This window comes from Oerskovia paurometabola (genome assembly GCF_016907365.1).
GTDB classification, from domain to species: Bacteria; Actinomycetota; Actinomycetes; order Actinomycetales; family Cellulomonadaceae; genus Oerskovia; species Oerskovia paurometabola.
The window spans coordinates 1200589-1659693 of the sequence record NZ_JAFBBV010000001.1 but is presented as its reverse complement, the minus strand read 5'-3'; the positions used below and the strand labels follow the sequence as shown (position 1 = coordinate 1659693).

The 459105-nt window shown below is 72.1% G+C and carries 408 protein-coding genes, 9 tRNA genes, 2 pseudogenes and 2 riboswitches (2 of these 421 cut by a window edge); of the genes and pseudogenes, 164 read left to right on the top strand and 255 right to left on the bottom strand.

The genetic code is table 11. From position 1 onward, the window contains the following. The 4 genes from JOD48_RS07455 to JOD48_RS07440 form a co-directional block, all read right to left on the bottom strand. Positions 1–721, bottom strand: the 5' portion of a protein-coding gene (locus JOD48_RS07455) for a TrpB-like pyridoxal phosphate-dependent enzyme (RefSeq protein WP_191789241.1). Its footprint begins 617 nt before the window's first position; only the first 721 of its 1338 coding nucleotides appear in the window; it begins with the start codon at positions 719–721; its stop codon lies beyond the left edge, outside the window. Positions 722–994: 273 nt separating this feature from the next. After that, positions 995–1070, bottom strand: a tRNA-Lys gene (locus tag JOD48_RS07450). A 78-nt stretch (positions 1071–1148) separates the two neighbouring features. After that, a tRNA-Lys gene (locus JOD48_RS07445) sits at positions 1149–1224 on the bottom strand. A gap of 93 nt (positions 1225–1317) precedes the next feature. Beyond that, a complete protein-coding gene (locus JOD48_RS07440) occupies positions 1318–1764 on the bottom strand; it encodes a GroES family chaperonin (protein ID WP_307824033.1) in 447 nt (148 codons plus the stop codon). Between the two features lie 64 nt (positions 1765–1828). Between JOD48_RS07440 and bcp the strand changes: the two genes are divergently transcribed. Beyond that, complete coding sequence (bcp, locus tag JOD48_RS07435; protein WP_191789242.1) at positions 1829–2308, top strand: thioredoxin-dependent thiol peroxidase; 480 nt, start codon at positions 1829–1831, stop codon at positions 2306–2308. Positions 2309–2369: 61 nt separating this feature from the next. Continuing rightward, positions 2370–2451, top strand: a tRNA-Leu gene (locus JOD48_RS07430). 15 nt (positions 2452–2466) lie between these two features. On the opposite strand, the gene JOD48_RS07425 is transcribed toward JOD48_RS07430, so the two are convergent. Next, positions 2467–2937 carry a hypothetical protein gene (locus JOD48_RS07425; protein ID WP_204808336.1) on the bottom strand — a complete coding sequence of 157 codons (471 nt, stop codon included), beginning with the start codon at positions 2935–2937 and terminating at the stop codon, positions 2467–2469. A gap of 107 nt (positions 2938–3044) precedes the next feature. On the opposite strand from JOD48_RS07425, the gene JOD48_RS07420 reads away from it, so the two are divergent. Further along, positions 3045–3641 carry a protein-L-isoaspartate O-methyltransferase family protein gene (locus JOD48_RS07420; RefSeq protein ID WP_307824032.1) on the top strand — a complete coding sequence of 199 codons (597 nt, stop codon included), beginning with the start codon at positions 3045–3047 and terminating at the stop codon, positions 3639–3641. On the opposite strand, the gene JOD48_RS07415 is transcribed toward JOD48_RS07420, so the two are convergent. From JOD48_RS07415 to JOD48_RS07405, 3 genes are read right to left on the bottom strand one after another with little or no spacing between them, the layout of a single operon-like run. Further along, positions 3628–4245: a thymidine kinase gene (locus JOD48_RS07415; RefSeq protein WP_307824031.1), complete on the bottom strand. Its 618-nt coding sequence runs from the start codon at positions 4243–4245 to the stop codon at positions 3628–3630. The two genes, JOD48_RS07420 and JOD48_RS07415, sit on opposite strands and share 14 nt — an antisense overlap. 57 nt (positions 4246–4302) lie before the next feature. Continuing rightward, positions 4303–4866: a GNAT family N-acetyltransferase gene (locus JOD48_RS07410; RefSeq protein WP_307824030.1), complete on the bottom strand. Its 564-nt coding sequence runs from the start codon at positions 4864–4866 to the stop codon at positions 4303–4305. 38 nt (positions 4867–4904) lie between these two features. Continuing rightward, positions 4905–8825, bottom strand: coding sequence for an Rne/Rng family ribonuclease (locus tag JOD48_RS07405; protein ID WP_307824029.1), 3921 nt, complete (start codon positions 8823–8825; stop codon positions 4905–4907). A gap of 513 nt (positions 8826–9338) precedes the next feature. On the opposite strand from JOD48_RS07405, the gene JOD48_RS07400 reads away from it, so the two are divergent. Genes JOD48_RS07400 through cydC form a run of 4 tightly spaced genes read left to right on the top strand, consistent with a single transcriptional unit; the run spans position 9339 to position 15723 of the window. Further along, positions 9339–10859 carry a cytochrome ubiquinol oxidase subunit I gene (locus tag JOD48_RS07400; RefSeq protein WP_191789246.1) on the top strand — a complete coding sequence of 507 codons (1521 nt, stop codon included), beginning with the start codon at positions 9339–9341 and terminating at the stop codon, positions 10857–10859. A gap of 33 nt (positions 10860–10892) precedes the next feature. After that, the gene (cydB, locus tag JOD48_RS07395) at positions 10893–12068 is read left to right on the top strand and encodes a cytochrome d ubiquinol oxidase subunit II (RefSeq protein ID WP_204808332.1); all 1176 of its coding nucleotides are present in this window, start codon (positions 10893–10895) and stop codon (positions 12066–12068) included. Next, positions 12065–13870: a thiol reductant ABC exporter subunit CydD gene (cydD, locus tag JOD48_RS07390; protein WP_204808330.1), complete on the top strand. Its 1806-nt coding sequence runs from the start codon at positions 12065–12067 to the stop codon at positions 13868–13870. Before cydB ends, cydD begins: the two co-directional genes overlap by 4 nt. Continuing rightward, complete coding sequence (cydC, locus tag JOD48_RS07385; protein WP_204808328.1) at positions 13867–15723, top strand: thiol reductant ABC exporter subunit CydC; 1857 nt, start codon at positions 13867–13869, stop codon at positions 15721–15723. Before cydD ends, cydC begins: the two co-directional genes overlap by 4 nt. A 39-nt stretch (positions 15724–15762) precedes the next feature. Here the strand turns inward: cydC and JOD48_RS07380 are convergent, their stop codons facing one another. The 4 genes from JOD48_RS07380 to gadC all read right to left on the bottom strand — a co-directional run bounded on the left by JOD48_RS07380 (position 15763) and on the right by gadC (position 19686). Further along, positions 15763–16167, bottom strand: a complete 405-nt coding sequence (locus JOD48_RS07380; protein WP_191789250.1) for a DUF4259 domain-containing protein — start codon at positions 16165–16167, stop codon at positions 15763–15765. Between the two features lie 84 nt (positions 16168–16251). Further along, positions 16252–17640, bottom strand: a complete 1389-nt coding sequence (locus tag JOD48_RS07375; RefSeq protein ID WP_204808326.1) for a dipeptidase — start codon at positions 17638–17640, stop codon at positions 16252–16254. Then, on the bottom strand, positions 17637–18137 hold the full coding sequence (locus JOD48_RS07370; protein ID WP_204808324.1) for a hypothetical protein: 501 nt from the start codon (positions 18135–18137) through the stop codon (positions 17637–17639). Before JOD48_RS07370 ends, JOD48_RS07375 begins: the two co-directional genes overlap by 4 nt. 1 nt (position 18138) lies before the next feature. Beyond that, complete coding sequence (gene gadC, locus JOD48_RS07365; RefSeq protein ID WP_225226642.1) at positions 18139–19686, bottom strand: glutamate/gamma-aminobutyrate antiporter GadC; 1548 nt, start codon at positions 19684–19686, stop codon at positions 18139–18141. 266 nt (positions 19687–19952) lie between these two features. Between gadC and JOD48_RS07360 the strand changes: the two genes are divergently transcribed. Further along, positions 19953–20927, top strand: coding sequence for a phosphoglycerate dehydrogenase (locus tag JOD48_RS07360; protein WP_204808323.1), 975 nt, complete (start codon positions 19953–19955; stop codon positions 20925–20927). Between the two features lie 4 nt (positions 20928–20931). Here JOD48_RS07360 and mutM read toward each other — a convergent pair whose 3' ends face one another. The 6 genes from mutM to coaD all read right to left on the bottom strand — a co-directional run bounded on the left by mutM (position 20932) and on the right by coaD (position 24804). Beyond that, positions 20932–21915: a bifunctional DNA-formamidopyrimidine glycosylase/DNA-(apurinic or apyrimidinic site) lyase gene (gene mutM, locus JOD48_RS07355; protein ID WP_204808321.1), complete on the bottom strand. Its 984-nt coding sequence runs from the start codon at positions 21913–21915 to the stop codon at positions 20932–20934. Continuing rightward, on the bottom strand, positions 21908–22681 hold the full coding sequence (rnc, locus tag JOD48_RS07350) for a ribonuclease III (RefSeq protein WP_307824028.1): 774 nt from the start codon (positions 22679–22681) through the stop codon (positions 21908–21910). Before rnc ends, mutM begins: the two co-directional genes overlap by 8 nt. A 5-nt stretch (positions 22682–22686) precedes the next feature. After that, positions 22687–22881, bottom strand: a complete 195-nt coding sequence (rpmF, locus tag JOD48_RS07345; RefSeq protein WP_030150858.1) for a 50S ribosomal protein L32 — start codon at positions 22879–22881, stop codon at positions 22687–22689. A gap of 2 nt (positions 22882–22883) precedes the next feature. After that, entirely contained in the window at positions 22884–23471 is a 588-nt protein-coding gene (locus JOD48_RS07340; RefSeq protein ID WP_056648462.1) for a YceD family protein, read from the bottom strand. A gap of 263 nt (positions 23472–23734) precedes the next feature. Beyond that, a complete protein-coding gene (locus JOD48_RS07335) occupies positions 23735–24259 on the bottom strand; it encodes a hypothetical protein (RefSeq protein WP_191789255.1) in 525 nt (174 codons plus the stop codon). Further along, on the bottom strand, positions 24256–24804 hold the full coding sequence (coaD, locus tag JOD48_RS07330) for a pantetheine-phosphate adenylyltransferase (RefSeq protein ID WP_204808319.1): 549 nt from the start codon (positions 24802–24804) through the stop codon (positions 24256–24258). The genes JOD48_RS07335 and coaD overlap by 4 nt, the downstream gene beginning before the upstream one ends. 103 nt (positions 24805–24907) lie before the next feature. Here coaD and JOD48_RS07325 point away from each other — a divergent pair, with 103 nt between their 5' ends. Next, the gene (locus tag JOD48_RS07325) at positions 24908–25726 is read left to right on the top strand and encodes a hypothetical protein (protein ID WP_204808317.1); all 819 of its coding nucleotides are present in this window, start codon (positions 24908–24910) and stop codon (positions 25724–25726) included. A 118-nt stretch (positions 25727–25844) separates the two neighbouring features. Here the strand turns inward: JOD48_RS07325 and rsmD are convergent, their stop codons facing one another. From rsmD to JOD48_RS07310, 3 genes are all read right to left on the bottom strand, one after another. Next, positions 25845–26438 (bottom strand): 16S rRNA (guanine(966)-N(2))-methyltransferase RsmD, encoded by a 594-nt coding sequence (gene rsmD, locus JOD48_RS07320; RefSeq protein WP_191789258.1) that lies wholly within the window; start codon positions 26436–26438, stop codon positions 25845–25847. 70 nt (positions 26439–26508) lie between these two features. Next, positions 26509–28884, bottom strand: coding sequence for an ATP-dependent DNA helicase RecG (locus JOD48_RS07315; protein WP_204808315.1), 2376 nt, complete (start codon positions 28882–28884; stop codon positions 26509–26511). After that, a complete protein-coding gene (locus JOD48_RS07310; protein WP_204808313.1) occupies positions 28881–30647 on the bottom strand; it encodes a DAK2 domain-containing protein in 1767 nt (588 codons plus the stop codon). The genes JOD48_RS07315 and JOD48_RS07310 overlap by 4 nt, the downstream gene beginning before the upstream one ends. A 292-nt stretch (positions 30648–30939) precedes the next feature. Here JOD48_RS07310 and rpmB point away from each other — a divergent pair, with 292 nt between their 5' ends. After that, the gene (gene rpmB, locus JOD48_RS07305) at positions 30940–31131 is read left to right on the top strand and encodes a 50S ribosomal protein L28 (RefSeq protein WP_030150850.1); all 192 of its coding nucleotides are present in this window, start codon (positions 30940–30942) and stop codon (positions 31129–31131) included. A gap of 74 nt (positions 31132–31205) precedes the next feature. Here the strand turns inward: rpmB and JOD48_RS07300 are convergent, their stop codons facing one another. After that, entirely contained in the window at positions 31206–31820 is a 615-nt protein-coding gene (locus JOD48_RS07300; protein ID WP_204808311.1) for a helix-turn-helix domain-containing protein, read from the bottom strand. Between the two features lie 80 nt (positions 31821–31900). On the opposite strand from JOD48_RS07300, the gene JOD48_RS07295 reads away from it, so the two are divergent. Both JOD48_RS07295 and JOD48_RS07290 read left to right on the top strand, forming a co-directional pair. Further along, a complete protein-coding gene (locus JOD48_RS07295) occupies positions 31901–32938 on the top strand; it encodes an NAD(P)/FAD-dependent oxidoreductase (RefSeq protein ID WP_204808309.1) in 1038 nt (345 codons plus the stop codon). Positions 32939–33087: 149 nt separating this feature from the next. Beyond that, on the top strand, positions 33088–33606 hold the full coding sequence (locus JOD48_RS07290; RefSeq protein ID WP_191789263.1) for a GNAT family N-acetyltransferase: 519 nt from the start codon (positions 33088–33090) through the stop codon (positions 33604–33606). A 90-nt stretch (positions 33607–33696) separates the two neighbouring features. Here JOD48_RS07290 and JOD48_RS07285 read toward each other — a convergent pair whose 3' ends face one another. Then, the gene (locus JOD48_RS07285; RefSeq protein ID WP_204808307.1) at positions 33697–34764 is read right to left on the bottom strand and encodes a thiamine-phosphate kinase; all 1068 of its coding nucleotides are present in this window, start codon (positions 34762–34764) and stop codon (positions 33697–33699) included. A 53-nt stretch (positions 34765–34817) separates the two neighbouring features. Here JOD48_RS07285 and JOD48_RS07280 point away from each other — a divergent pair, with 53 nt between their 5' ends. Then, positions 34818–35309, top strand: a complete 492-nt coding sequence (locus JOD48_RS07280) for a DUF3515 domain-containing protein (RefSeq protein ID WP_307824027.1) — start codon at positions 34818–34820, stop codon at positions 35307–35309. A 54-nt stretch (positions 35310–35363) separates the two neighbouring features. Here the strand turns inward: JOD48_RS07280 and JOD48_RS07275 are convergent, their stop codons facing one another. Then, a complete protein-coding gene (locus JOD48_RS07275) occupies positions 35364–36503 on the bottom strand; it encodes a D-alanine--D-alanine ligase family protein (protein ID WP_191789265.1) in 1140 nt (379 codons plus the stop codon). A 97-nt stretch (positions 36504–36600) separates the two neighbouring features. Between JOD48_RS07275 and JOD48_RS07270 the strand changes: the two genes are divergently transcribed. Both JOD48_RS07270 and JOD48_RS07265 read left to right on the top strand, forming a co-directional pair. Then, positions 36601–37773: an acyl-CoA dehydrogenase family protein gene (locus JOD48_RS07270; protein ID WP_191789266.1), complete on the top strand. Its 1173-nt coding sequence runs from the start codon at positions 36601–36603 to the stop codon at positions 37771–37773. Between the two features lie 69 nt (positions 37774–37842). Beyond that, on the top strand, positions 37843–39003 hold the full coding sequence (locus JOD48_RS07265; protein WP_204808304.1) for a trans-sulfuration enzyme family protein: 1161 nt from the start codon (positions 37843–37845) through the stop codon (positions 39001–39003). Here JOD48_RS07265 and JOD48_RS07260 read toward each other — a convergent pair. Continuing rightward, positions 39000–39395 (bottom strand): DUF6191 domain-containing protein, encoded by a 396-nt coding sequence (locus tag JOD48_RS07260; RefSeq protein ID WP_204808302.1) that lies wholly within the window; start codon positions 39393–39395, stop codon positions 39000–39002. The two genes, JOD48_RS07265 and JOD48_RS07260, sit on opposite strands and share 4 nt — an antisense overlap. A 236-nt stretch (positions 39396–39631) precedes the next feature. Here JOD48_RS07260 and JOD48_RS07255 point away from each other — a divergent pair, with 236 nt between their 5' ends. Continuing rightward, positions 39632–40324, top strand: coding sequence for an AMIN-like domain-containing (lipo)protein (locus tag JOD48_RS07255; RefSeq protein ID WP_204808300.1), 693 nt, complete (start codon positions 39632–39634; stop codon positions 40322–40324). A gap of 56 nt (positions 40325–40380) precedes the next feature. On the opposite strand, the gene JOD48_RS07250 is transcribed toward JOD48_RS07255, so the two are convergent. The 9 genes from JOD48_RS07250 to JOD48_RS07210 form a co-directional block, all read right to left on the bottom strand. Further along, positions 40381–41406, bottom strand: a complete 1026-nt coding sequence (locus JOD48_RS07250) for an NAD(P)H-dependent glycerol-3-phosphate dehydrogenase (RefSeq protein WP_307824026.1) — start codon at positions 41404–41406, stop codon at positions 40381–40383. Continuing rightward, positions 41403–42131 carry a lysophospholipid acyltransferase family protein gene (locus JOD48_RS07245; protein WP_307824025.1) on the bottom strand — a complete coding sequence of 243 codons (729 nt, stop codon included), beginning with the start codon at positions 42129–42131 and terminating at the stop codon, positions 41403–41405. The genes JOD48_RS07250 and JOD48_RS07245 overlap by 4 nt, the downstream gene beginning before the upstream one ends. 92 nt (positions 42132–42223) lie before the next feature. After that, positions 42224–42829: a response regulator transcription factor gene (locus JOD48_RS07240; RefSeq protein WP_191789270.1), complete on the bottom strand. Its 606-nt coding sequence runs from the start codon at positions 42827–42829 to the stop codon at positions 42224–42226. After that, complete coding sequence (locus JOD48_RS20125; RefSeq protein WP_191789271.1) at positions 42826–44172, bottom strand: sensor histidine kinase; 1347 nt, start codon at positions 44170–44172, stop codon at positions 42826–42828. The genes JOD48_RS07240 and JOD48_RS20125 overlap by 4 nt, the downstream gene beginning before the upstream one ends. A gap of 68 nt (positions 44173–44240) precedes the next feature. Then, positions 44241–45113 (bottom strand): ABC transporter permease, encoded by an 873-nt coding sequence (locus tag JOD48_RS07230; RefSeq protein ID WP_204808298.1) that lies wholly within the window; start codon positions 45111–45113, stop codon positions 44241–44243. Continuing rightward, complete coding sequence (locus tag JOD48_RS07225; RefSeq protein ID WP_191789273.1) at positions 45110–46138, bottom strand: ABC transporter ATP-binding protein; 1029 nt, start codon at positions 46136–46138, stop codon at positions 45110–45112. Before JOD48_RS07225 ends, JOD48_RS07230 begins: the two co-directional genes overlap by 4 nt. A gap of 66 nt (positions 46139–46204) precedes the next feature. After that, positions 46205–46513 (bottom strand): hypothetical protein, encoded by a 309-nt coding sequence (locus JOD48_RS07220; RefSeq protein ID WP_191789274.1) that lies wholly within the window; start codon positions 46511–46513, stop codon positions 46205–46207. Between the two features lie 192 nt (positions 46514–46705). Next, the gene (gene murA / locus JOD48_RS07215; RefSeq protein ID WP_191789275.1) at positions 46706–48022 is read right to left on the bottom strand and encodes a UDP-N-acetylglucosamine 1-carboxyvinyltransferase; all 1317 of its coding nucleotides are present in this window, start codon (positions 48020–48022) and stop codon (positions 46706–46708) included. Positions 48023–48350: 328 nt separating this feature from the next. After that, a complete protein-coding gene (locus JOD48_RS07210) occupies positions 48351–49388 on the bottom strand; it encodes an adenosine deaminase (RefSeq protein WP_191789276.1) in 1038 nt (345 codons plus the stop codon). Positions 49389–49723: 335 nt separating this feature from the next. Between JOD48_RS07210 and JOD48_RS07205 the strand changes: the two genes are divergently transcribed. Beyond that, complete coding sequence (locus JOD48_RS07205) at positions 49724–51028, top strand: MFS transporter (protein WP_204810442.1); 1305 nt, start codon at positions 49724–49726, stop codon at positions 51026–51028. A gap of 73 nt (positions 51029–51101) precedes the next feature. Continuing rightward, positions 51102–52397, top strand: a complete 1296-nt coding sequence (locus JOD48_RS07200; protein ID WP_204808296.1) for a PP2C family protein-serine/threonine phosphatase — start codon at positions 51102–51104, stop codon at positions 52395–52397. 28 nt (positions 52398–52425) lie between these two features. Here JOD48_RS07200 and JOD48_RS07195 read toward each other — a convergent pair whose 3' ends face one another. The 3 genes from JOD48_RS07195 to JOD48_RS07185 form a co-directional block, all read right to left on the bottom strand. Further along, complete coding sequence (locus JOD48_RS07195; protein WP_239527346.1) at positions 52426–52893, bottom strand: luciferase domain-containing protein; 468 nt, start codon at positions 52891–52893, stop codon at positions 52426–52428. A gap of 144 nt (positions 52894–53037) precedes the next feature. Further along, a complete protein-coding gene (locus tag JOD48_RS07190; protein ID WP_204808293.1) occupies positions 53038–55779 on the bottom strand; it encodes a beta-glucosidase in 2742 nt (913 codons plus the stop codon). Positions 55780–55785: 6 nt separating this feature from the next. Beyond that, positions 55786–58278, bottom strand: coding sequence for a glycoside hydrolase family 3 C-terminal domain-containing protein (locus JOD48_RS07185; protein WP_307824023.1), 2493 nt, complete (start codon positions 58276–58278; stop codon positions 55786–55788). A gap of 78 nt (positions 58279–58356) precedes the next feature. Between JOD48_RS07185 and JOD48_RS07180 the strand changes: the two genes are divergently transcribed. The 6 genes from JOD48_RS07180 to JOD48_RS07155 all read left to right on the top strand — a co-directional run bounded on the left by JOD48_RS07180 (position 58357) and on the right by JOD48_RS07155 (position 62541). Further along, positions 58357–58974 (top strand): TetR/AcrR family transcriptional regulator, encoded by a 618-nt coding sequence (locus JOD48_RS07180; protein WP_204808291.1) that lies wholly within the window; start codon positions 58357–58359, stop codon positions 58972–58974. Between the two features lie 94 nt (positions 58975–59068). Then, the gene (locus JOD48_RS07175; RefSeq protein WP_204808289.1) at positions 59069–59266 is read left to right on the top strand and encodes a hypothetical protein; all 198 of its coding nucleotides are present in this window, start codon (positions 59069–59071) and stop codon (positions 59264–59266) included. Continuing rightward, positions 59263–59637 carry a type II toxin-antitoxin system death-on-curing family toxin gene (locus JOD48_RS07170; protein ID WP_204808287.1) on the top strand — a complete coding sequence of 125 codons (375 nt, stop codon included), beginning with the start codon at positions 59263–59265 and terminating at the stop codon, positions 59635–59637. The genes JOD48_RS07175 and JOD48_RS07170 overlap by 4 nt, the downstream gene beginning before the upstream one ends. A 695-nt stretch (positions 59638–60332) precedes the next feature. Further along, a complete protein-coding gene (locus JOD48_RS07165; RefSeq protein WP_204808285.1) occupies positions 60333–60857 on the top strand; it encodes a GNAT family N-acetyltransferase in 525 nt (174 codons plus the stop codon). Between the two features lie 139 nt (positions 60858–60996). Next, positions 60997–61521 carry a hypothetical protein gene (locus JOD48_RS07160; RefSeq protein ID WP_204808283.1) on the top strand — a complete coding sequence of 175 codons (525 nt, stop codon included), beginning with the start codon at positions 60997–60999 and terminating at the stop codon, positions 61519–61521. A gap of 798 nt (positions 61522–62319) precedes the next feature. Continuing rightward, on the top strand, positions 62320–62541 hold the full coding sequence (locus JOD48_RS07155; protein WP_204808281.1) for a hypothetical protein: 222 nt from the start codon (positions 62320–62322) through the stop codon (positions 62539–62541). A gap of 219 nt (positions 62542–62760) precedes the next feature. Here JOD48_RS07155 and lpdA read toward each other — a convergent pair whose 3' ends face one another. After that, positions 62761–64170, bottom strand: a complete 1410-nt coding sequence (lpdA, locus tag JOD48_RS07150; RefSeq protein WP_204808279.1) for a dihydrolipoyl dehydrogenase — start codon at positions 64168–64170, stop codon at positions 62761–62763. Between the two features lie 242 nt (positions 64171–64412). Here lpdA and JOD48_RS07145 point away from each other — a divergent pair, with 242 nt between their 5' ends. Both JOD48_RS07145 and JOD48_RS07140 read left to right on the top strand, forming a co-directional pair. Continuing rightward, positions 64413–65348 carry a DUF808 domain-containing protein gene (locus JOD48_RS07145; protein WP_191789284.1) on the top strand — a complete coding sequence of 312 codons (936 nt, stop codon included), beginning with the start codon at positions 64413–64415 and terminating at the stop codon, positions 65346–65348. Positions 65349–65478: 130 nt separating this feature from the next. Continuing rightward, a complete protein-coding gene (locus JOD48_RS07140) occupies positions 65479–66318 on the top strand; it encodes an LLM class flavin-dependent oxidoreductase (protein WP_307824022.1) in 840 nt (279 codons plus the stop codon). A 103-nt stretch (positions 66319–66421) separates the two neighbouring features. Here the strand turns inward: JOD48_RS07140 and leuD are convergent, their stop codons facing one another. Beyond that, positions 66422–67060 (bottom strand): 3-isopropylmalate dehydratase small subunit, encoded by a 639-nt coding sequence (leuD, locus tag JOD48_RS07135; protein WP_191789286.1) that lies wholly within the window; start codon positions 67058–67060, stop codon positions 66422–66424. A gap of 42 nt (positions 67061–67102) precedes the next feature. After that, positions 67103–68584: a 3-isopropylmalate dehydratase large subunit gene (gene leuC, locus JOD48_RS07130; RefSeq protein ID WP_191789287.1), complete on the bottom strand. Its 1482-nt coding sequence runs from the start codon at positions 68582–68584 to the stop codon at positions 67103–67105. Positions 68585–68749: 165 nt separating this feature from the next. Between leuC and JOD48_RS07125 the strand changes: the two genes are divergently transcribed. The 4 genes from JOD48_RS07125 to JOD48_RS07110 all read left to right on the top strand — a co-directional run bounded on the left by JOD48_RS07125 (position 68750) and on the right by JOD48_RS07110 (position 72698). Continuing rightward, positions 68750–69469 (top strand): IclR family transcriptional regulator, encoded by a 720-nt coding sequence (locus JOD48_RS07125; RefSeq protein ID WP_030150819.1) that lies wholly within the window; start codon positions 68750–68752, stop codon positions 69467–69469. 257 nt (positions 69470–69726) lie between these two features. Next, positions 69727–69894, top strand: a complete 168-nt coding sequence (locus tag JOD48_RS07120; protein WP_191789288.1) for a hypothetical protein — start codon at positions 69727–69729, stop codon at positions 69892–69894. A 7-nt stretch (positions 69895–69901) separates the two neighbouring features. Next, positions 69902–71014: a PH domain-containing protein gene (locus JOD48_RS07115; RefSeq protein WP_204808277.1), complete on the top strand. Its 1113-nt coding sequence runs from the start codon at positions 69902–69904 to the stop codon at positions 71012–71014. A gap of 211 nt (positions 71015–71225) precedes the next feature. Further along, positions 71226–72698, top strand: coding sequence for a beta/alpha barrel domain-containing protein (locus tag JOD48_RS07110; protein ID WP_307824020.1), 1473 nt, complete (start codon positions 71226–71228; stop codon positions 72696–72698). A 5-nt stretch (positions 72699–72703) separates the two neighbouring features. Here JOD48_RS07110 and JOD48_RS07105 read toward each other — a convergent pair whose 3' ends face one another. The 4 genes from JOD48_RS07105 to JOD48_RS07090 form a co-directional block, all read right to left on the bottom strand. After that, positions 72704–72979 (bottom strand): hypothetical protein, encoded by a 276-nt coding sequence (locus JOD48_RS07105; RefSeq protein ID WP_204808275.1) that lies wholly within the window; start codon positions 72977–72979, stop codon positions 72704–72706. A gap of 108 nt (positions 72980–73087) precedes the next feature. After that, positions 73088–73163: transfer RNA gene (locus JOD48_RS07100), tRNA-Glu, on the bottom strand. Between the two features lie 78 nt (positions 73164–73241). Then, positions 73242–73314, bottom strand: a tRNA-Glu gene (locus JOD48_RS07095). A 94-nt stretch (positions 73315–73408) separates the two neighbouring features. Then, positions 73409–73480 (bottom strand) — tRNA-Gln (locus JOD48_RS07090). 286 nt (positions 73481–73766) lie between these two features. Here JOD48_RS07090 and JOD48_RS07085 point away from each other — a divergent pair. Together JOD48_RS07085 and JOD48_RS07080 are read left to right on the top strand one after the other, a co-directional pair. Then, positions 73767–74576: a class I SAM-dependent methyltransferase gene (locus tag JOD48_RS07085; RefSeq protein WP_204808273.1), complete on the top strand. Its 810-nt coding sequence runs from the start codon at positions 73767–73769 to the stop codon at positions 74574–74576. Next, complete coding sequence (locus JOD48_RS07080) at positions 74573–75229, top strand: hypothetical protein (protein WP_204808271.1); 657 nt, start codon at positions 74573–74575, stop codon at positions 75227–75229. Before JOD48_RS07085 ends, JOD48_RS07080 begins: the two co-directional genes overlap by 4 nt. A 45-nt stretch (positions 75230–75274) precedes the next feature. Here JOD48_RS07080 and JOD48_RS07075 read toward each other — a convergent pair whose 3' ends face one another. Next, complete coding sequence (locus JOD48_RS07075) at positions 75275–76477, bottom strand: YeiH family protein (RefSeq protein WP_191789292.1); 1203 nt, start codon at positions 76475–76477, stop codon at positions 75275–75277. Between the two features lie 69 nt (positions 76478–76546). On the opposite strand from JOD48_RS07075, the gene JOD48_RS07070 reads away from it, so the two are divergent. After that, positions 76547–77554, top strand: a complete 1008-nt coding sequence (locus JOD48_RS07070; protein WP_204808269.1) for a LysR family transcriptional regulator — start codon at positions 76547–76549, stop codon at positions 77552–77554. A gap of 75 nt (positions 77555–77629) precedes the next feature. Here the strand turns inward: JOD48_RS07070 and JOD48_RS07065 are convergent, their stop codons facing one another. Genes JOD48_RS07065 through pdxR (JOD48_RS07055) form a run of 3 tightly spaced genes read right to left on the bottom strand, consistent with a single transcriptional unit; the run spans position 77630 to position 81376 of the window. Further along, the gene (locus tag JOD48_RS07065; protein WP_307824019.1) at positions 77630–78436 is read right to left on the bottom strand and encodes an HAD family hydrolase; all 807 of its coding nucleotides are present in this window, start codon (positions 78434–78436) and stop codon (positions 77630–77632) included. Then, on the bottom strand, positions 78433–79932 hold the full coding sequence (gene gltX / locus JOD48_RS07060; RefSeq protein ID WP_191789294.1) for a glutamate--tRNA ligase: 1500 nt from the start codon (positions 79930–79932) through the stop codon (positions 78433–78435). The genes JOD48_RS07065 and gltX overlap by 4 nt, the downstream gene beginning before the upstream one ends. Positions 79933–79942: 10 nt before the next feature. After that, positions 79943–81376, bottom strand: coding sequence for a MocR-like pyridoxine biosynthesis transcription factor PdxR (gene pdxR / locus JOD48_RS07055; RefSeq protein WP_204808267.1), 1434 nt, complete (start codon positions 81374–81376; stop codon positions 79943–79945). Positions 81377–81450: 74 nt separating this feature from the next. Here pdxR (JOD48_RS07055) and JOD48_RS07050 point away from each other — a divergent pair, with 74 nt between their 5' ends. After that, positions 81451–81954, top strand: a complete 504-nt coding sequence (locus JOD48_RS07050; protein ID WP_204808265.1) for a carboxymuconolactone decarboxylase family protein — start codon at positions 81451–81453, stop codon at positions 81952–81954. 66 nt (positions 81955–82020) lie between these two features. Next, complete coding sequence (glsA, locus tag JOD48_RS07045; RefSeq protein ID WP_204808263.1) at positions 82021–83469, top strand: glutaminase A; 1449 nt, start codon at positions 82021–82023, stop codon at positions 83467–83469. An 11-nt stretch (positions 83470–83480) separates the two neighbouring features. On the opposite strand, the gene JOD48_RS07040 is transcribed toward glsA, so the two are convergent. Together JOD48_RS07040 and JOD48_RS07035 are read right to left on the bottom strand one after the other, a co-directional pair. After that, the gene (locus tag JOD48_RS07040; RefSeq protein ID WP_030150808.1) at positions 83481–84263 is read right to left on the bottom strand and encodes a fumarylacetoacetate hydrolase family protein; all 783 of its coding nucleotides are present in this window, start codon (positions 84261–84263) and stop codon (positions 83481–83483) included. 99 nt (positions 84264–84362) lie between these two features. After that, positions 84363–85172, bottom strand: a complete 810-nt coding sequence (locus JOD48_RS07035) for a methyltransferase domain-containing protein (RefSeq protein WP_225226688.1) — start codon at positions 85170–85172, stop codon at positions 84363–84365. Between the two features lie 237 nt (positions 85173–85409). Here JOD48_RS07035 and JOD48_RS07030 point away from each other — a divergent pair, with 237 nt between their 5' ends. The 5 genes from JOD48_RS07030 to crcB all read left to right on the top strand — a co-directional run bounded on the left by JOD48_RS07030 (position 85410) and on the right by crcB (position 89152). Next, positions 85410–86735: a heparan-alpha-glucosaminide N-acetyltransferase domain-containing protein gene (locus tag JOD48_RS07030; RefSeq protein ID WP_307824018.1), complete on the top strand. Its 1326-nt coding sequence runs from the start codon at positions 85410–85412 to the stop codon at positions 86733–86735. Further along, positions 86732–87739: an aldo/keto reductase gene (locus tag JOD48_RS07025; RefSeq protein ID WP_191789300.1), complete on the top strand. Its 1008-nt coding sequence runs from the start codon at positions 86732–86734 to the stop codon at positions 87737–87739. The genes JOD48_RS07030 and JOD48_RS07025 overlap by 4 nt, the downstream gene beginning before the upstream one ends. 71 nt (positions 87740–87810) lie before the next feature. Beyond that, entirely contained in the window at positions 87811–88329 is a 519-nt protein-coding gene (locus tag JOD48_RS07020; protein WP_191789301.1) for a universal stress protein, read from the top strand. Next, positions 88329–88853: a fluoride efflux transporter FluC gene (locus JOD48_RS07015; RefSeq protein ID WP_204808258.1), complete on the top strand. Its 525-nt coding sequence runs from the start codon at positions 88329–88331 to the stop codon at positions 88851–88853. Before JOD48_RS07020 ends, JOD48_RS07015 begins: the two co-directional genes overlap by 1 nt. After that, the gene (gene crcB, locus JOD48_RS07010) at positions 88775–89152 is read left to right on the top strand and encodes a fluoride efflux transporter CrcB (protein ID WP_204808256.1); all 378 of its coding nucleotides are present in this window, start codon (positions 88775–88777) and stop codon (positions 89150–89152) included. Before JOD48_RS07015 ends, crcB begins: the two co-directional genes overlap by 79 nt. 134 nt (positions 89153–89286) lie before the next feature. On the opposite strand, the gene JOD48_RS07005 is transcribed toward crcB, so the two are convergent. From JOD48_RS07005 to JOD48_RS06970, 8 genes are all read right to left on the bottom strand, one after another. Then, positions 89287–90222, bottom strand: coding sequence for an urea transporter (locus tag JOD48_RS07005; RefSeq protein WP_204808254.1), 936 nt, complete (start codon positions 90220–90222; stop codon positions 89287–89289). A 49-nt stretch (positions 90223–90271) separates the two neighbouring features. Then, positions 90272–91375: an urease accessory protein UreD gene (locus JOD48_RS07000; protein WP_204808252.1), complete on the bottom strand. Its 1104-nt coding sequence runs from the start codon at positions 91373–91375 to the stop codon at positions 90272–90274. Next, positions 91372–92007, bottom strand: coding sequence for an urease accessory protein UreG (ureG, locus tag JOD48_RS06995; RefSeq protein WP_191789307.1), 636 nt, complete (start codon positions 92005–92007; stop codon positions 91372–91374). Before ureG ends, JOD48_RS07000 begins: the two co-directional genes overlap by 4 nt. A gap of 66 nt (positions 92008–92073) precedes the next feature. Beyond that, positions 92074–92784 (bottom strand): urease accessory protein UreF, encoded by a 711-nt coding sequence (locus JOD48_RS06990; RefSeq protein ID WP_204808250.1) that lies wholly within the window; start codon positions 92782–92784, stop codon positions 92074–92076. Between the two features lie 8 nt (positions 92785–92792). After that, on the bottom strand, positions 92793–94517 hold the full coding sequence (gene ureC, locus JOD48_RS06985; RefSeq protein ID WP_191789309.1) for an urease subunit alpha: 1725 nt from the start codon (positions 94515–94517) through the stop codon (positions 92793–92795). Then, positions 94517–94933 carry an urease subunit beta gene (locus tag JOD48_RS06980; protein WP_191789310.1) on the bottom strand — a complete coding sequence of 139 codons (417 nt, stop codon included), beginning with the start codon at positions 94931–94933 and terminating at the stop codon, positions 94517–94519. The genes ureC and JOD48_RS06980 overlap by 1 nt, the downstream gene beginning before the upstream one ends. A gap of 69 nt (positions 94934–95002) precedes the next feature. Then, a complete protein-coding gene (locus JOD48_RS06975) occupies positions 95003–96013 on the bottom strand; it encodes a sirohydrochlorin chelatase (RefSeq protein ID WP_204808248.1) in 1011 nt (336 codons plus the stop codon). 3 nt (positions 96014–96016) lie between these two features. Continuing rightward, on the bottom strand, positions 96017–96322 hold the full coding sequence (locus JOD48_RS06970) for an urease subunit gamma (RefSeq protein ID WP_191789312.1): 306 nt from the start codon (positions 96320–96322) through the stop codon (positions 96017–96019). Between the two features lie 274 nt (positions 96323–96596). Here JOD48_RS06970 and JOD48_RS06965 point away from each other — a divergent pair, with 274 nt between their 5' ends. Together JOD48_RS06965 and JOD48_RS06960 are read left to right on the top strand one after the other, a co-directional pair. Continuing rightward, positions 96597–100064 carry an FUSC family protein gene (locus JOD48_RS06965; protein WP_204808246.1) on the top strand — a complete coding sequence of 1156 codons (3468 nt, stop codon included), beginning with the start codon at positions 96597–96599 and terminating at the stop codon, positions 100062–100064. A 38-nt stretch (positions 100065–100102) separates the two neighbouring features. Beyond that, on the top strand, positions 100103–100483 hold the full coding sequence (locus JOD48_RS06960; protein WP_191789314.1) for an MmcQ/YjbR family DNA-binding protein: 381 nt from the start codon (positions 100103–100105) through the stop codon (positions 100481–100483). 12 nt (positions 100484–100495) lie between these two features. Here the strand turns inward: JOD48_RS06960 and JOD48_RS06955 are convergent, their stop codons facing one another. Then, positions 100496–100798, bottom strand: a complete 303-nt coding sequence (locus tag JOD48_RS06955; RefSeq protein ID WP_191789315.1) for a helix-turn-helix transcriptional regulator — start codon at positions 100796–100798, stop codon at positions 100496–100498. Between the two features lie 66 nt (positions 100799–100864). On the opposite strand from JOD48_RS06955, the gene map (JOD48_RS06950) reads away from it, so the two are divergent. After that, on the top strand, positions 100865–101641 hold the full coding sequence (gene map, locus JOD48_RS06950; protein WP_204808244.1) for a type I methionyl aminopeptidase: 777 nt from the start codon (positions 100865–100867) through the stop codon (positions 101639–101641). An 89-nt stretch (positions 101642–101730) separates the two neighbouring features. After that, positions 101731–102114: a DUF1622 domain-containing protein gene (locus JOD48_RS06945; RefSeq protein ID WP_204808242.1), complete on the top strand. Its 384-nt coding sequence runs from the start codon at positions 101731–101733 to the stop codon at positions 102112–102114. A gap of 20 nt (positions 102115–102134) precedes the next feature. Here the strand turns inward: JOD48_RS06945 and JOD48_RS06940 are convergent, their stop codons facing one another. Beyond that, on the bottom strand, positions 102135–103079 hold the full coding sequence (locus JOD48_RS06940) for a DUF4190 domain-containing protein (RefSeq protein WP_204808239.1): 945 nt from the start codon (positions 103077–103079) through the stop codon (positions 102135–102137). 201 nt (positions 103080–103280) lie between these two features. Here JOD48_RS06940 and JOD48_RS06935 point away from each other — a divergent pair, with 201 nt between their 5' ends. From JOD48_RS06935 to JOD48_RS06925, 3 genes are all read left to right on the top strand, one after another. Next, the gene (locus JOD48_RS06935) at positions 103281–104237 is read left to right on the top strand and encodes a 3-methyladenine DNA glycosylase (protein WP_239527345.1); all 957 of its coding nucleotides are present in this window, start codon (positions 103281–103283) and stop codon (positions 104235–104237) included. Positions 104238–104257: 20 nt separating this feature from the next. Continuing rightward, on the top strand, positions 104258–104596 hold the full coding sequence (locus tag JOD48_RS06930) for a hypothetical protein (RefSeq protein ID WP_204808237.1): 339 nt from the start codon (positions 104258–104260) through the stop codon (positions 104594–104596). Positions 104597–104727: 131 nt separating this feature from the next. Beyond that, a complete protein-coding gene (locus JOD48_RS06925; protein ID WP_204808235.1) occupies positions 104728–105537 on the top strand; it encodes an aminoglycoside 3'-phosphotransferase in 810 nt (269 codons plus the stop codon). A gap of 40 nt (positions 105538–105577) precedes the next feature. Here the strand turns inward: JOD48_RS06925 and JOD48_RS06920 are convergent, their stop codons facing one another. Both JOD48_RS06920 and JOD48_RS06915 read right to left on the bottom strand, forming a co-directional pair. Continuing rightward, positions 105578–107029, bottom strand: a complete 1452-nt coding sequence (locus JOD48_RS06920) for an alanine/glycine:cation symporter family protein (protein ID WP_204808233.1) — start codon at positions 107027–107029, stop codon at positions 105578–105580. Positions 107030–107110: 81 nt separating this feature from the next. Next, positions 107111–107707 (bottom strand): YdeI/OmpD-associated family protein, encoded by a 597-nt coding sequence (locus JOD48_RS06915; protein ID WP_204808230.1) that lies wholly within the window; start codon positions 107705–107707, stop codon positions 107111–107113. 97 nt (positions 107708–107804) lie between these two features. Here JOD48_RS06915 and JOD48_RS06910 point away from each other — a divergent pair, with 97 nt between their 5' ends. Continuing rightward, positions 107805–110459, top strand: coding sequence for a DEAD/DEAH box helicase (locus JOD48_RS06910; RefSeq protein ID WP_204808228.1), 2655 nt, complete (start codon positions 107805–107807; stop codon positions 110457–110459). Between the two features lie 6 nt (positions 110460–110465). On the opposite strand, the gene JOD48_RS06905 is transcribed toward JOD48_RS06910, so the two are convergent. Further along, on the bottom strand, positions 110466–111416 hold the full coding sequence (locus tag JOD48_RS06905; RefSeq protein ID WP_204808226.1) for an Acg family FMN-binding oxidoreductase: 951 nt from the start codon (positions 111414–111416) through the stop codon (positions 110466–110468). A gap of 219 nt (positions 111417–111635) precedes the next feature. On the opposite strand from JOD48_RS06905, the gene JOD48_RS06900 reads away from it, so the two are divergent. The 3 genes from JOD48_RS06900 to JOD48_RS06890 all read left to right on the top strand — a co-directional run bounded on the left by JOD48_RS06900 (position 111636) and on the right by JOD48_RS06890 (position 114012). Further along, complete coding sequence (locus JOD48_RS06900) at positions 111636–112364, top strand: VIT1/CCC1 transporter family protein (RefSeq protein ID WP_191789324.1); 729 nt, start codon at positions 111636–111638, stop codon at positions 112362–112364. 15 nt (positions 112365–112379) lie between these two features. Next, entirely contained in the window at positions 112380–112883 is a 504-nt protein-coding gene (gene ybaK, locus JOD48_RS06895) for a Cys-tRNA(Pro) deacylase (protein WP_191789325.1), read from the top strand. A gap of 220 nt (positions 112884–113103) precedes the next feature. Then, positions 113104–114012 carry a sulfurtransferase gene (locus JOD48_RS06890; protein ID WP_204808224.1) on the top strand — a complete coding sequence of 303 codons (909 nt, stop codon included), beginning with the start codon at positions 113104–113106 and terminating at the stop codon, positions 114010–114012. A 110-nt stretch (positions 114013–114122) separates the two neighbouring features. Here JOD48_RS06890 and JOD48_RS06885 read toward each other — a convergent pair whose 3' ends face one another. Continuing rightward, complete coding sequence (locus JOD48_RS06885; RefSeq protein WP_204808222.1) at positions 114123–115451, bottom strand: DUF1254 domain-containing protein; 1329 nt, start codon at positions 115449–115451, stop codon at positions 114123–114125. Positions 115452–115660: 209 nt separating this feature from the next. On the opposite strand from JOD48_RS06885, the gene JOD48_RS06880 reads away from it, so the two are divergent. Further along, positions 115661–116110: a SufE family protein gene (locus JOD48_RS06880; protein ID WP_204808220.1), complete on the top strand. Its 450-nt coding sequence runs from the start codon at positions 115661–115663 to the stop codon at positions 116108–116110. 7 nt (positions 116111–116117) lie between these two features. Here the strand turns inward: JOD48_RS06880 and JOD48_RS06875 are convergent, their stop codons facing one another. Both JOD48_RS06875 and JOD48_RS06870 read right to left on the bottom strand, forming a co-directional pair. Further along, positions 116118–116402 carry a DUF3175 domain-containing protein gene (locus JOD48_RS06875; RefSeq protein WP_204808218.1) on the bottom strand — a complete coding sequence of 95 codons (285 nt, stop codon included), beginning with the start codon at positions 116400–116402 and terminating at the stop codon, positions 116118–116120. A 117-nt stretch (positions 116403–116519) separates the two neighbouring features. Then, positions 116520–116957 (bottom strand): winged helix-turn-helix transcriptional regulator, encoded by a 438-nt coding sequence (locus tag JOD48_RS06870; protein WP_204808216.1) that lies wholly within the window; start codon positions 116955–116957, stop codon positions 116520–116522. A 185-nt stretch (positions 116958–117142) separates the two neighbouring features. Here JOD48_RS06870 and JOD48_RS06865 point away from each other — a divergent pair, with 185 nt between their 5' ends. Further along, positions 117143–117514 (top strand): DoxX family protein, encoded by a 372-nt coding sequence (locus JOD48_RS06865; protein WP_204808214.1) that lies wholly within the window; start codon positions 117143–117145, stop codon positions 117512–117514. 52 nt (positions 117515–117566) lie between these two features. On the opposite strand, the gene JOD48_RS06860 is transcribed toward JOD48_RS06865, so the two are convergent. The 12 genes from JOD48_RS06860 to eda form a co-directional block, all read right to left on the bottom strand. After that, positions 117567–118535 (bottom strand): bile acid:sodium symporter family protein, encoded by a 969-nt coding sequence (locus JOD48_RS06860; RefSeq protein ID WP_204808212.1) that lies wholly within the window; start codon positions 118533–118535, stop codon positions 117567–117569. 129 nt (positions 118536–118664) lie between these two features. After that, a complete protein-coding gene (locus JOD48_RS06855) occupies positions 118665–119435 on the bottom strand; it encodes an SDR family NAD(P)-dependent oxidoreductase (RefSeq protein ID WP_191789330.1) in 771 nt (256 codons plus the stop codon). A 106-nt stretch (positions 119436–119541) separates the two neighbouring features. Then, positions 119542–119982 (bottom strand): TFIIB-type zinc ribbon-containing protein, encoded by a 441-nt coding sequence (locus JOD48_RS06850; protein WP_191789331.1) that lies wholly within the window; start codon positions 119980–119982, stop codon positions 119542–119544. A 111-nt stretch (positions 119983–120093) separates the two neighbouring features. Then, complete coding sequence (locus JOD48_RS06845) at positions 120094–120783, bottom strand: response regulator (RefSeq protein WP_191789332.1); 690 nt, start codon at positions 120781–120783, stop codon at positions 120094–120096. Further along, positions 120780–123434, bottom strand: coding sequence for a DUF4118 domain-containing protein (locus tag JOD48_RS06840; RefSeq protein WP_307824284.1), 2655 nt, complete (start codon positions 123432–123434; stop codon positions 120780–120782). The genes JOD48_RS06845 and JOD48_RS06840 overlap by 4 nt, the downstream gene beginning before the upstream one ends. 138 nt (positions 123435–123572) lie before the next feature. Next, positions 123573–124295: a potassium-transporting ATPase subunit KdpC gene (gene kdpC, locus JOD48_RS06835; protein WP_204808210.1), complete on the bottom strand. Its 723-nt coding sequence runs from the start codon at positions 124293–124295 to the stop codon at positions 123573–123575. 1 nt (position 124296) lies between these two features. Then, positions 124297–126531: a potassium-transporting ATPase subunit KdpB gene (kdpB, locus tag JOD48_RS06830; RefSeq protein WP_425564131.1), complete on the bottom strand. Its 2235-nt coding sequence runs from the start codon at positions 126529–126531 to the stop codon at positions 124297–124299. A 140-nt stretch (positions 126532–126671) separates the two neighbouring features. Further along, positions 126672–128327, bottom strand: a complete 1656-nt coding sequence (gene kdpA / locus JOD48_RS06825; RefSeq protein WP_307824283.1) for a potassium-transporting ATPase subunit KdpA — start codon at positions 128325–128327, stop codon at positions 126672–126674. An 89-nt stretch (positions 128328–128416) separates the two neighbouring features. Next, positions 128417–128509 carry a potassium-transporting ATPase subunit F gene (locus tag JOD48_RS06820; RefSeq protein WP_129429396.1) on the bottom strand — a complete coding sequence of 31 codons (93 nt, stop codon included), beginning with the start codon at positions 128507–128509 and terminating at the stop codon, positions 128417–128419. Between the two features lie 309 nt (positions 128510–128818). Further along, positions 128819–129187, bottom strand: coding sequence for a DUF8817 family protein (locus JOD48_RS06815; RefSeq protein ID WP_138825193.1), 369 nt, complete (start codon positions 129185–129187; stop codon positions 128819–128821). Between the two features lie 240 nt (positions 129188–129427). Continuing rightward, positions 129428–130543: a sugar kinase gene (locus JOD48_RS06810; RefSeq protein WP_204808208.1), complete on the bottom strand. Its 1116-nt coding sequence runs from the start codon at positions 130541–130543 to the stop codon at positions 129428–129430. 6 nt (positions 130544–130549) lie between these two features. Continuing rightward, positions 130550–131248, bottom strand: coding sequence for a bifunctional 4-hydroxy-2-oxoglutarate aldolase/2-dehydro-3-deoxy-phosphogluconate aldolase (gene eda, locus JOD48_RS06805; RefSeq protein ID WP_204808206.1), 699 nt, complete (start codon positions 131246–131248; stop codon positions 130550–130552). A gap of 73 nt (positions 131249–131321) precedes the next feature. On the opposite strand from eda, the gene JOD48_RS06800 reads away from it, so the two are divergent. The 3 genes from JOD48_RS06800 (at position 131322) to JOD48_RS06790 (ending at position 133333) form a co-directional block, all read left to right on the top strand. After that, on the top strand, positions 131322–132152 hold the full coding sequence (locus tag JOD48_RS06800) for an IclR family transcriptional regulator (RefSeq protein ID WP_204808204.1): 831 nt from the start codon (positions 131322–131324) through the stop codon (positions 132150–132152). A gap of 161 nt (positions 132153–132313) precedes the next feature. Beyond that, positions 132314–132709 carry a universal stress protein gene (locus tag JOD48_RS06795; RefSeq protein WP_191789338.1) on the top strand — a complete coding sequence of 132 codons (396 nt, stop codon included), beginning with the start codon at positions 132314–132316 and terminating at the stop codon, positions 132707–132709. Between the two features lie 24 nt (positions 132710–132733). Further along, positions 132734–133333 (top strand): DUF4203 domain-containing protein, encoded by a 600-nt coding sequence (locus JOD48_RS06790; protein WP_191789339.1) that lies wholly within the window; start codon positions 132734–132736, stop codon positions 133331–133333. Between the two features lie 73 nt (positions 133334–133406). On the opposite strand, the gene JOD48_RS06785 is transcribed toward JOD48_RS06790, so the two are convergent. Both JOD48_RS06785 and JOD48_RS06780 read right to left on the bottom strand, forming a co-directional pair. Continuing rightward, complete coding sequence (locus tag JOD48_RS06785) at positions 133407–134375, bottom strand: VOC family protein (protein ID WP_239527343.1); 969 nt, start codon at positions 134373–134375, stop codon at positions 133407–133409. Positions 134376–134561: 186 nt separating this feature from the next. After that, positions 134562–135443: an SDR family oxidoreductase gene (locus tag JOD48_RS06780; RefSeq protein WP_204808202.1), complete on the bottom strand. Its 882-nt coding sequence runs from the start codon at positions 135441–135443 to the stop codon at positions 134562–134564. Positions 135444–135570: 127 nt separating this feature from the next. On the opposite strand from JOD48_RS06780, the gene JOD48_RS06775 reads away from it, so the two are divergent. The 3 genes from JOD48_RS06775 (at position 135571) to JOD48_RS06765 (ending at position 137573) form a co-directional block, all read left to right on the top strand. Beyond that, on the top strand, positions 135571–135981 hold the full coding sequence (locus JOD48_RS06775; RefSeq protein WP_307824017.1) for a winged helix-turn-helix transcriptional regulator: 411 nt from the start codon (positions 135571–135573) through the stop codon (positions 135979–135981). 69 nt (positions 135982–136050) lie between these two features. Further along, positions 136051–137217 carry a GTP 3',8-cyclase MoaA gene (gene moaA / locus JOD48_RS06770; protein WP_204808200.1) on the top strand — a complete coding sequence of 389 codons (1167 nt, stop codon included), beginning with the start codon at positions 136051–136053 and terminating at the stop codon, positions 137215–137217. Between the two features lie 119 nt (positions 137218–137336). Next, entirely contained in the window at positions 137337–137573 is a 237-nt protein-coding gene (locus tag JOD48_RS06765; protein ID WP_191789343.1) for a hypothetical protein, read from the top strand. Positions 137574–137591: 18 nt separating this feature from the next. Here JOD48_RS06765 and JOD48_RS06760 read toward each other — a convergent pair whose 3' ends face one another. Further along, a complete protein-coding gene (locus tag JOD48_RS06760) occupies positions 137592–138044 on the bottom strand; it encodes a molybdenum cofactor biosynthesis protein MoaE (RefSeq protein ID WP_204808198.1) in 453 nt (150 codons plus the stop codon). A gap of 29 nt (positions 138045–138073) precedes the next feature. After that, complete coding sequence (locus JOD48_RS20120; protein WP_307824016.1) at positions 138074–139423, bottom strand: molybdopterin molybdotransferase MoeA; 1350 nt, start codon at positions 139421–139423, stop codon at positions 138074–138076. Positions 139424–139554: 131 nt separating this feature from the next. Between JOD48_RS20120 and nhaA the strand changes: the two genes are divergently transcribed. Together nhaA and JOD48_RS06745 are read left to right on the top strand one after the other, a co-directional pair. Next, positions 139555–141003, top strand: a complete 1449-nt coding sequence (nhaA, locus tag JOD48_RS06750; RefSeq protein WP_204808196.1) for a Na+/H+ antiporter NhaA — start codon at positions 139555–139557, stop codon at positions 141001–141003. Positions 141004–141132: 129 nt separating this feature from the next. Then, entirely contained in the window at positions 141133–142773 is a 1641-nt protein-coding gene (locus JOD48_RS06745; RefSeq protein WP_307824015.1) for an MFS transporter, read from the top strand. On the opposite strand, the gene JOD48_RS06740 is transcribed toward JOD48_RS06745, so the two are convergent. From JOD48_RS06740 to JOD48_RS06705, 8 genes are all read right to left on the bottom strand, one after another. Further along, the gene (locus JOD48_RS06740) at positions 142761–143357 is read right to left on the bottom strand and encodes a DsbA family protein (protein ID WP_191789347.1); all 597 of its coding nucleotides are present in this window, start codon (positions 143355–143357) and stop codon (positions 142761–142763) included. The genes JOD48_RS06745 and JOD48_RS06740 overlap by 13 nt on opposite strands. Positions 143358–143368: 11 nt before the next feature. Then, the gene (locus tag JOD48_RS06735) at positions 143369–143653 is read right to left on the bottom strand and encodes an acylphosphatase (RefSeq protein ID WP_204808194.1); all 285 of its coding nucleotides are present in this window, start codon (positions 143651–143653) and stop codon (positions 143369–143371) included. Then, complete coding sequence (locus tag JOD48_RS06730; protein WP_204808192.1) at positions 143650–144789, bottom strand: T6SS phospholipase effector Tle1-like catalytic domain-containing protein; 1140 nt, start codon at positions 144787–144789, stop codon at positions 143650–143652. Before JOD48_RS06730 ends, JOD48_RS06735 begins: the two co-directional genes overlap by 4 nt. A 114-nt stretch (positions 144790–144903) precedes the next feature. After that, positions 144904–145389, bottom strand: a complete 486-nt coding sequence (locus tag JOD48_RS06725) for a dsRBD fold-containing protein (protein WP_191789349.1) — start codon at positions 145387–145389, stop codon at positions 144904–144906. A 92-nt stretch (positions 145390–145481) separates the two neighbouring features. Next, positions 145482–146213 carry an amino acid ABC transporter ATP-binding protein gene (locus JOD48_RS06720; protein WP_204808190.1) on the bottom strand — a complete coding sequence of 244 codons (732 nt, stop codon included), beginning with the start codon at positions 146211–146213 and terminating at the stop codon, positions 145482–145484. Further along, the gene (locus JOD48_RS06715) at positions 146210–147148 is read right to left on the bottom strand and encodes an amino acid ABC transporter permease (protein ID WP_204808187.1); all 939 of its coding nucleotides are present in this window, start codon (positions 147146–147148) and stop codon (positions 146210–146212) included. The genes JOD48_RS06720 and JOD48_RS06715 overlap by 4 nt, the downstream gene beginning before the upstream one ends. Before the next feature lies 1 nt (position 147149). After that, the gene (locus JOD48_RS06710) at positions 147150–148004 is read right to left on the bottom strand and encodes an ABC transporter substrate-binding protein (protein WP_191789352.1); all 855 of its coding nucleotides are present in this window, start codon (positions 148002–148004) and stop codon (positions 147150–147152) included. Positions 148005–148179: 175 nt separating this feature from the next. Further along, a complete protein-coding gene (locus JOD48_RS06705; protein WP_191789353.1) occupies positions 148180–148674 on the bottom strand; it encodes a MarR family winged helix-turn-helix transcriptional regulator in 495 nt (164 codons plus the stop codon). A gap of 18 nt (positions 148675–148692) precedes the next feature. On the opposite strand from JOD48_RS06705, the gene JOD48_RS06700 reads away from it, so the two are divergent. Then, complete coding sequence (locus JOD48_RS06700; RefSeq protein ID WP_307824014.1) at positions 148693–149409, top strand: NADPH-dependent F420 reductase; 717 nt, start codon at positions 148693–148695, stop codon at positions 149407–149409. Between the two features lie 82 nt (positions 149410–149491). Here JOD48_RS06700 and JOD48_RS06695 read toward each other — a convergent pair. From JOD48_RS06695 to JOD48_RS06680, 4 genes are all read right to left on the bottom strand, one after another. Next, positions 149492–149565: transfer RNA gene (locus JOD48_RS06695), tRNA-Met, on the bottom strand. 166 nt (positions 149566–149731) lie between these two features. Then, positions 149732–149805, bottom strand: a tRNA-Met gene (locus JOD48_RS06690). A 61-nt stretch (positions 149806–149866) separates the two neighbouring features. Next, entirely contained in the window at positions 149867–150967 is a 1101-nt protein-coding gene (locus tag JOD48_RS06685) for an aldose 1-epimerase (RefSeq protein WP_204808185.1), read from the bottom strand. Between the two features lie 196 nt (positions 150968–151163). Further along, on the bottom strand, positions 151164–154172 hold the full coding sequence (locus JOD48_RS06680; RefSeq protein ID WP_204808183.1) for a UPF0182 family membrane protein: 3009 nt from the start codon (positions 154170–154172) through the stop codon (positions 151164–151166). A gap of 227 nt (positions 154173–154399) precedes the next feature. Here JOD48_RS06680 and JOD48_RS06675 point away from each other — a divergent pair, with 227 nt between their 5' ends. Beyond that, on the top strand, positions 154400–155029 hold the full coding sequence (locus tag JOD48_RS06675; RefSeq protein ID WP_239527342.1) for a PPA1309 family protein: 630 nt from the start codon (positions 154400–154402) through the stop codon (positions 155027–155029). A 190-nt stretch (positions 155030–155219) separates the two neighbouring features. Here JOD48_RS06675 and JOD48_RS06670 read toward each other — a convergent pair whose 3' ends face one another. Then, positions 155220–156353 (bottom strand): YlbL family protein, encoded by a 1134-nt coding sequence (locus tag JOD48_RS06670; RefSeq protein WP_307824013.1) that lies wholly within the window; start codon positions 156351–156353, stop codon positions 155220–155222. 82 nt (positions 156354–156435) lie between these two features. Continuing rightward, positions 156436–157557 carry a Rossmann-fold NAD(P)-binding domain-containing protein gene (locus JOD48_RS06665; protein WP_204808181.1) on the bottom strand — a complete coding sequence of 374 codons (1122 nt, stop codon included), beginning with the start codon at positions 157555–157557 and terminating at the stop codon, positions 156436–156438. A gap of 70 nt (positions 157558–157627) precedes the next feature. Here JOD48_RS06665 and JOD48_RS06660 point away from each other — a divergent pair, with 70 nt between their 5' ends. Next, positions 157628–159133: a zinc-dependent metalloprotease gene (locus JOD48_RS06660; protein WP_191789358.1), complete on the top strand. Its 1506-nt coding sequence runs from the start codon at positions 157628–157630 to the stop codon at positions 159131–159133. 177 nt (positions 159134–159310) lie between these two features. Here JOD48_RS06660 and JOD48_RS06655 read toward each other — a convergent pair. Next, a pseudogene (locus tag JOD48_RS06655) lies at positions 159311–159904 on the bottom strand (SprT-like domain-containing protein); the annotation flags it as partial. A 160-nt stretch (positions 159905–160064) separates the two neighbouring features. Here JOD48_RS06655 and JOD48_RS06650 point away from each other — a divergent pair. After that, entirely contained in the window at positions 160065–161156 is a 1092-nt protein-coding gene (locus JOD48_RS06650; protein ID WP_204808179.1) for a ThiF family adenylyltransferase, read from the top strand. Here JOD48_RS06650 and JOD48_RS06645 read toward each other — a convergent pair. The 3 genes from JOD48_RS06645 to JOD48_RS06640 all read right to left on the bottom strand — a co-directional run bounded on the left by JOD48_RS06645 (position 161142) and on the right by JOD48_RS06640 (position 164063). Next, on the bottom strand, positions 161142–161576 hold the full coding sequence (locus JOD48_RS06645; RefSeq protein WP_204808177.1) for a WhiB family transcriptional regulator: 435 nt from the start codon (positions 161574–161576) through the stop codon (positions 161142–161144). The genes JOD48_RS06650 and JOD48_RS06645 overlap by 15 nt on opposite strands. Before the next feature lie 174 nt (positions 161577–161750). Then, positions 161751–161876 (bottom strand): hypothetical protein, encoded by a 126-nt coding sequence (locus JOD48_RS19875; protein WP_263598717.1) that lies wholly within the window; start codon positions 161874–161876, stop codon positions 161751–161753. Between the two features lie 165 nt (positions 161877–162041). Continuing rightward, a complete protein-coding gene (locus JOD48_RS06640; protein WP_191789362.1) occupies positions 162042–164063 on the bottom strand; it encodes an ATP-dependent DNA helicase UvrD2 in 2022 nt (673 codons plus the stop codon). 199 nt (positions 164064–164262) lie between these two features. Between JOD48_RS06640 and JOD48_RS06635 the strand changes: the two genes are divergently transcribed. Then, entirely contained in the window at positions 164263–164529 is a 267-nt protein-coding gene (locus tag JOD48_RS06635) for a mycoredoxin (protein ID WP_191789363.1), read from the top strand. A gap of 144 nt (positions 164530–164673) precedes the next feature. Here JOD48_RS06635 and JOD48_RS06630 read toward each other — a convergent pair whose 3' ends face one another. Beyond that, positions 164674–165717 carry a DUF2776 family protein gene (locus JOD48_RS06630; protein WP_204808173.1) on the bottom strand — a complete coding sequence of 348 codons (1044 nt, stop codon included), beginning with the start codon at positions 165715–165717 and terminating at the stop codon, positions 164674–164676. A 93-nt stretch (positions 165718–165810) separates the two neighbouring features. After that, positions 165811–166845 (bottom strand): NAD(+) diphosphatase, encoded by a 1035-nt coding sequence (gene nudC, locus JOD48_RS06625; RefSeq protein WP_307824012.1) that lies wholly within the window; start codon positions 166843–166845, stop codon positions 165811–165813. A 109-nt stretch (positions 166846–166954) separates the two neighbouring features. On the opposite strand from nudC, the gene JOD48_RS06620 reads away from it, so the two are divergent. After that, the gene (locus JOD48_RS06620; RefSeq protein ID WP_191789365.1) at positions 166955–167878 is read left to right on the top strand and encodes a phosphotransferase; all 924 of its coding nucleotides are present in this window, start codon (positions 166955–166957) and stop codon (positions 167876–167878) included. A gap of 25 nt (positions 167879–167903) precedes the next feature. Here JOD48_RS06620 and JOD48_RS06615 read toward each other — a convergent pair whose 3' ends face one another. The 3 genes from JOD48_RS06615 to JOD48_RS06605 all read right to left on the bottom strand — a co-directional run bounded on the left by JOD48_RS06615 (position 167904) and on the right by JOD48_RS06605 (position 175936). Beyond that, positions 167904–171503, bottom strand: a complete 3600-nt coding sequence (locus JOD48_RS06615; RefSeq protein ID WP_204808171.1) for an ATP-dependent helicase — start codon at positions 171501–171503, stop codon at positions 167904–167906. Beyond that, positions 171500–174985 carry an ATP-dependent helicase gene (locus tag JOD48_RS06610; RefSeq protein ID WP_204808169.1) on the bottom strand — a complete coding sequence of 1162 codons (3486 nt, stop codon included), beginning with the start codon at positions 174983–174985 and terminating at the stop codon, positions 171500–171502. The genes JOD48_RS06615 and JOD48_RS06610 overlap by 4 nt, the downstream gene beginning before the upstream one ends. 66 nt (positions 174986–175051) lie before the next feature. After that, positions 175052–175936 carry a DUF3152 domain-containing protein gene (locus tag JOD48_RS06605; RefSeq protein ID WP_204808167.1) on the bottom strand — a complete coding sequence of 295 codons (885 nt, stop codon included), beginning with the start codon at positions 175934–175936 and terminating at the stop codon, positions 175052–175054. A gap of 249 nt (positions 175937–176185) precedes the next feature. On the opposite strand from JOD48_RS06605, the gene JOD48_RS06600 reads away from it, so the two are divergent. Both JOD48_RS06600 and JOD48_RS06595 read left to right on the top strand, forming a co-directional pair. Then, complete coding sequence (locus tag JOD48_RS06600) at positions 176186–176842, top strand: TetR/AcrR family transcriptional regulator (RefSeq protein ID WP_204808164.1); 657 nt, start codon at positions 176186–176188, stop codon at positions 176840–176842. A gap of 136 nt (positions 176843–176978) precedes the next feature. Then, positions 176979–177203 (top strand): DUF3107 domain-containing protein, encoded by a 225-nt coding sequence (locus JOD48_RS06595; protein ID WP_030150741.1) that lies wholly within the window; start codon positions 176979–176981, stop codon positions 177201–177203. Positions 177204–177334: 131 nt separating this feature from the next. Here JOD48_RS06595 and JOD48_RS06590 read toward each other — a convergent pair whose 3' ends face one another. Further along, entirely contained in the window at positions 177335–178072 is a 738-nt protein-coding gene (locus tag JOD48_RS06590) for a ferritin-like fold-containing protein (RefSeq protein ID WP_204808162.1), read from the bottom strand. 421 nt (positions 178073–178493) lie between these two features. Between JOD48_RS06590 and JOD48_RS06585 the strand changes: the two genes are divergently transcribed. Next, a complete protein-coding gene (locus JOD48_RS06585; RefSeq protein WP_191789370.1) occupies positions 178494–180212 on the top strand; it encodes a DEAD/DEAH box helicase in 1719 nt (572 codons plus the stop codon). 117 nt (positions 180213–180329) lie between these two features. Then, complete coding sequence (locus JOD48_RS06580; RefSeq protein ID WP_204808160.1) at positions 180330–180812, top strand: VOC family protein; 483 nt, start codon at positions 180330–180332, stop codon at positions 180810–180812. A gap of 12 nt (positions 180813–180824) precedes the next feature. Here JOD48_RS06580 and JOD48_RS06575 read toward each other — a convergent pair whose 3' ends face one another. From JOD48_RS06575 to JOD48_RS06560, 4 genes are all read right to left on the bottom strand, one after another. Then, positions 180825–182606: a beta-N-acetylhexosaminidase gene (locus tag JOD48_RS06575; RefSeq protein ID WP_204808158.1), complete on the bottom strand. Its 1782-nt coding sequence runs from the start codon at positions 182604–182606 to the stop codon at positions 180825–180827. A gap of 234 nt (positions 182607–182840) precedes the next feature. Further along, positions 182841–183467 (bottom strand): MarC family protein, encoded by a 627-nt coding sequence (locus tag JOD48_RS06570; protein ID WP_191789373.1) that lies wholly within the window; start codon positions 183465–183467, stop codon positions 182841–182843. A 19-nt stretch (positions 183468–183486) separates the two neighbouring features. After that, on the bottom strand, positions 183487–184326 hold the full coding sequence (locus JOD48_RS06565; RefSeq protein WP_191789374.1) for a PHP domain-containing protein: 840 nt from the start codon (positions 184324–184326) through the stop codon (positions 183487–183489). Between the two features lie 107 nt (positions 184327–184433). Further along, positions 184434–185420, bottom strand: coding sequence for an aldo/keto reductase (locus JOD48_RS06560; protein ID WP_204808156.1), 987 nt, complete (start codon positions 185418–185420; stop codon positions 184434–184436). A gap of 244 nt (positions 185421–185664) precedes the next feature. On the opposite strand from JOD48_RS06560, the gene JOD48_RS06555 reads away from it, so the two are divergent. From JOD48_RS06555 to JOD48_RS06535, 5 genes are all read left to right on the top strand, one after another. Continuing rightward, a complete protein-coding gene (locus JOD48_RS06555; RefSeq protein WP_204808154.1) occupies positions 185665–186564 on the top strand; it encodes an alpha/beta fold hydrolase in 900 nt (299 codons plus the stop codon). Positions 186565–187230: 666 nt separating this feature from the next. Continuing rightward, positions 187231–188334: a multicopper oxidase domain-containing protein gene (locus JOD48_RS06550; RefSeq protein WP_204808152.1), complete on the top strand. Its 1104-nt coding sequence runs from the start codon at positions 187231–187233 to the stop codon at positions 188332–188334. Positions 188335–188535: 201 nt separating this feature from the next. After that, on the top strand, positions 188536–192483 hold the full coding sequence (locus tag JOD48_RS06545; RefSeq protein ID WP_239527341.1) for a ThuA domain-containing protein: 3948 nt from the start codon (positions 188536–188538) through the stop codon (positions 192481–192483). A gap of 96 nt (positions 192484–192579) precedes the next feature. Beyond that, entirely contained in the window at positions 192580–195030 is a 2451-nt protein-coding gene (locus JOD48_RS06540; protein ID WP_204808150.1) for an OmpL47-type beta-barrel domain-containing protein, read from the top strand. A gap of 174 nt (positions 195031–195204) precedes the next feature. Next, positions 195205–196746: an aminopeptidase P family protein gene (locus JOD48_RS06535; RefSeq protein ID WP_191789380.1), complete on the top strand. Its 1542-nt coding sequence runs from the start codon at positions 195205–195207 to the stop codon at positions 196744–196746. A gap of 106 nt (positions 196747–196852) precedes the next feature. On the opposite strand, the gene JOD48_RS06530 is transcribed toward JOD48_RS06535, so the two are convergent. Further along, positions 196853–197602 (bottom strand): class I SAM-dependent methyltransferase, encoded by a 750-nt coding sequence (locus JOD48_RS06530; protein ID WP_204808148.1) that lies wholly within the window; start codon positions 197600–197602, stop codon positions 196853–196855. Positions 197603–197729: 127 nt separating this feature from the next. Between JOD48_RS06530 and JOD48_RS06525 the strand changes: the two genes are divergently transcribed. The 3 genes from JOD48_RS06525 to JOD48_RS06515 all read left to right on the top strand — a co-directional run bounded on the left by JOD48_RS06525 (position 197730) and on the right by JOD48_RS06515 (position 200653). After that, complete coding sequence (locus JOD48_RS06525; RefSeq protein WP_204808147.1) at positions 197730–198737, top strand: ATP-binding cassette domain-containing protein; 1008 nt, start codon at positions 197730–197732, stop codon at positions 198735–198737. Beyond that, a complete protein-coding gene (locus JOD48_RS06520; RefSeq protein WP_239527340.1) occupies positions 198734–199579 on the top strand; it encodes an ABC transporter permease in 846 nt (281 codons plus the stop codon). Before JOD48_RS06525 ends, JOD48_RS06520 begins: the two co-directional genes overlap by 4 nt. An 81-nt stretch (positions 199580–199660) precedes the next feature. Then, complete coding sequence (locus JOD48_RS06515; RefSeq protein ID WP_191789383.1) at positions 199661–200653, top strand: TetR/AcrR family transcriptional regulator; 993 nt, start codon at positions 199661–199663, stop codon at positions 200651–200653. Position 200654: 1 nt separating this feature from the next. Here JOD48_RS06515 and JOD48_RS06510 read toward each other — a convergent pair whose 3' ends face one another. From JOD48_RS06510 to JOD48_RS06485, 6 genes are all read right to left on the bottom strand, one after another. After that, on the bottom strand, positions 200655–201524 hold the full coding sequence (locus JOD48_RS06510; RefSeq protein WP_191789384.1) for a YflT domain-containing protein: 870 nt from the start codon (positions 201522–201524) through the stop codon (positions 200655–200657). 67 nt (positions 201525–201591) lie between these two features. Beyond that, entirely contained in the window at positions 201592–202428 is an 837-nt protein-coding gene (locus JOD48_RS06505) for a class II fructose-bisphosphate aldolase (RefSeq protein WP_191789385.1), read from the bottom strand. Further along, complete coding sequence (locus JOD48_RS06500) at positions 202429–203406, bottom strand: 1-phosphofructokinase family hexose kinase (protein WP_191789386.1); 978 nt, start codon at positions 203404–203406, stop codon at positions 202429–202431. After that, positions 203403–204422 (bottom strand): ROK family protein, encoded by a 1020-nt coding sequence (locus JOD48_RS06495; RefSeq protein ID WP_204808145.1) that lies wholly within the window; start codon positions 204420–204422, stop codon positions 203403–203405. The genes JOD48_RS06500 and JOD48_RS06495 overlap by 4 nt, the downstream gene beginning before the upstream one ends. Next, positions 204419–205315: an SIS domain-containing protein gene (locus JOD48_RS06490; RefSeq protein ID WP_204808143.1), complete on the bottom strand. Its 897-nt coding sequence runs from the start codon at positions 205313–205315 to the stop codon at positions 204419–204421. Before JOD48_RS06490 ends, JOD48_RS06495 begins: the two co-directional genes overlap by 4 nt. A 59-nt stretch (positions 205316–205374) precedes the next feature. Next, a complete protein-coding gene (locus tag JOD48_RS06485) occupies positions 205375–206274 on the bottom strand; it encodes a DeoR/GlpR family DNA-binding transcription regulator (RefSeq protein WP_191789389.1) in 900 nt (299 codons plus the stop codon). A 251-nt stretch (positions 206275–206525) separates the two neighbouring features. Here JOD48_RS06485 and JOD48_RS06480 point away from each other — a divergent pair, with 251 nt between their 5' ends. Then, the gene (locus JOD48_RS06480) at positions 206526–207848 is read left to right on the top strand and encodes a magnesium transporter MgtE N-terminal domain-containing protein (protein ID WP_138825306.1); all 1323 of its coding nucleotides are present in this window, start codon (positions 206526–206528) and stop codon (positions 207846–207848) included. Then, positions 207841–208503, top strand: a complete 663-nt coding sequence (locus JOD48_RS06475; RefSeq protein WP_204808141.1) for a DUF1003 domain-containing protein — start codon at positions 207841–207843, stop codon at positions 208501–208503. Before JOD48_RS06480 ends, JOD48_RS06475 begins: the two co-directional genes overlap by 8 nt. A gap of 64 nt (positions 208504–208567) precedes the next feature. Here JOD48_RS06475 and JOD48_RS06470 read toward each other — a convergent pair whose 3' ends face one another. Beyond that, positions 208568–209365, bottom strand: coding sequence for a maleylpyruvate isomerase N-terminal domain-containing protein (locus JOD48_RS06470; protein ID WP_204808139.1), 798 nt, complete (start codon positions 209363–209365; stop codon positions 208568–208570). A gap of 35 nt (positions 209366–209400) precedes the next feature. On the opposite strand from JOD48_RS06470, the gene JOD48_RS06465 reads away from it, so the two are divergent. The 12 genes and pseudogenes from JOD48_RS06465 to galK all read left to right on the top strand — a co-directional run bounded on the left by JOD48_RS06465 (position 209401) and on the right by galK (position 223549). Next, on the top strand, positions 209401–210594 hold the full coding sequence (locus JOD48_RS06465; RefSeq protein WP_204808137.1) for an Mrp/NBP35 family ATP-binding protein: 1194 nt from the start codon (positions 209401–209403) through the stop codon (positions 210592–210594). A 364-nt stretch (positions 210595–210958) separates the two neighbouring features. Next, entirely contained in the window at positions 210959–211984 is a 1026-nt protein-coding gene (locus JOD48_RS06460) for an efflux RND transporter periplasmic adaptor subunit (RefSeq protein WP_204808135.1), read from the top strand. Beyond that, a complete protein-coding gene (locus JOD48_RS06455; RefSeq protein ID WP_191789395.1) occupies positions 211981–212868 on the top strand; it encodes an ABC transporter ATP-binding protein in 888 nt (295 codons plus the stop codon). Before JOD48_RS06460 ends, JOD48_RS06455 begins: the two co-directional genes overlap by 4 nt. After that, positions 212865–214064: an ABC transporter permease gene (locus JOD48_RS06450; protein ID WP_191789396.1), complete on the top strand. Its 1200-nt coding sequence runs from the start codon at positions 212865–212867 to the stop codon at positions 214062–214064. The genes JOD48_RS06455 and JOD48_RS06450 overlap by 4 nt, the downstream gene beginning before the upstream one ends. A gap of 117 nt (positions 214065–214181) precedes the next feature. Beyond that, entirely contained in the window at positions 214182–215189 is a 1008-nt protein-coding gene (locus JOD48_RS06445) for a hypothetical protein (protein WP_204808134.1), read from the top strand. 68 nt (positions 215190–215257) lie between these two features. Further along, positions 215258–216235, top strand: coding sequence for a hypothetical protein (locus JOD48_RS06440; RefSeq protein WP_204808132.1), 978 nt, complete (start codon positions 215258–215260; stop codon positions 216233–216235). After that, on the top strand, positions 216232–217881 hold the full coding sequence (locus tag JOD48_RS06435) for an efflux RND transporter periplasmic adaptor subunit (RefSeq protein ID WP_307824010.1): 1650 nt from the start codon (positions 216232–216234) through the stop codon (positions 217879–217881). Before JOD48_RS06440 ends, JOD48_RS06435 begins: the two co-directional genes overlap by 4 nt. A 122-nt stretch (positions 217882–218003) precedes the next feature. Then, positions 218004–218696 (top strand): ABC transporter ATP-binding protein, encoded by a 693-nt coding sequence (locus JOD48_RS06430; protein WP_204810404.1) that lies wholly within the window; start codon positions 218004–218006, stop codon positions 218694–218696. Further along, a complete protein-coding gene (locus tag JOD48_RS06425; RefSeq protein ID WP_204808130.1) occupies positions 218693–220027 on the top strand; it encodes an ABC transporter permease in 1335 nt (444 codons plus the stop codon). The genes JOD48_RS06430 and JOD48_RS06425 overlap by 4 nt, the downstream gene beginning before the upstream one ends. Before the next feature lie 160 nt (positions 220028–220187). Beyond that, on the top strand, positions 220188–221042 hold the full coding sequence (locus JOD48_RS06420; RefSeq protein ID WP_204808128.1) for a DeoR/GlpR family DNA-binding transcription regulator: 855 nt from the start codon (positions 220188–220190) through the stop codon (positions 221040–221042). After that, a pseudogene (gene galT / locus JOD48_RS19490) lies at positions 221039–222220 on the top strand (galactose-1-phosphate uridylyltransferase); the annotation flags it as partial. The gene JOD48_RS06420 and the pseudogene galT, both read left to right, overlap by 4 nt. Then, positions 222194–223549 (top strand): galactokinase, encoded by a 1356-nt coding sequence (galK, locus tag JOD48_RS06415; protein WP_372440793.1) that lies wholly within the window; start codon positions 222194–222196, stop codon positions 223547–223549. The pseudogene galT and the gene galK, both read left to right, overlap by 27 nt. Here the strand turns inward: galK and JOD48_RS06410 are convergent. The 3 genes from JOD48_RS06410 to JOD48_RS06400 form a co-directional block, all read right to left on the bottom strand. Beyond that, complete coding sequence (locus JOD48_RS06410; protein ID WP_204808126.1) at positions 223526–225715, bottom strand: MMPL family transporter; 2190 nt, start codon at positions 225713–225715, stop codon at positions 223526–223528. The two genes, galK and JOD48_RS06410, sit on opposite strands and share 24 nt — an antisense overlap. Before the next feature lie 178 nt (positions 225716–225893). Continuing rightward, entirely contained in the window at positions 225894–229205 is a 3312-nt protein-coding gene (locus JOD48_RS06405; RefSeq protein ID WP_307824009.1) for a 3-keto-alpha-glucoside-1,2-lyase-like domain-containing protein, read from the bottom strand. Positions 229206–229379: 174 nt separating this feature from the next. After that, a complete protein-coding gene (locus tag JOD48_RS06400) occupies positions 229380–229988 on the bottom strand; it encodes an ArsR family transcriptional regulator (RefSeq protein ID WP_307824008.1) in 609 nt (202 codons plus the stop codon). 89 nt (positions 229989–230077) lie between these two features. Between JOD48_RS06400 and JOD48_RS06395 the strand changes: the two genes are divergently transcribed. Beyond that, on the top strand, positions 230078–231373 hold the full coding sequence (locus JOD48_RS06395; protein ID WP_204808124.1) for an MFS transporter: 1296 nt from the start codon (positions 230078–230080) through the stop codon (positions 231371–231373). Between the two features lie 21 nt (positions 231374–231394). On the opposite strand, the gene JOD48_RS06390 is transcribed toward JOD48_RS06395, so the two are convergent. The 7 genes from JOD48_RS06390 to chvE all read right to left on the bottom strand — a co-directional run bounded on the left by JOD48_RS06390 (position 231395) and on the right by chvE (position 240661). After that, complete coding sequence (locus JOD48_RS06390; protein ID WP_204808122.1) at positions 231395–232198, bottom strand: exodeoxyribonuclease III; 804 nt, start codon at positions 232196–232198, stop codon at positions 231395–231397. Between the two features lie 121 nt (positions 232199–232319). Continuing rightward, entirely contained in the window at positions 232320–233783 is a 1464-nt protein-coding gene (locus JOD48_RS06385) for an MFS transporter (protein ID WP_204808120.1), read from the bottom strand. 98 nt (positions 233784–233881) lie between these two features. Beyond that, positions 233882–234775, bottom strand: a complete 894-nt coding sequence (locus JOD48_RS06380) for a bifunctional methylenetetrahydrofolate dehydrogenase/methenyltetrahydrofolate cyclohydrolase (RefSeq protein WP_204808118.1) — start codon at positions 234773–234775, stop codon at positions 233882–233884. A gap of 110 nt (positions 234776–234885) precedes the next feature. After that, the gene (gene glyA / locus JOD48_RS06375; RefSeq protein WP_191789406.1) at positions 234886–236169 is read right to left on the bottom strand and encodes a serine hydroxymethyltransferase; all 1284 of its coding nucleotides are present in this window, start codon (positions 236167–236169) and stop codon (positions 234886–234888) included. A 79-nt stretch (positions 236170–236248) separates the two neighbouring features. Further along, positions 236249–236339, bottom strand: a riboswitch (ZMP/ZTP riboswitch). A gap of 331 nt (positions 236340–236670) precedes the next feature. Next, positions 236671–237843 (bottom strand): multiple monosaccharide ABC transporter permease, encoded by a 1173-nt coding sequence (gene mmsB, locus JOD48_RS06370; RefSeq protein ID WP_191789407.1) that lies wholly within the window; start codon positions 237841–237843, stop codon positions 236671–236673. Next, positions 237840–239390 (bottom strand): multiple monosaccharide ABC transporter ATP-binding protein, encoded by a 1551-nt coding sequence (gene mmsA / locus JOD48_RS06365; RefSeq protein ID WP_204808116.1) that lies wholly within the window; start codon positions 239388–239390, stop codon positions 237840–237842. The genes mmsB and mmsA overlap by 4 nt, the downstream gene beginning before the upstream one ends. Before the next feature lie 143 nt (positions 239391–239533). Next, positions 239534–240661: a multiple monosaccharide ABC transporter substrate-binding protein gene (chvE, locus tag JOD48_RS06360; protein WP_225226712.1), complete on the bottom strand. Its 1128-nt coding sequence runs from the start codon at positions 240659–240661 to the stop codon at positions 239534–239536. 273 nt (positions 240662–240934) lie between these two features. On the opposite strand from chvE, the gene JOD48_RS06355 reads away from it, so the two are divergent. The 6 genes from JOD48_RS06355 to JOD48_RS06330 all read left to right on the top strand — a co-directional run bounded on the left by JOD48_RS06355 (position 240935) and on the right by JOD48_RS06330 (position 248130). Then, entirely contained in the window at positions 240935–242188 is a 1254-nt protein-coding gene (locus JOD48_RS06355; RefSeq protein ID WP_191789410.1) for an ROK family transcriptional regulator, read from the top strand. A gap of 85 nt (positions 242189–242273) precedes the next feature. Further along, positions 242274–243041, top strand: a complete 768-nt coding sequence (locus tag JOD48_RS06350; protein ID WP_138825348.1) for an ATP-binding cassette domain-containing protein — start codon at positions 242274–242276, stop codon at positions 243039–243041. A gap of 503 nt (positions 243042–243544) precedes the next feature. Further along, positions 243545–245671: a glycosyltransferase family 2 protein gene (locus JOD48_RS06345; RefSeq protein WP_204808114.1), complete on the top strand. Its 2127-nt coding sequence runs from the start codon at positions 243545–243547 to the stop codon at positions 245669–245671. Further along, positions 245635–246003: an STAS domain-containing protein gene (locus JOD48_RS06340; RefSeq protein WP_191789412.1), complete on the top strand. Its 369-nt coding sequence runs from the start codon at positions 245635–245637 to the stop codon at positions 246001–246003. Before JOD48_RS06345 ends, JOD48_RS06340 begins: the two co-directional genes overlap by 37 nt. Further along, positions 246003–247217, top strand: coding sequence for a glycoside hydrolase family 26 protein (locus tag JOD48_RS06335; protein ID WP_204808112.1), 1215 nt, complete (start codon positions 246003–246005; stop codon positions 247215–247217). The genes JOD48_RS06340 and JOD48_RS06335 overlap by 1 nt, the downstream gene beginning before the upstream one ends. A 1-nt stretch (position 247218) precedes the next feature. Then, the gene (locus JOD48_RS06330; RefSeq protein WP_204808110.1) at positions 247219–248130 is read left to right on the top strand and encodes a glycoside hydrolase family 16 protein; all 912 of its coding nucleotides are present in this window, start codon (positions 247219–247221) and stop codon (positions 248128–248130) included. Between the two features lie 57 nt (positions 248131–248187). Here the strand turns inward: JOD48_RS06330 and JOD48_RS06325 are convergent, their stop codons facing one another. The 4 genes from JOD48_RS06325 to JOD48_RS06310 form a co-directional block, all read right to left on the bottom strand. Further along, entirely contained in the window at positions 248188–248700 is a 513-nt protein-coding gene (locus tag JOD48_RS06325) for a GNAT family N-acetyltransferase (protein ID WP_138825356.1), read from the bottom strand. A gap of 68 nt (positions 248701–248768) precedes the next feature. Next, positions 248769–249758 (bottom strand): carbohydrate ABC transporter permease, encoded by a 990-nt coding sequence (locus JOD48_RS06320; protein ID WP_307824007.1) that lies wholly within the window; start codon positions 249756–249758, stop codon positions 248769–248771. Further along, positions 249755–250726, bottom strand: a complete 972-nt coding sequence (locus JOD48_RS06315; RefSeq protein ID WP_204808108.1) for a carbohydrate ABC transporter permease — start codon at positions 250724–250726, stop codon at positions 249755–249757. Before JOD48_RS06315 ends, JOD48_RS06320 begins: the two co-directional genes overlap by 4 nt. Next, positions 250726–252024 (bottom strand): extracellular solute-binding protein, encoded by a 1299-nt coding sequence (locus JOD48_RS06310; protein WP_191789415.1) that lies wholly within the window; start codon positions 252022–252024, stop codon positions 250726–250728. The genes JOD48_RS06315 and JOD48_RS06310 overlap by 1 nt, the downstream gene beginning before the upstream one ends. 207 nt (positions 252025–252231) lie before the next feature. On the opposite strand from JOD48_RS06310, the gene purU reads away from it, so the two are divergent. Further along, positions 252232–253131, top strand: a complete 900-nt coding sequence (gene purU, locus JOD48_RS06305) for a formyltetrahydrofolate deformylase (protein WP_307824005.1) — start codon at positions 252232–252234, stop codon at positions 253129–253131. Positions 253132–253162: 31 nt separating this feature from the next. On the opposite strand, the gene JOD48_RS06300 is transcribed toward purU, so the two are convergent. Then, entirely contained in the window at positions 253163–253870 is a 708-nt protein-coding gene (locus tag JOD48_RS06300) for a hypothetical protein (protein ID WP_204808105.1), read from the bottom strand. 76 nt (positions 253871–253946) lie between these two features. After that, positions 253947–255476, bottom strand: coding sequence for a MocR-like pyridoxine biosynthesis transcription factor PdxR (gene pdxR, locus JOD48_RS06295; RefSeq protein WP_204808103.1), 1530 nt, complete (start codon positions 255474–255476; stop codon positions 253947–253949). Between the two features lie 80 nt (positions 255477–255556). Between pdxR (JOD48_RS06295) and JOD48_RS06290 the strand changes: the two genes are divergently transcribed. Then, entirely contained in the window at positions 255557–256540 is a 984-nt protein-coding gene (locus tag JOD48_RS06290; RefSeq protein ID WP_204808101.1) for an aldo/keto reductase, read from the top strand. Between the two features lie 88 nt (positions 256541–256628). Here JOD48_RS06290 and pulA read toward each other — a convergent pair whose 3' ends face one another. The 4 genes from pulA to JOD48_RS06270 form a co-directional block, all read right to left on the bottom strand. Continuing rightward, positions 256629–262796 carry a pullulanase-type alpha-1,6-glucosidase gene (gene pulA / locus JOD48_RS06285; protein WP_204808099.1) on the bottom strand — a complete coding sequence of 2056 codons (6168 nt, stop codon included), beginning with the start codon at positions 262794–262796 and terminating at the stop codon, positions 256629–256631. Between the two features lie 202 nt (positions 262797–262998). Further along, positions 262999–266613, bottom strand: coding sequence for an ATP-binding cassette domain-containing protein (locus JOD48_RS06280; protein ID WP_204808097.1), 3615 nt, complete (start codon positions 266611–266613; stop codon positions 262999–263001). A gap of 119 nt (positions 266614–266732) precedes the next feature. Beyond that, on the bottom strand, positions 266733–267719 hold the full coding sequence (locus JOD48_RS06275) for a malate dehydrogenase (RefSeq protein WP_204808095.1): 987 nt from the start codon (positions 267717–267719) through the stop codon (positions 266733–266735). 211 nt (positions 267720–267930) lie between these two features. Further along, positions 267931–269148, bottom strand: coding sequence for an NADP-dependent isocitrate dehydrogenase (locus tag JOD48_RS06270; RefSeq protein ID WP_191789421.1), 1218 nt, complete (start codon positions 269146–269148; stop codon positions 267931–267933). Between the two features lie 374 nt (positions 269149–269522). Here JOD48_RS06270 and JOD48_RS06265 point away from each other — a divergent pair, with 374 nt between their 5' ends. Next, positions 269523–270608: an aquaporin gene (locus JOD48_RS06265; protein ID WP_191789422.1), complete on the top strand. Its 1086-nt coding sequence runs from the start codon at positions 269523–269525 to the stop codon at positions 270606–270608. 89 nt (positions 270609–270697) lie between these two features. On the opposite strand, the gene JOD48_RS20115 is transcribed toward JOD48_RS06265, so the two are convergent. Further along, positions 270698–271198, bottom strand: a complete 501-nt coding sequence (locus tag JOD48_RS20115) for a DUF3017 domain-containing protein (protein WP_204808092.1) — start codon at positions 271196–271198, stop codon at positions 270698–270700. A gap of 51 nt (positions 271199–271249) precedes the next feature. Here JOD48_RS20115 and JOD48_RS06255 point away from each other — a divergent pair, with 51 nt between their 5' ends. Further along, complete coding sequence (locus JOD48_RS06255; RefSeq protein WP_307824004.1) at positions 271250–272659, top strand: NAD(P)/FAD-dependent oxidoreductase; 1410 nt, start codon at positions 271250–271252, stop codon at positions 272657–272659. A 177-nt stretch (positions 272660–272836) separates the two neighbouring features. On the opposite strand, the gene purH is transcribed toward JOD48_RS06255, so the two are convergent. The 4 genes from purH to purN form a co-directional block, all read right to left on the bottom strand. Then, the gene (gene purH / locus JOD48_RS06250) at positions 272837–274507 is read right to left on the bottom strand and encodes a bifunctional phosphoribosylaminoimidazolecarboxamide formyltransferase/IMP cyclohydrolase (RefSeq protein ID WP_204808088.1); all 1671 of its coding nucleotides are present in this window, start codon (positions 274505–274507) and stop codon (positions 272837–272839) included. 48 nt (positions 274508–274555) lie between these two features. Beyond that, a riboswitch (ZMP/ZTP riboswitch) is annotated at positions 274556–274643 on the bottom strand. Between the two features lie 279 nt (positions 274644–274922). Next, the gene (locus JOD48_RS06245; protein ID WP_204808086.1) at positions 274923–275411 is read right to left on the bottom strand and encodes an SRPBCC family protein; all 489 of its coding nucleotides are present in this window, start codon (positions 275409–275411) and stop codon (positions 274923–274925) included. Further along, positions 275408–275791 carry an ArsR/SmtB family transcription factor gene (locus JOD48_RS06240; RefSeq protein ID WP_191795795.1) on the bottom strand — a complete coding sequence of 128 codons (384 nt, stop codon included), beginning with the start codon at positions 275789–275791 and terminating at the stop codon, positions 275408–275410. Before JOD48_RS06240 ends, JOD48_RS06245 begins: the two co-directional genes overlap by 4 nt. A gap of 184 nt (positions 275792–275975) precedes the next feature. Then, entirely contained in the window at positions 275976–276617 is a 642-nt protein-coding gene (gene purN / locus JOD48_RS06235; protein WP_056762537.1) for a phosphoribosylglycinamide formyltransferase, read from the bottom strand. A 160-nt stretch (positions 276618–276777) separates the two neighbouring features. Here purN and JOD48_RS06230 point away from each other — a divergent pair, with 160 nt between their 5' ends. Next, positions 276778–277347 (top strand): hypothetical protein, encoded by a 570-nt coding sequence (locus JOD48_RS06230; RefSeq protein ID WP_204808084.1) that lies wholly within the window; start codon positions 276778–276780, stop codon positions 277345–277347. A gap of 21 nt (positions 277348–277368) precedes the next feature. Here the strand turns inward: JOD48_RS06230 and JOD48_RS06225 are convergent, their stop codons facing one another. The 4 genes from JOD48_RS06225 to pcrA all read right to left on the bottom strand — a co-directional run bounded on the left by JOD48_RS06225 (position 277369) and on the right by pcrA (position 283896). Then, positions 277369–278655 carry a cell division protein PerM gene (locus JOD48_RS06225; RefSeq protein WP_191789429.1) on the bottom strand — a complete coding sequence of 429 codons (1287 nt, stop codon included), beginning with the start codon at positions 278653–278655 and terminating at the stop codon, positions 277369–277371. Positions 278656–278846: 191 nt separating this feature from the next. After that, positions 278847–279734, bottom strand: coding sequence for a succinate--CoA ligase subunit alpha (sucD, locus tag JOD48_RS06220; protein ID WP_191789430.1), 888 nt, complete (start codon positions 279732–279734; stop codon positions 278847–278849). 30 nt (positions 279735–279764) lie between these two features. Next, positions 279765–280937, bottom strand: a complete 1173-nt coding sequence (gene sucC / locus JOD48_RS06215) for an ADP-forming succinate--CoA ligase subunit beta (RefSeq protein ID WP_191789431.1) — start codon at positions 280935–280937, stop codon at positions 279765–279767. Between the two features lie 304 nt (positions 280938–281241). After that, the gene (pcrA, locus tag JOD48_RS06210; protein WP_204808082.1) at positions 281242–283896 is read right to left on the bottom strand and encodes a DNA helicase PcrA; all 2655 of its coding nucleotides are present in this window, start codon (positions 283894–283896) and stop codon (positions 281242–281244) included. A gap of 166 nt (positions 283897–284062) precedes the next feature. On the opposite strand from pcrA, the gene JOD48_RS06205 reads away from it, so the two are divergent. Together JOD48_RS06205 and JOD48_RS06200 are read left to right on the top strand one after the other, a co-directional pair. After that, positions 284063–284446 (top strand): VOC family protein, encoded by a 384-nt coding sequence (locus JOD48_RS06205; protein ID WP_191789433.1) that lies wholly within the window; start codon positions 284063–284065, stop codon positions 284444–284446. 152 nt (positions 284447–284598) lie between these two features. Beyond that, entirely contained in the window at positions 284599–285201 is a 603-nt protein-coding gene (locus tag JOD48_RS06200) for a GNAT family N-acetyltransferase (RefSeq protein WP_191789434.1), read from the top strand. Positions 285202–285361: 160 nt separating this feature from the next. Here the strand turns inward: JOD48_RS06200 and JOD48_RS06195 are convergent, their stop codons facing one another. Next, positions 285362–285844 carry a DUF456 domain-containing protein gene (locus JOD48_RS06195; protein WP_191789435.1) on the bottom strand — a complete coding sequence of 161 codons (483 nt, stop codon included), beginning with the start codon at positions 285842–285844 and terminating at the stop codon, positions 285362–285364. 155 nt (positions 285845–285999) lie between these two features. Continuing rightward, positions 286000–286350: a hypothetical protein gene (locus JOD48_RS06190; RefSeq protein ID WP_138825406.1), complete on the bottom strand. Its 351-nt coding sequence runs from the start codon at positions 286348–286350 to the stop codon at positions 286000–286002. A gap of 393 nt (positions 286351–286743) precedes the next feature. Here JOD48_RS06190 and JOD48_RS06185 point away from each other — a divergent pair, with 393 nt between their 5' ends. From JOD48_RS06185 to cobA, 8 genes are all read left to right on the top strand, one after another. Then, complete coding sequence (locus JOD48_RS06185; RefSeq protein ID WP_204808079.1) at positions 286744–288561, top strand: nitrite/sulfite reductase; 1818 nt, start codon at positions 286744–286746, stop codon at positions 288559–288561. Further along, the gene (locus tag JOD48_RS06180) at positions 288558–289472 is read left to right on the top strand and encodes a phosphoadenylyl-sulfate reductase (RefSeq protein WP_191789437.1); all 915 of its coding nucleotides are present in this window, start codon (positions 288558–288560) and stop codon (positions 289470–289472) included. Before JOD48_RS06185 ends, JOD48_RS06180 begins: the two co-directional genes overlap by 4 nt. Continuing rightward, positions 289469–290518 carry a sulfate adenylyltransferase subunit CysD gene (gene cysD / locus JOD48_RS06175; RefSeq protein WP_204808077.1) on the top strand — a complete coding sequence of 350 codons (1050 nt, stop codon included), beginning with the start codon at positions 289469–289471 and terminating at the stop codon, positions 290516–290518. The genes JOD48_RS06180 and cysD overlap by 4 nt, the downstream gene beginning before the upstream one ends. Then, positions 290518–291867: a sulfate adenylyltransferase subunit 1 gene (locus JOD48_RS06170; protein WP_204808075.1), complete on the top strand. Its 1350-nt coding sequence runs from the start codon at positions 290518–290520 to the stop codon at positions 291865–291867. Before cysD ends, JOD48_RS06170 begins: the two co-directional genes overlap by 1 nt. 129 nt (positions 291868–291996) lie before the next feature. Beyond that, the gene (locus JOD48_RS06165; RefSeq protein ID WP_191789440.1) at positions 291997–293127 is read left to right on the top strand and encodes an ABC transporter substrate-binding protein; all 1131 of its coding nucleotides are present in this window, start codon (positions 291997–291999) and stop codon (positions 293125–293127) included. 4 nt (positions 293128–293131) lie between these two features. Beyond that, positions 293132–293956 (top strand): ABC transporter ATP-binding protein, encoded by an 825-nt coding sequence (locus JOD48_RS06160; RefSeq protein ID WP_191789441.1) that lies wholly within the window; start codon positions 293132–293134, stop codon positions 293954–293956. After that, positions 293946–295013, top strand: coding sequence for an ABC transporter permease (locus JOD48_RS06155; RefSeq protein WP_204808073.1), 1068 nt, complete (start codon positions 293946–293948; stop codon positions 295011–295013). Before JOD48_RS06160 ends, JOD48_RS06155 begins: the two co-directional genes overlap by 11 nt. A 7-nt stretch (positions 295014–295020) precedes the next feature. Next, complete coding sequence (cobA, locus tag JOD48_RS06150) at positions 295021–296316, top strand: uroporphyrinogen-III C-methyltransferase (protein ID WP_191789443.1); 1296 nt, start codon at positions 295021–295023, stop codon at positions 296314–296316. Positions 296317–296441: 125 nt separating this feature from the next. On the opposite strand, the gene fdxA is transcribed toward cobA, so the two are convergent. The 3 genes from fdxA to JOD48_RS06135 all read right to left on the bottom strand — a co-directional run bounded on the left by fdxA (position 296442) and on the right by JOD48_RS06135 (position 299134). Then, the gene (gene fdxA, locus JOD48_RS06145; protein WP_056764260.1) at positions 296442–296759 is read right to left on the bottom strand and encodes a ferredoxin; all 318 of its coding nucleotides are present in this window, start codon (positions 296757–296759) and stop codon (positions 296442–296444) included. A gap of 147 nt (positions 296760–296906) precedes the next feature. Continuing rightward, on the bottom strand, positions 296907–297590 hold the full coding sequence (locus tag JOD48_RS06140; RefSeq protein WP_372440792.1) for a LuxR C-terminal-related transcriptional regulator: 684 nt from the start codon (positions 297588–297590) through the stop codon (positions 296907–296909). 5 nt (positions 297591–297595) lie between these two features. After that, the gene (locus tag JOD48_RS06135; RefSeq protein ID WP_307823999.1) at positions 297596–299134 is read right to left on the bottom strand and encodes an ATP-binding protein; all 1539 of its coding nucleotides are present in this window, start codon (positions 299132–299134) and stop codon (positions 297596–297598) included. Between the two features lie 157 nt (positions 299135–299291). Here JOD48_RS06135 and JOD48_RS06130 point away from each other — a divergent pair, with 157 nt between their 5' ends. Further along, positions 299292–301022, top strand: coding sequence for a PspC domain-containing protein (locus JOD48_RS06130; RefSeq protein WP_204808071.1), 1731 nt, complete (start codon positions 299292–299294; stop codon positions 301020–301022). Further along, positions 301019–301735, top strand: coding sequence for a hypothetical protein (locus JOD48_RS06125; protein WP_204808069.1), 717 nt, complete (start codon positions 301019–301021; stop codon positions 301733–301735). Before JOD48_RS06130 ends, JOD48_RS06125 begins: the two co-directional genes overlap by 4 nt. Positions 301736–301883: 148 nt before the next feature. On the opposite strand, the gene JOD48_RS20110 is transcribed toward JOD48_RS06125, so the two are convergent. Beyond that, positions 301884–302639 (bottom strand): hypothetical protein, encoded by a 756-nt coding sequence (locus tag JOD48_RS20110; RefSeq protein WP_307823998.1) that lies wholly within the window; start codon positions 302637–302639, stop codon positions 301884–301886. Positions 302640–302778: 139 nt separating this feature from the next. Here JOD48_RS20110 and JOD48_RS06115 point away from each other — a divergent pair, with 139 nt between their 5' ends. After that, positions 302779–303942 (top strand): glycosyltransferase family 4 protein, encoded by a 1164-nt coding sequence (locus JOD48_RS06115; RefSeq protein ID WP_204808067.1) that lies wholly within the window; start codon positions 302779–302781, stop codon positions 303940–303942. Between the two features lie 4 nt (positions 303943–303946). Here JOD48_RS06115 and JOD48_RS06110 read toward each other — a convergent pair whose 3' ends face one another. The 3 genes from JOD48_RS06110 to thiE all read right to left on the bottom strand — a co-directional run bounded on the left by JOD48_RS06110 (position 303947) and on the right by thiE (position 307186). Beyond that, a complete protein-coding gene (locus tag JOD48_RS06110; RefSeq protein WP_204808065.1) occupies positions 303947–304639 on the bottom strand; it encodes a DUF2314 domain-containing protein in 693 nt (230 codons plus the stop codon). A gap of 203 nt (positions 304640–304842) precedes the next feature. Beyond that, on the bottom strand, positions 304843–306420 hold the full coding sequence (gene guaA / locus JOD48_RS06105; protein ID WP_191791438.1) for a glutamine-hydrolyzing GMP synthase: 1578 nt from the start codon (positions 306418–306420) through the stop codon (positions 304843–304845). Positions 306421–306493: 73 nt separating this feature from the next. Then, a complete protein-coding gene (thiE, locus tag JOD48_RS06100; protein WP_204808062.1) occupies positions 306494–307186 on the bottom strand; it encodes a thiamine phosphate synthase in 693 nt (230 codons plus the stop codon). Between the two features lie 183 nt (positions 307187–307369). Here thiE and thiO point away from each other — a divergent pair, with 183 nt between their 5' ends. The 3 genes from thiO to JOD48_RS06085 all read left to right on the top strand — a co-directional run bounded on the left by thiO (position 307370) and on the right by JOD48_RS06085 (position 309730). Then, positions 307370–308623: a glycine oxidase ThiO gene (gene thiO / locus JOD48_RS06095; RefSeq protein WP_204808060.1), complete on the top strand. Its 1254-nt coding sequence runs from the start codon at positions 307370–307372 to the stop codon at positions 308621–308623. Then, on the top strand, positions 308620–308850 hold the full coding sequence (gene thiS / locus JOD48_RS06090) for a sulfur carrier protein ThiS (protein WP_204808058.1): 231 nt from the start codon (positions 308620–308622) through the stop codon (positions 308848–308850). Before thiO ends, thiS begins: the two co-directional genes overlap by 4 nt. Positions 308851–308920: 70 nt before the next feature. Further along, positions 308921–309730, top strand: a complete 810-nt coding sequence (locus JOD48_RS06085; protein WP_204810390.1) for a thiazole synthase — start codon at positions 308921–308923, stop codon at positions 309728–309730. Positions 309731–309856: 126 nt separating this feature from the next. Here JOD48_RS06085 and moeB read toward each other — a convergent pair whose 3' ends face one another. Beyond that, complete coding sequence (moeB, locus tag JOD48_RS06080; RefSeq protein WP_204808056.1) at positions 309857–311161, bottom strand: molybdopterin-synthase adenylyltransferase MoeB; 1305 nt, start codon at positions 311159–311161, stop codon at positions 309857–309859. Next, positions 311158–311595, bottom strand: a complete 438-nt coding sequence (locus tag JOD48_RS06075; RefSeq protein ID WP_191791450.1) for a DUF3817 domain-containing protein — start codon at positions 311593–311595, stop codon at positions 311158–311160. The genes moeB and JOD48_RS06075 overlap by 4 nt, the downstream gene beginning before the upstream one ends. A gap of 64 nt (positions 311596–311659) precedes the next feature. On the opposite strand from JOD48_RS06075, the gene JOD48_RS06070 reads away from it, so the two are divergent. From JOD48_RS06070 to JOD48_RS06060, 3 genes are all read left to right on the top strand, one after another. Next, complete coding sequence (locus tag JOD48_RS06070; protein WP_204808054.1) at positions 311660–313489, top strand: ABC transporter ATP-binding protein; 1830 nt, start codon at positions 311660–311662, stop codon at positions 313487–313489. Continuing rightward, entirely contained in the window at positions 313486–315219 is a 1734-nt protein-coding gene (locus JOD48_RS06065; protein WP_191791454.1) for an ABC transporter ATP-binding protein, read from the top strand. Before JOD48_RS06070 ends, JOD48_RS06065 begins: the two co-directional genes overlap by 4 nt. A gap of 254 nt (positions 315220–315473) precedes the next feature. Further along, on the top strand, positions 315474–316184 hold the full coding sequence (locus tag JOD48_RS06060; RefSeq protein WP_239527338.1) for a YceI family protein: 711 nt from the start codon (positions 315474–315476) through the stop codon (positions 316182–316184). Here JOD48_RS06060 and JOD48_RS06055 read toward each other — a convergent pair. Continuing rightward, a complete protein-coding gene (locus JOD48_RS06055; protein ID WP_307823996.1) occupies positions 316165–317061 on the bottom strand; it encodes an SURF1 family protein in 897 nt (298 codons plus the stop codon). The two genes, JOD48_RS06060 and JOD48_RS06055, sit on opposite strands and share 20 nt — an antisense overlap. A gap of 242 nt (positions 317062–317303) precedes the next feature. Here JOD48_RS06055 and JOD48_RS06050 point away from each other — a divergent pair, with 242 nt between their 5' ends. The 5 genes from JOD48_RS06050 (at position 317304) to JOD48_RS19480 (ending at position 324742) form a co-directional block, all read left to right on the top strand. Continuing rightward, positions 317304–319799, top strand: coding sequence for a phosphoketolase family protein (locus tag JOD48_RS06050; protein WP_204808049.1), 2496 nt, complete (start codon positions 317304–317306; stop codon positions 319797–319799). Next, positions 319796–322003, top strand: a complete 2208-nt coding sequence (pta, locus tag JOD48_RS06045) for a phosphate acetyltransferase (protein WP_191791460.1) — start codon at positions 319796–319798, stop codon at positions 322001–322003. The genes JOD48_RS06050 and pta overlap by 4 nt, the downstream gene beginning before the upstream one ends. Next, entirely contained in the window at positions 322000–323352 is a 1353-nt protein-coding gene (locus JOD48_RS06040) for an acetate/propionate family kinase (protein WP_204808046.1), read from the top strand. Before pta ends, JOD48_RS06040 begins: the two co-directional genes overlap by 4 nt. Positions 323353–323462: 110 nt before the next feature. Continuing rightward, positions 323463–324479 (top strand): DUF4031 domain-containing protein, encoded by a 1017-nt coding sequence (locus JOD48_RS06035; RefSeq protein WP_191791463.1) that lies wholly within the window; start codon positions 323463–323465, stop codon positions 324477–324479. A 38-nt stretch (positions 324480–324517) separates the two neighbouring features. After that, positions 324518–324742, top strand: a complete 225-nt coding sequence (locus tag JOD48_RS19480) for an ElyC/SanA/YdcF family protein (RefSeq protein ID WP_307823995.1) — start codon at positions 324518–324520, stop codon at positions 324740–324742. Here the strand turns inward: JOD48_RS19480 and JOD48_RS06025 are convergent. After that, entirely contained in the window at positions 324717–326342 is a 1626-nt protein-coding gene (locus tag JOD48_RS06025) for a succinic semialdehyde dehydrogenase (RefSeq protein ID WP_191791465.1), read from the bottom strand. The two genes, JOD48_RS19480 and JOD48_RS06025, sit on opposite strands and share 26 nt — an antisense overlap. Before the next feature lie 132 nt (positions 326343–326474). Beyond that, a complete protein-coding gene (locus tag JOD48_RS06020) occupies positions 326475–327089 on the bottom strand; it encodes a TetR family transcriptional regulator (protein WP_204808044.1) in 615 nt (204 codons plus the stop codon). 95 nt (positions 327090–327184) lie between these two features. Between JOD48_RS06020 and JOD48_RS06015 the strand changes: the two genes are divergently transcribed. Then, positions 327185–327946 (top strand): SDR family NAD(P)-dependent oxidoreductase, encoded by a 762-nt coding sequence (locus JOD48_RS06015; protein ID WP_191791469.1) that lies wholly within the window; start codon positions 327185–327187, stop codon positions 327944–327946. An 86-nt stretch (positions 327947–328032) separates the two neighbouring features. On the opposite strand, the gene JOD48_RS06010 is transcribed toward JOD48_RS06015, so the two are convergent. Both JOD48_RS06010 and JOD48_RS06005 read right to left on the bottom strand, forming a co-directional pair. Further along, on the bottom strand, positions 328033–328590 hold the full coding sequence (locus JOD48_RS06010) for a GNAT family acetyltransferase (protein WP_191791470.1): 558 nt from the start codon (positions 328588–328590) through the stop codon (positions 328033–328035). After that, entirely contained in the window at positions 328590–329714 is a 1125-nt protein-coding gene (locus JOD48_RS06005) for a GuaB3 family IMP dehydrogenase-related protein (RefSeq protein ID WP_204808042.1), read from the bottom strand. Before JOD48_RS06005 ends, JOD48_RS06010 begins: the two co-directional genes overlap by 1 nt. Positions 329715–329904: 190 nt before the next feature. Between JOD48_RS06005 and JOD48_RS06000 the strand changes: the two genes are divergently transcribed. Together JOD48_RS06000 and JOD48_RS05995 are read left to right on the top strand one after the other, a co-directional pair. Then, positions 329905–330603: an exonuclease domain-containing protein gene (locus JOD48_RS06000; RefSeq protein WP_191791474.1), complete on the top strand. Its 699-nt coding sequence runs from the start codon at positions 329905–329907 to the stop codon at positions 330601–330603. Positions 330604–330732: 129 nt separating this feature from the next. Continuing rightward, on the top strand, positions 330733–332268 hold the full coding sequence (locus tag JOD48_RS05995) for a UDP-N-acetylglucosamine 1-carboxyvinyltransferase (protein ID WP_191791638.1): 1536 nt from the start codon (positions 330733–330735) through the stop codon (positions 332266–332268). A gap of 119 nt (positions 332269–332387) precedes the next feature. On the opposite strand, the gene guaB is transcribed toward JOD48_RS05995, so the two are convergent. Together guaB and JOD48_RS05985 are read right to left on the bottom strand one after the other, a co-directional pair. Beyond that, on the bottom strand, positions 332388–333911 hold the full coding sequence (guaB, locus tag JOD48_RS05990) for an IMP dehydrogenase (protein ID WP_138825480.1): 1524 nt from the start codon (positions 333909–333911) through the stop codon (positions 332388–332390). A 116-nt stretch (positions 333912–334027) separates the two neighbouring features. Next, positions 334028–335173 (bottom strand): MerR family transcriptional regulator, encoded by a 1146-nt coding sequence (locus tag JOD48_RS05985; RefSeq protein ID WP_204808037.1) that lies wholly within the window; start codon positions 335171–335173, stop codon positions 334028–334030. A gap of 211 nt (positions 335174–335384) precedes the next feature. On the opposite strand from JOD48_RS05985, the gene JOD48_RS05980 reads away from it, so the two are divergent. Next, on the top strand, positions 335385–335672 hold the full coding sequence (locus JOD48_RS05980; RefSeq protein WP_030151886.1) for a WhiB family transcriptional regulator: 288 nt from the start codon (positions 335385–335387) through the stop codon (positions 335670–335672). Positions 335673–335885: 213 nt separating this feature from the next. Here JOD48_RS05980 and groES read toward each other — a convergent pair whose 3' ends face one another. Then, entirely contained in the window at positions 335886–336182 is a 297-nt protein-coding gene (gene groES, locus JOD48_RS05975) for a co-chaperone GroES (protein WP_030151887.1), read from the bottom strand. Positions 336183–336385: 203 nt separating this feature from the next. On the opposite strand from groES, the gene JOD48_RS05970 reads away from it, so the two are divergent. From JOD48_RS05970 to JOD48_RS05960, 3 genes are all read left to right on the top strand, one after another. After that, complete coding sequence (locus JOD48_RS05970) at positions 336386–337684, top strand: class I SAM-dependent methyltransferase (RefSeq protein WP_204808034.1); 1299 nt, start codon at positions 336386–336388, stop codon at positions 337682–337684. 3 nt (positions 337685–337687) lie between these two features. Continuing rightward, positions 337688–338824, top strand: a complete 1137-nt coding sequence (locus tag JOD48_RS05965; RefSeq protein WP_138825488.1) for a glutamate--cysteine ligase — start codon at positions 337688–337690, stop codon at positions 338822–338824. Between the two features lie 67 nt (positions 338825–338891). Continuing rightward, entirely contained in the window at positions 338892–339641 is a 750-nt protein-coding gene (locus JOD48_RS05960) for a class I SAM-dependent methyltransferase (RefSeq protein WP_204808032.1), read from the top strand. A 42-nt stretch (positions 339642–339683) separates the two neighbouring features. On the opposite strand, the gene tsaD is transcribed toward JOD48_RS05960, so the two are convergent. Further along, on the bottom strand, positions 339684–340754 hold the full coding sequence (gene tsaD, locus JOD48_RS05955; RefSeq protein WP_204808030.1) for a tRNA (adenosine(37)-N6)-threonylcarbamoyltransferase complex transferase subunit TsaD: 1071 nt from the start codon (positions 340752–340754) through the stop codon (positions 339684–339686). Between the two features lie 165 nt (positions 340755–340919). Here tsaD and JOD48_RS05950 point away from each other — a divergent pair, with 165 nt between their 5' ends. After that, positions 340920–341561: a malonic semialdehyde reductase gene (locus tag JOD48_RS05950; protein ID WP_204808028.1), complete on the top strand. Its 642-nt coding sequence runs from the start codon at positions 340920–340922 to the stop codon at positions 341559–341561. Positions 341562–341606: 45 nt separating this feature from the next. Here JOD48_RS05950 and JOD48_RS05945 read toward each other — a convergent pair whose 3' ends face one another. The 8 genes from JOD48_RS05945 to JOD48_RS05910 form a co-directional block, all read right to left on the bottom strand. Next, entirely contained in the window at positions 341607–342464 is an 858-nt protein-coding gene (locus JOD48_RS05945; RefSeq protein ID WP_204808026.1) for a sulfurtransferase, read from the bottom strand. Further along, positions 342461–343009: a ribosomal protein S18-alanine N-acetyltransferase gene (gene rimI / locus JOD48_RS05940; protein WP_191791487.1), complete on the bottom strand. Its 549-nt coding sequence runs from the start codon at positions 343007–343009 to the stop codon at positions 342461–342463. The genes JOD48_RS05945 and rimI overlap by 4 nt, the downstream gene beginning before the upstream one ends. Beyond that, positions 343006–343737, bottom strand: coding sequence for a tRNA (adenosine(37)-N6)-threonylcarbamoyltransferase complex dimerization subunit type 1 TsaB (tsaB, locus tag JOD48_RS05935; RefSeq protein WP_204808023.1), 732 nt, complete (start codon positions 343735–343737; stop codon positions 343006–343008). The genes rimI and tsaB overlap by 4 nt, the downstream gene beginning before the upstream one ends. Before the next feature lie 9 nt (positions 343738–343746). After that, a complete protein-coding gene (gene tsaE, locus JOD48_RS05930) occupies positions 343747–344406 on the bottom strand; it encodes a tRNA (adenosine(37)-N6)-threonylcarbamoyltransferase complex ATPase subunit type 1 TsaE (RefSeq protein WP_204808021.1) in 660 nt (219 codons plus the stop codon). After that, positions 344403–345722, bottom strand: coding sequence for an alanine racemase (alr, locus tag JOD48_RS05925; RefSeq protein ID WP_307824281.1), 1320 nt, complete (start codon positions 345720–345722; stop codon positions 344403–344405). The genes tsaE and alr overlap by 4 nt, the downstream gene beginning before the upstream one ends. A 171-nt stretch (positions 345723–345893) precedes the next feature. Continuing rightward, the gene (locus tag JOD48_RS05920; protein ID WP_307823989.1) at positions 345894–346892 is read right to left on the bottom strand and encodes a pseudouridine synthase; all 999 of its coding nucleotides are present in this window, start codon (positions 346890–346892) and stop codon (positions 345894–345896) included. Positions 346893–346950: 58 nt separating this feature from the next. Further along, on the bottom strand, positions 346951–347664 hold the full coding sequence (locus JOD48_RS05915; RefSeq protein ID WP_204808017.1) for a nucleoside/nucleotide kinase family protein: 714 nt from the start codon (positions 347662–347664) through the stop codon (positions 346951–346953). A 63-nt stretch (positions 347665–347727) separates the two neighbouring features. Then, a complete protein-coding gene (locus tag JOD48_RS05910) occupies positions 347728–349401 on the bottom strand; it encodes a bifunctional ADP-dependent NAD(P)H-hydrate dehydratase/NAD(P)H-hydrate epimerase (protein ID WP_204808014.1) in 1674 nt (557 codons plus the stop codon). Positions 349402–349493: 92 nt separating this feature from the next. Here JOD48_RS05910 and JOD48_RS05905 point away from each other — a divergent pair, with 92 nt between their 5' ends. After that, a complete protein-coding gene (locus tag JOD48_RS05905; protein WP_191791499.1) occupies positions 349494–350546 on the top strand; it encodes an LLM class F420-dependent oxidoreductase in 1053 nt (350 codons plus the stop codon). 128 nt (positions 350547–350674) lie between these two features. On the opposite strand, the gene JOD48_RS05900 is transcribed toward JOD48_RS05905, so the two are convergent. Both JOD48_RS05900 and glmS read right to left on the bottom strand, forming a co-directional pair. Beyond that, entirely contained in the window at positions 350675–351025 is a 351-nt protein-coding gene (locus JOD48_RS05900; protein WP_191791501.1) for a holo-ACP synthase, read from the bottom strand. 117 nt (positions 351026–351142) lie between these two features. Next, a complete protein-coding gene (glmS, locus tag JOD48_RS05895; RefSeq protein ID WP_191791503.1) occupies positions 351143–353008 on the bottom strand; it encodes a glutamine--fructose-6-phosphate transaminase (isomerizing) in 1866 nt (621 codons plus the stop codon). A 205-nt stretch (positions 353009–353213) separates the two neighbouring features. Between glmS and coaA the strand changes: the two genes are divergently transcribed. Then, positions 353214–354161 (top strand): type I pantothenate kinase, encoded by a 948-nt coding sequence (coaA, locus tag JOD48_RS05890; RefSeq protein ID WP_191791640.1) that lies wholly within the window; start codon positions 353214–353216, stop codon positions 354159–354161. A 12-nt stretch (positions 354162–354173) separates the two neighbouring features. Here coaA and JOD48_RS05885 read toward each other — a convergent pair whose 3' ends face one another. From JOD48_RS05885 to JOD48_RS05855, 7 genes are all read right to left on the bottom strand, one after another. Continuing rightward, positions 354174–354929 carry a DedA family protein gene (locus tag JOD48_RS05885; RefSeq protein ID WP_204808012.1) on the bottom strand — a complete coding sequence of 252 codons (756 nt, stop codon included), beginning with the start codon at positions 354927–354929 and terminating at the stop codon, positions 354174–354176. Between the two features lie 316 nt (positions 354930–355245). Beyond that, positions 355246–355932, bottom strand: coding sequence for a peptide deformylase (locus JOD48_RS05880; protein WP_204808010.1), 687 nt, complete (start codon positions 355930–355932; stop codon positions 355246–355248). Continuing rightward, a complete protein-coding gene (gene glmM / locus JOD48_RS05875) occupies positions 355929–357293 on the bottom strand; it encodes a phosphoglucosamine mutase (protein WP_191791505.1) in 1365 nt (454 codons plus the stop codon). The genes JOD48_RS05880 and glmM overlap by 4 nt, the downstream gene beginning before the upstream one ends. Positions 357294–357446: 153 nt before the next feature. Continuing rightward, on the bottom strand, positions 357447–357935 hold the full coding sequence (gene rpsI / locus JOD48_RS05870; protein WP_138825522.1) for a 30S ribosomal protein S9: 489 nt from the start codon (positions 357933–357935) through the stop codon (positions 357447–357449). Positions 357936–357981: 46 nt separating this feature from the next. Further along, positions 357982–358425 carry a 50S ribosomal protein L13 gene (gene rplM / locus JOD48_RS05865; protein ID WP_030151909.1) on the bottom strand — a complete coding sequence of 148 codons (444 nt, stop codon included), beginning with the start codon at positions 358423–358425 and terminating at the stop codon, positions 357982–357984. Positions 358426–358691: 266 nt separating this feature from the next. After that, entirely contained in the window at positions 358692–359651 is a 960-nt protein-coding gene (gene trhO, locus JOD48_RS05860; protein WP_204808008.1) for an oxygen-dependent tRNA uridine(34) hydroxylase TrhO, read from the bottom strand. A 116-nt stretch (positions 359652–359767) separates the two neighbouring features. Next, entirely contained in the window at positions 359768–361483 is a 1716-nt protein-coding gene (locus JOD48_RS05855) for an ABC-F family ATP-binding cassette domain-containing protein (RefSeq protein ID WP_204808006.1), read from the bottom strand. Between the two features lie 223 nt (positions 361484–361706). Between JOD48_RS05855 and JOD48_RS05850 the strand changes: the two genes are divergently transcribed. Beyond that, positions 361707–362105: a DUF5709 domain-containing protein gene (locus JOD48_RS05850; RefSeq protein WP_191791511.1), complete on the top strand. Its 399-nt coding sequence runs from the start codon at positions 361707–361709 to the stop codon at positions 362103–362105. A gap of 3 nt (positions 362106–362108) precedes the next feature. Here the strand turns inward: JOD48_RS05850 and truA are convergent, their stop codons facing one another. After that, complete coding sequence (truA, locus tag JOD48_RS05845) at positions 362109–363023, bottom strand: tRNA pseudouridine(38-40) synthase TruA (protein WP_204808004.1); 915 nt, start codon at positions 363021–363023, stop codon at positions 362109–362111. Between the two features lie 34 nt (positions 363024–363057). Here truA and JOD48_RS05840 point away from each other — a divergent pair, with 34 nt between their 5' ends. Then, positions 363058–363843, top strand: a complete 786-nt coding sequence (locus JOD48_RS05840; protein WP_191791515.1) for an ROK family protein — start codon at positions 363058–363060, stop codon at positions 363841–363843. A 1-nt stretch (position 363844) separates the two neighbouring features. Here the strand turns inward: JOD48_RS05840 and JOD48_RS05835 are convergent, their stop codons facing one another. The 43 genes from JOD48_RS05835 to JOD48_RS05625 form a co-directional block, all read right to left on the bottom strand. Beyond that, positions 363845–364564: an alpha/beta fold hydrolase gene (locus JOD48_RS05835; protein ID WP_204808002.1), complete on the bottom strand. Its 720-nt coding sequence runs from the start codon at positions 364562–364564 to the stop codon at positions 363845–363847. A gap of 148 nt (positions 364565–364712) precedes the next feature. Further along, entirely contained in the window at positions 364713–365258 is a 546-nt protein-coding gene (gene rplQ, locus JOD48_RS05830; RefSeq protein WP_191791518.1) for a 50S ribosomal protein L17, read from the bottom strand. A gap of 56 nt (positions 365259–365314) precedes the next feature. Further along, positions 365315–366334 carry a DNA-directed RNA polymerase subunit alpha gene (locus tag JOD48_RS05825; protein ID WP_030151917.1) on the bottom strand — a complete coding sequence of 340 codons (1020 nt, stop codon included), beginning with the start codon at positions 366332–366334 and terminating at the stop codon, positions 365315–365317. A 154-nt stretch (positions 366335–366488) separates the two neighbouring features. Continuing rightward, positions 366489–366893 (bottom strand): 30S ribosomal protein S11, encoded by a 405-nt coding sequence (gene rpsK / locus JOD48_RS05820; RefSeq protein ID WP_030151918.1) that lies wholly within the window; start codon positions 366891–366893, stop codon positions 366489–366491. A 103-nt stretch (positions 366894–366996) separates the two neighbouring features. Further along, positions 366997–367371: a 30S ribosomal protein S13 gene (rpsM, locus tag JOD48_RS05815; protein ID WP_030151919.1), complete on the bottom strand. Its 375-nt coding sequence runs from the start codon at positions 367369–367371 to the stop codon at positions 366997–366999. Between the two features lie 213 nt (positions 367372–367584). Beyond that, positions 367585–367698: a 50S ribosomal protein L36 gene (gene rpmJ, locus JOD48_RS05810; RefSeq protein ID WP_009740505.1), complete on the bottom strand. Its 114-nt coding sequence runs from the start codon at positions 367696–367698 to the stop codon at positions 367585–367587. 85 nt (positions 367699–367783) lie between these two features. Then, the gene (gene infA / locus JOD48_RS05805) at positions 367784–368005 is read right to left on the bottom strand and encodes a translation initiation factor IF-1 (RefSeq protein WP_012867920.1); all 222 of its coding nucleotides are present in this window, start codon (positions 368003–368005) and stop codon (positions 367784–367786) included. A 397-nt stretch (positions 368006–368402) separates the two neighbouring features. Beyond that, a complete protein-coding gene (gene map / locus JOD48_RS05800; protein WP_191791520.1) occupies positions 368403–369239 on the bottom strand; it encodes a type I methionyl aminopeptidase in 837 nt (278 codons plus the stop codon). 23 nt (positions 369240–369262) lie between these two features. Then, positions 369263–369820: an adenylate kinase gene (locus JOD48_RS05795; protein ID WP_191791642.1), complete on the bottom strand. Its 558-nt coding sequence runs from the start codon at positions 369818–369820 to the stop codon at positions 369263–369265. A 59-nt stretch (positions 369821–369879) separates the two neighbouring features. After that, the gene (gene secY, locus JOD48_RS05790; RefSeq protein ID WP_191791521.1) at positions 369880–371175 is read right to left on the bottom strand and encodes a preprotein translocase subunit SecY; all 1296 of its coding nucleotides are present in this window, start codon (positions 371173–371175) and stop codon (positions 369880–369882) included. Between the two features lie 231 nt (positions 371176–371406). Beyond that, a complete protein-coding gene (rplO, locus tag JOD48_RS05785; protein ID WP_138825543.1) occupies positions 371407–371979 on the bottom strand; it encodes a 50S ribosomal protein L15 in 573 nt (190 codons plus the stop codon). Between the two features lie 2 nt (positions 371980–371981). Then, positions 371982–372164, bottom strand: coding sequence for a 50S ribosomal protein L30 (gene rpmD / locus JOD48_RS05780; protein ID WP_030151924.1), 183 nt, complete (start codon positions 372162–372164; stop codon positions 371982–371984). Then, a complete protein-coding gene (gene rpsE / locus JOD48_RS05775; RefSeq protein WP_191791525.1) occupies positions 372164–372820 on the bottom strand; it encodes a 30S ribosomal protein S5 in 657 nt (218 codons plus the stop codon). The genes rpmD and rpsE overlap by 1 nt, the downstream gene beginning before the upstream one ends. Positions 372821–372872: 52 nt before the next feature. Further along, positions 372873–373244: a 50S ribosomal protein L18 gene (gene rplR / locus JOD48_RS05770; RefSeq protein WP_030151926.1), complete on the bottom strand. Its 372-nt coding sequence runs from the start codon at positions 373242–373244 to the stop codon at positions 372873–372875. Positions 373245–373246: 2 nt separating this feature from the next. After that, positions 373247–373783 (bottom strand): 50S ribosomal protein L6, encoded by a 537-nt coding sequence (gene rplF, locus JOD48_RS05765; protein WP_030151927.1) that lies wholly within the window; start codon positions 373781–373783, stop codon positions 373247–373249. Positions 373784–373803: 20 nt separating this feature from the next. Beyond that, complete coding sequence (gene rpsH, locus JOD48_RS05760) at positions 373804–374202, bottom strand: 30S ribosomal protein S8 (protein WP_030151928.1); 399 nt, start codon at positions 374200–374202, stop codon at positions 373804–373806. 76 nt (positions 374203–374278) lie between these two features. After that, the gene (locus JOD48_RS05755; protein ID WP_012867931.1) at positions 374279–374464 is read right to left on the bottom strand and encodes a type Z 30S ribosomal protein S14; all 186 of its coding nucleotides are present in this window, start codon (positions 374462–374464) and stop codon (positions 374279–374281) included. Between the two features lies 1 nt (position 374465). Further along, positions 374466–375035: a 50S ribosomal protein L5 gene (gene rplE / locus JOD48_RS05750; RefSeq protein WP_030151929.1), complete on the bottom strand. Its 570-nt coding sequence runs from the start codon at positions 375033–375035 to the stop codon at positions 374466–374468. Next, positions 375035–375376, bottom strand: coding sequence for a 50S ribosomal protein L24 (gene rplX, locus JOD48_RS05745; protein ID WP_191791527.1), 342 nt, complete (start codon positions 375374–375376; stop codon positions 375035–375037). Before rplX ends, rplE begins: the two co-directional genes overlap by 1 nt. Before the next feature lie 2 nt (positions 375377–375378). Beyond that, positions 375379–375747 (bottom strand): 50S ribosomal protein L14, encoded by a 369-nt coding sequence (gene rplN / locus JOD48_RS05740; RefSeq protein WP_021480431.1) that lies wholly within the window; start codon positions 375745–375747, stop codon positions 375379–375381. Between the two features lie 203 nt (positions 375748–375950). Next, entirely contained in the window at positions 375951–376253 is a 303-nt protein-coding gene (rpsQ, locus tag JOD48_RS05735) for a 30S ribosomal protein S17 (RefSeq protein ID WP_030151931.1), read from the bottom strand. A gap of 7 nt (positions 376254–376260) precedes the next feature. Further along, on the bottom strand, positions 376261–376500 hold the full coding sequence (gene rpmC / locus JOD48_RS05730; RefSeq protein ID WP_030151932.1) for a 50S ribosomal protein L29: 240 nt from the start codon (positions 376498–376500) through the stop codon (positions 376261–376263). Further along, a complete protein-coding gene (gene rplP / locus JOD48_RS05725) occupies positions 376500–376919 on the bottom strand; it encodes a 50S ribosomal protein L16 (RefSeq protein ID WP_030151933.1) in 420 nt (139 codons plus the stop codon). The genes rpmC and rplP overlap by 1 nt, the downstream gene beginning before the upstream one ends. A gap of 2 nt (positions 376920–376921) precedes the next feature. Beyond that, on the bottom strand, positions 376922–377764 hold the full coding sequence (gene rpsC, locus JOD48_RS05720; protein WP_030151934.1) for a 30S ribosomal protein S3: 843 nt from the start codon (positions 377762–377764) through the stop codon (positions 376922–376924). Then, complete coding sequence (gene rplV / locus JOD48_RS05715; protein ID WP_030151935.1) at positions 377764–378135, bottom strand: 50S ribosomal protein L22; 372 nt, start codon at positions 378133–378135, stop codon at positions 377764–377766. The genes rpsC and rplV overlap by 1 nt, the downstream gene beginning before the upstream one ends. 70 nt (positions 378136–378205) lie before the next feature. Continuing rightward, positions 378206–378487 carry a 30S ribosomal protein S19 gene (gene rpsS, locus JOD48_RS05710; RefSeq protein WP_012867940.1) on the bottom strand — a complete coding sequence of 94 codons (282 nt, stop codon included), beginning with the start codon at positions 378485–378487 and terminating at the stop codon, positions 378206–378208. A 14-nt stretch (positions 378488–378501) separates the two neighbouring features. Continuing rightward, positions 378502–379338 carry a 50S ribosomal protein L2 gene (gene rplB, locus JOD48_RS05705; RefSeq protein ID WP_056653766.1) on the bottom strand — a complete coding sequence of 279 codons (837 nt, stop codon included), beginning with the start codon at positions 379336–379338 and terminating at the stop codon, positions 378502–378504. A gap of 33 nt (positions 379339–379371) precedes the next feature. Further along, on the bottom strand, positions 379372–379674 hold the full coding sequence (rplW, locus tag JOD48_RS05700; RefSeq protein ID WP_030151937.1) for a 50S ribosomal protein L23: 303 nt from the start codon (positions 379672–379674) through the stop codon (positions 379372–379374). Beyond that, positions 379671–380372 carry a 50S ribosomal protein L4 gene (gene rplD / locus JOD48_RS05695; RefSeq protein ID WP_191791528.1) on the bottom strand — a complete coding sequence of 234 codons (702 nt, stop codon included), beginning with the start codon at positions 380370–380372 and terminating at the stop codon, positions 379671–379673. Before rplD ends, rplW begins: the two co-directional genes overlap by 4 nt. A 5-nt stretch (positions 380373–380377) precedes the next feature. Continuing rightward, entirely contained in the window at positions 380378–381040 is a 663-nt protein-coding gene (gene rplC / locus JOD48_RS05690; protein WP_191791530.1) for a 50S ribosomal protein L3, read from the bottom strand. Positions 381041–381054: 14 nt separating this feature from the next. Further along, on the bottom strand, positions 381055–381363 hold the full coding sequence (gene rpsJ / locus JOD48_RS05685) for a 30S ribosomal protein S10 (RefSeq protein WP_012867945.1): 309 nt from the start codon (positions 381361–381363) through the stop codon (positions 381055–381057). A gap of 1067 nt (positions 381364–382430) precedes the next feature. Then, on the bottom strand, positions 382431–383621 hold the full coding sequence (gene tuf / locus JOD48_RS05680; RefSeq protein ID WP_138825549.1) for an elongation factor Tu: 1191 nt from the start codon (positions 383619–383621) through the stop codon (positions 382431–382433). Positions 383622–383739: 118 nt separating this feature from the next. Then, positions 383740–385845 (bottom strand): elongation factor G, encoded by a 2106-nt coding sequence (gene fusA / locus JOD48_RS05675; RefSeq protein WP_191791532.1) that lies wholly within the window; start codon positions 385843–385845, stop codon positions 383740–383742. Positions 385846–385951: 106 nt separating this feature from the next. Then, complete coding sequence (gene rpsG, locus JOD48_RS05670) at positions 385952–386422, bottom strand: 30S ribosomal protein S7 (RefSeq protein ID WP_030151942.1); 471 nt, start codon at positions 386420–386422, stop codon at positions 385952–385954. Next, entirely contained in the window at positions 386422–386796 is a 375-nt protein-coding gene (rpsL, locus tag JOD48_RS05665; protein WP_030151943.1) for a 30S ribosomal protein S12, read from the bottom strand. Before rpsL ends, rpsG begins: the two co-directional genes overlap by 1 nt. A 391-nt stretch (positions 386797–387187) precedes the next feature. Then, positions 387188–391057, bottom strand: a complete 3870-nt coding sequence (locus JOD48_RS05660) for a DNA-directed RNA polymerase subunit beta' (protein ID WP_191791534.1) — start codon at positions 391055–391057, stop codon at positions 387188–387190. 126 nt (positions 391058–391183) lie between these two features. Beyond that, positions 391184–394708 (bottom strand): DNA-directed RNA polymerase subunit beta, encoded by a 3525-nt coding sequence (gene rpoB, locus JOD48_RS05655; protein ID WP_191791536.1) that lies wholly within the window; start codon positions 394706–394708, stop codon positions 391184–391186. A gap of 474 nt (positions 394709–395182) precedes the next feature. Continuing rightward, positions 395183–395566: a 50S ribosomal protein L7/L12 gene (gene rplL / locus JOD48_RS05650; RefSeq protein WP_030151946.1), complete on the bottom strand. Its 384-nt coding sequence runs from the start codon at positions 395564–395566 to the stop codon at positions 395183–395185. 108 nt (positions 395567–395674) lie between these two features. Then, positions 395675–396202, bottom strand: a complete 528-nt coding sequence (rplJ, locus tag JOD48_RS05645; RefSeq protein WP_191791537.1) for a 50S ribosomal protein L10 — start codon at positions 396200–396202, stop codon at positions 395675–395677. Between the two features lie 341 nt (positions 396203–396543). After that, on the bottom strand, positions 396544–399114 hold the full coding sequence (locus tag JOD48_RS20105; protein WP_204808000.1) for a CHAT domain-containing protein: 2571 nt from the start codon (positions 399112–399114) through the stop codon (positions 396544–396546). Positions 399115–399123: 9 nt separating this feature from the next. Continuing rightward, on the bottom strand, positions 399124–400770 hold the full coding sequence (locus JOD48_RS05635; RefSeq protein ID WP_204807998.1) for a S8/S53 family peptidase: 1647 nt from the start codon (positions 400768–400770) through the stop codon (positions 399124–399126). Between the two features lie 238 nt (positions 400771–401008). Then, positions 401009–401506 carry a carboxypeptidase-like regulatory domain-containing protein gene (locus JOD48_RS05630; RefSeq protein ID WP_204807996.1) on the bottom strand — a complete coding sequence of 166 codons (498 nt, stop codon included), beginning with the start codon at positions 401504–401506 and terminating at the stop codon, positions 401009–401011. Beyond that, positions 401503–402147 (bottom strand): RNA polymerase sigma factor, encoded by a 645-nt coding sequence (locus JOD48_RS05625; RefSeq protein WP_204807994.1) that lies wholly within the window; start codon positions 402145–402147, stop codon positions 401503–401505. Before JOD48_RS05625 ends, JOD48_RS05630 begins: the two co-directional genes overlap by 4 nt. A gap of 477 nt (positions 402148–402624) precedes the next feature. Between JOD48_RS05625 and JOD48_RS05620 the strand changes: the two genes are divergently transcribed. Beyond that, a complete protein-coding gene (locus tag JOD48_RS05620; RefSeq protein ID WP_204807992.1) occupies positions 402625–404022 on the top strand; it encodes a glycosyl hydrolase family 18 protein in 1398 nt (465 codons plus the stop codon). A 141-nt stretch (positions 404023–404163) separates the two neighbouring features. Here JOD48_RS05620 and JOD48_RS05615 read toward each other — a convergent pair whose 3' ends face one another. From JOD48_RS05615 to JOD48_RS05590, 6 genes are all read right to left on the bottom strand, one after another. After that, a complete protein-coding gene (locus JOD48_RS05615) occupies positions 404164–406206 on the bottom strand; it encodes an alkaline phosphatase family protein (protein WP_204807990.1) in 2043 nt (680 codons plus the stop codon). Between the two features lie 315 nt (positions 406207–406521). Beyond that, on the bottom strand, positions 406522–407238 hold the full coding sequence (rplA, locus tag JOD48_RS05610) for a 50S ribosomal protein L1 (RefSeq protein ID WP_191791553.1): 717 nt from the start codon (positions 407236–407238) through the stop codon (positions 406522–406524). A 154-nt stretch (positions 407239–407392) separates the two neighbouring features. After that, positions 407393–407824, bottom strand: a complete 432-nt coding sequence (rplK, locus tag JOD48_RS05605) for a 50S ribosomal protein L11 (RefSeq protein WP_030151954.1) — start codon at positions 407822–407824, stop codon at positions 407393–407395. Between the two features lie 73 nt (positions 407825–407897). Beyond that, positions 407898–408713 (bottom strand): transcription termination/antitermination protein NusG, encoded by an 816-nt coding sequence (nusG, locus tag JOD48_RS05600; RefSeq protein WP_191791555.1) that lies wholly within the window; start codon positions 408711–408713, stop codon positions 407898–407900. Between the two features lie 126 nt (positions 408714–408839). Further along, complete coding sequence (gene secE / locus JOD48_RS05595; RefSeq protein WP_191791556.1) at positions 408840–409115, bottom strand: preprotein translocase subunit SecE; 276 nt, start codon at positions 409113–409115, stop codon at positions 408840–408842. 104 nt (positions 409116–409219) lie between these two features. After that, positions 409220–409292, bottom strand: a tRNA-Trp gene (locus JOD48_RS05590). A gap of 363 nt (positions 409293–409655) precedes the next feature. On the opposite strand from JOD48_RS05590, the gene JOD48_RS05585 reads away from it, so the two are divergent. Continuing rightward, positions 409656–411302 (top strand): AbgT family transporter, encoded by a 1647-nt coding sequence (locus tag JOD48_RS05585; protein ID WP_191791558.1) that lies wholly within the window; start codon positions 409656–409658, stop codon positions 411300–411302. A 121-nt stretch (positions 411303–411423) separates the two neighbouring features. Here JOD48_RS05585 and JOD48_RS05580 read toward each other — a convergent pair whose 3' ends face one another. Then, positions 411424–413265, bottom strand: a complete 1842-nt coding sequence (locus JOD48_RS05580) for an SLC13 family permease (protein WP_204807988.1) — start codon at positions 413263–413265, stop codon at positions 411424–411426. A gap of 154 nt (positions 413266–413419) precedes the next feature. On the opposite strand from JOD48_RS05580, the gene JOD48_RS05575 reads away from it, so the two are divergent. From JOD48_RS05575 to JOD48_RS05540, 8 genes are all read left to right on the top strand, one after another. After that, the gene (locus tag JOD48_RS05575) at positions 413420–414442 is read left to right on the top strand and encodes an ABC transporter ATP-binding protein (protein WP_204807986.1); all 1023 of its coding nucleotides are present in this window, start codon (positions 413420–413422) and stop codon (positions 414440–414442) included. Next, positions 414439–415293 (top strand): ABC transporter permease, encoded by an 855-nt coding sequence (locus JOD48_RS05570; RefSeq protein WP_204807983.1) that lies wholly within the window; start codon positions 414439–414441, stop codon positions 415291–415293. Before JOD48_RS05575 ends, JOD48_RS05570 begins: the two co-directional genes overlap by 4 nt. Continuing rightward, positions 415280–416650 carry a sensor histidine kinase gene (locus JOD48_RS05565; RefSeq protein ID WP_307823985.1) on the top strand — a complete coding sequence of 457 codons (1371 nt, stop codon included), beginning with the start codon at positions 415280–415282 and terminating at the stop codon, positions 416648–416650. The genes JOD48_RS05570 and JOD48_RS05565 overlap by 14 nt, the downstream gene beginning before the upstream one ends. A gap of 146 nt (positions 416651–416796) precedes the next feature. After that, positions 416797–417375, top strand: a complete 579-nt coding sequence (locus tag JOD48_RS05560) for a LuxR C-terminal-related transcriptional regulator (protein WP_239527641.1) — start codon at positions 416797–416799, stop codon at positions 417373–417375. 86 nt (positions 417376–417461) lie between these two features. After that, complete coding sequence (locus JOD48_RS05555; protein WP_204807979.1) at positions 417462–418550, top strand: adenosine deaminase; 1089 nt, start codon at positions 417462–417464, stop codon at positions 418548–418550. An 80-nt stretch (positions 418551–418630) separates the two neighbouring features. After that, entirely contained in the window at positions 418631–419056 is a 426-nt protein-coding gene (locus tag JOD48_RS05550; RefSeq protein WP_191791570.1) for a hypothetical protein, read from the top strand. Beyond that, positions 419056–420660, top strand: coding sequence for a sensor histidine kinase (locus tag JOD48_RS05545; protein WP_204807976.1), 1605 nt, complete (start codon positions 419056–419058; stop codon positions 420658–420660). Before JOD48_RS05550 ends, JOD48_RS05545 begins: the two co-directional genes overlap by 1 nt. Further along, positions 420657–421325, top strand: coding sequence for a response regulator transcription factor (locus tag JOD48_RS05540; protein WP_191791574.1), 669 nt, complete (start codon positions 420657–420659; stop codon positions 421323–421325). The genes JOD48_RS05545 and JOD48_RS05540 overlap by 4 nt, the downstream gene beginning before the upstream one ends. Positions 421326–421450: 125 nt before the next feature. Here JOD48_RS05540 and JOD48_RS05535 read toward each other — a convergent pair whose 3' ends face one another. Together JOD48_RS05535 and JOD48_RS05530 are read right to left on the bottom strand one after the other, a co-directional pair. Then, entirely contained in the window at positions 421451–421771 is a 321-nt protein-coding gene (locus tag JOD48_RS05535; RefSeq protein ID WP_204807974.1) for a hypothetical protein, read from the bottom strand. Positions 421772–421785: 14 nt separating this feature from the next. Beyond that, positions 421786–423147, bottom strand: a complete 1362-nt coding sequence (locus tag JOD48_RS05530; RefSeq protein WP_204807972.1) for a phosphotransferase family protein — start codon at positions 423145–423147, stop codon at positions 421786–421788. Positions 423148–423250: 103 nt separating this feature from the next. Here JOD48_RS05530 and JOD48_RS05525 point away from each other — a divergent pair, with 103 nt between their 5' ends. Continuing rightward, complete coding sequence (locus JOD48_RS05525; protein ID WP_204807970.1) at positions 423251–423646, top strand: GntR family transcriptional regulator; 396 nt, start codon at positions 423251–423253, stop codon at positions 423644–423646. 190 nt (positions 423647–423836) lie between these two features. Then, positions 423837–424739 carry a L,D-transpeptidase family protein gene (locus JOD48_RS05520; RefSeq protein WP_225227277.1) on the top strand — a complete coding sequence of 301 codons (903 nt, stop codon included), beginning with the start codon at positions 423837–423839 and terminating at the stop codon, positions 424737–424739. A gap of 101 nt (positions 424740–424840) precedes the next feature. Here JOD48_RS05520 and JOD48_RS05515 read toward each other — a convergent pair whose 3' ends face one another. From JOD48_RS05515 to JOD48_RS20100, 6 genes are all read right to left on the bottom strand, one after another. Beyond that, positions 424841–426058, bottom strand: a complete 1218-nt coding sequence (locus JOD48_RS05515) for a UDP-N-acetylmuramate dehydrogenase (RefSeq protein WP_204807968.1) — start codon at positions 426056–426058, stop codon at positions 424841–424843. A gap of 58 nt (positions 426059–426116) precedes the next feature. Then, on the bottom strand, positions 426117–428012 hold the full coding sequence (locus JOD48_RS05510; protein ID WP_204807966.1) for a DUF4214 domain-containing protein: 1896 nt from the start codon (positions 428010–428012) through the stop codon (positions 426117–426119). Between the two features lie 25 nt (positions 428013–428037). Beyond that, positions 428038–430077 carry a DUF4214 domain-containing protein gene (locus JOD48_RS05505; protein ID WP_204807964.1) on the bottom strand — a complete coding sequence of 680 codons (2040 nt, stop codon included), beginning with the start codon at positions 430075–430077 and terminating at the stop codon, positions 428038–428040. Between the two features lie 100 nt (positions 430078–430177). After that, the gene (lhgD, locus tag JOD48_RS05500; RefSeq protein WP_204807962.1) at positions 430178–431371 is read right to left on the bottom strand and encodes an L-2-hydroxyglutarate dehydrogenase; all 1194 of its coding nucleotides are present in this window, start codon (positions 431369–431371) and stop codon (positions 430178–430180) included. A gap of 29 nt (positions 431372–431400) precedes the next feature. Then, on the bottom strand, positions 431401–432423 hold the full coding sequence (locus JOD48_RS05495) for a lysylphosphatidylglycerol synthase domain-containing protein (protein WP_204807960.1): 1023 nt from the start codon (positions 432421–432423) through the stop codon (positions 431401–431403). Beyond that, positions 432420–433157: a DapH/DapD/GlmU-related protein gene (locus JOD48_RS20100; RefSeq protein ID WP_204807957.1), complete on the bottom strand. Its 738-nt coding sequence runs from the start codon at positions 433155–433157 to the stop codon at positions 432420–432422. The genes JOD48_RS05495 and JOD48_RS20100 overlap by 4 nt, the downstream gene beginning before the upstream one ends. Positions 433158–433366: 209 nt before the next feature. Here JOD48_RS20100 and JOD48_RS05485 point away from each other — a divergent pair, with 209 nt between their 5' ends. Beyond that, positions 433367–434464: a DegT/DnrJ/EryC1/StrS family aminotransferase gene (locus JOD48_RS05485; RefSeq protein ID WP_191791593.1), complete on the top strand. Its 1098-nt coding sequence runs from the start codon at positions 433367–433369 to the stop codon at positions 434462–434464. After that, positions 434461–435429: a Gfo/Idh/MocA family protein gene (locus tag JOD48_RS05480; RefSeq protein WP_191791595.1), complete on the top strand. Its 969-nt coding sequence runs from the start codon at positions 434461–434463 to the stop codon at positions 435427–435429. Before JOD48_RS05485 ends, JOD48_RS05480 begins: the two co-directional genes overlap by 4 nt. Before the next feature lie 31 nt (positions 435430–435460). Here JOD48_RS05480 and JOD48_RS19870 read toward each other — a convergent pair whose 3' ends face one another. The 3 genes from JOD48_RS19870 to JOD48_RS05465 are packed head-to-tail and all read right to left on the bottom strand — an operon-like array spanning position 435461 to position 438002. Continuing rightward, positions 435461–435910: an acyltransferase gene (locus JOD48_RS19870; RefSeq protein ID WP_191791597.1), complete on the bottom strand. Its 450-nt coding sequence runs from the start codon at positions 435908–435910 to the stop codon at positions 435461–435463. Then, positions 435910–436839, bottom strand: a complete 930-nt coding sequence (locus JOD48_RS05470) for an NAD-dependent epimerase/dehydratase family protein (RefSeq protein WP_191791599.1) — start codon at positions 436837–436839, stop codon at positions 435910–435912. The genes JOD48_RS19870 and JOD48_RS05470 overlap by 1 nt, the downstream gene beginning before the upstream one ends. Positions 436840–436874: 35 nt before the next feature. Then, positions 436875–438002, bottom strand: coding sequence for a DegT/DnrJ/EryC1/StrS family aminotransferase (locus JOD48_RS05465; protein WP_307823984.1), 1128 nt, complete (start codon positions 438000–438002; stop codon positions 436875–436877). Positions 438003–438188: 186 nt separating this feature from the next. Between JOD48_RS05465 and JOD48_RS05460 the strand changes: the two genes are divergently transcribed. Then, the gene (locus JOD48_RS05460) at positions 438189–440426 is read left to right on the top strand and encodes a DUF6311 domain-containing protein (protein WP_204807953.1); all 2238 of its coding nucleotides are present in this window, start codon (positions 438189–438191) and stop codon (positions 440424–440426) included. A 75-nt stretch (positions 440427–440501) separates the two neighbouring features. Here JOD48_RS05460 and JOD48_RS05455 read toward each other — a convergent pair whose 3' ends face one another. Beyond that, positions 440502–441455 carry a glycosyltransferase family 2 protein gene (locus tag JOD48_RS05455; RefSeq protein ID WP_191791604.1) on the bottom strand — a complete coding sequence of 318 codons (954 nt, stop codon included), beginning with the start codon at positions 441453–441455 and terminating at the stop codon, positions 440502–440504. Positions 441456–441660: 205 nt separating this feature from the next. Between JOD48_RS05455 and JOD48_RS05450 the strand changes: the two genes are divergently transcribed. The 7 genes from JOD48_RS05450 (at position 441661) to JOD48_RS05420 (ending at position 448917) form a co-directional block, all read left to right on the top strand. Next, entirely contained in the window at positions 441661–442296 is a 636-nt protein-coding gene (locus JOD48_RS05450; RefSeq protein ID WP_204807949.1) for an acetyltransferase, read from the top strand. Continuing rightward, positions 442293–443399 carry a DegT/DnrJ/EryC1/StrS family aminotransferase gene (locus JOD48_RS05445; RefSeq protein ID WP_204807947.1) on the top strand — a complete coding sequence of 369 codons (1107 nt, stop codon included), beginning with the start codon at positions 442293–442295 and terminating at the stop codon, positions 443397–443399. Before JOD48_RS05450 ends, JOD48_RS05445 begins: the two co-directional genes overlap by 4 nt. A 161-nt stretch (positions 443400–443560) precedes the next feature. Further along, a complete protein-coding gene (locus JOD48_RS05440; protein ID WP_204807945.1) occupies positions 443561–445288 on the top strand; it encodes a hypothetical protein in 1728 nt (575 codons plus the stop codon). A gap of 208 nt (positions 445289–445496) precedes the next feature. Continuing rightward, a complete protein-coding gene (locus JOD48_RS05435) occupies positions 445497–446588 on the top strand; it encodes a DegT/DnrJ/EryC1/StrS family aminotransferase (RefSeq protein WP_204807942.1) in 1092 nt (363 codons plus the stop codon). Then, entirely contained in the window at positions 446542–447537 is a 996-nt protein-coding gene (locus JOD48_RS05430) for a glycosyltransferase family 2 protein (protein WP_307823983.1), read from the top strand. Before JOD48_RS05435 ends, JOD48_RS05430 begins: the two co-directional genes overlap by 47 nt. 4 nt (positions 447538–447541) lie before the next feature. Next, a complete protein-coding gene (locus JOD48_RS05425; RefSeq protein ID WP_204807940.1) occupies positions 447542–447961 on the top strand; it encodes a GtrA family protein in 420 nt (139 codons plus the stop codon). After that, complete coding sequence (locus tag JOD48_RS05420) at positions 447958–448917, top strand: WxcM-like domain-containing protein (protein WP_204807938.1); 960 nt, start codon at positions 447958–447960, stop codon at positions 448915–448917. Before JOD48_RS05425 ends, JOD48_RS05420 begins: the two co-directional genes overlap by 4 nt. A gap of 114 nt (positions 448918–449031) precedes the next feature. Here JOD48_RS05420 and JOD48_RS05415 read toward each other — a convergent pair whose 3' ends face one another. The 6 genes from JOD48_RS05415 to JOD48_RS05390 form a co-directional block, all read right to left on the bottom strand. Then, the gene (locus JOD48_RS05415) at positions 449032–450366 is read right to left on the bottom strand and encodes a glycosyltransferase (RefSeq protein ID WP_204807935.1); all 1335 of its coding nucleotides are present in this window, start codon (positions 450364–450366) and stop codon (positions 449032–449034) included. After that, positions 450363–451289, bottom strand: a complete 927-nt coding sequence (locus tag JOD48_RS05410) for a glycosyltransferase family 4 protein (protein WP_191791613.1) — start codon at positions 451287–451289, stop codon at positions 450363–450365. The genes JOD48_RS05415 and JOD48_RS05410 overlap by 4 nt, the downstream gene beginning before the upstream one ends. Before the next feature lie 107 nt (positions 451290–451396). After that, the gene (locus JOD48_RS20095; RefSeq protein ID WP_204807934.1) at positions 451397–452434 is read right to left on the bottom strand and encodes a glycosyltransferase family 4 protein; all 1038 of its coding nucleotides are present in this window, start codon (positions 452432–452434) and stop codon (positions 451397–451399) included. Continuing rightward, positions 452431–453990, bottom strand: a complete 1560-nt coding sequence (locus tag JOD48_RS05400) for an FkbM family methyltransferase (protein ID WP_204807931.1) — start codon at positions 453988–453990, stop codon at positions 452431–452433. Before JOD48_RS05400 ends, JOD48_RS20095 begins: the two co-directional genes overlap by 4 nt. A gap of 250 nt (positions 453991–454240) precedes the next feature. After that, positions 454241–455536: an MFS transporter gene (locus JOD48_RS05395; RefSeq protein ID WP_204807929.1), complete on the bottom strand. Its 1296-nt coding sequence runs from the start codon at positions 455534–455536 to the stop codon at positions 454241–454243. Then, the gene (locus JOD48_RS05390; protein ID WP_204807927.1) at positions 455533–457089 is read right to left on the bottom strand and encodes an MFS transporter; all 1557 of its coding nucleotides are present in this window, start codon (positions 457087–457089) and stop codon (positions 455533–455535) included. Before JOD48_RS05390 ends, JOD48_RS05395 begins: the two co-directional genes overlap by 4 nt. Before the next feature lie 109 nt (positions 457090–457198). Between JOD48_RS05390 and JOD48_RS05385 the strand changes: the two genes are divergently transcribed. Next, positions 457199–458299, top strand: a complete 1101-nt coding sequence (locus JOD48_RS05385) for a LacI family DNA-binding transcriptional regulator (RefSeq protein ID WP_204807925.1) — start codon at positions 457199–457201, stop codon at positions 458297–458299. 85 nt (positions 458300–458384) lie between these two features. Here JOD48_RS05385 and JOD48_RS05380 read toward each other — a convergent pair whose 3' ends face one another. Beyond that, positions 458385–458837: a MaoC family dehydratase gene (locus tag JOD48_RS05380; protein WP_204807923.1), complete on the bottom strand. Its 453-nt coding sequence runs from the start codon at positions 458835–458837 to the stop codon at positions 458385–458387. Then, a protein-coding gene (locus JOD48_RS05375) for an FAS1-like dehydratase domain-containing protein (protein ID WP_191791631.1) crosses the window boundary here: on the bottom strand, positions 458834–459105 show its 3' portion. Its footprint extends 196 nt past the window's final position; the window shows 272 of its 468 coding nt (coding positions 197–468); the start codon falls outside the window, past its right edge — the gene reads right to left on this strand; the stop codon is at positions 458834–458836. Before JOD48_RS05375 ends, JOD48_RS05380 begins: the two co-directional genes overlap by 4 nt.

Sequence of the window (459105 nt, the reverse complement as noted above, 5' to 3'; positions counted from 1 at the left end):
GGTCCTGCGCCGCGACCTCGACGGCCTCGCTGATCGCCATGCCGAGCGAGCCCGTGGTGTCCGGGTCGCTCGCGAGGATCGCGCGCCCCGACGCCGTCAGCTCCGAGGGCGACGAGTGGCACACGCCCCCGTAGGCCTCCATCTGGAAGCGCCGGTACGGCTTGGACTCGTACGACGCACGCACCTGCCACACCTCGCACGTGAGCCCGAGCAGCGCCGCCGCCATCGAGAGCGACGCCCCCCACTGCCCGGCGCCCGTCTCGGTCGTGAGCCGCGTCGTGCCCTCCATCGCGTTGTAGTACGCCTGCGCGATCGCCGTGTTGGGCTTGTGCGACCCGACAGGGCTCACGCCCTCGTACTTGTAGTAGATGCGGGCGGGCGTGCCGAGAGCGCGCTCGAGGCGGTGCGCGCGGATGAGCGGCGCCGGCCTCCACATCGCGTAGATCTCACGGATCGTCTGCGGGATCTCGATGTAGCGCTCGGTGCTCACCTCCTGCTCGATCAGCGCCAGGGGGAACAGCGGCGCCAGGTCGGCGGGCACGAGCGGCTCGAGCGTTCCCGGGTGCAGGTGCGGCGGGACAGGCTCCGGCAGGTCTGCGTTCAGGTTGTACCAGTGCGTCGGGACGGTGGAGGGGACCTCGACGCCGAGCGGCTCGAGCGAGCGAGCGGTCGGGGCGGCGGGCGCCGGGGGCGCCGAGGCGGGGAGGGGGGACGTCGACAAGGAACTCTCTCCTTCGTGGATGGGCACGTGCAGGGGGCACGTTCCGGGCGATCCACTCCGGGAGACCTGCTGGACCGCCCGTCGTCGGGCTCGGTCAGCACGCCACAGCGTCCGACCGTCAGCGGTCGGGCCACCAGGTGTGTGCGGTGAGCAGGTTCACACGGGCGACCATAGCCCCTGGGGCGGTGGGTTGTGAAGCGCGTCTCGCGGGTCGTGCGCCGGGGACGGCGAAGGCCCCTCCCCCGCGTCTGCGCAGGTGAGGGGCCTTCGTGGTGGTGCGCCATCATGGACTCGAACCATGAACCCGCTGATTAAGAGTCAGCTGCTCTGCCAATTGAGCTAATGGCGCGTGGTGGAGCTGGTCGTGCGGTACCGCCCGCCCGCCGGTGCGGACGTCACGACGGCCCCGTCTCCGGGGCCGCGATCGTGGTGCGCCATCATGGACTCGAACCATGAACCCGCTGATTAAGAGTCAGCTGCTCTGCCAATTGAGCTAATGGCGCGCGAGAAGAAACACTACTGAACCGGCCCCCCGGAGACAAATCAGGGGGCCGGACGAGGCTGTGACCTGCACGACAAGCTGCCTGAGGTCGGGGCTACAGGTACAGCCCGGTCTTGCCGCTCGTCTCCTCGGGCTGCGAGACCGCGCTGACGTCCTTCTCGCGCAGCAGCACGAAGCTCTTGCCGTTCAGCTCGACCTCTGCGCGCTCCTCGGGGTCGAACAGCACGCGGTCGCCCCGGCCCACGTGCCGCACGTTCTCGCCCGTCGCGACCACCTGCGCCCACGCGAGCCGCTTGGGCCCGACGGCCGTCGCGGGGATCACGAGCCCTGCCGACGACTGCCGCTCGGACGAGTCGACCTCGGGCAGGACCAGGAGGCGGTCGTGCAGCATGCGCAGCGGCAGGCGCTCGGGCTCGCTGCCCGACGGCGTCGCGCGCGTCGCGGAGGACTTCTTCCGGGAGGCGATGGCCGGGTCTGCGGCCGGCTCGGGCCGTGCGGGCGGAGAAGGGGCGTCGTGCGGGGTGGGGGGTGTCGTGCTCACGGTCCCCACGCTACCGGTGTCCTCTAGGCTCGGTGTGAACCGCGAACGCACCACGAGGAGTTCCATGAGCACGCGACTTGCCGTCGGCGACGACGCCCCCGACTTCACCCTCCCGACCGCCGACGGCGGCTCGGTGACGCTGTCCGACCTGCGCGGCAGCTCGGTCATCGTCTACTTCTACCCCGCAGCCTCGACGCCCGGCTGCACCAAGGAGGCGTGCGACTTCCGCGACTCGCTCGCGTCGCTCCAGGGCGCGGGCTACAAGGTCGTCGGCATCTCGCCCGACGCGCTGCCCAAGCTCGTGAAGTTCGCCGAGGAGGAGTCGCTGACGTTCCCGCTCGCGTCCGACGAGTCCAGGCAGACGCTCGAGGCCTACGGGGCGTGGGGCGAGAAGAAGCTCTACGGCAAGACCGTGACGGGCGTGATCCGCTCGACCGTCGTCGTCGACCCCGACGGCAAGGTCGCGCTCGCGCAGTACAACGTCAAGGCGACGGGCCACGTGGCCAAGCTGCGCCGCGACCTGGGGATCGACCCCAAGAAGTAGGTCGCCCGGCCTGCGAGCCGCCGACCGGTGCACCCCTCGCGCGCCCGTAGACTGTGCGGGCGCGCGAGTGGCGTAATTGGCAGCCGCGCCAGGTTTAGGTCCTGGTGTCTTCGGACGTGCGGGTTCGAGTCCCGCCTCGCGCACCCCTCTCGTCCCGGTCAGCCGACCGGAACCTCGATCGCCCCGGGCACCAGTCCCGGCTTCGTCTCGGTGCAGTCGGCGTCGGCCGCCAGGTTCCACCCCTTGACCTGGACCGCGTCCCCGGCGCACCCGACGAGCTCCCGGTCTCCGAGCGGCTCGTCGAGCGCGACCGTCGTGGGCCGGACCCCGAAGTCCTCGCTGCACGCTCCCCTGGTCCGCTGGACGAAGGCTCGCACCTCGACGGTCTCCGCGCTCTCGTCCACCTCGACCTCGTCGACGTCGATGCACGTGCTGCCCCCGGCGAAGACCGCGACCTCCAGGTCGGTCCCGTCCTGCGCGAGGAGCACCCACTCGACCCGCACCCGCTGCGGTTCCCCCAGCCCGCAGCCCGCGAGGACGGCCACGGCCGCCGCCCCCACCGCGACCGCACGCGCGAGGGTCCGCACACCGTCCGCGGTCGCCGTGGACCGCTCCGTCCGTCTCGTCATGCGCCGGACCCTACGCCACGCGGGTGCCTCGCGCAGGTCCCCGATCACGCGGCGGCCCGCACGCGCCCGTCCTACTCTGGGAGGAGGTCCCGAGGAGGCGATCCCCAGTGCCGAACGGTCGGAGAACCCAGGCCATCTACGCGCACGAGGTCTCGGCGGCGATGTCGGCGATCGACCGGCGGCGCTTCCTGCCGCGCAACCAGCGCCCGTACGCCCGTGACGACCGGCCGCTGCCGATCGGTCACGGCCAGACGAACTCGCAGCCCCGGACGGTCGCCGACACGCTGCGCCTCCTCCAGGTGCCGCGGGGCGCGCGCGTCCTGGACGTAGGGTCCGGCTCGGGGTGGACGACGGCGCTGCTCGCCCACCTGGTCGGGTCGAGCGGGAGCGTCGTAGGGGTCGAGATCGACCCGGACCTCGCGGAGTGGGGGGCGGCGAACCTCGCGACCTACCCCATGTCGTGGGCCCGGATCGAGGTCGCCGAGCGGGGCGTGCTCGGCCGTCCGACCATGGGCGGCTACGACCGCATCCTGGTCTCCGCGGCGGCCCAGGTCCTGCCGCAGGAGCTCGTCGACCAGCTCTCGATCGGCGGGCGGCTGGTGATCCCGGTGCAGCACGTCCTGGTCCTCGTGGAGCAGCACCTGACGGGCACCGTGACGAGCAGGCACGGGACCTACAGCTTCGTGCCCCTCATCGGGTCGTGACCTCGGCGCCCGCCCGCCAGCGCGCCGCCGAGAAGTGGACCCGGCACCGCGCCTGGTAGGACTCGACGCCGCCGACGTGCTCGGCCCCCGCCGTGAGGGCGTCGCCACGTCCGTCGTCGCCACGGCCGACGACGACGCGCTCGTGGAAGGGGGCGTCCTCGCCGCAGACCGTGCAGACGGCCGTGAGCCGGTCGGCGCGCTCGGCCAGCGCACCGAGCGCCGGGATCGGGTCGAAGGGCCGCCCGTCGAACGTCACGTCGAGCCCCGCGACGATCATCACGAGACCCGCGTCGGCCGCGTGCTGCACGACGTCGAGCAGGTCGGGACCGAAGAACTGCGCCTCGTCGACCGCGACGAACTCCACGGCGGGGTCGATCAGGTCGAGGATCTCCGTGGCGGACGTCGCGGCGCGCGAGGGGAGGTCGAGGCCCGAGTGCGAGCTGACGACGCCCTCGCCGCGCCGGTCGTCGAGCGCATGGTGCACGACCTCGACACGGCGTCCCGCGATCTGCGCCCGGCGCACGCGCCGTAGCAGCTCCTCGGTCTTGCCTGCGAACATCGGCCCGCTGATGACCTCGACCCGGCCTCGCCTCACGTCGTCCACGCAGCCAGTAGACCATGCGCCGAGGACCGCGGAGGGTCCGCACGGAGCGTCCCGGGCTCAGTCGCGCGCGTCCCACTCGGCGCGCAGCACGCCCATGACGACCGCGTCGTACCGCAGCCCACGCACGACGCGCGCGTCGCGGAAGCGGCCCTCCTCGACGAAGCCGAGGCGTCGGCCGACGCCCAGCATCGGTGCGTTGCCGGACCAGGTCGCGAAGTCCAGCCGCGCCCAGTCGGTGACCGAGAACAGGTACGTGGTCCACAGCGCGAGCGCTTCGCGACCGATCCCCCGTCCGCGCACGGCCGGGTCGTAGACGCCGATGCCCATGCGGGCCCACGCGGTCTCCTGCGACTCCCAGTACCAGGAGACGGTCCCGACGAGCTGGTCGTCGACGTCCGCGATCACGGCCGAGCGGGGTGGCAGGCCGTCCACGACGCCGGGCGGCGTCCGTGCGAGGGCGGCGACGCGCGCGTCAGCCTGCGCGTCGTCGGGCACGGGATAGTACGGCCCGTCCCACTCGTGCCACTCGTGGTGGGGGCGCAGCCACTCACGGAAGACGGCGAGGTCCGCGGGACGCCAGCCCCGGAGCCGGGCAGCATGCCCGACGCCGTAGACCGGCACCTGCGGATCCCTCGCCGTCATCGGTGGTCCAGGGGGCGTCAGTCGACGTCCTGCTCGGAGCCCTCGGGGGCCGCCTCGTCGGTCACGTCAGCCGACGGCGCAGCCTCCCCAGCAGCCGCCTCGTGAGCGGCGGCCTGCTCGACCGGAAACGAGTCCTGGTCGTCGGCGACCTCCGGGGCGCCCTCCGTGGACTCGACGTCCGTCAGCGTGGTCTCGATGCCGACTGCCTCGGTGTCGGCCGCCTCGGCGGTCGCGTCCGCGGTGGTCGCAGTCTCGGTGGTCTCGGTGACCGACGCCTCGGCGACGACGGACTCCTCGACCGGCACGACGCCGTCGTGCTCGTGGTCGTGGGCGTGGGCCGCCGCGGCCGCGATCGTGGCGAGCGTGGCCTTGACGGCCTCGCGCGCCTCCGACGTGACCTCGGGCAGCACCGGGACCGCGGGAGCCGCAGCCGGAGCCGTCTCCTTGGTCGAGCGCTTGCGGCGCGACCGGGAGCGCGAGCCCTCCGACTCGGCGGGCTCCTCCGGCGCTGCGGCAGGAGCCGGGGCGTGCTGGTGACCACCGCCGTTGTTCGAGCCGCCCGACTTCTCGATCGGGTCGGTGTGCACGATGAAGCCACGACCGTTGCAGTGGTCGCACGTCTCGCTGAACGCCTCGACCAGGCCCTGGCCCACGCGCTTGCGGGTCATCTGGACCAGGCCGAGCGAGGTGACCTCGGCGACCTGGTGCTTGGTGCGGTCACGGCCCAGGCACTCGACCAGGCGACGCAGCACCAGGTCACGGTTGGACTCGAGCACCATGTCGATGAAGTCGATGACGATGATGCCGCCGATGTCGCGCAGGCGCAGCTGGCGGACGATCTCCTCGGCGGCCTCGAGGTTGTTGCGCGTCACGGTCTCCTCGAGCGTGCCACCGGAACCGGTGAACTTGCCCGTGTTGACGTCGACGACCGTCATGGCCTCGGTGCGGTCGATCACGAGCGAACCACCCGAGGGCAGCCAGACCTTGCGGTCCATGCCCTTGGCGAGCTGCTCGTCGACGCGGTGCGCCGAGAAGGCGTCCTTCTCCGACGTCCAGCGCGAGACGCGCTCCTTGAGGTCGGGCGCGAGCTCGGCGACGTAGCTCGAGATCTCGTTCCAGGCGTTGTCGCCCGAGACGACGAGCGAGCTGAAGTCGTCGTTGAAGATGTCGCGGACGACGCGGATCGCGAGGTCCGGCTCGCCCTGGAGCAGCGCCGGGGCGGAGACCGACTTCGCCTTCTTCTCGATCGCCTCCCACTGGCTCTGCAGACGCTCGACGTCGGCGCGCAGCTCGTCCTCGCTCGCACCCTCGGCGGCCGTGCGCACGATCACGCCCGAGCCCTCGGGGACGACCTCGCGCAGGATCTTCTTGAGCCGGGCACGCTCGGTGTCCGGGAGCTTGCGCGAGATGCCGGTCATGCCGCCGCCGGGGACGAACACGAGGTAGCGGCCCGCGAGCGTGATCTGCGACGTCAGGCGCGCACCCTTGTGGCCGATCGGGTCCTTGGTGACCTGGACCAGCACGGAGTCGCCCGACTTGAGCGCCTGCTCGATGCGACGCGGCTGCCCGTCGAGGCCCACGGCGTCCCAGTTGACCTCGCCGGCGTACAGGACGGCGTTGCGACCCTTGCCGACGTCGATGAACGCGGCCTCCATGGACGGCAGGACGTTCTGGACGCGGCCCAGGTAGACGTTCCCGGCCATCGAGACCTGCGACTGCTGCGAGACGTAGTGCTCGACGAGCACGCCGTCCTCGAGCACCGCGATCTGCGTGCGGCCGTTCTTCTCGCGCACGATCATGGAGCGCTCGACGGACTCGCGGCGTGCGAGGAACTCTGCCTCGGTGATGATCTGGCGGCGGCGACCGGCGTCACGGCCCTCACGGCGGCGCTGACGCTTGGCCTCGAGGCGCGTCGAGCCCTTGAGCGCGGTCACCTCGTCCGAGGACGTGCTGCCGCTGCGCTCGCGCGTACGGGTGCGGGTGGACGACATGGAGGTCGAGACCCCGGCGCTCTCGCCACCCTCGGCCCGTCCGCCACGGCGGCGACGGCGGCGGCGACGGCTCGATCCCGAGCCCTCCTCGCCGTCGTGCTCGTCCGTGTGGTCGTCCTGCTGGTCGGCGACGGTGTCACCGACGTGGGCGCCTGCCTCGCCCGGCTCGCCCTCGGACGAGACGGCCGAGGACTGCTCCGACCGGTCGTCCGACTCGTCGTCGCCGTACTCGTCGCCGTCGGCGCGCGAGTCTCCGCGCGAGCGGCGGCCACGCCCCCCACGGCGCCGACGACGGCGCGGCGCGCCCTGGTCGTCGTCCTCGGCGGAGGCCGGCTCGTCGTCGGTCTCGGTGACGATCTCGAGGTCGTCGAGCTCGAACGCGTCGGCGGGGATCTCGACACCCTCGGCGACGAGCTCGGCCTCGATCAGCTCGATCTCCTCGACCGCGGCGAGGTCCGCACCCGCGAGCACGACGTCGACCTCGACCGCCTGCTGCGGGGCCGGCTCTGCCGCGGGGGGTGCGGGGGCTGCGGGGACCTGGGCAGCGGTCGTCCCGGACGTCGACGGCGCGCCCGCGCCGCGGCGGGCCGACCGGCCACGACCGCCGCGCGTGCGGGCGGGGGCCTCACGCTGCTCGGTCTGCTCGGTTTGGGTCTGCTCGGCAGGTGCCTGCGCGGCAGGTGCCTGCGCGGCGGATGCCTCCGGTGCCCGCTGCGCCTGCGTGGCGGGCGCCTGGGGGGCGGAGGACTCGACGCGCGCGGGCGTCTCCTCGACGGCGCGCGTCCCGGGCGTGGCGAAGCTCGGCATGGCGTCGGTGGGCGACGTGGTGGGGCGCACGACGCGCCGCGAGCGGCGCGGTGCGGCAGCAGGGTCCGGCGCCTGGAACAGGAGCGCGGTCGTCGCCAGTCGCGGGGTCGCGGAACCGCCACCGGTCGATGCGGGCGATGCGCTCGGCGTCTGCTCGGCGGCGGGGGCCTGGGCCTCCACCGCAGCGGCTGCGTCCTTGCTGACCTTGTTCACGCGACGCGAGCGGACCTTGGGCGCGGCGGGCGCGACGGGCTCAGCGGGCGCCTCGACGACGGGAGCGGTCTCCTCGACCGGTGCCTTCGAGGTCGCGCGGCGGCGCTTGGCGGCGGGGGCCTTCTCGACGGGAGCCTCGGCAGGCGCCTCGGTGGTCTCGACCGTGGGCGCGGCGGTCTGCGCCGCGGCGGACCGCGTGGCCCGACGGCGCGTCGTCGCCGGGGCGACCGGCTCTCCTGCGGTGGGGGTCGCCTCGGCGACAGGGGCTGCCGTGGTCGCCTCGACGACCGGTGCGGCGGCGTCCGCTGCTGCGGCGGGCTCGGTGGTCTCCGTCGCTGCCTTGCGGGAACGACGGGCCCGGACGGGCTTCTCGACCGGGGCGTCCTGCTCGGCGGCGGGCTTGAGCCCGAGCTCGGAGAGCACGTCGAGGACGGGGGCGTCGGCGGCGGCACGTGCTGCTGCGCCGCGCTTCCCGCCGCGTCGGGGTGCCTCGGCCGGGGCGTCCTGGGCGGGCGCCTGGGCGACAGCACCGGTGGATGCCTTGCGCGCGGCGGTGGCGTTCGCGGAGGAGGTGTCGGGCTGGCTCGTCGAGGTGCTCGTGACGGGCGCGGCGTCGGCAGCCGTCGGCGCCGAGGCGGGAGTCGTCGTCGGGCGCACGACGCGGCGCGAGCGGCGCGGGGCGGCCTCGGCGGTCGGGAGCTCGATCCCGAGCGAGCCCGTGGGCGCCTCAGGGTTGACGGCTGCGGGCTGGGTGGGAGCCTTCACGGCGGGGAGGGAGATCTGGACCGCGGCCGCCTGGGCGGCGGCCTCGGCGGAACCGGGCGCTGCCGCGGTCCTGGTGACCCGTCGTCGGGCCGGCTTCTTGGCGGGTGCTGCGTCCTGGCCGGCCGTCGAGCTCGTCGAGTCAGGGGTGTTGTCGAGGGTCACGCGATGCGCTCCTGGTACCCCGAAGGTCCGTCCCACATCGTGCGGCCCGTTCGGGCGGTTGTCGTCGCTCGGGACGTGCGCATCGCAGCGCTGTCGTCCCCGCGACGGAAGTCGGCGGTGGCGGCTCGGGCAAGGGCGGGCGGCGGGGGGCGCTTCGCCGTCCGGGCCATTCATCCCGTTCGGCGGCGCTCCGCGAGCCGCGGACTGCGGTTGCGTCGAGCACGTACTGGGCGCAGGGGAGATGTGGTCCCCCGTGCTGGGTCAAGTATCGCACAGCCGACGTCGATCAGATGGGCATCTACAGGTCCGTCGCCCGTGTCGTCCAGAGGACCAAGGTCCCGACTCGGACCTTGTGAAGGTTCTCACAAACTGTCGTTTCCCGAGAGTTTTGGCGCTTCCTCCCCTCGCCGATGGTGCAGATTGGTCATAGCGTCGGCAGTAGGAACGCTGACCCTGCCCTGAGACACCCCTCAGGATCCCCCGGTAGCCCCCAGGAACCCCCCAGGAGCGTTTGTGGACGTCCTCGATCTCGCGAGGTGGCAGTTCGCCATCACGACCGTCTACCACTTCATCTTCGTGCCGTTGACGATCGGGCTCGCTCCTCTCGTCGCCATCATGCAGACCGCATGGGTGCGCACGGGGAACGAGCGGTGGCTCAAGCTCACCAAGTTCTTCGGCAAGCTCCTCCTGATCAACTTCGCGATCGGCGTGGTGACCGGGATCGTGCAGGAGTTCCAGTTCGGGATGAACTGGAGCGAGTACTCGCGCTTCGTCGGAGACGTCTTCGGTGCCCCGCTCGCCATGGAGGCGCTCGCCGCGTTCTTCATCGAGTCGACGTTCCTGGGTCTGTGGATCTTCGGCTGGGACCGCCTGTCCAAGAAGGTGCACCTCGCGTGCATCTGGGCCGTCGCGATCGCCGTGAACCTCTCCGCGTTCTTCATCCTCGCGGCCAACTCGTGGATGCAGCACCCCGTCGGGACCATCTACAACCCCGAGACGGGCCGCGCCGAGATGAACGACATCGGCGCCGTGCTCACCAACAACACGCTGTGGGCCGCGTTCCCGCACACCATCACCGCCGCCTTCCTCACCGCGGGCACCTTCGTCGCCGGCATCGCGGCCTGGTGGATGGTGCGCCTCGTGCGCACCAAGAAGGCCGAGAACGTCGAGCTCGCCCGCAACGTCTACCGCCCGGCCATCACGCTGGGCGTCATCGCGATGATCGTCGGCGGGCTCGGTGTCGCGGTGAGCGGTGACTTCCAGGCCAAGCTCATGTTCCAGCAGCAGCCCATGAAGATGGCCGCGGCCGAGGCCCTGTGCGAGAGCTCCCCCGACGGCGCGCCGTTCTCGATCCTCGCGATCGGCGACCTGTCCGACTCGTGCGAGGGCGTCAACCACATCCTCGAGATCCCGGGCCTGACCTCCTACCTGGCCGAGGGCAGCTTCAGCGCCCCCCTGCCCGGCGTCGACGAGGTCCAGCAGAACATGACCGAGCGCTACGGCGACGTCACCGCGGACGGCGAGCCCGTCAACTACTCCCCCAACCTGGCGCTGACCTACTGGAGCTTCCGCCTCATGATCGGCTTCGCGGTCGGGTCGATCGCCCTGTCCGTCATGGCGCTGTGGCTGACCCGCAAGGGCCGGGTCACGGACAACAAGTGGTTCGCCCGCGTCGGCATCTGGGCGATCCCCATGCCGTTCATCGCGTCCTCGTTCGGCTGGATCTTCACCGAGACCGGACGCCAGCCCTGGGTGGTCGCCCCGAACCCGTCCGGGATCGACTCGATCCGCCTGCTCACCGAGCGCGGCGTGTCGACCGTCGTGAGCCCCGGCGTCGTCCTGACCTCGATGATCGTCTTCACGCTCGTCTACGGAGCCCTCGCGGTCGTCTGGTTCAAGCTCATCCACCGCTACTCGGTCGAGGGCGTCCCCGAGATCGTGCACGACGACTCCCCCGAGGCGCGCGCCAAGGGCGACCCCGACGACCCGGACTCGGCCGACGAGTCCGACCGCCCCCTGTCCTTCGCGTACTGACGCGCTCTGACGGCTCAAGGAGACCCAGTACTCATGGAACTCACCATTCTCTGGTTCGTGCTCATCGCGATCCTGTGGATCGGCTACCTGGTCCTCGAAGGCTTCGACTTCGGCGTGGGCATGCTCCTGCCGATCCTGTCCCGCAGCAAGGACAAGGCGAAGAAGGACACCGAGCGTCGGCTCATCATCAACACGATCGGCCCGGTCTGGGACGGCAACGAGGTCTGGCTCATCACCGCCGGTGGTGCGACGTTCGCGGCCTTTCCCGAGTGGTACGCCACGCTCTTCTCCGGGTTCTACATCCCGCTCTTCCTGATCCTGCTCGCGCTCATCGTGCGCGGCGTCGCGTTCGAGTACCGCGGCAAGATCAACGACGACCGGTGGCGTGCACGCTGCGACCAGGCGATCGTCTTCGGCTCGTGGATCCCCGCGATCCTGTGGGGAGTCGCGTTCGCCAACCTCGTGCGCGGCGTCGAGCTCGACGCGGCACACCAGTACGTCGGCGGCTTCTGGGCCCTGCTCAGCCCGTTCGCCCTCCTCGGCGGCCTCACGACCGTGCTCCTCTTCCTCATGCACGGCGCCGTGTTCATCGCCCTCAAGACGGACGGCGAGGTCCGGGTCAAGGCCCGCCGCCTGGCCGGCTGGTTCTCGGTCGCCTCGGTGGTCGTGGCCGGCGGCTGGGCCGTGTGGGCCCAGGTCGCCTACTCGGTGCCGTGGACGTGGGCCGTGGTCGTGGTCGCGGCCCTCTCCCTGGTGGGGGTCGTGCTCGCCAACGCCAAGGCCCGCGAGGGCTGGGCGTTCCTGTTCTCCGCGCTCGCGATCCTCTCCGCGACCGTGCTGATCTTCGGGTCGATGTACCCCGACGTGATGCCGGCGCTCGACCCCGCGAACTCGCTGACCATCGAGAACGCGTCCTCGACGCAGTACACCCTGACCGTCATGACCTGGGTCGCCGTGTTCCTGGTCCCGCTCGTGCTGGTCTACCAGTCGTGGACGTACTGGGTGTTCCGCCGTCGCCTGTCGACCAAGGACATCCCGCCGCCCATCGGCCTCTCGCTCAAGAAGCTCAAGGACTCCGCGTTCGGCGGGCCGTCCTCGGGCGGCGCCAAGAACCTGGACCTGACCCCCGCCACGGGGGACAAGGCCTCGGGGACGGACGCGGCGTCGTCGGGCCGGACGAACGACGGCACCGGCAGCACCTCCGCGTGAAGCCCCTCGATCCACGGCTCCTGCGCCAGGCGCGGGCGGCCCGCGGGTACGTCGTGCTCACGGCGGTGCTCGGCCTCGTCACGGCCGGGCTCGTCGTGGCACAGGCGCTGCTCATCGCGAGCGTCCTCGCCCCCGCGATCCAGGGCAACCTCACGCTGCCCGACGTCGCCACCCCCCTCACGTGGCTCGCCGCGGTCGTCGTGGTGCGCGCCGGGGTCGCGTGGGCGCAGGAACGGTTCGCGCTCAAGGCCGCGACCAAGACCGTCGCGGAGCTCCGCGAGCAGGTCGTCAGCCATGCGGTGGCCCTCGGGCCCCGCTGGCTGGCGACCGGCCGCGGGCCCGCCGTCGCGACGCTCGCGACGCGCGGGCTCGACGACCTCGAGCCCTACATGGTCCGCTATCTCCCCCAGCTCCTGCTCGCGGCGACCGTCACGCCCGCGACGCTCGCCGTGGTGCTGGGTCTCGACTGGATCTCCGCGATCATCATCGCGGTCACGATCCCCCTCGTCCCGCTCTTCATGATCCTCGTCGGGCAGCTCACGGCCGGGACGTCCGAGCGTCGCCTCAAGGTCATGCAGCGGCTCGGGTCGCAGGTCCTCGACCTGCTGGCCGGGCTCCCGACCCTGCGCGCGTTCGGCCGTGAGCACGGGCCCGAGAAGCGCGTCCGGGCGCTCGGCGACGCCAACCGCCGCGCCACCATGGGGACGCTGCGCGTCGCGTTCCTGTCCGGCATGGTCCTCGAGCTGCTCACGACGCTGTCGGTCGCGCTCGTCGCGGTCGGCATCGGGCTGCGGCTCGTGTACGGCGAGGTCGGGCTCGAGCCCGCGATCGCCGTCCTGATCCTCGCCCCCGAGGTCTACCTGCCGCTGCGCCAGGTCGGCATGCACTTCCACGCCTCGACCGACGGCATCGCGGCGGCCAACCAGGCGTTCGAGGTGCTCGACGAGCCGCTGCCGCCCGTCGGGACCGCCCCCGCCCCGGCGCTCGCCGGTGCGCGCCTCACGTTCGACGGGGTGAGCGTGCGTGCGGGAGACCGCGACGTGCTGGCCCCCGCCGCACTCACGGCGACGTTCGGCGCCCGTCCCGAGCCCGCCCGCGCCCACGACGTCTCCGGGCCCCGCGCGACGCCGTCGGGCACCGTGGTCGCCCTGACCGGTCCCAGCGGGTCCGGCAAGACCACCACGGCCCTGGTGCTCCTGGGCCTCCTGGCCCCCGACGCCGGTCGCGTCCTGGTGACCCCGCGGGACGGCGAGCCCGTCGACCTCGCGGACGTCGACCCGACCACCTGGTGGCCGCAGGTCGCCTGGGTGCCGCAGCGCCCCACGCTCGCCCCGGGGACCGTGCGCGAGGTCGTGCTCGACGGCCGCGAGGTCCCCGACCCCGACCTCACGGACGCCGCGAGGCTGTCCGGGCTCGACGCGGTCCTCGACGTCCTGCCCGACGGCTGGCAGACGCCGATCGGGCAGGGCGGCGTGGGTCTCAGCGTGGGCCAGCGCCAGCGCGTGGCCCTCACGGCCGCGCTGCTCGGCGACCCGGACCGCGTCCCCCTCGTGGTGCTCGACGAGCCCACGGCCCACCTCGACGCGCGCGGCGAGCAGGCCGTGCTCGACGCCGTCCGCACGTGGCGCGACCAGGGGCGCACGGTCGTCGTGGTCGCGCACCGCACGAGCCTGGTCGAGCTCGCCGACCAGGTCGTGACGGTGTCCTCGGCGGCGCTCCCGCCCTCCGTCCCGGGCGGGGCACCCGGCAGCGCCCCCGTCGCGTCCACGCCCTCCGCCTCCTCGTCAGGAGCCGTCGCATGAGCGACCTCGACCAGTCCGCCGGCCCCTCCTCCCCCACCCACGAGGACCCGCGCCGCGGCGCGGCGGCCACGATCGGCACCGACCCGCTGTGGCGCGCGGTCCGGCTGCTCGACGTGAGCTGGGGCCGGGCCGCGAAGGCGATCGGCCTGGGATCGCTGGCCCTGGCGAGCTCGGTCGGCCTCGCGGCCGTCGCGGCGTGGCTCATCGCGCGCGCCTCGCAGATGCCGCCCGTGCTGCAGCTGTCCGTGGCGACCGTCGCGGTGCGCGCGTTCGGCATCTCGCGCGGGGTGTTCCGCTACCTCGAACGCCTGGCCTCGCACGACGTCGCGCTGCGTGGCATGGCCTCGCTCCGCGCCAACGTGTACACCTCGCTGGCTTCCGGACGTACAGCGGCGGTGGCCGGCGTCCGACGCGGCGACCTGCTCGCGCGCGTGGGTGCCGACGTCGACTCCGTGGGTGACGTCGTCGTCAAGGCCGTGATCCCCGCAGGGGTCGCGCTCGTGGTGTCCGCAGGCTCGGTGGTCCTCGTCGGCGCCTTCCTGCCCTCGGCCGGCCTCGCCCTGCTCGCGTGCCTGGTGCTCGCGGGCGTCCTGGGGCCGTGGCTCTCGGCACGCGCCGCCCGGCGCACCGAGGAACGCGGCGCCGCCGCCCGCGCCGAGATGACCTCGACCGTGCTCGAGACGCTCGAGGGCGCGGGACCCCTGGCCGTCTCGGGCCGCCTCGCCCAGCGGATGGACGCGCTGCGTCGCACCGACCGCGAGCTCGCGGCGGTCACCGACTCGGGAGCCAGGACGTCGGGCACGGCCGCGGCCGTCAACAACGCCGCGATCGGCCTCGCCGTGCTCGCCGCGCTGCTGCTCGGGATCCCCGCCGTCGCCGCGGGGACGCTGACCCCGGTCGAGCTCGCCGTCGTCGTGCTCACGCCGCTCGCGGTGTTCGAGGCCGCGGGCGTGCTGCCCGGTGCTGCCGTGCAGATGCACCGCTCGCGCCAGGCCGCCCGCCGCATCATGGAGCTGCTCGACGCCGCCGACGACACCGCCACGGACGAGCCGCCCGCACCGCGCCAGACCGTTCCCCGCGCCGACCCCGACGGTCCGGCAGTCGTCGTGACCGGCGCGACGTGCGGCTGGAACGGTCGCGCGGCCGTCACCGGGGTGGACCTGGCGGTACGGCCCGGGCGCTCGGTCGCGGTCGTCGGCCCCTCGGGCGTCGGCAAGACGACCCTGCTCATGACGGCCGCCGGGCTCATCCCGCAGGTCGCGGGGAGCGTGTCCCTCGACGACGCACCGATCGCGACCCTCCCGCCCGACGACGTCGCGCACCAGGTCGTCTTCGTCGCCGAAGACGGTCACGTCTTCGACACCACGGTGCTCGAGAACCTGCGCGTCGCCCGGGGCGACGTGACCCCTGACGAGGCGTCGGCCGCCCTGGTCGAGGTCGGGCTCGGCGAGTGGCTGTCCGGGCTGCCCGACGGGGTCGAGACGACCCTGGGCCCCGACGCGACCACGATCTCCGGCGGGGAGCGTCGTCGGCTGCTCGTCGCGCGCGCCCTGCTCGCCCCCGCTCCCCTGCTGCTCGTCGACGAGCCAGCCGAGCACCTCGACCCGGCGACCGCCGACGAGCTGCTGACCCACCTCGTGGAGACCAGCCGCCAGGGCGGACGCGGGATCGTGGTCGCGACGCACCGCCTGTCGGCGCTCGCCGCGGTCGACGAGGTGCTGCTCCTGGGACGGCCGGACGACGCGTCGACCGACACCCCGGCGACCGTGCTGGCCCGCGGTACCCACGCCGAGCTCGTCGCCCACGACGCGGGCTACCGCTGGGCGCTCGCGCAGGAGGCAGCGGGCGTCTGACCGACCGGCGCGGACGCCGGGCTCACGAACGGACCCGGCTCAGCCCGGCGTCCGCAGGCTCTCCCACCGGCTCACGACCGGGTCCCGCCACTCCGCGAGGTCCTCGGGACCGTTCTCGGCCCACAGCTCGTGGAGCTCCGAGGTGTCGCTCCCCTCGACCGCTCGTTCGAGCGTCGTGAGGACCCAGGCGCGCTGCTGGTCGGTCAACGACGCGGCGAACGCGACGGCGTCGACCCCCTCGAGGTGGTCGTCCGCCGGCCGCAGACCGCGGGCCACGGCGAGCACCTCCGCGATCGCGATCGCGGCCTGTGCGTCGTCGACCTCGAGGTAGTCCTCGTCGAGGTACCCGCTGAAGTCCTCGATCCGGAAGTCGCCCGCACGCAGCGCCGCGAGCAGGTCGCCTGCGCCGTCGTTCTCGAACGGACCTGAGCCCCACGTCCCCATGTCTTCTTCTCCGTCTCCGCGGGCTGCTCCGCCCGTCGGGACGACCCTACGGGGCCCCGCCGACACGGGCGCGCGGGGCCCGCCTCAGGCCCGGGACGCCCCCAGCCGTGACAGGAAGAGCGCCTCTCCCACCGCGAGCTGCTCGATCTCGCTGGGCGCGACCGACTCGTTGGGCGCGTGGATCAGGCACGCGGGCTCCTCGACGCCCAGCAGCACGATCTGCGCGTCGGGGTACCCGGACGCGAGCACGTTGCACAGCGGGATCGACCCGCCCTGGCCGGCGGTCACGGTCTCCATGCCGAACGCGTCCGCGAGGGCCCGCGAGAGCGTGTCGAAGACCGGGCCGTCGGTGCGCGCCTGGAACGGCTGCCCGACGGCGTCGCGCACCGTCGTGACCCTGACCCCCCAGGGTGCGTGGTTCTCCAGGTGGGCCACGAGCTTGTCCTGGAGGTCGCGCGCGTCCGCGCCGGGCGGGATGCGCAGGTTGAGACGGGCGGCCGCGCGCGGTTGGATCGCGGCGGCCGAGCCGACGACGTCCGGCGCGTCGATGCCCAGGATCGTCACCGCCGGACGCGCCCAGAGCTGGTCGGAGACGCGCCCCGACCCGAGGAGACGCGTGCCGTCGAGCATGCCGGCGTCGCTGCGGAACTGGTCGGGGTCGTAGTCGACGCCAGGCCAGGTCGCGTCGGCGATCTCGGGCGGGACGCCGTCGATCGTGGTGTTGCCCTGGTCGTCGCGCAACGAGGACAGGAGGTGGACGAGGGCCGCGAGCGCATCGGGGGCCGCTCCCCCGAACATGCCCGAGTGGATCTCGCCCTCGAGCGCCTCGACCGTCACGACCACGTTGGCCGCGCCGCGCAACGACACGGTGAGAGTCGGCAGGCCCAGGGTGGCGTTGCCCGTGTCCGCGATGAGGATCGCGTCGGCGGAGAGCTCGCCCGGGTGGGCCTCGACGTACTGGTCGAGCCCCGCGGTGCCCTGCTCCTCGGACCCCTCGATGACGATGCGGATCCCGACCGGGTAGTCGTCACCGCCGAGCGCGCGCAGGGCCCGCAGCGCCGTGAGGTGCGTGACGATGTTGCCCTTGCAGTCCGCGGAACCCCGCCCGTAGAGGCGCCCGTCCCGCTCGGTCAGCTCGAACGGGGGCGTGCGCCACGCCGCGTCGTCGAGCGGCGGCTGCACGTCGTAATGCGAGTAGAGGAGCACCGTGGGGGCTCCGGGTGGGCCGGGGCGGTAGCCCAGGACCACGTGCGACCCGTCGGGGGTCTCGACCAGGCGGGCGTCGTCGATCCCCTCGGCCCGGAACGCGTCCGCGACCCAGTGGGCCGCCCGCTCGCAGTTCTCCTTCGGGAACAGCCGCTCGTCGGCGACCGACGGGATCGCGACGAGCGTCCGCAGGTCGTCGAGCGCCCGCGGCAGCAGCGACGCCACCTGCTCCTTGACGGGGGTGAGGTCTACCGGTGTGCTGCTCACGAGTCCTCCTGGGTGGTCGTGTTCTCGTCGAGGTTGAGGGAGTCGACGTAGGCGTCGAAGTCGTCGAGCTGCTCGGGGCAGTACACCTCGATCACGAGGCGGTCCCCGGCGAGTCGTCGCTCGTCGACGAGCGAGGGCCTGCTGCCCGGCCCCGTGGCCCCGTTCGTGGACCCGAGGTTGGCCGTCGCCTTCACCAGGGCGGCCGGGTCGGTGCAGAACCCGCCACCGTCGGCGCCCAGGACGGCGACGATCTGGTCCTCGTCGAAGGCCGTGATGCCGATCGCCTCGAACTCGGCGTGGAGCTCGGCGGCCCGCTGCTCGGCCAGCTCACGGTCCTGCGCGGCGTGGTAGTTGTGGTAGAGCACGGCCATGAGCACTCCGACGGCGACCGCGAGCAGCGCCGCGGACGTGTAGAGGATCCAACGCCGGGAGTCGCCCGGCTCGTCCTCGTGCTGCGGCAGGCCGTCAGGGCCCTCGGTGGTGGACGTCGCGGTCATGTCACGCCTCCTTCGGTCCGTCGGCCGGGGCGTCGACGAGCGGTTCCTCCGGCCCCCCGACGTTGTCCGGGTTCTTCCATCCCGGCTTGCGCAGGAAGTAGAAGAGCGCGGGCACCAGGATCCCGACGACGCCCAGCCCGCCACCGACGATCAGCAGGTACACCCCGCCGCTCCCGCTCGAGAACTGCGCGGGCGGCACGAAGCCGATGATCATCGCGGCGACGGACGCCAGGAAGCCGACCGTGCACAGCAGCGTGAGCGCGGGTGCGCGATACCCGCGGGGGTGGTCGGGCTTGTTCCGTCGCAGCCGGACCGCCGCGACGAAGAGCAGCAGGTACATGATCAGGTACACCTGCGTCGTGATGACCGACAGGATCCAGTACGAGCTCGAGACGTCGGGGATGAACGCGTAGAGCAGCGCGATCACCGTGGTCACCAGGCCCTGCGAGACCAGGATGTTCTGCTGGACCCCGTGCTTGTTGAGCTTCTGCAGGAACGGCGGCAGGTACCCCTCCTCGCGGGCGACCGTCAGCAGGCCCTTCGAGGGGCCGGCGAGCCAGGTGAGCATGCCGCCGAGCGACGCCGCGATGAGCATGAGGCCCAGGATCGGCGTCAGCCAGCTCACGCCGAAGTTGGCGAAGAACGCGTCGAAGGCCTGCATGACGCCGGCCGTGAGGCTGAGCTGGTCGGCCGGGATGACCCAGCTGATCGCGAGCGCCGGGAGGATGAAGATCAGCAGGACCAGGCCGATCGCGAGGAACATCGAGCGCGGGAACTCCTTGGCGGGCTTGCGCAGGCTCGTGACGTGCACCGCGTTCATCTCCATGCCCGCGTAGGACAGGAAGTTGTTGACCACGAGCACGAGCGACGCGATCCCGGTCCACTGGGGCAGCAGGTGGGACGCGTCCATGGGGGCGGCCGAGGTGTTGCCCTGTCCGAGGAACACGAGCCCCAGGACCACGAGCAGCGCACCGGGCACCAGCGTCCCGATGATGAGCCCGAAGCTCGACAGGCCCGCGACGGTCTTGGTGCCCTGCGACGACACCCACACCCCGGTCCAGAAGAGGACCACGATGACGATCGCGACGTACAGGCCGTTGCTCGCCAGCGAGGGGTTGATGACGTACGCGAACGTGCTCGCCACGTACCCGAGAAGGCTCGGGTAGTAGAAGATCGTCATCGCGAACTGGCACCAGATCGCCAGGAACCCCGCGGGCTTCGAGATGCCGTCGGCGACCCAGCGGTACACGCCGCCGGACCACCCGGACGCGAGCTCCGCCGACACGAGCGACGTCGGCAGCAGGAAGACGATCGCGGGCACCACGTACAGGAACACCGCCGCGAGCCCGTACACGGCCATGGTCGGGGCGGCGCGCAGGCTCGCGACCGACGACGTGATCATGAACGCGAGCATGAGCCAGGTGATGTAGTTCTTGGGCGTCCTGGCGGTGATCGCCGCGCGCATCTCCTCGCGGGTCGGCGGTGCCCCTCGTGCTCCGGTGGTCACGGATGCGTCCGAGCTGCCCGACTCCGCTGTGGATGAGGCCATCATTCCTCCGTGCCGCCGAGACCCCCTGGACGGGCGGGTCGCCGTGAACCGCTGGGACGTGCCAGACGTTGCGAACATATCGCCAGCGACAGGTTTGCGCTCCCGGAACGAGAACGGCCCCGAGCGGTGGGCGTCCGGTCGCGCCGGACGGTGTGTCGGCGCTGGTAGCGTCGGTGTGTCCGCTGCACCGGGGGCCCGGGACGGACGGCGCTGCCCGTCCCCTCGACGGCTGCCCGCCGCACCACCGCCTCGCCCAGGAGCCCCGTGTGAAGATCCTCGTCCCCGACACGATCGCCCTCGACCTCGCCCCGGGGCACGGGACCCCGGCCGACCAGGACGGCTCAGGGTCCGCGGACGAGATCGTCGAGTACGACCCCGCCGCTCCCCTGCCCGCCGAGCACCGCGACGCGGAGGTCCTCGTCGCGTGGACCAACTCTCCCGAGAACCTCGCCGACGCCGCAGCGCACCTCCCCGGGCTCCGCTGGGTCCAGACGCTCGCTGCCGGACCCGACGCGATCCTCGCGGCGGGCTTCGCGCCCGAGGTCGTCGTGACCAACGGTCGCTCGCTGCACGACGGTCCTGTGGCCGAGCACGCCCTCGCGCTCACGCTCGCCGCGGTCCGGCGCCTCGACCGCCTGGGGGCCGCCCAGCGCGAGCACCGCTGGGACTCCGCGATGGTCGACGAGCAGGCCGACCCGGCGACGAGCGGGCGCTTCACGCTGCACGGCGCGCGCGTCACGATCTGGGGGTTCGGGTCGATCGCGTCCGCCCTCGCGCCCCTCTACGAGGCGCTGGGGGCGCACGTCACCGGGGTCGCGAGCACGACCGGAGAGCGGTTCGGCTTCCCCGTCGTGACGGACGAGGACCTGCCGCGGGTCCTCGCGACGACCGACGTCCTGGTGTCGCTGCTGCCTGCCGTGCCGGCCACCCGCCACGCGTTCGACGCCGCGCGCATCGACCAGCTCCCGGACCATGCGTGGTTCGTCAACGTGGGCCGGGGCGCCACGGTCGACGAGGGCGCCCTGGTCGACGCGCTGCGCGACGGGCGGCTGGGCGGCGCGGCCCTCGACGTGACGGAGACCGAGCCTCTCCCGTCCGACTCCCCTCTCTGGGACGCCCCGCGCACGATCATCACGCCGCACGTCGCAGGTGGGCGACCCCAGGGCGCGTCGGCCCTGGTCCGGGAGAACCTGGAGAACCTGCGGGCGGGTCGCCCGCTGCGCAACGTGGTCCCGCGCTGACGGTCTACCAGCGTGCGTTCCGCGGCACCTTCTGGCAGACGGGGCACGTGTACGACGACCGGTTCATGAACTCGTCGCGCCGCACGAGCGCCCCGCAGCGCGTGCACGCCTCGCCCTCGCGGCCGTACACCGCGAGCGAGCGCGAGAAGTACCCGGACTGGCCGTTGACGTTGACGTAGAGCTCGTCGAAGCTGGTCCCGCCCTGGGCGAGCGCTTCTCGCATGACCTCCTCGGCGGCGTCGAGCACGCGGTGCGCCTCGGCCAGGCGCAGGGTGTCGGTGGGGCGCGCGTAGTGGAGTCCGGCGCGCCACAGCGCCTCGTCGGCGTAGATGTTGCCCACGCCGGACACGAGGCGCTGGTCGAGCAGGGCCCGCTTGATGCCGGTCCGACGACGGCGGATCGCCTTCACGAGGTCGTCGCGCCTCAGGGCGGGGTCCAGCAGGTCGCGCGCGATGTGGGCGGCGGGCTCGGGGATCTCCGCGAGAGCCGAGCCCCAGCCACCAGGGCCGCCGTCGGGGGTCGGCGCGAGGTCCGTCACGGACAGGTGCCCGAACGTGCGCTGGTCCACGAAGTCGAGGGTCCGCGGCGTCCCGGGCTCGCCGGGGAGCGCGGACAGCTCGAGCCGGACACGCAGGTGCGGCACCTTGTCGACCGCGGCCGTGCCCGAGCGGACCAGGAGCTGGCCGCTCATGCCCAGGTGCGCCATGAGCGCGGTGACGTGCGCGCCCGTGGGCGCTGCGCCGTCGGGCAGGGGGCTGCGACCCGTCGCATCGGCGGGCGCCTGCGAGAGGAGGAGCCACAGGTACTTGCCCCGGCGGACCGCGGCGCCCACGTGCTGGCCCACGAGCTGGCCGCGGAAGCTCTCGGGGCCGCCCTCGTGGCGGCGGACCGAGTAGTCGCGCAGGACCTCGACGCCGGTGACGACCCTGCCCGTGACGTGACGGGCGAGGCCGTCGCGGACGGTCTCGACCTCGGGGAGCTCAGGCAAGGGTCCCGTGCGCCCCGTCGACCGGCTCGGCCGGGCCGGGCGCAGAGCCTGCAGGCGCGTCCGTCGTGGGGAGCGGCAGCTCGACGATCGCCCGGTAGGCCATCTCGGCGGCGTCCTGCTCGGCGTACTTCTTGGCAGAACCGTTGCCGGTCCCGTAGACGACGCCGTCGAGCGACACCTCGGACGTGAAGGTGCGGGCATGGTCCGGCCCGTCGCCCTGGCTCGCGTACGCGGGGGCGCCGAGGTTCCGCGCGGCAGCCGCCTCCTGGAGCGAGGTCTTCCAGTCGAGGCCGGCACCAAGGTCAGCGGCGACCGCGAGAGTCGGGTCCACGAGACGGTGCACCAGGTCGCGCGCGACCTCGAGGCCGTGGCTGAGGTAGGTCGCACCGATGAGGGCCTCGACGGTGTCCGACAGGATCGAGTCCTTGTCGTTCCCGCGGGTCCGCACCTCCCCCTTGCCGAGCAGGATGTACCCGCCGAGCCCCAGGGTGCGCGCGATCGCGGCGAGGGACTTCTGCGAGACCGTGGCGGCGCGCATCTTGGCGAGCTCGCCCTCGGGGAGGTCCGGGTGGCGGCGGTACAGCGCCTCGGTCACGACCAGGCCCAGGACTGCGTCGCCGAGGAACTCGAGGCGCTCGTTGGTCGGGATCCCGCCGTGCTCGTGGGCGAAGGAACGGTGCGTCAGTGCAAGCACGAGAAGCTCGGGATCCAGGTGGATCCCGAGCCTCTCGAGAAGACCGGCGGCCGCGGGGGCGTCCGGCGTCACGCTATTCAGCCTGCGTGCTCGGTGCGCAGCGCCTCGACGTACTGACGGCTCTTGTAGGTGCCGCAGGTCGGGCACGCAGCGTGCGACAGCTTGTCGCCCTTGCACTGCGGGCAGGTCGTGAGGTTCGCGGCGGTGGTCTTCCACTGCGAACGACGCGCACGGGTGTTGCTGCGCGACATCTTGCGCTTCGGAACAGCCACGGCTAGCTCTCTTTCGTCTCGTCGGACACGCTCGGATCCTCGAGCATGCTCTGTAGTGCCGACCACCGGGGATCGACAATGTCGTGCGAGTGATCAGGATCCTCCGCCAGACGTGCTCCGCACTCGGAGCACAGGCCCTGGCAATCGGGCTGACACAACGGTCTGAATGGTAGTGCAGTGACGACGGAATCCCGAAGCGCGGGCTCGAGATCGATCAGGTCGCCCTCGAGCTCGTACACCTCGTCCTCGTCGTCACCGGACTCTGCCGCGGCCTTCGCACGCTCGGGATACACGAACAGCTCCTGGATGTCCGCGACGACGTCAGCCGTCACCGGTTCCAGGCACCGCACGCACTCCCCGACCGCCTGGGCCTGAGCAGTCCCCGTCACCAGCACACCGTCCATCACCGATTCGAGCCGGACGTCCAGCTCGAGGTCGGTGCCTTCAGGGATGCCGATCACGACGGTACCGAGGTCGGCCGGGGCCTTGACCGAGCGAGTCACCTCACGCATCGATCCGGGACGCCGACCGAGCTCGTACGTGTCGAGCACAAGAGGCGAGCGCGAGTCGAGAGTGATGGGTTCCTCCACAGGGTTTCGGCGACCCGAGCGGGCCACCGGTGTTCAAGGTCACAGCACACACGTCCGTCCCGCGAGAACTCGGGGGAGCCCACGGGATGGACGAACGTCCTCGGTCCCAGCCGATGACAGGCAGGACCAACGGACTATCTTACGGCATCCCCGAACTGCCGTCGAACCTCGCGAACTGCCCGCCGTGCGGCAGGCGGGCGAGCCGGACGAACGGGCCTGCGCCGGGCCGCGCCGCGCCGCGTCGGGCCCGCGTCGAGCCCGCGTCAGGCCTGCTCGGCCGACTCCTGGTACTCGCCGATGCGCTGCGCCAGCTTGGCGCGCCCCGCGTGCACCTGCGCCATGACCTTGCCGAGGTCCACCTCGAACTCCGCCAGGCGGCGGTCGCAGTAGTCGTCGGCGTCGACGCGCAGCTCCGCCGCGGTCCGCTCGGCCTCCTCGACGATCGCCCGGGCACGCGACTCGGCCTGGACCGCGACCTGCTCCTTCTGGACCAGCTCGATCGCCCGGGCGCGTGCCGTGTTGAGGATGTCCTCGGCCTGCCGGTTCGCGTCCTCCAGGACGGCGTTGGCCTCGGCCAGGACCTCGTCCGCGTGCGCGAGCTGCTCGGGCAGCGCCTGGCGCATCTCGTCGACGAGAGCCAGGGCGTCGGCCTTGTGCACGAGGACAGAGGACGACATGGGCATCGCCCGGGCGTTCTCGACGAGGAGTGCCAGGTCGTCGAGGATCACGTGGAGACCGGCCTCGGTCTGCGCCTCGTCCTCGGTCTGCCCGAGCGGGTGGTCGTTCATCGGCCTGTTCCTTCCGTGATGGGGGTCGCCTGCGTCGCCGGGGCCTGCGCCGCGCCCGCCCGTTCCGCGATCGCCCGGCGGACGACGTCACCGACCCCGGCCGGGACCAGGTCGTCGATGGGGCCGCCGAAGCGGGCCACGTCCTTGACGAGCGAGGACGCGACGTGGGCGAGTGCGGGGTCGCCCGGGACGAACACCGTCTCGACGCCCTCGAGGTGGCGGTTCATGAGGGCCATGGGCAGCTCGGCGTCGAAGTCCGCGCCGCCGCGCAGGCCCTTGACGACCGCGGCGGCCCCGACCTCGCGGCAGAAGTCCATGAGCAGCCCCGGCACGATCTCGACCCGGACGTCCTCGAGGCCTGGCGTGGCGTCGAGGGCTGCGCGGGCAATCTCGACGCGTTGCTCGGCGCTCAGCAGCGCGGACTTGGAGGAGTTGCGGGCGACCCCCAGGACCACCTCGTCGAACAGCGACCGCGCTCGGCGGACGATGTCGAGGTGGCCGAGGGTGAGGGGGTCGAAGGACCCCGGGCAGACGGCGATGGTCACCTCGCCACGGTAGTACACGCCCGCCGGGAATCCGGGCAGGTCAGGGCGGCGGGGGCCGCACGACCGTCCTGCGCGGGAGCCGCGGGCGCGGCAGGATGGGGCCATGCCTCCCGAGTCCGGCCCCGTCGTCGTCCCCCTGCGTTCCGTCGAGCAGCTCACGCAGCTCTACCGGGACGTCCTGCTCCCGTCCTTCCCGCCCGCCGAGCTCGTCTCGCTCGACTCGTTCCTCGCGGACCACGCGGCGGGGCACCTGGAGTCGTTGGGCGTCGTCGAGGTGCCCGACGGCGCCGCTCCCCTGGGCGCGGCGGGCGCGGCGGGCGCGGCGGGCGCGGCGGGCGCGGCGAGCGAGGGGCCGACCGGTCGCGTGGTGGCGGGCGTCGTCGGGTCCTGGTCGGCCGAGGCGCGTGTCCTGCTGGTGCAGTACCTGGCGATCGCCCCGGGGCGCCGCGGTGGTGGCATCGGTGCCGCGCTGCTCGGGGCCGCGGTCTCCGCGTGGCTGAAGGACCTGCGCCCGGTCATGGTGCTCGGCGAGGTCGAGCACCCGCGGTTCCATGCCGCGAGCGAGGCGCACGGCGACCCCGAGGCGCGGCTGCGGTTCTACGCCCGCCACGGGGGGCGTGTGCTCGCGTTGCCGTACTTCCAGCCGGGCAACGAACCGGGGGCCGAGCGCGTCCCGGCGCTGCTGCTCATGACGCTCGCGACCGAGGACCCGGAGGCGACGAGCGTCCCCGCCGCGCCGCTGCGCACGTTCCTGCGGGAGTACTTCGAGGCCAGCGAGGGGTCCCTGGCCGACGACGCCCCCACGCGTGCGCTGCTCGACGCGGTGTCGGGCGACCGGGTCGCGCTGCTCGGCGCGGACGAGCTGGACCGGGTGCCCGTGGGCCTGCTCGACAGTTCGTCGCTGCGGGCGCCGGTGGTCTGACCAGTCCGCCCGCGAGACGGGTGGTTCGGTCCCCGACGGGTGCTTTCGCGCGTGTCGGGGAGACCCGTCTCGGACCGAACCACCCGTCTGGCGCCCCGTCACCCGTCTCGCGCGGACCTCAGGAGGCGTCTGCCTGCGGCTCCTGAGGCTCCTCGGCCGTCGCAGGGCCCGCGTAGTACACCGCGGTCTCGCCGTAGTCCTTGCGGGCGAGCAGCTCCCACCCGGCCGGCCAGGTCGGTTCGGGGCTGCGCGTCGAGCGCTCGACCACGACGACCGCGTCCTCGACGAGCGCCGAGGTCTGCGCGAGCTGGCGCAGGAGCTCTGCGACGACGGCCTCCGACACGTCGTAGGGCGGGTCGATGAAGACGACGTCCCACGTGGTCGACGGGGGCGCCTGGACGAACTTCTCGGCCTTGTCCTGGACGACCTGCACGTTCGTCAGGGCGAGGGTCTTCACGTTGGCCCGGCAGACCTCGGCCGCGACGCGCGCCGCGTCCACGAGCACGACCCGCTGCGCGCCCCGCGAGGCGGCCTCGAGGCCCAGGGCACCGGACCCCGCGTACAGGTCCAGGACGTAGGCACCGTCGAGGACCCCGTAGTGCTCGAGCCGCGAGAAGATCGCCTCACGTACCCGGTCGCTCGTGGGCCGCGTCCCCTTGGGGGGCACCTGCAGGCTGCGTCCACCGACCGTCCCGGCCACGATCCTCGTCATGCGGACAGCCTAGACGGGCGGCACGGTCACCCTCGGCAGCCCAGCGCGTCCCCCTCGGCGGGCAGGAGCGTCACCCCCGTTCCAGGAACTCCTCGCGCTCGGGGTCGAGCTGGCTCGCGATCGCGGCGCGCAACTCGGGGTGCCCCGCCAGGTCCGGGTCGGCCGCGATCACCTCGGCCGCGTCGGCGCGTGCCTGCTCGATCACCGCGACGTCCTTGACGACGCGCAGCAGCCGCAGCGAGCTCGCCCTGCCGGACTGGGCCGCGCCCAGCACGTCGCCCTCGCTGCGCAGCTCGAGGTCCACGGTCGCGAGGCGGAAGCCGTCGGTCGTCTCGGCCATGGTCTCGACGCGGACGGCCGCGGGGGTGCCGGGCTCGACGGTCGAGACCAGCAGGCACAGCCCCGGCGCCGCCCCTCGGCCCACGCGGCCACGGAGCTGGTGGAGCTGCGAGAGGCCGAAGCGGTCGGCGTCGAACACGACCATGACGGTGGCCTCGGGGACGTCCACGCCGACCTCGACGACTGTCGTGGAGACGAGCACCTGGACCGCCCCGGACGCGAAGTCGGCCATGACCTTCTCCTTGTCCGCGGGCGCCATCTGCCCGTGCAGGACCCCGACGGCGAGCCCACGCAGCGCGGGCACGCTCGCGAGCTCCTCGGCGACCTCGAGCACCGCGCGCAGCGGTGGGCGGTCGGAGCCGGTGGCGCTCTCGTCGAGGTCGAGGAAGTCGGGCACCTCGTCGAAGTCGTCGGTCCGCTTCTTCTTCTTCGCGGTGGCGCGCGCTCCGTCGTCAGCACCCGGGTCGGCCGCAGGCTCGTCGGGGTGGATCCGTGCGCACACCACGTAGGCGCGGTGGCCCGCGTCGACCTCCTCGCGCACGCGCTGCCACGTCCGGTTCATCCAGGCCTCGTTGTCCGCGGGGACGACGTGCGTCGTGATGCCCGCGCGTCCGGCCGGGATCTCGGTGAGCGAGGACGTCTCGAGGTCGCCGAACACGGTCATCGCGACCGTGCGCGGGATGGGCGTCGCGGTCATGACGAGCAGGTGCGGGCTCGTGCGGGCCTTGGCGCGCAGCGCGTCGCGCTGCTCGACGCCGAACCGGTGCTGCTCGTCGACCACGACGAGGCCGAGGTCCGCGAACTGCACGTTCTCGCTCAGCAGCGCGTGGGTCCCGACGACGATCCCCGCCCGGCCGCTCGCCGCGTCGAGCAGCGCGCCCTTCTTGGCCGCGGCGCCCATGGACCCCGTGAGGAGCGCGACGCGCGTGCCGTGGTCCGCCCCTCCCAGCATGCCCTCCTCCGCGAGCGGCCCCAGCAGGGTCCGCAGGGTGCGGGCGTGCTGCGAGGCGAGCACCTCGGTGGGCGCCAGGAGCGCGGCCTGCCCTCCGGCGTCGACCACCTGGAGCATCGCGCGCAGCGCGACGACCGTCTTGCCCGAGCCCACCTCGCCCTGGAGCAGGCGCTGCATGGGCCGCGAGCGCGCGAGCTCGCCGGAGATCTCCTCGCCGATCTCGCGCTGGCCGGCCGTGAGCGTGAACGGCAGGGACGCGTCGAAGTCCGCGAGCGCGCTGGGCTCGCCCGGTGCGCGCAGCGGCCGGGCCGTCGCCTCCTCGGCCTCGGCCCGCGCGCGCCGCTGGGCGAGCGCCGCCTGGAGGACGAACGCCTCCTCGTAGCGCAACCGGTCGCGGCCGTGCTGCCACTGGCGCGTGTCGAACGGCTCGTGGACGTCCTTGAGCGCCGCGTGCCGCGACCCGAACCCGCGGGCCTCACGGACGGCGGGCGGCAGCGGGTCCGGCACCTCGTCCTCGGTCAGCGGGTCGAGGACCTGACGGACGGCCTTCTGGATGCGCCAGCTCGGGATCGAGGCGCTCGCCGGGTAGAGCGGGATGGGGCGGCGCGCCTCGATGAGGGCCGACTCCTCGTCGTCGGCGTCGACCCCGATGACGAGGTAGTCCGGGTGCGTGAGCTGGCGGGCCCCCCGGTAGGCGCTCACGACTCCCGTGAACAGGCCCGTGCGGCCGGGCTGGAGACGGCTCTCGTGCGTCCGCAGAGCGCCCGTGCCCTTGGCGAAGAACGTCAGCGACAGGCGGTGGACGCCGTCGGTGACCTCGGCCTGGAGCATGGCTCCGCCGCGAGAACGCATGGCCCGCACGGTCGCCTGGACGACCCGAGCCATGATCGTGACGTGCTCGCCCAGCACCAGGCCGCCGAGGTCGGTGAGCTTGCCCGGGTCGCCGTACCGGCGCGGGTAGTGCCCGAGCAGGTCGCCCGTGGTCTCGAGGCCCAGCTTGGCGAGGGCGCCCGCCGAGCGTGGGCCGAGGACCTTGGTCAGGGGTTCGGCGAATCGGTCGACCGGCCCGGTCACCAGGTCGCCCGCGAGGCGTCGCGTGCCCGTCAGGTGGTCTGCGTCCGCCCCCGGGGCGGCGGCACGAGGGTCGCTGCTCATTCTGCTCCCAGCTCCAGGTCGGCGTGGTCGCGTCCGGAGTCGAGGACGACGACCTCGATGCCCGGGACGCACTGACGGGCGATGCCCGCGACGACGTCGACCACGACCGGGTCGACCCAGCGTCCCGGCAGGACGGTCAGCACCTCGTCGTCGGCGCGGAGGAGGCCTTCGAGCGCGGGTCGCACGAGCGTCCCGTCCGCGGGCACCTGGACCGCGCGGACCTCCTCGAGGGTCGCCTTCATGAGGGCGACGGCGTCGGCGGCGGCGGAGCCCAGGGTCGCCGCCGCGAGCGCGGCCACGACGTGCAGGTCGGTGGGGGCGTCGAGCACCTCGATGCCGCGCAGGTCGCCGGCGCCCTGGCCGACGAGCCCCTCGGCCTCGCGCGCGGCGTCGGCTGCGCCCGCGCTCCCGGGCAGGACCGCGACGGTGCGCGCACCGGTGTCGACGGCCACGCGCAGCACCTCGCCCGGGGTCGGCACGTGATCGGTGGCGAGGAGGACGACGGCACCGCTGCGGGCCAGGTCCGGCACGAGGCCGGGGGCCGACGTGATCGCGACGACGCCGTGCTCTGGCACCTCGCCCGATGTCGGGAGCGCGTGCCCGTGCAGGCTGCCCCGCGCTGCGACCTGCGTCGCGAGGTGACGCACGCACACCTGGCGCAGCCGGGCTCCCCGGGCACCGCCGGCCGCGGCCCGGGCGGCCTGGACGGCGCGCGCGGGGTCGTCGGTGTGCACGTGCGCCTGCCAGACGCCCTCCCCCACGACCACGACCGAGTCGCCGACCTGCGCGAGAGCCGCCCGTAGCGCGTCGGCGAGCGGCGGCGTCGCGGGGGCCGGAGCGTCGGTGCCGTCGGTGCCGTCGGTGCCGTCGGTGCCGTCGACCACGAGCATGACCTCGAACTCACCGTCGATCCCGACGGGCGCGTGCTCGCCGGGCGCTGCGCCCGCCACGGGCACGACGACGCCGCTCGCCTGCGCGGTCGTCCTGCCCACGAGGGCCGCGCCGGGTGCGGGCACCGACGTGACGTCGGTCACGTCGTCGACGCCGGTCGTCCCACTCGTCATGCGGGCCATCGTGCCGTCGGCCACCGACAGCGCGCCCCTCGTGCCGAGCCCGAGACCGGGGCCGTCGTCGACGGCTCCCAGCGCGTGGCACAGCGCGTCGAGGACGAGCACGAGCCCGAAGGCCCCGGCGTCGAGCACGCCCGCGCGGGACAGGACGTCGAGCTCTCGGGGGCTGCGCAGCATGGCCTCGTGCGCTCCCGCGCGCGCCGCGCGCACGACGCCGCTCAGGTCTGCCCCGGCCTCCGCCGCGGCACGGGCCGCGACGGCGGCCCCGTCGGCCGCGGTGAGGATCGTGCCGGGGACCGGGACCGCGACGGCCGCGTAGGACGAGCGGGCCGCGGCCTCGAGCCGGGTCGCGACCCGCAGGGAGCCCACGGGCTCGTCGGCCACGGTGGTCGCGCCCGCGAAGCCGCGCAGGTACTCGCTGAGGATCACGCCCGAGTTGCCGCGGGCCCCGATCAGGGCGCCCCGCGCGAAGGCGAGCAGCACGGTGTCGACGGGCGCGCCGTCGGGCACCTCGCCCACGGCCCGTGCGCCCTCGGTGACGGTCAGGAAGAGGTTGGTCCCCGTGTCCGCGTCGGCGACGGGGAAGACGTTCGCGCGGTCGATGCGCGCCCGGGCCTCGCCCAGCGCCCGGACCGTCTCCGCCACCCACGTCCGCACCACCGCGGGCTCGATGTGCTCCGTGCCGTCCGTCACGCTCGTGGGGCTCCTTCGTGGGGGTCGGGCACGCGAGGGTGCCGAACCCCCGCAGAGCCTGCGATACTTACCGGACCACCGTAGTCCGCCCCGCGCGCTGCACCACGCACGCTCTCGGGGTCGGTTTGGGGTGGAGGGTGGCTATCGGCTACCCTATGGAGGTTGCCCGGACAGATCCGGGCGACCACGGACGTTCCCCGGCACGCGCTGGTTCGGAGCGTTCACCCCACAGACCATTCACTACGTCGCCGCTGTCCTTTCGCGGAGGCGTGCACGACGATCAGGAGAAATCGTGGCTGCCAACTGCGAAGTCTGCGGCAAGGGCCCGAGCTTCGGGCACAGCATCTCGCACTCGCACATCCGTACGAAGCGTCGCTGGAACCCGAACATCCAGCGCGTCCGTGCGATCGTCTCGGGTACCCCGAAGCGTCTCAACGTGTGCACCTCGTGCCTGAAGGCCGGCAAGGTCGTCCGTCACGTCTGAGCCTTCCCGCTCGTTCGCCGAAAGCCCGTCAGGACTCGTCCTGGCGGGCTTTCGCGTTCCCGGGAACTCCCGGATCAATCGGCGCGACGCTGCATGGGCCGAGCCCGGAAGTGCGCCCTCTCCCCCTGGGGGCCGTGCAGGACGAGGAGCTCGACCGGGTGCTCGTCGGCGTTGAGGATCGCGTGCGGGGTGCGGGTGTCGAACTCCGCGGCCTCGCCCTCGCCGAGCACCAGGTCGTGCTCACCGAGCAGGAGCCGCAGCCGCCCGCCCAGGACGTACAGCCACTCGTAGCCCTCGTGCACCTTGGTCTCCGGCAGCACGTCCGAGGTTCGTCCGTGCAGGACCTGCTTGTAGGCCTGGACCCCTCCCGGCCGGCGGGACAGCGGCAGGATCGTCGAGTCGCCCCTCTTGACGGGCCGCGCGTGGATGCGTGGGTCCCCCGTGGGCGGGGCGCCGACCAGCTCGTCGAGCGGGACCTCGTGCTCGCGGGCGAGGGGCAGCAACAGCTCGAGCGTGGGGCGTCGCCCCCCGGACTCCAGCCGGGACAGGGTGCTCACGGAGATGCCCGTGCGGTCGGACAGGTCGACGAGGGTCAGCTGGCGCCGCTGGCGCAGCGCGCGCAGCCGGGGCCCGACGGCTTCTAGGGCTGCGGCGAAGGGGTCGTCCGATGCGTCCGCTGGTGCGTCCATGCACCTCAGTTTGCCACTCCGGCAACAGGAATTGCCACCGGGGACGCCGTGCATCGATGCTCGACGAGGAGGTGGTCCCCATGACCCGCACGAGTACGACACCCGCCACGGGTGAGATCCCGCACACCGACAGCACTCCCGGCGTCTACGACGTGATCGTCGTCGGAGGCGGCGCGGCCGGGCTCAGCGGAGCCCTGACGCTCGCCCGCGCCCGGCGCAGCGTCCTGGTCGTCGACGCGGGCCGCCCCCGCAACGCACCGGCCGCGCACATGCACGGCTACCTGTCGCGCGACGGCGAGAACCCCGCCGCGCTCCTGGCCGCAGGACGCGGGGAGGTCACGGCATACGGCGGTCGCATCACGCAGGGCACGGTCGAGGCGGCGACCCCGCTGCCGGACGGCGGGTTCGAGGTCCGGCTCGAGGACGGGAGGGACCTGCGCGCCCGTCAGCTGCTCGTCACGACCGGCCTCGTCGACGAGCTGCCCGCGGTGCCCGGGGTCGCCGAGCGCTGGGGCAAGGACGTCCTGCACTGCCCGTACTGCCACGGCTGGGAGGTGCGCGACCAGGCCGTGGGCATCCTCGCCACGAGCCCGATGGCGCTCCACCAGGCCCAGATGTGGCGCCAGTGGACCGACGACGTGACGCTCTTCCTCCACGGGTCCCCCGCGCCCGACGCGACGACCCGCGCCGCGCTCGACGCCCGCGGCGTCAGGGTCGTCGACGCCCTGGTCGAGGCCCTGGACGTCCAGGACGACGCGCTGCACGGCGTACGACTGGTGTCCGGCGAGGTCGTGCCGTGCGCCGCGCTCGTGGTCGCACCCCGCTTCACGGCCCGGTCCGCGGTCCTGGAGTCCCTGGGGATCGAGACCGCGGAGCAGGTCGTCGACGGCACCGTGGTCGGGACGTACGTGCCCTCCGACCCGATGGGAGCGACCACGCTGCCCGGGGTCCGCGTCGCCGGCAACGTCACGAACGTCATGGCGCAGGTCGTCGCCGCCGCCGCGGCCGGGGTCCAGGCCGCGGCGGCGACCAACGGCGACCTGATCGCCGACGACGTCCGACGGGCCGTCGTCCCAGGCACCCTCGACGGCCCGCAGGCGGCAACCGCCAAAGGCTGAGAGGATCGGTGGACGACGGACCGCGAGGGGCGACGCCGACGACCGCGTCACCCCTCGTCGAAGCCGACATCACATCCCCTTGGGGAGATTTGCTGAAGATCCGGACAAAGAGGGTTGGCGGATCTCCACGGAAGTGGCAGGATTTGGTCATGGTGACGGAACTCAACGAGGTAACGATCCGCACGGCGACACCGCAGGACGCGGCATCGATCGCCCAGGTGCACATCGCGTCCTGGCGCGGGGCCTACGCCGGGATCGTCCCCGACGAGTACCTGGCCTCTCTCGACCACGACCAGCGTGAGGCGGCCTGGACCTCGAACCTCACGAGCTCGGGCGCCGACATCCTGCTCGCCGAGGCCGACGGGCGGGCCCTGGGATTCGCCAGCATCGGTCCGGCCCGCGACGAGGACGCCGACGACGGCGACCTCGAGATCTACGCCATCTACCTCGACCCCGAGGCCTGGGGCCGCGGCGTGGCACGTGACCTGATGCGGACCATGCTCGGCAAGGTCCCCCCGCGCACCCCTGTGTCCCTGTGGGTGCTCAAGGACAACGACCGCGCCCAGCACTTCTACCGTCGTCACGGGTTCGCCCCGGACGGGGTCGAGCGACGCGACGACATCGGTGGTCGCGACCTCACCCAGGTGCGGTACCGCCGCAGGTCCTGACCGCGGCCGACCCGCCCGCACCCGCGCTCCCGTCGAGGGGGTCACCCCGCGTGGGGTGACCCCCTCGCCCTCGTCCAGCGGATCAGCGGCTCAGCCCCGGAAGTGGTCCCACCCGACGCCGCCCCGCGGCGCGGCCCCGTCGACCGTGACTGCCGGACGCGCGTCCGGCCCCGGTCGTCCCGCAGCCACCACGTGCCCGACCGCCCGGAAGGCCGCCGGGAGGACCGTCCCCGCAGGGAAGGTCGCGAGCAGCCCGTGGTCCTCTCCGCCCGTCAGGACCCAGTCGCGCGCCATCGCCGCCGGGTCGCCCGACCCCGCGTCCGCTGCGGCGGACGGCCACTCCCCGGGCGGGCGGCGACCCGTGGCCGAGCTCACGGCGGACGCCGCCCGGGCGAGCCGTGCGAGGTCCGCCGCGAACGCGTCGAGGGCCAGGTCGATCCCGACTCCGCTCGCGCGCGCGACGCGTCCCGCGTCCCGCAGCAGGCCGTCGGACAGGTCCAGCATCGCGGTCGCTCCGGCGTCGGCTGCCGCGGTCCCCGCGGCGAGCGGCGGCTCGGGTCGCAGGTACGCGTCGACCAGCTCCCGGTCCACGTCCCCCAGGTCGTGGTCGAGCAGGGCGAGCCCCGCGGCGGACCACCCCCTCCGCCCGGCGTGCGCGACGACGTCGGACACCTGGGCGCCCGAGCGCAGGACCGGCGCCCGCCCGCCCAGGTCCCCGTGGACCGTGACCGCGACGACCACGTCGTCGCCGCTCGACAGGTCTCCCCCGACGACGGCCGCACCGCTCGGTGCGCACGCCGCGGCGAGGCCGCGCGCGAGGCCCGTGACCCACTCGACGGGCAGGTGCCCCGGGATCACGAGCGAGACCACGAGCGACGTGGGTCGCGCACCCATGGCCGCGACGTCGGCGAGGTTCTGCATCGCGGCGCGCCACCCGACGTCGTACCCCGTGGACCACTCCGGGCGGAAGTGGCGACGCTCGACCAGGACGTCCGTCGAGACGACGAAGCGGCCGTCGGGCGCGCTCACGACGGCCGAGTCGTCGCCGGGACCCACGAGGGTCGCCTCGCCCGTCGGCAGGAGCGGGAAGATCGCCGCGAGCAGCTCCTCCTCCGAGGTCTCGCGCACCAGGGTCGGGTTCTCGTTCGGATCGGTCACGGCGCCACCTTACGCGGGACCGGCGCACCCGCTGGAGCGGCTACCGTTGGAGGGTGCTGAACGCCCCTCGTACCCCTGCCCGACGCCGGACGCTCACCGGGATCCTGCTGGTCGCCGTCGCCGCGGGCCTCGGTGCCTGTGCACCGACCATCGGTGTCCCGGTCGCGGACGACGCCGCGGACCCGAAGTGCGCCGAGGTCGTCCTCGCGGTCCCCGACGAGCTCGGTGGCCTGCCCAAGATCAAGACCGACAGCCAGGCCACCGCCGCCTGGGGCGAGCCCGGTGCGGCCGTGACGCTGCGCTGCGGCGTGACCCCGCCCGAGCCCACCACGGTCGGATGCATGGGCGTGCCGAGCACCGCGGGCAGCGTCGACTGGATCGTCACCGACGACGGCAAGAACACCTGGACGTTCGTGACCTACGGCCGCGACCCCGCGGTGGAGGTCCAGATCCCGCCGAAGGTGCAGCAGACCCAGTCCACGTCCTTCGTGTCCGACCTCAACCGCGCGGTGTCCAAGGTCGAGCAGACGCGCTACTGCATGTGAGTCGCGCGGCCCGGGCGGGCGCCGTGCTGGGTGCGGCGCCGGCCGGGGCCCGGCTCAGCGCAGCCCGGTCGGGCGCTGCAGCGCGAGCTGGATGAGCTCGTCGATCAGCTCCGGGTACGTGATGCCGGACTTCTCCCACATGCGCGGGTACATCGAGAACGGCGTGAAGCCCGGCATCGTGTTGATCTCGTTGACGATGACCTGGCCGTCGGTCGTCACGAACACGTCGACGCGCGAGAGCCCCTCGGCGCCCACGGCCTCGAACGTGCGGACCGCGATGTCGCGGACCTCGTCGACGAGGTGCGGCGGCAGGTCGGCCGGGCAGCTCAGCTCGACGCCCGCCTCGTCGAGGTACTTGGCCTCGAAGTCGTAGAAGTCGTGGTGCGCGTCGGTCACGACGATCTCGCCGGGCAGCGACGCCCGCGGGCGCTCGCCCTCGCGCCCACCGAGGACCGCGCACTCGATCTCGCGGCCCACGACGCCGGCCTCGACCAGGACCTTGGGGTCGTGGCGCCGCGCCTCGGCGATCGCCGCGGGCAGGTCCGCGAGGTCGTCGACCTTGGTGATCCCGAGGCTCGACCCGGCGCGGGCGGGCTTGACGAACACGGGCAGGCCCAGGCCCGCGACCGTCTCGGTCCAGGCGGCCGGGTTGCGGTCCCACTCCCCCGGGCGGATGACCGTGTACGGCGCGATGGGCAGGCCCTGGCCCGCGAGGACGAGCTTCATGAACTGCTTGTCCATGCCCACGGCCGACGCGAGCACGCCCGCGCCCACGTAGGGCACGTCGGCGAGCTCGAGCAGGCCCTGGAGCGTGCCGTCCTCGCCGAACGGACCGTGGAGCAGGGGGAAGACGACGTCGACCTCGCCCAGCTCGCGCGGGAACTCGCCCGGCTCCAGGACGCGCAGCGCACGCTGCCCCACCGCGAGCGGCAGCAGCACCTCGCCGCCCGTCGCCGTGACCTCCGGCAGGTTGCCGGGCGTGATCTCCCAGCGCTCGGGCTCGTCGGCCGCGAGGACCCACTGCCCCGCCTTGGTGATCCCGACGGGGATGACCTCGTAGCGCTCGCGGTCGATCGCGCGCATCACGCCACCCGCGGTGGCGCACGAGATCACGTGCTCGCCGGAGCGTCCGCCGAAGAGGATGAGGACGCGCGTCTTGCGCGCGGGAGCACTGGGTTCTGGCTGGCTGGACATCGCCGACGACCCTACCGGAACCGCGTGCGACAGCGTGAACAGGAACGGGGGCAGACGAGGCGCCCGGGAGGTGGACGGGCGGTGGTAGAACGGGGGCATGACCTCTCCGCTGCTGACCGACGACCTGCTCGACCGCATCCGCTCGCGCGCCGCGACCTACGACCGGGAGAACTCGTTCTTCACCGAGGACTTCGAGGAGCTGACCGCGGCCGGCTACCTGAAGGCGTTCGTGCCCGTCGCGATGGGTGGCCCGGGACTGGGCCTGCGCGACGTCGCGCACGAGCAGGTCCGCCTCGCGGGCGCTGCGCCCGCGACCGCGCTCGCCGTGAACATGCACCACGTCTGGACCGGCGTCGCGCGCTACCTGTACGAGCGCGGGGACCACTCGCTCGACTTCGTCCTGGAGGAGGCCGCGCGCGGCGAGGTCTTCGCGTTCGGCTACTCCGAGCCGGGCAACGACCTGGTGCTCTTCGGGTCCCGGACGCAGGCCCGCCCCGACGGCGAGGGCGGCTACTCGTTCCACGGCCGGAAGATCTTCACGTCCCTGTCCCCCGCGTGGACGCGGCTGGGCGTGCTCGGGATCGAGACGGCCACCGAGGACGGCCCCACGCTGGAGGGCGACCCGCGACTCGTGCACGCGTTCGTGACGCGCGAGGGCGGCGGCGTCGACGTGCTCGACGACTGGGACACGGTCGGCATGCGCGCGAGCCAGAGCCGCACGACCATGCTCGTGGGCGCGCACGCCCCGGCCGACCGGGTCGTGCGGCGGTTGGCCCCCGGACCCTCGACCGACCCGCTCGTGCTCGCGATCTTCACGACGTTCGAGATCCTCCTCGCGTCGGTGTACACGGGCATCGGCCGGCGCGCCCTCGAGCTCGCCGTCGAGAACGCCCACCGACGTACCTCGATGAAGAGCGGCGGCAGGCCGCTGTCGCAGGACCCCGACATCCGCTGGCGCGTCGCCGACGCGGGCATCGCGATGGACGGGATCTACCCGCAGATCGACCAGCTCGCAGGAGAGATCGACGCCCTCGTGGACCGTGGCGCGGGCTGGTTCACCGCGGTCGCGGGCCTCAAGGTGCGCGCCACCGAGACCGCGCGCGTCGTCGTCGACCAGGCGATCCGGGTGTCCGGCGGGTCGTCCTACTTCGCGTCCTCCGAGCTCGGGAGGCTCTACCGCGACGTTCTCGCGGGCATCTTCCACCCGTCCGACGACGAGTCCGCGCACTCGACGTTCGCGAGCGCGCTGCTGGGGCCGCTCGAGGACTGAGGCGACTCTCTCTCCCACCTGGCGGTTGCCCGCGGCACCCACCCGACCGCCAGGCGTAATCTCACCCCCATGACGACCGAGCCCACCGTCCACCGCGCCCCGCTGTCCCCCGCCACGATCGCGGTCGCTGCGGGACGCCCGCCGCGCGAGCAGGGCGGGCCGGTCAACCCGCCCGTGGTCCTGTCCTCGACGTACGTGTCACGCGGCGTGCAGCAACCCGGCGAGCTGCTCTACACGCGCATGGACACCGAGACGTGGCACCCGTTCGAGGAGGCCCTGGCCACCCTCGAGGGGGCCTCGGAGCCGGGCATCGTGTTCAGCAGCGGCATGGCGGCCGTCGCGGCGGTCTTCTCGTTCGTCCCGGCGGGCGGCAAGGTCGTCCTGCCCCGGCACGCCTACCAGGTCACGCTGGGGTTCGCCGACGACCTCGCGGCCCGGCACGGGGTCGAGGTCGTCCGGGTCGACGTCGCCGACACCGACCAGGTGCTCGCCGCGATCGGCGGGGCGGACCTGCTCCTGCTCGAGTCCCCGACCAACCCCATGCTCGAGGTCGCGGACCTGCCCGTGCTCCTGGCCGCGGCACGCGAGCAGGGCGTGCTCACGGCGGTCGACAACACCTTCGCGACCCCGCTCGGGCAGCAGCCGCTCACCCTGGGTGCGGACGTCGTCGTGCACTCGGTGACCAAGTACCTCGCGGGGCACTCCGACGTCGTGCTCGGGGCCGTCGTCACGAACGACCCGGACCTGGCCACGAAGGTCCGTGCCTACCGGACCCTGCACGGCGCGATCGCCGGGCCGTGGGAGGTGTGGCTCGCGCTGCGCGGGCTGCGCACGCTCGCGCTGCGCGTCGAGCGTGCGCAGGCCAACGCCGCCGAGATCGCCCGGCGCCTGGCCGAGCACCCGCTCGTCGAGGAGGTCCGCCACCCGAGCCTCCCGACGGACCCTGGCCACGAGCGTGCGGCCCGCACCATGAACGGCTTCGGGTCGATCCTCGGGCTGCGCCCCCGAGGCGGTCGCGAGGCCGCCGACGCGCTCGTCGAGGCCGTCGAGCTCTGGGTCCCGGCGACGAGCCTGGGCGGGGTCGAGTCGAGCCTCGAGCGCCGGAGGCGGTTCGCGACCGAGTCCCACACGGTCCCCGAGGACCTGCTGCGCCTGAGCGTCGGCATCGAGGACGTCGAGGACCTGTGGGCGGACCTCGACCAGGCCCTGCGCGCGGCGGTCCGCGGCTAGCGCGCGGCGGCCGTCCCCTCGACGACCTGCGGCTCGGCGGGCTGCGGCTCGGCGGGCTGCGGCTCGGCGGGCCGCGGCTCGTACACGTCCGCGCTGAAGACGACGACCCCCGACTCGAGGTCCACGTCGATCGGCGGCGCGGTGGACGGCGCCTGCGCGATGTCGAGCCGCTGACGCTCCTTCTCCTCGGTCAGGTGGACCCGGCTCGGCTGGAAGACGTCGACGAGCTCGCCGAACGCGCCGACCCCGGCGCTCTCGCCCGACCCTCGCCCGTCCCCGAGCTGCCGGTCCCTGGAGCGCCCGCTCACCATGCGCTCGATCGCGACGAACGCGACGACCACGAGCACGACGACGAAGAGGAGCGGCCCGCCCGCACTGCTGATCCACGGCATGCAGCCACCGTAGGGCGGACGGGAGACCCTGTCATCCCTCGTGCGAGGGAGCGGTCGCTCGTCACCACCGGCGAGCGGACGCCGCAGGTCGTCGTCGTCGCGCGGCGGGGGGGCGTTGCTCGCGAGGCGCTCGTTCCCCGATCGAGACCTGTCCTCCCTGCATCCGTGACCCGATCGGCCTAGGCTCGAAGGTCACCCGGGAGCGTCTCCCGGTGAGAACTTCCAGGAGGCAACTGATGAACGGCACGACCCGACGACTCCGGCCCGCAGCACTCTCCACCGGGGTCGTGGCTGCCCTCCTCGCGCTGACGGCCTGCTCGGGCGCGGGGACCGACGACGAGACCACGGGGGCCGCCCCGTCGCCGTCGGTCTCGTCCCCGGCCCCCGGCCCCACCGCGAGCCAGTCCCCCTCCGCTCCCGCGGGCCCCACGTCGACGCCCACGGGATCCACCGACGACGACAGCTCGACGGACGCGCCCGCGTTCCCCGCGAACACCGAGGTGGACCTCGCCGACGCGTCCCCCGGCGCCGCCCTGACGGTCACCGACATCAGGATCGGGCGCCACGACGGCTTCGACCGCGTGGTGTACGAGATGGGTGGGACGGGCACGCCCGGCTGGCGGGTCGAGTACGTCCCGCAGGCGAACGAGGACGGCAGCGGCAAGGTCGTGCCGGTCGACGGTGACGGGACGCTCTCTGTCTCGATCTCGGGCTCGGGCTACCCCGCGGACACGGGCGTCACCGAGTTCGACGCCCCGTCGACCCTGAGGGGCGCCGGGACGGACGAGGTCGAGGAGGTCGTCTTCCTCGGGGTCTTCGAGGGGTACGCGCAGTCGTTCGTCGGGACGGACGAGGTCAGCCCGTTCCGGGTCTACGCCCTGACCGACCCGACGCGGGTCGTGGTCGAGGTGCGCAACGACGACGTGTGACGGCTGCCGGCTCGGCGCCCCTCAGGGCGCCGAGCCGGCGGAGCGGCGCGGTCGCCTCAGCGCCCCGACGTCACGCCCTCGGACTTCTGCGGCCGCGCGAGCAGTCCGCGGGCCATGTCGTCGACCGGCATGCCCTGGTGCAGGACGGCGACCACACCGGCCGTGATGGGCATGTCGACGCCCACCTTCTGTGCGAGCTCGAGCACCGACCGGCAGGACTTGACTCCCTCTGCCGTGCCGCCAGTGGCCGCGACGGCCTCGTCGAGGCTCATGCCACGGCCGATGTGCTTGCCGAGCGTGTGGTTGCGGGACAGGGGGGACGTGCAGGTCGCGACGAGGTCGCCCATGCCTGCGAGACCCGAGAACGTCTCGGCGTCGGCTCCGAGCGCGAGCCCGAGGCGGGTGATCTCCACCAGGCCGCGCGTGATGACGGTCGCGGTCGTGTTGTAGCCGAACCCCCGGCCCTGGGCGATGCCCACGGCGAGCGCGATGACGTTCTTCACGGCCCCGCAGAGCTCGACGCCCACGACGTCCGAGTTGGTGTACGGGCGGAAGTAGGACGACGAGCAGGCGGCCGCGACGAAGCGCGCGGTCTCCTCGTTCGTGGCCGAGACGACGGTCGCGGTCGGTTGGTGCTCGGCGATCTCGCGTGCGAGGTTGGGCCCGGACACGACCGCGACCCGGTCGAGCGGCAGGTCCCACACCTCGGCCACGACCTCGCTCATGCGGCGGTCGGTGCTGAGCTCGACGCCCTTCATGAGCGAGACCGCCACGACCCCCTCGGCGAGGTGCTCGCGCAACGGCGCGAGCGTCGCGCGGGCGCTCTGCGACGGGATCGCGACCACGACGAGCTGGGCCCCGGCGAGGGCCTCGGCCGCGTCGGTCGTGGCCGTGAGCCCTGCGGGCAGGTCGATGTCGGGCAGGTACGCGGAGTTGCGACGGGTCGCGTTGATGTCGGCCGCGACCTCGGGGTTGCGGCCCCACAGGCGGACCTCGCACCCGGCGTCGGCCAGGACCGCGGCGAACGTCGTGCCCCACGCTCCCGAGCCCAGGACGGTCGCGATGATCTGCTGGTCGCTCACTTGCGCTCCTCCGAGCCGGGGTTCTTGCGGACGTCGAAGCGCTCCGCGGGGGCCTTCTCCCCGCGGATGTCCTCGAGGAGCCCCGTGATGGCGTCCATGATGCGGTCGGTGGCCTCGCGCAGGGTCACGGTGTCGATCGGACGCTCGTAGAGGTCCGACAGGTCGACGGGCGGCCCGGCGTGGACGGCGACCTTCTTGGGCGGGAACGGCCGGAACCGCTTGCTGTAGCGCGGCAGGATGTCCTGCATGCCCCATTGTGCGATGGGCACCACGGGCATGCGGCTCGCGAGCGCCAGGCGCGCGGCACCGGTCTTGCCGACCATGGGCCACAGGTCCGGGTCACGCGTCAGCGTGCCCTCGGGGAAGACCGCGACGCACTCGCCGAGCGTGAGCTGGTCGACGGCCGCGCTCACCGAGGACGCGGCCCCCGCGGTGTTGCGCTGCACGGGGATCATGCCTGTGCGGTTCAGGAGGCCGCCGAAGAACGGAACCTTCCACAGCGACGCCTTGGCGAGGATCTTGGGCGCCCGCCCGTGGTCGTACAGGAAGTGGGCGAACGTCAGCGGGTCGATGTTCGACATGTGGTTGCCCGCAGCGATGAACCCGCCCGTGGCGGGGATGTTCTCCTCGCCCTGCCAGTCACGGCGGGTGATGGTGAACATGATGGGTCGCACGACGAGCGCGACGAGGCGGTACGCGCGGCTGTCAGGATGAGCTTTCGGCACGGTCACCGAGCCTACCGGGCCGCGTGCCGTCGTCGGGCCCGACGGCGCCGCGCGCCCTGGGTGCGCGGGCCCGACGCCGCGGCCACGACGGCTCAGATCCAGCCGTGCCGCCGCGCCAGGTGCACGGCCTCGTGCCGGTTTGTCGCGCCGAGCTTCGCGGCGGCCGAGGAGAGGTAGTTGCGGACCGTGCCCGGGGCGAGCGACGCGCGGGTCGCGATCTCCTCGACGGGCGCTCCCCCGGCCGCGAGCTCCAGGACGTCGGCCTCGCGAGGCGTCAGCGGGCTCGAGCCGGCCGCGATGGCCTCGGCCGCGAGCTCGGGGTCGACGTAGCGCCCGCCGGCCTGGACCTGGCGCACGACGTCCGCGAGGACGCGGGAGGAGACGGTCTTGGGCAGGAAGGCGCGCACGCCGGCCTCGAGCGCGCGCTTGAGGTACCCCGGTCGGCCGTGGCTCGTGACCATGACGACCCCGCACCCGGGCACCTCGGTGGCCAGGGCCTGGGCGACCTCGATCCCGTCGAGCCCGGGCATCTGGAGGTCGAGCACCGCGACGTCCGGGGAGTGCTTGCGCGCGGCCGCGAGCGCCTCCGGCCCCGACGCGGCCTGGACGACGACCTCGAGGTCGTCCTCGAGCGAGAGCAGGGTCGCGAGCGCGTCACGGATGAGGTTCTCGTCGTCGGCGAGCAGGATGCGGATCACGGGGTGGTGCCTTCCTCGGCGGGGCTGGGCGCGCCTGAGCCACGGCCCCGGGGGCCGCGCGGCAGGCGCGGGACGAGGCTACCCATGCCCGGGCCGGGGAGCGGGACGCTGGCCGTGAGGCGGAAGACGGGTGGGACGAGATGGGTCTCGAGGCGCCCGCCCGCCTCGGCGAGCCGCTCGCCCAGGCCGATGAGCCCGGACCCGCTGGGGCTCCCCGGGCTGGTCGTGGTGCGGTCGAGGTCGGGGACGCCGTCGTTGGTCACGGTCAGCACCGCCTCGCCCCGGTCGACGCGCAGCGTGATCTCGCACCGGGTGGCGTCCGAGTGCCGGACCACGTTGGTCACGGCCTCGCGCACGACCCAGGCGAGCGCCTCCTGCGTGCCCAGGGGCAGCCCGGCATCCTTCTCGTCGCCGCACGACTCGATCGTGGTCTCGATGTCGGCCGACCGCAGGACCGAGCGGGCCCCGCTGAGCTCGGCCGGCAGGTCCGTGGCCCGGTACCCGGCGACCACCGCCCGCACCTCGCGCAGCGAGTCCTGCGCGATCTGGCGCACCTCGAGCATCTGCTCGGCGGCTCCCGGGCGCCCGCGCGTCGCGAGCTCGGCGGCCAGCTCGCTCTTGACGGCCACGACCGAGAGCGTGCGTCCGAACACGTCGTGCAGGTCGCGCGAGAAGCGCAGCCGCTCCTCGGCGACGGCGAGGCGGGCGTGCAGGACCCGGTTGCGCTCCTGCTCCCACACGATCCCGAGCATCCACACCGACACCCGGTAGGACGCGAAGATGCCGACGCACATGAGGACGACGCCGATGCCCTGGCCCACCGCGATGCCCGCCGCCGTCTCGTCGCGGACCGGGGCGACGGCCCACGAGACCAGCCCCGAGACCGCCGCGACGCCGACCGCGCCGAGCGCCAACCACCGGAAGGTCAGGAGCGGCGCGCAGGCGGCGACCGAGAACGCGGTCGCCGCGGTCACGACCAGGACCGGGGTGTTGCCCTGGAACATGGACCCCTCACCCGTGGGGTACGCCGCGAGGCCGACCACGCAGGTCGCGAGCGCGAGCCCCCACATGGCGCCCAGGGCCCACCGGGGAGGCGGCGGGCCGCCGAGGAACCGGGTGACCCCGTACCGGATCACGACGACGCACGACGCGGTGTGCGCGAGGCACAGCCCGATCAGGGGGGCGAGCAGGGCCGGGTGCCCCGTGGGTACCTCGCCGACGACCCAGAGCACCACGAAGAGCTCGAACGTCGCGACGACGTACAGCGACCAGCGCGTGTAGGTGTCGAACCGTTCGGGGTTGGAGCGGCGCGACCACGCGCCGACGAGGGGGTTGCGGCTCACGGGCACCAGCCTGTCATGCGGCTGGGCCGGCACGTGCAGGCCGGGCGCGACCGCCACGGGGGCACAGGTCAACGGCGCGGCTCCCACCGCATGTACCGGGTCGCGAGCCACGCGCCGAGCACGCACCAGGCGGCCAGGACCGCGAGGGGCTCCGCTGCCAGGGCGAACGTCTCCCCGAAGCCCACCGCGACGCCGTCGGGCCCGAGACCCGTGAGGCCGATCGTCAGGAGCTCGGCGACCGGGTGCAGGGGCGTGAGCTCGGCGAGGGTCTGGACGCGCTCGGGGAGCATCGTGAGCGGGAGGGCCGTCCCGGACAGGAGCAGCGCGAGCGCCATGATCGGCAGCGTCGAGAGCTGCGCGGACTCGAGCGTGCGAGTGAACGCGGTGCTCGCGGCCGCGAGCGCCGCGAAGACGAACGTGCCCCCGAGGACCGCGACGAGCAGCAGCAGGACGTTCGCCGGGGCGTCGAGCCCGATCCAGAGCGCGATCGCGACCCCACCCAGGACGAGCTGTCCCAGCATGGTCACGACCGCGGGCGTCGCGGCTCCCGCCAGGATCTCCGCGTCGGAGCACTGCCCCGTCCGCAGCCGCTTGAGCACGAGCTCCTCGCGCCGGGCCACGTAGGCGCTGGCCAGGTTGTAGTAGACGACGAACATGAGGGCGAAGCAGACGAGGCTCGTGAGCGCGAACGCGCCGATGATCGAGGCTCCCGCGTCGTCGCCCACGAAGACCTCGAACGCGCCCGAGAAGTGCAGGAAGGCCACCATGGCGGGGGCGAGCAGCACCCCGTTGAACAGGGCCGTCCGGTTGCGCAGGAGGAGGGTGGTCTCGGCGCGGACGAGCGCGGAGATGCGGCGCAGCGAGCCGGTGAGGCCGCTCGCGGCTCGCGGCGTCCACGGGGCGCCCGGGGCGCGGGTCGAGGTGGGGGCGAGGGTGGTCATGCGGCACGCTCCGTCAGGTCGGTGGTGGACGCGGACCCGGTCCGGGCGCTGCCGGGCCCGTCCGCGATGGCGAGGAAGGCCTGCTCGAGGGACGCGGGGCGCGCCTCGATACGGCCGAAGGTCACGTCGCGGTCGGTCGCCCACGCGAGCAGCACGGCGAGCGTGCGCTGGAGGTCGCGTGTCGCGATCGCCACGGTGCCGCCCTCGATGCGCGTGAGCGTCTCCCCGGGCAGCAGCGGCAGGTCCGTCAGGTGGGGGCGCACGCTCTCCTCGTCGAGGTGGACGAACGAGGGCTCGGCCTCGACGATGTCCGCGACGGTGCCCTCCTGCACGATCCGGCCGCCGTGCATGATCGCGAGGCGGTCCGCGAGGCGCTCGGCCTCCTCGAGGTAGTGGGTCGTGAGGACGACGGTCGTGCCGTCGTCGAGCAGCCCGCGCACGAGGTCCCAGGCCGAGCGGCGGCTCTCGGGGTCCAGCCCCGTGGTGGGCTCGTCGAGGAACAGGACCTCGGGGCGCCCGAGCAGCGCCAGGGCGAGGTCCAGACGACGTCGCTCACCGCCCGAGAGCGAGCTCACGGTGACGTCGGCGCGGCCGCGCAGCGCGACCAGGTCGAGGGCCTCCTCGACGGGGCGCGGTGCGGTGAGAGTCCCGGCCCACATGCGCGCGGTCTCGATCGCCGTCAGGTCGGACGGGAAGCCCGCCTCCTGCAGCATGATCCCGATGCGGGGTCGGACCTGGGCGCGCTGGCGGTAGGGGTCCTTGCCGAAGACCCGGACCGTGCCGCCCGTGGGGCGCGTGAGCCCCTCGACGACCTCGAGGAACGAGGTCTTGCCGGCACCGTTCGTCCCGAGCAGCGCGAAGAGCTCGCCGCGCCGGACCTGGAGATCGACTCCCGCGACCGCTTCGAAGCCCTGCGCGCCGCGCGAGCCGCTGGCGTACCGGCGGCGCAGGCCGTGCACGTCGATGACGAGGTCGTCCGGGGAGAGCGGGCGGCCCGGGCCGCTGCCGAAGGTGTCGTTGTCCATGCCTCCAGCCTGGTGCCGGCGGGAGGGGTCGGGCAGTGCGCCCCGTCACCCGTTCCGTCGGGTTCGTCAGCGTTGCTCGATGACGTTTGTCATGCCGTCCGCGACGGTGACCTCACCGCTGTCGCCGACGACCGTGGCCGCTGCTCCGGTCGCTCCCGGTCCGGAGTCCGTCGAGGGGGCGCTCCCGCCCGTCCCCGACGGCGCGCTCAGTGCCAACCCGCCCAGGGTCAGGACGCTGAAGGTGAGGGCTCCCGCTCCCCACGTCAGGGCCCGCCGCCGAGGGGCGCGCGGCTCTGGGCGCGGCCGGTGCAGCGCGTCGTCGTCCGACGCAGGAGAGTTCTCGGGGGACGTCTCGGACGGCCGCTCGCTCGACATGTCGCTCCTCCAGTCCGGGCGAGCCGTTCGCCCGTGCCCCCACTGTGGTCCACGGACCTGCACGGAAGATGACGTGAGCATGTGGGAAGCCTGTGAGGACGACGACGGGCGCGGTGCGTGCCGTCGCACGCGCCGCGCCCAGTCGGTGCCGGGAGCCTCCGATCAGCCCCGTGAGCCGGTGGAGGAGCCGGGTCAGCCCCGGCTGACGTCCGCGCCCAGCGCCTCGAGCTTGGCCTGGAAGTACTCGTAGCCGCGGTCGATCAGGCCGATCCCGCGCACGGTCGAGGTGCCCTTGGCAGCGAGGGCCGCGATGAGGTGGCTGAACCCGCCGCGCAGGTCCGGGACCTCGATGTCGGCCGCGGAAAGCGGCGTCGGGCCGGAGATGACGGCCGAGTGGTGGAAGTTGCGCTGCCCGAACCTGCACGGCAGGCCGCCCAGGCACTCCTTGTAGACCTGGATGGTCGCGCCCATGCCGCGCAGCGCGTCGGTGAAGCCGAACCTGTTCTCGTAGACCGTCTCGTGGACGATCGACAGGCCCTTGGCCTGCGTGAGCGCGACGACGAGGGGCTGCTGCCAGTCCGTCATGAACCCCGGGTGCACCGCGGTCTCGAGCACGATCGCGTTGAGGTCGCCGCCCGGGTGGTAGAACCGGATGCCGTCCTCCTGGACCTCGAACTCGCCGCCGACCTTCCGGAACGTGTTGAGGAACGTCATCATCTCGGGCTGCGTCGCGCCCTTGACGGTGATGTCGCCACCGGTCGCGAGGGCCGCGGACCCCCAGGACGCCGCCTCGATGCGGTCGCCCAGGGCGGTGTGCTGGTAGCCCATGAGCTTGTCGACGCCCTCAATGCGGATCACGCGGTCGGTGTCGACCGAGATGATCGCGCCCATCTTCTGCAGGACGGCGATGAGGTCCATGATCTCGGGCTCGATCGCGGCGCCCGACAGCTCGGTGATGCCCTCGGCGCGCACGGCCGTGAGCAGGAGCTGCTCGGTCGCGCCCACGCTCGGGTAGGGCAGGGAGATCTTGGTGCCCTGGAGGCGGCGCGGGGCGCGGATGTGGATGCCCTGCTCACGCTTGTCCACCACGGCGCCGAACTGGCGCAGGATGTCCAGGTGGTAGTTGATGGGGCGGTCGCCGATGCGGCAGCCCCCGAGGTCCGGGATGAACGCCTCGCCCAGGCGGTGCAGGAGCGGGCCGCAGAAGAGGATCGGGATGCGGCTCGACCCGGCGTGCGCGTCGATGTCCGCGACGTGCGCCGACTCGACGTCGGTCGGGTCGAGGTGCAGGACGCCCCCGGCCTCGTCCGCGACGACCTTGACGCCGTGCAGCTCGAGCAGTCCCGTCACGACGCCGACGTCGCGGATCTGCGGCACGTTGCGCAGCACGCTCGGCCCCTCGCCGAGCAGGGAGGCCACCATCGCCTTGGAGACGAAGTTCTTCGCCCCCCGCACGGTGATGGTCCCGTTGAGCGGAGTGCCGCCGTTGACGTAGAGCAGATCGTTCATGTGGTCGTGGTCGCCTAGCTCTCTCGAGGATCGTCCGGATGGTCGTGCGTCCGGCGCGGGCTGCGCGCCCGTGCCGTCGTGCGGCGCCGCTCGCGGTGCCGCACTCCCCCGTTCCCCAACGCAGGGCATCAGGAGATTATTCACCCACGAGCGCGTGCCCGACGACGCCGCCCGCCACGAGCGGTCGCTGACCAGCGGGAACGTGGTCGCCCTGGGCGGGTCGCACGGCGGTCGCACTGCCGGACATGCCCGGCAGGCCTGACATGCCCGGCAGCGGAGGCGCGCCTCCCGCGCGAGGCGCGCTCCGCCGTCGGGCACATGTCGTCGGCTACGCCTGGGCGGGCTCGTAGTGCTCGACGTAGCGGTCGATCTCGTCGAGGTACGCCGCGCGGCGCTCCGGGTCGATCCACGAGGCCTCGAACGAGTTCTTCGCGAGCGTCACGACCTCCTCGGACGTGAGGCCGGCCTTGGCCGCGACGGCCGCGTAGTTGTCGGCCACGTAGCCGCCGAAGTAGGCCGGGTCGTCGGAGTTGATGGTGATCTTGACGCCGTCGCGCAGCAGCTGGGCGACCTCGACGGCCTTCATGTCGTCGGTCACGAAGCTGTTCGACACGGGGCAGCTCGTCAGGCCGATGCCGCGGGCCTTGACCTCGGCCACCAGGGCGGGGTCCTCGACGATGTTGGTGCCGTGGTCGATGCGGTCGACCTCGATGGTCTCCAGCACGGTGCGGATGTTGTCGATGCTGCCGACCTGGTCGATGTCGCAGTGCATCGTCAGGCGGTAGCCGAGCTCGCGGGCCCGGGCGAAGACCGCGGTGAACTTCTCGGGCGGGTTGCCACGCTCGTCGGAGTCGAGACCCACGCCCAGGATCAGGTCCTTGAACGGCACCGAGGCCTCGAGCGTCTCGGCTGCGCTCTCGGCCGAGAGGTCGCGCAGGAAGCACAGGATGAGGTCGGCGTCGACGCCGAAGTCGGCCGCGGCGGCTGCGGCCCGGTGGTAACCCTTGACGACGGCCTCGAACGGGACGCCGCGCGCGGTGTGCGCCTGGGGGTCGAAGAACATCTCGGCGTGCTTGACGCCGTTCGCGGCCGCGCGCAGGAGGTACGCGTGGGCGAGCTCGAAGAAGTCGTCCTCGGTCTGCAGCACGTCCATGGCCGGGTAGTAGACCGCGAGGAAGCTGGTGAGGTCGGTGAACTTGTACGTCGCCTGCACCTCCTCGACCGTGGTCTGGCCGATGTCGATGCCGTTGCGCTCGGCGAGGCGGAGCTTGAGGTCCGGCTCGAGGGTGCCCTCGAGGTGCAGGTGGAGCTCGGCCTTGGGCAGCCCGGTGACGAAGTCCAGGGTGGGCTGGAGGGGCAGAGGCATGGTTCTCCTTCGTGTGGGGGTCGTCCTCCCATCATGCCTTGCGGGTCGTGGTGGTCCTGGGCGACCCCGGGCCGCCCTCGGGACGGGTGACCACATCGCGAGACGGCCTGCTCGCCCTGTGGCCCCGGTCCTTACCGTGGGGCGCGAAGTTACCGGGTAGTACGGTCCCCCTCGATGCCCAGGGACCTCCTCGACGCTTCCCCGAACCCCGCAGGAGCACTCCCGTGACCACGACGGCAGCACACCCGACCGCCGACCCCTCCGGCGCCGCCGGTCAGGCCGGCTCTGCCGGGGCGCCCGGCACCCCGGACGCCCCCGCCAACAGCAAGGGGCGCGTGATCTTCGCGAGCCTCATCGGCACGTCGATCGAGTTCTACGACTTCTACGCGTACGCGACCGCCGCGGTCCTCGTCTTCCCGGCCGTGTTCTTCTCGGCCCTGGACGGCAGCACGTCCCAGCTCCTCGCGTCGTTCGCGGTGTTCGGCGTCGCGTTCGTCGCGCGCCCCCTCGGGTCGATCGTGTTCGGCCACTACGGCGACCGGATCGGCCGCAAGGGCACGCTCGTCGCCTCGCTCCTGACCATGGGCGTCGCGACGTTCCTCATCGGCCTGCTGCCGCCGTCGTCGACCCCCGGCTGGTCCGTGCTCGCGCCCGCGCTGCTCGTCCTGATGCGCTTCTGCCAGGGACTGGGGCTGGGCGGCGAGTGGAGCGGCGCGGCGCTGCTCGCGACCGAGAACGCCCCCGCGGGCAAGCGCGCGATCTGGGGCACGTTCCCCCAGCTCGGCGCCCCGATCGGGTTCATCCTCGCCAACACCACGTTCCTGGTCCTGGCCGAGACGCTGACCGACGAGCAGTTCTCCGCATGGGGCTGGCGCGTGCCGTTCCTGGCCAGCGCGCTCCTCGTGATCGTGGGCCTGTGGGTCCGGCTGCGCCTGGTCGAGAGCCCCTCGTTCCAGAAGGTCGTCGAGACCGGCGCGGTCGCCAAGCTGCCCGTGGCGCAGGTGTTCCGCTCCTCGTGGCGCCAGATCGTGCTCGGCACGTTCATCATGCTCGCGACCTACGTGCTGTTCTACCTCATGACGACGTTCACGCTGACGTTCGGCACCGCGCCCGCCGAGGTCCCCGCGGGGAGCGGCGGCGCACCGGGGCTCGGCTACGAGCGCACCGACTTCCTCGTGATGCTCATCGTCGGGGTCGTGTTCTTCGGGATCTTCACGCTCGTCTCCGGGCCGATGGCCGAGAGGTTCGGGCGCCGCAAGCACCTGATCTGGACGACCGTCGCGATCATCGCGTTCGGCGCCCTGTTCGTGCCGCTGTTCACGGGCGGGACCGTGGGCGTCATGACGCTCCTGGTCGTGGGCTTCACGCTCATGGGCCTGACGTTCGGCCCCATGGCCGCGATCCTGCCCGAGCTCTTCCCCGCCAACGTCCGGTACACCGGCTCGGCGATCGCCTACAACCTGTCGTCGATCCTGGGGGCGGCCGTCGCGCCGTTCATCGCGGTCGCGCTGTGGGAGCAGGCGGACGGCTCGCCCGTGCTGGTCGGGGTCTACCTGTCGGCCATGTCGGTCCTGACGCTCGTGGCGCTGCTCGTGAGCAAGGAGACCAAGGACGTGGAGTACACCGACAACGTGAGCTGACGCCGCGGCGCCCTCCTGCGGAACCTCGACGACTCGGCCATGCTGAGGAGACACGCAGGGGAAGAGGCTTCCGATGGCGGACGACGCACGACGGGTGGCGAGCGCGTCGCCGGACGGGCACCCGGGCGGCCCACCAGGCACCTCGCCCGACTACCGGGCGGTCTTCGCGGCGCTCTCGGCCCCGAAGATCCTGCTGGCACCGGACCTGACCGTGCTCGACGTCAACGACGCCTACCTCGACATGCTGGGGCTGCCCGCGTCGGCCCTCGTCGGACGCCCGCTCAACGACGGCTTCGAGTTCTCCCCCGCCGACCAGGACCGCGTCGACCGCGTCGTCGCGTCGTTGCGGCGTGTCCTGCGCACCGGACGGATCGAGCTGCTCGAACCGCTCCGGATCGACGTCACGGGGGCACGGCCCGGCGAGTGGGTCGAGCGTCACTGGCTCATGACCAACATCCCGGTCTTCGACGTCAGCGGACGCGTGGCCGCCCTCGTGCACCGCGCGGAGGACGTCACCGACATCGTGCAGACCTCCCGGCGGGCGGCGACGGACCGGCAGGTCGGGCTCGACACCGCCGTGGTCGACCACGCGATGCACCTGGGGTCCTCGGTCGGGCGCTTCCAGGAGAGCTTCGACCGCGAACGCCGCGCCGCGCTCGAGCTCCAGGACTCGATCCTCACCGCGCCCGCGCAGCCCGACGGCCTGCGCGTCGACGTCCGGTACCGGCCCGCGTCCCGCGAGATGCACGTCGGCGGCGACTGGTACGACGCGTTCGAGCAGTCGTGCGGGTGCGCGTTCGTCGTGGTCGGGGACGTCGTGGGACACGACATCTCGGCGGCCGCGACCATGGGGCAGCTCCGCGGGGTCATGCGCGGCATCGCCTACGACACGGGCGAGTCCCCCGCCGAGATCCTCGACCGGACCGAGCGCACGGTCGCGGGACTGGGTGTCTCGGCCGTCGCGACGGTCGCCGCCGCACGGATCTCGCTCCCAGAGCCCAGCGGCGTCCGCACGCTCACGTGGGCCTCCGCCGGGCATCCGCCTCCCGCACTGATCACCGCCGGCGGCTCGACCGACCTGCTCCGGCGGAGGAACGACCGCCTCCTCGGGGTCGGCTCAGGGACGGGACGCACCGACCACACGGTCACCGTCCACCCGGGAGACACCCTGCTCCTCTTCACCGACGGTCTGGTCGAGAGGCGCGACGTCCCGCTCCGGGAGGGGCTCGAGCGGCTGCCGGGCGTGGTCGACGACGTCGTCCGGTCCTCCCCCGACGACCTCCTCGACGCCCTGCTCGCCAGGCTCGTGCCGCACCACCGCGAGGACGACGTGGCCCTCGTGTCCGTCACGGTGCTCTCCGGCGCCTGACCGTGCCGCGAGGCGGTGGGGTTCCCCTCTACCTCGACGCGAGGGCCCGTGCGACGTCCAGGCTCTCGCGCACCAGGCCCAGGACGACCGCGAGCTCGTCGGCGTCGCGTGGTCCGTAGACCATGATCTCGGTCGCGTGGTCCGCGTACTGGTGCGGCTCGCCCCAGCCGGCCGCGCAGACCTCCTCGGCCCGCGCGCGCGGCAGGCACAGGTGCAGGCTCGTGTCCCTCACGCCGTGCAGGTGGACCGGTTCGAGACGCTGGTCGGGCGTCGCGAGCGACGTCTCGGGGTGCGGCGTGCGGTCGAGGCCGTCGAGGAACAGCGCCCGGGACGACGCCGGGGACACCGAGCTGTGGCCCTCCCGGACCCCGTCGATCGTGGTCGCCGCGAGCACGAGCTCGCCCCAGAGCGCGGCGGGAGAGAGCTGGTCGACCTGCCGGTGCGGCCCCTCGTCCGACGTGGTGGGGCGAGGGCCTCGGCGAGGGGTGAGCGTCATGGCCCGGAGGCTAGCGGCCGCGCCCCGGCCAGGGCGAGGGAATTGTCCGTGTCCCGGGTGGCGCACCACGGACGCCCGACGCCGGAGCGCGCCTTCACGGGGAAGGTGCGCTCCGGCGTCGGGCGCTGAAGGGGGCTGCCGGGATCAGTCGAACAGGTTCGTCTGCAAGGTGGTGTACAGGACCGTGTGGACGCGGTCACGCAACGCGTTCCCGACCCCCACCGGGTCCTCGTCGACCGCGGCCTTCGTCGCCTTGTCGGAGCCCGGGAGCATCGCGAGCATGAGGTCGTTGCCGTAGCGGGCCGCGAGGCCGGGATCCATCCAGGCCCCGAGCACCGCGTCGGTCGAGACGACGCCCTCGAAGCCCCACTCGCCGCGGAGCACGTCCTGCAGGAGCTGCTCGTTGGCACCGGCCCACACGCCGCCCATGTTGATGAACGAGCTCATGGCGCCGGTCGGGTCGGCCTCCTTGACCGTGATCTCGAAGGGCTTGAGGTACAGCTCGCGCAGCGCCTGCTCGTCGACGAAGACGTTCACGCCGCTGCGGGCGTTGACCTCCTGCTCGTTGAGCGCGAAGTGCTTCATGAAGGTCAGCACGCCCTTGCTCTCGGCGCCCGAGACCATCGCGGCCGACATCTTGCCCGACAGGTGCGGGTCCTCCGAGAAGTACTCGAAGTCACGCCCGCCCAGGGCCGTGCGGTGCAGGTTCATGCCGGGGGCGTACCAGCCCTCGATGCCGTAGGCGTTCGCCTCGGTCCCCACGGACTCGCCCAGCGCGCGGGCGAGGTCGTCGTTCCAGGTCGAGGCCACGACGATCTGGGTCGGGTAGGCGGCCGCCTCGAGCGAGCTGAACAGGGAGTTCAGCCCGGCGGGCCCGTCGAGCAGGTCCATGGCGGGGATGCCCAGGCGGTCGACGGCATGCGTGCGGTACGCGCCCTTGGCGAAGAGGTCGACCTGCTCGTCGAGCGTGAGCTGGTCGAGGAACTCCTCCCACTGCGGGTCGTCGTGGTCGAGGCCCGCGAGGTCGGCCAGGACGAGACCGTTGTCGGCGCCGTACGTCGGCGTCTGGCCCTCGGCGGGCTCGATCTCCGGGTCCATGCGTGCGAGCAGCTCGTCGGAGGCCGTGGCCCCGGCCTCGGGCGCCTGCGGGTACGTGCCCTCCCAGTCGGCGCGCGAGAGGTACGTCAGGTCGCCCTCGACGTAGTCGAAGCGGTTGGTGAGCTCGGCCCCCGTGTCGGCGTCCGTGGCATGGACGACGTCCTCGGCCACCGTGTGGTCGAACTGCGCGACCGGGGTGTGGACGTCGGTGCGCACCGAGACCTGGTAGGTCCCGGCCTCGAGCAGGTACGCGCCGTGACCCTCGGTGTCCCAGGAGGCCATGTCGCGCACGTCGAACGTGACGGTCACGGTCTCGGACTCCCCCGGCTGGAGCATCGCCGTCTTGTCGTAGCCCGCGAGCTCGATCGCGGACTTCTCGATGCCGCCCGGCGTCCAGGGGGCCGAGAAGTACACCTGCACGACGTCCTTGCCCGCCGTGCCGCCCGTGTTGGTCACCGTGACGTCGACGCTGATCGTGTCACCCTCGACGCGCGGCGCCGTGGCCTCGTGCGCGAACGTGGTGTAGCTCAGGCCGTGGCCGAACGGGAACTGGACGGCCTGCGCGTAGCCCGCCTCGTCCCCCGCGTAGCGCGTCTCGTAGTAGCGGTAGCCGACGTAGATGCTCTCTTCGTAGTCCATGTACGAGCGCTTGGCGTTCGCGTAGTCGAAGTCTCCGACGTTGGCGACCGCCGGGGCGCTCGTCACGTCGTAGGCGTAGGTGTCGGTCAGGCGGCCGGACGGGTTCACGTCCCCCGTCAGGACCTTGGCGAGCGAGACGGCGCCGCGCGGACCCGGCGTGCCGATCCACACCGCGGACCTGATCTGCGGGTACTCGTCGAGGAAGCCGAGCTCCATCTGGTTGCCCGAGTTCACGACCACCACGACGTCGTCGAACGACGCCGTCACGACGTCGAACAGCTCGCGCTGCTCGTCGGTCAGGCGCAGCTGCTCGGGGCTCATGTCCGACCCCTCGACGCCGTCGTTCCCGATGACCACCAGCGCGGTGCCGGAGAACTGTGCGGCCTGGGCCATGACGTCGTCGGTGAGGTAGTCCGGGGCAGGCTCGCCCTCGGCCGGCTTGAGCATCGAGCTCGCGATCTGCAGGAGCCCGTTGCTGTTGCCCGTGCTGGTCTTGGCGCCGGCCTCCTCCAGGGTCGCCTTGAGCTCGGGGTTGACCGTGATCCCCTGCTCGGCGAGGGCGTCGTAGAACGTCACGGACTGCGACTGGTTGCTGCCGCCCGACCCACCGCCCCCGAGGATGAGGTTGAAGGACGCGAAGCTGAACACGTTGAGGTTGGCGTCCGCCAGCGGCAGGAGGTCGTCCTGGTTCTTCAGCAGGACGATCCCCTCGTCGGAGATGTCCTCCGAGACCTGGGCGGCGTTCTCGCGGGCGGCCACGCCCGCCTCCGTCGACGAGTCGTACTCGATCGTCATGAGGCGACCGAACGCGCTCGCGAACGGTGCGACCAGTCCCCCGATCGCGATCACGGCCACGGCCGTGATCCCCCAGCCGACCGCGCGGCGCGGGCGGTGCTCGACCTTGCGGTTGATGCGTGCCCGGCGCTTGTCCTCGCGGCGCTCGGCCCGGGTCATCCCGGCGCGGGCCTCCTTGCGCTCCGCCGTGGCGGCCTTGCGCGCCTGACGGGCCGCACGCTTGTCGGCAGCCTTGGCCGCCCTGCGCTCCTGCGGCGCCATCGCCTTCAGCTCGGCGCGTCGGGCCCGCCTGGTCGCGCGCAGCTCCTGTGCGCGCGCGACGGCGTCCCGCTTGATCTCTGTGCGTGTCGCCATTCCTTCTCAGTCCTTCGTCCGAGCCCGCGCGGCCATCGCGTGGGCACGCCATGCCGGGACCAGGCGGCGTACGCCGCGCCAGAACCGGCCGTTGACCATCAGCAGCAGGCCGTCGAGCATCGCCTCGTCGACCGTGCCCGCGCTCATCCGCGACACCGACCGGAACGGCAGGTCGAGGACGAAACGGGTGTTGTTCGCCGCGTGGGGGCGCCCCAACGCCATGAGCAGGCGGCCGCTCGCGTCGATGAGCCTGACCAGCAGGCCCCCGAACCCGCCCCGACCCCGCGCCTGCGCGATGATGTCGGCGCGCGTGAGCGGCCGACCCGCGGGCCAGTCCTGCGCCGGGGGCGTGCGTCCCAGGAGCGCGGCGAACTCGTCGTCGGGGACGCGGTCCACGTGGCCGCTGACGTAGTGCGGGAGGCCCGTGGTGGCGGGCGCCCAGATCTCGCCGTCGACCACGACGGGCGCGGACAGCCGCAGGTCGCGCGACGACGCGCCGACCTGCACGGTGTAGGTGCCGGGCACGGTGCGCCACTCGTGGCTGCCCGTGTCGTAGGCGGCGAACGCGTGCTCGGCGAGGTCGACGCTCACGCGTGCGCTCTCGCCCGGCGCCAGGGTGACCTGCGCGAACCCGGCGAGCTCGCGCCGCGCGCGGAACTCTACCTCGGCGGCGTCCGGCGCCTCGACGTAGACCTGCACGGTCTCGGTCCCGGACCGGTCGCCGGTGTTGGCGACCGTGACCTGGACGCTCGTGCGGTCCGCGACGAGGTCGCCGTGCTCGAACGTCGTGTAGCTCAGGCCGTGCCCGAACGGGTAGCGGACCGGCAGGCCGACCTTGTCGGCGTGGCGGTAGCCGACGTAGATGCTCTCGCGGTGCTCGGACGTCGCCTCGGTCCGCCCGAACGTCGCCGACGACGGCACGTCCGTGTAGCGCAGCGGGTACGTCTCGGCGAGGCGTCCTGCGGGGTTCACGCGGCCGGTCAGCACGTCGGCGATCGCCTGGCCACCGCCCTGGCCGCCGAGGTAGCCGTGCACGATCGCGTCGACGTGCTCGGCGAACGGCAGCTCGACGGGCGCGCCACCGGCCAGCACGACCACGACCGGCACGCCGAGCGTCGTGAGCTCCCTCGTGAGGGTGAGCTGGTTGCGCGCGAGGCGCAGGTGCGTCCGGTCGACGCCCTCGGCCTCGGCGGACTCGTCCAGGCCGAGGAACAGCAGCACGACGTCGGCGCGCTCCGCGAGCCGGACCGCGCGACGGCGGCGGCGGACCGACGGGGCCGAGTCCCACGCGCCCCGGCCTCCGTCGCGGCGGGCGAAGCCCTGCTCGTAGCCCACGACGTCCAGGCCGCTGGCCCGCAGCGCGTCGAGCGGCACGTCCACCCGGGTCGGGTTGACGAGCGAGCTGCCCGCCCCCTGGTACCGGGGGTCGGCCGCGAAGTCGCCGATCACGGCGACGCGGCCCGAGTGGCGCCCGAGCGGCAGCGTCCCGCGCGCGTTGCGCAGCAGGACCACCGAGCGCCGTGCGGCCTCGACCGCGAGCTCGTGGTGCGCGTCGAGGTCGACGGGTGCGGCGCCGTCGGGCGTGGTCGCGGCCGTGCGGGTGCGCTCCGTGCGCTCCGTGCGCTCCGTGCGCTCGATCAGCGTCAGCAGCTCGTCGACGCGAGCGTCGAGGACCGCCTCGTCGAGGCGACCCTCCTCGACCGCGCGCACGACCTCGGCGTCGGTCACTCCGTCGGTCGACGGCATCTCGAGCGCGTTGCCCGCGACGAGGCCCGCGACGCGGTCGTTGTTGCCGCCCCAGTCGGTCACGACCAGGCCGTCGAAGCCCCACTGCTTGCGCAGGATCTCGTCGAGGAGCTCGCGGTGCTCGTTCGCGTAGGTCCCGTTGACCTTGTTGTACGAGCTCATGACGGTCCAGGGCCGGCCCTCGGTGACCGCGATGCGGAACGCCTCGAGGTAGGTCTCGTGGAGCGCGCGCTCGTCGACGACCTCGTCCATCGTCATGCGGTGCGTCTCCTGGCTGTTCACCGCGAAGTGCTTGGCGCTCGCGGCCACGCCGCGGGACTGGATGCCGCGGATCTGCGCCGCGGCGAGCCGGCCCGCGAGCAGCGGGTCCTCGGAGAAGTACTCGAAGTTGCGGCCCGCGAGCGGGTTGCGCTTGATGTTGAGGCCGGGTCCGAGCAGGACGCTGACGCCCTCGGCGGCGGCCTCGGCGCCGAGCGCCTCGCCCACCCGCTCCACGAGGCCCGGGTCCCAGCTGTTGGCGAGGGTGGCGGCCGTCGGGAAGCACGTGGCGGGCAGGCTGGCGTTGAGACCGAGGTGGTCCGCCGCCCCGCCCTGCTTGCGCAGCCCGTGCGGTCCGTCGGTGAGCATGATCGAGGGAACGCCGAGCCGGTCGACCGGCGTGGTGTTCCAGAAGTTCGCGCCTGAGGTGAGCGAGGCCTTCTCGGTGAGGGTCATCTCGCTACGGGCACGTCGTCGGGCGTCAGGAGTGAGCACGGCCACATGCTAGCCCAACCTCCACCAGTTGGTGGAATTACGGGAGGGGGTAGCCTCTGACCTCGGAGGGGATGCACCGTGACCACGCAGCAAGCAGCCACGACCGGGCGACCCGACGGGTACGCCACCGGCCGGGCGACCAAGCAGTCGATCGTCGCCCGCGCAGCCGAGGCGTTCGCCCAGAAGGGGTTCTACGGGGCGTCCCTGCGCGGCATCGCGCGCGAGGCCGGGGTCGACCACTCGACCCTCCTGCACCACTTCGGCAACAAGACCGACCTGCTCCTGGCCGTCATCGAGTGGCACGACGCGCAGCACGCACCGCCCTCGATGCCCTCGAAGTTCACCGCCGAGGACCTCGTCGACGGGTTCGTCAGCACCGCCGAGCGCAACCGGGAGGCTCCCGGGCTGGTGCAGCTCCTCTCGACCCTCTCGGCCGAGGCCGGGACGCCCGGCCATCCCGCCCGGCCGGTGCTGCAGGAGCGGCATCGCGTCCTCGTCGGGGTCATCGGCGGGATGATCCGGACGCAGCGTTCACGTGGCGTGCTGGACGACGCCGGGGCCTCGCCCGAAGCCCGCGCCGCGCTCGTCATCTCCACGTGGGAAGGGCTCCAGGTCTACGACGCGCTCCACCCGGGGGACGTCGACGTCCCGGCGATGGTCGGGGAGATGCTGCGGCGGGAGTTCGGGATCGGGTGACGCCGGGGCGCCCGCCGGGTGCGGCCGCCACAGGTGCCCGACGGCGGCGCTCGCCCCCTCCCCCCTGCACCCACCGCGCGGGTATACTCGCGGTATGACGCAGGTGGAGATGACCACGATCAAAGTTCCGGTCACCGTGCGGGACCGGCTCAGGGCGCGCGCGGAGGCGTTACACGTCACCCAGGGCGAAGCCCTCGAAAGACTCCTCGACGAGACCGCCGACGAGAACATCCAGGCGTACATCACCGACGCCATGAAGTCCTGGAGCGAGGCCTTGGAACGGCTCGCGTGACCAGGTACGTCACCCTGACCGAAGCCATGGCCGTGGTCGACCGCAACAGCTGGCACGTGCGAGACCTCGGACTGCTGGACTCCGTCTGCCAGCGGCCCCGGGCGCGCATGTACGACGTCGAGCTGTACGAAGAGCTCGACCTCAAGGCCGCCACGATCATGGACTCGGCCAACCGGCTCCATCCGCTGCATGACGGGAACAAGCGACTCTTGCTGATCCTTGTGCACGTCTTCTACGCCATGAACGGGCGCCGGCTCGTGGGCGACCAGATCGAGATGGCGGACTTCGTGATCGAGGTCGCCGACACCCACCTGCCGCTCGAAGAGATGAGCGAATGGCTCGGGGCACACACCCGAGAGCGGCGCGCGTAGCAGCAGACCTTCGCTCGTCTCGGCCGCGGCGATTGCAGCTCCGCGACATCTCTTCCCGACGGTGGAGCGCGCCACCACGCGGAACGTGAGCGGCTCCCGTAGGCGGGCAGTCGAACACCGGGGAGTATGGATGCCGACCCACGAAGACGGACCTCGTTCCGCCCGGGTCGGCCGGGCACCGCGCTCTTCATCTCCACCTGGGAAGGGCTGCAGGTCTTCGACGCGCTGCATCCCGGGGCCGTTGACGTGCCGGGGATGGTCGGGGAGATGCTGCGGCGGGAGTTCGGAATCGGGTGACGCTGGGCTGACAGGTCGCGTCGAGGACGCGGGCGGGCTCGCCCAAGTGCCCGACGGCGGAGCGCGCCGACGCGCGGAAGGTGGGCTGCGGCGTCGGGCCCTCCCGCGGTGGCGACACACCGCACGCTCAGCCCTTTGCGCCCCGCCCCTCAAGCCACGCCCGGACGGTCGGCGCCGCATCCACGAGCCGTGCGACCTCCAGGCCCTCGTCACGCGAGGTGACTCTCGGCAGCGGAGTGAAATCGACGGGGAGGACGTCCAGCAGGCTCGTCACGCGCTCCCCTGTGCGAAGCTCCACGAGGAGCTCGCACCCCGTAGGTGACGTGCGACGTCAGATCGATCAAACAGGCGGTGCCACAGCGTCGGCCACGCCGGGCGCGTGCTACTACCCTGGGCCGATGCGGTCACTCCTCCACGTCCGCCCGGCCCGCCCCGATGACGCGGACGCCATGGCGGGCGTCCACGTCGAGTCCTGGCGGCAGACCTACCGAGGCCTGATGCGTGACGAGGTGCTCGACGACCCGGGCCTGCTGCCTGCACGCGGGCGGTTCTGGCAGGCCGTGCTCACCGAGGAGCGCTACGAGCCGTTCCGGGCTGCTGTCGCCGAGTCTGACGACGCGGTCGTCGGCATCGCGCTCGCTGGACCGGCCACCGAGGCCGATGTCGCGTGGGACACCCAGTTGTACGTCCTCTACCTGCTGGACGCGTTCCATGGCAGCGGCGCCGGACGTGGACTCATGGAGGCCGTTCTCCCGGCCGGCATCTCGGCAGGGCTCTGGGTCGCAGATCCCAACCCACGAGCCCAGGCGTTCTACGCCAAGCAGGGCTTCGAGCCCGACGGCGTGACGAAGGTGGACGACGGAGTGCGCGAGGTGCGGTTGGTTCGGGCGGCGACCGCGAAGTCCCCCTCCGGGACTGTCTAGCCCCAAGTCCCCCCTATTCGATCTCGGTGTGATAACGGGTCGAGCCGGTCGAGGAGGCCGGTCCCGTCGAGGGCGCGGCGCGACACGCTGTTGTCAAGAGTCCGCTGGCGACGGCGTCGACTCCGGCACGATGTGCGCCATGGGACTTCTGTGCGACTACTTCGTTGCTCCGTCGGACGACGCCGCCGCCGCGACCATCGACCGCGACGGTGGACCGGGGAGCACGGTGGCGACGCCACGCCCGCAGCGCCGGGGCGGCCTGCTTCGCCAACGGGTCGAGCCGGTCAAGGAGGCCGGTCCCGTCGAGGCTTACCCGACCGTCGATGCAAAGGGCATCGACCCCGTCGTCCAGATGGGCATGCTCGAGGCCTTGCTGACCGGCCGCACGTACGACGACGTCGTGGAGGCTCAGCCCGGGAACCCAGTGGCGGTGCGCAACGGGGGCGAGCGAGTGGTCGTGAAGCTCAGCGACGGGCTGACGGCCGCGCTCGCTGGCGCCTCGAACGACGACCTCGTGCGGGTGGCAGACCCGTGGTCGAAGACCGAGGAGTTCTGGGGTGACGGCGACCCTGTCGTGCTTGCTGGTGCGCTCCTGGACCTGGCTGGCCTCGCCCGGCTGGCAGTCGAACGAGACCAGGCGCTGTACTGCTGGCTCTCGGTGTAGCCGAGCGGCGGGACGGACGGGTCAGCAGCGCAGGGACTCGAGAGCGCGCTGCCCGGCTGGTAGTCGAGGCTGGTGCCGCGGTCATCGCCCTCGCGTTGGCCGGGTGCCACCCCGCCGCGCTCGTCGAGCCACGCGCGCAGCAGGTTGGCATAGCCTCGCGCGTTGTCTTCGCCGTTCAGGTGGAGACGGACCAGGCCGAGCGCCGTGGTGGTCCGGTGGGCGTTGCGGAGCACAAAGCTGCGCGAGTCGAGCATGTCGCGCACCCTGCCGAGCGAGTTCCACCGGGAGATCGTGACGTCGATCCACCACCCATCGCCGGAAAGGCTCTCAAGCAACACGGCCTGGGTTGCGATCTGCGGGATGTTGGTCTGCAACAGCAGCCTGGACGCGATCTCTTGGACCTGTCGGCACAGGCGGTCGGTCGACGAAAGTCGGGTCGAGCGTCGCGAGTCGGAGCTTGAGCTCCGGGGTTATCGCAGCGCCACGATGGTGCGGTCTCGACGAGCAGACCGCCCGTGAAATTATCGAACACCTCGCCGGACTGCCCACCACCGTCGTCGACGAGGACGAGAAGGCCTAACGATTCGACCTCACGAGTGCCCCGCGTCGCGCGCCCTACTGGCCAACCGTCGGGCGATATCGGTCAGGGTGCCTGATCTACACGGGCGCAAGAGGTGCGTCACTTTGGTGACGGCCGTCTGGGACTTCGACCGTTGCAAAAAACCACCCTAGCGGCAGCGTCGGCCAGGTCCTAGAGTCCGTCCTGGCTGACCCAGACGGCGAGAGAGCAGGAAGACGATGTCGACGATCTACGTGACCAACGAGTGGAGTGGTTACGGCAAGCAGGACTACTACTGGAACGAGTACAGGCTCGAGGGCGACGTGGTCGTCAAGTACAAGTGCAACCGGCACAAGTTCTTTGACGGCGAGGAGAGCAACTGGGAGGAGAGCGATACCGAAGAAGAACGCTGGTCCCTCGACGACCCGAACATGCCCGACTGGTTGAGGACCCACCTCTAGGGCCTGTTTCGGAATGGGCGCGCGGCGGGTGATCCAGGTGAGGATGGCGCGGGCGGCGCTCGTGCCCCCTGCGGGTCCCCAAGAATGAACATTCCTGTTCCCGACCGACCCCGGTTGTTCACCATGATCAAGGCATAGAAAGAGGCCTTGACCTGCGGCGATACTGCAGATCAAGGCCTCTCAGCAGGACGGACGCACCTGTCCGTTCTGTACCTGTTCTCAGAAGTTGATCATGTGCCCCGCGAGCCCGTGAATCGCTTCCTGCACGGCCTCCGACAGCGTCGGGTGCGTGTGCACGTTGCGCCCCAGCTCGGACGCCGTGAGGTCCCACTTCTGCGCGAGCGTGAGCTCGGGCAGAAGCTCGGACGCGTCGGGGCCGATCAGGTGGCCACCGAGGAGCTCGCCGTAGCGGGCGTCGGCGACGAGCTTGACGAAGCCCGTGGGCTCGCCCAGTCCGTGCGCCTTGCCGTTGGCGGTGAAGGGGAACTTGGAGACCTTGACGTCGAAGCCCTCGTCGCGGGCCTGCTGCTCGGTGAGGCCGAAGCTCGCGATCTGCGGCTGGCAGAACGTCGCGCGCGGCATCATGCGGTAGTCGCCCAGCGTCATGGTCTCGGCGCCGCCGATGGTCTCGGACGCGACGACTCCCTGCGCCTCGGCGACGTGCGCGAGCATGAGCTTCGCGGTGACGTCACCGATCGCGTAGATGTGGGGCACGTTGGTGCGCATGACGTCGTCGATCGCGATCGCGCCGCGGTCCGTGAGCGCAACGCCCGTGTTCTCGAGCCCGAAGCCCTCGACGTTGGGCGCGAAGCCCACGGCCATGAGGACCTTGTCGACCTCGATCGAGCCGGGCTTGTCGTCCTTGACGCCCTTGTAGGACACAACAACGCCGCCACCGGCTCCTCTGTCGGTCACGGTCTGCACCGCGGTCGACGTCAGGATGTTCACGCCGAGCTTCTTGTACTGCTTGGCGATCTCCTTGGAGACCTCGATGTCCTCGTTCGGCAGCGCACGGTCGAGGAACTCGATGATCGTCACGTCGACGCCGTAGTTCTTGAGCACGTACGCGAACTCCATGCCGATCGCGCCCGCGCCGACGATCGCGATCGAGCGCGGCAGCTCACGCGTCAGGATCTGCTTCTCGTACGTGACGACGTTCTCGCTCAGCTCGACGCCCGGCAGCAGGCGGACCTTCGAGCCCGTCGCGATGATGACGTTGGCGAACGTCACGGTCTCGGTCTCGCCCGAGGACAGCGCGACGTCGATCGTGTTCGCGTCGCGGAACGTGCCGCGCCCGTCGTACTCGGTGATCTTGTTCTTCTTCATGAGGAAGTGCACGCCCTTGACGCGGCCGTCGGCGACGTCGCGGCTGCGGTCGAACGCCTTGCCGAAGTCGAACGACACGTCGCCCGACATGCCGAAGAAGTCGGCCTGGTGCGTGAACAGGTGGGCGAGCTCCGCGTTGCGCAGGAGCGCCTTGGAGGGGATGCACCCGACGTTGAGGCACACACCGCCCCAGTACTTCTCCTCGATGATCGCGACGGACTGGCCGAGCTGGGCCGCGCGGATGGCGGCGACGTAGCCGCCGGGGCCCGCGCCGAGGACGACGACGTCGTAGTGGTTAGCCATGGGGACCAGCCTAGGACGTCTGCCCGACGGCGGTGCGACCGATCGCGTCACACGTCGCCCAGGAAGCGCCGAGGGTGACGCCCAGTACCGCCCGGGCGACGCCGTCGGGCAGCGGGTACGTCGCCCTCGGCCGGCGGACGGGCCGCGACGGCGGGGCGCCCGAGTCGTTACGATGCGCTACAGCCGCGTCGATTCCCGACCTCAGGGCTCGTGGGCGGCGACACGGGCCTCGTGGAGACCTCATGGCCGTTGGACTCGTAGCCCTCCTGGACGACATCGCAGCGTTCGCCAAGCTGGCGGCCGCGTCCGTCGACGACATCGGCGCCGCTGCGGGGCGGGCGAGCGTCAAGGCGACCGGTGTCGTGATCGACGACACCGCGGTCACTCCCCAGTACGTCGCCGGGCTGGCCGCGAAGCGCGAGCTGCCCGTGATCAAGCGCATCGCGATGGGCTCGCTGCGCAACAAGCTCCTGTTCATCCTCCCCGCGGCACTGCTGCTGAGCGAGTTCCTCCCCGTGCTGCTCACCCCGCTGCTCATGGTGGGCGGGACGTATCTCGCGTTCGAGGGCGCCGAGAAGCTCTGGGAGATGGTCTCGGGCAAGCACGGCAAGGCCGTCGACGACGCTGCGGCGAAGAAGGCCGTCGACGAGGACAGCGTCGTGTCGAGCGCGGTACGCACCGACTTCATCCTCAGCGCCGAGATCATGGTCATCGCGCTCAACGAGGTCGCGACGGAGGGCTTCTGGGCCCGCGCGATCATCCTGGTCGTCGTCGCGCTGCTCATCACGGCGGTCGTCTACGGGATCGTCGGGCTCATCGTGAAGATGGACGACATCGGCCTGCACCTGGCGGGGCGCGAGACCGGCTGGGTCAAGTCGTTCGGCCACGGCCTGGTCAAGGCGATGCCGCGCGTCATGGCCGTCATCTCGATCGTGGGCACGGTCGCGATGCTGTGGGTCGGTGGCCACATCCTGCTGCAGGGCACGTACGACCTGGGCTGGCACGCGCCCTACGACCTCCTGCACGTCCTCGAGGACGCCGTGCACGGCGTGCCGGCCCTCGGCGGGTTCCTGGTGTGGCTCGTCGACACCCTGGGGTCGGCGATCGTGGGTGTCGTGGTGGGTGCGGTCGTCGTGACGGTCGTGCACTTCATCCCTCGCAAGAACAAGCACCACTGATCGACGCCCTCGCAGGGCGCTGCGGGCGGGTTCCCGGTCTTCCGGGAGCCCGCCCGTCCTCGTTCTTGCGGCGCGTGTGGGTGGCCGCCCCTACCGTGGGAGGACCGCCAACGAGTCGCAGGAGGATGTCATGGGCTTGCAGTTCGGGTTCGTCGGGAGCTTCGGTTCCGCGTCAGAGCTGGTCACGATGGCCCGCGAGGCCGAGGAGCACGGCTGGGACGGCTACTTCACGTGGGACGGCATCAGCCTGCCCGGCATGGAGGGGTACGACCCGTGGGGCATCCTCGCCGCGGCGGCAGTCCAGACGCAGCGGGTGACGCTCGGTGCGCTCGTGTTCGCCATGCCGCGCAGGCGCCCGTGGGAGCTCGCGCGCCAGGCGCTGACGGTCGACCACCTGTCGGGTGGTCGGCTGGTCCTGCCCGCAGGGGTCGGGGTGCTCGACGACGCCGGCTTCAGCGCCGTCCCCGGCCAGCTCACGTCGCTGCGCGAGCGGGCCGAGCTGCTCGACGACGTCCTCGCGTTCCTCGAGCGCTCCTGGTCCGGCGAGGCGTTCTCGTTCGACGGGAAGCACATCTCGACCGGCGAGATGACGATCTCACCGCGGCCCGTCAACGGGCGCATCCCCGTGTGGCCCGTGGGGGTGTTCCCGAGCGAGAAGTCGATGAGCCGCGCGGTGCGCTGGGACGGCGTGACGGTCCAGCTCCGGGGCGACCGCGGCATGGACCCGCTGACGCCCGACGAGGTGCGCGAGGTCGCCGGCTGGGTCGCCGAGCACCGTGACCCGGGCGCCGGGCCGTTCGAGCTCGTCGTGCAGCGCGACTTCGCGACGGACCTCGACGCTGCCGCCGAGGACGCGCGGGCGCTCGAGGCGGCAGGCGCGACCTGGTGGATCGAGGCCGGCTGGGACCCGACGAAGGTCACGGCGGAGTCGCAGCTCGCGAGGATCCGCCAGGGCCCGCCGCGCCCCTGACCTTCGGCGGGTGCGGCGACCACCCGGCCCCCCGCGACCACACGCCGACGGCGCCGCTCCCCACCCAGGGGAGCGGCGCCGTCGGGCCGGGCTCAGACGGGCGTCACGCGGACGGCCGAGCCGCCTCGATGTCGACCGTCGGCAGGTGCTTCGCCGGCAGCGTCTTGGGCCGCCACGACGCACGCGTCTGCTCGAACGCCGTGATGTCGGCCTCGTGCTGAAGGGTTAGGCCGATGTCGTCGAGGCCCTCCATGAGGCGCCAGCGCGTGTAGTCGTCGATCTGGAAGCGGACCACGACGTCGTCGGCCGTGGCGGTGCGCTCGACCAGGTCGACCGTGACCTCGGTGCCGGGCTTGGTCTCGAGGACCTTCCACAGCAGCTCGATGTCCTCCTGCGCGACGATGCCCGCGACGAGGCCCTGCTTGCCCGAGTTCCCGCGGAAGATGTCCGCGAAGCGCGAGGCCAGGACGACCTTGAAGCCGTAGTCCTTGAGCGCCCACACGGCGTGCTCGCGCGATGAGCCGGTGCCGAAGTCGGGGCCCGCGACCAGGACGGAGCCGGACGAGTACGCGGGCTGGTTCAGGACGAACGCGGGGTCCCCGCGCCACGCCGCGAACAGCGCGTCCTCGAAGCCCGTGCGCGTCACTCGCTTGAGGTAGACGGCGGGGATGATCTGGTCCGTGTCGACGTTGCTGCGGCGCAGCGGGACACCGACACCGGTGTGGGTCGTGAACTTCTCCATGATGCTTCTGCTTCCTCGATGAGTGTCGTCAGGGGGCCGGTGTCAGACCTGCAGCGGGACGCGCGGGTCGAGCGGCGCGAGCGGGGTGCCGTCGAACGACGTGATGTCGACGTCGGCGGGCAGGTCCAGGTCCGCCAGCGAGGACAGGGTCCCGCGGATGGCGGTCGCGGCCGCGACGAGCGGAGACACGAGGTGGGTGCGTCCACCCTTGCCCTGGCGACCCTCGAAGTTGCGGTTGGACGTCGAGGCGCTGCGCTCCCCCGGAGCGAGCTGGTCCGGGTTCATGCCCAGGCACATGGAGCAGCCGGCGTTGCGCCACTCGGCTCCGAAGTCGAGGAAGATCTGGTCGAGCCCCTCGGCCTCGGCCTGGAGACGGACGCGCGCCGAGGCGGGCACGACGAGCACGCGCAGCGAGTCGGCCTTCTTCTTGCCCTGGACGACCTTGGCGACCGAACGCAGGTCCTCGATGCGGCCGTTGGTGCACGAGCCGATGAAGACCGTGTCGATCGCGATGTCGCGCAGCGGCGCGCCTGGGGTCAGGCCCATGTACTCGATCGCGCGCTCGGCGGCGACGCGCTCGTTCTCGTCGGCGATCTCGGCGGGGATCGGGACGTTCGCCGACAGGGGCAGGCCCTGGCCGGGGTTGGTGCCCCACGTGATGAACGGCTCGAGGTCCGCCGCCTCGAGGACGACCTCCTCGTCGAACGTGGCGTCGTCGTCGGTCTTGAGCGTCTTCCAGTACTCGACCGCGGCGTCCCAGTCGGCACCCTCGGGCGCGTGCGGACGGCCCTTGAGGTACTCGAACGTGGTCTCGTCGGGAGCGATCATGCCGGCGCGCGCGCCCGCCTCGATCGACATGTTGCAGACCGTCATGCGGGCTTCCATGGTCAGCTTGCGGATGGCCTCGCCGCGGTACTCCAGGACGTAGCCCTGGCCGCCGCCGGTGCCGATCTTCGCGATGATGGCGAGGATGATGTCCTTGGACGTCGCGCCCGGGGGCAGCTCGCCGTTGACCGTGATGGCCATGGTCTTGAAGGGGGCGAGCGGGAGGGTCTGGGTCGCGAGCACGTGCTCGACCTCGGACGTGCCGATGCCGAATGCGAGGGCCCCGAACGCACCGTGCGTGGAGGTGTGCGAGTCGCCGCACACGACCGTGAGGCCGGGCATGGTCAGGCCGAGCTGGGGCCCGACCTGGTGGACGATGCCCTGGTCGGCGTCGCCGAGCGAGTGGATGCGCACGCCGAACTCCTTGGCGTTGTTGCGCAGCGTGTCGATCTGCGTGCGGCTCGTGAGGTCCGCGATCGGCAGGTCGATGTCGAGCGTGGGGGTGTTGTGGTCCTCGGTCGCGATCGTCAGGTCGGTACGGCGCACCTGCCGGCCGGCGAGCCGCAGGCCCTCGAAGGCCTGCGGACTGGTGACCTCGTGGATGAGGTGCAGATCGATGTAGAGGAGGTCGGGCGACCCGTCGGTGCCACGTCGCACCAGGTGCGCGTCCCAGACCTTCTCCGCCAGCGTGCCGGCCATGTTGGTTCTCTCCTACCTGTGTCCTGCGGTGGTCGCTCACGCGGGGGCCGTGGGCGACGATCGGGGGGTACATCTCGGTCGTGGACCGGGCGGAAACTCCTGGTCCTTCGTCGACACGACACCCGCTGACTTGCATCTCACTGTGCGAGACGTCAATATCGACCTATGGACAATTCTAGCGGAGTCGGCGTGCTGGACAAGGCGGCGTCCGTTCTGGGCGCTCTGGAGTCCGGACCAGCCACTTTGGCCCAGCTCGTCACCGCCACCGGACTCGCCCGTCCGACGGCCCATCGCCTCGCGGTCGCACTCGAGCACCACCGCATGGTGGCCCGCGACATGCAGGGCCGTTTCGTCCTCGGGCCGCGCCTGAACGAGCTCGCGACGGCCGCCGGCGAGGACCGCCTGCTCGCCGCGGCGAACCCCGTTCTGACGGCGCTGCGCGACCACACCGGCGAGAGCGCCCAGCTCTACCGCCGCCAGGGGGATCATCGCATCTGCGTCGCCGCGGCCGAGCGTCCCGTCGGCCTGCGAGACTCGATCCCCGTGGGCGCGACGCTCACCATGGGTGCGGGCTCCGCCGCTCAGGTGCTGCTCGCGTGGGAGGAGCCGGACCGCCTGCACCGCGGCCTGCGCGAGGCCGTCTTCACGGCCACGATCCTCTCGGGTGTCCGACGGCGCGGCTGGGCCCAGTCCGTCTCGGAGCGCGAGCTCGGCGTCGCCTCGGTGTCAGCACCCGTCCGCGGGCCGTCGGGGCGCATCGTCGCCGCCGTCTCGATCTCCGGGCCGGTCGAACGCCTCACGCGCCAACCCGGCCGCCTGCACTCGGGCTCGGTCGTCGCCGCAGCCAACCGCCTGACCGAGGTCCTGCGCCGCGCGGGAGAGTAGCCGTCCATCGACACCAGGACGTGAGGGGCGGGCGCCATCCGGCGCCCGCCCCTCACGGCGTCCGGCGTCCAACCACTCCCCGGCGCACTCGCGGGACGCCGCGCCCGACCCGCCATGTCCGGACACGGGACCCACGACCGATTCGGGCGAAACGCTAGACTCGGCCGCGGCGCGCCTCCGACGGCGCTCCGCCTGTTCGCTCCACCATGGCGGGCAGAGCCGAGAACCGCCCCGATCGACGACGTGAGGACCACACGATGCCCGGCAAGGCCAAGACCATCCTGATGTGGGTCGTCATCGTCTTCCTGCTGTACGCGGTCGTCCAGAGCCCCGACCGCGCAGCGGACATCGTCCAGGCGATCTGGGACGTCATCCTGGGCGCCTTCAAGAGCTTCGGGCAGTTCGTCCAGTCACTCATGAAGTAGGCGCACGGTGGCGCAGGACCTCCCCTCGCAGGCGTACGAGACCGCGCCGCGCCTGAGCGCGCGCCACCTGCGGCGCTACATCCTGCCCGGCGAGCGCGTGGTCCTGGCCACGCGTGCCCACTGGGGCAAGCTCGCCGAGCCCGTCGCCACGACGTTCGCCGCCTTCCTGCTCGCGGCCTGGCTCGTCAGCGTCCTGGCTCCGGCCGTGGGCGAGGGCTCGCTGCTGCTCTGGTGGGCGTGGGTGCTGGTCGCGCTCCGCCTGCTGTGGAAGGTGCTCGACTGGCGCAACGAGTGGTTCGTCGCGACCGACAAGCGCATGCTCCTGATGTTCGGGCTCGTGACCCACAAGGTCGCGATGATGCCCCTCGGCAAGGTCACCGACATGAGCTACAGCCGCTCGATCCTCGGGCGGATCCTCGGCTACGGCCAGTTCATCCTCGAGTCGGCCGGGCAGGACCAGGCCATGAGCCGGATCAACTGGGTCGCCAACCCGGACGTCACGTACCGCAGGCTGTGCGACACGATCTTCATCCCAGGCGGGCGCGGCGGGCCGTGGGGTCAGCAGCCGCAGGGCGGCGCACCCCTGGGTGGCGCGGCTCCCCCACCCGCCGCCCAGGCCCAGTTCGTGGCACCACAGGTACCCACGCCCGTCCCCGGCCGGTTGGCCTGGGCACCGACGGCCGACGGGCCGGAGGGCGACCTGTCGGCCGCCGCGACGCAGCCCATCGCCGTGCGCTCGGTGCAGGCGGGCGGGCAGGGACACCTGTTCGTCGCGCCTCGCGGCAGCTCGCCCCGGCTGGCGGGGGCGGACCGGCCGGTCATGGCTCCGCCGCCCGCGTCCTCCACGTCCACGTCCACGGACCGGCCTCCGGGGCCGGGCGGGCCCCAGGAGCAGGCCAGCGAGCGGCCGGGTGGGACCGACAACGGTCTCGACGACGGGACCGAGGGCGAGTCCGACGGTCCGGCCTGGGAGGTCTCCCACGACGACCGTGGCCGGTTCGTGCCCGTCACGCCGTGGGACCCGCAGACCGGGTGGCAGTCCACGGACCCGTGGTCGCGCCCCGAGGACCCCGCGGGCTCGTCGACGGCAGGTCCGCCCGTCCCGCCGCCGCCGGGCTGACACGCCGCCCGGCCGACCTGCGGGCCGCGCCCGGCCGCACCCTGCTCGGCCCTGGCGCACCCTGCTCGGCCCAGCCGCACCCGGGTGGGCCCCACGCCGCGGGAACCGTCCCACGCCCCCGTGATCTTCGGGCCCTTCGACCCTGTCGCGGACGCGCTCGCCAACCTACGGTGCAGTAACCACCCGCACCAGGCCTGAGAAGGGTCCACCTGTGACCACGCTGTCCCTGCCCGTCTCCTCGTCGTTCCCGCCTCTCCCTCGTGTCATCCAGGGCGGGATGGGGATGGCGGTCTCGTCCTGGCGTCTCGCCTCGGCCGTCGCCCGCACCGGGCAGCTCGGCCTGGTCTCCGGCACCGCGCTGGACCTGGTGCTGGCGCGCAGGCTGCAGAACGGCGACCGCGACGGCGCGGTCCGCAGGGCGCTCGACGCCTTCCCGGTGCCCCGCTTCGCCCACCGGGTGCTCTCGCGCTACTTCTGCCCCGAGGGGCGCGGCGAGGGCCAGCCCTACGCTCCCGTCCCGCGGCTCGCCCTGCGCCAGACCCGTCTCGCGCAGGAGCTCATGATCCTGGGCAGCTTCGTCGAGGTGTGGCTCGCCAAGGAGGGCCACGAGGGGCGGGTGGGCATCAACTTCCTCGAGAAGATCCAGATGGCTGCGCCCGCGGCCGCGTACGGGTCGATGCTCGCCGGGGCCGACTACGTCGTGACCGGGGCGGGTATCCCGCGCGACATCCCGCACCTGCTGGACCGGCTCGCGGTGCACGAGGCGGTCCAGTTCCCCGTCACGGTGGTGGGCGGCAGCCACCACACGGTCGATCTCGACCCCGACACGCTCCTCGGCGAGTCGCTGCCACCCGTCGCGCGGCCGACGTTCCTTGCCGTCGTCTCCGCGCACGCCCTGGCCGAGCACCTGGTGCGCGAGGACCGCACGCGGCCCGACGGCTTCGTGGTCGAAGGACCGCCCGCGGGCGGCCACAACGCCCCTCCCCGCGGGCGCCTGACGCTCGACGACGCCGGGCAGCCGGTGTTCGGCCCGCGCGACGAGGCCGACCTGTCGAAGGTCGCCGCGATCGGCCTGCCGTTCTGGCTCGCGGGGGCGCAGGGCACCCCCGAGTCCCTGGCTGCCGCGCGCGAGGCCGGGGCGACCGGCGTGCAGGTGGGCACGCTCTTCGCGCTCTCGACCGACTCGGGGCTCGATCCCACCCTGCGCGAGGACGTCCTGGCGCGGCTGCGCGCCGGGACCCTCGACGTCCATACCGAGGCGCTCACCTCACCGACGGGCTTCCCGTTCAAGGTCGCCCAGCTTCCGGGCACCCTCGCGGACGTGGGCGTCGCGGCGGCGCGGCCTCGGCTGTGCGACCTGGGCTATCTCCGCACGCCGGTCGAGAAGGACGACGGCAAGGTCACCTATCGCTGCCCGGCGGAACCCGCCCACATGTTCGAGCGCAAGGGCGGGCAGGAGGCCGACACGCAGGGTCGACTCTGCCTGTGCAACTCGCTCGCGGCCGACGTCGGGCTCGGTCAGACGCGCGCGGACGGGTACGTCGAGCTGCCGCTCGTCACGCTCGGGGCGGATGTCGCCGGGGCCGCACGGCTCGCGGCGAGGCACGACGGCGCGTGGTCGGCCGGCGACGTGCTCGACTGGCTCCTCGACGAGGGGACGACGACCGCCACGGAGAAAGCCTGAGGGGCTCAGCCCACGTCCGGGTGACGGCGGGACCTGACGCGCTGGAGCTGCGCCACGAGGTCCCAGTCCGCCGGGCGTGCTTCGGGGGCGAACCAGCGTGCGCCCGCGTCGACCCAGGCCTTGCGGGCGCGCAGGGCGGTGCGCCAGGAGACGTCCTCCACGCCGCTCTCGGATCCGCAGCAGTCGCAGATGGCGTAGAGAGGGACTCCCCCGTGCCAGTAATCCTCGGGGTCGGCCGGGTCGGACCAGCCGCAGACCCTGCACGTCTCGTCGATGAGCATCGCAGGAAACTAGCATCTTCGTCCGCCGCTCGTCGGACGGGTCGCTGACCGGATACTCCCCCGGAGACGACGAGAGCTCGATCATCTTCCGATGATCGAGCTCTGCGTTGGTACCCCCAACGGGATTTGAACCCGTGTTACCGCCGTGAGAGGGCGGCGTCCTAGGCCGCTAGACGATGGGGGCCAGGACCGCTCACCCACCCCGAAGAGCGAGAGAGCGTCATCGAGGCCCGGTCATCTGACGATGGCCAGGCCTCGTACGTACCCCCAACGGGATTTGAACCCGTGTTACCGCCGTGAGAGGGCGGCGTCCTAGGCCGCTAGACGATGGGGGCCTAAGCTCGTCACCCCGAGGGGCGCCGTGCCGTTGAGAACTCTACTGCACGTTTCGTATCGGTTTGACCGACTCGATGCGCTGCATGCTCTGCGCTGGGGTACCAGGACTCGAACCTAGAATGACGGTACCAGAAACCGTTGTGTTGCCAATTACACCATACCCCAAGGAGGTATCAGCGCCGCGCCCTCGTCCCGTTCCCGGGCCGCGGGTGAGCGCCTCACCGAGAGAAAACATTACCGGACAGTTCCGGCCCGGCCAAATCGCCTCCGACGCCCGCCTCACACCGCCCTCGACGCCCCCTCGACCGGTCCGCGCCCGCCCGACCCCACCCGGCCCCGCCAGAGCCCCACCCGACGTCCCGACGTCCCGACGGTGTGACCGCACGCCGACCAGGAACACGGCGCGCACCAGGTGTGGACCTCGCTGCCCGCACGTGGCACCGTCGGAGAGATGAGCACCGACGACGCCTCGCCCCCCGACACCCTGCGCGCCTCGCACGCCGAACGCGCCTCCTCGTTCGGCGCCGGAGCGGGCGAGTACCGCGCCGTCCGGCCGTCCTACCCGGACGCGGCGATCGACTGGATGCTCCCCGCGGGTGCACGACACGTGCTCGACCTCGCAGCGGGCACCGGCAAGCTCACCGAGCGGCTCGTGGCGCGCGGGCTCCACGTGACCGCCGTCGAGCCCTCCGCGGGCATGCGTGCAGAGCTCCAGGACGCCGTGCCGGGGGCCCACGTCCTGCCCGGCACCGCCGAGCGCATCCCGCTCGAGGACGGGAGCGTCGACGCGGTCCTCGTCGGGCAGGCGTGGCACTGGTTCGACGTCGAGACGGCAGTCCCGGAGATCGCACGCGTCCTGCGCCCCGGAGGACGCCTGGGTGTCGTGTGGAACGTCCGGGACCACAGGGTCGACTGGGTCGAGAGCTTCACCGAGATCATCCATCAGGGCGACTCGCTCGAGCCGGTCCACAGGACCCCTGTCGTCGACGGGGCCGACGGGGCCTTCACGCCGCTCGAGCACGCGACGTTCTCGTGGGAGGACCGCCTGCCGGCCACGTCGCTCCGTACGCTCGCGTCCACGCGTAGCCACCTCCTGACCCTGCCCCCGGCCGTGCGTGACGAGCTTCTCGACGCCGTCGACCGGCTCGTGGCCACGCACCCGGCCCTCGCCGGCCGCTCCGAGATCGACCTCCCGTACCGCGCCGAGTGCTGGCGCGCGGACCGCGTCCGCGGCACCGACCTCGACGCGGTCGACGCATGAGCGCCCAGCCGGAGGACGTCGCGACCACGCTGGCACCGGGCCCCGTCACGCCCGACGACGTCCGGACGGCCTCCCGTTGGCTCGCCGACGGCGTCGCCGGGCACCCCGACGCGGCCTTCGACGCGCAGGCGGGCCCGGTGCGGTGGTCGTGCTGGGCGACCGCCGAGCACGTCGTCGACGACCTGCTGGCCTACGCGCTCCAGGTCGCGGGTCTCCCGCTGCTCGACTACCTGCCGCTGGCGGGCCCCAAGGGCGAGGACGAGATCGCGCACGTCAAGCGCGAGGCAGGCCCGGCGGGCCTGGCCGAGGTGATCGTCGCGGGGGGCGAGCTGCTCGCCGCCCAGGTCTCGGTCCGCCCGCCCACGGCCCGCGCCTATCACCCGTACGGGCTCTCGGACCCCGAGGGGTTCGCGGCCATGGGCGTCGTGGAGATCCTCGTCCACGGCCGGGACGTCTTCCAGGGGCTCACGGGCACGTCTCCGACGCTGCCCCAGGGCCTGAGCGCCCGGGTGCTCGCCCGGCTCTTCCCCGACCTGCCGTCGGTCGCGCTCGACCTTCCCCCGGACGACGCCCTCGTGTGGGCGACGGGCCGCAGCGACCTGCCCGGGCTGCCGCGACGGACCCGGTGGCGCTGGGACGCGAGCGTCCGGTAGCCGCACGGCTCGTGAGCCCGCTCGTCGGCGGGCCCACGAGCACGGTCACGTCAGGAGCAGCACCGCGACGAGCGAGGTCCCGGTCACGACCGCGGCCGACGCGGTGCCGAGCACGAGCGCGCGCCGCCCCGTACGGACCAGGTGCGCGGCGTCGACGCCGAGGCCCATCGCGAACATCGCGGCGGTGAACAGCAGCGTGGTGACCATGGTCGTCACCTCGACGACGGATGCGGGCAGCAGCCCGGTGCTGCGCACCAGCACGGCCACGAGGAAGCCCACGACGAACAGCGGCACGGGCGGGGTCCGACGGGTCCCCGGGGCCACCGAGGCCCCGGCGGCGACCTCGACGTCCGCGGGCCGCGCCACGCGCTCGCGTCGAGCCTTCAGCACCCCGGCCCCGGCCACGAGCGGGGCGAGGAGCACGACGCGGGCCAGCTTGCTCACGGTCGCGGTCGCGAGCGCGGCGGCCGAGACGGCGCCACCCGCGGTCACGACCTGCGCGACCTCCTGGACGCTCGCGCCGACCCACAGCCCGGCGCGGTCGTCGGCGAGCCCCAGCAGCCCGGCGAGCCACGGCAGCACGAAGATCGCGAGCGACCCGAAGATCGTCACGAGGGCGAGCGCGGTCGCCACGGCGTCGTCGGCCTCGCGGCGCGACTCCTCGTCGTCGCCGCTCCCGACGACTCCCTGCATCGCGGAGATGGCGGCGGCACCGCAGATCGAGAACCCGGTCGCGACGAGCAGCGAGGTCACGCGCGGCACGCGCAGGGCCCGTCCGAGCGCGAGCGTCGCGCTGAACGTCACGGCGACCGTGATCCCGACGACCGCGAGCCCACGCCACCCGAGCGCGAGGACCTCCGGAAGCGAGAGCTGGAGCCCCAGCAGCACGACTCCGGCGCGCAGGACGCGCGTCGCGGTCCACCGCGCGCCCTCCTGGGTGCGGGAGGTGAGCGCCGTGGCCCACCGTGCGGCACTCGTCCCCTGCCCGACGGCGTCGCTCGCCCCGCCCGCGCGCCGCAGGCTCCCGAGCAGCGAGCCGACGACGGCACCCACCAGGAGGGAGAGCACGAGCGGCGAGAGCGGGATCACCTGCGCGAGCAGGTAGGCGACGACGGTCGCGACGGCACAGAAGGCGAGCCCGGGGGCGGCGCGCCGGATCCACGGCGTGGGAGGGGCGCCCGGTCCGGGTCGGTCGGGGGCGCGCGTCGCGCCCGGGGTGGGGGCTGCGAGGTCGTTGGTGGGGGTCATGTTTCCACCATGCCGCGGCCGTCCCCGCGCCAGAAGGCCCACTTCCCGACCTAGCCATAGGATGAGGCTATGACTGAGGCCGACCGGCTCGCTTCCACGAGCACCCCGACCCCGCGCCGTGAACGCACCTCGCTGGCCCTGCTCGAGCTGCTCGTCGCGACCGACCGGCACGGGTCCATCAGCGCGGCCGCACGAGCGCTGGGGGTGTCGCAGCCCAGCGCCTCGGCGGGGATGCGGCGGCTCGAGACGCACCTGGACCTCGAGCTCGTGACCCGCTCGACCCGCGGGGCCCGCCTGACCGAGACGGGGCGCGCGACCGCGACCTGGGCCCGGGAGGTCATCGAGGCCTCGGACCGGTTCGAGACCTCGGCCGCGGCGCTGCGCGAGGCCCCCTCGGCCCGCATCCGGATCGCGGCCAGCCTCACGATCGCCGAGTACCTCGCGCCCCGGTGGCTCGCGACGCTCGCGGCGTCGGCCCCGTCGGCCCCGCTGGGGCGACCGGGCGCGCCAGGCAACCCCGGCGGGGTCGGTACCAGGACGCCGCCCCCCGACGTCGAGCTGCTCGTGCGCAACTCGCGCACCGTCATGGACCTCGTGCTCGCGGACGAGGCGGACCTGGGGTTCATCGAGAGCTCGACCATGCGGCGGGGGCTGCGCAGCCGCACCCTCGCCCGCGACGAGCTGCTCGTCGTCGTCGCCCCCGCGCACCTGTGGGCGTCCCGCAGGCGGCGCACCGCGACCGTCGACGAGCTCCTGGGCGGCGGCCTCGTGGTCCGCGAACGCGGGTCGGGCACGCGCGAGACGCTCGAGAAGTCGCTGGTGGCGGCAGGCGCCCGGTTGCCCGAGCACCTGCCCTACCTGGGGTCGACCGCGTCGCTCAAGACCGCCGTGCAGTACGGCGGGGCCGTCGCGGTGCTGTCCCGGCTCACCGTGGCGGACGACCTCGCACGAGGGTCGCTCGTGCAGGTCGACGTCCCCGGCCTGGACCTGTCCCGGCGACTGCGCATGGTGTGGAAGGACGGCACGGACCTGCCCGCCGCGGCACGGCGCATCGCGGCCGTCGCGACCGCGAGGTAGAACGGACTGCGCGAGGTAGGACGCGCCGCGCACTACCTCGATGCGGCACGTTCTACCTCACCGACCACCGAGCGGTCAGCGACCGTCGAGCACCAGGTCCCCGACCTCGTCGAGGCTCGCCACGACGTGCACCCCGGCCGCGCGCGCCGCCTCGGGGTCCTCCTCCGCCGGACCGCCGCGCCGGGTCCCCGGCCGGTCGATCCACACGCCCGTCAACCCTGCCGCGGCCGCGGCCCGGGCGTCGACGTCGAGCTCGTCGCCCACGTAGACCGTACGGGCCGGGTCGGTGCCCAGGCGCGCGCACGCCTCGACGAAGACCCGCGGGTCCGGCTTGCCGAAGCCCAGGGTGTCGACGCCCACGAGCATGGGCACCTCGGACAGCCCCGAACGGGACAGCTTGTCCGTCTGGAGCGCGACGGCCGCGTTCGACAGGGCGCCCACCCGTACCCCCGCGGCAGCGAGCCGCTTGAGGACCGGAGCGGCGTCGTCGTGCGCGCGCCAGCCCTCCTCGAACGTGCCCCAGAAGACCGACCTCCAGCCCGCGTAGCCGTCCTCGGCGAGGACCGCACCGCCGAACGTCTCCTGGAGCTCGTTCGCGCGCAGCATGCGCTGCCCGTCGAACGTCAGCTCGCCGCGCGTGTACGCCCGGTACCAGCCGTGCGGGTCGCTGCGCCACAGCGCCAGGACCTCGCCGTACCGCTCGACCGGCAGGTGCGGCAGGTACACCGCGCACACCGCGTCGATCGCGAGCGAGAACGCGCCGCGCGTGTCGACGAGCGTGTCGTCGACGTCGAACAGCACCCCGTCGACGGCACCGCCGGGCGCCGCTCCCCCGCCGGGGTGAGCCGCGCCGTCGGGCAGGAAGGGCTCAGGGGTGCTCACAGCGACGCGCGCAGCGCACGCAGGCGCGCGAGGGTCGACTCCTTGCCGAGGATCTCCATCGACTCGAACAGCGGCGGCGACACGCGACGGCCCGTCACGGCCACGCGAAGCGGCGTGAACGCGAAGCGCGGCTTGATACCCATCTCCTCGACCAGGACGGCCTTGAGGGCCTCCTGGACCGGGTCGGTCGAGAAGTCGTCCAGGGCGTCGAGCACGCGGATCGCGGCGTCGAGCACGGCCGGGGCCTCCTCGCGCAGCGCGGCGCGCGCCTCGTCCTCGACGGGCACGGCGTCGTCGGCCACGAACAGGAAGCCCAGCATGCCCTTGGCCTCGCCGAGCAGGACCATGCGCTCCTGCACGAGCGGGGCACCCGCCGTGACGAGCGCCTGGTGCTCGGCCGACAGGTCCGCGAACGAGTCCGCCGGGACGAACCCGCCCTGGTGCAGGTACGGGACCAGGCGGTCGCGGAAGTCCTCCGGAGCCAGCATGCGCAGGTGCGTCGCGTTGATCGCCTCGGCCTTCTTCAGGTCGAAGCGGGCCGGGTTCGGGTTGACGTCGGCGACGTCGAACGCCGCGACCATCTCCTCGACCGTGAAGATGTCGTTGTCCGCGGAGATGCTCCAGCCCAGCAGCGCGAGGTAGTTCAGCAGGCCCTCGGGCGTGAAGCCCCGCTCCTTGTGCAGGAACAGGTTGGACTCGGGGTCGCGCTTGGAGAGCTTCTTGTTGCCCTCGCCCATGACGTACGGCAGGTGACCGAACTCGGGCATGACCTGCGCGACGCCCAGCTCGAGCAGCGCGCGGTACAGCACGACCTGGCGCGGCGTCGAGGACAGCAGGTCCTCGCCGCGCAGCACGTGCGTGATGCCCATGAGCGCGTCGTCGACCGGGTTGACGAGCGTGTACAGGGGCTGGCCGTTGCCGCGCACGATCACGTAGTCCGGGACCGAGCCCGCGCCGAACGAGATCTCGCCGCGCACCAGGTCCGTGAACGACACGTCGGTGTCGGGCATGCGCATGCGCAGCACGGGCTCGCGGCCCTCGGCGCGGAACGCGGCCTTCTGCTCGTCCGTCAGGGTGCGGTCGAACCCGTCGTAGCCCATGGCCTTGGGACGACCGGCCGCGACGTTGCGTGCCTCGATCTCCTCGGGCGTCGAGAACGACTCGTACGCGTACCCGCCCTCGACGAGCCGGCGGATGACGTCCTGGTAGATGTCACCGCGCTGCGACTGACGGTAGGGCTCGTGCGGGCCACCGACCTCGACGCCCTCGTCCCAGTCCATGCCGAGCCAGCGCAGCGCCTCGAGGAGCTGCTGGTAGCTCTCCTCGGAGTCGCGCGCGGCGTCCGTGTCCTCGATGCGGAAGACGAACGTCCCGCCCACGTGCCGGGCGTAGGCCCAGTTGAACAGGGCCGTGCGGATGAGGCCGACGTGCGGCGTCCCCGTGGGCGAGGGGCAGAAGCGGACGCGGACGGGCGAGGAACCAGGTGCAGGGATCACGTCCCACAGCCTATCGCCGCTCGGTCGGGCGGGCCGTGCGCGGTTTCCCGGCGGCACCCGTGTCGGACAGGGCACGGCTCAGTGCGGCGAGAGCCCGGGGGTACTCGGCCTCGCTGGGCGTACCGAACCCGACGACGATCCCGGGCTCCCCCTCCGCCGGTACGTGCCGGTGCTCGCCGAGCCCCGTGACCTCCAGGCCGAGGGCGGCCGCGCGCCGGATCACCGCGGCCTCGTCCGCCTCCGCTCCGCGCAACCCGACCAGCGCGTGCAGCCCGGCGGAGATGCCCGTGACCTCGACGGCGCCGCGCGCCACGGCAGCGGAGAGCCGGTCGACCAGCAGGTCCCGGCGACGGCGGTACCTGGCCCGCACCGCCCGGACGTGCCGGTCGTATCCGTGGGACGCGACCAGGTGCGCCAGCGCGAGCTGGTCGACGGTCCCGGTCCGGTGGTCCGCGTACGTCTTGGCCGCCACGACGGGGTCCAGCCAGCGCTCGGGCAGGACCATCCACCCCAGGCGCACGCCCGGACCGATCGTCTTGGACACGCTGCCCACGTACACCACCTCGTCGGGCCCGATCCCCTGCACGGCGCCGACCGGCTGCCGGTCGTAGCGGAACTCGCCGTCGTAGTCGTCCTCGACCACGAGCGCGCCGTTCGCGCGCGCCCAGTCGAGCAGGGCGCGCCGGCGGCCGGGCGCGAGCGTCGCTCCGGTCGGGTACTGGTGCGCCGGGGTCACGACGACGGCGCTCACGTCAGCGAGCCCCGCGCCTCCCAGCAGGTCGGTGCGAGCCCCGTCCCGGTCGACCGGGAGGGGGACGACGTCGAGCCCCGTCCGGCGGACGATCTCGCGGTGGAACCCGAGGCCCGGGTCCTCCATCGCGACCCGGCGCGCCCCCGCGGCGTGCAGGACCTGCGCGACGAGCGCGAGCGCCTGGGCGTACCCGCTCGTGACGACGATGCGTGCCGGGTCGGCGAGGACGCCTCGGGTGCGGGCGAGGTGCTCGGCGAGGGCGGTGCGCAGCTCCAGGAGCCCGCGCGGGTCGCCGTAGCCGAACGCCGCGACCGGTGCCGCCGCGAGCGCCGCGCGCGACGCCCGGGACCAGGCCGCGACGGGGAAGGTCGTGACGTCGGGGCTGCCCGGCACGAGCCGCAGCGTGGGGCCAGGACGGGACGCCGGCTCCCGGCCGGGGACCGCGACTGCGGCGCCGGTGGCCGCGACCAGGGTGCCCGAGCCGGGACGCGCCTCCAGGTACCCCTCCGCGACGAGCTGGTCGTACGTCGCGGTGACCGTGCCGCGAGCCAGCCCGAGGTCCGTCGCCAGGGCGCGCGTCGACGGCAGCCGCGTGCCCGCCACGAGGCGTCCCGCACGGATGGCTTCCCGGAGGGCACCCTCGAGCCTGGCGCGGCGGCCGGCACCGGCACCGGTCTCCAGATGCAGGTCCACCCCAGAAGTGGACCAGTCAGGGGTCATGCGACTGGACCTTACCGGTGGTCCGACCAGTCCGTAGCGTCGATCGCATGACGACTCCAGCCGCCGCACCCACCACGACCGCCCCCACCACCGAGCCCCCCGCCCAGACCGTCGCCGTCCGGGTCGCGGTCGACGACCTCGCTCCCGCCATGAGCCGCGCGATGGCCTCCTTCGCCGCCGCGACCCGGCGGTCCTCGATCGAGGCCTCCCTGCTCGACCTGGTCAGCGCACGCGTCTCGCAGGTCAACGGCTGCGCCTACTGCGTCGACACGCACAGCGCCGACGCCCTCGCCGAAGGCGAGGACACCCGGCGCGTCCTGAGCCTGTCCGTGTGGCGGGAGACCCCGTTCTTCACGCCCCGCGAGCGCGCAGCGCTCGCGCTGGCCGAGGCTGCCACGCGCTGCGCGCTGGGCCCGGTGCCCGCCGAGGTCGTCGAGGAGGCCGCCGCGCACTTCTCCCCGACCGAGCTCGCCGAGCTCCTCTGGGTCGTCGCGGCGATCAACGCGTGGAACGTGGTCGGGGCCACCGCCCACCCCTGGCCGCTGGACTGACCGGCCCGCCTGCCGGAGCCGAGGCTCGCCGGGCACCGGGCGCACCGCGCGGGCACAATCACGTACATGGCAGGTTTCTCGCAGCCCCCGACCACGGCCCCCGGTGACCCGAACCTCCCGGGCCCCCCTGTCGGTACGGCCAGCACCGGCCGCACCGGTGCGAGCGAGCTCATCGCGGACGCCCTCGCCGCGGTGCACGCGGCGTTCCGCGACCTCGACGAGGGCACGGTCGCGACCTACATCCCCGAGCTCGCGACGGCCGACCGCTCGTTGTTCGGCGTCGCGCTCGCGGGCGTCACGGGCAGCATCTACACCGCGGGCGACGCCGACGTCCCGTTCACCATCCAGTCCTTGTCGAAGCCGTTCGTGTTCGCTCTGGCGCTCATGGACCGGGGGCTCGCCGAGGTGCTGGCGAGCGTCGGCGCCGAGCCCAGCGGCGAGGGCTTCAGCTCGATCCGCCTCGACCCCGTCACGGGGCGGCCACCGAACCCCATGGTCAACGCGGGCGCGATCGTCACGACGTCGCTCGTGCGCGGGGACTCCGAGGAGGAACGGTTCGCGCGCATCCTGCACCTGCTCGGCGCGTTCGCGGGGCGCCCGCTCGAGGTCGACGGCCGGGTCTACGTGAGCGAGTCGGAGACCGGGGACCGCAACCGTGCGATCGCCCACCTCATGCACAGCACGGGGGCCCTGACCGCCGACGTCGAGGGCACGCTCGACACGTACTTCCGCCAGTGCTCGGTCCTCGTCACGGCCCGTGACCTCGCGCGCATGTCGGCGACGCTCGCGAACGGCGGCGTCAACCCCGTCACGGGCGAGCGCGTGGTCGACGAGGTCGTGACCGAGTGGGTGCTCGCGGTCATGGCGACGAGCGGCATGTACGACTACGCGGGCGAATGGCTCCTGCGTGCGGGGCTGCCCGCGAAGAGCGGCGTCTCGGGCGGCCTGGTCTCGGTGGGCGTGGGCCAGTTCGGCCTGGGCCTGTTCAGCCCGCCGCTCGACGCGCGCGGCAACAGCGTGCGCTCGGTCGCGGCCGCGCAGGAGATCTCGCGACAGTTCGACCTGCACCTCATGCACCGCCCCGACCGCGATGTGCCCACGCTCTACCGCTCGACGCGCGCCGACCGCCTGCGCCACCTCGCGCACCGGACGCCCGCCCAGCTCCTGCGGCTGCGGGAGCTGGGCGCGGCGATCTCGGTGCGCGCGGTGCAGGGCACGGTCGAGTTCGCGGCCGCGGAGACGATCCTGCGCTCGGTCGACGACCTTCCCACGCCGCTGCCGAGCGGTGAGCGGTGGCTGATCCTCGACCTGCACCGCACGTCGCGCGTGGTGACGCTCGGGGCCCAGCTCCTGCGCGGCCTGGTGTCACGCCTGCGGGGTCAGGGGGTGCACGTGGTCGTGGTCGACCCGTTCGAGCGTCGACTGATCGCGGGCGTCGACCACGAGTTCACGACGTTCGAGAACGCGCAGCGCTGGTGCGAGGACCGCCTGCTGGAGGCGGCCCAACGCGGCTGACCCGGGCGGCGTCAGCCCCGGCGGACGACCGGGTTCGCCAAGACGCCCAGACCCTCGACCTCGCACTCGACGCGGTCGCCCGCGTCGATGCGCCCCACGCCCGCGGGCGTGCCCGTGAGGATGACGTCGCCGGGCAGCAGCGTGAACGCCTCGGAGATGTACGACACCAGGTACGGGACGTCGAAGATCATGTCGCGCGTGCGCCCGTCCTGGCGGGTCTCGCCGTTGACGCGCGAGGTCACGGCGAGGTCGTCGACGTCGAGGTCGGTGTCGATCCACGGGCCCAGCGGGCACGCGGAGTCGAAGCCCTTGGCGCGGGCCCACTGGCCGTCGGTGCGCTGGGCGTCACGGGCGGTCACGTCGTTGGCCACGGTGTACCCGAGGATGTAGGACGCCGCGTCCTCGGGACGCACGTCCTTGGCGATGCGCCCGATCACGACCGCGAGCTCGGCCTCGTAGCTGACCTCCTCGGTGAAGTCGGGCAGCACGATGGGGTCGTCCGGGCCCACGACCGAGGTGTTGGGCTTGAAGAAGATGAGCGGCGTCGTCGGGACGTCGTTGCCCATCTCCGCGGCGTGGGCCGCGTAGTTGCGGCCGACCGCGACGACCTTGGAACGCGGGATCACGGGTGCGAGGAGGCGGACGCCGTCCCCGAGCTCGATCCGCTCGCCCGTCGGCAGGACGGGCATGTAGAGGGGGTCGCCGTTGAGGACGGCGAGATAGGTCTTGCCCGCCTCCTCCTGCACGAGGGCGTAGCGGGGGTCTTCTCCGGTGGTGAATCTGGCGATGCGCACGGGACCAGCCTACCGACGCGCGAGGCCGCGGCCCCCTGGGCAGGGGGCCGCGGCCTCGTCTCGAGCAGCGCCGGGCTCACCTTCAGCCCGACGGCGGCGCTAGGCCCGGGCGAGCACCTCGCCGTTGAGGACGGCGAACCATCCGGCGGGCTCCTCGGCCCAGCGCAGCCACTCCTGCGCGAGCTGTTCGAGCGCGACGTCGTCCGCGAGCGCCGACTCCTTGGCCTGGACGGCGAAGTTGGACGCGATGCAGCGCTCGGCCCAGAGCCCGCCCCACCAGGCGCGGTCGGCGGGGGTCGAGTAGCACCAGACCCCGGCCGAGGGCACGATCTGGGCGGGGTCGAAGCCTGCTTCCTGGACCCAGGCGAGGAGGCGTCGGCCGGCGTCGGCCTGGTAGCCGTAGGCGTGCGTGACCTCGTGGTAGAGCTCGTTCCACTCGGCGAGGCCAGCGGACTCGGGGTACCAGGTCATGGCGGCGTAGTCGGCGTCGCGCACGGCGACGATGCCGCCGGGCTTGGCGACGCGCTTCATCTCGCGCAGCGCGGCGAGGGGGTCGGACAGGTGCTGGAGGAGCTGGTGCGCGAACACGACGTCGAACGTGTCGTCGGCGAAGGGCAGCTCGTAGGCGTTGGCCTGCTGGAACGAGACGTTGCTCAGGCCCGAGCCTGCGGCGAGCTCGCGCGCGCTCTCGAGCACGGCGGCCGAGGCGTCGACCCCGATCACTGTGCCCCCGGGCACGTGGCGGGCCAGGTCGACCGTGAGGGTCGCGGGCCCGCAGCCGACGTCGAGGACCTGGTGGTCGCTGCGGAGGTGCGGCAGGAGGAAGCCTGCGGAGTTCTCCGCGGTGCGCCACCGGTGCGAGCGGAGGACGGACTCGTGGTGGCCGTGGGTGTACGACTCGGACTCCATGCTGGGCGTGCTGCCCAGGGCCCCGGTGGGGGCGTCGGGCGCATGGGCGTCGGGCGTGGCGTCGGCGGTGACGTCCTGGTCCGGCGTGGGGGTGTGGGTCATGCTTGCACGGTAGAACGCTTCCACCCTTCCCACAGCCCCGTTCTCACATCATGGGCGGGGAAGGGTCGGGGTGCGGTTCGTCTCGGCGCGCGCGCCGTGCGGCCGGGGTGCGCGTGCACCCGGGACAATCGCTGCGTGACCACCGCCCCGGCCGCCCCTGCCCGCCCTGCCCCTGCGACGTCGTCGGGTGGGTTCTGGCGACGGCACGCCGCGCTGCTGCTGCCCGCGGGCGGCCGTGTGCCCGGCGTCGACCTGGCCCGGGGGCTCGCGATCCTGGGCATGTTCGCCGCGCACGTCGGCGTGACGTCGGACGACTTCTCGACGGGGGACGGCTGGCTCTCCCTCGTGCATGGGCGGTCCTCGATCCTGTTCGCGGCGATCGCGGGGGTCTCGCTCGCGCTCGTCTCGGGGCGCCGCACTCCCCTGACGGGCGTCCCGGCTCTCCAGGCGCGCACGCGCATCCTGGTGCGGGCCGTGCTGCTGCTCGCGCTCGCGGGTCTGCTGGACCTGCTCGGCACGCCCGTGGCCCTGATCCTCGGCTTCTACGCGGCGTACTTCGTGCTCGCGCTGCCGTTCCTGCGGTGGGCGCCGCGGCGGCTGTTCGGGCTGGCGCTCGTGATCGCGGTCGTGGGGCCGGTCCTGGTGCACTGGTTGCCCGAGGTCCTGCTGCGGGCCGAGCTCTCGATCCCCTTCGACGGTTCGGGGGCGCTCACGGACTTCCTGCTCACGGGGCACTACCCGGCGCTCGTGTGGATGGCGTACGTGCTCGTGGGGCTCGGGGTGGGGCGGCTCGACCTGACGTCGCAGCGTCTCCAGCGCCGTCTCCTCGGGCTCGGCGCGGGGCTGGCCCTGGGCGCGTACCTGCTCTCCGCGCTGTTCACGGGCACGACGCTGACCCAGGTCCTCGCCGGGTCCGGTCGGGCCGCGCTGATCCAGGAGCGGGCCATGGACGCGTCGGGCCTCTACCAGCTCGAGCCGTTGCCGTGGACGGCTCCGCTGCCGACGTCGGACTACCTGTGGCTCGCCGGGCCGCACACCGACACGACGCTCGAGGTGCTGGGCTCGGGCGGGTTCGCGCTCGCGGTCCTGGGGCTGTGCCTGCTGCTGGGCGCTCGGCGCCCCGTCCTGCGGGTGCTGGCCCCGCTCGCGGCCGTGGGGTCCATGGCGCTGACGGTCTACTGCCTGCAGATCGTCGCGATCTGGGCCTGGGAGGACCCGCTCATGACGGGCACGGGCAACGGGGAGGTGCTGCTGCTCGTCGTGGCGAGCCTGGTGTTCGCGACGGTGTGGCGGTGGTCGTTCGGACGCGGTCCGCTCGAACGGTTCGTGGGCTGGGTCGCGGGTCGTGCGGCGTCGATCACGCCGTCCGCCGCACCTCCGGACGACCCGTCGCCCACCAGGCGAGACGCCGCCCCGACGGCGCAGCCCACCCCGGGCGGGGACGTACAGTCGGGCGCATGACGACTTCTTCACCCTCCGCCCCCGTCCGCCCCGAGGTCCGTCGCCTGGGTTCGTCCGGCCTCGCGGTGTCCGCGATCGGCCTGGGCTGCAACAACCTGGGGCGCCCGCGCACCGCGACCGAGTCCCTCGACGGGACCCGCGCGCTGATCGACGCCGCGCTCGACGCCGGCATCACGTTCTTCGACGTCGCGGACGTGTACGGCGCCCGGCCCGGCCTGAGCGAGGAGCTGCTCGGCAAGGCGCTGGGCTCGCGCCGCGACGACGTCGTGGTCGCCACGAAGTTCGGCATGCCCCTGCACGGCGCGAACGGCGAGGACTTCCGTGCCCGCGGCTCGCGCCGCTACGTCGTCAAGGCGGTCGAGGCGTCGCTGCGTCGCCTCGGGACCGACTGGATCGACCTCTACCAGTTCCACACCCCGGACAGGCGCACCCCGGTCGAGGAGACGCTGTCCGCGCTCGACGACCTGGTCCGCGCGGGCAAGGTCCGCTACGTGGGTCACTCGAACCGTGCGGGCTGGCAGATCGCCGACGCCGAGTACCAGGCGCGTCTGAGCGGCACCGTCCGCTTCGTGTCGGCGCAGAACCAGTACAACCTGATCGACCGCGAGGCCGAGCTCGAGGTCCTGCCCGCGGCGAAGGCCTACGGGCTGGGCGTGCTGCCCTTCTTCCCGCTCGCGAACGGCCTGCTCACGGGCAAGTACGCGGACGGGAAGGGCCCCGACGACGGTCGCCTGGTCCACTCCAAGCCGCACCTCCTCGAGTCCGCGCCCTGGCACGCGCTGACGGCGCTCCACACGTTCGCGCGCGAGCGCGGGGTGACCGAGGTCGAGGTCGCGTTCGGGTGGCTGCTCGCCCAGCCGCAGGTGTCGAGCGTCATCGCGGGCGCCACGAGGCCCGAGCAGATCCGCCAGAACGCCGCGGCCGGGGCCTGGGTGCCGACCACCGAGGACCTCGCGGCCCTGGACGAGATCTTCCCGCCGGCACGCAAGGTCGCCCCGTTCTGACCTGACTGCCCTGGACCTGGCCTGACCCGGACCGCCGGGCGCAGCCTCTGGTTGCGTCCTACGCTCGACGTATGGGAGAGAACAGAGGGCTCGACCCGCAACCCGTCGTCCTGGGCGTGTCCCCCGGGCAGCCCGACCACGTCGTCCACGACGCGGCCCGCTTCGCAGCACAGTTCGGCGCCGAGCTGATCTGCGCGCACGTGAACGCGGGCCGCTTCGCGGTCGCGGAGGACTCTGCCGGGGCGGTGACGTCGGCCCCGATCGACCCGGACTACCACGACGAGCGCGAGGACGAGTTCGACCCCGCGCTCGCGGCCCGGCTCGCGGCGGTGCTCGACCCGAGCGGGGTGCGGTGGAGCACGCGGCTCCTGGTCGGGGACACGGCCGACGCCCTGGGCCACCTCGCCGAGACGGTCGACGCCGCGATGATCGTGGTCGGGACGCACGAGCGCGGGTTCGGCGGCGGTGTCCAGGAGTTCTTCAACCGCTCGATCGCGGTCCACCTCGCGCACCGGCAGAACCGCCCCGTGGTCGTCGTCCCTGCACGGGCCCCCGGCGTCGAGTCGCCGCTGCCCTGGGTGACGCGCTGATGGCCGCCGCGGCCAGGCCCAGCTACCTGCGCTGGGCCTCCATCGGTCTCGTCATGATCGGCGGAGCGTTCGGCGCCGCGGGGCGCGAGGGCGTCTCGCTCGCGGTCCCTGACATCGACCAGATGCCGATCGCGATCCCGATCGTCAACATCGTCGGGGCGTTCCTGCTGGGCTACCTCTACGAGGCCGTGGCCCGCCGCCTGCCGGGCGACCCGCGTGGCCCCCGGCTCAAGCTGCTCCTCGGTACCGGCTTCTGCGGCGGCTTCACGACCTACAGCTCGCTGGCCACCGACACGGCCGTCCTGCTCGTCAAGGACCGCGCCGACCTCGCCCTCGTCTACGTCCTGGCGACCGTGCTCGTCGGTGCGGTCGCGACGTTCGCGGGCATCGTGGTGGCGACCAAGGTGAACGCGCAGAAGCAGCCGACGAGCGAGGGGGCACCGCGATGGCCCTCGGTATCTTCCTCCTCCTCGCGATCGCAGGCGGCCTGGGCGCGGGCACGCGCTTCGTGGTCGACGGACTGATCCGCTCGAAGGTCAAGACGGCCTTCCCCTGGCCCACCGCGATCATCAACATGTCGGGCTCGCTCGTCCTGGGCGTCCTGACCGGCCTGGTCGTCAGCAAGATCGCCTCGACCGACGTCAGCGCCGTGATCGGGACGGGCTTCCTCGGGGGCTACACGACGTTCAGCACCGCGAGCTACGAGGCCGTCCAGCTCGTCCGGCAGAAGCGCTACGGGACGGCGTTCGCCTACTCGATCGGCATCCTCGTGGTGTGCGTCGCGCTGGCCTACGTGGGCTACCGCTGGGGCGCCTCGCTCTGACCCCGGCCCCGGGTGGGCCGGGCTCCCCCGGGCGGGCGCCGCCGTCGGCCCTGCCCCGGACCACGCCCGACGGCGGCGCTCCCCTCCTCGGGAGCGCCGCCGTCGGGCTGTGCGGGCCGTGGCAGGAACGACGCTCAGGGACGCTTGAGCGCCGGGACGAAGGTCGCGATGATCAGGAAGACCCACGTCGTGAGGATGTACGGCCAGGTGTAGACGGGGCCGCTCGTGAGGTCGTGCATGAGGATCGTCACGGCGGCGGTCGCGATCGTGCCGACGAGCGCGTACACCCACGACGCGGTCGTGCTGCGCAGGAACACGACCGCGAGCGCGATCGCCGTCAGGACCCCGGAGTAGCCGTTGAGGCCGTTGGCCGTGTTCTGGAGGTTCTCGCCGAACGCGAGCGCGCACAGGCTCCCGACCACGCTGCCCATGACGGCCGCCAGGCCTACCTTCCACGACGCGACGAACAGGCCCAGCAGGATCAGCGCGCCGGCCCACACGCTGTTGACCAGGACGACCTCCGACACGTTGGTCAGCAGGGAGCGGAAGAAGGCCGTCGTGGTGTCGTCGGCCACGTGCGTGCCTGCCGAGGACACGTGCAGGCTCGTGGTCGTGACGTACATGATCCCGGCGACCGTGCAGAACGGGGCCGTCGTCGCGGGCAGCGCGAAACGCTTGAGCGGCTCGGTGCCGAACAACCACACGAAGAACCACGTCACCGGTGCGCACAGGAGGCCACCGACCAGCGCGACCACGTACGACCAGGCCTGGTCGCCGCCCATCGCCGCGTAGACCGCGGCACCGACCAGGGCGCCGCAGAATCCCTGCATGCCCATCTCGACGTTGTCCGCACCGACCCTCATGAGGTAGCCCGCGGCGGTCGACGCGACGGTGCCCACGACCACGAGCAGGGCCATGCGCCAGTCCGCGACCACGAAGGCGGCCAGGATCAGCAGACCGGTCCAGACGTTCTTCTGGAAGAAGATCTGGGACAGGCCGTGAGCGAGCGAGGCACCTGTCACCGCCGTGGCACTCGAGGGCGCGGCCGCCGAGGCGTTCGTCGCTGTCATGTCATCTCCCTTGCTGTTCCTGGATCGGTCCGACGGGTGGGGTCGAGCCTCAGCTCTTCCGGATCAGCGGTGCTTCGATCCCCGTGAGGACCTGGTGCACCGCACGCCAGGCCACCGTGTTGGCGCACGCGACGGCGCCCGTGTCGTCGCCCACGATGCGCACCCAGACACCGGCGTCCCCCGGCAGGGCGCTGACACCGATGAAGAGGTCCTCCTCGAACCGTTCGGCGAGCACCGAGTGCAGCAGGTCGGCAAGCTGCGTGGGGGGCACGAGCGGGGTGAGGACGTAGAGCATCGCCAGGACGTCCCGGTCGCCCAGCACCGCGAGCCCCCCGGTCCGCCCGTCCTCGGGGACGAGGCGGACGCGGTCGAGCGCGACGATCCGCCCGTCCGGGCGGCGCACCTCGAAGTCCGAGGCGAAGACCGCGTACCGGTGCCTCTCGTCGCGGGCCAGGCGACCCGCGAAGACCGTCTCCCCTGCGACGAGGGTGCCCGACTCGTGCAGCGTGACGCACGTGCGCTGGTAGAACCGCGAGTCGGCGAACGGGATCACGGGCTCGGGCAGGTACTCGACGTAGGCGTCCTCAGCGACGACGACGTTCGTCTGGGCCACCGCGTAGTCGTGCTCCATCCGGTAGACCTTGCTGTGCGCCGACGTCGTGACGTGGGCCGAGCTGCCGGGCCCGAACAGCAGGTCGGTCCGGAGCCGGTCCGCCTGCAGGATGCCGCCCCCCGTCGACATCAGGTACGTGTAGGGCATGTCGGGCCGCAGCGGGTCGTAGTACAGCGGACGCATGATCTGCAGCGGCGACTTCTGGTAGTGGTGGACCAGCTCGGTGCCGCGATCGTTCCTGGCGAACTCGAGCTCCAGGAGGCCGACCTTGCCCGGGCTGCCCGCTGCCAGCGTGTCGGGCGTGCTGCTGTGGCGCAGCACCTCCTGGGGGACGCGCTCCGGCTCGTAGTGCGCGGGCTCCAGGCGGTAGCCGCCGTAGCCCGACCCACTGCCACGCCACGAGATGCCTCCCGGACGACCCGCCCCGGTCGTGGAAGCGGCGCTCGACGCTCTGCCGTCGCTGGTCGCACCCCCGGGCTCACCCGGCACCGCGCGCAGCGGCGCGGCGTCGGGCACGTCGGTCACGAGCTCCGCGCTCATCCGACGAGAGCGTCTCGACGGCCGTTCCAGAGCACGAAGATCTGCTCGTACAGCTCGTCGAGCCCCTCGCCCGTCAACGAGTTGGTGAGCACGACGGGCTTGCCGTCGCGCACGCGGCGCGCGTCCGCCTCCATGGTCACCAGGTTCGTCCGCACGTACTGCGCGATGTCGATCTTGTTGATCACCAGGATGTCCGACTCGGTGATGCCCGGACCTCGTTTGCGCGGCATCTTCTCGCCCTCCGAGGTGTCGAGCACGAAGATGAACACGTCCGCGAGCGACGGCGAGAAGGTGAGCGTCAGGTTGTCGCCGCCCGACTCGTAGATCAGCGTGTCGACCTCGGGGAACTTCTCGAGCATCTCCGCGCCCGCCGCGAGGTTCATGGTCGGGTCGTCGCGCACCGCCGTGTGCGGGCAGGCGCCCGTCTCGACGCCCACGACCCGCTCGGGGTCGAGGATGCCCGCGAGCTCGCGTCGCACGTGCTGCGCGTCCTCCTGCGTGTAGATGTCGTTCGTGATGACGGCCGGCTGGCGCCCGGCCGCGAACAACTTGGGCACCAGCGCCTCCGTGAGCGCGGTCTTGCCCGAACCCACCGGTCCGCCGATGCCGATCCTCAGGACGTTCTCGCTCATTCGACTGCCTCGTCTCTCTCGTCGTGCTTCTTCTGGCTACGTCTCGTGCAGGGTCCTCGGCTGTCCTCAGCTCGCGAACAGTCGCGCCTCGGCCCGCTCGTGCTGCGCCGACATCACGTCGGCGAGCGGCACGCACCCGCCCAGGTCGGACAGGTCCCGCGCCACCGCGTCGGCGGTCACGTCGGCGATCACGGGCCCGACGGCGTGGAGCACCACCTGCGCGTGCCGGTGGTCCGTGAGCCGCAGCCGCAGGGCCGCCCCCACGAAGCTCACCGCGAACGCGAACAGGTCCGACGCCACCGCCTGCTCGACACCCACGCCGGTCGTGGCGTACGCGACGGCCGTGGCGACGGGCTGGCACCCCGGGGTCTCCTTGGCCGTGATCCGCCTGCCCCACTCCTCGAGCCCCGGGCCACCGATCGCCTCGCGCGCGAGGTCCGTGACCTGGTGGCCGCTGCGCACCGAGGCCTTGCGCATCTCGGCGTTGAGCTTCGAGGCGAACAGCACCTGGTCCACCTCCTGGACCTGGTCCCAGTCGGCGGCCACCGCCGCGTCGTGGGCCCGGGCGAGCGCCGTCGCGTCGCCCGGACCCACCGAGTGCCGCAGCAGACCCGTCAGCAGCCCCTCGACGTCGCCCCGGTCGACCAGGCGCGCCTGGCTGAACCCCTCCAACCCGTGCGACATCGTGTAGAAGCCGCTCGGGAAGGCGGAGTCGGAGAGCTGGAGGCTCACCAGGAGCGCCCCGACGTCGGTCCTCCCGCTGGTCGTGTCCCGCATGACCACCCTCAGGCGAGGAAGAAGAGCTGGGTCATGGGCAGGGACTCGGCCGGCTCGATGTGCGCGGGCTTGCCGTCGAACGTCACCTTGTACGTCTCGGGATCGACGTCGATGACGGGCGTGCGGTCGTTGCGGACCATGTGCTCCTTCCCGATGCCCCGACAGCGGCGCACCGGCAGGACCTGGCTCTTGAGGCCGAGCTGTTCCGGGACGCCCTTGTCGATCGCGGCCTGCGACATGAACGTGATGCGGGTCGCCTGCTGCGCCTGTCCGAAGGCGCCGAACATGGGCCGGTAGTACACGGGCTGGGGCGTGGGCAGCGACGCGTTCGGGTCACCCATGAGGGCCCAGTTGATGAGACCGCCCTTGACGACGACCTTGGGCTTCGCAGCGAACGAGTCGACGGGCCACAGCACGATGTCGGCCATCTTGCCGGGCTCGAGCGAGCCTACGTAGTCGGAGACGCCCTGCGTGATCGCCGGGTTGATCGTCACCTTCGCCAGGTAGCGCAGCACGCGGAAGTTGTCGTTGTCCCCGGTCTCCTCGGGCAACGGGCCGCGCACGGCCTTGTTGTGGTGCGCGGTCTGGAAGGCCCGCGTCACCGACTCGCCGATACGGCCCATGGCCTGGGAGTCGGACGAGAACATGGACAGCACGCCCTCGTCGTGGAGCACGGTCTCCGCGGAGATCGTCTCGGCGCGGACACGGGAGTCCGCGAAGGCGACGTCCTCGGGGATGTCGTGCGAGAGGTGGTGGCACACCATGACCATGTCGAGCAGCTCGTCGACGGAGTTGACCGTGTACGGCAGGGTCGGGTTGGTCGAGGAGGGCAGGATGTTCGGGAACCCGGCGGCCTTCATGATGTCCGGTGCGTGCCCTCCTCCAGCCCCCTCCGTGTGGTACGTGTGGATCGTGCGGCCGTCGATCGCCGAGAGCGTGTCCTCGACGAACCCCGCCTCGTTGAGGCTGTCGGTGTGGATCGAGACCTGGACGTCGAACTCGTCGGCCACGCTCAGTGCGTTGCGGATCACCGCGGGCGTCGCCCCGAAGTCCTCATGGACCTTGAGCGACGAGGCTCCGGCCTCGATCTGCTCCACGAGCGGCGCGGGCAGCGACCCGTTGCCCTTGCCGTGGAAGCCCATGTTGACGGGCATGTCCTCCGCGGCCTGGATCATGCGGTGCAGGTGCCACGCGCCCGGCGTCGTCGTGACACCGTTCGTCGCGTCGGTCGGGCCGGTCCCACCACCGAAGAGCGTCGTGATGCCGTTCGACAGGGCAGCCTGCGCCTGCTGCGGGGAGATGTAGTGCACGTGGCTGTCGAACGCCCCAGCGGTGGCGATGCAGTGCTCGCCCGCCAGGATCTCGGTGGTCGCACCCACCACGAGACGCGGGTCGACCCCGCTCTGCAGATGAGGGTTGCCCGACTTGCCGATGCCGGCGATCTTGCCGTCCTTGACGCCGATGTCCCCCTTCACGACGCCGAGGATCGGGTCCAGGATGATGGCGTTGGTGATCACGAGGTCGAGTGCGCCCTGCGCGCTGGTGGCCTCGGGGTCGGCCGCCATGCCGTCGCGGGCGGTCTTCCCACCGCCGTAGACGACCTCGTCGCCGTAGTGGCCCTCGTTGTAGTCCTTCTCGATCTCGATCACGAGGTTCGAGTCCGCGAGGTGCACCTTGTCGCCGGTGGTCGGACCGAACAGGTCCGTGTACTGCTTGCGGGAGATGATGGCCATTACTTCTTCCCCTTCTTCGCAGCTCCGGTGGTCCGCGCCGTCGGCTTGCCGTCCTTGAACTGTCCCTCGGTCATGCGCGCGAGCGAGTCGATCCGGGTCTGACGCGAGTCGAGCCCGCCGTCGACCAGGTTGTTGAAGCCGACGAGGTGACGCGAACCGGAGAAGGCGGTCAGCGTGACGTCGCGGGAGTCTCCAGGCTCGATGCGGACCCCTGTCCCGGCAGGGATGTCCAGGTGCATGCCGTACGCCTTCTCCCGCTCGAAGAGCAGCGCGCGGTTCACCTCGAAGAAGTGGAAGTGCGACCCGATCTGCACGGCGCGGTCGCCGGTGTTGCTCACCCTGAGCGTCACCTTCTCTCGGCCCGCGTTGATCTCGATGTCCTCATCGGTGTGGTGGTACTTGGGGCTACCTAGCATCGTTCTTCCCTCCGCTGCTGCTTCGCGTCGTGGTGCTTCTCGATGGATCGGTGACGGTCTGGCGACCGCTCAGTGACGACGGGCGAGGACCTCGTCGTGGGAGACGCCGTGCGCTGCCGGCGGCTCGAGATGGTCGGCGTCCCGCCGCGCGGCGTCGACTGTGTCGTGGATGTCGTGGGTGTCGTGGGTGTCGTGGGTGTGCGCCCCGCCGCCGTGAGGTGACGGATGCGGCGGGGCGCTCGGGCGGGGGTGCGGATGAGGATGGGGGTGCGGGTGCTGGTGACCCGCCGCGCCGTGCTCGCCGCTCTCCTCGAAGGCGTGCGAGTGGGCGTACCCGTGACCGTGGTCCGCGAGCAGACCGGTCTCGATCCCGTCGTGGCCGTGGCTCAGGCTGTGCTCGGCCGCGGCGAGCCGCTGCCGGACGACCTGGAGGATCGCCTGCTCCGACATCAGCGGCCCGTAGAACGTCGCCCGGGCGAGCTCGCCGATCCCCCAGGGGGCGGCGCTCGTCCGTGCGAAGCCTGCGGGGACGACGACGGCCTCGGTGGACCCCAGGAGCCGCGCACGACGGACCGCCTCGGCGACCTCCGCGTCCTCCTCGACGCACGCGACCTCGACCGGGAGCCCGGCGCCGTGCGTCCGTACGAGGTGCGCGACCCGGTGAAGCTCCGCGTCGTCGAACGGGTTCGACGACGTCGCCGTGATCACCAGGGCCGCCCCCGGCCGCCGCTCGGCGGTCTCGGTCGCGGCCCTGCGCAGCCAGGCGACCAGGTGGTCGATCGTGCCGAAGTCGTCGCACAGGACCACCCGACCCGTCCCTGCCCCCACGCTCAGCCACTTGAGCGTCTTGGCCGTGTCGGCGACCATCGTGGGGTTCCGGCCGAACGTCATCGGCAGGACCGCCACGGGCCCGTCGCCCGTCGCGAGCAGCGCGCTCACGGCGTTGTGGAGCGTCCGGCCCGGCGGGCTGACGGTCACGCCCGGGAGCCCGTCCGCCACGAACCGCACGTCCGCCCCGTCGGCGCTCTCGTGCCCGCCGACCAGGACGAGCCGCGTCTGCCCCGGCCCCCCCGACCCCATACCTCAGGCCGCCACGGGGTCGTGACAGGAGACGAGCTTGCTGCCGTCGACGAACGTCGCCTCGACCTGGAGCAGCGCGAGCCGCTCACGGACTCCCGGGAGACAGTCCTTCTCCGACACGATCGTCTTTCCGAGCTCCATGCACTCGGCGACCGACTTCCCGTCGCGGGCTCCTTCGAGAATTGCTTCCGAGATCAGCGCCTGGGCCTCGCTGAGATTGAGCTTGGTGCCCCTTTCCCGACGCCTGCGTGCCAGGTCGGCGACCTGGTAGACATACAGCTTGTCCATTTCTCGTGGGGTGAGATTCATTGCCTGCACGACCTTTCGCCAGTGCGACCGGCAGCCGGAACGAACCGGTCTCGCGTCTGATGTCTCGACACTACGCGGGCGCCGCAGGAGTGCAACCGGAGCACCGGCAACCCTCCGGCCAGCGCTTTCACGCGCCTCGCCGCCTCGCATTCCTGGCGGCAAGCTGCGACATTGTCGCAACAAGAAGCCCCGACAAATCAGCAGATAAACCACCGCCCGGTTCGCCCGACATTTCCACCAGGCCGGATCGAGGAGCCGAAGATAGCCTGAACGCGTGGAAACAGTGTGGCTCGTCCTCGGAATCGTCATTCTCGCCCTGACCCTGCTCGACGTGTTCCTCACCGCGCTCAACTACGACGAGTCCGGTTTCATCGCGGGGCCGCTCGCCGCAGGCCAGTGGCGTCTGCTGCGCCGTGTCACCCGACGCATGTCGAGGCGGTGGCGCCCGCTCGCGCTGCGCCAGGTCACGGGCCTGCAGATCATGGTCACGGTCGTCGCCTGGCTGTTCGGCGTGATCCTCGGGTTCGGGCTGATCTACTACGGCCAGATGACCAAGACCGCGTTCTCGGTGTCCGGCACGGGCGCGAGCCTCGACTTCTTCAACGCGATGTACTTCAGCGCGGCCCAGCTCTCGACCGTCGGCGGGTCCTCGCTCACGGCCGAGACGGACGTGCTGCGCTTCCTCAGCATCGCCGAGACGCTCACGGGCGTGGTCCTCGTGTCGTTGATCCTGACCTTCCTCCTGGGCGTCTACGACGTGATCCGCGACCTGCGCGCGCTCTCGGCGCAGTTCTTCAGCGCGGAGCGCGGTGCAGGTTCCCCGGTCGCGAGCCTGGCGCCGTTCTTCCAGCAGGGCGAGCCGAGCGGGCTCGACGGGCACGTCGACGGCATCGCGGACTCGTTCTCGTCGTACACCGACGGCCTGCGGCTGCACCATGCGGCGTACTACTTCCAGAGCGGGCGCGACCAGTTCGCCCTCCCCTACGCGATCCGGATGCTCGGCGGGACCCTCGGCGCGCTCCGGTGGGGGCTGCCGGCCGGTCACCCGGCGACAGCCACACCGGGTCTCGTCCCCCTGACCTTCCAGTTCCTCGAGTTCGGCGAGTACCTGCAGAAGAGGCTGCGCTGGACGAGTCACGCGGTCCCCGAGGTGGTCAGCTCCGACGAGTTCGCCGGCCTCGCCCGGAGCGGGCACCACCGCGGGCGGCAGGACGAGTGGGTCGCGCGCTTCGTCGAGCTCGATCGCGACATGGCCGACCTCGCCGGGATCGAACCGCTCACCGACCTCGACGACGCCTACCGCCGCTACACCCAGTGGCTGCCGTTCGCCTACCGCGCCCAGCAGATCACGTTCGCCGTGAGCCGGGACCTGGACTACCAGCCGATCATCGTGACCGACAAGCCGGTCTCGATCCTGCACACCGACGACGCGCTCGTGCTCCGGTTCCTCGAGGAGGACGTCCCCGGACCCGTCGTCGGACCCGGGGCGGGCCCCGTCGCCGACCCGTCCGAACCGGCGGAGCGGTCGGCGCGCAGCCGGATCTCGCGGTGGGAGACCTTCGTCGACCAGCACGTGTCCCTCGTCGACCCGGGCTACGCCCGCCTGCGCGGGGCCGGGCGCGCCGTGCTCGCGGCGAGCGCCGCCGTCGTCTCGTTGTACGTCCTCTTCGAGGCGACCGGACGTGACGGGCTCCAGCCCGCGATGTTCGGCGGCTTCGTCGCCATGCTCAGCACAGGCATCTCGGTCGACAAGACGCAGCGGGGTCGCAAGGTCACGAGCATCCTGCTCATCGCCCCTGTCAGCCTCGTGGTCGTGCTCGGGGCGCTGGTCTCGAGATCCCCCGTCTGGACCGCCGTGCTCGTCGTGGCCGTCGCGGGACTCGGCGTATGGGTCGGACGGTTCGGGCCTCGCTGGGCGGCGCTCGGCCAGGTCACGTTCGTCGCGTACTACTTCGCGCTCATCCTGCGGCTGCACCTCACGGAAGTGCTCCTCTACATCACCGCGGCCGCGCTCGGAGTCGTGTGGGCCTGGGTCCTGAACTACGTGATCCTCCCGGAACGGCCCCTCAAGGTGCTGCGCGGTGGGATCGACGGGTTCGGACGCCGCCTGGTCACGTCGATGGACGCGCTCGTCGACGCCGTCTCCTGGGCTCGGTGGGACCCGGACATCGTCAAGCGGGTCCGGCTCGACATGCGGGAGCTGCACCGCGGGGCGGCGTTCCTCGCGGGGCAGCTCACGGGCGGGGAGAACGCGACCGGGATCGAGCCCGCCCGCAGCGCCGAGGTCCGGTTGCACCTGTTCGACACGGAGCTCGCCGCGGTCAACCTCATGACCGCCGCGCGCAACGTCACGGGCACCGCGATCCCCCTGGAGCTGCGCGGACGGCTCGCGGGACGGATCGAGCTGCTGCAGGCGCACCTCGCGGAGATCGCTGCTCGCCCCGTCGACGGCTCACCTCCCGCGGCCCCGGCCACGCAGCTCGCCCCCTGGCAGGGCGACCGCCCCCCGGCGGAGTGGCCGCAGGCCGCCCGTCTGCTCTACCAGGCCTGCACCGAGCTCTACCGGGCGGCCGACGTCCTGCGGACCGCCGAGGTCTCGAGCCTCGACCCCGATGCGCCCCCGCTCGCCACGGTCGATCCCGACGGCACGCAGGACGACGAGGCGGCCCTCGACGAGCTCGTCGCCCCCTCGGCCCCGCCGCAGGACGGCAAGGTGCCGATGTCGCCCGTGACGAAGCGTGCCGTGCAGGCGGCGGTCGCGACCGGCGCGGCGCTCGGCATCGGCGAGGCCGTCTCCACGACGCACCAGTACTGGGCGACCATCTCGGCCTACCAGGTGCTGGGCGGCACCGACGGCGAGACGTTCGTCAAGGGAGCCCAGCGCATCGCGGGCACGGTCCTCGGCGCGGCCGTCGGTTTCGGTGTCGCGATCTGGACGGGCGCGGACCCTGCGATCGTCCTCCCGCTGATCGCCGTGGCGATCTTCGCCTCGAGGTACTACCAGCAGGTCTCGCCCGCCGTGTCGAGCTTCTGGATGACCATGTTCTTCGCGCTCCTGTACGAGTTCCTCGGACGCCTGACGACGCTCGCGGTCGAGGTCAGGATCCTGGAGACCCTCTTCGGGGCCGCGGTCGCCCTGGCCGTCGCATGGTTCGTCTTCCCCACACGTACCCGCACCAAGCTCAACAAGGACGTCGCGACCCTCCTCCGGGACGTCGAGATCGTGATCACCGCGGGGCTCGAACGCCTCGCGGGAGGCACCAAGATCTCGCGGAAGGCGATCGAGAAGCACCTCCTCGTGATCACCCAGGACGTCCGCCGGGTCAACGCCACCGCCGCCCCCCTGCGGCGTGCCGCGGGCGCGCTCGAGGTCGGTGGCATCGAGGGACGCCTCACGGCGGTGTGGTCGCTGACCTACTACACGCGGCACCTCGCCCGGGCGGTCGAGCGCATGATCGAGGCGGGGGCCGACGTGTCGTCCGAGGACTGGGACCGGCTGCGCAGGACCACGAGCGCGAACATCTCGGCCCTGCGAGCCGTGCTGGCGGACCGCCTCCCCGGCACGGTCGAGGAGAACCTCGACTTCGGCAGCGAGTACGACCCGACCGGCCCTCCGACGCGCCCGCAGGACGTCGTCCTGCGTCAGGTCGAGCGCATCAACCAGACGCTCGTCGTGCTCATCGAGAGCATCGCCCCAGGGGCGACGGGCAAGGGCGAGGAAGCGGCGAGCGCACCGCTCTGACGCGAGCGGTCACGGCACGCGAGGCGTAGCGTCGAAGCATGGCCACGTGGGAGGACGTCGGGCGGATCGCGGCGGTGCTGCCGGACACGGCCGAGCACCGCCCGCGCGAGTGGGCCGTGCACGGACGGAACTTCGCCTGGGAACGTCCGCTGCGCCGTCGGGACCTGGACGAGCTGGGCGTCTCCGCGCCGGACACCGCACCGCTCGGGTTCTACGTCGCCGACGAGGGCGAGAAGCTCGCGCTCGTGGGCGACGAGCCGAGCACCTTCTTCACGACGGCCCACTTCGCGGGCTATCCGATCGTTCTTGCACGCCTCGACCGCGTCGCCGTCCCCGAGCTCGAGGAGCTCCTCGAGGACGCATGGCTCGCGCGGGCGCCCCGGCGCCTCGCGCAGGCGTTCCTCGACGCGACCGAGTAGGGCCCTCGCCGCCTAGGAGGCCAGCCGCTCGCGCGCGCCCTGGCCGACACGTTGCCCGGGACGGTCGCCCTCCGGCCGCGTGACCTCGGCCCAGACCTCGTCGAGGGAGAGGCCCAGGACGTCGGCGATCGCGGCGACGGTCGGGAAGGCAGGGGTGGCGACCCTGCCCGTCTCGATCTTCCGGAGGGTCTCGGGCGAGACGCGCGCGTCGAGCGCGACCTCGAGCATCGAGCGGTCCCCCCTGGCCCGACGCAGCAGAGCACCGAGGCGCTGCCCGCGTTCGACCTCGGCGGGGGTGAGCGGCAACCTGACCATGGACCCGATTCTAGTACCGGGATAACATGGCCGGTATAGTTATTGGAACCACGAGGAAGACACCGCATGATCGAGATACTGAACCCCACCGAGCTGTCCCGAGCACGAGAGACGGGAGCCCTGGTCGCTCACGTCCTGCACACGCTCAAGGGCCGCAGCACCGTCGGGACGAACCTCCTGGACATCGACCGGTGGGCGAAGGAGCTGATCCTCCAGGCCGGCGCGCTGTCCTGCTACGTCGACTACGCCCCGTCGTTCGGGCGTGGGCCCTTCGGCCACTACGTCTGCACGGCCGTCAACGACGCCGTGCTGCACGGGCGTCCGCACGACTACACGCTTGCCGACGGCGACCTGCTGACGCTCGACCTCGCCGTCTCCCTGGGGGGCGTCGCGGCAGACGCCGCTCTCAGCTTCGTCGTGGGGGACGCACGCCCCCCGGAGAGCCTCGCCATGATCGACGCGACCGAGCGCGCCCTCGCGGCGGGCATCGCGGCCGCACGACCCGGCGCCCGCGTCGGCGACCTCTCCCACGCCATCGGCACGGTCCTCGGCGACGCGGGATACCTGATCAACACCGAGTTCGGAGGCCACGGGATCGGCTCGACCATGCACCAGGACCCCCACGTCTCGAACACGGGACGCCCCGGACGCGGATACCGGCTGCAGCCCGGGCTGCTGCTCGCCCTGGAACCCTGGGTCATGCAGGACACCGCCGAGCTCGTCACCGATGCCGACGGATGGACTCTCCGCAGTGCGACGGGCTGCCGGACCGCGCACAGCGAGCACACGATCGCGATCACGCACGACGGGGCCGAGATCCTCACGCTGCCGCGGCCCTCGTGAGGTCGGCACGGCACGTGCGTCTGCTCGCCTGACTCGACGGCCGCTCGTCCCGCCCGGCCCGCACGGCCGTTCCGTCCTACGCTCGGCTCATGACGTTCGCCGAGGTGATCGAGGTCGTCGGCAAGGTGGTCGACGCGGCGGGGGTCGCCGCGATCGTGGTCGGCGCCCTGTACGCGGCATTCCTGTCCCTGACCCGACGCCGGGAGGGCAACGTCTACCGCCTCTTCCGGCGGCGGCTCGGTCGCTCGATCCTGCTCGGGCTCGAGCTCCTGGTCGCCGCCGACATCATCCGTACGGTCGCGATCACACCGACGCTCGAGAGCGTCGGTGTGCTCGCCGCGATCGTCCTCATCCGGACGTTCCTCAGCTTCTCGCTCGAGCTCGAGATCACGGGCCGCTGGCCCTGGCAGCAGGCCCCCGAGCCGGACCCGACGCCCACCGAGGACGCGGCGGCGGGGCCCACGCGCACGTAGGCCCCCGCCACCTGCGCGCGTCAGCTCGTCGTGGAGAACAGGACCGCGTCGTACTCCCATGCCCCGACGTTGACCTCCATGGTCACGTCGGCGGGGTCCGTGACCCCGAAGACCACGGGGAACGTCAGCGACTGGCCCGGGAGCAGGGGCGTGCTCGGGGTGCTGCTGATCTGGTTCGCCGCGTCGAAGACCTGGGAGCCCTCGACACCGCCCGACGAGAGCGTGACGTACGTGAACGTGGGGTCGAACGTCTCCGCGGTCCCGTTCGTCAGGGTGAGGTCGATCCGCACGAACTGCGTGAACCCCTCGTCGCCCGCCGCAGTGTCGCTGGGCGTGAACGCGGCCGGGGCGCTCGCACCGACCTCGAGGCCGTCCTCGTAGACGGCGGCGTCACCGAAGACGAGGGCCGGCGAGGAGTCGCCGACCGCGCCGTCAGCGGGAACGTCCTCGCCCGTCGTGTCCGCGGGCGTCTCTGCTCCCGCGGGCTCCTCGGGGGCCGAGCTCGAGATGCTCGTCGACCCGAGGCTCGTGGAAAGCTCGTCGAGGGCTGCGACGAACACGACCTGGGAGATCACCGCACCGATCCCGGCGACGACCGAGATGACGATCGCGGCGATCGACATACCCTTGCCGCTCCCGAGCGCCCCTGCCTTGACGAGCCCGATGATGCCCAGGACGAGGCCTGCGAGCGCCAGGACCGCCGCGAAGAGGTTGATGATCGGGATCAGGCAGAGCACGAGAGCGACGATCGCGAGCACGAGGCCCGTGACCGCGAGCACGTTGGACTTCTTGAGCGGGACGACGCCGTAGGGCGGCGGGTAGCCGCCCTGCTCCGGCCCCCACGCGCCGGGCTGGCCGGGCAGGGCGGGCTGGCCGGGCTGCTGGTACGGCGAGGGCTGCGGCGCTCCGGGATAGCCGAGCGACGGCGGGGTCGGCTCTGCGGGTCCGGGAGGGGGGTACGTCATTCGTCTGCTCGTCTTCTTGTCGTGCACGGCACGGCGACGCCGGAGTGTGCGGAGGAGGGAGGCGCGCGCGCTCGGCGCGCACTCCGGCACAAGTGTTCCATGTGTGGAGATGCCGTGGAGAGGACTTTCGGGTGAAAACCACCGGAACCACGCACCTGCCGCCACGACGGGCCACCACCGACCGACATCTACCCTGGAACCATGCCCACGCTTCCCGCTCCCCACCGCACGCGCCCTCCCGAGCCGCGCGACGCCGTCGGGCCGGACATCCTCGCCGGTGACGCGTGGCTCCCCCTCGCGACGGCGCACGCCGAGCGCGCCGACGCCCTGACCGCGGGCTGGCGCGAGCGCAAGGCGCGCGGCGAGAAGCACGCCGTCGAGGACTTCCTCTTCACCTACTACCCCACGCGCCCCGCCCAGCTCCGGCGCTGGCACCCCGGCGCGGGCGTCACGCTCTCCGGTGACAGCAGCACGCCCGACGGCGCCGCGCCCCTCCTCGCCGAGCGCGCCACCTGGCGGTGGTACCGGACCGACACCACCGGCGGCGTGACGCTCGACGTCGACGCGTTCCTCGCAGACCGCGGCGACACCGTGCGCTATGCCCGCGACCTGCTCGCGGCCACGGCCTCCCGGCCGGCGAGCCTCGGGTGCTTCGGGCTGCACGAGTGGGCCATGGTCTACCGCGACCACGCCCAGGGCCGCGACCACCGCCACCCCCTGCCGCTGCGGCTCGGGGCCCAGGGCACCGACGACGTCGTGACCTCGCACCCCGTGCGCTGCACGCACTTCGACGCGTTCCGCTTCTTCACCCCCGAGGCCGTGGGCCTCAACCGGCTCCAGCCCACGCGCGACACGCAGCCCGCGCTCGAGCAGCCCGGCTGCCTGCACGCCAACATGGACCTCTACAAGTGGGCGACCAAGCTGTCCCCCGCCGTGCCGAGCGGGCTCGTGCTCGACGCGTTCGAGCTCTCCCGCGACATCCGCTGGGTCGACATGCGGGCCAGCCCCTACGACGTGTCGTCGTACGGCGAGGCGCCCGTCGCGATCGAGACCCCCGCAGGCAAGGCCGAGTACGTGCGGCTCCAGCGGGGCTTCGCCGAGCGGTCCGCGACGCTGCGCGAACGGCTCGTCGAGGTCTGCGAGCGCCTGCCGGCCTGACGCGTGCGACAGTTGCCCGCATGACCCGCACGACCCGCATGCCCCGGCCGCTGACGGACCGCGAGCGCAGCGTGCTCGACGCCCTGCTCTCGATCGACGTGGACGGGGTCTCAGGGCTCCGCCGACAGGCCCGGAGCGCCGTGGTGACCGGCACGTGCGGTTGTGGCTGCCCGTCGATCGACTTCCGGACCGGCACCGGGATGCAGGTCGTGGTGGACGCGAGGGTGATCGGCTCCCCCGACGGGCTGTTCCTCTACCTCCTCGACGGCGAGCTCGGCGGCATCGAGTGGGTCAGCGTCGCCGAGGAACGACCGACGGAGCTTCCCGAACCTGCGCAGCTCGAGATCGTTCCGGCCTGACGGACCTGTGGCCGCGGGGCACGAGGTGGGTGGTCCGGCGCGAGACGGGTGGTCCGGGCCGTGGCGCGGGCACCCGTCTCGTGCGGGACCACCCGTCTCGGCGGTGCTGGGCGGCCTGGCAGGATCGGGGCATGACCCGACCGCCGCTCGCCGAGATCCCGACGGGCCCCGTGCCCGTCCCGCCCGCCGTCCGATCGCTCGTCGACACCGCAGGGGGCGGGGACCTCGTGCCGGTGTGGAAGAACGACCTCGGCGGCCTCACGTTCCGGTGGGGTACCGACCGCTACGTCAAGTGGGTCGCGGCCGGGACGCCGGAGATCGACCTGCTCGCCGAGGCCGAGCGGCTCGCGTGGGCCTCCCGCTTCGCCACCGTGCCACGGGTGCTCGACGCCGGGCAGGACGAGGTCGGCGCCTGGCTCGTGACCGAGGCGATCGACGCGGCCTCGGCCGTCGACCCGCGCTGGATCGCCGAACCGGCGACCGCCGCGGCGGCGATCGGCCACGGCCTGCGCGTCCTGCACGACGCCCTGCCCGTCGAGGACTGCCCGTTCACGTGGAGCGTCGAGCAGCGCGTCGCGCGCGCCGACGAGCGGATCGCCGACGGCGAGGGCCCGACCGAGTGGTTCCCCGAGCACGCGCAGCTCTCGGTCGCCGAGGCGCGCCCCCTGCTCGACCTCGCGCCCCCCGTGGACAGGTTGGTCGTGTGCCACGGCGACGCGTGCGCGCCCAACACCCTGCTGGCCGCCGACGGCTCGTTCGCGGCGCACGTCGACCTCGGGTCGCTCGGCGTCGCGGACCGCTGGGCGGACCTGGCCGTGGCAGCCTGGAGCACCGAGTGGAACTACGGGCCCGGCTACGACGGGATCGTGTACGAGGCCTACGGGACAGAGCCGGACAAGGAACGCATCGCCTACTACAGGCTGCTCTGGGACCTGGGCTGACCGCGCCCCTGCGATGACCGGCGCCGGCGCCGAGCGGGTGCTACGCCTTCGAGTCCTGCGGGACCGGTGCCCACACGTCGCCCGGGACGTCCCCGGGCAGGTCCGGGTTCCCGGCCCCGACGAACCGGGCGTCGGTCCCGTCCTTGCGACCACGCTCGAAGTCCTTGAGCGCACCGAACGCCCAGCGTCCCAGCAGCACGATCGCGACGAGGTTCACAAGCGCCATGAGCGCCATCGCAACGTCCGCGACGGCCCACACCGCCTCGAGCTCGATGAGCGACCCGATCCCGATCGCGGCGAGCACGAGCGTGCGCAGCGCCGTGAGCGCCTTGGCGCGGATGCCGAGGAACGTCAGGTTGACCTCGGCGTACGAGTAGTTGCCGAGCACCGAGGAGAACGCGAAGACGAACACGAGGACCGTCATGGGCCACACGGTCCACGTCCCGAGCTGGGCCGCGACGGCCTGCTGCGTGAGCGAGGCCCCGGCCGCGTCGGTCGTGGTTCCCGGGTCGAAGACCTCGGGCCCTGCCATGAGGATGATGAAGGCCGTCGCCGAGCACACCACGATCGTGTCGACGAACACCCCGAGCGACTGGATGAGCCCCTGCTTGGCGGGGTGCGAGACCGTCGCGGTCGCGGCGGCGTTCGGGGCGCTGCCCATGCCCGCCTCGTTCGAGAACAGGCCGCGCTTGACCCCGTTGAGCAGCGCCGCGAGGATCCCCCCGGCCGTGCCCGCGACGGCCTGGTCGAGCCCGAACGCGCCCTCGACGATCTGCCGGACCACGCCCGGCACGGCGCCGAGGTTCATGAGGATGATGGTCGTCGCGAGCAGGACGTAGACACCCGCCATGATCGGCAGCACGATCCCCGCGACCTTCGCGACGCGCTTGACGCCGCCGAACAGCACGGGGGCCGCGAGGACCATGAGGAGCACCGCGGTCCAGCCGGGCGAGACCGCGTGGCCGTTGTCGAGCGCCTCGCTGATGGTGTTGGCCTGGACCATGTTGAACGCGAACCCGAACGCGAAGATCAGCAGGATCGCGAACACGATCCCCCACCGCCGCGAGCCCAGGCCGCGCTGGATGTAGTACGCGGGGCCGCCGCGGTAGGAGCCGTCGTCGGCGCGGACCTTGAAGATCTGGCCGAGCGTCGCCTCGACGAACGCGGTCGCCATCCCGATGAGCGCGACGCACCACATCCAGAAGATGGCCCCCGGGCCGCCGAGCGTCAGCGCGATCGCGACGCCCGCGATGTTTCCCGTCCCCACGCGGGACGCGAGCCCCACGCAGAACGCCTGGAAGGACGAGATGCCGCCCTCGGCCGAGCCGGTCGAGCCGCCCACGAGCCGGAACATGAGCCCGAAGAGGCGCACCTGGACGGCGCGCGTGCGGACCGTGAAGTAGACGCCCGCGCCGATGAGGACGTAGATCAGGACGTACGAGTACAGGGCGTTGCTCAACGGGTCGATCAGCGCCTCTTGCAAGACGTCCATGCTTCATTCCTCCAGCCCGACGGCGGGGCAGCCGTCGCCAGGACGCTAACCTCCCACGGCACCTCGTGTCGCGGCGGCCCCTCAGCGGGGCTGGGAGTGCGCGCGCTCCCCGCGCTGCGCCTTCTGGGCTGTCTCGGCGATCCGGGCCGCGCGCGTCGGGGCCCGCTTGGCGTCCGCGATCCATCCCAGGATCAGCCGGCGCACGCCCGGCGGGAAGGCGTCCCAGTGCTCTCGAGCGGGCGGCGCGGCGGCGAACGCCGAGGCCAGGTCGTCGGGGACGACGAGCGCCTCGGCGTCGTCGTACCTCGTCCACGAGCCGTCGGCGCGGGCAGCGTCGATCACCGCGCGACCCGGGTCGGTCATCCTGCCGTCCGCCTCGGCGCGCGCGACCCGTTCCTTGCTCAGGCGCGTCCAGCGGCTCCCCGGCCGCCGCCGTGTGAGCCACATCATGGAGCGCTCGTCGTCGATCGTCTGCACGGTCCCGTCGATCCACCCGAAGCTCAACGCCTCCTCGATGAGCGCGTCGTAGTCGATCGGGGAACGGCCGCTCGCCCGCCGCCACTGCACGACCCAGACGCCGGGCACCTCGTCGTCGTGGTGCTCGGTGAGCCACGCACGCCACTGCGCCGCGGTCTCGGGGTGGAAGCGGGGCGCGTCCGCGCGCCGGTCGGTCACCATCCGCACAGACTTCCACGGGCAGCCGCGGACGCGCGCGGCGAGGGCTCCCGAGGCCCGGGACCCCCCGGGGGACAACGCCTCTGCGACAATGGCCACGATGAGCACCACGACCCCCACCACCCGTCCCGAGCCCGGCCTGGTTCGTCACCTGCCGGCACCGGACGGCTCGGGCACCCCGGACCCTGACGCCCTCTACGAAGGGTTCACCGAGTGGGCCACCGAGACGGGGATCGACCTCTACGCGCACCAGGACGAGGCCGTCATCGAGATCTTCTCGGGCGCGCACGTCATCCTGGCCACGCCCACGGGCTCGGGGAAGTCGCTCGTGGCGGTCGGCGCGCACTACGCGGCCCTCGCCGCGCACCGCGCAGGAGTCCCCGGCCGCAGCTACTACACGGCGCCGCTCAAGGCGCTCGTGAGCGAGAAGTTCTTCGCGCTCGTCGCGGTGTTCGGCTCCGCGAACGTGGGCATGATGACGGGCGACTCGTCGGTCAACCCGACCGCGCCCATCATCTGCTGCACCGCGGAGATCCTCGCGAACATCGCGCTGCGCGACGGCGCCGACGCGGACGTCGCGCAGGTCGTCATGGACGAGTTCCACTACTACGCGGACCCGCAGCGCGGCTGGGCGTGGCAGGTCCCGCTGCTCGAGCTGCCGCAGGCGCAGTTCGTGCTGATGTCCGCGACGCTGGGCGACACCTCGACGTTCACCGAGGACCTCGAGTCCCGCACGGGACGTCCCGTCGCCGAGGTCACGAGCGCCGAGCGCCCCGTGCCGCTCACGTTCGCCTACGTCGTCGAACCGCTGGGCGAGGTGATCGAGGAGCTCGTCACGACGCACCGCGCGCCCGTGTACGTCGTGCACTTCACGCAGAAGGACGCGGTCGACCGCGCCCAGTCCCTGCTGAGCATCAACGTCGCGAGCCGTTCGGAGAAGGACGCGATCGCGGCCGAGCTGGGTGACTTCCGCTTCACGTCGGGGTTCGGCAGGACGCTCAGCAAGTTCCTGCGGCACGGCGTGGGCGTGCACCACGCGGGCATGCTGCCCAAGTACCGGCGCGTGGTCGAGCGCCTGACCCAGGCGGGGCTGCTCAAGGTCGTGTGCGGCACCGACACCCTGGGCGTGGGCATCAACGTCCCCATCCGCACGGTCCTCATGACGAGCCTGGTGAAGTTCGACGGCGAGCGCATGCGTCACCTCACGGCGCGCGAGTTCCACCAGATCGCGGGCCGCGCGGGCCGGGCGGGCTACGACACGCTCGGCGAGGTCCTCGTCATGGCCCCCGAGCACGTGATCGAGAACCGCAAGCTGCTGGCCAAGGCCGGGGACGACCCCAAGAAGCTCAAGAAGCTCGTGCGCAAGAAGGCGCCGGCGGGTGCGGTCAACTGGACCGACGCGACGTTCGATCGCCTGCGCGACGCCGACCCCGAGGCCCTGACCAGCCACTTCACGGTCAACCACGCCATGGTGCTCAACGTGCTCGCGCGCGGTGACCGCGGGGTCGATCCAGTCCAGGCGATGAAGCACCTGCTCACTGCCAACCACGACACCGACGCCCAGCGCGAGCGCCACGTGCGCCAGGTGTTCCGCATCTACCGCTCGCTGCGCGTCGCGGGCATCGTCGAGCGCGTGCGCGTGCCCGACCCGACGTACCCGAGCGGGCAGCGCCCCAGCGTGCGCCTCACGGTCGACCTGCCGCGCGAGTTCGCGCTCAACCAGCCGTTGTCGCCCTTCGCGCTCGCGGCGCTCGACCTGCTCGACGTCGAGTCCCCCACGCACGCGCTCGACGTCGTCTCGGTCCTGGAGGCCACGCTGTCCGACCCGCGCCAGGTGCTCGTCGCGCAGCAGCACCGGGCCCGCGGCGAGGCGGTGGCAGCCATGAAGGCCGAGGGGTACGAGTACGAGGAGCGCATGGCGCTGCTCGAGACCATCACGTGGCCCAAGCCGCTCGCGGACCTGCTCGAGCCTGCGTTCGTCACCTACAAGCACTCGAACCCGTGGGTCTCGGACGCCGAGCTCTCGCCCAAGTCGGTCGTGCGCGACATGGTCGAGCGGGCCATGACGTTCGCCGAGTTCGTCTCGGTGTACGGCCTGGACCGCACCGAGGGCGTGGTGCTGCGCTACCTCGCCGACGCGTACCGCTCGATGCGCCAGACGATCTCCGAGGAGCACCGCACCGAGGAGGTCCAGGACATCACCGAGTGGCTGGGCGAGCTGGTGCGCGGCACCGACTCGTCGCTGCTCGACGAGTGGGAGCGCCTGGCCAACCCTGTCGACGACGATGCGGACGACGAGGTCGGCGACGGCCCGCTGTCCGGCACGGGCGCCGAGGCCCCGGCCCGTCCCGTCACGGGCAACCTGCGCTCGTTCCGCGTCCTGGTCCGCAACGCACTGTTCCGCCGGGTCGAGCTCGCGGCGCGCGAGAACTACGACGCGCTCGAGGCCCTCGACAAGGCGAGCGGCTGGGACGCCGACGCGTGGGCTGACGCCCTCGACCCGATGTTCGAGCTGCACGGCAACGACGCGATCGGCGTGGACGCCGCGGCGCGCTCGTCGGCCCTCGTGCAGATCGTCGAGAACGGCGTGCGCCCCGACGGCGAGCGCGTCGAGCCCGGCACGTGGTTCGTCCGCCAGGTGCTCGACGACCCGGCCGGCGACCACGACTGGGCGATCAGCGCCGTCGTCGACCTCGCGGCGAGCGACGAGGCAGGCGCCGTGGTGCTGAGCGTCGTGGCGGTCGGGACGATCTGACGCGGCCTACCGCAGCACGTCGTCGGCCGGGCGGCGGGGCGTGCGGGGGGACGTCGGGCTGTAGCCCAGCCGCATGACCATCTGCGGGACGCCCGCGTCGAGCGCCGCGGTGAGCTCGGCCCGCGTGGCGGGGTTCTCGAGGACGGTGGTCGCGAACGAGGCGTGCACGAAGTACGTGGTCGCGGTCAGCAGGACGCGTTCGAGCGCCTGCCCGGCCGCGAGCCAGTCCTGCACGGTGTCACCCGGTGTCGTGAGGACCGCGAGCGTCGAACGGTGCTCGAACGCGGCCCGGTCGCTCGTGGAGTCCCCACCGAAGTGGCGCACGGGTGCCAGGGCGTCGTCGCTCGCGGGGCCGAGCGCAGAGACGGGGATCCCGTCGGGGCGGTCGGGGTCGTTCGTGACCCAGCGCGCCTGCTCGACACGGCCGGTGTGGTCCTTGCCGGCGGCCTCCTCGGCCCGTCGGACGAGGTCCAGCAGGACGGTCCGCTCGGGGGCCTGCGGCGCGAGGATCACGAGGCGCGCACCCTCGGAGGTGGCTGCCTCGTCCAGGTCGTCGACGACGTCGGCGTCGAGCGGCTGGTCCTCGAACGGGACGCGGGACGTCGAGCGCCGATCGATCGCGACCGCGAGGTCGAGCTCGTCGGCGTCGGGCAGGACACCCGGGACCAGGTCGACGCGGGCGAACAGGGCGGGGTCGGCGTCGTCGGGCAGCAGCGTCAGCACCGGACGGAAGGACTCGCGGCGTGCCGCGACCCGCAGGTTCGCCAGGAACGCCCCGCAGCTGATGAACATCTCCCGGCCTGCGGGGTCCGCGTGGGTCAGGCGGCGCGAGTCGTCGGCGCGCACGTCGAGCGTCGTGCCGTGCACGTGGACGGACCACGGCTGGGTGTTGTGCACGCTGGGAGCGCGGGACGCGGCCGCGAGGATCCGTTCGATTCTGGGGTCGTCGATGCTCATGTGCGTTCTCCCTGCTTCCGATGCGCCCCTGACGCATCCCCTGCCGGCGGTCACCTCTGCCACTCCGAGCGTCCCAGGAGGTGCCCGGGTCGGCCAGTGCCAAAGGTCCCGGCGGGGCCGAGGTGCAGGTCACAGGCCCGGCCGACCAGAAGGCGAGATCCGTCGTGGCGCACTCCGGCCCGCCACGACAGGCCCGCTCCCCCGTCCTACGGTGGCCTCATGAGCACACCGGGACCGCACACGACTCCGCACGAGGGCGAGCAGCACCGCCGCGAGGGGACCGGTGCACGGCTCAACCGCCTCCGCGCCGGGGTCCTCGGCGCGAACGACGGCATCGTGTCGACCGCGGGCGTGGTCGTGGGCGTCGCCGCGACCAGCACGTCGATCCCGGTCATCGCGACCGCGGGCGCCGCGGCGCTGCTCGCGGGGGCGCTGTCGATGGCCGCGGGCGAGTACGTCTCGGTGAGCACGCAGCGCGACACCGAGGAGGCCATGCTCGCCAAGGAGCGCCAGGAGCTCGCGACCATGCCCGACGAGGAGCTCGCCGAGCTCGCGGGGATCTACCGGGCCAAGGGGCTCACGCCCGAGCTCGCGCACGAGGTCGCGGTCCAGCTCACCGCGAACGACCCGCTCGCGGCCCATGCGGACGCCGAGCTGAACATCGACCCCGACGACCTGACGTCGCCGTGGGAGGCAGCGGTCGCCTCGATCGTGTCGTTCACGGTCGGTGGTCTGCTGCCCATGGCGGCGATCCTGCTCGCGCCGACCGCCGCACGGATCCCGGTCACGTTCGTCGCGGTCGTCCTGGCGCTGGTCCTCACCGGCTGGGGCAGCGCACGGCTGGGGCAGGCGCCGACCCGGCGCGCGACGATCCGCACGGTCCTGGGCGGTGCGATCGCCATGGCGGTCACGTACGGCATCGGGTCGCTCGTCGACGTGAACGTCTAGGGGCACAATCGTCCTGTGGCCAAGAAGCAGAAGTCCTCGCCCCACGCCGGCACGCCCGCGCTCGTCGCGCTCGAGAAGGCTGGTGTGCCGCACACCGTGCACCCCTACGAGCACGACCCGTCCTCCGACCTGAGCTACGGGCTCGAGGCCGCCGCGGCGATCGGCATCCCGGCCGAGCAGGTGTTCAAGACCCTGGTGACCTCGGTCGACGGGACGCTCGTGGTGGGTGTCGTGCCCGTGGACCGCAAGCTCGACCTCAAGGCCCTCGCGCACGCGGCGGGCGGCAAGAAGGCGGCGATGGCCGAGCAGGCCGCGGCCGAGCGCGCGACCGGGTACGTCGTGGGTGGCATCTCGCCGCTCGGCCAGCGTCAGCGGCTGCGCACCGTGGTCGACGAGTCGGCCCTCGGGTTCGACGCGGTGTACGTCTCGGGCGGGCGCCGCGGTCTCGACGTGGGGCTGGCGCCCGCCGACCTGGTCTCGCTCACGGGCGCGGTGACGGCGCCGATCTCGCGAGACTGACGTCTCCTGCGACGGCTTCGCGGCCGCTACGGACCAGCGGGTAACACTGTCTCAGCATGCGCGACGGGCCTTCCGGTCCGTGGACCCCGTTCCTAGAGTGGCGAGCGTGCCCGAGCGGTACCCACCGCGTCGGCACGCACCGCTCGACCCCGCCTGCGCCGTCCTTCCCGCATCCCCGCCACCCGCCTCTGCCAGTCCCACGAGCCCTCAGGAGGACACCATGTCCGCTCCCCTCGACACGACCGAGAAGATCGCCGCCTACGCCCACCCGGACCGCCTCGTCTCCACGGACTGGCTCGCCGAGCACCTGCACGACGAGAACGTGGTCGTCGTCGAGTCCGACGAGGACGTGCTGCTCTACGAGACCGGGCACATCCCGGGCGCGGTCAAGGTCGACTGGCACACCGACCTCAACGACCCCGACCTGCGCGACTACCTCGACGGCAAGGGCTTCGCCCAGCTCCTCGGGTCCAAGGGCATCTCGCGCGACACCACGGTCGTGCTGTACGGCGACAAGAACAACTGGTGGGCCGCGTACTCGGCGTGGGTCTTCACGCTGTTCGGTCACGAGGACGTCCGCCTCCTCGACGGCGGACGTGGCAAGTGGATCGCGGAGGGCCGCGAGACGACGACCGACGTCCCCACCCCGGAGCCCGTCGAGTACCCCGTCGTCGAGCGGGACGACGAGACGATCCGCGCCTTCAAGGAGGACGTGCTCGCGCACCTCGGCAACGGCCCGCTCGTCGACATCCGTTCGCCCCAGGAGTTCACGGGCGAGCGCCTGCACATCCCCGACTACCCCGAGGAGGGCGTGCTGCGCGGGGGCCACATCCCCACGGCGCGCAACGTCCCGTGGGCGACCGCGGTCGCAGCCGACGGCACGTACAAGTCGCGCGAGGAGCTCGAGGCGATCTACCAGGAGGGCGGCCTGGGCCTCTCGACCGACGACGACGTCATCACGTACTGCCGCATCGGTGAGCGCTCGAGCCACACGTGGTTCGCGCTGACGTACCTGCTGGGCTTCGACAAGGTCCGCAACTACGACGGCTCGTGGACCGAGTGGGGCAACGCGGTCCGCGTCCCGATCGTCAAGGGAGCCGAGCCGGGCGAGGCCCCCGCGCGCGTCTGACGTCCACCCGCTGATGCCCGACGGCGGTGGGCCGGGTCACGTACCCGGCCCACCGCCGTCGGGCATCCGTCGTGCGCCCGCGGCACGGCGGGCGCGGAGGTTCCGGCGACTCAGACCCTGCGCACGACCGGCGGGACCCAGCGCCCGTCGAGCGCCTCCGGGAGCGGGGCGTAGAGCCGCATCGTCACGCCCAGCGGACCGCGCGGCGCGGGGAGCCAGTTGGGCTCGCGGTCCGCGCCCGGGCTCTCGTGCTGCAGGTAGAGGTCGAGCGACCCGTCCTCGCCGTACCGCAGGTCGTCGCGGTCGCCGATCGCGAACCGGTCGAGAGCGTTCGCCACCTGGTAGCCCTCGGCGTCGTACATCGTGACCGACCAGAAGGCCGCGGCGGGCGGGAGCTGGTCCGCGTCGAAGTGCAGCACGTAGTCGTGGTCCCCGTCCAGGGCCTGGCCGTCCGCGTCGGTCGCGAGGAGCGGGTAGATCGCGTCCTCGACCGGGTTGGCCCCCAGCCCGACGAGCGTGACGACGGCCCGCTTGAGGTAGAAGTTCCCGTAGACGCCCATGGTGTCGCGGTAAAGCATCCACCCGTTGGCCACGCTCCCGAGCGTCGCGCGTGACGTGTCCAGCAGCGCGCGGGCGCTCGCCGCCCCGGCCTCGATCTCGGCGATCTCGGCGTCGTCGAACTGCCCGGCGTCGAAGTCCTCGCCCGGGACGATGCCCAGCGCACCGATGCGCGCGAGCACCGAGAAGTCGGTCAGGTGCGGCGGGTTCGTGTCGAGCAGCCTGGTCGCGTACGTGAAGAAGTCGACCGCGCCGAGGGCGTCGACCAGGTGCAGCGGCTCGGTCCGGGTGTCCGCCGTCGGGTCGATCTCGAACGGTGGCCGCTCCCCCAGCTCCTCCACCGACAGGCCGTCCTGCACCGCGTGGACCGCCGGGTAGTCCGCGACGCCGTTGGTCTGGATGCGCCCGATGACCCACACCTGCGGGGTCGGCGCGACGATCAGCGCGGCGTCCTCCGGGAGGTCGTCGTAGAACTCCGTGAGGTCGCCCTCGTAGTCCGGTCCGACGATCAGGTTGTCCCCCGCACCCGTCCCGGTGGTCCGCTTGCCGATCGTCGCGAAGACCTCGGTCCACATGTCCAGCAGGGGCAGCATGTAGTAGCGGTCGTCGGTGTCGGGGACGTGGAGCAGCACGGGGCCGTCGGTCAGGTCGAGCCACAGGTTCGCGTACAGCGTGTCGAAGTTGGGGCGGACCACGGCCCGGAAGTCCGCGGGCGGGAACTCCCGCAGGTGGTGGAACTCGTTGGGCGGCCCGAACCCGGGCCGGACGCCCGCCGGCACGTTCGTGGCCTGACGCCGGCTGAGGTCCATGGTGACCAGCGGGTACAGGTAGACGTACGCCTCGTGGCTCAGCGTGCGCAGGTCGTTCGACAGGGTTCCCATGACGCTCCGTCCGTCCGCGCCGTGCGTCGGCGCACTCGTGGCTCAACGTATCCACGGGCAGCGGGCCGTGCGCGTCGAGCGCGGTGCCTGACCGGGCCCGGGTGGGCCTCGCGGCCGGTCCCCGGTCCCCCGCCCCCGGCCCGACGGCGGGCCCGTCCGCTGAGCGGTCCGGCGCTGCCCGGGCGCGCCGCGGGTGGGAAGATCGACGGATGACCGACGACGACGCGACCGCCCTGCCCCCGGTCCTCACCGAGATCCGCGACGACTTCCTCGCGCTCGGCGAGCGCGACCGCCTCCAGCTCCTCCTCGAGTTCTCGCGCGAGCTCCCGGACCTGCCCGCGCGCTACCAGAACGCCCCCGGGCTGCTCGAGCGCGTCGAGGAGTGCCAGTCGCCCGTGCGGGCGTTCGCCGAGGTCGAGGCGGACGGGGTCCACCTGTACGCGACCGCACCGGCCGAGGCTCCCACCACGCGCGGCTTCGCCTCGATCCTGGCGCAGGGGCTCGACGGGCTGACGCCCGAGCAGGCGCTCGCCGTACCCGACGACTACCCGTTCATGATCGGGCTGACGAACGCGGTGAGCCCTCTACGGCTCAACGGCATGACGGGCATCCTGCTGCGCGCCAAGCGGCAGATCCGCGAGCAGGTCGCGGCGGTCTGAGAAACCCTCAGTCTCGGCCGAACGCCTTGCGCAGCTCGACCTTGGCCTGCTCGAGGATCTCTCGCCGCTCGGTCGGGAGGTTGTCCCCCGCCCGGTTCACGTAGAACGTCAGCATCGACATCGCGGACTGGAAGGGCGTGCCCTTGCGTCGAGAGCTGTGCTCGGCCGACCGTTTGAGCGACGCAGCGATCTCCGCCGGGTCGTCGCCCGCGAAGACCCCCTCCTCGAGGTCGAGCGCATCACTGTGCTCGGTCACGTCCTGGGACCATCGTGCCGCGTCGTCGGGGGTCATGCTCCGACGCTAGGTGCCTGGGGGTCCCGCTCGCACGTCGAGCGCCCGGACCGACCCGGCGCGCGTGGTCGACGGCGGTCGTGCCGGGCGGCAGCACGGCGTGGGTAGCGTGCTCGGTCAGCCGTGACCGGCCTGCGCGTCGAAGCGCTCGCGGTGCCCCTGGATCTCGTCGGTGTTCTCCATGGCCCATTCCACGAGCGCCAGGACCGGCGGCAGCAACGTGCGGCCCAGGGCGGTGAGCTCGTAGTCGACGCGCGGCGGGACGACCGCGTGGACCGTGCGGCTGACGAGTCCGTCGCGTTCGAGCTGGCGCAGGTTGAGCGTGAGCATGCGCTGGGAGATCCCGCTGATGCCGTGCAGCAGCTCCGTGAAGCGCAACGGGCCGCTCGAGAGCGTGCCGAGGATGAGTGCGCTCCACTTGTCCCCGACCCGGTCCAGGACGCGCCGGACCTCGCTGCTCGCGTGGTCGGCACCGCAGCCGCCGCCGTCGGGGACGGGCACGTGCAGGGCGTCAGGAGCGGGCGACCCGTGGGCGCCGCTGGCCGTGGCGGACATGGGACCTCCGTTCCTGGACCCACCGGAACACCGGTGTGCCTTTTGTAGGGCTCCCTCAGGTTACCCATGATGTCCTCCGGCACAAAAGGTGACTGACCCTACGGACAGTTACCGGCCCAGGCCTCTTCGGCCACCGGTCCACCCCTCTTCGGCGCACCTCGCGCCGCGACATCGAAGGAACACCCATGAACATCGCCCTCTGGATCGCCGCAGGTCTGCTCGCCGTCGCCTTCGCCGGCGCGGGCTTCATGAAGCTCACGACCCCCGCCGGCAAGCTGATGGAGCAGATGCGCTGGGTCACGCCGGGGCGCCTGACGGCGGTCCGGGTGCTCGGGGCGCTCGAGATCCTCGGCGCCGTCGGCCTGATCCTGCCGCTCGTGACCGGCGTCGCGCCGATCCTGACCCCGATCGCGGCGGTCGGCCTGGCGATCACGCAGCTCGGCGCCATCCCGCTGCACGTCCGCCTCGGCGAGAAGCAGTCCGTGCCGGTCAACACCGTCCTGCTGCTGCTCGCGCTGTTCGTCGCCGTGGGGCGCTTCGCCGGCTGGGGCGAGTGACGGCGTCTGGCACCCCGGGCGCCCTCGTCGCGCACCCCGCGGCGAGGGCCCCTCAGCCCTCGTCGCGTAGCGCCAACCGGCGCGCCAGGACCGCGCACACGATGAGCTGGAGCTGGTGGAAGACGATGACCGGGACGGCGATCGTGCCCGCGACCGCGACCGGGAAGAGCACCGCGGCCATGGGCAGCCCCGTCGCCAGGCTCTTCTTGGACCCGCACATGAGCAGCGCGATGCGGTCCTCGACGTCGAGCCGCAGCCCCGCCCCGCCCCACCACGTCACCGCGAGCATGACCGCGAGGATCACCGCGCCGATCCCGACGAGCGCGAGGATCGTCCACCCCGAGATCCCCGCCCACACGCCCGCGCTCGTCGCGGCGGCGACCGCGCCGAAGACCACGATCAGGATCGTGCCGCGGTCCACGGACAGCGTGAGCCACCGCCTGGCCCGGACCCACCGGCCCACCAACGGCTGCAGGAGCTGGCCCACGACGAACGGGGCGAGCAGGTGCAGCAGGACGTCTCGCAGGCCGCTCAAGCCTCCCGTCGCGCCGCTCGACGACATGAACCACAGGACCAGCAGCGGCGTCACGACCATGCCCACGACGTTCGAGACCGTCGCACCGCAGATCGCGCCCGCGATGTTCCCGCGCGCGACCGACGTGAACGCGACCGACGACTGGACGGTCGAGGGCAGCAGCGACAGGAACAGGATCCCCGCCGCGAGCGGCGCCCCGACCACGGGCGTCACGGCCCACGAGACCCCGAGCCCGACGAGGGGGAAGACCACGTACGTCGAGGCGAGGATGCCGCCCTGGAGACGGACGTTCCTCAGCCCGGCCCAGACCTCGGTCGTCGACAGGCGCATCCCGTAGACCAGGAACAGCACCGCGACCGCGACGTCCGCGACCGTGTCCACGACCCGCTGGACATCCGCCGGGACGGGCACCACGAGGCCCAGGACCATGGTCGCGACCAGCGCCACGATGAACGGGTCGACCCACTGCTTGAGAACCTGGCGCACGGGACCCGAGTCTAGGTGTCGCCCGGCGCGGCGGGCCCCGCCGGACCAGCACGTGGCAGAACCGGCGAGCCCTGGAGGCCACGCTCGTCCTGACACGGGAGCACGTCAGCAGGTCAGCAGGTCAGCAGGTCAGAACAGCGTGTACCCGCCGTCGACCGTCACGACGGCCCCCGTCATGAAGCTCGACGCCTCGCTCGCGAGCATGACCACGACCGGCCCCAGCTCGGCCGGCGTCCCCCACCGCTTCATCGCCGCGGGCGCCACGCAGTCGTCGTAGTACTCCGGCTGGTCGACCGGCGACGCCTCGGTGAGGATGTACCCGGGCGCGATCGCGTTGACCCGGATCCCGTGCGGCGCCCACTCTGCCGCCAGCCCCTTGGTGAGCTGGTGCACCGCAGCCTTCGACGCCAGGTACGCGGGCTGCCAGCGGGGGCGGTTCACGATCTGCGCGGACATCGAACCGACGTTGACGATCGCCCCGCCCCGCCCGTCCGCGACCATCTGCCGGGCCACGGCCCGCGAGCAGTACCAGACGCCGTCGAGGTTCGTCGCGAGCGTGCGGTGCCACACGTCGTCCTCGATCTCCAGGGCCGCGCCCCCGATCGAGATCCCCGCGTTGTTGACGAGCACGTCCACCCCGCCGCCCTCGCGCCCGACCTGCGCGACGACGTCGTCCACCTGCTCGCGGTCCGTCACGTCGAGCTCGTAGCCGTGCGCGTCGAGGCCCAGCGCGCGCAGCTCGTCGGCCGCGGACCCCGCGGCCTCGAGCGTGGTCGCGGTCAGCGCGACGCGCGCGCCCGCCTCGCCCAGGGCCTGGGCGAGGCCGCGGCCGATGCCCCGGCTCCCGCCCGTGATCAGGGCCGTGCGGCCGGCGAGCGAGAACGAGTCCAGGACGGGCATGGGTCTTCCGATCAGGAGCGAGGTGAGGGGCAGGCCTGGCGTGCGCCCGCGGCCCGGAGGTACGACGACGGCGCCGACCCCGCCTGGGGGCCGGCGCCGCGGCGGCTCAGAAGTCGAACAGGTCCTCGAGCCAGGACTCCTTCTTCTTGCGCTTGCGGTAGCGCGGGTCGTCGCTGCGGTACTGGTCGGAGCCGCGGTAGCGGTCGTCCCCGCGGTACTCGTCACGGCGACGGTCGTCACCCCGGTAGTCGTCGCGGCGACGGTCGTCGGCGTACCCGTAGGGCGCCGGCTGCGGCGGGACCGGGAGCTGCTGCGTCGGCGGGTACTGCACGGGCGGCGGTGTCGCGGCGCGGGGCGCACCGTGCGGCGCGGCGGCCGCGGCGGGGCCACCGGCCTCGGCGGCGATCTCGGCCTCGAGGCTGCGGTCGATGATCTTGTCGAGCTCACCCCGGTCGAGCCACACGCCGCGGCACGTGGGGCAGTAGTCGATCTCCACGCCCTTGCGGTCGGACATCACGAGCACGGTCTGGTCGAGAGGGCACAGCATGACGGGTCTCCTTCGTCGGGTCGAACGCTCAACGGTCGGCGCGCGGCGGTGGTTCCCGCGCGCCCGGACAGGCCGCGCGGCGGGGCCGTGCCACAGGGTACGACGGGCGGGTCAGACCTCGAAGAGGTAGCCCATGCCCGGCTGGGTGATGATGTGCCGCGGGTTCGCGGGGTCGTCCTCGAGCTTTCGCCGCAGCTGCGCGGTGTACACGCGCAGGTAGTTGGTCTCGGCCGAGTACGCGGGCCCCCACACGTCGTGCAGGAGCTGGAGCCGCCCGACCATGCGGCCCCGGTGGCGCACCAGGACCTCGAGCAGCGACCACTCGGTCGGGCTGAGGCGCACCTCCTGCCCGCCGCGCAGCACGCGGCGCCGGGCCAGGTCGATCCGCAGGTCGCCCGCCTCCACGACGGGCTCGGACGCCTCGGCCGGCTGGGCGCGGCGCACCGCGGCCCGCAGCCGCGCGAGCAGCTCGTTCATCGCGAACGGCTTCGTCACGTAGTCGTCCGCGCCCGCGTCGAGCGCGTCGACCTTGTCGTCGCCGAGCTGGCGGGCCGAGAGCACCACGATGGGCACGGCGCTCCAGCCGCGGACCCCCTCGATGACCTCGAGGCCCGAGAGGTCCGGCAGGCCCAGGTCGAGCAGGATCACGTCGGGGCGGGCGCTCGCTGCCGCGTCGAGCGCCTCGGCACCGGTCGTGGCCACGGTCACGTCCCACCCGTGCGCGCGCAGGTTGATGGCGAGGGCGCGCACGAGCCCGGCGTCGTCGTCGACGACCAGCACCCTGTTGCCGTCGACGCTCATCCGCGCACCTCGCCCTTCTCGTCGTCCGTCATGCCCGCCGTGCCTGCCGGGCCACCGCTGTCAGTGCTCACGGCGTCATCCTCCCGTGCGTCGCGCGGCACGGTGACCACCATGGTCAGTCCGCCGCCCGGCGTGTCCTCGGGCGTGATGGTCGCGCCCACGGCCCGCGCGAGCCCGTCCGCGACGGCCAGGCCCAGTCCCAGCCCCTCGCCGGTCGTGTCGCCGAGACGCTGGAAGGGCTCGAACATGCGGACCTTGGACTCGTCGGACAGGCCACGACCCGTGTCGACGATGCGCAGCTCGATCTCGCGCGGGCCGGCCGACGCCGTGATCCGTACGGGCTCGCCGGGTGGGCTGTGCCGCACGGCGTTCGACGTGAGGTTCGCGACCGCACGCTCGAGCAGCCCGGGGTCGGTGCGCACGAGGGGCAGGTCGTCGGGCACGTCGAGACGGACGGCGCCCGGCCCGTAGGGCTCGACCGCGAGAGGCACGACCTCGTCGACCGACGCCGCGCGCAGGACAGGCCGCACGCTGCCCGTCTGGAGCCGGGAGAGGTCCAGCAGGTTGTCGATGAGCTTCTCGAGCCGCCCCGTCGAGTCCTGGATGGTCCGGGTCAGGGTCTCGGTGTCCTCGGCGTCGAGGTCGACGTCCGGGGAGGCCAGCCCGTCGACCGCCGTGCGGATCGAGGCGAGCGGGGTACGAAGGTCGTGCGAGACGGCCGCGAGCAGCGCGGTGCGGGTCGCGTCGGCCTCCTCGAGGACGGCGGCCTGGGCGGCCTGCTCACGCAGCCGCCGGTACTCCAGGACGAGCCCTGCCTGGGCAGCGAAGGCCTCGAGGACCTGCCGGTCGCTCGCGGGCAGCGCCCGCCCCCACAGTGACAGCCGGTGCGAGTCGTCGACGCGCAGCTCTGTCCGCTCGGCGTCGTCCAGGTGCCCGACGGCGGAGCGCGCCCCGGTGCGCCCGTCACCGTCGGCGGCCGGCGCGTCGCCCGCGGCGCGGCCCGTGGTCGCGACCGTCCGCCAGGGGCTGCGCTCCCCCGCACGCGACTCGAGCTCGACCCGTGACAGGCCGAACGTCTCGGCGAGCCGCGTGACGATCGCCTGCGCGGTGTCCTCGCCCGAGAGGACGGACCGCGAGAGCGCGGCGAGGGTCGAGGCCTCGGCCCTCGCCCGGTACGCCTGCACGGTCCGCCGGGCCGCGAGGTCCACGACCGAGGCGACGGCGGCCGCGACGAGCACGAACACCAGGAGCGCCAGGAGGTTCTCCGGGTCCTGGACCGTGAGGAACCCCGTCGGGGGTGTGAAGAACCAGTTGAGGCACAGGAACGACACGACGGCCGCGGCGACGGCGGGCCAGAGCCCGCCCACGAGCGCCACGCCCACCGACCCGGCGAGGAACAGCATGAGCTCGGTCGAGAGCGACACGTCGTCGCGCAGCAGCCAGAAGACCCCGGTGAGGGCGGCGGGGACGACGAAGGCCAGGGCCCACCCGGCGGCCCTGCGCCGCCGGGACAGCGCCGACCAGCGCCCCCGCAGGAGCCTGCCCGTGCGGGCCTTCTCGTGCGTCACGAGGTGGACGTCGATCGTCCCGGCGAGGCGCGCGATCTCCGTGCTGGACGAGCCCAGCAGCGCCTCGCGCCAGCGCGAGTGCCGAGAGACGCCCACGACGATCATGGTCGCGTTGACGCCTTGCGCGAAGTCGACGACGGCCGACGCGACGTCCTCCCCCACGACCGTGTGGAACGTCCCGCCGAGCGACTCGACGAGCTCACGCGACGCCGCGATGGCCGCCGGCGGGGCGCTGGGCAGCCCGTCGGTCGCGAGCACGTGCACCGCGACGAGCTCGGAGCCCGCGGCACGCTGGGCGATGCGGGCCCCTCGCCGCAGCAACGTCTCGCCCTCAGGACCGCCCGTCACGGCGACCACGATGCGCTCGCGCGCGGGCCACGTACCGACGATCGCGTGGTCGGCCCGGTAACGGGTCAGGGCGTCGTCGACGCGGTCGGCGAGCCACAGGAGCGCGAGCTCGCGCAGGGCCGTGAGGTTGCCCGTGCGGAAGTACGACGAGAGGGAGGCGTCGATCTGCTCGGCGCGGTACACGTTGCCGTGCGCGAGACGGCGGCGCAGCGCCTGGGGCGAGAGGTCGACGAGCTGGATCTGGTCGGCGTCGCGCACGACCTGGTCGGGCACGGTCTCGCGCTGGCGCACGCCCGTGATGGCCTCGACGTCTCCCGTGAGCGACTCGAGGTGCTGCACGTTGACCGTGGTCACCACGTCGATGCCCGCGGCCAGGAGGTCCTGCACGTCCTGCCAGCGCTTGCGGTGCCGCGAGCCGGGCGCGTTGGTGTGCGCGAGCTCGTCGACCAGCGCCACCTGGGGCGCGCGGGCGATCACGGCGTCCACGTCGAGCTCGGTCAGCTCGACGTCGCGGTGGCTCACGACGCGACGCGGCACCACCTCGAGGTCCCCGATCTGCGTGATCGTCGCCGACCGCCCGTGGGTCTCGACGAGCCCCACGACCACGTCCGTGCCGCGTGCTCGCCGCCGCTGCGCCTCGCCGAGCATCGCGTACGTCTTGCCCACGCCCGGGGCCGCCCCGAGGTACACGGTGAGCAGCCCGGGGCGGCGAGCGGCGCCGTCGGGCCGCTGGATGCTCTCTGCCGGGGACGCGCCCGGGTCCGGGCGCCCCTCCTGGGGGCTCCCGGACCCTGCGGCCTCCTGACCGCCGCGCGTCTCAGGCACGGGGCACCCGCGCCGTCCGGTCCACGGCGGAGGGCCTCGCGCTCGTCGTCATGGGTTCATCTTCTCCGAGTTCTCGAGCGCGAGGTTGAGCTCGAGCACGTTGACACGCGGTTCGCCCAGGACCCCGAGGTCCCGGCCCGCGGTGTGCTGTGCCACGAGGTCCGCGACCACGGCCTCGTCGACGCCCCTCGCCTCGGCCACGCGCTCGACCTGCAGCGCCGCGTACGCGGGGCTGATCTGCGGGTCGAGGCCCGACGCCGAGGCCGTGAGCGCGTCGGCCGGCAGCGACGCGGGGTCCACGCCGTTGAGGTCCGCGAGCGCCGCGCGGCGCTCGTCGATCGAGGCGACGAGCTCCGGGTTGAGCGGCCCGAGGTTGGTGCCCGCCGAGGCGAGCGTGTCGTACCCGTCGCCCGCGGCCGAGGGTCGCCCGTGGAACCAGCGCTCGGCGTCGTCGGCCGCCGCGAAGTCCTGCCCGATCAGCGCGGACCCGACGACGGGGGCCCCCTCCGCACCGGTGTCGGTGATCGACGTGGCGTGCGTGCCGTCGCTGCGCACGAGCGAGCCGTTCGCCTGCCACGGCAGGGCGAGCTGCCCGACGCCCCACACCGCGAGCGGGTACGCCACGCCGAGGAGCAGCGTGAGGACGATCAGGACGCGCAGGCCCGCGAGCGTCTGCCGGAACAGCGAGGCGGCACCGGCCGAGGCCGAGGGGCGTGCGAGGGGGGCGGGGCGTCCGGGGACGCCCGCAGGGGTCGAGAGAGTTCCAGGCATGTCAGCCAATCCCGGGGATGAGGGAGATCACGAGGTCGATGAGCTTGATCCCGACGAACGGGGCCACGAGGCCGCCCACGCCGTAGACCAGGAGGTTGCGGCGCAGCATCGCCGACGCCGACGACGGCCGGTACCGCACGCCCTTGAGCGAGAGCGGGATGAGCACCAGGATGATGAGCGCGTTGAACACCACGGCCGACAGGATGGCCGACTCGGGGCTCGACAGGCGCATGACGTTGAGCACCGCGAGCTGCGGGAACACGACCATGAACATCGCGGGCAGGATCGCGAAGTACTTCGCGATGTCGTTCGCGATCGAGAAGGTCGTCAGGGCCCCGCGCGTGATGAGGAGCTGCTTGCCGATCTCGACGATCTCGATGAGCTTGGTCGGGTCGGAGTCGAGGTCCACCATGTTGCCCGCCTCCTTGGCGGCGGTGGTCCCGGTGTTCATCGCGACGCCCACGTCGGCCTGCGCCAGTGCGGGGGCGTCGTTGGTGCCGTCGCCCGCCATGGCGACGAGCCGCCCCCCGGCCTGCTCGCGCCGGATGAGCGCGAGCTTGTCCTCGGGCGTCGCCTCGGCCAGGACGTCGTCGACGCCCGCCTCGGCGGCGATGGCCCGCGCGGTCACGGCGTTGTCGCCCGTGACCATGACGGTGCGGATGCCCATGGCGCGCAGCTCGTCGAACCGTTCGCGCATGCCGGCCTTGACGACGTCCTTGAGGTGGACGACGCCCAGCACGCGCGCGGGTCCCTCGCCGACCTGCTCGGCCACGACGAGCGGCGTACCGCCCGAGGAGCTCACGGCGTCGACGTGGGCCGCGAGCTGTTCGGCAACCCCGTCACCGGGCCCGCCGCTCGCGGCCCCGGTCGAGTGCACCCAGCGCTGGACCGCGCTGCCGGCACCCTTGCGGATGCGGCGCACGCGCCCGTCGGGCAGCGCCAGGTCGATCCCGCTCATGCGCGTCTGCGCGGTGAAGGGCACCATCTCGGCGCCGGCGATGGCCTCCGGCTGGTCGACGTGCGCGGCACCCAGCCCGAACCGCTCGCGCACGAGCACCACGATGCTCTTGCCCTCGGGCGTCTCGTCCGCGAGCGAGGAGAGCCGGGCAGCCTCGGCGAGCTGCGCCGTCGTGACACCGCCGACCGTCAGGAGGTCGGCCGCCTGACGGTTGCCGTACGTGATGGTGCCGGTCTTGTCGAGCAGCAGGACGTCGACGTCGCCCGCGGCCTCGACCGCACGTCCCGACATCGCGAGCACGTTGCGCTGGACGAGCCGGTCCATGCCCGCGATGCCGATCGCGGACAGCAGCGCCCCGATGGTCGTGGGGATGAGGCACACGAGCAGGGAGATCAGGACGATCATCGACTGCTTGGACCCCGAGTACACCGCGAACGGCTGGAGCGTCACGACGGCCAGCAGGAAGATGATCGTGAGCGAGGTCAGCAGGATGTTGAGCGCGATCTCGTTGGGCGTGCGCTGGCGCTCCGACCCCTCGACGAGCGCGATCATGCGATCGACGAACGTGTGACCCGCGGGGGCCGTGATCCGCACGACGATCGTGTCGGACAGGACGACGGTCCCGCCCGTGACCGCCGACCGGTCGCCGCCCGACTCGCGGATCACGGGGGCGGACTCGCCCGTGATCGCGGACTCGTCGACCGACGCGACACCCTCGATCACGTCGCCGTCACCGGGGACGATCTCGCCCGCCCGGACGACCACCACGTCCCCGACGCCCAGCGTCGAGGAGGGGACCTCCGCCGTCGGGAGGGCAGCGAGGCCCGTGCCAGACGCCAGGGTGTCGGACGGAGCCATGACGCGCCGCGCGGTCGTCTGCTGCTGGGTCGCGCGCAGGCTCGACGCCTGCGCCTTGCCGCGGCTCTCCGCGATCGACTCGGCGAGCGTCGCGAACAGCACGGTCGCCCACAGCCACACCGCGATGGCCCACGCGAACACGCTGGGCTCGAACGCGGCCAGCAGCGTCGTGGCCACGGCCCCGAGCTCGACGACGAACAGCACGGGCGACGTGTACAGCTCGCGCGGGTCGAGCTTGCGGAACGCCCCGGGCAGCGCGGCCCGGACCTGCGGCCACGAGAGCGACGCCCCCCGCCCGGGCCCGGCCTTGCGGCCGCCAGAGCTGCCAGCCGAGCCAGCAGACGCCGACGAACCAGCCTCACCATCACTGACAGCACCTGCTGGGCCCCCGGCGACAGGAAGCAACACTGCGTCGGACACCCCAGCAGGCGCGTCCCCGCGGGGGGTGAGACGGGTCGTGGCGGGTCTGGCGGAGGACCGAGGAACGAGGTCCTCTGGAAGACCCGTCCCACCCCCCGCGGGGACACGCCCCGAGGGAGCGACAGAGCGAGAAGAACGATTCATGAGAGCGACTCCACGATGGGACCGAGCGACAGCACGGGGACGAAGGTGAGCCCGACGACGACCAGGGCGACGGTCCCCAGGACGCCCACGAAGAGCGGCTGGTGCGTCGGGAGGGTGCCCGCGGTGGCGGGGACCGTCTTCTGGGAGGCGAAGCGTCCGGCGAGGGCCAGGACGAGGGCCATGGGGATGAAGCGGCCGGCGAGCATCGCGATGCCGAGGGCCGTGTTGTAGAAGGGCGTGCCGGACGTGAGGCCGCCGAACGCCGAACCGTTGTTGTTGGCCGCCGACGTGAACGCGTACAGGACCTCGGAGAGCCCGTGCGGGCCCGCCTCCTGGATGCCTGCCTGTCCGGCGGGCAGCGCGATCGCGAGGGCCGTGCCGACGAGCACGAGGAACGGGACGGTGAGGATGTAGAGCGCGACGAGCGTGATCTCCTGGCGGCCGATCTTCTTGCCGAGGTACTCGGGCGTGCGCCCGACCATGAGCCCCGAGACGAAGACCGCGACGATCGCGAGCATGAGCATCCCGTACAGGCCCGAGCCCACGCCGCCCGGCGCGATCTCGCCGAGCATCATGGTGAACATCGTGACGCCGCCGCCCGGGGCGGTCAGGGAGTCGTGCATCGCGTTGACCGCGCCGGTCGAGGTGCCCGTGGTGGACGCGGCGAACAGGGCGCTCGCGGCGAGGCCGAAACGGGTCTCCTTGCCCTCCATCGCCCCGCCCGCGGCGAGGGGCGCGGCTCCGGGCCCGGCCATCTCGGCCCACGTGATGAGTGCGACGGCGACGAACCACAGCGCGCCCATGGCCCCGAGGATCGCCCAGCCCTGGCGCTTGTCGCCGACCATGAGGCCGAACGTGCGGGGCAGCGTGAAGGGGATGACGAGGATGAGGAAGATCTCGAAGAGGTTGGAGAAGGGGCTGGGGTTCTCGAGGGGGTGCGCCGAGTTGGCGTTGAAGAACCCGCCGCCGTTGGTGCCGAGCTCCTTGATGACCTCCTGCGACGCGACGGGGCCGCCGAGCACGTGCTGCGTGCCGCCCGCGACCGTGTCGATCGCGGTGTGCGCGTCGAAGTTCTGGATGACACCGGTGGCGAGCAGCACGAGCGCGCCGACGAACGCCATGGGCAGCAGGATGCGCACGCACGTGCGGGTCAGGTCGGACCAGAAGTTGCCGACGCGCCCGTCGGTGCCGGAGCGCATGAAGCCGCGGATCAGGGCGACCGCGACCGAGATCCCGACGGCTGCGGACACGAAGTTCTGCACGGCGAGCCCGGCCATCTGGAGCAGGTGTCCTGCGGCGGCCTCGCCCGAGTACCACTGCCAGTTCGTGTTGGCCACGAACGAGACCGCGGTGTTCCAGGCTCCGGCCGGGTCGAACGCCGAGAACCCGAGGTTCATCGGCAGGTGCGCCTGGAGGCGCGCGAGCCCGTACAGGACCACGAGCGAGGCCATCGAGAAGCCGAGGAGCGAGAGCAGGTAGGTGCTCCACCTCTGCTCGGCGTCGGGGTCGACGCGCATGATCCGGTACCCGGCCCGTTCGACCCGCAGGTGCCGGGGCGAGGTGAAGACGCGCGCCATGTAGGCGCCGAGCGGGGCGTGGACCGCGGCGAGCGCGAGGAGCAGCAGGGCGACCTGCCCGACGGCGATCCACACGCTGGGCGTCTGTGTCGCCGACTGCGTGGCCGTCTGGGTCAGGACGGCGGCCTGGGCCGTCACGGTGGTCTGGGTCAGCACGGCCGCGCTCACCGGACCTTGTCGCTGCGGAGCAGGGCGACGAACAGGTAGCCGAGGAGCACCACGACGGTGCCGAGCCCGACCCAGTCGAGGACCGTCATGACGAGGACCCCCCGGAGGAGCCGTGGCGGCGTGCCACGAGGCCGACGGCGGTGAAGAACACCACGGTCAGCAGGATGTAGGCCAGGTCGGCCATCTGAGCTCTGCCTTCGAACGTCGTGCGGCGGGCGGCTGCGGTCGAGGCGGGCGGTTGCCCGGGGTCGACGCGAAGGCGCGATGCCGGTGCGCAGCTCCTGCGCACACCTCAGGTCTAGGGCCTGGGCGGGTGCCGGGAGGTCGGCGTTGACGGGTTCTTGACGGGGCTCGGGCGGGTGTTGACGCAACCCTGACGGCGGCGGGCGCGGGGCGGGTCAGTCGGCGTCGAGGCGCTCGCGCAGCTCCTCGGCGAGGTGCAGGTCGTCGTCGAGCGCTGCGAGGGCGTCCGCGAGCAGGGGCAGCGACTCGGCGCCGGCGAGGAACCGGGCGGCCGCGACGTCGTCGTGCAGCTGGAGCGCGAGGTCAGCCCGCAGGACGAGGGCCCGGAAGCGCAGGCGCTCGGACACGGTCCGGGTCCGCACGCCCTCGGCGTCGAAGGCTCGGTCGAGGACGCGGGCAGCGCCCGTGGGATCGCCCGCTCCGCGCAGGATGCGTGCGTGCTCGACGGCCCGGGCGATGTCGGCCGGCGCGTCGACGGTGCGCCGTGGGAGGCGGCCCAGCGGGACCTCACCACGCTGCACCACGTGTGCCTCCTCGCACTCGTCGGGCCGCGGGGGCTGCCGACGGGCTGTGTCCGATCTGTCCGTCCTCGTCCACCCTAGCCGCGACGTGTGGCCTGCGCGCGGGATGCCGCCCGGCGCGCCGCCAGGAGGTGCGGACCGGGCGCAGGGCGGACGACTGCCGGTCGCAAGCCGTGCCGAGACGCGGCGAACGGGGGTCCGGAACGTCTCTGGACCCCCGTTCGCCGCATCTCGGCGGGCGACTCAGCGCTGGACGCGCGCGCTCCCGCCCGAGGCGAGCTTGCGGACCTCGGCGAGCGACGCCGTCGACGTGTCGCCCGGCGTGGTCATCGCGATGGCACCGTGCGCGGCGCCGTACTCGACGGCCTCCTGGATCGAGCCGAGCTCCATGAGCCCGTACGCGAGGCCCGAGGCGAACGAGTCGCCGCCGCCTACGCGGTCGAGGATCTCGAGGCCCGCGCGGTGCGTGGCCTCGGCGAACCCCTGGACGCGGGACCACGCGATGGCGCCCCAGTCGTTGCGGGTCGCGGAGTGCACGGCGCGCAGCGTCGTGCCGATGACCTGGAAGTTCGGGTAGGCGGCCGCCGCGGTCTCGATCATGGCCCGGAACGCTGCGGTGTCGAGGTCGGTCAGGTTCTCGTCGACGCCCTCGATCTCGAACCCGAGGCTCGCGGTGAAGTCCTCCTCGTTGCCGATCATGACGTCGACGTACTGCGCGAGGTGGCGGTTGACCTCCTGGGCACGCGCCGGGCCGCCGATGCCCTGCCACAGCGACGGCCGGTAGTTGAGGTCGTAGGACACGATCGTGCCGTGCTTGCGCGCGGCCTTCATCGCGGCCTCGGCGACGTCCGCCGACGACTCGGAGAGCGCAGCGAAGATGCCGCCCGTGTGGAGCCAGCGCACGCCGCGCCCGAACAGCTCGTCCCAGTCCACGTCCCCGGGCCGCATCTGCGCGATCGCGGTGTTGCCGCGGTCGCTCACGCCCACGGCGCCGCGCACGCCGAAGCCGCGCTCGGTGAAGTTGAGGCCGTTGCGGACCGTGCGGCCGATCCCGTCGTAGGGCACCCACTGGACGTAGCTCGTGTCGAGGCCGCCCGTGAGCATGAGGTCCTCGACCAGCCGGCCGACCTCGTTGTCCGCGAGCGCCGTGACGATCGCGCCACGCAGGCCGAAGCAGCGGCGCAGGCCGCGCGCGACGTTGTACTCGCCGCCGCCCTCCCAGGCGTCGAACGAGCGCGTGGTCTTGATGCGCCGCTCGCCCGGGTCGAGGCGGAGCATGACCTCGCCGAGGGCGACGACGTCGTAGGTGCAGTCCGCGGCCGGGCGGAGGTCCAGGGGGGCCTGTGTCGTGTCGGTCATGTCAGCTCACTTTCCTGCGGCAGCGGAGGCGGAGGTGGCGGCGGGGGCTGCGGACACCGCAGGCGCCGCGAGCGCGACGGCCTGTGCGGAGCGGCGCGTGACCTCGGCGAAGTCGCCCGCCTCGACGAGGGCCTTCTCGACCATCCACGAGCCGCCCACCGCGAGGACCGAGGGCACCGCGAGGTACTCGGTCGCGTTCGCGGCGCTCACGCCGCCCGTGGGGACGAAGCGCAGCCCGGGGAAAGGCGCGGACAGGGCCTTGATCGCGGGCACACCACCGTTGATCCCGGCGGGGAAGAACTTCACGACGTCGAGCCCCAGGGCGAGGGCGGCCATGATGTCCGACGGCGTCGCGACCCCCGGGAAGATCGGCAGGCCGTGGTGCTGGGCGCGGCGCACGACGTCGGCGCTCAGGCCGGGCGAGACGACGAAGCGGGCGCCGGCGTCGACGGCCTGGTCGACCTGCTCGGCGTTGATGACGGTCCCGGCACCGGTCACGAGCTCGGGGAGCTCGCGCGTGACGGCGGCGATCGCGGCGCGTGCACCGGCGGTGCGGAAGGTGATCTCGGCGATGGGCAGGCCGCCGTCGAGCAGGGCGGCGCCGAGGGCGAGCGCCTGGGCCTCGTCCTCCACGACGACCACGGGGACGACCCGGACCCTGGCGAAGAGCTCGTGGAGGTCGGTCGGGGGCGCTGCGGGTGACATGGGGCCTCGCGTTTCGTTATAGTGAACGGATGTTCTGGAATGCGAAATCACTCTACGCGAACGGCCCCAGCCCGTGGTAGTCCGGCCGCCCGCCGAGACGGACGCTCCCGAGGCCGGGCCCGCACCGGCCACCAGCCCCCTCGGCTCGGTCGACAAGGCGCTGCTCGCGCTCGAGCGCCTCGCGGTCGCCGGACCGCACGGCACCCCGCTGGGCACCCTCGCGACGGACCTCGGCCTGAACAAGACCTCGCTGCACCGCACCCTCGCCGCACTGCGCTACCGCGGCTACGCCGAGCAGGATCCCGCGACGGGCAGCTACCGCCTCGGACCTGCCGCGACCGCGCTCGGGAACGTCTTCCTCGGCGAGGAGCACCTGCCAGCCCTGCTGACCCCGGCGCTCACCGCGGTGTGCGAGGCGTCGGGCGAGCTCATCCACCTGGGCGTGCTGTCCGGGCCGGAGATCGTCTACCTCGACAAGGTCGAGCCCGCGCGAGCCGTCCGCGTGTGGTCCGCGATCGGACGCCGCCGCCCCGCAGCCACCACCGCGCTCGGCCGCGCCCTGCTCGCGTTCCGCGCGACCGACCGGTCCGCGATGGGCTGGTACACCGCCGCGGCGGGCGACGCGAGCCCCGTGACCGACGACGCGCTGTGGGCCACTCTGGGCGCGACCCGTGAGCGCGGCTACGCGACCGAGACCGAGGAGAACGAACCCGGCATCAGCTGCCTCGCGGTCCCCCTCCTGCGCGCCGGGCAGGCCGTCGCGGCACTGTCGGTGACCGCCCCGGCGGACCGCATGGACGCGAGCCGTCACGTCGAGCTCGCCCGGACGATCGACACCGTCGCCCGCCCCCTGCTCCCCGCCTCGCTGAGCCTGCCCGCCGACCTCACGAACCCGGGCCCCTGACCCGGTCGCGCCAGGACGCCGACGGCGGGCGGCGGCGTCGGGCACCGCGCCCCACGACGCGCTCCTGCGTTCGCTGCGCGGCCCCGTGCGGTGTGAGAGAGTTCAGAGCACACGCGATCTGCCCGTCGACCCGGGCACGACGAACGAGGAGCACCGCGGCGATGACCGTACTTGTGGCCTACAACGACTCGCCACAGGGTGAGGCGGCACTGCGAGCCGGAGCCGCCGAGGCGCTCCGCCGAGCACTTCCCCTCGCCGTCTTCGTGCTCACCCCCCTCGAGGGACCTCCGCAGGACGACCCGCCCCTCCCGCCGGACCTCGCCCACCTCCTCGACGCCCTGCCCCCCGGCACCCCGGCCGCGACCGTCACCTACCGCGAGGCCCGCGTGGACCCGCCCGTCGCGATCCTCGACGAGGCCGAGCGCCTCGCCGCGAGCCTCGTCGTGATCGGCTCGCGCAAGCGCTCCCCCGTCGGCAAGTTCCTCCTCGGCAGCACCACCCAGCGCGTCCTGCTCGACGCCCACGCCCCCGTGCTCGTCATCAAGGCCAAGCACTAGCCCACCTCACGCCAGGAGGTCCCCATGGACCCGGTCGTCGCTGGTCTCGTCATCGTCGCCGTCGGCCTGCTCCTGTGCTTCCTGGGCGTCGGGTCGGTCCACCTCGCGGTCATCGCGTCAGGGTTCGGCCTCGGCTGGATGCTCGGCGACCTGTTCGGCGCGAGCCAGTCGACCGCGCTGCTGGTCGGGGTCCTGGGCGCGCTCGTCGCGTGGATCGCGGTCGCGTTCGTGTTCAAGCTCGCGGCGTTCTTCATCGGGATCGTGACCGGCGCCGTGATCGGCGCCAAGCTCTACGGCACGGTCTCGGGCGACTCGGGGAACTGGGTCCTCGCGGCGATCATCGTCATCGCGGTCGCGGCGGCCTGCGGCTTCCTCGCGGACAGGTACCGGCGAAGGGCGCTGCTGTGGCTCACGACGATCGGCGGTGCGGGCATCGTGCTCGGCGGCCTCGCGCGCGTGGCCCCCGACCCCCTGGGATTCCTGCGCGACCCGTCACCGGGCTGGGAGCAGGTCGTGTCGTTCCTCGCGTGGGCCGCGCTGGCGCTCGCCGGCTGGCTCGTCCAGCGACGGCTGTTCGCCAAGCGCCTGGGCATCGACCGCGACGAGCAGCCCTCGAAGCGCTGAGTGCGGAGCAGCTGCTGCCGAGACGGCCTGCTGACGACAAGTACTCCGCACTCAGCGGTCGAGGCCGGGCGGGCTAGCGCACCGCGACCTCGATGAGGTTCTTCCACGGGTCGTCGAACCGCAGCGTCGCGCCGTCGTGACGCATCTGGACCCCGCGCCGGGTCAGCCGGTCGACGAGCGCAGTCACGTCGTCCTCGGAGGGCACCGAGATGGCCACCTGCCCCAGGCCCAGCGTCGAGGCGCGCGGACCGGCCCCCTGGCTGTTCCACGTGTTCATGGCCATGTGGTGGTGGTACCCGCCCGCCGAGACGAACAGCGCGCTGGGCAGCGAGGCCGTGGCCTCGAAGCCCAGCGTGTCGACGTAGAACTCACGGGCCGTGGGGATGTCGCCCACCTGGAGGTGCACGTGGCCCACCACGGCGTCGTCCGGCCCGACGACGTCGGTCGAGAGGGCGCGCTCGAGCGCCTCGTCCGTGAGGTGCTGCTGCATGAACGCGTTGGGGTCGATGTAGAGCGTGTCCATCGCGACCTGGCCGTCCTGCCAGGTCCAGGTCTCGCGCGGGCGGTCGTGGTAGAGCTCGACGCCGTTGCCCTCCGGGTCGGTGAAGTAGAACGCCTCGGACACCAGGTGGTCGCCGCTGCCGACGAACGTGCTGGGCGCGGTGCGCGCGACCGAGGCGACGGCCGCGGCGAGCGCGGGAGCGTCGTCGAACAGCAGGGCCGTGTGGAACAGGCCCGCCTCGCCGCGGCGTGCGCGCGGCAGGTCCTTGCCGCGGCGCAGGACCACGAGCGGCGTCGCGCCGCGTCCGAGGACGACGGTCTCGTCGCGCGAGCCGGTCCCGGCGCCGGGGATCGACGCGAGCAGGGCGTCCGACGGCGTCAGCACGGCCAGGGAGAGCGCGTCGCGGTAGTAGCGGGTCATCAGGTCGAGGTCGGCGACGTGCAGCGTCACGGCGTCCATCGAGGTGTCGGCCGAGAGCAGGTCCTTGGTCGCGAAGCCGGTGGCGTCGGCGCCGGGAAGGCTCGTCGTGCGGTCAGTCATGGTGTCCTCCGTCCAGGGCCGGGTCCCGACCTCTTGGGTCCCAGAATAGTTGATGCTTCAACCAAAAGGAAGCCTGAGGTGTTCCCGGCACCTGCCGGTCGGCGGCGAGTGCCGGTGAGTGCGTGGTTGTGCTGCGACACGCCCGGCATGTCGCAGCACAACCACGCACTCACCGGGAGTCAGTCGTCACGCGGCCGACGTCACGCCCACCGCAGCCCGCAGACCCTCGGCGAGCGGCGTCGTCGGGCGCCCGATGAGCCGCGACAGCTCGTCCGACGTCGCCGCGAGCAGACCGTCACGCGTGTTGCCGTCGAGCGCGACCACGAAGCCTGCGGTCCCCTCGTCGAGGCCCGCGTCGAGCAGGGCCTGGGTGTGCACCTCGGGGGTCACGTCCTGGTAGACGACCTCGCGACCGACGATCTCACCGATGGTCGCCGCGAGGAACGGGTGGTCCCACGCGACGTCGCCCGAGAGCTCGTGGACGCCTCCCTCGAAGGCCGGGTCGGCGTCGGCCGCCGCGAGGACGACGGCCGCTGCCTCGGCGTAGTCCTTGCGGCTCGCCGAGGCGACGAGCCCCTCGCCGACGCTGCCGAGCACCACTCCGGTCTCGCGCGCCTGCTCGACCACTCCGAGGTAGTTCTCGGTGTACCAGCCGTTGCGCAGGATCGTGGCGGGCATCCCCGAGGCCGCGATGATCTCCTCGGTGGCCTTGTGCTCGGGAGCGAGGACCAGCGCAGACGTCGTGGCCCGCGGTGCGCTCGTGTAGACGAGGTGGAGGACACCTGCGGCCTTGGCGGCCTCGACCACGTTGGCGTGCTGCTGGACACGCTGCCCGACCTCGGAGCCGGAGACCAGCAGAAGCACGTCGACCCCGTCGAGCGCCGTCGTCAAGGTCTCGGGGCGCGAGTAGTCGGCCTCGCGGACGACGACGCCGCGCTCGGCGAGGTCGGCGGCCTTGGCCGGGGTGCGGACGGCGGCGACGATCCGCTCGGGGGCAACACCGCGCTCGAGCAGCGAGTCGACGACGAGGTGTCCGAGGTGTCCGGTGGCGGCGGTGACGGCGATCATGGGGGTCCTCCTGAGGGGGTGGTGGGTACCGCGACAGCCTGGCACTAACTTTTCGTCAGTGCAATCTATTCAGCAGTGCGTTCTAAGTCACAGCGCTCACGATCGGCCTGCGCGCTAGGCTGGCCTCGTGACCGACCTCCACGCCGCCCTCGACACCACGGGACCGTCCGACGAGATGATCGCCGACGTGTTCCAGCGCGGCTGCACGTCCCGCCACGCGCTCGAGACCGTGACGGGCCGCTGGGGCGTCCTGACCGTCGCCGGCCTGCGCGACGGGGCCGTCCGCTTCAACGCCCTGCGCCGACGCATCGACGGCGTGAGCGAGAAGATGCTCGCCCAGACGCTCCAGGGGCTCGAGCGCGACGGACTGGTCGTGCGCGAGGTCCGCGCGACCATCCCCCCGCACGTCGAGTACTCGCTCACCGAGCTCGGGCAGGTCGTGGCCGACAAGCTCGTCGGCCTCCTGGACGTGCTCGAAGCGGCGGTCCCCCAGGTCGCCGCCGCACAGGAGGCGTACGACGCCCGGGCCGCGCGTTGACCGTCGGCACGCGTCCGTCGCGCTGGGCAGACCCCGCCCCGCCGCCCACCGCTGCGTAGACTCGCGAGCATGACCGCCGTCGCCCTCGGGCTCCCGCGCGTGCGCCCGACCGGGGCGCCGAGCACCCTGGGGCGCCCGGACACCGAGGCGCTCGTCGACCGCTACGGGCGCGTCGCCCACGACCTGCGCGTGTCCGTCACGGAGAAGTGCTCGCTGCGCTGCACCTACTGCATGCCCGCCGAGGGACTCCCCGCGATCCCCCGCGACGACCTGCTGACGCCGAGCGAGATCGGACGGCTCGTCGGGATCGGCTACCGGCTCGGGATCCGCGACGTGCGCTTCACGGGCGGCGAGCCCCTCATGCGCCCCGACCTCGCCGAGATCGTCCGGCGCACGCGCGCGGCGGCCCCCGGCGTCCGGATCTCGATGACGACGAACGCGATCGGCCTCGACAAGCGCGTCGGCGAGCTCGTCGAGGCCGGGCTCGACCGCGTCAACGTCTCGCTCGACACGGTCGACCGCACGCACTTCGCCGAGCTCACGCGCCGCGACCGGCTCCCGCAGGTGCTCGCGGGCATCCGGGCCGCGCTCGACGCAGGCCTGTCCCCCGTCAAGCTCAACGCGGTCCTCATGCCCGAGACCCTCGCGGGCGCGACCGACCTGCTCGCGTGGGCCGTCGAGCACGGGTGCCGCCTGCGCTTCATCGAGCAGATGCCCCTCGACGCCGACCAGAACTGGGCCCGCGACCAGCTCGTCTCGGCCGAGCGGCTGCTCGACGTCCTGGGTGTGCGCTTCTCCCTGACCCCGGTGGGGCGCGAGGACCCGTCGGCCCCGGCCGAGGAGTGGGCCGTCGACGGCGGACCCGCGACCGTCGGGATCATCGCGTCGGTCACGCGCTCGTTCTGCGGCGACTGCGACCGCACGCGCCTGACCGCGGAGGGCACCGTGCGCTCCTGCCTGTTCGGGAACGAGGAGGTGGACCTGCGCTCGCTCCTGCGGTCCGGCCGGGCCGCGGGCTCGCCCGGCGAGGTCCCCGGCGCCGGACCCGACGTCCGACCCGACGACGCAGCCACCGACGCCGCGATCGTCGCCGCCTGGCAGGGTGCCATGTGGGCCAAGCCGTTCGCGCACGGCCTCGACCGTGGCGCCCCCGACACACGGGCGGTCGGCGGCCCGGCAGACGATCCCGAGGCCTTCGCACGCACCGAGCGCAGCATGGGCGCGATCGGGGGCTGACGGAGCTGCTGACACGTTCTGCACCGAGCCCGGGCGACGTGTCCAAGATCATCCTCCGTGCAGCCGCACGAGCCGCAGGATCCCGCGCCTGGAAGCACCCCGAGACCTACCATGGAGGGGTGGCCCTCCTCGACCTTCCTCACGACAGCCGTACCTCCGACGAGCCCGCTCCACGAGCCGACTCGCTCCCCGTCCACCGGCCGGGTCCGAGCCGTCTGACGGCGGGCCCGAGCACCGTCCTCGGCACCCTGATCGGCGTCACGGTGGGCACGTCCCTGCTCGCCGGGCCCGGTCTGATCCTGGGGGCGCTCGTCGGCATCGGATTCGGTCTCCTCAAGGACAACCCGCGCGACTGACCCTGGGCCCGGCCACCTCTACAGCCCGACCCACTCCGAGTCGCCGTCGGTGAAGTGCTGCCGCTTCCAGATCGGCACCTCGGCCTTGATGCGCTCGACGAGGAGCGAGCACGCCGCGAACGCCTCGGCCCGGTGCCCCGAGGCGACGCTCGCGACGAGCGCCACGTCCCCGATCGTCAGCACGCCGTAGCGGTGCACGGCCGCGACGCGCAGTCCCGTCTCGGCGGACACCGCCGCGCAGCAGCGCCGGAGCACCTCGGTAGCGTCGGGGTGCGCCTCGTAGTCGAGGCCAGTGACGTCGCGCCCGCCGTCGACGTCGCGCACGACACCGCGGAAGGTCACGACGGCGCCGTACTCGCGCGAGTACACCGCACCTTCCACGGATCGCACCACGGCGTCGTCGAGCACGTCGCGCGTCACGCGCGACACGTCGCCCGGGGTGGTCGGGGGCTGCTGGTCGTCGGCCGTCATCGTCTCGTCCTCTGCTCTCGGAGCACCGCTCACAGCCGTACCACCCGCACGCTCTCGCCCTCCTCGACCCGGACCACGCCCTCGGGCACCTCGATCAGCACGTCGGCGGCCGCCATGGTCGCCACGAGGTGCGACCCCGCGCCGCCGACGACCTCGACCGCGCCACCGGGCACCGTCCGTCCTCGCAGCATCTGCTGCTTGGCCGCCGGGGAGTCGATCGCCGCTGTCACGGTGCGCGTCTCGTCCTCCCGGTCGGGGAGCCCCGCCGCGCGCTCGAGGACGGGACGCGCGAAGACCGCGAACGAGACCTGGGCGCTCACGGGGTTGCCGGGGAAGGTGAGGATCGGGGTCCCGTGGTGGGTCCCGAACCCCTGCGGGCCGCCCGGCTGCATCGCGACCGACCGGAACGTCACGCCGTCCCCCAGGGTGTCCTTGACGACCTCGTAGGCGCCCTGGCTCACGCCGCCCGACGTGAGGACCAGGTCCGCCACCTCGGCGGCCCGTGCCAGGAGAGCGGCCAGCTCGCGCGGGTCGTCGCCGGTGCGCCCCGTGAGCACGACGTCGGCCCCGGCGCGTCGGGCGGCGGCCACGAGCCCGGGCAGGTTCGCGTCGTACACCTGGCCGGTCGCGGCGGCTTCGCCCGGCTCGACGACCTCGGTGCCGGTCGAGACGACCGCGACGCGCACCCGCGCCCGGACCTCGAGCACGCCCACGCCGCACGACGCCGCGGCGGCCAGGTGCTGCGGCCCGAGCAGCGTGCCCGCGGCGAGCACCCGGTCTCCACCGCGCACGTCTGTCCCGACGTCTCGCACGAACTCGCCCGGGCCGCGCGACGCCAGCACCCCGACGTCCGTCCCGACGGCCCCGCGCGGGGTCTCGGTCGTGTGCGCGCCGAACCGCTCCGCGTCGGTGTCCTCCACGGGCACGACGGCGTCGCTCCCCTCCGGCACGACGGCACCGGTCATGATCCGGGCCGCCGTCCCCGGGGCGAGGACCGCCGGCGTGCCAGGACCCGCGGGGATCTCGGCCACGACGGGCAGCACGACGGGCGAGGCTCCCGAGGCACCGTCGACGTCCGCGGACCGCACCGCGTAGCCGTCCATCTGCGAGCTGCGGAACGCAGGCTGGTCGACGGGGGCGGACAGGTCCGCCGCGAGCACCCGGTCGAGCGCGTCGACCAGCGCCACGCGCTCGACGCCCCGAGCCGCGAGCGCCGGTCGGAGCAGCGCCTCGACCTCGCGGCGGTGCTGCTCGACGCTCACGCGGCGGGCACCCGCGGCCTGCTGGTGCCGCGCCCCGGGTGCGGGCGGCACGACGGTGGGCGGCGCCGTCGGGCCGCTTCTCGCCTCTCCGGTCCACGCTGCCTGCTCTGCCGTCACGTCTGCTCCTCACCACGCCCGGGCGGGCCGCCCGCCCGGCGGCCACAGGTCCCAGCCTGTCACGATCCGCGGGCCGCGGGCGCGCCCGTCCGACGGTTGCGTCGTGCGCCGCGCGCTGCGACCTTGGAGCGGTGACGTCCACTCCCCCGGTCCCGCCGGCGCAGCCCGGCGGGCGTCCGCTCCTCCCGACGCTCGAGCAACGGCCGGGGCCACCGCTGCGCTTCCCCGTGAGACCGGTCGCGCCCGCGGTCCGGCAGTTCCTCGCGACCGAGGCGGGCGGCGCGGCGCTGCTGCTCGCCGCGACCGTGGTCGCGCTCGTGTGGGCGAACTCGCCCTGGTCCGCGTCGTACGACGATCTGTGGGCCACGACGGCCGGAATCCACCTGGGCGGCTGGTCGCTCGACATGGACCTGCACCACTGGGTCAACGACGCCGCGATGGCGGTCTTCTTCCTCGTGATCGGCCTCGAGATCAACCGCGAGGTCACGAGCGGTGAGCTGCGCAACCGGCGGACGGTCGCGGTCCCGGCGCTCGGTGCCCTGGGCGGGCTCCTGGTGCCCGCGCTCGTCTACCTGGCGTTCAACGCGGGCACCGACGCGCAGCACGGCTGGGGCGTCGTCATGTCGACCGACACGGCGTTCCTCGTGGGGGTCCTCGCGCTGTTCGGCCCGCGCTGCCCCGACCGGCTCCGGCTGTTCCTGCTGACGCTCGCGGTCGTCGACGACATCGGCGCCATCACGGTCATGGCCGTCTTCTACAACGACGGCGTGTGGCTGCCCGGTCTCGCGATCGCGGGGGTCCTCGTCGCAGGCATGCTCGTGCTGCGCTGGCTCGGCGTCTGGCGCCTCGCGCCCTACGTGGGCGTGGGCGTCGCGCTGTGGCTCGCCGTCTACTCCTCGGGCGTGCACGCGACGCTCGCGGGCGTCCTGGTCGGGCTGCTCGTCCCCTCCCGCCGGGCCCGTCCCGACCAGGTCGACGACGTCCCGGGGTACGCCCAGCGTCTGCGCGAGGAGACGACGGCGGAGCGCGAGCACCTGACCGAGCTCGCCGCACGCGCGGCAGTGCCCGCGAGCGACCGGCTCCAGCGTGTCCTGCACCCGTGGAGCGCCTACGTCGTCGTGCCCGTCTTCGGCCTGGCGAACGCGGGCGTGCAGCTCGACGCCGAGTCGCTGTCGGCCGCGATGACGTCGCGGCTGACGATCGGCGTCGCGGTCGCGCTCGTGGTGGGCAACGCCGTCGGGATCTTCGGCGCCTCGGCCCTGGCCCTGCGGCTGAACCTGGGCGACCTGCCCGGCCGGGTGCGCTACTCGCACCTGCTGGGCGGCGCGATGCTCGCAGGCATCGGGTTCACCATCTCCCTGTTCATCGCCGAGCTCGCGTTCGACGACGAGGCACTCGTCGAGCAGGCCAAGATCGGGATCCTCGCGGGGTCGCTGGTCGCGGCCGTCGCCGGGTCCGTGACGCTGCGCATCCTGGGCGAGCGGCTCCCCCTGTGCTCGCCCGAGTCCACGGGACCGCCGCCCGGGCTGCCCCCGCGGCCGTGGCGCGCACCCGAGGCGGTCGAGGACGCCGAGGAGTAGGCAGGTCGTGCGGTGGCCCGTCCGCCCCCCGGGCGACACACTGAGACTCACGGCGGGCCGCCGACGACCCGCCGCCGCGACGCAGACGACCGGGGGCGACCATGGGCTCGTGCAGCACCGGAGCAGACCGTGGCTCGAACCGCTGAGCGCGCCACGGGCGTCGTCCTGCTGACGCTCGCCTCGGGCCAGTTCGTCATGACGCTCGACAGCTCGGTCATGAACGTGTCGATCGCGCAGGTCGCGCAGGACGTGGGCACCACGGTCACGGGCATCCAGACCGCCATCACGCTCTACACGCTCGTCATGGCCACGCTCATGATCCCGGGCGGCAAGGTCGGCGGGCTGATCGGGCGCCGTCGGGCATTCGTGCTCGGGTGCATCATCTACGCGTGCGGTTCCTTCACGACCGCCCTCGCGCCGAACCTCGGGGTGCTGATCCTCGGCTGGTCGGTGCTCGAGGGGATCGGCGCGGCGCTCATCATGCCCGCGATCGTCGCGCTCGTCGCCTCGAACTTCGCGGCCCCCGACCGGCCGCGCGCCTACGGGCTGGTCGCGTCCGCGGGCGCCATCGCGGTGGCCGCGGGGCCGCTCGTGGGCGGGCTCGTCACGACGTACTGGACGTGGCGCTACGTGTTCGTCGGCGAGGTCGTGATCGTCGCGGTGATCCTGCTGCTCACGCGCCGGATCGCCGACGCGCCGCTCGGGCCGCGGTTCCGGCTCGACCTGGTCGGCGCGGCTCTGTCCGCGGTCGGCCTCGGTATCGCGGTGTTCGGCGTCCTGCGCTCGGGCGAGTGGGGCTGGGTCCAGACCCGGCCGGGCGGGCCGTCGTGGCTCGGCCTGTCCCCGACCATCTGGCTGATCCTGGCCGGGATGCTGGTCGTGCGGCTGTTCTTCGCGTGGGAGCACCGCGTCGTCGCCGCGGGCAAGGAACCGCTCGTGCGGCCCGAGATGCTGCGCAACGCACAGCTCAACGGCGGGCTGACGATGTTCTTCTTCCAGTTCATGCTCCAGGCGGGGCTGTTCTTCACGGTCCCCCTGTACCTGTCGGTCGCCCTCGGGCTCTCCGCGCTCGACACCGGCATCCGCCTCCTGCCCCTGTCCGTGACGCTCCTGCTCGCGGCGGTGGGGATACCGCGCTTCTTCCCGCGCGCCTCGCCCCGCACGGTCGTGCGGTGGGGCGTGGCCGCGCTGCTCGCGGGCATCGTGAGCCTGCTCGCCGGGCTCGAGGTCGGTGCCGGGCCCGAGGTCGTCACGGTCCCGCTCGCCCTCGCGGGGCTCGGCGTCGGGGCGCTGGCCTCGCAGCTCGGGGCCGTGACCGTCTCGGCCGTGCCCGACGAGGAGAGCGGCGACGTCGGCGGGTTGCAGAACACCCTGACCAACCTGGGCGCGTCGCTCGGGACCGCGCTCGCAGGCTCGGTCCTCATCGCGGGACTCACGGCGACCTTCCTCACCGGGGTCGCCGACAACCCCGCGGTGCGGGCCGAGATCGCCGCGACGGCACAGGTCGAGCTCGCGGGCGGCGTCCCGTTCATCTCCGACGCGCAGGTCGAGGAGGCGCTCACGAGCGCAGGGCTCCCGCCCGAGGAGATCGCCGCCCTGACCGAGGAGAACGAGGCCGCCCGCATCACGGGCCTGCGGGCGAGCCTCGCGGTGCTCGCCCTCGTGGCGCTGACGGCGCTGTTCTTCGCGCGACTGATACCGACCGCGCCCGTGGGCGGTCCGGCGGCCCCGAGGAAGGACTCGGACGCCCCCTCGGCTCAGGCGCCCTGACCGGTCGCCGGCCCCGCCGCCCGTCCCGCGTCCGCGAGCGCGGCGGCCACGGCCGACCGGACGCCGTCCTCGGTCACCCGGCCCCGGTACCGCACGCCCTCGACGTACAGCGTGGGGGTCCCCCGCACACCGAGCGCCGTCCCGGCCAGGTAGTCGCGCTCGACGGCGTCACCGTGCTGCTGTGCGGCGTCACCGACGACGCTCGCACCGTCCAGCCCCAGCTTCTGCGCCCAGTGCGCGAGCCCGACGTCGTCGAGCCTGTCCTGGTGCGCGAACAGGAGGTCGTGCATCTCCCAGAACCGTCCCTGCGCCCCGGCCGCCTCGGCCGCGAGCGCCGCCGTGAGCGCGTACGGATGGACCTCGAACAGCGGGAAGTGACGGAAGACGAGCCGGACCTGGCCGCCCGACTCCTCGACGACCGTCCGCAGGACGGGGGCCGCGTCGTGGCAGTACGGGCACTCGAAGTCGCCGAACTCGACGATCGTCACGAGGGCGTCGAGGGCGCCGAAGACGTGGGCGTCGGGCGGCACGAGCGCGGCTCCGGGGCGGGTCGTCGGATCAGGACGTTCTGCGGGCGAGGTCATGTCCCCCAGCATCACACCGGGTCCTCGTCGATGCGCGCCACCTCTCCGGGCGTCCGGCCGCCGCGGAGCCAGTCCCGCAGCGTCGCGACGGCAGCGGCCTCGCCGCGCGCCGTCACGAGCACGGTCCCGTCGGGGAGGTTCTGCGCGTCGCACGCCAGCCCCAGCGCGGCGGCCTGGCGGGTCGTCGCCCACCGGAAGCCGACGCCCTGGACGTGCCCGTGCACGACGACGCGCAGCGTGGTCTCCCGGCGGCCGTCCCGCGGCCGGTCGTCGCCTGCCCTGCCTGCGCCGGTCACGTCAGCACGAGCCGCCGGGGGACGTCCGTGAGCGTCGGGACGGGCTCGACGGCGAGGTCGCTGCCCGCCGCGTCCTTCCACCAGGCGATGTTCACGGCGTGCTCCGCGTAGGTGGACGTGGGGTCGGCGCTGAGCGCGAGGGCGAGGTCGGAGAGCCGCGCGTCGTCGACGTACCCCTCGTCGAGAGGCACGCCGGCGAGCAGGCGTCGTGTCCCCCTGAACCGTGGCCGGCGCTTCCACCCCTTGGCCGTGTTGAGCAGGCGGTAGGCCATCCGCGGCGTGAAGCTGCCGACGAGCTCGGTGTCGTCGCCGAGCTGGGCGAGGACCCGGTCGGGGTAGAACGTGAGCCCGCACGCCGCGGCCTCGCCCATCATCCACAGGGTCGCGACGTCGGACAGCCCGGGCGAGGCGTTCCCACCGCCCACGTCGCTGTGCGCTCCCGGGAACCAGACCTGCTTGACGCCGCCCGGCCGGTCGTCGTCGGCCGGGACGTCCCACAGGCACGGCTCGAACGTGAGCCGCCGTTCGTCGATGGCCAGTGCCTGACGCGCGCACTGCACCATGCTCGACAGGCGCACGTCGTGGAACCGGCTCCTGCGGCGGGTGATCCCTGGGACGCCCAACGCCCCCACGGTGTCGAAGACCCCGAGGAACGTGATGGGCACCTGGGGGTAGCAGTACTTCTCGCGGAACTGCGAGACCCGGGCACGCCTGCCGGGCGAGTGGTCGCGATACAGCGACTCGGCGTCCGCCAGCAGGTTGCCCGCGCCGCGGTCGGCGAGCGCGTCCGCCGTGAGCAGGCCGACGCTCGCGATCATCCCGGCCACGCTGCGCGCGGTGTACGCACCGCGACTGAACCCGAACACGTAGACCTCGTCGTCGGGCTCGTAGTTGAGCGCGAGGTCCCGGTAGCCCGCGACGACGTTGCGACTGAGCCCGTAGCCGAACGCCCCGCCCAGCAGCGCGTCGACCCGGTAGCCCCGGGCGCCGACGCCCTCGACCGAGAACACCATCTGCTGGACCCCGTCGGGCCCGATCCCCGTGTGGACCGACCGGGCGATCTTCTCGATGTTCGACACGCTCGCACGGACCGGCGAGTTCCACGTGCCGTCGCAGCAGAGCACCAGGCGCTTCATGGCTCCTCCTCGAACCCTCCCGTCGCCGTCGGCGGGCCTACCTGGAGGGAGCGCGCAGCGGCCCCTGCTGATGCGTCGCCCACGGGCGCGGACGAAGAGCCCCGCAGCCCACGCTCAGTGGTGCACGTGCGCGGGCACGCCCGTCGAGCCCTCGATCTCCGTCTCCGCGATGCCGAGCAACCGGTCCGCGAGCGCGCGCAGCGCGCGGGCCGCCGCGACGTGGTCGCCGATCGCCTCGATCTCCGTGTCACCGGGGTCCTTACGGGCCCTGCCCACGGCGTGGAGCTCGGACGGGACGTCGCCGACCAGGATGGCCTCCGCCGTCGTGCGCCCCTCGCTCTCGACGAGGCTCACCTGGACATGCCAGGACTTCGCGTGCACCGGGACGACGACCTCGTGCGCCTCGGCGCCCTCGACGGGGGCGCGGACCATGGTGTCGGGCCCCGGGTAGACGAGCGTCCGTTCGCCCGTGTCGGCCCACTCGACCAGGTAGGGCGGCGAGCCGTCCTCGTGCTGGACCTCGACGACCATGCCGTCGCGGACCGCGCCGCCGACGACCCCCGAGGCCCGGATGATCCTGTCTCCGACCGCTGCCAACATGTCGCGCCTCCCCGCTGAGGAACCTGCTTCCATGATGCGCGCCGCGCGGCGCGCACGGAAGGGCGGCGTCCCCGTGGCTGGCCCAGTCGCGGTCAGCGCAGCCGGCGCAGGAACTCCCGGGTCCGCTCACGCTGCGGGTCGCCGAGGACCTGCTCGGGCGTGCCGCGCTCGTGCACGCGCCCCTGGTGCAGGAAGCAGACCTCGTCGGCGACCTCGCGCGCGAAGCCCATCTCGTGGGTCGCGACGAGCATCGTGACGCCCTCGGCACGCAGGTCCGCGAGCAGGTCGAGGACCTCGCCCACGAGCTCGGGGTCGAGCGCCGAGGTGACCTCGTCGAGCAGCAGGAGCTCGGGCGAGGAAACGAGCGCGCGCGCGATCGCGGCCCGCTGCTGCTCTCCACCGCTGAGCTGGTCGGGGTAGGCCGTCATGCGGTGCGCGAGGCCGACCCGGCGCAGCATGGCCTCGGCCGCGGCCTCGGCCTCGGCGCGACCCCGCTTGTGCACGAGGCGCGGGGCGAGGGTCACGTTGTCCATGACCTTCATGTGCGGGAAGAGGTTGTAGGACTGGAACACCAGGCCCATGCGCGCCCGGACGACGTTCGCGTCGAGACGCGGGTCGGCGACGTCCTGCCCGTCGAGCAGGATCTCGCCGTCGTCGATCTCCTCCAGGAGGTTCACGACGCGCAGCAGCGTCGACTTGCCCGAGCCCGACGCCCCGACGAGCACGACGCAGCGGTGCTCGTCGACGTCGAGGTCGATCTCGTCGAGCACGAGGCGCTCGCCGTACGACTTGCGGATCCCGCGCAGGGACAGCAGGTGGCTCATCGGATGGCCCCCGCCCCGCTCACGGTCGCGAGCGACCCGCGCCAGCCCTGGCGGGCCGAGTACACGTCGACGACGCGCGTGAGCGGGATCGAGACGAGCAGGAAGAGGACGCCCGCCACCACGTAGGGCGTGAAGTTGTAGCTGCCCGACGCCGCGATCTGCGCGGCCCGGATCGCGTCCACGGCGCCCAGGATCGAGATGAGCCCCGAGTCCTTCTGGAGCGAGACGAGGTTGCTCGCGAGCGGCGCGGTCACGTGCCGCACGGCCTGCGGCAGCACGACCTTGCGGGTCGTCTGCGCGCGGGTCAGCCCGAGCGAGCGCGCGGCCGAGACCTGGGACGGGTGCACCGACTCGATCCCTGCCCGGAACACCTCGGCGAGGTACGCGGTGTACGTGAGGATGATCGCGAGCGCACCGAGGAACGCCCCCGACGTCGGCAACCACTCGAGGCGCAGCGCCGGCAGCCCGAACCCGACGAGCAGCAGGACCAGCAGCAGCGGCACGCCGCGGAACACGTCGACGTACGCGACCGCGAACGCGCGCAGCGGGAACAGCGCCGGGACGCGGCTCGTGCGGATCACGGCGAGCGCCATGCCGAGCACCATCCCGACGACCGACGCCACGACCCACACCCGCAGGTTGAGCCACAGGCCCTCGGCGATCGCGGGGAGCGAGTCCCACGCGCTGGCCGGGGAGAAGAACGCGTCGCGCGTGCGCTCCCACCCGGGGGCCGTGGTCACCACGACGTACAGGACCGCGACCACGACCACGGTCGAGAGCGTGGACACCCACGCTGCCCGACGGCGCCGCGCACGCCGGTAGGAGTCCCTCGCCACCGCGCGCGCAGACGGGGTCCAGCCCGCGCTCGCGGGGTGAGCGCCGCCGTCGGGCCTGCTGTCCTCGGGCGGTGCGACGCCCGGAGCGCCCCCGCTCACCTCAGCCCAGCTCGGGGATGTCGTCCGACTTGAGCCACGTGGTGCGCAGCTCGGCGAGCGTGCCGTCCTCCTCGAGCGAGTCGACCGCGGCCGAGACGCAGTCCGTGAGCACGGAGCCCAGGTCCAGGACCAGGCCGTACTGCTCGACCGTGCCCTGGTCCGGCAGGGTGCCGATGACCACGGAGTCGGGGAAGTACTCGGTCGAGGCCGCGACGCCCTGGTCGACGTCCATGACCATGACGTCGATCGTGCCCGACTGCAGGGCCGTCATGCCGTCGCCCGCACCGTTGAACGGGACGATGTTCGCGTCGTCGCCGAACGCGGCCTTCGCGAGCGTGAGGCTCGTCTGGGCGGCCGTGACGCCGATCCGCAGGTCCTTGAGCTCGTCGAGCGTCGTGGCCGAGGCGTACGGGCCGGCCTCCTGCACGATCACGCCCTGGCGGGTCGTGAGGTAGGGGCTCGAGAAGTCGACGGCCTTGCGCCGCTCGTCCGAGATGGACGTCTGCCACGCGGCGAAGTCGAACTCCTTGATGCTCGGGCTGACGATCTGCTCGAACGTCACGAGCTCCCACTCGACGTCGTCCTCGGCGTAGCCGAGCCGGTCGGCGACCTCGTAGACGAGCGCGGACTCGAAGCCCTCGCCGCTGTCGTGCTCGCCGATGTACCAGGGCGAGTACGCCTCGCCCGCGGCGACGGTCAGCTTGCCGTCGGTGTGCGTGGGCAGCGCGCCCGGCTCGCACGTGGGCGTCGAGCCGGCCGAGCCGGCGTCGTTCGAGGAGTCGTCGGCGGAGCAGCCCGCGAGGAGCAGGGCGGTCGAGACGGCTGCGACGGGCAGCACGGCGTTCAGGCGGCGCATGAGGACCTTCCAGGGTCAGGAGGGTGACGAGGCGGCTCCGGACGGCCGCGGGTGACGCGCGCTGCCGGGACTCACCGGAGGACGACTCTACGCCGGTCCCATGCGGTGAGACAGGGGCGTGGCGCACGGTGAGACGGTGGGTCGCGTCACACCGTCGCGCCGCCCCTGCGTCGACTCAGTCCTCGGGGAGGTGGAGCGCGTCGAGCCGCCCCTCGGTGTCGAGCGACTCGAGGATCGAGCGCGCGATCTGGTCGAGCTGGTCGACCTGCTCCGGGGTGAGGCGGTCGATGATGTGCTCGCGGACCGTGCCGACGTGGCCGGGGGCCGTCGCGACGACCTTGTCCCACCCGGCGTCGGTCAGGACCGCGAGCGTGGCCCGGCGGTCCTCGGGGCAGGGCGAGCGCTCGACGTAGCCGCGACCCTCGAGGCGCTTCACCACGTGCGACAGGCGCGGCAGGGTCGCGTTGGTCTTGAGCGCGAGGTCCGTCATGCGCAGCGTGTGGTCGGGTGCCTCGGAGAGCATCGCGAGCACGAGGTACTCGAAGTGGGTGAGCTGCGCGTCGCGCTGGAGCTGGGCGTCGAGCACGCCGGGGAGGAGCTCGGAGACGGCCTGGAGGCGCATCCAGGTCCGCAGCTCGCGGGGGGAGAGCCATCGCACGTCGTCGGTCATGGGACCAGTCTACCGGCAATGGTTGACACGACAACTAAGCGGGTCTACGTTAGTTGTATCAACAACCAATCACGCCGGTCCGGTATCGGCGTCGCAGCCCCGGAGGACTTCATGACCAGCATCACGATCATCGGCGCAGGGAACATCGCAGCAGGCGTGGCACGCATCGGACTCGACGCCGGCGCACAGGTCCAGGTCCTGGCGCGCGACGCCGAGAAGGCCGCAGCACTCGGCTCGGGCGACTCGTTCACCTCGGGCGTCGTGGGTGACGAGATCACGGGCGACCTCGTGGTCCTCGCGCTCCCCTACCCCGCCGTGCCCGAGGTCCTCGCGCAGTACGCCGGCCGGCTCGACGGCAAGGTCCTCGTCGACCCGACCAACCCCGTCGACTTCGCGACGTTCGACTCGCTCGTCGTGCCCGCCGACTCCTCGGCCGCCGCCCAGATCGCCGCGCTCGCCCCGACCGCCACGGTCGTCAAGGCATTCAACACGAACTTCGCCTCGACCCTCGCGAGCGGCAAGGTCGCCGACCAGTCGACCACCGTGCTCGTCGCGGGCGACGACAACGACGCCAAGGCCACGCTCGTCGACCTCGTCCGCGCAGGCGGCCTCAAGGGAGTCGACGCCGGGTCGCTCAAGCGCGCCCGCGAGCTCGAAGCCCTCGGGTTCGTCCAGATGACGCTCGCCGGCTCCGGCGCGACCCAGTGGACCACGGGCTTCACGCTCGCCGACTGACGCGGCGCCCTGCGCCCCTGTGCGCAGCCCGGGAATGACGAAGGCCCGGTCCAGCATGTCTGCTGGACCGGGCCTTCCTTTGTAGCGGGGGCAGGATTTGAACCTGCGACCTCTGGGTTATGAGCCCAGCGAGCTACCGAGCTGCTCCACCCCGCGTCGGTGAACACCACTCTACGCGACCTTTCGCCCCTGCCGTGACCAGGGCACCTGTCGGGCACGTCACACGCGGACGGCGCATGGGTCCGGCGTTCATTCTCCACGGGTCATCCCGGGAATGACGAAGGCCCGGTCCAGCATTCCTGCTGAACCGGGCCTTCCTTTGTAGCGGGGGCAGGATTTGAACCTGCGACCTCTGGGTTATGAGCCCAGCGAGCTACCGAGCTGCTCCACCCCGCGTCGGTAAACACCACCTTACGGGACAGGAGCCCGGGCGCCAAATCGGGCACCGCGGCACCGATCAGGAGCGGCGCGGGGCGACGATCCCGACCCCGAAGCGGAACACGCGCTCCTCCCCCGGCGCGAGCCGGACGTCCTGCTCGCAGTCCTCGCGGTTGAACGCGTTCGTCAGGCTCTCGACGGGTTCGAGCGCGATCGACGCCCGCGCCCGCTCGTCGAGCCCGTCGCCCGTGTACACGTGCATGTTGCCGCGCTCCTGCCACAGCTCGAGGCCTGCGCCGGTCGACGGGTCGAGGACGCGCGTCCTCGCACGCCCGTCCGCGTCGGTCACGAGATCGGTGAACGCGGTGTCGAGACAGGTCCCGGCAAGAGCCACCGGCCCGACGGCGTCACGCACCACCCGGGCCGCCTCGCCGTGGAGCGGAAGAAGCGTCGCGTCGGTCGCGACCGTCGCACGGGCGGGCACGTCCAGCTCCAGGCCGTCGATCGTGTCGTGGCCGGGGATGCGGAAGTACGGGTGCCAGCCGGCCGTGACGGGCGCCGCGTCCCGCCCGAGGTTGCGGTAGGTCCAGGTCACGTCGAGCGTGCGCTCGGTCAGCTCGAAGCGGATCCGGGTCTCGAGGTCGAACGGGTACCCGGCGAGGTCGGCGCCCCGGATCTCGGTCGCGAGGGTCAGGGCCACGGGCCCCGCCTCGGTGGCGTCGCCCGGGCCGCTCGTGCCGTCGAGGGCACCTGCGCCGTCGACGCCGTCGGTGCTACGCAGGGCCCCCTCGTCCTCTGGCACGACCTCCCAGTCGAGCACGCGCGCGAACCCGTGCATGGTCTGGGTCTCCCCCGGGGCGACGGGCGGGACGTGGTGCGTGACGCCGTCGAACACGTAGGTGCCGCCCGCGACGCGGTTCGCGAACGGGAACATCAGGCCGGACCGGGTCGCGTCCTGGGCGAGAAGAGCCCGCTCGGTCGCGTACCCGTCGAGGAGGTCGACGACGTCGTGCGACTCCGAGGACGGCTGGGCCCACGGAGCCCGCCACGCGAGGACCGTCGCGCCGCGCAGCGCGACGACGAGCTCGGCTCCGGAGGGGTGGACGAGCGCGACCGTCGGCAGTGCGCCGAGCGTTCCCTCGACGATGTAAGCGTTGCTGCAAACGGTTGCACTGGTCATGAGGCCCCATGTTCGTCTGATGTACCAGAAATGACAAGCCGTCGTCGTGGTGGGCGCGCGCAGCGACCCCGGCGAGCGCGTCTCTCACCCTCGGCGCAGACGACGGACGCCGCCCCCGACCCTCAGGTCAGGAGCGGCGTCCGTCGTCAGCCCGGTCGAGCTGGCGGTCACCCGACGGGCGACCGCCCCTCGTGCGTCACGGCGTCTCGGTGCCCAACGACTCCTCGGCGGCGATCGCCGACTCGAGCGCGGACTGCAGGCGTTCCTGCGACTCGCCGTAGGCGGCGAAGTCCCCCTCCGCGAGGGCGGCCTGACCGTCCTTGATCGCCTGGCTGGCGGCCTGGAGAGCCTGGTCGAGCTGCGCACGCGCCTCGGGGTTCTCCGTGACGGGCGGCGTGGTGCCCGTCCCGGTGTCCGCGCCGTCCGTGGGCGGCGGGGTCTCGCCGTCGGTCGGGATGACCGGGGCGACCTCCCCACCCGCGTCACCGGCCGAGGCCCCGGACTCGCCGCCGAAGACCTGGTTGAGGGCCTCGTCGAGCGTGTCCGCGAACCCGACCTGGTCACCGAAGCTGACCAGAACCTTGCGCAGCAGCGGGAACTTGGTGCCCTCGGACGCCTGCACGTACACGGGCTGCACGTAGAGCAGACCGCCACCCACGGGGAGCGTGAGCAGGTTGCCGTGGATCACGGTCGAGTTGCCGCGGCTGAGGATGTTCAGCTCGTTGGACACCGTGGGGTCCGAGTCGAACGTGTTCTGCACCTGCCCCGGTCCGGGGACCGTGGCGTTGCGTGGCAGCTCCAGGAGCCTGAGCTTTCCGTACGACTCGGCCTTCACCCCGGCCGTGCTCCCCGCCTCCGCATCGACCGCGAGGAACCCGGTGAGGATCTCTCGGTCGGAGTTACCGCCCGGGATGAACGTCGTCATGAGGGAGAACGCGGGGTTCTCCTGACCGGGCATCTGCAGCGTCAGGTAGTACGGCGGCTGGTAGGGCTTGGTGCCGGTGCCGCGCACGGTGGGGTCGCGCGGGACGTTCCAGAAGTCCTGGCCGGAGAAGAACTCGCGGGCGTCGTCGACGTGGTAGCTCGTGAGCAGCGCACGCTGGACCTTGAACATGTCCTCGGGGTAGCGCAGGTGGCTCATGAGGTCGCCGCTGATCTCGGAGATCGGCTTGAGCGACGTCGGGAACACGTTGTCCCACGCCTGGAGGATGGGGTCCTCGGTGTCCCACGCGTAGAGGTCGACCGAACCGTCGTAGGCGTCGACCGTGGCCTTGACCGAGTTGCGGATGTAGTTGACCTGCTGAGGCGCGAGCGCCGCGACCGACTGCGAGTTGACCGTCAGGGTGTCCTGCGTCGCCTCGTCGAGCGGGCGTGATGCCGAGTACGGGTAGGAGTTCGTCGTGGTGTACCCGTCGACGATCCACTTGACCCGGCCGTCCACGACGGCCGGGTAGACCTTGCCGTCGAGCGTCAGGTACGGCGCGACCTTGGCGACACGGTCGCGGGGCGACCGGTCGTACAGGATCTGCGAGTCGGCCGTCACGCGGTCGGAGAACAGGATCTGCTCGGAGCCGAACTTCAGGGCGTAGAGCAGCTTGTTGCCGAACGAGCCGACGCTGGGGCCTGCGACGGCGCCGTCCTCGGCACCGAACGTGTTGTTGACCTGGCCGCCTGCGTCGTCGTCCGGGTAGTCGAACTCCCAGGGCTTGGTGCCCTCGGGGGCGCCGACGATCGAGTACTGGGTCGAGTCCGGGCTGAAGTAGATGCGCGGCTCGTACTCGGGCAGCGAGCCCACCGACGGGATGTCGCCCTCGTAGAACGCGGGCTGGCCGCCCGGGCCGATCTGGTTGCCGTACGCGGCCACGACGCCGTACCCGTGCGTGTACACCGTGTGGTCGTTGACCCAGTTGCGCTGGCTCGCACCGAGGCCCTCGAGGTTGAGCTCGCGGACCGCGATCACGGTGTCGCGGCTCTGGCCGTCGATCATGTACCGGTCGACCGAGAGGGTCTCCTGGAAGTTGTAGTACTGCTTGTTCTGCTGGAGCTGACGGAACGTCGGGCTGACGATCTGCGGGTCGAGCAGGCGGATGGACGCCGTGGTGTCGGCGTCGGCGCGCAGCGCGCCGGCCTCGGCCTGGGTCTTCGCGTCGTAGTTGGACGCCTCGACCCCGTCGAGCCCGAACGCGGTCTTGGTCGCGTCGATGTTCCGCTGGATGTACTCGGCCTCGAACTCCTGCGCGTTCGGGTTGACCTGGAAGCGCTGGACGACCGCCGGGTAGATCCCGCCGATCGCGATCGCGGACACGACCATGAGCCCCACACCGATCGCGGGCAGGCGCCAGTTGCCGCGGACCGCGGTCGCCACGAACAGCAGCGCGACGAGGATCGCGACACCCGTCAGGATCGCCTTGGACGGGATGACGGCGTTGACGTCGGCGTACGAGGCGCCGTCGAACTTGTCACCCGTCGTGGTCAGCAACGAGTAGCGGTCGAGCCAGTAGTTCGCACCGATGAGCAGCATGAGGACCGCGGCCGTGACCGAGAGCTGCACACGCGCGGCCTTGGTCGTGCGCGGGCCGCTGCCCGCGCCGCCACCGATGCGGACCCCGCCGTACAGGTAGTGGGTCGCCAGGGCGCCGATGCCGGCGATGATGACCGCAGCCATGAGGAAGCCCACCGTGAAGCGCAGCACGGGCAGCGTGAAGACGAAGAACGAGATGTCCAGGCCCCACTGCGGGTCCTTGGTGCCGAACGGCACCGAGTTGAGCGCCAGCAGCACCGTGCTCCACTGCGAGGACGCCGCCGCACCGGCGAAGAACCCGATGAGCGCCGGGCCCGCGATCGTCACGACCTTGCGCAGCGGCTCGATCGCCTCGCGGTACTGGTCGAGCGTGGCCTGCTCGGGCGTCGAGGGCGCGTAGATGGGGCGTGACCTGTACGCGAGCGACAGCGACAGGAAGACGAGTCCGCCCATCACGAGGAAGCCGCCGACGAACAGCGCCGCACGGGTCCCCCACTCGGTCCACAGGACGCCTTCGAAGCCCAGCTGGGTGAACCAGAGGACCTCGGTCCAGAACTGCGCGAGCAGGAACAGCAGGAGGACGAGGGCAGCCACGACGGCAACGGCTATGCCGAGCGGGCTACGACGTCTGCGGGAGCCGGCCTCGGACCCCGAAGGGCGTCGTGGCGCTGCGGCGAATGACACGGTGGGCTTACCTCTTTGCGTTCGGTCGAGCGTCAGGTCGTCAGGCGTCGGTACCTGTCCGCGCCGGGCCCACGACCACCGGATTCACAGGCAGTCCACGGTCTCGACAGGGTCAGGCCACAGGCCGTCCATCTCGTCAACGGCCCACAGCGGTTCCAGGTTCCCACACGTACCTGGCCGCGACCCGTCGACTGCGCCGACGCCGTCGGGCCTGCGATGCTGGGGACATGGCAGACACGACCTCCCCCGCGCCCGACCAGCCCGCCCCGTCCACGTCCCAGGCCGCCTCGGGCGTCCCCGACGACGCCCCCGCCCCCATCGTCCCCCTCGCGCAGCTCGCGCTCGCCGACGCCGTGCGCGACGTCGAGGCGCACGTCGCCGCCGACGGCTGGGACGCTCCCCCGCGCGTGTTCGCGCTCGTCCGCACGGCTGACGCGATGGCCGCCGACCCGGGCCTGGCCGACCGCCTCCCGCCCGAGGTCGTGACCGCGGCGCGCGGCATCCCGGACCACCTGGTCTCGGTCGAGCAGGAGGGCCTGCCCGACGTCGAGACGCTCGAGGACCTGCTCGCTGGCATCTCGTGGCCCGACACGGTCGACGGCGCCGCGATCGTCGCCGAGCGCGTCATCCTGCCCCCGTCTGCCGAGGAGGGCCTGCCCACCGACCCGGCCGCGGCCCTCGCCTACCTGTCGTCGCACCCCGACCGCCAGGACGTGCGCCTCGCGGTCGGCGTCCTGCGTGACGGGACCCCGTGGTGCGCGGTCCGCACACGCGCCAACGACGACGGCGACGACGTCGCGTTCGGCCCCGACCTGGTGCCCGGCCTGATCGAGGGGCTGCGCGCGACGTTCGAGTAGCCGCCCGGCGCCGTTTCGCCAGAGCGCGTGCAGAGCGCGGAGCGTGCACGAGGGAGAAGCCCGAGGGGCCGGACGACGTGGTCGTCCGGCCCCTCGTGGTCGTCCAGCGGTCGCGCGGTGGGCGTCCGGCGGTCGCGCCGCGGTCTGGCTCAGCGCCCTGACGGACCCCGCCGGACCGGCGACCGCCGCGTCACGAGCACGTCGGCAGGCCCTCGCCCTCGCCCGCGCCGATCGCGACCATCGCGTCGCGTGCCTCCTCGAGCGTCGAGACCTTGACCACGTTCAGCCCCTCGGGCACGTTGCCCACGACCTCGTCGCAGTTCGACTCGGGGGCGAGGAACCACGTGGCACCGTCGCGCTGGGCACCGTAGAGCTTCTGCTGGATGCCACCGATGGGCCCCACGTTCCCCTCGACGCTCATGGTGCCGGTCCCCGCGATCACGGTGCCGTTCGCCTCGTCCTCGGGCGTGAGCCGGTCGATGATCCCGAGCGCGAACATGGTCCCCGCGCTGGGGCCCCCGATGTCCTCGATCTGGATCGAGACGTCGACCGGGAGGTCGAAGGCCGGGTCGATGAAGACCCCGAGGATCGCCTTGCCGCCGGCCTCCTGCGTGGTGATCGTCAGGTCCTTGCTCTCGCCGCCACGCTCGACCCCGAGCACGACGTCGTCGCCCGGCGTCACGGTCGCGAGCTCGTCGATGAGGTCCTGGTACGTCACGACGTCCTTGCCGTTCACGGTCGTGATGACGTCCCCGGTCTCGACGACCCCCTCCGCGCCGGTGTCCTTCGCGGCGCCCTGGATCGTGAGGGTCGCAGGCACCTCGTAGCCCAGCTCGGTCAGCGCCGCGACGGTCGCCGTCTCCTGCGAGGAGAGCATCTCCTGCTGGCTCTCCTGCTCGCTCTGCTCCTGCGTCACGTCGCGCGGGAACGTCTCCTCGACGGGGCGCACCGATCGCGACGTCGAGGCCCAGCCCTCGACGACCTGGACGAGGTTCGCCGGGTAGCCCGGCCCGCCCGCGACCGACACCGTGGTGAGCAGCAGCTCGCCGGTCGAGTCGTACGTCTCGGCGCCCTCGATCTGGATGAGGTCCTGGTCGTTCTGTGCACCGAGGGTGTCCTGCGTGGGTCCCGGCGAACGCACGACGTACGGCGCGGGCATGACGGCCAGGCCCGCGACCAGGAGGGTCGTGGCCAGCACGGAGATGCCGAGCGTGAGCGAACGGCGCGTCACGGGCGGGGGCGTGTAGTCCTCGTCGGGTGCGGGGCCGAACGGGTCGGCAGCGCCTGCGGGCTCGTGCGGTTCGCGGGAGAACGGTTCTGTCACGTCGCTATCATCCCCGAGAATCCTGGACGTTCGCTGGCGGTCCGCCGGAAGGAACCTTGCGCCTGTCCGACGGCGTCGCGACTCACCGCCGTCGGGCCTGACGCCAGATCGCGGCGGTGCCCAGGAGCGCGACCGCAGCCCCAGCCGCCCCGAGCGCGGCCGCGTCCCGACCGCCGACCCGGCGCCCGACGAGCGCGATCCGCCCGCGGACCTCCTCCATGAGGACGTCGACGCCCTCGGCGCTCGACCAGGTGGGCTCCCAGCCGGCCTCGTGCAGGCCGCGGGCCGCGACGGTCCACGGGTGCACCACGTAGGCCAGGTCGCTCGCCGGAGAGGGCAGCACGCCCACCCGGTGCAGGCGTTCCGCCGCGCCGAACGCGGTCGCGGCGGGCAAGGTCACGTTCGCGAGCCCCGTGCGCTCGACGAGCTCGGCGGGGGTCACGACGTCGGGCGCGCCGTCCGTGAGCGCCCCGGCCGTGAACGTCCCGGTCAGGCCACGTGCCACGACCACCCGGACGGCCGCGACCAGGTCGTCGGTGTGCAGGAGCTGCCACGGACGGTCGCTGCCCTTGACGGTCAGGAGCCGAGGGGCCTCGAAGTGGCGGGTCAGGATCGTGTCGACACCGGGGCCGACGACCATCGCGGGCCGCAGGACCGCGAGACGCACGTCCGAGGTCCCGGCGGCGCGGGGCTCGCCGGCGGCGTCGACGAGCGCCTCGACCAGGGCGTCCTCGAACGCCACGAGGTCCGCGACGAAGCCCGCCGCGTCGGCCGAGACCGGGTCGTCGTCCTCGATCACGGGGCGGTCGGCGCCCGCGCCGTGCACGGTCGCCGACGTGACCGCGACCACCTGCTCGACCCCGTGCCGCGCTGCGGCCCGCGCGGCACGCTGCGCCTGCTCGACAAGGTGCGTCCGTCGTGTCTCTCCCCTGACGACCTTGATGCCGAACTCCCCGGCGGGCGCCACGACCACGAGCGTCCGCGCCCCCTCGACCCACGGGGCGGACAGGTCGTTGGCCTCGACCGGCGCGATCTCGGGCCCGCGACCGCCGAGCGCGGCACGCAGGAGCGCGGCGACCTGCCCCTCGCCCACGACGACGGTCGCGTCGTCGGCCCGCTCTCGGGGTGCGTCGTGCTCGTCGTCCTCGCCCGGCGCGGGAGCGGGGTCCGCGCTGCGCCGTGAGCGAACCGGGCCCTCCGACATGCCTCGACCCCCCTCGTCCGTCCGCGAATGTGGTTACGGTGATTCCTGACGCTATCCCGAGGAGACCCCGATGAGCAGCCAACCGCCCGACGAGTTCACCTCCGGCGCGGGCGACCAGCCCGACGCGCAGTGGGAAGAGCTCCTGCGTTCCATGTTCGGCGCGGACGCCGACGAGGCCCTGCGCGAGCTGCGTGCCCGCGGCCTCGACCCGGCCGCCCTGGCTGCCGGCAGCGGCCTCAGCAACGATCCTGCCACCATGAAGCACGTCCTGGCCCAGGTGCAGCGCCTCCTCGCGAGCTCGGGCAACGGCCCGGTCAACACGGACGTCGCGCACGACATCGCCCGCCAGGTCGCGGTCGCCGAGGGCGACCCCTCGCTCACGCCCGCGCAGGTCCGCTCGGCGACCGAGGCCCTGTCGGTGGCCGAGCTGTGGCTCGACGCCGTCACGGACCTGCCGCCCGCCGGTGGCAAGCGCTACGCGTGGAGCCGCTCGGAGTGGGTCGAGAAGACTCTCCCCGCCTGGAACGCGCTCGCGGCGCCCGTGGCCTCCTCGGTCGCGGACGCGCTCTCGACCGTGCTGCGTGACCAGCTCCCGGGCGGGATCGACGGCCCCGACGCCGGCCTCGGCATCCCCGGGCTCCCCGCCGGAGCGCTCGGGATGGACTTCGACCCCGCGCAGATGATGCGCAGGCTGGGCTCCGCGGTGTTCGGCATGCAGATCGGCCAGGCCACGGGGACCATGTCCCGCGAGGTCTTCGGCGTCACGGACATCGGCCTGCCGCTCCTCGACGAGCCCGCGACGGCCCTCCTGCCCACCAACGTCGCCGCGTTCGCCGAGGGCCTCGACGCCCCGGTCGAGGAGGTCCGCCTCTTCCTCGCCCTGCGCGAAGCCGCGCACGCCCGCCTCTTCACGCACGTGAGCTGGCTCCGCGCGCACCTGCTCGGCCTCGTCGAGGCGTACGCGCGCGGGATCACGATCGACCTGGACGCGCTCGAGTCCCAGCTGTCCGACATCGACGTCACGGACACCGGCGCGCTCCAGCGCGCCCTGTCCGGCGGTGTGTTCGGTCTGCAGAACACCGACGAGCAGAAGGCCACCCTGCTGCGCCTCGAGACCGCGCTCGCCCTGGTTGAGGGCTGGGTCGACGAGGTCAGCGCACAGGCCGCGCTCCCCCACCTCCCGCACGCCGTCCCCCTGCGCGAGATGCTCCGCCGTCGGCGTGCGGCGGGCGGACCGGCCGAGCAGATCTTCTCGACCCTGGTGGGCCTGGAGCTGCGGCCGCGCCGGTCCCGCGACGCCGCGACCCTGTGGGCTCTCATCGCCGCCCAGGGCGGAGCCGACGCACGGGACGGGGTGTGGGACCACCCCGACCTGCTGCCCAGCCCGCTCGACCTCGACGACCCGGCCGGCTACCAGACACGGCGTACCGAGGTCCAGGAGGAGCAGAGCGATCTCGACAAGGCGCTGGCCGACATCTTCAGCGAGGCCGAGGACTCCCGGGGCTCCGGCCCGTCGGAGCCCGCCGGCCCGACGGACGACACCGAGACCGAGCCGGACGGCTCTCCCCGCGACTGACGGTCCGCCCCGCGGCTAGCGGGCGGGCTCCCTCTCGGGGCCCTGCACCTCACCCCTGGCCGGCACCGCGTGCCGGTCGGGCGTGGGGTCCGCGACGGCGTCGCCGGCATCTCCCTCCGGCGACGCCTGGGGCGCCGGATGAGCCTCGATCTCGACGTGGGGCGGCGGCTCCTGGGTGTCGTCGGGCGCTTCAGGACCTTCGGGCCGCCCGCCGTCGCGGCTGTAGGACACCCCTTCGAGGAATCCCTTGGCCCGCTCCGTCCGGGGGTACGACTCGAGCAGCGCCCAGAACCCCGGCCCGTGCCCTGCGTGCAACAGGTGGGCGAGCTCGTGCAGCAGCACGTAGTCCAGCACCCACCCGGGCATACCCTGGACCCGCGTCGAGATCCGGATGCTGCCGTCGATCAGGGTGCAGGACCCCCAGCGACGCCCCTGGTTGCTCGACCAGCGCACGCTCGTGGGGTGCGCCCGGCCTTCGAGGTACTTGGCAGACAGCTCGGTCGCACGGGCCACGAGCTCCTCGTCGGAGGGCCTGCGTCGGCGTTCCTTGTCGGCGAGCCGGTCCAGCATGCGCTGGACCCACTCCCGTTCCTGGGCACGCGTGAAGCGTGCGGGGATCGACACGATCGTGCGGTCCCCGTCGCGGTAGGCGCTGACCGTGCTCTTGCGTCGACGGCTCCGGCGTACCTCGACGTACGTCTCGGCGCTCTTCGCGGCGCCCGGCTCGGCTTCGTAGGCCACGGCACAGACCGTAGTGGGTCCGCGTGACATATGCCATAGACCACGCCGAGGGTTCCCCTCCATGTATGCGCAGAATCGTCGAGAACAGGTCAAGTCTTGGCGAGGAGGACCGACCGCCCTGTGGAGAACCGTGACGAGCGTCCCCGCCACCCCAGACTGGTGCGACCGGCACACCAGTCGAGGAGGGCCCATGGACGACGCCACCTTTCCCGTCCGGCTGCGCCCCGGGACCGTCGTGCTCCGGCGCGAGCCCGGGACGCTCCAGTACGGCACGGACGAACGATGGAGCGTGCTCCTGAGCGGGCTCGGCGACCAGGAGGCAGCCTGGCTCCTCGACCATCACCGGTCGGGGCGCCCCCTCCTGCACGCGCCGCCCGCCCGGTACGGCGTGGACCCCGAGCGGCAACGCATGATCGTGCGTCACCTGCACGAGGCGTTCCTCGTCGTCGGGGCGCCCGACGCGGCCTCCCGCGAGGTCGTGGCCCCCGCGCACGGTGGGGCGGACGCCCCGACCCTCGCGCTGTTGCGACCGGACGGCAGCGGGCGGGCCACGCTCGCGCGCCGGGCACAGGCGAGCGTCGGCGTCGAGGGCCTGGGCCGGCTGGGCCTCGGGGTCGCGGTCGTGCTCGCCACCGCAGGGGTGGGCACGCTCCTGCTCGACGACGCCGCGCCGGTCCAGGCGACCGACGTCGGGCTCGGCGGCTATCGGACCCGGGACGTCGGCCGACCGCGCGGAGAAGCCGCCGCGCGGATCCTGACCGACCTCGCCCCCGAGGTGCGCAGCCACCTCGTCGAGGCGTCACGCTGGGTCGCGCCGCACGCAGGCCGACCGGACGTCGCGGTGGTCGTCGAGCACCGCGTGCTGCGCCCTGAACGGTACGGGCGGCTCACGGGCGACGGGACTCCGCACCTGCCGGTCGTGGTGCGGGAGGCGGACGTGGTGGTCGGACCGTTCGTCCGACCGGGAAGGACGCCGTGCGTCCGGTGCGTCGAGGGGCATCGCGCCGACCTCGACCCGCAGTGGCCGCAGCTCGTCGACCAGCTACGGGATCCTCAGCGGGAGGTCCTCGACGTCGAGGAGACCACGCTGGCGGCCGTCGGCGCGGCGATCGCCGCGAGCCAGGTGCTCGCGCACCTCGACGGGCTGACGCCCCGCGCAGCCTCGGCCTGCATCGAGATCGCTGTTCCCGATGCGGTGCCGAGGCTGCGCGAGGTGGTGAACCACCCGCGGTGCGGGTGCTCGGACCTGACGGTCGCGGCAGCCATGTCAGGCCGCCGATGACGCGGAGACGGAGTCCTCCGACTCACGGGCGGCGGCGTGAGCCGCCTCCTCCGCCTGGCGGGCGAGGACCTCGGCCTTGCTCGGCCGGCCACGCCCACGCTTGCGGGCGACGACGGCTCCGTCGACGAAGACCTCGCCGCCCCAGACGCCCCACGGCTCCTGGCGGTCGATCGCGCCTGCCAGGCAACCGGCGACGAGCGGGCACGCCTGGCACAGGGCCTTGGCCTGCTCGACCTGCGTCGACTGCTCGGCGAACCAGAGCTCGGGGTCGTTCGTGCGGCAGGGCAGCAGACCGGCGAGGAGCCGGTCGAACTCGGCCGCGTCCGAGGAACCGAGAGGGGTGGTGAGGGGTTGGTGGGGAGTCCAAGGGCCGGATCCGCCCTGGGCAGTGATGTTGTCGAGCAGCGCGGTGAGCCGCACGATGTCCTCCAGTGATGTCCTGATCTGCGTGTGAACTTCTTTGTCACAGGACCCGCAGGTGGTCGTGCCGTCCGGGGATGGTGGACGGCTGACCGGGAAGACGATCGCATTCGGAGAAACACGAAGGCCGCGGGTCCAGGTGGACTCCGCGGCCTGAGAAGGGTGCGTCGGTGACTAGACCGGCGACGTCCTCAGTGCGGAGTCGGGAACGGGGCGGATGACGAGGGATCCGCCGCGCCGTGCGCGGTTGATCGGATCGGCCGACACATGTGTCGGGTTCGCCGTCAGGATCTGCTTCACCAAGCCCACCTCCCATCTCCGTCGAACGCCCGCCTCTCGGCGCGCGTCTCTCCTACAAGGACTCCTGAACCATATGCCGCCCTCGGAAGGACGCACAACTTAATTAACGAACTTCTTTCGACGAGTTTTCGCGAGCCCTGAGGAACCCCGCGATCACGGCGAGGATCAGCCTGCCGAACGCGCCACGATGTCCAGCAGCGTCGCGCCGTACTTCTCGATCTTGGCCGGCCCGATCCCGTTGATCCTCGCGAGGTCCGGCACCGAGGCAGGCCTGGTCTCGGCGATCGCCGCGAGCGTGCCGTCGACGAGGATCGTGAACGCCGGCTTGTCCGTCTCCTGCGCGACGGACATCCGCCACTCGCGCAGCTGCTCGAACAACGCCTGGTCGTACTCGCCCGTGAGACGGACCTTGTTCTGGTTCGCGCGGCTGCGACGCGGAGCACGCGCATGCTCCTCGTCGGGCCAGAGCCCGTCGAGGAAGCGCGTCCGACGTCGCGACGCACGCCCGCCCGGGTTGCGCGACCGCCCGAACGACACCTGCAGGTGCTCCCGTGCACGGGTGATGCCCACGTACAGCAGGCGGCGCTCCTCGGCGACCGCCTCGTCCGTCTCCGCGAGCGAGATGGGCATGAGGCCCTCGCTCATGCCCGCGAGGAAGACCGCGTCCCACTCCAGCCCCTTCGCCGCGTGCAGCGACGCGAGCGTGACCCCCTCGACCGTGGGCGCATGCTGGGCCGAGGCGCGCTCGTCGAGCTCCGCGACGAACGAGACCACCGTGGGAGGCGCGTCCTGCGGCGCGACGCGTGCGACGTCGTCGGCCAGGGCGACCAGGGCCTGCATGGACTCCCACCGCTCGCGCGCGGCACCACGCGCCGACGGCGGCTCGTTCGCCCAGCCCGCCGTGACCAGGACGTCCCGGACCGTCTCCGGCATGGGGACCTGCGGGTCCGCGGACCGGGCCGCGCCGCGCAGGAGCACGATCGCGTCGCGGACCTCCTTGCGCTGGAAGAAGCGTTCGCCTCCCCGCACGAGGTAGGCGATGCCCGCGTCCGCGAGCGCCTGCTCGAAACCCTCCGACTGGGCGTTGGTGCGGTAGAGGATCGCGATCTCGCTCGCACGCGTGCCCGCCGCCAGGAGACGGCCGATCTGCGCGGCGATGCCCTTGGCCTCGGCCTCGTCGTCGTCGTACGCGACGTACGCGACCGGTGGGCCGGACGGTCGCTGCGCGACGAGCTCGAGCGCCTGGTGGGCTCCCCCGCGGCGCCCCGCGCGTGCCAGGAGCTGGTTCGCGAGCGTCACGACCTGGGGCGTGGACCGGTAGTCCCGCACGAGCTTGACGACCTGGGCCCCCGGGTACTTCGTCGGGAACGTGAGCAGGTGGTGGGGCGTGGCGCCCGTGAACGAGTAGATGGTCTGCGACGGGTCGCCGACCACGCACAGCTCCTTGCGCCCGCCCAGCCACTGGTCGAGCACGAACTGCTGGAGCGGCGACACGTCCTGGTACTCGTCGACCACGAAGTGGCGGTACTGGCGGCGCACCTCGTCGGCCATGGCCCCCTGCGACGAGAGCATGTCGCCCAGCATGAGCAGGACGTCCTCGAAGTCGATGACCGAGCGCTCCGTCTTGACCTCCTCGTAGGACGCGATGAGCCGCGCGACGGTCTGGTGGTCGTAGCCCGCGGGCGCCGGGCGGTCGATCGCCGCGCACGCCCGGACGTAGTCGTCGGCCGTGACGAGCGAGACCTTGGACCACTCGACCTCCGAGGACAGGTCGCGGACCGCGATCCGGTCCACGCCGAGCCCCAGCCGCCGCGCGGCCTCGCCGACGACAGGAGCCTTGTACTCGAGGATGCGCGGCGGCGCACCGCCCACGACCTTGGGCCAGAAGTAGCTGAGCTGTCGCAGCGCCGCGGCGTGGAACGTGCGGGCCTGGACCCCCGTCGCGCCGAGCTCGCGCAGGCGAGTGCGCATCTCGCCCGCGGCGCGAGCCGTGAACGTCACCGCCAGGACGCTCGTGGGCGTGTACACGCCCGTGCGCACCCCGTACGCGATGCGGTGCGTGATGGCTCGCGTCTTGCCCGTGCCCGCGCCCGCGAGCACGCAGACGGGACCGTGCAGCGCGAGGGCGACATCACGCTGGTCGGGGTCGAGGGCTTCGAGGATCTGGTCCGCTGACTCGTTCGGCATCAGGACGATTCTCTCAGCCGCCGCCGACAGCGGGCACCATCCTCCACAGGTTCGGCTGCCCCGTAGGGGGCGTCGGACGTGAGCGGGAACAACCCGGCCCGTGCGGGCGTTCCTGACGACGACAGCTCCCGGGGCTCGCACCCTGGGCCGGTTGTCGGCCCGTGCACTCGCCTCGGGCCCCGCGAACGAAGGAGCACCGATGGCCACGGCCCCGACCACCCCCGACGCCGGATCGATCGTCATGTACTCGACGACCTGGTGCGGCTACTGCCGTCGCCTGAAGACCCAGCTCGACTCAGCGGGCATCGGGTACACCGAGGTCAACATCGAGGAGCACCCCGAGAGCGCGGCGTACGTCGAGCAGGTCAACGGGGGCAACCAGACCGTCCCCACCGTGGTCTTCCCGGACGGCACCGCGGCGACCAACCCGTCGCTCGCCCAGGTCAAGGAGCGCCTCGCGTTCTGACCTCCCCTCGCCGCCGACGGGCCTTGCGTGCACCGCGCGGCACGTCGGCGCAGAAGGCCCCGGACCGGAGTCCGGGGCCTTCTTCCGTCCTCGGGACCGGGCGCCTCGTGCTGCCCGCTCGAGCGCCCAGGCCTGGCCGCACGGCTACTTCGAGGTCCCCGCCTCGAGGATCGACACGATCGAGAAGAGCGTGAAGCAGACCGCACCGAGTCCCACCAGGACGTGCGCGCCGACGAAGAAGCCCGGCTCGGTCATGGTCGCTTCGAAGAGGAACGCCGCGAAGAACAGGCACGCGAGCGCTGTCGCCACCGGGATGATGGGGATGCGGTTGGCGAGCGCGAAGACCTGGCGCCACACGAGCGCGAGCAGCAGCACCTTGGACAGGATGCTGAAGCAGATGAGGCCCAGGCCGATCAGCACGGTGCCGGGGGCCAGGCGCGCCGGGTCGGCCGAGCTGAAGAGCACCACGAGCCCCAGTGCGACGTTGATGGTTCCCATCGCGACGACCCACCACGCCCAGCGGTAGCGCTCGGCGTCGCCGAACTCGTTGCGGACCTGGCGCACGATGCTCGCGACGAGCGCGACGAGTGCGGAGCAGACGAGCGACAGCCCGACCACGACGTTGCCCGCGACCAGGGCAGCGTTGCCGCCGCGCGCGTAGAGCGTCGCCGCGACGACGAGACCGGCCACCGCGAACAGGGCGGGGATCGCGATCAGCAGGGTTCCCGTCCCGCGCGGGTAGGCGCCGTCCGGCGCGCCGCCTCCGACGGGAAGAGCCGCGCTCTTCTGGATGAGCACGAACTTGGTCGACGCCGTGGCCACGGTGCTCACGCACCCCGTGATGAACCCGATGCCGAGCACCACGTGCCCGGCCACGACGAACTGCGGCTCGTCGCCCCGGCCGATGATCGTGACGCCCCAGATCATGGTCGCGAGAGCCACCGCGTACCCGAGCACGGGCAGCGCGACGGCCCAGACGCGGCCGTACCGGTGGACGAGCTGGCGGATGATCGTCGCGGCGGTCGTGAACAGCGCGATGCAGATCGCGGTCAGGGCCACGTTGACGTGACCTGCGACGAAGTGGTTCGCGTCGTCACCGCCCGACAGGACGTAGAGCCCGAACGCGAGGCAGACCGCCCCCATCGCGAGCGGGATCGCACGGAAGAGAACGCTGATCGACGGGTTCATGCTCACTCCTCAGGGTGGACGAGCCGGTGCGTCCACCGTAGGCAGGGCACCGGGGATCGGCCCGTCGAGCACTCTGGACGCCCCCGTGGTAGGTCACTCCCCCGCGAGCGGGCCGCCGAACCAGTCCTCGATGAGCGCCCGCGCGATCGACGAACGGCTCGGCAGCCTCACCTCCCCGCTCTGCGTGGCCTCGGTGAGCTGTGCGCGGGTGAACCAGCGCGCGTCGGTGACCTCCTCGCCGTCGGGCCGGACGTCCGTCGTGAGCGCCGTGGCCGTGAAGCCCAGCATGAGCGAGGCCGGGAACGGCCACGGCTGGCTCGCGCGGTAGACGACCTCCCCGACCGTGACGCCGACCTCCTCGGCGACCTCGCGCCGCACCGCCTGCTCGAGCCCCTCGCCCGGCTCGACGTAGCCCGCGAGCGTCGAGAAGCGGCCCTCGGGCCAGTGCGCGGCGTGACCCAGCAGGAGCCGGTCCTCACCCGGGCCCGTACCCGGGTCGACGACCGCCATGATGACCGCCGGGTCCGTGCGCGGGTAGTGCTCGACGTCCTGCGCGACGCAGCGCCGCACCCAGCCCGCCGCGACCGGCACCGTCGGCTCGCCGCAGCGCGGGCAGCGCTCGTTGGCCGCGTGCCAGGCGGCGAGCGCGACGGCCTCGGTCGCCAGGCCCGTGTCGCGCGGCCCCAGGCGCGAGGCGAGCTCGCGCAGCCCCGCCCACTCGTGCGAGCGCACCAGGACCGACAACGGACCCTTGGGATCCACGCCCTCGATGTCGAGGTCGAGGTCGTCCGCGTCGTCGGGCAGGAGGAGAGCCAGGAAGGACGTGCCCGACGGCGCGTCCTCGCCCAGGAAGATCCAGCGCGGCGTGTTGCTGTGGTCGCCCGAGGCCGCGTGCGGCTCGGGGACGGCCGCGACCTCCTGCGGCGTCGCGAGCGCGAGGCCGTCCGGGCCGGTCGCGAGCCGACCGCGGTGCAGCAGCACCACGCGTGTCGACGGGTCGGCGCGGAGCGTCGCGAACAGGCCCTCCTCGGTGCGGCGGTGCGCCGCCCGGTCGAGCATCGAGTGCGCGAGCGGGAGGTGCGCGGCGAACGCGCTGGGAGAGGCGGCGGGCGAGGTCTGGTCGGTCACTCGTCGACCGTAGGTCACGCAGGGCCGACGCTGCACCCGGCAGGTGCGCGTGGTGGACACGTTCCGGTCCGGGTGACGCCGCCCGCCCCGCACCGACTACCGTGGACGCGTGCCACGCTCACCGCTCAACCTCGCCGCGCTCGCGACCGCGGCCGTCCCCGGCCTCGACGTCCGGTCCGTGCGGCCGTCCGAAGCGACGGGCGACGACGACGTCGCGATCGTCACCGACAGCGGCGGACAGGAATGGGTCGTCCGCGCTCCCCGCACCCTCGCGGCCGGCGCGGCCCTCGAGGCCGAGACCGCGCTCCTGGACTCGCTGCGGCACTACGTGACGACGGGCGTCCTGTCCTTCACCGTGCCCGACGTCCTGGGCTACGCGCTGCTCCCCGAGGGCGGGCGCGCCGTCGTGCACCACCGGTACGGCGGGGTCCCCCTCGACCTCGACACGCTGCGCCCCGGACCCGGGCTCGCCGCCGACCTCGGTCGCGTCCTCGCCGCCGTGCACGAGCTCCCGCACTCGGTCGTCGAGAACGCGGGCCTGCCCGTCTACACGGCCGCCGAGTACCGCGACCGGCGCCTCGCCGAGGTCGACGAGGCCGCCAAGACCGGCAGGGTGCCCGCCCGGCTCCTGCGCCGCTGGGAGGCCGCGCTCGAGGACGTGTCGCTGTGGAAGTACCAGCCCGTCGTCGTCCACGGCGACCTGGGCACCGAGCAGGTCCTCGTCGCGCGCGGCCGCGTCGTCGCCATCACCGACTGGGCCGAGGCGCGCGTCGCCGACCCCGCCGACGACCTCGCATGGCTGCTCGTCGCGGCCCCGCCCGAGGCGATCGACTCGATCATGGAGGCCTACCAGCTCCGCCGCACCGAGCTCACCGACCCGCACCTGACCGACCGGGCGCTGCTCGCGGGCGAGCTCGCGCTGGCCCGCTGGCTGCTGCACGGCGTCCGGCACGGGCACCAGGACGTGATCGACGACGCGGTCGACATGCTGATCGACCTCGACGAGGTGACGAGCGGGGAGAGCGAGGGGTAGCGGGCATTCCCCGGCCCGGCCGTCGTCAGCTGCCCGCCACGAGCACCTCCAGCTCGGCCGCGTCGAGCAGTCGGTCCGGGCGCACGGTCTCGTCCGAGCCCAGGTAGTAGAACGCCGCGTTGACCTTCTCGACCGGCAGCCCGGACCAGCGGGACCAGGCGAGCCGGTAGACCGCGAGCTGGACCTCGCGCGTGCGCCGGGCCTCGGCGTCGCGGGGGGCCTTGCCCGTCTTCCAGTCCACGACCACCACGGCGTCGTGCGCGCCGGCCGCGTGCTCGGGGCTCTCGGGGAAGACCGCGTCGATGCGCGAGCGGAACATGATCCCGCCGACCGGGGTCTCGACGTCGACCTCCACGGCGAGCGGAGTGCGCCCCGCCCACTCCGAGGCGAGGAACGTCTGCTGGAGCGTGTCGAGGTCCAGGTCCGGCGAGATGTCCTCGTCGTCGGCACCGGGGAGGTCGTCGACGTCGAGCAACGACGACGACGTGAAGTACTGCTCGGCCCACAGGTGGAACTGCGTGCCGCGGCGCGCGTGCACCGTGGGCTGCGCAGGCACCGGACGCCGCAGGTGCAGCGCGTACTCGCCCCGGTCCGCGGCCAGACGCACGAGCCCGGACGCCGAGATGTGCGCGGGGAACGAGATCTCGCTGCTCCGGGCGTCACGGCGGTCGCGCTCCTCGAGCAGGATGCGCGCGAGCTCGCGCAGGTCCGTGCCCGACCCGTCCAGCAGCGGCACCTGCCCCTCCGAGAGGGCACCCGACCCCACGTCCCCGCCGCGACCGGCTGCGACCGAGCGCGACGCGCGGGCGTCGATCCGGTCGCGGACCCGGTCTGCGGCGGCCCGCACGACCGCGCGAGCGCGCGGCTCGGCGGTCGGCGCGGACGGCGGTGTGGGGGACCCGTCGGCCACGGCCCCGTCTGCACCGGCGCCGTCGGCCCCCGGCTCCCCGCGCGGCCACTCGGCCTCGTTGACCAGCTCGTCGCGCGGGTTGGTCTCGTCCTTCTCGGGCATGCCGGCCCAGTCGGCCGCGCTGATGATCCCGGCCTCGGCGAGCTCGACGAGGAACGGCGACGGGGTGCGCGGCTTGGTCGCGTCCCGCCACCAGGAGCCGGCGAGAAGGAGCTCGGCGCGGGCGCGCGTGAACGCGACGTAGGCGAGACGGCGCTCCTCGTCGACCTGGTGCTCGCCGCTCGCCGCGAGGAACTCCTTGCGGCGACCGTCGAGGTCCTTGGCGTCCTCGGCGACCTCGTAGTGGAAGACGGGCAGGTCCTCGGCGTCGCCGCGCAACGGGTACGGCAGGTTGCCCAGCCCGGTGAACCAGCCGCTGTCGGTCGGCCCCTTGTCCCCCACGGCCGTGCTGGGGAAGATCCCGTCGACCATGCCCGGCACGGCGACGACGTCCCACTCCAGCCCCTTCGAGGCGTGCACCGTGATGATCTGCACCGCGTCCGGGTCGGGTTCGCGCACGGGGAGGTCGAGCCCCCGCTCCTGCGACCCGGCCGTGCCGAGCCATGCGAGGAAGGCGCCGAGCGTGGGCAGGTCAGCGGACTGCGAGAACGTCGCCGCGACGTCGCGGAACGCGTCGAGGTGCGCGCGCCCGCGGTCCCCGACCTCCTCGCCGTACCCGCCGGCCGCGAGCGTGGCCGCGGTGGTCACCTCGATGTCGAGGCCCAGCGCCCGCTCGGCCTGGGTCACGAGCTCGGGGAGCGACAGGTACGTCTGCCCGCGCAGGTCGCGCAGCACCCTGGACAGCGCGGCGAGCCGCGCGTGCCCGGCCTCGGTGAGCACGCGACCGTCCCGCGCGGGGTGCCCCGGGGCGGGCAGGTCGTCGAGCGCGTCGACGATCGACCGGTGGTCGACGACGTCGCCCTCGACCACCGTGAGCGTCCCGTCCGCGGCGACGCCAGGCAGCTCTGCCTCGCCCGACGTGCCCGCACCCGACGGACCGGCGGACGCTCCGCCGTCGGGCGGGCCGGCGGGAGAGGAGTCGGCAGACGGGCGGCGCGCCGCGTCCCGGCGCGCCAGGTCCGCCGCCCAGCTGCTCAGCGCGTGCAGGTCGGCCGCGCCCAGGTTGAGGCGCGGACCCGTGAGGACACGCATGAGCGAGTCGCCGCGCGACGGGTCGTGCGCGACCTCCAGGAGCGCCACGAGGTCCACGACCTCCGGGGTCGAGAGCAGGCCGCCCAGCCCCACGACCTCGACCGGCAGCCCCTTGGCGCGCAGCGCGACCTCCATCGCGAGGAACTGCGAGCGCGCGCGGCACAGCACCGCTGCGGTCACGCGTTCCTGACGGCGCGTGCGCGGACGCCACCGCTCGGCGACGAAGTCAGCGACCGCCGCGGCCTCCTCCTCGAGCGTCGCCGCGTACACACCGGTCACGACACCGCGACCCGCGCCGGGACGCTCGTCGAGCTGCGGCACGGGCACGCGCGTAGCGCCCTCGCGCAACGGCGCAGCCGTGACGTTGGCCGCGGCCAGTACGGCACGGTCGTTGCGCCAGGACGTACTGAGGTACTGCACGTCGGCCGGTGCGCCCGTGCTGCCGGGGCCCGTCGCGCGGAACCGCTCGGGAAACCGTGCCAGCCCCGACGCGCTCGCGCCGCGCCAGCCGTAGATCGACTGGTTCGGGTCGCCGACCGCCGTCACCGGGTGCCCGCCGAACAGCGCGCACAGGAGCTCGACCTGTGCGTAGGACGTGTCCTGGTACTCGTCGAGCAGCACGACGCCGTACCGGGCCCGCTCCCCCGCGCCCACCGCGGGCACGGTCCGCGCGAGCCGGGCCGCGATCGCGACCTGGTCCCCGAAGTCGAGCGAGTCCGACGTCCGCTTGCGCTCCTGGTAGGTCTCGACGACGTCGAGCAGCCGGTGGCGCTCACCGAGCGAGCCCAGGAGCCGCTTGACCTCGGCATAGTGCTCGGTGCGCTTGCCGCCGAGCGGCGTCGCCAGGATCTTGTCGACGATGCCCGTGATGCCCGCGCGGGCCTCGTCAGGGCTCAGCAGGTGCTCGCTCAGCGCCCCGGACAGCGACAGGACCGCGCCCACGACCGTCGAGAACGCGGCGTCGGTCTGGAGGTCTCCGGCCCAGCTCTCGACGACCTCCGCCGCGAGCTGCCACTGGCTGGCCTCCGAGAGCAGCCGCGCGCCGGGCTCGATGCCGATGCGCAGCGCGTGGTCCCCCACGAGCGAGGCGGCGTAGGAGTTGTACGTCGAGATCGCGGGCCGGTCCAGCATCGACAGCGCAGCGCCGTCCTTGCCCAGTGCGCGGTCGAGCTGCACGAGGCGCGACTGGACACGTTCGGCGAGCTCGCCCGCGGCCTTGCGCGTGAACGTCAGGCCGAGCACGGCCTCCTTGGCGACCCACTCGTTCGCGATGAGCCACACGACGCGCGCGGCCATGGTCTCGGTCTTGCCCGACCCCGCCCCGGCCACCACGAGCATCGGCGCGAGGGGCGCCTCGATCACGGCGACCTGCTCGTCGGTGGGTCGCGGACGCCCGAGCATCTCCGCGATGCGCACGGCCGAGAACCGCGGCTCGGGCAGCTCCCGCTCGCCCGGCCCGTCAGCCCCGGCCGGGAACCCGACCGCCCCGAGGTCGACGTCGTCGAACAGCGACTCGGCGCTCATGCGATCACCTGGCGGCCTTCCGGCATGAGGGGGCAGGAGCGGCGCACGGGGCACACCGAGCACAGCTTGTTCTCGCGGGCCGTGAACACCGAGTCGGCCATGGTGTCCGCGACGTCCTCCACGAGCTCGCGCGCCCAGCTCGACCCGTCGGGCTCGGGCTCGAGCGCGGGCTGCGTCCGCAGGCCGGCGTCCTTGCCGTCGCCCACGAACACGAGCTGGGCGCCCGCGCTGCGGGTGCCGTCGGGCAGGTCGAGGACCCCGCCCTCCACGGCGAGCTGATAGGTACCGAGCTGAGGGTTGGTCACGGCCTCGGCGACCGACGGCTTGGTCTTGCCCGTCTTGAGGTCCGCGACGCGCACCGCGCCGTCCCCGGCGTCCTCGACCCGGTCGATGACCCCGCGCAGCACGGCGCGGCCGATCTCGAGCTCGAACGGCGCCTCGACGAGCAACGGCTCGCCTGCGGACTGCAGGTACCCCGCGAGCCGGCCGACCATGTCCTCGGCCTTGTGCCGCGTCTGGGTCGCGGGCCAGCCCGGCGTGAGCGCGAGCTCGGGCCAGCGCCGGTCCAGCTCGGCAGCGAGCTCGGAGTGCGTCCCGCGCGGTGCCTCCTGCGCGATCGAGTGCACCAGGTTGCCCAGGGACTGCGCGGTCGCGTCGGGGGCCGTGCCGCCTGCGCTCTCGACGGCCCAGCGCAGCGCGCACCTGCTCACCGACTCGACCTTGGACGGGGAGATCATGACCGTGTCCTCGGGACCCCACAGGGGTTCGGTGCTGGAGACCGGGTTGACGCCGTACCAGGACTCGGGGCGCGCCTCGCCGACGCCTGCGAGCGCCAGGTCGGCGAGGAGCTCCGCGAGGTCGTCGGCGCGCGCGGGGTCCGAAGAGTCCGCGCGGCCGCGCCGCCCACCAGGGGCAGCCGACCGCACGGAAGGTGCGGGCACCTCGGGCGACGCCTTCACGACCTCCTCGACGAGCAGGCTGCGCGCCGAGGCGACGAGCCCGCGCAGGTCGAGCGGCTGCCCGACCTCGACGCGGCGCGGGTCGCGGTCCTCGTCGGGTACCGCGGGCCCGTCCCCGTCGTCGCCGGGCACCGCGCCCGGTCCCTCGTCGGTGTCGTCAGGTCCCGCGGGCGGGCACACGAGGTCGACGAACGGCGAGGGGACCTCGTCGACGTCGCTCACGGCCGTCACGAGCAGGCGTCGCGTCGCGCGCGAGGTCGCGACCGCGAAGGACCGCAGCTCGTCGGTGAGGACGGCGCGCCGGGCGTCCGGCCCCAGGCCGTGCGCGTCCTGCGAGCGCCCAGCGAGGAGCTCGACGAGCGCCTCGGAGCCGAGCAAGGAGTCACGCAGCCGCAGGTCCGGCCACACGCCGTCCTGGACACCGGCCACGACCACGACGTCCCACTCGCGACCGGCCGCGCCCGCGGGCGTGAGGGCGGCGACCGAGTCCGTACCCGCGGCGCGGGCCGCGAGCGAGTCGGCGGGCAGGTCCTGGGACTCGAGGTACTCCACGAACGCCGACGGCGGAGCACCCGGCATGCGGTCGACGAAGGTCTCCGCGGCACGGAAGAGAGCGAGGACGGCGTCGAGGTCGCGGTCCGCGCGGGCGCCGACCGCTCCCCCGCCCAGCGCTGCGTCGCGCCACCGGTCCGACAGGCCGGTCGCGTGCCAGATCGCCCAGAGGACGGTCTGCGCGGTCGCGTCGGGGGCGAGCACGGCCTCGCGTCCGGCGGCGATCACCCGGGCCACGGACACGGCTCCGCGGCGCACGCTCGCGGGCAGCGTCGCGGCGCGCGACTCGTCGAGCAGGACCTCGACCAGGAGGGCGTCGGACGTCCGTCCGCCACCCGAGCCGAGCTCCTCGGCGCGCAACGCCCGGCGGAGCCGCCGCAGCGCGACCACGTCGAGGCCTCCCACGGGCGAGGTCACGAGCGCGGCCGCCGTCACGGGGTCCAGCTCGTCGAAGCCCGACGGTGCGTCGGACGCGGCGGGCTCGCGCTCGATCAGCGTCTCCGCGGGGTCGCCCACGTCGCGGGTCACGGCGTCGTCGATCCCGGCCGCGCCGCGCACGCCGTCCAGCCCCCGCGAGTACCCGGCCGGGGGCAGACCCACCGCGACACGCATGATCGCGAGCAGCGGCGTGACCGCGGGCTCCTCGCGCAGCGGCACGTCCGAGCCGAGGATGCCGACGGGCACCGAGGCCGCGATGAGCGCACGGCGCAGCGTCGCGAGCTGAGCCCCGGCACGGCAGACGACGGCCATGCGCCCCCAGGGGGTGCCGTGCAGCAGGTGCTCGGCGCGCAGCTCGCGGGCCACGTACGTGGCCTCCTCGGCGCCGCTGCCCAGCAGGGCGACCGAGGCGCCGCGTGGCGGGCCGTCCTCCGGGACGGGGACGGGCGACGCCGCCGCCCCGCGGTGGACCGCGCCGGCGACCGTGCCGATCTGGGTCGTCACGGTCCGCGTGACCTCGCGCAGGTCGCCCTCCTGCCGCCAGGCGGTGCCGAGGACCTCGACGCGGGCGTCGAACTCTCCCGTCGCGGCGCGCCGCCGCACGGGTGCCGCGGCCCGCCCGACCAGGGCCGGGCTCGCACCGCGGAAGGTCTGGACCGCGGTGTCCGGGTCCGCGAGCAGGACGAGGCGCGCGCCGTCGTCGTGCACCACGCGCAGGAAGCGCGCCGTCGCGATCGTGGCCTCCTGGTAGTCGTCGACCACGACCAGGTCCCACCCGGGCCGGGGTGCCCCCGTGACCTCGTCCTCCCAGGCCAGCAGTGCCTCGGCGGCCTCGTCGACGACGACCGCGGGGTCGTAGCGCGAGCCCAGGTCCGGGGTCCCGACCCGCAGCGCCGTCACGTCGAGGTACTCCTGGTAGACCTGCGCGGCGGTCCGCCACTCGGGGCGGTCGTGCGCCCGGCCCAGGTCGTCGAGGTCTGCGGGCGTCAGTCCGCGCTCTGCCGCTCGCATCAGGAGGTCGCGCAGCTCCTGGCGCAGGCCGCGCAGGGCCAGCACCTCCTCCGGCAGGCCGTCCGGCAGGCGCAGCGGCACACCGTCGCCGTCGAGGTGACCCGCGAGCAGCTCGGCGAGCAGGAGGTCCTGCTCAGGACCGGAGATGAGGGTGGGCGGTGGCTCGCCGGTCGCCGCGGCCCGCGCCCGCAGGACCGCGAACGCGGCGGCGGCGGCGGTGCGGACCATCGGGGCGCTCACGGTGCGGTCCGCGCGCGCCGACAACCGGTCGCGCACCTCGGCCGCGGACCGCCGCGACGCCGCGACCACCAGGATCCGGGCCGGGTCCACGCCCTCGCTCAGCGCCTGCGCGGCCACCTCGATGGCCACGGTCGTCTTGCCCGTCCCCGGCGCCCCGACGACGAGCGTCGCAGGCTCCGTGCGCACCGCGTCGAGCGCGGCCCGCTGGGTCTCGTCGAGCCGGACGGGGGCCGCGGAGGCGGCGTCCGGGAGGACGAGGCGGAGGTCGGGAAGGTGCAGCACCCGAAGATCTCATCACGAGGCACCCACATCGCCAGGCCGCCCCGGCGACCAGGGTCGCGAACGCCGCTAGAGCGTCGGCCACCCGTTCGGCAGGCACCCCTCGGTCGACATCGACTGCTGGACCATGACGGGCGCGAGCGCCCCCGGCGCGGGGCAGCTCACGTGCCGGTGCCCCAGCACGTGCCCGACCTCGTGGTTCACCAGGTACTGCCGGTACAGCGGCAGGTCCTGCCCGAAGTCGGTCGCGCCGTTCACCCAGCGCGAGAAGTTGAGGATCGCGGCGCCGGTCACACCGCACGAGTACGCCCCCTCGGTCTGGAGCGGCGCACACAGCCGGTCGGTCGTCGCAGGGCTCGCCAGGACCACACGGATGTCCGCGTCGCCCCCGGTCCGCGCGAACGTCACGCCGTCCACCGCGCTCCAGCCCCGCGGGTCGTTGAGCGTCGCGAGCACGGCGGCCGCGAACGTCTCGCCGTCCACGGGCAGCCCCTGCTCGACCTCGACACGCACACGCCGGACCGTCCCCGCCCCGGGCGCCGGCACCTCGGCGGGCACGATCGTCAAGGCTCCGCCGAGGTCCGGCACGACCTCCCGGCCGACCAGCCCCGACCCCTCCTCGACGACCCGCTCGAGGGGCAGCGGCAGCGACCCCGGACCGTCGAGGCCGACGAGCGGGTCGCGGACCGAACGGCTCGCGGGGTCCTCCGAGCGCGCATCGGCCGCGCCGTCCGTGCTGGCGGTCCCGCCCGCCGCGGAACCGGCGCTCGCCTCGGGCGCCGCGCCCTCCTGCCCGACGCCGTCGCCCCCTGCGCGGTCCGTCGCACCGGAGGCCGCAGGAGCCACGGGACCGGTCGGGGCGCCGGGGATCAGCGAACCCACCCCGAGGACGCCGGCCCCGAGCCCGCCCAGGACACCGGCCACGACGAACGCTGCCGCCGGACCGCGGCGCATCCCGCGCCGACGTGCGCTCCCGAGCCTCGCCCGGGCGCGTGCAGCACGCGACGGGCGCGCCGCCGTCGGGCCGGGAAAAGCCGCCTGACCTGGGTCTTCACCCTCCACCGGACGATCCCCCAGAGGGCCCCTCCAACCGTCGACGGGCGCTCCTGGTGCATTCACGTGTCCATGATCGCATCGCCCGCCGCACCACCTCTGCGCTGCCCGTACTATCGCGGCATGTCGGGGGTCGCAGAGAAGCAGAGAATGCCCGGTTCCGTCCGCGCACGCATGCCCAAGGGCGAACGGCGTGTGCAGCTGCTCACGATCGCCGAACGCCTGTTCTCCGACCACGGCTACCACCACATCACGATGGACGACATCGCCGACGGCGCCGGGGTCAGCAAGCCCGTCCTCTACCGGCACTTCCCGTCCAAGCTCGACCTGTACCTCGCGCTCGTCGACCAGCAGGGCGCGGCGCTCGTGGACTCGGTCCGCACCGTCCTCGCACCGTTCCGGTCCGCACCACCGGGCACCTCCCCCACCGACGTCGACGCGCTCGCCGTGGACGGGCTCGCCGTGATCGAGGCCATCGTGCGGGCGTACGTCGACTACGCGCGGACCGCCGGCCCGTCCGCGGGTCTCCTGTTCGAGTCCGACGTCATGCGCGACCCCGGCGTCCGCGCCCGCGTGCTCGAGCCCGACGAGGTCAACGCCCGCGAGTTCGCCCGCGTCCTCGGCCGCCTGACGTCGCTCACCGAGCACGAGGCGCTCGTCGTCGCTCGCACGTGCACCGCGATCGCGCGCAACGCCGCGGGCGAGGCCGCGCGCGCCGGCACCGACGTGACGAGCGAGGAGCTCACCCGGCTCGTGCCCGCGCTCGCGTGGCGCGGGGTCCACGGGATGCTGCGCCGCGACCGCTGACACCGGTCGGGCCCCTCACCCGCCTCCACCAGCGCGGGAGCGCCCGGGGCGTCCGGGAATCTCGTTAGTATCGGAGGAGTTGTCGACCAGTGGCCGGCGGGATCACCCGCAGGCGACGCTCGCGAAGGAGAATCACGTGGAAGTCACCATCGGTGTGCAGAACTTGGCCCGCGAGCTCGTGATCGAGACGGAGGAGACCACGGAGGCCGTGGCCGCCGCCGTCTCCGCCGCTCTGGCCGGCGGTCCGGCCCTCGAGCTGCTCGACTCGCGCGGGCGCCGCGTCATCGTCCCGACGGCGTCGATCGGCTACGTCGAGATCGGCACCGAGGAGCAGCGTCGGGTGGGCTTCGGCTCGCTCTGACGACTCGCGGCTGACTCGCTCAGCGCACGAGAGCGGGGCCCCGGCTGACACAGCCGGGGCCCCGCTCTCGTCGTCTCAGGCCGCGAGGCCCAACTCCACCCGCTCAGGCCGCGAGGCCCAACTCCACCCGCTCAGGCCGCGAGGCCCAACCGCCCCATCCGGCGCGTGTGCTCCGCCGTGAGCTGGGAGAACACCCAGGCCTGCCGGTCGGCGGCGGTACCCGTCACGTCGGCAGCCCCGGGCGTGCCCGCCTCGGTGCGGTGTCCCGCGCCGTCCGCGAGGAGCCGGCCCAGGCCCTCACGCTCGGAGAGCAGCGTCTGCACGAGCCCCAGGGCCTCGCCCACGAGGCGACGTCCCCACAGCGCGAGGCGGGACGCGAGCACGGGGTCGGCAGCAGCGGCGTCGGCGATGACGGTGGCCGAGCGCTCCGAGTCGACGCCGTCCGAGAGGATCTCCAGGACCAGGTCGCGCGACTCGTCGTCGAGCCCGTCCGCGGCGAGGCGGCAGAAGTCGTCGGCCACACCGTGCCCGACGTACCCCTTGAGGACGCCCTCCCACCAGGTGCTCGACGGGGTGCGGCTCTCGAAGTCGTCGAAGATGCCGTCGAAGGCTCCCATCTCGGCCTCCGGGTCACCGCCCAGGTCCGCGATGCGCTCCAGGACCCGCTCGTGCCGCGCGAGCATCTTGCCCGCGTGCCGCGAGAGCTGGTGGCGCTGCGCGAGGGTCGGCGCGTTCGCCGCGTCGGCCGCCAGCCGTCCGAACGTCGCGAGCTCGGTGTAGGCGATCAGGCCCAGGAGCCCGATCACGTCGCGGTCGGTCGCGAGCCTGGCCGTACCGTCGGACAGGTCGTGGTGCTGGGGCTCGCTCATCCGGCCAGAATAGTCGAGCACCCTCCGCCGGCCGCGACATGAAACGTGACAACACGGGTGATGACGGGTCCAGCGGGAGCAGTCCGATACTATGGGTGGGTACATCGGTTGCCCGGTCGTCCGAATCCCCGGCCCCCGGTGGGTGCTCCCTGAGCCCCACCCCGTGCCGAAAGACTTGCGAACGACACTGCACGACGCCGACCTCGGTCGGTGCGCGCGGGCGGAACCGGGGTTCGCGCCTCACGGCCGACGACCCCCGACGACGTCTTCGCGGCGAATACCCACGATCGGCTGCCGGCCACTAGGCGCGAGAGACCGTACCTGCCTGGGACTTCCCCGGAGCATCGTGGACCCGCCGAACCGTCGGGTCGATCACGCACGTGCGGCGCCTCGCGCCAGACATCAGAACCACGAGGCACCAGTGACCACCACCGAAACTCCCGTCGAGCCCACCGAGCTCGACCTCCCCTCTGTCGAGAACCCTGCCGACGACGTCCAGGGCACGCTGTCGTCGAGCGTCCAGGCCAAGGACGTCTCCTTCGCGGACTTCGGCGTCCGCCCGGAGATCGTCGAGGCGCTGGCCGACGCCGGCATCACCCACCCCTTCCCCATCCAGGCCATGACGCTGCCGGTCGCGATGTCGGGCCACGACATCATCGGCCAGGCCAAGACCGGCACCGGCAAGACGCTCGGCTTCGGCGTGCCGCTGCTGCACCGCGTCGTCGCTCCGGGCGAGGAGGGCTTCGACCAGCTCCCCGCCCCGGGCAAGCCGCAGGCGCTCGTCATCGTCCCGACGCGTGAGCTCGCCGTCCAGGTCGCCGGCGACCTCGAGGCCGCGTCGGCCAAGCGCAGCGTCCGCATCATCCAGCTCTACGGCGGCCGTGCGTACGAGCCGCAGATCGCGACGCTCAACGCGGGCGTCGAGGTCGTCGTCGGTACCCCGGGTCGCATGATCGACCTCATGAACCAGGGGCACCTCAACCTCACGCGCGCTCGCTGCGTCGTGCTCGACGAGGCCGACGAGATGCTCGACCTGGGCTTCCTGCCCGACGTCGAGAAGCTCCTCTCGCGCACGCCCGCAGCCCGCCACACGATGCTGTTCTCGGCGACCATGCCGGGCGCGGTCGTCTCGATGGCGCGCCGGTACATGACGCAGCCCACCCACATCCGGGCCAACGACCCGGACGACGGCGGCCAGACCGTCAAGAACATCAAGCAGGTCGTCTACCGCGCGCACGCGCTCGACAAGGTCGAGGTCCTCGCGCGCATCCTCCAGTCCGAGGGCCGCGGTCTGACGATCGTGTTCGCGCGCACCAAGCGCACGGCCGCCAAGGTGGCCGACGAGCTCGCGGACCGCGGCTTCGCGTCGGGCGCGATCCACGGCGACCTGGGCCAGGGCGCCCGCGAGCAGGCGCTGCGCGCGTTCCGCTCGGGCAAGATCGACGTGCTCGTCGCGACCGACGTCGCAGCCCGCGGCATCGACGTCGACGACGTCACGCACGTCGTGAACTACCAGTGCCCCGAGGACGAGAAGACCTACCTGCACCGCACGGGACGTACCGGCCGCGCGGGCAACAAGGGCACGGCCGTCACGTTCGTCGACTGGGACGACGTGCCCCGCTGGTCGCTCATCAACAAGGCCTTGGACCTGAACATCCCGGAGCCCGTCGAGACGTACTCGACGTCCCCCCACCTGTACACGGACCTCAACATCCCCGAGGGCACCAAGGGCCGCCTGCCCAAGTCCGCGCAGACCCGCGCGGGCCTGGACGCCGAGAAGCTCGAGGACCTGGGCGAGACCGGCAAGCGTGGCGGTGCACCGTCGCGCGGCGGCCGCGACGCAGGCCGCGACGCGGGCCGTTCGGGCTCGCGCGACGCCGGGCGTTCGGGTGGCCGCGACAGCGAGCGCAGCGGCTCGCGTTCCGGCGGCCGCGAGGGTGGTCGCGCCGGCGAGGGTGCACAGCGCTCCTCGTCCACGGGTTCCACCGACGCTGCTCAGGCTCCGCGCACCGAGGCTCCGGCTGCGGGCGCCTCGGCCGAGGGCGCTCCCTCACGTCCGCGTCGTCAGCGCAACCGCCGCCGCACGCACGGCGGCGCGTCGGGTGCCGGGACGGCAGGGACGCCGGCTCCGACCGAGTGATCCTCGACCGCTCCGCCTGACCTGACGGCGGGCCGTCGCTCCACGGAGCGGCGGCCCGCCGTCGTGTCCAGGGACCTCGTCGGAGCACGTCCCGCAGGTCGGGTCTAGCGTGGGTCCATGGAACCTCGCGTCAGTCTGATCACCCTCGGGGTGCGCGACGTCGCCCGGGCGCGCGCCTTCTACGTCGACGGCCTGGGCTGGGAGCCGGTCAACGAGGTGCCGGGCGAGGTCGTCTTCCTCCAGGTCGGCCACGGCCTGCTGCTCTCCCTGTGGCGCCGCGCCGACCTCCTCGAAGAGGCCGGTCCTGGCGTCCACGAGGCCCACCACTCCCCTGAGCATTCGCCGGGGCACGTCGTACCCGTCGCGCTCGCGCACAACGTCGGTTCCCCCGCGGAGGTGGACGACGTCCTGGCGAGCGCGCTCGCCGCAGGAGGCTCCGTCGTCGTGCACGCGCAGGTGCGCGTGTGGGGTGGGTACTCGGGGTACTTCGCGGACCCGGACGGGTTCCGCTGGGAGGTCGCGCACAACCCGGGCCTCGTGGTGTCCGACGACGGACGGGTCACCTTCGTCGCGCCGGAACCCGACCCCGGGGCCTGGTAGGACCCGGTCGCCTCACGGGGTCCAGTCGACGTCCACGACCTCGTTCCACCCGATGCCCGCCGCGGTCCAGCGTGGGGACACCTGGACGAGCCGGTCGCGGAAGTCCGGGTAGCTGCGGTCGGCCTGGTCGGACCACGCGACCTCGGCCGTCGCGGGCAGGCGCGGGAAGAGCATGAAGTCGGCGTACTGGTCGACGGGCACGAACTCGTCGAGGCTCTCGGGGGTCTTCATGAGGCTGTCCGGGTAGGAGCGGTCGGACCACAGCAGCACCTCGACACCGGCCATGTCGGACTCGTCGGCCAGGACACTCCTCCCGTCCGGCGAGGTGAGCTCGGTCGCGGGGTCCCAGCCGTACGCCTCCTCGAGCGTGATCTGCGCGGCCCACTCCAGGCCGTACGGGGTGTCCTGGTCGTACTTCATGTCGAGGTAGGTCCGGTCCGCCGGGGACATGATGAGCCGCGCGCCCAGGTCGAGGGCGTCCTGCACGTCGACCAGGTCGGCGTTCGTCGCCTCCCCGCCGATGACCGGGCGCAGCCGCTCCCCCACGCCCCAGTACTGGACGAGCGTGCCCGGCGGCAGCGCCTCGGCAGCACCCCACTGGTGCCAGCCGATCACGGTCTTGCCGTGGCCGGTCGCGATCTCGTTCGCGGCCTCGGCGTAGTTCTCGTACCAGCCGGGCGGGCTGGGGGCCTCGTCGCCGCCCAGGTGCAGGTACGGTCCGGGGTTCTGCCCCGCGACGGACGCGAGGACGGTCTGGAGGAACGCCCGGACGTTGCCCATGTTCTCCTCGCTCGAGCAGACCACGGGGTTGTTGACCTCGGGGCCCCAGTACTGCGCCGTGGGGACGCCGTCGCACGTCAGCGAGCCGAGCGACGCCTGGGCCGCGAGCGTGTGGCCGGGCCCGTCGATCTCCGGGATGACCGTCACGAACTTCTCGCCCGCGTACGCGACGATCTCCGCGTACTCCTCGGCGGTGTAGTACCAGCGTTCACCCTCTCCGCTGCCCGGCTCCCACCACTCCTGCGTCGTGGAGCCGATCTCGGTGAGCTCGGGCAGGGCGTCGACGGCGATGCGCCACCCCTGGTCGTCCGTGAGGTGCAGATGCAGAGCGTTGAGCTTGTAGGTCGAGGCGTGGTCGATGAAGCGCTTGACGGACTCGACCGGGTAGAAGCGGCGGGCCACGTCGAGCATCGCGCCACGGTAGGCGAAGCGGGGCTCGTCGGTGATCGTGACGGCCGGGGCGGTCCAGCCGCCTGCGGGGGCGTCCTGGACGGTGGTCGACTCGATCTCCGGCGGGAAGAGCTGGCGCAGCGTCTGGACACCGCGGAACAGGCCGGGGGGCGCGGCCGCCGTCAGGACGATCTGGTCGTCGTCGACCGTGAGCTCGTACGCCTCGACCGCCGGGTCGTCGAGCAGGCCGTCCCGGTCCCAGGCGACCTCGGTGTCCGGGACGAGCTCGAGCCGGATCTCGCCCGCCGCCCCATCGACAGCCGGGCCGAGCGGCAGGTCGAAGCCCGTCGCCGTCCCGAGGTACTCGGCGAGCTCCTCCCCGACGTGGTGGACGTCAGGGGCCAGGTACTCAGGGGTGACCAGGGCGATCGTCGAGTCCGCGGTGAGGACGAATCCCTCGCCCCCGTCGAGGCTCACGTCGGTGGGCACGGGGACGAGCCCCAGGCCGAGCGACGGGACAGTGCTCTCCTCGGCCGTGCAGGCCGTGAGCAGCGTCGCGGTGAGGATCGTGGAGAGGAACCCTGCGGCCAGGGCGGCGGGTCGACGGCGACCTGGCGAGTTCATCAGCACTCCTTCGTCACTCACGACCGGGGACGGCCACGCCGTCTCCTGGCGACCACCCTAGGGGCGACCAGGGGCGCGGCCACGTGGGTCAGCCGTCTCGATGAGGTAACGAATCCGGTGGGATCGGTCCCATGATGTCCGGCAGGCCGTACCGCTGCTGGAGCCGGCCCCGCCGCCCGACAGCACGACGCCCGCGAGACCGGGTGGTCTCGCGGGCGTGCCGACGAGAGGCGGCTAGTTCGCCATCTGCACGAACGCCGTGACGGCGTCCGCGACGAGCTGCACCGCGATCGCCGCGAGGAGCAGGCCCGCGATGCGGGTCACGAGGATCGTGCCCGAGTCGCCCAGGACGCGGTGGATGACGTTCGCGAAGCGCATCGCCAGGAACAGCGTGAGGTGCACGGCGACGACGCCGGCCGCGATCGCCACCCAGTCCGCGGCGGACCCGTCGGCACGCTGGACGAAGACCATGGTTGCGACGATCGCACCGGGCCCGGCCAGGAGCGGCGTGCCGAGCGGGACCAGGGCGACGTTGACGCCCTTGTTGCCCGACGGCGTCGGCTCCTCCATCTTGCCCGTCAGCAGCTCCATCGCGACCAGCAGGAGCAGGAGGCCGCCGGACGCCTTGAGCGCCGGGAGCGAGATGCCCATGTAGTTGAGGATCTGCTGGCCGAAGACCGCGAACGACACGATCACGCCGAACGCGACGAGGATCGCCGTCCGGGCGGCCTGGTTGCGTTGCTTGGCGCCCATGGCGCTGGTCAGTCCCAGGAAGATGGGGACCGTCCCGGGAGGGTCCATGATCACGAACAGCGTGATGAACACCTCGGTGAAGAGGCGCAGGTCCATGATGTCGTTCACGACACCACCGCCCGCGCCGTCATCGGATCACGTCCAACGTGCCTAGCTCCTCGATCGTCTCCAGCACTCGTGGTGCTGTCGTGTTCTCGCCGAGCCGGTTCGGTTTGCCGGCCCCGTGGTAGTCGCTCGAACCCGTCACGAGGAGGCCCAGGGTGTGGGCGATGTCCTCGAGGCGGGCAACCTGCTGTGTGCTGTGGTCGCGGTGGTGCACCTCGAGCCCCAGCAGTCCTGCGTCGGCCATCTGCTCGATGACCACGTCCGGCACCACGCGTCCTCGTCCGTCGGCGCCCGGGTGGGCGAAGACGGGCACGCCGCCCGCCGCGCGCACCGCGCGCACGGCGTCCAGGACGTCGGGTGCGTAGTGCGGCACGTAGTAGCCGGTGCCGGGGTGCAGGATCGTGGCGAATGCCGCCGAGCGGTCGCTGACGTGGCCCGTGGCCACCAGGGCGTCCGCGATGTGCGGCCGCCCGATCGTGGTCCCCTCCTGCGTCTGCGACAGGACATCTTCCCACGTGAGCGGGTAGTCCTCGCCGATCCGCTCGACCATGCGCCGGGCGCGCGAGACGCGGTCCTCGCGCGTCCGCTCGGTCTCGGCCAGCAGGTCGGGGTGGGTGGGGTCGTGCAGGTAGCTCAGGAGGTGCACGGAGACGTGTCCCGCGCGGGCCGAGATCTCCGCGCCGCGCACCAGGGCGATGCCGTGCTGCTGGGCGGACTCGGCGGCGTCGGCCCAGCCGGCGGTCGTGTCGTGGTCGGTCAGGGCGACGACGTCGAGCCCTGCGGCGGCTGCGTCCGCCACGACGTGGGCCGGAGCATCGGTCCCGTCGGACGCCGTGGAGTGGGTGTGGAGGTCGATGCGCACCGTCTCAGGATAGTGAGGGTGCGCGTCGCGGCCCGCCGAGGCAGGCCCGACGGCGCCGCTCACGGCACGCGCCCTCTCGCCCGGGCGGGGCGAGAGGGCGCCACAGGTCAGAGGCCGGTCATCTTCTGCATGGCCTCGTTGTAGCGGGCACCGGCGACGCCGAGGCGGGCCGCCGCCTCCCCGAGGGACGAGAGGTCGGCCGCGGAGAGGTCGAGCGTGGTCGCACCGAGGTTCTCCTCGATGCGGGACAGCCTCCGGGTGCCCGGGATCGGGACGAGGTCCGGGCGCTGGGCGAGCAGCCAGGCGAGGGCGACCTGGGCGGGCGTCGCCCGGTGGACTGCCGCGACCTCGGTGACGAGGTCGACGAGCGCCTGGTTCGCGGCCCGGTTCTCCTCGGTGAAGCGCGGGATGAGGGTGCGGACGTCCCCCGGGGTGAACTCGGTCGAGGCGTTCACGGTGCCCGTGAGGAAGCCCTTGCCGAGCGGGCTGAACGGCACGAGCGAGATGCCGAGCTCGTCGAGGGCCGGCAGGATCTCGTGCTCGATCTCCCGGGTCCACAGCGAGTACTCGCTCTGCAGCGCGGTCACGGGATGGACGGCGTGGGCGCGGCGGATGGTGCCGGCGCCGGCCTCGGAGAGTCCGAAGTGGGCTACCTTGCCCTCGGCGACGAGCTCGGCCACCGTGCCCGCGACCTCCTCGATGGGCACCTCCGGGTCGACGCGGTGCTGGTAGAACAGGTCGATCCGGTCGGTACGCAGCCGCCGGAGCGACGCGTCGGCGACGCGACGGATCTGCTCGGGGCGGCTGTCCACACCGACCGACCTCCCGTCGCGGATGTCGAAGCCGAACTTCGTCGCGAGGACCACCTGGTCACGCAGCGGTTCGAGTGCCTCGCCCACGAGCTCCTCGTTGACGTACGGGCCGTACACCTCGGCGGTGTCGAAGAACGTGACACCGCGCTCGACCGCCCCGCGCAGCACCGCGATCATCTCGGCGCGGTCTCCCGGGTTGGGTCCGTAGCTCTGGCTCATGCCCATGCATCCCAGCCCGAGGGCCGAGACCTCGAGCCCTCGTCCGAGCGTCCGTGTCTCCATGTGCGCCTCCTGTGATGTCGTGCCGGTCGCGGTTGCGACGGGCGGCGCCTCACGCGCGCCGCTTCGTCGACGTCCCACAGCCGACGCTACGTCCGCCGCGCCGCCGCGGGCAGGGCCCAGCGGTACCTCTCTCGTCAGGGCACCCCTCGGTGGCCGACCGTCCCCGAGTCCCGCACAGGACGTTCACGCGAGACCCGCCGGGCTTTCGCAGTGCTCCCAGGTGCCCCTGGCAGCATCCGAAGAGATGCGTAAGAGCCAGCCCGCCCTCCGGGCCACCGCCGTCCCGTCCGCCCCGTCGATCGACCTCCTCCCGAGCCTCGCGCAGGCGTCAGCGGCGGGTTCCCCTGCCGCCGTCGTGTTCGTGCACGGGGTGCGCACGTCGAACACGATCTGGGGCCGTCAGCTCGCCCACGTGCGCGACGCGGGCCACCTCGCGGTCGCGGTCGACCTGCCGGGGCACGGCGAGCGGAGCGGCGAGCGGTTCACGCTCGAGCGGGCCTTCGAGATCCTGGACGACGCCGTCGCGTCCTTCCCCGACGACGTCCCGGTCGTCGTGGTGGGCATGTCGCTCGGCGGCTACACGTCGCTCGCGTACGCGGCGAGCCACCCCGAGCGGCTGGCCGGCGTCGTGGCGTGCGCGTGCAGCGCCGACCCGCGCGGCAAGCCCGTCGCCCTGTTCCGCGAGGCCGCGGCCCTCGTGGACACCGCGGGCAGCGCGACCCGCCGTGCCCTGGGGCGTGTGCAGGACGTGCTGCGCGCCGGACGCTCGCTGCCCGGCGGCGTGCGAGCCTCGGCACAGCTCACGGGTGCCGGGTCGTTCGCGGACCCGCAGCTCCCCGGCCGGCCCGCGTGGCAGGTCGTGACCGACGTGCTGCACGAGCTCGCGGGCCGCTCCTCGCGCGCGGACCTGCGCGCCGCGAAGGTTCCGGTGTGGCTCATCAACGGGCAGCGGGACCACCTGCGTCTCGACGAGAAGCGCTACCTCGACACGGCCCCGGGCACCGCGCTCGTGGTCGTGCCGCGGGCCGGCCACGACGTGAACCTGGACGCCCCCGACGCCTTCAACGCCGCGCTGACCCGAGCGCTCGGCGATCTCACGAGCCGCTGGTCCCCTGTCCGTCGCGGCGAGCTCGCCGCGGCCTGACGCTTCCGGGCAGCGGCCCCGTTCGACGGTCCCGGGCAGCGGGCTCGGCTCGGAGGGGCCCGGGCAGCAGACTCGGCTGCGGAGCGCGTGTCGTGCCGCGCCGGCCCCTCGGTGAGCCTCGCGCTCGGGTGGGCCGGCGCCGTCGGGCAGGGGGCCACGCGTCGTGGCGACCGGAGGGCGGAGCGCCCCCGACCGGCCGGACAATGACGCCCAGCACGCGCGTATTGTCGCTACACAATTTGAAGTCTGCCACTTGAAGAGCACCTTTTGTGTGTTGACGACAGAACTTTCGTCTATCTGTTGACATAGCCCGAACCGTGCGTTCTGATGATTGACAGTTGCTCCTGGAAATCACCGGGGGACCCGGATCTCCTGCTCGGGGCAGGTCGGAGACCCGGACCGACGGTCGGCGCGCACGCATCGTCGCGTGCACCGGCTCGGCCACCCGTGGCCACCGACCTCGCCCCGTGACACGGGTTCCCACCGATCGATCGGTGTGCGCCCCTGTCGCTGACGTCCGGCGAGCGCGGCCTGTCGCGCACGCGGGACCGACACCCCGCTCCGGGGCCGCTGCCCCGGGGTCCGTCGACCGAGAGACGTGGCGTGACGCGCCGCGGCGCGCCGTCGCGCCGCACGGGCTCGCCGTCCGCGTCCGGAAGGACATCCATGAGCGACCCGACGACCGAGCTCCTGCCCGCGAACCCCCTGTCCAGGCGATCGCTGCTCCTCGGAGCAGGCGTGCTCGCAGCGGCGCCCGTCGCCGCGTACGTGCTCGGCCCGGGCGGCGCCGTCGCCGCCGCTCCGGCAGCCGCGGCCACAGCCACGCCGAGCGCGACCGTGCGGCGGATCACGATGTACGCCGAACGCATCGCGGACGGCCTGGTCGGCTACGGGCTCGCACCGGGCGCGGCGACCGTCCCCGGTCCGGTCCTCGAGATGTGGGAGGGCGAGACGCTCGAGATCACGCTCGTGAACACGACCGACCAGCGCCTGTCCATCCACCCGCACGGCGTCAACTACGACGTGAACAGTGACGGGAGCCCGTTCAACGACTCGTTCAACGAACCCGGCGAGACACGCACCTACGTCTGGTCGACCGTGCCCATGGCCCGGGACCGCGGCATCTGGATGCCCGGGAGCGCGGGCTACTGGCACTACCACGACCATGCGTGGGGAGAGCACGGGACGCCCGGCGTGGCCGCAGGGCTCTACGGTGCGCTCGTCGTCCGCCGGGTGGGAGACGTGCTTCCCCAGAAGCAGTTCACGGTGGTCTTCAACGACATGCTCATCAACAACCTGGCCGCCCCCGACACCCCGATGTTCGAGGCGAAGCACGGTGAGCGGGTCGAGTTCATCTGCATCGGCCACGGCAACACCTTCCACACGTTCCACCTGCATGCGCACCGCTGGGCCAACAGCCGGACCGGGCTGCTCCAGGGCAGGGACGACCCGAGCCAGGTGGTCGACAACCGCGACCTCAACCCCGGTGACTCGTTCGGCTTCCAGGTCGTCGCCGGGCTGGGGGTCGGTCCGGGAGCCTGGATGTACCACTGCCACGTGCAGTTCCATGCCGACGGCGGGATGGCCGGGATCTTCCTGGTCCGCAACGCGGACGGCAGCATGCCGCCGGGCGCGCAGGAGTCGATCGACCGTTTCCGGGGGCACGGGGGGCACATGAGCGCCCCGAGCGCGCCAGCGGACCCCGCGGACCCCGCAGCTCCCGCAGACCCCGCAGCTCCCGCAGGTCCGGCGGGTCACGCCGGTCACTGAGGTCCGGCGACCCAGCAGCCCGGCTGACCAGAAGCGCTGTCCACCTGCTACCGGCCCGCCGCTTCTCCCCCGAACCACCACCGCTCGGCGCCCGGGTCCCCGGGCGCACCGCACCGATGACGAAGGAGTTGGAGAGTGCTTTCGAGACGAGCAACATCCCCCACCACAAGAGGCCGATCCCGGCCGCGAGCCCTGCGAACCATGGCCGTCGGGCTCACGAGCCTCGCGCTCGTCGCTGGTGCGACCATGGTCCCCGCCTCCGCCCAGGTGGATCCCACCACCGGGGTTCCGGCGTCGACGGTCCAGGCCTCCCCCGTGCAGGCGGCTCCTGCCCAGGCGGCCCCCGCCGGGACGGCCCCTGTCCGTGTCCTCGTGTTCCACGGAGCCCCGGACGTGCAGGACGACCCGGTCGTCGAGGCCACCCAAGCCTTCACCCAGCTCGGCGCCGAGCACGGGTTCGAGGTCGTCGCGTCGTCCGACCCCGCCGTGTTCAGCCAGGCCGCGCTCGGTGAGTACCGCGGGGTGGTCTTCCTGTCCGCCGAGGGCACCGAGTTCAGCGCTGCTCAGGAGGCGGCACTCAAGGACTACGTCAACGCCGGCGGTGGCTTCCTCGGCGTGCGCGACGCGGCGCGCGCCCACGAGGCCTCGCAGTGGTTCACGGGACTCGTCGGTACGCGCATCGCCGGCGCACAGCCCGACCCCGAGGACATCGCCGAGGTCACCGCGAGCGCCGACAACCCGCCGAACGAGGACGTCGGGAACCTGGTCGACGGCGACCCCGGCACCAAGTGGCTGGCGTTCGAGACCGCGGCGACGATCACGCTGCGGCTCGACGAGCCGGTCGCCCTGGCGCGCTACACGCTGACGTCGGCCAACGACTTCGACGGTCGTGACCCGAGGTCGTGGACGCTGCAGGGCTCCACCGACGGGCAGACGTGGCAGGACGTCGACGCGCGGAACGACGAGGACTTCCCGCAGCGCTTCCAGGGTCGGGACTTCGACGTCGAGAGCGACACCGCCTATGGCTGGTACCGCCTGAGGATCACGCAGAACCGGGGCGAGAGCTCCACCCAGCTGGCGGAGATCTCGCTCTTCGGGCCCGACGCCGTCGAGCAGCCCGAACCCGAGCTCCCCGTCGAGCAGCGCACGGTCGACCTCGTCGACCGCCAGCACCCCGCCACGGCTTCCCTGCCTCTCACGTGGGACCGCGAGGACAAGTGGCTGGGCTGGTCCGACAACCCCGCCGGCCAGGTGCACACGCTCGCACAGCTCGAGCCCGGACCGGGCGCAGGACCGACGACGTCTCCGTTCGAACCCGTGTCCTGGTGCCGCGACTACGACGGCGGCCGGTCGTTCTTCACCGGCATGGGCGGCACCGCGGGGAGCTGGACCGACGCATCCTTCCGCGAGCACCTGCTCGGTGCGCTGCAGTGGACGACCGGCGTCGTGCGGGGCGACTGCCAGGCGACGATCGCCTCGAACTACCGCGTCGAGCGCATCACGGCCCCGAACACGGCCGGCACGCTCGACCAGGTCGGCGAGCCGCACGGCCTGACGATCGCCCCTGACGGCACGGTCTTCTACGTCGGGCGCGGGGCGTGCCCGACCGGACCGGTCGTGAGCTGGGAGAACCCCGACGTGGGCCTCGGCTGCGGCACGATCCACGAGTGGGACCCCGACACCGGCGCCGTGAGCCTCCTCACGACGCTCGACGTCATGGGCAACCGGGGCAGCGGCAGCGAGCTCGTGAAGAACGAGGAGGGCCTGCTCGGCATCGTCCCCGACCCGGACTTCGCCCAGAACAGGTGGATCTACGTCTACTGGATGCCGCACGAGTCGATCGACCGTGAGAGCCGGGTCGGTCAGCGCACCGTCTCGCGGTTCACCTACGACCCCAAGGGCCCGAGCATCGACCAGAACACCCGTGTCGACCTGCTCGAGTGGGACACGCAGATCCACAGCTGCTGCCATGCGGGCGGTGGCATGGCGTTCGACGACGCGGGCAACCTCTACGTCGGCTCGGGCGACAGCAACTCGTCCGGGGGCTCGGGCGGCTACTCCGGGAACAACTGGACCCAGGAGTTCGGGGGCATCAGCTTCCAGGACGCGCGCCGCACGTCGGGCAGCACGAACGACCTCAACGGCAAGATCCTGCGGATCCACCCCGAGGACGACGGCACCTACACAGTCCCCGAGGGCAACCTCTTCCCCGCGGGCGAGTACCCGGCGGACAAGACCAGGCCGGAGATCTACGTCATGGGCGTGCGCAACATCTCGCGCCTGCAGATCGACCCCGACACCGACTGGCTGACGGCCGCCTGGGTCGGACCGGACGCGACCCTGCCCGACCCCGAGCTCGGCCCCGCGAAGTACGAGACGGCGACGATCATCACGTCCGCCGGCAACCAGGGCTGGCCCTACTGCATGGGGAACGGTCAGCCGTACCGCGACCGGAGCAACGAGGACGCGAGCGTGCTCGCGGGCTGGTACGACTGCGACAACCTCAAGAACACGTCGCCGCGCAACACCGGCCTCGTGGACATCCCGCCGGCACGCGACAACATGATCTGGTACTCCCCGAGCGGCGGCGGGCCGGTCTTCCCGGAGGGCGAGGACGGTATCCCGACCTACGTCGACGACGAGGCGACCTACACGATCCCGTGGCTGCGGGGCGGTGGTCAGGCCGTCATGTCCGGCCCGACCTACCGGACCTCGCAGGTCGACCCGAAGAGCGACGTCGCGTGGCCCTCGTACTGGGAGGGCAAGTGGTTGCTCGGTGACCAGTCCAACCCGAACAACCGCACCGCGGTGACGGTCGACCCGGAGACCGTGGGCGAGCAGGGGGCCCCGGCGTTCATGGAGGACCTGCGCCACATCATCCCGGGCGGTCGCGGCGACGAGCTGGTACAGAGCTGGATGGACGCGAAGTTCGGTCCCGACGGCGCGCTGTACCTGCTCGACTACGCCGGTGGCTTCTTCAGCCTCGACCCGAACCAGAAGCTCGTGCGCGTCACCTATCAGGGTGGGGCTCCCACCCCGGCCGTGACCGCGTCGGGGACGAGCGTCCAGGGTGACCCGCTCACGGTCGCCTTCTCCGGCGAGCGCTCCGGTGGCGTGTCCTACCACTGGGAGTTCGGCGACGGCACCACCTCGCGCGAGGCGAACCCGCGGCACACCTACGCACGGGTCGGCTCGCACGAGGCGACGCTCACGGTCACCTACGCCGACGGCACCACCGCCACGGCCACGGCCGACGCGACCAGCACCTGCACGATCCCGGACGACCGCGAGACGGTGTTCTTCGGGGAGGTCGACTCGGGGGTGGCGAACGCCGACCTGGGCGGCTGCACGATCAACGACCTGTTCCAGGACGAGAAGGAGTGGAAGAACCACAACCAGTTCCTGCAGCACGTCAAGGCCGTGGCGAAGGGTCTGGTCGACGACGGCCGCATCAAGGGCGCGGAGCGCCGGGACCTGGTCAACGCCGCGGCGCGCTCGCAGATCGGCGTGGAGCCCGGCGGGTACCGGACGATCTTCGACGGCACCGAGAAGTCGCTGTTCGACTGGGTCCAGCTGCCCGGTGGGAAGTTCGACCTGCGGGCCGACGGGTCGCTGCGATCGTCCGGGGGTCTGGGGATGCTCTGGTACGAGGCGGAGGAGCTCGGGGACTTCTCGGTCAAGCTGCTCTTCCGCGACGTCTCGCAGGGGGCCGCGTTCGCGAACAGCGGCGTCTTCACGCGGTTCCCCGACCCGACGGCACCCGGCGACGCCGAGTGCGCCGAGGGACAGTCCCCGGCGTGGGTGGCGATCTCGTGCGGTCACGAGATCCAGATCTACGACGGCCCGACGGGCGAGCCGCAGAAGACGGGCTCGGTCTACAACTTCGACCCCGTCGGTCGTGACGACGCCGGGCTCACCCCGAAGGGCGAGTGGAACGAGTACGAGATCCGGGTGGTCGGGCAGAAGTACACGATCATCCGCAACGACGTGGTCATCAACGAGTTCGAGAACACGCCGGGCCAGGAGTCCTCGCGTGCGGGCGACCCGCCGACGGACCTGCGTCAGTTCGACCGCGGGTTCATCGGGCTGCAGAACCACGGGAACGCGGACCTCATCGAGTTCCGTGACATCCGGGTGGCGGACCTGTAACACCCGGCCCGGTCGGCGGGGGCGGCGCACGCCGCCCCCGCCGACCGTCGCACGACCCCACCAACAGCTCTGCACATCGACGAGGAGTGCACACCCATGGAACGAAGAAGTTCACGAGCGCGCGGCGCACGACGGCTCATGGCCGCCGTGGTCGCCGGCCTCACCGCTGCCACGGTCGTCTCCGTCGCCCCGGCGACGGCCGTCCCACCCACCACGAGCCTGTCGTCCGCGACGACCGCGACGACGGTCGCGGCCGAGCAGGTGCTGACCTGGACCGGCGACAACAGCGTCACCGACTACAAGGCCTTCCCGGCGACGGCCACCGCCGGCAAGGCGACGATCGTGTTCGAGAACAGCATCGCGACCGGCAGCACGTTCGGCATGAGCCACACGCTGACCTTCGACACGTCGACTCCCGGCTACAACCACGACGTCACGCTCGACATCCTGGCGAGCCCGTTCGACGCGAGCGGCGGCAAGCACGTGGCCGAGGTCGTCCTGACCCCGGGCACCTACCGCTACTTCTGCGCGATCCCCGGCCACGGCGAGATGTGGGGCGAGCTCGTCGTGACTGACGGGGGCGGGGGCGGCGACGACACGACCGCGCCGTCGGTCGCTGCCGAGGTGACGGGCGAGCGCGACGGCGACGGCGCGTACCTCGGCGGCGCCACCGTCACGCTCGCTGCGACCGACGACGGCTCGGGCGTCGCCGGGGTCGAGTACGACCTCGACGGCGCGGGCTGGCGTGCCTACGACGCTCCGTTCGTCGTCGGCACGGTCGGCGAGCACTCCCTCCAGTTCCGCGCGACGGACGAGGCGGGCAACACCTCGGCCCCGCAGACGGCGACGTTCACGGTCGTGGAACGGGGCGGTGAGGAGGACACGGTCGCGCCGACCGTGACCGCCGAGGTCACGGGCCGGCAGGACGCCGCCGGGGCGTACGTCGGCTCCGCGACGGTGACCGTCGCGGCCCAGGACGAAGGGTCAGGCGTCTCCTCGATCGAGGTCGACGCGCACGGGGGGCACTGGATGCCCTACACCACGCCGGTCGCGATCACCGAGCCGGGCGAGCACACCGTCTCCTACCGCGCGACCGACGCGGCGGGCAACGTCTCCGAGGTCGGCAAGACGACGTTCACGGTCGTCGCGGGCGACGGCGAGCAGGACACGACCGCCCCGACCGTGACCGCGGAGGTCACGGGCGAGCAGGACGACGCGGGTGCGTTCGTCGGGTCCGCTACCGTCGCCCTCACGGCGACGGACGACGCCTCGGGCGTCGCGTCCGTCGAGTACGACCTCGACGGCGCGGGCTGGGCCCCGTACACGGGTCCGGTCGTCGTCACCGGGCCGGGCGAGCACCAGGTCGCGTTCCGTGCGACCGACACGGCGGGCAACGTGTCCGAAGACGGCGTCACGACGTTCACCGTCGCCGAGGACGGTGGCGGCCAGGACACGACCGCCCCGGCCGTCGTGGCCGAGGTCGGCGGCGAGCAGGACGGGACGGGCGCGTACGTCGGGTCCGCGGCCGTGACCCTCACCGCGACCGACGAGGGATCGGGCGTCGCGTCCGTCGAGTACGACCTCGACGGCGCAGGCTGGGCCCCGTACACAGGTCCGGTCGTCGTCACCGGGCCGGGCGAGCACACGCTCGTCCACCGCGCCACGGACGAGGCGGGCAACGTGTCCGAGGTCGCGTCCGTGACCTTCACGGTCGTGGGGGCGCAGCCCGGTGACACGGTCGCTCCGGTGGTCAGCGCCGACGTCTACGGCGCGAAGAACAGCGCCGGCGAGTACGTGGGCCGCGCGCTGGTCCGTCTCGCCGCGACCGACGAGGACTCGGGTGTCGCCACGATCGAGTACCAGGTCGACGGAGGGACCTGGTACCGGTACGCGTCGCAGGTCGCGGTGTCGACGCCGGGGCAGCACACCGTCGCCTTCCGGGCGAGCGACGTCGCGGGCAACACGTCGGCTGCGAAGAGCATCACGCTCGTCGTGGCGTCGACCGTGCCCGACGACACCGTCGCCCCCGAGGTGACGGCGACCCTCAGCGGGAGCCGGGACCTGCGCGGGGCCTTCCTCGGCACGGCGACGGTCACCCTCGTCGCGACCGACGAGGGCTCGGGCGTGGACCGGACCGAGCTCCAGGTCGACGGCGGGGTCTGGCAGCGCTACGCGGCGCCCGTCGTCATCGCCTCGGACGGGAACCACACCGTCTCCTACCGCGCGACCGACGCGGCGGGGAACGTCTCGAAGGCCAGGTCGGTGATCTTCACGATCGTCGTGCAGGGGCGTGACCGGTGCCCCGGCTCCGACGTGCGCCCGACGGTCGTCATCGACGGCAACGACAGCACCGTCACCAACGTGGACACCGGGGACGGCTGCACGATCAACGACCTCGTCGCCGAGGGCGCCGACTACCCGAACCACCGGACGTTCCTGCAGCACGTCAAGCAGGTGACACGGGACCTCGTCGACGACGGCGTCATCCGACCGGTCGAGCGGAGGCGGATCGTGGCAGCGGCCGAGCTGTCGGACATCGGGCGCTGACGAGGCAGATGCCCGTCGGGGACCGGAGGTGACCGGACAGGTGGTCTCGGAGTCGTCCGAGACCACCTGTCCTGCGCTCCCTGCTCCCCGGCCGGGGCGGGCCCGGCGCCCGAGGCCGAGCGCCGCCGTCGGGCCGCACGCCCCTTCCCCGGCACCGATGGGAGACTGGTACCCATGAGCAACGACACCACCCCTGTCAGCGCGCCGGCCGCGGAGTCCGAGCAGGAGATCGCCGCCCGGAACGACAACCGGTCGCACCGGCCCGACTCCGAGGCCTTCAAGGCGTTCATCACGAGCGGCTGGGCGCCGCGCGCGAGCAGCGACGTCGAGGCCGGCGTCGCCGCGCCGTACACCGCGGCCCGCCGCGCCGAGCTCTCGGCGGGCTTCCCCGGCGCGCGCCTCGTGATCCCCGCCGGGCCGCTCAAGGTCCGTTCGAACGACACCGACTACCGGTTCCGCCCGCACTCGGCGTTCGCGCACCTCACGGGCTTCGGCACCGACCAGGAGCCCGACGCGGTCCTCGTCCTGCACCCGGTCGAGCCCGGCACGGGCGACGACGGCTCGAACCACCACGCCGTCCTGTACGTGCGCCCCCTCGCGGCGCGCGACACCCAGGAGTTCTACGCCGACTCGCGCTACGGCGAGTTCTGGGTCGGCGCCCGCCCGAGCCTCGACGACGTCACCACCGTGACGGGCATCGAGGCCGCGCACATCGACGAGCTGCGCGACGCGCTCGCCAAGGACGTGGGCGAGCACGTCGTCCTGCTGGTCGTCACCGGGGCCGACGAGAACATCGAGGCCTTGGTCGAGGCCATCCGCCTCGAGAACGGCCAGACCGACGACGCCGCGGCGGACGCCACGCTCGTCGAGGCCGCCTCGGAGCTGCGCCTCGTCAAGGACACGCTCGAGATCGCGCACATGCGCGAGGCGGTCGACGCGACGATCGAGGGCTTCGCCGAGGTCGTGCGCAACCTTGCCCGCGCGACCGAGCACCGCCGCGGCGAGCGCGTCATCGAGACGACGTTCGACGCGCACGCCCGCCTCGAGGGCAACACGGTCGGGTACGAGACCATCGCGGCCGCGGGCGAGCACGCCACGACGCTGCACTGGATCCGCAACGACGGCCAGGTCCGCGCGGGCGAGCTCGTGCTGCTCGACGCGGGCGTCGAGGTCGACTCGCTCTACACGGCCGACGTCACGCGCACCCTGCCCGTCGACGGCACCTACACCGACGTCCAGCGCCGCATCTACACCGCGGTGCTCGACGCCGCCGACGCGGCCTTCGCGGTCGCCGTCCCGGGGGCCCGCTTCCGCGACATCCACGCCGCCGCGATGGAGGTCATCGCCGAGCGGCTCGCCGAGTGGGGCCTGCTGCCCGCGACGGCCGAGGAGTCCCTCGCGCCCGAGGGCCAGTTCCACCGCCGCTGGATGGTGCACGGCACGAGCCACCACCTGGGCCTCGACGTCCACGACTGCGCGCAGGCGCGCCGCGACCTGTACGTCGACGGCGTCCTGGAGCCCGGCATGGTCTTCACGATCGAGCCCGGCCTGTACTTCAAGAGCGACGACCTCACGGTCCCCGAGGAGTACCGCGGGATCGGCGTCCGTATCGAGGACGACGTCCTGATCACGCACGACGGCAACGAGAACCTCTCGGCAGCGCTCCCCCGCCGCCCCGAGGACATCGAGGCCTGGATGGCGTCGTTGCGCGACTGAGCACGACGCGTCGCGGCCCGACCGACGACGCACCAGCACGACCGCAGCACGACGAAGGCGGCGGTCCCGAGATGTTCTCGGGGCCGCCGCCTTCGTCGAGCCGGTGTCAGACGGCGCGCGCCACGACGAGCAGCTCGCCCGCGCCTTCTCCCACGGGTTCGCACGCCCACCCGCCGAAGACCTGCTCGACGGCGAACCCCGCCGCCTCGACGCTTCGGCGCACCTCGCCCTCGGGGCGGAACCGGAGCGTCGCGGTGCTCAGGAGCTCGTCCCCCTCGGGCATCTCGTAGCCGAGCGTGAAGTCGACGACGCCGTCGCGCTCACCCGTGATCTCGCACCAGGTCTGGACGACGCGCCCGTCGCTCAGGACGACCGGGTCGCGCTCGTCGGGCGTGTGCCACGTCTCCCACGCACGGTCGCGAGGGTCGCGGGTGTCGAACACGAGGATCCCGCCGGGGACGAGGGCCGCGCGGACGTCCGCGAGGACGCCCGCCCACTCGTCGTCGGCGACGAAGAACTGGGCGACGTGGCTCGTCATGAGGGCGACGTCGAACGCGCCTGCGGGCGCGTCGGGGGACGTCCCGTGGATCCAGGTCACGGCGTCGGCACCGGGTCGGCGCCCGGCCGCGTCGAGCGACGCGCCGGCGGGGTCGATGCCCGTCACGCGGTGCCCCGCGGCCGCCAGCGCCACGGTCAGCCGTCCTGTGCCGCACCCGAGGTCGAGCACGCGCGGGCCCGGGCCCTCGGTCGCGCGGGCGAGGAAGTAGTCGTCGTCCGGACCCCAGGTGTTCTGGGCGTCGTAGACCTCGACGAGGCGGGCCTCACGGAACTCGGCCTGGTGCGTGTCGGTGTGCATGCGGCCACGCTAACGGGCGCCTCGTGGGCGGTCACGAGATTTCCCCTCTTGTGTACGCCACACACAGTGCGTATGGTCTACACAGTGTAGGGAGTACACACAGTCTGCGACGCACACGGAGGTAGCGATGCCCGACCCCATGATCGACGTCCGGGGCCTCACCAAGGCCTACGGATCCCACGCCGTCCTGCAGGGCGTGGACCTGACCGTCCGGCGCGGCGAGATCTACGCGCTGCTCGGACCCAACGGCGCGGGCAAGACCACCGCCGTCAACATCCTCACGACCCTCGTCCGACCGGACGCAGGGACCGCGAGCATCGCGGGGCACGACGTCGTCCGCCAGGCCGCGAGGGTCCGCGAGGTCATCGCGCTGACCGGCCAGTACGCCTCGGTCGACGGGTTCCAGACGGGCGAGGAGAACCTCGCGATGATGGCCACGCTCGCAGACCTGCCCCGCGCCGTCGTGGCGGCCCGCACGGCCGAGCTGCTCGACCGCTTCGACCTGACCGACGCCGCACGGCGCCGCGTCGAGACCTACTCGGGCGGCATGCGCCGCCGCCTCGACCTGGCGATCAGCCTCGTCGCGGACCCTCAGGTCCTGGTCCTCGACGAGCCGACCACCGGCCTCGACCCGCAGTCCCGCACCGAGCTGTGGGACGTGGTCCGCGAGCTCGCCGCCGACGGCATCACGGTCCTCCTCACGACCCAGTACCTCGAGGAGGCCGACCGCCTCGCCGACACCATCGCGGTCCTCGACGGCGGGCGGATCGTGGCCCGCGGCACCGCGAGCGAGCTCAAGGCCCTCGTCCCGGGCCAGCACGTGCGGGTCGACGTCGAGGACACGCGCGCCCTCGCGGCCATCCAGGACCTCGGGCTCGAGATCTCCGGGACCGACCCCAAGGACCTCGCGGCCATGGTGCCCACGACCGACCCCCTCCGCACCGTCCGTGACGTCCTCGCGCTGGCCGACGAGCGCGGCATCCCCGTGACGGGCGTCAGCGTGGTCAAGCCCTCGCTCGACGACGTCTTCCTCGCTCTCACGGGATCGCGGGCGTCGCGGGCCGCGAGCCCGTCCGCAGCCCCCGGCCCGGCCGACCAGCAGGCACCCGCACCGACGAAGGCAGGCACCCGATGAGCACCACCGCCCCAGAGACCGCACGGGCCACGCGCCCCACCCCCGGCCGCCGGGCGGCGAGCACCGCCCGCAGCACCCGGCACTCCCCCGCGGCCGCGCTGCGCGACGTCTCGGCCATGACCGGCCGCGAGCTGCGCCGCACGCTGCGCAGCGTCGACGGCCTGGTCACGGCCCTCATGCTGCCTGTCCTGATCATGCTCGTGTTCGTCGTCGTGTTCGGCGGCGCGATCGAGGACGACGGCAGCTACGTCGACTACGTCGTGCCCGGGATCCTGGTCCTGTGCCTGGGCTTCGGCTCGGCGACGGCCGCCCTCTCGGTCGCGCAGGACATGACGAGCGGCACGACCAACCGGTTCAAGACCCTGCCGATCTTCGGCCCGTCGGTCCTGTGGGCCCACGTGCTGGCCAGCACGGTCCGCAACCTCGTCTCGGCGACCCTCGTCCTGCTCGTCGCGGTCGCGCTCGGCTTCACCCCCGGCGCGGACCTGGGCGGCTGGGTGGGTGTCGCGGGCTACCTCGCGCTCATGGTCCTGGCGTTCACCTGGCTGAGCTGCCTCGCGGGCCTGGTCCTGAGCGTGGACGCCGCAGCGAGCTTCAACATGTTCTTCCTGTTCGTGCCGTACCTGTCGAGCGGTTTCGTCCAGGTCGAGACCATGCCCACGTGGTTGCACGGCTTCGCGATGCACCAGCCGTTCACGCCCATCATCGAGACGTTGCGCGCGCTGCTCTCGGGCACCTCGGCCGCGGGGAGCCTCGTGCCCGCGATCGCGTGGCTCGTCGGGATGTTCGCGGTCTCGTGCGCCCTGGCCTCGGTCCTGTACCGCCGCCGGACGGCGCACTGAGCGCGGACCTGAGCGGACGAGCGACACGGTCGCCGCGGCCCGTCCCGACACGTCCCCGACCGGACCCGCGATGATGTACCCATGACGGACACCACCGATCCCGGCCTGCCCCACGCCATCGCCCTGGCGTGGGGCGTGGCCGAGAACCCGCAGCGCGGCCCGCGCCGCGAGCTGAGCATCGAACGGATCGTCGAGCAGGCCATCGAGATCGCCGACGCCGAGGGGCTCGGGGCGCTCTCGATGAGCAAGCTCGCGACGGCCCTGGGGTACACGACCATGTCGCTGTACCGCTACGTCACGAGCAAGGACGACCTGCTGCTCCTCATGCAGGAGCAGGCGATCGACATCGATCTCCCCTCGGGCGCCCGGGCCGAGGTCGACGCGGTCATGGAGGGGCGCATCCCCGACGGCGACGAGCCCACGTGGCGGCGCGGCCTGCGCGAGTTCGCGCTCGCGACGCTCGCGGTCTACGAGGCCCACCCGTGGTTCCTCGACGTCGCGGTCCAGGGCGTGCCGCTCACGCCCAACAACCTGCGCTTCGTGGACCTGGGCCTGCGCGCGATGCACGGGACCTCGCTCACGGACGAGGACAAGCTCGCGATGATCATGCTCGTCACGAGCTACGCGCAGAGCGCGGCCCGGATCCAGCGCGAGCTGCGCGGCGCCCGGCAGACACCTGGCGGCCGGGACGTGACCGGCGCCGCGTACGCCGAGGTCTTCTCCGAGCTCGTGACGCCCGAGCGCTTCCCGTTCCTGCACCCCGTCGTGGCGTCGGGGGCGTACCTGAGCGAGGACGACGGGGTCGACGACGTCGTGTTCGGCCTCGAGCGCGTGCTCGACGGGATCGGGGTCTACATCGACCGCTCGCCCGCCGAGCGCGCGGACTCGCCCCTCCCCTCGTCGCAGGAGCGCGCTGCAGCCGAGGCCTACGCGCGCGACCCCCAGGTCAAGGAGGCGTCCAAGGCGCGCCGCGAGGCGGAGAAGGCGGTCCGAGAGGCCGAGAAGCGGCTCAAGGAGGCGCGCAAGCGCGAGCGCGACGCGGCGAAGGCCGCTGCCGAGCGGGTGGCGCGTTGACCTAGCGCGTGCCCGACGACGTCTCGTCGGTCGCGCCGTCGGCCGCAGCCTGGGCGTCGGTGGCCGACGCGCCCTTCCCCTCGACAGGTGCACCGTCGGCCGGGGCGGGCGGTGTCACGTCGCTGCGCATCGCACCGTAGCGGGGCGCCCCCGACGGCGTGGTCCAGCGCGGGTCGGGCGTCCGGACCGGCGGCGCGGGCTGGGCCGGTGCGTCGGTCGGCTGGACCGGGCTCACGACCGGAGCGGGCGCCTGCGGCTGCTGCGCACCCCACGGCTGACCGGGCTGCCCCTGGTGCTGACCGGGCGCCTGGCCCGGCTGGCCCCAGTGGCCCGGCTGCGCGGGCTGTCCCGTCTGGCCCGCGACCGGCGGGACCTGACGCGCGACGGCCGCGGCGCCGTCGGGCATCTGGGACAGGAGGCGACGCGCGTCGCCCGCCCGCTCCGCGAGGCACAGCAACGAGTACGACGACGCGACGATCTGGCTCGACGACGTGAAGTCACGCTTGCCGCCCGTGAGCGAGTACGACAGGACCGAGAACAGCAGGCCGAAGCCCGCACCCAGACCGATCGCTGCGAGCATCAGCCCGCCCCCGCTGTTGAACATGTACAGCAGCAGACCAACGAACAGGCCGAACCACGCACCGGACGCGAGGCCCGCGAGCGCCACCCGCCCGTACGTGAGGCGGCCCATGACCCGCTCGACCATGCGCAGGTCGGTGCCGACGATGGTCACGTACTCGACGGCGAACTTGTTGTCGGAGAGGTAGTCGACGGCCTTCTGCGCCTCGAGGTAGGTCGCGTAGGACGCGATCTGCTCCCCGCTCGGCGGCGTCGGGACCTTGGGCGCGGAATTGGGACGAGTCATGCTCATCTGCCCAGTCTCCCGTACATGTGGGCGTGAGGCGAGGGGGTTCGCTCTGGGGGGACGGCCGGAGTGCTCAGACCGCGTCGAGCACGGCCAGCAGGCGTACGACCTCGTCCCGCATCGCGTCGCGGCCCGCACCCAGGTACTTGCGGGGGTCGACGACGGTCGGGTGCTCGTCGAGGTAGGCCCGCAGCGCCCGCGTGAGCGTGTTGTTGAGGTGCGTCGAGACGTTGATCTTCGTCATGCCCTCCTTGACCGCGCGCGTCAGGTCGTGGTCGGCGACCCCCGACGAGCCGTGCAGCACCAGGGGGACGGGGACGGCGGCGCGCAGCTCGGCGATCCGCTCGAAGTCGAGCGACGCCGTCCGGTCCGTCATGGCGTGCGACGAGCCGACCGCGACCGCGAGCGCGTCGACCCCGGTCGCCGCGACGAACGCGACGGCCTCCGCAGGATCGGTGCGCACCCCGGGGGCGTGCACGCCGTCCTTGCCCCCGACCTTCCCGAGCTCGGCCTCGACGAAGACCCCGCGGGCGTGCGCCTCGCGCACGACGTCGGCCGTGGCCTCGACGTTCTGCTCGTAGTCGAGCGCGGACCCGTCGTACATGACCGAGGTGAACCCCAGACGGACGGCCTCGCTCACGAGGGCACGGTCCTCGGCGTGGTCCAGGTGGACCACGACGGGTGCGCTCGACGCGCGGGCGATCGCGAGCGTCGCGAGGGCGATCGGCTCGAGTCCGCCGTGGTACTTCGCGGCGTTCTGGCTGATCTGCAGGACGACGCCCGTGCCCGCGCGGGCGGCCGCGGCGACGAAGGCCTCGGCGTGCTCGACCTGGATCACGTTGAAGGCTCCGACCCCGCGGCTCTCGGCGCGGGCCCGGTCGACGAGCTGGTGGGCGGTGACGAGCGGCATTCAGTCCTCCGTGGTTCTGGTGTCGATCAGGTTCTCGGCGAGGACGCGCGCGCCGAGGCGGCGCACGTCCTGGGGGTCGACCTCGCCCGCGACCGGCTGCAGCACGGCTGCGGCCGACGTGGCGACGGTCAGGGCCAGTCGCTCGGCCCAGGGCCTCCCGGCGCTCACCGCGAGCGCCGCCATGGCCGCGTCGCCCGCGCCCGTCGGGTTGCCCTGCACGGGGACGTCGAGCCGTGCGCGGGCCGCCGGGGTCGTGGACCCGGGCTCGAACGCCGCGAGGCCCTTCTCGCCGTCGGTCACGACGACGTCGCGCGCCCCCAGCCCTTGCAGCGCGGCCACGCCCTCGGCGAGGCCGGTCTCACCGGTCGCCTCCGCGAGCTCGGCCCGGTTGGGCTTGAGGAGGTCGGCGCCCGCCCGTGCGGCCCACAGCAGGCCCGGTCCCGAGGCGTCCACGTGGACCGGGCAGCCGGCCGCGCGCAGCGACCGCACCAGGTCGGTGAACCTGTCCTGCGTCGTGCCCGCGGGCAGCGAGCCGGAGATCGTGACGACCGTCCCGTCCCCCACGAGCCCGACCGCGGTGCGCACGAACAGCGCCCACTCCTGCGCGGTGAGCGGCGCCCCGGGTTCGTTGAGCACCGTGGGGTGACCGCCGTCGTCGGGCCCCGCGTGCTCCGGGACCACCGCGACCGCCTGCCGCAGCGCCCCCGCGACGGGCACGAGCGACGCGGGCTGTCCCGCGGCCTCGAGGTCCGCCGCGAACGCAGGCCCGAGGAGCCCGCCCACGGGGGCGACCGCGACCGAGTCGCCGCCCAGCGCCCGCACGACGCGGGCGACGTTGACGCCCTTGCCGCCCGCACGGGCCGCGACCGAACGGACGCGCAGCGCCTCGCCCGGGTCCAGGCGGTCGACGCCGTAGGTCACGTCCCAGGCCGGGTTCGGTGTGAGGCACAGGACCCGGACCTGCTGGTCGCCGCTCACATCGGCTCCAGGTCGTTCGTGGCCACCGCGTCCCACGCGAGGACCGTCGCGCCGTACGTGCCGGCGGCCGAGCCCAGCACGGCCGGGACCAGTCGCGGGGCCGGGTGGATGGTCAGGTAGGACCGCACCGCGGCGTCGAGGGGGACCATGAGGTCGTCGCCCGCGCGCACGAGCCCACCGCCGACCACGACGACCGGGAGGGCCAGGACGCGGACCATCGCGGCGACGAGCTCGCCGAGCCGGTCGACCGCGCGGTCCCACACCTCGCGGGCCACGGCGTCGCCCGCCGTCGCCCGGGCCAGGACCTCGGCCGAGCCGGGCACCTCGAGAGCAGAGGCGCCCGTGCGCTCCCGGTAGCTGCGCGCCATGCCCGCGGCCGACGCGTAGGTCTCGGCGCACCCGCTGCCGCCGCAGGGGCACGGCGTCCCGCCGCGCACTCCCCCGTGGCCCAGCTCGCCCGCGAAGCCGCGCCCGGCGTAGACCTCGCCGCGCAGCACGATCGCCGCGGCGATGCCCGTACCGACCGACACGTACGCGTGGTCGGGCTCGCCGCGGCCCGCGCCGAGACGGGCCTCCGCGAGGCCGCCCGCACGCACGTCGTGGCCGAACCCCACGGGCAGTCCCGTCGCGTCCGCGACGACCTGCCGCAGCGGCAGGTCCACCCAGTCGAGGTTCTCCGCGTTCAGCACGACGCCGGCGTCCTCGTCGACGACGCCGGGCACCGCGAGGCCCACGCCCCGCACGTGGTAGCCCGCCGGGACCTCGGCACGCAGCGCCTCGACCGCCGCCAGGACCGCGGCGACCGAGGCCTCGGGCCCCTGCGCGGCACGCGTGGGTGCCACGCGCTCGAGGAGGATCTCGTCAGGTTCGCCCGGGCTCGCACCGCGCGCGACCAGCGCCGACTTGATGTCCGTCCCGCCGACGTCGAGCGCGATCACCGCCGGACGGAGCCCCGCCGTCCCCGCCGCGGGCTCCGGGGCGGCGGGGAAGGCGGGCTGCTCCTCCCCGGGCCTCATGATGCGACGTCCTCCAGGATGATCGAGCGCGTCAGGTGGCGCGGGGCGTCGGGGTCCAGGCCCTTGCGCTCGGCGTTCGCGACCGCGAGGAGCTGGCAGCGCACGAGCGTGAGCTGAGCGTCCTCGTCGAAGCGGACCACGAGGGCTCCCGTGCGCTCGACGTCCTCGACCAGCCCCGGGACCTCGGCGCCGAGCAGGATGACCGCGCTCGTCTCGTCCGAGATGCTGATGGGACCGTGGCGGTAGTCCATGGCCGGGTACGCCTCGGCCCAGGCGAGCGACGCCTCGCGCATCTTGAGCCCCGCCTCGTTCGCGAGCCCCACGGCCATGCCGCGCCCCAGGAACGTGAACTGGGTGCGGTCCAGGACCTCCTCGGGGACCTGCCATCCCACGACGTCCTCGGCCGCTGCCGCGAGCGCCTCGACGTCGTCGCCGAGTCCGGCACGCAGGAGCGTGAGCGCGGCCGTCGCGAACCGGGTCTGGACCACGGACTGCTCGTCGGCGAAGGGCATCACGACCACGTCGTCCGCGGCGCCCGCACCGGGCGAGGTCGGGTCACCCACGATCGCCAGGGTGCGCTGCCTGCCGCCGAGCACGTCGAGGAGGTGCAGGATCTCGGTCGTGGTCCCGGAGCGCGTGATCGCCACGACCCGGTCGTAGTCGCGGCCCACCGGGTACTCGCTGCCCGCGAACGCGTCGGTGACGCCCTGGCCCAGCTCCTCGCGGCGGGCCGCGTAGGCCTGCGCGACGAACCAGGACGTGCCGCAGCCGACGATCGCGACGCGCTCGCCCGGCTGCGGGAGGACCGCCGCGCGCTCGGCCGCGAGGCGTGCCGCCTCGCGCCAGACCTCGGGCTGGCTCGCGATCTCGGTGCTGACGTGGGAGGTGCTCATGGTGTCGAACCCTTCTGGTGGGGCCACCGGGTGCGCGGACCGCGCACGCCCGGAGTCCGTCATGGTGCGGACGTCGTGGACGGGACGCCGGGAGGGGCGGGAGGTGCCGTCGGGACGACGACGACCTCGACCCCTGCGTCCCGCAGGGGGGCGAGCTGCTCCTCGGTCGCGCCCGCGTCGGTGACGAGCGTGGTGACGGCGGACAGGTCGCAGATCTGCGCGAACGAGCGGACCCCGAGCTTGTCCGAGGTCCCGACGGCGACCACGGCGCGCGAGTGCTCGACCAGGGCGGTCGTGACACCGGCCTCGTCGGGGTCGGCGCACGTGAGCCCGGCGTGCTCGTCGATGCCGACCATCCCGACGACGAGCACGTCGAGCCACAGGCTCCGGGCCATCGTCACGGCGAGAGGTCCGGTGAGCTCGTAGGACTGCGCGCGTGCGGTCCCGCCCAGGCACACGGTCCGCACCTGGGGGCGCAGGACGAGGTCGGTCGCGATGTTGAGCGCGCTCGTGACGACCGTGTAGACGTGCTCGCCGTGCCGAGCCGCCTGCTCGGAGGCCTGGTCGGAGATCTCGCCGAGCATCTTCGCGACGAGCGTCGTGGTGCGCCCGCCGTTGAAGCCGACGACGGGCTGGCCGGTGTGGCGCTGCGCGACGAGCCGCGCGGCGGCCTCGGCCACGAGCTGGCGGTCGTCGACCTGCTGGCCGTAGCGACCGGGCAGGCCGTAGGCGACGGACGCCGCGACCACCCCGCCGTGGGTGCGGTGCGCGAGGCGCCGGTCGGCCATCTGGTCGAAGTCGCGGCGCACCGTCGACTCGGAGATGCCGAACTGCTCGGACACCTCGGTCACGGACAGCCGCTGCCGGTCGGCGAGCAGCGCGAGCATGCGTTCCCACCTGACGGACTTGCTGAGCCCGCCTGGTGCGTCGCCGACGGTCGGGTCTTCGTGGCGTGCCATGCGTCTCTCCCTGCCTCGGGGGCTGCGGCGCCTGCGCTGCGAGCCGGACCACCTGATGAACCCGCGTGACTGATTCTGACGGATTGAGGTCCGTTCCTGTCAGATTCAAGCAGACATCGTGGCGGGCGTCCAGCACGCTGCCACCGCCCGGGCCGCTCGGCACACGGTCGGCACAGGGTCGGCACCTCCTCTCCTCCAGGTCGCCGGACCGTCGAGGCGCCACCGCACCGCGCGGTGCGTAGTCTTGCGACGTGAGTGCAACTACCCGCGTCTTCGTCGCGCGCCTGGCCGGTACGGCGGTGTTCGACCCCCTCGGTGACCAGGTCGGACGCGTGCGTGACGTCGTCGTCCTCCTCCGCCCCAAGGGGGCCCCGCGCGCCGTCGGCCTCGTGGTCGAGGTGCCCGGTCGACGACGCGTCTTCCTGCCCCTGACCCGCGTCACGAGCATCGACGCGGGACAGGTCATCAGCACCGGCCTGGTCAACATGCGCCGCTTCGAGCAGCGCGCCATGGAGACCCTCGCGGTGAGCGAGCTGCTCGACCGGACCGTGCAGTTCGTCGACGGCTCGGGGTCCGCGACCGTCGAGGACCTCTCGATCGAGAAGCAGCGCACGGGCGACTGGCTCGTCAACCAGCTCTTCGTGCGCCGTCACACGACCCCCAACGCGCTGGGGATCCGGCGGCGCGGCGACGCGTTCGTCGTCGAGATCGGCGCGGTCACAGGCCTCGCCGGGACGCCCGAGACCCAGGGCGCCGCCCGCCTGCTCGCGGCCTACGACGACCTCAAGCCCGCCGACCTCGCCGACGTCCTGCACGACCTCGGCGACACGCGCCGCCTCGAGGTCGCCACGGCCCTCGACAACGAGCGCCTCGCCGACGTCCTCGAGGAGCTCCCCGAGGACGACCAGGTCGCGATCCTCTCGGGCCTCGACACCGACCGTGCGGCCGACGTCCTGGAGGCCATGCAGCCCGACGACGCCGCCGACCTCCTGCACGAGCTCCCCCAGGAGCAGGCGGCCGAGCTCCTCGAGCTCATGGAGCCCGAGGAGGCGCGCGACGTGCGCCGGCTCCTCGCGTACGACGAGGACACCGCGGGCGGTCTCATGACGACCGAGCCCGTGGTCCTCGGACCCGAGACCACGATCGCCACGGCCCTCGCGCAGATCCGCCGGCAGGACCTGCCGCCCGCGCTCGCCGCGCTCGTGTTCGTCGTGCGCCCCCCGCTCGAGACGCCCACCGGGCGCTTCCTGGGCGTCGTGCACTTCCAGAAGCTCCTGCGCGAGCCCCCGCACGTGTCGGTCGGGTCGGTGCTCGACTCCGACATCGAGTGGGTGCGCCCCGACGCGCCGCTCGGGCGCGTCACGCGCCTGCTCGCGGCGTACGACCTGCTGGCCCTGCCCGTTCTCGACGACGAGAAGCGCCTGCTGGGCGCCATCAGCGTCGACGACGTGCTCGACCACATGCTGCCCGACGACTGGCGCGAGACGGACGACGACGCGGACGAGACGAGCCTCGGCACGCAGACTCCCGCGTCCTCCGCCTTCCCGATCCGCCGAGGAGGTCTCCGTGGCTGAGCGCCTCGACACGCCCAAGGCCGCGCGCCGCACCCTCCTGCCGCGCGTCCGCGTCGAGCAGGACGCGTTCGGCAAGATCTCCGAGGGCATCGCCCGGTTCATGGGCACCCCGCGGTTCCTGCTCTACATGACCGTGTTCTGCCTCCTGTGGCTGGGCTTCAACACGTGGGGACCCGAGTCGCTGCGCTTCGACTCCGCGGCCCTGGGCTTCACGGCCCTGACGCTCATGCTCTCGCTCCAGGCGTCGTACTCGGCCCCCCTCATCCTGCTGGCGCAGAACCGCCAGACGGACCGCGACCGCGTGAGCGCAGAGCAGGACCGCCAGCGCGGCGAGCGCAACCTCGCCGACACCGAGTACCTCGCGCGGGAGATGGCCGCGCTGCGCATCGCGCTCAACGAGGTCGCGACACGTGACTTCGTGCGCTCCGAGATCCGCAACCTGCTCGAGGAGCTCGACGAGAAGGAGTCGGAGCGCGCCGCGGAGGCCGCCGACGTCGGCCGCTCGACGACAGGCTCTGCGGGCTCGACGGGCACGTCCGGCCGGGGCGGGCTCGACTCCCCGCTACCACGTTCGACGTCCGGCCGCGGCGCGAACCGCGACGGGCGCCGCGCGACCACGGGACGCCGCGGGCCGGACGCCACGACCGAGCAGTAGGGCGGGTCCGAGCGGTCCGGGGCGGTCCGGGCCCGCTCCAGGGCCTCGCGCGGTCAGGCGGTGGCTACTGCATCCCCTCGTTCGCGACGGCGCGCAGCCGGTCCACGAGCGCGGGGTCGCCGTGGACCGTCAGCCCCTGCCGGTCGGCCCGGCCCCACAGCCACAGGTCCAGCGCCCACGCCGGGCCCGAGACCTGGGCCGTCGTGGACCCGGGCAGGTCCACGAGCTGCGCCGAGTCGAGGTCGTACGCCGTGCCCGACTCGGGGCCGACCCCCGTGAGCCGCCCGAACGCGAGCTCCCACGACCGCGGCGTCTCCCCCGGCCCGTCGACCGCGACCGAGACCGTGCTCCCGTCGGGCGTGAACGTCCCCCAGGCGGGGATCCCGTCGACCAGGACGCGCAGGACCTCGTCGACCCCGTCGGCCGCGACCTGCGGGTCGGCGCTCGTGACGTCGCGTCCTGCGGTCTGCTCGGCGTCGACCCGGTGCACGAGGGCCTCGTGGGCCTGGCGCCGGGACACCCACCCCACGGTGCGCCCCGCGTCGTGCCAGGACCAGCACGGCTCGGACGGGTCGCGGCCCGTGAGGGCCGCGAGCAGGCGCGCGGTGGCGGTCGCGGCGAGGTCGGGCAGCGCCGCGTCGTGCGCCGGACGCGCGAGGGGAGCGACGTCGTCGGCGTCGAGGCCCTCGCCCGCCGCAGGCCCGACGACGGCGCTCCAGAAGGACTGCACCTCGGCCAGGTGGTACGTCAGGTCCGCGGCGCCCCACTCCGGGCAGGCCGGGACCCGCGCCCCTGGCGGCGCGGCGCGCACCGCGTCGAGGAAGAGAGCCGAGTCGCGCGCGATCGAGGCCAGGGCGTCCATCCTCGAACGCTAGCGGGCCCGCTTAGGATGGGGCCATGGCTGGCGGCTCTGCAACACCCACGACCGACGTTCTCGAGGATCTCGTCCGGACGGCTCTGACCCAGGTGATGGACCCGGAGATCCGGCGCCCCATCACCGAGCTCGGGATGGTCCGGTCGGTCGAGGTGACGGGGGGCGCCGAGGGCGCCGCGCCCGGGGACGGCACTGCGGCAGGCGGCGCGCGCGTCGTCGTCGGCGTCGACCTGACCGTGGCGGGCTGCCCCATGAAGTCGACCCTCGTCAAGGACGTCACGGCCGCGGCGCAGACCGTGCCGGGCGTGGGCGAGGTGAGCGTCGACCTCGGCGTCATGAGCGCAGAGCAGCGCACCGAGCTGCGCACCATGCTGCGCGGAGGCGTGGGCGAGCCCGAGATCCCCTTCGCCAAGCCCGGCTCGCTGACCAAGGTGTACGCGATCGCGTCGGGCAAGGGTGGCGTCGGCAAGTCCTCGGTGACCGCGAACCTCGCGGTCGCCCTGGCCGCGGACGGGCTCAGCGTGGGGGTCGTCGACGCCGACATCTACGGCTTCTCGATCCCCCGCATGCTCGGTGTGGACCGCCAGCCCACACGCGTCGACAACATGCTCCTGCCGCCCGTCGCCCACGGGGTCAAGGTCGTCTCGATCGGCATGTTCGTGCCGCAGGGACAGCCCGTGATCTGGCGCGGCCCCATGCTCCACCGGGCGCTCCAGCAGTTCCTCGCGGACGTGTACTGGGGCGACCTCGACGTCCTGCTCCTCGACCTGCCGCCCGGCACGGGCGACATCGCGATCTCGGTCGCGCAGCTCCTGCCGACCAGCGAGATCCTCGTCGTGACGACCCCGCAGGTCGCGGCCGCCGAGGTCGCGGAGCGTGCGGGATCGATCGCGACACAGACCCAGCAGGGGATCGTGGGCGTCGTCGAGAACATGTCGTGGCTCGAGCAGCCGGACGGGTCACGGCTCGAGCTGTTCGGGGCCGGCGGCGGGGCGAAGGTCGCGGCGAACCTCACGGCCGCGACGGGCGGACCGGTCGAGCTGCTCGGGCAGGTCCCCCTGGACATGTCGCTGCGCGAGGCCGGGGACGACGGCACCCCCGTGACGCTCTCGGACCCCGACTCCCCTGCGGCCGTCGCCCTGCGCGGCGTCGCGCGCAACCTGGCCGCCCGCAGCCGCGGCCTCGCGGGTCGACGGCTGGGTCTCTCTCCCGTCTGACCCCGCCCCTCCACCGCCCGAACGTCGCGAAGGCCCGTCTCCCCCGGGGGCGGGCCTTCGCCGTGTCTCACGCCCGCGCTCGACGACGCGCGCGGACGTCAGCGCGGTCCGAACCACCCGTGTGACCTGGCACACCTGTCCCGGGTGTAGGGTGCCCACATCGTTCGTCAGAAGCGTGACCAGCGCCGGTCGCCCAGGGGGGCATCGACAACGCATCACGGCAGGAACCACACCTGATCGTGATCTTCTGCGCAGACATCTCATACCTGAGGTGGATACGCGGGCCGAATCGGCCCCCCTAGGCTTCCCGGAGCATGCCAAGACCTTGAGCTTCCTGCTCATCGGATTCACCTGGAGACCTGCCGTGGGCGTCACCCGCCGGATCATCTTCCCAGCCCTTCGCATCGTGATCTGGGCGGTGATCGCCGTCACCCTCGTCGTGATCGCCTTCAAGTCCGCCCCGCAGGCCGAGGGCGACACCGAGTCCCCCTCCGCCGTCGTCACGCTGCCGCAGGTGGCCGTGGCCAAGGGACCCATCACCAACACCGTGACCCTCACGGGCCAGGTCGTCGCGGACCCGGCGAGCACGGAGAAGGTCACCCAGCTCGGCAAGGTCACGGCGGTGCACGCCAAGGTCGGCGACGTCGTCGCGGTCGGCGCCCCGCTGCTGGAAGTCACCCTCGAGACGCCGCAGGAGCCACTCGTCACGACGAACAAGGAGACGGGCGAGGAGACGGTGACCGAGCGCAAGCCCAAGGTCACCAAGAGCACCATGAAGGCCACGACGCCCGGCTCGGTCGCGACCTTCACCGCGATCAAGGACCAGGAGGTCGCGGTCGGCGACACGTTCGCGACGGTCTCCCCCGGCACGCTGTCGGTGTCCGCCTCGATGCTCCCGGAGCAGCAGTTCCGGCTCCTGACCATCCCCACCGAGGCGACCGTGACGGTCACCGGCGGGCCTGCGCCCTTCACGTGCACCGGACTGCGCATGGGCACGGCCGCCGCGGCTCCTGCGGAGAACCCGGACCCGACGGGCGCCGAGCCCGGTGCGACGCCTTCCGCGTCGATCACGTGTGCCGTCCCTGCGGGCGTCACGGTCTTCGCCGGCCTCGCGGCCAAGCTCGAGGTCACCGCCGGCTCGGCCGAGGACGCGCTGCTCGTCCCCATCACCGCGGTCCAGGGATCGGTCGAGACGGGCAACGTCTGGCTCGCGGGCGAGGAGGGCGGCGAGCCCGTCGAGACGGCCGTGAAGCTCGGCATCACCGACGGCACCCAGGTGCAGATCGTCGAGGGCGTCGCCGAGGGCGACCTCGTGCTCCAGTTCGTTCCTGGCCAGGACGTCGCCCCGGTCGACGAGGGCATGACGACGTACGGGGGCTCGGCCGGATGAGCCTGCTCGAGCTGCACGGCGTGACCCGGTCGGTCCGCCTCCCCGACGACCGGATCCTGGAGATCCTGCGCGGGATCGACCTCACGGTCGACGCGGGCGAGCACGTCTCGATCGTCGGCCGGTCGGGGACCGGCAAGTCCACGCTGCTCAACATCCTGGGGCTGCTCGACACGCCCACGGCGGGCGACTTCCTGCTCGACGGCGTGCCCATCGGCCGCCTCTCGGGGCGGGTGCGCGCGCGCCGGCGCGGCGCGGACTTCGGCTTCGTGTTCCAGCAGTTCAACCTGCTCCAGGCACGCACGGCCCTCGAGAACGTCGCCGCTCCGCTGCTCTACGCCCAGGGCAAGCAGTTCTGGGCCCGCAAGCGCCTCGCGGCGGAGATGCTCGAGCGCGTCGGCCTCGGCGACCGCCTCGACACCATGCCGGAGAAGCTCTCGGGCGGCGAGCAGCAGCGCGTCGCGATCGCCCGTGCGCTGGTCCGTGGTCCGCGCGTGATCCTCGCCGACGAGCCCACGGGCGCTCTCGACGTCGACACGGGCGGCGAGGTCATGGACCTGCTCGACACGATCGCCCAGGAGAACGGGTCCGCCCTGATCGCCATCACGCACGACCTCGCGGTCGCCTCGCGCGCCAAGCGCCACTTCCGGCTCGCCGAGGGGGTCCTCACGCCCATCGCGATCGGAGCGCGCAGCGCGGGCTCCCTCGACGGCCTGGGCTCCGGCATGGAGCACGTGCCCGACGGCGAGGACCACCAGGCGGAGCACGTCGCCGTCACGCTGGGCCCGGTCGCGCCCGCCCCGGCGGCAGGCGCCGAGCCGGCCGGGACGCCCCGTCCCCGCACCGGCGTCGACGGGCTCTTCGACGACTCGGTGGTGGCCTCGTGACCGGCTTCTTCGGTGCCCTGGCCGAGGCGTGGGACGAGCTGCGGGTCCACAAGCTCCGGGTGCTGCTCGCGCTCATCGGGGTCGCGGTCGCGGTCTGCGCGATCACGACCATCACGGCGGCGGGCGACATGCTGCGCCAGGTGTCGGCCGAGGCCAACGAACGCTGGAGCGGCCGCCCGGCGACCCTCAGCGTCTCGGCGTACCCGACGGGTCAGGAGATCCCGGGCGTCGAGGAGTACGTCGCCGCCTACGAGGACATCGCGGCCCGCTACGAGGTCGAGTACTCGTCCATGGTCATGTGGTCCGAGACGACCTTCCGGTTCCCCGGCGGGACCATGCCGACGCAGACGAACGCGGTCAGCGCCGACTGGGCCACCATGCACCGCTTCGTGGTGGACGGCGGCCGGTGGTTCACCGAGAGCGACGCCGACAACCTCTCCCCCGCGCTCGTCGTCAACCAGGCGTTCCTCGACGCGCTCGGCCAGCGTATCGAGGACCATCCGACGATCACGATCGGCGGAGAGAACCCGGTCGAGGCGACGATCATCGGCTCCTACGCCAACACCTGGCCGGGCGAGTCGCCGAGCGCGTACATGCTCGTCGAGTCCAAGCTGCGGTGGAGCACCCCCGAGTCGCTCATGAACGCGGGGCCGCCGATGCTCGAGCTCTGGGTCCCGACCGACACCGTCGACGCGCTCACCCACGCGGTCCGCCGTGACCTGTCCGGTGCCATCGCCGGGGCGCAGGTCGACGTGTCCCGCATGGACAGCCCGGAGATGAACATGATCGACGGGGCCACCAAGTGGGTCATCCTGGGCGTGAGCGCGGTCGCGCTCCTGCTGGGCGGCCTCGGCCTCGTCAACATCGCGCTCGTCACCGTGCGCTACCGGATCCGCGAGATCGGCATCCGCCGCAGCTTCGGGGCGTCCTCCGGTCGGGTCTTCTTCTCGGTGCTCATGGAGAGCGTCGTCGCGACCGTCGTGGCCGGGGTCGTCGGGGTCTCGCTCGCGATCGTGATCCTGCACAACGTCCCGCTCGACACCATGATGGGCTCGCCCGTCCAGGACCAGCCGGGCTTCCCGGTCTCCGCCGCCGTGACCGGCATGGTCGCGGCAGTCAGCGTGGGCGCTCTCGCCGGTCTGATCCCCGCGCTCGTCGCGGTCCGGGTCAAGGTGATCGACGCCATCCGCTACTGACCCGACGCTCGTGGGAGGGCGTGCCGCACAGCAGCGCACGCCCTCCCAGAGCCCGACGAACCACCGCGGTCGAGGCCGCGCGCAGTGTCGACACGCATGTCCTAGGGGGGGCACCGCATGAACCTACCGTCATCCACCCGGCCGTCCGGGCCCGGGCGCGCCCGGCCAGCGCCCGCGAGGGCCCCGGTCCTCGCGCTCCTCGCCGGACTGTCGCTCGCGGCATGCACGGCACCGGAGAGCGAGCAGTCGCCTCTCGACCTGACGCTGTTCGCGAGGTTCGACACCTTCCTCGAGGAGAATTCCCAGATCGACTGGGTGGCGAGGCACGAGGACGCCATCGCGGACTGCATGAAGGCCCAGGGGTTCGACTACGTTCCCGACCTGCCGGTCGTCACCGTCGCCGACCTCGACGGCGCCCCGCAGCAAGGCACCCCCGAGTACGCCGCCGAGTACGGCTACGGCGTGACCGACTCCCCCGGTCGCACCGAGGAGATCACCGAGGGTGAACGGTTGCTCGAGGAGCAGGGAGACCCGCAGCAGGACCTCGTCGACGCGCTGTCCGCCGCGCAGAAGGCGGCGTACGACTCGGCCCTGTGGGGCGCCGACCCCGCGACCGGCACCGAGGACGTCCGCAAGAGCGTCGCCACCGAGGACCGAGGGTGCCGGGCGATCGCCGAGGACGAGGTCGGCCCCGACCCCGCCTCGTTCCTGTTCACCCCGGAGCTCGAGGCCCTGCAGGCCTCCATGGCGCAGATCGACGTCCGCGTCGCCGACGACCCGCGGCTCGCGGCCACCCACGAGCAGTGGGCCGACTGCATGTCCGACGCCGGGATCGTCGGCTTCAGCCACCCCGACGACGCCCTGCAGTCGATCGTCACGGAGCTCACCACGGACTTCCCGACCCTCGAGAGCGCAACCCTGGAGAACCCCGCGTACGCCGCGCTGCAGCAGCGAGAGCTGGCGACCGCGACCGCGGACCTCGCGTGCCGCACGGAGATCGACTACGACGCGCAGCAGCAGACGGTCCGCCACGACCTCGAGGCGGACTTCCTCACCGAGAACCGGGAGCTCGTCGAGCAGGCGGTCGCCCAGTTCGAGAAGGTCTCCGGCTGGGACGCGCCATGAGCTCGTCCGACGAGACGTCCCCCCACGCACGCCAACCCACCACTTCCCACCGAACGAAGGAATGCACCATGCGTCGACCCTCGACACGGCCCGCCGCGATCACGGCACTCAGCCTCACCGGGATGCTCCTGCTCACTGCCTGCGGGGGCGGCGCCGACGCGCCCTCCGCCGACGAGGACAGCCCGCTGACCGCGTTCTACGAGTCCATCAGCGGCGACCTCGACAGCGAGGCGCAGCAGAAGAAGTGGGAGGAGCAGAACCGCAAGACCGAGGAGCTCACGGCCGCCTGCATGGTCGAGCAGGGCTTCGAGTACATCCCGGTCGACCACAGCGCCGGCATGGTCACCTTCGACGAGGAGGAGCACGACCCGGAGAAGTACGCCGCCGAGTACGGCTACGGCATGACCATCTACCAGGAGCCGACCGAGGAGGAGCAGGCCGAGATGGACTCGTTCGTCGACCCGAACCAGGAGTATCTCGCGTCGATGTCCGAGACCGAGATGAACGCCTACTACGAGGCCCTCTACGGTGCCATGAGCTCGGCCGAGCCCGACGAGAACGGCGAGATGCCGCAGTTCACCCCCGAAGAGATGGGCTGTCAGGGAATCGCCCAGGACGAGGCGAGCGGCGGCGAGCAGGAGCTCTGGGAGTCCGAGGAGATGACCGCGTTCAGCGAGGCCACCACCAAGCTCTACGAGGACGTCGAGAAGTCGCCGAAGCTGACCGAGGCCGCCGCGAAGTGGTCCGACTGCATGGCTGAGGCCGGACTGGACCACACCACTCCGCAGGCGGCCATGGACTACTTCATGGAGGCGTCCAACGCCCTGTACGACAACGAGACCGGCGAGGGCCCCAGCGAGGACGAGCTGACCACGCTCCAGGAGGAGGAGAGGAGCACGGCCGTGGCCGACTACGCCTGCCAGGAGAAGGTGGGGTACCAGGACGTCCACCGCACGGTCCAGTTCGAGCTCGAGAAGACGTTCGTCGACGAGAACAAGGACCTCCTGGACCGCGTGGCCGCCGCCTACAAGGAGCTCGAGAAGTGAGGCTCTCTCGCTCCCGCGCAGACCGCACCAGCGGCACCCCGGCGACCGACGTCGAGGGTGCGCAGGCGGGCGGGGCGGCCGTCGACGCACCCGGTACCGGGCTGCGGGGCCACCGCCTCATCTGGCTCGTCGCCGGGATCGCCGTCCTGAGCCTGCTGGCAGGCATCGTCGTGAGCCGCCTGGTCGTCTCCCCCGCGCAGGCTGCCGCAGACGCCAAGGCCCCCGACGCCGGGCTCATCACCGTCCCGGTCGAGAAGAAGGTCATCGCGAACGACGTGACGCTGCGCGGAGACGTCAAGTACGACGACGCCGTCCAGGTGAAGGTCGAGACCGCGGACCTCGGCGGTCCCGCGGTCGTGACCGGGCAGGTCCCGGCACTCGGGGCCGAGCTCGGCCAGACGTCGATCGCCCTGGAGGTCTCGGGGCGCCCGGTCATCGTCCTGCCCGGCGAGCTCCCCGCCTACCGGACCCTGCGCGTGGGGGTCTCGGGCCCGGACGTCGCCCAGCTCAAGGCGGCCCTCACCGCGGTCGGGATCGACCCGGGGAAGGCCGACAGCAACGTCTACGACGCCGCGACGGCGACCGCGGTCGACAAGCTCTACGCGAACGTCGGGTATCCCTCGCCGTCGAGCGGCGACGAGGCGAAGGACGGCGTGGAGGCCGCGACCCAGGGGGTCAAGGACGCCGAGGACGCGCTCACCTCGGCTCGCGCGGACCTCTCGACGTCGAGGGGAGGAGCGACCGAGGTCGAGAAGCTCGAGGCGGACAACGCCGTGCGGGGGGCCGAGCGAGCCCTGGCCGCCGCACAGGCCGGGACGACGGACCCCGCAGCCGAGCCCGGGACACCGCCCCAGCCAGGGGACGTCGCGGGCGCGCAGGACGCGCTCACGCTCGCGCGGGCGCAGCGGGCTGCGCTCGACAAGCCGAAGGACGTCGCGGCACAGACCGCCGCGGTCACCAGGGCGCAACGCCAGCTGGACGACGCCAAGAAGGCGCTGGGCGAGGCCCGCACGCAGACGTTGACCGCGCTGCCTGCGAGCGAGGTGCTCTTCCTCTCCGGCCTGCCGCGACGCGTCGACGAGGTGCTCGTGGAGCGCGGCGCGACGATCTCGGGCCCCGTGATGGCGGTCTCCGGGGCGACGCTCGTCATCGAGGCGTCGGCCGGTGCCTCTGACGCCGAGCTCCTCACGCCGGGGGCCAAGGCGACCTTCACCCTGCCGGACGACTCGGAGGGGACCGCGACCGTGACGTCGGTCGAGGCCCGCAAGGCGGACGGCGAGGGCAAGGAGTCGGGCGCCGAGGCCAAGAAGGGCGCCCGCTTCACGGTCTCGCTCGCGCCGGACGCACTGACGCCGGAGCAGATCACCCTCTTGCAGGGGAGCAACCTCCGGCTCACGATCCCGGTGAGCTCGACCGACGGAGAGGTGCTCGCCGTGCCGCTCGCGGCGCTGACCGCCGGGCCGGGCGGCGAGTCCCGGGTCGAGGTCCTGCGCGGCGACGCCGCCAGCCCGAGCAAGGGCACGGGCAAGGACCGGGCGACCGACCTCGTGCCGGTCACGACCGGCCTCGCTGCCGGTGGGTTCGTCGAGATCGTCTCGTCCGACGACCCCCTCGAGCCCGGTGACAAGGTGGTGGTCGGCAAGTGACCGGGGACGTCGACTGGCTCGGCCTGAACGGGTCGGCAGGTCCCCCCGCGAGCGTCCTCGACGGTGGTCGGGATACCCCGGCGGCCCCTGCCGACGACCAGGTCGGGGCGGGTCCCGGCACCGTGACGGCCGATACCCCTCCAGCGGTCGTCGAGCTCGTGGACGTGACCCGGAGCTTTCCTGGGCCGCCCGTCGTGGACGCCCTGACGTCGGTCGACCTGCGGATCGAACCGGGCGACTACGTGTCGATCATCGGCCCGTCCGGCTCGGGCAAGTCGACGCTCCTGAACCTCCTGGGTCTCCTGGACCGGCCCACGTCCGGGGACTACCTGCTCGACGGCGTGGCGACCGGGCGCGCGTCCGAGTCGGTGCGCTCTGCCCTGCGGGGCGGCCGGATTGGCTTCGTCTTCCAGTCCTTCCACCTGCTGCCGCACCGCACGGTGCTCGACAACGTCCTCCTCGCGACGCTGTACAGCGGCGTGCCGAGGGGCGAACGGCAGGAGCGCGCGCGGGCCGCTCTGGACCGGGTCCACCTGTCGCACCGCGTCGACTTCACGCCGACCACGCTCTCGGGCGGGGAGCGTCAGCGCGTCGCGGTCGCCCGTGCCGTCGTCGCGAGCCCGCACCTGCTCCTCGCCGACGAGCCGACGGGCAACCTGGACTCGACCAACTCGGTCGAGATCATGGAGCTGTTCGACGAGCTGCACGCGGACGGGCTCACGCTCGTGGTCATCACCCACGACCCGGCTGTCTCCGCCCGGGCACAGCGCCGGGTGCGGATCGCCGACGGCCGGCTCACGGAGCTCGACCGATGAGGGCGTTCGAGGCGTTGAAGGCCCGGCTGCCTGGTCGGGCGACGCAGGACCCGCCAGGCGACGTTCCCACGAGCGGCCGACGGACGCCGGAGCAGCGGGTCCACCGAGGCCGGGCACGCGACCGGTTCAACGCTCGCGACCTCTTCGCCGAGGCCGCGCACGGGATCGGCGCCCGTCCCGGGCGCCTGGTCCTGACGATCCTCGGCACGGTCCTCGGCATCGCGTCGGTCGTGATCACGGTCGGTCTCGCGCAGACCGCCGCGGGCCAGATCAGCCGCCAGTTCGACGCCGTGGCCGCGACCCAGGTCGTCATCACCCCGGCCAAGGCCGGCACCGGGGACGACGCACGCCCGAAGGGCCGCATCCCGTGGGACGGCGCGGAGCGCGTCACCCAGATCAACGGGGTCGTCGCTGCGGGGCTCGTCGCTCCGGTCGACGTCGAGGGCCGGCAGGTCACGGCCGTGCCGGTCAACGACCCGTCGGTCGCCGACAAGGCGAGCCCTGCGGTCGTCGCGGGCTCCGCCGGTCTGCTCGACGCCGTGCGGGGGCAGGTCGTGGTCGGACGCTTCTTCGACAGCGGCCACGACGCGCGCAACGACCGGGTCGTGGTGCTCGGTGAGCGCGCCGCCGAGCAGCTCGGCATCAACCGCGTCGACAGCCAGCCGTCGATCTTCATCGGCGAGGACGCGTACACCGTCATCGGGATCTACGGCGACGTCAAGAGACGCACGGACCTCCTCGACGCGGTGGTGCTCCCGGTCGGCACGGCGAGGCAGGACTTCCTCGTGGGCGCGCCCGAGGAGCTGCAGATCCACATCGAGACGGGTGCCGGTTCCTTGGTCGCCGAGCAGGGGCCCGTCGCCCTCGACCCCAACTCACCCGAGTCCTTCAAGGCCCAGGCGCCGGCGAGCGGTTCCTCGCTCCAGGAGAACGTCCAGGCGGACATCAACGCGATCTTCCTGGCCCTGGGCGGGATCGCGCTGCTCGTGGGTGGCCTCGGCATCGCGAACGTCACGCTGCTGTCGGTCATGGAACGTGTGGGGGAGATCGGTCTGCGGCGTGCCCTCGGCGCGACGAAGCGGGACATCGCCGGGCAGTTCGTGGTGGAGTCCGTGGTCATCGGGCTCCTGGGCGGCCTGGTCGGCGCGTCGCTGGGGGTGTTCACGGTCGTGATCGTGTCGGTCGCGCAGGAGTGGACGCCCATCCTCGACATCCGCATGGCGATCGGCTCGGCGCTCCTGGGTGGCGTGATCGGCCTGCTCGCGGGGACCTATCCCGCACTCAAGGCGGCGGCGATCGAGCCGATCGCCGCGCTGCGCGGGGGCATCTGACCCCGGGACGCACCCCTCGACGGCCGACCACCCGCCCGGGTGGTCGGCCGTCGTCGTCGGGCGGCGGCGCCGTCCACCGTGCCGACCGGGACGTTCGCCACGACCAGCCCCACCATGTTCAACATTGTTTGTTTCTGTTCGAATGTGTCACCATGGCTGCATGCTCGCCTCCCAGCGCCACGAACGCATCCTCGCGGGGCTCCGCGACCACGGTGCCGTCCGGATCGCCGACCTGACCCAGGAGCTCGGCGTCTCCGACATGACGGTCCGCCGAGACCTGCTCGAGCTCGCCGAGCAGGGCCTGCTCCGCAAGGTCCACGGCGGCGCGGTCTCGCCTCAGGCCACGTCCCACGAGCCCGGGTTCGAGGCCAAGAGCACCCTTGCTCTCGACGAGAAGCGCGCGATCGCCCGCGCCGCCGCGCGTCTCGTCTCCCCCGGGTCCTCGATCGCCCTGTCCGCGGGCACGACGACGCACCTGCTCGCGGTCGAGATCGCGGCGGACCCGCGGCTGCGCCCGCTGACCGTCGTCACGAACTCGCTCCCGGTCGCCGAGGCCCTGCACCGCGCGGGCGACCCGCGGCTCGAGACCGTCCTCACCGGTGGCTCCCGGACGCCGTCGGACGCACTGGTCGGCCCCCTCACCGAGGCCGCGCTCGCGAGCCTGCGCGTGGACCAGACGTTCCTGGGCGCGCACGGCGTGAGCGTCGAGGCCGGGCTGACGACCCCCAACCTGGACGAGGCCGCGACCAACCGAGCGCTCGTCGCGATCGCCGGGCAGACGGTCGTCCTGGCCGACCACTCCAAGTGGACGACCACGGGCCTGAGCGTCTTCGCGCGGCTCGACCAGGTCGACGTCCTCGTGACCGACGAAGCCCTCCCGGCCGGCGACCAGGCAGCCGTGCGTGACGTCGTCGAGCACCTCGTGGTCGTCACGCGCGACGGGCCGACTCCGCCGGCCCTGCCTGGCCCGTACCCACCCACCCCCGCACCCCAGGACGGTCGTACCTCCCGATGAACCAGCACCTGCGCCGCACCCCGACCCGCCTGGCCGACGGCCGCGAGCTCGTCTACTTCGACGACTCGCCCGCGTACGTCGCGGGCGAGCTCACGCGTCGGCTCGACGACCCCCGCCCGCTGGGCGACCGGTTCGCCGCCGTGACCGGCCCCGACGGGCACGAGCACCCCTACACGGGCCCCGAGATGCGCCTCGACCCGCTCTCGGGCGACTGGATCCCGATGGCCGCGCACCGCATGAACCGCACGTTCCTGCCCGCTGCGGACTCGTGCCCGCTGTGCCCGGCCCGCCCCGGCGCGGCCTACTCGGACGGCGAGGTCCCGGACACCGACTACGACGTCGTGGTCTTCGAGAACCGCTTCCCGTCGCTCCAGCTCGTGCCGGGCGTCTCCGACGTCGACGGAGCGCTCGAGGGCGAGGGGACCCTCGAGACCCGCGCTCCGGCGTCGGGCCGTTGCGAGGTCATCGTCTTCTCGAGCGACCACTCCTCGTCGTTCGGCGCGCTGCCCCCGCAGCGAGTGCGCACCATCATCGACGCGTGGGCCGACCGCACCGAGGCCCTCGGGCGCGAGCCTGGCGTCGAGCAGGTCTTCTGCTTCGAGAACCGCGGCCAGGAGATCGGCGTCACGCTCCACCACCCCCACGGGCAGATCTACGGCTACCCGTACCTCACGCCCAAGACCCGCTCGATGCTCGCCCAGGCCCGCGCGCACCACGAACGCACGGGCGGCAACCTGCTGCGCGACGTCCTGGACGCCGAGCTCGCCGACGGCCGTCGCATCGTCCTGCAGACCGAGCACTGGGTCGCCTACGTGCCCTTCGCGGCCCGCTGGCCCGTCGAGGTGCACGTCGCGCCGCGCCGGGACGTGCCCGACCTGCCCGCGCTCACCGACGCCGAGCGCGACGACCTCGCGGTCGCCTACCTCGAGCTCCTGCGCCGCCTCGACCTGTTCTTCGAGGGGCCGGGTGGCGCGCCCGTCCCCCTGCCCTACATCGCGGCCTGGCACCAGGCCCCGGTGCGCGAGGGGCGCGAGCTCTCGCGCCTGCACCTGCAGGTCTTCTCGGTGCTGCGCGCACCGGGCAAGCTCAAGTACCTCGCGGGCTCGGAGTCGGGCATGGGCGCCTGGGTCAGCGACACCACCCCCGAGCGGATCGCGGCGCGCCTGCAGGCGCTCGCCCCGGCCCCGGCGGCACAGTGGGTCGAGTCCTGGCCCGACGACGTCGGTGCGGACCGCGTCCGGCAGGCCTTCGCGGCCGCGTACCCCACTGACGGCACGGAAGGCGGGGACGAGGCGGACGTTGCCCCCGAGGTCCGCGTCTACGCCGCACCGGGGCGCGTCAACATCATCGGCGAGCACACCGACTACAACGCCGGGCTGTGCCTGCCCATCGCGCTCCCCCACCGCACGTACGTCGCGCTGCGCCCCCGGACCGACTCGGTCGTGCGCCTCGCCTCGGCCCAGGAGCCCGGCGCCGCGTGGACCGGGCGGCTCGAGGACGTCGCGCCCGGAGCCGTGACCGGCTGGGCCGCGTACGTGGCCGGGGTCGCCTGGGCGCTCGGGCAGCACCTCGAGGCGACCGGCGGTTCGGCCGAGACCATCCGCGGCTTCGACGCCGTGGTCGACTCGTGCGTACCCTACGGCGCGGGCCTGTCGTCCTCGGCCGCGCTCGAGTGCTCGGTCGCGGTCGGGATCGACGACGTCGCCGGCCTGGGTCTCGCGGCCACCGACGCCGGTCGCGCGACGCTCGCAGCCGCCGCGATCCGCGCCGAGAACGAGGTCGCGGGCGCCCCGACGGGCGGCATGGACCAGTCGGCCTCGCTGCGCTGCGCCCCCGGCCATGCGCTGCTCCTCGACTGCCGGCCGGGGCTCGACCCTGCCCGCGCCGTCGAGCAGATCCCGTTCGACCTCGCGGCCGAGGGGCTCGCGCTGCTCGTGATCGACACCCGGGCCGAGCACGCCCTGGTCGACGGCCAGTACGCGCAGCGACGGGCGACGTGCGAGGCGGCCGCCGCGACCCTGGGGCTCGCGAACCTGCGCGAGCTCGCGGACTCGGTCATCGCCGCCGCGGAGGGAACCCCGAGAGGCGAGGCGGCGTTCGCCGAGGCCCTCGGCGAGGCGCTCGACCGCCTGCCCGACGACGTCTCGCGCCGTCGCGTCCGGCACGTGGTGACCGAGATCGCCCGGACCCAGGACCTGGTGTCGCTGCTGCGCGCGGGGCGAGCCTCCGACGTCGGGCCGCTCATGGACGCGTCCCACGCGTCCCTGCGCGACGACTACGAGGTCTCCGCGACCGAGCTCGACGTCGCGGTCGAGGCCGCACGGCACGCCGGCGCCCTGGGCGCGCGCATGACGGGCGGCGGGTTCGGCGGGTCCGCGATCGCGCTGGTCCCGGCCGACCGCGCCGACACCGTCGCGGAAGCCGTCGCCGCAGCCTTCGCCCGAGCAGGGCTCGGCGCGCCCGGGTTCCTGCGGGCCGTACCGTCAGCCCCGGCCGGCGCCTGCTGACGTCCCGCTACCCACGAGGGTGCGCGGCGAGGGCTCCTCGCCGCGCACCTCGTCCGGCCCGACGCCGAGGCCGTGGCGCGTCCGCGCACCCGGGAACCACCAGTTCCAGCGCCCCAGGAGCGACATCGAGGCCGGGAGGAGCAGGCCGCGGACGATCGTGACGTCGAGCAGGACAGCGACCGCCATGCCCACCCCGATCTCCTTCATGGCCACGAGGTCACCCAGCGCGAAGCCCGCGAACACGATCCCGATCGACACGGCCGCGACCGTGATGACGGGACCGGACGCCACGATGCCCGCGAGGACCGCGCGGTCGTTCGCGCGGCGGTCGTCCCCCGTACGACGGCGCCACTCCTCCGCGATGCGCGCGAGGAGGAAGACCTCGTAGTCCATCGACAGGCCGAACAGGAAGACGAACAGCAGCGCCGGACTCGTGGCGTCGATCGTTCCCGTGGGCTCGAAGCCCAGGAACCGCGCACCCCAGCCCCACTGGAAGACCGCGACCAGGACCCCCAGCGACGCGGTCAGGGCGAGCAGGTTCAGGACCAACGCCTTGAGCGGGACCACGACCGAGCGGGTGAGCCAGCCCAGCAGGAGCATCGCGGGCAGCACGACCACGGCGAACGCCCAGGGCAGCCGGTCGCGCGACTGCTGCGTCGCGTCGACCAGCTCGGCCGCGGGGCCCGCGACCTGCACGGAGAACGGGACGTCGAGCGCCCGCACGTCCCGGACCACGGCCTGCGCCGTCTCGTCCGTCGCGGTGCCCACCGGGGTCACCTCGGCGACCGTCACGTCGGGCGGGAAGTCGGTGAGGTGCTCGACGTCCTCGACACCGGGCAGCGCGTAGACCGCGTCGAGGAACGACTGGACGCCGGGATCCTCGACGGGCGCCCCCAGCACGAGCTCGACCGGCTGGACGCCCAGGATCTCGAAGTCCTGCTCGATCCTCTCCTGGGCAACCCGCTCCGGCGTCCCCGGGGGGAGCGAGCGGGCGTCCGAGGCGCCCAGCGCGAGCGACGCCAGCGGCGCGCTCAGGAGCAGGAGGACCGCAGTCGACCCGAGCGTCACGGCCACGGGGCGGCGCTGCGCGAACGCCGCGGACCGGGCGAGCAGACCGGAGCCGCGCCCCGTGCGGCGGCGGGCCCAGGTCCGGGTCCGCGCGGCCGGGATCGACGCGCGCAGCACCGCGACCAGGGCAGGCACGAGCGTGAGCCCGGCGAGCGTCGTGAGCGCCACCACGAGCAGGCCGCCCAGCGCCATGCTCGCGAGCAGGGGGTCCGCCAGGACGAGCAGCCCACCGAGCGCCGACGCGACCGCGAGCCCCGAGACGAGGACCGCCCTGCCCGCGGTCGACACGGTCCGGGCCAGCAGCTCCTCGAGCGGGGCCCCGGGCGCCGCCTCACGCTCCTCCCGGAACCGCACGATCACCAGGAGGCTGTAGTCCACCGCCAGGCCGAGGCCCAGGAGCGTCACGACGTTGACCGCGAACTCGCTCACGGGCACCGCTCCGGCGAGCGCGCTCAGCGCGAGGAGGGAGGCCGCGATCGACGCGAGCGCGGCGACGATCGGTGCCAGCCCGGCCCGCAGGCCGCCCAGCACGAGCACCAGCACGACGCACAGCACCACCAGGGCGACCGACTCCCCCACCACGGCGTCGGCCGTGGCGATGTCGGCGAACGTCCGCTCGGCCATGAGCTCCCCGCCCACGACGACCTCAGGGGCGTCGATGGTCTGGAGAGCAGCCGCCACACGGTCCCCGACCTCGAGCGCCTGCTCGTCCGTGAGGTCGGGGTCGAGCTCGACCACGACGAGCGAACCGAGGCCGTCGTCCGAGATCAGCCCACCGGACGTGAAGGCGTCCGAGACCTCCAGGACCCCCGGCATCTCCCGGACCTCGTGCATCACGCGGCTCCCGCTCTCGACGAGCGAGGGCGTGAAGAAGTCGACCCCGCCGACGACCGCCGTGAGCGTCTCGCCCTGCGGGTCGAGCTCGTCGAGCAGGGCCTGGGCCCGGGCCGACGGCGCGCCGGGCGGCAGGCTGTCGACCGTCGTCGTGCGGTCGAAGACCCCGCCGCCGATCACCGCGCCCAGCAGGGCGAGCACTCCCCACAGGGCGAGGACGGCGATGCGATGCCGGGCCATGACCCGTCCCAGGTGCGCGAGCATGGGTCGACTACCTCCCGACGACACGGTGGGACGTCGTCGTCGACGCCCCGGCAGATGGTGACAGACGCTGCGCCGCAGCAGCAAACGAGGCTGCGCCTGTCGTGGTGGGTGCGTGGTTCGGCTGCGACACACCGGGCGTGTCGCAGCCGAACCATGCACTCAGCGAGGAGCTGTCACGTCAGCCACAGCTCGACGCGTCGTAGGCCGTCTCGACCACGACCTCCTTGTCCCCCGCGCTCGCCGTCACGGTCGCCGCCCCGGCCTCGATCGAGGTCGAGCGCGTCGCGAACGTCTGCTGGGCGGACTTGCCCGGCAGGACCCCGACCATGGTCTTCTTGCCGAACGGCGTGCTGAGCACGACGTCGACCGGCACCGTGTCGTCGTTGACGGCACGCACGGTGAGCGTGACCTTGCCGGCCACGCACTTGGGCTGGACCGTCACCGACACCGCGAGCTCGGGCTCGGGCTCGGCACCCAGGTCCTTGACGCGGATGTTGCGGTAGGAGACCGTCTCACCGGCGCCGTGGTTCTGGATGCCGATGAACCCGCTCGACAGGTCGCGCGCCGGGTCGGTGCTCGTGAAGTCGTTGACGAGCACGTCGTTGAGGTAGATCCGGATGCGGTCGCCCTCGACACGGATGTCGTACGCGTTCCACTGCCCGACGGGCTTGAGGGCCGCGCTCACGGCCGCCGCGTCAGCACCCTGGAACGTGTAGATCGCGCCCGTGGTGCGGTCGGCCGCGTCGCTCGCGTCGATCTGGATCTCGTACCCCTGGTTGACCGCGACCCAGGGGTCGTTGCCGGGGTTCGGGAAGCCGACGAACACGCCGCCGTTGTCGTCCTTGACGAGCTTCCAGTCGAGCTTGAGCGAGTACTCCTCGAGCTCCTGGGCCGTGTACCAGAGCAGACCCATGCCGCCGTTGGTGCGGATCGAGCAGTCGTCCTGGCGGCCGAACGTCCCGGAGCCCGCGAGCTTCCAGTCGGCCAGGCTCGCGAGGGTGCCGTCGAAGATGCCGCGGTAGCCGTCCTCGACGTCGGCCGGGGAGCAGATGTCGGGGTTCTGCCCGATCGACAGCACGTCGAGGTTCACGTTGCCCTGGTCACCCTGGTCGTACTTGAGGGTGATCGTGTTGTGCCCCGCCGTGAGAGCGACGTCACGCGTGATCGTGTCCCAGACCTTCCAGTCGCCGGTCGTGGGCAGCGTCCACGGGCCGACCTTCTGGCCGTTGACGTAGAGCGACACGTCCTTGGAGCGCAGCTCGGTGTACGGGTGGATGCCGTTCGCGTAGCGCAGGTTGAGCGGGTAGGTGCCCGCCTCGGGAACCGTCACGGCGAACGTGCGGCCGGAGCCGACGTTCTGCATACCGGCGGCGAAGCCCGTGCCGGAGTAGTTGCTGTGGTCCGAGCCGAGGCTCGAGCCACCGAGCGGCTGCGCCTCCTCGGCCTCGTACCAGCCGCGGTCCGCCGGGGCGACGTAGCCGGGCAGCGAGTTGAGCGTGTACCAGGCCTCGGTGCTCAGGAGCTCGGCACCCTCGTCCGAGGCGAACGGGCGCGGCGAGCGCAGGTGCACGACGTGGCCGGGCTTGAGCCCGTCGACCGTGAGGGTGACCGTGGTGCGGTCCTCGGACACGGTGGCGTCCGTGACGAACAGCGGCTGCTCGTCGACCTTGGGCCCGCCGTACTGCTGGGTCGGCACGTAGCGCCACTGCGTGAGGCGGTAGGCGTCGGCCAGCTTCGCGACCACGGCGTCGGACACCGGGTCGGTGTACTCGATCTCGAACCCGCCCTCGACGACGCGCATCTCCACCATGTCGAACGAGTCCTCGTTGACCGTCGCGAGCTTCTGCAGGCCGAACCGCAGCTTGCCGGACTCGCCCCAGTTGCCGCCCTCGCCCGTCCCGCCGACGTACAGCGCGCCGTCGGGGCCCGTGATGACGCGGTTGGCGCCCACCTCGAGGCCCGCGGTGTGGCGGAAGACGGCCCCCTGGAACTCGCCGTCGACCTTCTCGAGGAACGCGCGCTGGAGACCGCCGTAGGTGACGTCGCCGAGCAGCATCTGGCCCGCGAACTCGCCGTCCTGCACGAGGATCGGATTGCCCGGGGAGTTGGCGATCTCGTTCTGCGGGAGCCACAGCGCGGGCTGGGACACGGGGTTCGCGTCGAACGGCCCGGCCGGGGTGGTGAAGTGGTTGAAGAACTTGTCCTGCTCGATGTGCACGAGCTTGTTCGCGGGCAGCCACGCGCCCTGGTTGTCCGTCCCGAAGATCTCGCCCTCGGGGCCGAAGCCGATGCCGTTCGGCGTGCGCAGGCCGCCCGCGACGTAGGTGACCTCGCCCGTCGCGCGGTCGATCTTGATCGACGTGCCACGGTTGGCGGCGGGCTGCGGGGTGGTCGTCGCGCCGCCGTTGTCGATCGCTACGGAGAGGTTGACGTAGAAGTAGTTCTCGTCGTGGATCAGGCCGAACGCGAACTCGTGGAAGTTACCCCCGTCGGGCCACCCCGCGATCTTCGTGTGCGTGTCGTAGAAGCCGTCGCCGTCCGGGTCGGTGAGCTGCGTGAGCTGGTACCGCTCGGAGACGAAGATCGAGTCCTCGATGACTTCGATGCCCATCGGGTTGAGCAGCTTGTCCGCGACCTTGGTGACCGTGACGTCCTCGGGTCCGGTCGCGTCGATCACGCCGTCGAGGAGGTACACCTCACCGGTCGTCGGGTCGGGCCGCCAGCCGCCGGAGCTCACGTCGCCCGTGGTCACGACGGCGAGCTTCTCGTCCGGCGTGAACGCGAGGCCCGAGACCTTGGGCTCGAAGCCCGCGGGGCGCAGGTCGATCAGCTCGTAGTTCGGGTTGACCGTGTCCAGGCGCAGCCCGTCGCCCGAGGTGTCCGTGGCCCCCTCGCAGTACTTGTTGCCGGGCGCGGTGACCCGCACGACGTTCGCCTCGGTGCTCAGGGCAGACGTCGGGACGACCTGGAACGTCGAGGACCCCGGGGTCTTCCACGCGAGCGTCAGGCGCTGCTTGTCGGTGCCCTCGTAGTACTCGACCCGCAGGTCGTGCGCCCCTGCGGTCAAGGTGATCGCCCCCTCGACCGACGTCGAGTCGTTCGGGCCGTCGTTCTCGAGGAGGAGCTGGTCGTCGACGTAGACGAGCGCGCCGTCGTCGTTGGTCACGCGGAACGTGTACTCGCCCTCGGCGGGAACCGTGAGCGTCGCGAGCGCGTGCGTGATGAAGCGGTCCGACGCGCCGAACTGCTCGGGCGTGCTCCAGTCGATCGTCGGCATGAGCTTGTCGACGTTGGGCGTGGTTCCCGACTTGAGGGTGCACACGGACCCGGGGTCCTGGGCGAGCTGGAAGGTACGGAGCGTGACGCCCGGCTCCATCTCGGTGTCGGCCGCCTGGGCGGAAGGGAGCGCTCCGGCGAAGGCGAGCGGGACGAGCAGCGAGGCTCCGAGCAGGCCTGAGAGGCCTCTTCGATGACGTGAGGGGATTCGCACTGGAGATCTTCCTCCTTGAAGACGAGTCAGCGTTGACTCTCGGACCCTAAGGAGGCTTTTGTCTTCTGTCAACCAAAAGTTGCAAGTTGTCAGGCAGATTAAGACCGGACGACCCGGCTCCACCGCGTTGAGTGCATGATTCTGCTGCGACACGCCCGGCGAGTCGCAGCGAGATCATGCACTCGGGCGCGGGTCGCGGCTCGTGTCGTGGTGGATCGCGACGAACACCGACCACGGCTCGCCGTCGGCCACCGGCTCACGCTGCCGGAAGTCCTCGAGGACCTCGTTGAGGCGTCGCGAGAGCTCGTCCCGCCCCTCGGCGTCGAGCCGCAGGCCGAGCCGCCCCATGTCGACGGTCGCAGGATCAGCCACGGCCAGCTCCTCCAGGAACGCGTCGAGCAGCACGCGGTGACCACCCGGCCCCAGGTCCGCGGTCCACGACCTGCCCGTCGCGAGGTACGGCACCTCCCGCGCCCCCCGCGCCCCCGTGCGCTCGGGCTGCGCCGCGAGAAACCCCCGCGCGACGAGCGTGCGGACGTGATGGAGCGTCGTCGCCGGGTTCTTGCCGAGCACCTGGGCGATCTCCTTGTTGGTCCGCGGTTCGTCGAGGCAGATGCGCAGGATCCGCACCCGGAGCGTCGACGCCAGAGCGCGCGCGTCGGCGTCCCGCTCGGCGACCGAGTCGCCAGCCGTCGGCAGGTCGGCAGTCGGCGCGTGCGCACCGCGCGCGGCACCGCCGGCCACAGGAACTGGCGCCGCCGCGCCGGCCACGGGCTCGGACACTGGCGGCGTGGGGTGAGTAGCACGATCCGGGGTCACCCCCACAGGCTAACTGATTGACATTCCTCAATCACTTGCACCAGGCTGCCCCCATGACGCCCGACGAGCCCGCGCCGAGCACCACTGCTCCCCCGCGCAGCCTGGTCCACCATCGCGACTTCCGGCACCTGTGGGGCGGGGACGCGCTGGGCCAGCTCGGCGCCCAGCTCACGGGGTTCGTCCTGCCGATCTTCGCCGTGTCCCACCTGCACGCGAGCGAGTGGCAGATGGGCGCCCTCAACGCCGCCGAGACCGCGGCCTTCCTCCTGCTCAGCCTGCCCGCGGGTGCCTGGGTCGACCGGATGCGCAAGCGCCGGGTCCTCGTCACCGCCGACCTCGCGCGTGCCGCGATCCTCTCGGCCGTGGTCGTCGCCGCCCTGACCGGCCACGCGAGCATGGGACTGCTCATCGGCGCGGCCGTCGTCATCAGCACGTTCAGCCTCTTCTTCGACGTCGCGCACCAGAGCTACGTACCCGGCCTCGTCGGGCTCGACCACGTCGTCGAAGGAAACTCCAAGCTCCAGGCGACCCAGTCCGTCGCGATGATCGCCGGACCCGCGATCGGCGGCGTCGCGCTGCGCGTGCTGTCCGCACCGCTCGTCATGGTCGCGACCGTCTGCACCTATCTCGCGAGCGCGCTCGCCGTCTCGCGGATCCGCCACCACGAGGACCTCCCCGACCCGGCGGCACGACGCCCCCTGCGCACCGAGATCGCCGAAGGGCTCCGCTTCGTCGCGAGCGAGCCCCTGCTCCGCCGCATCCTCGCGTGCACGTCGCTCGGCAACCTGGGCGGCGCGATCGGCAACGCGGTCGTGGTGATCTTCGCGCTGCGCACGCTCGACGTCGGGACGGCGACCTACGGCGTCGTGCTGTCGGCGAGCGCGGCCGGCGGGCTGCTCGGTGCGGTCCTCGCCGACCGGGCGGCACGGTGGGTCGGCCCGGCGCGGGTCATCCCCGCCTCAGCGGTGTTCACCGGGGTCTCGTACGCGATCACGCCCGCGGCAGCCTGGGTGGCGGCCACGGGCGCCGCCGATGCACTCGTAGCGGTCGTGCTCGTCGTCGGGGGCTTCGTGTTCAACCTCGCCGTCGTCGTCTACAACGTCGCGCAGGTGAGCTTCCGCCAGCGGCTCTGCCCGCCCGCGCTGCTGGGGCGCATGAACGCCTCGGCCCGGTTCCTCGTGTGGGGCCCCCTCCCGATCGGCGGACTGCTCGGCGGGTGGATCGGGACCGTGTGGGGCGTGGCGCCCGCCCTGTGGGTCGGGGCGCTCGTCATGTCGCTCGGGGCACTGCCCGTGCTGCTGTCACCGTTGTCCCGCATGAGCGAGCTGCCCGTCCCGGCCCGCGACTGACGCTGGGGCGGGAGCGTCCCGTCAGAGGTCGTACGTCGCGACCAGCGCGGCATGGTCGCTCCAGCGGCTCTCGTAGTCGTCGGCGCGGTCGACCTCGACCTTGACCGCGCGCTCGGCGAGCGCGGGCGTCGCGAGCTGGTAGTCGATGCGCCACCCCGAGTCGTTGACGAACGCCTGCCCGCGCCACGACCACCAGGTGAACGGCCCGGGGCCCTCGCCGCCGTGCTTGCGACCGAGGTCGACCCAGCCGAGCTCGTCGAACCAGGTGTCCAGGTAGTCACGCTCCTCGGGGAGGAAGCCGGCCGACTTCTGGTTGCCCTTCCAGTTCTTGATGTCGACGTTCTTGTGCGCGATGTTCACGTCGCCCGCGACGACCGCGAGACCGCCCGCTGCGGAGAGCTCGCGCAGGCGCTCGGTGACCTTCTCGAGGTAGGCGTACTTCTCGTCCATCTTGGGCGTGCCCGCGGTGCCCGAGTGGATGTACGTCGAGACGACCGTGAGCCTCTCGCCCGACGGCAGCTCGAGGTCGGCCTCGACCCAGCGGCCCGTGTCGACCGGAGGCTCAGGCTCGCCCTTGCCCAGCCCGACGCGCACTGCCGTCACGGGCAGGCGCGAAGCGACCGCGACACCGGCCCGGCCCTTGATGTCGCACGCCTGGTGCGCGATGTGCCAGTCCTCGCCCACGAGCTCGTTCAGGATCTCGTCAGGCGCGCGGACCTCCTGCAGCAGCATGACGTCCGGGGTGCGCGACGCGACCCAGGCGTCCATCCCCCGGCGGTAGGCGGCGCGGATCCCGTTGACATTGGCTGTAGCGATCGTGAGCACCTCGACATCAAACCCCACGCCACCCACACGAGCGAAAACCGCGCGGCGAGACGCTGGTCACGGCCCACCATGGACAGCCCGTGGCCGCACGGCACGTGTCAGAGCGAGCGAAACCCCCGCATCACGCTGGTTCTGACAGGTCCTCCGGCAGCGACGCCTCGCGGAACCTCCCCGCGAGCAGCACCGTCGCGAGCGCCAGCACGGCCAGCACCCCGAACCCTGCGCGCAGCGCGTCGGTCGTCGCGAAGACCCCGGTCATCGCGCCGCCGAGCACCGCGCCGACGTACGTGAAGACGTTGAGCCTGGCCACCGCGCGGTCGGTCGCGTCCTCGACCGTCGGGAGGTCCGTGCTCGGCCCCGCGGCACCGACCGTCGCACCGGCCCCAGCACCGGCCCCCGCGACGGCCTCCGCCGCCCGGTCGCCCGCGGCCGAGAACGCCATGGGCGCCACGACCCCGAGCCCCAGCCCGGTCGCGGCGAACCCCAGCACCGCGAGCGGCCACACGGGCGAGACCGCGACGAGCCCGAGCCCCACGACGCCCACGGCGCCTCCGAGCGCCACGACCCGCACGCGCCCCCAGCGTTCGACCGCCCGGTCTCCCAGGAGCCGTGAGCAGATGAGGGTCGCCTGGTAGGCGCCGAAGCCCAGCGGCCCGACGACGGCGCTCGCCCCGAGCACGCCCTGCAGGAACGTCGCGCCCCAGCTCGAGACCGCGGAGTCCGCGACGGGGAAGGCCAGCATCGCGATGCCCAGCACGATCACGGTCCCGGCGCCCACCATGCCGGTCGCGCCCCGAGCGCCGGCCGCAGCGGCAGCGCCGACCCCCGCCTCGCCCTGGCCGGTCACCGCGGACCCGCCGGCCGACCCGGCGGCGGGAGCGACGCCGTCGGGCAGCTGGCTCCCGCTCCCCGCCGCAGGCCCCCCGGAGGACCCCGCGACCGCGACCGCCGCGGTCCGCGAGAGCAGCCCCGCCCGCAGCACGAGCACCGCCACCGTGACCACCCCCGCCACGAGAGCGAGCGACACGGGCAGCGCGAGCCCCAGGGCCGCAGCCCCCGAGACCGCGAGCGAACCGACGACCCCGCCCGCCGCGTTGGCCGCGAAGAACGCCGCGATGAGGCTGCGCCCGTAGGCGCGCTGCACGTCGATGCCCTGCATGGACGTCGACGCGTCGACGGACCCGAGCGCGAGACCGTACACCGCGAACGCGAGGAAGAAGGTCGCGAGCAGCCCGCCCCCGGCGCTCAGCCCGACCGCGAGGATCCCCGCCGCCGCGACGAGGAGCCCGCCCGTCACGACGCGCGCCGACCCGAACCGGGCCGCGAGCCACCCCGACAGCGCGCTGCCCGTCGCCGCGCACACGCAGACGCCGAGGATCACGAGCGTGATGACGTCGGGGCCGATGCCGAGGTAGCGCTCGTACGTCGGGACGTTGGTCAGCATCACGGCGAACCCGAAGCCCTGCGCCGCGTACGCGGCCGTGGCGCTGCGGCGGGCGCGCCGGACGGACGGGGGGACGGCGAGAGGCGCAGGGACGAGGGCCGCGATGCCGTCGTCCCCCCCTGCCCGGGACGCGGGGGTCATGGCGGAACACTAGTCCTGCGCAGGGCCGGCGCACGACAGGACGTCAGGAAACGACGGGACGGGCGCGACCCGCAGGTCACGCCCGTCCCGGGAACGGGTCAGGCGCTGGCGATGCCCGCCGCGCGCTCGGCCGAGTCCACGACGTTCGCGAGGAGCATCGCGCGCGTCATGGGCCCCACGCCGCCGGGGTTGGGCGAGATCCAGCCCGCGACCTCGGCCACAGCCGGGTCGGCGTCGCCCACGACGCGGCTCTTGCCCGTCTCCTCGTCGACCTCGCGCGAGACGCCCACGTCGATCACGACGGCGCCCGGCTTGACCATGTCGCGCGTGATGATGCCCTTGACGCCTGCCGCCGCGACGACGACGTCGGCTCGCCGGACGAGCGAGGCCAGGTCCTGGGTGCCCGTGTGCGTGAGGGTCACCGTCGCGTTGACGGCACGGCGCGTGAGGAGCAGGCCGATCGAGCGGCCCACGGTCACACCGCGGCCCACGACCACGACCTCCTTGCCCGCGAGCGAGACGCCGTGGCGCTCGATGAGCTCGATGATGCCGCGCGGCGTGCACGGCAGCGGCGACGTGACGTCCTCGTTGACGCGCAGCACGAGACGCCCGAGGTTGGTCGGGTGCAGGCCGTCGGCGTCCTTGTCGGGGTCGATGAGCTCGAGCACGCGGTTGGTGTCGATGCCCTTCGGGAGCGGGAGCTGCACGATGTAGCCCGTGCACGCGGGGTCCTCGTTGAGGCGGCGGACCGCGGCCTCGATCTCCTCCTGCGTGGCCTCGGCGGGCAGGTCCTCGCGGATCGAGGAGAGCCCGATCTCGGCGCAGTCGCGGTGCTTGCCCGCGACGTACCACTGCGAGCCCGGGTCGTCGCCGACCAGGAGGGTGCCGAGGCCCGGCACGACGCCGTGCTCGGCGAGGGTCACGAGACGGGTCTTGAGCTCGGCCTTGATGGCGGCGGCGGTGGCCTTGCCGTCCAGGATCTGCGCGGTCATGGGGCTCCTCGGGGTCTGGCGGGGACGAACAGACCGCTGAGTGCGGAGCAGTTGTCGCGGATCGGCCGGATCGGCGACAAGTACTCCGCACTCAGCGGGTCGTGCGTGACTTACTGCGACAGTCCCGGGTACAGCGGGAAGTCGGCCGTCAGCTTGCGCACGCGAGCGCTCAGGCCCTCGACGTCCGCGCCGGCACCGGCCTTGAGGGTCGCAGCGATGATCTCGGCGACCTCCGTGAACTCGGCGTCCCCGAAGCCACGGGTCGCGAGCGCGGGCGTGCCGATGCGCAGGCCCGACGTGACGCGCGGGGGACGCGGGTCGAACGGCACGGCGTTGCGGTTCACGGTGATGCCCACGGCGTGCAGGAGGTCCTCGGCCTGCTGGCCGTCGAGCTCCGAGTGGCGCAGGTCCACGAGGACCAGGTGCACGTCGGTGCCGCCGGTGAGGACCGAGACACCCTTCTCGGCGACGTCGGGCTGCGCCAGGCGGTCCGCGATGATGCTCGCGCCGCGCAGCGTGCGCTCCTGACGGTCCTTGAAGTCGTCCGAGGCGGCGATCTTGAACGACACGGCCTTCGCAGCCACGACGTGCATGAGCGGGCCACCCTGCTGACCCGGGAACACCGCGGAGTCGATCTTCTTGGCGTACTCCTCCTTGGAGAGGATGAAGCCCGAGCGGGGGCCGCCGATGGTCTTGTGGACCGTCGAGGACACGACGTCGGCGTACGGCACCGGGGACGGGTGCAGACCCGCGGCGACGAGGCCGGCGAAGTGCGCCATGTCGACCCAGAGCTTCGCGCCGACCTCGTCAGCGATCTCACGGAACGCCGCGAAGTCGATGTGGCGCGGGTACGCGGACCAGCCGGCGATGATCACGTCGGGGCGGGTCTCGAGAGCCGTCTTGCGGACCTCGTCCATCTCGATGCGGTACGACTGCGGGTCCACGCCGTACGCCGAGACGTCGTACAGCTTGCCGGAGAAGTTGATCTTCATGCCGTGCGTGAGGTGGCCGCCGTGCGCCAGCTCGAGGCCGAGGATCTTGTCGCCCTTGTTGATGAGGGCGTGCAGGACGGCCGCGTTCGCGGTCGCGCCGGAGTGCGGCTGGACGTTGGCGTGCTCGGCGCCGAACAGCGACTTGGCGCGGGCGATCGCGAGGTTCTCGGCGACGTCGACCTGCTCGCAGCCACCGTAGTAGCGGCGGCCCGGGTAGCCCTCGGCGTACTTGTTCGTGAGGACCGAGCCCTGCGCCTGCAGGACGGCGCGCGGCACGAAGTTCTCCGAGGCGATCATCTCGAGGGTGTCGCGCTGGCGCGCGAGCTCACCGTCGAGGACCGCGGCGATCTCCGGGTCCACCTCGAGCAGGGACTGGTTCAGGACGTTCGGCTGAGCGCTCATGCGTCTCCTTGGGTCTGTCTGCGGATGACGGTCTCGCGGGAGGGCATACCCCGTCCGGGCACGCTCCCCACAGGGGGCGACCCGGGGCCCAGGCGAACGACCCGTCGTCTACACAGCATGCCGCTCCCCGGTGGTGATCCACCATTCCCGTCCGTCCCGCGGCCTCCCCTGGGGGCGGCGTGCGGGGCGCGGGTGCGCCAGTCGCGACGAGCACGATCCTAGCCCACGTCCGCACGCCGCGGCAGTGGCGACCGTCACGCCCTGCCGGTTCCTCCTGCCCGACGGCGGAGCGCACGTCGGGCGGGCACGTCACCCTCGGCGAACGGGCACGTCGCCCTCGGCGGGCGGGCACGTCACCGTTGGCGGGGGGAAGGCGAGCGGCGCCGTCGGGCCCGGGGACGACGCAGCGGGGTGCGCGCGGTCCCCACCGCGCGCACCCCGCTGGTCCGTGACCTCGGGAGAGGGTGTGCGCCCTCCCCCCGTCACCTCCTGGTCACCGGCTCAGGAGAGCGCGGCGCGCCTCTTGCTCAGCAGGTCGAACGCGACCGCGAGGAGCAGGACGAGGCCCTTGATCGCCTGCTGCCAGGCAGCGTCGACGGCCATGATCGACAGACCCATGTTGAGCACGCCCATGATGAGCGCACCGATCATGGCCCCGGACACGCGCCCCACGCCGCCCGCGACCGCGGTGCCGCCGATGAAGCACGCGGCGATGGCGTCGAGCTCGTAGTTCATGCCCGCCGCGGCCACGCCGGCACCGGCGCGCGAGGTCGTGATGACGGCCGCGACCGCGGCCAGCACGCCCATGTTGACGAAGATGCCGAAGTCGACGCGGCGCGAGTTGACGCCCGACAGCACGGCCGCGTGGCGGTTGCCGCCGATCGCGTAGACGTGGCGGCCGAACACGCTGCGGTTCAGGACGAACGAGTACGCGATGATGAGGATGCCCACGATGAGCAGCACGATCGGCGTCCCCCCCGAGCTGAGCGACAGCCAGTACGTCACGACCCCGATGAGCACCGCGGCCAGGACGATCTTGACGACGAACGCGGGCAGCGGCTCGACCGCGAGCTCGTGGCGACGCAGCGACATCCGCGAGCGCCACTGCGCCACGGCGAACGCGACGATGCCGATCCCGCCGATCACGAGGGTCACCACGTCGAGGTTGCCGACGAACCCGAACCAGTTGGGCACCGAGCCGTTGCTGATCGCGATGAACCCGCTGGGCAGGCCCGCGACCGTGGTGCCGACCAGGACGATCGCGAGGCCGCGGAAGATGAGCATGCCCGCGAGAGTCACGATGAACGCCGGTATCCCGACGTAGGCGACCCAGAAGCCCTGCCACATCCCGACGAGCGCCCCGACCCCGAGGGACAGGACCACGGCGAGCAGCCACGGCAGCTCCCACTGGCTCATCATGATGGCGCACAGCCCGCCGACGAACGCGACGACCGAACCGACCGACAGGTCGATGTGCCCGGCGACGATCACCATGACCATGCCGATCGCGAGGATCATCACGTAGGCGTTCTGCTGGATGAGGCTCGCGACGTTGTTCGGGTAGAGCAGGCGCCCGTCGGTGAGGACCTGGAAGAGCAGGACGATCACGAGCAGTGCCGCGACGATGCCGTACTGGCGGACGTTGCGGCCGAGGTATTCCCTGACGGCGTTCATCGGACGTCGACTCCCTTGTCCATGGTCATGTAGTGCATCAGTGCTTCTTGGGTGGCGTCGGCTCGCGCCACCTCTCCGGTGATCCGGCCCTGGCTCATCGCGTAGACGCGGTCGCACAGGCCGATGAGCTCGGGGAGCTCGGACGAGATGACGACGACGGCCTTGCCCGCGTCGGCGAGGGCGTTGATGATCGCGTAGATCTCGTACTTAGCGCCCACGTCGATGCCGCGCGTGGGCTCGTCGAGGATGAGGACGTCCGGGTCGGAGTACACCCACTTCGACAGGACGACCTTCTGCTGGTTCCCGCCCGAGAGCTTGCCGGCGATCGCCTCGACCGTGGGCGCCTTGATCCGGAAGTCCGTGCGGTAGCGCTCGGCGACCTGGGTCTCGGCCTGCGAGTCGACGACGCCCCAGCGGGACACCTTGCCGAGCGCGGAGGCCGAGATGTTCTCCCGGATGGTCTGGATGAGGTTGAGGCCGTACCGCTTGCGGTCCTCGGTCGCGTACGCGAGTCCGTGCCCGATGGCCTCGGAGACGCTGCGCGTCCTGATGGGCGCACCGTTCTTGTAGACGGTCCCGGAGATCTTCGCCCCGTAGGAGTGTCCGAACACGCTCATCGCGAGCTCGGTGCGACCTGCGCCCATGAGCCCGGCCATGCCGACGATCTCTCCGGCGCGCACGGACAGGTTCGCGTGGTCGACCACGACGCGCTCGGTGTCGATCGGGTGGTGCACGGTCCAGTCCTCGATGCGCAGCACCTCCTCGCCGATGGTCGGCTCGTGGTCCGGGAAACGGCTGTCGAGCGAGCGCCCGACCATGCTGCGGATGATGCGGTCCTCGGTCACGGGCTCGGTGCCGTGCAGGTCGAGGGTCTCGATCGTCGCGCCGTCGCGGATGATCGTCACGCGGTCGGCGATCGCGGCGATCTCGTTGAGCTTGTGGCTGATGATGATGCAGGTGATCCCGTGGCTGCGGAACTCGTCGATGAGCTTGAGCAGGTGGGCGCTGTCCTCGTCGTTGAGCGCCGCGGTGGGCTCGTCGAGGATGAGCAGGTCCACGCGCTTGGACAGCGCCTTGGCGATCTCGACGAGCTGCTGCTTGCCGACGCCGATGTCCATCGACTTGGTCGCGGGGTTCTCGGACAGGCCGACGCGCTCGAGCAGGGCCGCGGCCTCGCTCGTGGTGCGGTGCCAGTCGACGATCCCCGCGGAGGCCTTCTCGTTGCCGAGGAAGATGTTCTCCGCGATCGACAGGTGCGGGACGAGCGCCAGCTCCTGGTGGATGATGACGATCCCGCGCGCCTCGCTGTCGCGGATGGTCCTGAACTCGCACGTCTCGCCGTCCATGACGATCGTGCCGTCGTAGGTGCCGTGCGGGTAGACGCCCGACAGCACCTTCATCAGGGTCGACTTCCCGGCCCCGTTCTCCCCGCAGATCGCGTGGACCTCGCCCCGGCGCACGTCCAGCGTGACGTCCTGCAGGGCCTTGACGCCGGGGAACTCCTTGGTGATCCCCCGCATCTCGAGGATGTTGCTCTCGCTGGCCATGGGTCAGCTCCTCACTCGTCCGTTCCGTGGTGGCCCGTCGCCGCGGCGGTGCCGCGGGTCGGACGACCGTCTCGCCCGTCGTGCTGCGCGGACCGTGCCCGGCCCCGGGACTGCTGCCCCGGGGCCGGGCACGGTGCGACCGGTCAGAGGCCGAGCTTGTCGGCCGTGTAGAAGCCGGAGTCGACGAGCGTCGTCTGGACGGTGTCGGCGGTCACGACCTGCGGGTCGAGGAGGAACGAGGGCACGACCTTCACGCCGTTGTCGTAGGTCTCGGTGTCGTTGACCTCGACCTCCTCGCCGTCGACGATCTGCTGGACCATCTTGGCGACCTGGTCGCCGAGCGTGCGGGTGTCCTTCCAGACCGTCATGGCCTGCTTGCCGGCGAGCATGTTCTTCACGTTGGCCTCGTCGGCGTCCTGGCCCGTGACGAGCGGCCAGCCCTCTCCGGCGGAGTAGCCGCTGCCCTCGAGCGCCTGCTCGATGCCGAGCGCGAGCGAGTCGTTGGGCGAGAGGACGACGTTCACCTTCTTGTCCGTGTAGAACGAGTTGAGGCGGTTCTCCATCTCGGACTGGGCCTTGGCGGACTCCCAGCCCTGGATGCCGATCGTGGTCCAGTCGTCGACCGTGGCGGGTGCCTTGCCCGAGGGCACGACGAGCTGGCCCGACTCGACGTAGGGGGTCAGGACGTCCCAGGCACCCTTGAAGAAGAAGCGGGCGTTGTTGTCGTCGGGCGACCCGGCGAAGGGCTCGAGGTTGAACGGTCCGGCGCCGCCCTCGAGGCCGAGCTGCTCGGCGATGAACTCGCCCTGGAGCGTGCCGACCTTCTCGTTGTCGAACGTCGCGTAGTAGTCGACGTGCTCCGAGTCGTTGATGAGGCGGTCGTACGCGATGACCGGGATCTCCTCCTTGGCGGCCGCGTCGAGGACCGGGCCGAGGGCCGTGCCGTCGATCGAGGCGATGACCAGCACGTCGGCGCCCTGGTTGATCATGTTCTGGAGCTGGGTGATCTGCTGGTCGACCTTGTTGTCCGCGTACTGGAGCGTGGTCTCGTAGCCGGCGTCGCCGAGGAGCTCCTCGAGGTGTGCGCCGTCGTTGTTCCAGCGCTCGAGGCTGCGGGTCGGCATCGCGATGCCGATCAGGGGCGTGTCGCCACCGCCGGTCTCGCCGCCGCCCGACTCGCTGCCCGCACGCTCGGAGCTGCATGCCGTGAGGGCACCGAACAGGAGCGTCATCCCAGCAGCGGCCGCGACCGCCTTGCGCATTGACGTCATCGTCATTCCCTTTCGTCGTCGAACCAGGGGGCGGGCCTCGGCTGTGAGGCCCGCGTCGCCTCCGAGCCGCGGAGGGGGGTCCGCGTTGCCTCGGTCGGCACTGGAGCGAAACTAGCCAGGCTTGAGTTAGAGCGTCAAGCGCAGTAACCAGTTCGTGACCTAATTGTGTTCGAGACTCAAACTCAGAGTGGAAGCGGTACCACCGCTGCACCCCCGGAAAAGGCCCGTGTCGCCTCGGTTCTCCGGCCCTCACCAGCGTGTACGCTGCTGCCTGTGAACAACGACCGGTCCACACCCGGCTCGCAGACCTCACTCCGAGAAGCGAACCGAACACGCATCGTGGATGCGGTGAAGCGCTACGGCGGCCTCACCCAGGTCGAGCTCGCCGAGGCCACGGGGCTGTCCACGGCGACGGTCTCGACCATCGTCAAGGAGCTGACCCAGGCAGGGGTCGTCGACACCCGACCCACCTCGCGCTCCGGACGCCGCGCGCTCAAGGTCACGCTCGCGCGCCAGCTCGGTCTCGTCGCGGGCATCCAGTTCGGCCACCGCCACCTCAAGGTCGCGCTCGGCGACTTCGGCCGCACGATCGTCGCCGAGCAGCAGATGCCCCTGCCCGTGGACCACCGCGTCGACACGGGGCTGGACCGCGCGGCCCTGCTCGTCATGGACCTCCTCGAACGCATCGGCGCCTCGACCGACGAGCTCCTGACGGTCGGCATGGCCCTGCCCGCCCCGGTCGACATCTCGACCGGGATGATCTCGGTGCGCGGCATCATGCGCGGCTGGGACGACCTGCACGTCGGACAGGTCATGTCCAAGCGCCTCGCGCGCCCCGTCGTCGTCGACAACGACGCGAACCTCGCCGCGCTCGCCGAGGCCGAGCTCGGGGCCGCCCGCGCGTATCGCGACTCGGTGTTCGTCCGGGTCTCGTACGGGACCGGGGCGGGCGTCGTCGTCGGCGGGCACGTCCACCGGGGGTACGCGGGGACTGCCGGCGAGATCGGCCACGTCCAGGTCGACCCTGCCGGACCCATCTGCCGCTGCGGCAACCGTGGCTGCCTCGAGACCGTCGTGGGGTCGGGCGCGCTGCTCGACCTGCTGCGCACGAGCCACGGGGACATGACCCTGCGCGACGTCATCTCCCGCGCGGTCGACGGAGACCCTGGCTGCCGACGCGTCGTTGCCGACGCGGGCGACCGCATCGGCATCGCGGTCGCGACGCTCGCGAGCGCCATGAACCCTCAGGTCATCGTCGTCGGGGGTGAGCTCGCGGAGACCGGCGAGATCCTCGCCGGCCCCCTGCGCGACGCGGTCCGGCGCCACCTCGTGCCCAACACGATCGCCCCGGTCGAGGTCGTGCTGGGCGAGCTCGGCGCGCGCGCCGAGGTCATGGGCGCGCTCGCGCTCGCCCTCCAGTCGACCGACGTCACGAGCGACGTCCGCCTCGCCCCGGGGGCGCCCGGCCCCGTGGGCCTCGTCGCCGCAGGAGACTCCGGCCCCCCGTCTCCGGGAGACCGACCATGACCGCGACCGCACGACCGTCTCGCCACGACGACGTGGCGGGCACGACGGCGCCCCAGGGCGCCCGAGCACGAACAGGTGACAGAACGTGAGCAGCTCCGCCCTCCCCGCCCTGTCGTTGCACGGCATCGACAAGTCCTTCGGCGCGGTCCGTGCGCTCGAGGGCATCGACCTCGAGGTGCACCGCGGCGAGGTCGTCGCGCTCGTCGGCGACAACGCCGCGGGCAAGTCGACGCTCGCCAAGGTCATCGCGGGCGTCCTCGTCCCGGACGCGGGCATCATCGAGTCCGACGGCGTCCCCGTCACCATCCCCAACCCGGCGGCCGCGCACGCGCTCGGGATCGCGACGGTCTTCCAGGACCTCGCGCTGTGCGACAACCTCGACGTCGTGTCCAACCTCTACCTCGGGCGCGAGCTGCGCCACGGACCGCGGCTCGACGAGGCCGCGATGGAGGACAACGCGCGCCGGATCCTGCGCGACCTCACGTCGCGCATCCCCTCGGTCCGCACGCTCGTCTCCGACCTGTCGGGCGGCCAGCGCCAGAGCGTCGCGATCGCACGCACGCTGCTCGGCGACCCGCGCATCGTCGTGCTCGACGAGCCCACCGCCTCGTTGTCCGTGTCACAGACGGCGGAGGTCCTGACGCACATCGAGCGCCTGCGCGACCTGGGGCACGCGGTCATCCTCATCAGCCACAACATGACCGACGTGCGCGCCGTCGCGGACCGGATCGAGGTCCTGCGCCACGGGCGCAACAACGGCTCGTTCTCCGGGCCCGGCACGAGCTACGAGGAGATCATCGCGGCGATCACGGGCGCTGTCGCCGCTCCGCGTCGGGCAGCCCGCCTGGCCTGACGCAGGATCCGACCTGCCTCCGCGCGGCGGGAAGGCCCTGCCACGTCGACGGACCCGGCGGGCCGCACCCACGGGCCGCACCCACGGGCCGCGCCCACGGGCCGCGCCCACGGGCCGCAACTGCGGGCCGCACCTGCGCGGGAGGGCGCCCGTCCGCGAGCGCCCCGACGTGTCGTCGCGGTGAACGGGACGGGGACCGGCGCGCCCTGGCGTTACCGCCGGGTTGCCGGCCTGTGGAGATCCGGGCGCAGACCGGACGAACGGCGCAGACCGCCCCGCGCACCGCTTCCCCTGCGAACTTCACCCGCTCTACATTCGAGGCACGACACCACCGGGGGTCCGCTCGACCGGACCGCCCGTCGTCGTGACCGGCACGCAGGGGTGTCGCTGCCCGTCCCGACGTCATCGCCGCCGCCGCTCTCGAGCCGCCGCGCGCCGACCTTCTCGTCGCTCGACGTCCCGGTCCCGCTTGCCGTCTCTCGTCGTCCGACGGAGGAGAACGCATGGGTAGCAGCAGACTGGCCGCGGTGCGGCTCCTGGCCGTGGTCGCGGTGGCCTTCGGGCTCGTGTACATCGGGTGGCGCTGGACGGGGACCGTGGCGTGGGACGCCTGGTGGATCGCGGTCCCCCTGGTCGTGGCGGAGACGTACAGCCTGGGCGAGACCGTCCTGTACTCGCTGACCATGTGGAACGCGAGGCGCCGGCCCCCGGCTCCCCCGGCCCCCGAGGGCCTGAGCGTCGACGTGTTCGTCACGACGTACAACGAGCCCGTGGACCTGGTCCTGCGGACCGCGATCGCGGCGCGCGACATGACGTACCCGCACGCGACGTGGGTCCTCGACGACGGCAACCGGCCCGAGCTCGAGGTCGCGGCGTCCCGCGTGGGCGTCGGGTACATCACGCGCGGTCCCGAGTGGGAGGGGCGGCCCCGCTTCGCGAAGGCGGGCAACGTCAACAACGCGCTGTTCCGCACGAGCGGCGACCTCGTCGCGATCCTCGACGCCGACCAGGTCCCGGAGCCGCGCTTCCTGGACCGGGTCCTGGGCTACTTCGAGGACGAGGAGGTCGCGTTCGTCCAGACGCCGCAGCACTTCTGGAACGTGCCGCCGAGCGACCCGCTGGGTACGCAGGCCGAGCTGTTCTACGGTCCCATCCAGCAGGGCAAGGACGGCTGGGGCGCGGCCTTCTTCTGCGGGTCGAACGCGGTGCTGCGGCGTGAGGCGCTCATGGCGCTGGGGCTGACCCGGTTCTCGCGGGACGCGCGCGGTGCGATGCGCGCCGCGCTCCGGGCAGGGCGGTCGCGGCTCCAGGACCTCCTGAGCCAGCTCGCGGTGCGCGAGCCCTCGGCGATGCCCGTCGCCGAGCAGGCCCTGGCCGCGGTGCGCCGGGCCGAGGGGCAGTTCCGGCGCGGCGACGTGCTCGCCGAGATCACCTCGGAGCTGCGATCGGCCTTCACCGCGGCCCTGGTCCAGGCGCCTGTGGCGCCTGTCGCACCTGTCGCGCCTGTGGCGCCTGTCGCACCTGTCGCGCCTGTGGCGCCTGTGGCGACCGCGGCGACCGGGACCGTGGAGCCGCCGGAGATCCAGGAGACCCCGTCCCTGCCCGAGGACGTGGCGGGCGAGCTGCTCGCCGAGCTCGACGGGGTGCTCGAGCGCGTCGACGTGGCCCGCACGGACCAGGCCCTGACGATCAACCCGCTCGACACGACCACGATCACCGAGGACATGGCCACGGCGATGCACCTGCACGCGATGGGGTGGACGAGCGTCTACCACCACGAGGTGCTCGTGCACGGGCTCGCGCCCGAGGACGTCGGCACGGCGCTGTCGCAGCGCCTGCGCTGGGCCACGGGGTCGATGCAGGTCTTCTTCCGGGACAACCCGCTCCTGGTCCGCGGGCTCTCGCTGGCCCAGCGGCTCATGTACCTGGGCACCATGACGAGCTACCTGAGCGGGTTCGCCGCTCTGGTCTACCTCGCCGCGCCCGTGCTCTTCCTGACGCTCGGCGTCTTCCCCCTGCATGCGGACCCGGCGCTGTTCTTCCTGCACTTCCTGCCGTTCTTCGTGGCCTGCCAGCTCCTCTTCCAGGTGTCCGGCAAGGGCAGCCGCGGGCTGTGGCGGGGTCAGCAGATGTCGTTCGCACTGTTCCCCACGTGGATCGCTGCGACGCTCTCGGGAGCCTCCGCGGTGTTCCTCGGCCGGCACGTCGCGTTCTCGGTCACGTCCAAGACCAAGCAGGCCACGGGCACGGGCTACCGGCACGTCCTGCCGCAGGTCGTCGTGACCGTGGTCCTGCTCGTGGCCTCGGCGGTCGGGGTGACCCGGATGCTTGCGGGCGAGGCCTCGGCGCCCGCCACGTTCCTGACCCTGGGCTGGGTCGCTGTCGACCTGGCCCTCCTGTCCGCCGCGCTGCGCGCTGCGCGGTACACGGGGCCCGGCGACACCGTCGGGGACCCCGTCCCCCCGTCCGTCGCACTGCTCGCGGCCCAGGCCGTGGGCGACGTGCTCGACGGCGACGACGCACTCCCGACCACGTTCGACCCGACGGAAGTCCCGCTAGACCTCACCGTCCGCCACGTCCCCAGGAGCTCGCCATGGCCGCCTTCGTCAGCGCACCCGACCTCACCCTGACCCATCCCGTCACGAGCATCGACCTCCCCACCGGAGGGCGGCTCGACGCCGCCGCCGTCCTGTCCCTGCGTGAGCCCGTGTCGTCGGCCGTGGCCGACGGTCCGGTGCTCGTCCTGCTCGACGTCTCGGGGGTCGACGGCGTGTCGCCCTCGGGCGTGGCGGGCCTGCTCGACCTGCTGCGCGTGGTCCGGTCGCGCGGCGGGGACCTGCGGATCTTCGGCGCCTCGGCCGCGCTGCAGCACGCGTTCACGGCGCTGCGGCTCGACACGGTCACGCGCATCTACGGCGGCCACGACGAGGCGCGGGGTCTCCTCGCGTCCCGGGCCTCCTGATGGCGTTCTACCTCCCGGGCGGCCGTCGCCGCCGGCCCGGCCTCGTGACGCCGCTCGTGGTCATGATGCTGGGGGTCGGCGCGGTGGGCGCGGGGTTCGCCGTGGCCGGTCCGCCCGCGACCCCGGAGGCTCCCGTGGCCGCGGCGTGCACCGCGGAGGCGGCGAGCATCGTGCCCGACGACGGCACGCTGCTCGGCGTCAACCTCGACTGGGCGTCGGAGACCCTCGAGGAGCACCGGACCTACCTCGACCACGCCCCGGCGGTCGCGGTCCAGTTCTCCGACGTCCCCTACGACCGCGAGACGTGGGAGCACACGGTCAGCGCGGTCACCCAGATGAAGGCCAACGGGGGCGTGCTGCTCCTGACGCTCGAACCGCACGCGGGGCTCGCGGCCATGTCGGACGAGGTGGTCGCGACGCTCGCCGACGACCTGCGGGACGTCAACGAGCAGGGGGTCGCGGTCGTGCTGCGGTTCGCGCACGAGATGAACGGCTCCTGGTACGCGTGGGGCCAGCAGCCGGCGGCGTACGTCGAGACGTTCCGTCGGTTCGCGGCCGCGGTCCATGCCGAGGCGCCGGGCACGGCCATGATGTGGGCGCCCAACTACGGCGGCGGGTACCCGTTCACGGGCGGCCAGTTCGCGGCGCTGCCGGGGTCGGCCGACTACGCGGCTCTGGACACCGACGGCGACGGCACGCTCACCATGACCGACGACAGCTACCTGCCGTACTTCCCGGGGGACGACGCCGTGGACTGGGTCGGGGTCTCGCTCTACCACTGGGGCAACCAGCGCCCGTGGGGCAACAACGAGGTCCCCGAGGACGGCAAGTTCCTCGCGATGCTCACGGGCACGTACGTGGGCACCGCGGGGGACGACGCCGCGGTGCCGGACTTCTACACGGTCTACGGCGTCGAGCACGGCCATCCCGTGGCGGTGCCGGAGACCGCCGCGATCTACACGCCCTCGCGCGGCGGGGCCGCCGAGCTCGACATCAAGCGGGCCTGGTGGCGGCAGGTGTTCTCGCCCGAGACGCACGAGCGGTTCCCGCAGCTCAAGATGGTCAACTGGTTCGAGTGGGACAAGTACGAGATCGAGATCGACGACGACGTCGACTGGCGGGCAGCGGGCGCCGCCGACGTCCGCGACGCGTTCGTCGCCGACCTCCCGGCGTGGCTGCGCTACGCCGAGGACGTCTCGACCTGCGAGGAGTGACATGCGACCGACCCCGCGCAAGGCACCGCGTCGCGCACCTCGCCCGGGCGTCCTCGTCGCCGCCGTGATCGTCGTGGTGGGCCTCGCCACCCTGGCGGCCGCCGCCGTCGGGCCGCCTGCGTCCGGGCCCGGGGCTCCCCGGATGGGGGCCCCGCCCGGGCCCCTGACCTGGGCCGACGAGTTCGACGGCGCGGCCGGCGCCCCGCCCGACCCCTCGCGCTGGCGTCTCGAGACGGGCGGCAGCGGGTGGGGCAACGGCGAGCTGCAGTACTACACCGACAGCCCGGGCAACGCCTCGACCGACGGCGAGGGCCACCTCGTCATCACGGCCCGTCGGGAGAACCCCGGCGACCTGTGGTGCCACTACGGTCGCTGCGAGTACACGTCCGCGCGGCTCATCACCGCGGACCGCTTCGCCCAGCAGTACGGGCGCTTCGAGGCGCGCATCAAGATCCCGGGCGGGCAGGGCACCTGGCCGGCGTTCTGGATGCTGGGCCAGGACATCTTCACCACCGAGCCGTGGCCCGCGAGCGGCGAGCTCGACGTCATGGAGAACGTCGGCGCGGAGCCGGGCACGGTGTGGGGCAGCCTGCACGGCCCCGGGTACTCGGGCGCGGACGCGATCCACGCGTCGACCACGCTCCCGGACGGTGAGCGGTTCGCCGACGACTTCCACACCTTCACGGTCGACTGGGCCCCGGGTGCGATCACCTGGTACGTCGACGGCGTCGAGTACTCGCGCAGGACCCCCGCCGACACCGGTGGTGACCCGTGGGTCTTCGACGACCCGTTCTTCCTGCTGCTCAACCTCGCGGTCGGCGGCGACTGGCCCGGCCCGCCCGACGAGAGCACCCCGCTACCTGCGCGGATGCTCGTCGACCACGTCCGGGCCTACGCGTGGGACGAGCCGTAGACGCGGGCGAGGCGCGCCCCCGCACGGGGGACGCGCCTCGCTCGCGGGCGGACGGGCTCAGCCCTGGGCGTCGCTCGCGTTGCGCGCCTCGGCCTCACCCAGGATGCGGCGCAGGTACGTGTACGTGAGGTCGCCCGCGGCCTTGTCGTACTGCTCCTCGTAGCCGTGGCGCGTGTACAGCTCCAGGTTCTGCTTGGAGTCCTTGCCCGTGAAGACCCAGATCTCCGTGGTCTCCTCAGGAAGGTGCGGCAGGACCGCGAACAGCATCTGCGTGCCGATGCCGCGGCCCTGGAGGTCCGGGGCCACCGCGAGCCGCCCGAGCGTGGCCTTGCCGCCCTCGATCTCCACGCGCACCGACCCGACCAGGCGCGGCCCCTGCCACGCCCCGAGCGTGATGACGCCCTGGGTCGCCAGGTCCGCCTTGAGCTCGGCGAGCGTCTGCGTGAGCGGCGGGATGTTCGGGTCCCCGTAGAGCTGCGCCTCGGTGACGAACGCTGCCCGGCGGAGCGTGAGGAGCTCCCCCGCGTGCTCGTCCGTGACGAGGTCCATGGTCATCGGCGTGTCGGTCATGGTCCCATCGTGTCAGAAACGGGCGACCCCGCGGTGCGCGTCCGCGGGTGGAATGGTGACCGTCTCACCTAGCCCTTCACCGCCCCCGCCAGCCCGGACACCAGGTGACGCTGCACGAGCACGAAGAAGACCAGCACGGGCACCGTCATGATGACCGAGCCCGCCATGATCGCGCCCCAGTCGTTCTGGTCGTCCTTGAAGAACGTGAGGATCGCGAGGGGCAGCGTCTGGTTCTCCTGTGCCGAGATGATGAACGTCTTGGCGAACAGGAAGTCGTTCCACGTCGAGATGAACGAGAACACGCTGACCGCGACCACGCCCGGGAACACGAGCGGGAACAGGATCGAGCGCACGAACCGGAAGCTCTTGGCCCCGTCGATCCGCGCGGCCTCCTCGAGCTCGACCGGGACGGCCGCGACGAAGCCGCGCAGCATCCAGATCGCGAACGGGATCGAGAACGCGAGGTGCACCAGCACGAGCGAGCCGAGCTGGTTGAGGCCGAGCGCGGGGACGGACGCCCCCATGTTCCGGAACAGGAAGAACAGCGGGATCGTCAGGGCCTCGATGGGCACCATCTGCGCGATCAGCACGATCACGAGCAGCGTCGTACGGCTGCGGAACCGGTAGCGCGTGAGCGCGACCGACGCGAGGAACGCGCAGATCGTCGAGAGGACCACCACGGCCAGGGCCACGACGAGCGAGTTGAGGAAGAACCGCCCGAAGTCGTTGACCGTCAGGACCCGCACGAACGAGTCGAGCGTGAGGTCCGTCGTGAACAGCGACGCGTCGCCCGCGTCGATCGCGGCCTTGGGTCGCAGGGCCGACAGGACCATCCAGTAGAGCGGGAACGCGACGACGAGCGCGACCAGGAGCGCCACGGCGTTCGAGCCGGGGTTCTTCCACGCCCGACGGCGCCGCGCACCCGCGGCGCCCGCCCCGCCCCGCGCGGTGGTCGCCCCGGCGTCCGGGGAGCCCGTGCCCCGCACGGCGGACGGTGAGGTGCCGCGCCCGACGGGCGCTCCGGCGTCGGGCATGCCGGCGGTGACGCTGGTGCTCACAGGACCTCCCCTGATCGGCGCAGCAGGCGCAGGTAGACGAGCGTGACCCCGAGCAGCAGGAGCGTCATGACGACGCCGATCGCCGACCCGAGCCCGTACAGGTTGGACGCGAACGCCTGCTGGTAGGAGTACACGTTGAGGACGAGGTTCTGCCCGCCGATCCCGCCGCCGTTCGTCATGACGTAGATCTGCGTGAACACCTTGAAGTCCCAGATGATCGACTGGATCGTCACGATGATGATGATCGGGCGCAGCATCGGGACCATGATCGAGCGCGCGATGCGCGGCATCGACGCACCGTCGAGGCGAGCGGCCTCGAGCAGCTCGCTCGGGATCGCGAGGATGCCCGCATACACCGTGACCAGCACGAACGGGAACGAGCACCACACGACCTCGGCGCCCACGAGCGCGAACGCCGGCCACTTCTCGGCCGTCCACGAGTGCCCCGCGAAGCCCGACAGGCCGACGTCGACCAACGTCTTGTTGACGAGCCCGAGCGTCGGGTCGAACAGGAAGAGCCAGACCGCGGAGCCCGTCATCGCGGGCGTGGCCCACGCGCCGAGCGCCGCGAGGAACAGGACCGAGCGCACCCACCGGCTGACCCGGGTCGCGAGGACCGCGAGCGCCGAACCGAGCGCGAGGGTCGCGACGACGCAGCCGGCCGCGAAGACCGTCGTGTTGAGCAGGACCGTCCAGAACTTCGCGTCCCCGAAGAGCTGGGCGTAGTTGCCGAGACCCAGGAACTCGAGCGGCGCCCCGCCCGTGACGTTGGCCTGGCGGTAGTCGTAGAACGACGTGACGACGAGCTGGTAGAGCGGGTACCCGAGCAGGCCGACGAGGATCGCGGCGGCCGGCAGCAGGTAGGCCCACGGTTCGAGCCGGGAGGTCCCGGTCCGGGAGCGACGCGCGGGACGCGGGGGGCGGGCGGACGTGCTGCCCGCCCCCGGTGCGGTGGTGAGCGAGGTCATCAGGGGGCCTCGGAGAACGCCTTGTCCATCGCGGCGGCCGCGGTCTGCGTGGCCTGCTCGACCGTGGCCTGCTTCGTCGCGACGGTCTGGAGCATGGTCTTGATGTCGCCCTGGGCGTCGATCTGGGTCCACGCCGGGGTCGAGGGGACGAACTCGGTGCCCGCCGCGAGGGTCTCGGTGAAGGGCTCGATCGCGGGCGTCGCCGCCGCGACCTTCTCCTGGACGTCGGTGAACGTGGGCAGGTTGCCCATCGCGTCGAACATCTTCTCCTGGTACTTCTTCCCGCCCAGGAGCGTCATGAAGTCGACCGCGAGGGACTTGCGCTCGGTGCTCTTGAAGACGCCGAGGTTGTTGCCGCCCGCGAACGCCGGGGCGATCTCGCCGGCCTTCTCGCCCGGGAGCGGGACGATCGCGTACGTGGCGCCCACGGCCGACTCGTCGACGGCCTTGCGGTTGAAGTCGCCGCCCACGACCATTCCCGCCGTGCCCGCGACGAACTGCTGGACGCTCGCGCTGCCGGTCCACTCGGCGCACAGGGCCGAGGGGCAGATGTCGTCGGCGAGGAGGTTCGTGTACGCCGTGACGCCCGCGCGGGACTCGGGCGTGGTGAGCGCCGAGGTGTACGCGCCGTCGGAGCCCTGGGTCGCGAGCGCTCCTCCGCCCGCCCACAGGAACGGCATGGCCGCGTACTGGTACGCGCCGCCCGCCGCGATACCGACCATCTCGGGCTTGGCGGCCCGGATCGCGCGCGCCGCGGTCTCGATCTCGGCGAGCGTCGCGGGGACGGACAGGCCCAGCTCGGAGAAGACGTCCGTGCGGTAGTAGAGCGCGCGGACGCCGATGAACCACGGGACCCCGTAGGTCGCACCGTCGATCTCGGTCGTGGCGGCGATCGAGGGGGTCAGGTCGCCCGACTCGTCCCAGGCCGCGACCTCCTTGGTCACGTCCGCGAGACCGCCCGCGGCGACGTAGGCCGCGATGTCGGTGTTGCCGAACTCGGCGACGTCGGGGGCCGAAGCAGGGTCGTTGAACGCGGCGTTGAAACGCTCGGCGCGGGTGTCGACGGGGATGTACTGGACGTCGACCTCGACGCCGTCGTGCTCGGCCTCGAACTCCGCGACGGCCTCGTCGACCACCGCGGCCTTGGGGTCCTGGTTGACCTCGGCGAAGAGCCACACGCGCAGCGTGCCCGTGCTCTCGTCGTTCTCGGCCTCGGTGATCGTGGACTGGGTGGGGGCGCAGGCCGTCAGGGCCAGCACGGCGGCGACGCCGAACGCCGCCAGGCGGGACTTCTTCATATCGACTCCGTCATCGACTCGGGGGCCGGCGTCGTCGGTGGCGCCGGTTCCGGGAGGTTATGCAGCCGTTCGCGGTGCGGTCCACGTCGTGGCACCCTCCGTTGCGCACTGCACAATGGAAGACAACTTTGTTGCCTATCAGGCGGTCGGCCGGACGCGGCCCGGACGGAGCCGGTGGACGCGCGACGGCGCGGCTACCCTGGGACCGTGTCCAGCACCTCTCTGTCGAACGTTCCTGCCTCCGGCGCGCCCGACGCGTCCACGCCGACCCACTGGGTCCTCACGCTGTCCTGCCCGGACGGTCCGGGGATCGTGCACGCCGTCACGGGGACGCTCGCCGAGCACGGTGGCAACATCACCGAGTCGCAGCAGTTCGGCGACCCGCTGTCCGGGCTGTTCTTCATGCGCGTCCAGGTCGAGTCGACCGCGTCGCGCGACGAGCTCGAGACCGCGCTCGCGCCCGTGATCGAGGCGTTCGACATGACGTGGAACCTCGACGTGGTCGGGCGCCGCGTGCGCACCCTCGTCATGGTCTCCAAGGCCGCGCACTGCCTCGTCGACCTGCTCTACCGCGAGCGCTCGCAGGGCATGCCGATCGAGGTCGTGGGCGTCGTGGGCAACCACCGCGACCTCGAGGACATCGCCGCGTTCTACGGCAAGCCGTTCCACCACGTGCCCGTCACGCGCGACACCAAGGCCGCCGCCGAGGACCGCCTGCGCGAGCTCGTGGCCGAGCTCGACGTCGAGCTCGTCGTCCTCGCGCGCTACATGCAGATCCTGTCCGACGACCTGTGCCGCGACCTGTCGGGCCAGGTCATCAACATCCACCACTCGTTCCTGCCGAGCTTCAAGGGCGCCCGCCCCTACGCGCAGGCGCACGACCGCGGCGTCAAGCTCATCGGCGCGACGTCGCACTACGTGACGGGCGACCTCGACGAGGGACCGATCATCGAGCAGGACGTCGAGCGCGTCGACCACTCGCGCGCCGTCGAGGACCTGGTCGCGCTGGGCGAGGACGTCGAGCGCCGCACGCTCGCGCGGGCCGTTCGCTGGCACGCCGAGCACCGCGTGCTGCTCGACGGGCACCGGACGATCGTCTTCCGCTGACCTGCGCGCCACTGCTGCACGCTCGACGCAGTCACGGCTCCGGCGCCAACCGGACCTCGACCGGGGTGAGCCCTAGGTCGAGGACGCCCGTGGTCCACGGGGACACCCATCGCCAGGCCTCGGGCAGCGCCTCCGGGGCGGGTCGCGCCCAGACCGACACGTCAGCGCCTGAGACGGCGATCCTGACGCCCTCGACCGTCGACGGCGGTACGTCGCGGGCAAGGTCGACGAGCGCGGCCAGGCGGCCCGCCAGGGCAGGGTCTTCGCACTGCAGGGTCATGGGCGCCGCGTCGGTCGTGACGGCGAAGAGGTAGTCGGCGCCGTGGTCCCCTTCTCGGCCCCCGTGCTCGCACAGTGCGGCAAACACCTCCTCGAGCTCGGCGGGTGTGCCGGAGACCGTGACGTCGATCATCTCGGAGCGGGCGTCGTAGCCGGTCTGCACCATGCTGGCAGGCTCGACGAGGTCCACCACTCCCGGCATAGGTACCAAGGTGTCGAGGAACGCGTCCCGGCGCGCGGTGGCCTCGACGTCGGCCGTGCGGTCGGGCGCATCCGGGACGACCAGGCCGATGACGACGGCCGCGACACCGATCAGGACCCCGACGAGGACCACGCTGACGACCAGGGCGAGGACCGTGCGACGCCGCTCAGCCGGTCCTCGCGCCTCGGCGTCGTCGCCGGCGAACGCCGACGTCCCCGACCTGCTGACCTCTGACGTGTTCTCCCCCGCGCGAACCATGGCCCGAGCATACGGACCGACCGCCTGCCTCCCTGCGACCCGCCCACGCCAGCGCCAGCGCCAGCACCGCGCGCCCCTACCTCCCCGCGGCCCGCACCGCCGCCGCGAGCCGCGCCACGGCCTCCTCGACGCGCGCGTCCGCGAGGTTGCCGTACCCGACGACGAGCCGGTCCCTCCCGGCGTCGCGCCCGGCGGCCGTCGCCCGGTACCGCTCGACCGCCGCGACGTTGACCTCGCGCAGCGCCGCCTCGCGCACCACGTCCGTGGCCACGACGCCGTCCGGCAGCTCGACCACGGCGTGCATGCCCGCGGCGATCCCCGTGACGAGCGTCCCGGGCAGCGCCTTCCCGAGCGCCTCGACGAGCACCTGCCGGCGCCGTCGGAACCGTCCCCGCGCAGCGCGCAGGTGCCGTTCGTACGCGCCGGACGTCACGAACCGCGCGAGCGCGAGCTGGTCGATCGTCGACGGACCGGCCCCGCCCCGGTCGACCACCGGGTCCCGCCACCCCGGCGGCAGCACCGCCCACCCGAGCCCGAACGCGGGCGACAGCGTCTTGCTCAGCGAGCCCAGCAGCACCACGCGGTCGGGCGCGAGCCCTTGCATCGCGGCCACGGGCCGACGGTCGTAGCGGAACTCGGCGTCGTAGTCGTCCTCGACGACCAGCCCGTCGACGTCGCGCGCCCACCGGACGAGCACCTCACGCCGCGCGGGCGAGAGGGCCGCTCCCGTGGGGAACTGGTGGGCGGGCGTCACGAGCACGGCGCGCGCACCGGTCCGGCCCGCCGCGGCGAGGAGCGCGTCGACGTCGATCCCGTCGCCGTCGACCGGGACCGGCACGGGCGTGAGCCCCGCGGCGGCCGCGGTCTCGCGCAGGCGCGACCAGCTCGGGTCCTCGACGAGCAGGGCCCGGTGCCCGGCCCCGTGGAGCGCCGCCGCGACGCGCCGCATGGCGTCGTCGGCGCCGTGCGTCACGACGACGTCGCCCCCGCCTGCGCGCACGTGCCGGGCGCGGGCGAGGTAGTCCGCGAGCGCCGCCCGCGTCGCGGGATGGCCGGTGGGGTCGGGGGCCGCGAGGTCCGCGTCGGGCGCCTCGGCGAGGGCCTCGCGCAGCGCGCGGACCCAGGGGGCGCGCGGCACGTGCCGCAGGTCGGGCACGCCCGGCCCCAGGTCGAGTCGGGCCCGGGTGGTGGGCAGCCCTCCCGTGCCCGACGGCGTCGCCCGGGCCCCGGGGCCGGTCGCCCAGGCGTGGGTCCGGGCCGTGAGCGGGACCCTGGTCCCCGACCCTGTCCGGGACTCGAGTGCCCCTTCGGCGACGAGCTGACCGTAGGCCTCGGTCACGACCCAGCGCGAGACGCCCAGGGTGTCGGCGAGCACGCGGCTCGGGGGCAGGGCGGCCCCGGGCGGGACGCGTCCGAGGTGGACGGCCTCGCGCACCGCGTCCTCGAGCCGCCGGTGGAGCGGGCCGGGCCCCGTGCCCAGGTCGAGGACGGTCTCCCAGGCGAGCGCCGTCGTCGGGCCGGGGCTGGGCGGACCGGACGCACGAGGCGAGCGGGGCGGCACCCTCGCCTCGTGTTCGCGCCGCACATTGGTCTGGTCAGATGCCATGCCAATGGACCGTACACCCAGGCCGCTCGACTCCTAGCGTGGAGACCGTCAACCAGCAGCACTCTTCGCAGGAGACCACCATGCGCTACCGCACCCTCGGCGACGGCCGGACGTCGTTCGACGTCAGCACACTCTGCCTCGGCACCATGCTCATGGGCACCAGCACGGACGAGGAGACCTCGTTCGCGATCCTCGACCGCTACCTCGAGGCCGGCGGGACCTTCCTCGACACGGCCAACAACTACAGCCTCTGGGCCGGAGGGCACGGGCGCGACAGCGAGGACCTGCTCAACCGCTGGCTCGTGAGCCGCGGCGCGCGCGACCAGGTCCGCATCGCGACCAAGCTCGGCGCGGCCCAGAAGGACCGCACGCTGCCCCTGTCCAGCACTCCCCCGACCAACTACCAGGGCCTGGCCGCGGAGACGATCGCCTGGGAGGCGCACGAGAGTCTGCGGCACCTCGGGGTCGACCACCTCGACGTGCTCTACGGGCACGTCGACGACCTCGACACCCCGCTCGCGGAGACCGTCGGGGCGTTCGGCAAGCTCCAGGCCGAGGGCGCCGTCGGGATCTCGGGCATCTCGAACGTCGCGCTGTGGCGCGTCGTCGAGGCGCGCGAGGAGGCGCTGCGACAGGGCGTCGCGCCGTACGGGGTGGTCCAGGAGCAGCTCAGCTACCTCTACCCGACCCCGGACCCCGACCGGCACAACTGGGCCTCGCCCGAGCTGCTCGACTACGCGCGCTCGACGGGGAGCGAGGAGCGGCCCCCGCTCGCGGTCACGGCCTACTCCCCGCTGCTGCAGGGCGCCATGGTGCGCGACGACAAGGAGCTGTGGGAGGGCTACGGGCACCCGACCTCGCTCGAGCGTCGCCGCGTGCTGCACGACGTCGCGCGGCAGATCGGCGCGACGCCCAACCAGGTCGCGCTCGCGTGGCTGCTCGGCGGCCCGGTACCGGTCATCCCGGTGATCGGTCCGAGCAGCGTCGCGCAGCTCGACGAGCTGCTCGGGGCGGCGGACCTGGACCTCGACCCGGAGGTGCGGGCCCGGCTCGACGCGGTCTAGTCCCCGCACGCACCGAGAGCGGAGCCCGTGCGCGACGTGTCCGGCACGTCGCGCACGAGCTCCGCTCTCGCTCGTTCACCCGGAGGCGCTAGCCACACTCACGCGCGGCGTACGACACGTCGTAGCCCGTCCGGACCTCCTTGCCGTCGATCGTCGCCGTGCCCGTGACAGTGGCCGTGGCGGCGGGGACCTGCGTCTGGCGGGTCGCGAACGTCTGCTGGGCGGACTTGCCCGGCAGGACCCCCGTGAAGGTCTTGGCACCGAACGGCGTCTCGACCCTGACCGTCGCGGGGACTGCGCCGGCGTTGACCGCGCTGACCGTGACGGTCACGCGGCCCGCGACGCACTGGGTGCGCGCCGAGGCGGTCAGCTCGACCTTCGCGGCACGCGGCTCGACGAGCACCGCGACCGTGCGCGCCGGGACCGTGACCGTGCCGGTCGCCGCGTCCCACGTGGTCGCCTTGACCACGTCGTCGTGCCCCTCGGCCTGGACCGGCGAGAGCGCGTACTGGCGGCCCGCCAGCCCCGCGACCGTCTGCGTGACCGGTTCGGGCGAGGCGTTGAAGACGACGAGCGCGCCGTCGAGCTCCTCGTCCACGTCCGCCCCGACCGTGTCGTCGATGCTCATGACGATCACGCCGGGCGTCTGGCCGGTCCCCGCGTCGGGGAACGTGACCTTTTCGTTGACGAGGTCCGCGCTGCCCAGGCGGAACAGGTCCGTCGAGGACCGCAGCCGCAGCAGGTCGGCCGCGTTGTCGGACGCCGTCTCGATGTCCTGCGCGACCGGCTTGAGCGCCGGGTTCGCGAGCAGCGGCGCCATGAGCGGCCACTTCTCCCCGTTGTCGGCCTCGAGCGGCAGACCCTTGCCGAACCCGTTCTCGGTCCCGGTCCAGTCGATCGCGTTGAACCAGTCGCCCGAGTCGTAGCTGTTGCGGTCGAGCGACTTGGAACGCAGCAGGTCGGTGCCCGCGTGCCACAGCGACGGCGTCTGCGACAGGGCCGTCGTGGCGAGCGAGACGTTGTTCATGCGCACCCGGTCGGCCATCGACGTGTCCGCCGGCAGCTTGAGGGTCAGCAGGTCGAACAGCGTCTCGTTGTCGTGCGCGTCGACGTAGCTGATGATCTCCTCGGGCGAGTCCGCGTAGCCCGCGGGCGCACCCCGGTAGTCGATCTCGTCGCCGCGCCGGGTCTCGCCCGTCGAGGTCGTGAACGTGAAGCTGCGCAGGTTGCCCGCGAGGCCCAGCCGGACCAGGTCCGTCTCATGCCCCAGCGCTGCGAGCTCGTCGGGAGACCCGTCGTTCACCGTGCCAGGCTCCCCCGCCCGGGCGGGCTGCCCGTTCGGGTCGGTCGCGAGGCCCGTGCCGAAGCCCTGCGTGAACGTCGACGCCCCGTCGACGGGAGACCCGCCGTGGACCGCGTCGCGCAGGCGGTCGGAGAACGTGCCGATGCCCGTCCCGCCGAGCTGGCCCTGCGTGGCCTGCTCGAACAGTGCGTTGTCCGCGACCTCGCCGAAGTTCCAGCCCTCGCCGTAGAGGTACACGGCCTTGCCGTCCACGCCGTCCTTCTTCGGCGTGAGCTCGTCGAGCGCGGCCCGGACGTCGAGCATGTTCTGCTTCGAGTGGTGCCCCATGAGGTCGAAGCGGAAGCCGTCGACCTTGTAGTCGCGGGCCCAGGTGACGACCGAGTCGACCATGAGCTTGCCCGTCATGGCGTGCTCGGTCGCGAGGTTCTGGCAGCACGTGCTGGTCTCGACCGCGCCGGTCGTCGTGTTCTGGCGGTGGTAGTAGCCGGGCACGACCTTGTCCAGCACGCTCTTGGGGTCCTGGCCGCTGGCCGCGGTGTGGTTGAACACCTGGTCGAGCACGACCTGGAGCCCGGTCTGGTGCAGCGACCCGACCATGGTGCGGAACTCGGCGACGCGCGCGGCCCCCTCCGCGTCGACGGCGTACGAGCCCTCGGGCGTGGAGAAGTGCAGCGGGTCGTAGCCCCAGTTGAAGCCGTCCGTGCCCCGGATCGCGGACACGGCCGCCTGCTGCTCGGTGCCGTCGGGCGCGAAGCCGCTCAGGTCACCGGTGACCGACTGCTCGGCCCGGTCCTCTTCAATGGTCGCGATGTCGAACGTCGGGAGCAGGTGCACCGTCGTCAGGCCCGCGTCGGCGAGCTCGGCGAGGTGCTTCATGCCGGCCGACTTCTTCTCCCCGAACGCGAGGTACGTGCCGCGCTTGTCGGCCGGCACAGTGGCGTCGGCGATCGAGAAGTCCCGCACGTGCAGCTCGTAGATCGTCTGGTCGACGGCCCGCTCCACGACAGGAGCCTTGGTGTCCTTCCACACCTTCGGCTGCGTGCTCTTCGCGTCGAGGTCCACCACGACCGAGTGCGTCGAGTTGAGCGTGAGCCCGAGCGAGTACGGGTCGGTCACGACGTTCGTCTCGACCTTGCCGGTCGACGGGACGAAGACCTCGACCTCGTAGAGGTATCGGGCACCGACCCAGCCGAACTTCTTGTCGGCGTCCTTCCCGTCGACCGTCCACGTCCCGTCCGCCTGGCGCTCGGCAGGGAACTGCCGGGCGTCCTCGGTCTTCAGGTCCGCGGCGTCGCCCGTGCCGGGCCACGCGAGGAGCGTGACCTTCTTGGCCGTGGGGGCCCACAGCGCGAACGAGGCCCACTTGCCGTTGGTGTAGATGCTCGCGCCGAGCGTGCGGTCCGCGGCGCCCTCGGCGAACAGGTCGTCCAGGACGCCCGGGAGCTGCACCCCGGTCGTCGCGGTGAGCGGTGCGTCGGCCGCGGGTCCGCCGCGCTGGGCGACCAGGAGCTGACCCGTGAGCGCGGCGGTCGCCGCGTCCACGGAGATCGGCTCGCCGTCGGTGCCCGTGACCCGCAGGGCCACCGCGTCGGCGAGGGCCGGGAAGTCGGCTACGACGTCGTCGGGCAGGCCGGCAGGGTCCAGGACGAGGGAGTACGACGACGCCCCCTCCGGAGCGACGACCGCACCGTCGGCGACGCTCAGGCCGCCCGTCGGCGCCGAGTGGAGCGTCCAGCCCAGCGTCGCCGGGTCCGCCCCGGCGAGAAGCTCGCGCGGCCACGCGACCAGGTCCTTGCTCACCCAGTGCGCCGCCTGCTGGCCCGTGCCGGGCAGCGGCGGGTCCGCCACCTCGATCGTCAGGACGTGCGTCGCCAGCACGTAGGAGAAGGTGACGGCCTTGCCCTCGGTCGCGCTGAACGAGTAGTTCTGGCCGTCCTTGACGCCGCCGACGCCGTAGTTCTCGGCCCAGCTCATGCCGTGCGTGACCTTGCCCTCGTAGGCGCCCGTGGCGAGCGCCGACGTCGTGAACGTATAGACGCCGTCACCGTCCGGGTCGCGCAACCACGACCCCAGGCAGTCCGGAGACCAGGCTGCCGAGCAGCCGAGCTGGTCCTGGAACGAGCCAGCGACCGTGACGATCGGGCCCTGGGCCGTGCTCGAGAAGTCGTGCGAGACCGGGTCCCAGTAGAACGTCACCGGGCCGCCCGCAGTCGTGTACGTCGCGTTGGAGCCGTCCTTCGCGCCGCCCACGCCGTAGTTGAGGTCCCACGAGCCGTTGATCGCGACCTTGTACTCGTACGTCCCGGCCGGGACGTCGAACGTGCCCGCGTAGACGCCGTCGGCGCGCTTGGTGAGCTTCGCGGCCTCGCAGCCGGGAGCCCAGTCGCCCGCGCACCCCATCTCGGAGTTGTGGCTGCCGGGGACGGTGACCAGGTCGATGTCCGTCGGGGGCTCGACCTCCTCGTCACCGCTCACCGCGTTCCCCACGCTCGCGAACGTCGAGGACGCGGCCCGGTCGCCGTCGGCGTCGACCGTCACGGCGCGGTACTCGACGAGCGTGCCCTTCGCCAGGTCGCTCACGTCGTGGAAGACGCGCGGCGAGGTGTCCTCGGCCGTGCCGAGGCCCTGCCACTCGTCCGACCCGACGACGCGCCACGCGAAGCTGGTCTCGGACCACGCGGCGTCGTCGACGTCCGCGCTGACCGGGGCGACCCCGGTGAGTCCCGCTCCCGCGGCCGGGACCGTGACCGACACGTCGCCCGTCGACTCGACGCCCACCGTACGGTCGGCCTTCAGGACGACCGAGCCCAGGGCCGGGACCGTGAGCGAGACCGTGCCGTCGGCACCTGCCGTGACGGGGTCACCCCCGAGGAGCGGCGTGTACGTCGCTCCCGGCGTGAGCGTCGTGAAGCCGACCGTCTTGGCCGCGGTCGAGTTGTTGAGCCCCACGAGGTGCTCGACCTTCTCGGTGCGGTCCACGCGCGAGAAGGCGTAGACGCCCGCGCCCGAGTCCGTGTAGCGCTCGATCTGAGCCCCGGTGGCGAGCGCCGGGTTGTCGGCACGCAGCGCGGAGAGCTCCGCGATGTGGGTGTAGAGCGGCGACGTGGTGTCGTAGCGGTCCTGGCTGCCGGCCGTCTCGCCCGTGACGAGCGGCTGGTCCGCGTACTCGCCGACCTGGGTCGCGAACAGCGACTGACGAGCGTTCTTGTCCTTGCCGTCGCCCACGCCCGCGAAGCCCTGCTCGTCGCCGTAGTAGACGACGGGCTGGCCGCGAGTGAGGTACATGAGGTCGTGCGCGAGCTCGTCGCGACGCTGCGCGTCACCCGTGGTCTGCAGCAGGTACCCGATCCGGCCCATGTCGTGGTTGCCGAGGAAGGTGGGCAGCGCCGAGGCCGACGAGTCGGGCGTCGTGTACATGTCGTCGCTCGCGAAGAGCTGGGACAGGCCCTTGGCGCTGTTGCCGCTCGCGAAGCTCGCGGCCGAGGACTGGAAGGCGAAGTCGAGGACCGAGCTCATGTCCGTCCTGCGGACGTACGGCGAGAGCTTGGCGGCGTCGGCGTCGTAGATCTCGCCGAACATGAAGAAGTCGTCCTTGCCCTTCGAGTGGGCGTAGTCGAGGACCTCGGTGGTCCACGTCTCCCAGAACTCGAAGTTGACGTGCTTGACCGTGTCGATGCGGAAGCCGTCGATGCCGAGGTCGACCCAGCCCTGGTAGACGTCGACGAACCCGTCCACGACGCGCGGGTTCTCGGTCATGAGGTCGTCCAGGCCGTCGAAGTCGCCGTAGGTGACCGACTCGCCGGACCACGTCGAGTTGCCGCGGTTGTGGTAGAGCGTCGTGTCGTTGAGCCACGCGGGGACCTTGGCGTCCTTCGCGTCGTCGGCGACCACGGGCGTGTAGGGGAACGACGTCGCGGGGTCCATCGCGGGGAACGTGTCCTTGCCCGCGTGGTCGGCCGGGTCGAACACGTTGCCCGCTGCGTCCTTGTACGGCGCGGTCGCCTGGTCGACGTACGAGTACTGCTTCTGCTCGTTGTCGATCAGGTCGGCCGTGTGGTTGGTGATGATGTCGAAGTAGACCTTGATGCCCTTGGCGTGCGCCTCGTCGATGAGCGCCTCGAGCTCGGCGTTGGTCCCCAGGTGCGGGTCGATCTGCGTGAAGTCCGTGACCCAGTAGCCGTGGTAGCCCGCCGAGGCGTTCTCGCCCTCGCCCTGGACCGGGTTGTTCTTGAACGACGGCGTGAGCCAGATCGCGGTGGTCCCGAGTCCTTCGATGTAGTCGAGCTGGTCGCGCAGGCCCTGGATGTCGCCACCCTGGTAGAAGCCCTTGTTCGTGGGGTCGTAGCCCGAGCGCAGCGCACCGCCCTCGATGCCGGCCTCGTTGTTGGTCGGGTCGCCGTCCGCGAAGCGGTCGGTCATGACGAAGTAGAACTGCTCGTCCGAGCCCGGCTGGCGCACGGGCGGGGTCACGATCGGCGCGTCGGTCGCCTCGTCGTAGGCTCCTCCGAGCCCGACGGGCGCGAGCGAGACGCGCTTGGCGACGTCGTCGAACGTGAAGCGCAAGGTCGTGGGGCCGCCGACGACGAGCGGGATGTTGTCCGCGCCACCGTTCAGGCCGTACGCCTCGTCCCACGAGTCGTTCACGGCGACCTTGTACTCGTAGGTGCCCGCGGGCACCTGGAAGTCGGCCGAGAAGACGCCGTCGGTGCCGGTCGGCACGAGCTCGGTCGCGGCGCAGGCCGGGTCCCAGTCCGCCGCACAGCCCGCCTCGTCCTGGAGGCTGCCGACGAGCGCGAAGGTGCGCGGCGCATCGTTCGCGGTCGCCGCGGGGCCGGTCGCCGCGTTGGCGACGGCCGTGAAGCCGGTCAGCCCGGTCAGCGCGACCGATATCGCCGCGAGGGAGGCTGTGGTGCGGCGCGGTCTGGAGGACCGCCTGGGGGCAGGTGCTGGCATGAGGACTCCCTTGTCACCGGGGAGTCGGACGTGCGAACGCACCGCCGGGCGACCGAGCCTCTGCGCTCCGCGTGGTCTCCCGAGCCGGGCGCTCCCCGCCGCCGGCTGACCCAGACTGTAGCCCTTGCAGAAAGTTGCAGCAAGAGTTTGTTGTCAGGAGACGCCGAACGAGGCTCGGAACGGGACGAATCGACGCTGCGGGTCAGCCCGCGAGATGCCCCCACCTCGGCGCCAGGTCGCGCCACGGCCCGACCTCCGCGATCGCACCCTCGTGCAGGACGACGACCCGGTCCGCACGCGCGAGAGCCGCGCGCTTCGAGGTCGAACCGATCACGGTGGTCCCGCGCTCGCGCAGCGACGACCACAGCTCGATCTCCGTCGCGGCGTCCAGGGCGCTCGACACGTCGTCGGCCAGGAGGAGCTCGGCGTCGGTCGCGAGCGCCCGGGCGAGCGCGAGCCGCTGCACCTGACCGCCCGAGAGCCGCACACCGCGATGCCCCACGAGCGCCCCGTGCCCGCCCGCCTCGACCACGTCCCGCTCCATGCGCGCGGCCGCGACCGGTCCCTGGACCTCACGCTCGTGACCGAGCCGCACGTTGTCGGCGAACGTTCCCGACAGCACGCGCGGGACCTGCGCGACGTGCGCGACCTGCCCCGGACGCAGGAACGTCTGCGCGTCCTCGACGTCGGTCCCGTTCCACCGGATGTGGCCCGTGTGCTCCATGAGCCCGGCGAGGGCCGCGAGGAGGCTCGACTTGCCCGCACCCACCTGGCCGAGCAGCAGCACGAGCTCGCCGCGCTCGATCGTCAGGTCGACGCCCTGCACACCGATCGTGCCGTCGTCGTGCAGCGCGCTCACGCCCGCCAGCTCCAGGAGCTCGAGCGCCTGCCGGGGGCTGGGCGCCGGCGTGGGCGCCGCACCGGTGAGCAGGTCGACGCCGGGCGGCACGTCCATGAGGTCCGCCCCCGCGGCGAGGCGGCTCGTCGCCCGCTGCCAGGACCGGGTGCCGGGCGCCTCGGTCACGACCGCCCCGGCCACGACGCCGAACCACCCGAAGCCGTTGACCGCGTTCGCGACCAGGAGCGCCGTCGCGAGGTCCCACGTACCCGTCAGGAGACCCGCCCACGCCGCGACGACGCCGAGCTGGATCATGACGAGCGGCACGCCGTCGAGCGCGGCCTGCACCCGGTGCTCGAAGATCGCGGCCCGCACCCGGCCCGCGTCGACCTCGTGCAGGTGCGCGTGCACCTGCGGGGTCCGGGCCGCGAGCTTGACGGTACGCGCCGAGTCGAGCGCCGAGACCAGCGACCGCCCGAACCGGGCACGCGCGGCCGAGGAGCGTGTGGCCGACCGACCGGCGATCGGTCGGCCGAGCGCCGACGCAGCGGCCGACACGACCATGACCGCGAGCAGCACGGCCCCCGCGAGCCACGACCGGCTGAGCAGCGCCGTGACGCCCGCGATGACGAGCCCGTTGACGAGGTCGACCCAGCGGTCCGCGTACCGCACGAAGCGGTCGGCGTCCATGGCTCGCGCCACGACCTCGCCGGGCGGCGTCGCCGTGAGCCGGTGCTGGCGCGTCTGGCCCGTCATGACCGACATGCGCACGCGCAGCAGGACCTCGATCCACCAGCGCGGGTAGACGTACAGGGCGCGCGCGAGGCACAGCGGCGCGACCACGAGGAGGACCGCGAACGGGACGAGCAGCCCCGCCGGGAAGCCCTCGTCGAGCCCCTGGACGGCGCGCCCCCAGAGGAACCCGGTGACCGCTCCCTGCGCCGAGACGAGGCTCGCCACGAGGAACAGCCCGGCCCCCACGACGCCCCACGCCGGACGCACGAACAGCGCGTGCAGCACGCCGCGCGCGAGGCTGGGGCCGTCTCCCGGGTCGGCGAGGACCGGGGGTGCGCCCAGTCGGCGCCGACCGCCGACGGCCTCGTCCGCCTGCCCCGGAGCCGCGGCCGGACGCTCACCGCTCGAACCGGCGTCGTCGAGCCCGTGGTCCGGGCGGGCCCCGCGCTCGAGACTGCCTGCACCCTCGGCCGGTGCCGGCGACGCGAGCCCGTCCTGCGCGACGCTCGCCTCGAGCAGGTCACGGTAGGGACCCGCGAGCCGCGCGAGCGCGGCCCGGTCACCCTGCTGGACGACGCTCCCCCGGTCGAGCACCGCGATCAGGCGGGCGCGTTCGATCGTCGTGAGCCGGTGCGCGACGAGCACGCCCGTGCGGCCCGCGAGCAGCCGCTCCGAGGCGGCCACGACCCGGGCCTCGGTCAACGGGTCCATGCGCGCCGTGGCCTCGTCCAGGACGACGACCTGGACGTCGCGCACCAGGAGGCGGGCGAACGCGACGAGCTGCTCCTCCCCCGCCGACAGGGACGTCCCGCCGGGGCCGAGCACCGTGTCGAGCCCGTCGGGAAGCCCGGCCACCCAGTCGTCGAGGCGCAGCTCGCGCACCGCGTCCTCGATCGACGAGCGCGGGACGTCGGCGAACAGCGCGACGTTCTCCGCGAGCGTGCCCGCGAGGATCTCGGTCCGCTGGGTCACGACGCCCACCGCGGCGCGCAGCGCCTGCAGGTCGAGGTCGCGCACGTCGACGCCGCCCACGAACACCGCGTCGCGGGGCGGCTCGACCGCCCGGGACAGCAGCGACGCGAGGGTCGACTTGCCCGAGCCCGTCCGACCGACGAGCGCGATCGTCGCGCCGGCCGGCACGTCCAGGCTCACGCCGTCGAGGGCGAACGTGCCCTCGGCGTAGGAGAAGTGGACGTCCCGGAGCTCGATGCCCACGGGGCCCTCCGGGACGGGGCGCCCACCCACCGGCTCGGGGGCGACCGAGAGCATCTGCCGGATGCGCGTGAGCGCCCCGAGCCCCTCCTGGATGTCGGGCAGGTGGTGGACGAGGTTGTCGGTCTGCCCCACGAACATCGACGTGACCAGGAACAGCGTGACGAGACGGTCGACGCCCAGCTGGCCGTCCGCGGCGAGCGCCGCACCCGAGACCGCCACACCTGCGAGGAGCGAGGCGAGCACGAGCCCGGCACGCCGGAGCATGCTCGACTCGACCGAGAGAACGGACTCGAAGCGTCGGTGGACCTGCGCCGACCGTTCGGCGAGCCTGCGCACGGCGAACGACTGGCCCAGGCTCGTGCGCAGGTCGTCGCGCGCGGCCACGGCCTCCTCGAACGCGGCCGCATGGTCCGTCCAGGCCGCCTCCTCGATCACCTTCCGGCGAGCGATCTCCCCGAGCATGGGGCGCACGACCAGCCCGGCGACCAGGCCGAGCACGGGGAACAGGATCCACGCGGGCCACCACGTCAGCCCGGCCACGACCCACATGGGGACCACGCCGACGAGCGTGCGTCCTGCACCCCACGCCTGACGACGCACGAGCGTGCCGACGGCATGGGTGTCGTCGTCGACGCGGTCCAGCACCTCGCCCACGGCCTGCTCGGTGAGGGTGTCCAGCGGCTGGTGCAGGGCCGCGGAGAGCAGGTCTCCGCGCAGGCGCCCCTCGGCCCGGTCGACGACCCCGGCCCAGACCACCTGTCCGACGGTGTCGAGCAGGGCCGCGCCGACGACGCACGCGGCGAGGAGCTGGAGCGTCGCCGTCGTCGGGTCCGCGGCGAGCCAGCCCGCGACCACGGTGCCGTACGCGGCACCGATCGCACCGATCGTGAGCGCGACGAGCGCGACGACGGCCTGGGGCCCGCGCAGGCGCCGCCAGTCGAGGCGGCGCGCGGGGTCCGTCGAGGTGACGGACGGGGAAGGGACGACATGGTCTGGGCCGGTCGGAGTGCCGGTGGGTGCATCGGTCATGGCGCGTCGATCCTATGGCGGGGGTCCGACGCGCACGCAGGGATTTTCCGACGCCGAGGGTGGTCAGACGACCACGACGGGCTGCGTGGCCACCCTCGGGTCCGGCTCCCGGGACGAGGTCAGATCAGGCCGAGCCCGCGCACCGCGTCGCGCTCCTCGACGAGCTCCGCGACCGAGGCGTCGATGCGCTCGCGCGAGAAGTCCGAGATCTCCAGGCCCTGGACGATCTCCCAGCGCCCGCCGCGCGAGACCACGGGGAACGAGGCCATGAGGCCCTCGGGGACGCCGTACGACCCGTCGGACACGATGCCCGCGCTCGTCCAGTCGCCCTCGGGCGTGCCGTTGACCCAGTCGAACACGTGGTCGATCGCGGCGTTCGCGGCCGAGGCGGCCGACGAGGCGCCGCGCGCGTCGATGATCGCCGCACCGCGCTTCGCGACGGTCGGGATGAACTCGCCCGTGAGCCAGGCCGAGTCGGCGGCGAGCTCGGCACCCGGGCGACCGGCGACGTCGGCGTGGAAGACGTCCGGGTACTGCGTGGCCGAGTGGTTGCCCCAGATGCTGACCTTGCGGACCTCGGAGACGGGTACGCCCGCACGCTTGGCGACCTGCGTCAGCGCGCGGTTGTGGTCGAGGCGCGTCATGGCGGTGAAGCGGTCCTTCGGCACGTCGGGGGCGTTCGACGCGGCGATGAGCGCGTTGGTGTTCGCCGGGTTCCCGACGACGAGCACGCGGACGTCGCTGGCCGCGCCGGCGTTGATCGCCTCGCCCTGCGGCTTGAAGATGCCACCGTTGGCCTCGAGGAGGTCGCCGCGCTCCATGCCCGGGCCGCGGGGACGCGCTCCGACGAGCAGGCCGACGTTGGCCCCCTCGAACCCGGCGCGCGGGTCGTCGAAGATGTCGATGCCCGCCAGCAGCGGGAAGGCGCAGTCGTCGAGCTCCATCGCGGTGCCTTCCGCCGCCTTCACCCCCTGGGGGATCTCGAGCAGTCGCAGGCGGACGGGCACGTCCGGTCCGAGGAGCTGACCTGCGGCGATGCGGAACAGCAGGGCGTAACCGATCTGACCGGCGGCTCCGGTCACGGTCACGTTCACGGGAGTTGTCATGGCCACACTCTGTCACAACGCCCCCGCGCTCCCCAGGGGTACTCGCGAACCTCGTCCGTGGGGCGTCCGTCACACCCGCGGGCGGTGCCCGCGCCGCACGCGCGGGGCCGCGTCGGGCCGTGCGCGGCCCCGTCCCCCACCCCTGAGAACGCCCGACGGCGCCGCTCACCGGAGGAGGTGAGCGGCGCCGTCGGGCGTGCGGGGACGAGGATCAGGCCAGGCGTGCGGCCAGGTTCTCGTCGAGCGCCGCGAGGAAGTCCTCGGTCGTCAGCCACTCCTGCTCCGGGCCGACCAGGAGCGCGAGGTCCTTGGTCATCTTGCCGGACTCGACCGTCTTGATGACGACGTCCTCGAGCGTCTCGGCGAACGCCGTGACCTCGGGGGTGCCGTCGATCTTGCCGCGGTGCATGAGGCCACGGGTCCAGGCGAAGATCGACGCGATCGGGTTGGTCGACGTCGGCTTGCCCTGCTGGTGCTGGCGGTAGTGACGCGTCACGGTGCCGTGCGCGGCCTCGGCCTCGACGGTCTTGCCGTCGGGGGTCATGAGGACCGACGTCATGAGGCCGAGCGAGCCGAAGCCCTGCGCGACGGTGTCGGACTGGACGTCGCCGTCGTAGTTCTTGCAGGCCCAGACGTAGCCGCCCTCCCACTTCATGGCCGAGGCGACCATGTCGTCGATGAGGCGGTGCTCGTAGGTGAGGCCGGCGGCCTCGAACTGGTCCTTGAACTCGGCGTCGAAGACCTCCTGGAACAGGTCCTTGAACTGGCCGTCGTAGGCCTTGAGGATCGTGTTCTTGGTCGACAGGTACACCGGGTAGTTGCGCTGCAGGCCGTACGCGAACGAGGCGCGCGCGAAGTCCTTGATGGACTCGTTGAAGTTGTACATGCCCATGGCCACGCCACCGTCGTCGCCGTAGGTGACGACGGTCTGCTTGATCTCCTCGGAGCCGTCGGCAGGCGTGTAGGTGAGCGTCAGGGTGCCGGCGCCGGGGACCTTGAAGTTGGTCGCCTTGTACTGGTCGCCGTGGGCGTGACGGCCGATGATGATCGGCTTGTTCCAGCCCGGCACCAGGCGCGGGATGTTCGAGATGATGATGGGCTCGCGGAAGACGACGCCACCGAGGATGTTGCGGATGGTCCCGTTCGGGGAGACCCACATCTTCTTCAGGCCGAACTCCTCGACGCGTGCCTCGTCGGGGGTGATGGTCGCGCACTTGACGCCCACGTTGTACTGCTTGATGGCGTTCGCCGCGTCGATCGTCACCTGGTCGTCGGTGGCGTCGCGGTTCTCGATCGACAGGTCGTAGTACTTGAGGTCGATGTCGAGGTAGGGGTAGATGAGGCGGTCCTTGATGAACTGCCAGATGATGCGCGTCATCTCGTCACCGTCGAGCTCGACGACCGGATTGACGACCTTGATCTTGCCCATGCGGGGGTAACTCCAACTCTGCGAGGGGAACCTGCGGCCGCCCGGGGGCTACCGGCGAGTGCCGGAACTCGCGCGCGCGAACCGTTGATGCTGACCGCCGCCCAGGGTACTCGACTTCTCGACATCAAGATACTTTCCGTCCGGTGCGCGCGGCAGAGCACGGCACGCCCCGACGGCGCCGCCCACCAGCGGGCCCCGGCCCGCCCCTCTGGCGCGGTCGCGCTCGCGGAGTGAGACTGGTCACGAACTGATCAGCGAACTCCCAGACATCGGTGGCAGGATGCCTCCGAGATGCCGGTTCTGCACCGACCTCGCATGTTCATCCCGAACGTCCGGCCTTCCCGGACCCCTTACAGACACCAGACAGGAACACCATGTCCCAGGACACTTCAGCACCTGACGCAGTCGTCGTCGACGAGACGACCGTCGTGGTCGGGCCGAGCCTGCTCGCCCGGCTCGGCGCCGAAGCCTTCGGCACGTTCTTCCTCGTCCTCGCGATCCTCGGCGCAGCGCTCTACAGCGTCGGCGGCCTCGGCACGGGCACGATCGGCGTCGCTCTCGCCGGCGGTATCGCGCTGCTCGGAGGGATCGCCGCGGTCGGGCACGTGTCCGGCGGACACTTCAACCCGGCCGTGACGCTCGGCGCGGCCATCGGCGGCCGCACCGCCTGGGCCGACGTCCTCCCCTACTGGCTCGCCCAGCTCGTCGGTGGCGTCATCGCCTCCGCCGTGCTCTTCGCGACCATCCCCGCCTCCGCGCTCCCCGTGCTCCAGCAGAGCGGCCTGATCGCCGACGCGACGCAGCAGGCCTTCCTCTCCGCGACCGCCAACGGCTTCGGGGAGCACTCCCCGCTCGCGACCGCGACGAACGGCGCCTTCTCGTTCAGCGTCTGGTCGGCCCTCATCATCGAGATCGTCGCGGCCGCCATCTTCGTCGGCGTGATCCTCGGCGTCACGGACAAGCGCTCGAACTCCAAGCTCGCGCCGGTCGCGATCGGCCTGACCCTCACGGTGCTGCTGATCGTCGTCGCGCCGTTCACGAACGCAGGGCTCAACCCCGCCCGCTCGTTCGCCGCCGCCGTCTTCGCCGGCGGGTGGACCTGGAGCCAGCTCTGGCTCTTCATCGTCGCCCCGCTCGCGGGCGCGGCGATCGCCGCCCTGTTCTACCGTGCGTTCGCCTTCGCCCCCGTCCAGGACGACCTCCTGGCCGAGGACGAGGTCTTCGTGGTCGACGAGGCCGCGGTCGTGGCCGAGAAGTCCGCAGGCACCGCCGGCACCGCGACCGCTGCCGCGGTCGCCGAGGGAGCGACGTCTCCCGCCGCAGCGGCTCCGGCCGCTGTCGAGACGGTCGAGACGGTCGAGGTGACCGAGACCGTCGAGGTCGCCGAGGCCCCGGAGACGGGCACGAGCACCGACACCTCGGGCGACGAGCCGACCGGCGGCTCGGCCCCCAAGGCCTGACACCGCGGCTCTGCCGACGCGACGAGGCCCGGTCCGCTGCTGCGGGCCGGGCCTCGTGCCGTCCCGGGCGGTCCCGGGCGCAGCGGCCGTCAGATGTTGGGGACGGTGACGGCGAGCGTGCCCATGGCGCCAGCCATGAAGAGGTACATGATGACGTCGGTCCAGCGGGTGCGGACCGTGAGCCCCACGGGTCCCGGACCTGGCAGGAAGGCCCGGACTCCCGCCCCGGCGACGAGGATCCCCACGAGGACCAGCACTCCCGCGCGCGCCCCGACGACCAGCGTCACCGCGACCGCGAGCAGCACCCCGGCGAGGACGAGCCACATCGCGAGGTTGCTCTGGGGGGCGGGCACGACGACCGTCGACGGCCGGTCGAGAGGCTTGGTACCCCCGTCGCCGCCGGAGACCCGGGGGATCCCGGAGGGCGGGGCGACAGGTGCGAGCGGGTCCCCGGGCGCTGCCTGTCCCTCTGCGGCGCCCGCGGTCTCCGACGCGCCGTCGAGCCGGTGCCAGGCGGGTGCCGCCGGCGGTCGATGCTGCGTCGGGGTGCCGTTGTGCGGTCCGCGCCCGGGCGCGGTGACGTCGCTCACGCTTCCCACCAGTTCACGAGTCCGAGCCTACCGCCGACTACCGTAGGGATCGTGCCCTCACCAGTCACCACTGCTGTCCTGCCGCACTCGCGGCGCCCTGCGGCCGGGTCGGTCGTCGTCGTGGGCGCAGGTCTCGCCGGCGCTCAGACCGTCGCGGCCCTGCGGGCACACGGGTTCACGGGTCGCGTGACGATCCTCGGGTCGGAGGGGGTGCCGCCCTACGACCGCCCGCCGCTGTCCAAGGAGCTCCTCACCCGGCCGGACCCGGCCTGGCTGACCGAGGAGATCGGGGTCGACGTCAGCGTCCTCGCCGACGAGGCGCTGCTCGACGACCCGGCGGTCGACCTCGAGCCCGGCACCGAGTCCGTCACGGTCACGACCCGCTCCGGCCGACGCGTCACGGCCGACGTCGCGGTCCTCGCCCTGGGCTCCGAACCCGTGCGCCCGCCCGGCTGGGAGGCCGCCCTGACCCTGCACACCGCCGACGACGCTGCTCACCTGCGCGAACGCCTCACCCCCGGCACGCGCCTGGTCTCGATCGGCGCGGGCTGGATCGGCGCGGAGGTCGCCGGGGTCGCGTCGAAGGCCGGGTGCGACGTCACGGTGCTCGAGGCCGCGCAGACCCCGCTCGAGCGTCAGCTCGGCGCCGAGGTCGGTGGGCACCTCGTCCGCTGGTACGCCGACGCCGGCGCTCGCCTGCTCACCGGGGCCCAGGTCACCGAGGTGGGCCCGCGGTCCGTGGTGCTCGCGGACGGGCGGACGATCGAGGGCGACCTGGTCCTGGCCGCGGTCGGCGCCAAGCCCGCGACCGCGTGGCTCAAGGGCACGCTCCCGCTCGACCCGCGCGGCTCGATCCGGGTCAACGGCGCAGGGCGCGTGGCTCCCCCGACCGTCGCGGCGCCGTCGGGCACCTCGGGGCACCTGCCCCTCAAGGCGCTCCGCCGGCTGTACGCCGTGGGCGACTGCGCGACGCGCGACAACGCGGTGTTCGGGCCCGTGCCCGGCGGGCACTGGTCGGCGGCCCTGCACGACCCCGAGCCGACCGTGCGGGCCATCCTCGGGATCGACGAGATGCCCGCCGAGCCGCAACCCGTCCGCGAGCTGCTGGGGCTGGCACCGGTCCCCCAGCACGCGCCGTACGTGTTCTCGCAGCAGCTCGGGCACGACATCGCGTTGTTCGGCACGCCCTCGCCGTTCCACGAGGTCGTCTACCGCGGTGACCCGAGCGGCGGCGCCACGGGCCACGAGGGCTGGACCGCGCTCTACCTCGAGACCGTGGCGGGGGCGCACCGCACGAACGCCGAGGGGCACCGGCTCGCGACCGTGCGCGCGATCCTCGTGGTCGACGCGCCGCGCGAGGTGGGTCAGGTGCGCAAGCTCATGAACCGTGACGTGGCGCTGCACGTGGACGTCGAGGTCGCGACGGACCCCAGCCGCAGGCTGCGCGACGCGGTCGTCTGAGCCCCCCGCCCCCCCCGCTGCCGATTCCCGCTCCCCAGCCCCGCTGCCGAGCATGCGGTTGTCGTCCGGATCCGCGTGGATCCGGACGACAACCGCATGGTCGAGCGACGGCAACCGCATGCTCGGCCCCAGCCAGGCGCCGACCCGCCCTGCGGACGGACCGGCCCTGCGGACGGGTCAGTGCGCGAAGTGGCGCGTGCCCGTCAGGTACAGCGTGACGCCGGCCGCCTGCGCCGCCGCGATGACCTCGTCGTCACGGACCGACCCACCGGGCTGGACCACGGCCTTCACTCCCGCGTCGAGCAGGACCTGCAGACCGTCCGCGAAGGGGAAGAACGCGTCGGACGCGGCGACCGAGCCGCGCGCACGCTCCTCGCCCTCGGCGCCGAGCGTGTTGGCGCGCTCGACCGACAGGCGGCACGAGTCGACGCGGTTGACCTGCCCCATCCCGATGCCGACCGCAGCCCCGCCCTTGGCGAGCAGGATCGCGTTCGACTTCGCGGCGCGCACGGCCCGCCACGCGAACTCGAGGTCCGCGAGCGTCTCGGCGTCCGCGGCCTCGCCCGTCGCGAGCGTCCACGACGCGGGGCTGTCGCCGCCGGTCTCGGACGCGGCGTCGATGCGGTCGACCTGCTGCATGAGCAGACCGCCCGAGATGGGCCGGATCTCGACGCCCGCGCTCGGGGCGCCGTCGACCTGGAGCAGGCGGACGTTCTTCTTGCGCGAGAGGATCTCGAGCGCCTCAGGCTCGTAGCCCGGGGCCACGACGACCTCGGTGAACACGCCCGCGATCTGCTCGGCCGCGGCCGCGCTCACCACCGCGTTGGTCGCGATGACCCCGCCGTACGCGGAGACCGGGTCGGTCGCGTGAGCCTTGGCGTGCGCGTCGGCGACGTCGGCGCCGACCGCGACACCGCACGGGTTGGCGTGCTTGATGATCGCGACCGTCGGGGCGTCGCCGTGGTCGTGCGCGGCACGCCACGCGGCGTCCGCGTCGACGTAGTTGTTGTAGCTCATGGCCTTGCCGTGGAGCTGGGTCGCCTGCGCGAGGCCCGTGGCGCCGTGCCCGTTGGTGTAGAGCGCGGCGCGCTGGTGCGGGTTCTCGCCGTAGCGCAGCACGTCGGCACGGTCCCAGGTGGCGCCGACCCAGGCGGGGAAGCCGGTGTGGACGGTCTCGCCGTCGACCTCCGCGGCGTCCGTGGGCGCGACGACGCTGCTCATCCAGGACGCGACCGCGACGTCGTAGGTCGCGGTGTGCACGAACGCCTGCGCCGCGAGCGCCTTGCGCTGGGCGTACGTGAAGCCGCCGCGCTGGACCGCGGCGACCGCGTCGCCGTACGCGGCCGGGTCGACGACGACGGCCACGCTCGGGTGGTTCTTCGCCGCGGCGCGGACCATCGAGGGGCCGCCGATGTCGATCTGCTCGATCACGGCGTCCGGACCGGCGCCCGACGCGACCGTGTCCGCGAACGGGTAGAGGTTGACGACCACGAGCTCGAACGGTGCGATCTCGAGCTGCGCGAGCTGGTCGAGGTGGTCCTGCTTGCGGGTGTCCGCGAGGATGCCGGCGTGCACGCGCGGGTGCAGCGTCTTGACGCGCCCCTCGAGGCACTCGGGGAACCCGGTGAGGTCCTCGACCTTGGTCACGGGGACTCCGGCGGCGGCGATCGTGGACGCGGTCGAGCCGGTCGAGACGAGCTCGACGCCCGCGGCGTGCAGAGCCGTGGCGAGCTCGACGAGGCCGGTCTTGTCGTAGACGCTCAGGAGGGCGCGGCGCACGGGGCGCTGGGCGTCGTCGGCGATCTGGACGTCGGGAGAGGTGGGGGCTGCGGGCGAGCTTGCGGACATCAAGGGGCTCCTGTGGGTCGTCAGCGGGTCGCGGGAAGATACCGGTCACCCAGGCGCCCAGGCGGACGACGCACCAACAGGTCGATCGGACGCTCCCCGGTGGTCGTTCCCACCCTCGCCAGTCGCGGCCGCCTCCGATCCTACCGCGCCCCGGGGCGGGCGGTCCGGGGCGCGGTGGCCCGACGGCGCCCCGCACCCGGGGCGCCCCGCTCCCCCGGGGCGCGTGGCGCCGTCGGGCCCGCCCCCGGGTTCCGAACGGCGGGGTGTCACGAGTCTCGGCGCGCTGGGCTGCACGTGTCTCGGCGCGCTGGGCTGCACGTGAGATGCGGCCACCTGGGGTCGGAGAGCGCACCGGACCCCAAATCGCCGCATCTCGACGGAGGGCGCTGCGGGCCTCGGCGGCGGAGGGCCGCCGTCAGGCGACGACGTCCGAGGCCAGCAGCTCGTCGAGGCGGTCGTAGCCCTCGCTCATGCCGTCGGCCATGCCCGAGCCGACCATGGCGTCCCGCGCCTCGACCGACTGGTGGACCGAGCGCGTGACGATCCTGGTCCCGCCGCCCGGCAGGTCCTCGAACGTGACCTCGTCGAGGCTCACGTGCCCGGGGGCACCAGCGAACTCGAAGGTCTGGACGGCCCGGGTGTCCGGGACGACCGAGTGGAACGTGCCGAAGAACCCGTACTCCTCCTCGCCCGCGCGGTGGGCGTAGGCCCACGAGCCGCCCGTCCTGGCGTCCCAGTGGTCGAGGACCATCTCGTAGCGACGGGGACCGAGCCACTGCGTGACGAGCGTCGGGTCGGTGAAGGCCCGGAACACGAGGGGACGCGGGGCGTCGACGTCGCGCACGACCTCGATGAAGGGCGTCCCCGGAGGGGCCGTGACGGTCGTGGGGTGCGTGCTGCTCATGACTGCTCCTTCGATGGGTCCGACGACGGTGCCTGGAGCCGCCCGAGGAGGGCGTCGAGCCGGCGGTACTGCCGCTCCGCGGTGAGCCGGTACTCGTCGATCCACGCCGTGAGCCGTTCGAGCGCGGCGGGGTCGAGGTGGCAGGGTCGTCGCTGGCCGTCCCGGCTGCGGGTGATGAGACCCGCGGTCTCGAGGACCTGGATGTGCCGGGACACGGCCTGCTTCGTGATGGGGAAGGGTGCGGCGAGCTCGTTGACCGTTGCCGGTCCTCTGGACAGCGTGGCGACGATGCTCCGGCGGACCGGGTCGGCCAGCGCGAGGAACGCGCGGTCGAGGTCGTCGGTGCCTGACTCGTCGTGCGGGTCGTCCAGGAGGGTCATGTCGGCCTGCTCGTCGTGATCAACAGTTACGTTGATCAACGTACTCGTTGATCAAGGAGCAGGTCAAGAGGCCGATTCAACGGCCTGCCGCGAGACGGGTCTTCCCGTCCGAGACGGGTCCCCCCGGACCGTCGTCCAAGCACCCGTCTCGAACAGGTGAACCCCTCTCGTGCGACACGTGGCGTCAGCCCAGCAGCGCCCGGCGACCCTCGACCCGCAGGCCCTCGCGCGCCGCCCGGCCGACCGTCTCGACCAGCAGCGCCCGCTCGGCGACCTTGATGCGCTCGTGCAGCGTGGACTCGTCGTCGGCGTCCTCGACCGCCACGGTCGCCTGCGCGATGATCGGCCCCGTGTCCACGCCGTTGTCGACCACGTGGACCGTGCAGCCCGTGACCTTGACGCCGTACGCGAGCGCGTCGCGCACCCCGTGGGCGCCCGGGAAGGACGGCAGCAACGCCGGGTGCGTGTTGATCGTCCGGCCCGCGAACCGGTCCACGAACGCCGGGCTCAGGATGCGCATGAAGCCCGCGAGGACCACCAGGTCCGGCGAGAAGACCGCCACGGCCTCCGCGACGCCGTCGTTCCACGCGTCGCGGTCCGCGAAGTCGCCCGGCGCGACGACGACCGACGCGACCCCCGCCTCGCGCGCCAGGTCGAGCGCCCCCGCGCCCGGCTTGTCCGTGACGACACCCACGACCCGCGCCCCGTAGGCGGGGTCCTCGTGCGCCGCGAGGAGCGCAGCGAGGTTGCTGCCCGCCCCCGAGACCAGGACGACGACCCGCGCCGCGCTCGTCGTGTCGATGGGCTGACCGGAAGGTGTGCGCACGGTGCTCCTCGGAGGCGTCGGCAGTGGTGGAGAATGGGGGGAGAAAAGCCAGGTACCACCCTAGTCCGCGCCGGAGAGGTGCCGGTCTGCTCCCTCCACCGGGCGGGGGCTGCGCACCGGTCCGCGCCGTCGCCACCCGCGAAGCACCGAGGAGCTGCCCATGGGCAACCCGTACGCGCCCCCACGTCCCGGCCAGAAGCCGACCGACGAGGCGCGCAAGCCCACCCCTCCCCCGGTGCAGGGCCCCCCGGCTCCCCCCACCCAGGGCGTGCCGCCGGGTCAGGCCCGGCCCGGGCGTCCCGCCGGCGGCCCTCCCGCACCGGGCGAACCTCCCGTGCCCGTCGACCCCGACACGCTGCGCGCGACGACGCGGCAGGTGCTGCACTTCGGGCTGCTCATGCTCGTCACGCTCGTCACGAGCTCGCTCGCGTTCCCGTGGCGGGTCTCGAGCCTCTTCTTCGCGGTCGTGACCATCGTGTTCGGGGTCCGCGCGATGCGCGCGGTCTGGCGCGCCCGCCTGGGCGGCGCGCTGCTGCCCGCGGTCGCCGTCGGGCTGGGCCTGACCGCGACCATGTCGCTGTCGATGCTGGGCGGGCTCGCCATGTGGGACGTCGAGCTCGACAACCAGCAGTGCCTCGACGGCGCCATCACGGTCGCCGCGCAGCAGGAGTGCGCGGTCCAGTACGAGCAGGCGCGCGAGCAGTGGACCAAGGACCGGCTGGGCCAGTAGGCCCGGCCGGTCGCCCCCGCGTCAGTCGACGGGTGCGGCCGCGTCGTCGGGCGCGGCGTCGTCGTGTCGGTGACGCACCCGCTCGGTGACGGCGGCCTTGCCCCACACGAGGGCGAGCGCCGCCCCGCCCGCGAGCTCGGCGGCGACGATGCCTCCGGCGAGCAGGGGCGGGGCACCGACCTGCGCCATGCGCCCCGGCCCGACGGCGCCACCCGCCACGAGCTGCAGGGTCACCACGAGCAGCCCGGCCGTGAGGGCGAGACCCAGCAGCGCGAGCCCCAGGTCCGCCCACCGGGCGTCGTGCCCACCGCAGCGTCGCCACACGAACACCCCGGCGACGACGCCCAGGAGCACGACGACCACGGGCGCGAACGAGGCCAGGACCGTGGTCCACTCGGGTCCGGGCAGGGCGCCCAGGAGGGGGACGGCGGGCAGCGCACCCGGCTCGGACGCGCTCGTCGTGAAGCTGCTCCCCTCGCCCACCACGAAGCCGGGGCCCGCGATCCAGGAGCTCACCCAGAGCACCAGGTTCGGGACGACCGCGAGCTGCGAGACCGCGAGGATCAGTCCGCCGAGCAGGCCTGGCGCAAGGCCCACGACGATGTCCCCCGACGTCGCCCGGCCCGCGACGACCCAGGCGCCGACCACGAGGCTCGACACCCCGACCAGCAGGGCCAGGCCCAGCAGGCCCGCACGGGCCCCGAGCCGCACGACGGGCGGGACGTAGGGGTCGAGGGCCGCGGTCAGGTCGCCGACCCGTGGAGCGTCAGGGCGCGAGAGGATCCCGGCACCGAGGCCGACCCCCGCGACGACCGTCCCGCCCAGCAGCGCGAACAGGACGTCCCACCCCGGGGCGGACCCGGCGAGCAGCGCGATGACGAGCGTCGCGACCGCGTAGACCCCGACCCCGACCGCCCACGACGACGTCGCGGTGTGCGCCGAGCGGCGGGCCGACGCGAAGCACGTGAAGACCACCAGGAACGTGAGGCCGAGCGGCACCAGGGTGATCGAGGTGCCTGCGGCCGCGAGCGGGACGCCGTGGGCCAGGAGCCAGAACCCGGCCGCGACCGACACCGACTGGCCCCATCCCCCCGCGTCGCCGTCGCCGGGCCCGGCCGAGGACGCGAGGAATGCCGCGACGGCCGGCAGGATCACCACGGCCAGCGAGAGCGCGAGCGCCTGGAGCGCGGCGACCATGCCCGAGATCCAGCGCCGTGGGGCTTCGAGGGGACGACGAGGACCGCGGGCGGGCTCCTCGACCGTACGGGGTGCCCGTCGCCCGGCGACGGACTGGGTGGGCGTGGTCATGGTCTCCATCGTCGTCGATCGGTCGGCCCTGGCGGTGCAGGTCGGGCGGCGCGCCCGCGATCAGCGCACCTGCCCGGTGCGCGACCGGGCGCCGGCGCGCGTCCGGGAAGAACAGGGTACGCCGACGGCGCCCGGCCGAAGGGTGGCCGGGCGCCGTCGGACCTGCTGAGCGGGTGCTCAGCAGGACGTGATCAGGAGAGGATCTCGCGCATGAGAGCGGCGGTCTCGGACGGCGTCTTGCCGACCTTGACGCCCGCGGCCTCGAGGGCCTCCTTCTTGGCCTGCGCGGTGCCCGACGAGCCGGACACGATGGCGCCGGCGTGGCCCATGGTCTTGCCCTCGGGAGCCGTGAAGCCCGCGACGTAGCCGACGACCGGCTTGGTCACGTGCGCCTGGATGTACGCCGCGGCACGCTCCTCGGCGTCGCCACCGATCTCGCCGATCATGACGATCGCCTCGGTGTCGGGGTCCGCCTCGAACGCCGCGAGGGCGTCGATGTGCGTGGTGCCGATGATCGGGTCGCCGCCGATGCCGATCGCGGTCGAGAAGCCGAAGTCACGCAGCTCGTACATCATCTGGTAGGTCAGCGTGCCGGACTTCGAGACGAGCCCGATCTTGCCGGGGCCCGTGATGTCGGCCGGGATGATGCCGACGTTCGACTTCCCGGGGCTGATGATGCCGGGGCAGTTGGGGCCGATGAGTCGGACACCCTTGGCCTCGGCCAGGGTGAAGAACTCCGCGGAGTCCGCGACCGGGACGCCCTCGGTGATGATGACGGTCAGCGGCATGCCGGCCTCGATGGACTCGACGACCGCCGACTTGGTGAACGCCGGGGGCACGAAGATCACGGAGACGTCGGCACCCGTGGCGGCGATCGCCTCGGCGACGGACCCGAAGACGGGGACGTCGACGGTGCCCTCACCCTTCGGGAAAGAGACCGACGTGCCGGCCTTGCGCGGGTTCACGCCGCCCACGATGTTGGTGCCGGAGGCCAGCATGCGCGTCGTGTGCTTCTGGCCCTCCGAACCCGTCATGCCCTGGACGATGACCTTGGAGTCCTCGTTGATGAAGATTGCCATGTCTGTCTGTTTTCTCTCTCGGGTCTCGGGTCAGGAAGCGGCGTTGGCCAGCTCGGCAGCCTTGTCGGCGCCGCCGTCCATCGTCTCGGCCAGGGTGACGAGCGGGTGGTTCGCCTCCGCGAGGATCGCGCGCCCCTCCTCGACGTTGTTGCCGTCCAGGCGGACGACGAGCGGCTTGTTCGCCTCGTCGCCGAGGATCGCGAGCGCCTGGACGATGCCGTTGGCGACCTCGTCGCACGCCGTGATGCCGCCGAAGACGTTCACGAACACGCTCTTGACCTGCTCGTCGTTGAGGATGACGTCCAGGCCCGCGGCCATGACGGCCGCGGACGCGCCGCCGCCGATGTCGAGGAAGTTGGCGGGCTTGACGCCGCCGTGCTGCTCACCCGCGTAGGCGACGACGTCGAGCGTGCTCATGACGAGGCCCGCGCCGTTGCCGATGATGCCGACCTGGCCGTCGAGCTTGACGTAGTTGAGGTCGTTCTCCTTGGCCTTGGCCTCGAGAGGGTCGGCCGCGTCCTTGTCCTCGAGCGCCTCGTGGTCCGCGTGGCGGAAGCCGGCGTTCTCGTCGAGGGTCACCTTGCCGTCGAGCGCGACGATCGAGCCGTCCTCGGTGCGGACCAGGGGGTTGACCTCGACCAGGGTCGCGTCCTCCTCCTTGTAGACGGTCCACAGCTTCTGGATGACGTCGGCGACCTGTGCCTTGACGTCGTCGGCGAACCCGGCGGCGGCGACGATCTCGTCGGCCTTCGCCTGGTCGATGCCGACGGTCGGGTCCACGGCGACCTTGGCGAGCGCCTCGGGGCGCTCGACCGCGAGGACCTCGATCTCCATGCCGCCCTCGACGCTCGCCATGGCGAGGTACGAGCGGTTGGCCCGGTCGAGGAGCACCGAGAAGTAGAACTCCTCGGCGATCTTCGCGCCCTCCGCGATCATGACGCGGTGGACCGTGTGTCCCTTGATGTCCATGCCGAGGATCTCGGACGCCTTCTCGGCCGTCTCCTCGGGCGAGTGGGCGAGCTTGACGCCGCCCGCCTTGCCGCGACCGCCGACCTTGACCTGGGCCTTGACGACCACGGTCCCGCCACCGAGCTTCTCAGCGCCCTCGCGAGCCTCTTCAGGGGTCGTGGCGACCACGCCGCCCAGCACGGGAACCCCGTGCTTCTCGAAGATGTCGCGCGCCTGGTATTCGAACAGGTCCACCCTGTGTCGTCCTTCCATCTGACTGCCTGACCGGCTAACCGATGTCTCGACATCGAGACATCCCGTCACAGGGTAGCCCGGCAGCACGCCGGGACCTACCCGGGGCGGGCCGTCTCCCCGCTCGGGCGCTGTCTCGTTGGCCACACCCCGGGGGCGTCCGCAGGCGCAGCGGTGCCCGTCGCGGCACGCCCGCCGGGCGGCCGGACGAGGCCAGGAAAGGCGCCCTGACCTGCCCGACGGCGCCGCTCGCCCGGTGCAGGTGAGCCGACGGCCTCCCGGACGAACCGGCGTCGGGACCTGGCGCCTAGAGCTTGGTGACGGGCGAGAAGCGCAGCAGGAGACGCTTGGTGCCGTCCGCCCCGAAGTCGATCTTGGCGACCGCGTTGGTGCCCGCACCCTCGACCGCGACGACCGTGCCGAGCCCGTAGGCGTCGTGCGTGACCTTGTCGCCGATCGCGAGCGAGGGGATGTCCCCCTCCTTGCGCGGGGTCGCCGAGCCGAACTTCGGACCGTCGGGGTTGGGCGTGACGGTACGCGTGCGGACCGCACCGTTGCGCGAGCCCGAGCCCCCGGAGCCGTAGCCGCTGCCCGAGCCGCCGCGTGAGCCGCCCGACGACGAGCCCCACCCGCCCGTGTAGCCGCCCGGGCCGCGCAGGGTCGCCATGGACGACTCCTTGCGGCGCCAGTCCCACAGGTCCTCGGGGATCTCGTCGAGGAACCGGCTGGGCGGGAACTCGTTGGCCATGCCCCATGCCGACCGGACCGCGGAGCGCGAGATGTAGAGCCGCTCCCGGGCACGCGTGATGCCGACGTACGCGAGGCGCCGCTCCTCGGCGAGCTCGCTCTCGTCGTGCAGCGAGCGCATGTGCGGGAACGTGCCGTCCTCCATGCCGCTGAGGAACACCACGGGGAACTCGAGCCCCTTGGCCGTGTGCAGCGTCATGAGCGTCACGACGCCCGGGTCGACGACGGGCTTGCCCTCGTGGCCCTCGTCGTCGCTCGACGGGATCTGGTCCGAGTCCGCGACGAGCGAGACGCGCTCCAGGAAGTCCGTGAGCGTGCCCTCGGGCTCGAGCTCGGTGAACTCGCTCGCGACCGCGTGCAGCTCGGCGAGGTTCTCGACGCGCGACCCGTCCTGCGGGTCGTCGCTGGCCCGCAGCTCGGCGAGGTAGCCCGAACGGTCGAGGACCGCTCCGAGGATCTCCGCGGGCGTCGCGCCCGTCGCGTACAGGTCGAGCAGGCCGTGGAACAGCTCGCGGAACGAGCGCAGCGGGTTGAGGGTCCGGGTCGTCATGCCCGGGATCTCCTCGGCGCGGTCGAGCGACGCCGCGAACGAGATGCGCTCGCGCTCGGCGAACGCCGCGACGAGGGCCTCGGCGCGGTCGCCGAGGCCGCGCTTGGGCACGTTGAGGATGCGGCGCAGGTTCACGTCGTCGTCGGGGTTCGCGACGGCACGCAGGTAGGCGATCGCGTCCTTGATCTCGCGCCGTTCGTAGAAGCGGGTGCCGCCGACGACCTTGTACGGCAGGCCGACGCGGATCAGCACCTCCTCGAGGGCACGGGACTGCGCGTTGGTCCGGTAGAAGATCGCGACGTCGCCCGGGCGCACGCCGTCCGAGTCGCCGAGGCGGTCGATCTCCTCGGCGATGAAGCGCGCTTCCTCGTGCTCGTTGTCCGCGACGTAGCCGATGATCTTGACGCCGGCCCCCGCGTCCGTCCACAGGCGCTTGGGCTTGCGGTCGATGTTGCGCGAGATGACCGCGTTCGCGGCCGAGAGGATGTTCTGCGTCGAGCGGTAGTTCTGCTCGAGCAGGATGGTGCGGGCGTTCGGGTAGTCGGCCTCGAACTCGAGGATGTTGCGGATCGTCGCGCCACGGAAGGCGTAGATCGACTGGTCGGCATCACCGACGACCGTCAGCTCGCCGGGCGGGATGGTGCCCGGCACCCAGGTGCCGTCCTCGCCCTGCGCCGGCGGGGCGCTCGCCCCCGCGAGCTCGCGCACCAGGACGTACTGCGCGTGGTTGGTGTCCTGGTACTCGTCGACCAGCACGTGCCGGAACCGGCGACGGTAGTGCTCCGCGACGGCCGGGAAGGCCTGCAGGAGGTTGACCGTGGCCATGATGATGTCGTCGAAGTCGAGCGCGTGCGCCTGCGCCAGGCGGGCCTGGTAGCGCGAGTAGACGTCCGAGAGGACCTGGTCGAACGCGTTGGCCGGACCACCGGCACCCTGTGCGCCGTCCGCAGCGGAGGCACCGCTCTCCCGCGCGTAGCGCTCGGGGTCGATCAGCTCGTTCTTGAGGTCCGAGATCTTGTTCGACAGCGTCCGTGCCGGGTACTTCTTCACGTCCAGGTTGAGCTCGCGGCTGACGAGCGTGATGAGCCGCTGCGAGTCGGCCGCGTCGTAGATCGAGAAGCTCGACTTGAGCCCGAGCGCCGCGGCCTCCTTGCGCAGGATCCGCACGCACGCCGAGTGGAACGTCGAGACCCACATGTACCGGGCCGCGGGGCCGATGAGCGACTCGACGCGCTCGCGCATCTCCGCGGCGGCCTTGTTGGTGAAGGTGATCGCGAGGATCTCGCCCGGCCGCGCCCGGCCGGTCGCGAGCAGGTACGCGATGCGGTGCGTCAGGACCCGGGTCTTGCCCGAGCCCGCACCCGCCACGATGAGCAGCGGGCTGCCCGCGTGCACCACGGCCTCACGTTGCTGCGGGTTCATCCCGTCGAGCAGCGCGTCCGGGTCGATGTGCGAGAAGCCACCGACGCGGTGCCCCTCCTCGTCGCGGCCCGCCGCGTCGGCACGCTCCGCCGAGCCCCGCCCCGGGCGGGCGGACGTGCGCGCGGAACCTCCGCCGTCGGGCGCCTCGTCCCACCGCGGCGCGGTGGTCGGCAGGCGCGACGAGTCCCCGAGGGACGCGAGGTCGAATCCGGGCAGCGGCAGGTTCTCGAAGAGCGATGTCATAGCCCCACCAGCCTAGGCGTGCGCACCGACACTCCCCGCATCGGCACGCGTCCCGCAAGCTCACGGGACGCGCACGCCCGGGCCGGCGACCGATGACTTCGTGCCCTCGCCGCGGTCCTCCCCACGACGCCCTCCGTCGAGGGCGCCCCGCTGCCAAGGAGGAATCATGACGACGACCCACTTCACGGGCCTGCACACGGTCGCGGTCCCGGTGCGCGACCAGGACGCCGCGCTCGCGTTCTACCGCGACACCCTGGGCTTCGAGGTCCGCATGGACGGCGACCTCCAGGAAGGGTTCCGCTGGATCGAGGTCGCCCCGCCCGGCGCCGCGGTCTCGGTGGCTCTCGTCCAGGAGGGCCAGGGCCAGGAGGCCGGGGCCGACACGGGCATCCGCCTCGCGACCTCGGACGCCGCCGCCGACCACGCGACGCTCGCCCGACAGGGCGTGCGCGTCGACGAGCTGCTGCGCTGGGACGGTGTCCCGCCCATGTTCTCGATGCGCGACCTCGACGGCAACGTGCTCTACGTGACGGAGATCTCGGTCGGGTGACCCGTCGGTCGTGCGCGTTCGCCCCGAGAACGAGGTTGCGGTCGCGTCGCGGCCCCTGGCGGCCGCCGTCCCGTTCTCGGCAACCGGCCACCGTGCGACCACGATCAGGGCTGCCGGGCGCCCCGGGCCGCGCGCCGGATAAGGTCGGGCACGTGAACGTCTTCGCCGACCCCGTGACCCTGACCGGCCGTCTCGTGCGCCTCGTCCCGCTGCGGGCGGACCACCACGACGCCCTCGTCGAGGCCGTGCGCGACGGCGAGCTGTGGAACCGCTGGTACACCTCGGTGCCGACCCCCGAGGAGATGGCGGTGTACATCCAGGACAAGATCGCCGCCCGTGAGGCGGGCACGGCCAACCCGTGGGTCGTGGTCCGCAACGCCGACGACCAGGTGCTGGGCATCACGACGTTCCTCGGGATCGACCCCCTCAACCGGCGCGTCGAGATCGGCGCCACCTGGCAGCGCGCGGGGGCGCAGGGCACGGGCGCGAACCCTGCCGCGAAGCTCCTGCTGCTCGCGCACGCGTTCGACGACCTCGACGCGATCGCGGTCGAGTTCCGCACCCACTTCCACAACCGCGAGTCGCGCTCCGCGATCGAGCGCCTGGGCGCCAAGCTCGACGGGGTCCTGCGCAGCCACCAGATCGGGTACGACGGCACGCTGCGCGACACCGTCGTCTACTCGGTCACGGCCGCCGAGTGGCCGACCGTGCGGGTCGGTCTGGAGTACCGGCTGCGGGCACGCCTCGGCGCCTGAGTCCCCCGCGTCCCCACACCCGAGCGCCCCTCCCCTCCCCCCTCGGCCGGACCTGACTCTTCCGGTCAGGCCCCGTCACGTGGTCGAGAACGGGGTTGAGGTCGTTCCGGCCTCCAGAACGACCTCGACCCCGTTCTCGGCACCTCCCGTGGCGCCGGGCTCATGTCAGCGCGAGACCCACGCCCCACGTCGCCGCCGCGAGCAGCCCTCCCAGCAGCTGGACCACGATCGTGATGCCCGTGGCCTGCAGCGCGGCGACGGTCGCCCGCCAGGCCGCTCGTCGGTCGCGCCGACGGATCAGCTCGGCCACGAAGACCGCGGCCACGAAGCCGATGAACAGCCCGACCACAGGGATGACGAAGAACCCGACCACGCCCACCAGGCCGCCCCACGCGAGCGTCGACCACGGGACCTCTGCCCGCCGCATGTGCCGGCCGGCGAGCAGGAGCTGGCCGCCCTCGGCCGCGACGACGAAGGTCGCGGCCACCGCGAAGACGACCCACGCCGTCGTGCCGCCCGTCATGATCGCCCACACCAGGATCGCCCCGCCCACGAGCGTGTTGCCCGGCAGGACCTGCACCACGATGCCGGCCAGCCCGACCAGGATCACCAGGCCGACGACCACCTCTCCCACCACGCTCACGCGCGCACCCACTTCCTCGACGACAGAGCCGGAACGACAGAGCTCCCCGCACCCTGACGGGTACGGGGAGCTCGTCAATCTACGCGACCCTCACCCGACGGTCCGGACCGGCAGGCAGACCGGTGCGGCGCACGCGGCCCGGGTCGCGTCGTGCGTCAGACGAAGACTGCGACGATGATGTTGACCAGCGTGAGGCCGCCGATCGAGTGCTTGAGCGCGGGCGAGATCTTGTCGCCCTGGCGCACGCCGATGAACGCGAGGACCGCGATGATCACGGCGATGACGAGCTTGATGCCGATCTTCATCATGCTGGGGCCGCCGTCGTCCCACATGCCGCTCATCTCAGCGACGCCCACCATGAGGATGCCCGCGACGGCAGCCGTCGCGGCACCGTGGAAGACGCCCTTGTTGAGCGCGGCGGACTTGAGCGACACGAAGTAGCCGCCGAGGACGATGGCCCAGCCGACGAAGTGCAGGACCGCGAACACGTTGTAGACGATTTCCATGACCACATCCTAGTTTGCTGACGCCGCTGTCGGAAAAAGATGGGCGTGGCGCTGCTCACCCCATCCTCCCCGCACCGCCCGAGGTGCGCCGAAGTCTGAGACACCCATCCACCATGCGGACAGGGGGTGTTCATTCACCCGCTGCCTCTGTAGCGTTCCCGCCATGACCACGGCAGCGCACCTCCTCCTCGTGACGACGCGTCACGAGGCGACGGCCTGCGCCCGCAACAGCTTCTGCTGTTGTTGTTGACCCGCGCCTGACTCAGCCCGAGCCGTCCTCGCCGACCGCTCGCCATCTTCCTGAGCCAAGGGCGCGCGTGGTCGGCCCTCAGCCCCCTCGTTCTCTGCTGAGTCCTTCGGTCCGCGTGCCCACGTCCCCCCACGAGGAGCACGATGACGCCGCCGAACACCGCCACTGACGCGACCCCGGTCGCCGGTCAGCCGGCAGGCAGCAGCACCCCCGCACCGGTCGGCCCGAGCGCCGGCACCGAGTCCACCTCGCAGGTGCCCGACGCCGCCGCTCGCCCCGAGCGCCCGGCCCGCCCCGCGCGCGTCGCCCGGCCCAACGGCCAGTGGGCCGTCGACGGCAAGGAGCCGCTCAACGGCAACGAGAAGTGGAAGCAGGAGGACGGCGGCCTCTCGGTGCGCCAGCGCATCGAGGACGTCTACTCGCGCGAGGGCTTCGACTCGATCACGGGCGACGACCTGCACGGACGCTTTCGCTGGTGGGGCCTGTACACGCAGCGCAAGCGCGGGATCGACGGCGGGCGCACCGCGGCGCTCGAGCCGCACGAGCTCGAGGACAAGTACTTCATGCTCCGCGTCCGCATCGACGGTGGCGCGGTCACGACCGAGCAGCTGCGCGTCATCGCGGACATCTCGCGCGACTTCGGCCGCGACAGCGCCGACATCACGGACCGCCAGAACATCCAGCTCCACTGGGTCGAGGTCGAGGACGTCCCCGAGATCTGGCGCCGGCTCGAGTCCGTGGGGCTGCAGACGACCGAGGCCTGCGGCGACGTGCCGCGCGTCGTCCTGGGCAGCCCGGTCGCCGGGATCGCCGCGGACGAGCTGATCGACCCCGCCCGGGTCATCAAGGAGATCACCGACAAGTACATCGGGGTCCCCGAGCTCGCGAACCTGCCCCGCAAGTTCAAGACCGCCGTGACGGGCCACCCCTCCCAGGACGTGGTCCACGAGATCAACGACGTGGGCTTCGTCGCGCTCGAGCACCCCGAGCTCGGCGTCGGCTTCGACGTGTGGGTCGGCGGCGGCCTGTCCGCCAACCCCCGGCTGGGCGAGCGCCTCGGCGCGTTCGTCACCGAGGAGCAGGTGGCCGACGTGTGGCACGGGGTCGTCCAGATCTTCCGCGACTACGGCTACCGGCGCCTGCGCAACAAGGCCCGCCTGAAGTTCCTGCTCGCCGACTGGGGACCGGCGAAGTTCCGCGAGGTGCTCGAGACCGAGTACCTGGGCTACGCGCTGCCCGACGGCCCGCCCGCCCCGCAGCCGTCCCAGCCGGGCGACCACGTCGGCGTGCACAAGCAGAAGGACGGCCTCAACTACATCGGCGCCGCTCCCTACGTCGGCCGCGTCTCGGGGAGCATCCTCGCGGCCGTCGCGGACCTCGCCGAGTCGGCCGGGTCGCACCGCGTGCGATTCACCCCGCACCAGAAGCTGCTCGTGCTCGACGTCCCCGACGAGCACCTCGAGCGTGTCGTGTCCGGGCTCAAGGAGCAGGGCCTCGACGCGAACCCGAGCCCGTTCCGCCGCAGCACCATCGCGTGCACGGGCATCGAGTACTGCAAGCTCGCGATCGTCGAGACCAAGGCCGCGGCGAGCCGCGCGATCGACGACCTCGAGAAGCGCCTCGGCGACCTCTCCGCGATGAAGCCGCTCTCGCTGCACATCAACGGCTGCCCCAACTCCTGCGCCCGCATCCAGACCGCGGACATCGGCCTCAAGGGCCAGCTCGTGATGGACGACGACGGCAACCAGGTCCCCGGGTTCCAGGTCCACCTGGGCGGCGGCCTGACCTCGGACGACCGCGCGGAGGCCGGCCTCGGCCGGACCGTGCGCGGCCTCAAGGTCACCAACGACGACCTGCCCGAGTACGTCGAGCGCGTCGTGCGCCAGTTCGAGAAGGAGAAGGACGGCGAGGAGAGCTTCGCCCAGTGGGCGCACCGCGCGGACGAGGAGTCGCTGCGATGAGCGGGACGACCACGAACCCGGGCGGGGCCGCGCACCCTGCCGGAGCGGCGCCGTCGGGCACCGTGGGCGCTGCGGGCACGGCGACCGGCGGCGACCCGCTCGCCGCCCTGCGCGCGGCCGCCAGGGCACGCACCGAGGCGCGCGCCGAGTCCAGGGCCGCGCACGCGGCCCGGCGCGCCCAGAACGCCCGCCCCCAGCGGTCGGCCGACGAGCTGCGTGCGATCGTCGAGCGCGGTCAGGCCGAGCTCCACGGTTCTGGCCTGGGGGCCCCGGACGAGGCGACCGCCGAGCAGGTCGTCGCCTGGGCCGTGCGCGAGTTCGGCGACTCGATCGCCGTCGCGTGCTCCATGGCCGACGCGGTCCTGCCGCACGTCGTCGCGCAACAGGCCCCCTGGGTCGACGTCCTGTTCCTCGAGACCGGCTACCACTTCCCCGAGACCTCGGGCACGCGCGACGCCGTCGAGCAGCAGATGGAGGTCACGATCGTCGACGTCCTGCCGCAGCTCACCGTGGCCCAGCAGGACGAGGCGCACGGCAAGGACCTCTGGTCGCGCGACCCCGCCGCGTGCTGCGCGATGCGCAAGGTCGAGCCCCTGACCCGCACGCTCGGCGAGTACGAGGTCTGGGTCACGGGCGTGCGCCGCGACGAGGCCCCGACCCGCACCAACACCCCGCTCGTGACCTGGGACGAGAAGAACGGGCTCGTCAAGATCAACCCGCTCGCCGCCTGGTCCTTCGACGACCTGCTCGGCTACGCGGCCGACCACCAGGTCGTCCTCAACCCGCTCCTCAACGACGGGTACCCCTCGATCGGCTGCGCGCCCTGCACGCGCCGCGTCGCCCCCGGCGAGGACCCGCGCGCAGGCCGGTGGGCCGGGCTCGACAAGACCGAGTGCGGGCTCCACGTATGAGCGCCGCGACCACGCACCACCGGACGGTGCCCACCGACGTGCCGACCGACCACCCCACGCACCCCGACGAGAAGAGCGACGCCTTGACCGCCCCCCTCGCCCCACCGGCCTCCCCCACGGAGACCACCGATTCCGCCCCCACCTACCGCCTCACGCAGCTCGAGTCCCTCGAGTCCGAGGCCGTCCACATCATCCGCGAGGTCGTCGCGGAGTTCGAGCGCCCCGTGCTGCTCTTCAGCGGCGGCAAGGACTCGGTCGTCATGCTGCACCTGGCGACCAAGGCGTTCTGGCCCGCCCCCGTGCCGTTCCCGCTGCTGCACGTCGACACGGGGCACAACTTCCCCGAGGTCCTCGCGTACCGCGACGCGACCGTCGAGCGCCTCGGCGCCCGCCTCGAGGTCGCGTCCGTCCAGGACTACCTCGACGACGGCCGCCTCCTGGAGCGCGCCGACGGCACGCGCAACCCGCTCCAGACCCAACCGCTGCTCGACGCCATCACGGGCCACAAGTTCGACGCCGTGTTCGGTGGCGGCCGCCGCGACGAGGAGAAGGCGCGCGCCAAGGAGCGCGTCATCTCGCTGCGCGACGAGTTCGGCCAGTGGGACCCGCGCAACCAGCGGCCCGAGCTGTGGAACCTGTACAACGGCCGCCACCGCCCGGGCGAGCACGTCCGCGCGTTCCCGCTGAGCAACTGGACCGAGCTCGACATCTGGCGCTACATCGCGGCCGAGAAGATCGACCTGCCCAGCCTCTACTACGCGCACGAGCGCGAGGTCTTCGAGCGCGACGGCATGCTGCTCGCCGTCGGACCGTACTCCCAGCCGCGCAACGACGCCGAGGCCGCGAACGTCCGCACCGAGACCGTGCGCTACCGGACCGTGGGCGACATGTCGTGCACGGGCGCGGTCGAATCCGACTCCTACACGGTCGACGACGTCATCACCGAGGTCGCTGCGACCCGCATCACCGAGCGCGGCGCCACGCGCGCCGACGACCGGATCTCCGAAGCCGCCATGGAAGACCGCAAGAAGGAGGGGTACTTCTAGTGAGCGCCACCACCACGCCCCCGCTGCCCACGAGCACCCTGCTGCGCCTCGCGACCGCCGGGTCCGTCGACGACGGGAAGTCGACGCTCGTCGGCCGTCTGCTGTTCGACTCCAAGTCCGTCCTCGCGGACCAGCTCGACGCCGTCGAGCGCGTCTCGCGCGACCGCGGCCTCGCCACGGCCGACCTCGCGCTGCTGACCGACGGCCTGCGCGCCGAGCGCGAGCAGGGCATCACGATCGACGTCGCCTACCGCTACTTCGCGACGGCCAAGCGCTCGTTCATCCTGGCCGACTGCCCCGGGCACGTGCAGTACACGCGCAACACCGTCACGGGGGCCTCGACGGCCGACGTCGTCGTGCTGCTCATCGACGCCCGCAAGGGACTGCTCGAGCAGACGCGCCGCCACCTCGCGGTCGCGAGCCTCCTGCGCGTGCCCCACGTGATCGTCGCCGTCAACAAGATCGACCTGGTCGACTACAGCCAGGAGCGCTACGAGGAGCTCGCGGGCCAGATCCGCGAGGCCGCGGCCTCGCTCGGCGTCGCGCACATCCTCACGCTGCCCGTCTCGGCGCTCGAGGGCGTCAACGTCGTCGACCGCTCGGGCGGCCCCGACGGCAGGACGCCCTGGTACGACGGACCGAGCCTGCTCGACCTGCTCGAGGAGCTCCCCGCGGCCGAGACGCCCGACACCGAGGCCTTCCGCTTCCCCGTCCAGGTCGTCCTGCGCCCCCAGGGCGCGGCCCTCGAGGAGCGGTTCCGCGACTACCGCGGGTACGCGGGCCAGATCGCCTCGGGCGTGGTCCGCGTGGGCGACGAGGTCGTGGTCCTGCCCAGCGGGAAGAAGAGCACGGTCGAGGGCATCGACACGGCTGACGGCACGCTCGCCGAGGCCTTCGCCCCGCAGTCGGTCACGATCCGCCTCACGGACGAGATCGACATCGCCCGCGGCGACCTCATCGCGGCGGCAGCCGACGCCCCGCAGGTCACGCAGGACGTCGAGGGCACCGTCGCGTGGCTCAGCGACAAGACGCTGCGCCCCGGCACCCGCGTGCTGCTCAAGCACACGACCCGCACCGTGCAGGCCGTGGTGCGCGACGTCGTCGGGCGCCTGGACCTCGACACCGCCGAGCTCGAGCCCGCGGAGGCGCTCGAGCTCAACGACATCGGGCGCGTCACCCTGCGCCTCGCCTCACCCGTCGCGGCCGAGGAGTACGTCACCTCGCGCCGCACCGGTGCCTTCCTCCTGATCGACGGTCAGGACGGCGGCACCCTCGCAGCAGGAATGGTCGGAGACGCCCTGGCGGCCGTGCGATGTCCTTCGCAGCGTCCCGTGCAGTACGCGATCTGAGGTCCCCCGACCACCGCAGGTCGGGGCCCGGACCACCGGGCCCTCGGATCGCGTACCGCACGGATCGGCGCTGCCGGGACTCGACACGTCCACCGCCAGGCAACCACCGACCATCCAGAAGGACCCACCATGAACACGTCGTCCCGCCCGACCCGCACGACCCGAGCCGGCACGTCACGACACCGCTTCGCCCGGACCCGCTCCGCGGTCGCCGCGCTCGCCGTCGCACCGCTGCTCCTGCTCTCCGCCTGCTCCACGGGCACGTCCGACGCCGCCGACAGCCCCGACGCCTCGAGCGGCCCCGCCGACGAGCTGCGCCTCGGCTACTTCGCCAACGTCACGCACGCCCCGGCCCTCGTCGGGGTCGCCGGCGGACAGTTCGAGGAAGCCCTGGGCGACACCAAGCTCTCGACCCAGGTGTTCAACGCCGGACCCGCCGCGATCGAGGCCCTCAACGCGGGGGCCATCGACGCCACGTTCATCGGCCCCAACCCCGCGATCAACAACTTCGTGAAGTCGAACGGAGAGGCCGTGCGCATCATCGCGGGCTCGACGTCGGGCGGGGCCCAGCTCGTCGTGCGCGACGGGATCGACACGGCCGCCGACCTCAAGGGCACCAAGATCGCCTCACCCCAGCTCGGCGGGACCCAGGACGTCGCGCTGCGCGCCTGGCTCACCGAGAACGGCCTGAAGAACGACATCCAGGGAGGCGGAGACGTCGCGGTCACCCCGACCGAGAACGCCCAGACCCTCACGCTGTTCCAGAACGGCGAGCTCGACGGTGGCTGGCTGCCCGAGCCCTGGGCCTCGCGCCTCGTGCTCGACGCGGGCGCCCACGTCCTGGTCGACGAGAAGGACCTGTGGGACGACGGCCAGTTCCTCACCACGCACCTCATCGTCCGCACCGACTTCCTCGAAGAGCACCCGGAGACCGTCGAGGCGCTCCTGCGCGGCGAGGTCGCGGCGATCGACTGGCTCAACGCCAACCCGGACGAGGCCAAGCCGCTCGTCAACGGCGAGATCGAGAAGATCGCCGGCAAGCCCCTGTCGGACGCGGTCCTCGACCGCGCCTTCACCAACATCACCTTCACGACGGACCCGCTCGCGGGCACGCTCAACACCCTGCTCGAGGACGGCGTGACGGCCGGGACCACCACCGAGGCGGACCTCGACGGCATCTACGACCTGAGCCTCCTCAACAAGGTGCTGAAGGAGGCCGGTCAGCCGACCGTCTCCGCCGCAGGTCTCGGCAAGGAGTAGCACGATGACCACCACGTCCCCCGCCCGCACGGGCACCCCGACCGGAGCAGACGCAACGGCCCCGAGCGAGGTCGACACCCCCACGACCGGCGTCCGCCTGCGCGGCGTGTCCAAGCGGTTCTCCCCCGACGGCGCCCCGGTGCTCGACGGGATCGACCTGGACATCGCGCAGGGCGAGTTCGTCTGCCTGCTCGGAGCCTCCGGCTGCGGCAAGTCGACGCTGCTCAACATCGTCGCGGGTCTCGAGCGCCCGACCACGGGGGACGTGGAGGTCGCCGGGGACGGCGCGGCCCTGATGTTCCAGGAGTCCGCGCTGTTCCCCTGGCTCACCGCGAGCCGCAACATCGAGCTCGCCCTGAAGTTCCGGGGCGTGCCCCGCTCCGAGCGCCGCGAGCGGGCCGCTGAGCTGCTCTCGCTCGTGCGGCTCGACGGTTCGGGCGACAAGCGCGTCCACGAGCTCTCGGGCGGCATGCGCCAGCGCGTCGCGCTGGCCCGCTCGCTCGCCCAGGAGCGGGACGTCCTGCTCATGGACGAGCCGTTCGCGGCGCTCGACGCCATCACCCGTGACCTGCTGCACGACGAGCTCGAACGCGTCTGGGAGCAGACGGGCCGCACGATCGTGTTCATCACGCACAACGTCCGCGAGGCCGTGCGGCTCGGGCAGCGCGTGCTGCTCATGTCGTCGCGCCCCGGGCGCATCGTGCGCGAGTGGGACGTCGACGTGTACGGGGCCGACGAGCAGCGCAGCATCGAGGCCGCCGCCGCGTCGCGCCTCGCGACCGAGATCACCAACGACCTCCGTGAGGAGATCCGCCGTCATGCCGTCTGAGACGTCGAAGAGCACCGAGACCCTGGCCCCGCGCGACGGCGCCCTGCCTGGCCCGGACGCGTCCGGGCACTCGCCCGAGACGCGCGACGCCGTCGCGACCGGTCCGCGCGAGGCGGGGGCCGCCGTCGGGCACGCCAAGGACGTGAGCGACATCGAGGCGGGACTCGACGCCCTCCAGACGACCGTCGCCCCCACCGCGAGCCGGTGGTCCACGGCGTTCCACGCCGTCTACCCGCCGGTCCTCGCGATCGCGATCCTGCTCGCCGTCTGGCAGACCCTCGTGTGGCTCGAGGTCCAGCCCATCTACAACCTGCCCGGCCCCGAGCAGGTCTGGGAGGCCGTCACACGCGCCGCGGAGAGCGGCACGCTGTGGCAGGCCCTCGGGACGAGCCTCGAGCGCGGCGTCCTGGGCTTCCTCGCGGCCGTCGCGATCGGCACGCCGCTCGGCATCCTCGTGGCCCGCGTGCGCTGGGTGCGCGTCTCGTTCGGGCCCATCATCACGGGCCTGCAGGTGCTGCCGTCGGTCGCCTGGGTGCCCGCGGGCATCATCTGGTTCGGGCTGTCCGACGCCACGGTGTACTTCGTGATCCTCATGGGCGCGGTGCCCTCGATCATCAACGGGATCGTGTCGGGCGTGGACCAGGTGCCGCCGCTGTACCGGCGCGTGGGTCAGGTCCTGGGCGCGGGCCGCTTCCAGATGATCAAGGACGTCATCCTCCCCGCGGCCTTCCCCGGCTACCTCGCGGGCCTCAAGCAGGGCTGGGCGTTCTCGTGGCGCTCGCTCATGGCCGCGGAGATCATCGCGGTCGGCGGCGGGATCGGGTTCGGGCTGGGCGCGTTCCTCCAGCAGGGGCGCGAGCTGTCCGACATGGCGCTCGTCTTCACGGCGATCCTGCTGATCCTCGTGGTCGGCATGGTCATCGAGCTGCTGTTCTTCGCCCCGGTCGAGAAGTCGATGCTGCGTCGTCGGGGCCTGGCCCCCGAGACGTCGGCCGGCAAGGGCTCGGGGTGGCTGCTGCGCCGGCGTGAGCTGGCCACCGCCGCTTTCGGGCGATGATGGGCGCATGAACCCTGAGCTCTACCCCCTCGGTCTGCGGATCGCGGGCCGTCTCGTGGTCGTCGTGGGCGGCGGCCCGGTCGCCGCGCGGCGGACCCGGTCGCTCGTCCTCGCGGGCGCGCACGTGCGTGTCGTCGCGCCGGAGGTCTGCGAGGACCTGGCGCTGCTGGTCGCTCCCCTGCCCGACGGCGCCGCTCGCCCCGACGGGCCCGGCGCGGCCGGGTCGGTGGCCTGGGAGGCGCGCTCGTTCCGGCCAGGAGACCTCGAGGGCGCGTGGCTCGTGCACACCGCGACCGGCTCCTCCGAGGTCGACGCGGCCGTCGCGGCCGAGGCCGAGGCGCTGCGCGTCTTCTGTGTGAGCGCGGGTGACGCCGAGGCCGGGAGCGCGTGGGTCCCGGCCGTGGCCCGGGTGACCGTGGCGGACGACACCACCTCCGCTGCCACGACCGCCACGACCGAGGTCGTCGTGGCCGTGAACGCCGGCCGCGACCCCCGACGCGCCCAGCGCGTCCGAGACGCGATCGACGCCCTCCTGGCGACCGGCGAGCTCCCGCTGCGGCCGGTCCGACCCGCTGCGGGTCGCGGGAGCGTCGCGCTGGTGGGCGGCGGACCCGGCGACCCCGGGCTCGTCACGGCGCGCGGACGCCGTCTGCTCGCGCAGGCCGAGGTCGTGGTGACCGACCGGCTGGGCCCGCGCGCCCTGCTCGACGAGCTCGCCGACGACGTCGTGGTGATCGACGTCGGCAAGACCCCGGGGTTCCACCCGGTCCCGCAGGAGGAGATCAACGCGCTGCTGGTCGAGCACGCGCTCGCCGGACGCCGCGTCGTCCGGCTCAAGGGCGGCGACCCGTACGTGTTCGGGCGCGGGGGCGAGGAGCTCATCGCGTGCGAGGAGCACGGCATCCCCGTCGAGGTCGTGCCCGGCGTGACGAGCGCCGTGTCCGTGCCCGCCGCGGTGGGTATCCCCGTGACGCACCGCGGCTGGTCGCGCGGTTTCACCGTCCTGACCGGGCACGAGGACATCGGCAAGGTGCCTGCGGCCTCCGACCACACCGTCGTCCTGCTCATGGGCGTCTCGCGGCTCCGCGACTCCGCGGCCGCGCTCGTGGCCTCGGGCCGGTCGCCCGAGACCCCCGTCGCGGTCGTCGAGGACGGGTACGGCCCGCGACAGCGGTCCACCGTGGGGACCCTCGCGACCATCGCCGACGTCGCGACCGCGGCCGGCGTCCGCGCTCCGGCCGTGACCGTGATCGGCGACGTGGTGCGGGTGAGCCCGGCGTGGCGGGCGGCCGGGCTCGGCTGACCGTATCGACCGCTCGAGCCGCAGGGCTGAGGACGGGCGAGAACGACCGAGAACGTGCTGGGGGCCGTCATCCGGTGGATGACGGCCCCCAGCACGTTCTCGACGTTCTCGGCGGCTCGCGTTGCTCAGGCCTGCGGGGCCAGGGCCGCGATCATCGGGTCGTCCTTCTCGATCATGCCCATCTTCGCCGCACCACCCGGCGACCCCAGGTCGTCGAAGAACTCCACGTTCGCCCGGTAGTAGTCGCTCCACTCCGAGGGCACGTCGTCCTCGTAGTAGATCGCCTCCACCGGACACACCGGCTCGCACGCACCACAGTCCACGCACTCGTCCGGATGGATGTACAACGACCGCTTGCCCTCGTAGATGCAGTCCACCGGACACTCCTCGATGCACGCCTTGTCCTTCACGTCCACACAAGGCTGAGCAATCACGTACGTCACGTCGGAGGTTCCTTTTCGTCGGGCCGGAGGGCTTCACCGGGTGCCTCCAGGCTATCGCTCCGCGGTGGCGCGCGACCCCCGCTTCTCACCTGGCAATACGGCGACATCTCGCCCCTGACGAGGCGTCGGGGCCCCAGCGGCGCGGGCCTACAGGAGCCGTCGCGCGGCCGCCCAGCGCGTGAGCTCGTGACGCGACGAGAGCTGGAGCTTGCGCAGCACCGAGGACACGTGGGTCTCGACCGTCTTGACGGAGATGAAGAGCTCCGAGGCGACCTCGCGGTAGGCGTACCCGCGGGCGATGAGGCGCATGACCTCCTGCTCCCGTGCCGAGAGCCGGTCGAGCTCGTCGTCGGCCACGGCCACGTCCGCCTGGCCGGTCCCGAAGGCGTCGAGCACGAATCCCGCGAGGCGCGGCGAGAAGACGGCGTCCCCGCTCGCGACCTGCACCACGGCCCCCGCCAGGTCCGGTCCGGAGATCGCCTTGGTCACGTAGCCCCGGGCGCCCGCGCGGATCACGGCCACGACGTCCTCGGCCGCGTCTGACACGGACAGCGCCAGGAACCGCGTCGAGCCCAGGAGGTCCGAGCACCGCGTGATGACCTCGGCCCCGCCGCCGCCGTTGCCGCCGGGGAGGTGCACGTCGAGCAGCACGACCGGCGGGCGCAGCGCCCGGATCGCCTCGACCGCGCCGTCGACGCTGTCGGCCTCCCCGACGATGTCGACGCGGCCGTCCAGGCTGGCCCGCACCCCCGCGCGGAACATGTGGTGGTCGTCGACGAGGACGACCGGGACCGGCGCACCGGGGACGGTGCTCTGCGCGGGGCTGGGGATGGTGGTCACGTACGCTCCTGGGTCGATCGTGCGGTTCGTCCGGGTCGTCCGGGTCGTCCGGGGCGCTGCGCGGGGACCGGGTCCGGTACGGGGCCGTCCGTGGTCCGTGGCGACGGGCCCTCGTGCCCGGTCGGCGCCGCACCCGCGTCGGGCCCCACCGGCATCCTAGGTCCGGGGGCCGCCCCCGCCGCAGTCTCGGCGGCGGGCTGGACCTCGCTCTCGGCTGCCCGGTGCACCTTGAGCCGCACCTCGGTGCCCCAGCCCGGCCGCGAGACGACCTCGGCGCTGCCGCCCTTGCGCGTGACGCGGCCGATGATCGACTCGCGCACACCGAAGCGGTCCTGGGCGATGTCCTTCATCTCGAACCCGTCCCCGCGGTCGCGGACGAACACCTCCACCGCGTCGTCCGAGACCTCGAGGTAGACCGAGACGGGCGGGCGCCCGTGGGCCACGGCGTTCACGAGCGCCTCGCGCGTGGCCTGGAGGAGCGCGGTGGTCTCGTCGGTCGGGACACAGTCCCCCACGACGACGACGTCGACGACCACGGCTGCGGTCCCTGCCGATCCGCCGTCCCCGACGGTCCCCGCCGCGGCGACCCCGGCCGCGGCCGCGGCCCCCGCCGCCAGCCGCCAGCTCTGCCGGTCCTCGACCTCTCCGACCAGCGTGCGGAGCTCCGCCGCGAGCGATGTACCAGGAGCAGGTCGGTCGTTGTACAACCACTCGCGGAGCTCGCGCTCCTGAGCGCGGGCGAGCCGCGCGACCGTGTCGGCGTCGGCCGCGCTCGACCGGATGAGAGCAAGGGTCTGGAGGACCGAGTCGTGCAGGTGCGCCGCGATGTCGGCCCGCTCGGCCTCTCGCGCACGCGCGGCACGCTCGTCGCCGAGCTCGCGCACGAGCCGCAGCCACCACGGGGCGAGCACGATCGCCGCGCCCGCGAGCACGGCCAGCGACGCGACCGTCGCCCGGACCATGTCCGAGGCCGTCGAGTCCTGCCCGACCAGGAGCAGCACCCCCACGAGCACCAGGACGAGACCGCCCGCGAGCCGCACCACGCCGGCCGGGGTACGTCCTCCCGCCCGCGACAGCCAGCGGCCCCGCTGCGCGGCGTCGAGCTGGGACCAGGCCAGCGCCGTGCCGGCGAGCGCGATGAGGACCGGCAGGACCCACGAGACCTCGATGTTCACGCCGGCCCGCGAGGCCAGGAGCACGGCCGCTCCGCTCAGCAGGACCACGCCGATCGCGACGTCGCGCACCGGCAGCTTGCGCACCCGGCCCTGGAGCCGGGGGGCGATGCGTCGCAGCGACGCGGGGCGTTCCTCGTCGGCCACCTGCGCCGGGTCCCCGGCGGGGACCGTGACCCAGAGGAAGACGTACAGCACGATGCCCGCGCCGCCCGCGAGCGCCATGAGGGCCAGCACGAGGCGCACCGCGCCCACGGGCAGGTCGAGGTGCAGCGAGAGGCCGCGGCACACCCCACCGACCCAGCGCCCCTGCTCGGGGCGCCGGAGGGGAAGTCTCCTGGCTGGTCGCTCTGTCGGTATCACTCTCTGATGGTCACACGCCCGGGCCGCCCCACCGGCCGGAACGCCCCGTTCGTCCGCTCTCGAGGCGAAAGTTCAGGGTCGGCCATCGACAGGATCAGGGTCGGATCAGGGGATCACCCGATACCCCTCGGCACACCTCCCGGGCCAGGCTTGAGCCATGAGCACCGAGGACACCTCCCCAGAACCCCCGGCCGGGAGCTCCGCACCGACCGGAGCACCCCAGCAGCATGCCGGGCCTCCCTACGCGACGAGCACCCCGGGCGGCGCCGGCCAGCCCGGACCCCAGCCCGGGGGGCCGGGCGCCCCTGGTGGCGCTCCGCACCAGGCCCCCGGTCAGTCCGGCGGTCCGTCGAGCGGCCCGTCCGGCGGCCCGTCCAGCGGCATGGACGGATTCTTCGACACCGTGCGACGCATCGGCATCTCCCGGTCGGAGGACCGCTGGGTCGGTGGCGTCGCGGGTGGCGTCGCCGACCGGTTCGGGATCGATCCCCTGATCGTGCGCGGCATCCTCGTCGTCTCGGTGTTCCTCACCGGCGCCGGCCTCGTCCTGTACGGGCTCGCGTGGGCCCTGCTCCCCGAGTCCCGCGACGGGCGCATCCACCTCCAGCAGGCGATCCGCGGCGACTTCGACGTGGCCATGCTCGGTGCTGCGGCCACCACGATCGTCGGTCTGAGCTGGAACAACGGCTGGCTCTCCTGGTGGCACTTCGCCGGGCTCGAGTGGCTCAACGGCCTGTTGTGGACCGCGGCCGTGGTCGTCGTGATCGTCCTGGTCGTCAACCGGCGCAGCGACTACCGCAGGTACGCGGCGAACCGGGCGACCGGGCAGAACGCCCAGCATCCTGGCGGACCCGTGCCGCCGAAGCAGCCCTACCCCGCTCAGCCGTTCACCGGCGCACCCGCCCAGCAGGGCCCGCCCCCGCAGGGCTGGCAGCAGCCTCGCCCGCCCTACGGAGCACCTGCCCCCGGCGCCCAGCCCGCCCCGGGGGTGACGTACCCCGCCGCCCCGGCGGCGCCGTCGGGCCCCGCGTACACCGCCTCGGCGCCGGTTCCGCCGCCGGGCTACCCCGCCCAGCGCCCCGTCCCGCCCCAGGCGTACGCGGCCCAGCAGGCCGCCGCGCAGCAGGCGGCCCGCGCCCACGACCACGCTCGGCGCCGCGCCGAGCGCGAGATCGAGCGCCAGCGTCGTGCCGAGGAGCAGCGTGCCCGCGCGGCCCGGCGTCCGCGCGGTCCCGGGACCGCGGTCGTGGGGATCACGCTCGGCGTGAGCCTCCTGGGCGCCGCGGTCCTCCTGCTGCTCGAGCGTCGCGACGTGATCGACGTGCCGTTCTTCTACACGTGGATCGGCGCGACCATCGTCCTGCTCGGGCTCGGGGTCATCGTCTCCGGCCTGCGGGGCCGCACGAGCGGTGCCTTGGGCGGCCTCGCGATCGTCGCGACGCTCATCGCGCTGCCGATCGCGGGCCTGAACAGCAGCATCGACAACATCGACGCCGACCTCACGGCCCGCGTCTCCGACGCCACGTACACGGTGACCTCGGTCCAGGACGCCGAGAACGGCTTCGCCTTCACGTTCGGCAACCCCGTGGTCGACCTCAGCCAGCTCGACCTGAGCACCGTCGGGGAGGACCCGGTCGTCGTCCCGATCGACCTGAGCGCCGGCGACCTCACCGTGATCGTCCCGGCCGACACCCCGGTCGAGGCCGAGGTCCGCGTCCTCGCGGGCAACGCGACCTGGACGGTCGACGGCGAGCGCCGCTCCATCAACGGTGTCAACACCCGACCGCACACCTTCGTCACCGACTCCGTCACCGACGGCGCCGGCCCCGTGCTGCTGCTCGAGGTCGACGTCTCCGCCGGCGACGTGACCATCCGGGAGGAATCATGACCACCGAGAAGAACCCCTACGAGTCCGACGACGCGCGCGAGACCCAGGCCCTCCCGCCGGTCGACCCCACGATCGAGCTGCCCGTCACGTCAGGTGAGGTCGCCGACGACGAGGCCCCCTCGGAGGGTGGGTCTCCCGACGGCACCGACGAGGCCGACTCCGACACGACGCAGGTCGTCGAGTCCGGCCCCGTGCACGAGGACGACCTGGCGGACGAGATCTTCCGCGGCGAGGCGACCCAGGCTCTGCCGGTCGCCGACCCCACGCTCGCTCTGCCGGTCACCGACCCCACGCTCGCCCTGCCGGTCGTGCCCCCGACGCACGCCCAGGCGTACCCGGTGCAGGACGCACCGGTCGACCCCGAGCCGGTCCCGGTCGCGGCCGCGTCGTCGCCTCCCCTGTCGACGCAGCCACCGGCTCCCGGGCCGACCCCCGCGGTCGACCCGGCCGCGCAGTGGAACGTCACGGCGCAGCAGAAGGCGCAGCTCCCGCCCGAGGACGACCCGCGCGACCGTGGGCTGCGGGTCGGGACGGTCGTGTGGGGATTCGTCATCGTCGCCGTCGGGGCCGGCATCCTCGCACTGGCCCTCGGTGCGACGTACGACCTCGACCTCGCGCTCATCGCCCTGCTGAGCGTCGCGGGCCTGGTGCTCGTGGTGAGCTCGATCGTGTCGAGCAGCCGCCGCAGCGCCCGCGAGCGCGCCAGGCGCTGAGCCCGGCTCGCCGAGTGCGGGGTTCTGCTGCGACACGCCCGGCGAGTCGCAGCAGAACCCCGCACTCACGACAGCAGGGGTGAGCACGACGGCGGCGCACCGGTCCAGTTGGACCGGTGCGCCGCCGTCGTGCACCTGGAAGAGGACCTCAGCGCGGAGGCGTCTCCCCCGCGGGGGGCGTCGTCGGAGGCGTGTCCGGACCGGTCGGCGGGACCCCTGGGCTCTTGGGCTCGACGAGCGGATCGGTGTGCGTCGCAGGGACCCCCGGGCTCTTGGGCTCCACGACCGGCGCCGCGTGAGCCGACGTGCGGGTCGGCGGCGTGACGGGCGGGGTCGTGGGAGCCGGGGTCGTCGGTGCGGGCGTGACCGGTGCTGCGGGCGCAGCGTGGGCCGGGGTGTGCGTCGCCGGGGCCGGGGCCGACGACAGGTTGCCGCCCGACGAGTAGCCGTCCGACGTCTCGACCGCGACGGCCGGGCCGCTCGCGATCCGCCGCAGAGCGATACCGATGAGGATGAACAGGATGCCCAGGCCGATGACCAGTGCCGAGACGCCGTAGGCGACGACCGAGGTGAACAGCGAGGCGCGCAGGAACGAGGCGTTCATGACCGTGGCGCGCCGCTCGTCGTCCTGCGGGAGCTCGGCGTAGGTCTGGCCGTCGCTGATCTCGAGCGCGTGCTTGTTGATGACCTCCGCCTGGGCGTAGGCGGTGAACGGACCGTTGACGTGGCGGCCCGCGAGGAAGTCCGCGTCGTCGGACACCGTGATGTCCTCGGCCGACAGTTGCGAGGTGACGACCCCCCACGTGACGCCACCGGCGATGATCATGACAATCCCGGCGATGACGGTGAGGATCCCGATGACCCCTACGCCCTTCGCCGGCCGAACCGTGACAGTGCTGGACATTGCGATATCCCTCCCCGAGCCGATTCTTTGATGTCAACGTAGCGACGATTCGTCGTCTCCGCCGGACGAAAGGTCTGTTCGACCGCGAATCAGGCCAGCCGGGCACGGCCCGTGGACGCGTCGATGGGAGAATCCTGGGGTGAGGATCACCCATGTGACGGACTGCTACCTGCCGCTGCTCGGCGGCATCGAGACCCAGGTGAGCCGCCTCGCGGCCCAGCAGGCCGCTGCCGGCCACCACGTCGAGGTGGTCACCACGACGCCCGCGGCGCCGGGCGAGCACGGCATGAGCCGCGAGGTGCACGACGGCGTCACGATCCACCGCGTGGCCGCCCGGATCCCCGGTGGCTACCCCGTGCACCCGCGGGCCGCCCACCACGTGACGCGCATCTTGCGGGACGCGCGCCCCGACGTCGTGCACCTGCACATGGGCGTCCTCACGCCGTCGGTGCAGGCGTCGCTCAAGCCCGTCGCCCGCCTGGGCCTGCCCGCGGTCCTGACCGTGCACAGCGTGTGGGGCTCCGCCGAGCGGTGGTTCGCCGCGCTCGACCGCGTCACGCACTGGTCGCGCCTCCCGATCCTGCTGTCGGCCGTGAGCGAGCTGACGGCCGCCCCGCTGCGCCGCATCGCCGGGCCCGACGTGCCCGTCGAGATCCTGCACAACGGGCTGGACCTCGACGAGTGGGCTGTGCCGCGCGTCGAGCGGGACGCGCGCGGCGAGGGCAAGGCCGTCCACGTCGTGGCCGCGACCCGGTTCGCGCCCCGCAAGCGCGTGCTGCCGCTGCTCGAGTCGATCCGGCAGGCCGTCGAGCGCCTGCCGCACGACGCGCTGTTCGCGACCATCGCGGGCGAGGGCCCCGAGCTCGACGCGGCCCGCCGCTTCGTCAAGGAGCACGGGCTCTCCTCGACGGTCAGCCTCCCGGGGCGCCTCGGCGCGCACGAGCTCAAGCGCCTCTACTCGCGCGCCGACGTGTTCGCGGCCCCCGCGATCCAGGAGTCGTTCGGGATCGCGGCGCTCGAGGCGCAGGCCGCGGGCCTGGTGGTGGTGACGCGCGCGGAGTCCGGGGTGGCCGAACGGCTGACGGACGGGGTCGACGGCCTGCTCGCCGACGACGACGACGCGATGACGGACCAGATCGTGCGGCTCGTGACGCAGGACGGTCTGCTCGACCGCATCGTCGCGCACAACCGCGCGGTCCGGCCGTCGAGCGGGTGGCCGAGCGTGCTCGCGGACGTCGAGAAGGCGTACGAGAAGGCGGCGGCGTACCGCGAGGAGCGGACGGCGGGCACCGCGCGGGGCTGAGCGGTCAGCCCGCGGGGCGGGCGTCCAGGTCCAGGACGTGCCGGCGCTCGAACTCGATCCGGTCCCCGGCGAGCAGGCCCGTGATGGCGGCCGGGTCGTTGTCGAGCACACCGACCATGCGGTCACCGTCCACCTCGGTCACGAGCACCCACATGCGCTCCCCGATCCCCTCGTCGGGGAGGAAGACGAGCTTGACCAGGGCTCCGGGAACCACGCCGGACGTGTCCTCGGGGATCGGAAAGGTCTCGGGGTGCTGCGCGTTCCGCCCGACGACGTCGCGGAGCGACCACCGTACGGGGTCCGGCCGGTGCCCGGGGCCGTCGTCCTCCGGCAGGTCCCGCAGCATCCCGTCCTGCTTGCGGTCGAGCGTGCCGTCGTCGAGCATCTGCTCCACGATCCGGGTGTTGTAGGGCCCGAGGACGGTCCACGATCCCACCGTGTCGGCGCGTGCGGCCCGGAGGGCGACCTGCGCGCGACGGAGTGGGAGCTTCGCGAGCCCGGGGTCGAGCACGAGCAGGTCGTGGAAGTGCACGACCACCGGCTGGGACTCGGGTGCCTCGACCGCGGAGAGGTACGTCCAGCCGTCGGGCCACCGCAGGACCCGGGTCACAGGCATACCGCGCTCCAGGACCTCGACGCTCGAGACCACGAGCTCGTCGAGTGCGGGCACCTGCGAGCGCCGGGAGCGGCCGAACATCAACGGTGCCCGTGGAGGCGCAGGCGGGCAGCACGAGGGTCCATGACGGGCAAGGTACCGCAGACCCGCCGAGGCCGTCCGCAGGCGGTGCGCTCCGCCGTCGGGCCTGCGGGTGCGGCCCGACCCCGCACCACCCCGGACGCCGAAGGGCCGGCCCTGCAGATCGCTCTGCGGGGGCCGGCCCTTCGTGGCTCAGCGGGAGGTCACTCCCACTCGATGGTGCCCGGCGGCTTGCTCGTCACGTCGAGCACGACGCGGTTGACGTCCTTGACCTCGTTCGTGATACGCGTCGAGATGATCGCGAGGACGTCGTACGGCAGACGGGTCCAGTCCGCGGTCATGGCGTCCTCGGAGGACACGGGGCGCAGCACGATCGGGTGGCCGTAGGTGCGGCCGTCGCCCTGGACGCCGACCGAGCGGACGTCGGCCAGGAGCACGACGGGGCACTGCCAGATCTCGTCGTCCAGGCCGGCCTTCGTGAGCTCCTCGCGCGCGATCGCGTCGGCCGCGCGCAGGATCTCCAGGCGCTCGGCCGTGACCTCGCCGACGATGCGGATGCCGAGACCGGGGCCGGGGAACGGCTGACGGGCAACGATGACCTCGGGCACGCCGAGCTCGCGGCCCACGGCGCGCACCTCGTCCTTGAACAGGGCCCGCAGCGGCTCGACGAGCGAGAACTGCAGGTCGTCGGGCAGGCCGCCCACGTTGTGGTGGCTCTTGATGTTCGCGGTGCCCTCGCCGCCGCCGGACTCGACGACGTCCGGGTACAGGGTGCCTTGGACGAGGAACTTGACCTCACCACCGTGCTCGCCCGCGTCCGCGACGATGTCGCGCGCCGCCTGCTCGAACGCGCGGATGAACTCGCGGCCGATGATCTTGCGCTTGGTCTCGGGGTCCGAGTGGCCCGCGAGCGCCGAGAGGAAGCGCTGCTTCTCGTCCATGACGACGAGCTTGACGCCCGTGGCCGCGACGAAGTCGCGCTCGACCTGCTCGACCTCGCCCGCGCGCAGCAGGCCGTGGTCGACGAACACGCACGTGAGCTGGTCGCCCACGGCCTGCTGGACGAGGGCCGCGGCGACCGAGGAGTCGACGCCGCCGGACAGGCCGCAGATGACGCGTGCGTCCCCGACCTGCTCGCGGATGAGTGCGATCTGGTCGGCGATGACGTTGCCCGGGGTCCAGTCACCGGCGAGGCCGGCGCCCTGGTACAGGAAGTTCTCGAGGGCCTTCTGGCCCAGCGGGGAGTGCTTGACCTCGGGGTGCCACTGCACGCCGTACAGGCGACGCTCGGTGTTCTCGAAGGCCGCGACCGGCGAGCCCGCCGAGGTCGCGAGGACCTCGAAGCCCTCGGGGGCCGCGTGCACGGCGTCGCCGTGGCTCATCCAGGCGGTCTGCTGGTCGGGCGAGCCCGAGAGCAGCGCACCGGCCTGGCAGACGTCGACCGACGTCCCGCCGTACTCGCTGAGCCCGGTCTGCGCGACCGTCCCGCCGAGCGCCTTGGCCATGGCCTGGAAGCCGTAGCAGATGCCGAGGACGGGCACGCCGGCCTCGAACAGCGCGGGGTCCACGAAGGGCGCGCCCTGCGCGTACACGGACGACGGACCGCCGGACAGGATGATCGCTGCCGGGTCCTTGGCGAGCATCTGCTCGACGGTGAAGGTGTGAGGGACGATCTCCGAGTACACCTTGGCCTCACGCACGCGACGCGCGATCAGCTGGGCGTACTGTGCGCCGAAGTCGACGACCAATACGGGCCGGGGGGCTGAGGGGGTGGGTGTCACCAGCCCAGGATAGTTGGCCCGAGGCCGATCCCCGGCATCGGTCCAGCACGTGCGACGGGGATCACTGCGCGCGTCAGGCGGGCAGCCGCTCGCGCAGCTCGCGCGCGGCCCGCTCGGGATCGGCCGCACCCGTGATCGCGCGGACCACGACGATGCGCTCGGCGCCCGCGTCCAGCACCTGGTCGAGCCTGTCGGCGTCGACACCCCCGATCGCGAACCACGGCGTGGTCGGCGCCGTCGCCGCGACCTGTCGCAGCAGGTCGAGCCCGACGGCGTCGCGCCCCGGCTTCGTGGGCGTGGCCCAGAGGGGGCCGACGCAGAAGTAGTCGACGTCGGGGTTGGCCTCGGCGGCTGCGGCCTGGGTGAGCGAGTGCGTCGAGCGGCCCAGGAGCGGGCCCGCACCGAGGAGCGTCCGGACCGCGGGCACGGGCAGGTCGCCCTGACCCATGTGCACGACGGGGGCCCCGGTCAGCAGCGCGACGTCGGCCCGGTCGTTGACGGCCCACAGCGCCCCGTGCTCGGTCGCGACGCGCGCGACCGTCTCCTGGAGCTCGAGCTCGCGCGCGACGTCGAGCGTCTTGTCCCGGAGCTGGACCACGTCGACCCCGCCCGCGAGCGCCGCGTGCAGGAAGTCCTCGAGGTCGCCGCGCTCCTCGCGCGCGTCGGTGCACAGGTACAGCCGGGCGGCGCGCAGCCGCTCGACGGTGCCCTCGCGGGGGGCGGTGTGCTGTCGGGCCTCGGCGTCGCCGGTCGGAGCGGTGGTCACGGCGCCCAGGATAGGCACGGCTCGTCGGGGGCGCGGTCGGGGCGCAGCCCGTGGGCACGCCCCGGGCGTGGTCGGCGTGCGTTGTAGGGTGGCCGCGAAGCACGGGAGCCCCGTTCGGGGCTGAGAGGGCGAGAGCCGACCGTCGAACCTGATCTGGGTCATGCCAGCGAAGGGAGCGAGCGCATGAGCGCAGCCCTGTCCACCGACCAACCTGCCCTGCCCGCGCGCCCGCCCGTGCCCGACGGCGCCACGGACGTCCTCGTCGTGGGCGGCGGCATCGTGGGGCTCACCGCGGCGTGGCGGGCCTCGCGTGCAGGTCTGCGCGTGACCGTCCTGGACCCGGCGCCGGGCGACGGCGCGACCCACGCGGCGGCCGGGATGCTCGCCCCGGTGACCGAGGCCGACTTCGGCGAGGAGGCCGCGCTGCGCCTGGGCGCCGACTCCGCCGCGCGGTGGCCCGCGTTCGCGGCCGAGCTCGAGGCCGACTCGGGGCTCGACGTGGGGCTGCGGGCCACGGGCACGCTCACGCTGGCCTACGACGGGGACGACCTGGCCCTCGGGCGGCGCGTGCGTGCGCTGCAGGAGGCGTGGGGGCTCGACTCGACCGAGATCACGGTCGCGGCCGCCCGGGAGCGCGAGCCGCTCGTCGGGCAGCGCGTCGCGGGCGCGTTCTGGGCGCCGGGAGACCACCAGGTCGACCCGCGGGCGGTGCACGGCGCCCTGACCGCGGCCCTCGCACGGGACCCGCGCGCCGCCGTCGTGCACCGCCGGGCCGTCCGGCTCCTGCGCTCGCCAGGACCGGGCGCCCCCGTGACCGGGGCTCTCGACGACGCGGGCCACGAGCACCGGGCGGGGACCGTGGTCCTCGCGGCGGGCGCGGACTCGGGGGACCTGCTCGCGGACGTCCCCGAGGTCACGGCCCCGACCCGTCCGGTGAAGGGGCAGACGCTCCGGCTCGACGCCCCGCCCTGGTTCACGCTCGACCACGTGGTGCGCGGCGTCGTGCAGGGACGTCCGGTGTACGTCGTACCGCGTACGCCCGGACCCGACGGGCACCGCGAGGTCGTCGTCGGCGCGACGAGCGAGGAGCACCCCGACGACCGGCGCGCGACCGTGGGCGGCGTCTTCGCGCTCCTGCGGGACGCCCGCGCGCTGCTCCCCGCGCTCGACGAGCTGGCCCTCGTCGAGGTCACGCCGCGCGTGCGCCCGGGCACCCCCGACAACCTGCCGCTCCTGGGAGCCACGAGCGTGCCCGGCCTGGTCCTCGCGACGGGCCACTACCGCAACGGCGTGCTGCTCGCCCCGGTCACGGGCGCAGCGATCGACGCGGTCCTGACCGGCCAGCCGCTGCCGCCCGCGGTCGCGGCGATCGACCCCCTGCGCTTCTCCCCCGCGTCCGCCCCTTCCCCCACGCCCACCCCCCGGAGGACCACATGACCGGCACCGCGCTCGTCAACGGCGAGCCCTATCGACTCGCCGTGCCCACGACCGTCACCGCCCTCGTCGCCGCGTTGCTGCCCGAGCTCCTCGGGGACACGGGCGACGTCCCCCGGGGCGTCGCGGTCGCGATCGACGACGCCGTGCTCCCCCGCAGCACGTGGGCGTCCACGACCCTGCGCGACGGCGACCGTGTCGAGGTCGTCACGGCGGTGCAGGGTGGTTGAGGACCCGCAGGACCGCGCGGCCGACGACTCTCTCGTCGTCGCGGGCGTGCCGCTCGGCTCGCGCCTCGTCATGGGCACGGGCGGCGCCGCGAACCTGCTCACGCTCGAGGAGGCGCTCGTCGCGTCCGGCACCGCGCTCACGACCGTCGCGATGCGCCGCGTCGCGCGGGTGCGTCCGTCGGGTGGCGCGGGCGGCGACGGGGGTGCGGGCGAGACCGGCATCTGGGGCCTGCTCGACCGCCTCGGCATCCGCGCCCTGCCCAACACCGCGGGCTGCTTCTCGGCCAAGGAGGCCGTCCTCACGGCCCACCTGGCCCGCGAGGCCTGCGGCACCGACTGGGTCAAGCTCGAGGTGATCGCCGACGACGTGACGCTGCTGCCCGACCCGATCGGGCTCGTCCAGGCCGCCGAGACCCTGGTCCGCGACGGCTTCACCGTCCTGCCCTACACCAACGACGACCCGATCCTCGCGCGCCGCCTCGAGGACGTGGGCTGCGCGGCCGTCATGCCGCTGGGCGCGCCCATCGGGTCGGGGCTGGGCATCCTCAACCCGCGCAACATCGCAGCCATCGCGTCGGCGGCCCGCGTGCCCGTGATCCTGGACGCGGGGATCGGGACCGCGTCGGAGGCCGCGCACGCCCTCGAGCTCGGGTGCGACGGGGTTCTCCTGGCAACGGCGGTCACCCGCGCCGCCGACCCGGTGCGGATGGCCACGGCCATGCGGCTCGCGGTCGAGGCCGGACGGCTCGCGGCGCTCGCGGGCCGCATCCCGCGCCGCGAGCAGGCCCTCGCGAGCTCGCCCGTCGACGGCATGGTGGGCCGGGCCGGGCTCACGGGGTCCGGCCTGCTGGGCGCCGGCAACCTCGACCTGGCGCTCTGACCCGGCGCAGTGCCGGAGCACTCCCGCTGAGGTAGAACGTCCTGCTCGAGGTAGAACGCACCGGGTTCTACCTCGAGCAGAACGTTCTACCTCGCCGACAGCGAGGAGAGCGAGGAGAGCGAGGAATCAGTAGGTCGGGCGGCCCGGCTCGACGTCCCGCACCCAGGCCAGGACCCCGCCCTCGACGTTGCGCGCGTCCACGCCCGCGGCCCGCGCGAGGCTCGCGACCCGCTCGGACCGGCCTCCGACCTTGCACAGCACCGCGACCGTCCGGTCGCGCGGCAGGTCCGCGAGCGCCGCGGCCGCCCCGGGCCCCGCGTAGACCCCGCTGGGCACCACGCGGGCGCCGTCGAGCGAGAGGATCTGCGTCTCCCAGTCCTCGCGCACGTCGAGCAGCAGCAGGGCGTCGTCGGGGTCCGCGAGGCGGTCGGCGAGCTCGCGAGGGGTCAGGCTCGTGGGCGTCGGCCCCGTCCTGCCCGGCACCCGGGCGAGGTCGACCGCGAGGCGGCCGTCCGCCGTCGGGCCGGAGAAGAGGTCCGCGCCGGACGAGACACCCGACGGGACCTGGACCGAGCCCACGTCGCCTACCGGGGCGAACCCGCAGAACGCCTCGTACGCGTGGTCCCCCGCCAGGAGCCCCGTCACCGGGACGCGGGCCGGGTCGGCCCGGATCGTGAGGTGGCGCCACGTGAGCTCGAGCGAGTCGTAGACCGCGAGACGGCCCAGGAGCGTGCGGCCGGCCCCCGTGATCAGCTTGATCGCCTCGGTCGCCATGACCGAGCCGACCGTCCCGCACATGGCACCCAGGACGCCGCCCGTCGCGCAGTCGGGCACCGTGCCGGGCGGCGGCGGCTCGGGGAAGACGTCACGGTAGACGACGCCCTCCCCGACCGGAGGCGCCGACCAGAAGACGCTGACCTGGCCCTGGAAGCGGAAGATCGAGCCCCACACGCAGGGGATGCCCGCGATCTCGGCGGCGTCGCCCACGAGGTAGCGGGTCGCGAAGTTGTCGGTCCCGTCGAGGACGACGTCGTAGCCCGCCAGGACGTCGAGGACGTTGGTCGCGTCGAGGCGCTGCTCGTGCAGGCGGACGCTCACGTGCGGGTTGACCTCCGCGAGGGCGTCCCGCGCCGAGACGACCTTGGGTCGCCCCACGTCCGAGCCGCCGTGGATGACCTGGCGCTGGAGGTTGGAGACCTCGACGCGGTCGTCGTCGACGATGCCGATCGTCCCGACGCCGGCCGCCGCGAGGTAGAGCAGCGCGGGGCTGCCCAGCCCGCCCGCGCCCACGACCAGGACGCGCGCGGCCCGCAGGCGCTGCTGACCCTCGACCCCGATCCCCGGCAGGGCCAGGTGCCGCGAGTAGCGGGCCAGCTCCTGCGTAGACAGGGGCTCGACCGAGGGGGCGACCAGCGGCGGCAGCGACGTCATCGCGCGTACTGCTCCACGAGGGCGTCGAGCTTGGCCTCGGCCTCGCGGTGGACCTTCTTCTCGAGGATGAAGGACATGACGGGCACGACGCCCGCGAAGACCATGGTCGCGAGTCGTCCCCAGCTCCAGCGCATCTTGGACCACAGGTCCAGGACCGTCACGAGGTAGACCACGTAGACCCAGCCGTGCGCGAACGGGATCCAGCCCACGAAGCGCATCACGCCGTCGACGTCGACGAACTGGCCGACGCCGTACTTGACGATCATCTCGACGCACAGGATCAGGAGCATCACACCGGTGATGAGGGCCATCACGCGGTAGCGCTGGAGCGCGCCGCGGGCCTTGCGGACGGCGCGGTCCACGACCTCCTGCGACGGGGCGTCCGCCACGGCGTCGGAGGTCTTCTGCGAGCCGGCGGGGTCGGGCGTGGTCATGGGAAGGTTTCCTTACGCTGAGCGAAAATCCGTGGCCCGGTGTCGGTGGCCACACCTAATGTTAATGACCGTGCGCCCCCTCCCCCTCCCCGACCCTGGCACCCCTCCGCTCACCGGCCCCGGTGCCTTCCTGTGGTGGCTCGCGCGCCGCCAGTGGGGGATCCTCCTGGCCGCCGTCCTGCTCGGCATGGTCACGTTCGTGTGCCAGGCCGTCATGCCCTACGTGCTCGGTCGCGCGCTCGACGAGGGTCTCGACGAGGGCTTCGGCGCGGTCCTTCTCGGCTGGGCCGCGGTCATGCTGGGCATCGGCCTGGTGCAGGTGGGCGCGGCCGCTCTCGGGCACCGCTTCGACATCGAGAACTGGCTGCGCTCGGCCTTCACCACCTCGCAGCTCGTGGGCGACACCGTGGCGCGCTCGGGGCACACCATCACGGACGAGCTCCCCACGGGAGAAGTCGTCTCGGCGGTCGCGTCGGACGCGCTGCGCGTGGGCGAGGTCTACGCGATCGCCGCGCGCTTCGCGGGCTCCCTCATGGCGTACGCCGTGGTCGCCGGGATCATGCTGAGCACCTCGCTCCAGCTGGGCCTCGTCGTGGTCCTCGGGCTGCCGGTCGTCGCGGGCATCCTCGCGTTCCTCGTCAAGCCCCTCCAGCAGCGCCAGGCCGCGCAGCGCGAGGCGTCGGGCCGGCTGACCACCCTGGGCGCGGACACCGTCTCGGGCCTGCGCATCCTGCGCGGCATCGGCGGCGAGAGGGTCTTCACGGACCGCTACCGCACCCAGTCCCAGGCCGTCCGCGAGACGGGCGTGCGCGTCGCGACCACGCAGTCCTACCTCGACGGGCTCCAGGTCCTGCTGCCGGGCCTGTTCGTCGCCCTGGTCCTGTACCTGGGCGCGCACGCGGCCGTGGCCGGGGACATCAGCCCGGGGCAGCTCGTCGCGTTCTACGGGTACGCCGCGTTCCTGTCGTGGCCGCTGCAGATCGCGACCCAGACGCTCCAGATCACCACGCGCGCCCACGTGGCCGCGAAGAAGCTCGTCAAGGTGCTCTCGGTCGTCCCCGCGACGGGTGCAACCCCCGGCACGGCGTCCGCGCCGCCCGCCGGGGCGGCCCTGGTCGACGACGCGAGCGGTGTCGAGCTCACGCCCGGCCGCGTCGTCGCGCTCGTGAGCGTGGACCCGGACGAGTCGGCGCGCATCGCCACGCGCATGGGCCGGTTCGACGACGTCGCGGAGGCGGGCACGCCCGTGCACCTGGGCGGGATCCGGCTCTCCGACCTCGACAAGGACGTGGTGCGCGAGCGCATCGTCGTCGCCGAGGCCACGCCCCACCTGTTCTCGGGCGTGCTCGGCGAGGAGATCGACGTGCGCGGCGGGAGCCTCGAGGCCGAGCTCCTGCGGGCCGTCATGATCGCCGACGCGCACGACGTCCTGGACTCGGTGCCCGACGGCCTCGCGGGCGAGCTCCCGGAGAAGGGCCGCTCGTTGTCCGGCGGCCAGCGCCAGCGCGTCGCCCTGGCCCGCGCGATCCTCACCGACCCCGAGATCCTGGTGCTCGTCGAGCCCACGAGCGCGGTCGACGCCCACACCGAGGCCCGCATCGCCGAACGCCTCGCCGAGGTCCGGCGCGGGCGCACCACGCTCATCGTGACCGCGAGCCCGCTCGTGCTCGACCACGTCGACGACGTCCTGTTCGTCGAGGACGGCCGCGTCGTCACGCACGGCACGCACCGTGAGCTCCTGCACCGCCCGCACGACGCCCACCAGGGCGCGGAGGCCTCGCGCTACCGCGCCGTCGTCGGGCGCTCGATGGACGAGACGCCCGCAGTCCCCGAGGACGACCACCTGCCCATGGGCTCCGCCGAGCTCACCGACGCCTCGAAGGGCGTGTCATGAAGCTCCCCGTCGCGGACGCCTCCCAGGTCCGCCAGCACACCGCCTACCTGGTCCGCGAGCACCGCAGGCCGCTCATCGGCCTCGCGGTCCTGCACACCGTCGCGGCGATCGCCGGGCTTGCGGGCCCGTGGATCCTGGGCCGCCTCGTCGACGCGGTCGCCCAGGGCACTACGTCGGCCTACGTCAACCAGGTCATCGCGATCGGCGTGGGCGCGGTCCTCGTCCAGGCCGTGCTCATCCGCTACGCCCAGAAGTCCTCGATGATCTTCGGGGAGACGGTCTTCGCCGAGCTCCGCGAGGACTTCCTGGAGACCGTCACGACGCTGCCGTTGTCGACCGTCGAGCGCGCCGGCACGGGAGACCTGGTCGCGCGCACGACCAACGACGTCAACCGTATCCAGCACGCCGTGCGGTTCGGCGTCCCGCGCCTCATCGTCGCGGTCGTCACGATCCTGCTCACGGTCGTGGCGAGCATGCTCACCTCGCCGCTCGTGGCCGTGTCGTTGTTCCTGGGCGTCCCGCTCATGGTCGTGGTCTCCCGCTGGTACCTTCGGCGCGCCTCGCCCGGCTACCAGCGCGAGTCCGCGGCGTACGCGGCGCTCAACGGCACCATCACCGAGTCGGTCGAGGGCGCCCGCACCGTCGACGCCCTGCGCCTGGGCGCGCGTCGCAGGGCCAGGGTCGAGGCTGACCTGCGCGAGGCCTTCGCGGCCGAGAAGTACACGCTGAACCTGCGCACGGTCCTGTTCCCCGCGGTCGACTTCACGTTCGTGCTCGCGCCCGTCGCAGTGATCGTGTGGGGCGGCTACCTGCTCTCGACGGGGCACGCGACGATCGGCGCGGTGACGACCATCGCGATGTACGCGTTCCAGCTCGCCGGGCCCGTCTGGGAGCTCATCTTCTGGCTCGACGAGATCCAGGTCGCCGCGACCTCGCTCGCGCGCATCGTGGGCGTCAAGCTCGTCGACAGCGACCGCGAGGCCGGGGACGAGGTGCCCACGGACGAGCACGTCGTGGCACGGGACGTCGAGTACGCGTACCGCGAGGGGCACAACGTGCTGCACGGGATCGACCTCGACCTCGCGGTCGGCGAGCGCCTGGCGGTCGTCGGTCCGTCCGGCGCGGGCAAGTCGACGCTCGGGCGCATGCTCGCGGGCATCCACCCGCCCACGGGCGGCTCGGTCACGGTCGGCGGCGTCGAGCTGGTCGACCTCCCGCTCGACGACCTGCGCCGTCACGTCGCCCTCGTCACGCAGGAGCACCACGTGTTCGTCGGGTCGCTCGCGGACAACCTGCGGCTGGCCGACGAGCACGCGGACGACGACGCGCTGCTCGGGGCCCTTGCTGCGGTCGACGCGCGTGGCTGGGTCGAGACGCTCCCCGAGGGGCTCGCGACCGAGGTCGGCTCGGGCGGTCACGTGCTCACGCCCGCGCAGGCGCAGCAGGTCGCGCTCGCGCGCCTCGTGCTGCTCGACCCGCACACCTTGATCCTCGACGAGGCGACGTCGCTGCTGGACCCGCGAGCGGCCCGGCACCTCGAGCGCTCGCTCAACGCCGTCCTCGAAGGACGGACGGTGGTCGCGATCGCGCACCGCCTGCACACTGCGCACGACGCCGACCGGGTCGCGGTCGTCGACGGGGGGCGCATCACCGAGATCGGTCCGCACGACGAGCTCGTCGCCGCGGGTGGCGACTACGCGCGACTGTGGAGCTCCTGGCAGCAGGAGTGAGCCCGTTCCCCTCGCGGGACCGTTCAGGGCGTGGCCGGTGTCCGGCCACGCCCTGAACGCCGTCCTGCGACGCTCTGACCTGCCGGTACGCTCTCGCCAGTCCGACATGTCCCGGCGCCGCCCGACGACCTGACGGGACGACGAGGTCCTCGGCGCACGTTCGGGTGCACAGCAGGCACCACGCCCTGCTTCCAGGCATTCCCCAGCAAGAGCCCTCACGATTGGTTGAACGTTCAACGAGGATGCGAGGGGCCATGAAGAAGACGATCGCGCTGACCGTCGGGATCGCGACGCTGTGCGCGCTCCTGCTGCTGGGCGGCACGTGGGTCTACGCCCGCTCGCAGGCCGGCACGGAGGCCGCTCCCCTGTCGGTCGGCTCGGCGACGGCCACCGACGACGCCACGGCCGGCGGGAGCGCCGACGCCGCAGGCTCGTCCGTCGACGGCGTCCAGGACGGCGTCTACGCCGTGGACACCGACTCCCAGGCGGGCTACCGCGTCGACGAGGTGCTCTCTGGGCAGGACGTGACCGTGGTCGGCCGCACGAGCGACGTCCGCGGCGAGGTCACGGTCGAGGGCGGCATCCTCACCGCGGCGAGCATCGAGGTCGACATGACGACGATCGAGACCGACGACTCTGGACGCGACCGGCAGTTCCTGCGCATCCTCGACACCGGCGAGCACCCGACCGTGACCTTCGTCCTCACCGCCCCCGTCGACCTCTCGAGCCTCGCGAGCGGGACGGCCACCGTGCAGGCCACCGGCACGCTGACGATCAAGGGTGTCTCGCACGACGTCACGGCGACCCTCGACGCCCGGACCACAGGCGACGGGGCGCAGGTCAGCGGGTCGATCCCCGTCACCTTCTCCGACTACGACGTCGCGGCGCCGAACCTCGGCTTCGTCCAGGTCGAGGACGCGGGCACGGTCGAGATGCTGCTCGACCTCACGCCGTCGGACGGCTGACGGAGTCCTGCGGCAGGTCGGGCAGCCCCGCGATCCCGCCCCCGACCCCGTCGGAGCGCTTGCGCCCGCCCGCGGCCTCGTCGCGCACGAGCCGCACCCACAGGGCGACCGCGAACGCGCCGAAGATCCACCACTGGAGCGCGTAGAAGGCGTTCTGGACGTTGACCCCGTTGCCCCCCTCGATGGTCGGACGGGGCAGCAGGTGCGGGCCGCCGTCGGCCGCGGCGAGCTGGGCCGGGTCGGACTCCATGAGCACCAGGTAGCCGCCGTAGATGGGGTTGCCCCACTCGTTGGCGAGCGCCGCCGAGGAGATCGAGTCCGTCTGCCCCTCGGGCAGGCCGCCGGTCCCGGCGGCCTCCGAGGCCTGGAGGTACGCGGTGACCCGCACCTCGCCCGAGGGTACGGCGAGGGCCACGTCGTCCTCGGCGTCCGCCGTCGGGACCCAGCCCCGGACGACCGGGACCACGGGCGGGCCGGACAGGCCGGCCCAGGACTCGCCGCCCGTGCCGTCGTCGCTCACGCGCAGCGGCGTCAGGACCAGGTAGCCCGTGCGCCCGTCGAGCGCGCGCCCCGCGACGAGGAGCTGCCCCTCGGGCTCGTACTCGCCCTCGACCCAGGCCTGGCGTCCCACGAGCTCGCCCGGGAAGGTCGACTGCGGAGGGAGCAGCACGCCGAGGCCTTCGGGTCCGGCGGCCTCGGCCTCGGCGATCTCGTGCTGCTCGGCGAGCTCGGCCCGCTGGTAGGCACGGTCGAGCTGCCACACCCCGAGACGACCGCACACGGCCGCCGCGAGGAGAAAGAGCAGCAGGAAGCCGATCATGCGGGGGCGGCGGGCGACAGCCCAGAAGCCGGGGCGAGAGGGGGCCTGGTCGGACACGACTCCACGGTAGCCGCGCGGGGGTGGCCCGAGAGAATCCCCGACCCCCGACGTGACCCAGACCACTGTCCCGGGCAAGATCGCCCGTCCCGGGACCTCTCGACGAGCCGGTCGGGACCTTCGTCCTTTTCTTCCCCGACAGACGCACCTCACATCCCGTGGGGCCGTCGAAACCATGCGTTGCCCCCATGGATGAGGTTGTATGAAGGTGCCACCATTCCCCGGTACAGCTGGAGCGTGCGATGACTACGACCACCTCGCGTCCGACAGAAGGAACCCCTTGGCGATCCGCCGAGGTCGCCCCCCTCTCCGAGGAGACGCTCGCGCGCGTCGACGGGTGGTGGCGGGCCGCCAACTACCTGTCGGTGGGCCAGATCTACCTGCTCGCGAACCCGCTGCTGCGCGAGCCCCTCACCCGCGACGACGTCAAGCCGCGCCTCCTCGGCCACTGGGGCACGACGCCGGGCCTGAACTTCCTGTACGCGCACCTGAACCGCGCGATCGTCGAGCGTGAGCAGTCGACGATCTACGTCACGGGCCCCGGTCACGGTGGGCCCGGCCTGGTCGCGAACTCGTACCTCGAGGGCACGTACTCGGAGGTCTACTCGGACATCACCCAGGACACCGAGGGCCTGCGCCGGTTGTTCCGCCAGTTCTCGTTCCCGGGCGGCATCCCCTCGCACGTCGCCCCGGAGACCCCGGGGTCGATCCACGAGGGCGGCGAGCTCGGCTACGCGCTCTCGCACGCCTACGGCGCCGCGTTCGACAACCCGGACCTCCTGGTCGCCGCGGTCGTGGGCGACGGCGAGGCCGAGACCGGCCCCCTGGCCACGAGCTGGCACTCGAACAAGTTCGTCAACCCCGTCAACGACGGTGTCGTGCTGCCGATCCTGCACCTCAACGGGTACAAGATCGCGAACCCCACGATCCTCGGGCGCATCAGCGACGACGAGCTGCGCGACCTCATGATCGGCTACGGGCACACCCCGTACTTCTTCACGGGCGGGTTCGACGGCGAGGACCACTACGAGGTCCACCGGCGCTTCGGGGTCCTGCTCGACGAGGTGCTCAACCACATCGCGCAGATCAAGGCCGACGCCGCAGCGGGCAACGACGAGCGCCCGGCGTGGCCCATGATCGTCTTCCGCACCCCCAAGGGGTGGACGGGCCCCAAGACGATCGACGGCAAGAAGACCGAGGACTCCTGGCGCTCGCACCAGGTGCCGCTCGCGAGCGCGCGCGACACCCCCGAGCACCTGCAGGACCTCAAGGACTGGCTTGACTCCTACCGCGTCCACGAGCTGTTCGACGACGAGGGCCGTCTCGACGCGGACGTCGCTCGCCTGGCGCCCCGTGGCACGCTGCGCATGAGCGACAACCCGCACACCAACGGCGGCCTGCTGCTCAAGGACCTGCGCCTGCCCGACTTCCGCGACTACGCGGTCGAGGTCAGCGCGCCCGGTGGGGGCATGTCGGAGGCGACCAGGGTCCTGGGCCAGTGGCTCACGGACGTGGTGCGCCTCAACCCGGACAACTTCCGGATCTTCGGCCCCGACGAGACCGCGTCGAACCGCTTGCAGGCCGTCTACGAGGTCACGGACAAGCAGTGGAACGCGGACTTCTTCGGGCCCGACGTCGACGAGCACCTCGCGCGGGCGGGTCGCGTCATGGAGATGCTGTCCGAGCACCAGTGCCAGGGGTGGCTCGAGGGCTACCTGCTGACGGGTCGCCACGGCCTGTTCTCGTGCTACGAGGCGTTCATCCACATCATCGACTCGATGTTCAACCAGCACGCCAAGTGGCTCAAGATCACGAACGACATCCCGTGGCGCCGCCCGATCGCGAGCCTCAACTACCTGCTCTCGAGCCACGTGTGGCGCCAGGACCACAACGGCTTCAGCCACCAGGACCCGGGCTTCATCGACCATGTCGTGAACAAGAAGGCGGAGATCGTCCGCGTCTACCTGCCGCCGGACGCCAACACCTTGCTCTCGACGTACGACCACGTCCTGCGCTCGCGCCAGTACGTCAACGTCGTGGTCGCGGGCAAGCAGCCGGCGCCGAACTTCCTCACCATGGACCAGGCGGTCGCGCACTGCACCCGGGGCCTGGGCATCTGGGAGTGGGCGGGCAGCGAGGTCCCGGGCGAGGACCCCGACGTCGTGCTCGGCTGCGCGGGCGACGTCCCGACCCTGGAGACGCTCGCTGCGGCCGACCTGCTGCGTCAGCACCTGCCCGACCTCAAGGTGCGCGTCGTCAACGTCGTGGACCTCATGCGCCTGCAGGACGAGAAGGAGCACCCGCACGGGCTCTCCGACCGCGACTTCGACACGCTCTTCACCACGGACAAGCCCGTGGTCTTCGCGTACCACGGGTACCCGTGGCTCATCCACCGCCTGACCTACCGCCGCAACGGGCACGACAACATCCACGTGCGCGGCTACAAGGAGGAGGGCACGACCACCACGCCGTTCGACATGGTCATGCTCAACGACCTGGACCGGTTCCACCTGGTGATCGACGTCATCGACCGCGTGCCGTCGCTGCGCTCGAAGGCGGCGGGCCTGCGCCAGAAGATGGTCGACGCCCGCCTCGAGGCACGGCAGTACACGAGAGAGCACGGCGAGGACATCCCCTCGGTCCGTGACTGGGTGTGGCCCGACGCGGGCGACACCGCGACAGAAGGGAGCGGCCCGTCGTACGACGCGGCCGCCGCTACCGGAGGCGACAACGAGTGACCAGCACCGCCCGATCCATCTACCTCGCCTCACCCGAGGGCGAGACGGGGAAGTCCACGATCGCGCTGGGCGTCCTCGACCTGCTGACCCGTCGGGTCCAGCGGGTCGGGGTCTTCCGGCCCGTGACCCGGACCGCCCCGAGCTCCGTCGCGGGGGCCACCGCCCCCGTCGACGGGGCCGGCTCCGCCGCTGTACCCCCCGCCGCTGACCGCGACTACGTGCTCGAGCTGCTGCTCGCGCACGACGGTGTCGACCTCACCTACGAGGAGGCCATGGGCGTCACGTACGACGACGTCCACGCCGACCCCGAGGCGGCCCTCGCCCAGATCGTCGCCCGGTACCACGAGGTCGCCAAGCAGTGCGACTTCGTGGTGATCGTCGGCACCGACTACACGGACGTCGCAGGCCCGACCGAGCTCGCGTTCAACGCGCGCATCGCGGCCAACCTGGGCGCCCCGGTGCTCCTGGTCGTCTCGGGCCGCGACCGCACGCCCGAGGCCATCGCGAACCTCACCGAGGTCAGCGTCAACGAGCTCCGCTCGAACCACGCCCAGCCCATCGCGGTCATCGCGAACCGCTGCCGTCCCGAGAGCATCGACCAGGTGCGCGCCCAGCTCTCGACGATCACGCCCGAGGGCCAGGGCCCCCACTCGGCGTCGGGCTCGCTGCCCGGGTGGGCCATCCCCGAGGACCCGTTCCTCAACGCACCGACCGTGGCCGCGATCATGGAGGCCGTGGGCGGACGGCTCGCGCTCGGCGACCCCGAGCTGCTGGGCCGTGAGGTCCTCGACCTGCTGGTCGGCGCCATGTCGCTCGAGCACCTGCTCGAGAAGCTCGTCGACGGCGCCGTGGTCATCACGCCCGGTGACCGCAGCGACATCCTCATCGGTCTGCTCGCGGCCCACCAGGCGCGCAACTTCCCGTCGCTCGCGGGGATCGTGCTCAACGGCGGCTTCTACCCGACCGACTCGACGGGTCGCCTGGTCGAGGCCCTCGACCCGAGCCTGCCGATCATCCGCACGGACCTCGGGACGTTCCGGTCGGCGAGCGCCGCGTCGCGCGTGCGCGGTCGGGTGTCCAAGGAGTCGCAGCGCAAGGTCGACACGGCGCTCGCGCTGTTCGAGCAGAACGTCGACGGCGCCGCGCTCGTCGCGGGTCTCGACGTGCCGCGCCCGGAGGTCGTCACGCCGCTCATGTTCGAGTACGAGCTGCTCTCGCGGGCCCGGTCCGACCGCAAGAACATCGTGCTGCCCGAGGGCGACGACGACCGCATCCTGCGTGCGGCCTCGACCCTGCTGGGCCGCCAGGTCGCCGACCTGACGATCCTGGGCGACGAGCAGTCGATCCGTGCGCGCGCGACCGAGCTGGGCCTCGACATCGACGCCGCGACCGTGATCGACCCGCACGACCCCGAGCTCGTCGAGCGCTTCGCCGAGGAGTACACGAGGCTGCGCGCCCACAAGGGCATGACGGTCGAGCGTGCGCGCGAGATCGTCCCGGACGTGTCGTACTTCGGCACCATGATGGTCCACCTGGGCCTGGCCGACGGCATGGTCTCGGGGGCGCGCCACACGACGGCCCACACCATCAAGCCGTCGTTCGAGATCATCAAGACCGTGCCGGGCGTCTCGGTCGTGTCCTCGGTGTTCCTCATGTGCCTCGAGGACCGGGTCCTGGTCTACGGCGACTGCGCCGTGAACCCGGACCCGACCGACACCCAGCTCGCGGACATCGCGATCTCGTCGGCCGCGACGGCCCTCCAGTTCGGCATCGACCAGCGCGTCGCGATGCTGTCCTACTCGACCGGCGAGTCCGGCTCGGGCGTGGACGTCGACAAGGTGCGCTCGGCGACCGAGCTCGTGCGCACGCGCCGCCCCGACCTGTTCGTCGAGGGCCCCATCCAGTACGACGCCGCGGTCGACGCGTCGGTGGCGGCGTCCAAGATGCCGGGCTCGGACGTCGCCGGCAAGGCGACGGTCTTCATCTTCCCCGACCTCAACACGGGCAACAACACCTACAAGGCGGTGCAGCGCTCGGCGGGCGCCATCGCGGTGGGCCCCGTCCTCCAGGGCCTGAACAAGCCCGTGAACGACCTCTCGCGCGGTGCCCTGGTCCAGGACATCGTCAACACCGTGGCCATCACGGCCATCCAGGCACAGGCGGGCTCGACCACCGAGCCCGGCACGAACGGAGCACCCGCATGACCGTCCTCCCGGAGCACGAGCGCTCGAACCCGTACTCGGCGTACGGGGCGCACGGCTCGGTCCTCGTGATGAACTCGGGGTCGTCCTCGCTCAAGTACCAGCTCGTCAACCCGGTCGGCGGCGAGGCCATCGCCGCGGGGACCATCGAGCGCATCGGCGAGTCGAACGGTGTCATCAAGCACCGCTTCGCGGGCAACACGACCGCGCGTGAGGAGCCCGTCCGCGACCATGCGGAGGCGCTGCGCATCGCGCTGTCGCTGTTCGACGAGGTCGGGCCGCGGCTCGCCGACGCCAACGTGTACGCGGTGGGTCACCGCGTCGTCCACGGTGGCGCCCAGTTCTCCCGTCCCGTCCTGGTGGACGACGAGGTCGAGCGTCAGATCCTCGACCTGGCTCCCCTCGCACCGCTGCACAACCCGGCGAACGTCACGGGCATCTCGGTCGCCCGCGAGCTCCTGCCCGACGTGCCGCACGTCGCGGTGTTCGACACGGCGTTCTTCTCGTCGCTCCCGGAGGCGGCCTCGACCTACGCCCTGGAGAAGGAGACCGCGCAGAAGTACGGCGTGCGCCGGTACGGCTTCCACGGCACGAGCCACCACTACGTGTCGGGCAAGGTCGCGCGGGTCCTGGGCCGACGGCTGCAGGACCTCAACATCATCGTGCTGCACCTCGGCAACGGCGCGTCGGCCTCGGCCGTGCGCGGCGGCATCGCGGTCGACACCTCGATGGGCCTGACCCCGCTCGAGGGCCTGGTCATGGGGACCCGCACCGGGGACATCGACCCCGCGGTGATCTTCCACCTCGCGCGCAACGCGAACATGTCGATCGACGAGCTCGACGACCTGTTCAACAAGCGTTCGGGCATCAAGGGTCTCGCGGGCGAGAACGACTTCCGCGCGCTGCACGAGCTGATCGCCGACGGCAACGAGGACGCGAAGCTCGCGCTCGACGTGTACATCCACCGGTTGCGCAAGTACATCGGCGCGTACATGGCCGTGCTGGGCCGTATCGACGTCATCGCGTTCACGGCCGGTGTGGGCGAGAACGACGACATCGTGCGCGCCCAGGTCGTCGAGGGCCTCGCGGGCCTCGGCATCGCGGTCGACCCGGGGCGCAACGCGGTCCGCAGCAAGGAGCCGCGCGTCATCTCGCCCGACTGGACGAGCACGCTGGTCATGGTCGTGCCGACCATGGAGGAGCTCGCGATCGCCCGCCTGAGCGTGGAGATCGTGGAGGAGACCGAGAAGGCCGGGAAGCCCGTCACGTTCCCGCCCGCAGCGTCGGCAGCATCGGCAGCGCCCGCTGAGCCGGCGGCGGCCCAGGAGCCCGAGGCGCCGCAGGAGTCCTGACCTCTCCCCCGCCGTCGTCGCGCACCCGAGCACGGCGCGACGGCACGTGCGCGCGCACGGCACTGCCCGCGCACGACCCGAGCCACGCCTCGACCCTCTAGGGTCGAGGCGTGGCTCTTCTCATCGACCCGCCGACCTGGCCGGCCCACGGGACCTCGTGGTCCCACCTCGTCTCGGACTCCTCGCTCGACGAGCTGCACGGCTTCGCCGAGCGGCTGGGGCTGGGTCGGCGCGCGTTCGACCTCGACCACTACGACGTCCCGGCCGAGCGCCACGCGGACTGCGTCGCCGCGGGGGCCCAGGACGTGTCGGGGCGCGAGCTCATCGTGCGGCTGCGGGCCTCGGGGCTGCGCGTCCCGGCCCGCGAGCGGGCGGCGGCCAAGGCCGCGGCCCTGCTGGCACGGTGGGACGCGACGCTGCCGGGGGTCCCGGGGGCGCCCGAGGTGGGTGAGGACCTGGTCGCCCGCTGGCACGAGCCGCACCGCGCCTATCACGGGCCCGCGCACCTGGCTCACGTGCTCGACTCCCTCGCGGTCCTGGAGGGCCGCTCGCCGGGCGTGCCCTCTCCCGGGGAGCCTGCGCCGTCGGGCACGTCGCTGCGCGCGCAGCTCGCCCTGTGGTTCCACGACGCGGTCCACGAGGGTGTCGCGGGGCAGGACGAGGAGGCGTCGGCCGCGCTCGCGGTGGAACGCCTGTCCGGGCTCGTCCCCGGCCCGACGACGCCGCTCACCGGTGACGGGCCTCTCCCGTCGGGCGGGGCGCGCCTGACGCCCGACGACGTCGCGGAGGTCGCGCGGCTCGTCCGTCTCACGGCCACGCACGACCCGGCCCCCGACGATGCCGCGGGTGCGCTCGTGTGCGACGCCGACCTCGCGATCCTCGGCAGCGCGCCCGACCGGTACGCCCGCTACGTCCGGCAGGTGCGGACCGAGTACGCCCACGTGCCCGACGAGCAGTTCGCGGCGGGCCGTGCCGCGGTCCTCGGACAGCTTCTCGCGCTCCCGTCCCTCTTCCGGACACCGCTGGCACGCGACCGCTGGCAGGAGCGTGCCGAGCAGAACCTGCGGACCGAGCTCGCGGGTCCGGGCGCGCACGGTCACGCGCACGGCGGCGACGTGCACCACTAGGCGCGGCCGGGACGACCGACACCTCCCCGGGGCGCACCGTGCGTACGGTCGAGGTCGTCCTCGTGAGCGGCGACGGCTCGAGCGCGGACTACGACGAGCCGACCGCGATGCTGAACTGGCTCGTCGAGCACGGCGTACCCGCGGAACGCGTCGTGCGCGACGTCGCGGGACTCGACACCCACGACACGTGCGTGCGGGCGCGCGAGGTCTTCGGGGTCACGGAGGCGCTCCCCGCCGCTAGGGCAGGCGCAGCTTCTTCATGACCGCGAACGCGGTCGTGAGCAGGCGGCTCGCACGGTCGGCGGGCTGCGCATAGAGGGTGTCGAAGCTCAACCCGCGCGAGACGCCGCGCTGGACCACGATCGTCTGCGCCTCGGTGAGCGCCTCGATCCCCTCGCGCCCGTGCCGACGCCCCACACCCGAGCTCTTGAACCCGCCCATGGGTGCCGCGACCGAGCCGAACGCCGACGCGTAGCCGTCGTTGATGTTGACGGCCCCGGCCTCGACCTGCGCCGCGAGCCGGCGCCCGCGCGCGGTGTCCTGCGTCCAGATGCTCGCGCTGAGCCCGAGGTCCGAGTCGTTCATGGCCCGGATCGCGGCCGCGTCGTCGGGCACGCGGGTCACCGTGACGACCGGGCCGAACGTCTCCTCGCGCGCGCACTCGGCCGTGGGCGGCACGTGGTCGAGGACCGTGGGCGCGTAGAAGAACGGGCCGATGTCCGCGCGGTGCACGCCGCCGGCGAGCACGCGGGCGCCCTGGGACAGGGCGTCGTCGACGTGAGCGACCACGCGGTCGAGCTGCGCCTGCGACGTGAGCGAGCCCATGTCCACCGAGTAGTCGAGCGCGGTGCCGAGCCGGAGCTCGCGCACGAGCGGGACGAACGCGTCGAGGAACTCCTCGGCGACGTCCTCGTGCAGGATCAGCCGCTCGACCGAGACGCAGAGCTGGCCGCTGTTGGAGAAGCACGCGCGCACGGCGCCCTGGGCTGCGGACGGGACGTGCGCGTCCGCAGCGACGTACAGGGGGTTCTTGCCGCCGAGCTCGAGCGTGGTCCCGATGAGCCGCTCGCCCGCCTGCGCGGCGACCTTGCGCCCCGTCGCGGTCGAACCCGTGAACGCGATGTGGTCGACGAGCCCCGTCAGGGCCGCGCCGATCTCCCCGCCGCCTGCCACGACGAGCAGGAGGTCACCGGGCAGCCCGGCCTCCTCCAGGACCTCGGCGGCCCACAGGGCCGTCAGCGTGGTCTGCGGATCCGGCTTGACCACCACGGCGTTGCCTGCGACCAGGGCCGGCAGGGCCTCGGCGAGCGCCAGCGTGAGCGGGTAGTTCCAGGGGGCGATGGCTCCGACCACGCCGACCGGGCGACGGTGCACGCTCGCGCGCGTCAGGACGGGGAGCATGCCGCCCACACGGCGTTCTGCCAGGTAGTGCGCGGCCCGCACGCCGTAGTGGCGCGTGACCTGGGCGATGTCGCCGACCTCCTCGAACGCGCTGCGGCGCGACTTGCCAGTCTCCATCTGCAGCAGGTCCAGGATCTCGGCCTGCCGCTCGAGGACCAGGTCGTGGAAGCGCAGCAGCACCGCGGAGCGCTCGGCGACCGTGGTGTGCGCCCAGGAGCGCTGCGCCCGACGCGCCCGTCCGACCGCGACCGCGACGTCCTCGACCGAGGACAGGGGGATCGATGCGAGCGGCGCCCCGGTGAACGGGAGGACCGAGCGGTGCTCGCCCGCCGTGTGGGAGGTGACGACGCGGGCCACGAGGGGAGCGACGACGTCGGGCTCCAGCACGTACGTCGCGGAAGGGTGCTCCGGGTCCAGGAGGCCGTCGATGGCGGCGCTGCCGTCCGGTGTTTCGCTTGCCATGCGTGACAGGTTACGCGGCGGTACCCCCGGGCAGAACATCCTTCACACAATCCCCTTTGGTACGTCTCGCCCGGCGTGCCTCGCCCGGGTCCGCGGCGACGCGGGGGGCTCGGCCCGGCAGCGCCGTCCCGTTCAGCCCTGCGTCGCCCAGGTACGCGCACCGTCGAGCAGGTGGGCGAGGGCGTCGTCGACGACCTGTGCCGGGTCCCGCTCGGCGGCGGCCTCGGCCCACCAGACGAGCGCGGCGAAGTTGGCCGCCGAGCACGCCGCGGCGAGCGACCGGGCGCGCAGCGACGGCTCGGGCCCGCCCTCGGCGCGGGTCAGGAACGACTCGACGAGCGCGGCCGACGTGCCGATGCGCGAGGTTCCCCAGGCGAGCAGCTCGTCGTCCGACCCGATGAGCCGCAGCCGTTGGCGCGTGACCTCGAGCGCGTCGTCGGGGAAGGTCGAGGACGCGACGAACGCGGCGCGCACCACGTCGAGCGCCTCGGCCAGGCTCGCCGGGCTGCTCGCGCCGAGCACGTCGGCGATCGCGTCGCGCGCCTCCCCCGAGCCGCCCCAGACCATCGCGGCCTTCGACGGGAAGAGGCGGAAGAGGGTCCGCCGACCGACGCCGCACGCGCTCGCGACGTCGTCCATCGTGACGTTGCCGAAGCCCCGCTCGGTGAACAGGCGTAGAGCCGTGGCGGCGACGCGCGCCGGGTCGACCGTGGCAGGTCGGCCGCGGCGTGCGGGTGTCTGCGACATCACATCTCCTCGCGAAACATATTTATGGCACTGAGTGTTAGAAAGGTAGCAGGAGCCGCATCCAGGCACCTCGACCCGGCGGAAGGACCCCCATCATGAGCACGTCGACCATCCCGAACCGATTCTCCGGCGCGACCGTCGTCGTCACCGGCGCAGGCTCCGGCATCGGCAAGGCCACCGCGACCAGGCTCCTCGCCGAGGGTGCACGCGTCATCGCGAGCGACCTCGACGCCGACCGCCTCGCCGCACTCGTCGCCGAGAGCGGCGAAGCCCCCCTCCTGACCATCGTGGGCGACGTGTCCGACGACGCCGTGATCGCCAGCATCGTCGAGGCCGGCGAGGGGCGCATCACGGGCCTCGTCAACAACGCCGGGATCATGGACTCGTTCGTCCCCACGGCCGAGATCGACGACGCCCTGTGGGAGCGCGTCATGCGCATCAACGTGACCGCGCCCATGAAGCTCATGCGCGCCGTGCTGCCCGCGATGGTCGAGGCCGGCCACGGCCGGATCGTCAACGTCGCGAGCGAGGCCAGCGTGCGCGCGGGCGCCTCGGGCACCCCGTACGCGACGTCGAAGCACGCGGTCGTGGGCCTGACCAAGAGCACCGCGCTCTTCTACGGCCCCGCAGGAGTGCGCGTCAACGCCGTGGCGCCGGGCGCCGTCGCGACCAACATCGAGGCACCCTTCCGCTCCGAGCTCGGCGCCAAGCGCCTCGGGCCGATCATGCAGGCGACCGTGCCCGAGCCCGCGACCGCCGAGCAGCTCGCGGCCTCGATCACCTGGCTGCTCTCCGAGGACTCGGCCAACGTGAACGGCGTGCTCCTCATGTCGGACGGCGGCTGGTCGACCATCTGACGGTTCCCCCGGGTGTCGAACCCGAGGCCGGTCACGCAGCTCGTCGCGGCTGCTCGACCGACCTCGGGTTCGGCACCTTCGTCGTCTCAGACGAGGTCGCGGCCGAGGACCGTGCACTCGGTGTCGGCGTACCCGAGCCGCTCGTAGAAGCCCAGGACCTGCGTGTTGGTCGAGCGCACCATGAGGCGCACCTTGCGCACGCCCTGCGCCGCGAGCCAGGCCTCCGCGGCGACGACCGCGTCGCGACCGAGCCCCGTGCCCTGCAGGTCGGGCGCCACCGCGACGTAGTAGATCCAGCCGCGGTGCCCGTCGAACCCGGCCATGGCCGTCGCGACGACCGCGCCCGCCTCGCGCCCCGGAGCGCCTGGGGCACCCGGGGCGCCCGTGCGCGCGACGAGGATCGTCGAGGAGGGAGCGGTCCGGACGTCCGCCACGTCGAGGCGCGGGTCGTTCCACGGGCGTGCGAGGCCGCAGGCCTCCCAGAGGGCGACGACCTGCTCGACGTCGTCGTCCGTGATCTCGTGGAAGGCGACGCCGCCGACGGTCAGCGACTGCGGTGCGGCGGCGTCGGGCACGGCTGCGGGCGCGCCCGCGCCGAGGGCGTTCGTCAGCCCGACCCCGTCGCGGATGCGGCCCGGGGCCATCAGCGCGGCTGGTACGGCGAGACGACGACCTCGACGCGCTGGAACTCCTTGAGGTCCGAGTAGCCCGTCGTGGCCATGGCGCGCTTGAGAGCACCCACGAGGTTGAGCGTGCCGTCGGCCTGGCGGCCCGGGCCGAACAGGATCTCGTCGAGCGTGCCGGCCGTGCCGACGCTCACGCGCTCGCCGCGAGGAAGCTGCGGGTGGTGGGCCTCCGAGCCCCAGTGCCAGCCCTTGCCCGGAGCCTCGGTCGCGCGCGCCAGGGCAGCACCGAGCATCACGGCGTCGGCGCCGCACGCGACGGCCTTGACCAGGTCGCCGGAGTGCCCCACGCCACCGTCGGCGATGACGTGCACGTAGCGGCCGCCCGACTCGTCGAGGTAGTCCCGACGCGCGGCCGCGACGTCCGCGACGGCCGTCGCCATGGGCGCGTGGATACCGAGGCTGACACGCGTCGTGTGCGCCGCGCCGCCGCCGAAGCCCACGAGGACTCCGGCCGCTCCGGTGCGCATGAGGTGCAGGGCCGCGGTGTAGGTCGACGCGCCACCGACGATGACCGGGACGTCGAGCTCGTAGATGAAGCGCTTGAGGTTGAGCGGCTCGGCGTTGCCCGAGACGTGCTCTGCGGAGACCGTGGTGCCACGGATGACGAACAGGTCCACGCCGGCGTCGACGACCGTCTTGTAGAACTCCTGCGTGCGCTGCGGCGACAGGGCTCCCGCGACCGTGACGCCCGACTCCCGGACCTCCTTGAGGCGCTGGGTGATCAGCTCGGCCTTGATCGGCTCGGCGTACACCTCCTGCATGCGGCGCGTCGCGCTCGGGGCGTCGAGCGTCGCGATCTCCGCGAGGATCGGCTCCGGGTTCTCGTACCGCGTCCACAGGCCCTCGAGGTCCAGCACGCCCAGGCCGCCCGCGTTGCCCAGGGCGACCGCGGTCGCCGGGCTCATGACGGAGTCCATGGGGGCCGCCAGGATCGGCAGGTCGAAGTGGTAGGCGTCGATCTGCCACCCCACCGACACGTCCTCCGGGTCACGCGTACGCCGGGAGGGGACCACGGCGATGTCGTCGAAGGAGAAGGCGCGCCGTCCGCGCTTGCCACGACCGATCTCGATCTCGTTGCTCACCCGACGAGGATACCGGCCCCGGGCGCGGGCACGCCCTCCCGAGCCACGCGGTGGACCAGGGCGTCCCAGCAGCACCGCCCGGCAGGGCTGTCAGTGGCCGCTGGCATGCTCCCAGCAGAGACCAGGGACGGTCGCGAACGGCGAGGAACGCCGGGCCACCACCCACAGGACGACGGCAAGGAGCACGACGATGAGCTGGACGACCGGACCGCTGCTGGGGTTCGACACCGAGACCACCGGGGTCGACGTCACGAACGACCGCATCGTGACCGCAGCGCTCGTGCGGCGCGTCCCCGGAAGGAGCACCGAGGTCCGCACCTGGCTCGTCGACCCGGGCGTCCCCATCCCCGCGGAGGCGGCCGCGATCCACGGCATCTCGACCGAGCACGCGGTCGAGCACGGGGTGGCCCCCGGCCCCGCGCTCGAGGAGATCGCGTCGCTCATCGCCGCAGACCTCGCGATCGGCGTGCCCGTCGTCGCGTTCAACGCCGCGTTCGACCTGTCGCTGCTCGACGCCGAGCTCGCCCGGCACGCGCTGCCGACCCTGGGCGAGCGCCTGGGGCGCGAGGTCACGCCCGTGGTCGACCCGCTCGTGCTCGACCGGTCGCTCGACCGGTACCGCAAGGGCAAGCGCAAGCTCGGCGACCTGTGCGCGCACTACGGCGTGACGGACGGCGGCAACCTCCACACCGCGGACGTCGACGTGCTCGCGACCCTCGACGTGCTCGAGGCCATGACCCGTGTCTTCCCCGAGCTCGCCGAGCAGGACCTCGACTCGCTGCACCGTCACCAGATCACGGCGCACCGGGACTGGGCCGAGAACTTCAACTCCTGGCGCGCCGGGCAGGGGTACGTCGGTGCCGGGGCAAGCACCGCCTGGCCGTCGTGAGCACGGTCGGCCGACCATGAAAACCTCATAGAACATATGGGCCGCCCGTGACGATCCCGTGAAGCCCCTCCGCGCCGCCGACATCGACGCGCCGATATCTCATCGATGAGTTATCGTCGGCTCATGACCATGGTCGACGAAGCACCCCAGCACCTCGCACAGGTCGCCGCCCTCATCCGCGGCGCACGCCAGAACAAGGGCCTCACCCAGGCCCAGCTCGCCGAGCGCCTCGGGACGAGCCAGAGCGCGATCCACCGGATCGAGCAGGGCTCGCAGAACGTGAGCCTCGACATGCTCGCCCGCATCAGCGCCGCTCTCGACTCGGAGATCATCTCGTTCGGCGCACCGAAGCACTCCCACCTGCGGGTCAGCGGCGGACACGAGCTCTCGGGCCGCATCGAGGTCAACTCCTCGAAGAACGGCGCGGTCGCGCTCCTGTGCGCCTCGCTCCTCAACCGCGGACGCACCACGCTGCGCCGGGTCGCGCGCATCGTCGAGGTCGACCGCATCGTCGACGTCCTGCGCAGCATCGGCGTACAGGCCACCTGGTCGGCAGACGGCCGCGACCTCGAGATCGTCGTGCCCGAGCAGCTCGACCTCGCGTCGATCGACGTCGACGCCGCGCGCCGCACCCGCTCGATCATCATGTTCCTCGGGCCCCTCCTCGGCCTCCAGGCCCAGTTCTCGCTCCCCTACGCGGGCGGTTGCGACCTGGGCACCCGGACCGTCGAACCCCACATGATCGCGCTGCGCCCGTTCGGGCTGTCCGTCACCGCGGCCTCGGGCAACTACGAGGCGATCGTCGCGGCGCCCGGCACCCAGGACCTCAGCGTGGTCCTCACCGAGCGCGGCGACACCGTCACGGAGAACGCGATCATGGCCGCCGCGTCGCGCGAGGGCGTGACCACGATCCGCAACGCGAGCCCCAACTACATGGTCCAGGACCTCTGCTTCTACCTCGAGCTCCTGGGCGTGCGCATCGAGGGCATCGGCACGACCACGCTGCGCATCCACGGGCGCACCGACATCGACGCCGACGTCGAGTACGCGGTCTCCGAGGACCCGGTCGAGGCCATGAGCCTCCTGACGGCCGGGATCGTCACGGGCTCGGAGATCACGGTCGCCCGCGTCCCGATCGAGTTCATGGAGATCGAGCTCGCGACCCTGTCCGAGATGGGTCTGCGCTACTCGCTCTCCCCCGAGTACCTGGCACTCAACGGGCGCACCCGCCTGGTCGACGTGACCGTCCACCCGAGCCAGCTCCACGCACCGATCGACAAGATCCACCCCATGCCCTTCCCGGGGCTCAACATCGACAACCTGCCGTTCTTCGCCGTCATCGCGGCGTGCGCGAGCGGGCACACCCTCATCCACGACTGGGTGTACGAGGGCCGGGCGATCCACCTGACGGACCTCACGCGCCTCGGAGCCGACGTCCGGCTCCTCGACTCTCACCGGCTCGACATCACCGGACCGACCCACTGGTCCGGAGCCGAGGTGAGCTGCCCTCCCGCGCTGCGACCCGCCGTCGTGATCCTGCTCGCGATGCTCGCGGCGAAGGGCACCTCGGTGCTGCGCAACGTCGACATCATCTCGCGCGGCTACGAGCAGCTTCAGGAGCGGCTCATCGAGCTCGGTGCGCGGATCGAGACGTTCCGCGACTGACCTCGGGCGACCGACGACGGATCCGCGCACGACGCGGCCCGCACACGACAGGACGGGCGTGACCTTCTCGGTCATGCCCGTCCTGTCGTGCGTCAACGCCCGCCGCGGCGGGCGCGAGGTCAGCGCCCCGTGTAGTTGGGAGCCTCGACCGTCATCTGGATGTCGTGCGGGTGCGACTCCTTGAGCCCGGCCGGCGTGATGCGCACGAACTTGCCGCGCTCCTGGAGCTGCGGGATCGTGTGCGCGCCGACGTAGAACATCGACTGGTGCAGGCCCCCGACGAGCTGGTGGGCGACCGCGCCGAGCGGGCCACGGTAGGGCACCTGCCCCTCGATGCCCTCGGGGACGATCTTGTCGTCGCTCGCGACGTCCGCCTGGAAGTAGCGGTCCTTGGAGTACGACACCTTCTTGCCGCGCGAGGCCATGGCCCCGATCGAGCCCATGCCGCGGTAGAGCTTGTACTGCTTGCCGTTGACGAACACGAGGTCACCGGGGCTCTCGTCGCAGCCCGCGAGGAGAGAGCCGAGCATGACCGTGTCCGCACCCGCGACGAGCGCCTTCGCGATGTCGCCCGAGTACTGCAGGCCGCCGTCGCCGATGACCGGCACGCCGGCCGGGCGGCACGCGAGCGAGGCCTCGTAGATGGCCGTGACCTGCGGGACGCCGACGCCCGCGACGACCCGGGTCGTGCAGATCGAGCCCGGGCCCACGCCGACCTTGACGCCGTCGGCTCCGGCGTCGACGAGCGCCTGCGCGCCTGCGCGGGTCGCGACGTTGCCACCGACGACCTGGACGTCCTTGAACGCCGGGTCCGCCTTGAGCTTGCGGATCATGTCGAGCAGGAGGCGTGCGTGGCCGTTCGCGGTGTCGGCGACCAGGACGTCCACGCCGGCCTCGGCGAGCGCCGTCGCGCGAGCCCACGCGTCGCCGAAGAACCCGATCGCCGCACCGACGCGCAGGCGACCCTCGCCGTCCTTGGTCGCGCCCGGGTACTGCTCGGTCTTGACGAAGTCCTTGACGGTGATGAGACCGCCCAGCCGGCCCTCGGCGTCGATGAGCGGGAGCTTCTCGATCTTGTGCTTGGCCAGGAGCGCGGCCGCGTCGTCGCGCGCGATGCCGATGGGGGCCGTCACGAGGGGCATGGGGGTCATGATCTCGAACACGCGCCGCTCGGCGAAGTCCGCGGGGTTGACGAACCGCAGGTCCCGGTTCGTGATGATGCCGACGAGCGTGCCGTCGGGCTCCACGACGGGCAGGCCGGACACCCGGTACTGACCGCACAGCGCGTCGAGCTCGGCGAGCGTGGCCTCCGGACCGACCGTGACCGGGTCGGTGATCATGCCGGACTCGGACCGCTTGACGAGGTCGACCTCCTTGGCCTGCGCCTCGATCGACAGGTTGCGGTGGATGATGCCGATCCCGCCCTGGCGGGCCATCGCGATCGCCATGCGCGACTCGGTCACCGTGTCCATCGCCGCCGAGAGCAGCGGTGCGGACATGGTGATCTCGCGCGTCAGCCGGGCGGTCGTGTCGACCTCGCTCGGGATGACGTCCGTCTCGTTCGGGAGCAGGAGGACGTCGTCGTACGTCAGTCCGGTGAAGCCGAAGGGGTCGTGTGCGGGGGCTGCGAGAGAGTCGGTCACATCAAGATTCTACGCTCAGGGCCTCGGGCATATTCCCGGCCGTCCCGCCACCGAGACGGCCGAGGGACGGCCGAGGGGCGGCCGGGGGACGGCCGGGAGCGTGCGCGTGGCGCAGGTCACCGTACGACGGCGAGGGCCTCGTGGAGCAGACCGGTGAAGCTGCGCACGCGCTGGACCGTCGAGGCGTAGGGCAGGCTCGCCGCCGCCTCGTCGTTCGCGAGACCGACGAAGATCGGCAGGTCCGGGTTGGCCTCGTGCAGGGTGTGCACGACGTCGAGCACCGGCCGGGGCTGCATCGTCACCACGGCGATGGCCGCTGGGCGGACCATGGTGACGAGCTCGAGCGAGCGGTGCGCCGTGGCCGAGCCCGTGACGATGCGAGCCATGGCCCCCTGGGCGCCGAGGGCCGCCGCCAGGGCGTGCGCAGCGAGCGGCACCTGCTCCCCGGGCGCGGCGAAGATCAGCACGATGCGGCGCATGCGGCTCGGGTGGTTGGGCGGCGGACCGCCTCCCGCGACGAGCGCCTCCTCGGACGCGTGCGTGTACTCGCGCAGTGCGGCCAGGGTCGCGTTCGAGAACACGACCTCGGGCATCTCGCCCGGGGACGCGAGGAACGTCCGCTCGGCGATGCGGTGCAGCGCGGGCTCGACGAGCGTCGACCACCAGTGCCCCGGGTCCGTGCCGGGCGCGATACGCAGGAGCTGGTCGCACTTCTTCTGGTCGAACGCGATGGCGGCGTCCACGACGTCGGACACGCTCGTCAGACGAGGCGCCCCCAGGCGGATGGGCTCGTCGTCGGCAGATCGTGGCACCGAGCGCAGCAGCCGCACCCCGCCGGAGGGCGTGTCGGTCGCCTGGGACGAGCCGCCGCCGGGCGCGGGGCCTTCCTCCAGGTCACCCCCTGCGTCATCAGCGCCGTCGGCATCATCGGCGCCGTCGGCGTCGGCGTCGCCCGCGTCGCTCTCGAGGGCCAGCTCGGCCTCGTCCGCGTCGAGGGCTGCACGCGCTGCGTCGACGGGGGCGACCCCCTCGAGCGTCAGGCGACGCATGATGACGAGCCGCGCGACGTCGTCGGCGGTGTACCGGCGATGGGAGCCGGCGGTGTGCTCCGAGGGCCCGAGGCCGTAGCGACGGTCCCAGGTACGGAGGGTGGCCGGGGCGACGCCCAGCCTCTTGGCAACGGCCGCGACGGCGAGAGCTGGTGCCTCGGTCGCCTTCCGTCGGGGCCCGCCGGGGTTCGGGGCGGACCGGAGTGAATTCATGCACCCGATTCTGCCGACCGGTTCAGTCGCTCGCCACTTCGGACGCGGCGTGTCTCAGTCCGTGATGCCCGGAATGGCTGAACCACGCGTGAAACGAGTGCCGTTCGCGCCACTCCGTGCCCAAATCGATGCAGACCTCGCAGAACCGGTTCACGAAGTTGCCCACCTCAGCCACTTGAACAACTTCTGCAACGCTTGTAGGTTGTCCTGCATGACAGAGATCTCGAGGCTCCCCGGACCGGTCATGGAACTGTGGGAATGGCAGTACCAGGGTTCGTGCCGCGACCAGGACGACACCCTCTTCTTCCACCCGGAGGGCGAGCGAGGCTCGACCCGACGACGACGCGCCGAGGCGGCCAAGGCGATCTGCGCCTCGTGCCCGGTGATGATGCAGTGCCGCGAGCAGTCCCTCAAGGTCCGCGAGCCCTACGGGGTCTGGGGCGGCCTCAGCGAGGACGAGCGCGCCGCGATCCTGGCCGGCGTCGCGAAGACCGGCTGACCTGCCGACCGGCCGGGCCCCGCCCGGCCTGCGCACGCGAGCCGTCCGCGCAGCACCCCGCACCACCCGTCAGCATCCACCACACGTCCCCGGCGCCCGCGCCGGCCTCGAGATCCCGCCGGCACCGGACATGACGAAGGGCCCCGCAACCGACAGGTTGCGGGGCCCTTCGTCACCAGCAGAGCTGCTGGACGTCAGCCGGTGATCAGAAGATCAGGAGACGACCACGGCGAGGATGTCGCGCGCGGAGAGCACCAGGTACTCCTGGCCCCCGTACTTGACCTCGGTGCCGCCGTACTTGCTGTAGATGACCTTGTCGCCGACGACGACGTCCAGCGGGACGCGGTTGCCGTTGTCGTCGATACGACCCGGACCAACGGCCAGGACCTCGCCCTCCTGGGGCTTCTCCTTGGCGGTGTCCGGAATGACCAGGCCGGATGCGGTCGTGGTCTCGGCCTCGAGGGCCTTCACGACGATCCGGTCCTCGAGCGGCTTGATGGGGACCGACACGTCGGACCTCCGTTTCGCTGTGAGAACTGCAACGGGTAGGTGTCGAGCGCAGCCTGCCGTCCGTCGTCGCGGGTGCCGGACCGGCGGGAGTCGCTCTCGTCGCCCTCACCCGAAGGTGCGGACGACCTACGCTCAATCTAGGTCCGCATTAGCACTCGGTCAAGGCGAGTGCCAACGCGCGCCGGGCGTGGAAAGATCGATGCATGGACGCGTCGGCACTGACCAAGCTGCTCAGCCCGGCGGGATGGTCGCTCCTCAGCGCACTCCCGCCCTACGACGAGCGCCAGGCCATGGTGCTCGCGACCGGCCTGCGCGCCCAGGGCGTCGACCCCGAGCTCGCCGCGGCAGCCCTCACCCAGTCCCGCCTGCGCGCCAAGGCCCACCTCAAGTTCGACGCGTTCGCCGACGGCATGCTCTTCACCCAGGACGGTCTCGAGCAGGCGACCCGGCTCGTGGTCGCGGCCCACCACGCGCAGCGCTACCACGCGGCCGGCGTCACCAAGGTGGCCGACCTGACGTGCGGCATCGGCGCGGACTCCATGACCTTCGCCGGGACCGGCCTGCAGGTCCTCGCGACCGACATCGACGAGGTCACGGCCTCGATCGCGACGGTCAACCTGCGCCACTTCCCCGAGGCCGAGGTCCGCCACGCCGACGGCCTGAGCATCGACCTCGTCGCGGAAGGCGTCGACGGTGTGTTCGCCGACCCGGCGCGGCGCACGCGGTCGGGCACGCGGATCTTCGACCCGCGCTCGTACGCTCCCCCGCTCGACGACGTGTGGGCGCTGCGCTCGGTCGTGCCCGCGGTCGGGATCAAGGTCGGTCCTGGCATCCCGCACGCGGGGCTGCCCGCCGACGCCGAGACCCAGTGGGTCTCGGTCGACGGCGACGTCGTGGAGGCCGCACTCTGGTTCGGGCCCCTCGCCCCGGACGGCCCCGGGCGCACGGCCCTCGTGCTGCGCACCACGACCGACGCCGACGGCAACCACCGCACGACCTCGCGCACCCTGCGCCACGACCAGGGCGACGACGAGCCCGTGCCGGACGTCGGCGCCGTCGGGCACTACCTGTACGAGCCCGACGGCGCGGTCATCCGCGCCGGGCTCGTGGCCCACGCCGCGGCGGAGCTGGGCGGGCGGCTGCTCGACCGGACCATCGCGTACGTCACGACGGACCACCCCGCGCCCCGCTCGGCAGTCGGCAGCGCCGACAGAGCTGATCTTGCGACCGGCTACCGTGTCCTGGACGTCATGCCCTTCAGCCTCAAGAAGCTCAAGGCGTACCTGCGCGAGCGGGGCGTCGGGCGGCTGACCATCAAGAAGCGAGGCACGGCCGTCGTGCCTGAACAGCTCCGCAAACAGCTCGACCTGCGCGGCACCGCGGAGGCGACCGTCGTCCTGACCCGGGTCGGCGGGTCGCAGCAGGTCCTGGTCGTCGAACCGTTGACCCGGCCCGACGGCACGAGCGTCCTCGACTCCCCCACGCCTGGAGAAAGGGGCTGATCGGTGCACCTTCCCTTCGCCCGGTCCGAGCGCTCGTCCGTCGGCATCGAGTGGGAGCTCGCGCTCGTCGACAAGGACTCGGGCGACCTGCGCCAGGTCGCCCAGACCGTGCTGGACGCCGTCGAGCCCACCGACGGGACCCAGCACCCGCACATCCGCCAGGAGCTGCTCCTCAACACGGTCGAGGTCGTGAGCGGCGTGTGCCGCACGGTCGGCGACGCCGGCCGTGACCTCGAGGCCGCGATCGAGGAGATCCGCGTCCTGACCGACCCCCTGCGCGTCGAGCTCATGAGCGCGGGCACGCACCCGTTCGCGCGCTGGGCCCAGCAGAAGGTCACGGACAAGGAGCGCTACGCGACCCTCATCGACCGCACGCAGTGGTGGGGGCGGCAGATGCTCATCTACGGCGTGCACGTGCACGTCGGGATCGAGGACCGCGCCAAGGTGCTGCCCATCTCGCGCGCCATGCTGGGGTACTTCGCGCACCTCCAGTCGCTCTCGGCGTCGTCGCCGTTCTGGGGCGGCAAGGACACGGGCTACGCGTCGAACCGTGCGCTCATGTTCCAGCAGCTCCCGACCGCGGGCCTGGGCTTCCAGTTCGAGACGTGGGAGCAGCTCGAGGGCTATGTGGGCGACATGATGCACACGGGCGTGATCGACCAGTTCGACGAGGTCCGCTGGGACCTGCGGCCGTCCCCACGCTTCGGCACGCTCGAGACGCGCATCTGCGACGGCGCGACCAACCTGACCGAGGTCCTCGCGCTCGCCGCGCTCAACCACTGCCTGGTCGAGCACCTGTCGACGCTGCTCGACGAGGGCAAGGAGCTCCCCACGATCCCGGCGTGGTTCGCGCAGGAGAACAAGTGGCGCTCGGCGCGCTACGGCATGGACGCGATCATCATCCTCGACCGTGCGGGCAACGAGGAGCTCGTGACCGAGGCGGTGAGCAAGCTGCTCGTCGAGCTCGAGCCCGTCGCGGCCCGTCTCGGGTGCCTCGCCGAGCTCGACGACGTGCGCCTCATCCTGCGCCGCGGCGCCTCCTACCAGCGGCAGCGGGCCGTGGCGCGGCGCAACGGGGGCGAGCTCGACGCCGTCGTGCGTGCGCTCGTCGCGGAGATGCGGGCGGGCCGCCCGCTCTGACAGGGCCCGCAGCGTCCCCGCGCGCCGGTCCGGATATTGCGTTGCCCCTGCTGAGACCATGGGACGCATGGATCCTGCGGACTTCTACACGGGCATCGTCGCCGAGCTCTACGCTCCCCTGAAGTCGGGCTACGAGGACCCGGAGCGCTACGCGCGCTTCGTGCTCGACTCGGGCGAGCCGGCCCTCGAGCTGGGCTGCGGCGACGGGGACCCGCTCCTGGTCCTGCGCTCGCTGGGCCTGGACGTCGAGGGGGTGGACTCGTCGGCCGACATGCTCGAGCGGTGCCGCGAGCTCGCGGCCGTCCAGGGGCTCGACGTCACGCTCCACCACCAGCGCATGGAGTCCCTCGACCTGCCGCACACGTACCGTTCGATCTTCCTCGCGGGCCCCACGTTCTGCCTCCTGCCCGACGACGACACGGCGCTCGCGGCGCTGCGCGGCATCCGGTCCCACCTGACCGAGGACGGGACCGCCCTGGTCCCGCTCTTCGTCCCGTCCCCCACTCCCCCCGAGGCGGTGGGCGTCCCTCGCGAGACGACACGTGAGGACGGCGCCGTCCTGCGGGTCGGGGTCGTGGCCGAGGAGCGCGACGAGCACACGCGGACCCAGCGCAGCGCGCTGCGCTACGAGCGGGTGCTCGACGGCGCGAGCACGGTGGAGGAGCGGCTCTGGACGATCCACTGGTACACGCAGGACGGGTTCCGGGCGCTCGCTTCGGCGGCGGGCCTCGAGACGGTCGCCGTCCAGGACGAGGACGGGCACCACGCCGCGGCGGACGTCGACGAGTTCACGTTCCTGCTGCGCCCTGCGCGCTGAGGCGCGGCACGCGTCAGCGTGCCGGTCTGCGCAGGTCCTGGTTCAGACCGAGACGGTCGTGAGCGGCATCGACGAGTCGACGGGGATGTCCAGGCCCGACGGCGCCACACCGGCCCGCACGACGGCGGACCCGAGTGCGGCGATCATCGCGCCGTTGTCGGTGCAGTAGCGGATCGGCGGGATGCGCAGGTCGATCCCGGCCTCGGCGCAGCGCTCGGCCGCCATGTCGCGGAGCTGGGAGTTGGCGCTGAACCCACCGCCGACCACGAGGGTCTCGACGCCGTGCCGCTGGCAGGCCGCGATGGTCTTGGCCGTGAGGACGTCGGCGACGGCCTCGGCGAAGGAGGCCGCGACGTCGTTCAGCGGCACCTCGAGGCCGCTGTCGGTGCGGGCCTCGACCCACCGCGCCACCGCGGTCTTGAGCCCCGAGAACGAGAAGTCGTACGCGTGCTTCTCCTGGTCCTTGCGGGCCGTGAGGCCGCGCGGGAACCGGATCGCGGTCGGGTCGCCCTCGCGCGCGAGGCGGTCGATGTGCGGACCGCCCGGGTAGGGCAGGCCGAGCAGGCGGCCGACCTTGTCGAAGGCCTCGCCGGCGGCGTCGTCGAGCGTCGAGCCGAGCTCGGTCACGTCGGTCGCGATGTCGTCGACCAGGAGCAGCGAGGAGTGCCCGCCCGAGACCACGAGCGCCATGACGCGCTCCGGGAGCTCGCCGTGGACGAGCTCGTCCACGGCGGCGTGGCCGATCACGTGGTTCACGCCGTAGAGCGGCTTGTTCAGGCCGATCGACAGGGCCTTGGCGGCCGACGCGCCGATCGTGAGCGGCCCCACGAGACCGGGCCCTGCCGTCACGGCGATCGCGTCGATCTCGGACAGGTCGACGTCGGCCTCGCCCAGCGCGCGCTGGATCGTGGGGATCATCGCCTCGAGGTGGGCGCGCGAGGCGACCTCGGGGATGATGCCGCCGTAGCGGGCGTGCTCGTCCATGGAGCTCGCGACCGCGTCGACGAGAAGCTCGCGCCCGCGCACGAGCGCGACGCCCGTCTCGTCGCAGGACGACTCGATGCCGAGGACCAGGGGCGCGCCGAGGGTGTCAGAGGAACCGCCAGAAACCATGGTTCCCAGCGTAGTCGCGTGGCGGCGGTCGTCGTGCGCGGCGCCGCACGGGGACCGCGGGGACGCGCCCTGAGCAGCACGTGGCCGGGCGCCCCGGACCGGATGTGTCGCACGTCACGGCTCCGAGCGGGAAGGGTGATTGATCCTTCAACTGTTGACCGAGGCATGAGCACCGAGACCTTCACCCCCATCGACGCCGCCTTCGACGACCTGCTCGAGATCGACGCCTCGACCGCCGACCTCCTGTTCCGCGAGGCCCGGACCGTGCACGCCTTCGAGGACGAGGCGGTGCCCGACGAGAAGATCCAGGCCGCCTACGACCTGGTCCGCTGGGGCCCGACCGCCATGAACACCGTGCCGCTGCGCCTCCTCGTGGTCCGCGACCCCGAGGCCCGTGCGCGCCTCGTCGAGCACATGGCCGACGGCAACAAGGCCAAGACCCTCGCGGCCCCGCTCACGATCGTCGCCGCGGCCGACCCCAACTTCCACGAGTACCTCCCGGTCCTCGCCCCGCACATGGAGGGCGCCAAGGAGAACTTCGAGGCTGCCGGTGTCGAGACCCGCGCGGGCATGTCCCGCACGTCCGCGCTGATCCAGGTCGGCTACTTCATCGTGGGCCTGCGCGCCGCCGGTCTGCACGTCGGCCCCATGGGCGGGTTCGACGCCGCGGGCATCGACGCCGAGTTCTTCGGCGAGAACGGCTGGAAGTCGCTCGTCGTCATCAACGTCGGCACCCCGGCCGGCGAGGGCGCGACGTACCCGCGCCAGACGCGCCTCACGTTCGACCAGGCGTCGCAGACCCTCTGAGACCCTCTGAGGCGACCGCCCCGCACGTCCCCGAGACCCGTCCGGTCAGGCCCCCGTGGCCACCGGGCGGGTCTCGTCGTTCGACCACTGCGACCACGATCCCGCGTACAGCGCGGCGTCGACCCCGATCGTCGCGAGGGCCGCGACCTCGTGCGCGGCCGTGACGCCCGACCCGCAGTACACGCCGACCTGCCGACGCGCGCCGCACTGCACGCCCAGGTCCGCGAAGCGCTCGCGCAGCGCGGCCTCGTCGAGGAAGCGCCCGTCGGGTCCCAGGTTGGCGGTCGTCGGCGCGCTCACCGCGCCCGGGACGTGTCCCGCGCGCGGGTCCACGGGCTCGGCCTCGCCCCGGAAGCGTTCGCCCGCCCGCGCGTCCAGGAGCAGTCCGCCGCCCGACGACGCCAGGTCCGCCGCGTCGTCGGGTGTGAGCGTGGGGAGCGCGCCCTGGGACAGCACGACGTCGCCCGGGACCGGGACCACCTCGCCCGTCTCGAGGGCCAGGCCTGCGGCGGTCCAGGCGCCCAGTCCCCCGTCGAGCAGGCGGACGTCCGCGAGGCCCGCCCAGCGCAGCAGCCACCACGCGCGCGCGGCCGACGTGGCCCCCACGGCGTCGTACGCGACCACGCGCGACCCCGCGCGCACGCCCCAGCGGCGGCACGCGGCCTGGAGGTCGGCGAGGTCCGGCAGCGGGTGGCGGCCCCGCGCCGGTGACGGCGGAGCCGCGAGCTCGGTCTCCAGGTCCACGAACACCGCGCCGGGCAGGTGCCCCGCGAGGTACTGCTCGTGGCCGTCGGTCATGCCGAGCGCCCAGCGGACGTCGAGCAGGACCAGGTCACCCGTGCCCGCGGCGAGCTCGTCGTGCAGCGCCCGCGCCGAGACGAGCACCGCGTCCCGAGCGCTCACGCGACGCCCGGCTCGTCAGGGAGCGCGTCCCTCTCGCCGGCCGCGGGAGCGGTCTCGACGGAGTCGTCTGTCAGCTCGAGGCGCATCGTGTAGGCGTCGACGTCCTCCGGCTGGTAGTACCGCTTGCGGATGCCGAGCTGCTCGAAGCCGAACTTGCCGTACATGGCCAGCGCCGCGTCGTTGTCGACCGCGACCTCCAGCAGGACCGCGCTCGCACCCACCTGGCGCGAACGGTCGATCAGCGCCGTCAGGAGCACCGACCCGATGCCCAGGTGGTGGTACTGCGGGTCCACCCCGATCGTCATGATCTGCGTGACGTCACCGTCGAACCACAGCCCCGCGTAGCCGACGAGCTCCTGGGGTCCGGCCGCGTAGATCCGGACGGGCTCGGCCGCGACGTACCAGCGGCCCAGCGCGCCCAGCTCCTCGGCCAGCATCCCGTACGTCCAGGCGCTCGGGCCGAACAGCTCCTGCTCGAGGCGCACGACGCGCGGCAGGTCCGCCGCGCGCAGCGGGCGCAGCTTGACCTCGTAGTGGGCGCTCACGCCCCGCTCGCCTTCCGGTCCGCCGCAGGGGCGTCGGTCGCGCGCTTGCGGGCCGCGGGCTCCTGGACGTCCGGGCGGCGCAGGTACAGCGGCTCGGTGGGCTGGTCGAGGCCTGCGTCCCTGCGCGCGATCGCGAGCCGCGCCAGCACGACCGCGTCGGGGACGAGGGGGGCGTCCTCCGCGAGCGGCAGGTCATCGGGGTAGAGCGCGGCGCCCTCACCCACGACCACGGCACCCTCGGCCTGGTCGGCCAGTCCTGCGGCCGGCCCCACGTCCGGGCCGGCGACGAGCTCGACGACCGGCGTCGCGTGCGGTCCCTCGTGCGCCACCACGCGGTAGCGCGCCCAGTAGACCTCGCGCCGGCGCGCGTCGGCCGTCGCGAGGACCTCCTCACCCGGGGTCAGCCCCAGGTCGCTCACGGCCTGCGCGGCGATCGCGTCGAGCCCCGAGACACCGAACGCCGGGATGCCGAGCGACAGCGCGAGAGTGCGCGCCGTGACCAGCCCGACCCGCAGGCCCGTGAAGGGTGCAGGTCCCGTACCCGCGACGACGGCCGTCAGCGCGGTACGGTCCACCCCGGCCTCGGCGAGCACCTCGCTGATGAGCGGGGCCAGGGTCTCGGCGTGCCGACGGCGCTCGTCCGCCGAGCGCACAGCGAGCCGTTCACCGCCGTCCCCGACGAGGGCGACCGCGACGGCGGCTGACGTATCGAGCGCGAGAACTGCCACGGTCCCAGCCTACTGATCCGTAGGCCGGTGCGCGGCCAGGTCCTGGGCCGAGCCACCGGCGGCCGGGTCCGCAGCGGCGTGCTCCGCAGCGGCCTCGACCGCCGCACGCAGCCCGTCGGCGAGGCGAGCGACCTCGGCCCACCGGTCGCCCAGGGCCCGCACGGTCACGTGCCGGACGCCGGCCTCGGGCGACTCGTCCTCGTCGTCCGGGTCGATCGGCTCGTCGGTCTCGCCGGACCGGGCCGCCTCGTGCGTGGCAGACGTGTCGACACCACCCCGAGGGCGCTCGATCGTGATCTCCAGGCGGTCCTCCGCGAGCGACTCCACGAGGTCCTGCCCCCACTCGACGACCGTGACCGACTCGTCGAGGCTCGCGTCGAGGTCGAGGGCCTCGACCTCGTCGAGCGAGCCGAGCCGGTAGGCGTCGACGTGGACCAGGTACGGGCCGTCCGCGAGCGGAGGGTGGACGCGCGCGATGATGAAGGTCGGCGACGCGACCTGGCCGCGCACCCCCAGCCCCGTGCCGATGCCCTGCGTCAGCGTCGTCTTGCCCGCGCCCAGGTCGCCCGTGAGCATCACGAGGTCTCCGGCGCGCAGCTCGCGCGCCAGCGCCAGGCCGAACGCGCGGGTCGCGTCCGCGTCGGGCAGGTCGAAGGTCAGGTCGGTCATGACAGCCACTCCTGGTCGTCGTGCGTGCGCTCACGCAGCGTGTGGTCCTGTGCGCGGTCCGGCCGCACCGCGGCAGGCGTCCCGAGGGCGCCGGACGCACCGGTGGTGAGATCCGCCGTCGGGCCCGACGCGCCGCCGTCCCGGTAGACGCGCGGTACGCGGGCCCCCAGGCGCGTCGTGATCTCGTAGCTGATGGTCCCGGCGGCCAGCGCCCAGTCCTCGGCGGTCGGCGCTCCGCCGCGCGCGAGGCCCGTGCCGGGTCCGAACAGCGTCACGACGTCACCGGCCTGCTCTGCGGCGTACGGGCCCAGGTCCAGCACGAACTGGTCCATGCAGACCCGCCCCGCGACGTGCAGGACGCGGCCCGTGCCGTCGACCCCGCCCGCCTCGTCGACCGGGCCGCCGACCAGCACCGGCCCGCCCGGCCGCTCGGGCAGCGCACCCGACGCGTGCCGCGGGATGCCGTCCGCGTACCCCAGGGGCACCACGCCGAGGACCGTCGCCTGCGACGTCGTGTAGGCGTGCGCGTACGACACGCCCTGGCCCTCCGGGACGCGCTTGACCGTCGCGAGCTCGGCCTCGAGCGTCATGGCCGGGGTCAGGCCGAAGTCGTCGGGCGTCCCGAGCTGCGGGACCGGCGAGAGGCCGTACACCGCGAGACCCGGACGAACGAGGTCGTAGTGCACGCGCGGGTTCGTCAGGGTCGCCGCGGAGTTCGCGAGGTGGCGCACCTCGAACCGGGCGCCCGCGCTCTCGGCCGTGCGGACCGCGTCGTCGAAGACCTCGACCTGGCGCAGGACGGTCGGGTGCTCGGGCTCGTCCGCGAACGCGAAGTGCGACCAGATCCCGACGACGCTCAGCACGCCCTCGGCCTCGGCCCGCAGCGCGGCGTCGAGCGCCGCAGGAAGCTGGTCCGGCATGATCCCGTTGCGGCCCAGCCCCGTGTCGATCTTGAGGTGCGCGCGGGCCGGGCGACCGGCCGCGCGCGCCGCCTCGGCGAGCTCCTGGAGGGCCCACACCGAGGCGACCGAGACGTCGATCTCGGCCTCGACCAGCGCCTGGAGCGGTGCGCCCGGCGCGTACAGCCACGTCAGGATGCGCGCCTGGTCGGGGCGGACACCCGCGGCGCGCAGCGCGAGCGCCTCGGAGACCTGGGCCGTGCCGAGCCACGTGGCACCGCCCGCGAGCGCCGCGCGGGCGCTCGGCAGCAGGCCGTGACCGTACGCGTCGGCCTTGACGACGGCCATGACCTGCGCGGTGCTCGCGCGGGACGCGAGCGCCTCGACGTTCGAGCGGATCGCGCCCAGGTCGATCACCGCGCGCGCGGGGAAGTAGTCGGCGGGGCGTGGGGCACCGGCCGCCGTGAGAGGGGTGACGTCGTCCGCGGATCCGTGCCTGGGGTCGCTGAAGGGGCTCACGGTCACCGATTCTCTCACCGGTTCCTTCACCCGCCTGCGGGGGCACCGCCGACGGTGACGCCTTCGGACCTAGGGCCACTCCTGGAGGGGGCGCGTGGTCTCGAACCGCCGCTGCTTCCCGCTGAGGGGGTCGACGAACTCGATCGAGCGCGAGACGAGCTGGAGGGGCCGACCGAAGTCGTCGGGGCGCACGTCGTAGAACGTCGGGTAGAAGTTGTCGTGCAGGATCGGCAGACCGAGCGAGTTCATGTGCAGCCGGAGCTGGTGGGTCTTGCCGGTGTGCGGCGTCAGGCGGTAGAGGCCGAGCGTGCTGGGTTCCCCCTGACCCGAGCCGACCGCGACCTCCCGCGTGTCCAGGAGCTCGACGAGGCTCTCGGAGTTCGGCTCGCCGGGCACCTCGAACGCACGCATGACGCCGCGCTCCTTGTGGATGCGGCTGCGCACGACGCGCGGGAGCTCGAGCCCCGGGTCGACGCCCGCGACGGCCTCGTAGACCTTGGTCACGCGACGCTCGGCGAAGAGCGTCTGGTACGGACCGCGGACCTCGGGTCGTACGGTCAGTACCAGGACCCCGCCGGTGACGCGGTCGAGGCGGTGGGCGGGCGAGAGCTCGGGCAGGTCGAGGTCTCGGCGCAGCCGCACGAGCGCGGACTCCGCGATGAACGCCCCCCGCGGGATGCTCGCCAGGAAGTGCGGCTTGTCGACCACGACCAGGTCGTCGTCCTGGTACAGCATCTCGATCTCGAAAGGTACACGCGTCTCGACGGGCGGGTCCCGGTAGAGGAAGACGCGCGCGTGCTGCGCGAAGGGCGTCTCGGCGGTCACGGGTCGGCCCAGGTGGTCGACGACCTCGCCCGCGTCGACCTTCTCCCGCAGGCGCGGCTCGTCGTCGGGGAAGCGGTGGATCAGGTGGTCGAGGACGGTCTCCCACCGGGGCGCCCCCTCGCTGCCGTCACCGTTCCCCGGCAGGACGACGCGCGTCGCGTTGAGCCCGTCCCGCACGGGCAGCGGCTGGAACGGGATCCGTCGGCGACGCGGCGGGACACGGGGGGTCGTCGGGGTGGGCACGGCCACCACGGTAGCCGTTGCCCCCGAGCAGGGTGTCCGCGCGGGACGGGGGCGGTGCTCAGGGATGCACGACGACGTCGGCCCGGTCCCGCGTCGAGGCCACCAGCCGGGCGTTGGTCTCGTCGGAGCCGAGCACCCAGTCCCGCGCGGCAGCGAGCGACCTGCCGTGCCGGACGTGGCGGGCCACGAGACGCTCGACCCGGGTCTCGTCGGGAAGCTCCACGAACCACACCTCGTCGAGGAGTCCGCGTACCGCGTTCCAGCGCCCCTCGTCGTGGCCCTCGCCGAGCAGCAGGTAGTTGCCCTCCGTGAGCACGAGCTCGACGTCGGGCGTCACGGGGATCGACCCGGCGACGGGCTCCTCGAGGTCCCGGTCGAACGCCGGGGCGTAGACCGTGGCTCCCGGGCGCGGCGACCGGAGCCGTTCGAGGAGCGCCACGAAACCGTGCGCGTCGAACGTGTCCGGTGCCCCCTTCCGGTCGCGGCGCCCCAGTCGCCCGAGCTCCACGTCGGCGAGGTGGAACCCGTCCATCGGCACGACGACGGCGCGCACCGCCGGCGCCCCGGAGACCGGGTGCGCGAGCGACGCGAGGACCTCGCCGGCGAGCGTCGACTTGCCGGCTCCCGGCGCACCCGCGATCCCGACGAGCACCCGCACGGGACCGCCCGGTCCCTGCGCACGCCGTGCCGCCTCGACGAGCGACCGGCACCGCGCCGCGAGGGCAGCCGCGACGTCACCCTCGACCACGACCTGCTCACCCTCGATCGGCATGCGTCGCCCTCTCGTCTCGTCACCCTCGGCGGGCTCGCGTGTAGCCCTCGGCGGCTGAGACCGTCACCCTCGGCGGAGCAGCTCCGCGACCACGCCCGGCAGCGCCTCTGCGACGTCCAGCGCCGCGACGGGTCCCCCCGGGTTCGCCCGGGCGCCCGCCCACCCGTGGACCGTAGCAGCCGCAGCAGCGAGCTCTGCCGCCAGGCCGGGCTCCTGCACCACACGCTCGCTGTACGCCGCCAGCAGGGCACCCACAAGACCCGTGAGGACGTCTCCTGCCCCGGCCGTCGCGAGCCACGCGGGTCCGTCGGCCTGCGACCACGCCCCGGCCGGACCGACCACCACGGTCGCCGCCCCCTTGAGCAGCACGGTCGAGCCCGTGAGGTCGTGCGCCCTGCGCGCCCAGCGCACCGGCTCTGCCTCGACGCCCGCGCGGTCGACGTCCTCGCCCCGCGCTCGCAGGAGCACCGCGAGCTCCCCCGCGTGCGGCGTCAGGACGACCGACGCCGGACAGCGGTCCGGGAGCAGCGACAGGGCCCCGGCGTCGACCACGGCCGGTACCCGCGGTCCCGCCACGTCCTCGGCCAGCACCCCGCACGCGACCGCGAGCGCGTACCGGATCCGCTCGTGCTGCCCGGCGTCCGCGCTCTGCCCGCCGTGTCCGTTCCCGCCGCCGTCCCGTGCGCCACCTCGCTCCTCCGCCGCCGGGATCCCGGAGCCGAGCGCCCACGCCTGCACCCTGCCCTCGGCGGGCACGGCCTCGGGGCGCGCCGAGACGACGACGTGAGCGACGTCGTCGGGCCCGCGATAGCGGACCATGCCCGCGCCCGCGCGGACCGCCGCCGTGACGGCCAGGACCGCCGCGCCCGGGAAGGTGGGCGTGCCGGCGACGACGCCCAGGACACCGCGCGTGTACTTCTGGTCGGTCGGACCGGGGACGGGCCACAGGCGAGCGACGTCGGCGCGCTCGAGGCGCCGCACCACCGGGCCGCGCGCACCACCGACGTCCTCGAGCCCGACGTCGACGAGCGTCACGACCCCGGCGAGATGCGTCGCAGGGGGCAGCAGCAGCCCGGGCTTGAGCGCGCCGAACGTGACCGTCCGGTCGGCGGGGAGCACCGGCCCGGGGACCGAGCCGTCGTCGACCCCGATGCCGCTCGGCGTGTCGACCGCGACGACCCACGGGCCCCCGTTCCCCGACCCGGCCGACGCGGACCGCCTCGCAGACCGCCGCGACCGCTCGTCCACGAGAGCCCCGACCAGCTCCCCTGCCAGGCCACGCAGCGCCCCGCTCGCGCCGATCCCGACCAGCCCGTCGACGACCACGTCGGCCGCGAGGACCGTGTCCAGGACCTGCGACCAGCGAGCGCGCACGGCCGGTGCCGTCAGGTCGAGCACCCTCCCGCCCGCACGACGCAGGGCCGCCACCCCCTCGGCGTGCGGGTGCTCGCTCGTGCAGACCGCCTCGACCGCGACGCCGCGCCGCGCCAGGTACGCCCCCGCGAACAGGGCGTCGCCGCCGTTGTTGCCCGAGCCCACGAGGAGCACGACCCCTCGACCGGTCACGCGCCGAGGTCGCGCTGCGCCGTCGGGCGTCCCGCTGTGCGGGCCACGCCGAAGGTCCTGCGCCACGACCGTCGCGAGCGCGAACGCGGCCCGTTCCATGAGCGGGACCCCGCGGTCGAGCAGCGGCTCCTCCGCGGCGCGGACCTGGGCGGCGGTGAACGCTTCGATCATGGGCCCATCCTGCCCCGCCGCCACGCTCCCCGCCGGACCACCGGTGCACCGGACCCGACGCGCCCGCGGTCTCCCGGGCTAGATTGGCGACCATGCGATTCGGACTCTTCATCCCGCAAGGCTGGCGCCAGGACCTCGTCGGCATCGACCCTTCCGAGCAGTGGGAGACCATGCGCTCCCTCGCGCGCCACGCGGACACCGCGCTGGCCGGCGAGCGCCTCCCGGGTGCGCGCCACGCGTGGGAGTCGGCGTGGGTCTACGACCACTTCCACACCGTGCCCGAGCCCACGGGCGAGGCCACGCACGAAGCCTGGACGCTCATGGCCGCGTTCGCTGCCTCGACCGAGCGCGTGCGTCTGGGCCAGATGTGCACGTGCATCGCCTACCGCAACCCCGCCTACCTCGCGAAGGTCGCCGCGACCGTCGACATCGTGAGCGGCGGCCGCACCGAGATGGGCATCGGCGCCGGCTGGTACGAGCACGAGTGGCGTGCCTACGGCTACGGCTTCCCCGGCGCGGGCGCGCGCCTGGGCGCGCTCGACGAGGGCGTGCAGGTCATGGAGCAGATGTGGCGCACGGGATCCGCGACACTCGACGGCACGTACTTCCAGGTCGACGGCGCACTGTGCCACCCGCAGCCTCTCCAGGTCCTCGACGGCGTGGGGCCGGACGGCGCCGACGCCCCGAGCATCCCGCTGTGGATCGCGGGCGGCGGCGAGAAGAAGACGCTGCGCATCGCGGCCCAGCACGCGCAGTACACGAACTTCGACGGCCGGCTCGAGGACTTCACGCACAAGTCGGAGGTGCTGCGCGGGCACTGCGAGGCGATCGGGCGCCCCTTCGAGGAGATCACGCGCTCGTCCAACTACAACGTGGTCATCGGGGCGACCGAGGCCGACGTCGAGGACCGCCTGCGGTGGATCGGCGAGCACTACGCCAAGACCGTCCCCGCGAAGGCCGAGGAGACCGTGGCCGACTTCCGCTCGGGCCCGCTCGTCGGTACGCCCGAGCAGATCGTCGAGAACCTGCGCAAGCTCGAGGGCGCGGGCATGACGTACGCGATCACGTACTTCGCGGAGGCCGCGTACGACCGCACCGGCCTCGAGCTGTTCGAGCGCGAGGTCATCCCGGCCCTGCAGGGCTGAGCCGCACTCTGGCCCGTGCCGGCGGACAGGCTCGGTGCCGACCATGCGGTTGGCGTTCGTCTCGACGTGTTTCACGACGCCAACCGCATGGTCGACCGACACGAACCGCATGCTCGACGGCGGACCCCTCAGCCCTCCGCGACCACCATGGCCGACGCGATCCCCGCGTCGTGCGAGATCGACAGGTGGAACGTCGCGATCCCCAGCTCCGTGGCCCGCGCCTGGACCGTCCCCGAGATCTCGACCTGGGGCGCTCCCCCGACGACCCGGTGCACCGTCGCGTCCTGCCAGCGCATGCCGCCGGGCGCACCGAGCGCCTTCGCGATGGCCTCCTTGGCGGCGAACCGGGCCGCGAGCGACGAGGGGGGCAGGTCCCGCTCGGCCGGGGTGAACAGCTTTTCGCGCAGGCGCGGCGTGCGTTCGAGCGTGTCCATGAACCGCGCGACGTCGACCACGTCGATACCCACCCCGATGATCATGCGCTCACCCTATGCGCTGGCGCCGGCCTGCCGAGGGCCGCGAGGGCCCGGCCTCGGACGCCGGAAGCCCGCCGTGCGCGGGCACGGCGGGCTTCCGTCGGAGAGCGGGACGGCCGTCTACTCGACCGTGACCGACTTCGCGAGGTTGCGTGGCTGGTCGACGTCGAGCCCCTTGGCCGTGGCGAGGGCCATGGCGAAGATCTGCAGCGGGACGACCGCGAGCAGCGGCGACATGAGGGTGGGCGACTGCGGGATCCAGAAGATCTCGTCGGCGTACGGCAGCACCGCGTCGTCGCCGTCCTCGGCGATCACGAGGGTCCGCGCGCCGCGCGCCCGGATCTCCTGGATGTTGGAGACGACCTTGGAGTGCAGCGAGTCGCGCCCGCGCGGCGAGGGCACGACGACGAACACCGGCTGCCCCTCGTCGATGAGCGCGATGGGACCGTGCTTGAGCTCGCCCGCGGCGAAGCCCTCGGCATGGATGTACGCGAGCTCCTTGAGCTTGAGCGCGCCCTCGAGCGCGACGGGGAACCCGACGTGACGCCCCAGGAAGAGGACCGACGTCGCGTCCTTCATGGAGCGCGCCACGGCGCTGACGTACTCGCCGCGCTCGATGACGGTCTGGATCTTGCGGGGCATCTCGCGCAGGTCGTCGAGGATCTCGCGGATCTCGTCGGGGAACTTGTTGCCGCGCAGCTGCGCGAGGTAGAGGCCCAGGAGGTAGGCCGCGGTGATCTGCGACAGGAACGCCTTGGTCGAGGCGACGGCGATCTCGGGCCCGGCGTGCGTGTACAGGACGGCGTCGGACTCGCGCGGGATGGTCGACCCGTGCGTGTTGACGATCGAGATGACCTTGGCGCCCTGCTCGCGCGCGTGGCGCACGGCCATGAGCGTGTCCATGGTCTCGCCGGACTGCGTGACGGCGACGACGAGCGTCTTCTCGTTGACGATCGGGTCGCGGTAGCGGAACTCGTGGGCGAGCTCGACCTCGACGGGGATGCGGCACCAGTGCTCGATCGCGTACTTCGCGACGTGCCCCGAGTAGGCGGCCGTGCCGCACGCGACGACGATGATCTTGTCGACGGTCCGCAGCACGGCCTCGTCGATCCGCAGGTCGTCGAGGACGAGGCGGCCCTCGGCGTCGGTGCGCCCGAGCAGGGTGTCGCCCACGGCGTGCGGCTGGTCGTGGATCTCCTTGTCCATGAAGGACGTGAAGCCACCCTTCTCGGCGGCTGCGGCGTCCCAGTCGACCGTGAAGCGCGTGGCCTCGGCGGGCTTGCCGTGGAAGTCGACGACCTCGACGCTGTCCGGGGTGATGGTGACGATCTGGTCCTGGCCGAGCTCGAGCGCTTCCTTGGTGGACGCGATGAACGCGGCGACGTCGGAGCCGAGGAAGTTCTCTCCGTCCCCGAGCCCGACGACGAGCGGCGAGTCGTGCCGGGCGCCGACGACGGTGGTCGGGGCGTCCGCGTGGACGGCGAGCAGGGTGAACGTTCCTTCGAGCTGGCGGGCGACGTAGGCCATGGCCTCGGTCAGGTCCCCCGTGCGGCGGTAGGCACGGGCGAGGAGCTGGGCGGCGACCTCGGTGTCGGTCTCGGAGAGGAACGTGGCGCCGTCGGCGAGCAGGGACTCGCGAAGTCCGCTGTAGTTTTCGATGATCCCGTTGTGGATCACGGCGAGGCGGCCGTCGTCGGCGAGGTGGGGGTGCGCGTTGGTGTCGTTCGGGGCGCCGTGCGTCGCCCAGCGGGTGTGCCCGATCGCCGCGGAGGCCGCGGGCAGCGGGTGCGCCTGGAGCTCGTCGACGAGCTTGACGAGCTTTCCGGACTTCTTGGCCGTCGCGACGTCCGTCTGGTCGGGCGCGACGAGCGCGACCCCGGCCGAGTCGTAGCCGCGGTACTCGAGCCTGCCGAGTCCTTCGAGGACGACGTCGAGGGGTCGCCCCGACGCTTCAGGAGGGCCTGCGTAACCCACGATTCCACACATGGTTTCGGAGTCTAGCCGGACGTCCTGGAGGCTTCGCAGCCGCGACATCTCGCGGTTCTTTGTTAGCGGTCCGGCCTGTTCGTGTTCACGGTGCGGCCCGACGTCCGGCAGAATCGTCCGAGTGGTTCCTTCCTCCGACCTGCCCGTCCCTCCGCTCGAGGGTGCTCCCGCGACCGATCAGGACGCCTCGCCCGGGTCCAGGCGCCTGCCCGACCTCTCGACGGCGTCCCCGTACGTCGATCTGGACCGTTCAGCGTGGAGCAGGCTCTCCGAGTCGACGCCGCTGCCGCTGACGGACGCCGACGTCGTCAAGCTCCGCGGCCTGGGCGACCCGATCGACCTGGCGGAGGTCGACGCGATCTACCGCCCCATCTCGCGGCTGCTCAACCTCTACGTGACGGCGACGAGCGGCCTGCACGAGGCCACCTCGACGTTCCTGCGCGAGAGCTCGACCCGCACGCCGTACGTGATCGGGGTCGCGGGGTCGGTCGCCGTCGGCAAGTCGACGACGTCGCGCATCCTGCGCGAGATGCTCGCCCGCTGGCCGGAGACCCCCCGGGTCGAGCTCATCACGACGGACGGATTCCTCTACCCGAACGCCGAGCTCGCACGCCGCGGGCTCATGGAGCGCAAGGGGTTCCCCGAGTCGTACGACCGGCGCGCCCTGATCCGGTTCCTGTCTCGCGTCAAGGCGGGAGTGCCCGAGGTCCGCAGCCCCGTGTACGACCACCTGACCTACGACATCGTCCCGGGGGCCGAGACCGTCGTCCGCCGACCGGACGTCCTCATCGTGGAGGGCCTCAACGTCCTCCAGCCGGCCCGTCCGGGACCGTCCGACGACCAGGCGGTCGCGGTGAGCGACTTCTTCGACTTCTCGATCTACGTCGACGCGCGCACGCGCAACATCCGCCAGTGGTACGTGGACCGGTTCCTGTCGCTGCGCCGGACGGCGTTCGCGCGCCCCGAGTCCTACTTCAAGCGCTACGCGACCCTCACGGACGAGGAGGCCGTCGAGAAGGCCAAGTCGATCTGGGACTCGATCAACGCGCCGAACCTGGAGGAGAACATCCTGCCGACGCGGGGGCGCGCGACTCTCGTGCTGACGAAGGGCTCGGACCACTCGGTCCAGCGCGCCCGCCTGCGCAAGGTCTGAGCGGGCCGGAGGTCAGGAGGCGCGACGGACCACGCTCGGGTCGCCCTCCACGCCCGACGACGTCGCGGTGGTCGGGTCGGTCGGCTCGCCGTGGATCGGGGTGGCGCCGGCTGCGTCCTGGACGGCTCGCCGAGCGGCCTCCCGGGCCCGGCGCCTGCGTGCCATGGCGTTCATGACGCGGTCGACGATCACGCCGGACAGCACACCCATGACGACGCCGATGACCATGGCGAGCAGCGGCTGGTGCCCGAGCCACTGCGCTGCCACGAGCCCGATGAGCACCGAGTAGAGGGCCCAGGTGACGGCGGCCAGGCCGGAGTAGGCCATGAAGCGGCGGCGGGGGTATCCCACGGCGCCTGCGGTCATGTTGACCGCGACCCGGCCGATCGGGACGTAGCGGGCCGCCAGGATGAAGGCTGCGCCGCGCGCCTTGAGCGCCTGGTCGGCCCACGCGACCGCCTTGCGGCCGCGCACGGTCCGCAGGAAGCGGATGCGCTCGGTCCCGATCCCGCGGCCCAACGAGTAGGCGATCTGGTCGCCCGTCCAGGCTCCTGCGGCAGCGATGACCAGGACGAGCACGAGGTTCGGGTTTCCCGAGGCGCTGGCCGCGACGGCGAGCGTGATGACGACCGACTCGCTGGGGATCGGCGGGAAGAAGCCGTCGATCGTCGCGAAGGCGTACAGGGCGGGGTAGATCCATGCGGACGCCGCGAGTGCGAGGACCCAGATCTCCAGGTTCTCCAAGAAGGTCGAAACGGCCTCGATCACGGGTCCTCTGTTCGTCGGTCGGCGGGGCGGACCAGGCTGGTCACCGGCTGGTCACCGGCTGGTCACAGGCATCGTGTCGACGCCTGTGACCAGCCTACGGATACGGAGGCCCGACACCATCGGGGAAACCCCCCAGTCTGCCCTGATGTCGACCCCCACCTTCCGAGGACGATTCTGCCGGATCGTCAGGCCGGTCACGTCATCCTCCGGAGGGAGATCCACCCCTAGGGAGGTCCCCCGCAGGGATGCTGTGACGTCCTCCGGACGATGTGTTCCGTGCTCCGGGCGCGCGTTCCGTGCTCCGGTCCCCGCGACATCAGGGCAGCCGGAAGCCCAGCGCCTCGGACGCCTCGGTGGGGTCCGGGGTGCCACCCCAGTACCGCATCATGTTGTCGTTCGAGGAGAGCGACCGCAGCTCCGCGTGGTCGAGGTAGAGCTCGCCCCGCAGGTGGTCGGTCTCGTGCTGGACGATCCGCGCGGGCCATCCCGTCAGGACCTCGTCCACGCGCGCACCGTGCTCGTCCTGCCCGGTCAGGCGTACGGACCGGTGCCGCGCGACGACGGCCTGCCACCCGCTGACGCTCAGGCAGCCTTCGAAGAAGGACCGCCGTTCGTCGTCCGCCGCGGTGTAGGACGGGTTGACGAGCACCCGGAACGGCACGGGGTACCGCTCCCGGAGGTCCGCGTCCTCGGGGTCGGTGACGCCCGCGTCCTGGACCACGGCGACCGCGAGCCCTAGCCCGACCTGCGGGGCGGCGAGCCCGACGCCCGGGGCCGCGTGCATCGTCGTGCGCATCGCCTCGACCAGCCGGGGGAAGAGGTCCCCGAGCTGCCCGGTGTACGCCAGGGCGGGACGGCGAAGGACGGGGTGCCCGGCCTGCACGATGGGCAGCACGCCGTCGTCGTACCGTGCGAGGTGCGCCGCGACCTGGTCCCTCAACGACTCGTCGACGGGACCGGCGAACCCGCCTCCCGGCCCGGGGGCGGCAGGTCGACCCGTCACAGGGCCAGCCGGTCCCGGACGACGCCCGCGAGGGACTCGGCGACGGCGTCCGCCGTGGCCTGCGTCGCTGCCTCGACCATGACCCGCACGAGCGGCTCGGTGCCCGAGGAGCGCAGGACCACGCGCCCGGTCTCGCCGAGACGCTCCTCGGCGGCCGCGACGGCCTCCTGGAGCACCTCGTCGGTCGCGGTCCGCGCCTTGTCCACGCCGCGCACGTTGAGCAGCGTCTGGGGCAGCTTGGGCACGGCGCCCGCGAGGTCGGCCAGCTTGGCGCCGGACTCCTGGATGCGCGCAGCGAGCTGGAGCGCGGTCAGCACGCCGTCGCCCGTCGTGGCGAACTGGGACAGGATGATGTGGCCCGACTGCTCGCCACCGAGCGTGTACCCCTTGGCACGCATCTCCTCGAGCACGTAGCGGTCGCCGACCCCGGTCTGGACCGTGCGGATCCCGGCCTCGCGCATCGCGAGGATCAGGCCGAGGTTGCTCATGACGGTCACGACGAGCGTGTCGTCGGCGAGGCGGCCCTTGTCCTTCTCGGCGAGCGCGAGCACGCCCATGATCTGGTCCCCGTCCACGAGGACGCCGCGGTGGTCGACCGCGATGCAGCGGTCCGCGTCGCCGTCGAACGCGACACCGAAGTCCGCCTCTGACGCCACGACGACGGCCTGGAGCTGCTCGGGGTGGTTGGACCCGCACTTCTCGTTGATGTTGCGCCCGTCGGGGCTCGCGTTCATCACGACGACGTCGGCGCCCGCGGCACGCAGCGCGGCAGGTCCGACGTCGCTCGCGGCGCCGTTCGCGCAGTCGACCGCGATCCGCAGGCCGGAGAGCGGGAGCGCGTCCCCGGTCGCCCCGATGCTCGCGATGAGGTGCTCGACGTAGTCGGCACCGGCGCTCCCGGTGTCTCGGCGCACGCGGCCGACCTCGGCGCCGAGCGGGCGGTCCCACTCGGCGTGGAGCTGGCGCTCCATCTCGTCCTCGAGCGAGTCCTCGAGCTTGATGCCGCCGCGGGCCAGGAACTTGATGCCGTTGTCGGCCATCGGGTTGTGCGAGGCCGAGATCATCACGCCGAAGTCCACGTCGAGCGTGCTCGTGAGGAACGCGACGGCCGGGGTCGGCAGGACGCCGACGTCGAGCACGTTGACCCCGGCGCTCGCGAGGCCCGCGGTCACCGCCGCGCCCAGGAACTCGCCCGAGGCACGCGGGTCTCGCCCGATCACGGCACGCGGACGGTGCCCGTCGGGTTGTCCGGTGCGTCCCAGCACGTTCGCGGCAGCCACGCCCAGGCCGAGCGCGAGCTCGGCCGTGACGTCCCTGTTCGCCAGCCCCCGCACGCCGTCGGTGCCGAACAGTCGTCCCATGAGTTTTCCTCCCTCAACGGGACGGTACAGGCACCAGGGCCTGCCCCGCCCCCGCTGCGAGCCGACCGGTCCGGTCGCTCGTCAGCATCCCTGACAAAAGACGACGGCCCCGGTGGACTGTGTCCACCGGGGCCGTCGTGCGCAAGCGCTGGATCAGCGCTTGGAGTACTGCGGAGCCTTACGGGCCTTCTTGAGCCCGGCCTTCTTGCGCTCGACGACGCGTGCGTCGCGAGTCAGGAAGCCGGCCTTCTTGAGTGCCGGGCGGTTGTGCTCGGCGTCGATCTCGTTGAGCGCACGGGCGATGCCGAGACGCAGGGCGCCGGCCTGGCCGGACGTGCCACCACCGTTGATGCGGGCGATGACGTCGAAGCGACCCTCGACGTCGACCAGCTTCAGCGGGGAGTTCACGAGCTGCTGGTGCACCTTGTTGGGGAAGTACCCCTCGAGGGTGCGGCCGTTGATCTTCCACTGGCCGGTGCCGGGCACCAGGCGCACGCGGGCGATGGCCTCCTTGCGACGGCCCAGGGCCTGCGCGGGGGCGGTGATGCTCTGGCCACGGCCCGTGGGGGCTGCGCTCTCAGAGGTGTAGTTGCTGGGAGTCTCTTCGTCCAGCACGTCGATGTCGACGGTGGTCTCGGCCACTGGTGTGTCCTCGCGTCCTAAGTTCTCGTCTACGAGCAGGCGGAGCCTACTGCGCGACCTGGGTGATCTCGAAAGTCTTCGGCTGCTGCGCGGCGTGCGGGTGCTCAGAGCCTGCGTAGACCTTGAGCTTGCCGAACTGGGCGCGGCCGAGCGAGGTCTTGGGGATCATGCCGCGGACGGCCTTCTCCACAGCACGCTCGGGGTGCTTCTCCAGCAGGTCGCTGTACGCGACCGCCCGAAGACCACCCGGGTAACCGGAGTGGGTGTAGGCAAGCTTCTGCTCGCGCTTGTTGCCGGTCAGGGCGACCTTGCCGGCGTTGATGACGATGACGAAGTCACCGCCGTCGACGTGCGGAGCAAAGGTGGCCTTGTGCTTGCCACGGAGCAGGGTCGCCACGTGGGTGGCGAGACGGCCCAGGACGACGTCGGTCGCGTCGATGACGTACCAGTCACGCTGGACGTCGCCGGGCTTCGGGGTGTACGTACGCACGGTCGTAGCCTTCGTTTCGTGTCTTCGGTGTCTTCGGCGCAGGAGCCTGCGTCCGACAAGTCGTTTGGCCTTCGGTTGACTGCTGTCCAGGTCACGGAGCGAGTGGGCGCACAAGTGACGAGATACCGAAGGGGAAGCACAACGACTCAACAGACTACCTGGACGGCCCGTGCAGGGTCAAAACATGCTGCGTCACACCGAGGGCGGTGAGGCCCCTCGGTGAGCAGCGTGCCCGACGGCGCACGCACGGGCGCCAGAGCGCCGGTTCAGGCGGTTGCCCGGTGGTGGTCGTGGGAGAGGCCGGTGGTCGCGCCTTCCCGAGGACGAGGATACGTGCCGGGGCGCAGGTCGGCACACGCGTCGCACTGGAGCGTGCGCGCGACGCCCGCGCAGTCGGCGCAGAACAGGCGCAGCGTCTGGCAGCCCGGGTCGACGCAGTTCTCGTACTTGGCCGTCGGGCCGCCGCACTCGCTGCACGCGCCGAGCGGGACGGTCTCGGTCCCGAACTCGACGTGCATGCGCTCGTCGAACACGTAGAGCGACCCCTCCCACAGCCCCTGGTCGCCGAACGTCTCGCCGTAGCGCACGATCCCGCCGTCGAGCTGGTAGACCTCCTCGAAGCCGCGCGCGAGCATGAGCGAGGACAGGACCTCGCAGCGCACGCCGCCCGTGCAGTAGGTCACGACGGGGCGGCCCTTGAGGTCGTCGTACGCGCCCGAGTCGAGCTCGGCCACGAAGTCGCGGGTCGTCTCGACGTCGGGTACGACCGCACCACGGAACTTGCCGATCGCGGCCTCGAACGCGTTGCGGCCGTCGAAGAACACGACGTCCTCGCCACGCTCGGCCACGAGCTCGTGCAGCGCCTCGGGGTCGAGGCGAGCCCCGCCGTCGACCACGCCGTCCTGGTCGACGGTGAGCTCGTCGACCGCGCCGAAGCTCACGAGCTCGGGTCGTACCTTGACCGACAGGCGTGGGAAGTCGCGGCCCGTGCCGTCCGACCACTTGACGTCGATCCCCGCGAAGCCCGGGTACTGCTTGGTGGTCTTGACGTACTGCTTGAGGTTCTCGACCGTCCCGCCCAGCGTCGCGTTGATGCCGTGCTCGGAGACGATGACGCGTCCCGTCAGTCCCCACTGCTCCCCGAGGGAGCGTTGCCACAACTGCACCGCGCGCGGGTCGGCGAGCGGTGTGAAGGCGTAGAAGAGGATGATCTTGGGGACGGCCATTGCTCCATTTTAGGAGCCCGACGGCGGCGCGCAGGTCGTGCTACCGGCCCGCCGCCGTGCGTGTGGCCTTCCTCACCGCACGCTCACCGCACGCCGCCGGGTCCGGCACCTGCCGGTCACCGCTGGCGCTTGACCCGCTCGACGTCCCAGACCGGTTCAGGAGTCTCGACGACGCGCCCGTCGGAGCCGAACACCACGAACCGGTCGAAGCCGCGCGCGAACCATCGGTCGTGCGTGACGGCCAGCACCGTGCCCTCGAACGCCGCGAGGCCCGACTCGAGCGCCTCGGCCGAGTGCAGGTCGAGGTTGTCGGTGGGCTCGTCGAGCAGCAGCAGGGTCGCTCCCCCGAGCTCGAGCAGCAGGATCTGGAAGCGCGCCTGCTGCCCACCCGACAGCGTCTCGAAACGCTGCTCGGCCTGACCGACGAGCTCGTAGCGGTCGAGCGCCTTGCTCGCGGGCTCGCGGCCCATGCCGTCACGGGCGCCGTCGCCGCGGTGCAGGATCTCGAGGAGGGTGCGGCCCTCGAACTCGGGGTGGGCGTGGTTCTGCGCGAACCACCCCGGGCGCACCCGTGAGCCCAGCACGGCACGGCCGGTGTGGGCCACGGGCGGGACGAACGCGCCGTCGTCCGAGCCCGACGCGTCCCCGGCACCGTCGAGGACCGGACGGTGCTCGACGTCCGGGTCCGACCCACCGCGAGCGAGCAGGCGCATGAAGTGCGACTTGCCCGAACCGTTGGACCCCAGGATCGCGACGCGCTCGCCGAAGAAGACCTCGAGGTCGAACGGCGCCATGAGCCCCGTGAGCTCGAGCTGCTCGCACGTCACGGCCCGCTTGGCCGTGCGCCCGCCCGTGAGGCGGACCTTGACGTTCTGCTCGTGCGCCAGGACCTGCGGCGGGCCGGCCTCCTCGAACTTGCGCAGGCGCGTCTGGGCGGCCTGGTACCGGCTCGCGAGCCCGTCGTTGAAGGCCGCCTTGTTCTTGAGGGTGTTGACGAGGTCCTTGAGCTTGGCGTGCTCCTCCTCCCACCGGCGCAGGAGCTCCTCGAGGCGGCTCCGGCGGTCGGCCCGGGCCTCGGCATACGTCCCGAAGCCGCCGCCGTGGACCCAGATCGTGCCGCCGGCCGCCGTGGGCTCGACGGTCGCGACCTGCGTCGCGGTCCGGGCCAGGAGCTCGCGGTCGTGGCTGATGAAGAGCACGGTCTTGGGCGAGGCCGCGAGCTTCTCCTCGAGCCACCGCTTGGTGGGCACGTCGAGGTAGTTGTCGGGCTCGTCGAGGAGCAGCACCTCCTCGGGGCCGCGGAACAGTGCCGTGAGGACGAGACGCTTCTGCTCGCCGCCGGACAGCGTGCGGACCTCGCGGAACTGCGCCTGCTCGAACGGGATCGACAGCACCTCGTCCGTGACCTTGTCCCACTCGGCCTCGGCCTCGTACCCGCGCGCGTCGGCCCAGTCGGCGAGCGCCTGCGCGTAGCGCATCTGGGACGGGGTGTCGTCGACCGTCATGATGTCCAGCTCGGCCGCCGCGAGCTCGCGCGCGGCGTCGCGGATCGAGGGCTGCGCGAGGTCGACGAGCAGGTCACGGACCGTGCGCTCGTCGTCGATGCGGCCCACGAACTGGCGCATCACGCCGAGCCCGCCGCTGCGTCCCACCGTGCCCCCGTGCGGGGAGAGGTCGCCCGCGACGATGCGCAGGAGCGTCGTCTTGCCGGCGCCGTTGGGCCCGACGAGGGCGACCTTGGCCCCGTCCGCGACGCGCAGGGTCGCCCCGGCGAGGAGGGGGCGCCCGTCGGGCAGGAAGTAGCTGATGTCGCTGATGTCGATGTGACCCACGGGCACATCCTCCCTGCCCGATGCCCTCGTTGACGATTCCTTTCGCCGACGGTGACGTACCTGACCGCCGACGGTGACGTCCACGCCTGCCAGAGGTGACCGCCTGCCGAGCGCACCGTCGCCCCCGGGGGCGCTCCGCCGTCGGGCAGCGCGCCCGGCCGTCACGGGCACGGGGAGTCCCACGCGGGCTGCGAGAACGCCTCCGCGGTGACAGTGTGGAGGGATGAGCGACGACACACCTGCCACCCGGACAGACCCCGCCCTCGGCACCGAGGGCGACTCCGACCAGCTCCAGCGCGACGACACCCTGGTCGACCGCGGCGTCGACGACGTGCTCGACGAGGGATACGCCCCGCCCGAGCGTGCGCCCCTGACCTACGCGCACCCCGAACGGCTCGAGGAGGACGGCGAGTCGCTCGACCAGCGCCTCGCCGACGAGGAGCCCGAGGACTGGGAGACCGACCCGCTCGACCGGCCCGACACGACACGCTCGGGACGGCTCGTCGCGGACCCCGACGCGCTCGACGGCCGCGTCAACGACACCTACGCCGACGACGCCGGGATCGACGGTGCGGCGGCGAGCGCCGAAGAGGCCGCGATCCACATCGTCGAGGAGCCGTAGGGGCTACGGCGTCGGGGACGTCCCGGCCGCGTGCGGGGGCGCACCCGCGTCCCACACGTCCTCGTCCATGCGCACCGCACGGACGCGCTCGGCCCGGGCCGCGAGCTCGTCGTCGGGCGGGTAGGTGACCTCCTCGAGCACCAGGCCGTGCGGCGGGACGACGCCGGCGCCCGCGTCCCGGCGCCTCGCCGCCAGGACCTCGGCCGGCCACGAGACGGGACGGCGCCCCTCCCCCACGGCGACCGACGCCCCGACCAGCGCACGGACCATGTTGTGGCAGAACGCGTCCGCACGGACGTGCGCGACGACGAGCCCCGCGTCGGGCCCGCCGGTCGCCCGCTCCCAGGACAGGTGCTGCAGCTCGCGGATCGTGGTCGCGCCGGGCCGCGGCTTGCAGAACGCCGCGAAGTCCCGGACACCGAGCAGCGGCTGGAGCGCCTCGTGCATCGCGTCCGCGTCGAGCGGCTTGCGGTTCCACAGGACCCACTCGCGGCGCAGGGGGTCGCGCAGGGCGGGGTCGTCGACGATGCGGAACGTGTAGCTGCGGAACAGCGCCGAGAATCGCGCGTCGAACCCCTCAGGCGCAGGCGCCGCCCGGTGGACCACGACGTCGCCGGGAAGCACCCCTCCGAGGCGCGCGACGAGCGCGTCACCAGGGGTGCGGTCCGAGCGGCCCGGCATCGCGTCCCACGCAGCCCGCGGCAGGTCGACGTGCGCGACCTGCCCGCGCGCGTGGACCCCCGCGTCGGTCCGGCCCGCGACGGTCAGGCGCGGCGGTTCGCCCCGCAGGATCTGTCCGAGCCCCTCCTCGAGGGCCCCTTCGACCGTCCGCAGGCCGGGCTGACGTGCCCACCCGGCGAAGGCCGTGCCCTGGTAGGCGAGGTCCAGGCGGACGCGGACCGGCTGCTCGTTCGTCACGTGCACCTACGCTAGCGCCCGTTACTGTGCTGACATGCCCGAACGCTCCTCCGGCCCCGACTCCCCCGAGCTGCGCACCCTCGCGGTGGACTGCGGCGGCGGCGGAATCAAGGCCAACGTGCTCGACGCCGCCGGGACCGCGCACGCGACCCCCGTCCGGGTCCCGACGCCGTACCCCCTGCCCCCGTCGCTCCTGGTCGACGTCGTCGCGCAGATCGCCGACCGCCTGCCGCCTGCGGACCGGGTCACGGTCGGCATGCCCGGCATGATCCGCCGCGGAGTCGTCGTGCACACCCCGCACTACATCACGCGCTCGGGGCCGCGCAGCAGGATCGACCCGGCCCTGGCCGAGCAGTGGGCCAGCTTCGACGTCCAGGCGGCCGTGGGCGAACGCCTCCGGATGCCCGCGCTCGTCCTCAACGACGCCGAGGTCCACGGGGCGGGGGTCGTCGCCGCGTCAGGACTCGAGCTCGTGCTCACGCTCGGGACCGGGCTGGGCTCGGCACTGTTCCACGGCGGACGCCTCGCACCGCACCTCGAGTGGTCGCACGCGCCCGTCCGGCGCGGCACGACGTACGACGAGTACGTCGGCGAGGTCGAGCGGCGGCGCCTAGGGAACGGCCTGTGGTCACGGCGCGTGGTCGCGCTCGTCGAGGGGCTGCGGCCCGTGTTCTGGTGGGACCGGCTCTACCTGGGCGGAGGCAACTCGCGCCAGATCACGCCGTCCGCACTCGAACGCCTCGGCGACGACGTCGTGATCGTGCCCAACTCGGCGGCCCTCGTGGGCGGGGCAAGGGCCTGGGACCTGCCGCTCGCCTGACCTACCGGTCGAGCTCGCGGTGCGCCGCGAGGACCGCCCGGTTGAACGCGACAGGACGGTCGAGGCTCACGAGGTGCTTGGCACCCGGGATCACGACGAGCTCGGCCCGCGCGCCACCCGAGCGTGCCGCCGCGACGTACGCGCGCTCCCCGAGCCGGAAGTGGTCCCACCGCCCGTTGACGAACCACACGGGCGAGTCCGTCGCCGACAGCGCGGACAAGGGCGCCGTGCGTCCCACCTCGTCCAGGATCGCCGTCATGGTCGTCAGCGCGAACCCACCCGCCCCGATGTCCTCGATGCCCGCCGCAGGGAGCGTCCTGCGCACGAGCGCATGGTTGAGCGCGGCACCGTTGTCGGGCAGCCTCTCGATCCGGTCCGCAGCGACGCGCCAGGCGACGCGCAGGCGCGACGCCGGCACCGTGCAACAGCTCGCAGCGACGAGCCCCACGACCTGCCCGGGGAACCGCGCACGGTGCTCGATCCCCACGTACCCGCCGAGCGAGAGCCCGACGACGAGCGCGCGGCCTCCCAGGCCGTCCACAGCCCCGGCGACGGTCGCCACCGCACCGTCGAGCGTGAACACCTCGTCCGTCCGCTCGCCGTGCCCGGGCAGGTCCACGGCCGAGGCCACGATGCCGGCACGATCCATGGCCTCGAGCTGCGCCCGCCACATCGTGCGGGACGTACGCGAACCATGGACGAACAGCACCGGCAGACCCATACGGACCAATCTAGGGGCCCGACGGCGCGCGCACCCGCACGACGGGCGCTCGGCCGGCGGGTACCCGCCGGCGGGTACGGCGAAGGGCCCGGCACCAGATGGTGCCGGGCCCTTCAGGAGATACCCGTCCGGCTGAGCCGGGGCGGGATCACTTCTCCTTCGAGTCCTTGGCGTCCTCGACGGGGGCGTCCTCCACGACGGGAGCGTCCTCGACGACGGGAGCGTCCTCGATCTTGGCGTCCTCGACCGGGGCGTCCTCGACCTTGGCAGCCTTGGGCTTGCTGGCCTTCTTCGCAGCCTTCTCGGCCTCGCGGACGACGGCCTGCTTGGGGCTGACGGGCTCGGTCACGAGCTCGATGACGGCCATGGGGGCGTTGTCGCCCTTGCGGTTGCCGACCTTCGTGATGCGCGTGTAGCCACCGTTGCGCTCCGCCATCTGCGGGGCGATCTCGGTGAACAGCGTGTGCACGACGGACTTGTCGCGGACGACGGTCATGACGCGACGACGAGCCGCCAGGTCACCGCGCTTCGCGAACGTGATGAGGCGCTCGGCCACCGGGCGCAGGCGCTTGGCCTTGGTCTCGGTGGTCGTGATGCGGCCGTGCTCGAAGAGCTGCGTGGACAGGTTCGCGAGGATGAGACGCTCGTGAGCCGGGCCACCGCCGAGCCGCGGACCCTTGGTGGGGGTAGGCATTGATCTTGCTCCTTAGAAGTGGATCGTGCGTGCGGCCGAGCCGCGAGCACGGAAGGTCAGAACTGCTGCTGCCCGTCGGAGAACGTCGCCTCGTCCTCGTCGGCCTCGTAGTAGTCCGCTGTGGAGGGGTCGAAGTCCAGCGGCGAGTCCTTGAGGTTCAGGCCGAGCTCGGCGAGCTTCTCCTTGACCTCGTTGATGGACTTCGCGCCGAAGTTCCGGATGTCCAGCAGGTCTGCCTCGCTGCGAGCGACGAGCTCGCCGACCTGGTGGATGCCCTCGCGCTTGAGGCAGTTGTACGAGCGGATCGTGAGGTTGAGCTCCTCGATCGGGAGCGCGAGGTCCGCAGCGAGCGCGGCGTCCGTCGGGGACGGGCCGATCTCGATGCCCTCGGCCTCGACGTTCAGCTCACGGGCGAGGCCGAAGAGCTCGACGAGCGTCTTGCCGGCCGAGGCCAGCGCGTCGCGCGGGGAGATCGCCTGCTTCGTCTCGACGTCGACGATCAGCTTGTCGAAGTCGGTGCGCTGCTCGACGCGGGTCGCCTCGACCTTGTACGTGACCTTGAGGACCGGCGAGTAGATCGAGTCGACGGGAACACGGCCGATCTCGGCGTCGAAGGACTTGTTCTGGTTCGCGGAGACGTAGCCACGTCCACGCTCGACCGTCAGCTCGATCTCGAGCTTGCCCTTGTCGTTGAGGGTGGCGATGTGCAGGTCCGGGTTGTGGACCTCCACACCCGCCGGCGGGACGATGTCCGCGGCGGTGACCGCGCCAGCACCCTGCTTGCGCAGGTACATCACGACCGGCTCGTCGTTCTCCGAGGAGACCACGAGGTTCTTGATGTTGAGGATGATCTCGGTGACGTCTTCCTTGACACCGGCAACGGTGGTGAACTCGTGGAGGACACCGTCGATGCGGATCGAGGTCACTGCAGCGCCCGGGATGGACGAGAGCAGGGTGCGACGAAGCGAGTTGCCGAGGGTGTAGCCGAAGCCAGGCTCGAGCGGCTCGATGGAGAAGCGCGAACGGTTCTCCGAGATGACCTCTTCGGTCAGGGTGGGGCGCTGTGCGATCAGCACTGGTGTGTTCCTTTCGGTGTGCGTCCGCTATATGACGCATCACGGGCAACGCGTGCTCCTGGACGGGACTCTGTCCACCCGTCCAGGGTGCTGCGCCCGTCGTCGCGCCGGCCGGCAGGACCGGGGGCGACGCGACGACGAGCGGAGCAGAGGATCAGACGCGGCGACGCTTCGGGGGGCGGCAGCCGTTGTGAGCCTGAGGCGTGACGTCCTGGATCGAGCCGACCTCGAGGCCCGTCGCGGTGAGCGAACGGATCGCGGTCTCACGGCCGGAGCCGGGGCCCTTGACGAAGACGTCGACCTTCTTGACGCCGTGCTCCTGGGCGCGGCGGGCCGCGGACTCAGCAGCGAGCTGCGCGGCGAACGGGGTCGACTTGCGCGAGCCCTTGAAGCCGACGTGCCCGGCCGAGGCCCAGGCGATGACGGCACCGGTCGGGTCGGTGATCGACACGATCGTGTTGTTGAACGTGCTCTTGATGTGCGCCTGGCCGTGGGGGACGTTCTTCTTGTCCTTGCGGCGCGGCTTGCGGGCCGCGGTGGCGCGAGTCTTGGGAGGCATTTCTGGATCTTCTCCTGGTCTGAGGTGTTCGGACCGGGTCGGCGTGCGCCGCGCGGGTGAGCTCGAGGCTCAGGCGTGCTGCACGCGTTCCACGGACTACTGCTTAGCGGGCCTTCTTCTTGCCGGCCACGGTGCGCTTGGGTCCCTTGCGGGTACGCGCGTTGGTCTTGGTGCGCTGCCCGCGGACGGGCAGGCCACGGCGGTGACGCAGGCCCTCGTAGCAGCCGATCTCGACCTTGCGGCGAATGTCAGCAGCCACCTCACGGCGGAGGTCACCCTCGAGCTTGTAGTTGCCCTCGAGGTAGTCACGCAGCGCGACGAGCTCGGTGTCACCGAGGTCCTTCACGCGAACGTCCGGGGAGATCCCGGTGGCGGCCAGCGTCTGCTGGGCGCGGGTACGGCCGACGCCGTAGATGTAGGTGAGCGCGATCTCGAGCCGCTTCTCGCGGGGGAGGTCGACGCCGACAAGACGTGCCATGTGCCTTCCGGCTCCTGTTACTTCGTTCGGAGGTCTACCGCACCATCTTCCCGCGGAGCTGCGGGCCCCGGCCTCCGAGCCGGGGGTTCCCCTCAGTGGGCCTGTGCGGCCCGACCGTGAGGTTCGTGGTGGTGCGCTGGTTGGCACCCGAGGGTGCCGGCGATCGGTCCGCTCTCGCGGACCTGGATCACCGTGCGCCGGAGCGCCGGGGACTCAGCCCTGGCGCTGCTTGTGGCGCAGGTTCTCGCAGATCACCATGACGCGACCGTGCCGGCGGATCACCTTGCACTTGTCGCAGATCTTCTTGACGCTGGGCTTGACCTTCATCAGTCTGTTCCTCCGCCGCCGCACGCACGCGCGGGCGAACCCAGGCCTGCGGCAGCAGTTGTTTCGAGTGGTGGATTCTTGACGACTACTTGTAGCGGTAGACGATCCGGCCACGGGACAGGTCGTACGGGCTCAGCTCCACCACCACTCGGTCCTCGGGGAGGATCCGGATGTAGTGCTGTCGCATCTTGCCCGAGATGTGAGCCAGAACCTTGTGCCCGTTGGCCAGCTCCACGCGGAACATCGCGTTCGGCAGGGCCTCGACCACGCTGCCCTCGATCTCGATGACACCGTCCTTCTTTGCCATATCCTCCGCTAACTCTCGTCCGAACTGCTTCCCACGCACCCGTGCTCTACGAGGACCGGTGAGTGGACGTCGTGTGCATTCCGCCCTGCTGCCCGGTCGGTTGAACTCGAACAGGGAACGCGGACTACACCCAGCGGACTATCCTACGGCATTGATCCAGGAGAAGGAACCGGAGCCACTGTGCTGCCGGACACGTGGACGCCAGACGACCTCGTCGGCCCTCGCTGCGCGGACGTGAGGAGATCTGCGGGGGCCGCGCGGGAGCCCGCACGACGCGCCAGGCCCCTCCTGAACGGGGCCTGAGGGCCCGACGGCCGTGCTACCGCTCCCCCGGCACGTCGACGGCCCGTCCCCTGCCTGATGAGGCAAGGAACGGGCCGGTCGCCGAGGGCGAGGCTCAGACGTCGAGGGGGGCGACCGTCACGCCGAGCTCGGCGAGCTTTGCTGCGCCGCCGTCCGGGGCCGTCAGGACCCAGATGCCGTCCTCGAGGATCGCGACGCTGTGCTCCCAGTGCGCGGCACGCGCACCATCGTCGGTCACGACCGTCCAGTCGTCCTCGAGCACCTGCGTGAACCGCTCGCCACGGGTCACCATGGGCTCGATCGCCAGGCACATGCCCGGCTTGAGCCGTGGCCCACGCTCGCGTGTGCGGTAGTTCAGGACGTCCGGCGGCTGGTGCATCGACGTCCCGATGCCGTGCCCCACGTACTCCTCGATGATCCCGTACGGGACGCCGTCCGCCGCTGCCGACGACTCGATCGAGTCCTCGACCGCGTTGCCGACGTCCCCCAGGCGCTCCCCGGTCGCCAGGGCGGCGATGCCGGCCCAGAGCGCCCGCTCGGTCGCCTCGACGAGCGCGACGTCCGCCGGGTCTGCGTCGGGCAGGACGAACGAGAACGCGGAGTCCCCGTGCCATCCGTCGACGATCGCACCGCAGTCCACCGACACCACGTCGCCCGGGAGCAGCTCGCGCGTCCCCGGGATGCCGTGCACGACCTCGTCGTTCACGGACACGCACAGCGTCGCTGGGTAGCCGTGATAGCCGAGGAACGACGGCGTCGCGCCGGCGTCACCGATCACGGCCGCAGCCAGCGCGTCCAGGTCCGCGGTCGTCATGCCCGGACGCACCGCCGAGCGGACCGTGGCGAGCGCGTCAGCGACCACCAGCCCCGCCCGGCGCATCGTGCGCACCTGGTCGACCGTCTTGTACTCGATCTTCTCGCGACCGAACACTTCGCGTACCTACCGTCCCCGGGTCAGCCGACGAGAGGCGCGAGCGCCTCGACGAGACGCGCGGTCACGTCGTCGATCTCACCGATGCCGTCGACCTGGGCCAGCAGGCCCCGCTCGGCGTAGGCGGACGTGAGCGGAGCGGTCTGCTCGGCGTAGATGTCGAGACGGCGGGCGATCGCCTCCTCGGTGTCGTCCTCGCGCCCCTCGATCTCCGCACGCTTGCGCAGGCGGGCGAGGAGCTCGTCGCGGTCCGCGGTGAGCTCGAGGACGGCGTCCAGCTCGACGCCGAGGTCCGCGAGGATCCCGTCGAGCTCGACGACCTGGGCCGCGTTGCGCGGGTAGCCGTCGAGGATGAAGCCGCGCGCGACGTCGTCCTGCGCGAGGCGGTCACGGACCATGTCGTTCGTCACCGAGTCGGGGACGAGCTCGCCCTTGGCCGTGTACTCCTGCACCAGCTTGCCCAGCTCGGTGCCGCCCTTGATGTTCGCACGGAAGATGTCGCCCGTGGAGATCGCCGGGATGCCGTAGTGCTCCGCCAGACGAGCCGCCTGGGTGCCCTTGCCGGCGCCCTGGGGACCCATGATGATCAGGCGAGCGGAGCCCGTGCTGGAGCGCGGAGCGTCGGAGGTCAACTCTGAGGTCAACGGAGGAACCCTTCGTAGTGACGCTGCTGCAGCTGCGAGTCGATCTGCTTGACCGTCTCGAGGCCGACGCCCACCACGATGAGGATCGAGCTACCACCGAACGGAATGTTGGTGCTCACCCCCAGCAGGACCAGGACGAGCGTCGGGATCAGCGCAACGAGCGCGAGGTAGATGGCACCCGCCGAGGTGATGCGGGTGATGACGTAGTCGAGGTACTCGGCCGTGGGGCGACCGGCCCGGATGCCCGGGATGAAGCCGCCGTACTTCTTCATGTTGTCCGCGACCTCGTCCGGGTTGAACGTGATGGCCGTGTAGAAGAAGCAGAAGAAGACGATGAGCACCACGTAGATCGAGATGTGGATCGGCGAGGCCGGGTCCGCGAGGTACTTCGTGACCCACTGGACCCACCCTGCCGTCGTGTCGCCGAACTGGGCGATGAGGCCGGGGACCGCGAGCAGCGACGACGCGAAGATGACCGGGATGACGCCGGACATGTTGATCTTGATCGGGATGTAGGTGCTCGAGCCGCCGTACATCTTGCGTCCGACCATGCGCTTCGCGTACTGGACCGGCACACGGCGCTGGGACTGCTCGACGAAGACCACCAGGCCGATGACCAGGACGATGACCGCGATCATGATCGTGAAGTTGATCGCACCGTTCGAGCCGCCCGCGATGGACCACAGAGCGACCGGGAAGCTGGCGGCGATCGACGTGAAGATGAGGAGCGACATGCCGTTGCCGACACCGCGCTCGGAGATGAGCTCGCCGAGCCACATGATGAGGCCGGTACCCGCGGTCATGGTGATCACCATGATCGCCGACGTCAGGAAGCTGTTGTCGGGGATCACGGGGACGGGGCAGCCAGGGAAGAGCAGGCCGCTGCGGGCCGTCGTGATGACGGTCGTGGACTGCAGGATGGCGAGGGCGATCGTCAGGTAGCGCGTGTACTGCGTGAGCTTCGCGGTGCCGGACTGGCCCTCCTTGTGCAGCGCCTCGAAGTGAGGGATGACCACGCGGAGCAGCTGCACGATGATGCTCGCGGTGATGTACGGCATGATGCCGAGCGCGAAGATCGAGAGCTGGAGCAGGGCGCCACCACTGAACAGGTTCACCATGCCCAGGAGGTTGTTCTGGCCCTGGGTGTCGATGCACTGCTGGACGTTGGCGTAGTCCACACCAGGGGTCGGGATGAACGAGCCCACACGGAAGATCGCCATGATCGCGATCGTGAACAGCAGCTTGCGCCGCAGGTCAGGTGTCCGGAAAGCCCGGGCGAATGCGCTGAGCACCTATCCTCCTGGCCCGCCGAGGCGGGATGTCGTGTCGCCGGTTGGTCGGCGAGATGTGACGCACCCGGCACGGGACGCCATGGGGCACCTTAGCCGCTGCGCCGCGATGGACGGCAAATTGAGACAACCGGCGATGATTCTACGTTCCCCCGAGCAGCGGCGGCACCGGCAGCCACCCCCAGACGCAGACAGGGCCGACAGCGCATCGCGCTATCGGCCCTGTCCTACGTGTCAGTCCTCCGAGACGGAGCCACCGGCCGCAAGGATCTTGTCCTTGGCGGAAGCCGAGAACGCGTCGACCGCGACCTCGAGCTTGACGGTGACCTCACCCGTGCCGAGCACCTTGACGAGCTCGCCCTTGCGGACGGCTCCCTTGGCGACGAGGTCCTCGACGGTGACGGAGCCACCCTCGGGGTACAGCGCGGAGAGCTTGTCCAGGTTCACGACCTGGTACTCCGTGCGGAACGGGTTCTTGAAGCCACGAAGCTTGGGCAGACGCATGTGCAGCGGCATCTGTCCACCTTCGAAGCGCTCCGGCACCTGGTAACGGGCCTTCTGGCCCTTGGTACCACGGCCGGCCGTCTTACCCTTCGACGCCTCACCACGACCCACGCGGGTCTTGGCCTTCTTGGCGCCGGGGGCGGGACGGAGGTGGTGGACCTTGAGGGTGCCACCAGCGCCGACGGTCTGCTGCGCCTCGGCCTTGGGGGCCTCGGTCGCAGCAGCCTTCTTGGCAGGAGCCTTCTTCTTCGGAGCGTCGGTCGAAGCCTCGACCGCGGTCTCCTTCTTGGCCTTCTCAGCCATGATCACTCGACCTCCTCAACGGCGACGAGGTGCGCCACCGTTGCGACCATGCCGCGGATCTCCGGGCGGTCCTCCTTCACGGCGGTGTCGCCGATCCGCTTGAGGCCCAGAGTGCGCAGCGTGTCGCGCTGATTCTGCTTGCCGCCGATGGCGGACTTCGTCTGGGTCACCTTGAGTCGAGCCATCACGCACCTACCCCAGCTGCGCGTGCACGAAGGAGCGCGGCCGGAGCCACGGCCTCGAGCGGCAGGCCACGACGCGCTGCAACAGCCTCAGGCTGCTCCAGGTTGCGCAGTGCCTCGACCGTCGCGTGCACGATGTTGATCGCGTTGGACGAACCGAGCGACTTGCTCAGGACGTCGTGGATGCCCGCGCACTCCAGCACGGCGCGCACCGGACCACCGGCGATGACACCGGTACCCGGGGCTGCCGGACGCAGGAAGACGACACCGGCGGCTGCCTCACCCTGGATGGGGTGAGGGATGGTGCCCTGGATGCGGGGAACCTTGAAGAAGTTCTTCTTGGCCTCCTCGACACCCTTGGCGATCGCCGCGGGGACTTCCTTCGCCTTGCCGTAGCCGACGCCGACGGTTCCGTCGCCATCGCCCACCACGACGAGCGCGGTGAAGCTGAAGCGGCGGCCACCCTTGACGACCTTGGACACGCGGTTGATGGTGACGACGCGCTCGACGAAGGCGTTCTTCTCGGCGGCGTCACCACGGCGACCGTCACCACGGCGACCGTCGCGACGATCGCCGCCGCGGCCTCCGGAGTTGCGGTCGGTCGACTCGTTGGCGGCACCCGTAGGGGCGCCGGTGTTGCTGCGCTGCCCTGCAGCCATCAGAGAATCCTTTGCTTCCGTACCGTGTACACGGTGGTGGTTTCGGCCATCATCACAGGGACAGACCGCCTTCGCGGGCCCCGTCGGCGACTGCAGCCACCCGGCCGTGGTACTTGTTGCCACCGCGGTCGAAGACGACCGAGTCGACACCAGCGGCCTTGGCACGCTCGGCGACGAGCTCGCCGACCTTGCGGGCCTTCGCGCTCTTGTCGCCGTCGAACGACCGCAGGTCGCCCTCGATGGTCGATGCGGAAGCAACGGTCTGGCCGATCGTGTCGTCCACGATCTGCGCCGTGATGTGGCGCGCAGAACGCGTCACGACGAGGCGGGGACGCGCGGCCGTGCCGGCGATCTTCTTGCGCAGGCGGAGGTGGCGACGCTTGCGCGAAACTGCCTTGCCCTTGCCGAGAACCTTGAGAGCCATCGTTACTTACCAGCCTTTCCGACCTTGCGGCGGACGACCTCGCCGGCGTAACGCACACCCTTGCCCTTGTACGGCTCGGGCTTGCGGATCTTGCGGATGTTCGCAGCGACCTCGCCGACCTGCTGCTTGTCGATGCCCGAGACCGAGAACTTGGTCGGGGACTCGACAGCGAAGGTGATGCCGGCCGGTGCGGAGATCACGACGGGGTGGCTGAAACCGAGAGCGAACTCCAGGTCAGTGCCCTTCGCGGTCACGCGGTAACCGGTACCGACGATCTCGAGCTTCTTCTCGTAGCCCTGGGTGACACCGGTCACCAGGTTCGCGAGAAGGGTGCGGGTCAGGCCGTGCAGAGCGCGCGATGCACGCTCGTCGTTCGGGCGCGTCACCACGAGGGTGTCAGCGTCCTGGGAGACCTCGATGGGGGCGGGGATGGTGTGCTCCAGGGACCCCTTCGGGCCCTTGACCGTCACCAGCGCGCCGCTGATCGTGACATCCACTCCGGCGGGAACCGGAACGGGGATCTTGCCGATACGAGACATGGCGTATCTCTCCTTTCCGATTACCAGACGTAGGCGAGGACTTCTCCGCCCACGCCCTTCTTGGCTGCCTGACGGTCGGTCAGGAGGCCGGAGGACGTGGACAGGATCGCCACGCCGAGGCCACCGAGAACCTTGGGCAGGTTGGTCGACTTCGCGTACACACGCAGACCGGGCTTCGACACGCGGCGCACACCGGCAAGGGAGCGCTCACGGTTCGGGCCGAACTTCAGCTGGATCGTGAGGTACTTGCCCACGGGCGCGTCCTCGACGGTCCAGCCGGAGATGTAGCCCTCGGCCTGCAGGATTTCAGCAATGTGCGACTTCAGCTTCGAGAACGGCATCTGAACCGTCTCGTGGTAAGCCGAGTTCGCGTTACGCAGACGGGTCAGCATGTCTGCGATCGGGTCGGTCATCGTCATTGGGCTTCAGCCCTTCCTCGCCGGGGTATCTGGCCGGCTCCCCGAGGGGAACCGTGCCAGACCTGCGACGTAGTTGTTACCAGCTGCTCTTGGTGACGCCGGGAAGCTCGCCACGGTGTGCCATCTCGCGGACGCAGATACGGCACAGGCCGAACTTGCGGTACACGGAGTGCGGGCGACCGCACTTCTGGCAGCGAGTGTAGGCGCGGACCGCGAACTTAGGCTTTGCGGCTGCCTTGTTGACCAGGGCCTTCTTCGCCATGTCAGTTCTCCTTGAAGGGGAAGCCGAGACGGCGCAGCAGGGAGCGGCCCTCGTCGTCGGTCGTCGCCGTCGTCACGATCGTGATGTCCATACCGCGGACGCGATCGATCTTGTCCTGGTCGATCTCGTGGAACATCGACTGCTCCGTGAGACCGAAGGTGTAGTTGCCGTGGCCGTCGAACTGCTTGGCCGAGAGTCCGCGGAAGTCGCGGATACGGGGCAGAGCGATGGACAGCAGGCGGTCGAGGAACTCCCACATGCGGTCGCCGCGCAGCGTGACGTGCGCGCCGATCGGCATGCCCTCACGCAGCTTGAACTGAGCGATGGACTTGCGGGCCTTGGTGACCTGCGGCTTCTGGCCGGTGATGGCCGAGAGGTCGCGGATGGCACCCTCGATGAGCTTCGAGTCCTTGGCCGCGTCGCCGACACCCATGTTGACGACGATCTTCGTCAGTCGTGCAACCTGGTTGACGTTCTCGTGGCCGAACTCCTCGAGGAGGCCGGCGACGATCTCGTCGCGGTAGCGCTGCTTGAGACGCGCGATCTCAGGGGCTTGCAGTTCAGTGCTCATCAGATGTCCTTACCGGAACGCTTGGCGACGCGCACGCGAACCTTGCGCGTACGGCCGTCACGCTCGACCTCTTCGGTGCGGTACCCGACGCGGGTGCCCTTCTTGGTCTCCGGGTCGACGACCATCACGTTGCTCACGTGGATCGGCGCCTCGACGACCTCGATGCCACCGGTACGCGTCCCACGCTGGGACTGACCCACCTTGGTGTGCTTCGTGACGCGGTTGATGCCCTCGACGATCACGCGGTCGGAGTCCGTGAGGACCTCGAGCACGCGACCCTGCTGGGTGCGGTCCTTGCCAGAGATGACGACCACCAGGTCGCCCTTCTTGATCTTCGCCATGTTCAGAGCACCTCCGGAGCCAGCGAGATGATCTTCATGAACCGCTTGTCACGCAGCTCGCGGCCCACGGGACCGAAGATGCGCGTACCACGGGGCTCGCCGTCGTTCTTGAGGATCACGGCCGCGTTCTCGTCAAACTTGATGTAGGAACCGTCCGGACGACGGCGCTCCTTGGCGGTGCGTACGACGACCGCCTTGACGACGTCGCCCTTCTTCACGTTGCCACCGGGGATAGCGTCCTTGACGGTTGCGACGATGACGTCGCCGATTCCGGCGTAGCGACGGCCCGAACCGCCGAGAACACGGATGCAGAGAATCTCCTTGGCACCCGTGTTGTCGGCGACGCGAAGTCGCGACTCCTGCTGGATCATGTAGTGAACTCCTGTCGTCGAGCCGGTTCTCGCAGAGCGAGCCTTGCCGAACGGATAGCTGTCAGTGCCGGGTCCCTCGCGGGTGAACCGGCCAGGTGCGGCGGGGTCTCGCCGCCCTGTCTACTGGTTGCCGCACCTTGGTGCGGCCGAGACCGGTCGTGACGGGCGGGACCCCGCCCGTCACGACCTGTTAGGCACAGGGCCTACTTGGCCTTCTCGAGGATCTCCACCAGGCGCCACCGCTTGGTCGCGGACAGCGGGCGGGTCTCCATGATAAGGACGAGGTCTCCGACACCAGCAGCGTTCTGCTCGTCGTGGACCTTGACCTTGCTCGTGCGTCGGATGACCTTGCCGTAGAGCGGGTGCTTGACCCGGTCCTCGACCTCGATCACGACGGTCTTGTCCATCTTGTCGCTCACCACGTAGCCGCGCCGCGTCTTGCGGTTGGCGCGCTGCTCAGCGGCCGTCTCGGTCACCGGTGCGGCGTTCGTTGCGTTCTCGCTCATTCCAGCCTCACTCACTCACGCTCGGTGCGGTACGGATACCGAGCTCGCGCTCGCGGAGGATCGTGTAGATCCGCGCGATGTCGCGGCGCACGGCCTTCAGGCGACCGTGGCTCTCCAGCTGGCCGGTGGCCGACTGGAAGCGGAGGTTGAAAAGCTCCTCCTTGGCCTTCTTCAGCTCGGCGACGAGCTTCTCGTCGTCGAACGTGTCAAGCTCGCTCGAAGCCAGTTCCTTGGTTCCGATAGCCATCAGTTGCCACCACCCTCGCGCACCACGAAACGGCACTTCATCGGGAGCTTGTGGATCGCGCGGCGCATGGCCTCGCGAGCCAGGGGCTCCGGGACACCGGCCAGCTCGAAGACGATGCGGCCGGGCTTGACGTTGGCGATCCACCACTCGGGCGAACCCTTACCAGAACCCATGCGGGTCTCCGCCGGCTTCTTGGTCAGCGGGCGGTCCGGGTAGATGTTGATCCAGACCTTTCCGCCTCGCTTGATGTGGCGGGTCATCGCGATACGAGCAGCCTCGATCTGGCGGTTCGTGACGTACGCAGGCTCGAGAGCCTGGATGCCGAACTCGCCGAACGCGATCTGGTTGCCACCCTTCGAGGCGCCGGAGCGCGAGGGGTGGTGCTGCTTACGGTGCTTCAGCCTGCGCGGGATCAGCATGCTCAGGCCTCCGTTCCGGACTCAGGAGCCTTCTCGGCGACAGGTGCCTCCGCCCCTGCAGCTGCAGGTGCCTCGGACTGTGCCGGACGCTCGTTGCGACGGCCGGCGCCACGACGGTCTCCGCCACGGTCAGGACGGTCGCCACCGCGGGGGCCACCACGGCCCTGGCGGGGAGCGGCGGTCGCCTGCTGCGCAGCGAACTCCTTCTCGGTCATGTCGCCCTTGTAGATCCACACCTTGACGCCGATACGGCCGAAGGTGGTGCGGGCCTCGAAGAAGCCGTAGTCGATGTTCGCGCGGAGCGTGTGCAGCGGCACACGGCCTTCGCGGTAGAACTCCGAACGGCTCATCTCGGCGCCACCGAGGCGGCCCGAGCACTGGACACGGATGCCCTTGGCCCCGGCGCGCTGCGCGGACTGCATGCCCTTGCGCATCGCACGGCGGAAGGACACACGGCTCGCAAGCTGCTCGGCGATCCCCTGGGCCACGAGCTGAGCATCGATCTCAGCGTTCTTGACCTCGAGGATGTTGAGCTGGACCTGCTTGCCCGTGAGCTTCTCGAGCTCGCCGCGGATGCGGTCTGCCTCTGCGCCACGGCGGCCGATGACGATACCCGGGCGTGCCGTGTGGATGTCCACACGCACACGGTCACGGGTGCGCTCGATCTCGACCTTGGAGATGCCGGCACGCTCGAGGCCGGTGGCCATGAGCTTGCGGATCTGCACGTCCTCGCGGACGTAGTCGCGGTACCGCTGTCCGGGCTTGGTGCTGTCGGCGAACCACCGCGACCGGTGGTCGGTGGTGATGCCGAGGCGGTACCCGTGCGGGTGAACCTTCTGTCCCACTATCGGGCCCTTCCCTTCGTGTCTTCGCGCGGAACGAGAACCACGGTGATGTGGCTCGTCCGCTTGAGGATCTGGCTCGCGCGCCCCTGAGCGCGAGGCCGGAACCGCTTGAGGGTCGGGCCCTCGTCCACGAACGCCTGGGCAACGACGAGCTCCTGCTCGTCGAATGCCACGCTCGCGCGGTCGGCCTTCACCCGTGCGTTCGCGATCGCGCTCTCCACGACCTTGCGGATCGGCTCACTCGCGGCCTGCGGTGCGAACTTCAGCACCGCGACGGCCTCGGTGGCCTGCTTGCCACGGATGAGGTCCACGACGCGCCGGGCCTTCTGGGGCGTGACACGGACGAACCGCGCCTGCGCCTTGGCTTCCATTGCTGTCCTGCCTTCTTGTCTCGTCATGACGTTCGGAGTCGTCGTCTCGTGATCTGCGTCTGCACGCAGATCAGCGACGACGGCCCTTCTTGTCGTCCTTCACGTGGCCGCGGAAGGTCCGGGTGGGTGCGAACTCGCCGAGCTTGTGGCCAACCATCGACTCGGTGACGAACACCGGAGTGTGCTTGCGCCCGTCGTGCACGGCAAAAGTGTGACCGAGGAAGTCGGGCGTGATGACCGACCGACGGGACCAGGTCTTGATGACGTTCTTGGTCCCCTTCTCGTTCTGGACGTCCACCTTCTTCTGAAGGTGTCCATCCACGAAGGGGCCCTTCTTCAGGCTGCGTGGCATCTGTCAGGCTCCTATCAGCGCTTCTTGCCGGTACGGCGACGACGCACGATCAGCTTGTCGCTCGGCTTGTTGGGACGGCGGGTACGACCTTCGGCCTGGCCCCAGGGGCTGACCGGGTGACGTCCACCGGAGGTCTTGCCTTCACCACCACCGTGAGGGTGGTCGATCGGGTTCATGGCGACACCACGGACGGAGGGGCGCTTGCCCTTCCAACGCATACGGCCGGCCTTGCCCCAGTTGATGTTCGACTGCTCGGCGTTGCCCACCTCGCCGACCGTCGCGCGGCAGCGCAGGTCGACGTTGCGGATCTCACCGGAAGGCATACGCAGCTGGGCGTAGGGGCCGTCCTTGGCGACGAGCTGCACGGAGGCACCAGCCGAACGGGCGATCTTCGCGCCGCCACCGGGCTTGAGCTCGATGGCGTGGATGACCGTACCGGTCGGGATGTTGCGCAACGGCAGGTTGTTGCCGGGCTTGATGTCAGCGCCGGCGCCGTTCTCGATGACGTCGCCCTGCTTCAGCTTGTTCGGCGCGATGATGTAGCGCTTCTCGCCGTCCGCGTAGTGCAGGAGCGCGATGCGTGCCGTGCGGTTGGGGTCGTACTCGATGTGAGCGACCTTCGCGGGCACGCCGTCCTTGTCGTGGCGACGGAAGTCGATGACGCGGTATGCGCGCTTGTGGCCACCACCCTTGTGACGGGTGGTGATGCGACCGGTGCTGTTGCGGCCACCGCTCTTGGTGAGCGGACGGACCAGCGACTTCTCCGGCTGCGAGCGCGTGATCTCGACGAAGTCGGCAACGCTCGAGCCGCGGCGGCCGGGCGTCGTCGGCTTGTACTTACGGATTCCCATGGGGATCTGTCCTCAATCTGCTCTCGTCCGGCCTCAGCCGACCGGCCCGCCGAAGATGTCGATCGTGCCCTCGCGGAGGGTGACGATCGCACGCTTGGTGTCCTTGCGCTTGCCCAGTCCGAAACGCGTCCGCCGGGTCTTGCCCTTGCGGTTGATCGTGTTCACGGAGGCAACCTTGACCGAGAAGATCTGCTCGACGGCAATCTTGATCTCGGTCTTGTTGGCCCGCGGGTCCACGAGGAAGGTGTACTTACCCTCGTCGAGGAGCCCGTAGCTCTTCTCGGAGACCACCGGCGCGAGCAGGATGTCGCGGGGGTCCTTCGTCACGGCGGTCACTTCGCGGCCTCCTCGGCCTCGTCAGCTGCTTCCGACTCGGACGCGACGGCCTTGACCGAAGAGCCCGTGGCGGGTCCGGCGAGGAACGCAGCGAGTGCGCCCTCGGTGAAGACCACGTCGTCGGAGACGAGCACGTCGTAGGTGTTCAGCTGGTCAGCGACCAGGAGGTGCACCTGCTCCGCGTTGCGGAGGGACTTGCTCGTCAGCTCGTCGCCACGCTCCAGCACCACGAGCACGTGCTTGCGGGGAGAGAGGTTGGCGAGCGAGTTGATCGCGGCCTTGGTCGACGGCTGGCCGTCGATCCCGAAACCGGTCACGACGTGGACACGGCCGGCACGAGCCCGGTCGGACAGGGCGCCGCGCAGGGCAGCAGCCTTCATCTTCTTGGGGGTGCGCTGGCTGTAGTCGCGCGGCGTCGGGCCGTGAACGACCCCACCGCCGGCGAACTGAGGAGCACGGGTCGAACCCTGACGGGCGCGGCCGGTGCCCTTCTGCTTGTACGGCTTGCGTCCACCACCGCGGACCTCGCCGCGGCTCTTGGTGTCGTGCGTGCCCTGACGGGCTGCAGCGAGCTGCGCGACGACAACCTGGTGGATCAGCGGGACGTTCGTCTGGACGTCGAACACCTCGGCGGGAAGGTCGGCGGTGCCGGCCTTCTTGCCCGTGGCGTCGAGGACGTCAACAGTGAGAGCTGCCATGAGTGTCATGCTCCCTTCACGGCGCTACGCACGAGGACGACGCCGCCCTTGGGGCCGGGCACTGCGCCCTTGACGAGCAGCAGACCCTTCTCTGCGTCGACCGCGTGGACGGTCAGGTTCTGCGTGGTCTGACGGTCGAAGCCCATCCGACCGGCCATGCGCACGCCCTTGAAGACTCGCGACGGGGTCGAGGCCCCACCGATCGAACCAGGCTTGCGGTGGTTGCGGTGCGCACCGTGGGAGGCACCCACGCCGTGGAAGCCGTGACGCTTCATGACACCGGCGGTGCCCTTGCCCTTGGTGGTGCCCACGACGTCGACCTTCGCGCCGGCCTCGAAGGCCTCCGCGGTGATCTCCTGGCCGAGGGTGTACTCACCGGCATCGGTGGTGCGGATCTCGGTCACGTGACGGCGCGGCGTGACGCCGGCCTTCTCGAAGTGGCCCTTGAGGGGCTTCGTGACCTTGCGCGGGTCGATCTGGCCTGCGGCCAGCTGGACCGCGGCGTAACCGTCGGTGTCCGCGGTGCGGACCTGGGTCACGACGTTCGTGCCCACGGCGACGACCGTGACGGGGACCAGGCGGCCTGCCTCGTCCCAGAGCTGGGTCATGCCGAGCTTCGTGCCGAGCACGGCCGTGACGGGCCGCTCGTTCTGCTGGGGCGTAGTCATGTTGTCCTCCCGCCTCAGAGCTTGATCTCGATGTTCACGTCCGCAGGCAGGTCGAGACGCATGAGCGAGTCGACGGCCTTCGGCGTGGGATCGATGATGTCGATAAGCCGCTTGTGCGTGCGCATCTCGAAGTGCTCGCGGCTGTCCTTGTACTTGTGAGGCGACCGGATGACGCAGAAGACGTTCTTCTCCGTCGGCAGCGGCACCGGGCCCACGACCGTTGCACCAGCGCGGGTGACAGTGTCGACGATCTTGCGCGCCGAGCTGTCAATCACCTCGTGGTCGTAGGACTTGAGCCGGATGCGGATCTTCTGTCCCGCCATGGCGTCGTCTGACTCTCTCTCTCGAACCGCTAGCTGTCCGACCCCCGCGCTCGGGCGTGTCGCCTATCGCGACCTACCGAGCGCACGCACCGAGAACGGTGCAGGGCCGTTGGATATGTGAACCGCTGACACATCGGGCCAGCTTCTGGCGCCCGACGGCGTCACAGCCGTTCACAACGTTGTCGAGCCTGTGCAGAACCTGAGCTCCGCGGGGTCCTCGATCTGTGTCGACAGAGAGTTCAACCCGCGGCAACCTCGGAACACCGAGGTCCGCATGCTTAGCGGTTCAACACACTGTTCGACACATGAAAGAGCGCACCCGTAACAGGCAACCTGAACAGTCTGCCACAGGGAACCGTGGAAGACCAATCGTCGTGCACGAGACATCGACCACCGGGGCCGACCTCGTGCGACGACCGACGTGCTCACGCGTCGAGCGGGCACGTCGTCCATCCAGGGTAACCTCCCCGGGCGCTCTCGCCGAACTGTGTGACCAGGCGCACCGTCCTCGGACGACCACCGCATCGAACGGCGCGGCGTGCTGCCGCGGCCGGTACGTCCCTGACCAGCAAAGATGCTGCGCGGGTGCTTCCGGGCGGGGCACCACCCCGACGACACATCTCGCCGATCCGGATCCTCGGATCGGTCACGCACCGCCTGCACGACCCTTCGGACCGACCGGTGATCGAGCCGACGACCGTTCGGGGGGGACCGCGCACGCCTCTCCCCTCCCCCGGGACGCCCAACGGCGGCGGCGCCGCCCACTGGCGCAAACCGCCCACCGGCGGCGCCGCGAGCCGCGAGCCGCGCGACGTTCCGTGCGGATCGACGTGCGCCCCGCTGGCGCTGCGGTGCGGTCGCGGCCCCGGCAGCCGGCGCACCCTTGGCAGGGCCTCCCGTCGCCTGCCCCGGCAGCGCGCAGACGTCGACAGCCCCCGCTGCCCCGGACTCCCCTGGGTACGCCGAAGGGCCCGGGTACCTTGCGGTACCCGGGCCCTTCGGTCAATCCTTCCCGGAACCCCCGAGCGCGAGGCTCAGGAGCCGGGGTGGATCAGGAGATCAGAAGATCACTTGATGATCTTCGTGACACGGCCCGATCCGACCGTACGGCCGCCCTCACGGATGGCGAAGCCGAGGCCCTCCTCCATGGCGATCGGCTGGATCAGCTCGACCGTCATCTCGGTGTTGTCGCCGGGCATGACCATCTCGGTGCCCTCGGGCAGCGTGATGACGCCGGTGACGTCCGTGGTACGGAAGTAGAACTGCGGGCGGTAGTTCGAGAAGAACGGGTTGTGACGCCCACCCTCGTCCTTGCCCAGGATGTAGACCTGAGCCTCGAAGTCGGTGTGCGGGGTGATCGAACCCGGCTTGACGACGACCTGGCCGCGCTCGACGTCCTCGCGCTTGATGCCGCGGAGCAGCAGACCGGTGTTGTCGCCGGCCTGAGCCTCGTCCATCTGCTTGTGGAACGTCTCGATACCCGTGACCGTGGTCTTCTGCGGGTTGCGGATGCCGACGATCTCGACCTCCGAGTTGACCGCGAGGGTGCCGCGCTCGACCTTGCCGGTGACGACGGTTCCACGACCGGTGATCGTGAAGACGTCCTCGACGGGCATGAGGAAGGGCTTGTCGAGCTCACGGACGGGCTCGGGGACGTTCTCGTCCACGGCCTCCATGAGCGCCTCGACGGACTTGACCCACTCGGGGTCGCCCTCGAGAGCCTTCAGACCGGAGACGCGGACCACGGGGGCCTCGTCACCGTCGAAGCCCTGCGAGGAGAGGAGCTCGCGCACCTCCATCTCGACGAGCTCGAGGATTTCCTCGTCCTCGACCATGTCGGACTTGTTCAGCGCGACCAGCAGGTAGGGGACACCCACCTGGCGGGCGAGCAGAACGTGCTCACGCGTCTGAGCCATCGGGCCGTCGGTGGCGGCGACCACGAGGATCGCGCCGTCCATCTGAGCAGCACCGGTGATCATGTTCTTGATGTAGTCGGCGTGACCGGGAGCGTCGACGTGAGCGTAGTGACGCTTCTCCGTCTCGTACTCGATGTGCGCGATGTTGATCGTGATACCGCGCTGCTTCTCTTCCGGAGCCTTGTCGATCTCGTCGAACTTGAACTCGGGGTTCACGTCCGGGTACTTGTCGTGCAGCACCTTGGAGATCGCTGCCGTCAGCGTGGTCTTACCGTGGTCGACGTGACCGATGGTTCCGACGTTGACGTGCGGCTTGGTCCGCTCGAACTTGGCCTTCGCCACTGGGGTCCTCCTGGGACTTGGGTAGTTGTGCCGAACGATGCAGATGCGCAAGACATCTGCGGGGCGTGCGGGTCGCTACAGGTTGATGGTTGTTACAGGGTCTTCGACCTGTGGGGACTCACTCGCCCCGGGTCTTCTTGATGATCTCTTCGGCAACGTTCCGAGGGACCTCGGCGTAGCTGTCGAATGACATCGAGTACACAGCGCGACCCTGGGTCTTCGACCGCAGGTCACCGATGTACCCGAACATCTCGGACAACGGTACTTGAGCACGGACGACCTTGACACCCGTCGCGTCCTCCATGGACTGGATCATGCCGCGACGAGAGTTGAGGTCACCGATCACGTCGCCCATGTACTCCTCGGGCGTACGCACCTCGACCGCCATGACCGGCTCCAGCAGAACCGGGTCCGCCCGCTTGACGCCCTCCTTGAGGACCATCGAGCCGGCAATCTTGAACGCCATCTCCGAAGAGTCGACATCATGGTACGCGCCGTCGATGAGCGTAGCCTTCACGCCCACGAGCGGGAAGCCGGCGAGGACGCCCAGCTGGAGGGCGGCCTGGATACCGGCGTCGACCGACGGGATGTACTCACGCGGGATGCGACCACCGGTGACGGCGTTCTTGAACTCGTAGAGCTCGCCGCCCTCGGTCAGGTCGAGAGGCTCGAAGGTGACCTGCACCTTGGCGAACTGACCCGAACCACCGGTCTGCTTCTTGTGCGTGTAGTCGATCTTCTCCGCGGTACGGCGGATGGTCTCGCGGTACGCGACCTGCGGCTTGCCGACGTTGGCCTCGACGTTGAACTCGCGACGCATGCGGTCGACGAGGATGTCGAGGTGGAGCTCGCCCATACCGCCGATGACGGTCTGGCCGGTCTCCTCGTCGAGCTTGACGCGGAAGGTCGGGTCCTCCTCGGCGAGCTTCTGGATGGCGACCGAGAGCTTCTCCTGGTCGGCCTTCGTCTTGGGCTCGATGGCCACGTCGATGACGGGCTCCGGGAAGGTCATCGACTCGAGGACCACGGGGTTCGCGATGTCACACAGGGTGTCACCGGTCGTCGTGTCCTTGAGGCCGATGAACGCGTAGATGTGCCCGGCGCTGCCGAGCTCGACCGCGTTCTCCTTGTTGGAGTGCATCTGGAAGATCTTGCCCAGACGCTCCTTCTTGCCCTTGGTCGCGTTGAGCACCTGGGTGCCCGGCGTGACCTGGCCGGAGTAGACGCGGACGTACGTCAGCTTGCCGAAGAACGGGTGCGAGGCGACCTTGAACGCGAGGGCCGAGAACGGCTCCGTGGCGTCGGGGTGGCGCTCGACGATCTTCTCCTCGTCCTTGACGTCGTGGCCGTTGATGGCCGGGACGTCGAGGGGCGACGGCAGGTAGTCGATGACCGCGTCGAGCATGGGCTGGACGCCCTTGTTCTTGAACGCGGAGCCGCAGAGCACCGGGAAGGCCTCGCCCGAGACGGTGAGCTTGCGGATCGCGGACTTGATCTCCGCGAGCGTCAGCTCTTCGCCGTTGAGGTACTTCTCGAGGAGCTCCTCGTCGGCCTCGGCGACGTTCTCGATGAGGTCGGCACGGTACTGCTGCGCCTTCTCCAGGAGGTCCGCGGGGATCTCCTCGATCTCGTACGCCTCGCCCATCTTCGTCTCGCCGCGCCACACGAGTGCGCGCATCTCGAGCAGGTCGACGACGCCCGTGAAGTCGCTCTCGGAGCCGATCGGCAGCTGGATGACCAGCGGCTTGGCCTTGAGGCGGTTCACGATGGTGTCGACCGTGAAGTAGAAGTCCGCGCCGAGCTTGTCCATCTTGTTGACGAAGCAGATGCGCGGGACGTTGTACTTGTCGGCCTGGCGCCAGACGGTCTCGGACTGGGGCTCGACGCCCTCCTTGCCGTCGAAGACAGCGACAGCGCCGTCGAGCACACGCAGGGAGCGCTCGACCTCGACCGTGAAGTCCACGTGGCCAGGGGTGTCGATGATGTTGATCTGGTTCTTGTTCCAGAAGCAGGTCACGGCGGCAGACGTGATCGTGATGCCGCGCTCCTTCTCCTGCTCCATCCAGTCGGTCGTCGATGCGCCGTCGTGCGTCTCACCGATCTTGTAGTTCACCCCGGTGTAGAACAGGATGCGCTCGGTGGTCGTGGTCTTACCGGCATCGATGTGGGCCATGATGCCGATGTTGCGGACCTTGTTCAGGTCGGTCAGCACGTCAAGTGCCACGGGTACTTCCCCTTTGTGTGGGTTGAGTCGGGGGCGCTGCTTCTACCGAAGCCGGCCGGACCCGCCGACGGCCCCGGGGGTGAACCCCCAGGGCCGGTCGGGCGGACTACCAGCGGTAGTGCGCGAAGGCCTTGTTGGACTCGGCCATCTTGTGCATGTCCTCACGACGCTTGACCGCGGCACCGAGGCCGTTGCTCGCGTCGAGGATCTCGTTCATGAGGCGCTCGGTCATGGTCTTCTCGCGACGAGCGCGCGAGTAGTCCGTGAGCCAGCGCAGCGCGAGCGTCGTGGAACGCGTGGGGCGCACCTCGACGGGGACCTGGTAGGTCGCGCCACCGACACGGCGCGAACGGACCTCGAGGGCCGGGCGCACGTTCTCGAGAGCACGCTTGAGGACGACGACGGGGTCACCGTCGGTCTTCGCGCGGACACCCTCGAGGGCACCGTAGACGATCGCCTCGGCGGTCGACTTCTTGCCGTCCAGGAGGACCTTGTTGATGAGCTGGGTGACGACCGGGGAACCGTAGACAGGGTCGACGATGAGCGGCCGCTTCGGGGCGGGGCCCTTACGAGGCATTAGCTCTTCTCCTTCTTGGCACCGTAGCGGCTGCGAGCCTGCTTGCGGTTCTTGACGCCCTGGGTGTCGAGTGCGCCACGGACGATCTTGTAGCGGACACCGGGGAGGTCCTTCACACGACCGCCGCGGACGAGCACGATGGAGTGCTCCTGGAGGTTGTGGCCGACACCGGGGATGTACGCGGTGACCTCGATCTGGGACGAGAGCTTCACGCGTGCGACCTTGCGCAGTGCGGAGTTCGGCTTCTTGGGGGTGGTGGTGTACACACGCGTGCACACACCACGCCGCTGCGGGGAACCCTTGAGGGCGGGAGTCTTGGACTTCCCTGCCTTCGAGGTCCGCCCCTTGCGGACGAGCTGCTGGATCGTAGGCACTACGTCTCCGTGTCTTCTCGAGCTGGACCGGGGTGATCCCCGGCGGTGGTCTCAACGGGCTGTGGGCGCCGACGGCAAACGGCACCTGCGACGCAGAGCGTCGCAATCGCCACGTACCACCGGCTCGATGGTCCGGGCTGGGCTCGCGGACGATCCGAGGATCGTCCGAAGAGCTCAGTCACCGGAATGCTCGCGCACTCACATCGGCACGCTGGAAACGACACAGCGTGCACGACGGCGCGGGCACGGTCTACTACGTTACCTGCCACGTGGCAGGTAGTCAAAGAGACAGGGGGTGATCCCGGCGCGTCCTGCGCGCTGGGACCACCCCCTGTGCTACTCGGCTCGTCGTGGCCCGACGACGCAGGGTCGCAGGGCCACGACGCCGGGGTCAGCGGTAGTCGCCGAAGTCCAGGTCCTCGAGCGGGATCGCCTCGCCGGAGCCCATGCCGAGCCCCTGGAAGTCGATCTCGTCGTAGCCGAAGCTCGGGTAGAGCTCCGTCTTGGCCTGCTCGGTGGGCTCGACCTCGACGTTGCGGTAGCGGGGCAGGCCCGTACCGGCCGGGATGAGCTTACCGAGGATGACGTTCTCCTTGAGGCCGAGGAGCGGGTCACGACGACCGCTCATCGCCGCCTCGGTGAGGACGCGCGTGGTCTCCTGGAAGGAGGCCGCCGACAGCCACGAGTCGGTCGCGAGCGACGCCTTCGTGATACCCATCAGCTCGGGACGGCCGGAGGCCGGCTGGCCACCCTCCGACACCGCGCGACGGTTGGCGTCCTCGAAACGCCCACGCTCGGCGAGCTCGCCCGGGAGGAGCTGCGAGTCGCCCGAGTCCAGCACGGTCACGCGACGCAGCATCTGCCGCACGATGACCTCGATGTGCTTGTCGTGGATGTCCACGCCCTGGGAGCGGTAGACCTCCTGGACCTCGTCCACCAGGTGCTTCTGGGTGGCGCGAGGGCCGAGGATGCGCAGGACCTTCTTCGGGTCGACGGCGCCCTGGACCAGCTGGGTGCCGACCTCGACGTGGTCGCCGTCGCTGACGAGGAGGCGCGAACGCTTCGTCACCGGGTAGGCGAGCTCCTCGGAGCCGTCGTCGGGGGTCAGGACGATGCGGCGCGTGCGCTCCGCCTCGTCGATCGTGATGCGACCCGAGAACTCCGCGATGGGGCCCTCACCCTTCGGGGTACGTGCCTCGAAGAGCTCGGTCACACGGGGCAGACCCTGCGTGATGTCGTCCGCGGAGGCCACACCACCGGTGTGGAAGGTACGCATCGTCAGCTGCGTGCCGGGCTCACCGATCGACTGGGCCGCGATGATGCCGACGGCCTCGCCGATGTCGACGAGCTTGCCGGTGGCCAGCGAGCGGCCGTAGCACTTGGCGCACGTGCCGACGCGGGACTCGCAGGTCAGGACCGAGCGGACCTTGACCGTGTCGATCCCGGCCGCGAGCAGGGCGTCGATGACCAGGTCACCGGCGTCGTCCCCCGCCTTGGCGATGACGTGGCCGTCCGCGTCCTCCACGTCGGAGGCGAGGGTGCGCGAGTAGATGCTCGTCTCGACCTTGTCGTGACGGACCAGACGGTCGCCGATCTTCTCGCCCACGGGCAGCGTCAGGCCGCGCTCGGTGCCGCAGTCCTCCTCGCGGACGATGACGTCCTGCGACACGTCGACCAGACGACGGGTCAGGTAGCCCGAGTCGGCGGTGCGCAGTGCGGTGTCGGCGAGGCCCTTGCGGGCACCGTGCGTCGCGATGAAGTACTCGAGGACCGAGAGGCCCTCGCGGTAGTTGGACTTGATCGGGCGAGGGATGATCTCACCCTTCGGGTTCGCCACGAGGCCGCGCATACCGGCGATCTGACGGACCTGCATCCAGTTACCACGAGCACCCGAGCCGACCATCGTGTAGACGGTGTTGCGCTCGGGGAAGCTCGCACGCATCGCGGTCGCGACCTTGTCGGTGGCCTGCGTCCAGATCTCGATGAGCTCCTGGCGACGCTCGTCGTCGGTGATCAGACCGCGGTCGTACTCCTGCTGCACCTTCAGAGCACGAGCCTCGTGCTCCTCCAGGATCGCCGCCTTCGCCGCGGGGGTCGCGACGTCGGAGATGGCGATGGTGACACCCGAACGGGTGGCCCAGCGGAAACCGGCCTCCTTGAGAGCGTCGAGCGAGGCAGCGACCTCGACCTTGGGGTAGGTCTCGGCGAGCTCGTTGACGATCGTCGAGAGCTTCTTCTTGTCGACGATGCCGTTCACGTAGCCGTAGCTGACCGGCAGCGTCTCGTTGAAGAGCGCACGGCCGAGCGTCGTGGCGAAGACGAACGGCTCCCCCGGGACGAAGCCCTCGGGGGCCTCTCCCTCGGCGAAGACCAGCCCGTCCATGCGGATGCTGACCTCGGCGTTCAGGTCCAGCGAGCCGGCGTCGAAGGCCATGATGGCCTCGGCGACCGAGCTGAACGCGCGCCCCGCACCCTTGGCATCCTTCTTGTCGTTCGTCAGGTGGTACAGACCGATGATCATGTCCTGCGAGGGCATGGTGACCGGACGGCCGTCCGACGGCTTCAGGATGTTGTTGCTCGAGAGCATGAGGATGCGTGCCTCGGCCTGGGCCTCGGCCGACAGCGGCAGGTGCACGGCCATCTGGTCACCGTCGAAGTCCGCGTTGAACGCGGCGCACACGAGCGGGTGCAGGTGGATGGCCTTGCCCTCGACCAGCTGGGGCTCGAAGGCCTGGATGCCGAGACGGTGCAGCGTCGGTGCACGGTTGAGCAGCACGGGGTGCTCGGTGATGACCTCTTCGAGGACGTCCCACACGACCGGGCGAGCACGCTCGACCATGCGCTTGGCGCTCTTGATGTTCTGCGCGTGGTTGAGGTCCACGAGGCGCTTCATCACGAACGGCTTGAAGAGCTCGAGGGCCATCTGCTTAGGCAGACCGCACTGGTGCAGCTTGAGCTGCGGGCCGACCACGATGACCGAACGGCCCGAGTAGTCGACACGCTTGCCGAGCAGGTTCTGACGGAAACGACCCTGCTTGCCCTTGAGCATGTCGGAGATCGACTTCAGCGGACGGTTGCCGGGGCCCGTGACCGGGCGACCACGACGGCCGTTGTCGAAGAGCGAGTCCACAGCTTCCTGCAGCATGCGCTTCTCGTTGTTGACGATGATCTCCGGGGCGCCCAGGTCGAGAAGACGCTTGAGGCGGTTGTTCCGGTTGATCACGCGGCGGTACAGGTCGTTCAGGTCCGAGGTCGCGAAGCGGCCACCGTCGAGCTGCACCATGGGGCGCAGGTCCGGCGGGATGACCGGGACGGCGTCCAGCACCATGCCCGTGGGCGAGTTGGTGGTGGTCAGGAACGCGTTGACGACCTTGAGGCGCTTGAGCGCACGGGTCTTCTTCTGGCCCTTGCCGCTGCGGATGATCTCGCGCAGGAGCTCCGCCTCGGCGACCAGGTCGAAGTCCTGGAGACGCTTCTGGATCGCCGCGGCGCCCATCGAGCCCTCGAAGTAGTTGCCGTAGCGGTCCTGGAGGGCGCGGTAGAGCATCTCGTCGCCCTCGAGGTCGGCGACCTTGAGGTTCTTGAAGCGGTCCCAGACCTGGTCCAGGCGGTCGAGCTCGGCGTCGGACCGCTTGCGGATCGCCGCCATCTCACGCTCGGCCGAGTCGCGGACCTTGCGGCGGGCGTCGGCGCGAGCGCCTTCGGCCTCGAGCGCGGCCAGGTCGGCCTCGAGCTTCTGGGCACGGGTGTTGATGTCGTTGTCGCGACGGTCCGTGATCTCCTTCTTCTCCAGGTCGATCTCGTTCTGGAGGTTGGGGAGGTCTTCCTGACGGCCCTCGACGTCGACCGAGGTGATCATGTAGGCGGCGAAGTAGATGACCTTCTCGAGGTCCTTCGGTGCCAGGTCGAGGAGGTAACCGAGGCGGGAGGGCACACCCTTGAAGAACCAGATGTGCGTGACAGGGGCGGCGAGCTCGATGTGGCCCATGCGCTCACGGCGCACCTTCGAGCGCGTCACCTCGACGCCGCAGCGCTCGCAGATGATGCCCTTGAAGCGCACGCGCTTGTACTTGCCGCAGTAGCACTCCCAGTCCCGGGTGGGGCCGAAGATCTTCTCGCAGAAGAGTCCGTCCTTCTCGGGCTTGAGGGTGCGGTAGTTGATGGTCTCAGGCTTCTTGACCTCGCCGTGAGACCAGTCACGGATGTCGTCTGCCGTGGCCAGTCCGATACGCAGCTCGTCGAAGACATTGACGTCGAGCAAGGTGGTCCTACTTCCTTCGTCTGCCGGCCTGTCCGGGGTTCGTCCCGGCCGGCGCGGTGGAGGTGCTACAGAGTGTCGGGTGGCGGTGGGGGCGTCCGTCCAGGGACGCCCCCACCGCTTCCGAGATCAGATCTCGTCGATCGTGGATGCTGCGTTGGGGCGACGCGACAGGTCGATGCCGAGCTCCTCGGCAGCGCGGTACACGTCGTCGTCGGACTCACGCATCTCGATGGAGACACCGTCGCTCGAGAGCACCTCGACGTTCAGGCACAGCGACTGCATCTCCTTCAGGAGGACCTTGAAGGACTCCGGGATGCCCGAGTCGGGGATGTTCTCGCCCTTGACGATCGCCTCGTAGACCTTCACGCGGCCCGGGACGTCGTCGGACTTGATCGTCAGCAGCTCCTGGAGGGTGTACGCCGCGCCGTATGCCTCGAGCGCCCACACCTCCATCTCGCCGAAACGCTGTCCACCGAACTGCGCCTTACCACCCAGCGGCTGCTGCGTGATCATCGAGTACGGACCGGTCGAGCGGGCGTGGATCTTGTCGTCCACCAGGTGGTGGAGCTTCAGGATGTACATGTAGCCCACGGAGACCGGCTCCGGGAACGGCTCGCCGGAGCGGCCGTCGAACAGACGTGCCTTGCCGTCGCGGCCGACCATGCGGTTGCCGTCACGGTTCGGGAGCGTCGTGGAGAGCAGACCCGTGAGGGCCTCCTCCTCGAGCCCGTCGAACACCGGCGTCGCCACGGGGCGACCGGGCTCGGACGAAGCAGCGACCGCGGGGACGTGCTCCTTCCAGGACAGGTCGCCCTCGCCGGCTGCGCCGTCGGTCTGCGAGATGTCCCAGCCCTGCTTCGCGACCCACCCGAGGTGGGTCTCGAGGACCTGGCCGACGTTCATACGACCGGGGACACCCAGCGGGTTGAGGATGACGTCCACGGGGGTGCCGTCCTCGAGGAAGGGCATGTCCTCGACGGGGAGGATCTTCGAGATGACACCCTTGTTGCCGTGACGCCCGGCGAGCTTGTCGCCGTCCGTGATCTTGCGTCGCTGCGCGATGTACACGCGGACCAGCTGGTTCACGCCGGCGGGCAGCTCGTCGCCGTCCTCGCGGTTGAACTCGCGGACGCCGATGACGGTGCCGGACTCGCCGTGGGGAACCTTGAGCGACGTGTCGCGGACCTCGCGGGCCTTCTCGCCGAAGATGGCGCGCAGGAGGCGCTCCTCCGGGGTCAGCTCGGTCTCGCCCTTGGGCGTGACCTTGCCGACGAGCACGTCGCCTGCGCCGACCTCGGCACCGATGCGGATGACACCGCGCTCGTCGAGGTCCGCCAGGACGTCCTCGGAGACGTTCGGGATGTCCCGCGTGATCTCCTCGGGGCCGAGCTTCGTGTCGCGGGCGTCGACCTCGTGCTCCTCGATGTGGATCGAGGACAGGACGTCGTCCTGCACGAGGCGCTGCGACAGGATGATCGCGTCCTCGTAGTTGTGGCCTTCCCAGGACATGAACGCGACGAGCAGGTTGCGGCCGAGCGAGAGCTCGCCCTCGTCGGTCGCGGGGCCGTCGGCCAGCACGGAGCCGACCTCGACACGAGCACCCTCGTCGACGACGACGCGCTGGTTGTACGACGTGCCCTGGTTCGAGCGACGGAACTTCGCCGCGCGGTAGCTCGTCGTGGTCGCGTCGTCGTTCGCGACGACGATCAGGTCAGCGGAGACCTCGGTCACGACACCGGGCTTGGTGGCGACGATGACGTCACCGGCGTCGATGGCTGCACGACGCTCCATGCCGGTGCCCACGAGCGGGGCCTCGGAACGGACCAGGGGCACGGCCTGACGCTGCATGTTGGCACCCATGAGCGCGCGGTTCGCGTCGTCGTGCTCGAGGAACGGGATGAGGGCGGTCGCGACCGACACCATCTGGCGCGGCGAGACGTCCATGTAGTCGACCTCGGTGCCGAGGACGTCAGCCGTCTCGCCACCCTTGGTGCGGACCAGGACGCGCTCGGCGCGGAACGAACCGTCGGCGTTGAGCTCGGTGTTCGCCTGGGCGATCACGTAGCGGTCCTCGTCGTCGGCCGTCAGGTAGACGACCTCGTCGGAGACCTGGCCCTTCTCGACCTTGCGGTACGGCGTCTCGATGAACCCGAACGGGTTGATCCGGCCGTAGGAGGCGAGCGAGCCGATCAGACCGATGTTCGGGCCTTCAGGGGTCTCGATGGGGCACATGCGGCCGTAGTGCGACGGGTGGACGTCACGGACCTCCATGCCGGCGCGGTCACGGGACAGACCGCCCGGGCCCAGCGCGGACAGACGACGCTTGTGCGTCAGGCCGGCGAGCGGGTTGTTCTGGTCCATGAACTGCGACAGCTGCGAGGTGCCGAAGAACTCCTTGATCGACGCCACCACGGGGCGGATGTTGATCAGGGTCTGGGGCGTGATCGCCTCGACGTCCTGGGTCGTCATGCGCTCGCGCACGACGCGCTCCATACGGGACAGGCCCGTGCGGACCTGGTTCTGGATGAGCTCACCCACGGCGCGGATACGACGGTTGCCGAAGTGGTCGATGTCGTCGGTCTCGACGCGGATCTCGACGGGCTCGCCGGCACGCGTGCCGGGCAGGGTCGTGACCTCGGCGTGCAGGGCGGCGAGGTACTTGATCGTCGCGACGATGTCCGTGACGGACAGCGTGGAGTCGCCGAGCGGCGCGTCGACGCCGAGCTTCTTGTTCGCCTTGTAGCGGCCGACCTTTGCGAAGTCGTAGCGCTTGGGGTTGAAGTAGAAGTTCTCGAGGAGCGAGCGACCGGCCTCGACCGTGGGCGGCTCGCCCGGACGGATCTTGCGGTAGAGGTCGACGAGCGCCTCTTCCTCGGTGTGGACGTGGTCCTTCTCGAGCGTGTCGAGCACCGACGGGAAGTCCGCGAACTCCTCGCGGATCTGCGACTCGGTCAGGCCGAGGGCCTTGAGCAGCACGGTGACGGACTGCTTGCGCTTGCGGTCGACGCGCACGCCGACGGCGTCACGCTTGTCGATCTCGAACTCCAGCCACGCACCGCGCGACGGGATGATCTTCGCGGAGTAGATGTCCTTGTCGCTGGTCTTGTCGGCCTGGCGCTCGAAGTACACACCGGGCGAACGGACGAGCTGCGAGACGACGACGCGCTCGGTGCCGTTGATGATGAAGGTGCCGCGTGCGGTCATGAGCGGGAAGTCGCCCATGAAGACCGTCTGGCTCTTGATCTCACCGGTGTTGTAGTTCACGAACTCCGCGGTGACGAAGAGCGGCGCGGCGAAGGTGAAGTCCTTCTCCTTGCACTCCTCGGCCGTGTACTTCGGGGGCTCGAAGCGGTGGTTGGAGAAGGAGAGAGACATGGAGGAGCCGAAGTCCTCGATCGGGGAGATCTCCTCGAAGATCTCCTCGAGACCCGACGTCGCGGGGACGTCCTGGCGACCGGCGGCGGCCGCGGCGTCGACGCGTGCGCGCCACGCCGGGTTGCCCAGCAGCCAGTCGAAGCTCTCGGTCTGGAGCCCGAGCAGGTCGGGCACCTCGAGAGGCTCGTAGATCTTGGCGAAAGATACGCGCCGGGAAGCGGTGCGGTTCGCGATAGCGTCGGCGGACGGAGCAGAAGGGGTGCGCGAGGCAGCCAAGAGGGGTCCTTCCCTGCAGATCGATTGCACGCTGTACGCTGCGTGGCTGGAGGACCTCTTCCCCCTGAGGCTGCCGTGGTGCACGATGGACGCACACCGAAGACGGTCCGGGCAGTACAGAGGGTGCCGAGGGCACACGCGAGCGCAAAGCGCTAGCATACCCGGCCCAGTCAAGCGTGTCCAGCGACGCGAAATCACGGCCTGTCAAGACCGTCGTCACGCCACTGCACTCCCCCACCGGGCCGGTGAGGACATCTTCTCGGTGGCCGCCATATGCCGCCCAAGAACACGAAGAGACTCCCTGCCCGACGGCGCCCGCACCTTCCCGTGGAAGGCGGGCTCCGGCGTCGGGCCGGAAGACGAAGAGGCGACGAGAGGCCCGCACCCCCGAAGGGATACGGGCCTCGTCGCCTGTGCTACCTGTCAGGTCGCGCGAGGCGACCTGTCATGCGATACCGCCCCGAGGGGCAGTGATCACTTGACGGTGACGGTTGCGCCGGCGCCCTCGAGGGCAGCCTTGGCCTTGTCAGCAGCGTCCTTGGCGACGTTCTCCAGGACGGGCTTGGGGGCGCCGTCAACGAGGTCCTTGGCCTCCTTCAGGCCGAGGCTCGTGAGGGCACGCACCTCCTTGATGACCTGGATCTTCTTGTCGCCGGCAGCCTCGAGGATGACGTCGAACTCCGTCTTCTCCTCGACCTCCTCGGCGGCAGCGGCCGCGGGGCCTGCGACGGCGACGGCGGCCGGAGCGGCCGCGGTGACCTCGAAAGCGTCCTCGAACGCCTTCACGAACTCGGAGAGCTCGATGAGGGAGAGGCCCTTGAACTGCTCGATGAGCTCTTCGGTGCTGAGCTTCGCCATGATGGCGGTCCTTTCGGTTGGTGCTCGGCAGCGGCCCTGTCAACGATCCACAGAGCCCTGCTGGAAGCAGAGGGGGTGTGTGCGTGCTGCGCGATCCTCAGACGAGGATCAGGCGGCAGCGCTCTCCGATTCCTGCTTGAGGCGCAGGGCATCGATGGTGCGGACGGCCTGCGAAGCGGGCGCGTTGAACAGGTATGCCGCCTGGTAGAGCGGCTGCTTGAACGCGCCGGCCAGCTTGGCCAGCAGGACCTCGCGGGACTCGAGGTCCGCGAGCTTGGTGATCTCCGCAGCGGTCAGGGAGCGCCCGTCGAGGACACCGCCCTTGATGACCAGTGCGGGGTTCGCCTTGGCGAAGTCACGCAGGCCCTTGGCCGCCTCGACCGGGTCACCGGTCACGAAGGCGATGGCCGAGGGGCCCTTGAAGTCGGCGTCGATCTCGATGCCGGCTTCCTTGGCCGCGATGGCGGTCAGCGTGTTCTTCACCACGGCGTAGGTTGCGTTGCCGCTGAGCGACCGACGCAGCTGCTTGAGCTGCGCGACGGTGAGCCCGCGGTACTCGGTCAGCACGGCCGCGTTCGACTCGCGGAAGTTCTCCGTGAGCTCTGCGACTGCGGCTGCCTTGTCCGGCCTCGCCATGGCAATCCTTCCGGTGGTGGTGCCACCGGTCTCCGCAGGGCGGGGGCCCTGGGGGGTGAGGTCCTGCGGAGACGAGAAGAGCCCCGCGCAGGCGCGGGGCTCGAAGTGCAGGCTCTCGCCCGCTCCGTGAACTCTCACCTGCGCTGGCCTCCGCACTTCTGCGGGACTTCGGTCCGGACTGCAGCTGACGAGTCAGCGGGCAGGACGGTACGACCGGCGGTCTTGGGTACTGGACCAGGGTACGTGACGCGGGCGCGTGCTCCAAATCCGGTCCGACGGCGGCGCGCAGCACGCGCAGTCCGGCGGCGCGCGGTGGTGCGCCGCCGCCCGGGCCGCCCGCCTCAGACCGCGAGGGGCCCGAAGCAGACGAGGGGCACGGGCTCGTCCTCGTGCGCGATCGCGGTCGCGAGGGCGTCCCCCGGCGTGGCCCCGGAGCGCAGCCGGCCGTGGAACTCGGGCATGACGCGCGCGGCGACGTCGTCCCGCAAGGGCGCCACGCTCGAGACCACGGCCGCTGCCCCGAGCCGGAGCAGGACGCTCGTGAGCCCGAGGGGTTCACCACCGATCCGGACCGTCGACAGACCCGCCTCGCAGGCCGAGAGGACGACCACGGCCCCACGGAGGTCCACGCCGTCCAGCTCGTGCGCGAACAGCGGGCCGTCCGCGAGCCGCAGCGAGGAGAACAACGGGTTGTCGGTCTCGTGCCGTCCGTGGGTCGCGAGGTGGACGACCGCCGCGGACGGCAGCTTCTCGACCGTGGCCGAGCACGTGGCCTCCTCGCCGGAGAGGACGGTCGCACGATCCCACGTCTGCGCGACCGCCTCCGCCTCGGTCACGGCGGCCCGCAGCCCCGGTCCGGCGACGACCACGACGTCCGGCTTGGTCTGGTCGACCGCCGCCTCCTGCAGATCGATCCACGAGTTGACCCAGGTCCGACGTCCTGCACGTGAGGGCAGCGAGGACCACGGCACCGCGAGGAGCAGGTCCCGCGCGGCGATGTGCAGGTCGCCCTGCGCGTCGATCGGCGCGAGGACCTCACGGTCCAGCCACGCCAGGCTCCGGTCGAGCGACGCCCGGGCGGCGGCCCGCATGGGCGCCGGGATCAGGGCGTTCGACAGGACGTCGAGGTCCGCGCGCGTGCGCCGGATACGCTCGCCGACCTCCGCCATGGAGGCCAGCCGGATCATGCTCAGCCCCGAGGCGTCCGCACGCAGGACGCGCAGCGCCTCGTCCGCGACGACGAAGTTCGCGACGACCGTCGACGGGCTCGCCGTCGACAGGGCGCGGCGCAGGCGGCGCGCGGTGACGGCGGTCGGCGTCGCCGCTCCCCCGCCGTCCTGCCAGGCTCGACGCCGTGCGGCCTCCTGCAGGCGTCGGGCCTCGTTGAGGTGCGCACGACGGCGTTCGAGACGTTCACCCGACGGGTTGGCCCCCAGGAGCCTGGCCGACTCGATCTCCTGGCGCGCACGCGTGAGGAGATCGGCGGACTCGGCGTCGGACGGCGGTACGACCCTGCCGCTGCCTGCGACGGTCGCGCGCCCACGCTCCACGGCGTCGAGCAGCGCCGAGGCGCGCCCCGTCCGGAGCGCCGCGGCCACGTCCACGTGCCCCAGACGTACCCCGTGGACCGCGGAGGCCGTCACGGCGTCGACCGACCCCAGCCCCTCGCGGTGCTCCGCCAGCATGCGCTGACCCTTGCGCACCGCACGGAGCGCGGCAGCGCGGTCCCCGGTGTCGAACGCGAGCTGGGCCGCGACGGCCTGGTGCTGCAGTCGCAACGGCAGCGCCACACGCCCGAGGTGGCCCGGGACGTGCGAGAGGATCTCGCGCGCACGCGTCGGGTCCTTCGCCGCGAGGAGCCACTCGGCGGCGAGAAGCTGCGCAGGGACGGTCACCCCACGTCCACCGGCCTCACCGAGCGCAGCACCCACGTCCGCGAGAGCGAGCGCACGGGCGGCCCGACGGCGCGCCATGCCCACCGAGACGCCCGTCGAGCGGTCCTCGGCCAGCCGCGCCTGAAGCTCGGCCACCCGAGCACGGGCGGCCCAGGGGTCGTTGCCGATCCGGTCGAACCGCGCCGCGGCCGCGCGCGCCTGCCGCTGCGCCTCGGTGTAGCGGCGAAGTCCCACGAGGCACTGCGCACGCAGGAGCTCGACCTCGGCGACGTCCCTGACCATCCGGTTCCGGGCGAGGTGCTCGCGCGCCTCGGCGAGCGTCGCGTCCGCGTCGGAGAGCAGTCCCGCCTCGAGGAGAACCTGCGACTTGTCGATCAGGCCGACCGAGGCGTGACGGTCCGGCGCGCCGCGCTCGGCCTCTTCCATGGCACGCAGGGCGGTCGGCAGGTCCCCCCCGAGGTACTTGGCGTAACCGAGGTTGTGCTGCGCCTTGGACGCGAGCAACGTGTCCCCCATCGCCTCCGCGCGACGAACCACTTCGGCGAGGTCGGCCTCGGCGCGATCGAGGTTGCCCAGCTCGAGGTGCAACGAACCTCGGTTGAGGAGGAGGACGGCGGCGTCGAGCGGCCTCGCCACGTCGATGAACCGAGCCGCGGCGTCCATCTCCTCGACCGCCTCGACGACCCGGCCGGTGCGCAACCTGAGCAGGCCACGCTGCCCGCCGACCACGAGCTGCAGGTCCTCGGGCCCGTGGGCCTCGACCCACACCTGGGCCTCTTCGAGCAGCTCGAGCGAACGATCGACGTCGCCCTCGTGCTCGAACCTGGAGATCGCCAGACCGATCAGCGCACGGACGTGGGCATAGCTGTTGTCCGGGTCGTCGGCGAAGGCCGCCCCCTCGAGATCCGCCAGGACGGAGCGGAAGAGCTGCGCGGCCCGAGCATGACGGCCCCGCGCGTTGGTCGCCGACGCGAACTCGAGGCGTGCGCGCAGGGTCCGGCCACCGCTGCGCGCCACCCCGTCACCTCATTCCGCGGTCACCGCCGTGGGGACCAGTCCAGTGGCCAGGGTAATGGACTGCCACAGCCATGCGCAGCGTCCTGGGGCTCCTTCACCCGGTACCACGTCGCTCGGCGACGTCGGGTCGGCCGCCGAGTCGTCCAGCAGGTACGACGCGAGCTCGCCTGCCAGCACCGGCGCGGCGAACGACGTACCGCTCCAGCTCGCGAACCCGCCCTGGAACCCTTCGGGGTCGATCGTGGCCCGGTTGCCCTCCGACCAGAGCTCCTTGAGCCACCGGCTGGGCGCCACCGCACCGTCCATCGTCGTCGGTGCCGTGGACACGAGAGCCGACCCGGGACGCACGCACGTGACCCACGGCCCGTCGTTGCTGAACAGCGCGGTCGTCCCGTCCGGGTTCTGCGCCCCGACCGTGAGCACCGGCGGCTCGTCCCGCGAGAGCGAGACGCCCGGGAGAGGTACGGGCGGCGTCTGGCGGCGGTCGATCCGCGGTGCGAACGCCGCGGGGTAGCTCGGCCTGGTCTGTCCGTCGTTCCCGGACGAGACGACGACCAGCACCCCGTAGCGCCGGAGCGCCCTCAGAACGGTGCCGAAGGGAGCGTCGAAGTCCGCGTCCTCCGGTCGCTCGTGGTAGTACCCGAGGGAGAGGACCAGGACGTCGATCGGGGCGTAGCCGTCCCGTCCGACGAGGCCCAGCACGTGCCAGAGAAGTACCCGACGCAGAGAGCGCAGGAGGTCCCGCTCGGGGATGACTCCGGCGCCGCCGTAGAGACGGGGGGCCAGGATGACCGCGTCGGGGCACTTCTGGTGGACGAGACCGGCGATGAACGTGCCGTGCCCCGCGACCGGGTCCAGCGGTCCGGTCAAGGGAGAGATCGACACACCCCCGATCTCGGGGTCCTCGTAGTCGTACTCCGTCTCCGGGAGGACGGACAACGGCTCGCCGAGGAGCTCGGGGTCCCGCACGACGATCGTCCCGCGGGACTCCGGGGCGGCGTCGAACCAGGGGTGCGCACCCACGCCGGTGTCCAGGACCGCCACGACGGGGCGGCGGGTACCGTCTGCCGCCGTGAAGTCGTCGGCACCGACGGCGAGGCGTCGTGCGGGGACGGGGCCGACCCAGTTCACGGGCGTCCGGCCCCCCGAGCCAGGGTTCGCGTACTCGGCGGTCCCCGTGACGGGGAAGGGCTGGGTGTACGGGAAGGGCTGCGTGTAGGGAAAGGGCTGCGTGTACGGGAAGGGTTGGGTGTACGGGAAAGGCTGGGTGTACGGGAAGGGCTGGGTGTAGGGCTGGCCGCCGATGGCCGGTCCTGCCGACGGCGCGATCATGTGGTCGAGCCCCACCCGCGGGCTGCACCTGTCGTCGGGGCACAGGCGCCCGCCGAGCTTCTCGATGACCTTCCAGGCATCGGGGAGCTCGCCCTCGCTGCCGCCCTTCTGCCGCAGGCGCGCCGACAGCCCGAAGACGCGTCGCAGGTCGCGCGTCGTCTCAGGGTCGAGCCCTGCCCGGGTGATGAGCTCCGCGTCGCTCCTGCTGGCCTCCTCGACCTCGACCGTCAGGTCGAACCTCGCCGCGGCCTCCTCGAGCCAGCGCAAGGAGCGGTTGCCGGTCAGGTCGTCCGGTGACTCGGGGACCAGGACCCGGTCCCCCACGTACCACGTGGGGTGAGGGGAGGACTGCCCGGCCCGCCGCGGTGCGGTGATCGGGTCGAGCGTCCGCGTCCGCCACTGCAGCCGGTTCGGCCGGTCACCGAAAGGCCGCCCTCCCGGTGGTACCGGCGGCGTGGCCGACTGATCAGGGGTCTCACTCATCGGTGCTCCAATGCACGAAAGGGACTACCGTCGGGTCGATCGGCCCGGCGTTGCGAGGCGAGAGCGACGAGCCGTACGACTACAGCTCGATGATCGGCGTCGTCACGGCGTCGCCGTCGCGGCCGGGGGCGCGGAGCAGCAGACTGGCAGGACCAGGCCCGACGGCGTCGAAGACGAACCGGCCGTCCTCGTCGGCGACGGTCGAGACCATCCCGTCCGGTCGGTGCAGCTCGACCGTCAGCTCTGCGGCCGGCGCGGCCCAGCCGTCGATCCGGATCCGACCGTCGTCACGAGCGGACAGCGTGATCATGACGGTCAGGGACTCGGCCGTGAAGGTGATGGTGCGCGCCTCGACCGGCGGCGCCTCGCCCCGGACGGACATCTCCGGCACGCGGACGTACTCGAGCTCCATGACCTCGGCCTCCAGGCCTGCGAGCGTGATGGCGAACAGCGACCGCTCGACGAGCCCGTCGGGTACCGGGTCGAGCGTCGCGTGGATGCGGGCGAGATCCGCCAGGATCTCGAGGTCTACGGCGTCCAGCGGTTCCTCGGGGCTGTACCCCAACGGTGCGCTCATGGTGTTTCCCATGTCCTGTCCCCCTGCTCGCTCTCGATGATGTCGCGGAGCTTTGCCAAGCACCGCCCACGGTTGGACCCGATGCTGCCCACCGGCATGCCGATGGCGCTCGAGATGTACTTGTAGTCGGGTCGGTCCGCCAACGAGATCAGCCGGAGGAGCTGCTGACAGCGCTCCGGCAGCTGGAGGACAGCGCGCCACAGGTGGCGGTCGCGCTCCACGTCGAGGACCTGGGCCTCAGGGGTGGGGTCGGAAGAGGGCAGGGTTCCCGTGGGCCCCTCGAGCATGTCGTCGGGCAGCTCGGTCCGGCGCTTCTGGTCGTCCCGCTGCTTGCGGACGGCCTCCCAGGCCCCGCGCTTGGCGGTCACCAGGAGCCACTTGAGCACGGCGTGCGGTTCCTGGATGGTGTGAGCGTTGCGCACGAGGGCCATCCAGGTGTTCTGGACGATGTCGTCGGCCTGCTCGCGGACGACTCCCTGGGCCCTGACCGTGTGCCACAGCAACGGGGTGGCCTCTCGCACGAAGTCGGCCAGTGCCTGGTGCTTGCCCTCTCGGTAGTCGAGCAGGGCGGCCGCGGCGCGATCTCCGAGGCTCACCTCCGGCTCGTCGACTTCCGGGACGTCCTCGGTGATCCGTGTCATGGCTGGGTGCGCCGTTTGCTCTCGGTCGTGCGCGGGTGATTCGGGGGAACCCGATTCTAGAGGCGTCTGCCCAGGTGGGACAAGCATTTCTGCCACGGCAGGACCTCCCTCCAGCTCGTGCTCACGCACGCTCGACGCACCGGGCCGGTGGAGCACCGGACCGCTTCCTGCCGGGAGAGAGGGACCGGCGGCGCGTTTGATACATGCTCGCGAGACGCTTCTCGAGGTTCACCCTGGACGGCCTCGGTGACCTGCTCCCCGCGACCCGAGCGACGTCGTCGGGACGCGGGGCCTCGCGTGTACGGGTACGCGACCCGTAGGGGGATCCCCGTACCGCTCGCGGCCAGAAAGTGGTGGAACCCCTCATCACAGGCGTGACGCGGCTCACGTAGCGTCGGCATGGCCGACCCAGATCGGACCACTCGGACGGTCCCGGTGAGACGACGACGTCCCGGACCCCTGCAAGAGGAGCACCACGTGAGAACCCATCGCCACACCGCCGACGGCGCCCGCCGCCCGGCCCGCCTGCTCGCGGCACTGACCGCGGCCACGGTCGCCCTCGGCGGCCTCGCGCTCGCCGGCACGAGCGCCCAGGCCGCCCCGCAGCCCGCGGCGCAGCCCACGACCGTCGCGGCCGCCGCCGCGCCGGGCCACCAGTGGCTCACGGGCTACTGGCACAACTTCAACAACGGCTCGGTCGTCATGCCGTTGAGCGACATCCCGCCCGCCTACAACCTGGTCGCCGTCGCGTTCGCCGACAACCTGACCGGCACGCCCGGCGGCATCACGTTCAACCTCTCGACCGCCGAGCTGAACGGGTACACCGTGCCCCAGTTCAAGGCCGACGTCGCGGCGATCCGGGCACAGGGCCGCAAGGTCATCCTGTCGGTCGGTGGCGAGAAGGGGAACGTCATCGTCTCCAACGCGACCGAGGCGAAGAACTTCGCCGACACCGCGTACGCCCTCATGCAGGAGTACGGCTTCGACGGCGTCGACATCGACCTCGAGCACGGCATCAACGCCACGTACATGTCGAGCGCGCTGCATCAGCTCTCGGCCAAGGCCGGCCCGAACCTCATCATCGCGATGGCCCCCCAGACCATCGACTACCAGGCCACCTCGATGGGCTACTACCAGCTCACGCTCGCGATCAAGGACATCCTGACGATCGTCAACACCCAGTACTACAACTCGGGCGCGATGATGGGCTGCAACCAGCAGGTCTACAGCCAGGGCAGCGTCGACTTCCTCACCGCGCTGAGCTGCATCCAGCTCCAGATGGGCCTGCGCCCCGACCAGGTCGGCATCGGCGTCCCCGCCGTCCAGGCCGCGGCGGGTGGCGGCTACCAGCCCGTCGCGAACGTCATCAAGGCCGTCGACTGCCTCGAGACCGGGACGAACTGCGGCGCCTTCAAGCCCGCGACGCCCTACGGGAAGATCGGCGGCGTCATGACCTGGTCGATCAACTGGGACAAGAAGAACAACTACGCGTTCGCGACGGCCGTCGGTGCGCGCCTCGGCACGGGCTCCGGTGGTGGATCCACCGGCGGGACGACGGGCGGGACGACCGGCGGCACCACCGGCGGGACCACCGGCGGGACGACCGGCGGCACCACCGGCGGCACCACCGGCGGGACGACCGGCGGCACCACCGGCGGCACCACCGGCGGGACGACCGGCGGCACCACCGGCGGGACGACCGGCGGCACCACGGGCGCCACCTGCGCGGCCGCCCCCTGGAGCGCGACGACCATCTACACGGGCGGCAACACCGTCTCCCACAACGGCCGCACGTGGCAGGCCAAGTGGTGGACCCGCGGCGACGCTCCGGCCCCCAGCGACTGGGGCGTGTGGAAGGACCTCGGCGCCTGCTGAGGCCCCTCCACGGGAGGCCGACGACCCCCCTCGTACGACCCGAGCCGCTCGGTTCTCCACCCCGCCCAGGGAGTGGCGGACCGAGCGGCTCGGTGCTGTCCGCGGAGTCCTGCCCGCGAACCAGGCCGCTCACGCCCCCGCTCAGTCCACGGGGAAGAGCGACATCGTCAGCGTCGCGCCGTACGCACCCGGCGCCGTGTCGGCCGGCAGCTCGAGAGCGAGGTCGGCCGTGACGTCGGACGTGCCCTTGCGACCGATCGCGTCGGCACCGGCGAGGGTCTGCGGGACCGACAGCCCCGCTCCCCCGCTCAGCACCGAGGACACGCGCTGACCGACGACGACGCCCGGCTTGCCCAGCACCAGGCGAGGCGTCCAGCCGAGCTGCTCGGCACCGAACGTCGTCGTCCCCGTGGAGAACGCGGTCGACTGCCCGGACACGGCCCACCCCGCGGCCTCGAGGCGGGTGTCGGAGACGCTCACCACGGGCAGGGCCGCGGTGTAGGTCAGGTGGTCACCGTCGAGGCCGCCTTCGAGCGTCACGGGCGCGCCGTCGCTCGCCACCGTCATCGAGAGCCTGCCCTCGACGACGGGCTCCTCGACGACCGCCTGGAGCGCGACGCCCTCCGAGCCGGCAGGGTCGGTCCCGCCCTGCGCCGCGAAACGCACCTGGTCCAGGGCCCAGAACCAGTCGTTCGTCCCGCTGTAGTGGAACCGGTACTGCGCGGTCCTCGTCCCGGCCGGGACCTCCGTCACGATCGTGCGCTGCCCGTTGTCGCTCGCAGGGAACGCCGCCACCTGGACCGGTGCACCTCCGTCGAAGCTCACGAGCACTTCGGCGACCTGCACGCGGTCGTGACGGTAGGAGTGCTCGAAGCTCAGCACGGCCTGCTCCTTGCCCGCCACCGAGTACGCCGGCGTCACGAGCGTCGAGTCGAACTTTCCCGCGCCGTGGCTCTTGTCGTCCCACTCGTCGGAGTCCGCGACCGCGATCACGTCACGTCCGCGCGTGAAGTTCTCGCGCGCCTGACCCGGCTCCGCCGCGGACCAGAACGTCTGTGTCGTGAACGACCAGCCGCGCCACTCGGTCACACCACCTGACGGCATGGCCGAGTTGTCCACGCTCCAGCCGGACGGCGGCGTGGTCGTGAAGCCGAGCGTCCCGGCGGGGACGCCCGTCTCGTCGACGCGTGGCGAGAGCGCGGGGCGCAGGCTGTCGAAGTCGTCCGTGACGTCGTCGCCGATCGGGGTGCCGTCGAGGCCCCACGCGGGGTCCACCGCGACGCCCGCCTGCCGCATGACCGTCGGAGCGATGTCCGTGATGGCGAGGTTCTCCTGCCGTCCTCGCGCCTCGACGCCGTCTCCGGCCGCGATGACGAACGTCGCGCGCTCGGTCTGGGCCCGGCCGCCGTGGCCACCCGAGGGAAGGTGCCCGTGGTCGGCCGTCACGATGACGTTCCAGGTCTCGGCCGCCCGGTGGGGGCGGGCCTCGATCGCGGCGAGGACCCGCCCGATGCGGGCGTCCTGGACCTCGAGCTCGGCCGTGTACTGCGCGGCGTCAGCGCCGTGGCTGTGGCCCGCGCCGTCGATGTCGTCGAGGTGGATGAAGCTCACGTCCGGGTTCTGCGTCCCGAGGTACGTGACCGCGGCCTGCTCGGTCTTGACGTCCGAGCCTGTCGCGAGACGCAGGTCGATCCCGGCCGAGACGATGTCCCCGTTGCTCGCCGACGACGTGATCGGTGCCCAGGTCGAGGCCGCGAAGGTCGCGATGCTCGGGTCGACCTGCTCGAGACGGTCGAGGAAGCTGGGGTACTGCGCGTAGTTCTTGCCCGTGAACGAGTTGTCCCGGACGTTGTGCTTGTCCGTCCACACGCCCGTGAGGATCGTCGACCATCCCGCGCCGGACACCGTCTGGGCCCCGCGCTGGCTCACCTCCGCGGCGTCGCTCGTGGCGTACAGGAGGCTGTGCCCGTACGTCCCGCGCTGCATGAGCGCGTGGAGGTTCGGGGTCGAGGCGGCCTCGATCTTGTCGAGCCGTGCGCCGTCCAGGCCGATCACGAGCGTCTTGTCCGTACGAGTTCCCTGCAGGACGGGGGCGTCTCCCTCGGCCGCGAACGCGGCCGCTGGCACGAGGAGCGTCCCCGCCGCCAGGCTCCCGGCGAGTGCCAGGTGTGCGATCTTGCGCATGTCCAACCCTTCAGTCGTCATGGTGCACGTCATGGATGTGATGTCCGGACGGCGTCGCGAGACTCACTTGTCCAGACAGGCATCACTCTGACGGCGCCAAGCAGACCGGTGATGAACCGGGACGATCGAGACAGTGAACGTCTCCGGCCGGCGGGCTGCAGATCGCGTCACCACAGGAACGAACCGGGCATAACGGCTCTACGTCAGGCCGCGGCACCACGGCCGGCCACGCGCCGGGCCTCAGGACGACAAAAGCCCGACGGCGCCCCTCCCCGTGAAGGGGAGGGACGCCGTCGGGCTTGAAGAACGAGGCGATCAGGCCGCGTCGTCCTCGAGAAGCTTCGAGACCTTGGACTGGTCCAGGGGGATGCCGGGGCCCATCGTGGTCGAGAGCGTCGCCTTGGTGATGTAGCGGCCCTTCGAGGAGGACGGCTTCAGACGCAAGACCTCTTCGATCGCTGCGGCGTAGTTCTCCACGAGCGCCTTCTCGTCGAACGAGACCTTGCCGATGATGAAGTGGAGGTTCGCGTGCTTGTCGACGCGGAACTCGATCTTTCCACCCTTGATGTCCTCGACGGCCTTCGCGACGTCCATCGTGACGGTGCCGGTCTTCGGGTTCGGCATCAGACCACGGGGGCCCAGGACCTTACCGAGACGACCGACCTTGCCCATGAGGTCCGGGGTCGCGACAGCGGAGTCGAAGTCCGTGAAGCCAGCGGCCACCTTCTCGATGAGCTCGTCGCCACCGACGATGTCGGCGCCGGCCGCACGAGCCTGCTCCGCCTTCTCGCCGTTCGCGAAGACCAGGACGCGAGCGGTCTTGCCCGTGCCGTGGGGGAGGTTGACCGTGCCACGAACCATCTGGTCCGCCTTGCGGGGGTCGACACCGAGACGGAAGGCGACCTCGACGGTCGCGTCGTACTTGGTGGGCGAGGTCTCCTTCGCCAGGCGGACGGCCTGGAGCGGGGAGTAGAGCTCGTCGTGGTCGATCTTCTCCGCTGCGGCGCGGTACGCCTTGCTGCGCGTTGCCATCTGCTTCTCCTTCTCGAGCAGTCGTGGTCTACGGGTCCGCGCGGACCCTGCCACTGTCCCGGCGGGCGAACCCGCCGGGACCTGATGATTCATGACTGGCCGGCCAGGAGGCCGACCGAAGGACCGGTCAGGACCGGTCCGGAGGGGGTGGAGCTCAGCCCTCGACGGTGATGCCCATCGAACGGGCGGTGCCCGCGATGATGAGCGTCGCTGCGTCGAGGTCGTTCGCGTTGAGGTCCTCGAGCTTGGTCTGAGCGATCTCGCGCACCTGCGCAGAGGTCAGCTTCGCGACCTTGACCGTGTGCGGCGTGGGCGAACCCTTGTCGACGCCAGCGGCCTTCTTGATGAGCTCGGCGGCCGGCGGCGTCTTCGTGATGAAGGTGAAGGAACGGTCCTCGTAGACCGTGATCTCCACGGGGATGACGTTGCCGCGCTGCGACTCGGTCGCCGCGTTGTAGGCCTTGCAGAACTCCATGATGTTGACGCCGTGCTGACCGAGCGCGGGGCCGATCGGCGGGGCGGGAGTTGCGGCACCGGCCTGGATCTGGAGCTTGATCAGCCCAGAGACCTTCTTCTTGGGAGGCATGAGTGTTCCGTGCTTTCTGTGTCTGGGCCGACGCCGTGGGCGATGACCCGGTTGCAGGTGCTGTCGAGCAGGGTCAGATCTTGGCGACCTGGTTGAACGACAGCTCGACCGGGGTCTCCCGGCCGAAGATGGAGACGAGGACCTTGAGCTTCTGGCCCTCGGCGTTGATCTCGGAGATCGTCGCGGGGAGCGTGTCGAACGGACCGTCGGTGACGGTGACCGACTCGCCGACCTGGAAGTCGACCTCGAACGGCGCCTTGGCGGTCGCGGCAGGCTTGCCGGCCTCGGCCTTGGGCTCGATCGTCGGGGCCAGCATGGAGAAGACCTCGTCGTGCGTCAGCGGCACGGGCTGGTGGGTGTGCCCCACGAAGCCGGTGACACCGGGCGTGTGGCGCACCGCGCCCCACGACTCGTCGGTCAGGTCCATGCGCACCAGGACGTAGCCGGGGATACGGACGCGACGGACGATCTTCTTCTGCGCGTTCTTGATCTCCGCGACCTCTTCCATGGGGACCTCGATCTGGAAGATGAAGTCCTCCATGTTCAGGCTCTGGATGCGGTTCTCCAGGTTGGCCTTCACACGGTTCTCGTAGCCCGCGTAGGAGTGGATGACGAACCAGTCACCAGGCTTGGTGCGCAGGTCCTTCTTGAACTCCTCGACGGGGTCGAGGTCGTCGAGGACGTCGCCGTCCTCGTCGACGCGGGACTCGTCGTCAGCCTCGGCCGACTCCTCGTCCTCCACCTCGGTGTCCGGGGCGTCCTGCGCCTCCGCGTCCGCCTCGACCTCGTCGATGGCAGCCTCGGGCGCGTCGAGCTCGGCCTCGGCGCCTTCGGCGACGGGCTCGGTGGGATCGACGTTCTCCGCCTGGTCCAGCGACTCCTGGGACACGAACGAACCTGCTTTCTGCTGACTACACGAACATGCAACTGACGGGACCGGGACCGGTCCATACGCTCCGGGCGCGAACTGCTCCGGTGCCGCGAGAACCTCGCGGCACGGGGCGCCCTCCGGGGATCAGCCCCCGAAGACCCACAGGACGGCCTTGCCGATCCCGTAGTCGAGCACCGTCACGAACGCCATGACCACGGCCACGAAGACGAGGACGACGGTGGTGTAGGTGATCAGCTCGGAACGAGTGGGGGTGACGACCTTCTTGAGCTCCGCGATCACCTGACGGACGAAGAGCGCGATACGCGAGAAGATGTTGCCCTTCGTCGCGTCGCCCTTCTTCTTGTCACCGCCGGCGCGCACGCCTTCAGCACCCAGCGCCTCTGATGGCGATTCGCTCACTGTTCATCCCCACTACGTGACGTTGAAACCGAAACCGATGCTGACCTCTCGTGGTGTAACCCGTTACCGGACTACGCGCACGCCCCGGGAGGGACGACGCCTTGCAGGGCAGACAGGGCTCGAACCTGCAACCTGCGGTTTTGGAGACCGCTGCGCTACCAATTGCGCCACTGCCCTTCGTGATCGGCGTCACCCCGAGAACCTGCCGTGGAGGCAGAGAACATCGGGTGGACACCTGCCACCGAAGGAATACTGTACGCGAACCGAGCGCCGTGGTCGAACCGGCTCTGTCGCGCCCCGCCCGACACCGGGCCGAACCCGCTCGGGGCCCGCCGGACGGCGGGACCGGGCGCGAGCCCCGGCGAGCGCACGGCGATCTTCCTTCACGACCAGGGTAGAGGACGGCCGACCCTCACCGCAGGTTCCTCCCTGGATCGGCAGCAGGCCCTCCCGGTTCACCGAGCCTTCACACGATCTCCTCGCCATACTTGCCCCGAGTCCTCGCGCACGAGCGCGGACCGATCGGGACGAGAGGCCGACATGTCGGATGCCACGGTCGTACGCCGTACGCCCCTCGAGCGCATGCTCGACGGGATCGAGCGGGTCGGGAACAAGGTCCCGCACCCCGCCATCATCTTCCTGGGGCTCATCGCCCTGATCATCCTGCTCTCGCACGCTTTCTACCTCGCAGGGACCTCGGTCACGTTCGACCAGGCCCAGGTCGCCGAGCAGGTCGAGCCGAGCGGCGAGGAGCTCGTCGGCGACGCGCCGTACCAGAGCGAGGACCCGCAGGTCGAGCAGGTCACGGTCTCGGTCGAGTCGCTCCTGAGCGCCGACGGGATCCGGTTCATCTTCACGTCGCCCGTCGAGAACTTCAACGGATTCGGCGTGGTCGGGGTGATCGTGGTCGCCATGATCGGCGTAGGGCTCGCCGAGGAGGTCGGGCTGATCGGCGCCTTCATCAAGCGCCTCGTCAAGGTCACGCCGGCGCGCTTCATCACGCTCATCGTGGTGTTCCTCGGCGTGCTGTCCTCGATCGCGACCGACGCGGGCTACCTGGTCCTCATCCCGCTGGCGGCCGCGGTGTTCCACACGCTCGGCCGACATCCGCTCGCGGGCCTGGCGGCGGCGTTCGCGGGCGTGGGCGGCGGTTTCGGCGTGAACCTGCTCATCACCCCGATCGACGGCATGCTCGCCGAGATCACCAACGAGTCGATCGCGGACCCCGCGCAGCACGTCTCGATCACGGGCAACCTCTACTTCGCGATCGTCTCGACCATCGTGGTGACCTTGGTCGCGACGCTCGTGACCGAGAAGTTCGTCGAGCCACGACTGGGCACCTACCGCGAGGACGAGGCTCCCGCGGCGGACGACCACGACTCCGGCGGCGGCGCCGCCCCGGCTCCCTCGGGCGAGCTGACCGCCGCGGAGAAGCGCGGCCTGCGGTGGTCCGGGTTCGGTCTGCTCGGGGTCACGGCGCTCGTGCTGCTGCTGACGCTCCCGTCCTGGGGACCGTTGCGCAACCCTGAGACCGGCAGCCTGATCGAGGGCTCGCCCCTCATGGGCAGCATCATCTTCCTGATCCTGATCTACTTCTTCGTCATGGGCCTGTGCTACGGCAAGGGCGCGGGGACGATCACGAACAGCATGGACGTCATCAACCCCATGACGAAGACCATCGCGGGCCTGTCCGGGCTGATCTTCCTGCTGCTGATCATCAGCCAGTTCATCGCCTACTTCAACTACTCCAACCTGGGCACGGTCGCGGCCGTCAACATGGCCGACGCCCTGGAGCAGGCGAACCTCGGGACGGTCCCCCTCATCATCGGGCTCATCGCGATGACGGCCGTGATCGACATCTTCATCGGCGGGGTCGTGCCCAAGTGGGCCATCTTCGCCCCGATCTTCGTGCCGCTGTTCATCCAGCTCGGCATCTCGCCCGACCTCGCGGTCGCGGCCTACCGCGTGGGCGACTCCCCCATCAACGTGGCCACGCCGCTCATGCCGTACTTCGCGCTCATCGTCATCTTCGCCGAGCGCTATCGCAAGAAGGTCGGCGTGGGCTCGATCATCTCGCTCATGCTGCCCTACACGGTCGCGCTGCTGCTCGTGTGGACCGCCCTGCTGGTCGGCTGGTACCTCCTGGGCCTGCCGCTCGGCCCGGGCGCGGAGATCTACCTGCAGTGAGGCACGGGGCCCGACGGCGGAGCGTGCGTCGTCGGGCCCGGCGCCCTGCTCCCGTGGTCCGCACGCCGGACGTGACGGGACGCTGCCGGCCGCCGCCCGCCGAGCGGGGCGCAGGCTCCCCTCACGGCCGCCAGACCAGCGGTACGAGGAAGACCGCGACCACGAGGTACACGACCAGCACCGGCAGGCCGAGCCGCCAGTAGTCACCGAACCGGTATCCACCGGGCTCCATGACCATCATGTTGCCGGGCGTGGCGACCGGGGTCAGGAGAGCGGCAGCCGAGGCGACCGCGACGCACATCAGGAGCGGCACGGGCGAGATCCCGAGCTCGACGGCCACCGACCCGGCGACCGGGATCATGACGAGCGCCGTGGCCATGTTGCTGATGAGCTGCCCGAGCACCGCGCACAGCACGAAGATCCCCAGGAGCAGGAGCGTCACCCCTCCCCCGCCGACCACGTCGATCAGCCCGGTCGCGACGATCTCAGCGGCCCCGGTCGCCGTGATCGCGGTCGACAGGGGGATCATGCCGGCCACGAGGATCACGGTCGTGAGCGAGATGGACCGCTGCGCCTGACGCGTCGTCACCACGCGGAGCAGGATCATCGCGATCGCCGCACCCACGGCCGTGACCGCCGCGGGCAGCACGTCCGTGGCGAGCGCGACCACCATGAGCACGAGCACCACGACGGCCGGGACGACGCGGCGCCCCAGGGGGGCGGCCTGGCGGCGGATCGTGTCCGGGGTGTCCACCACGAGGACGTCCGGGTCGTCGGCGTGCCGGTCGAGCGCCTCCCACGTCCCCTGGAGCAGCAGGGCGTCACCCGCGCGGAGCACTGTCTCGTGCTCGTGCGGGTCCGCCGAAGGACGGTTCTCCCCGTCGTCCGCAGGCTCGAGGACCTCACCGAGCCGCTTCACCGCCAGGACCACGAGCTCGCCCGAGTCCGTCAGCATGCCCGGGAACACCCGCGCGCCGATCAGTCCCGAGCGCGGTCGGACGATGACCTCGGCGACCCCGTGGTCCCGCGAGACGAGACCGCAGACGACCTCCTCGCCGTCGGGCCCGGGCGGTGCCGGGAGGCCGTGCGAGGCCGCGAACGCCTCGACGCCCACGCGGCTCCCCCGCACCACGACGTGGCCGCCCGCCACGACGGCCGGCGCCGGACGACCCGCCGGGTCCTGCACCGCGACCGCGTGCACCGCCCGGTCCCCCGTGTCGATCGCGTCGGCCGCGACCCCGACGAGCGTCGAACCGGTCGGGACGTCCAGCCGCGCGATGACCCCCGACGGCGCGTACTCGCGCAGCAGCTCCGCGGGGAGCCCCGTGAGGTCGCGCGACAACGAGCGCGCGCTGCGGTCGGGCAGCAGGCGCGGGCCCCACAGCACGCACACCACGATCGTGCCCGCCAGGAGCGGGAGCCCGACCAGCGCGAACTCGAAGAACCCCACGCCGGTCCCCGTCTCCGCGAGCGCCGTCGCGGAGACGATCACGTTGACCGGCGTGCCCGTCAGCAGGAGGAGCGATCCCGCGTGCGCCCCGAACGCGAGCGGCAGGAGGAGCTGTGAGGGCGACCGCCCGAGCCGGGTCGAGAGGACCACCACCATGGGGAACAGCGCCGCGACGGCACCGTTGGGCGTCACGAGGGCCGACAGGACGGCCGAGAGCACCAGCATGAGCACCATGAGCCGGGCCGTCCCCGTGCCCGCCCGGTCGATGAGCTGCTGCCCCGCCCACGCCGTGATGCCGGCCGCGTCGAGCGCCTCGGCGACCACGAACAGCGCGGCGATGAGGACGACCGTCGGGGTGCCGAAGCCCGCGAGCGCCTCCTCGACCGTGAGGACCCCCGTGAGGTAGAGCGAGAGCGCGACGCCCAGCGCGACCACACCGACCGGCAGCCGGTTCCACACGAACAGGACCACCGCAGCCGCGAGGACCGTCAGCGTGATCGCGGCGTCGCTCATGCGGCCGACAGTAGCGGCCGCGACAGGCCGCAGCGCGACGGCGCGACGGGCGCGACGGGCGCGAGCGCCACCCCCGGCGTCCACCGGTCGGTGGACCCCAGGTCCACCCGACCGGTCGTCGCGGCGTGCACCCCCCGCCGACCAGGCTGGAGCCATGAGCAGAGACAGGACACCTCCCCGAGCAGGAACGGGCGCCCCGGCCGTCGAGGTCCGCGGGCTCACCAAGCGGTACACGCAGCGCGGCGGCGTCGTGAAGCAGGCCGTCGACGGCCTGGACCTCACGGTCGAGCGCGGCGAGATCTTCGCGGTCCTGGGACCCAACGGTGCGGGCAAGACCACGACGGTCGAGATCCTCGAGGGCTTCCGCAAGCGCGACGGCGGGCAGGTCCAGGTCCTGGGCGAGGACCCCGCGCTCGCAGGGCGCGCATGGCGCAGCCGGATCGGCGTCGTCCTGCAGGACTCGCGCGACCAGGCCGAGCTCACGGTGCGCGAGCTCGTGCACCACTTCGCGACCTTCTACCCGGCCCCGCGGGACCCCGAGGAGGTGATCGCCGCCGTCGGGCTGCTGGAGAAGGCGTCCACGCGTGCCCGCCAGCTCTCGGGCGGCCAGCGGCGTCGCCTCGACGTCGCCCTCGGGATCGTGGGCGACCCCGAGCTGCTGTTCCTCGACGAGCCCACGACCGGGTTCGACCCGCAGGCGCGTCGCAGCTTCTGGGACCTCGTCCTGGGGCTGCGCGCCGACGGCACCACGATCCTCCTGACGACCCACTACCTCGACGAGGCCGCGCACCTGGCCGACCGCGCCGCCGTCGTGCGCGACGGGAAGGTCGTCGCCCTCGGGGCGCCGGCCGACCTGGGCGGGCCAGGTGCGCTGCGCCCCGTCGTGCGGTGGGTGTCCGACGGCGTCGCGCGCGCCGAGCGGACCGACCACCCGACCGCGCTGGTCACCTCGCTCGCGGCCACCCTGGCCGGACCCGACGGCGAGGTGCCCGGCCTGCGCGTGCTCCAGCCGAGCCTCGAGGACGTGTACCTCGAGCTCATCGGAGCCGCGCCCGTCGCCCCGTCCGGTTCCCCCTCCGGCTCGGCCCCGTCCGCCGCAGCGCCGCCCGGAGCCCCGCACGACGCCCCCACCTCTGCCGTCCTGTCCGCTCCCGTCGCCGAGGAGGCCTCCCGATGAGCACCCAGACGTCGCCCACCCGTGCGCTGCCCGCCGGGCGACCCCTGCCCGGCGTCCTCGGCACTGGCCTGCGGCGGACCTGGATCGAGATGCTCGCGTTCCTGCGCGAGCGCGACGCGGTCGTCTTCATCCTGGCCTACCCGCTCATCATGATGGCGATCTTCGCGACGGTGTTCGGGCAGGAGGAACAGGGCAGTGCCGCAGGATCCGTGCCGTACGCGCAGTACTTCCTGCCGGGCATGGTCGCCACGGGCGTCATGCTCACGAGCTTCCAGAACCTCGCGATCTCGATCGCGGTCGAGCGCGACGACGGCACGCTCAAGCGCCTGCGGGCGACGCCCCTGCCCGCGACCTCCTACTTCCTGGGGAAGATCGGGCAGGTCCTGCTCGTCACGACCGTCCAGACCGCCGCCCTGCTGCTGCTCGCCACCACGGCGTTCGACGTCCCGATGCCGACCACTGCCGCGGCCTGGGCCACGTTCGCGTGGGTGTTCGTGCTCGGCACCGCGACCGGCTCGGTGCTGGGCGTCGCGTTCTCCTCGGTCCCCCGCTCCGGGAAGTCCGTGAGCGCCGTCGTGGCCCCGATCGTCCTGGTGCTGCAGTTCATCTCGGGTGTGTTCTTCGCGTTCTTCGCCCTCCCGTCCTGGATGCAGCAGATCGCCTCGGTGTTCCCCCTCAAGTGGCTCGCGCAGGGCATGCGCTCGGTGTTCCTGCCGCCCGAGGCCGCGGCCCTCGAGACGGGCGGGTCGTGGCAGCACGGCGCGACGGCTGCTGTACTGGTGGCGTGGCTCGTCGTGGGCCTCGTGGTGGGGATCCGGACGTTCAGGTGGAGGCGGCGTGACGACGGCTGAGAGCCCGGTGGACCGGCCGGCGACGGAGCGCGCGGCGGGCGGTCGCCCCGTGCACCCCGCCGCGGGCCAGGGCCCGTCGACCGGCTCTGCGCTGGACAGCTTCGAGTCCTCGTGGGACCACGTGGTCGTGTGGTGGGACGTGGGCTTCTACGTCGTGGTGCTCCTGAGCGCGGTCGCGCTGCTCCTGGCCGGGATCGAGCCCGACCGGCTCGCCCTGGCCCTGGGTGCGATCGGCGTGATCCTGCTCGCGTACACGTTCCTCGGCAGGCCGGCGGCGCGGAACCGCGACCAGCGTCTGGCGGTCTCCTACCTGCTGATCCTGATCGTCGCGACCGACGTCGCCGTGATCCAGAACCAGCTCGGGACGTTCCTGCTGTTCGTCGCGTTCACCCAGATCTGGATGCTCTCGGAGCGCCGGTGGGTCAGCCTCGCGCTCTCGACCCTGCTCGCGGTCGGCACGACCCTCGCGCTCACGTCCGAGTCCGGGTTCTCCCGCGAGGCCCTCACGAGGGCCGCACCGCAGATGGGCGTCGCGCTCGCCTTCTCGATCCTGCTCGGGATCTGGGTCGGCCAGACGATGCTCCAGACCGCACGCCATGCCCAGCTCGTCGACGATCTCAACGCCGCGCAGGCAGAGCTCGGTGCGGTGCACCACGCGGCGGGGGTCGCGGCCGAGCGCGAGCGCATGGCCCGCGAGATCCACGACACCCTGGCACAGGGGTTCACGAGCGTCGTCATGCTCGCCCAGGCCGCGAGCGCCGACCTCGACCGCGACGACGTGGGTGCGGCCCGGGACCGGCTCGCACTCGTCGAGACGACGGCGCGCGACAACCTGGCCGATGCCCGGTCCCTCGTCACGGCGTTCTCCCCCGTGCCGTTGCAGGGCGCGACGCTCGTCGAGGCGATCGAGCGCCTGGCCGGCCGCTTCGAGGACGAGTCGGGGGTCGCGGTGACGCTGCGGCTGTCGGTCGTCCCGGGGCTGGGCAGCGCCGAGGACGTCGTCCTGCTGCGGTCCGCGCAGGAGGCCCTGGCCAACGTGCGCCGGCACGCGCAGGCGAGCTCCGTCGTCGTCTCCCTGGGCGAGGGGGCGGGGCCGGGCGGCCCCGAGGGGGCGGCACTCGACAGCGCCACGGTCGTCCTCGAGGTCACGGACGACGGTCGGGGGCTCGGACCGGGCGTCGTCGAAGGGTTCGGTCTGCGCGGCATGCGTGAACGCGTCGCCGAGGGTGAGGGCACGGTGCACGTCCTGTCGCCCCCGGGTGGTGGGACGAGCGTCCGGGTCGAGCTGCCCGTGCCCGCCGACCACCCCGCCGGCGCCCCGCCCCATCCCGCCCCTCTCCCCCGGAGCCACCCGTGACCTCGACCGCCGACCGTCCGTCCTCGTCGCCCACCCGCCCCAGCACGACCGTCTCGGCGACCGGGACCGGTGCGCCCTCGTCGGCTCCCACGGTCCGCGTCCTCGTCGTGGACGACCATCCCGTGGTGCGCTCGGGGCTCGTCGGGATGCTCATGGCCGAGCCGGACCTCGTCGTCGTCGGCGAGGCGGGCGACGGCCGCGAGGGCGTGACCCTCGCGCACGAGCTGGGTCCCGACGTCGTGCTCATGGACCTGCGCATGCCCGTGCTCGACGGCGTCGGTGCGACGACCGAGATCCTCGCCTCCTCCGCGCCGGGGGCGAGGCGCCCGCGCGTCGTCGTGCTCACGACGTACGAGACCGACACCGACATCCTGCGGGCCGTCGAGGCCGGCGCGACGGGCTACCTGCTCAAGGACACGCCGCGCGAGACGCTCGTCGCAGGGATCCGTGCCGCAGCCCGCGGAGAGACCGTCCTGGCCCCCACGGTCGCGACGCGGCTCGTCACGACCGTGCGGGGAGCCGGCGAGCGCCTGACGGCGCGCGAGGCCCAGGTCCTGGCCCTCGTCGCGCGCGGGCTGAGCAACCCTGCGATCGGGCGCGAGCTCTTCATCTCGGAGGCCACGGTCAAGACGCACCTGCTGCGCGCCTTCGCGAAGCTCGGGGTCGACGACCGCACGCGCGCCGTGACGGTCGCGATCGAGCGGGGCATCCTGCCCGGGGCGTGACCTCGCCCGGTCCACCGGGGCCGTCGGGGCGACGGCGCGGCGAGCAGGACCGCCGAGCGGTGCGGGCAGGGTGCGAGACTGCCTCTGTGCGTGATCTGGCGAAGCTCCCCAAGGCCCACCTCCACCTGCACTTCACCGGCTCCATGCGGCCGGCGACGTTGCACGACCTCGCCACGCAGTACGGCGTACGGCTCCCGTCGGCCCTGCTCGACGGCGACCCGCTCCGTCTGCCCGCGACCGAGCGCGGCTGGTTCCGGTTCCAGCGGCTGTACGACGCGGCGCGCGCGTGCGTGCGCTCCGAGGCCGACATGCGCCGGATCGTGCGCGAGGCGGCCGAGGACGACGCCGCCGAGGGGTCGGGCCGCCTCGAGATCCAGGTCGACCCCACGTCCTACGCGCCCTTCGTGGGCGGCATCTCCCCCGCCGTGGAGATCGTGCTCGACGCGGCGCGAGAGGCCAGTGCGGCGACCGGGACCGAGGTCGGCGTGATCGTCGCGGCCTCCCGCATGCGGCACCCGCTCGACGCGCGGACCCTCGCGCGTCTCGCGGCCCAGTACGTGGGCGACGGCCCGGGCGAGGTCCTCGGCTTCGGACTGAGCAACGACGAGCGGCGCGGTGACACCGCGGCCTTCGCCCCGGCGTTCTCGATCGCCCGCCGGGCGGGCCTCGCGCTCGTCCCGCACGGGGGCGAGCTGCTCGGCCCCGACCACGTGACGGAGGTGCTCACCGACCTCGACCCCGACCGGATAGGGCACGGGGTGCGCTCGGTCGAGGACCCGCGAGTCCTCGACCAGGTCGTCGAGCGCGGGGTGGCGCTCGAGGTCTGCCCCGCCTCGAACGTGTCCCTCGGGGTGTACGACGACGGCGCGCAGGTCCCGCTCGGGGCGCTCGTCGACGCGGGGGCCCAGGTCGCCCTCGGCGCCGACGACCCGCTGCTGTTCGGCTCACGGCTCGTGGCGCAGTACGAGTCCGCGCGGACCGAGCACGGGTTCTCCGACGCGGAGCTCGCGGACCTGGCCCGGTCCTCGATCCGGGCGAGCCGCGCAGGCACGGCGACGCGGGCACGGCTGCTCGCGGGCGTCGACGCCTGGCTCGCCGAGGAGCCCGCGGCGCCCGAGGGCGCTCCCGGCCCCGCGGGCGCTCCCGGCCCCGAAGGGGGGCGGGCGGTGCGATGACGGGAGGGACCGTCGGGCGGCCGGAGGCGGGTGACACACGCTCTCATCCCTCTCTCATGCGCACCCGAGATACTCGCGCCATGCGACGGACGACGGTGTGGGTGATCGCCCTCGTGCTGGTCGCACTCGGGGCCGGCGCCGGCGCGGTCGCGCTGGTCTCGGCAAGCCCACCCGACCGCGACCTGCGAGGCCTCGTCGTCCTGACACCAGCCCCGACCCCCCAGGAGACCACGTCACCGTCTCCGACCCTCACCCCGCCCCCCGACGAGACCACCGACGAGCCGGAGGACGACGGCGACGACGACGAGTCGGCGACCCCGAGCTCACCGCTGGTCCCCGTGCAACCCGCCCCTCCTCGCAGCGGCACGGACACGATCGGCAAGACCCCCGAGCAGACCTACGACGACGGCATGTACCACCCGGGCGAGCAGTACGACGACGGCATGTACCGGCCGTCCGACGAGTACGACGACGGCATGTGGACACCAGACACAGGGAACGGATGATGGCGCAGCACTCCCCGGGCAGCGGGCCCGCGCCTCGTCGCGCACCGTCCCGGCTCCAGACGGTCCGCGCGCGGATACTCGGTGCTGTCCTCGCCCTGGCCGCCCTCGGCCTGCTCATCGCGGGCGGCGTCGCGTACACGGCCCAGCGAGCGCACGTGGACGACCGCATGGACCAGTCCCTCATGCGCTCTCTGGAGGAGTTCGAGGCCCTCGCGCACGAGGGCGTGCACCCCTCGACCGGCGAGCGCTTCACGTCCTCGGACGACCTCGTGAACACCGCGATGCGCCAGACCGTCCCCGCCCCGCACGAAGGCATGGTCGGCTTCCGCGGCGGCCGGGCCCAGTGGATCGCCGCGACGCCCGTCCCCCTGCGGCTCGAGGACGACGAGGTCCTCATGGACGCGCTCGAACCTCTCTCGACCGGTCGGGACGTGGTGCTCCGGGAGATCACGACCCCGGTCTCGAGCTACCGGGTCCTCGTCGTGCCGGTGACCGACGGCGACGTCCCGTCGGCGCTCGTCCTGGCGTTCGACCGCAGCGCCGAGCACGCCGAGTTCGACCAGGTCTTCCGCACCTACGCGATCATCGCGGTCGTCACGCTGCTGCTGATCGCAGCAGTGGGCTGGCTCGTCGCGGGGCGCCTCCTGCGGCCCGTACGGCTCCTCGGCCAGACGGCCCGGCGCATCAGCGACACCCACACCTCCGAGCGCATCCCGGTCACGGGCAACGACGACATCTCGGACCTCACGCAGGCGTTCAACGAGATGCTGGACCGCCTCGCCGCGGCCTTCGACGCCGAGCACGAGCTCCTCGACGACGTCGGGCACGAGCTGCGCACCCCGCTCACGATCGTGCGGGGACACCTCGAGCTCATGGACCCCGATGACCCGGAGGACGCCGCGAGCACGCGCGACCTCGCGCTCGACGAGCTCGACCGGATGCACCGCCTCGTCGACGACCTCATGACCCTCGCCACGGCGGGCAGCCCTGGGTTCGTGCGGCTCGAGGAGACCGACCTCGGGCGGCTCACGGACGACATCCTCGACAAGGCGCGTCTCCTGGGCGACCGCCGGTGGGCCGTCGACTCGCGTACCGGGGCCACGGCCCACGTCGACGAGCAGCGTCTCACCCAGGCCTGGCTGCAGCTCGCGTCCAACGCCGTGAAGTTCTCCGCACCGGGTTCCACGATCACCCTGGGATCGGCGGTCCGCGACGGTCGCATCCGCCTCTGGGTGCGCGACGAGGGCATCGGCGTCTCGCCCGACCAGCTCGAACGCATCTTCGTCCGCTTCGCGCAGGCCGAGCGCGAGCCGGCGTTCCGGGACGGTGCGGGGCTGGGCCTCGCGATCGTCAGCGCGATCGCCGGGGGGCACGAGGGGCGGGTCGAGGTCTCCTCGACCCGTGGCTTCGGGTCGACCTTCACGCTCGACCTCCCGCTCGACCCCGGCCCCTCGGCGCCCGGCCCCGACGCTGCCGACCACGGCGGCCCGGGTGCAGCCTCCATCGTCCCGAGGACTCCCCTCGGCAGCACGGCCGAGACCCCCCTCACCATGGAGATCCCGGTCTCCTCTCGGGCACGTCAGGGTGAAAGGACATCGCTGTGAGCCAGATCCTCGTCGTCGAGGACGAGACCCGGATCTCGTCGTTCGTGACCAAGGGGCTGCGGGCCGCCGGATACGCGAGCGCCGCCGTGACCACGGGCCGGGAGGGGTACGACCTCGCCCAGACCGGGGACTACGACCTCATGATCCTCGACCTGGGGCTGCCCGACCAGGACGGGTTCACCGTGCTCCGCCGTCTGCGCGCCTCCCGCAGCACCATCCCGGTCATCATCCTCACGGCACGGTCGTCCGTGACGGACACCGTCGCGGGGCTCGAGGGCGGTGCCGACGACTACATGGTCAAGCCGTTCCGCTTCGAGGAGCTCCTGGCACGCATCCGGCTGCGGCTGCGGACCGAGCCCGCCGGAGAGGTCACGGTCCTCTCGCACGGGTCGCTCAGCCTGGACCTGCGCACCCGTCGGGCCCGCACCGAGGACCGCGAGGTCGACCTGTCGGCCCGTGAGTTCGCGCTGGCCGAGACGTTCCTGCGCAACCCCGGGCAGGTCCTGAGCCGCGAGCAGCTGCTGTCCCGGGTGTGGGGCTACGACTTCGACCCGGGCTCCAACGTGGTCGACGTCTACGTGCGGTACCTGCGCAACAAGCTCGGCGCCGAGCGCGTCGTGACGGTCCGCGGCATGGGCTACCGGCTGGCGGACCCTGCTGCCTGAGCGCGCTGACAAAGCCCCGTGCGGGACGCGCGGGACGACGAGAGGGCGGAGGCCCGTGTGCCTCCGCCCTCTCACGTACGGCCGGTGACGCGCCGACCGCTGAGCCCCGCCGGGGCGCCCTCCCCCTAGGGGGTGGGCGCCGACGGGGACGTCTGTGCCGAGACCGGGCTCTGCGAGCTCACAGGACTCGGAGCGGTGGTCGCGGTCTGGGCCGAGGTCGTCGATCCCGCGGTGACCGTGGACACGGTCGTCGTGGAGCTCGACGGGTCGAGGTCCGACGGGCTCGGGCTCGGGACGGCTCCCGGCGTCGTCGTGGCGTCGTTCGTCTCGACGACGGCGGGGGCCTCGACGTCCGCGCGCTCTTCCGCCGCCGCGATCGTGGCGCCGAGCCCGGCGCCGAGCACCCCGAGCGTGCCGGTGGCGATCCAGATCCTGCGAGCGTCCATGATTCCTTACCTCCTCAGACGATGGGCGGCCGGGCTGCCGCCCCGTCGTCACGAGACTCACAGGCCGACGTGAGAGGAGCAGGAGCCGCAGGTGAGAGGACTCTCAGACGCGTCTGCGCTCCCGCGAGAAGCTCCTCGGCCACACCGAGCCAGGTCTCCGCGAGTGCTTCGCGGGGCGCCCCGGGCAGGAGGGACAGGACGACCCCCGCGCTGCGCGCGCGGAGCCCGATCGGGTCGGTGGCGTCGCCGAACACTGCGAGGCAGCGGTCGACGAGGCCCTGGACGCCCGGGTAGACCTGGGGCGCGAGCGTCTCGAGGACCGCGAGGTGGCCCGTCATGCAGGCCAGGTCGTCGATGCGGTGACCGGGGCCCAGCGTGTCGACGTCGAGGACCGCGGCGACGCGACGACAGCCGGCACCGCCCACGAGCAGCACGTTCGCCTCGTAGAAGTCGCCGTGCGTCGCGACCACGGGGCCGGGGTCGCGGTCTGCCACGATCCGGCGCACCGCGCGTTCGAGGGCCTCGATGCGTCCCGCATGGCCAGGAAGACGCCCGACGGCGGCGCGCGCGTAGTGCTCGGACCGCTCGGCCCATGCGGCGCGACGCTCGAGCAGGACGGGGTCCTGCGGGAGGGCGACGAGTGCACGCAGGAGCTCGTGCGGGTCGATCGTCAGCGGCTGCTCGTGCCTGGCCGTGGACGCGATCGCCGACGCGAGCGTCTCCTCCGGCCGCGCCGCGAGGACGAGGATTCCCTCGCCGAGCGAGGCGAGGACGCGGGGAGCCGCGGGCGGGGCCGAGAGCGCGTAGCCCATGGGCGCAGCCTCGGCGACCAGGAAGAGGTCGTGCCGGATGCGGAGGTCCGTCACCCGGTCCGGGCGGACGACCTTGAGGTAGACGTCGCCGTCGGCGGTCCGTGCGCGCAGCACCGCGCGGCGCAACGGCCGGTACGTCACGAGATCGAGCCCCAGGACGAGCGGGGCGTGCGGGTCGAGCGAGCGCCACCGGTCGGTGAGCGCCGCGGCGTCGCAGGCGGTCGCCAGGCCGGGCAGCAGGGGGTCCACGGGATGACGCCACACGTGGACGGTCTGCTCGCCGTCGACGAGGCGCAGGATCCCGCGCCGCTCGACGACGTCGGGCGGGAGGTCCGCAGTCGTCGCCACGAGATACTCGGGCCGTCCGGCCGGGGTGCGGGGGCCGTCCGTGCCACCGCGGCCGCCGCGCACCGTGACCTCGTACCCCACGCTCACCTCGGCCCCGGGGCGTGCGTGCACCTGGTGCACGCGCCACGAGCCCAGGCTCACGTGGTCGACGGCGAGCGCAGCCTCCAGGAGGTCACCCGCCCGGGGACCGGTGAGGAGCTGCGCAGCGGTGTCCATGGAAGCAAGGAGACAGCCCAGGGGTGATGGGCACATGAGGACGGCATGAGAGAGCTCTCACACACGCGTTGACACCGGAGCACCACGCTGACATTGTGCCAACATGGTGACACAATCCGGACACGGTTCCCTGCACGTCGAGATCGACCCCGCCTCGGGGGTCCCGCCCTACGAGCAGATCCGTGCGCAGGTCGTCGCGCACGTCACTTCGGAGCGGCTCCTGGTCGGCGACCGGCTCCCGACCATCCGCGCGCTCGCCGCCGACCTCGGCGTCGCGGCCGGGACCGTCGCTCGCGCGTACCGCGAGCTCGAGGCGGCGGGGATCACCGCCACGAACCGGCGTGCGGGTACGGTCGTGTCCGACGGCGTGGCCCCCGCCGACGTCGTCGCCCGGCAGGCCGCCCACACCTTCGTCGCGACCGCGCACGAGGCAGGCCTGGACGACGACGCGATCCTCGACCTCGTGCGCGGCGAGCTCCTGCGTCGCCACGGCGACTGAGCGACGAAGGGCCCGGTGGGGTGGAGTCCGCCAGGCCCGGGGCGCCGGGGCCTGCGTCCGCGCGGCCCCCGACGCCACTCTTCACAACGATTGCGCAACCCCTGCCCACCCGATGTGCCACGTCTCGGCGCCACGTGGGACCGTGGTCACTCGGGGTCTGCGGAGGATCCCACGTCGAGGGGGAGCACGCATGACGGATCGACCGACCGGCACGAGATGGGCAGCGGTGACGGCCGCGGTGCTCACGATGCTGCTCGTGGGCGGGTGCGACGCGCTCGGACCTCGGGTCGACGGCGGGGCGGGACCGGCGTCGTCGTCCCCGCACACGACGCCACGCCCCTCTGTGACACCGAGCGAGTCACCTTCCCCGACGCCGACGCCGACGCCCCTCCCGACGCCCACCGTCGTCCCGACCCCTCCCCCGCCCGTCGAGCCTCCTCCTGTCGAGCCCCCGCCCGTCGAACCCCCGCCGGTCGAGCCCGACCCCGCGACCGTCGAGCTCGTCCGTGGCAGCACGGGCGAGCGGGTCACGGCGCTCCAGCAGCGGCTCGTCGACCTGGGCTACTGGGGTGCCGCCCCCGACGGCGTGTTCGGTTCGGGCACCCAGCAGGCCGTGTGGGCGCTGCAGAAGGCTGCGGGCATCAGCCGCGACGGCCGCGTGGGTCCCGCCACGCAGGCCGCGCTCGACCAGGGGGTGCGCCCCGCAGCGCAGAGCGGTTCAGGTCACGTGATCGAGATCGACATCGCCCGCCAGCTCGTCCTCGCGGTCGACGACGGGCAGGTCGTCAAGGTCTTCAACGCGTCCTCGGGCAACGGCGAACGGTACGAGGCCAAGGGCCGGACGTACGTCGCCAAGACCCCGCGCGGCACCTTCCAGGTGGGGCGGCAGGTCGACGCCAACTACGAGTCATCGCTCGAGCTCGGCAGCATGTGGCGACCCAAGTTCTTCACCGGCGGGATCGCGGTGCACGGCTCGGGCTCGGTGCCTCCGAGCCCCGCGTCCCACGGGTGCGTGCGGGTCACCAACGCCGCCATGAACTGGATCTGGGACTCCTGGGGCGCCCCTCCGGGCACGACCGTGCTGGTCTACTGAGGGTCCTGCCGGTCCACGAGATCGAGGACCGGCGTCGAGCCGGAGGCCTCCAGGCCCTCCCTCGACGTAGCCCGTCGCCTCCCGGTGAGCGCGGAGCGACCTCAGAGCGCGACGCCCACGAGCACGGGCTCCGGGACGAGCTCGATCCCGAACGCGTCGAGCACGCCGTCGCGCACGGCCCGCGCAAGCTCGACGACCTCCGCCGCGCTCGCACCGCCGCGGTTGGTGAGCGCGAGCGTGTGCTTGGTCGAGAGCGTCGCGGCGCTCGCCGGGCCGTGCACCCCGAACCCCTTGGTGAACCCGGCGTGCTCGATGAGCCAGGCCGCGGACGTCTTGACGAGCGTCGGGTCGATCTCGCCGAGGCTCGGCCCCGTCGTGCGGGCCGGGAGGGCCGAACGGACGGGGAAGCGCGGGGCGTCGGCCGGCAGGAGGTCCGCCAGGTCAGCGGCGACGACCGGGTTGGTGAAGAACGAGCCGGCGCTCCACCGGTCGTGGTCGGGGGCCGCGGGGTCGTCGAGCAGCATGCCCTTGCCACCCCGCAGCTCCAGGACCGCCGCGCGGACGTCCGCGCTGGGCGCGCGCTCGCCGACCTGCACGCCGAGCCGTCGCGCGAGCTCGGGGTAGCCGATCGGTGCGGACAGCGTCCCGAGGCGCATCTGGAGGTTGACCTCGAGCACGACGTAGCGCGGGGACGGGTACCAGATGTCGCCACCGTCGGGCGAGGCGTGCATGCTCCGCTTGAGGACCGACGTGCGGTATCCGAAGTCGAGGTCGACCAGCGCCAGGGTCCGGATCCGCGACTGCGCACGGTCCCACACGCGCACCGAGGCAACGACCCCGGCGACCTCCTGGCCGTACGCGCCGATGTTCTGGACGGGCGCAGCCCCGACGGTGCCGGGGATGCCGGACAGCGCCTCGACCCCGACCCACTCCTGGGCCACGGCCCGCTCCACGAGCTGGTCCCAGTCCTGGCCGGCCGTCACGGTCAGGCTCCCGCCGCCGCACGTGTCCTCGGCGTCGATGCGGATCTCGGCGCGCACGTCGCGCACCACGACCCCACCGAAGCCCTCGTCGCTCACGAGCAGGTTGGACCCGCCACCGATCACGAGGAGCGGCTCGCCCGCGTCGTCGGCCGCCCGGACAGCGTCCACGAGCTCGGCCTCGGTCGTGGCCTCGACGTACGCGTCGGCGGGGCCCCCGACGCGCAGCGTCGTGAGCTCGGCGAGCGTCGGCTGCTCGAGCACCTCTCGGGGTCCGGGAGCAGTGGCCTCGGTGACGGACTCGACGGCGGACGCGCGGCGCGGGGAGGTGGCGGTCATGGGTCCAGCGTAGGCGCAGACCGCCGCTCCCCCTGCGTGCTCGACGGGTGGTGGGTGCTCAGGGGAAACGCGTCTGTGCCAACGCCCGGTACTCGGAGCTGCCCGCGATACCCACACGCACCGCCCCCTCACCGTGCGACAACAACACCTGCGCCCACGCCGTCAACCCCGTCGGATCCGGACCACGCTGCAAGAACGTCGAGTAGTAACCACCCGCACGCATCCGCGCAGCCTCCATCGAGAACCACAGCTCGTCCACCATCCGCGAACGACCCCTGACCTCCATGACCTTCACCCACGCATCGATCTCCGACGGCGCAGCCCCCCGACCCAACATCGTCTGATACAACACCTGCACATAACCCTGCGGCGTCCCACCAGCCCGCGCGAAGAACTCCGACGAGTCGTAGAACCGACGCTTCACATCATCAACCGTCGCCCGCCCCGCATGAATCTCCCGCGCCCAGTCCTGCGCACCCACCGGATCCGGACCACGACCCAACGCCTCCATGTACGCGTTCGACACACGCAACGCCACATACTCCTGACTACGCGTCAACGACGCCACCAGCTCAGGCTGCCCCGCACCCGACACCAACGCCGCAGACCAACCCTCCAACCCCGTCGGATCCGGACCACGACCCAACAGATCCGTGTACAACGCCTTCACCACCGACTGCGCAGCGGCCTCCCCGCCCTGGGTCAGCGTCGGGGTGAACCAGTCGCTCTTGAGCCCGAGCAGGGTACGGACCTGGTTGCCCGTGAAGGTGCGCGTCGTCCCGCCCCCGGTCACTGCCACCTGGAGGACGCGCCCGCCCTCTGCACCGAGCCCGTTGCGCTGGGTCACGTCGAACCTGGTGATGGGGCCCGTCCCCATGGCCTTGGCGACGTCCGAGAGCGTGAACGAGACGGACCACGTGCTGTTCGGGTTCGACGCGGTCGCGTCACCGACGTCCTGGACCGCGGGGAAGGTCCCGCCAGCCGTCCACCCGCCGGTCGACGAGCTGAACTCGGTCCGGACGATCTGCACCGGGACCGAGCCCGGACGGTACCGGACCTGGCCCGCGGTCGCTGCGATCGCCCGGTCGGCGTTGGGGCCGTCGAGGCTGGTGCGGGCTCCACCGTTGGGCTGGTAGGCCGCTCCGAGATACACCTGGCAGGTCGTCGTGTCGCACGTCTGCGCGCCGGAAGGACGAGCGCTCTGCTGCGAGAGCGCGTACGAACGTGCCGCCACGGCCTGGGCCTTCAGGGACTCCAACCCGTTCGGACGAGCCCCCCAACCGTCGGGCGACTCACGCGGCACCACTCCGCGCAGGTAGTCCTCGGTCGCCACGTTGTTGACCACCATGAGCCCGGCGGTCCGTTGGTTGCGGCGAACGCTGAGCGTGCCGCGGTACGACCGTTCGCCACCCGACTCGCAGGTGCGGACATATCGCGAGACGTCGCTCGGCGAGCTCGTGGAGATCTCGACCGTCGCAGACGACCCGGCGGCGCTCCAGGGGCCGGAGCACGACGGCCCGACGTAGACGTCGAACGCGCCGTTCGACTTCGGCAGCACACGGACGGCACTGCCCGCCGACCCGGTCTCGGCCTGGGGGAAGCCGTTGACGACGAGGCCACGCCCCATCGCCGTGAGCGAAGAGGTGTGCGCGAGGAGCTCCACCGAGATGGTGGCCGGTGCGCCGCCCGTCGTGGCGGTGCCGCCGTAGTAGTGGTCCAGGATCTGCTGGTAGTCCCACCCGTGGTCGACGGCGTAGCCGAGCGAGCCGTACTGGCCCATCCCCCGACCGTGACCGTAGCCGTGACCGACGAACGACACCGTCCCCTCCCCGAAGTCGGAGGTCGCGACGGTCGCTGCCGCGGGGGCCGGCGGGGTCAGTCCGACCCCGGTGAGTGCCAAGGCCAGCGCAGCTGCGAGCGCGACGGCGAAGGGCCGAGATGACGTGCGGGTCATGAACTGCTCCAAGAGTGGTGGGTGCTCAGGGGAAACGCGTCTGTGCCAACGCCCGGTACTCGGAGCTGCCCGCGATACCCACACGCACCGCCCCCTCACCGTGCGACAACAACACCTGCGCCCACGCCGTCAACCCCGTCGGATCCGGACCACGCTGCAAGAACGTCGAGTAGTAACCACCCGCACGCATCCGCGCAGCCTCCATCGAGAACCACAGCTCGTCCACCATCCGCGAACGACCCCTGACCTCCATGACCTTCACCCACGCATCGATCTCCGACGGCGCAGCCCCCCGACCCAACATCGTCTGATACAACACCTGCACATAACCCTGCGGCGTCCCACCAGCCCGCGCGAAGAACTCCGACGAGTCGTAGAACCGACGCTTCACATCATCAACCGTCGCCCGCCCCGCATGAATCTCCCGCGCCCAGTCCTGCGCACCCACCGGATCCGGACCACGACCCAACGCCTCCATGTACGCGTTCGACACACGCAACGCCACATACTCCTGACTACGCGTCAACGACGCCACCAGCTCAGGCTGCCCCGCACCCGACACCAACGCCGCAGACCAACCCTCCAACCCCGTCGGATCCGGACCACGACCCAACAGATCCGTGTACAACGCCTTCACCACCGACTGCGCAGCGGCATACGCCTGCGGGTCCGAGTGGGCGAGCGCGATCGCGCGGATGTTGTCCAGCTGCGCGTATCCGTAGTCGCCGGGGCAGGCCGTGTACGCCGTGTCCCGGTGACCGAAGATCCGTGGCAGGGAAACGTTGGACCCGGCAGGGTACTTCGAGTTCTCCCCGCCGAGGGTCCGGTAGGTGAACCACCCCTGCGGGTTGATGTTGTACGCACCGAGCCGGGCACCGGCGATCCGACCGACCGCGTCGATCATGGCGGGGGTCGTGGCCATCCCGCCGGCGGGGCCGTGGAAGTTGCCGAGCATCGAGATCCCGACCGTGCCGGTGTTGAAACCGCCGGCGTGCACGCCGATCACGGCAGAGGTGAGGCTTCCCCCACGGCCCTCGTAGATGTTCCCCCACTTGTCGACGATGAAGTTGTACCCCAGGTCGCACCAGCCTCGCGTCGCCTGGTGGTACTTCTGGTCGTTGCGAATCTGCTGCATCGCCTGCGCGACCGTCGAGTACCCGTTCGGTCCAGCCGTGTGGTGCACGACCGCACCGACCAGGGCCGCGGCGGTGTCAGGCGTGCAGATCGGCGCCGCAGCCCCCCACTGCGCACGCGTGATGACGGTGGGGACGGCGGCCGCCCGGACCGAGCCCTCGACGGCTCCGGTGAGGGCCGCGTCGGAGAACTGTGCGGCGGAGAACTGCGCCGTGGAGAACTGTGCGACGCCGCTCGGAGTCGTGCTGCTGCCGCTCGGAACGGTGCTGCTGCTCTGGACGGTCGCCGATGCGCTCTCGTCGGCCGGGGAGTCGACGAGAGCGAGCGTCACGTCAGGGACCCCCTCCGCCTCGGCCGAGAACGCCAGCTGGACGGCGTCGGCCTCACCGACCCACAGCGGTGCCGTCCCGCCACGCAGCTCGCGTTCGGCCTCGGCCGTCCCCTGGTCGGGAGCGTCGTCGGAGATCTCGAGGTCCACCCAGGCGGTCCACTCCCCGTCGACCGACCGGGTCCGAGCCTGCGCCGCGATCCCCTCAGGGGCGGCACCGTCTGGCCACGTGACCCCGAGGGTCTGGAAGCCGTCGGACTCCAGGACCGGACTCTCGATCCTGTCGTCCGCGACCTGGGCCTCCACGGTGACCTGGCCTCCGTCCGCGGGGACGGACTCCACGCCCTCGGCGGGCCCCTCCTGTGCTCGGGACCCGGCGTCGGCCTCGGCGTCGGGAGCGGCAGCGCCCCCTGCCTGCACCGCGACCACGTCGAGCGGGACCTCGGTCACCGACGGCTCCGACGAGGTGATCCCGTCGGTGACCTGGTTCTCGGCGCCGAGCGTCGACGACAGCTGCGCGACGGTACTCGCAGACGCTGTGCCGCCCCCGACGAGGAGCGCCAGCACGGCGATCCCCGAGACTCCTGCTCGTGAGTACTTCATCGTCAGCTACCCTCACACTCGACCATCGGGCAGGTCCCCGGCGGCAACTCGGTCCGCGCTGCGGAAGGCCCGCACGCGGTACGCCACCCGTCGAGTCCGATCAGTGGATCAAGTGCTCGTCCACGCGCCCCACGATGTGCTCGGCGATCTCAAAAGCGCAGGTCGCAGCAGGGGACGGGGCGTTCAGGACGTGTACCTGGCGCGCGTCGGACTGGATCAGGAAGTCGTCCACGAGACTACCGTCGCGACGCATCGCCTGCGCGCGGACACCCGCAGGCGCGCGGGTGAGATCCTTGGCCTCGATGCCCGGGACGAGCCGGGACAGGCTGGCCGCAAATCGCCGCCTCGACCAGGACCGGAGCACCTCCTGGGCACCGGGGACGACGTTGCGTGCACCCAGGTGCCACAGCCCCGGCCACGTCAGAGAGTCGACCACGTCGCCCACGACGACGTCGCGCCACCGGTACCCCTCACGGGCGAGGGCGAGGACCGCGTTCGGGCCGACGTGCACGCCGCCCGAGACCGACCGCGTCAGGTGCACACCGAGGAACGGGAAGCGCGGGTCGGGCACCGGGTAGATGAGCCCGCGGACGAGGTGCTCGCGCTCGGGGGTCAGCTCGAAGTACTCGCCCCGGAAGGGGACGATCCGCACCTCCGGGTCGACGCCCGAGGCGGCGGCCACCCGGTCGCTCTGGAGGCCGGCGCACGTGACCAGGGCGTCGGCCTCGAGCACCTGGCGATCGGTCGTCACGCGCACCCCGTGCGGCGTGGTCTCTGCGGAGACGAAGCTCTCCCCGAGCCGCACCTCTCCGCCTGCGGCACCGGCGACGTCGGCCGCCAGCTCCCGGCACACGCCGAGGTAGTTGATGATCCCGGTCGACTCGACACGCAGCGCGGCCACGCACCGGACGTACGGCTCGTGCTCGCGGGCCTGCTCGGGAGTCAGCATCGTGACCGGTACACCGTTCGCGCGCGCCCGCTCCTCGATCCGCCGAAGGCTGGGGAGCTCGCTCTCGTCGACCGCGACGACGAGCTTGCCGCAGATGTCGAAGGGGACCCCTCGCTCCCGGGCGAACTCGGTCATCGAGCGTGCACCCGCAGCGCACATCCGGGCCTTCGCACTACCAGGCGTGTAGTAGAGGCCGGAGTGGATCACTCCGGAGTTACGTCCCGTCTGGTGGCTGGCGAGAGCGTCCTCCTTGTCGAGGACGACGACGTCGTCCCCCCGTGCGGCGAGCTGCCGAGCGACCGCCAGTCCGACGATCCCTGCACCCACCACGACCACGCGTGCCATCTGAACCTCCTTGTCGGGGCGACGGCGGATCAGGTGAGTCCGTCGTCGCCGATGTACCGCCCCTCGCGGCGCCGCGCGATCACCGCAAGACCGGCCGCACCGCCCGCCATCGCGAGGTCGGCAAGTGTGAAGATGACCCGCGACACGGCCGCGGCGGCCACGGCGGGGCCGGTCCCCACCATCGGGGCCAGTGCCGTGACGATCACGAGCTCGCGGATGCCCGCGCCCGACGGCAGCACGAAGGCGAACAGGCCGGAGACCATCGCGATGCCCATGGCGCCGATGCACAGGGCGAGCGGGCGCAGGCCCGCACCGTCGGGGGTTCCCGCGAGGAGCCACAGGTGCACGCCGTAGCACGTGTAGGAGCCGAGCGCCCAGGCCAGCGAGTGGAGGACCGTCCGCAGCCGGACCGGGTGCGGCGGGCGAGGCCGTCGCAGCACCCGGAAGCCGAACGTCGCGAGCGCGGTGAGGATCTTGGGGTGGAGGCAGGCGAGACCGACGGGCAGCAGCAGGTAGAGCCAGCGCATCCAGCCCAGGGAAGGATCCTCCTGCATGAGCTCCGGGAGGGCGAGGGCGCCCGCGACGAGCGCGGCCACGACGGCCACCGCGAGCGAGAAGACCGTGGCCGCGAAGACACGTGCGCGCGCGAGCCCGGCTCGACGCCCGAGCTCGAGCTGGAGCACGTACGCCCAGACCGACCCGGGCAGGTACTTCCCGAGCTGCCCGACGAGGAAGATCTGCGAGCCGCGACGGGCCCCGATCGGCTTGCCCAGGTCGTCGACCAGGACCTGCCAGCTCAGGGTCCCGCACGCGATCCCCACTGCCACGAGCAGGGTCGCCGGGACGAGGCTCGTCCACGACATCGCCTGGACCGTGACGGACACGTCGTCCCAGTAGCGCCAGAGCGTGAACCCGGCCGCGGCGATGACCACGACCAGCAGGACCACGCGGGCGACGGCCAGGAGCGCACCACGCGACGACTTCGTGGTCGGGGGTGCGACCACGTCGCTGCCGGTGTCCTCGTTGAGCGGATCGGTCTGCTGGTCGGTCATCGGGCTGCCGAGCCGGAGCGCACGGGACGCGGCGCGACGAGGAGGTTCCACGCGTCGAGCTCGGCCGTCACGGGCGCGAGCTCGTCGGTGACGGTCACGGCCGTCAGGTCGTCCGACGCCTCGTAGGCGCGTCGCAGGGCGTCGACGACCTCGTCCGAGTATCCGCACAGGCGCAGGAGGTGCGCGTTGACCCCCTCGAGCCGGGCCGGGGAACCGTAGACGAGCGCGAACGGCGGGACGTCACGCGCGAGCGCCGTGCCCATCCCGACCATCGCGCCGGGACCGACGACCCGTCGCTGGTGGACGCTCGCGTTGAGCCCGATGTTGGCACGAGCACCGATCGTGACGTGCCCCCCGACGCTGACGCCCGCCGACAGCACGGCCGACTCGCCGACCTCGACGTCGTGGGCGACGTAGCTGCGGTTCATCAGCCACACCCCGTCCCCGACCACGGTCGGTCGCCAGGTCCCCTGGTGCACCACGGCGTTCTCGCGGACCACCACGTCCGCGCCGACGACGACTCCGGCGTGGTCGAGGTCACCGACCCATGCCGAGTTCATCCGGGCCGACTTGGTCTCGGGCGGGCCGCCGAGGGCCGCTCCCGCACCGATCCACGTCCGGTCGCCGACCGTCATGGGCCCCGTCAGCACCGCGTACGGACCGACGACGACGTCCTGCCCGAGCTCGACCCCTGGACCGACCGACGCCGTCCGATGGATCTTCTCTGCTACCACGCACTTCCCCTACGTCCCGAGTGTTGACCATCCGCGTACCACCACAGAAGGGGGCACGATGGGCGCGCCGACGGTCGCTAGGATGATGCTGCGTCGGTGGATGTTCCGCACCGATGCTACCCGTAGTCCGAGTGCCTTCGTTCGCGTGCTCCGGCGCCGTCCAGGAGGTCTTCCCGCTTCGCGGGAACGAGAGGTGAGGACGTGCCCACGTGATCCCGATTTCCGTCGTCGAGCTCGGCCCCGAGGTTGAAGAGAAGGTCCTGGGGGTGATCCGGTCCGGGATCATCGCCCAAGGACCGGTGGTCGCCGAGCTCGAGTCACGGTTCGCCGAGCTGGTGGGCGTCGAGCACGCTGTGGCCGTGAACAACGGGACGACCGCCCTCGTCGCTGCTCTCCAGGTGCTGGACCTCGAGCCCGGCGACGAGGTCGTCACGAGCCCGTTCACGTTCGTCGCCACCCTCAACGCGATCCTCGAGGCCGGCGCGACGGCACGGTTCGGCGACATCAGCGCGACCGACTTCAACCTGACCGCAGCGTCCGCGGAGGCCCAGGTCACGGACCGGACGAAGGTTCTCCTCCCGGTGCACCTGTACGGCCAGACCGCAGACATGACGGCGTTCACCGACCTGGCGGGCCGCCAGGGCCTCGCTCTCGTCGAGGACTCGGCGCAGTCGCACGGCGCCACGTTCGAGGGCGCCGGGGCCGGGTCGTTCGGGATCGGCTGCTTCTCCCTCTACGCCACGAAGAACCTCACGAGCGGTGAGGGCGGCATGATCACGACGAACGACGCGGCGATCGCCGACCGCCTGCGCGTGCTGCGCAACCAGGGCATGCGCCAGCGCTACCAGTACGAGGTCGCCGGCCACAACTACCGGCTCACGGACCTCCAGGCAGCCGTCGCGCTGCCCCAGTTCGACCGCTACGCCGAGCAGCTGACCCGCCGGCGCGCCAACGCCGCCCGGCTCGTCGAGCTCCTCGACGGCGTCGAGGGCCTCGTCCTGCCCCAGCAGCTTCCTGGCCGGGAGCACGTCTGGCACCAGTTCACCGTCCTCCTGCCCAGCGAGGTGGCGCACGAGCGCGACCGCATCATGGAGGCGCTCCGCGCGGAGGGCGTCACGAGCGGCGTCTACTACCCCCGCCCGGTCTACGACTACGACTGCTACCGCTCGCACCCTGGGGTCGTGATCTCCGAGACCCCGGTCGCCGACGACGTCTCCAGCCGCTGTCTGTCGCTGCCCGTCCACGGGCGCCTGAGCGAGGACGACGTCGAGACCGTCGCCTCCGCAGTACGCAAGGTCCTCTCGTGAGCGCCCTCCGGATCGCGCTCGTCGGCGCGGGATCGATGGGCAGGAACCACGCCCGGGTGATCGCCGAGTCGTCCCGCACCGAGCTCGCGGTCGTCGTCGACCCCGCCGAGTCCGTCGGACGTCCGGTGGCCGACCAGCTCGGCTCCCGCTGGGCGGCCGACCTCGACGGGATCGGCGACGTCGACGCCGTGGTCGTCGCCGCCGCCACCGAGCATCACTACCGGCTCGCGCTGGACGTGATCGGCGCGGGCCTGCCGCTCCTGATCGAGAAGCCCGTGTGCCCGTCTCTCGCCCAGACGTACGAGGTGCTCGACGCGGCGGAGGCCGCAGGCACCCCGCTCATGTGCGGCTTCCTCGAGCGCTACAACCCCGCGGTCCTGGTCGCGCGTCAGATGGTGGAGGAGCCCCGCTTCGTCCGGGCGGAGCGCCACTCGCCCTACGCGCCGCGGATCCGTACCGGTGTGGGCTGGGACCTGCTCGTCCACGACGTCGACCTGATCTCCCAGATCTTCGGCGGCAGCGACCCCCTCGGGCTCTCGGTCGAGGTCGGGCACTTCCACCCGTCGTCGGTGCCGGGTGCCGAGGACGTCGTGGAGACCAGCCTGCGTTTCGACGGTGGCGGCATCGCCTCGGCCTCGGCCAGCAGGATCGGGCAGCGCAAGATCCGCACCCTGATGATCCAGGAGCTCGACCGGATGATCGAGGTGGACCTGCTGCGCCGCGGCGTGACGTCCTACCGGCACACCACGATCGAGTCCGACGAGTCAGGGCGTGGGTTCCGGCAGGCGACCGAGATGGAGGTGCCGGAGATCGTCGGGCGGGAGCCGCTGGCCACCCAGCTCGACCGGTTCGTCGACCTCGTCGACGGGCGGGTGGACGCCGACGTCGAGCGGCGTTCGATCGTCCCGGCTCACCGGATCGTCCAGCAGGCGCTCGACGCCGGCCTCAGCGCACTCACGGTCTGACGGCCCGACGGCCGCTCCGTCTTCGCCCCCGTCAGTCGACGGGGGCGAAGACGGGGCGGCCGTCGTCGTCGGGCAGCTCGACCCGGGCCACCGGCCGTGCCGGGACACCGGCCACGACCGTACGCGGGGGGACGTCGGCGGTGACGACCGCCCCCGCACCCACGACGGCCTCGTCCCCGATCGACACGCCCATCATCACGATGGCCCCCGCACCGATGAAGACCCGGTCACCGATGCTGACCGGCTCGCGCTCGACCTCGTTCCACCGTCGTCCCGAGACGCAACGACGCGCGCTCGAATGGGTGTAGATCTGAGCGCCCGCACTGATGTCGCACCCCGCGCCGATGGTCAGCCCACCCGAGCCGTCGATGACGGTGAAGGCGCCGATCCACGTTCCCTCGCCGATCACCGGCTCGCCGACGATCCACGCCTGCTCGTGGTAGGGGTTGGGCGGCAGCGCGCCCGGGGTGCGCGGAGGCATCAGCCGCCGTTTCGGATGAGGTCCGTCATGCCGTCGCGCACGGCGATCGTCGGCTCGAACCCGAGGATCTCCTTCGCCCGGGTCGTGTCCGCCGCACGGCGGCTGACCAGCACGTCGCGCGGGTTGAAGACGGGCTCGACGTCGGCGCCCACGGCGTCGATCAGGATCCTGGCGAGGTCCGCGATCGAGGTGTCGATCCCGGTGCCGACGTTGATCGGCACGTTCGACTGCTCGGCCTCGAGCGCCATGACGACCGAGCGCGCGATGTCGTGGACGTGGATGAAGTCCATCGACTGCTCACCCTTGCCGTCGATCACGGGGGGCTCGCCGTTGCGCAGGCGGTTGACGAAGTGGTTGATCACGGACGTGTAATACGCCGTCGTCTTCTGCCCCGGTCCGTAGACGTTGAAGAACCGCAGCGCGATCCACGACAGGTTCGCGCGGCGCTGGTAGAAGCCGAGCAGGTCCTCACCGGCACGCTTGGAGATGCAGTACGGCGTGAGCGGCGAGAGCGTGTCGTCCTCGTGCATGGGCAGCTTCTCGGGGTCGCCGTAGACGGACGCGCTGGACGCGAACACCAGGCGCTCGACGCCGTGGTCCGCGGCGGCCGCGAAGACGTTGTGCTCGCCGATCATGTTGATGTCCATGGACTCGTACGGGTCCGACTGGCTCTTGTTGATCGAGACTGCCGCGAAGTGGATGACGTGCGAGCAGCCCTTCATGGCCTGGTGGACGGCCCCGCCGTAGCGCACGTCCTGGTCGATGAGCTCGACGGCACCGCTCTGCGCGAGACGCGCGACCGCGTCACGGTCGCCGCGGAACATGTTGTCGAAGATCCTGACCTTGTACCCGCGCTCGAGCAGCATGGGGACGACGTGCAGGCCGATGAAGCCGGCGCCGCCGGTGAAGAAGACGGTCTTTTCCGCCACGTGATCGCTCCTGGGGTTCGGTTCTGCCGCCGCGATCAGCGGCGGGCGTCGGGTGAGGTCACGACGTCGCGCACCGTGGAGGCGACGACCTCGATCTGGGCCTCGGTGAGGTTGGCGTGCATCGGGATGGCCAGGTGCCGAGCGAAGAGGTCGGCCGACACGGGGCAGGAAGCGGTGCTCGCATAGACAGGCTGGAGGTGCGAGGCGTACGTCCCGAAGTTGCACTGGACGCCTCGAGCGCGCAGCTCGGTCGCCACGACCCCGCGGTCGACCGAGGGGTCGAGCGTCAGCACGTACGACTGCCACGGGTGCTCACGGTCGTCCAGCGCGACGGGCAGCGTGAGGAGGTCGAGGTCACCCAGAAGGTGCTCGTACGCGGAGGCGGCACGGCGACGGGACGCGAGCAGCTCCGGCAGCCTCCTGAGCTGGACCTGCATGATCGCCGCAGAGATGTCGGAGAGGCGGTAGTTGTACCCGGCCTCGTCGAACGAGGGAACGGGGAGATCGCGCGAGCCCTCGCGCGAGATCGCCGGTTCGATCCCGTAGGTGTGGAGCTTGCGGGCGTGGTCCGCCAGGTCGGCGCGGTCCGTCACCAGCGCGCCGCCCTCGCCGGCGGTGATGCCCTTGCGTCCGTGGAAGCTGAACGTCGCGACATCGGCCAGGCTCCCCGCCGGGCGGCCCTTGTAGGTGGCGCCGGCCGAGCAGGCTGCGTCCTCCATGAGCCACAGCCCGTGCCGGTCGGCGATCGCCCTGAGCTCGTCGTAGTCCGCAGGCTGCCCGAACACGTCGACCGCGAGGATCCCGACGGTGCGCGGCGTGATGGCGGCCTCGACGGCGGCGGGATCGACGCTCCAGATGTCGGGCCGGACGTCCGCGAACACCGGTGTCGCCCCGCTCCAGACCACGGAGTGGCCGGTCGCCGGGAAGGTGTAGTCGCCGACGATCACCTCGTCGCCGGCCCCTGCGCCGAGGACCTCGAGACCGAGGTGCAGCGCGGAGCCGCAGTTGGAGGTCGCGAGCGCGTGGGCCGTACCCACCGTCCGGGCGAACTGCTCCTCGAAGGCCTTGCACGCGGGGCCGGCACCGGACAGCCACCCCGACTCGAAGACTGCTGCAATCGCCTCGAGCTCCTCGGAACCCACGGTCGGCTGGCCCAATGCCACGCTCGTCACATCGTCCTCCCATCAGACCGCGTCAGACTATCAGTGCGCCCGACTCGTCCGTCTCGCACGGGTCGGGCGGAGCGAGACCCTGAGCAGGCCTGTCCCGCCCTGCGAGACCCACTAGGCTGGGGCGCTGATCGGCCGAACGCCGCGGCCGGACCGAACGATGTGGGGACCACCGAGAACATGAGCACCGTCGTCGACGGGCAGCCGAGCGCGCCCGAAGCCGCAAGGACCACCGCGCCCAGACCTCCATGGTGGTCGCGAGCGCTCGAGCACGCATCGCTCCCCTACCTCGTGTCCGCGGCGTTCACCCTTCTCGTCGCGCTCTGGACGTACCGACCCTGGGCGTTCAAGGGAGCCATCGCCTCCCCGCACGGGGACGCCCTGGCGTTCCACGCCTGGGTCCAGGCGACGATCGAGGACGGCTGGTACGAGAACGCCAGCAGACTCTCGGCCCCCTTCGCCCAGAACAGCCACACCTACACGGTCACCGACGAGTTCCTCTTCGCCTTCATCGGCAAGGTGCTCGGCCCCCTGACCGGCAGCGCAGGGGCCGCGGTCACCTGGTACGTCGTCCTCTGCTTCCCCGTGGCGGCCTTGTTCGCGGTCGGCGCGGCCCGCTACCTGCGCATCGGGCGGCTCGCCGCGCTGGTCCCGGGCATCCTGTTCCCCCTGCTCCCCGACCACTTCCTGCGGGCCGGCGGACACTTCAGCCTCTCCTCGACCTGGGCGATCTCCCTGGGGATGATCGTCGCTCTCTCGCTCGTGGTCGCCCCGCGTGCCACGGGTCGGCGACGCACCTGGTTCCAGGTCGCCATGCTCGTCTCGTGCCTCGTGATCGGCCTCACGAACGCCTACTACGCGACGTTCATCGCGATGATCGTGGCCGTCGCCGCGGTCGGCGGCGCGATGGCAGCCCGCTCGTGGCGGATCCTGTGGACGGGGCTGGCCCGTTGTGCGGTCCTCATCGGGTCGGTCGTGGTCGCGATGGTCGTGGACGCGATCTACTCGCCCGACCCGTACGGCTACTCGTCCTTCGAGATCACGCGGTCCCAGGCGGACGCCGAGATCTACGGCGGCAAGATCTTCGCGATGCTCCTGCCTGCTGCCGCGCACCGGTTCGAGGCCTTCCGGGCCCTGCGCAACAGCTATGACGCCACGTTCCCCAACCCGGCAGAGACCCCCGCCCTCGGCCTCGTGTCCGCGGTCGGCTTCGTCGCGCTCGTCGTGTGGGCGATCCTCCTCTTCTTCCGGCGTCGTCCCGACGTCGCCGACTCGCGCCTGCGCATCCTCGCCGGCCTCCTCTGGATGAGCCTGCTCGCCTACTCGGTCGGCGGCCTGGGCTCGATCTGGTCCTTCCTCCTGGACGGTGGCGGGATCCGTGTGTGGAGCCGCATGCACGTCGTGATCGGTCTCATCGTCCTCCTGGCGATCGCCATCACCCTGGACCGTCTCCGCAAGCGATGGTGGCGGGCTGCCGCGGTGGGCCTGGTCCTCGTCGTCGGCGTGGTCGACCAGACCACCCCCCTGGCGCGCCCCGATCCCGTGTCGGCCCTGGCCCTGCGCGACGACGTCACGAGCTTCACGAGCCAGGTCGAGGACCGGGCGGGCGACGACGCCATGGTGTTCCAGCTCCCCCAGGTGAACTTCCCCGTCCCGCAGTTCGACCCCTCGCCTGCCACGATCTACGACGGGTTCCTGCCGTACCTGTACTCGACGGACTCCCGGTGGTCCTTCGGCGGGCTCGAGGGCGACCCCACGGTCGACTGGCAGCAGTGGCTGACCGCCCGCCCGTTCGAGCAGCAGGTCCCGCTGCTGAGGGCGGCGGGCTTCAGCGGCATCTCGCTCGACACCGCTGCGCTCACGACGCAGCCGTTGCTGCGCGACCAGGTCCGCGCGGTCCTGGGCGAGCCCACCTTCACCTCCGACAGCGGACGCTGGGAGTACTACGAGCTGTCCGACGACGTCCTCGCGTCGTGCCCGGCCGGCGTGATCGAGGAGATGGGTGATCTGGCGGTCCGGCCGCCGATGCTCTACCCGGGCGACGGGATCGACGTCCTGCCGGGTGTGCGCAGCAACGACGAGGGAGACGCCCAGCTGCGGATCGTCACCCTGCGCGAGGGCGGCTGGGACGACGTGAGCACGTCGTTCAGCGTCGGCACCGCGGACGTCCGTCTCGAGATCACGTTCCCCGACGGCAGCACCCAGACCGTCGAGCCGAACACGACCGAGACGATCACCTGGTCGGGACCGGTCAGCGAGGCCGAGACCCCGATCGACATCAGGCGTCTCGACGGAACGGGCGTGTACGGCCTGGGCGGCCTCGTCGCGACGGCCGTCCCGTCGGCCGCCGTGGCGGAGTGCCAGCCCGCGCTCGTCGCGGTCCCCGAGGACGAGGCCGCGCTGGTCCCGGCCGGCTGAGCCTGCGGTAGGGAACGGGAGAGGCTCCCTGCGACGGTCGTCGCAGGGAGCCTCTCCCGTTCCTCGGTGCTCGTGTCAGTCGGCCGACTGAGAGTGCACCCCACGCACCACGTAGAGGGGACGGCGTCGGGCGTCGTCGCCGGTGCGCCAGACGTACTCCCCGACGACGCCGATCGCCCCGAGCTGGAGCCCTCCGAGGGCCAGCACGAGACCGCTGATCGTCCACCCGAACCCGTTCGACCCGCCCGGGACGAGCGCGACCACGGCCGCGACCACCAGCAGGACCGCACCGAGCGCGGCCGCGCCGAAGCCGGCGACCTGGATCCAGCGCACCGGGGCCGACGAGAACTCGACGAGCGAGTCGACGACGAGCTTGACCTTCTTGGCCGAGGTCCACTTGCTCTTGCCGTAGGGACGCGGCAGCTGCTCGAAGAAGATCCGCACCTGCGTGAACCCGGACCAGGCCGCCATGGCCAGCACGTTGCGGTTGGCCTCGGGCATGGCCGTCAGGACGTCGATCACGGCCCGGTCCACCAGGATGTGCGAGGGCCCTTCCTGCGGATAGGTCGGCACCGTCGAGACCGCGTTGAACACCTTGGAGAAGGTGGTCGCGAAGAAGTCCTGGGTGCCGCCCTTGGACGCCCGCACCGAGCGCAGGCCCCAGACGATCTGTGCACCCCCCTGCCAGGCCTCGATGAACGACCCGATGGCCTCGAGGGGCTCCTGGCGGTCCGCGCTGAGCGTCAGTGCGGCATCGCCGCGAGCGTGCGCGAGGCCCGCGCTGATGGCTGCGTGCGACCCGAAGTTGCGGGAGAGCCGGACGACCTGCGCGGTGTCCGAGCCGTCGAGCCGTGCGACCACGGCGTCGGCGGTGCCGTCGGTCGAGCCGTCGTCGACCAGGACGAGCTCGAAGTCCAGCGCAGGGTGGGCGACCCGGATCTCGCGATAGAAGTCGACGATGCCTTGAGCGCCCTCCACCTCGTCGTAGGCAGGGATGATCAGGGACAGGGTGGGGCGTCTTTCGTGCATCGGGCCGTTTCCGTTCGTCCTCAAGGGGGCTCCCGGCATGCGAGACGCGGGTGCGCTGCAGCCCGGGACCGGTGAAGGCTACCGTCCCGCGCTCTGTCGGCGCACGTCCCCTGGTAGGCGTCATACGGGGCCGGTGCGGGACTCCGGTATGGTTTGTGCCGGACAATACAGCTGCGCACAGGGGGAACCGCCGATGGTCGACGGAGTGGGAACGCAACCAGTGGTCGTCGTCGGCAACGGCGGTCACTCGCGATCATGCATCGACGCCTGGGACCCCGACGCTCCCTTCCGACCTCTCGGTTGCACAGGCAACGACCCGGCCGAGCACGGCGAGCTCCCCTACCTCGGCGACGACTCGATCATCCCAGGGCTCCTGGAGCAGGGGGTCCGCCACGCCTTCGTCGCGATCGGGTCGAACTCCTTGCGCGCCCGGCTCAGCGCGGACCTGGTGTCCTCCGGTTTCGACCTCGTGCCGCTGGTCGCTCCGACCGCCCGCGTGGCGCCGACCGCCGAGATCGGTCCCGGGGCGGCGATCCTGCACGGCGCGATCGTCGGCGCCTACGCCCGCGTCGGAGCCGGCGCGATCGTCAACACAGGTGCCTCCGTCGACCACGACTGCGTCGTGGGCGAGTTTGCCCACATCGCTCCGGGCTCGCACCTGGCGGGCAGCGTCACCGTCGGCAAGAGGGCGATGCTCGGCGTCGGGGTCAGCGTGATTCCTGGCGTCACGATCGGTGAGGGTGCCGTCGTCGGCGCCGGATCGGTCGTCATCTCCGATGTACGCGCTGGCGAGACAGTCGTCGGCGTCCCTACCCGCTCCGTTCGAAAGATCGCCTCATGATCCCCGTCGCGTACCCCGTCCTGTCCGGCAACGAGAAGGCGTACGTCGCCGAGTGCATGGAGACCACCTGGATCTCGTCGGCGGGCAGGTTCATCACCGAGTTCGAGCGGACGTTCGCCGACCTCTGCGGTGCCAAGCACGCCATCGCCACCAACAACGGCACGACCGCGCTCCACCTCGCGCTTGTGGCCCTCGGCATCGGGCCTGGTGACGAGGTCATCCTCCCGGTGCTGACGTATATCGCGAGCGCCAACGCCGTGCGCTACTGCGGCGCCGAGCCCGTCTTCGTGGACGTGGACGCGGAGACGATGAACATCGACCCCGCGCTCATCGAGGCCGCCATCACGCCGCGGACCAAGGCCATCATCCCCGTGGACCTCTACGGCAACCCTGCCCCGATCGTCGAGATCATGGAGATCGCGGCGCGTCACGGGCTCACCGTGGTCCAGGACTCTGCCGAGGCGCACGGCGCCGAGGTCGACGGGCGCCGGGTCGGATCGCTCGCGCACGTGACCGCCTTCAGCTTCTTCGGCAACAAGGTCATCACCACGGGCGAGGGCGGCGCCGTCACGACCGACGACGACGAGCTCGCCGCCCGCCTGCGCCTGCTGCGTGGACAGGGCATGGACCCCGAGCGTCGGTACTGGTTCCCCGAGGTCGGGTTCAACTACCGCATGACGAACGTCGCCGCCGCGATCGGTCTCGGCCAGCTCGAGCGGTTCGACGCCATCCTCGACGCGCGGGACGCGCTCGCGAAGCAGTACGACGCACTGCTCGGCGGGATCCCCGGACTGAGCCTGCCCGAGCAGCGCCCCGGGACGCGCCGCGTGAACTGGCTCTACACCGTCACCCTCGACGGAGCCGACGCCGCGAGGCGCGACCGCGTCATGGCAGAGCTCGCGGAGGACGGGATCGAGACTCGTCCCGTGTTCCACCCCCTGCACCACCTCCCCCCGTACCACCAGCCGGACCGGTCCTACCCTGCGGCCGAGCGCCTCGGCGCGACGGGCATCTCCCTGCCGACCCACCTGGCGCTGACGCCGGACGACGTCGAGCACGTGGCGAGCCGTCTTGCCGCGCGTGCCGGGGCCCCCGTCCGGTGACGTCCCGACCTGCCCCGACCGTCCTGCCCAGCCAAGCACCAGACGGGGAGCTCCCCGTTTCCCCCGAGGAGGGCACCGGAGCTTCCTCGAGCACGAGTTCCACCGGCAAGTCTTGGCTCACGGAGCGGAGAGCTGCGGCGGGCGAGTATGCGACCGTCGTCGTGCTGTCTCTCCTCGCGGTCTTCTACGTCTTTCGATGGACGCTCGACACTCTGCGCGCACCGCTGGGGTATGGAGATCTGCTTCCCGCCTACGCGATGTCGGGCATGTGGTCCAACGGCACCCCGTTCGGCGACAACTCGCTGGGCTTTCCCCACGGGATGCACCTCCCCTACTTTCCGACCGGGGACCTCACGCAGAACCTCATGACTGCAGGGTTCTCCCTCTTGACCGAGAACCCGTTCCTCCCGCTCAACCTCGTCTTCGTCGCGTCCTTCCCGCTCACCGCCGTCGCTGCACTGTGGACGCTGCGCATCGCCGGGTTGCGGGGCCCCCTTGCCGTCGTGCTCGCTGTGGGTCTCACGACGATCCCGTACCACTGGCTGCGTGTCGAGCACGTCTACCTCGCGACGATGTACTCCGCCGTCCTCGGCGTCGCCCTCGCCCTGCTCGTCGGCTCGGGCCGGTTCTCGGAAGCGCTACGGACCCGCGACTACCCCGCACTGATCGGCACGGCGGCTGCAGCTTTCGTCGTCGGTTCGAGCGGGATCTACTATGCGTGCTTCGCGATCCTCCTCGTGGCATTCGCGTGCCTCTACCGAGCATTTCGGGGCGACGGGTGGGCTGTGGTGCTGCGAGGCGCGCTCCCCGCCGTCACGATCATGCTGGTCCTCGCCGCAGTGCTGCTCCCGGCCACCCTATGGACTCGCGCCAACCCTGCCTTGAGCGCAGTCGCGGAACGCGCCCCAGTCGAGTCGGTCGAGTACAGCGGAGCACTGGCGTTCACCATGCTCCCCGCCCCGTTCACGGACTTTCCTGGTCTAGGTCCCCTGGTCCGATTCGTCGAAGAGGCGTACGCCCAGGCATACGTGATCGACACGTCGGGCGTCCTGTGGAACGCAAACTCGGGTTCAGTACTGACGACGCTGCTGATCGTGTTCACGGTGGTCGGGGCTCTCGTCGTGAGGCGACGGTCCCACGCGCGCGCCACTCCGACACCAGAACGTCGGACGGTGTCTCTCGGCCTCGTCACCACACTGATGACCGGAGCACTTCTCTTCTTCGTCCCGTGGGGCCTCAACTACCTCTTCGCCCTGAGCATCTCCTCGCAGCTGCGCGGTTGGGACCGGCTCGTTCCCGTAGTCCTCACACTCGTCGTCGTGGCTGGGGCTGTCGTGTGGCGGGACATGTTCCCGTCAGTAACGCGGAGCGGGTGGATCGTAGCGCTGGTCTGCGCGGCCATCGTGCTCCTCGACTCCGTCACGCCCTACCGCGCGGTGTTCGACGCATGGTCGAGCGCCGGGATCACGGAGCGGGACTCCGGACTCAGCTACGCCGCAGATCTCAACGAGGACTTACCTGGAACCTGCGGGGTGCTCCAGCTTCCGTACGTGGCTTATCCGGAAGTACCGCCGGTTGCTGACCTGAGCGCCTACGGACATCTCCTTCCGGCTCTGACGAACCCTGCCAAGTACTGGTCGTTCGGCGCCATGAAGGAGACACCGGACAGTGTCTGGCTGGAGCAGCTCGGTGCAGACATCGACGCGTCGGAACTTCCCGAGCTGTCTGAGGCCGGATTCTGTGCCGTCCACGTCGACTGGCGCGGATACAGCGATGAGGACGCGGCCGCCTTCGCCGCGAGCATCCAGCAGCTCCTCGGCCCGCCGGTCGCCGTCGGCCATGGCGGGGACTGGTCCGCATTTCCTCTCCCGAGTCCGAACGGTCCATAGGGGACGGATAGTGAACCTCTCAGGGACGTCGAGGCGGGGATGCGCACAACCGACCCGCCGATGCCCACTGCAACGGCAACGGCAACGGACCGAGCGCAGACTGCCCCTGCCGAGTCTCCCTGCCGCCGCGATCTTGGCGGATACACCGGAGCCGTTCTCTTGGTCGGCCTGATGTCGAGCACGGCTCGACATCTATGAAAGGAAGCTTGTGGACTGGATCCCGTTCAACGACTTGTCACGTGCCATCTCTGCACAGCGCGAAGCGCTCGACTCCACCATGGCGGAGGTGCTCGACTCTGGATGGCTCGTGCACGGTCCGCAGCACAGCGCATTCGAGAAGGAGCTGGCCACCTACCTTGCTGCACCGCACGCAGCCGGAGTCGCCAACGGTACCGACGCGCTGGAGCTCGCCCTGCGGGCCATCATGCCCGCGGGACGGACACGAGTGGTGACTGCCGCAAACTGCGGCGGGTACACGTCGACAGCGGCCCGTCGAGGCGGGTACGACGTCGCCTATGCGGACATCGACGCGCAGACTCACGTGCTCACGCCGACAACCCTTGCCCCCGTGCTCGACGAGACGGTCGGCGCTGTCGTCGTGACGCACCTCTACGGTCACGCCGTGGATGTGGCAGCCATCCGGGCGATCTGCGAGCCGTGGGGTGTCATGGTTGTGGAGGACTGCGCCCAGGCCCTCGGCGCAGGTCTCCCAGGAGCGCGTTCGGGTTCCTTCGGCGATGCCGCAGCGTTCAGCTTCTACCCGACCAAGAATCTCGGGGCGCTCGGTGACGGTGGCGCCGTCGTCTCCCGAACGGCAGAGACAGATGCGACGATTCGTCGCTTGCGACAGTACGGTTGGGACCGCAAGTACTCGACCGCCGACGACGGCGGTCGGAACTCCAGGCTCGACGAGCTGCAAGCGGCCGTCCTGCGGATGCGTCTCGCCCGGCTGGACGACCTCACCACGCGGCGACGGGAGATCCTCCGCCGGTACGCTCAAGCAGCTTCACACCGCGCAACGGTGCTCGGCGGTCTCGACGAGTCACATGCCGCTCATCTGGCAGTCGTCGTCACCGACGATATCGAGGCGCTGCGCAAGCACCTGACCGACCAGAAGATCCAGAGCGACGTCCACTACCCGATTCCCGACCATCGACAACCGGCGGTTGCCGACGACTACTTGGACACCAGTCTCCCCACGACCGAGGCACTGGCGAGCCGAATCCTCTCGGTCCCGCTCTTTCCCGAGCTTCGTGAGGACGAGATCGAACGGGTGTGCGACGCTCTTGCAACGTTCTGAGGCGATCCCGCAGATCCGCTACTCCGTCGTCATTCCGGTGTACGGGAACGAGGCGACTCTCCCCGACGTCGTGGAACGGCTTGCCTCCGTCGCCGTCGAGCTCGACGGCGCCATGGAAGCGGTGTTCGTCGTCGACGGTTCCCCGGACGACTCGTTGGCGGTCCTCCGCAAGATCCTTCCCGCGGCGTCGATCGCGAGCCAGCTCGTCGTGCACTCCCGAAACTTCGGGTCGTTCCCAGCGATCAGGACCGGACTGGATGCCGCACGAGGCGAGTTCATCGGAGTGATGGCGGCCGACCTCCAGGAACCGCCGGAGCTGATGAAGGAGTTCTTCGCGCAACTGGCTGGCAACGAGTACGACGTCGTCGTGGGCAGGCGCCAGTCGCGTCTGGACCCCGCCGTGTCATCAGTGTTCTCACGGACCTTCTGGGGCTTGTACCGCCGGTTCATCAACCGCGACATTCCGCAGGGTGGTGTGGATGTCTTCGCGTGCACGCGAGAGGTGGCAGCGAGACTGCTCGAGCTGGACGAGGCTCACTCGAGCCTGGTCGGCCTGCTCTACTGGGTCGGGTACCGACGTACCGAAGTGCCGTACGAGCGCCTCATCCGGATGCACGGAAAGTCCGGCTGGACGTTCACGAAGAAGTTCAAGTACTTGCTGGACAGCGTGTTCTCCTTCACGGACATCCCCATCCGGATGCTCACCGGGGTTGGCGTCGTCGGCAGCCTCTCGACCGTGGCGATCGGGCTGGTAGTCCTCCTCTCGTGGAGCACGGGAAGGATCGATGAGGTTGGCTATACACCCCTGATGCTCACCATGCTCTTCACGACGTTCCTGATCCTCGCCGGTTTGGGCGTCGTGGGGTCCTACGTCTGGCGTGGCTACGAGAACAGCAAAGGCAGGCCTCTGTCGCTCTCGATGTCGCGCGAGATGTTCGACGGGACGTGAGGTAGTGAGCAACGTACCCGCACCGCGGAGCCTTCGTGACTCGGGCATCCGTTTCCTCCTGGTGGGCGGGCTCAACACGGTAGGCACCGGGGTCCTGCTCGCGCTGCTGGCCACCGTGATGACGCCGCAACTCGCCTACACGGTCGTGTTCGCGGCGGGCGTGGTGTTCTCGACTCTCATGGCAGGCAGGTTCGTCTATGGCGTCCGGCTGGGCACCGGCGGGAAGCTGGCGTACGCCGCCTGCTACCTCGTCGTCTACCTGATAGGCCTCGGTGTGGTCACGCTCCTCGAGCGAACGGGACTGCCCTCGAGCGCCTCAGCCCTCGTCGTCCTCGTCACCGCACCACTCACGTTTGTCGGCGGACGTTTGATAGCCCGCCTTGTCCATACCAACACCATCCGCGACCGGGGACAGAGCTCATGAACTATCACGTCCACCCTGCCGGCATCTGCGAGTCCGAGAACATCGGCGACGGCACACGCATCTGGGCCTTTGCCCATGTCCTTCCGGGGGCAAGGATCGGCAAGGACGTCAACGTCTGCGACCACGTGTTCATCGAGAACGACGTCGTCGTCGGCGACCGTGTGACGCTCAAGAGCGGGGTCCAGCTCTGGGACGGTATCCGGCTGGGGAACGACGTGTTCGTCGGCCCGAACGTCAGCTTTACGAACGACAGGTTCCCGCGAAGCAAGCGGTACCCGCAGGAGTTCTCCGTCACACGCGTCGACGACGGCGCGTCATTGGGGGCAGGGTCCGTCGTTCTTCCTGGCGTCCGCATCGGGCGGAATGCCATGGTCGGAGCAGGTTCCGTCGTCACGAAGAACGTTCCAGCAAACGCCGTGGTGGTGGGCAATCCTGCCCGGATCGTCGGCTACGCAGACGCGACGACCATCGAAGCCACCGACACCCCGGTGTCCGCCCCGGGAAGGCTGTCTGCGGGTGCCCGTCTGATCCCACTGAAGGTCGCTAGCGACATGCGTGGATCCCTGGCAGCGGTCGAGCTCGGAGCCGACCTGCCGTTCGTTCCTGCGCGCTTCTTCGCCGTGTTCGACGTGCCGTCCACCGACGTCAGAGGGGAGCACGCCCACAGACGGTGCGAGCAGGTCCTCGTTTGTCTGCGCGGCGCGGTCACCTGCATCGTCGATGACGGAATGACGCGCGAGCAGGTCCGGCTGGACCAGCCGGGTGTCGGACTCTACATGCCTCCGATGACGTGGGGCACGCAGTATAGGTATTCGCCAGACTCGGTCCTCGGAGTCTTTGCCTCACAGCCGTATGACAACGCGGACTACATCCGCAGCTACGAGGAGTTCTTGACCGAGCTGGCACCCGCTACCCGACGCGAGGGTTCCACCGTCAGCGGGTCGACTGGACGGTGACGTCCTGAGCGCGTGATCTACCCGTCGCCATCTGATGCCTACCACGAGGCATCAGATGGCGACGTCGGTTCGCGCGGGTTGCAGTTCCGCGAACCAACCGCATCCGAGCGGTGACTACACGCTGAGGGCAGGTGCCACGTCCTCGCCCAGGATCCGCGGCGTGCGTGAGTACAGGAACTCGACGCGCTCCGCCGTGCGACGGACCGCGTCGTCGTTCTCCGACAGTCCCATGCGCCGCAGCCTGAGCGTCAGCTCGTCGAGCAGCTGGAGCCGCGGACCGACGCCGCGATCGCGACGGACGACCTCGATGATCCCGTCCGCATAGTCGCGCGCCGTGTGGCCCTGCGCCACGAACGACTGCGCCGACTCCCTGACCTCCTGCCCGGCGTCGTCCAGGCTGCGCACGATCGCGTCGGAGACGGACTGTGCGCGCGGGGGCGTCGGGACGTGCTGGATGAACGTCCCGTGCACCTCTGCGTAGCTGCCGTCGTCCACCGTCACGACCGGCACACCGGCGACGAGGCTCTCGAGCAGGGCGTACGACGCTCCTTCGAGGCAGGGCTCGCGGAGCACCACGGCCACCGCCGCGTTGGCCCTCAGCTTGGCAAGCATGGCGTCCGAGGGGTCGTCGAGCACGGTGGCGTCGACGATTCCCTGGGCGGCCAGCAGGTTCTCGACGTCCGAGCTCGAGAGTCCGCCGGCCCGGCCCGCGACGACGAGGTGGGCTCGTCGTCGGCTCACCACGTCGGCGAACGCCTCGACGACGACGTCGATCCGCTTGTTGGGGTTCATGATCCCTGCCTGGAGGACGAGGGGTATGCCCTCCGGGATCAACGCAGGGAGCGCCGCGGCGATGTCGTCCTCGGGCTCGGCCCCCTCGACCGGTAGCCCGACCACCACGACGTCGGCCAGGACCGACGTCTCGACCTCTCGTGCGGCGAACTGCGAATGGACGACGACGGTACGTGCGTTCCTGGCAGCCAGGCCGAGGAACGAGAACGCGGCCCCGCCGTCGAGCTCCCAGGGCGGTGTCTCCCCCGAGCCCCCCAGCACCCGTCGCGCGAGGTTCTCCACACCGTGGCCGTACCAGCGACCGATCTCGTCGCTGTAGTCCCCCCTGTCCAGGAGGTACTGGTGGAAGAGGCCACCCAGCGAGATGTCGTGGAGCACGACGATCCCCGGCACCTGCTCCGATGCCTTCCAGATGTCCAGGTGGTTCGGCGCGTAGTTCCCGAGGTGGTAGACGACGGCGTCGTACTCGAGCAGAGGGCTCAGGTCCTCGAGATCGATCGTGTAGGTCTCGCCCGACCACACCCGACCGGTCGACTCCACGGGCTGCCAGATGTCGATCTGGACCTCCGGACGGCGGACGAGCTCCTCGGCGACGATCGCACTGACACGACCGATCGCGCTCTGCTCGGAGAACGGGGTACACCAAGCGATCCTCATCGGAGCAGCTCCTCGATGACGTGGTCCCAGGAGAGGTTCAGTCGAGCGACGGCTTCTTCCGCGCTCGCACCCATCTTCTCCGTCGCCGGACGGTCGGTGAACAGGCGATCGAACGCAGTGGCGATCGAACGGGGGTCCGGCGCGGCGACGAGTCCCGTCCGGCCGTCGTGCACCAGGTTCAGGATCCCGCCCGAGTCGGAGAGCGTGACCACCGGCTTGCCGGCGGTCATCGCCTCGGCCGTCACGTAGCCGAACGAGTCCTCGTCGATCGGGAAGTAGGCGACGCCCAACGCCCCCGCGAGGAGGTCACGCTTGAACTCCGTCTCGACGAACTCGAGGTGCATCGTGACCCTGTCCTGCAGTCCGTGCTCCTCGATCGCCTCGTGGAGCTCGCGGACCACGTCCTCGCTGTCGGGTTGCCCCGCGACGACCAGGCGGACACCGGACGACGAGTGCGCGAGGGCCTCGACCGCCAGCAGAGGCCGCTTTCCTCCCGAGACGCGTCCGAGACACAGGATGTAGTCGCCGAACTGCCCCTGACGGATGTCGCCCTCGTCGGGCAGCGGCGGATGCAGGACGGCGGCGTCGAGCCCGTTGTGCACCTTGAGCCGCTGCTGGGTGACGTTGTCGTTGGTGAAGAGGCGACGTGCGCGCCGCAGCTGGCGCGTGTCGGCCTCGTGGATAGCATCCCGGATCCTCTGCCACTGCGGGTCGTCGACCGGGGGGCTCCACGGGGTGTCCCACATGTCGTACACCTGACGGAACTGGTGCAACAGCCACACCGTCACGTTCGGGTGGTCGACCAGGTAGGCCGGGAACTTCAACGCGATGACACGGTCGACCCCGTGCAGATCGATGGTCGACGCGTAGATCATCGTGTCGGCGAGATCTGCGGGGGACTCCCAACGGAACGGGATCCGCATCAGATCCGCCTCGTGCCCTCTGGTCCGCAGCTCGCGGATCAGAGCATCCGCCAACAGCTCGGCCCCCCCACGGACGAACGGGACTCCGTTCGTCGCAACGAGCACCCTCATGCCAGCAACCTCTCCGTCACGTGATCCCAGGAGATCTTCAGCGCTGCCACCTTGGCAGCCTGACCCGCTCCGAGCTTGTCGGCCAGGGCTCGGTCCTCCCAGAGTCGGTCGAACGCTGCCCCGAGAGCTAGTGCGTCCGGTTCCACCACCAGGCCGTTCACCTCGTCCTCGACGAGCTCGGTCACTCCCCCGCTGTCGGTCGTCGTGACGACAGGGCGCCCCATCGCCGCAGCCTCGAGTGACGGGTAGCCGTAGGAGTCCTCGTCGAACGGGAAGTACGCAACCGCGAGCGCGCGTGCCACGATGCTCCGCTTGGTCTGCTCGTCGACCCATCCCTCGGACAGCGTCACCCTGTCCTGCAGGTCGTACCGGGTGATCGTCTCGAGGATCGACCGGCGGTAGGAGTCGTCGGTGGCGTCGAAGGCGCCCACCAGGTGGAGGCGGACCGGAGTCTGGGTCGTCGCCAGCGCCTGGACCGCGAGCAGCTGGCGCTTGTGGTCCATGAGACGCGAGACGTAGACGATGGTGTCCTCCGCCTGCTCCATGGCATAGCCCCCGGCAGGATCGAGCGGTGGGTAGAGGATCTCGGCGTCGACCCCGTTGTAGTCAGCGAGACGCCGACGGATGACGTCGGAGTTGCAGAACACGTTCGACTCGGCCAGCGCGGCCTCGTCGGACGCGAAGAGCATGCGTCGGAACTCACGCCCGTCCGCGTCGTGGGGAACGTCTGGCGCGGAGTTCCACAGGTCGTAGGCCGGCCGATGGTGGTGAAGGAACCAGACGCTCTTGCGTGGGTGCTGCACCAGGTGGCTCGGTGTCCGCACTGCGATGAGGCGGTCGCACCGGTCGCTGAAGTCGAGCGACCTCAGACCCACCATCTGGGTGGTCATCGTGGGTGGATGCGCTCGGAACGGCAGCGTGAAGACGTCGACCTCGTGGCCGCGCTCCACGAGCGCACGCTCGAGCCAGTCGACGATGATGCTGGCGCCGCCGCTGACGAACGGCACAGAGGTGGTGGCGACGACGATTCTCACTGGGCTTCTCGATCGACAGGGGTGGAGGCGGCAGGGCTGGCAGCGGCCCGCCGGAGGAAGACGCTGAGCGGGACGTCCGTCTCGGTCGTCGCGCTAGCACCCGAGACCGTCTCGAAGATGTCCCATTCCCACCCGAGCTCCACGACCGTGTCCAGGAACCGCTGGGCGCTCGTCCCGGCGCGCCGCAGGTGGATGTCTGCCAGCTCGGCGAAGACGACGATGTGAGGGTTCTCGTCGACGATCCGCTGCATGCCGCGAAGCACCGCGAGCTCACCGCCCTCGACGTCGATCTTGACGACGTCCACCGTGGAACCGCGCTCGACGACCTCGTCGAGCGGGACGACGTCCACCTCGACGGAGGCGTCTCGCGCGTCCTTGGCGTACAGGGTGTTGTGGCCCGAGTCGTGCGCGTAGACGGCCAGCTTCGCCCGGCCCCGACGTGCGCCGGCGGCTCCCTCGACGACCCGGACGATGTCCGACTCGAGGAACCCGTTGAGCTGCACGTTCTCCCGCAGCATCTCGACGGTCGTCGGCGTCGGCTCGACGGCCACGACGGAACCTGTCGGCCCCACGACGGCTGCCGCGGCGACGGTGTAGAGCCCGATGTTCGCTCCGACGTCGATGAATCGGCCACCCGGCTTGAGGTACGTCGTCAGGATGGCGGCGAGACCAGGCTCGGGGTGGCCGCGGTGCTCGAGGTAGGCCGCGAGGCGCCACTCGCGCGCCGGGACCCCGAAGAGCAGTCCGTCGACCTCGACGACCGACACCTCGTCGCGCCAGGTGGCGGCGGCCGCGGTGTCCTGCCCGATCTTCGCGAGCGTCGTCTCGATGGAGCCAAGTCTGCGATCCTGCCGGGAGGCGAGCTCCCCGAGACGGACGACCGGGTCGTCGTCCCCTGGCACCGGGCGAGATGTGCCCTCGACTCGTGCGTTCTGAGCCGCCTGGAGCAGGGCGAACGTCGCGTACATCTCGGCACGGCGGGCCCGGCGGTGACGGCGCGCCCTCGCTACCGGTCCCCGACCCGGGACGAGCGAGGCGAGGATCGACTCGGGCGCCTCTCGATGGTTGAGGCGCACGAGGGCACGGTCGACGGCGGCCGCGTCGTTCTCGGCAGGAGTCCCGCGCAGCAGCTCGTCCACCAGCAGGAGCTCCCACGGACGAGCACCAGAGGGCGCCATCTCATAGGCGATGACCCCGAGAGGGACGCCCGACCGCCAGCGGGCGACCTCTGCGCTCAGCTGTTCAGGGGCCGACGGCACACCGAGCGTGACCAGGTGGAGCCCGCGCAGGACGAAGGCGTCGAGTGCGGAGTCAGTCGGCGGGACACGGTCCTGCGTCCCTCTGTGCTTCATGGCCTCGTCCGACACGTTCATCGCCTCGTACATCGCCATACGAGGCAGTCCCTGCCGCAACGCCGAGAGGTTGGTGGAGAAGCCCTCGCCGTCCGGCTCACGGCCCAGGAGGCCGTCGTAGAGCCCGATCAGGAAGAGCTCGTCCGGGTCCAGCGTCCTGGTGGGCGGTTCGGCGAGTCGGCGTACCTTGGTGATCGACGGCATCCCGCCGGCCCGTCCGACAGAACGCGCATCCGCACGTAGATGTGCCGCGACAGCGGCGGTGTTGAGCGGCATGTGACCTCGATGTTCTGGGTTCGATGAAGTGCGCTGCACACCGATCGAGACGGGGGTCATGGTGGCGGATCCCACATGATATCCGTATGACACGCTCGTACTGGTCTTGTGCCCACGGGCGAGCCTGCGGCCGATCAGATGGCAGACATCTCGTACCGGCGCGCGCTCCTCATGGGGGTCACCGACCCTTCGCACCCCCCGCGGCCGTGGGCAGCGGCTTGGCCGCGTTGACCACGAGCAGACCGATCACGAGCGGCACCGCGATGACGAGGAGCGCCGGGCGGTAGCCCCCGATGTGCTCGGCGAGGAAGCCGATGAGCGGGGGCCCGACGAAGAAGGCCGAGTAGCCGATCGTCGAGACGACGCTGACCCGGACGGCGGCGTGCGCGGGGTCGTCCGAGGCCGCGCTCATCCCCACGGGGAAGCCGAGCGCCGCGCCCATGCCCCACAGGACCACGCCGACGAGCGCGACCCACAGGTTGGGCACGAGCGTGAACACGAGCAGTCCCACGAACGCGAGGCCCGCGGAGATGCGCAGCACGGCCACACGCCCGAAGCGGTCGAGCAGGCCCGTGCCGAGCAGTCGCATGCCCGTCATGGCGGTCAGGAAGATCCCGAGCCCCACGGCGCCCATCGCGTCCGACGTGCCGAAGCCGTCGACGACCGCGAGCCCGACCCAGTCGTTGGCGGCGCCCTCGGTCAGGGCTGCCGCCAGGACGACGAGGCCGATCAGCAGGGTCCGCGGCTCGCGCCAGGCCGCGAGGGCGCTGCGCGCCCCGTTCGACGAGTGGACGGCGGTCGCCGGGTCCTCACCGGCGGCGGCGTCGCGCCCGGAGCCGGACGGCGTCGCGTGGACGTCGCCCGCAGGGAGGAAGGACCGCACGCACCAGACGACGCCCAGGAGGCTGAGCGCGAGCGCGACCGCGAGGTGCCACTGGACGGGCACGGCCGCCAGCGCGGCCAGGGCGCCGACGCCGGCTCCCGCCATGGTGCCGAACGAGAAGCCTGCGTGGAAGCGGGGCATGATCGCCTTGCCGAGTCGCTGCTCGACCGCTGCACCCTCGATGTTCATGGCGGCGTCCCAGACGCCGGTCCCGATCCCGAACAGGAACAGGCCGACTCGCACGACGTCGACCGAGCCCTGGGACACCCCGGTGACGGCGACGACGAGACCGGCGACGTTGACGGTGGCGAAGAACAGGACGGCGCGCGACGCGCCGATCCGTTGCACGACCATGCCCGCGAGCGGCAGCGCGAGGAGCGACCCGATCGCGGCGAAGAGCAGCAGGAGGCCCATGCTGCCCTCGCTGAGCCCGAGCGCGTCCCGGACCGCGGGCAGGCGAGAGGCCCAGCTCGCGAAGTTGAACCCGTTGAGGAAGAACACCGCGAAGACGGACCAGGTGGCCGCCTGCACGGTCCGGGCGGCGCTCACGGCGCTCTGGCCGCCGGTGAGCGGCGAGGGCGGGGTGGTCATGCGGAGGTCTCCTCGCGTCGGTGAGAGGTCGAGCCGGTCGGGGCCGGCTGCGTCGTCGGGGTGCTGCCGCCGGGGGCGTGCCGACGGAGCGACCGGCGACGACGTGTGCCCACGGTCGACGGTACCGGGTGATTGCTTACCACATGGTCAGGCTCCGGCCGCTGGACGCCGGAGACCTCGTCCCCCTCCCCGATCGTGTGCACGACGCGACCCGGTCCGGTGACGGGAGCGCCGCCGTCGGGCAGCGGGTGCGGCGAGCTGCTCGGGGCGAGCGGCGCGACCTTGGTCGAGAGCAGCACGCTGACGACCATCGCGACCACGATGAGCACGAGCGCGTGCCGCGCACCCATGGTCTCCGCCGCGATGCCCAGCAGCGGCGGCGCGGCGAGCGACGCCATCGACGAGAACGCCGAGACGACCGAGACGCGGCTCGCGGCCTGGAGCGGTTCGTCGGACGCAGCGGCGATGCCGATGGGGACCGCGAGGGCCGCCCCCATGCCCCACGCGAGGACCCCGACACCGGCGAGCGGCAGGTTCGGCGCGAAGCCGAAGAGCAGCAGGCCGCCGATCGAGGCCACGCCCGAGAAGCGCAGCACGACGACCCGCCCGTAGCGGTCGATGAGGCGCGTGCCGAGCAGGCGCATGATCGTCATGGCACCGACGAAGGCACCGAAGACCACGGCGCCGACCGCCTCGGTCTGGTCGAACCCGTCGACGACGGCGAGGGACAGCCAGTCGTTCGCGGAGCCCTCGGAGAGCGCCGCGGCCATGATGACCAGGCCGATCAGCAGCGTGCGCGGCTCGCGCCACGCGCTCAGCGCGGCCCCCAGGCGCACGCGGCGCGAGCGCGGGTGCAGGACGGCGGCGGCCTCGACACCGTCGGGACCTGCGTCTCCCAGGCGACCGTCGACGCGAGGGCGCGGCGGCGTCGCGTGGATGAACATCGGGATGCTCACCAGGCGCCAGACCGTCGCGACGACCGCGGTGCCCGCGAACTGCACGAGGACCGGGACGTCACCCGCGGCGCACGCGGCGCCGATGAGAGAACCGACGACTGCACCGATGCTGAAGGCCGCGTGGAACTGCGGCAGGATCGTGCGCCCGGTGCGCCGTTCGACGCTCGCGCTCTCGACGTTCATGGGCACGTTGCCGAGCGAGAAGGCCACACCGTTGAGGAAGATGCCCGCGGCCAGCAGCGCGACGGACCCCGTGGCCGGGCCGACGCCCAGGAGAACGAGCGCCGCGGCGAAGAAGGCCGTCGAGGCGAGCATGGTCGCCTTGCCGCCGAAACGGTTGACGATCGGACCGGCCAGCGTGACGGTCATCAGGGCGCCGATCGCACCCGCGAGCAGCACGAAGCCCAGGTCCTTGGGCGTCATGTCGAGCGCGTCGCGGACCGACGGGATGCGGGCGAGCCAGCTCGACATGGTGATGCCGTTGAGCAGGAAGATCCCCAGGAGGGACCAGCGGGCGCGGGAGAGGCCAGGATCAAGAACGGGTCGAATCGATTCGATTCCTGCGTCGTGGGTGGCCTTCGAAACGATTCGAGACATGGGGTCAATTCTGCGGGTAGTCTGGCCGCGCCGTCAAACACCTTTCCGCGCGCCACGCCGGACCCGAGAACCACCAGATGACCGGCAGATGACCGACAGAGGGGCGACGATGACCGAGACCGAGCAGGCACCCAGGCCGCCAGGCCGCCCGACCCTCGCCCGCGTCGCCGCGCTCGCCGGGGTCTCCGTCTCCACTGCGTCCCTCGCGTTCTCGGGCGCGGGCCCCATCACCCCCGAGACGCGCGACCGCGTCATGGCCGCAGCCGACGAGCTCGGCTACACCGGCCCCAACCCCCTCGGGCGCCAGCTGCGCTCCGGGAAGTCCGGGATCGTGGGCGTCGTGATCGGCGACCAGCTCAAGCGCGCGTTCCGCGACCCGGTCGCCGTCCAGGTCCTCGACGGCCTCGTCTCCACCCTCGGGACCAGCGGCCTCGGCGTCCTGCTCATTCCCGGCATCCCCTCCGACGACCCGTCCCGCGCGGTCGACCCCCTCATCGAGAGCGCCGCGATGGACGTCGCGGTCCTCGTGTGGGGCGTCGGGACCGACGACGCGACCCTCGCCGCCCTGCAACGCCGCGGCGTGCCCGTCGTGATCGGCGAAGGACGCCCCGTGCCCGGCACGCCGCTCGTCGGCATCGAGGACCGGCGCGGCACGGCCGAGGCCGTCCGCCACCTCGTCGACCTCGGCCACACCCGCATCGCCGAGATCTCGCTCCCCCTCGACAACTCGCGTCGCAGCGGGGTCATCGACGCCGAGCGCCTCGCCCAGGCCGACCGCACCCCCACCCTCAACCGCCTCACCGGGGTGCGCGACGTCGTCGAGCCCCTCATCTCGTGGGAGACCGAGGCCTCGCTCGTCGAGCACGGGCACGCCGCGGCCGTCGAGATCCTCGGGACCTGGGTCCCCGACGACGAACGGCCCACCGCGATCATCGCCCACTCCGACCTGCTCGCCGCGGGCGCGCTCCTCGGTGCCAAGGAGCTCGGGCTGCGCGTGCCAGAAGACCTGTCCATCGCCGGGTTCGACGGCCTCGACCTCCCCTGGCTCAGCCCCGACACCCTCACGAGCGTCCACCAGCCCCTCGCCGAGAAGGGCGCCGAGCTGGGCAACGCGGTCGTGGCGCTCCTCGCCGGCAAGGAGCCGGAGACCGTCATGCTCGACGTCGGGCTCGTGCTCGGGACCACGACAGGACCCGCGCCGAGCGCCTGAACCGCCCCGCTCCCCCGAACCGTGACGCACGAAGGGCGCCTCTCCCGTGCGGGAGAGGCACCCTTCTGCGAGCTGTGTCCGGCGGCTAGAGGCGGACGACCGCCTGCGCCTTCATGAGGACCTTGGCGCCCTCGAACGTGACCGTGAGGTCGACACGGACCGTGCGGGCCTCGAGATCGATCGCACCGATCGCTCCCGACACCGAGATCACGGCCTCGCCCGGGTTCGGCACGGGCACGGGACGAGTGAAGCGGGTCTGGTAGTCGACGACCGCGCCCGGGTCCCCGGCCCAGTCCTCGACCAGCGCGACGGCGGCCCCCATGGTGAACATGCCGTGCGCGATCACGCCGGGCAGGTCCACGCTCTGCGCGAAGGCGTCGTTCCAGTGGATCGGGTTGAAGTCGTCGCTCGCACCGGCGTAGCGGACGAGGCGCGCCCGGTCGACGAGAACCTCGCGGCTCCCGACGACGTCGCCCACCGCGAGGGCGGCGAGGTCCGGTCGAGCGGTGCTCACCGGAGAGGCGATGTGCTCGGTCATGCGTCCTCCCCGCGGACGACGAGGCTCGACGTGACGGTCGCGACGGGCTCGACGGTTCCGGAACCGTCTGCCACCAGGGCGCCGATCTCGGCGCGCGTCGTGACCATCGAGATGCCGGCCCGCTGCGTGATCGAGTCGACGTGCAGCACCGTCACGAGCTCGTCGCCGGCGACGATCGGACGGTGGTGCACGAACCGCTCGTCGGCGTGCACGACGCGCGTGAAGTCGACGCCTGCCTCAGGATCCTGGATGAACGGGGCCTCGGCGC

Bases quoted from the DNA above. Each gene is read 5' to 3' on its own strand.
- bcp (WP_191789242.1), top strand. From the start codon at position 1,829: ATGAGCACGCGACTTGCCGTCGGCGACGACGCCCCCGACTTCACCCTC.
- JOD48_RS07425 (WP_204808336.1), bottom strand. From the start codon at position 2,937: ATGACGAGACGGACGGAGCGGTCCACGGCGACCGCGGACGGTGTGCGG.
- cydB (WP_204808332.1), top strand. From the start codon at position 10,893: ATGGAACTCACCATTCTCTGGTTCGTGCTCATCGCGATCCTGTGGATC.
- cydC (WP_204808328.1), top strand. From the start codon at position 13,867: ATGAGCGACCTCGACCAGTCCGCCGGCCCCTCCTCCCCCACCCACGAG.
- JOD48_RS07380 (WP_191789250.1), bottom strand. From the start codon at position 16,167: ATGGGGACGTGGGGCTCAGGTCCGTTCGAGAACGACGGCGCAGGCGAC.
- JOD48_RS07370 (WP_204808324.1), bottom strand. From the start codon at position 18,137: ATGACCGCGACGTCCACCACCGAGGGCCCTGACGGCCTGCCGCAGCAC.
- gadC (WP_225226642.1), bottom strand. From the start codon at position 19,686: ATGGCCTCATCCACAGCGGAGTCGGGCAGCTCGGACGCATCCGTGACC.
- JOD48_RS07335 (WP_191789255.1), bottom strand. From the start codon at position 24,259: ATGAACGACCACCCGCTCGGGCAGACCGAGGACGAGGCGCAGACCGAG.
- JOD48_RS07325 (WP_204808317.1), top strand. From the start codon at position 24,908: ATGCCTCCCGAGTCCGGCCCCGTCGTCGTCCCCCTGCGTTCCGTCGAG.
- rsmD (WP_191789258.1), bottom strand. From the start codon at position 26,438: ATGACGAGGATCGTGGCCGGGACGGTCGGTGGACGCAGCCTGCAGGTG.
- JOD48_RS07315 (WP_204808315.1), bottom strand. From the start codon at position 28,884: ATGAGCAGCGACCCTCGTGCCGCCGCCCCGGGGGCGGACGCAGACCAC.
- JOD48_RS07300 (WP_204808311.1), bottom strand. From the start codon at position 31,820: ATGGACGCACCAGCGGACGCATCGGACGACCCCTTCGCCGCAGCCCTA.
- JOD48_RS07295 (WP_204808309.1), top strand. From the start codon at position 31,901: ATGACCCGCACGAGTACGACACCCGCCACGGGTGAGATCCCGCACACC.
- JOD48_RS07290 (WP_191789263.1), top strand. From the start codon at position 33,088: ATGGTGACGGAACTCAACGAGGTAACGATCCGCACGGCGACACCGCAG.
- JOD48_RS07275 (WP_191789265.1), bottom strand. From the start codon at position 36,503: ATGTCCAGCCAGCCAGAACCCAGTGCTCCCGCGCGCAAGACGCGCGTC.
- JOD48_RS07270 (WP_191789266.1), top strand. From the start codon at position 36,601: ATGACCTCTCCGCTGCTGACCGACGACCTGCTCGACCGCATCCGCTCG.
- JOD48_RS07265 (WP_204808304.1), top strand. From the start codon at position 37,843: ATGACGACCGAGCCCACCGTCCACCGCGCCCCGCTGTCCCCCGCCACG.
- JOD48_RS07260 (WP_204808302.1), bottom strand. From the start codon at position 39,395: ATGCCGTGGATCAGCAGTGCGGGCGGGCCGCTCCTCTTCGTCGTCGTG.
- JOD48_RS07255 (WP_204808300.1), top strand. From the start codon at position 39,632: ATGAACGGCACGACCCGACGACTCCGGCCCGCAGCACTCTCCACCGGG.
- JOD48_RS07230 (WP_204808298.1), bottom strand. From the start codon at position 45,113: ATGACCACCCTCGCCCCCACCTCGACCCGCGCCCCGGGCGCCCCGTGG.
- JOD48_RS07225 (WP_191789273.1), bottom strand. From the start codon at position 46,138: ATGGACAACGACACCTTCGGCAGCGGCCCGGGCCGCCCGCTCTCCCCG.
- JOD48_RS07220 (WP_191789274.1), bottom strand. From the start codon at position 46,513: ATGTCGAGCGAGCGGCCGTCCGAGACGTCCCCCGAGAACTCTCCTGCG.
- murA (WP_191789275.1), bottom strand. From the start codon at position 48,022: ATGAACGATCTGCTCTACGTCAACGGCGGCACTCCGCTCAACGGGACC.
- JOD48_RS07210 (WP_191789276.1), bottom strand. From the start codon at position 49,388: ATGCCTCTGCCCCTCCAGCCCACCCTGGACTTCGTCACCGGGCTGCCC.
- JOD48_RS07200 (WP_204808296.1), top strand. From the start codon at position 51,102: ATGGCGGACGACGCACGACGGGTGGCGAGCGCGTCGCCGGACGGGCAC.
- JOD48_RS07195 (WP_239527346.1), bottom strand. From the start codon at position 52,893: ATGACGCTCACCCCTCGCCGAGGCCCTCGCCCCACCACGTCGGACGAG.
- JOD48_RS07190 (WP_204808293.1), bottom strand. From the start codon at position 55,779: ATGGCGACACGCACAGAGATCAAGCGGGACGCCGTCGCGCGCGCACAG.
- JOD48_RS07175 (WP_204808289.1), top strand. From the start codon at position 59,069: ATGACGCAGGTGGAGATGACCACGATCAAAGTTCCGGTCACCGTGCGG.
- JOD48_RS07165 (WP_204808285.1), top strand. From the start codon at position 60,333: ATGCGGTCACTCCTCCACGTCCGCCCGGCCCGCCCCGATGACGCGGAC.
- JOD48_RS07160 (WP_204808283.1), top strand. From the start codon at position 60,997: ATGGGACTTCTGTGCGACTACTTCGTTGCTCCGTCGGACGACGCCGCC.
- JOD48_RS07155 (WP_204808281.1), top strand. From the start codon at position 62,320: ATGTCGACGATCTACGTGACCAACGAGTGGAGTGGTTACGGCAAGCAG.
- lpdA (WP_204808279.1), bottom strand. From the start codon at position 64,170: ATGGCTAACCACTACGACGTCGTCGTCCTCGGCGCGGGCCCCGGCGGC.
- JOD48_RS07145 (WP_191789284.1), top strand. From the start codon at position 64,413: ATGGCCGTTGGACTCGTAGCCCTCCTGGACGACATCGCAGCGTTCGCC.
- JOD48_RS07140 (WP_307824022.1), top strand. From the start codon at position 65,479: ATGGGCTTGCAGTTCGGGTTCGTCGGGAGCTTCGGTTCCGCGTCAGAG.
- leuD (WP_191789286.1), bottom strand. From the start codon at position 67,060: ATGGAGAAGTTCACGACCCACACCGGTGTCGGTGTCCCGCTGCGCCGC.
- leuC (WP_191789287.1), bottom strand. From the start codon at position 68,584: ATGGCCGGCACGCTGGCGGAGAAGGTCTGGGACGCGCACCTGGTGCGA.
- JOD48_RS07125 (WP_030150819.1), top strand. From the start codon at position 68,750: ATGGACAATTCTAGCGGAGTCGGCGTGCTGGACAAGGCGGCGTCCGTT.
- JOD48_RS07120 (WP_191789288.1), top strand. From the start codon at position 69,727: ATGCCCGGCAAGGCCAAGACCATCCTGATGTGGGTCGTCATCGTCTTC.
- JOD48_RS07105 (WP_204808275.1), bottom strand. From the start codon at position 72,979: ATGCTCATCGACGAGACGTGCAGGGTCTGCGGCTGGTCCGACCCGGCC.
- JOD48_RS07085 (WP_204808273.1), top strand. From the start codon at position 73,767: ATGAGCACCGACGACGCCTCGCCCCCCGACACCCTGCGCGCCTCGCAC.
- JOD48_RS07080 (WP_204808271.1), top strand. From the start codon at position 74,573: ATGAGCGCCCAGCCGGAGGACGTCGCGACCACGCTGGCACCGGGCCCC.
- JOD48_RS07075 (WP_191789292.1), bottom strand. From the start codon at position 76,477: ATGACCCCCACCAACGACCTCGCAGCCCCCACCCCGGGCGCGACGCGC.
- JOD48_RS07070 (WP_204808269.1), top strand. From the start codon at position 76,547: ATGACTGAGGCCGACCGGCTCGCTTCCACGAGCACCCCGACCCCGCGC.
- JOD48_RS07050 (WP_204808265.1), top strand. From the start codon at position 81,451: ATGACGACTCCAGCCGCCGCACCCACCACGACCGCCCCCACCACCGAG.
- glsA (WP_204808263.1), top strand. From the start codon at position 82,021: ATGGCAGGTTTCTCGCAGCCCCCGACCACGGCCCCCGGTGACCCGAAC.
- JOD48_RS07035 (WP_225226688.1), bottom strand. From the start codon at position 85,172: ATGGAGTCCGAGTCGTACACCCACGGCCACCACGAGTCCGTCCTCCGC.
- JOD48_RS07025 (WP_191789300.1), top strand. From the start codon at position 86,732: ATGACGACTTCTTCACCCTCCGCCCCCGTCCGCCCCGAGGTCCGTCGC.
- JOD48_RS07020 (WP_191789301.1), top strand. From the start codon at position 87,811: ATGGGAGAGAACAGAGGGCTCGACCCGCAACCCGTCGTCCTGGGCGTG.
- JOD48_RS07015 (WP_204808258.1), top strand. From the start codon at position 88,329: ATGGCCGCCGCGGCCAGGCCCAGCTACCTGCGCTGGGCCTCCATCGGT.
- crcB (WP_204808256.1), top strand. From the start codon at position 88,775: ATGGCCCTCGGTATCTTCCTCCTCCTCGCGATCGCAGGCGGCCTGGGC.
- JOD48_RS07005 (WP_204808254.1), bottom strand. From the start codon at position 90,222: ATGACAGCGACGAACGCCTCGGCGGCCGCGCCCTCGAGTGCCACGGCG.
- JOD48_RS07000 (WP_204808252.1), bottom strand. From the start codon at position 91,375: ATGAGCGCGGAGCTCGTGACCGACGTGCCCGACGCCGCGCCGCTGCGC.
- ureG (WP_191789307.1), bottom strand. From the start codon at position 92,007: ATGAGCGAGAACGTCCTGAGGATCGGCATCGGCGGACCGGTGGGTTCG.
- JOD48_RS06990 (WP_204808250.1), bottom strand. From the start codon at position 92,784: ATGCGGGACACGACCAGCGGGAGGACCGACGTCGGGGCGCTCCTGGTG.
- ureC (WP_191789309.1), bottom strand. From the start codon at position 94,517: ATGGCCATCATCTCCCGCAAGCAGTACACGGACCTGTTCGGTCCGACC.
- JOD48_RS06980 (WP_191789310.1), bottom strand. From the start codon at position 94,933: ATGCTAGGTAGCCCCAAGTACCACCACACCGATGAGGACATCGAGATC.
- JOD48_RS06975 (WP_204808248.1), bottom strand. From the start codon at position 96,013: ATGGGGTCGGGGGGGCCGGGGCAGACGCGGCTCGTCCTGGTCGGCGGG.
- JOD48_RS06970 (WP_191789312.1), bottom strand. From the start codon at position 96,322: ATGAATCTCACCCCACGAGAAATGGACAAGCTGTATGTCTACCAGGTC.
- JOD48_RS06960 (WP_191789314.1), top strand. From the start codon at position 100,103: ATGGCCACGTGGGAGGACGTCGGGCGGATCGCGGCGGTGCTGCCGGAC.
- JOD48_RS06955 (WP_191789315.1), bottom strand. From the start codon at position 100,798: ATGGTCAGGTTGCCGCTCACCCCCGCCGAGGTCGAACGCGGGCAGCGC.
- map (WP_204808244.1), top strand. From the start codon at position 100,865: ATGATCGAGATACTGAACCCCACCGAGCTGTCCCGAGCACGAGAGACG.
- JOD48_RS06945 (WP_204808242.1), top strand. From the start codon at position 101,731: ATGACGTTCGCCGAGGTGATCGAGGTCGTCGGCAAGGTGGTCGACGCG.
- JOD48_RS06940 (WP_204808239.1), bottom strand. From the start codon at position 103,079: ATGACGTACCCCCCTCCCGGACCCGCAGAGCCGACCCCGCCGTCGCTC.
- JOD48_RS06935 (WP_239527345.1), top strand. From the start codon at position 103,281: ATGCCCACGCTTCCCGCTCCCCACCGCACGCGCCCTCCCGAGCCGCGC.
- JOD48_RS06930 (WP_204808237.1), top strand. From the start codon at position 104,258: ATGACCCGCACGACCCGCATGCCCCGGCCGCTGACGGACCGCGAGCGC.
- JOD48_RS06925 (WP_204808235.1), top strand. From the start codon at position 104,728: ATGACCCGACCGCCGCTCGCCGAGATCCCGACGGGCCCCGTGCCCGTC.
- JOD48_RS06920 (WP_204808233.1), bottom strand. From the start codon at position 107,029: ATGGACGTCTTGCAAGAGGCGCTGATCGACCCGTTGAGCAACGCCCTG.
- JOD48_RS06915 (WP_204808230.1), bottom strand. From the start codon at position 107,707: ATGGTGACCGACCGGCGCGCGGACGCGCCCCGCTTCCACCCCGAGACC.
- JOD48_RS06910 (WP_204808228.1), top strand. From the start codon at position 107,805: ATGAGCACCACGACCCCCACCACCCGTCCCGAGCCCGGCCTGGTTCGT.
- JOD48_RS06905 (WP_204808226.1), bottom strand. From the start codon at position 111,416: ATGAGCATCGACGACCCCAGAATCGAACGGATCCTCGCGGCCGCGTCC.
- JOD48_RS06900 (WP_191789324.1), top strand. From the start codon at position 111,636: ATGAGCACACCGGGACCGCACACGACTCCGCACGAGGGCGAGCAGCAC.
- JOD48_RS06890 (WP_204808224.1), top strand. From the start codon at position 113,104: ATGTCCGCTCCCCTCGACACGACCGAGAAGATCGCCGCCTACGCCCAC.
- JOD48_RS06885 (WP_204808222.1), bottom strand. From the start codon at position 115,451: ATGGGAACCCTGTCGAACGACCTGCGCACGCTGAGCCACGAGGCGTAC.
- JOD48_RS06880 (WP_204808220.1), top strand. From the start codon at position 115,661: ATGACCGACGACGACGCGACCGCCCTGCCCCCGGTCCTCACCGAGATC.
- JOD48_RS06875 (WP_204808218.1), bottom strand. From the start codon at position 116,402: ATGACCCCCGACGACGCGGCACGATGGTCCCAGGACGTGACCGAGCAC.
- JOD48_RS06870 (WP_204808216.1), bottom strand. From the start codon at position 116,957: ATGTCCGCCACGGCCAGCGGCGCCCACGGGTCGCCCGCTCCTGACGCC.
- JOD48_RS06865 (WP_204808214.1), top strand. From the start codon at position 117,143: ATGAACATCGCCCTCTGGATCGCCGCAGGTCTGCTCGCCGTCGCCTTC.
- JOD48_RS06855 (WP_191789330.1), bottom strand. From the start codon at position 119,435: ATGCCCGTCCTGGACTCGTTCTCGCTCGCCGGCCGCACGGCCCTGATC.
- JOD48_RS06850 (WP_191789331.1), bottom strand. From the start codon at position 119,982: ATGCTGTGCCCTCTCGACCAGACCGTGCTCGTGATGTCCGACCGCAAG.
- JOD48_RS06845 (WP_191789332.1), bottom strand. From the start codon at position 120,783: ATGAGCGTCGACGGCAACAGGGTGCTGGTCGTCGACGACGACGCCGGG.
- kdpC (WP_204808210.1), bottom strand. From the start codon at position 124,295: ATGCCTGGAACTCTCTCGACCCCTGCGGGCGTCCCCGGACGCCCCGCC.
- JOD48_RS06820 (WP_129429396.1), bottom strand. From the start codon at position 128,509: ATGACGGTCCTCGACTGGGTCGGGCTCGGCACCGTCGTGGTGCTCCTC.
- JOD48_RS06810 (WP_204808208.1), bottom strand. From the start codon at position 130,543: ATGACCGACACGACACAGGCCCCCCTGGACCTCCGCCCGGCCGCGGAC.
- eda (WP_204808206.1), bottom strand. From the start codon at position 131,248: ATGTCACCCGCAGCGCCCCCGACCGACCTCCACGAGCTCTTCGCCAGG.
- JOD48_RS06795 (WP_191789338.1), top strand. From the start codon at position 132,314: ATGACCGTACTTGTGGCCTACAACGACTCGCCACAGGGTGAGGCGGCA.
- JOD48_RS06790 (WP_191789339.1), top strand. From the start codon at position 132,734: ATGGACCCGGTCGTCGCTGGTCTCGTCATCGTCGCCGTCGGCCTGCTC.
- JOD48_RS06785 (WP_239527343.1), bottom strand. From the start codon at position 134,375: ATGACTGACCGCACGACGAGCCTTCCCGGCGCCGACGCCACCGGCTTC.
- JOD48_RS06780 (WP_204808202.1), bottom strand. From the start codon at position 135,443: ATGATCGCCGTCACCGCCGCCACCGGACACCTCGGACACCTCGTCGTC.
- moaA (WP_204808200.1), top strand. From the start codon at position 136,051: ATGACCGCCGTCGCCCTCGGGCTCCCGCGCGTGCGCCCGACCGGGGCG.
- JOD48_RS06760 (WP_204808198.1), bottom strand. From the start codon at position 138,044: ATGACGGCCGACGACCAGCAGCCCCCGACCACCCCGGGCGACGTGTCG.
- JOD48_RS06740 (WP_191789347.1), bottom strand. From the start codon at position 143,357: ATGACCTCGCCCGCAGAACGTCCTGATCCGACGACCCGCCCCGGAGCC.
- JOD48_RS06730 (WP_204808192.1), bottom strand. From the start codon at position 144,789: ATGAAGCGCCTGGTGCTCTGCTGCGACGGCACGTGGAACTCGCCGGTC.
- JOD48_RS06725 (WP_191789349.1), bottom strand. From the start codon at position 145,389: ATGTTGGCAGCGGTCGGAGACAGGATCATCCGGGCCTCGGGGGTCGTC.
- JOD48_RS06720 (WP_204808190.1), bottom strand. From the start codon at position 146,213: ATGAGCCACCTGCTGTCCCTGCGCGGGATCCGCAAGTCGTACGGCGAG.
- JOD48_RS06710 (WP_191789352.1), bottom strand. From the start codon at position 148,004: ATGCGCCGCCTGAACGCCGTGCTGCCCGTCGCAGCCGTCTCGACCGCC.
- JOD48_RS06705 (WP_191789353.1), bottom strand. From the start codon at position 148,674: ATGACCGACGACGTGCGATGGCTCTCCCCCCGCGAGCTGCGGACCTGG.
- JOD48_RS06700 (WP_307824014.1), top strand. From the start codon at position 148,693: ATGGTTGACACGACAACTAAGCGGGTCTACGTTAGTTGTATCAACAAC.
- JOD48_RS06685 (WP_204808185.1), bottom strand. From the start codon at position 150,967: ATGACCAGTGCAACCGTTTGCAGCAACGCTTACATCGTCGAGGGAACG.
- JOD48_RS06675 (WP_239527342.1), top strand. From the start codon at position 154,400: ATGGCAGACACGACCTCCCCCGCGCCCGACCAGCCCGCCCCGTCCACG.
- JOD48_RS06665 (WP_204808181.1), bottom strand. From the start codon at position 157,557: ATGTCGGAGGGCCCGGTTCGCTCACGGCGCAGCGCGGACCCCGCTCCC.
- JOD48_RS06660 (WP_191789358.1), top strand. From the start codon at position 157,628: ATGAGCAGCCAACCGCCCGACGAGTTCACCTCCGGCGCGGGCGACCAG.
- JOD48_RS06650 (WP_204808179.1), top strand. From the start codon at position 160,065: ATGGACGACGCCACCTTTCCCGTCCGGCTGCGCCCCGGGACCGTCGTG.
- JOD48_RS06640 (WP_191789362.1), bottom strand. From the start codon at position 164,063: ATGCCGAACGAGTCAGCGGACCAGATCCTCGAAGCCCTCGACCCCGAC.
- JOD48_RS06635 (WP_191789363.1), top strand. From the start codon at position 164,263: ATGGCCACGGCCCCGACCACCCCCGACGCCGGATCGATCGTCATGTAC.
- JOD48_RS06630 (WP_204808173.1), bottom strand. From the start codon at position 165,717: ATGAACCCGTCGATCAGCGTTCTCTTCCGTGCGATCCCGCTCGCGATG.
- JOD48_RS06615 (WP_204808171.1), bottom strand. From the start codon at position 171,503: ATGAGCGCCGAGTCGCTGTTCGACGACGTCGACCTCGGGGCGGTCGGG.
- JOD48_RS06605 (WP_204808167.1), bottom strand. From the start codon at position 175,936: ATGCGCCGCGGTCCGGCGGCAGCGTTCGTCGTGGCCGGTGTCCTGGGC.
- JOD48_RS06600 (WP_204808164.1), top strand. From the start codon at position 176,186: ATGCCCGGTTCCGTCCGCGCACGCATGCCCAAGGGCGAACGGCGTGTG.
- JOD48_RS06590 (WP_204808162.1), bottom strand. From the start codon at position 178,072: ATGAGCGAGCCCCAGCACCACGACCTGTCCGACGGTACGGCCAGGCTC.
- JOD48_RS06580 (WP_204808160.1), top strand. From the start codon at position 180,330: ATGGAACCTCGCGTCAGTCTGATCACCCTCGGGGTGCGCGACGTCGCC.
- JOD48_RS06575 (WP_204808158.1), bottom strand. From the start codon at position 182,606: ATGAACTCGCCAGGTCGCCGTCGACCCGCCGCCCTGGCCGCAGGGTTC.
- JOD48_RS06560 (WP_204808156.1), bottom strand. From the start codon at position 185,420: ATGGAGACACGGACGCTCGGACGAGGGCTCGAGGTCTCGGCCCTCGGG.
- JOD48_RS06555 (WP_204808154.1), top strand. From the start codon at position 185,665: ATGCGTAAGAGCCAGCCCGCCCTCCGGGCCACCGCCGTCCCGTCCGCC.
- JOD48_RS06550 (WP_204808152.1), top strand. From the start codon at position 187,231: ATGAGCGACCCGACGACCGAGCTCCTGCCCGCGAACCCCCTGTCCAGG.
- JOD48_RS06545 (WP_239527341.1), top strand. From the start codon at position 188,536: ATGGCCGTCGGGCTCACGAGCCTCGCGCTCGTCGCTGGTGCGACCATG.
- JOD48_RS06540 (WP_204808150.1), top strand. From the start codon at position 192,580: ATGGAACGAAGAAGTTCACGAGCGCGCGGCGCACGACGGCTCATGGCC.
- JOD48_RS06535 (WP_191789380.1), top strand. From the start codon at position 195,205: ATGAGCAACGACACCACCCCTGTCAGCGCGCCGGCCGCGGAGTCCGAG.
- JOD48_RS06530 (WP_204808148.1), bottom strand. From the start codon at position 197,602: ATGCACACCGACACGCACCAGGCCGAGTTCCGTGAGGCCCGCCTCGTC.
- JOD48_RS06525 (WP_204808147.1), top strand. From the start codon at position 197,730: ATGCCCGACCCCATGATCGACGTCCGGGGCCTCACCAAGGCCTACGGA.
- JOD48_RS06520 (WP_239527340.1), top strand. From the start codon at position 198,734: ATGAGCACCACCGCCCCAGAGACCGCACGGGCCACGCGCCCCACCCCC.
- JOD48_RS06515 (WP_191789383.1), top strand. From the start codon at position 199,661: ATGACGGACACCACCGATCCCGGCCTGCCCCACGCCATCGCCCTGGCG.
- JOD48_RS06510 (WP_191789384.1), bottom strand. From the start codon at position 201,524: ATGAGCATGACTCGTCCCAATTCCGCGCCCAAGGTCCCGACGCCGCCG.
- JOD48_RS06505 (WP_191789385.1), bottom strand. From the start codon at position 202,428: ATGCCGCTCGTCACCGCCCACCAGCTCGTCGACCGGGCCCGCGCCGAG.
- JOD48_RS06495 (WP_204808145.1), bottom strand. From the start codon at position 204,422: ATGAGGCCCGGGGAGGAGCAGCCCGCCTTCCCCGCCGCCCCGGAGCCC.
- JOD48_RS06490 (WP_204808143.1), bottom strand. From the start codon at position 205,315: ATGAGCACCTCCCACGTCAGCACCGAGATCGCGAGCCAGCCCGAGGTC.
- JOD48_RS06485 (WP_191789389.1), bottom strand. From the start codon at position 206,274: ATGGCACGCCACGAAGACCCGACCGTCGGCGACGCACCAGGCGGGCTC.
- JOD48_RS06470 (WP_204808139.1), bottom strand. From the start codon at position 209,365: ATGGACGCCCTGGCCTCGATCGCGCGCGACTCGGCTCTCTTCCTCGAC.
- JOD48_RS06465 (WP_204808137.1), top strand. From the start codon at position 209,401: ATGGCTGGCGGCTCTGCAACACCCACGACCGACGTTCTCGAGGATCTC.
- JOD48_RS06455 (WP_191789395.1), top strand. From the start codon at position 211,981: ATGAGCCTGCTCGAGCTGCACGGCGTGACCCGGTCGGTCCGCCTCCCC.
- JOD48_RS06445 (WP_204808134.1), top strand. From the start codon at position 214,182: ATGAACCTACCGTCATCCACCCGGCCGTCCGGGCCCGGGCGCGCCCGG.
- JOD48_RS06440 (WP_204808132.1), top strand. From the start codon at position 215,258: ATGCGTCGACCCTCGACACGGCCCGCCGCGATCACGGCACTCAGCCTC.
- JOD48_RS06425 (WP_204808130.1), top strand. From the start codon at position 218,693: ATGAGGGCGTTCGAGGCGTTGAAGGCCCGGCTGCCTGGTCGGGCGACG.
- JOD48_RS06420 (WP_204808128.1), top strand. From the start codon at position 220,188: ATGCTCGCCTCCCAGCGCCACGAACGCATCCTCGCGGGGCTCCGCGAC.
- JOD48_RS06410 (WP_204808126.1), bottom strand. From the start codon at position 225,715: ATGCTCGCGCACCTGGGACGGGTCATGGCCCGGCATCGCATCGCCGTC.
- JOD48_RS06395 (WP_204808124.1), top strand. From the start codon at position 230,078: ATGACGCCCGACGAGCCCGCGCCGAGCACCACTGCTCCCCCGCGCAGC.
- JOD48_RS06385 (WP_204808120.1), bottom strand. From the start codon at position 233,783: ATGACCCCCGCGTCCCGGGCAGGGGGGGACGACGGCATCGCGGCCCTC.
- JOD48_RS06380 (WP_204808118.1), bottom strand. From the start codon at position 234,775: ATGACCGCGCAGATCCTGGACGGCAAGGCCACCGCCGCCGCCATCAAG.
- glyA (WP_191789406.1), bottom strand. From the start codon at position 236,169: ATGAGCGCTCAGCCGAACGTCCTGAACCAGTCCCTGCTCGAGGTGGAC.
- mmsB (WP_191789407.1), bottom strand. From the start codon at position 237,843: ATGAACGCCGTCAGGGAATACCTCGGCCGCAACGTCCGCCAGTACGGC.
- mmsA (WP_204808116.1), bottom strand. From the start codon at position 239,390: ATGGCCAGCGAGAGCAACATCCTCGAGATGCGGGGGATCACCAAGGAG.
- chvE (WP_225226712.1), bottom strand. From the start codon at position 240,661: ATGACGTCAATGCGCAAGGCGGTCGCGGCCGCTGCTGGGATGACGCTC.
- JOD48_RS06345 (WP_204808114.1), top strand. From the start codon at position 243,545: ATGGGTAGCAGCAGACTGGCCGCGGTGCGGCTCCTGGCCGTGGTCGCG.
- JOD48_RS06340 (WP_191789412.1), top strand. From the start codon at position 245,635: ATGGCCGCCTTCGTCAGCGCACCCGACCTCACCCTGACCCATCCCGTC.
- JOD48_RS06335 (WP_204808112.1), top strand. From the start codon at position 246,003: ATGGCGTTCTACCTCCCGGGCGGCCGTCGCCGCCGGCCCGGCCTCGTG.
- JOD48_RS06330 (WP_204808110.1), top strand. From the start codon at position 247,219: ATGCGACCGACCCCGCGCAAGGCACCGCGTCGCGCACCTCGCCCGGGC.
- JOD48_RS06325 (WP_138825356.1), bottom strand. From the start codon at position 248,700: ATGACCGACACGCCGATGACCATGGACCTCGTCACGGACGAGCACGCG.
- JOD48_RS06315 (WP_204808108.1), bottom strand. From the start codon at position 250,726: ATGACCTCGCTCACCACCGCACCGGGGGCGGGCAGCACGTCCGCCCGC.
- JOD48_RS06310 (WP_191789415.1), bottom strand. From the start codon at position 252,024: ATGAAGAAGTCCCGCCTGGCGGCGTTCGGCGTCGCCGCCGTGCTGGCC.
- JOD48_RS06300 (WP_204808105.1), bottom strand. From the start codon at position 253,870: ATGGTTCGCGCGGGGGAGAACACGTCAGAGGTCAGCAGGTCGGGGACG.
- pdxR (WP_204808103.1), bottom strand. From the start codon at position 255,476: ATGGCATCTGACCAGACCAATGTGCGGCGCGAACACGAGGCGAGGGTG.
- JOD48_RS06290 (WP_204808101.1), top strand. From the start codon at position 255,557: ATGCGCTACCGCACCCTCGGCGACGGCCGGACGTCGTTCGACGTCAGC.
- pulA (WP_204808099.1), bottom strand. From the start codon at position 262,796: ATGCCAGCACCTGCCCCCAGGCGGTCCTCCAGACCGCGCCGCACCACA.
- JOD48_RS06280 (WP_204808097.1), bottom strand. From the start codon at position 266,613: ATGACCGATGCACCCACCGGCACTCCGACCGGCCCAGACCATGTCGTC.
- JOD48_RS06275 (WP_204808095.1), bottom strand. From the start codon at position 267,719: ATGACAACTCCCGTGAACGTGACCGTGACCGGAGCCGCCGGTCAGATC.
- JOD48_RS06270 (WP_191789421.1), bottom strand. From the start codon at position 269,148: ATGGGCAAGATCAAGGTCGTCAATCCGGTCGTCGAGCTCGACGGTGAC.
- JOD48_RS06265 (WP_191789422.1), top strand. From the start codon at position 269,523: ATGTCCCAGGACACTTCAGCACCTGACGCAGTCGTCGTCGACGAGACG.
- purH (WP_204808088.1), bottom strand. From the start codon at position 274,507: ATGTCCGCAAGCTCGCCCGCAGCCCCCACCTCTCCCGACGTCCAGATC.
- JOD48_RS06245 (WP_204808086.1), bottom strand. From the start codon at position 275,411: ATGAGCAGCACGCACCCCACGACCGTCACGGCCCCTCCGGGGACGCCC.
- JOD48_RS06240 (WP_191795795.1), bottom strand. From the start codon at position 275,791: ATGACCCTCCTGGACGACCCGCACGACGAGTCAGGCACCGACGACCTC.
- JOD48_RS06230 (WP_204808084.1), top strand. From the start codon at position 276,778: ATGGGCAACCCGTACGCGCCCCCACGTCCCGGCCAGAAGCCGACCGAC.
- JOD48_RS06225 (WP_191789429.1), bottom strand. From the start codon at position 278,655: ATGACCACGCCCACCCAGTCCGTCGCCGGGCGACGGGCACCCCGTACG.
- sucD (WP_191789430.1), bottom strand. From the start codon at position 279,734: ATGGCAATCTTCATCAACGAGGACTCCAAGGTCATCGTCCAGGGCATG.
- pcrA (WP_204808082.1), bottom strand. From the start codon at position 283,896: ATGACATCGCTCTTCGAGAACCTGCCGCTGCCCGGATTCGACCTCGCG.
- JOD48_RS06205 (WP_191789433.1), top strand. From the start codon at position 284,063: ATGACGACGACCCACTTCACGGGCCTGCACACGGTCGCGGTCCCGGTG.
- JOD48_RS06190 (WP_138825406.1), bottom strand. From the start codon at position 286,350: ATGGAAATCGTCTACAACGTGTTCGCGGTCCTGCACTTCGTCGGCTGG.
- JOD48_RS06185 (WP_204808079.1), top strand. From the start codon at position 286,744: ATGACGCCGCCGAACACCGCCACTGACGCGACCCCGGTCGCCGGTCAG.
- JOD48_RS06180 (WP_191789437.1), top strand. From the start codon at position 288,558: ATGAGCGGGACGACCACGAACCCGGGCGGGGCCGCGCACCCTGCCGGA.
- cysD (WP_204808077.1), top strand. From the start codon at position 289,469: ATGAGCGCCGCGACCACGCACCACCGGACGGTGCCCACCGACGTGCCG.
- JOD48_RS06165 (WP_191789440.1), top strand. From the start codon at position 291,997: ATGAACACGTCGTCCCGCCCGACCCGCACGACCCGAGCCGGCACGTCA.
- JOD48_RS06160 (WP_191789441.1), top strand. From the start codon at position 293,132: ATGACCACCACGTCCCCCGCCCGCACGGGCACCCCGACCGGAGCAGAC.
- JOD48_RS06155 (WP_204808073.1), top strand. From the start codon at position 293,946: ATGCCGTCTGAGACGTCGAAGAGCACCGAGACCCTGGCCCCGCGCGAC.
- cobA (WP_191789443.1), top strand. From the start codon at position 295,021: ATGAACCCTGAGCTCTACCCCCTCGGTCTGCGGATCGCGGGCCGTCTC.
- JOD48_RS06130 (WP_204808071.1), top strand. From the start codon at position 299,292: ATGAGCACCGAGGACACCTCCCCAGAACCCCCGGCCGGGAGCTCCGCA.
- JOD48_RS06125 (WP_204808069.1), top strand. From the start codon at position 301,019: ATGACCACCGAGAAGAACCCCTACGAGTCCGACGACGCGCGCGAGACC.
- JOD48_RS20110 (WP_307823998.1), bottom strand. From the start codon at position 302,639: ATGTCCAGCACTGTCACGGTTCGGCCGGCGAAGGGCGTAGGGGTCATC.
- JOD48_RS06110 (WP_204808065.1), bottom strand. From the start codon at position 304,639: ATGTTCGGCCGCTCCCGGCGCTCGCAGGTGCCCGCACTCGACGAGCTC.
- thiO (WP_204808060.1), top strand. From the start codon at position 307,370: ATGAGCGCAGCCCTGTCCACCGACCAACCTGCCCTGCCCGCGCGCCCG.
- thiS (WP_204808058.1), top strand. From the start codon at position 308,620: ATGACCGGCACCGCGCTCGTCAACGGCGAGCCCTATCGACTCGCCGTG.
- JOD48_RS06085 (WP_204810390.1), top strand. From the start codon at position 308,921: ATGGGCACGGGCGGCGCCGCGAACCTGCTCACGCTCGAGGAGGCGCTC.
- moeB (WP_204808056.1), bottom strand. From the start codon at position 311,161: ATGACGTCGCTGCCGCCGCTGGTCGCCCCCTCGGTCGAGCCCCTGTCT.
- JOD48_RS06075 (WP_191791450.1), bottom strand. From the start codon at position 311,595: ATGACCACGCCCGACCCCGCCGGCTCGCAGAAGACCTCCGACGCCGTG.
- JOD48_RS06070 (WP_204808054.1), top strand. From the start codon at position 311,660: ATGACCGTGCGCCCCCTCCCCCTCCCCGACCCTGGCACCCCTCCGCTC.
- JOD48_RS06065 (WP_191791454.1), top strand. From the start codon at position 313,486: ATGAAGCTCCCCGTCGCGGACGCCTCCCAGGTCCGCCAGCACACCGCC.
- JOD48_RS06060 (WP_239527338.1), top strand. From the start codon at position 315,474: ATGAAGAAGACGATCGCGCTGACCGTCGGGATCGCGACGCTGTGCGCG.
- JOD48_RS06050 (WP_204808049.1), top strand. From the start codon at position 317,304: ATGACTACGACCACCTCGCGTCCGACAGAAGGAACCCCTTGGCGATCC.
- JOD48_RS06040 (WP_204808046.1), top strand. From the start codon at position 322,000: ATGACCGTCCTCCCGGAGCACGAGCGCTCGAACCCGTACTCGGCGTAC.
- JOD48_RS06025 (WP_191791465.1), bottom strand. From the start codon at position 326,342: ATGGCAAGCGAAACACCGGACGGCAGCGCCGCCATCGACGGCCTCCTG.
- JOD48_RS06020 (WP_204808044.1), bottom strand. From the start codon at position 327,089: ATGTCGCAGACACCCGCACGCCGCGGCCGACCTGCCACGGTCGACCCG.
- JOD48_RS06015 (WP_191791469.1), top strand. From the start codon at position 327,185: ATGAGCACGTCGACCATCCCGAACCGATTCTCCGGCGCGACCGTCGTC.
- JOD48_RS06010 (WP_191791470.1), bottom strand. From the start codon at position 328,590: ATGGCCCCGGGCCGCATCCGCGACGGGGTCGGGCTGACGAACGCCCTC.
- JOD48_RS06000 (WP_191791474.1), top strand. From the start codon at position 329,905: ATGAGCTGGACGACCGGACCGCTGCTGGGGTTCGACACCGAGACCACC.
- JOD48_RS05995 (WP_191791638.1), top strand. From the start codon at position 330,733: ATGGTCGACGAAGCACCCCAGCACCTCGCACAGGTCGCCGCCCTCATC.
- JOD48_RS05985 (WP_204808037.1), bottom strand. From the start codon at position 335,173: ATGAATTCACTCCGGTCCGCCCCGAACCCCGGCGGGCCCCGACGGAAG.
- JOD48_RS05980 (WP_030151886.1), top strand. From the start codon at position 335,385: ATGACAGAGATCTCGAGGCTCCCCGGACCGGTCATGGAACTGTGGGAA.
- JOD48_RS05970 (WP_204808034.1), top strand. From the start codon at position 336,386: ATGGACGCGTCGGCACTGACCAAGCTGCTCAGCCCGGCGGGATGGTCG.
- JOD48_RS05960 (WP_204808032.1), top strand. From the start codon at position 338,892: ATGGATCCTGCGGACTTCTACACGGGCATCGTCGCCGAGCTCTACGCT.
- tsaD (WP_204808030.1), bottom strand. From the start codon at position 340,754: ATGGTTTCTGGCGGTTCCTCTGACACCCTCGGCGCGCCCCTGGTCCTC.
- JOD48_RS05950 (WP_204808028.1), top strand. From the start codon at position 340,920: ATGAGCACCGAGACCTTCACCCCCATCGACGCCGCCTTCGACGACCTG.
- tsaE (WP_204808021.1), bottom strand. From the start codon at position 344,406: ATGACCGACCTGACCTTCGACCTGCCCGACGCGGACGCGACCCGCGCG.
- JOD48_RS05915 (WP_204808017.1), bottom strand. From the start codon at position 347,664: ATGCCGATCGAGGGTGAGCAGGTCGTGGTCGAGGGTGACGTCGCGGCT.
- JOD48_RS05910 (WP_204808014.1), bottom strand. From the start codon at position 349,401: ATGATCGAAGCGTTCACCGCCGCCCAGGTCCGCGCCGCGGAGGAGCCG.
- JOD48_RS05905 (WP_191791499.1), top strand. From the start codon at position 349,494: ATGCGATTCGGACTCTTCATCCCGCAAGGCTGGCGCCAGGACCTCGTC.
- JOD48_RS05900 (WP_191791501.1), bottom strand. From the start codon at position 351,025: ATGATCATCGGGGTGGGTATCGACGTGGTCGACGTCGCGCGGTTCATG.
- glmS (WP_191791503.1), bottom strand. From the start codon at position 353,008: ATGTGTGGAATCGTGGGTTACGCAGGCCCTCCTGAAGCGTCGGGGCGA.
- glmM (WP_191791505.1), bottom strand. From the start codon at position 357,293: ATGGGACGACTGTTCGGCACCGACGGCGTGCGGGGGCTGGCGAACAGG.
- trhO (WP_204808008.1), bottom strand. From the start codon at position 359,651: ATGGCCGTCCCCAAGATCATCCTCTTCTACGCCTTCACACCGCTCGCC.
- JOD48_RS05850 (WP_191791511.1), top strand. From the start codon at position 361,707: ATGAGCGACGACACACCTGCCACCCGGACAGACCCCGCCCTCGGCACC.
- JOD48_RS05840 (WP_191791515.1), top strand. From the start codon at position 363,058: ATGCCCGAACGCTCCTCCGGCCCCGACTCCCCCGAGCTGCGCACCCTC.
- JOD48_RS05835 (WP_204808002.1), bottom strand. From the start codon at position 364,564: ATGGGTCTGCCGGTGCTGTTCGTCCATGGTTCGCGTACGTCCCGCACG.
- rplQ (WP_191791518.1), bottom strand. From the start codon at position 365,258: ATGCCTACCCCCACCAAGGGTCCGCGGCTCGGCGGTGGCCCGGCTCAC.
- rpsK (WP_030151918.1), bottom strand. From the start codon at position 366,893: ATGCCTCCCAAGACTCGCGCCACCGCGGCCCGCAAGCCGCGCCGCAAG.
- rpsM (WP_030151919.1), bottom strand. From the start codon at position 367,371: ATGGCACGTCTTGTCGGCGTCGACCTCCCCCGCGAGAAGCGGCTCGAG.
- rpmJ (WP_009740505.1), bottom strand. From the start codon at position 367,698: ATGAAGGTCAAGCCCAGCGTCAAGAAGATCTGCGACAAGTGCAAGGTG.
- infA (WP_012867920.1), bottom strand. From the start codon at position 368,005: ATGGCAAAGAAGGACGGTGTCATCGAGATCGAGGGCAGCGTGGTCGAG.
- JOD48_RS05795 (WP_191791642.1), bottom strand. From the start codon at position 369,820: ATGGGTCCCCAGGGCGCCGGCAAGGGCACCCAGGCGGCTCGTCTGGCG.
- rplO (WP_138825543.1), bottom strand. From the start codon at position 371,979: ATGGCTGAGAAGGCCAAGAAGGAGACCGCGGTCGAGGCTTCGACCGAC.
- rpmD (WP_030151924.1), bottom strand. From the start codon at position 372,164: ATGGCTCGACTCAAGGTGACCCAGACGAAGTCCGCCATCGGCGGCAAG.
- rpsE (WP_191791525.1), bottom strand. From the start codon at position 372,820: ATGGCTGCAGGGCAGCGCAGCAACACCGGCGCCCCTACGGGTGCCGCC.
- rplR (WP_030151926.1), bottom strand. From the start codon at position 373,244: ATGGCTCTCAAGGTTCTCGGCAAGGGCAAGGCAGTTTCGCGCAAGCGT.
- rplF (WP_030151927.1), bottom strand. From the start codon at position 373,783: ATGTCTCGTATCGGCAAGATCCCCGTTCCGGTTCCCGCCGGAGTGGAT.
- rpsH (WP_030151928.1), bottom strand. From the start codon at position 374,202: ATGACGATGACCGACCCGATCGCAGACATGCTGACCCGTCTGCGTAAC.
- JOD48_RS05755 (WP_012867931.1), bottom strand. From the start codon at position 374,464: ATGGCGAAGAAGGCCCTGGTCAACAAGGCAGCCGCAAAGCCTAAGTTC.
- rplE (WP_030151929.1), bottom strand. From the start codon at position 375,035: ATGAGCACTGAACTGCAAGCCCCTGAGATCGCGCGTCTCAAGCAGCGC.
- rplX (WP_191791527.1), bottom strand. From the start codon at position 375,376: ATGGCGAAGATCAAGAAGGGCGACCTGGTGGTCGTCATCTCTGGCAAG.
- rplN (WP_021480431.1), bottom strand. From the start codon at position 375,747: ATGATCCAGCAGGAGTCGCGACTTCGCGTCGCCGACAACACGGGTGCC.
- rpsQ (WP_030151931.1), bottom strand. From the start codon at position 376,253: ATGAGCGAGAACGCAACGAACGCCGCACCGGTGACCGAGACGGCCGCT.
- rpmC (WP_030151932.1), bottom strand. From the start codon at position 376,500: ATGGCTATCGGAACCAAGGAACTGGCTTCGAGCGAGCTTGACACGTTC.
- rplP (WP_030151933.1), bottom strand. From the start codon at position 376,919: ATGCTGATCCCGCGCAGGCTGAAGCACCGTAAGCAGCACCACCCCTCG.
- rplV (WP_030151935.1), bottom strand. From the start codon at position 378,135: ATGGAAGCCAAGGCGCAGGCGCGGTTCGTCCGTGTCACGCCCCAGAAG.
- rpsS (WP_012867940.1), bottom strand. From the start codon at position 378,487: ATGCCACGCAGCCTGAAGAAGGGCCCCTTCGTGGATGGACACCTTCAG.
- rplB (WP_056653766.1), bottom strand. From the start codon at position 379,338: ATGGGAATCCGTAAGTACAAGCCGACGACGCCCGGCCGCCGCGGCTCG.
- rplD (WP_191791528.1), bottom strand. From the start codon at position 380,372: ATGGCAGCTCTCACTGTTGACGTCCTCGACGCCACGGGCAAGAAGGCC.
- rplC (WP_191791530.1), bottom strand. From the start codon at position 381,040: ATGACTACGCCCCAGCAGAACGAGCGGCCCGTCACGGCCGTGCTCGGC.
- rpsJ (WP_012867945.1), bottom strand. From the start codon at position 381,363: ATGGCGGGACAGAAGATCCGCATCCGGCTCAAGTCCTACGACCACGAG.
- rpsG (WP_030151942.1), bottom strand. From the start codon at position 386,422: ATGCCTCGTAAGGGCCCCGCCCCGAAGCGGCCGCTCATCGTCGACCCT.
- rplL (WP_030151946.1), bottom strand. From the start codon at position 395,566: ATGGCGAAGCTCAGCACCGAAGAGCTCATCGAGCAGTTCAAGGGCCTC.
- rplJ (WP_191791537.1), bottom strand. From the start codon at position 396,202: ATGGCGAGGCCGGACAAGGCAGCCGCAGTCGCAGAGCTCACGGAGAAC.
- JOD48_RS05630 (WP_204807996.1), bottom strand. From the start codon at position 401,506: ATGAGCGCACCGTTGGGGTACAGCCCCGAGGAACCGCTGGACGCCGTA.
- JOD48_RS05625 (WP_204807994.1), bottom strand. From the start codon at position 402,147: ATGACACGGATCACCGAGGACGTCCCGGAAGTCGACGAGCCGGAGGTG.
- JOD48_RS05615 (WP_204807990.1), bottom strand. From the start codon at position 406,206: ATGCGCAAGATCGCACACCTGGCACTCGCCGGGAGCCTGGCGGCGGGG.
- rplA (WP_191791553.1), bottom strand. From the start codon at position 407,238: ATGGCAACGCGCAGCAAGGCGTACCGCGCCGCAGCGGAGAAGATCGAC.
- rplK (WP_030151954.1), bottom strand. From the start codon at position 407,824: ATGCCTCCCAAGAAGAAGGTCTCTGGGCTGATCAAGCTCCAGATCCAG.
- JOD48_RS05585 (WP_191791558.1), top strand. From the start codon at position 409,656: ATGTCGGATGCCACGGTCGTACGCCGTACGCCCCTCGAGCGCATGCTC.
- JOD48_RS05580 (WP_204807988.1), bottom strand. From the start codon at position 413,265: ATGAGCGACGCCGCGATCACGCTGACGGTCCTCGCGGCTGCGGTGGTC.
- JOD48_RS05575 (WP_204807986.1), top strand. From the start codon at position 413,420: ATGAGCAGAGACAGGACACCTCCCCGAGCAGGAACGGGCGCCCCGGCC.
- JOD48_RS05570 (WP_204807983.1), top strand. From the start codon at position 414,439: ATGAGCACCCAGACGTCGCCCACCCGTGCGCTGCCCGCCGGGCGACCC.
- JOD48_RS05560 (WP_239527641.1), top strand. From the start codon at position 416,797: ATGCTCATGGCCGAGCCGGACCTCGTCGTCGTCGGCGAGGCGGGCGAC.
- JOD48_RS05550 (WP_191791570.1), top strand. From the start codon at position 418,631: ATGCGACGGACGACGGTGTGGGTGATCGCCCTCGTGCTGGTCGCACTC.
- JOD48_RS05545 (WP_204807976.1), top strand. From the start codon at position 419,056: ATGGCGCAGCACTCCCCGGGCAGCGGGCCCGCGCCTCGTCGCGCACCG.
- JOD48_RS05535 (WP_204807974.1), bottom strand. From the start codon at position 421,771: ATGGACGCTCGCAGGATCTGGATCGCCACCGGCACGCTCGGGGTGCTC.
- JOD48_RS05530 (WP_204807972.1), bottom strand. From the start codon at position 423,147: ATGGACACCGCTGCGCAGCTCCTCACCGGTCCCCGGGCGGGTGACCTC.
- JOD48_RS05525 (WP_204807970.1), top strand. From the start codon at position 423,251: ATGGTGACACAATCCGGACACGGTTCCCTGCACGTCGAGATCGACCCC.
- JOD48_RS05520 (WP_225227277.1), top strand. From the start codon at position 423,837: ATGACGGATCGACCGACCGGCACGAGATGGGCAGCGGTGACGGCCGCG.
- JOD48_RS05515 (WP_204807968.1), bottom strand. From the start codon at position 426,058: ATGACCGCCACCTCCCCGCGCCGCGCGTCCGCCGTCGAGTCCGTCACC.
- JOD48_RS05510 (WP_204807966.1), bottom strand. From the start codon at position 428,012: ATGACCCGCACGTCATCTCGGCCCTTCGCCGTCGCGCTCGCAGCTGCG.
- JOD48_RS05505 (WP_204807964.1), bottom strand. From the start codon at position 430,077: ATGAAGTACTCACGAGCAGGAGTCTCGGGGATCGCCGTGCTGGCGCTC.
- lhgD (WP_204807962.1), bottom strand. From the start codon at position 431,371: ATGGCACGCGTGGTCGTGGTGGGTGCAGGGATCGTCGGACTGGCGGTC.
- JOD48_RS05495 (WP_204807960.1), bottom strand. From the start codon at position 432,423: ATGACCGACCAGCAGACCGATCCGCTCAACGAGGACACCGGCAGCGAC.
- JOD48_RS19870 (WP_191791597.1), bottom strand. From the start codon at position 435,910: ATGCCTCCGCGCACCCCGGGCGCGCTGCCGCCCAACCCCTACCACGAG.
- JOD48_RS05460 (WP_204807953.1), top strand. From the start codon at position 438,189: ATGAGCACCGTCGTCGACGGGCAGCCGAGCGCGCCCGAAGCCGCAAGG.
- JOD48_RS05455 (WP_191791604.1), bottom strand. From the start codon at position 441,455: ATGCACGAAAGACGCCCCACCCTGTCCCTGATCATCCCTGCCTACGAC.
- JOD48_RS05445 (WP_204807947.1), top strand. From the start codon at position 442,293: ATGATCCCCGTCGCGTACCCCGTCCTGTCCGGCAACGAGAAGGCGTAC.
- JOD48_RS05420 (WP_204807938.1), top strand. From the start codon at position 447,958: ATGAACTATCACGTCCACCCTGCCGGCATCTGCGAGTCCGAGAACATC.
- JOD48_RS05415 (WP_204807935.1), bottom strand. From the start codon at position 450,366: ATGAGGATCGCTTGGTGTACCCCGTTCTCCGAGCAGAGCGCGATCGGT.
- JOD48_RS05410 (WP_191791613.1), bottom strand. From the start codon at position 451,289: ATGCGGATCCCGTTCCGTTGGGAGTCCCCCGCAGATCTCGCCGACACG.
- JOD48_RS05400 (WP_204807931.1), bottom strand. From the start codon at position 453,990: ATGCCGTCGATCACCAAGGTACGCCGACTCGCCGAACCGCCCACCAGG.
- JOD48_RS05395 (WP_204807929.1), bottom strand. From the start codon at position 455,536: ATGACCACCCCGCCCTCGCCGCTCACCGGCGGCCAGAGCGCCGTGAGC.
- JOD48_RS05390 (WP_204807927.1), bottom strand. From the start codon at position 457,089: ATGTCTCGAATCGTTTCGAAGGCCACCCACGACGCAGGAATCGAATCG.
- JOD48_RS05385 (WP_204807925.1), top strand. From the start codon at position 457,199: ATGACCGAGACCGAGCAGGCACCCAGGCCGCCAGGCCGCCCGACCCTC.
- JOD48_RS05380 (WP_204807923.1), bottom strand. From the start codon at position 458,837: ATGACCGAGCACATCGCCTCTCCGGTGAGCACCGCTCGACCGGACCTC.